At 68.1% G+C, this 451570-nt stretch carries 408 protein-coding genes, 6 tRNA genes and 4 pseudogenes (1 of these 418 cut by a window edge); 243 read left to right on the forward strand and 175 right to left on the reverse strand.

Translation table 11 applies throughout. The features are described 5' to 3' along the window. Positions 1–266 precede the first annotated feature (266 nt). Genes BM345_RS00005 through BM345_RS00020 form a run of 4 tightly spaced genes read left to right on the forward strand, consistent with a single transcriptional unit; the run spans position 267 to position 3164 of the window. Positions 267–695: a nuclear transport factor 2 family protein gene (locus BM345_RS00005; protein ID WP_093374262.1), complete on the forward strand. Its 429-nt coding sequence runs from the start codon at positions 267–269 to the stop codon at positions 693–695. Continuing rightward, on the forward strand, positions 692–1300 hold the full coding sequence (locus tag BM345_RS00010; RefSeq protein ID WP_093374264.1) for a TetR/AcrR family transcriptional regulator: 609 nt from the start codon (positions 692–694) through the stop codon (positions 1298–1300). The genes BM345_RS00005 and BM345_RS00010 overlap by 4 nt, the downstream gene beginning before the upstream one ends. A 28-nt stretch (positions 1301–1328) precedes the next feature. Then, positions 1329–1718, forward strand: a complete 390-nt coding sequence (locus BM345_RS00015; RefSeq protein ID WP_093374266.1) for a hypothetical protein — start codon at positions 1329–1331, stop codon at positions 1716–1718. Between the two features lie 54 nt (positions 1719–1772). Further along, complete coding sequence (locus BM345_RS00020) at positions 1773–3164, forward strand: CoA transferase (protein ID WP_093374268.1); 1392 nt, start codon at positions 1773–1775, stop codon at positions 3162–3164. Between the two features lie 13 nt (positions 3165–3177). Here BM345_RS00020 and BM345_RS00025 read toward each other — a convergent pair whose 3' ends face one another. Together BM345_RS00025 and BM345_RS00030 are read right to left on the reverse strand one after the other, a co-directional pair. Then, complete coding sequence (locus BM345_RS00025) at positions 3178–4089, reverse strand: ketopantoate reductase family protein (RefSeq protein ID WP_093374270.1); 912 nt, start codon at positions 4087–4089, stop codon at positions 3178–3180. 123 nt (positions 4090–4212) lie between these two features. Next, positions 4213–5103 carry a LysR family transcriptional regulator gene (locus BM345_RS00030; RefSeq protein WP_093374272.1) on the reverse strand — a complete coding sequence of 297 codons (891 nt, stop codon included), beginning with the start codon at positions 5101–5103 and terminating at the stop codon, positions 4213–4215. A gap of 119 nt (positions 5104–5222) precedes the next feature. Between BM345_RS00030 and BM345_RS00035 the strand changes: the two genes are divergently transcribed. The 5 genes from BM345_RS00035 (at position 5223) to BM345_RS00055 (ending at position 10323) form a co-directional block, all read left to right on the forward strand. Beyond that, the gene (locus BM345_RS00035; RefSeq protein WP_093374274.1) at positions 5223–6752 is read left to right on the forward strand and encodes a CoA-acylating methylmalonate-semialdehyde dehydrogenase; all 1530 of its coding nucleotides are present in this window, start codon (positions 5223–5225) and stop codon (positions 6750–6752) included. Positions 6753–6817: 65 nt separating this feature from the next. Beyond that, complete coding sequence (locus BM345_RS00040; protein WP_093374276.1) at positions 6818–7972, forward strand: acyl-CoA dehydrogenase family protein; 1155 nt, start codon at positions 6818–6820, stop codon at positions 7970–7972. A 30-nt stretch (positions 7973–8002) separates the two neighbouring features. Then, positions 8003–9127 (forward strand): enoyl-CoA hydratase/isomerase family protein, encoded by a 1125-nt coding sequence (locus BM345_RS00045; RefSeq protein ID WP_093374278.1) that lies wholly within the window; start codon positions 8003–8005, stop codon positions 9125–9127. Between the two features lie 37 nt (positions 9128–9164). After that, positions 9165–10067 (forward strand): 3-hydroxyisobutyrate dehydrogenase, encoded by a 903-nt coding sequence (gene mmsB / locus BM345_RS00050; RefSeq protein WP_093374280.1) that lies wholly within the window; start codon positions 9165–9167, stop codon positions 10065–10067. Positions 10068–10134: 67 nt separating this feature from the next. After that, complete coding sequence (locus BM345_RS00055) at positions 10135–10323, forward strand: DUF3606 domain-containing protein (RefSeq protein WP_093374282.1); 189 nt, start codon at positions 10135–10137, stop codon at positions 10321–10323. Between the two features lie 29 nt (positions 10324–10352). Here the strand turns inward: BM345_RS00055 and BM345_RS00060 are convergent, their stop codons facing one another. The 6 genes from BM345_RS00060 to argG form a co-directional block, all read right to left on the reverse strand. Further along, on the reverse strand, positions 10353–10679 hold the full coding sequence (locus tag BM345_RS00060) for a chaperone modulator CbpM (protein ID WP_093374284.1): 327 nt from the start codon (positions 10677–10679) through the stop codon (positions 10353–10355). A gap of 4 nt (positions 10680–10683) precedes the next feature. Then, a complete protein-coding gene (locus BM345_RS00065) occupies positions 10684–11649 on the reverse strand; it encodes a DnaJ C-terminal domain-containing protein (protein ID WP_093374286.1) in 966 nt (321 codons plus the stop codon). 70 nt (positions 11650–11719) lie between these two features. Further along, the gene (locus BM345_RS00070) at positions 11720–12340 is read right to left on the reverse strand and encodes a histidine phosphatase family protein (RefSeq protein ID WP_093374288.1); all 621 of its coding nucleotides are present in this window, start codon (positions 12338–12340) and stop codon (positions 11720–11722) included. A 16-nt stretch (positions 12341–12356) separates the two neighbouring features. Then, positions 12357–13004 carry a CDP-alcohol phosphatidyltransferase family protein gene (locus tag BM345_RS00075; RefSeq protein ID WP_093374290.1) on the reverse strand — a complete coding sequence of 216 codons (648 nt, stop codon included), beginning with the start codon at positions 13002–13004 and terminating at the stop codon, positions 12357–12359. Next, the gene (locus BM345_RS00080) at positions 13001–13780 is read right to left on the reverse strand and encodes a glutamine amidotransferase (protein WP_093375208.1); all 780 of its coding nucleotides are present in this window, start codon (positions 13778–13780) and stop codon (positions 13001–13003) included. Before BM345_RS00080 ends, BM345_RS00075 begins: the two co-directional genes overlap by 4 nt. A 268-nt stretch (positions 13781–14048) precedes the next feature. Continuing rightward, on the reverse strand, positions 14049–15389 hold the full coding sequence (gene argG, locus BM345_RS00085; RefSeq protein ID WP_093374292.1) for an argininosuccinate synthase: 1341 nt from the start codon (positions 15387–15389) through the stop codon (positions 14049–14051). 151 nt (positions 15390–15540) lie between these two features. Here argG and BM345_RS00090 point away from each other — a divergent pair, with 151 nt between their 5' ends. Together BM345_RS00090 and BM345_RS00095 are read left to right on the forward strand one after the other, a co-directional pair. Further along, a complete protein-coding gene (locus BM345_RS00090; protein ID WP_093374294.1) occupies positions 15541–15861 on the forward strand; it encodes a type II toxin-antitoxin system RelE/ParE family toxin in 321 nt (106 codons plus the stop codon). Continuing rightward, positions 15833–16120, forward strand: a complete 288-nt coding sequence (locus BM345_RS00095; protein ID WP_093374296.1) for an addiction module antidote protein — start codon at positions 15833–15835, stop codon at positions 16118–16120. The genes BM345_RS00090 and BM345_RS00095 overlap by 29 nt, the downstream gene beginning before the upstream one ends. 9 nt (positions 16121–16129) lie before the next feature. On the opposite strand, the gene BM345_RS00100 is transcribed toward BM345_RS00095, so the two are convergent. Further along, entirely contained in the window at positions 16130–17962 is a 1833-nt protein-coding gene (locus BM345_RS00100; protein ID WP_175544876.1) for an ABC transporter ATP-binding protein, read from the reverse strand. A gap of 187 nt (positions 17963–18149) precedes the next feature. Between BM345_RS00100 and imuA the strand changes: the two genes are divergently transcribed. From imuA to BM345_RS00130, 6 genes are all read left to right on the forward strand, one after another. Next, on the forward strand, positions 18150–18965 hold the full coding sequence (gene imuA / locus BM345_RS00105) for a translesion DNA synthesis-associated protein ImuA (RefSeq protein WP_093374300.1): 816 nt from the start codon (positions 18150–18152) through the stop codon (positions 18963–18965). Then, positions 18934–20310: a Y-family DNA polymerase gene (locus BM345_RS00110; RefSeq protein WP_093374302.1), complete on the forward strand. Its 1377-nt coding sequence runs from the start codon at positions 18934–18936 to the stop codon at positions 20308–20310. The genes imuA and BM345_RS00110 overlap by 32 nt, the downstream gene beginning before the upstream one ends. Next, a complete protein-coding gene (locus BM345_RS00115) occupies positions 20303–23644 on the forward strand; it encodes an error-prone DNA polymerase (RefSeq protein WP_093374304.1) in 3342 nt (1113 codons plus the stop codon). Before BM345_RS00110 ends, BM345_RS00115 begins: the two co-directional genes overlap by 8 nt. 17 nt (positions 23645–23661) lie before the next feature. Further along, complete coding sequence (locus tag BM345_RS00120) at positions 23662–24393, forward strand: hypothetical protein (RefSeq protein ID WP_093374307.1); 732 nt, start codon at positions 23662–23664, stop codon at positions 24391–24393. Positions 24394–24469: 76 nt separating this feature from the next. Continuing rightward, positions 24470–24664: a hypothetical protein gene (locus BM345_RS00125; RefSeq protein WP_139237420.1), complete on the forward strand. Its 195-nt coding sequence runs from the start codon at positions 24470–24472 to the stop codon at positions 24662–24664. Between the two features lie 19 nt (positions 24665–24683). Continuing rightward, complete coding sequence (locus BM345_RS00130; protein ID WP_093374311.1) at positions 24684–25253, forward strand: NADPH-dependent FMN reductase; 570 nt, start codon at positions 24684–24686, stop codon at positions 25251–25253. On the opposite strand, the gene BM345_RS00135 is transcribed toward BM345_RS00130, so the two are convergent. The 7 genes from BM345_RS00135 to BM345_RS00165 all read right to left on the reverse strand — a co-directional run bounded on the left by BM345_RS00135 (position 25244) and on the right by BM345_RS00165 (position 31006). After that, positions 25244–25654: a hypothetical protein gene (locus BM345_RS00135; RefSeq protein WP_093374312.1), complete on the reverse strand. Its 411-nt coding sequence runs from the start codon at positions 25652–25654 to the stop codon at positions 25244–25246. The genes BM345_RS00130 and BM345_RS00135 overlap by 10 nt on opposite strands. Before the next feature lie 121 nt (positions 25655–25775). Further along, positions 25776–26162: a DUF1801 domain-containing protein gene (locus tag BM345_RS00140; RefSeq protein WP_093374314.1), complete on the reverse strand. Its 387-nt coding sequence runs from the start codon at positions 26160–26162 to the stop codon at positions 25776–25778. 50 nt (positions 26163–26212) lie between these two features. Beyond that, positions 26213–26920 carry a substrate-binding domain-containing protein gene (locus BM345_RS00145; RefSeq protein ID WP_254789391.1) on the reverse strand — a complete coding sequence of 236 codons (708 nt, stop codon included), beginning with the start codon at positions 26918–26920 and terminating at the stop codon, positions 26213–26215. Positions 26921–26931: 11 nt separating this feature from the next. Beyond that, complete coding sequence (locus BM345_RS00150) at positions 26932–27912, reverse strand: tripartite tricarboxylate transporter substrate binding protein (RefSeq protein WP_093374316.1); 981 nt, start codon at positions 27910–27912, stop codon at positions 26932–26934. Positions 27913–27940: 28 nt separating this feature from the next. Then, positions 27941–29242 carry a gallate dioxygenase gene (locus BM345_RS00155; RefSeq protein ID WP_093374318.1) on the reverse strand — a complete coding sequence of 434 codons (1302 nt, stop codon included), beginning with the start codon at positions 29240–29242 and terminating at the stop codon, positions 27941–27943. A 37-nt stretch (positions 29243–29279) separates the two neighbouring features. After that, positions 29280–29975: a 4-carboxy-4-hydroxy-2-oxoadipate aldolase/oxaloacetate decarboxylase gene (ligK, locus tag BM345_RS00160; RefSeq protein WP_093374320.1), complete on the reverse strand. Its 696-nt coding sequence runs from the start codon at positions 29973–29975 to the stop codon at positions 29280–29282. A 2-nt stretch (positions 29976–29977) separates the two neighbouring features. After that, on the reverse strand, positions 29978–31006 hold the full coding sequence (locus tag BM345_RS00165) for an amidohydrolase family protein (RefSeq protein WP_093374322.1): 1029 nt from the start codon (positions 31004–31006) through the stop codon (positions 29978–29980). Positions 31007–31161: 155 nt separating this feature from the next. On the opposite strand from BM345_RS00165, the gene BM345_RS00170 reads away from it, so the two are divergent. Next, positions 31162–32448, forward strand: a complete 1287-nt coding sequence (locus BM345_RS00170; RefSeq protein ID WP_093374324.1) for a LysR family transcriptional regulator — start codon at positions 31162–31164, stop codon at positions 32446–32448. A 128-nt stretch (positions 32449–32576) separates the two neighbouring features. After that, complete coding sequence (locus BM345_RS00175) at positions 32577–33485, forward strand: peptidoglycan-binding domain-containing protein (protein ID WP_139237421.1); 909 nt, start codon at positions 32577–32579, stop codon at positions 33483–33485. 15 nt (positions 33486–33500) lie between these two features. Here BM345_RS00175 and dmeF read toward each other — a convergent pair whose 3' ends face one another. Then, entirely contained in the window at positions 33501–34481 is a 981-nt protein-coding gene (gene dmeF / locus BM345_RS00180; RefSeq protein WP_093374328.1) for a CDF family Co(II)/Ni(II) efflux transporter DmeF, read from the reverse strand. 237 nt (positions 34482–34718) lie between these two features. Between dmeF and BM345_RS00185 the strand changes: the two genes are divergently transcribed. Together BM345_RS00185 and BM345_RS00190 are read left to right on the forward strand one after the other, a co-directional pair. Beyond that, entirely contained in the window at positions 34719–34976 is a 258-nt protein-coding gene (locus BM345_RS00185; RefSeq protein WP_093374330.1) for an SWIB/MDM2 domain-containing protein, read from the forward strand. A 141-nt stretch (positions 34977–35117) separates the two neighbouring features. After that, on the forward strand, positions 35118–36275 hold the full coding sequence (locus tag BM345_RS00190) for a hypothetical protein (RefSeq protein WP_093374332.1): 1158 nt from the start codon (positions 35118–35120) through the stop codon (positions 36273–36275). On the opposite strand, the gene BM345_RS30365 is transcribed toward BM345_RS00190, so the two are convergent. The 4 genes from BM345_RS30365 to BM345_RS00210 form a co-directional block, all read right to left on the reverse strand. Then, complete coding sequence (locus tag BM345_RS30365; RefSeq protein ID WP_093374334.1) at positions 36208–36582, reverse strand: alkaline phosphatase PhoX; 375 nt, start codon at positions 36580–36582, stop codon at positions 36208–36210. The genes BM345_RS00190 and BM345_RS30365 overlap by 68 nt on opposite strands. Then, positions 36465–37040, reverse strand: coding sequence for a PhoX family protein (locus BM345_RS00200; protein ID WP_093375212.1), 576 nt, complete (start codon positions 37038–37040; stop codon positions 36465–36467). Before BM345_RS00200 ends, BM345_RS30365 begins: the two co-directional genes overlap by 118 nt. A gap of 121 nt (positions 37041–37161) precedes the next feature. Further along, on the reverse strand, positions 37162–37566 hold the full coding sequence (locus BM345_RS00205) for a cupin domain-containing protein (protein WP_093374336.1): 405 nt from the start codon (positions 37564–37566) through the stop codon (positions 37162–37164). 107 nt (positions 37567–37673) lie between these two features. Further along, positions 37674–38306: a class I SAM-dependent methyltransferase gene (locus BM345_RS00210; protein ID WP_093374338.1), complete on the reverse strand. Its 633-nt coding sequence runs from the start codon at positions 38304–38306 to the stop codon at positions 37674–37676. Between the two features lie 161 nt (positions 38307–38467). Here BM345_RS00210 and lplT point away from each other — a divergent pair, with 161 nt between their 5' ends. Next, positions 38468–39748, forward strand: a complete 1281-nt coding sequence (lplT, locus tag BM345_RS00215; protein ID WP_093374340.1) for a lysophospholipid transporter LplT — start codon at positions 38468–38470, stop codon at positions 39746–39748. Between the two features lie 18 nt (positions 39749–39766). Here the strand turns inward: lplT and BM345_RS00220 are convergent, their stop codons facing one another. Next, positions 39767–41008, reverse strand: a complete 1242-nt coding sequence (locus BM345_RS00220; protein WP_093374342.1) for a glycosyltransferase family 4 protein — start codon at positions 41006–41008, stop codon at positions 39767–39769. Between the two features lie 149 nt (positions 41009–41157). Here BM345_RS00220 and BM345_RS00225 point away from each other — a divergent pair, with 149 nt between their 5' ends. Beyond that, a complete protein-coding gene (locus tag BM345_RS00225) occupies positions 41158–41772 on the forward strand; it encodes a hypothetical protein (protein ID WP_093374344.1) in 615 nt (204 codons plus the stop codon). Here the strand turns inward: BM345_RS00225 and BM345_RS00230 are convergent. After that, positions 41763–43442, reverse strand: coding sequence for an aminotransferase class III-fold pyridoxal phosphate-dependent enzyme (locus tag BM345_RS00230; RefSeq protein ID WP_093374346.1), 1680 nt, complete (start codon positions 43440–43442; stop codon positions 41763–41765). The genes BM345_RS00225 and BM345_RS00230 overlap by 10 nt on opposite strands. Positions 43443–43500: 58 nt before the next feature. Here BM345_RS00230 and asd point away from each other — a divergent pair, with 58 nt between their 5' ends. The 3 genes from asd (at position 43501) to BM345_RS00245 (ending at position 46019) form a co-directional block, all read left to right on the forward strand. Continuing rightward, on the forward strand, positions 43501–44367 hold the full coding sequence (gene asd / locus BM345_RS00235) for an archaetidylserine decarboxylase (RefSeq protein ID WP_093374348.1): 867 nt from the start codon (positions 43501–43503) through the stop codon (positions 44365–44367). A gap of 265 nt (positions 44368–44632) precedes the next feature. After that, positions 44633–45499: a hypothetical protein gene (locus BM345_RS00240; RefSeq protein ID WP_139237422.1), complete on the forward strand. Its 867-nt coding sequence runs from the start codon at positions 44633–44635 to the stop codon at positions 45497–45499. A gap of 79 nt (positions 45500–45578) precedes the next feature. Further along, a complete protein-coding gene (locus tag BM345_RS00245) occupies positions 45579–46019 on the forward strand; it encodes an EVE domain-containing protein (RefSeq protein ID WP_093374352.1) in 441 nt (146 codons plus the stop codon). A gap of 14 nt (positions 46020–46033) precedes the next feature. Here BM345_RS00245 and BM345_RS00250 read toward each other — a convergent pair whose 3' ends face one another. The 4 genes and pseudogenes from BM345_RS00250 to BM345_RS00265 form a co-directional block, all read right to left on the reverse strand. Next, on the reverse strand, positions 46034–47032 hold the full coding sequence (locus BM345_RS00250; protein ID WP_254789393.1) for an acrylyl-CoA reductase family protein: 999 nt from the start codon (positions 47030–47032) through the stop codon (positions 46034–46036). After that, entirely contained in the window at positions 47029–48201 is a 1173-nt protein-coding gene (locus tag BM345_RS00255; protein WP_093374354.1) for an acyl-CoA dehydrogenase family protein, read from the reverse strand. The genes BM345_RS00250 and BM345_RS00255 overlap by 4 nt, the downstream gene beginning before the upstream one ends. Positions 48202–48220: 19 nt before the next feature. Then, a pseudogene (locus BM345_RS00260) lies at positions 48221–49430 on the reverse strand (CaiB/BaiF CoA transferase family protein). A gap of 8 nt (positions 49431–49438) precedes the next feature. Next, positions 49439–50413, reverse strand: a complete 975-nt coding sequence (locus tag BM345_RS00265; RefSeq protein WP_175544847.1) for a Bug family tripartite tricarboxylate transporter substrate binding protein — start codon at positions 50411–50413, stop codon at positions 49439–49441. Positions 50414–50520: 107 nt separating this feature from the next. Between BM345_RS00265 and BM345_RS30815 the strand changes: the two genes are divergently transcribed. Both BM345_RS30815 and BM345_RS00275 read left to right on the forward strand, forming a co-directional pair. Next, a complete protein-coding gene (locus BM345_RS30815; protein ID WP_368086465.1) occupies positions 50521–52131 on the forward strand; it encodes an IclR family transcriptional regulator in 1611 nt (536 codons plus the stop codon). Positions 52132–52373: 242 nt separating this feature from the next. After that, a complete protein-coding gene (locus BM345_RS00275) occupies positions 52374–53246 on the forward strand; it encodes an amino acid ABC transporter substrate-binding protein (RefSeq protein ID WP_093374356.1) in 873 nt (290 codons plus the stop codon). A gap of 43 nt (positions 53247–53289) precedes the next feature. On the opposite strand, the gene BM345_RS00280 is transcribed toward BM345_RS00275, so the two are convergent. Genes BM345_RS00280 through BM345_RS00290 form a run of 3 tightly spaced genes read right to left on the reverse strand, consistent with a single transcriptional unit; the run spans position 53290 to position 56572 of the window. Then, positions 53290–54294 carry a Bug family tripartite tricarboxylate transporter substrate binding protein gene (locus BM345_RS00280; protein WP_093374358.1) on the reverse strand — a complete coding sequence of 335 codons (1005 nt, stop codon included), beginning with the start codon at positions 54292–54294 and terminating at the stop codon, positions 53290–53292. Positions 54295–54332: 38 nt separating this feature from the next. Beyond that, entirely contained in the window at positions 54333–55337 is a 1005-nt protein-coding gene (locus tag BM345_RS00285) for a hydroxymethylglutaryl-CoA lyase (protein WP_093374360.1), read from the reverse strand. Then, positions 55334–56572, reverse strand: a complete 1239-nt coding sequence (locus BM345_RS00290) for a CaiB/BaiF CoA transferase family protein (protein WP_093374362.1) — start codon at positions 56570–56572, stop codon at positions 55334–55336. The genes BM345_RS00285 and BM345_RS00290 overlap by 4 nt, the downstream gene beginning before the upstream one ends. Before the next feature lie 103 nt (positions 56573–56675). Here BM345_RS00290 and BM345_RS00295 point away from each other — a divergent pair, with 103 nt between their 5' ends. After that, positions 56676–57581, forward strand: coding sequence for a LysR family transcriptional regulator (locus BM345_RS00295; protein WP_093374364.1), 906 nt, complete (start codon positions 56676–56678; stop codon positions 57579–57581). Positions 57582–57585: 4 nt separating this feature from the next. Here BM345_RS00295 and BM345_RS00300 read toward each other — a convergent pair whose 3' ends face one another. Continuing rightward, positions 57586–58587 (reverse strand): AraC family transcriptional regulator, encoded by a 1002-nt coding sequence (locus BM345_RS00300; protein WP_093374366.1) that lies wholly within the window; start codon positions 58585–58587, stop codon positions 57586–57588. A gap of 117 nt (positions 58588–58704) precedes the next feature. On the opposite strand from BM345_RS00300, the gene BM345_RS00305 reads away from it, so the two are divergent. Together BM345_RS00305 and BM345_RS00310 are read left to right on the forward strand one after the other, a co-directional pair. Then, complete coding sequence (locus BM345_RS00305) at positions 58705–60135, forward strand: FAD-binding oxidoreductase (protein ID WP_093374367.1); 1431 nt, start codon at positions 58705–58707, stop codon at positions 60133–60135. Between the two features lies 1 nt (position 60136). Next, on the forward strand, positions 60137–61384 hold the full coding sequence (locus BM345_RS00310) for a tetratricopeptide repeat protein (RefSeq protein ID WP_093374369.1): 1248 nt from the start codon (positions 60137–60139) through the stop codon (positions 61382–61384). On the opposite strand, the gene BM345_RS00315 is transcribed toward BM345_RS00310, so the two are convergent. The 4 genes from BM345_RS00315 to BM345_RS00325 all read right to left on the reverse strand — a co-directional run bounded on the left by BM345_RS00315 (position 61372) and on the right by BM345_RS00325 (position 63612). Further along, positions 61372–61782, reverse strand: coding sequence for a GreA/GreB family elongation factor (locus tag BM345_RS00315; RefSeq protein ID WP_093374372.1), 411 nt, complete (start codon positions 61780–61782; stop codon positions 61372–61374). The two genes, BM345_RS00310 and BM345_RS00315, sit on opposite strands and share 13 nt — an antisense overlap. A gap of 85 nt (positions 61783–61867) precedes the next feature. After that, on the reverse strand, positions 61868–62023 hold the full coding sequence (locus BM345_RS30025) for a hypothetical protein (RefSeq protein WP_175544848.1): 156 nt from the start codon (positions 62021–62023) through the stop codon (positions 61868–61870). 30 nt (positions 62024–62053) lie between these two features. After that, complete coding sequence (locus tag BM345_RS00320) at positions 62054–62653, reverse strand: DUF6064 family protein (RefSeq protein WP_093374374.1); 600 nt, start codon at positions 62651–62653, stop codon at positions 62054–62056. Positions 62654–62673: 20 nt separating this feature from the next. Further along, positions 62674–63612 carry an aldo/keto reductase gene (locus BM345_RS00325; RefSeq protein ID WP_093374376.1) on the reverse strand — a complete coding sequence of 313 codons (939 nt, stop codon included), beginning with the start codon at positions 63610–63612 and terminating at the stop codon, positions 62674–62676. Positions 63613–63668: 56 nt separating this feature from the next. On the opposite strand from BM345_RS00325, the gene BM345_RS00330 reads away from it, so the two are divergent. Together BM345_RS00330 and BM345_RS00335 are read left to right on the forward strand one after the other, a co-directional pair. Further along, positions 63669–64109 carry a hypothetical protein gene (locus tag BM345_RS00330; protein ID WP_139237423.1) on the forward strand — a complete coding sequence of 147 codons (441 nt, stop codon included), beginning with the start codon at positions 63669–63671 and terminating at the stop codon, positions 64107–64109. A 414-nt stretch (positions 64110–64523) separates the two neighbouring features. Then, the gene (locus BM345_RS00335; protein ID WP_093374380.1) at positions 64524–65000 is read left to right on the forward strand and encodes a hypothetical protein; all 477 of its coding nucleotides are present in this window, start codon (positions 64524–64526) and stop codon (positions 64998–65000) included. 10 nt (positions 65001–65010) lie between these two features. Here BM345_RS00335 and BM345_RS00340 read toward each other — a convergent pair whose 3' ends face one another. The 4 genes from BM345_RS00340 to BM345_RS30030 form a co-directional block, all read right to left on the reverse strand. Next, complete coding sequence (locus BM345_RS00340) at positions 65011–65286, reverse strand: sigma factor-like helix-turn-helix DNA-binding protein (RefSeq protein ID WP_139237424.1); 276 nt, start codon at positions 65284–65286, stop codon at positions 65011–65013. Between the two features lie 280 nt (positions 65287–65566). Next, positions 65567–65917: a hypothetical protein gene (locus tag BM345_RS00345; RefSeq protein WP_175544849.1), complete on the reverse strand. Its 351-nt coding sequence runs from the start codon at positions 65915–65917 to the stop codon at positions 65567–65569. Between the two features lie 8 nt (positions 65918–65925). Beyond that, entirely contained in the window at positions 65926–67041 is a 1116-nt protein-coding gene (locus tag BM345_RS00350) for a phage major capsid protein (RefSeq protein ID WP_093374386.1), read from the reverse strand. Then, positions 67038–67211, reverse strand: a complete 174-nt coding sequence (locus BM345_RS30030) for a hypothetical protein (RefSeq protein WP_175544850.1) — start codon at positions 67209–67211, stop codon at positions 67038–67040. The genes BM345_RS00350 and BM345_RS30030 overlap by 4 nt, the downstream gene beginning before the upstream one ends. Positions 67212–67549: 338 nt before the next feature. Between BM345_RS30030 and BM345_RS00355 the strand changes: the two genes are divergently transcribed. Both BM345_RS00355 and BM345_RS29565 read left to right on the forward strand, forming a co-directional pair. After that, complete coding sequence (locus tag BM345_RS00355; protein WP_093374388.1) at positions 67550–67789, forward strand: hypothetical protein; 240 nt, start codon at positions 67550–67552, stop codon at positions 67787–67789. Positions 67790–67939: 150 nt separating this feature from the next. Beyond that, on the forward strand, positions 67940–68239 hold the full coding sequence (locus BM345_RS29565; RefSeq protein WP_139237426.1) for a hypothetical protein: 300 nt from the start codon (positions 67940–67942) through the stop codon (positions 68237–68239). Positions 68240–68972: 733 nt separating this feature from the next. Here the strand turns inward: BM345_RS29565 and BM345_RS29570 are convergent. The 8 genes from BM345_RS29570 to BM345_RS00385 form a co-directional block, all read right to left on the reverse strand. Continuing rightward, on the reverse strand, positions 68973–70166 hold the full coding sequence (locus tag BM345_RS29570) for a hypothetical protein (RefSeq protein ID WP_139237427.1): 1194 nt from the start codon (positions 70164–70166) through the stop codon (positions 68973–68975). Between the two features lie 262 nt (positions 70167–70428). Beyond that, positions 70429–71811 carry an AAA family ATPase gene (locus BM345_RS00360; protein WP_093374391.1) on the reverse strand — a complete coding sequence of 461 codons (1383 nt, stop codon included), beginning with the start codon at positions 71809–71811 and terminating at the stop codon, positions 70429–70431. After that, on the reverse strand, positions 71808–72662 hold the full coding sequence (locus BM345_RS00365; protein ID WP_093374393.1) for a toprim domain-containing protein: 855 nt from the start codon (positions 72660–72662) through the stop codon (positions 71808–71810). Before BM345_RS00365 ends, BM345_RS00360 begins: the two co-directional genes overlap by 4 nt. Further along, the gene (locus tag BM345_RS29575; protein WP_139237428.1) at positions 72659–72859 is read right to left on the reverse strand and encodes a hypothetical protein; all 201 of its coding nucleotides are present in this window, start codon (positions 72857–72859) and stop codon (positions 72659–72661) included. The genes BM345_RS00365 and BM345_RS29575 overlap by 4 nt, the downstream gene beginning before the upstream one ends. Before the next feature lie 107 nt (positions 72860–72966). Beyond that, positions 72967–73233 carry a transcriptional regulator gene (locus BM345_RS00370; RefSeq protein ID WP_139237429.1) on the reverse strand — a complete coding sequence of 89 codons (267 nt, stop codon included), beginning with the start codon at positions 73231–73233 and terminating at the stop codon, positions 72967–72969. A gap of 94 nt (positions 73234–73327) precedes the next feature. Further along, entirely contained in the window at positions 73328–73771 is a 444-nt protein-coding gene (locus tag BM345_RS00375) for a hypothetical protein (protein WP_139237430.1), read from the reverse strand. Continuing rightward, positions 73768–75063 carry a tyrosine-type recombinase/integrase gene (locus tag BM345_RS00380; RefSeq protein ID WP_175544851.1) on the reverse strand — a complete coding sequence of 432 codons (1296 nt, stop codon included), beginning with the start codon at positions 75061–75063 and terminating at the stop codon, positions 73768–73770. Before BM345_RS00380 ends, BM345_RS00375 begins: the two co-directional genes overlap by 4 nt. A 210-nt stretch (positions 75064–75273) precedes the next feature. Further along, positions 75274–75347: transfer RNA gene (locus tag BM345_RS00385), tRNA-Gly, on the reverse strand. A gap of 266 nt (positions 75348–75613) precedes the next feature. Between BM345_RS00385 and BM345_RS00390 the strand changes: the two genes are divergently transcribed. The 6 genes from BM345_RS00390 (at position 75614) to BM345_RS00410 (ending at position 82360) form a co-directional block, all read left to right on the forward strand. Continuing rightward, positions 75614–76042: a hypothetical protein gene (locus tag BM345_RS00390; protein WP_139237431.1), complete on the forward strand. Its 429-nt coding sequence runs from the start codon at positions 75614–75616 to the stop codon at positions 76040–76042. A gap of 246 nt (positions 76043–76288) precedes the next feature. Continuing rightward, positions 76289–77218, forward strand: coding sequence for an NAD-dependent epimerase/dehydratase family protein (locus BM345_RS00395; RefSeq protein WP_093374404.1), 930 nt, complete (start codon positions 76289–76291; stop codon positions 77216–77218). A gap of 49 nt (positions 77219–77267) precedes the next feature. Continuing rightward, positions 77268–79013, forward strand: coding sequence for a hypothetical protein (locus BM345_RS29580; protein WP_139237432.1), 1746 nt, complete (start codon positions 77268–77270; stop codon positions 79011–79013). Continuing rightward, the gene (locus BM345_RS00400) at positions 79013–80311 is read left to right on the forward strand and encodes an NAD-dependent epimerase/dehydratase family protein (RefSeq protein ID WP_254789459.1); all 1299 of its coding nucleotides are present in this window, start codon (positions 79013–79015) and stop codon (positions 80309–80311) included. The genes BM345_RS29580 and BM345_RS00400 overlap by 1 nt, the downstream gene beginning before the upstream one ends. After that, positions 80304–81926 carry a hypothetical protein gene (locus tag BM345_RS00405; protein WP_093374406.1) on the forward strand — a complete coding sequence of 541 codons (1623 nt, stop codon included), beginning with the start codon at positions 80304–80306 and terminating at the stop codon, positions 81924–81926. The genes BM345_RS00400 and BM345_RS00405 overlap by 8 nt, the downstream gene beginning before the upstream one ends. Before the next feature lie 65 nt (positions 81927–81991). After that, positions 81992–82360 carry an EamA family transporter gene (locus BM345_RS00410; RefSeq protein ID WP_093374408.1) on the forward strand — a complete coding sequence of 123 codons (369 nt, stop codon included), beginning with the start codon at positions 81992–81994 and terminating at the stop codon, positions 82358–82360. A 12-nt stretch (positions 82361–82372) separates the two neighbouring features. Here the strand turns inward: BM345_RS00410 and BM345_RS00415 are convergent, their stop codons facing one another. Continuing rightward, the gene (locus BM345_RS00415; protein ID WP_093374410.1) at positions 82373–82711 is read right to left on the reverse strand and encodes a DUF2304 domain-containing protein; all 339 of its coding nucleotides are present in this window, start codon (positions 82709–82711) and stop codon (positions 82373–82375) included. Continuing rightward, positions 82708–83391: a glycosyltransferase family 2 protein gene (locus BM345_RS00420; protein ID WP_093374412.1), complete on the reverse strand. Its 684-nt coding sequence runs from the start codon at positions 83389–83391 to the stop codon at positions 82708–82710. Before BM345_RS00420 ends, BM345_RS00415 begins: the two co-directional genes overlap by 4 nt. A 315-nt stretch (positions 83392–83706) precedes the next feature. Here BM345_RS00420 and BM345_RS00425 point away from each other — a divergent pair, with 315 nt between their 5' ends. The 4 genes from BM345_RS00425 to BM345_RS00440 are packed head-to-tail and all read left to right on the forward strand — an operon-like array spanning position 83707 to position 88481. Then, the gene (locus BM345_RS00425) at positions 83707–85167 is read left to right on the forward strand and encodes a hypothetical protein (protein ID WP_139237433.1); all 1461 of its coding nucleotides are present in this window, start codon (positions 83707–83709) and stop codon (positions 85165–85167) included. A 32-nt stretch (positions 85168–85199) separates the two neighbouring features. Continuing rightward, entirely contained in the window at positions 85200–85574 is a 375-nt protein-coding gene (locus tag BM345_RS00430) for an SMR family transporter (RefSeq protein WP_093374416.1), read from the forward strand. 10 nt (positions 85575–85584) lie between these two features. After that, entirely contained in the window at positions 85585–87039 is a 1455-nt protein-coding gene (locus BM345_RS00435) for a UbiA family prenyltransferase (protein ID WP_139237434.1), read from the forward strand. Positions 87040–87041: 2 nt separating this feature from the next. Then, positions 87042–88481 carry a glycosyltransferase 87 family protein gene (locus tag BM345_RS00440; RefSeq protein WP_093374422.1) on the forward strand — a complete coding sequence of 480 codons (1440 nt, stop codon included), beginning with the start codon at positions 87042–87044 and terminating at the stop codon, positions 88479–88481. On the opposite strand, the gene BM345_RS00445 is transcribed toward BM345_RS00440, so the two are convergent. From BM345_RS00445 to BM345_RS00455, 3 genes are all read right to left on the reverse strand, one after another. Next, positions 88466–88834 (reverse strand): hypothetical protein, encoded by a 369-nt coding sequence (locus tag BM345_RS00445; RefSeq protein WP_254789395.1) that lies wholly within the window; start codon positions 88832–88834, stop codon positions 88466–88468. The two genes, BM345_RS00440 and BM345_RS00445, sit on opposite strands and share 16 nt — an antisense overlap. Before the next feature lie 89 nt (positions 88835–88923). Continuing rightward, positions 88924–89610: a murein L,D-transpeptidase catalytic domain family protein gene (locus tag BM345_RS00450; protein ID WP_217653940.1), complete on the reverse strand. Its 687-nt coding sequence runs from the start codon at positions 89608–89610 to the stop codon at positions 88924–88926. Positions 89611–89699: 89 nt separating this feature from the next. Beyond that, positions 89700–89948, reverse strand: coding sequence for a hypothetical protein (locus tag BM345_RS00455; protein WP_093374429.1), 249 nt, complete (start codon positions 89946–89948; stop codon positions 89700–89702). Positions 89949–90173: 225 nt separating this feature from the next. Here BM345_RS00455 and BM345_RS00460 point away from each other — a divergent pair, with 225 nt between their 5' ends. After that, on the forward strand, positions 90174–90806 hold the full coding sequence (locus tag BM345_RS00460) for a response regulator (RefSeq protein WP_093374431.1): 633 nt from the start codon (positions 90174–90176) through the stop codon (positions 90804–90806). Positions 90807–90835: 29 nt separating this feature from the next. Beyond that, complete coding sequence (locus tag BM345_RS00465; protein WP_254789397.1) at positions 90836–92605, forward strand: ATP-binding response regulator; 1770 nt, start codon at positions 90836–90838, stop codon at positions 92603–92605. Positions 92606–92932: 327 nt separating this feature from the next. Here the strand turns inward: BM345_RS00465 and BM345_RS00470 are convergent, their stop codons facing one another. Continuing rightward, the gene (locus BM345_RS00470) at positions 92933–93835 is read right to left on the reverse strand and encodes a LysR family transcriptional regulator (RefSeq protein WP_254789399.1); all 903 of its coding nucleotides are present in this window, start codon (positions 93833–93835) and stop codon (positions 92933–92935) included. A gap of 133 nt (positions 93836–93968) precedes the next feature. On the opposite strand from BM345_RS00470, the gene BM345_RS00475 reads away from it, so the two are divergent. Together BM345_RS00475 and BM345_RS00480 are read left to right on the forward strand one after the other, a co-directional pair. After that, entirely contained in the window at positions 93969–94580 is a 612-nt protein-coding gene (locus tag BM345_RS00475; RefSeq protein WP_093374435.1) for an NAD(P)-dependent oxidoreductase, read from the forward strand. Between the two features lie 242 nt (positions 94581–94822). Next, positions 94823–95809, forward strand: a complete 987-nt coding sequence (locus tag BM345_RS00480; RefSeq protein ID WP_139237435.1) for an SGNH/GDSL hydrolase family protein — start codon at positions 94823–94825, stop codon at positions 95807–95809. Here the strand turns inward: BM345_RS00480 and BM345_RS00485 are convergent. Next, positions 95806–96792 (reverse strand): hypothetical protein, encoded by a 987-nt coding sequence (locus BM345_RS00485; RefSeq protein WP_175544853.1) that lies wholly within the window; start codon positions 96790–96792, stop codon positions 95806–95808. The genes BM345_RS00480 and BM345_RS00485 overlap by 4 nt on opposite strands. A 224-nt stretch (positions 96793–97016) precedes the next feature. Further along, positions 97017–98081, reverse strand: coding sequence for a class I SAM-dependent methyltransferase (locus BM345_RS00490; protein ID WP_093374439.1), 1065 nt, complete (start codon positions 98079–98081; stop codon positions 97017–97019). Between the two features lie 159 nt (positions 98082–98240). On the opposite strand from BM345_RS00490, the gene BM345_RS30445 reads away from it, so the two are divergent. After that, positions 98241–99047: a helix-turn-helix transcriptional regulator gene (locus tag BM345_RS30445; protein ID WP_254789401.1), complete on the forward strand. Its 807-nt coding sequence runs from the start codon at positions 98241–98243 to the stop codon at positions 99045–99047. Positions 99048–99050: 3 nt separating this feature from the next. On the opposite strand, the gene BM345_RS00500 is transcribed toward BM345_RS30445, so the two are convergent. Further along, on the reverse strand, positions 99051–99761 hold the full coding sequence (locus BM345_RS00500) for a Crp/Fnr family transcriptional regulator (protein ID WP_254789403.1): 711 nt from the start codon (positions 99759–99761) through the stop codon (positions 99051–99053). A gap of 180 nt (positions 99762–99941) precedes the next feature. Here BM345_RS00500 and BM345_RS00505 point away from each other — a divergent pair, with 180 nt between their 5' ends. The 9 genes from BM345_RS00505 to BM345_RS00550 all read left to right on the forward strand — a co-directional run bounded on the left by BM345_RS00505 (position 99942) and on the right by BM345_RS00550 (position 114829). Beyond that, positions 99942–102383, forward strand: a complete 2442-nt coding sequence (locus BM345_RS00505; protein WP_139237436.1) for a DUF6351 family protein — start codon at positions 99942–99944, stop codon at positions 102381–102383. Between the two features lie 193 nt (positions 102384–102576). Further along, positions 102577–105201 (forward strand): alanine--tRNA ligase, encoded by a 2625-nt coding sequence (gene alaS, locus BM345_RS00510; RefSeq protein WP_093374445.1) that lies wholly within the window; start codon positions 102577–102579, stop codon positions 105199–105201. A gap of 26 nt (positions 105202–105227) precedes the next feature. Continuing rightward, positions 105228–105842, forward strand: a complete 615-nt coding sequence (locus tag BM345_RS00515; RefSeq protein ID WP_139237437.1) for a hypothetical protein — start codon at positions 105228–105230, stop codon at positions 105840–105842. Further along, the gene (locus BM345_RS00520) at positions 105839–107044 is read left to right on the forward strand and encodes a PrsW family intramembrane metalloprotease (RefSeq protein WP_254789404.1); all 1206 of its coding nucleotides are present in this window, start codon (positions 105839–105841) and stop codon (positions 107042–107044) included. Before BM345_RS00515 ends, BM345_RS00520 begins: the two co-directional genes overlap by 4 nt. A gap of 78 nt (positions 107045–107122) precedes the next feature. Continuing rightward, positions 107123–108139 (forward strand): 2-dehydropantoate 2-reductase, encoded by a 1017-nt coding sequence (locus tag BM345_RS00525; protein WP_093374449.1) that lies wholly within the window; start codon positions 107123–107125, stop codon positions 108137–108139. Then, complete coding sequence (locus tag BM345_RS00530) at positions 108139–109797, forward strand: phospholipase D family protein (protein WP_093374451.1); 1659 nt, start codon at positions 108139–108141, stop codon at positions 109795–109797. The genes BM345_RS00525 and BM345_RS00530 overlap by 1 nt, the downstream gene beginning before the upstream one ends. 329 nt (positions 109798–110126) lie before the next feature. Next, positions 110127–112175: a phospholipase D-like domain-containing protein gene (locus BM345_RS00540; protein ID WP_093374455.1), complete on the forward strand. Its 2049-nt coding sequence runs from the start codon at positions 110127–110129 to the stop codon at positions 112173–112175. An 8-nt stretch (positions 112176–112183) separates the two neighbouring features. Further along, positions 112184–113851, forward strand: a complete 1668-nt coding sequence (locus BM345_RS00545) for a tetratricopeptide repeat protein (RefSeq protein ID WP_093374457.1) — start codon at positions 112184–112186, stop codon at positions 113849–113851. A gap of 24 nt (positions 113852–113875) precedes the next feature. Continuing rightward, a complete protein-coding gene (locus BM345_RS00550) occupies positions 113876–114829 on the forward strand; it encodes a tetratricopeptide repeat protein (protein WP_254789405.1) in 954 nt (317 codons plus the stop codon). Positions 114830–114833: 4 nt separating this feature from the next. Here BM345_RS00550 and BM345_RS00555 read toward each other — a convergent pair whose 3' ends face one another. Further along, entirely contained in the window at positions 114834–115577 is a 744-nt protein-coding gene (locus BM345_RS00555; RefSeq protein ID WP_093374459.1) for a transporter substrate-binding domain-containing protein, read from the reverse strand. A 191-nt stretch (positions 115578–115768) separates the two neighbouring features. On the opposite strand from BM345_RS00555, the gene BM345_RS00560 reads away from it, so the two are divergent. From BM345_RS00560 to BM345_RS00650, 19 genes are read left to right on the forward strand one after another with little or no spacing between them, the layout of a single operon-like run. Beyond that, positions 115769–116755: a Bug family tripartite tricarboxylate transporter substrate binding protein gene (locus tag BM345_RS00560; protein ID WP_254789462.1), complete on the forward strand. Its 987-nt coding sequence runs from the start codon at positions 115769–115771 to the stop codon at positions 116753–116755. 8 nt (positions 116756–116763) lie between these two features. Then, positions 116764–117579, forward strand: coding sequence for an SDR family oxidoreductase (locus tag BM345_RS00565; RefSeq protein WP_093374463.1), 816 nt, complete (start codon positions 116764–116766; stop codon positions 117577–117579). A 24-nt stretch (positions 117580–117603) separates the two neighbouring features. After that, entirely contained in the window at positions 117604–118146 is a 543-nt protein-coding gene (locus BM345_RS00570) for a cupin domain-containing protein (RefSeq protein WP_093374465.1), read from the forward strand. A gap of 20 nt (positions 118147–118166) precedes the next feature. Continuing rightward, a complete protein-coding gene (locus BM345_RS00575; RefSeq protein WP_093374467.1) occupies positions 118167–119033 on the forward strand; it encodes an alpha/beta fold hydrolase in 867 nt (288 codons plus the stop codon). Positions 119034–119081: 48 nt separating this feature from the next. Next, positions 119082–119912: an IclR family transcriptional regulator gene (locus BM345_RS00580; protein ID WP_093374469.1), complete on the forward strand. Its 831-nt coding sequence runs from the start codon at positions 119082–119084 to the stop codon at positions 119910–119912. 25 nt (positions 119913–119937) lie between these two features. Then, positions 119938–120768 (forward strand): SDR family oxidoreductase, encoded by an 831-nt coding sequence (locus BM345_RS00585; protein WP_175544854.1) that lies wholly within the window; start codon positions 119938–119940, stop codon positions 120766–120768. Then, on the forward strand, positions 120761–122449 hold the full coding sequence (locus BM345_RS00590) for a thiamine pyrophosphate-binding protein (RefSeq protein ID WP_093374471.1): 1689 nt from the start codon (positions 120761–120763) through the stop codon (positions 122447–122449). Before BM345_RS00585 ends, BM345_RS00590 begins: the two co-directional genes overlap by 8 nt. Before the next feature lie 9 nt (positions 122450–122458). Continuing rightward, positions 122459–123262, forward strand: coding sequence for an aspartate dehydrogenase (locus BM345_RS00595; protein ID WP_093374473.1), 804 nt, complete (start codon positions 122459–122461; stop codon positions 123260–123262). Positions 123263–123272: 10 nt separating this feature from the next. Beyond that, positions 123273–124748: an aldehyde dehydrogenase gene (locus tag BM345_RS00600; RefSeq protein WP_093374475.1), complete on the forward strand. Its 1476-nt coding sequence runs from the start codon at positions 123273–123275 to the stop codon at positions 124746–124748. A gap of 1 nt (position 124749) precedes the next feature. Beyond that, positions 124750–125721, forward strand: a complete 972-nt coding sequence (locus BM345_RS00605) for a VOC family protein (RefSeq protein WP_093374477.1) — start codon at positions 124750–124752, stop codon at positions 125719–125721. Positions 125722–125739: 18 nt separating this feature from the next. After that, complete coding sequence (locus BM345_RS00610; RefSeq protein ID WP_093374479.1) at positions 125740–126735, forward strand: Bug family tripartite tricarboxylate transporter substrate binding protein; 996 nt, start codon at positions 125740–125742, stop codon at positions 126733–126735. A 19-nt stretch (positions 126736–126754) separates the two neighbouring features. Beyond that, a complete protein-coding gene (locus tag BM345_RS00615) occupies positions 126755–127915 on the forward strand; it encodes an FAD-dependent monooxygenase (RefSeq protein ID WP_093374481.1) in 1161 nt (386 codons plus the stop codon). Between the two features lie 60 nt (positions 127916–127975). Beyond that, positions 127976–128299, forward strand: a complete 324-nt coding sequence (locus BM345_RS00620) for a hypothetical protein (RefSeq protein WP_093374483.1) — start codon at positions 127976–127978, stop codon at positions 128297–128299. A 46-nt stretch (positions 128300–128345) separates the two neighbouring features. Beyond that, positions 128346–128573, forward strand: coding sequence for a recombinase-like helix-turn-helix domain-containing protein (locus BM345_RS00625; RefSeq protein WP_093374485.1), 228 nt, complete (start codon positions 128346–128348; stop codon positions 128571–128573). 26 nt (positions 128574–128599) lie between these two features. Beyond that, a complete protein-coding gene (locus BM345_RS00630; protein ID WP_093374487.1) occupies positions 128600–129637 on the forward strand; it encodes an aromatic ring-hydroxylating oxygenase subunit alpha in 1038 nt (345 codons plus the stop codon). Positions 129638–129651: 14 nt separating this feature from the next. Next, positions 129652–130086 (forward strand): RidA family protein, encoded by a 435-nt coding sequence (locus tag BM345_RS00635; protein WP_254789407.1) that lies wholly within the window; start codon positions 129652–129654, stop codon positions 130084–130086. Positions 130087–130114: 28 nt separating this feature from the next. Beyond that, positions 130115–131086 (forward strand): PDR/VanB family oxidoreductase, encoded by a 972-nt coding sequence (locus tag BM345_RS00640; protein ID WP_093374491.1) that lies wholly within the window; start codon positions 130115–130117, stop codon positions 131084–131086. Positions 131087–131134: 48 nt separating this feature from the next. Beyond that, entirely contained in the window at positions 131135–132226 is a 1092-nt protein-coding gene (locus tag BM345_RS00645) for a porin (protein WP_093374493.1), read from the forward strand. A gap of 24 nt (positions 132227–132250) precedes the next feature. Beyond that, complete coding sequence (locus BM345_RS00650) at positions 132251–133528, forward strand: MFS transporter (RefSeq protein WP_093374495.1); 1278 nt, start codon at positions 132251–132253, stop codon at positions 133526–133528. Between the two features lie 19 nt (positions 133529–133547). Here BM345_RS00650 and BM345_RS00655 read toward each other — a convergent pair whose 3' ends face one another. The 4 genes from BM345_RS00655 to BM345_RS00670 are packed head-to-tail and all read right to left on the reverse strand — an operon-like array spanning position 133548 to position 138293. Further along, the gene (locus tag BM345_RS00655; protein ID WP_093374497.1) at positions 133548–134228 is read right to left on the reverse strand and encodes a DUF2894 domain-containing protein; all 681 of its coding nucleotides are present in this window, start codon (positions 134226–134228) and stop codon (positions 133548–133550) included. Further along, positions 134225–134875 (reverse strand): OmpA family protein, encoded by a 651-nt coding sequence (locus BM345_RS00660; RefSeq protein WP_093374499.1) that lies wholly within the window; start codon positions 134873–134875, stop codon positions 134225–134227. Before BM345_RS00660 ends, BM345_RS00655 begins: the two co-directional genes overlap by 4 nt. 2 nt (positions 134876–134877) lie before the next feature. Further along, positions 134878–137469, reverse strand: coding sequence for a DUF802 domain-containing protein (locus BM345_RS00665; protein ID WP_093374501.1), 2592 nt, complete (start codon positions 137467–137469; stop codon positions 134878–134880). Then, positions 137466–138293 (reverse strand): DUF3348 domain-containing protein, encoded by an 828-nt coding sequence (locus tag BM345_RS00670; RefSeq protein WP_368086466.1) that lies wholly within the window; start codon positions 138291–138293, stop codon positions 137466–137468. Before BM345_RS00670 ends, BM345_RS00665 begins: the two co-directional genes overlap by 4 nt. A 187-nt stretch (positions 138294–138480) precedes the next feature. On the opposite strand from BM345_RS00670, the gene BM345_RS00675 reads away from it, so the two are divergent. Further along, positions 138481–138978 carry an SRPBCC family protein gene (locus BM345_RS00675; RefSeq protein WP_093374505.1) on the forward strand — a complete coding sequence of 166 codons (498 nt, stop codon included), beginning with the start codon at positions 138481–138483 and terminating at the stop codon, positions 138976–138978. A gap of 145 nt (positions 138979–139123) precedes the next feature. On the opposite strand, the gene BM345_RS00680 is transcribed toward BM345_RS00675, so the two are convergent. The 8 genes from BM345_RS00680 to BM345_RS00715 all read right to left on the reverse strand — a co-directional run bounded on the left by BM345_RS00680 (position 139124) and on the right by BM345_RS00715 (position 148362). After that, positions 139124–139552 carry an acyl-CoA thioesterase gene (locus BM345_RS00680; RefSeq protein WP_093374507.1) on the reverse strand — a complete coding sequence of 143 codons (429 nt, stop codon included), beginning with the start codon at positions 139550–139552 and terminating at the stop codon, positions 139124–139126. A 10-nt stretch (positions 139553–139562) separates the two neighbouring features. Then, the gene (locus BM345_RS00685) at positions 139563–140864 is read right to left on the reverse strand and encodes a TRAP transporter large permease (RefSeq protein WP_093374509.1); all 1302 of its coding nucleotides are present in this window, start codon (positions 140862–140864) and stop codon (positions 139563–139565) included. Beyond that, positions 140861–141421, reverse strand: coding sequence for a TRAP transporter small permease (locus BM345_RS00690; protein ID WP_254789409.1), 561 nt, complete (start codon positions 141419–141421; stop codon positions 140861–140863). The genes BM345_RS00685 and BM345_RS00690 overlap by 4 nt, the downstream gene beginning before the upstream one ends. A gap of 18 nt (positions 141422–141439) precedes the next feature. Next, the gene (locus BM345_RS00695; RefSeq protein ID WP_093375232.1) at positions 141440–142453 is read right to left on the reverse strand and encodes a TRAP transporter substrate-binding protein; all 1014 of its coding nucleotides are present in this window, start codon (positions 142451–142453) and stop codon (positions 141440–141442) included. Between the two features lie 122 nt (positions 142454–142575). Beyond that, entirely contained in the window at positions 142576–144204 is a 1629-nt protein-coding gene (locus tag BM345_RS00700) for an indolepyruvate oxidoreductase subunit beta family protein (protein ID WP_093375234.1), read from the reverse strand. A gap of 11 nt (positions 144205–144215) precedes the next feature. Further along, positions 144216–146375 (reverse strand): thiamine pyrophosphate-dependent enzyme, encoded by a 2160-nt coding sequence (locus BM345_RS00705; RefSeq protein ID WP_093374511.1) that lies wholly within the window; start codon positions 146373–146375, stop codon positions 144216–144218. Between the two features lie 71 nt (positions 146376–146446). Further along, on the reverse strand, positions 146447–147145 hold the full coding sequence (locus tag BM345_RS00710; protein WP_093374513.1) for a c-type cytochrome: 699 nt from the start codon (positions 147143–147145) through the stop codon (positions 146447–146449). Continuing rightward, positions 147145–148362: a PQQ-dependent sugar dehydrogenase gene (locus BM345_RS00715; protein ID WP_175544855.1), complete on the reverse strand. Its 1218-nt coding sequence runs from the start codon at positions 148360–148362 to the stop codon at positions 147145–147147. Before BM345_RS00715 ends, BM345_RS00710 begins: the two co-directional genes overlap by 1 nt. Before the next feature lie 97 nt (positions 148363–148459). Between BM345_RS00715 and BM345_RS00720 the strand changes: the two genes are divergently transcribed. The 9 genes from BM345_RS00720 (at position 148460) to BM345_RS00760 (ending at position 175284) form a co-directional block, all read left to right on the forward strand. Next, on the forward strand, positions 148460–149377 hold the full coding sequence (locus BM345_RS00720) for a LysR family transcriptional regulator (protein ID WP_093374515.1): 918 nt from the start codon (positions 148460–148462) through the stop codon (positions 149375–149377). Between the two features lie 16 nt (positions 149378–149393). Further along, positions 149394–150614, forward strand: a complete 1221-nt coding sequence (locus tag BM345_RS00725) for a helix-turn-helix domain-containing protein (protein WP_093374517.1) — start codon at positions 149394–149396, stop codon at positions 150612–150614. Positions 150615–150665: 51 nt separating this feature from the next. Continuing rightward, positions 150666–151370: a Vgb family protein gene (locus tag BM345_RS00730; protein WP_093374519.1), complete on the forward strand. Its 705-nt coding sequence runs from the start codon at positions 150666–150668 to the stop codon at positions 151368–151370. Between the two features lie 106 nt (positions 151371–151476). Next, positions 151477–152268 carry a DUF899 domain-containing protein gene (locus BM345_RS00735; protein ID WP_093374521.1) on the forward strand — a complete coding sequence of 264 codons (792 nt, stop codon included), beginning with the start codon at positions 151477–151479 and terminating at the stop codon, positions 152266–152268. Positions 152269–152306: 38 nt separating this feature from the next. Continuing rightward, positions 152307–152927: a hypothetical protein gene (locus tag BM345_RS00740; protein ID WP_093374523.1), complete on the forward strand. Its 621-nt coding sequence runs from the start codon at positions 152307–152309 to the stop codon at positions 152925–152927. A gap of 241 nt (positions 152928–153168) precedes the next feature. Then, positions 153169–154275 (forward strand): PKD domain-containing protein, encoded by a 1107-nt coding sequence (locus tag BM345_RS00745; protein WP_175544856.1) that lies wholly within the window; start codon positions 153169–153171, stop codon positions 154273–154275. Positions 154276–154609: 334 nt separating this feature from the next. After that, on the forward strand, positions 154610–173170 hold the full coding sequence (locus BM345_RS00750; protein ID WP_093374527.1) for a leukotoxin LktA family filamentous adhesin: 18561 nt from the start codon (positions 154610–154612) through the stop codon (positions 173168–173170). Further along, positions 173167–174834 (forward strand): ShlB/FhaC/HecB family hemolysin secretion/activation protein, encoded by a 1668-nt coding sequence (locus BM345_RS00755; protein WP_093374529.1) that lies wholly within the window; start codon positions 173167–173169, stop codon positions 174832–174834. The genes BM345_RS00750 and BM345_RS00755 overlap by 4 nt, the downstream gene beginning before the upstream one ends. Positions 174835–174981: 147 nt before the next feature. Beyond that, entirely contained in the window at positions 174982–175284 is a 303-nt protein-coding gene (locus BM345_RS00760) for a hypothetical protein (protein ID WP_093374531.1), read from the forward strand. Between the two features lie 15 nt (positions 175285–175299). On the opposite strand, the gene BM345_RS00765 is transcribed toward BM345_RS00760, so the two are convergent. After that, the gene (locus BM345_RS00765; RefSeq protein WP_093374533.1) at positions 175300–175911 is read right to left on the reverse strand and encodes a hypothetical protein; all 612 of its coding nucleotides are present in this window, start codon (positions 175909–175911) and stop codon (positions 175300–175302) included. A gap of 127 nt (positions 175912–176038) precedes the next feature. Next, positions 176039–177229: an NO-inducible flavohemoprotein gene (gene hmpA, locus BM345_RS00770; RefSeq protein ID WP_093374535.1), complete on the reverse strand. Its 1191-nt coding sequence runs from the start codon at positions 177227–177229 to the stop codon at positions 176039–176041. A 145-nt stretch (positions 177230–177374) separates the two neighbouring features. Here hmpA and norR point away from each other — a divergent pair, with 145 nt between their 5' ends. From norR to BM345_RS00840, 14 genes are all read left to right on the forward strand, one after another. Next, positions 177375–179027, forward strand: a complete 1653-nt coding sequence (norR, locus tag BM345_RS00775; RefSeq protein WP_093374537.1) for a nitric oxide reductase transcriptional regulator NorR — start codon at positions 177375–177377, stop codon at positions 179025–179027. Positions 179028–179199: 172 nt separating this feature from the next. Next, on the forward strand, positions 179200–180804 hold the full coding sequence (xdhA, locus tag BM345_RS00780; protein WP_093374539.1) for a xanthine dehydrogenase small subunit: 1605 nt from the start codon (positions 179200–179202) through the stop codon (positions 180802–180804). 1 nt (position 180805) lies between these two features. Beyond that, the gene (gene xdhB / locus BM345_RS00785) at positions 180806–183229 is read left to right on the forward strand and encodes a xanthine dehydrogenase molybdopterin binding subunit (RefSeq protein ID WP_093374541.1); all 2424 of its coding nucleotides are present in this window, start codon (positions 180806–180808) and stop codon (positions 183227–183229) included. Between the two features lie 107 nt (positions 183230–183336). Then, the gene (locus BM345_RS00790) at positions 183337–184293 is read left to right on the forward strand and encodes a LysR family transcriptional regulator (RefSeq protein ID WP_093374543.1); all 957 of its coding nucleotides are present in this window, start codon (positions 183337–183339) and stop codon (positions 184291–184293) included. An 89-nt stretch (positions 184294–184382) separates the two neighbouring features. Further along, entirely contained in the window at positions 184383–185723 is a 1341-nt protein-coding gene (locus BM345_RS00795; protein WP_254789465.1) for an NCS2 family permease, read from the forward strand. A 35-nt stretch (positions 185724–185758) separates the two neighbouring features. After that, positions 185759–187288 carry an ABC transporter ATP-binding protein gene (locus tag BM345_RS00800; RefSeq protein ID WP_093374547.1) on the forward strand — a complete coding sequence of 510 codons (1530 nt, stop codon included), beginning with the start codon at positions 185759–185761 and terminating at the stop codon, positions 187286–187288. Continuing rightward, entirely contained in the window at positions 187281–188438 is a 1158-nt protein-coding gene (locus BM345_RS00805; protein WP_093374549.1) for an ABC transporter permease, read from the forward strand. The genes BM345_RS00800 and BM345_RS00805 overlap by 8 nt, the downstream gene beginning before the upstream one ends. Positions 188439–188441: 3 nt before the next feature. Next, positions 188442–189362 (forward strand): ABC transporter permease, encoded by a 921-nt coding sequence (locus BM345_RS00810; protein WP_093374551.1) that lies wholly within the window; start codon positions 188442–188444, stop codon positions 189360–189362. Between the two features lie 52 nt (positions 189363–189414). Beyond that, entirely contained in the window at positions 189415–190587 is a 1173-nt protein-coding gene (locus tag BM345_RS00815; protein ID WP_093374553.1) for a BMP family ABC transporter substrate-binding protein, read from the forward strand. Between the two features lie 392 nt (positions 190588–190979). Further along, complete coding sequence (locus BM345_RS30370; RefSeq protein WP_217653943.1) at positions 190980–191294, forward strand: hypothetical protein; 315 nt, start codon at positions 190980–190982, stop codon at positions 191292–191294. Between the two features lie 87 nt (positions 191295–191381). Continuing rightward, positions 191382–191867, forward strand: coding sequence for a hypothetical protein (locus tag BM345_RS00825; protein ID WP_139237440.1), 486 nt, complete (start codon positions 191382–191384; stop codon positions 191865–191867). Positions 191868–191898: 31 nt separating this feature from the next. Further along, a complete protein-coding gene (locus BM345_RS00830) occupies positions 191899–192900 on the forward strand; it encodes an aromatic ring-hydroxylating dioxygenase subunit alpha (protein ID WP_093374557.1) in 1002 nt (333 codons plus the stop codon). Continuing rightward, positions 192900–193946 (forward strand): adenosine deaminase, encoded by a 1047-nt coding sequence (locus BM345_RS00835; protein ID WP_093374559.1) that lies wholly within the window; start codon positions 192900–192902, stop codon positions 193944–193946. Before BM345_RS00830 ends, BM345_RS00835 begins: the two co-directional genes overlap by 1 nt. Positions 193947–194068: 122 nt before the next feature. Further along, entirely contained in the window at positions 194069–194524 is a 456-nt protein-coding gene (locus BM345_RS00840; RefSeq protein ID WP_093374561.1) for a hypothetical protein, read from the forward strand. Between the two features lie 15 nt (positions 194525–194539). On the opposite strand, the gene BM345_RS00845 is transcribed toward BM345_RS00840, so the two are convergent. Beyond that, positions 194540–195616, reverse strand: coding sequence for an STING domain-containing protein (locus BM345_RS00845; RefSeq protein ID WP_093374563.1), 1077 nt, complete (start codon positions 195614–195616; stop codon positions 194540–194542). A 130-nt stretch (positions 195617–195746) separates the two neighbouring features. On the opposite strand from BM345_RS00845, the gene BM345_RS00850 reads away from it, so the two are divergent. Beyond that, the gene (locus tag BM345_RS00850; RefSeq protein ID WP_093374565.1) at positions 195747–196844 is read left to right on the forward strand and encodes a BMP family ABC transporter substrate-binding protein; all 1098 of its coding nucleotides are present in this window, start codon (positions 195747–195749) and stop codon (positions 196842–196844) included. Positions 196845–196905: 61 nt separating this feature from the next. Here BM345_RS00850 and BM345_RS00855 read toward each other — a convergent pair whose 3' ends face one another. Beyond that, positions 196906–198069: a glycosyltransferase family 4 protein gene (locus tag BM345_RS00855; RefSeq protein WP_093374567.1), complete on the reverse strand. Its 1164-nt coding sequence runs from the start codon at positions 198067–198069 to the stop codon at positions 196906–196908. A 97-nt stretch (positions 198070–198166) separates the two neighbouring features. On the opposite strand from BM345_RS00855, the gene guaD reads away from it, so the two are divergent. From guaD to BM345_RS00880, 5 genes are all read left to right on the forward strand, one after another. Next, positions 198167–199459, forward strand: coding sequence for a guanine deaminase (gene guaD, locus BM345_RS00860; protein WP_093375238.1), 1293 nt, complete (start codon positions 198167–198169; stop codon positions 199457–199459). 62 nt (positions 199460–199521) lie between these two features. Next, positions 199522–200088, forward strand: a complete 567-nt coding sequence (gene dcd / locus BM345_RS00865; protein WP_093374569.1) for a dCTP deaminase — start codon at positions 199522–199524, stop codon at positions 200086–200088. Positions 200089–200104: 16 nt separating this feature from the next. Then, positions 200105–200980, forward strand: coding sequence for an alpha/beta hydrolase (locus tag BM345_RS00870; RefSeq protein ID WP_093374571.1), 876 nt, complete (start codon positions 200105–200107; stop codon positions 200978–200980). 95 nt (positions 200981–201075) lie between these two features. Then, positions 201076–201957 carry a KPN_02809 family neutral zinc metallopeptidase gene (locus BM345_RS00875; RefSeq protein WP_093374573.1) on the forward strand — a complete coding sequence of 294 codons (882 nt, stop codon included), beginning with the start codon at positions 201076–201078 and terminating at the stop codon, positions 201955–201957. 92 nt (positions 201958–202049) lie between these two features. Further along, a complete protein-coding gene (locus BM345_RS00880; RefSeq protein ID WP_093374575.1) occupies positions 202050–203534 on the forward strand; it encodes a DEAD/DEAH box helicase in 1485 nt (494 codons plus the stop codon). Between the two features lie 65 nt (positions 203535–203599). Here the strand turns inward: BM345_RS00880 and BM345_RS00885 are convergent, their stop codons facing one another. Beyond that, a complete protein-coding gene (locus BM345_RS00885; protein WP_093374577.1) occupies positions 203600–204442 on the reverse strand; it encodes a symmetrical bis(5'-nucleosyl)-tetraphosphatase in 843 nt (280 codons plus the stop codon). Between the two features lie 25 nt (positions 204443–204467). On the opposite strand from BM345_RS00885, the gene BM345_RS00890 reads away from it, so the two are divergent. Then, positions 204468–205781, forward strand: coding sequence for a hemolysin family protein (locus BM345_RS00890; RefSeq protein WP_093374579.1), 1314 nt, complete (start codon positions 204468–204470; stop codon positions 205779–205781). Positions 205782–206024: 243 nt separating this feature from the next. After that, complete coding sequence (locus BM345_RS00895; protein ID WP_093374581.1) at positions 206025–206303, forward strand: hypothetical protein; 279 nt, start codon at positions 206025–206027, stop codon at positions 206301–206303. On the opposite strand, the gene BM345_RS00900 is transcribed toward BM345_RS00895, so the two are convergent. The 4 genes from BM345_RS00900 to BM345_RS00915 form a co-directional block, all read right to left on the reverse strand. After that, positions 206297–206845 carry a thermonuclease family protein gene (locus BM345_RS00900; protein WP_093374583.1) on the reverse strand — a complete coding sequence of 183 codons (549 nt, stop codon included), beginning with the start codon at positions 206843–206845 and terminating at the stop codon, positions 206297–206299. The genes BM345_RS00895 and BM345_RS00900 overlap by 7 nt on opposite strands. A gap of 66 nt (positions 206846–206911) precedes the next feature. Then, the gene (locus BM345_RS00905; RefSeq protein ID WP_093374585.1) at positions 206912–208756 is read right to left on the reverse strand and encodes an IlvD/Edd family dehydratase; all 1845 of its coding nucleotides are present in this window, start codon (positions 208754–208756) and stop codon (positions 206912–206914) included. 2 nt (positions 208757–208758) lie between these two features. Beyond that, complete coding sequence (denD, locus tag BM345_RS00910; RefSeq protein ID WP_093374587.1) at positions 208759–209775, reverse strand: D-erythronate dehydrogenase; 1017 nt, start codon at positions 209773–209775, stop codon at positions 208759–208761. Continuing rightward, on the reverse strand, positions 209772–210566 hold the full coding sequence (locus BM345_RS00915; RefSeq protein ID WP_254789411.1) for a FadR/GntR family transcriptional regulator: 795 nt from the start codon (positions 210564–210566) through the stop codon (positions 209772–209774). The genes denD and BM345_RS00915 overlap by 4 nt, the downstream gene beginning before the upstream one ends. 171 nt (positions 210567–210737) lie before the next feature. Between BM345_RS00915 and BM345_RS00920 the strand changes: the two genes are divergently transcribed. The 4 genes from BM345_RS00920 (at position 210738) to BM345_RS00935 (ending at position 215097) form a co-directional block, all read left to right on the forward strand. After that, entirely contained in the window at positions 210738–211817 is a 1080-nt protein-coding gene (locus BM345_RS00920; protein WP_093374589.1) for an ABC transporter ATP-binding protein, read from the forward strand. 52 nt (positions 211818–211869) lie between these two features. Then, on the forward strand, positions 211870–213201 hold the full coding sequence (locus BM345_RS00925; RefSeq protein ID WP_093374591.1) for an ABC transporter substrate-binding protein: 1332 nt from the start codon (positions 211870–211872) through the stop codon (positions 213199–213201). Between the two features lie 88 nt (positions 213202–213289). Continuing rightward, complete coding sequence (locus BM345_RS00930; RefSeq protein WP_093375242.1) at positions 213290–214189, forward strand: carbohydrate ABC transporter permease; 900 nt, start codon at positions 213290–213292, stop codon at positions 214187–214189. Between the two features lie 65 nt (positions 214190–214254). After that, positions 214255–215097 (forward strand): carbohydrate ABC transporter permease, encoded by an 843-nt coding sequence (locus tag BM345_RS00935; RefSeq protein ID WP_175544878.1) that lies wholly within the window; start codon positions 214255–214257, stop codon positions 215095–215097. Here BM345_RS00935 and BM345_RS00940 read toward each other — a convergent pair. After that, positions 215087–215491: a nuclear transport factor 2 family protein gene (locus tag BM345_RS00940; protein WP_093374595.1), complete on the reverse strand. Its 405-nt coding sequence runs from the start codon at positions 215489–215491 to the stop codon at positions 215087–215089. The two genes, BM345_RS00935 and BM345_RS00940, sit on opposite strands and share 11 nt — an antisense overlap. A gap of 43 nt (positions 215492–215534) precedes the next feature. After that, on the reverse strand, positions 215535–216812 hold the full coding sequence (locus BM345_RS00945; RefSeq protein WP_093374597.1) for a lytic murein transglycosylase: 1278 nt from the start codon (positions 216810–216812) through the stop codon (positions 215535–215537). 109 nt (positions 216813–216921) lie between these two features. On the opposite strand from BM345_RS00945, the gene BM345_RS00950 reads away from it, so the two are divergent. Beyond that, the gene (locus tag BM345_RS00950; RefSeq protein WP_093374599.1) at positions 216922–217392 is read left to right on the forward strand and encodes a GAF domain-containing protein; all 471 of its coding nucleotides are present in this window, start codon (positions 216922–216924) and stop codon (positions 217390–217392) included. Positions 217393–217455: 63 nt separating this feature from the next. Here BM345_RS00950 and BM345_RS00955 read toward each other — a convergent pair whose 3' ends face one another. From BM345_RS00955 to BM345_RS00965, 3 genes are read right to left on the reverse strand one after another with little or no spacing between them, the layout of a single operon-like run. Next, positions 217456–218622 (reverse strand): extracellular catalytic domain type 1 short-chain-length polyhydroxyalkanoate depolymerase, encoded by a 1167-nt coding sequence (locus BM345_RS00955; RefSeq protein WP_093374601.1) that lies wholly within the window; start codon positions 218620–218622, stop codon positions 217456–217458. 38 nt (positions 218623–218660) lie between these two features. Next, entirely contained in the window at positions 218661–219083 is a 423-nt protein-coding gene (locus tag BM345_RS00960; protein ID WP_093374603.1) for a CopG family transcriptional regulator, read from the reverse strand. 39 nt (positions 219084–219122) lie between these two features. Further along, on the reverse strand, positions 219123–219926 hold the full coding sequence (locus BM345_RS00965; protein ID WP_093375244.1) for a transglutaminase domain-containing protein: 804 nt from the start codon (positions 219924–219926) through the stop codon (positions 219123–219125). A gap of 208 nt (positions 219927–220134) precedes the next feature. Here BM345_RS00965 and BM345_RS00970 point away from each other — a divergent pair, with 208 nt between their 5' ends. Next, positions 220135–221469 carry an amidohydrolase gene (locus BM345_RS00970; protein WP_093374605.1) on the forward strand — a complete coding sequence of 445 codons (1335 nt, stop codon included), beginning with the start codon at positions 220135–220137 and terminating at the stop codon, positions 221467–221469. 13 nt (positions 221470–221482) lie between these two features. On the opposite strand, the gene BM345_RS00975 is transcribed toward BM345_RS00970, so the two are convergent. The 4 genes from BM345_RS00975 to BM345_RS00995 form a co-directional block, all read right to left on the reverse strand. Next, positions 221483–222268, reverse strand: coding sequence for a metal ABC transporter permease (locus tag BM345_RS00975; RefSeq protein WP_093374608.1), 786 nt, complete (start codon positions 222266–222268; stop codon positions 221483–221485). Then, positions 222265–223188: a metal ABC transporter substrate-binding protein gene (locus BM345_RS00980; protein WP_093374610.1), complete on the reverse strand. Its 924-nt coding sequence runs from the start codon at positions 223186–223188 to the stop codon at positions 222265–222267. The genes BM345_RS00975 and BM345_RS00980 overlap by 4 nt, the downstream gene beginning before the upstream one ends. Positions 223189–223225: 37 nt before the next feature. Beyond that, positions 223226–224731, reverse strand: a complete 1506-nt coding sequence (locus tag BM345_RS00985; RefSeq protein WP_175544857.1) for a hypothetical protein — start codon at positions 224729–224731, stop codon at positions 223226–223228. Between the two features lie 82 nt (positions 224732–224813). After that, positions 224814–225182 (reverse strand): DUF2946 family protein, encoded by a 369-nt coding sequence (locus BM345_RS00995; protein ID WP_093374617.1) that lies wholly within the window; start codon positions 225180–225182, stop codon positions 224814–224816. 103 nt (positions 225183–225285) lie between these two features. Here BM345_RS00995 and BM345_RS01000 point away from each other — a divergent pair, with 103 nt between their 5' ends. From BM345_RS01000 to BM345_RS01025, 6 genes are all read left to right on the forward strand, one after another. Beyond that, the gene (locus BM345_RS01000; protein WP_093374619.1) at positions 225286–225750 is read left to right on the forward strand and encodes an EVE domain-containing protein; all 465 of its coding nucleotides are present in this window, start codon (positions 225286–225288) and stop codon (positions 225748–225750) included. Between the two features lie 117 nt (positions 225751–225867). Beyond that, positions 225868–226755, forward strand: coding sequence for a metallophosphoesterase family protein (locus BM345_RS01005; protein WP_093374621.1), 888 nt, complete (start codon positions 225868–225870; stop codon positions 226753–226755). After that, complete coding sequence (locus BM345_RS01010) at positions 226752–227129, forward strand: cupredoxin domain-containing protein (protein ID WP_093374623.1); 378 nt, start codon at positions 226752–226754, stop codon at positions 227127–227129. Before BM345_RS01005 ends, BM345_RS01010 begins: the two co-directional genes overlap by 4 nt. A 6-nt stretch (positions 227130–227135) precedes the next feature. Then, on the forward strand, positions 227136–227663 hold the full coding sequence (locus BM345_RS01015) for a sigma-70 family RNA polymerase sigma factor (RefSeq protein ID WP_093374625.1): 528 nt from the start codon (positions 227136–227138) through the stop codon (positions 227661–227663). Continuing rightward, positions 227660–228346: an anti-sigma factor gene (locus tag BM345_RS01020; RefSeq protein WP_093374627.1), complete on the forward strand. Its 687-nt coding sequence runs from the start codon at positions 227660–227662 to the stop codon at positions 228344–228346. Before BM345_RS01015 ends, BM345_RS01020 begins: the two co-directional genes overlap by 4 nt. A gap of 44 nt (positions 228347–228390) precedes the next feature. After that, positions 228391–229380, forward strand: coding sequence for a S1C family serine protease (locus tag BM345_RS01025; protein ID WP_093374629.1), 990 nt, complete (start codon positions 228391–228393; stop codon positions 229378–229380). 5 nt (positions 229381–229385) lie between these two features. On the opposite strand, the gene BM345_RS01030 is transcribed toward BM345_RS01025, so the two are convergent. Further along, positions 229386–230894 (reverse strand): L-piperidine-6-carboxylate dehydrogenase, encoded by a 1509-nt coding sequence (locus BM345_RS01030; RefSeq protein ID WP_093374631.1) that lies wholly within the window; start codon positions 230892–230894, stop codon positions 229386–229388. A 22-nt stretch (positions 230895–230916) separates the two neighbouring features. After that, the gene (locus BM345_RS01035) at positions 230917–232053 is read right to left on the reverse strand and encodes a saccharopine dehydrogenase family protein (protein ID WP_093374633.1); all 1137 of its coding nucleotides are present in this window, start codon (positions 232051–232053) and stop codon (positions 230917–230919) included. Between the two features lie 142 nt (positions 232054–232195). Between BM345_RS01035 and BM345_RS01040 the strand changes: the two genes are divergently transcribed. From BM345_RS01040 to BM345_RS01080, 9 genes are all read left to right on the forward strand, one after another. Then, positions 232196–232648, forward strand: a complete 453-nt coding sequence (locus tag BM345_RS01040) for an Lrp/AsnC family transcriptional regulator (protein ID WP_093375246.1) — start codon at positions 232196–232198, stop codon at positions 232646–232648. Positions 232649–232672: 24 nt separating this feature from the next. Next, a complete protein-coding gene (locus BM345_RS01045) occupies positions 232673–233719 on the forward strand; it encodes a patatin-like phospholipase family protein (RefSeq protein WP_093374635.1) in 1047 nt (348 codons plus the stop codon). Between the two features lie 2 nt (positions 233720–233721). Then, positions 233722–235185, forward strand: a complete 1464-nt coding sequence (locus BM345_RS01050) for a GntP family permease (protein ID WP_093374637.1) — start codon at positions 233722–233724, stop codon at positions 235183–235185. Positions 235186–235443: 258 nt separating this feature from the next. Continuing rightward, on the forward strand, positions 235444–236847 hold the full coding sequence (locus BM345_RS01055; protein WP_139237441.1) for an integrase family protein: 1404 nt from the start codon (positions 235444–235446) through the stop codon (positions 236845–236847). Beyond that, positions 236844–237371 carry a hypothetical protein gene (locus BM345_RS01060; protein WP_093374641.1) on the forward strand — a complete coding sequence of 176 codons (528 nt, stop codon included), beginning with the start codon at positions 236844–236846 and terminating at the stop codon, positions 237369–237371. The genes BM345_RS01055 and BM345_RS01060 overlap by 4 nt, the downstream gene beginning before the upstream one ends. A gap of 94 nt (positions 237372–237465) precedes the next feature. Beyond that, on the forward strand, positions 237466–237672 hold the full coding sequence (locus BM345_RS01065; RefSeq protein ID WP_254789413.1) for a helix-turn-helix domain-containing protein: 207 nt from the start codon (positions 237466–237468) through the stop codon (positions 237670–237672). A gap of 397 nt (positions 237673–238069) precedes the next feature. Further along, positions 238070–240289 carry a PriCT-2 domain-containing protein gene (locus BM345_RS01070; protein ID WP_302847473.1) on the forward strand — a complete coding sequence of 740 codons (2220 nt, stop codon included), beginning with the start codon at positions 238070–238072 and terminating at the stop codon, positions 240287–240289. 161 nt (positions 240290–240450) lie between these two features. Then, positions 240451–240837, forward strand: a complete 387-nt coding sequence (locus BM345_RS01075; RefSeq protein WP_139237442.1) for a hypothetical protein — start codon at positions 240451–240453, stop codon at positions 240835–240837. A 1205-nt stretch (positions 240838–242042) separates the two neighbouring features. Then, positions 242043–243239: an IS256 family transposase gene (locus BM345_RS01080; RefSeq protein WP_093374648.1), complete on the forward strand. Its 1197-nt coding sequence runs from the start codon at positions 242043–242045 to the stop codon at positions 243237–243239. Between the two features lie 392 nt (positions 243240–243631). On the opposite strand, the gene BM345_RS01085 is transcribed toward BM345_RS01080, so the two are convergent. The 14 genes from BM345_RS01085 to BM345_RS01150 all read right to left on the reverse strand — a co-directional run bounded on the left by BM345_RS01085 (position 243632) and on the right by BM345_RS01150 (position 264177). After that, positions 243632–244945, reverse strand: coding sequence for an McrC family protein (locus BM345_RS01085; RefSeq protein ID WP_093374651.1), 1314 nt, complete (start codon positions 244943–244945; stop codon positions 243632–243634). A gap of 11 nt (positions 244946–244956) precedes the next feature. After that, positions 244957–247197 carry an AAA family ATPase gene (locus tag BM345_RS01090; protein ID WP_093374653.1) on the reverse strand — a complete coding sequence of 747 codons (2241 nt, stop codon included), beginning with the start codon at positions 247195–247197 and terminating at the stop codon, positions 244957–244959. 25 nt (positions 247198–247222) lie between these two features. Further along, positions 247223–248347, reverse strand: a complete 1125-nt coding sequence (locus tag BM345_RS01095) for an HNH endonuclease (RefSeq protein WP_093374655.1) — start codon at positions 248345–248347, stop codon at positions 247223–247225. After that, complete coding sequence (locus BM345_RS01100) at positions 248347–250281, reverse strand: restriction system-associated AAA family ATPase (protein WP_093374657.1); 1935 nt, start codon at positions 250279–250281, stop codon at positions 248347–248349. Before BM345_RS01100 ends, BM345_RS01095 begins: the two co-directional genes overlap by 1 nt. Continuing rightward, positions 250278–251843: a restriction endonuclease subunit S gene (locus BM345_RS01105; protein WP_217653944.1), complete on the reverse strand. Its 1566-nt coding sequence runs from the start codon at positions 251841–251843 to the stop codon at positions 250278–250280. The genes BM345_RS01100 and BM345_RS01105 overlap by 4 nt, the downstream gene beginning before the upstream one ends. After that, positions 251840–253549 carry a type I restriction-modification system subunit M gene (locus BM345_RS01110; RefSeq protein WP_093374659.1) on the reverse strand — a complete coding sequence of 570 codons (1710 nt, stop codon included), beginning with the start codon at positions 253547–253549 and terminating at the stop codon, positions 251840–251842. The genes BM345_RS01105 and BM345_RS01110 overlap by 4 nt, the downstream gene beginning before the upstream one ends. Positions 253550–253564: 15 nt before the next feature. After that, positions 253565–256363, reverse strand: a complete 2799-nt coding sequence (locus BM345_RS01115) for a DEAD/DEAH box helicase family protein (RefSeq protein ID WP_093374661.1) — start codon at positions 256361–256363, stop codon at positions 253565–253567. A gap of 647 nt (positions 256364–257010) precedes the next feature. Next, positions 257011–257086 (reverse strand) — tRNA-Thr (locus BM345_RS01120). A gap of 11 nt (positions 257087–257097) precedes the next feature. Further along, on the reverse strand, positions 257098–258111 hold the full coding sequence (locus BM345_RS01125) for a class 1 fructose-bisphosphatase (protein ID WP_093374663.1): 1014 nt from the start codon (positions 258109–258111) through the stop codon (positions 257098–257100). 42 nt (positions 258112–258153) lie between these two features. Then, positions 258154–260817: an aminopeptidase N gene (pepN, locus tag BM345_RS01130; protein ID WP_093374665.1), complete on the reverse strand. Its 2664-nt coding sequence runs from the start codon at positions 260815–260817 to the stop codon at positions 258154–258156. After that, complete coding sequence (locus tag BM345_RS01135) at positions 260801–261475, reverse strand: HAD family hydrolase (RefSeq protein WP_093374667.1); 675 nt, start codon at positions 261473–261475, stop codon at positions 260801–260803. The genes pepN and BM345_RS01135 overlap by 17 nt, the downstream gene beginning before the upstream one ends. A gap of 22 nt (positions 261476–261497) precedes the next feature. After that, positions 261498–262602, reverse strand: a protein-coding gene (gene prfB / locus BM345_RS01140; protein WP_139237444.1) for a peptide chain release factor 2 whose coding sequence is annotated in 2 segments (ribosomal slippage) — positions 261498–262520 and positions 262522–262602 — 1104 coding nt in all. Because the reading frame shifts where the segments join, the coding sequence is not laid out codon by codon here. Positions 262603–262684: 82 nt separating this feature from the next. Further along, entirely contained in the window at positions 262685–263203 is a 519-nt protein-coding gene (locus BM345_RS01145; RefSeq protein ID WP_093374669.1) for a hypothetical protein, read from the reverse strand. Between the two features lie 56 nt (positions 263204–263259). After that, positions 263260–264177: an alpha/beta fold hydrolase gene (locus tag BM345_RS01150; RefSeq protein ID WP_093374671.1), complete on the reverse strand. Its 918-nt coding sequence runs from the start codon at positions 264175–264177 to the stop codon at positions 263260–263262. Between the two features lie 55 nt (positions 264178–264232). On the opposite strand from BM345_RS01150, the gene BM345_RS01155 reads away from it, so the two are divergent. Genes BM345_RS01155 through BM345_RS01170 form a run of 4 tightly spaced genes read left to right on the forward strand, consistent with a single transcriptional unit; the run spans position 264233 to position 266855 of the window. Next, positions 264233–265309, forward strand: coding sequence for an aldo/keto reductase (locus BM345_RS01155; protein ID WP_093374673.1), 1077 nt, complete (start codon positions 264233–264235; stop codon positions 265307–265309). Positions 265310–265315: 6 nt separating this feature from the next. Further along, the gene (locus BM345_RS01160) at positions 265316–265807 is read left to right on the forward strand and encodes an aminoacyl-tRNA deacylase (RefSeq protein ID WP_093374675.1); all 492 of its coding nucleotides are present in this window, start codon (positions 265316–265318) and stop codon (positions 265805–265807) included. Positions 265808–265842: 35 nt separating this feature from the next. After that, positions 265843–266499: a glycerol-3-phosphate 1-O-acyltransferase PlsY gene (gene plsY / locus BM345_RS01165; protein ID WP_093374677.1), complete on the forward strand. Its 657-nt coding sequence runs from the start codon at positions 265843–265845 to the stop codon at positions 266497–266499. A 2-nt stretch (positions 266500–266501) separates the two neighbouring features. Next, positions 266502–266855: a RidA family protein gene (locus BM345_RS01170; RefSeq protein ID WP_093374679.1), complete on the forward strand. Its 354-nt coding sequence runs from the start codon at positions 266502–266504 to the stop codon at positions 266853–266855. Positions 266856–266871: 16 nt separating this feature from the next. On the opposite strand, the gene BM345_RS01175 is transcribed toward BM345_RS01170, so the two are convergent. Both BM345_RS01175 and BM345_RS01180 read right to left on the reverse strand, forming a co-directional pair. Beyond that, the gene (locus tag BM345_RS01175) at positions 266872–267522 is read right to left on the reverse strand and encodes a retropepsin-like aspartic protease family protein (protein ID WP_093374681.1); all 651 of its coding nucleotides are present in this window, start codon (positions 267520–267522) and stop codon (positions 266872–266874) included. A 14-nt stretch (positions 267523–267536) separates the two neighbouring features. After that, entirely contained in the window at positions 267537–268022 is a 486-nt protein-coding gene (locus BM345_RS01180) for a YajQ family cyclic di-GMP-binding protein (RefSeq protein ID WP_093374683.1), read from the reverse strand. Between the two features lie 52 nt (positions 268023–268074). Here BM345_RS01180 and murB point away from each other — a divergent pair, with 52 nt between their 5' ends. Then, on the forward strand, positions 268075–269127 hold the full coding sequence (gene murB, locus BM345_RS01185; protein WP_093374685.1) for a UDP-N-acetylmuramate dehydrogenase: 1053 nt from the start codon (positions 268075–268077) through the stop codon (positions 269125–269127). A 66-nt stretch (positions 269128–269193) separates the two neighbouring features. Here murB and BM345_RS01190 read toward each other — a convergent pair whose 3' ends face one another. The 3 genes from BM345_RS01190 to BM345_RS01200 form a co-directional block, all read right to left on the reverse strand. Then, complete coding sequence (locus tag BM345_RS01190) at positions 269194–269520, reverse strand: pyrimidine/purine nucleoside phosphorylase (RefSeq protein WP_093374687.1); 327 nt, start codon at positions 269518–269520, stop codon at positions 269194–269196. 24 nt (positions 269521–269544) lie between these two features. Next, on the reverse strand, positions 269545–270090 hold the full coding sequence (locus BM345_RS01195) for a hypothetical protein (RefSeq protein WP_093374689.1): 546 nt from the start codon (positions 270088–270090) through the stop codon (positions 269545–269547). Positions 270091–270180: 90 nt separating this feature from the next. Then, a complete protein-coding gene (locus BM345_RS01200; RefSeq protein ID WP_093374691.1) occupies positions 270181–270552 on the reverse strand; it encodes an ArsC family reductase in 372 nt (123 codons plus the stop codon). Between the two features lie 49 nt (positions 270553–270601). On the opposite strand from BM345_RS01200, the gene folC reads away from it, so the two are divergent. The 10 genes from folC (at position 270602) to BM345_RS01250 (ending at position 279129) form a co-directional block, all read left to right on the forward strand. Beyond that, entirely contained in the window at positions 270602–271897 is a 1296-nt protein-coding gene (gene folC, locus BM345_RS01205) for a bifunctional tetrahydrofolate synthase/dihydrofolate synthase (protein WP_175544858.1), read from the forward strand. A gap of 95 nt (positions 271898–271992) precedes the next feature. Next, a complete protein-coding gene (locus BM345_RS01210; RefSeq protein ID WP_093374693.1) occupies positions 271993–272868 on the forward strand; it encodes an SPOR domain-containing protein in 876 nt (291 codons plus the stop codon). A 15-nt stretch (positions 272869–272883) separates the two neighbouring features. Then, the gene (locus BM345_RS01215; protein ID WP_093374695.1) at positions 272884–273369 is read left to right on the forward strand and encodes a CvpA family protein; all 486 of its coding nucleotides are present in this window, start codon (positions 272884–272886) and stop codon (positions 273367–273369) included. Between the two features lie 12 nt (positions 273370–273381). After that, positions 273382–274902, forward strand: a complete 1521-nt coding sequence (purF, locus tag BM345_RS01220; RefSeq protein ID WP_093374697.1) for an amidophosphoribosyltransferase — start codon at positions 273382–273384, stop codon at positions 274900–274902. Continuing rightward, entirely contained in the window at positions 274902–276119 is a 1218-nt protein-coding gene (locus BM345_RS01225; RefSeq protein WP_175544859.1) for an O-succinylhomoserine sulfhydrylase, read from the forward strand. Before purF ends, BM345_RS01225 begins: the two co-directional genes overlap by 1 nt. Continuing rightward, on the forward strand, positions 276116–277516 hold the full coding sequence (gene gltX, locus BM345_RS01230) for a glutamate--tRNA ligase (protein WP_093374699.1): 1401 nt from the start codon (positions 276116–276118) through the stop codon (positions 277514–277516). The genes BM345_RS01225 and gltX overlap by 4 nt, the downstream gene beginning before the upstream one ends. Positions 277517–277549: 33 nt before the next feature. Beyond that, positions 277550–277625: transfer RNA gene (locus tag BM345_RS01235), tRNA-Ala, on the forward strand. A gap of 48 nt (positions 277626–277673) precedes the next feature. Continuing rightward, positions 277674–277749, forward strand: a tRNA-Glu gene (locus BM345_RS01240). 69 nt (positions 277750–277818) lie between these two features. Further along, positions 277819–277895: transfer RNA gene (locus BM345_RS01245), tRNA-Asp, on the forward strand. Positions 277896–278202: 307 nt separating this feature from the next. Further along, a complete protein-coding gene (locus BM345_RS01250) occupies positions 278203–279129 on the forward strand; it encodes a cupin (RefSeq protein WP_093374701.1) in 927 nt (308 codons plus the stop codon). Between the two features lie 13 nt (positions 279130–279142). Here BM345_RS01250 and BM345_RS01255 read toward each other — a convergent pair whose 3' ends face one another. Genes BM345_RS01255 through BM345_RS01275 form a run of 5 tightly spaced genes read right to left on the reverse strand, consistent with a single transcriptional unit; the run spans position 279143 to position 284223 of the window. Further along, entirely contained in the window at positions 279143–280414 is a 1272-nt protein-coding gene (locus BM345_RS01255; RefSeq protein ID WP_093375256.1) for a c-type cytochrome, read from the reverse strand. An 8-nt stretch (positions 280415–280422) separates the two neighbouring features. Beyond that, positions 280423–281136 carry a c-type cytochrome gene (locus BM345_RS01260; RefSeq protein ID WP_093375258.1) on the reverse strand — a complete coding sequence of 238 codons (714 nt, stop codon included), beginning with the start codon at positions 281134–281136 and terminating at the stop codon, positions 280423–280425. Between the two features lie 54 nt (positions 281137–281190). Continuing rightward, entirely contained in the window at positions 281191–282159 is a 969-nt protein-coding gene (locus tag BM345_RS01265) for a DMT family transporter (protein WP_093374703.1), read from the reverse strand. Further along, positions 282156–282662 (reverse strand): methylated-DNA--[protein]-cysteine S-methyltransferase, encoded by a 507-nt coding sequence (locus BM345_RS01270; RefSeq protein WP_093374705.1) that lies wholly within the window; start codon positions 282660–282662, stop codon positions 282156–282158. The genes BM345_RS01265 and BM345_RS01270 overlap by 4 nt, the downstream gene beginning before the upstream one ends. 16 nt (positions 282663–282678) lie before the next feature. Beyond that, complete coding sequence (locus BM345_RS01275) at positions 282679–284223, reverse strand: Ada metal-binding domain-containing protein (protein WP_093374707.1); 1545 nt, start codon at positions 284221–284223, stop codon at positions 282679–282681. Between the two features lie 114 nt (positions 284224–284337). On the opposite strand from BM345_RS01275, the gene BM345_RS01280 reads away from it, so the two are divergent. Continuing rightward, positions 284338–285720: a phosphomannomutase/phosphoglucomutase gene (locus BM345_RS01280; RefSeq protein WP_093374709.1), complete on the forward strand. Its 1383-nt coding sequence runs from the start codon at positions 284338–284340 to the stop codon at positions 285718–285720. 135 nt (positions 285721–285855) lie between these two features. Further along, positions 285856–287220, forward strand: coding sequence for a 3-deoxy-D-manno-octulosonic acid transferase (locus BM345_RS01285; RefSeq protein WP_093374711.1), 1365 nt, complete (start codon positions 285856–285858; stop codon positions 287218–287220). On the opposite strand, the gene BM345_RS01290 is transcribed toward BM345_RS01285, so the two are convergent. Genes BM345_RS01290 through BM345_RS01315 form a run of 6 tightly spaced genes read right to left on the reverse strand, consistent with a single transcriptional unit; the run spans position 287189 to position 294849 of the window. After that, a complete protein-coding gene (locus tag BM345_RS01290) occupies positions 287189–288661 on the reverse strand; it encodes a TolC family outer membrane protein (protein WP_093374713.1) in 1473 nt (490 codons plus the stop codon). The two genes, BM345_RS01285 and BM345_RS01290, sit on opposite strands and share 32 nt — an antisense overlap. A gap of 26 nt (positions 288662–288687) precedes the next feature. Beyond that, on the reverse strand, positions 288688–289026 hold the full coding sequence (locus tag BM345_RS01295) for a rhodanese-like domain-containing protein (protein WP_093374715.1): 339 nt from the start codon (positions 289024–289026) through the stop codon (positions 288688–288690). Between the two features lie 11 nt (positions 289027–289037). Beyond that, positions 289038–289709 carry a protein-L-isoaspartate O-methyltransferase family protein gene (locus BM345_RS01300; protein WP_093374717.1) on the reverse strand — a complete coding sequence of 224 codons (672 nt, stop codon included), beginning with the start codon at positions 289707–289709 and terminating at the stop codon, positions 289038–289040. Positions 289710–289738: 29 nt separating this feature from the next. Beyond that, positions 289739–292957, reverse strand: a complete 3219-nt coding sequence (locus BM345_RS01305; protein WP_093374719.1) for an efflux RND transporter permease subunit — start codon at positions 292955–292957, stop codon at positions 289739–289741. A 15-nt stretch (positions 292958–292972) separates the two neighbouring features. Further along, positions 292973–294178, reverse strand: coding sequence for an efflux RND transporter periplasmic adaptor subunit (locus tag BM345_RS01310; protein ID WP_093374721.1), 1206 nt, complete (start codon positions 294176–294178; stop codon positions 292973–292975). Continuing rightward, entirely contained in the window at positions 294175–294849 is a 675-nt protein-coding gene (locus BM345_RS01315) for a TetR/AcrR family transcriptional regulator (protein WP_093374723.1), read from the reverse strand. The genes BM345_RS01310 and BM345_RS01315 overlap by 4 nt, the downstream gene beginning before the upstream one ends. Before the next feature lie 163 nt (positions 294850–295012). Here BM345_RS01315 and BM345_RS01320 point away from each other — a divergent pair, with 163 nt between their 5' ends. Then, the gene (locus BM345_RS01320) at positions 295013–295963 is read left to right on the forward strand and encodes an AEC family transporter (protein WP_254789468.1); all 951 of its coding nucleotides are present in this window, start codon (positions 295013–295015) and stop codon (positions 295961–295963) included. A 59-nt stretch (positions 295964–296022) separates the two neighbouring features. Continuing rightward, complete coding sequence (locus tag BM345_RS01325) at positions 296023–296868, forward strand: isocitrate lyase/PEP mutase family protein (protein WP_093374727.1); 846 nt, start codon at positions 296023–296025, stop codon at positions 296866–296868. Between the two features lie 15 nt (positions 296869–296883). Here BM345_RS01325 and pdxH read toward each other — a convergent pair whose 3' ends face one another. Further along, complete coding sequence (gene pdxH / locus BM345_RS01330) at positions 296884–297531, reverse strand: pyridoxamine 5'-phosphate oxidase (protein ID WP_093374729.1); 648 nt, start codon at positions 297529–297531, stop codon at positions 296884–296886. A 38-nt stretch (positions 297532–297569) separates the two neighbouring features. Between pdxH and BM345_RS01335 the strand changes: the two genes are divergently transcribed. Beyond that, complete coding sequence (locus BM345_RS01335; protein WP_175544860.1) at positions 297570–298151, forward strand: nucleotidyltransferase family protein; 582 nt, start codon at positions 297570–297572, stop codon at positions 298149–298151. Positions 298152–298157: 6 nt separating this feature from the next. On the opposite strand, the gene BM345_RS01340 is transcribed toward BM345_RS01335, so the two are convergent. After that, positions 298158–298703 carry a superoxide dismutase family protein gene (locus BM345_RS01340; RefSeq protein ID WP_093374731.1) on the reverse strand — a complete coding sequence of 182 codons (546 nt, stop codon included), beginning with the start codon at positions 298701–298703 and terminating at the stop codon, positions 298158–298160. Next, a complete protein-coding gene (locus tag BM345_RS01345; RefSeq protein ID WP_093374733.1) occupies positions 298700–299377 on the reverse strand; it encodes a gamma-glutamylcyclotransferase in 678 nt (225 codons plus the stop codon). The genes BM345_RS01340 and BM345_RS01345 overlap by 4 nt, the downstream gene beginning before the upstream one ends. Positions 299378–299494: 117 nt before the next feature. Between BM345_RS01345 and BM345_RS01350 the strand changes: the two genes are divergently transcribed. From BM345_RS01350 to BM345_RS01365, 4 genes are all read left to right on the forward strand, one after another. Next, positions 299495–300061 (forward strand): OmpA family protein, encoded by a 567-nt coding sequence (locus BM345_RS01350; RefSeq protein ID WP_093374735.1) that lies wholly within the window; start codon positions 299495–299497, stop codon positions 300059–300061. 150 nt (positions 300062–300211) lie between these two features. Beyond that, entirely contained in the window at positions 300212–302038 is a 1827-nt protein-coding gene (gene edd, locus BM345_RS01355; protein ID WP_093374737.1) for a phosphogluconate dehydratase, read from the forward strand. Next, positions 302029–302676 (forward strand): bifunctional 4-hydroxy-2-oxoglutarate aldolase/2-dehydro-3-deoxy-phosphogluconate aldolase, encoded by a 648-nt coding sequence (gene eda / locus BM345_RS01360; RefSeq protein WP_093374740.1) that lies wholly within the window; start codon positions 302029–302031, stop codon positions 302674–302676. The genes edd and eda overlap by 10 nt, the downstream gene beginning before the upstream one ends. Positions 302677–302696: 20 nt before the next feature. Continuing rightward, positions 302697–303425, forward strand: coding sequence for a haloacid dehalogenase type II (locus BM345_RS01365; protein ID WP_093374742.1), 729 nt, complete (start codon positions 302697–302699; stop codon positions 303423–303425). A 10-nt stretch (positions 303426–303435) separates the two neighbouring features. On the opposite strand, the gene gloA is transcribed toward BM345_RS01365, so the two are convergent. The 4 genes from gloA to BM345_RS01385 all read right to left on the reverse strand — a co-directional run bounded on the left by gloA (position 303436) and on the right by BM345_RS01385 (position 307374). After that, positions 303436–303846 (reverse strand): lactoylglutathione lyase, encoded by a 411-nt coding sequence (gene gloA, locus BM345_RS01370; protein WP_093374744.1) that lies wholly within the window; start codon positions 303844–303846, stop codon positions 303436–303438. A 71-nt stretch (positions 303847–303917) separates the two neighbouring features. Continuing rightward, positions 303918–304616: an ABC transporter ATP-binding protein gene (locus tag BM345_RS01375; RefSeq protein WP_093374746.1), complete on the reverse strand. Its 699-nt coding sequence runs from the start codon at positions 304614–304616 to the stop codon at positions 303918–303920. Next, on the reverse strand, positions 304613–306235 hold the full coding sequence (locus BM345_RS01380; RefSeq protein ID WP_175544880.1) for an ABC transporter permease: 1623 nt from the start codon (positions 306233–306235) through the stop codon (positions 304613–304615). The genes BM345_RS01375 and BM345_RS01380 overlap by 4 nt, the downstream gene beginning before the upstream one ends. Before the next feature lie 98 nt (positions 306236–306333). Beyond that, positions 306334–307374: a Fe(3+) ABC transporter substrate-binding protein gene (locus tag BM345_RS01385; protein WP_093374748.1), complete on the reverse strand. Its 1041-nt coding sequence runs from the start codon at positions 307372–307374 to the stop codon at positions 306334–306336. 209 nt (positions 307375–307583) lie between these two features. On the opposite strand from BM345_RS01385, the gene BM345_RS01390 reads away from it, so the two are divergent. From BM345_RS01390 to BM345_RS01400, 3 genes and pseudogenes are all read left to right on the forward strand, one after another. Continuing rightward, positions 307584–309044 (forward strand): efflux transporter outer membrane subunit, encoded by a 1461-nt coding sequence (locus BM345_RS01390; protein WP_093374750.1) that lies wholly within the window; start codon positions 307584–307586, stop codon positions 309042–309044. Positions 309045–309085: 41 nt separating this feature from the next. Further along, positions 309086–310228 (forward strand): HlyD/EmrA/EmrK family protein, encoded by a 1143-nt coding sequence (locus BM345_RS01395; protein WP_093375264.1) that lies wholly within the window; start codon positions 309086–309088, stop codon positions 310226–310228. Between the two features lie 18 nt (positions 310229–310246). Beyond that, a pseudogene (locus tag BM345_RS01400) lies at positions 310247–311774 on the forward strand (DHA2 family efflux MFS transporter permease subunit). A gap of 74 nt (positions 311775–311848) precedes the next feature. Here the strand turns inward: BM345_RS01400 and BM345_RS01405 are convergent. Then, the gene (locus tag BM345_RS01405) at positions 311849–312358 is read right to left on the reverse strand and encodes a hypothetical protein (protein WP_093374752.1); all 510 of its coding nucleotides are present in this window, start codon (positions 312356–312358) and stop codon (positions 311849–311851) included. Positions 312359–312524: 166 nt separating this feature from the next. Between BM345_RS01405 and BM345_RS01410 the strand changes: the two genes are divergently transcribed. Together BM345_RS01410 and BM345_RS01415 are read left to right on the forward strand one after the other, a co-directional pair. Beyond that, on the forward strand, positions 312525–315401 hold the full coding sequence (locus tag BM345_RS01410; RefSeq protein ID WP_093374754.1) for an ATP-binding protein: 2877 nt from the start codon (positions 312525–312527) through the stop codon (positions 315399–315401). An 86-nt stretch (positions 315402–315487) separates the two neighbouring features. After that, positions 315488–316270 (forward strand): amidohydrolase family protein, encoded by a 783-nt coding sequence (locus BM345_RS01415; RefSeq protein WP_093374756.1) that lies wholly within the window; start codon positions 315488–315490, stop codon positions 316268–316270. 24 nt (positions 316271–316294) lie between these two features. On the opposite strand, the gene BM345_RS01420 is transcribed toward BM345_RS01415, so the two are convergent. Next, positions 316295–316840 carry a PaaI family thioesterase gene (locus BM345_RS01420; RefSeq protein ID WP_093374758.1) on the reverse strand — a complete coding sequence of 182 codons (546 nt, stop codon included), beginning with the start codon at positions 316838–316840 and terminating at the stop codon, positions 316295–316297. Positions 316841–316893: 53 nt separating this feature from the next. Between BM345_RS01420 and BM345_RS01425 the strand changes: the two genes are divergently transcribed. Genes BM345_RS01425 through BM345_RS01440 form a run of 4 tightly spaced genes read left to right on the forward strand, consistent with a single transcriptional unit; the run spans position 316894 to position 320805 of the window. Continuing rightward, positions 316894–317373 carry a MarR family winged helix-turn-helix transcriptional regulator gene (locus BM345_RS01425; RefSeq protein WP_093374760.1) on the forward strand — a complete coding sequence of 160 codons (480 nt, stop codon included), beginning with the start codon at positions 316894–316896 and terminating at the stop codon, positions 317371–317373. Between the two features lie 31 nt (positions 317374–317404). After that, positions 317405–318637 (forward strand): MFS transporter, encoded by a 1233-nt coding sequence (locus BM345_RS01430; RefSeq protein WP_093374762.1) that lies wholly within the window; start codon positions 317405–317407, stop codon positions 318635–318637. Between the two features lie 15 nt (positions 318638–318652). Next, positions 318653–320068 carry an MATE family efflux transporter gene (locus BM345_RS01435; protein WP_093374764.1) on the forward strand — a complete coding sequence of 472 codons (1416 nt, stop codon included), beginning with the start codon at positions 318653–318655 and terminating at the stop codon, positions 320066–320068. A gap of 32 nt (positions 320069–320100) precedes the next feature. Continuing rightward, complete coding sequence (locus BM345_RS01440; RefSeq protein WP_093374766.1) at positions 320101–320805, forward strand: SDR family oxidoreductase; 705 nt, start codon at positions 320101–320103, stop codon at positions 320803–320805. On the opposite strand, the gene BM345_RS01445 is transcribed toward BM345_RS01440, so the two are convergent. The 4 genes from BM345_RS01445 to BM345_RS01460 all read right to left on the reverse strand — a co-directional run bounded on the left by BM345_RS01445 (position 320787) and on the right by BM345_RS01460 (position 323678). Further along, positions 320787–321575, reverse strand: a complete 789-nt coding sequence (locus BM345_RS01445) for an aldolase (RefSeq protein ID WP_302847474.1) — start codon at positions 321573–321575, stop codon at positions 320787–320789. The genes BM345_RS01440 and BM345_RS01445 overlap by 19 nt on opposite strands. A gap of 11 nt (positions 321576–321586) precedes the next feature. Beyond that, positions 321587–322228, reverse strand: coding sequence for a 2-dehydro-3-deoxy-6-phosphogalactonate aldolase (locus tag BM345_RS01450; protein ID WP_093374770.1), 642 nt, complete (start codon positions 322226–322228; stop codon positions 321587–321589). 15 nt (positions 322229–322243) lie between these two features. Further along, on the reverse strand, positions 322244–323137 hold the full coding sequence (locus BM345_RS01455; RefSeq protein WP_093374772.1) for a 2-dehydro-3-deoxygalactonokinase: 894 nt from the start codon (positions 323135–323137) through the stop codon (positions 322244–322246). Positions 323138–323285: 148 nt separating this feature from the next. Next, positions 323286–323678, reverse strand: a complete 393-nt coding sequence (locus BM345_RS01460; RefSeq protein WP_093374774.1) for a RidA family protein — start codon at positions 323676–323678, stop codon at positions 323286–323288. Positions 323679–323869: 191 nt separating this feature from the next. On the opposite strand from BM345_RS01460, the gene BM345_RS01465 reads away from it, so the two are divergent. The 19 genes from BM345_RS01465 (at position 323870) to BM345_RS01555 (ending at position 343239) form a co-directional block, all read left to right on the forward strand. After that, on the forward strand, positions 323870–325408 hold the full coding sequence (locus BM345_RS01465; RefSeq protein ID WP_093374776.1) for an ABC transporter substrate-binding protein: 1539 nt from the start codon (positions 323870–323872) through the stop codon (positions 325406–325408). A 30-nt stretch (positions 325409–325438) separates the two neighbouring features. Then, on the forward strand, positions 325439–326389 hold the full coding sequence (locus BM345_RS01470) for an ABC transporter permease (RefSeq protein ID WP_093374778.1): 951 nt from the start codon (positions 325439–325441) through the stop codon (positions 326387–326389). Further along, a complete protein-coding gene (locus tag BM345_RS01475; RefSeq protein WP_093374780.1) occupies positions 326386–327219 on the forward strand; it encodes an ABC transporter permease in 834 nt (277 codons plus the stop codon). Before BM345_RS01470 ends, BM345_RS01475 begins: the two co-directional genes overlap by 4 nt. A 2-nt stretch (positions 327220–327221) precedes the next feature. After that, positions 327222–328271 (forward strand): ABC transporter ATP-binding protein, encoded by a 1050-nt coding sequence (locus BM345_RS01480; RefSeq protein WP_093374782.1) that lies wholly within the window; start codon positions 327222–327224, stop codon positions 328269–328271. Then, on the forward strand, positions 328268–329272 hold the full coding sequence (locus BM345_RS01485) for an ABC transporter ATP-binding protein (protein ID WP_175544862.1): 1005 nt from the start codon (positions 328268–328270) through the stop codon (positions 329270–329272). Before BM345_RS01480 ends, BM345_RS01485 begins: the two co-directional genes overlap by 4 nt. Before the next feature lie 14 nt (positions 329273–329286). Further along, on the forward strand, positions 329287–330558 hold the full coding sequence (locus tag BM345_RS01490; RefSeq protein ID WP_093374784.1) for an amino acid deaminase: 1272 nt from the start codon (positions 329287–329289) through the stop codon (positions 330556–330558). 4 nt (positions 330559–330562) lie between these two features. Continuing rightward, the gene (locus BM345_RS01495) at positions 330563–331522 is read left to right on the forward strand and encodes a MurR/RpiR family transcriptional regulator (RefSeq protein ID WP_093374786.1); all 960 of its coding nucleotides are present in this window, start codon (positions 330563–330565) and stop codon (positions 331520–331522) included. Then, positions 331506–332978, forward strand: a complete 1473-nt coding sequence (locus BM345_RS01500) for an N-acyl-D-amino-acid deacylase family protein (protein ID WP_093374788.1) — start codon at positions 331506–331508, stop codon at positions 332976–332978. Before BM345_RS01495 ends, BM345_RS01500 begins: the two co-directional genes overlap by 17 nt. A gap of 148 nt (positions 332979–333126) precedes the next feature. Beyond that, a complete protein-coding gene (locus tag BM345_RS01505; protein WP_093374790.1) occupies positions 333127–334068 on the forward strand; it encodes a 2-hydroxyacid dehydrogenase in 942 nt (313 codons plus the stop codon). 36 nt (positions 334069–334104) lie between these two features. Next, on the forward strand, positions 334105–334893 hold the full coding sequence (locus tag BM345_RS01510) for a FadR/GntR family transcriptional regulator (RefSeq protein ID WP_093374792.1): 789 nt from the start codon (positions 334105–334107) through the stop codon (positions 334891–334893). A 55-nt stretch (positions 334894–334948) separates the two neighbouring features. Further along, positions 334949–336340: an ABC transporter substrate-binding protein gene (locus tag BM345_RS01515; RefSeq protein ID WP_093374794.1), complete on the forward strand. Its 1392-nt coding sequence runs from the start codon at positions 334949–334951 to the stop codon at positions 336338–336340. Positions 336341–336378: 38 nt separating this feature from the next. Beyond that, a complete protein-coding gene (locus BM345_RS01520; protein ID WP_093374796.1) occupies positions 336379–337257 on the forward strand; it encodes a carbohydrate ABC transporter permease in 879 nt (292 codons plus the stop codon). Next, the gene (locus BM345_RS01525) at positions 337254–338111 is read left to right on the forward strand and encodes a carbohydrate ABC transporter permease (RefSeq protein WP_254789417.1); all 858 of its coding nucleotides are present in this window, start codon (positions 337254–337256) and stop codon (positions 338109–338111) included. The genes BM345_RS01520 and BM345_RS01525 overlap by 4 nt, the downstream gene beginning before the upstream one ends. 25 nt (positions 338112–338136) lie before the next feature. After that, on the forward strand, positions 338137–339207 hold the full coding sequence (locus BM345_RS01530; protein ID WP_093374798.1) for an ABC transporter ATP-binding protein: 1071 nt from the start codon (positions 338137–338139) through the stop codon (positions 339205–339207). Positions 339208–339343: 136 nt separating this feature from the next. Next, entirely contained in the window at positions 339344–339871 is a 528-nt protein-coding gene (locus BM345_RS01535; protein ID WP_093374800.1) for a 2,4'-dihydroxyacetophenone dioxygenase family protein, read from the forward strand. Continuing rightward, on the forward strand, positions 339868–340608 hold the full coding sequence (locus BM345_RS01540; RefSeq protein WP_093374802.1) for an SDR family NAD(P)-dependent oxidoreductase: 741 nt from the start codon (positions 339868–339870) through the stop codon (positions 340606–340608). The genes BM345_RS01535 and BM345_RS01540 overlap by 4 nt, the downstream gene beginning before the upstream one ends. 86 nt (positions 340609–340694) lie before the next feature. Continuing rightward, complete coding sequence (locus BM345_RS01545) at positions 340695–341636, forward strand: tripartite tricarboxylate transporter substrate binding protein (protein WP_093375270.1); 942 nt, start codon at positions 340695–340697, stop codon at positions 341634–341636. A 7-nt stretch (positions 341637–341643) separates the two neighbouring features. Then, the gene (locus BM345_RS01550) at positions 341644–342363 is read left to right on the forward strand and encodes an SDR family NAD(P)-dependent oxidoreductase (protein WP_093374804.1); all 720 of its coding nucleotides are present in this window, start codon (positions 341644–341646) and stop codon (positions 342361–342363) included. Positions 342364–342417: 54 nt separating this feature from the next. Continuing rightward, complete coding sequence (locus tag BM345_RS01555) at positions 342418–343239, forward strand: IclR family transcriptional regulator (protein WP_093374806.1); 822 nt, start codon at positions 342418–342420, stop codon at positions 343237–343239. Here BM345_RS01555 and BM345_RS01560 read toward each other — a convergent pair. From BM345_RS01560 to BM345_RS01570, 3 genes are all read right to left on the reverse strand, one after another. After that, positions 343236–343802: a GNAT family N-acetyltransferase gene (locus BM345_RS01560; protein WP_093374808.1), complete on the reverse strand. Its 567-nt coding sequence runs from the start codon at positions 343800–343802 to the stop codon at positions 343236–343238. The genes BM345_RS01555 and BM345_RS01560 overlap by 4 nt on opposite strands. Before the next feature lie 95 nt (positions 343803–343897). Further along, positions 343898–345691: a DEAD/DEAH box helicase gene (locus BM345_RS01565; RefSeq protein ID WP_093374810.1), complete on the reverse strand. Its 1794-nt coding sequence runs from the start codon at positions 345689–345691 to the stop codon at positions 343898–343900. A gap of 272 nt (positions 345692–345963) precedes the next feature. Beyond that, positions 345964–347922 (reverse strand): DUF3857 domain-containing transglutaminase family protein, encoded by a 1959-nt coding sequence (locus BM345_RS01570; protein ID WP_175544864.1) that lies wholly within the window; start codon positions 347920–347922, stop codon positions 345964–345966. 264 nt (positions 347923–348186) lie between these two features. Here BM345_RS01570 and ettA point away from each other — a divergent pair, with 264 nt between their 5' ends. Together ettA and BM345_RS01580 are read left to right on the forward strand one after the other, a co-directional pair. After that, complete coding sequence (gene ettA / locus BM345_RS01575; protein ID WP_093374814.1) at positions 348187–349848, forward strand: energy-dependent translational throttle protein EttA; 1662 nt, start codon at positions 348187–348189, stop codon at positions 349846–349848. A gap of 75 nt (positions 349849–349923) precedes the next feature. Then, on the forward strand, positions 349924–351219 hold the full coding sequence (locus BM345_RS01580; RefSeq protein WP_093374816.1) for a PQQ-dependent sugar dehydrogenase: 1296 nt from the start codon (positions 349924–349926) through the stop codon (positions 351217–351219). Positions 351220–351238: 19 nt separating this feature from the next. Here BM345_RS01580 and BM345_RS01585 read toward each other — a convergent pair whose 3' ends face one another. The 14 genes from BM345_RS01585 to BM345_RS01650 all read right to left on the reverse strand — a co-directional run bounded on the left by BM345_RS01585 (position 351239) and on the right by BM345_RS01650 (position 365124). After that, positions 351239–351967: an alpha/beta fold hydrolase gene (locus tag BM345_RS01585; RefSeq protein ID WP_093374818.1), complete on the reverse strand. Its 729-nt coding sequence runs from the start codon at positions 351965–351967 to the stop codon at positions 351239–351241. Between the two features lie 146 nt (positions 351968–352113). Next, on the reverse strand, positions 352114–353211 hold the full coding sequence (locus tag BM345_RS01590) for a DNA glycosylase AlkZ-like family protein (RefSeq protein ID WP_093375272.1): 1098 nt from the start codon (positions 353209–353211) through the stop codon (positions 352114–352116). Between the two features lie 43 nt (positions 353212–353254). Continuing rightward, entirely contained in the window at positions 353255–354133 is an 879-nt protein-coding gene (locus BM345_RS01595) for a sugar phosphate isomerase/epimerase family protein (protein WP_093374820.1), read from the reverse strand. 11 nt (positions 354134–354144) lie between these two features. Continuing rightward, a complete protein-coding gene (locus tag BM345_RS01600) occupies positions 354145–355074 on the reverse strand; it encodes an NAD(P)-dependent oxidoreductase (RefSeq protein WP_093374822.1) in 930 nt (309 codons plus the stop codon). After that, positions 355071–355778, reverse strand: coding sequence for an SDR family NAD(P)-dependent oxidoreductase (locus BM345_RS01605; RefSeq protein ID WP_093374824.1), 708 nt, complete (start codon positions 355776–355778; stop codon positions 355071–355073). Before BM345_RS01605 ends, BM345_RS01600 begins: the two co-directional genes overlap by 4 nt. After that, positions 355756–356679, reverse strand: coding sequence for a Bug family tripartite tricarboxylate transporter substrate binding protein (locus BM345_RS01610; protein ID WP_254789471.1), 924 nt, complete (start codon positions 356677–356679; stop codon positions 355756–355758). Before BM345_RS01610 ends, BM345_RS01605 begins: the two co-directional genes overlap by 23 nt. Before the next feature lie 68 nt (positions 356680–356747). Beyond that, positions 356748–357932 (reverse strand): dihydrodipicolinate synthase family protein, encoded by a 1185-nt coding sequence (locus tag BM345_RS01615; protein WP_093374828.1) that lies wholly within the window; start codon positions 357930–357932, stop codon positions 356748–356750. Between the two features lie 13 nt (positions 357933–357945). Then, positions 357946–359121, reverse strand: coding sequence for a Gfo/Idh/MocA family protein (locus BM345_RS01620; RefSeq protein ID WP_093374830.1), 1176 nt, complete (start codon positions 359119–359121; stop codon positions 357946–357948). 34 nt (positions 359122–359155) lie between these two features. Beyond that, positions 359156–360136, reverse strand: coding sequence for a tripartite tricarboxylate transporter substrate binding protein (locus tag BM345_RS01625; protein ID WP_093374832.1), 981 nt, complete (start codon positions 360134–360136; stop codon positions 359156–359158). Positions 360137–360282: 146 nt separating this feature from the next. After that, positions 360283–361707 carry an enolase C-terminal domain-like protein gene (locus tag BM345_RS01630; RefSeq protein WP_093374834.1) on the reverse strand — a complete coding sequence of 475 codons (1425 nt, stop codon included), beginning with the start codon at positions 361705–361707 and terminating at the stop codon, positions 360283–360285. Positions 361708–361709: 2 nt separating this feature from the next. Continuing rightward, positions 361710–362504, reverse strand: a complete 795-nt coding sequence (locus tag BM345_RS01635; protein WP_093374836.1) for an ABC transporter ATP-binding protein — start codon at positions 362502–362504, stop codon at positions 361710–361712. A 25-nt stretch (positions 362505–362529) separates the two neighbouring features. Continuing rightward, on the reverse strand, positions 362530–363534 hold the full coding sequence (locus BM345_RS01640) for an ABC transporter substrate-binding protein (protein ID WP_093374838.1): 1005 nt from the start codon (positions 363532–363534) through the stop codon (positions 362530–362532). Between the two features lie 36 nt (positions 363535–363570). Continuing rightward, complete coding sequence (locus BM345_RS01645) at positions 363571–364344, reverse strand: ABC transporter permease (protein WP_093374840.1); 774 nt, start codon at positions 364342–364344, stop codon at positions 363571–363573. 141 nt (positions 364345–364485) lie between these two features. Continuing rightward, positions 364486–365124 carry a TetR/AcrR family transcriptional regulator gene (locus BM345_RS01650; protein ID WP_093374842.1) on the reverse strand — a complete coding sequence of 213 codons (639 nt, stop codon included), beginning with the start codon at positions 365122–365124 and terminating at the stop codon, positions 364486–364488. 108 nt (positions 365125–365232) lie between these two features. Between BM345_RS01650 and BM345_RS01655 the strand changes: the two genes are divergently transcribed. Beyond that, positions 365233–366957, forward strand: coding sequence for a thiamine pyrophosphate-binding protein (locus tag BM345_RS01655; RefSeq protein WP_093374844.1), 1725 nt, complete (start codon positions 365233–365235; stop codon positions 366955–366957). Between the two features lie 84 nt (positions 366958–367041). Here the strand turns inward: BM345_RS01655 and BM345_RS01660 are convergent, their stop codons facing one another. Both BM345_RS01660 and BM345_RS01665 read right to left on the reverse strand, forming a co-directional pair. Further along, on the reverse strand, positions 367042–367464 hold the full coding sequence (locus BM345_RS01660) for an SWIB/MDM2 domain-containing protein (protein WP_093374845.1): 423 nt from the start codon (positions 367462–367464) through the stop codon (positions 367042–367044). A gap of 109 nt (positions 367465–367573) precedes the next feature. Beyond that, the gene (locus tag BM345_RS01665) at positions 367574–368566 is read right to left on the reverse strand and encodes a DMT family transporter (RefSeq protein ID WP_302847467.1); all 993 of its coding nucleotides are present in this window, start codon (positions 368564–368566) and stop codon (positions 367574–367576) included. A gap of 35 nt (positions 368567–368601) precedes the next feature. Here BM345_RS01665 and BM345_RS01670 point away from each other — a divergent pair, with 35 nt between their 5' ends. From BM345_RS01670 to BM345_RS01720, 11 genes are all read left to right on the forward strand, one after another. Beyond that, positions 368602–369009 (forward strand): gamma-glutamylcyclotransferase family protein, encoded by a 408-nt coding sequence (locus BM345_RS01670; RefSeq protein WP_175544865.1) that lies wholly within the window; start codon positions 368602–368604, stop codon positions 369007–369009. 243 nt (positions 369010–369252) lie between these two features. Next, positions 369253–370584, forward strand: a complete 1332-nt coding sequence (aceA, locus tag BM345_RS01675; protein WP_093374847.1) for an isocitrate lyase — start codon at positions 369253–369255, stop codon at positions 370582–370584. A 325-nt stretch (positions 370585–370909) separates the two neighbouring features. Beyond that, the gene (gene thrS, locus BM345_RS01680) at positions 370910–372817 is read left to right on the forward strand and encodes a threonine--tRNA ligase (protein WP_093374849.1); all 1908 of its coding nucleotides are present in this window, start codon (positions 370910–370912) and stop codon (positions 372815–372817) included. Positions 372818–372929: 112 nt separating this feature from the next. Further along, positions 372930–373541, forward strand: a complete 612-nt coding sequence (infC, locus tag BM345_RS01685) for a translation initiation factor IF-3 (RefSeq protein WP_302847475.1) — start codon at positions 372930–372932, stop codon at positions 373539–373541. A 135-nt stretch (positions 373542–373676) separates the two neighbouring features. Then, complete coding sequence (gene rpmI, locus BM345_RS01690; RefSeq protein ID WP_093375278.1) at positions 373677–373880, forward strand: 50S ribosomal protein L35; 204 nt, start codon at positions 373677–373679, stop codon at positions 373878–373880. 26 nt (positions 373881–373906) lie between these two features. Further along, complete coding sequence (gene rplT / locus BM345_RS01695; RefSeq protein ID WP_028253492.1) at positions 373907–374266, forward strand: 50S ribosomal protein L20; 360 nt, start codon at positions 373907–373909, stop codon at positions 374264–374266. Between the two features lie 135 nt (positions 374267–374401). Next, complete coding sequence (pheS, locus tag BM345_RS01700) at positions 374402–375445, forward strand: phenylalanine--tRNA ligase subunit alpha (RefSeq protein ID WP_093374853.1); 1044 nt, start codon at positions 374402–374404, stop codon at positions 375443–375445. A gap of 37 nt (positions 375446–375482) precedes the next feature. Beyond that, positions 375483–377903 carry a phenylalanine--tRNA ligase subunit beta gene (gene pheT / locus BM345_RS01705; protein ID WP_093374855.1) on the forward strand — a complete coding sequence of 807 codons (2421 nt, stop codon included), beginning with the start codon at positions 375483–375485 and terminating at the stop codon, positions 377901–377903. A gap of 43 nt (positions 377904–377946) precedes the next feature. After that, positions 377947–378297 carry an integration host factor subunit alpha gene (locus tag BM345_RS01710; protein WP_093374857.1) on the forward strand — a complete coding sequence of 117 codons (351 nt, stop codon included), beginning with the start codon at positions 377947–377949 and terminating at the stop codon, positions 378295–378297. 68 nt (positions 378298–378365) lie between these two features. Further along, the gene (locus tag BM345_RS01715; protein ID WP_093374859.1) at positions 378366–378881 is read left to right on the forward strand and encodes a MerR family transcriptional regulator; all 516 of its coding nucleotides are present in this window, start codon (positions 378366–378368) and stop codon (positions 378879–378881) included. Between the two features lie 26 nt (positions 378882–378907). Further along, a tRNA-Pro gene (locus BM345_RS01720) sits at positions 378908–378984 on the forward strand. 20 nt (positions 378985–379004) lie between these two features. On the opposite strand, the gene BM345_RS01725 is transcribed toward BM345_RS01720, so the two are convergent. After that, on the reverse strand, positions 379005–380003 hold the full coding sequence (locus BM345_RS01725; RefSeq protein WP_093374861.1) for a cation diffusion facilitator family transporter: 999 nt from the start codon (positions 380001–380003) through the stop codon (positions 379005–379007). A 235-nt stretch (positions 380004–380238) separates the two neighbouring features. Here BM345_RS01725 and BM345_RS01730 point away from each other — a divergent pair, with 235 nt between their 5' ends. From BM345_RS01730 to recD, 4 genes are all read left to right on the forward strand, one after another. Then, positions 380239–381135, forward strand: coding sequence for a DUF72 domain-containing protein (locus tag BM345_RS01730; protein WP_093375280.1), 897 nt, complete (start codon positions 380239–380241; stop codon positions 381133–381135). Between the two features lie 95 nt (positions 381136–381230). Further along, positions 381231–384746: an exodeoxyribonuclease V subunit gamma gene (gene recC / locus BM345_RS01735; RefSeq protein ID WP_093374863.1), complete on the forward strand. Its 3516-nt coding sequence runs from the start codon at positions 381231–381233 to the stop codon at positions 384744–384746. Then, on the forward strand, positions 384743–388519 hold the full coding sequence (gene recB, locus BM345_RS01740) for an exodeoxyribonuclease V subunit beta (protein WP_093374865.1): 3777 nt from the start codon (positions 384743–384745) through the stop codon (positions 388517–388519). The genes recC and recB overlap by 4 nt, the downstream gene beginning before the upstream one ends. Next, on the forward strand, positions 388516–390678 hold the full coding sequence (gene recD / locus BM345_RS01745) for an exodeoxyribonuclease V subunit alpha (protein WP_217653945.1): 2163 nt from the start codon (positions 388516–388518) through the stop codon (positions 390676–390678). The genes recB and recD overlap by 4 nt, the downstream gene beginning before the upstream one ends. Before the next feature lie 15 nt (positions 390679–390693). On the opposite strand, the gene BM345_RS01750 is transcribed toward recD, so the two are convergent. Further along, a complete protein-coding gene (locus BM345_RS01750) occupies positions 390694–391722 on the reverse strand; it encodes an autotransporter outer membrane beta-barrel domain-containing protein (protein ID WP_175544866.1) in 1029 nt (342 codons plus the stop codon). Between the two features lie 100 nt (positions 391723–391822). Here BM345_RS01750 and BM345_RS01755 point away from each other — a divergent pair, with 100 nt between their 5' ends. After that, complete coding sequence (locus BM345_RS01755) at positions 391823–392695, forward strand: ion transporter (RefSeq protein ID WP_093375284.1); 873 nt, start codon at positions 391823–391825, stop codon at positions 392693–392695. 724 nt (positions 392696–393419) lie between these two features. Here the strand turns inward: BM345_RS01755 and BM345_RS01760 are convergent. Both BM345_RS01760 and BM345_RS30450 read right to left on the reverse strand, forming a co-directional pair. Next, positions 393420–394070 carry a dihydrofolate reductase family protein gene (locus BM345_RS01760; RefSeq protein ID WP_093374869.1) on the reverse strand — a complete coding sequence of 217 codons (651 nt, stop codon included), beginning with the start codon at positions 394068–394070 and terminating at the stop codon, positions 393420–393422. Positions 394071–394742: 672 nt separating this feature from the next. Then, positions 394743–395249, reverse strand: a pseudogene (locus BM345_RS30450) (class IV adenylate cyclase); the annotation flags it as partial. A gap of 72 nt (positions 395250–395321) precedes the next feature. Between BM345_RS30450 and BM345_RS01770 the strand changes: the two are divergent. Beyond that, on the forward strand, positions 395322–396080 hold the full coding sequence (locus tag BM345_RS01770; RefSeq protein WP_093374873.1) for a class II aldolase/adducin family protein: 759 nt from the start codon (positions 395322–395324) through the stop codon (positions 396078–396080). Further along, entirely contained in the window at positions 396026–396322 is a 297-nt protein-coding gene (locus BM345_RS01775) for a 4-oxalocrotonate tautomerase (RefSeq protein WP_093374875.1), read from the forward strand. The genes BM345_RS01770 and BM345_RS01775 overlap by 55 nt, the downstream gene beginning before the upstream one ends. A gap of 10 nt (positions 396323–396332) precedes the next feature. On the opposite strand, the gene BM345_RS01780 is transcribed toward BM345_RS01775, so the two are convergent. The 3 genes from BM345_RS01780 to BM345_RS01790 are packed head-to-tail and all read right to left on the reverse strand — an operon-like array spanning position 396333 to position 400278. Next, complete coding sequence (locus tag BM345_RS01780; RefSeq protein ID WP_093374877.1) at positions 396333–397457, reverse strand: response regulator; 1125 nt, start codon at positions 397455–397457, stop codon at positions 396333–396335. Then, on the reverse strand, positions 397454–397843 hold the full coding sequence (locus BM345_RS01785) for a response regulator (RefSeq protein WP_093374879.1): 390 nt from the start codon (positions 397841–397843) through the stop codon (positions 397454–397456). Before BM345_RS01785 ends, BM345_RS01780 begins: the two co-directional genes overlap by 4 nt. Continuing rightward, complete coding sequence (locus BM345_RS01790) at positions 397840–400278, reverse strand: sensor histidine kinase (protein WP_093374881.1); 2439 nt, start codon at positions 400276–400278, stop codon at positions 397840–397842. Before BM345_RS01790 ends, BM345_RS01785 begins: the two co-directional genes overlap by 4 nt. Positions 400279–400494: 216 nt before the next feature. Between BM345_RS01790 and dkgB the strand changes: the two genes are divergently transcribed. The 14 genes and pseudogenes from dkgB to BM345_RS01855 all read left to right on the forward strand — a co-directional run bounded on the left by dkgB (position 400495) and on the right by BM345_RS01855 (position 412536). Continuing rightward, on the forward strand, positions 400495–401307 hold the full coding sequence (dkgB, locus tag BM345_RS01795; RefSeq protein WP_093374883.1) for a 2,5-didehydrogluconate reductase DkgB: 813 nt from the start codon (positions 400495–400497) through the stop codon (positions 401305–401307). Positions 401308–401417: 110 nt separating this feature from the next. Beyond that, entirely contained in the window at positions 401418–402419 is a 1002-nt protein-coding gene (locus tag BM345_RS01800; protein WP_093374885.1) for an ABC transporter substrate-binding protein, read from the forward strand. A gap of 75 nt (positions 402420–402494) precedes the next feature. Next, entirely contained in the window at positions 402495–402971 is a 477-nt protein-coding gene (locus tag BM345_RS01805) for an outer membrane protein assembly factor BamE (protein WP_093374887.1), read from the forward strand. Between the two features lie 290 nt (positions 402972–403261). Beyond that, positions 403262–404395, forward strand: coding sequence for an ABC transporter substrate-binding protein (locus BM345_RS01810; RefSeq protein ID WP_093374889.1), 1134 nt, complete (start codon positions 403262–403264; stop codon positions 404393–404395). Between the two features lie 19 nt (positions 404396–404414). Continuing rightward, the gene (locus tag BM345_RS01815) at positions 404415–405287 is read left to right on the forward strand and encodes a branched-chain amino acid ABC transporter permease (RefSeq protein WP_093374891.1); all 873 of its coding nucleotides are present in this window, start codon (positions 404415–404417) and stop codon (positions 405285–405287) included. Next, positions 405284–406267: a branched-chain amino acid ABC transporter permease gene (locus BM345_RS01820; RefSeq protein ID WP_093374893.1), complete on the forward strand. Its 984-nt coding sequence runs from the start codon at positions 405284–405286 to the stop codon at positions 406265–406267. The genes BM345_RS01815 and BM345_RS01820 overlap by 4 nt, the downstream gene beginning before the upstream one ends. Positions 406268–406281: 14 nt before the next feature. After that, positions 406282–406770: pseudogene (locus BM345_RS30820) on the forward strand (ABC transporter ATP-binding protein); the annotation flags it as partial. 192 nt (positions 406771–406962) lie between these two features. Next, a complete protein-coding gene (locus BM345_RS30825) occupies positions 406963–407064 on the forward strand; it encodes an ABC transporter ATP-binding protein C-terminal domain-containing protein (protein ID WP_368086469.1) in 102 nt (33 codons plus the stop codon). Then, entirely contained in the window at positions 407061–407831 is a 771-nt protein-coding gene (locus BM345_RS01830) for an ABC transporter ATP-binding protein (RefSeq protein WP_254789421.1), read from the forward strand. The genes BM345_RS30825 and BM345_RS01830 overlap by 4 nt, the downstream gene beginning before the upstream one ends. A 118-nt stretch (positions 407832–407949) precedes the next feature. Then, a complete protein-coding gene (locus BM345_RS01835; RefSeq protein WP_093374897.1) occupies positions 407950–409188 on the forward strand; it encodes an FAD-dependent monooxygenase in 1239 nt (412 codons plus the stop codon). 16 nt (positions 409189–409204) lie between these two features. Further along, on the forward strand, positions 409205–409984 hold the full coding sequence (locus tag BM345_RS01840) for a maleate cis-trans isomerase family protein (protein WP_093374899.1): 780 nt from the start codon (positions 409205–409207) through the stop codon (positions 409982–409984). Continuing rightward, the gene (locus tag BM345_RS01845) at positions 409981–410811 is read left to right on the forward strand and encodes an alpha/beta fold hydrolase (RefSeq protein WP_093374901.1); all 831 of its coding nucleotides are present in this window, start codon (positions 409981–409983) and stop codon (positions 410809–410811) included. Before BM345_RS01840 ends, BM345_RS01845 begins: the two co-directional genes overlap by 4 nt. Before the next feature lie 29 nt (positions 410812–410840). Further along, positions 410841–411923 carry a 2,5-dihydroxypyridine 5,6-dioxygenase NicX family protein gene (locus tag BM345_RS01850; RefSeq protein WP_093374903.1) on the forward strand — a complete coding sequence of 361 codons (1083 nt, stop codon included), beginning with the start codon at positions 410841–410843 and terminating at the stop codon, positions 411921–411923. Beyond that, positions 411916–412536, forward strand: a complete 621-nt coding sequence (locus tag BM345_RS01855) for an N-carbamoylsarcosine amidohydrolase (protein WP_093374905.1) — start codon at positions 411916–411918, stop codon at positions 412534–412536. Before BM345_RS01850 ends, BM345_RS01855 begins: the two co-directional genes overlap by 8 nt. Before the next feature lie 27 nt (positions 412537–412563). On the opposite strand, the gene BM345_RS01860 is transcribed toward BM345_RS01855, so the two are convergent. After that, positions 412564–413241 carry a TetR/AcrR family transcriptional regulator gene (locus BM345_RS01860; RefSeq protein WP_093374907.1) on the reverse strand — a complete coding sequence of 226 codons (678 nt, stop codon included), beginning with the start codon at positions 413239–413241 and terminating at the stop codon, positions 412564–412566. Between the two features lie 240 nt (positions 413242–413481). Between BM345_RS01860 and BM345_RS01865 the strand changes: the two genes are divergently transcribed. The 8 genes from BM345_RS01865 to BM345_RS01900 all read left to right on the forward strand — a co-directional run bounded on the left by BM345_RS01865 (position 413482) and on the right by BM345_RS01900 (position 421713). Beyond that, on the forward strand, positions 413482–415305 hold the full coding sequence (locus tag BM345_RS01865) for an FAD-dependent oxidoreductase (RefSeq protein WP_093374909.1): 1824 nt from the start codon (positions 413482–413484) through the stop codon (positions 415303–415305). Beyond that, positions 415302–417200, forward strand: coding sequence for a 2-oxoacid:acceptor oxidoreductase subunit alpha (locus tag BM345_RS01870; protein WP_217653947.1), 1899 nt, complete (start codon positions 415302–415304; stop codon positions 417198–417200). Before BM345_RS01865 ends, BM345_RS01870 begins: the two co-directional genes overlap by 4 nt. A gap of 16 nt (positions 417201–417216) precedes the next feature. Beyond that, positions 417217–418272: a 2-oxoacid:ferredoxin oxidoreductase subunit beta gene (locus BM345_RS01875; RefSeq protein ID WP_093374913.1), complete on the forward strand. Its 1056-nt coding sequence runs from the start codon at positions 417217–417219 to the stop codon at positions 418270–418272. A gap of 74 nt (positions 418273–418346) precedes the next feature. After that, positions 418347–418784, forward strand: coding sequence for a CBS domain-containing protein (locus BM345_RS01880; protein WP_093374915.1), 438 nt, complete (start codon positions 418347–418349; stop codon positions 418782–418784). A 58-nt stretch (positions 418785–418842) separates the two neighbouring features. Continuing rightward, entirely contained in the window at positions 418843–419127 is a 285-nt protein-coding gene (locus BM345_RS01885; RefSeq protein ID WP_093374917.1) for a hypothetical protein, read from the forward strand. Beyond that, positions 419115–419420 (forward strand): type II toxin-antitoxin system RelE/ParE family toxin, encoded by a 306-nt coding sequence (locus tag BM345_RS01890; protein ID WP_093374919.1) that lies wholly within the window; start codon positions 419115–419117, stop codon positions 419418–419420. Before BM345_RS01885 ends, BM345_RS01890 begins: the two co-directional genes overlap by 13 nt. Further along, complete coding sequence (locus BM345_RS01895) at positions 419413–420531, forward strand: helix-turn-helix domain-containing protein (protein WP_093374921.1); 1119 nt, start codon at positions 419413–419415, stop codon at positions 420529–420531. The genes BM345_RS01890 and BM345_RS01895 overlap by 8 nt, the downstream gene beginning before the upstream one ends. A 120-nt stretch (positions 420532–420651) precedes the next feature. Continuing rightward, the gene (locus BM345_RS01900) at positions 420652–421713 is read left to right on the forward strand and encodes an alpha/beta hydrolase family protein (protein ID WP_254789423.1); all 1062 of its coding nucleotides are present in this window, start codon (positions 420652–420654) and stop codon (positions 421711–421713) included. On the opposite strand, the gene BM345_RS01905 is transcribed toward BM345_RS01900, so the two are convergent. Further along, positions 421710–422024, reverse strand: a complete 315-nt coding sequence (locus BM345_RS01905) for a hypothetical protein (protein WP_093374923.1) — start codon at positions 422022–422024, stop codon at positions 421710–421712. The two genes, BM345_RS01900 and BM345_RS01905, sit on opposite strands and share 4 nt — an antisense overlap. Positions 422025–422207: 183 nt before the next feature. Between BM345_RS01905 and BM345_RS01910 the strand changes: the two genes are divergently transcribed. Beyond that, positions 422208–422675, forward strand: coding sequence for a ferritin-like domain-containing protein (locus tag BM345_RS01910; protein ID WP_093374925.1), 468 nt, complete (start codon positions 422208–422210; stop codon positions 422673–422675). 7 nt (positions 422676–422682) lie between these two features. Here BM345_RS01910 and BM345_RS01915 read toward each other — a convergent pair whose 3' ends face one another. The 5 genes from BM345_RS01915 to BM345_RS01935 form a co-directional block, all read right to left on the reverse strand. Further along, a complete protein-coding gene (locus BM345_RS01915; protein ID WP_093374927.1) occupies positions 422683–423126 on the reverse strand; it encodes a MaoC family dehydratase in 444 nt (147 codons plus the stop codon). Positions 423127–423143: 17 nt separating this feature from the next. Further along, a complete protein-coding gene (gene boxA, locus BM345_RS01920) occupies positions 423144–424442 on the reverse strand; it encodes a benzoyl-CoA 2,3-epoxidase subunit BoxA (protein WP_093374929.1) in 1299 nt (432 codons plus the stop codon). Positions 424443–424561: 119 nt separating this feature from the next. Then, positions 424562–425989: a benzoyl-CoA 2,3-epoxidase subunit BoxB gene (gene boxB, locus BM345_RS01925; RefSeq protein WP_093374931.1), complete on the reverse strand. Its 1428-nt coding sequence runs from the start codon at positions 425987–425989 to the stop codon at positions 424562–424564. A 20-nt stretch (positions 425990–426009) separates the two neighbouring features. Further along, a complete protein-coding gene (gene boxC / locus BM345_RS01930) occupies positions 426010–427680 on the reverse strand; it encodes a 2,3-epoxybenzoyl-CoA dihydrolase (protein ID WP_093374933.1) in 1671 nt (556 codons plus the stop codon). 107 nt (positions 427681–427787) lie between these two features. Further along, positions 427788–428726 (reverse strand): helix-turn-helix transcriptional regulator, encoded by a 939-nt coding sequence (locus BM345_RS01935; RefSeq protein ID WP_093374935.1) that lies wholly within the window; start codon positions 428724–428726, stop codon positions 427788–427790. Positions 428727–428884: 158 nt separating this feature from the next. Here BM345_RS01935 and BM345_RS01940 point away from each other — a divergent pair, with 158 nt between their 5' ends. The 8 genes from BM345_RS01940 to BM345_RS01975 all read left to right on the forward strand — a co-directional run bounded on the left by BM345_RS01940 (position 428885) and on the right by BM345_RS01975 (position 436454). Continuing rightward, entirely contained in the window at positions 428885–429376 is a 492-nt protein-coding gene (locus BM345_RS01940; RefSeq protein ID WP_093374937.1) for a 4-hydroxylaminobenzoate lyase, read from the forward strand. Between the two features lie 35 nt (positions 429377–429411). Further along, positions 429412–430992: a benzoate-CoA ligase family protein gene (locus tag BM345_RS01945; protein WP_093374939.1), complete on the forward strand. Its 1581-nt coding sequence runs from the start codon at positions 429412–429414 to the stop codon at positions 430990–430992. Further along, positions 430989–431840, forward strand: a complete 852-nt coding sequence (locus BM345_RS01950) for an alpha/beta fold hydrolase (RefSeq protein ID WP_093374941.1) — start codon at positions 430989–430991, stop codon at positions 431838–431840. The genes BM345_RS01945 and BM345_RS01950 overlap by 4 nt, the downstream gene beginning before the upstream one ends. Positions 431841–431880: 40 nt before the next feature. Next, complete coding sequence (locus BM345_RS01955) at positions 431881–433047, forward strand: ABC transporter substrate-binding protein (protein WP_093374943.1); 1167 nt, start codon at positions 431881–431883, stop codon at positions 433045–433047. A gap of 135 nt (positions 433048–433182) precedes the next feature. Continuing rightward, positions 433183–434055 (forward strand): branched-chain amino acid ABC transporter permease, encoded by an 873-nt coding sequence (locus BM345_RS01960; protein WP_093374945.1) that lies wholly within the window; start codon positions 433183–433185, stop codon positions 434053–434055. After that, entirely contained in the window at positions 434052–435002 is a 951-nt protein-coding gene (locus BM345_RS01965) for a branched-chain amino acid ABC transporter permease (protein ID WP_093374947.1), read from the forward strand. Before BM345_RS01960 ends, BM345_RS01965 begins: the two co-directional genes overlap by 4 nt. Then, the gene (locus BM345_RS01970) at positions 434999–435751 is read left to right on the forward strand and encodes an ABC transporter ATP-binding protein (RefSeq protein WP_093374949.1); all 753 of its coding nucleotides are present in this window, start codon (positions 434999–435001) and stop codon (positions 435749–435751) included. Before BM345_RS01965 ends, BM345_RS01970 begins: the two co-directional genes overlap by 4 nt. Before the next feature lies 1 nt (position 435752). Beyond that, entirely contained in the window at positions 435753–436454 is a 702-nt protein-coding gene (locus BM345_RS01975; protein WP_093374951.1) for an ABC transporter ATP-binding protein, read from the forward strand. A gap of 13 nt (positions 436455–436467) precedes the next feature. Here BM345_RS01975 and BM345_RS01980 read toward each other — a convergent pair whose 3' ends face one another. Next, positions 436468–437658 (reverse strand): acyltransferase family protein, encoded by a 1191-nt coding sequence (locus tag BM345_RS01980; protein WP_093374953.1) that lies wholly within the window; start codon positions 437656–437658, stop codon positions 436468–436470. A 152-nt stretch (positions 437659–437810) separates the two neighbouring features. On the opposite strand from BM345_RS01980, the gene BM345_RS01985 reads away from it, so the two are divergent. Together BM345_RS01985 and BM345_RS01990 are read left to right on the forward strand one after the other, a co-directional pair. Continuing rightward, positions 437811–438731: a LytTR family DNA-binding domain-containing protein gene (locus BM345_RS01985; RefSeq protein WP_093374955.1), complete on the forward strand. Its 921-nt coding sequence runs from the start codon at positions 437811–437813 to the stop codon at positions 438729–438731. 51 nt (positions 438732–438782) lie between these two features. After that, positions 438783–439145 (forward strand): hypothetical protein, encoded by a 363-nt coding sequence (locus tag BM345_RS01990; RefSeq protein ID WP_139237447.1) that lies wholly within the window; start codon positions 438783–438785, stop codon positions 439143–439145. A 34-nt stretch (positions 439146–439179) separates the two neighbouring features. Here BM345_RS01990 and BM345_RS01995 read toward each other — a convergent pair whose 3' ends face one another. The 5 genes from BM345_RS01995 to BM345_RS02015 all read right to left on the reverse strand — a co-directional run bounded on the left by BM345_RS01995 (position 439180) and on the right by BM345_RS02015 (position 442515). Beyond that, a complete protein-coding gene (locus BM345_RS01995) occupies positions 439180–440235 on the reverse strand; it encodes a hypothetical protein (RefSeq protein WP_093374959.1) in 1056 nt (351 codons plus the stop codon). 35 nt (positions 440236–440270) lie between these two features. Then, positions 440271–440630 (reverse strand): hypothetical protein, encoded by a 360-nt coding sequence (locus BM345_RS02000; RefSeq protein WP_093374961.1) that lies wholly within the window; start codon positions 440628–440630, stop codon positions 440271–440273. Positions 440631–440675: 45 nt separating this feature from the next. Next, a complete protein-coding gene (locus BM345_RS02005; RefSeq protein ID WP_093374963.1) occupies positions 440676–441194 on the reverse strand; it encodes a murein hydrolase activator EnvC family protein in 519 nt (172 codons plus the stop codon). Positions 441195–441268: 74 nt separating this feature from the next. Then, the gene (locus BM345_RS02010; RefSeq protein ID WP_093374965.1) at positions 441269–441817 is read right to left on the reverse strand and encodes an NUDIX hydrolase; all 549 of its coding nucleotides are present in this window, start codon (positions 441815–441817) and stop codon (positions 441269–441271) included. Then, entirely contained in the window at positions 441814–442515 is a 702-nt protein-coding gene (locus BM345_RS02015; RefSeq protein WP_093374967.1) for a fumarylacetoacetate hydrolase family protein, read from the reverse strand. Before BM345_RS02015 ends, BM345_RS02010 begins: the two co-directional genes overlap by 4 nt. Positions 442516–442639: 124 nt before the next feature. Between BM345_RS02015 and maiA the strand changes: the two genes are divergently transcribed. Both maiA and pgeF read left to right on the forward strand, forming a co-directional pair. After that, a complete protein-coding gene (gene maiA, locus BM345_RS02020; protein ID WP_093374969.1) occupies positions 442640–443281 on the forward strand; it encodes a maleylacetoacetate isomerase in 642 nt (213 codons plus the stop codon). Continuing rightward, positions 443278–444051: a peptidoglycan editing factor PgeF gene (gene pgeF / locus BM345_RS02025; protein ID WP_254789425.1), complete on the forward strand. Its 774-nt coding sequence runs from the start codon at positions 443278–443280 to the stop codon at positions 444049–444051. Before maiA ends, pgeF begins: the two co-directional genes overlap by 4 nt. Here the strand turns inward: pgeF and BM345_RS02030 are convergent. Beyond that, positions 443980–444282: a hypothetical protein gene (locus BM345_RS02030; protein WP_093374971.1), complete on the reverse strand. Its 303-nt coding sequence runs from the start codon at positions 444280–444282 to the stop codon at positions 443980–443982. The two genes, pgeF and BM345_RS02030, sit on opposite strands and share 72 nt — an antisense overlap. 122 nt (positions 444283–444404) lie before the next feature. On the opposite strand from BM345_RS02030, the gene phaC reads away from it, so the two are divergent. The 3 genes from phaC to BM345_RS02045 all read left to right on the forward strand — a co-directional run bounded on the left by phaC (position 444405) and on the right by BM345_RS02045 (position 448776). Then, positions 444405–446105 (forward strand): class I poly(R)-hydroxyalkanoic acid synthase, encoded by a 1701-nt coding sequence (gene phaC, locus BM345_RS02035; protein ID WP_093374973.1) that lies wholly within the window; start codon positions 444405–444407, stop codon positions 446103–446105. A gap of 67 nt (positions 446106–446172) precedes the next feature. Next, entirely contained in the window at positions 446173–447351 is a 1179-nt protein-coding gene (locus BM345_RS02040; RefSeq protein ID WP_093374975.1) for an acetyl-CoA C-acetyltransferase, read from the forward strand. Positions 447352–447360: 9 nt separating this feature from the next. Next, positions 447361–448776 (forward strand): cytochrome P450, encoded by a 1416-nt coding sequence (locus tag BM345_RS02045; protein ID WP_093374977.1) that lies wholly within the window; start codon positions 447361–447363, stop codon positions 448774–448776. Positions 448777–448833: 57 nt separating this feature from the next. Here the strand turns inward: BM345_RS02045 and BM345_RS02050 are convergent, their stop codons facing one another. Both BM345_RS02050 and BM345_RS02055 read right to left on the reverse strand, forming a co-directional pair. Continuing rightward, complete coding sequence (locus BM345_RS02050) at positions 448834–449340, reverse strand: hypothetical protein (protein ID WP_093374979.1); 507 nt, start codon at positions 449338–449340, stop codon at positions 448834–448836. A 41-nt stretch (positions 449341–449381) separates the two neighbouring features. Next, positions 449382–450362, reverse strand: a complete 981-nt coding sequence (locus BM345_RS02055; RefSeq protein ID WP_254789426.1) for a DNA topoisomerase IB — start codon at positions 450360–450362, stop codon at positions 449382–449384. Positions 450363–450735: 373 nt separating this feature from the next. Between BM345_RS02055 and BM345_RS02060 the strand changes: the two genes are divergently transcribed. After that, the gene (locus BM345_RS02060) at positions 450736–450942 is read left to right on the forward strand and encodes a dodecin (protein ID WP_093374981.1); all 207 of its coding nucleotides are present in this window, start codon (positions 450736–450738) and stop codon (positions 450940–450942) included. Between the two features lie 33 nt (positions 450943–450975). On the opposite strand, the gene BM345_RS02065 is transcribed toward BM345_RS02060, so the two are convergent. Next, a protein-coding gene (locus BM345_RS02065; protein ID WP_175544867.1) for a pentapeptide repeat-containing protein crosses the window boundary here: on the reverse strand, positions 450976–451570 show its 3' portion. It continues 185 nt past the right edge of the window; 595 of the gene's 780 nt are visible here — the last part of the coding sequence; the start codon falls outside the window, past its right edge; it ends in the stop codon at positions 450976–450978.

Genomic DNA, 451570 nt, shown 5'->3' on the forward strand with positions numbered 1-451570 from the left:
CAGGCAAGCCAGCCGCCCAGAACAGCCAAGCTGCTCATCTCCGTGCTCCTGCTCTTGCTGTCCCCGTAGGGAGGGAGGCATCCATTACATCTCCTTGGGAGGAATTGAAGGTGAACCCAGTATCGAATCGGCTTGCCGGTGGCACTGCTAATTCTTTGCTACGCGATCCTTAACTTTTCGATAAGCAAGGAGAAACATCAAACTTGTAATGAGACAATTTTCTCATTATGATTTCATCAACTCACTCTGAGCGAGGAGAGACCGCCATGACGCTGAGCCCGCAGGAAATGAACCGCCTCATCGACGAGCACTTCGGCCATGAAGCCGCCGACGACGTCGAAGGCGTGCTTGCCACCCTGTCGCCCGAGGTCGTGCACGACGTGGTCGGCTGGCCCACCGGGCCGTCTCGCGGGCGCGAAGGTGCCCGGCCTTTCTATCAGGCGCTGTTCCAGGACCTGTCGGAGAGCCGGGTCGAGCCGGTGCGCCGTCTCTATGGTCCGGACTTCCTGGTCGACGAGTCGATCTGGCGCGGCCGCGCGCCCGGCCGTCCCTTCGGGCTCGAAGGCGGCGACCGGCCGCTGGAGTTCCGCCTGCTGCACGTGATCGAGTTCACCCAGGGCGGCCAGATCGGGCGCGAAAACGTGTGGGTCGACCTGGCGGCCATCCAGGCCCAGTTGCCGCAGAACCGAACATGAGCGACGGAACCCGACGCGCCAACCAGTTGCGGCGCACCCGCAAGGACCTGCTGCAGGCTGCCGCGCGCCTGGCGCGCCAGGGCCGCACGCCCACACTGGAGGAATGCGCCGAAGAGGCCATGGTGTCGCGCGCCACGGCCTACCGGCACTTCCCGGACCTGTCGGCGCTGCTGATCGAGGCGTCGCTCGACATCTCGACGCCGCAGGCCGAAGAGCTGTTCGCCGATACCCGGTCCGGTGACCCGGTGGTCCGGCTCGATCGGGTGGACGCCGCCTTCCACGACATGACGCTGGAGAACGAGGCCGCCCTGCGCGTGACGATGGCGCGCTCGCTCGAGGCGGCCAACCGGCGCGGCGGTGCGGAAGTACCGGCGCGGCAGAACCGCCGCAGCCCCCTGATCGATGCCGCGCTGGAGCCGGCGCGCGCGCAGTTTCGGCCCGGTGCGCTCAAGACCCTGAGCCGGGCGCTGGCGCTGGTGATCGGGCCCGAGGCCATCATCGTGTTCAAGGACGTGCTGCAGCTCGACGATGCCGAGGCGCGGCGCGTCAAGCGCTGGGCGATCCGCGCGCTGGTCGATGCGGCGCGCAAGCCGGGCGCCAACTGATCCCTCGCGAGAACAAGGGAGCTGGCACATGCAGGGCTTCGAACAGCGCGAGACGCCGGACATCGCGGCTGGCGGCGCAAGCGGCCGACAGGTGCGCATCCGCCACCACCCGCGCGACGGAAGCGTGTTCCTCGACGACGACTACCTGGTGCGCGGCGTCGCCGGCGGAATTCTGGTCAAGCTGGTGCGTGAATACCTGGCCACGGGCCGGCAGGACTTCAGCACGCGCGAGCTTCGCCTGGCGGGCACCGAACTGCGCCTGCCCGAGCTGCACGACAACCTGAGCGTGCGGCTGGGGCTGTTGCAGCAGCGCCTGCGCGAGCGTGCGGCGCCGCTGCAGCTGGCGCGCACCGGCCGCGGGCGCTTCCGTCTGCAGGTGCACGGCTGCTTGACGCTGTCGCTCACGCGCATGGCCTAGACCCGCGATCCTTCGCGCCGGCATGCGAGGTGGCAGGCCGACGCACAATGGGCCATGCAGTCTTCACTCGATGTTGTTGCCGCGCTATGGCAATCGGCGGCGCTGCCGGCCGAGGCCTTGGGCATGCTCAGGCTCGTGGGCAGCGATCCGGTCTACCCCTCGTCTTTCGCGGTGGGCACCGCCGCGCAGAGCACCATCACGGCCGCGGCGCTCGCCGCCTGCGAAGTGGGGCATGCGCGCGGCACGCCCCGTCAGGAGGTGAGCGTCGATATGGCGCACGCGGCCGTGGAGTGCACCGGCTGGTTCAGCCTGGACGGCAAGGTGCCCGAGGTGTGGGATCCGGTCTCGGGCCTGTACCGCTGCGCCGACGGGCATGCGCGCATCCATGCCAACTTCGCGCACCACCGCGAGGGCGCGCTGAAGCTGCTGGGCCTGGACCCCGACGTGGCCACGCGCGCCGATGCCGAGGCCGCGCTGCTGGGGTGGAAGGCCCTGGACTTCGAGGACGCCGCTGCGGCGCAAGGGCTGGTGGCGAGCGCACTGCGCAGCTTCGCGCAATGGGACCAGACGCCGCAGGGCCTGGCGGTGGCCGCGCAGCCCTTGTTCACGCTGGAGCGCATCGGCGAAGCGCCTGTGCGAGAGTTGCCGCCGCTCGCGGTGGACCGGCGCCCGCTCGACGGCATCCGCGTGCTGGACCTGACCCGCGTGCTGGCCGGGCCCGTAGGCGGCAAGGCACTGGCGGCCTACGGTGCGGACGTGATGCTGGTGAACTCGCCGAATCTGCCCAACATCTCGGCCATTGCCGACACCAGCCGCGGCAAGCTGTCGGTGCATGTGGACCTGGACACCGACGAGGGCCGCGCCGCCATGCGCCAGTTGCTGGACGATGCGCATGTGTTCGTGCAGGGCTACCGGCCGGGTGGACTGTCGGACCGTGGTTTCGGCCCCGAGGACCTGGCGCGCCTTCGGCCCGGCATCGTCGCCGTGTCGCTGAGCGCCTACGGCTCGCAGGGACCGTGGGCCGGACGGCGCGGCTTCGATTCACTGGTGCAGACGGCGATGGGCTTCAACGCGGCCGAGGGCGAGGCCTTCGGCCATGCCGACAAGCCGCGTCCGCTGCCGATGCAGATCCTGGACGAGGCCACCGGCTACCTCATCGCCTTCGGTGCCGCCGCCGCGCTGTGGCGCCAACAGCGCGAGGGCGGCAGCTGGCTGGTGCGCGTCGCGCTGGCGCAGACCGGGCAGTGGTTGCGCAAGCTGGGCCGCGTGCCGGCGCAGCCGCAGGGGCCGCGGCCGGACATCGAGCCCTACCTGGAGACCACCGCCTCGGGCTTCGGCGAACTGCGCGCGGTGCGGCACAGTGCGCAGCTGTCGCGCACGCCTGCGAGATGGGAGCGGCCCTCGATGCCGCCGGGCACGCATCCGCCGCAGTGGCCGGCGGAGTGAGCGATCGCGCGGCCTACTCGTGCTCGCGCTGCTTGCTCTCGAGCAGCTTCACCAGCACCTGCAGCACGCGATTGGCCGGCGTGGCAATGCCCAGCGCCTGGCCGCGGCGCACCACGTAGCCGTTGAGGTAGTCGATCTCGGTGGGCTTGCCGCGCGACAGGTCCTGCGAGGTGGAGGAGTACTGCATCGGCATGCTGCCCGGAAGGCGCTGCACTGCGGCCTCGATGTCGGCGCGCGAGATGCGGGCGCCATCGGCCTCGCCCACTGCCAGGCACTCTTCGACCACGTCGTGCAGCACCGTGCTCACGCCTTCGCCTTCCGCCACGCGGCCGTAGGGCAGGTGGGTGATCGCCGAAAGTGCGTTGTAGGCGCAGTTGAGGATCAGCTTGCTCCACAGCGCGCCGCGCACGTTGTCGGAGATCTGCACCTGCGTGCCCGCCTCGCCCAGCACGCGCGCCGCTTCGTCGCTGCCGGAAGCGGGTTCGATCACCAGTTCGCCGCGGCCATGGTGCTTCACGTGGCCCGGTCCGGCCATCTCCGTGGCCACGTAGACCACCGCGGCCGCCACCGCCTGCGTGGCGGGCAGCACGGTGCGCAGGCGGTCGGCATTGTCCACGCCGTTCTGCAGGCACAGCACCAGCGAATCGGGCGCCAGCCAGGGTGCGAGCAGGCTGCCCGCGGATTCGGTGTCGGGGGATTTCACGCAGAACAGTACCAACTGCGCGCCCTGCACCGCGCTGGGTTCGGTGCTGGCCTGCAGGTTGACCTGCTCGTCGAAGGCGGCGGTCTGGATGCGCAGACCGCCGCGCTGGATCGCCGCCACGTGCGGCTGGCGGCCGATCAGCACCACCTCGTGGCCGGCACGCGCCAGCAGGCCCCCGTAATAGCAGCCGACCGCGCCGGCGCCCATGACCACGACTTTCATTGTTCGTCTCCTGGTTTCTTCGAGATGGACTTGCAGGTGCCATACCTGCTCGCCGGCAGGGCCGGATCGCATAGTCTCGCGCAGATCGGGCGGCGCTGCTTGGGCGCCTTGGGTACCGCTGCTTCAGTCCGGCAGCAGGATCGCCCGCTGCGCCTCCACCGTCTCGCGCAGGAAATCCCACACTGCCTTCATGCGCACCAGGCTGCGTGTCTCGGCCGGCACCGACATCCAGAAGGTGCGCGTGAAGTTCGCCTCCCTGGGCAGCACGCGGCGCAGGCTCTTGTCCTGCTCGGCGATGAAGGCCGGCAGCACCGCGATGCCTGCGCCCGCGGTTGTCGCGCGGTGCTGCGCCAGGATGCTGGTGCTGCGCAGCGCGAAGGAGTCGGGCTTGTACAGCTCGTCGAGGTACTGCAGCTCCTTCGAGAAAAGCAGGTCGTCGACGTAGCTGATGAAGGTGTGGCCGCGCAGGTCCTCGCGGCTGCGGATGGGCGCGTGCTGAGCCAGGTAGTCCTTCGACGCGTACAGGCGCAGCACGTAGTCGGTCAGCTTGGTCACGACCACCGGCCCGCGCGCCGGCCGCTCCAGCGAGATCACGATGTCGGCCTCGCGCCGCGAGAGGTGCACCAGGCGCGGCATGGCCAGGAGGTCGATCACGAGCTTGGGATGCGCGGTGGCGAACTGCGCCAGGTGCGGCGCCAGCACCACCGTGCCGAAACCCTCGGTGGCGCCGATGCGCACCAGGCCCGACAAGCCTTCGTTCGACGCCGGCGCGGCGCTCTCGACGGCACGGAAGGACTCCTCCATGGCCTCCACCTGCGGCTGCAGGCGCCGGCCCGCCTCGGTCAGCCTGTGGCCGCCGGCCTCGCGCGAGAAGAGGGCGGTGCCCATCTCCTTCTCCAGCGCCTGGATGCGGCGCGCCACCGTGGTGTGGTCCACCGACAGCCGCCGCGCGGCGCTGATCAGGGTGCCCGAGCGGGCCAGTTCGAGGAAGTAGCGGAGGTTGTCCCAGTCCATCTGGAAGGAGTTGCAAATTTGCAGATCGTGGATGCGTATTTGTCTATTGTTATCGCAAATCTGCAAAGCTAGGATGGCCGCCTGTTCACACGCAAGCACCCCTCCAGGAGACAACAGACATGGATGCCACCACCACCTCTGCGGCCAGCACGCAGGTCGCCACCGTCAAGCTGCTGATCGGCGGCAAGTTCGTCGAATCGAAGACCACCGAATGGCGCAACGTCGTCAACCCGGCCACGCAGGAAGTGCTGGCCCGCGTGCCCTTCGCCACGCAGGAGGAGGTGGACGCCGCCGTGGCCTCGGCCAAGGAAGCCTTCAAGACCTGGCGCAAGACCGCCATCGGCGCGCGCGCCCGCGTCTTCCTGAAGCTGCAGCAGCTGATCCGCGAGAACATGGGCGAGCTGGCCGCGATCCTCACGGCCGAGCAGGGCAAGACCCTGCCCGATGCCGAGGGCGACGTGTTCCGCGGCCTGGAGGTGGTGGAGCACGCCTCGGCCATCGGCAACCTGCAACTGGGCGAGCTGGCCAACAACGTGGCCACCGGCGTGGACACTTACTCGGTGCTGCAGCCTTTGGGTGTGTGCGCGGGCATCACGCCCTTCAACTTCCCGGCCATGATCCCGCTTTGGATGTTCCCGATGGCCATCGCCACCGGCAACACCTTCGTGCTCAAGCCGAGCGAGCAGGACCCGATGGTGACCATGCGCCTGTGCGAGCTGGCACTCGAAGCCGGTATTCCGCCCGGCGTGCTGAACGTGGTGCACGGCGGCGAGAACGTGGTCAACGCCATCTGTGACCACAAGGACATCAAGGCGATCTCCTTCGTGGGCTCGACCAAGGTGGGCACGCACGTCTACAACCGCGCCTCGCTGGCCGGCAAGCGCGTGCAATGCATGATGGGCGCGAAGAACCACGCCATCGTCATGCCCGACGCGAACAAGGAGCAGACGCTCAACGCGCTGGCCGGTGCGGCCTTCGGTGCGGCGGGCCAGCGCTGCATGGCGGTGTCGGTGGCGGTGCTGGTGGGCGAGGCGCAGAAGTGGATTCCCGACCTGGTGGCCAAGGCCAAGACGCTGAAGATCGGCGCCGGCACCGAGAAGGGCGTGGACGTGGGTCCGCTGGTGTCCTGCGCCGCGTATGACCGCGTGAACGGCTTCATCGACCGCGGCGCGGACGAAGGCGCCACGCTGGAACTGGACGGCCGCAAGCCCGCGGTGCCCGGCTACGAGAAGGGCAACTTCGTGGGCCCGACGATCTTCTCGGGCGTGAAGCCCGGCATGAGCATCTACGAGCAGGAGATCTTCGGCCCGGTGCTGTGCGTGGCCGGCGCGGCGGACATCGACGAGGCGATCGAGATGATCAACGCCAACCCCAACGGCAACGGCACGGCGATCTTCACGCAGTCGGGCGCGGCGGCGCGCCGCTTCCAGGAAGACATCGACGTGGGCCAGGTGGGCATCAACGTGCCGATCCCGGTGCCGGTGCCGCTGTTCTCCTTCACCGGCTCGCGCGCTTCCAAGCTGGGCGACCTGGGGCCGTACGGCAAGCAGGTGGTGCTGTTCTACACGCAGACCAAGACGGTGACCGAGCGCTGGTTCGACGACGAGACGGTGTCGCACGGCGTGAACACGACGATCAGCCTGAAGTGACGGGCCCGGCTGGTGCGCGGTGACGACGCGGAGCGGGCCGCGCACCGCCACACAATACGAGCACCATGGACTATGAACTGACAGAAGATCAGCGCGCCTTCGCCGACAGCGCGCGCGCGTTCGCCCAGGCCGAGTTCGCGCCCCACGCTGCGCGCTGGGACGCCGAGGCCTTCTTCCCCAAGGACGCCATCGCCAAGGCCGGCGAGCTGGGCTTCTGCGGCCTCTATGCGCCCGAGCGCGTCGGCGGCCTGGCGCTGCCGCGGCTGGATGCGGCGCTGGTGTTCGAGGAGATGGCGGCGGTCGATCCGTCGACCACCGCCTTCATCACCATCCACAACATGGCGACCTGGATGCTGGGCACCTGGGGCACGCCGGCCGTGTGCGAGAAGTGGGGCGAGGACCTGACCAGCGGCCGCAAGCTGGCTTCCTACTGCCTGACCGAACCGGGCGCGGGCTCCGACGCCGGCTCGCTGAAGACGCGCGCGGAACTGGTGGGCCACGAGTACGTCATCAACGGCGGCAAGGCCTTCATTTCGGGCGCTGGTTCCACAGACGTGCTGGTGCTGATGGCGCGCACCGGCGGTGGCGGCGCGGGAGGCATCTCGGCCTTCGCTCTTGCCGCAGACGCGCCCGGCATCAGCTACGGCAAGAAGGAACACAAGATGGGCTGGAACAGCCAGCCCACGCGCACCATCAGCTTCGACAACGTGCGCATCCCGGCCGACCACCTGCTGGGCAAGGAGGGCGAGGGCTTCAAGATCGCCATGAAGGGGCTGGACGGCGGGCGCATCAACATCGCCACCTGCTCGGTGGGCGCGGCCCAGGGCGCGCTGGATGCGGCACGCCGCTACCTGCACGAGCGCCAGCAGTTCGGCAAGCCCTTGGCCAGCTTCCAGGCGCTGCAGTTCAAGCTGGCCGACATGGCGACCGAGCTGGTGGCCGCGCGCCAGATGGTGCGCCTGGCGGCGAGCAAGCTCGATGCGGGCCATGCGGATGCCAGCACCTACTGCGCCATGGCCAAGCGCTTTGCCACCGATGCGGGCTTCAACGTCTGCAACGACGCGCTGCAGCTGCACGGCGGCTACGGCTACCTGGGCGAATTTCCGCTGGAGCGCCTGGTGCGGGATGCGCGGGTGCACCAGATCCTGGAAGGCACCAACGAGATCATGCGCGTCATCGTCGCGCGAAAATTGCTGGAAGGCGACAGCGACATCCGCTGAGCTTTTCCGCTTCACTGCATCACTTTCTCAATGTCAGATTCCGTCGTTCTCTTCGAAGAAATCCAGACCGCCGGTGGACACCGCTTCGGCGTGGCCACCCTCAACGCGCCGGCGGCGCTCAATGCCTTGTCGGTGGACATGGTCCGCCTGCTGCTGCCGAAGTTCCGCACCTGGGCCGATGACCCGCAGATTGCAGGCGTGGTGCTGCAGGCGGCGGGCGAGAAGGCCTTCTGCGCCGGCGGCGACCTGCGCCAGCTCTACCAGACGCTGCTGGAATGCGGCCCGAAGCGCAACACCTACGCCGAGGACTTCTTCCGCGAGGAGTACGAGCTCGACTACCTGATCCACACCTTTCCCAAGCCGCTGATGTGCTGGGGCCACGGCATCGTGATGGGCGGCGGCGTGGGCCTCATGGCCGGCTGCTCGCACCGGGTGGTGACGCCGGCCAGCCGCGTGGCGATGCCCGAGATCAACATCGGCCTGTACCCCGACGTGGGCGGCAGCTGGTTCCTGCGCCGCATGCCCGGCCGCACGGGCCTGTTCCTGGCGCTGACGGCCGCGCAGATCAATGCGGCGGATGCCATCTTCACCGGCCTGGCCGACCAGATGGTGCCGCAGGAGAACAAGGGCCAGGTGATGGAGATGATCGCCGCCACCCGCTGGCTGGGCGAGGCCAAGGCCGACCGCGCCGAGCTGTCGCGCATCCTGGCGAGGGCCGGCCAGGGCGCGCAGCTGCCGCCTTCGAAGCTGCGTGAGCACTACGACGAGATCGATGCGCTCATGGCCGGCGAAGACCTGCTGGACATCGCCGCGCGCCTGAACGCACTGGCCGCGAAGGAGGGCGCCGATGCCTGGCTGCAGAACGCCGCGCGCGCCTTCGCCAAGGGCGCGCCCAGTTCCGCCGCGCTCACCTTCGAGCTGTGGCAGCTGGTGCCGCGCATGTCGCTGGCCGAGGTGTTCCGCCTCGAGTACTGGGCTTCGCTGGGCTTTTGCGCGCACAAGGACTTCGCCGAAGGCATCCGCGCCGTGCTGATCGACAAGGACCGCAACCCGAAGTGGCAGCCCGCGCGCCTGCAAGACGTCACGCGCGAGTTCATCGAGGACCACCTGCGCGCGCGCGAGCCAGGGCCGCATCCTCTCGCCGCGCTGACCTGAAGACCCCCGCAGAATCACCACGGAGACAAGCAACACCATGCAGAAGATCGCATTCATCGGCCTGGGCAACATGGGCGGCCCGATGGCCCTGAACCTGCACAAGGCGGGCTTTGCGCTCAGCGCCTTCGACCTCTCGCAGGAGGCCACGCAAAAGCTGCTGCTCGACGGCGTGGCGATTGCCGAATCGGCGGCGGCCTCGGTGGCGGGCGCCGACGTGGTCATCAGCATGCTGCCGGCCAGCCAGCACGTCGAATCGCTGTTCCTGGGCGGCGGCGACGGCAGGACGGGCTTGCTGGAACATGTGCGCGCCGGCGCGCTGGTGATCGACTGCAGCACGATCGCTGCCGCCACCTCGCGCAAGGTGGCCGAGGCCGCGGCCAAGCGGGGCATCGCGATGATCGATGCGCCGGTGTCGGGCGGAACCGGCGGGGCCATCGCCGGAACGCTGACCTTCATGGTGGGCGGCGAGACGGCCGACCTGGAGCGCGCGCGGCCGGTGCTGGAAAAGATGGGCGCCAATATCTTCCATGCAGGCGGCGCAGGCGCAGGGCAGACCGCCAAGATCTGCAACAACATGCTGCTGGGCATCCTGATGATCGGCACCTCCGAGGCACTCGCGCTGGGCGTGGCCAACGGGCTGGACCCCAAGGTACTCTCCGAGATCATGCGCCGCAGTTCCGGCGGCAACTGGGCGCTGGAGAAGTACAACCCCATGCCCGGCGTCATGGAGACGGCACCGGCCTCGAAGAACTACGCCGGCGGCTTCGGCACCGACCTGATGCTCAAGGACCTGGGCCTGGCGCAGGAAAACGCTGCCGCCGTGCGCGCCGCCACGCCGCTGGGCGGCATGGCGCGCAACCTCTATGCCGCGCACAGCCTGGCGGGTTACGGTGCGCTGGATTTTTCCAGCGTGATCAAGCTGGTACAGAAGAAGGGTTGAGAGCAAGGGCGCTGCTTGCATCGCAACGCGAGCGGCGCAAAATCACGGGCCGATTGAAGGAGTGCCCATGTCCGACGATCTCGCCCATTTCCATCCCCTGGACCCGGGGCGCATCAACACGCTGGACCCGGTCGAGCTGAGGTACTGGTGCCGGCAACTGAAATGCAACGAGACCCAGCTGCGCCAGGCCGTCATCAAGGTCGGTGACCACGTGACGGCAGTGCGCAACCAGCTGGTCACCACCGCACCCGGCTGACTCGAAGCCTGCTGTTCGCCGGATCTCCGTCAGCGCGCGTGGATCGCCTGCGCGCCCAGCAGGGCCTTGAGCCGCCGCACCTCGCGCTCCAGGTCGATGATGAGTGCGGCCGCGTCCAGGCTGGCGCCGAAGTCGCGCTCCAGGCGGCGCGCTTCCAGCGCGCACTGCAGCGCGGCGCTCTGGAAGCGCCACTCCTGCGGCGGGCGCTCGCTGCCATCGGCCTCGACAATGCCCACGTCCACGAGTTGAATCACCCAGTCGAGCTCCGCGCCGCAGGCGTGTGCGAGTTCATGGGCGGCCAGGGGCTGGGCGTCGCTGATGGCGGTGACGGTGTAGCTGCTCTTGATGGTGACCATGGTTTCAGACTCCCAGGTGGCTGCGCGGCGAGAAAGCGCTGCTCGCTTGCGCCAGGGCCTCGTAGGCCTTGCGGGCGGCGTCGCTGTCGGCCGGCGGCAGCACGATGTCGATCAGCAGGTAGAGGTCGCCCGGCGGCTTGCCTGCCAGGCCTCGCCCCTTCAGCCGCAGCTTGAGGCCGTTGCGCGCATTGCGCGGCACCGTGACCTCGACCACGCCGCCGGTGGGCGTGGGCACCTGCACCTTCGCGCCCAGGGCGGCCTCGGTGGGCGTGACGGGCAGGGTCATGTACAGGTCGCGCTCTTCCACGCGGTAGAGCTTGTGCGGCGCGATGCGCACTTCCAGGTACAGGTCGCCGGGCGGCTCGCCGCCGTGGCCGGGCATGCCCTGGCCGGCCAGGCGGATGTACTGGCCCGGATGCACGCCGGCCGGGATCTTCACCTCCAGCGTGCGCGGCTTCCACTGCATGTGGCCCTGTTCGTCCACTTCCATGGCACGCAGGGTGATCTCGCGCTCGGCGCCTTTGAGCGCGTCTTCCACCGTGATCTCGATGGCCGCGTGGTGGTCCTCGCCGCGGGCGCGGAAGTTCTGGCGCTCGGCCCCGCGGCGCTGGGCATTGCCGAAGATGGAGGAGAAGAACTCGCTGAACTCGGCATGGTCGGCCGGGCCCTGGCCACCGGGGCGGTGGTTGAACTCGAAGCCTTCGTCCCAGCCGGGCGGCGGCTGGAAGTCGCCCTGCGGGCTGCCTCCGCGGGCCACGCGGTCGGCGAGCTGGTCATAGGCGGCGCGCTTTTCCTTGTCGCGCAGCACGTCGTAGGCCTCGTTCAGCTCGCGCATGCGCGTCTCGGCGTCGGCTTCCTTGCTGACGTCGGGGTGGTACTTGCGCGCGAGCTTGCGGTAGGCCTTGCGCACCTCGTCCTCGGAGGCCGTGCGCTCGACGCCGAGGGCCGAGTAGTAGTCCTTGAAGTCCATGGCGTGTCTTGGAGTGGGCGGTGGACTCGTGGGGCGCGCGTCGTTCTCGTTCTTCTTCTTGCTTCGCTGCTCAGGCCAGGGCCGCGCCGCCGTCCACCGCTTGGGGTTGCATGAGGGGTTCGATGTTCCAGATGGTGCCGCTGCGCACGAATCGCAAGGGCTGTGCGTTGCCCAGCAGCTTCAGGTCCATGGGGATGCGCAGCATCGCGGTGAGCGCGTAGAGCGAGCCGCCGTGGGCCACCACCAGCACCGGCGCGGGCAGCGCAAGGGCGCGGTGCAGGGCATCGTGCTTGCGTTGCATGAAGATGGCCAGCGTTTCACCGTCCTCGGGCTCGCAGGCCCAGTCGATGCGTTCCGAGGAGGTGCCGATGAGCGCGCCGAAATTGCGCTCGCGCAGGCCTTCGTCGGGCAGTGGCGCGATGCCGTGTGCCGCGGCGACAGTCTGCGCGGTGGTCATCGCTCGCTGCGCATCGCTGCAGACGATGCTGCGGATGGTCTCGCCCGCCAGCAGCTCGGCCGCCCGGCGCGCCTGGTCCAGGCCGGTGTCGTTCAGCGGTTCGTCCGGGGCCTGGAAGATGCGCTGCACGTTGCGCGCCGTCTGTCCGTGCCGCAGGAAGTAGAAGTGGTCGCAGGCGGGCAGCAGCGGGTGCTCAGCGCCCAGCCTCAGGAATTCCTCGAGTCCTTGTGCCATGGCGGGAGTGTGCCGCCTACAGCTTGGGAATGCGCAGGGTCTTGCTGATCATCAGCGTGCCCGAGAGCGCGAACATCAGCACCAGCGGATGCAGTTCCCAGGGTCCCAGCTGCCATTGGCCGCCCCAGACCGCATCGCCCACGCGGCCCTGCCACGCCGCGATCGCCAGCACGCCGACCAGTGCCACGCTGGTGGGAATGGGCGTCCCCTCGAAATACTTCACCTTGGCGCTGCCTTCGGACAGGGCCTCGGCCGTGACGTTGTAGCGCGCCAGGCGGCTCACGCCGCAGCAAACGAAGTACACCAGCACCGCGCAGTCCCAGCCGCCGTCCAGGCCGGCGGCAAAGCCCAGCGTGGCGGGCATCACGCCAAAGGAGATGATGTCGGCCAGCGAATCCAGCTCGCGCCCGAGTGCCGACTGCGTCTGGCGCCAGCGTGCGATGCGCCCGTCGAAGACGTCGAACACGAAGGCTGCAGGCGCCAGCGCCGCCGCCCACAGGAACTGGGTCAGCGACTGGGTGGACATGTAGGCCATGGCCAGGAAGACGGCGCCCACGCCGCAGGCGGCGTTGCCCAGCGTGAACACGTCGGCCAGGTGGAACTCCCGGATCATCGAGAAATGCTTGCGCGGCTTCTTGTCGGCCGCGCTGGTGGTGGTGCTCATGTCGATCCTTCAGTTTCAGCAGCAGCAGGGGCCGTGGCGGCGGCCGAGCGTTCGGCGACCAGGTTGCCGAAGCGCTCCAGCAGCCGGGCCGCTTCGGGCGTGGCGCACACGCGGTCGCGCAGGGCCTGGGGATTCTCCAGGCTCGCCCATTGGCGGTCGATGTAGCCGCGCATCGCGTCTTCGTCGAACTCGGGATGGAACTGTACGCCCCAGGCCTGTTCGCCGACGCGGAAGGCCTGGTTCGATTCGAAGCCGTTGCCGGCCAGGCGGACGGCGCCCGGCGGAAGACACAGCGCGCTCTGGCGGTGCACCACATGCGCCTCGAAGCGGGCGGGCATGGCGGCAAACAGGGGATCGTGGGCGGCGGCTGCGGTGGCCTCGACCTGAACGGTTCCGATCTCCATCGACACCGGATGGTCGCCGGCCTGGCCGCCCAACGCGTGTGCGAGCAGTTGGTGGCCATAGCAAATGCCCAGCACGGGAACCTCGTCCTCGCGCACCAGATTGCCAAGCCACTCGGCGGCGCGCTCGCTCCAGGCTTCGCGGTGCGAAACCATGGCGTGCGAGCCGGTCACGACCACGCCGGAAATCTGGTTGGCGGGGGGCAGCGCCTGTTCTGCGACGCGCGCATCGATGACGCGCACCGGCATTGCGGCACCCAGGCCAGAGGCGACCCAATGCTCGAAATCGCCGCGCGGCGAGCGCAGCTCCTCGTAGGTGTCGCCCGTTTTCAGAATCAGTAGAGGGCGGGGGAGAGGGGTGCTTGCTTCTTGCATGCCCGCCATGATGCCCGAGCGCGCGGACCGCCTAGGCAGCGGGCCGGCACCGGGCGTATTGTCAGCGCAGGCCGAAGAAAGAGAGCACGGCCACAACGACCACGACCAAGCCGACGATGTAGATGATGGAGTTCACGGCTAAAGCCTCCTGTTTTGAAGAAGGCTCAAGCATCGGGCGCCGGACGGCCCGCGCGCGTCAGCAGGGCTTGTAGTCCTTTGTAGGACACGCCGGTCGGCGGTTGCGGGAAGCCGCCAGCCGGATGGCCGATCAGGACTTGCGCTCGTCCTTGAGCTGCGGCAACTCGGCCCCCGTGGACGGTGCGAGCAGGCCGGTCTTCACGTACGTCATCAGCTTGTCGCGCGTGTCCACGATGTCCAGGTTGCGCATGGTCAGCTGGCCGATGCGGTCGGCGGGCGAGAAGGGCGCGTCCTCCACCTTCTCCATCGACAGGCGCTCGGGCTTGTAGGTGAGGTTGGGCGAATCGGTGTTGAGCAGCGAGTAGTCGTTGCCGCGGCGCAATTCCAGCGTCACTTCGCCGGTGATGGCGCGTGCCACCCAGCGCTGGGCGGTCTCGCGCAGCATGATGGCCTGCGGGTCGAACCAGCGGCCCTGGTAGAGCAGGCGGCCGAGCTTGATGCCATTGATGCGGTACTGCTCGATGGTGTCCTCGTTGTGGATGCCGGTGACCAGGCGCTCGTAGGCGATGTGCAGCAGCGCCATGCCGGGCGCTTCGTAGATGCCGCGGCTCTTGGCCTCGATGATGCGGTTCTCGATCTGGTCGCTCATGCCCAGGCCGTGGCGCCCGCCGATGCGGTTGGCCTCTTCCATCAGCTCCACGGCGCTGGCGAAGGTCTTGCCGTTCAGGGCGACCGGCTGGCCTTCCTCGAAGCGGACCGTCACCTCTTCGGCCTTCACGGCCACGGCTTCCTTCCAGAAGGCCACGCCCATGATCGGGTTGACGATGCGGATGCCCGAGTTCAGGAACTCCAGGTCTTTCGCCTCGTGGGTGGCGCCCAGCATGTTGGAGTCGGTGCTGTAGGCCTTCTCCACGCTCATCTTGTAGTCGAAACCGTTGGCGATGAGGAACTCGCTCATTTCCTTGCGGCCGCCCAGCTCGTCGATGAACTTCTGGTCGAGCCAGGGCTTGTAGATCTTGAGCGAGGGGTTGGTCAGCAGGCCGTAGCGGTAGAAGCGCTCGATGTCGTTGCCCTTGAAGGTCGAGCCGTCGCCCCAGATGTTGACGTCGTCTTCCTTCATGGCGGCCACCAGCATGGTGCCGGTCACGGCGCGGCCCAGGGGCGTGGTGTTGAAGTAGGTCACGCCGCCGGTGCTGACGTGGAAGGCGTTCGATTGCAGGGCGGCGATGCCCTCGGCCACCAGCTGCGCGCGGCAGTCGACCAGGCGGGCCTTCTCGGCGCCGTAGGCCATGGCCTTGCGCGGGATCTCGTCGTAGTCGGGCTCGTCGGGCTGACCCAGGTTGGCGGTGTAGGCGTAGGGCTGCGCGCCCTTCTTCTTCATCCACAGCAGCGCGGCGCTGGTGTCCAGGCCGCCGGAGAAGGCAATGCCGACCTTCTGGCCGGTGGGGAGGTTCTGCAGGATCGTGCTCATGATGCTTCGGCTACTTGGATAGGGGAATCGCCGGCGGGGGAGGTGGCCGGGAGAACCCTAAATTGGACCACAAGTGGGGCAGAGGCTTTCTTCGGTCAAGGGCCGTTGTGCGAGTGAACATGTTTGTATCCTTGTGGCTACAATCGAGTGCATGTTCACGGTCGTCGAAACCGATGGGTTTGCACTTTGGCTTGGAGGATTGAAGGACCGGGCCACGCGCATCCGCCTGGCCCGCCGGCTCGACAAGGCGCGCCGCGGAAATCTGGGTGACGTGGCGCCCGTGGGCGATGGCGTTTCGGAAATGCGCGAGTTCTTCGGTCCCGGCTGGCGCATGTACTTCATGGAGCGGAACGGAACCATCATCGTCATGCTGGGCGGAGGCGACAAGTCGACGCAGCAGCGTGACATCGAACGAGCCCGCAAGATGGCCCTGGAGTTGCGAAATGAGCAAGATCAAGACCCGCCCCTTTGACGTTGCCAACTACCTGCTCGACGAGCAGGACATGGTCGAGTACCTGCGCCAGGTGGTGGAAGACAACGACCCCGCGGAGCTGGCCGGCGCGCTGGGCGCCATCGCGCGCGCCCGCGGCATGGCCCAGTTGGCGAAGGATACCGGCCTGTCGCGCGAGAGCCTTTACAAGAGCCTCTCCGGGGAACGCGCGCCCAGCAGCGATACCTTGTTCAAGGTCATCCGCGCGCTGGGCTTCAAGCTCAAGGTGGAACCCGCCTGAGATCGGGAATCAATCCTCCTCCCCCAGGAACCCCCCGCTCTGGTGCGCCCACAGCCGCGCATACAGCCCGCCCTGCGCCAGCAGGCTCTTGTGGTCGCCTTCCTCCACGACGCGGCCCTCGTCCAGCACGATGAGCCGGTCCATCGCGGCGATGGTCGAAAGGCGGTGGGCGATGGCGATCACCGTCTTGCCTTCCATCAGGCGGTAGAGGCTGGCCTGGATGGCCGCCTCCACCTCGGAATCGAGCGCGCTGGTGGCTTCGTCCAGCAGCAGGATGGGCGCGTCCTTGAGCATCACCCGGGCAATGGCGATGCGCTGGCGCTGCCCGCCCGAGAGCTTCACGCCGCGCTCGCCCACCTGCGCGGCCAGGCCCTTGCGGCCCTGCGGGTCGGTCAGCGTGTCGACGAAGTTCGACGCCTCGGCGCGCTCGGCCGCGGCGCGGATCTGCGTCTCGGTGGCGTCCGGCATGCCATAGGAGATGTTCTCGGCCAGCGAACGGTGCAGCAGGCTGGTGTCCTGCGTCACCATGCCGATGTGGGCGCGCAGCGAATCCTGCGTGACCAGCGAGATGTCCTGTCCGTCGATCAGAAGCCGCCCGCCGCTGAGGTCATGAAAGCGCAGCAGCAGGTTCACCAGCGTCGACTTGCCCGCGCCGGAGCGGCCGACCAGGCCCACCTTCTCGCCGGGGCGCACCACCAGGTCCATGTTCCGGATGACGTGCTTCTTGCCCTCGCCGTAGGCGAAGGAGACATCCTCGAAGCGCACCTCGCCGCGCGGCACCTCCAGCGCGAAGGCCTCGGGAGAATCGACCACGGTGCGCGGGCGGCTCAGGGTGTTGATGCCGTCCTGCACCGTGCCCACGCTCTCGAACAGGCTGGTCATCTCCCACATGATCCAGTGCGACATGCCCTGCAGCCGCAGCGCCATGGCGGTGGCGGCGGCGACTGCCCCCACGCCCACCTGGCCTTGCGACCACATCCATAGCGCGGTGCCGGCCATGCCGCCGGTCAGGCCCATCGACAGGATGTGGTTGACGATCTCGAAGGCGCTCACCAGCCGCATCTGGCGGTAGCCGGTGACGGTGAAGTCCTGCATGGCGGCGCGGGCGAACTGGGCCTCGCGCTGGGTGTGCGAGAACAGCTTGACGGTGGCGATGTTGGTGTAGGCGTCGGTCACGCGGCCCACCATCACCGAGCGGGCGTCGGCCTGCGCCTTGCCGATGCGTCCCAGGCGCGGCACGAAATAGAACATGGTGGCGATGTAGAACACCAGCCACACCACGAAGGGCCAGACCAGCCCGCCGGCGAACACGCCGGCCAGGATGATGATGGTGGCGACATAGATCACCATGGCCACCAGCACGTCGGCCATCACGAAGAGGGTGTCGCGCACGGCCAGGGCGGTCTGCATCACCTTGGTGGTGATGCGGCCGGCGAACTCGTCCTGGTAGAAGGCCATGCTCTGGCCCAGCATCAGGCGGTGGAAGTTCCAGCGCAGGCGCATCGGCAGGTTGATGGCCAGCGTCTGATGCTTCACGATGGTCTGCACGGCCACCACCGCGATGCTGGCCACGAGGGCGACGGCCAGCCATGTCAGCGTGTTGCCGCGCTGGGCCCACAGCTGGCCGGGCTGTACGCCCGAGAGCCAGTCCACCATGCGCCCGAGCACGGCAAAGAGCAGCGCCTCGAAGGCCGACATGGCCGCGGTGAGCATGGCCAGCAAGAACACCTTGCCGCGCAGCCCCTCGGTGCAGGCCCAGAGGAAGGCGAAGAAGCCCTTGGGCGGCAGCGCAGGCTCGGCCGGTGGATAAGGCGAAAGAAGTTTTTCGAAAAAGCGGAACAGCAAGAATCTCTCCCCTGATCGGAGGCGAGACTTTAGCCGTGACGAGCGAACCGGTGCTCGCCCTGGGTCCGGTGGTGACGACTTGGTCGGGCAGTAGACGCTCGGAGCAAATCCCTGCGCTGGAACGTGTAACGGTTGGGCAAGGATGAGTTGAATACTGTATAAATATCCAGTTATCAGCATCATCATGGGCCTCCTTTCTCTCTCCAGTCTTTCGTCCCTTCCTGCCGGCCAGTCGATCTGGCGCGGCGACGAGCTGGGCGCGGCCGATGCCGCGGTGGTGCCCACCGGCCATGCCGTGCTCGACGCGCAGCTGCCCGGAGGCGGCTGGCCGGTGGGCGCGCTCACCGAACTGCTGCAGGCCAGCCCGCAGGCCCATGTCTGGCAACTTCTGTTGCCGGCGCTGGCGCAGGCGGTGCAGCACAGGAAGAGTGCGCCGGTGGCATTGGTCGGCGCGCCCTACGAGCCTTTCGTCCCGGCCCTGGCGGCTGGCGGCCTGCCGCCCGAGGCGCTGCTGTGGATCCGCAGCGAGGCCCCGGCCGCGCGCCTGTGGGCCTGCGAGCAGGCATTGCGCTGCGCCGAGGTGTCGGCGGTGCTGGCCTGGCTGCCGCGCGTTCGGGTGGGCGAGCTGCGCCGGCTGCAACTGGCGGCGGCGCAGCACGAAACGCTGCTGTTCGTGTTCCGGCCTGAGTCGGCGGCGCTGTCGGCTTCGCCCGCGCGGCTGCGTCTGGCGTTGTCCGAGGCCGGGCCGCAGCAGCTGGACATCCGCATCCTCAAGCGCCGCGGCCCGCCGCTGGCGGCGCCACTCACCCTGCCGGCGCGCAGCGACCGCCTGGCTGCCTTGCTGGCGGCCAGCCAGCTGCGGCGCAAGGCGCGCCAGCAGCAGGCCGGCCAGGTGGTGCCGGGCGAGGCGCCCACCGTGGTGCGCCTGCAGGGGCTGACGTCGTTGCAGACGCAGAAGGAGGGCATCCATGCACTGGATCGCCTTGCGCTGGTCGCCTGAAGAATCGGTCCCCGACACCGACCCGCCTCGCCCCATCGACATGCCCGATGCGCAGGCGCTGGGCTGGTGGGCGCTGCAGTTCACGCCGCGCGTGGCCTGGGTGGACGAGGGCCTGCTGCTGGAGGTCTCGGCCTGCGAGCGGCTCTGGGGTGGCAAGCGTGCGCTGATGCGCGAGCTGGCGCGCCTCAACCCGGTGCCCGGCACCCGCATCCAGCAGGCGCAGGGCGCCACCAGCCTGGTGGCGCTGGCGCGGCTGCGCCTGTTCGCGCGCGGCGAAGCGCTGCCCGCCGAGCTGCCCGGCGGACTTCCGCTGGACACGCTCACTGCCGCCCGCGAGCACCTGGAGCTGCTGGCCCGCATGGGCTGCCGCAGCTGGGGCCAGGTCGATGCGCTGCCGCGCGGCGGCCTGGTGCGGCGATTCGGCGCCGGCCTGCGCGATGCGCTGGACATGGCCTGGGGCCGCCGCCCCGAGAGCTACCGCTGGCTGGAACTGCCCGAGGTGTTCGAGCAGAAGCTGGAGCTGCCCGCCCTGGCCGAGAGCGCGCCCGAGCTGCTGTGGTCGGCCAACCGACTGCTGGCCGGCCTGCAGATCTGGCTGCGGGCCCGGCAGCAGGGCGTGTTGGCGCTGGAGCTGCAATGGACGCTGGACCTGCGCCGCTTCAACGGCGTCGACCTGCCGCGCAACGAGCAGGTCGTGGTGCGCACCGCCCAGGCCACGCAGGACATGGCGCACCTGCGGCGCCTCTTGTCCGAACGCCTGGCGCTCATCCGGCTGGGCGCGCCGGCCAACTGGTTGCGCCTGCGCTCCATCGAGACCGTGCCCTGGGCCGGCGCCAGCACCAGCTTCCTGCCCGAGGACAACCGCAAGGGCGACAAGCTTCACGAACTGGTCGAGCGCCTGGGCGCGCGCCTGGGGCCCGACCAGGTGCTGGTGCCGGTGGCCCAGGCCGACCACCGGCCCGAGCGCATGCAGCGCTGGGCGCGCGCGACCACCACCGTCGCCGCGGCGGCACGCGGCCGCAAGAAGAGCGCTGCCAAGGCCGATGCACCGGCAAGCCCGTTGCAGCCGTCGGCGCCGGGCGCCCTGTACCCGCCCTGGCTGCTGCGCGAGCCCTTGCGGCTGGAGTTGCGCGAGGGCCATCCGCACTACCACGGCCGCCTGGCGAAGCTGGTCGGGCCGCAGCGGGTGGAGGCCGGCTGGTGGAACGAGGGCCAGCTCGCGGTGCGCGACTACTTCATCGCCGAGAGCCCCGGCGCGGGGCTGGTGTGGATCTACCGCGAGCGTTCCTCGGCCTGGCTGGCCGAGGAGGCACCGCGCTGGTTCCTGCAGGGCGTGTATGCCTGAGCTCAGCGACAAGCAGCTGCGCGCGCGCCGCAAGCAGAAGAAGGTGGTCGAGCTGCCGCGCCGCCCGTCCGGCCCGCCCGCGCTGCCGGACTATGCGGAGCTGCACTGCCTGTCCAACTTCAGCTTCCAGCGCGGCGCCTCGCATCCGGAGGAACTGGTGGAGCGCGCCTACCGGCTGGGCTACTCGGCCCTGGCCCTCACCGACGAATGCTCGGTGGCCGGCGTGGTGCGCGCCCACGTGGGCCTGCGCGAGCTGCGCGAGGCGCTGGACGAGTTCGACAAGGAACATCCCGAGCTGCCGCCGCAGCCGCGCAACGAGGCCTTCCGCTTCCTGCCGGGCAGCGAGTTCGACTTCGGCCACCTGAAGCTGGTGGCGCTGGCGCATGATCTGCAGGGCTGGGGCAACCTCTGCGAATTCATCACCGCCGCGCGCATGAGCGCGCCCAAGGGCGAGTACCACGTGAGCTGGGAAAGCAGCGACATCGCCTCGCTCACGCACTGCGAGATCCTGGTCACGCCCCGGCGCGTGAACGGCGGCATCGCCGACTTCGACGGCTTCTGCGCCGACCTGTCGCGCGCCCTCCAGCTCCACGGCGAGCACCTGTGGCTCGCGGTCGAGCTGCCCAACGAGTTCGACGACGACCTGTGGCTGATGAACCTGCAGCGCGTGGGCGAGGCCACCGGCGTGCCGCTGCTGGCCAGCGGCGACGTGCACATGCACGCCCGCTCGCGCAAGCCATTGCAGGACGTGGCCACCGCGGTGCGCGAGGGCAAGTCCGTGGCCGAATGCGGCTTCGCGCTGCAGGCCAATGCAGAGCGCCACCTGCGCGCGCGCCTTCGCCTGGCGCAGCTCTACCCGCCCGAGCTGCTGGCCAACACGCAGGTGGCGGCCGCGCGCTGCCGCTTCGACCTGGACGTGATCCGCGAGCACTACAAGTACCCGCTGGAGAACGTGGCCGGCGGCGACACCCCGGCCCAGACGCTGGCGCGCAAGACCTGGGCGGGCGCGAAGCTGCGCTATCCCGCCGGCATCCCGCCCAAGGTGGACAAGCAGGTCCGGCACGAGCTCGCGCTCATCACCGAGATGCAGTACGAGATGTTCTTCCTCACGGTGGAAGACATCGTGGCCTTCGCCAGGAGCCGGAACATCCTGTGCCAGGGCCGCGGCTCCTCGGCCAACTCGGCGGTGTGCTATTGCCTGGGCATCACCGCCATCGACCCCGAAAAGGGCACCTTGCTCTTCGAGCGCTTCATGAGCCGCGAGCGGCGCGAGCCGCCGGACATCGACGTGGACTTCGAGCACCAGCGGCGCGAGGAAGTCATCCAGTACATCTACGGCAAGTACGGCCGCGAGCGCGCCGCCATCGCGGCCGTGGTCATCTGCTGGCGCTCGCGCAGCGCCCTGCGCGACGTGGGCAAGGCACTGGGCATCCACGAGCGCCTGGTGGACGAGTTCGCCAAGGACCACTACTGGTTCAGTGACAAGCTGCTCACCGACCGACTGCAGGAGGCGCAGGCGCGCTGCGGCGTGCAAGAGAACGACGAGTTCAAGCTCACGCAGTGGCTGGAGCTCACGCAGACTCTCAAGGGCTTTCCGCGGCACCTGAGCCAGCACGTGGGCGGCTTCGTGCTCACCCAGTCGCGGCTCACGCGGCTGGTGCCGGTGGAGAACGCGGCCATGAAGGAGCGCTCCATCATCCAGTGGGAGAAGGACGACCTGGAGGCCATGGGCATGCTCAAGGTCGACGTGCTGGCGCTGGGCATGCTCAGCGCCATCCGCCGCGCGCTGGACCTGCGCGCCCACTGGCGCAATACGCCCATGGCCATCTACCAGGTACCGCAGGCCGACGAGAAGGTCTTCGACATGATCTGCGCGGCCGACACCATCGGCGTGTTCCAGATCGAGAGCCGCGCCCAGATGTCCATGCTGCCGCGCCTGCGTCCGCGCTGCTACGAGGACCTGGTGATCGAGGTGGCCATCGTGCGTCCCGGCCCGATCCAGGGCGGCATGGTGCATCCGTACCTGAAGAACCGCGAGAAGCTGCGGCGCGGCGAGGAAGTGCCCGAGCCTTATCCGGCGCTGCGGCCCGCGCTGGGCCGCACCCTTGGCGTGCCCATCTTCCAGGAGCAGGTGATGCAGATCGCCATGATCGCCGCCGAGTTCAGCGCCGACCAGGCCGACCGCCTGCGCCGTTCCATGGCCGCGTGGAAGCGCAAGGGCGGCATCGAGAAGTTCTACGTGCCGCTGGTGCAGGGCATGATCGACCGCGGCTACGCGCCCGAGTTCGCCGAGGGCATCTTCCAGCAGGTGCTGGGCTTCGGCGAGTACGGCTTTCCGGAAAGCCACGCGGCCAGCTTCGCGCTGCTGGTGTATGTGAGCGCGTGGATCAAGCTGCACGAGCCCGCCTGCTTCCTGGCGGCCTTGCTCGACTCGCAGCCCATGGGCTTCTATTCACCTTCGCAACTGGTACAGGACGCGCGCCGCCACGGTGTGGAAGTGCGGGCGGTGGACGTGGTGCACAGCGAGCTCGACTGCACCCTGGAGCAACCCGGCCCGCAACTGCCGCCTGTGGATGCGCGCCATGCAGATCGCCATGGCGACGGCCCGCAGCCCGCGCTGCGACTTGGCCTGCGCCGCGTGGCCAGCCTGAGCGAGGCGGGCGCCGAACGCATCGTGAAGGCGCGCGAACAGCGTCGCTTCACCAGCACCGAGGACCTGGCCCTTCGCGCCGAACTCGATGCGCGCGACATGGGCGCGCTGGCCGCGGCCGATGCGCTCGCCTCGCTCTCGGGCCACCGCCGCCAGCAGGTGTGGGACGCGACCGCGCAGCGCCGCGCGCCGGCCCTGCTCAAGGGCGTGCCCGTGGAGGAAGCATCGCTGGCCCTGCCGGCTGCCCCCGAGGGAGAGGAGATCGTGGGCGACTACGCCTCGCTGGGCTTCACCCTGCGGCGCCATCCGCTGGCGCTGCTGCGTCCGCGCCTGGCCCGCCTGCGCCTGGCCAGCGCGGCGCAGCTGCACGACCTGGAAAGCGGCCAGACGGTGCGCGCCTGCGGCATCGTCATGGGCCGCCAACGGCCGGGAACGGCCAACAACACCATGTTCGTCACGCTGGAGGACGAGACCGGCAACATCAACGTGATCGTCTGGGAGCGCGTGGCCGAGGACTGGCGCGAGCCTCTGCTCAAGGCGAAGCTGCTGGCGGTGCAGGGCACCTGGCAGCGCGACGTGGACAGCGGCGGCGAGGTGCGCCACGTGGTGGCCACCGGCTTCAGGGACCTCACGCCGCTGCTGGGTCGGCTGGCGGAGGCCAGCCGCAGCCGGGACTTCCACTAGCCGCTAACCTTCCACGAATGTCCGAGATCCCCTTCGGCCGCCTGCACGCGCGCCGCCTGCGCGAGATGTACCGCAGTGCGGGCTGGCCCTGCTGCGACGGCATCGAGATCGAACTGCTGGCCGCCGGCCTGCTGGAACGGGTGCGTTCCGCCGAGGGCCACGAGACGCTGCGCGTGAGCGACGCCGGCATCGCCCGCATCGCCGACACCCTGGGCACCAACCGCGCGGTGATGACCTCGCACGAGGCGCTGGTGGAGCAGGTGGCGCGCGAGATGACCCGCGCCGGCCGCGTCGCCTGGCGCGGCCTGATGCTGCGCGCACGCGTGGGTGGCGCCACGCCCGAAGACCCGGCGCGCTGGTGCATGGCCAAGCCGGATGTCTTCTCCATCCGCAACACCAGCGTGGAAGCCTATGCCCATCCCATCGTCCACGAGATCAAGGTGCGCCGCGCCGACCTGCTGGCCGACTTGAAGAAGCCCGACAAGCGCGCCGCCTACCTCGACCTGGGTGGCGAGTGCTGGTACGTGCTGGGCTGCGACGCCAGAGGCAAGCCGATTGCCAGGGCGGAGGAAATCCCGGCCGAGTGCGGCGTGCTGATTGCCCAGGAAGGCCGGCTGACGGTGGAGCGCGCCGCCCAGCACCGCGAGCTCGAGCGGCTGCCCTTCCAGGTGTGGCTGGCGCTGGCCAAGGCCCAACCGGTGCCCGGTTTCGACGAGGAAGCACAGGGCCTCCTCAACGGAGAGGAGTGAAGCGGTAATAAGTCTCGAAATCCGGGGGATGCACAAATAGACACGGACGTTAAAAGTAATGACAATGGGTTACACCATGTCTCAAGACCGCAACCCGTATTACGACTCCGTCCGCGACAAGCCGGACCGCTCCGAATTCGCCTCCTTGCGCATGGACATCCAGCAGTCGCGCCGCCCGAAGTCTTCCGGCCGCGGCTGGGTGCAGATCGCACTGTGGGTGGTCGGCCTCGTGATCCTCGCTGCCGTCGTCAAGCGCTTCCTGCTTCACTGACTGGCCTTAAGCTTCGCCGATGACCAGACTCATCGGCATCTCCGGCGCCCTGCGTCGCGCATCCTTCAACACCGCCCTCCTGAACGCCGCCATCGAGCTGGCCCCTGCAGGCGTCGAGCTGGTGGCGGGTTCCATCCGTGGCATTCCCCTGTACGACGGCGACCTCGAGGCCGCCGAAGGCATTCCGCCGGCCGCCGCCCAGCTCAAGGACCAGATCGCCGCGGCCGACGGCCTGGTGTTGTTCACCCCCGAATACAACAACGGGATTCCGGGCGTGTTCAAGAACGCCATCGACTGGCTCAGTCGCCCGGCCACCGACATCCCTCGCGTGTTCGGTGGCAAGCCGGTGGCCATCTGCGGGGCTTCGCCGGGGCCTTACGGCACCCTGATCAGCCAGACCGCCTGGCTGCCGGTGCTGCGCACGCTGCAGGCCGACACCTGGGCCGGCGGCCGCCTTGCGGTGGCACGTGCCAATACCTTGATGGATGCCCAGGGAAAGCTGTCGGATGAGGCCACGCGCACGCGGCTGGCGAAGTTCATTGCGGACTTCGCGGCCTACGTGCAGGCCAGGCAGCCGGCTCAGTCGTAGCTGACTTCGGCCACCGCCTGCGCATCCGGCGCGCGGGTGTCCGAGTTGGCGAAGGCGTTTCCCTTGCGGAACCAGTAGCGGCAGCCGGAGCGACCCAGCATGTTCACGCACATCTGGCCGTCGTCGCGCAGTGTCCAGGTGCCCGAGGCACTGCCAAGGCCGTTGCGGCTGACCGCCTCCACGCGGCCGTCGGGATGGAATTCCCAGTGCGAGAGCTTGCCGCTCGCCACGTTCTTCGACAGGATGCCGTGCCCGACGATCTGCGTCTGGATCTCGGGCTTGCTGAGGTAGCTGCGCTCGTCATCGGATGCAGCCTGCGCCGGCGCGGTCACGGCCCATGCACTGGCCGCCAGCGACAGCACGGCGACCAGGCGGACCAGGGGGCGTTGGGCGAATGACATGGCGCTAACTCCGGTGTGAGGAGACCGCGATGCCGGTTGCGCGTCTCATGGACGCGAATCTACGCAAGAGACTGCCCGGCGTGGAGTGCGCATTGCACCGCCGCAAAGTGACATTTTCACGTCAGGCCGCGCGGGCCGTCGGATCGCCCAGGTCCTTGTTCAGCCGCGCCGCCTCGCGGGCCAGCTTCAGCGCCCTGGCCGGCGCGATGGCCATGCCCTCGCGCAGCTCCAGCGTGGCCATCTCGAACTTGCCGCCCGGACGCAGGCCGGGCTCGATCTCACGCAACCGCCGGCCGCGCCAGAAGCCGAAGAGCACACGCGCCTCCTCGGCCCGGATCAGCAGCACCGGGCCGTTCGAGAAATAGACCAGGTGCCCCCACTTGATGCGCTCATCGCCCAGGCCGGCGGAACGCACGGCGTCGCGCAGCGCCACGACCAGCGCATGGCGCCAGCCGTCGAGCGCGGCCACGTAGGCATCGGGCGATTCGGCGGCGGGGCTTTTCTGCATGCGTGGCTCCTGGAGAAGAGGCCGCGCAGATTAGCAGGATGGTCGCTGTTTCAGGCCGGCGCCATGCCATGCCGGCGCTTGGACTCGTCGCAGGCGGGCGATGCGAGAAAGCCGAGCAGGGCGCGCGCCGCCTCGGGTCGTGCCCCTGCGGTGCAGATGGCACCGCTGAAGACTGTGTCGATCCGGATGGGTTCGGGCAACGGTCCCAGCAGTTCGATGCCCGGCAGGCCGATCAGCTCGCTGAGCTGCTGGAAACCCAGCGTCGCTTCGCCGCGCGCCAGCAGCGTACCCACCGGCACGCCGGAAGGCGCCTGCAGCAGCCGGTTGCGCAACTGCTCGCCGACGCCCCAGCGCTGGAACAGCTCCAGCAGCGCGACGCCACTCGGGCCGGTGGAGTAGGCGATGCGGGGGGCCGCCAGCACGGCCGCGCGCACGGCCGCTTCGCTGGAAAGATCGGGCCGTAGGGCCCCCGCCGGCACGGCCGCCGCGACGCCCGACGTCACCAGAGCGGTTTGACTGGTCGGGTCCACCTTGCCAGCGGCCGCCAGCCTTGCGATGGCATCGGCCGCGAGGAAGACCACGTCGAAGGGCTCGTCCGCCGACACCCGCTTGGCCGCGTCGACACCGCCTGCGGCCTCGATGTCGATTGCGATGCCACTGCGCTGCGCGTACTCGGCGCAAAGCTCGGCCAGCAGACCGCGCGTGGCCATGGAACAGATGCCGCGGATGTCGGTGTTGCCCATCGCAATGGAGTTCATTCGCGAAGGAGTCAATCGGGCTGGATGCCCGCTTCGCGGATCAGCTGGCCATAGCGCGCGGCCTCGCTCTTGATCAGCTTGTCGAACTGGGCGGTGGGGCCGGGCAGGGGAATGCCGCCCGCGGCGGCGAGTTGCTCGCGCACCTCGCGCGACTCGATGGCCTTCTGCACGGCCTCGTGCAGCTTCGCGACGATGGGCTGCGGCAGCCCCGCGGGGCCGAAGAAGCCGTACCAGACGCTGGCCTCGAAGCCCGGGTAGCCCGACTCGGCCACCGTGGGCACGTTGGGCAGCACGCCGCTGCGCTCGGGGCTCATCACCGCCAGCACGCGCAGCTTTCCGGCCTTGGCCAGCGGCGCAGCCTCCAGCGCGTTGACCGCCACGATCTCGGTGTGGCCGCCGATGGTGTCGGTGAGCGCCTGCGAGCCGCCCTTGTAGGGCACGTGGCGCAGCTGGATGCCGGCCGTGTGCGCGAACAGCTCCATCGCCAGGTGCGGCGTGGAGCCATTGCCCGGCGTGGCCAGGCTGAGGGCGTTGGGCCTGCCCTTGGCCGCGGTCACCAGTTGCGCCAGGCTCTTGAGCTCGCCGTCTTCGCGGGTGGCGAACACCACCGGCACGCGGCCCACCAGGGACACCGGCGTGATGTCCTTGGCCAGGTCGTAGGGCGCGGGCTTGAACAGCGACGGATTCACTGCCAGTGCGTTGGCCGCCAGCATCAGCGTGTAGCCGTCGGGCGCGGCGCCGGTGACCGACTTCACCGCGATGTTGGTGCCGGCCCCCGGCTTGTTGTCCACGATCACGGGCTGGCCGAGTTGCGCGGCAAGCTGCTGACCCACAGTTCGCGCGATCAGGTCCACCGCGCCGCCGGCGCTGTAGCCCACCACCACGCGGATGGGCCGGGTGGGCCAGGCATCGGCCGCGCAAGCAGCGAGAGAAGAAGCGAGCAGGCCCGCGCCCAGGCAGGCGGCGGCGACTTTGCGAACAAGCGATGTCATGGGATGTCCTTGGTCTGGAAGTTCTTGATCAGCGCGGGGCGGGTGCTGCCGCGTCCCACGCCTGTGGCGCGGCATCCTTGCCTGCCACCGAATACAGCGCGCCCGGCGCGTTGCGGGTCTTCTGGAATTCTTCGAGCGATTGGCCGCGCATGGCGGCGTAGATGTGCAGGTTGGACACGCCCACCACCGCGCCCAGCTTCTCCAGCATGAAGAAGATCACGCCGTAGCGGATGAGCGCGCGCCAGTCGCGCTGGCGCACCATCTCGCACTCGACTTCGCTCAGCCCGGCTTCCTCGAACAGCGCCTGCGCATCCGCCATGAAGCGCTCGCGGTGCGAGGGCAGCACCATGTCGTGCAGGAACTTGTTCAGCCGGTAGGCGCGCACGCTCGTCTCCAGCGTGAAAGGGTAGGTGCCGGGCAGCTTCTCGACGCCGGCGACCTGCTCGTCCATGTGGCGGCGATGGCGCTGCACTTCGCCCGCGATGGGCTCGCTCGCCAGGTTCTCGTAGATGGCGGTGGCGATGCCCGTCATCGATGGCAGGTAGTAGCTCTGGTGCATCTTGCGGATGTTGGCGGAGAGGGCACCCCGCATCACCAGCCACATGATCACCTCGGCGCCCTCGAAGCCGCCCAGCGTGGCCAGCTCCGCCTGTGTCATCTCGGTGATGCGCACCGGGTCGTTCTCGATGAGGCCGAGGAACTGCTCGTCCCATGCGGTGTTGTTGAAGCCCGCCCGTTCGCCGTGCACCTGGTGCGACAGCCCGCCGGTAGCGACGATGGCCACCTTCAGGTCTTCCGGGTAGCTCTCGATGGCGCGGCGCAGTGCCTGCCCCAGCTTGTAGCAGCGGCGCGCCGAGGGAACGGGCGACTGCAGCACGCCCACCTGCAGCGGGATCACCGGCACCGGCCACGTGGGCTCGTGCGGGCACAGCAGGGACATGGGCGAGTACACGCCGTGGTCCAGTGCCTTGTCCTGGAAGAAGGACATGTCGAACTCGTCTGCCACCAGCGAGCGGCCGATGTGCTGCGCCAACTGCGGATGGCCTGCCAGCGGCGGCAGCTCGCGCGCGCCGCCGCCCTCGTCGGCCACCGGGTGCTGTGGTCCCACGCCGAGCGCGAAGGCGCTGTAGTGGTCGAAGAAGAAGGCGCTGACGTGGTCGTTGTAGATCACGAAGAGAACGTCCGGCTTCTTCTCCTGGAGCCACCTGCGCACGGGTGCGAAGGATTCGAAGATGGGTGCCCACACCGGGTCCTGCTGCTTCTTCTTGTCGAAGGCGAAGCCGATGGTGGGCGTGTGCGAACAGGCGATCGCGCCGATGATGCGAGCCATGTGAAGCTTCTTCTGGTGAGTGTGTGGCGGAGGGTGGTCAGTCGATGTAGCGAAGGCCTGCCTTGGCCAGGGGCTCGCGCATGCCGTACATGTCCAGGCCCAGCTCGCCGGCGGCAAAGCGCTGGCGCTTGGCGCCTTCGTTGGATTCGCGCGCCTGCGCAGCGTCGGCCACCTGCTGCGCGCGCGCGGCGGGCACCACCACCACGCCGTCGATGTCGGCCAGCACCACGTCGCCGGGGTTGACCAGGGCGCCGGCGCAGACCACCGGCACGTTCACCGAGCCCAGCGTCGCCTTGATCGTGCCCTTGGCGTGGATGGCGCGGCTGAACACCGGAAAGCCCATCTCGGTGAGATCGCGGACGTCGCGCGCGCCGCCGTCGATCACCAGCCCCGCGCAGCCGCGCGACTTGAAGGAGGTCGCCAGCAGGTCACCGAAGAAGCCGTCGGCGTTCTCGGTGGTGCAGGCGGCCACCACCACGTCGCCCGGCCGGATCTGCTCGGCCGCCACGTGCATCATCCAGTTGTCGCCCGGCTGCAGCAGCACGGTGACGGCGGTGCCGCACAGGCGCGCCTGCGGGTAGATGGGGCGGATGTAGGGCTGCATGAGCCCGAGGCGCCCCATGGCCTCGTGCACGGTGGAGACGCCGAAGCGCGACAGCGCCTCGACCGCCGCGCGGTCGGCTCGCACGATGTTGCGATACACCACGCCCAATTCCTGGAATGCGTTGGCCATGGTCAGAGTCCCTTCGCCTTGAGTTGCCTGTCCAGGCGGGGATAGACGCGCCGTGCGTTGCCTTCGTACACCTGCCTGCGCTGCGCATCGTCGAGCTTGGGCGTGGCGTCGATGTAGCGGCGCGTGTCGTCGTAGTAGAAGCCGGTCTCCGGGTCCACGCCGCGCACCGCGCCGATCATCTCGCTGGCAAAGAGGATGTTGTCGACCGGGATCACGCCGGTCAGCAGGTCGATGCCCGGCTGGTGGTAGACGCAGGTGTCGAAGAAGATGTTCTTCAGCAGGTGGTCCTTCAAGAGCGGCTTCTTCATCTCCTGCGCCAGGCCGCGGAAGCGCCCCCAGTGGTAGGGCACCGCGCCGCCGCCGTGCGGGATCACGAAGCGCAGCGTGGGGAAGTCCTTGAACAGGTCCGAGGTCAGGCACTGCATGAAGGCCGTCGTGTCGGCGTTCAGGTAGTGCGCGCCGGTGGTGTGGAAGCAGGCATTGCAACTGGTGCTCACGTGCACCATGGCCGGAATGTCCAGCTCCACCATCTTTTCGTAGATGGGATACCAGTGGCGGTCGGACAGCGGCGGCGAAGTCCAGTGGCCGCCCGAAGGATCGGGGTTGAGGTTGATGCCCACGAAGCCGTAGTCCTTCACGCAGCGCTCCAGCTCCGGAAGGCAGGTGCGCGGGTCCACCCCCGGCGACTGGGGCAGCATGGCCGCGCCCACGAAGTTGTCGGGGAACAGCTGCGCCACGCGATGGCACAGCTCGTTGCAGATGGCAGCCCAGGTGCTGCTGGTCTCGAAGTCGCCGATGTGGTGCGCCATGAAGCTGGCGCGCGGCGAGAAGATGGTGAGGTCGCTGCCGCGCTCGCGCATCTTGGCCAGCTGGTTGGTCTCGATGGATTCGCGCAGCTCGTCGTCGCTGATCTTCAGCGAGGCGGGCGAGGGCGTTTCGGCGGGGTTGCCCAGGCTCGCGACCTGGCGGTTGCGCCAGTCCTCGAGCGCCTTGGGCGCGGTGGTGTAGTGACCGTGGCAGTCGATGATCATGGCCGTGCTCGAAGGGAGTTGTGTCTCTGGCTGGAGTCTGATGCGGGCGGGGGGGTCCTGGGGTGAGTTCGGCTTGTTCTGCCATCAAACTTTCTGATCTGTTAGGGTTGCGCCTCGGATGCCTCCAGCAAGGGGCCAGAGAGAACAGGCCGGCCATGAAGCCCGACGAGCGCCACGAAAAAGTGATCGAAGCCGGTGCCCTGGGCATCAACCTGCGGCACCTGCGCGCCTTCAGCGCGGTGGCCGAGGCGGGCAGCGTCGCGCGCGCCGCCGACAGCCTCTACCGCGTGGCCTCGGGCGTGACGCGCGCGATCTCTGAATTGGAGGCGGCGCTGGGCCGGCCGCTGTTCGAGCGGCGCGCGCGCGGCATGGCGCTCAACGCCTACGGCGAGCTGGTGCTGGCGCGCGCAAGACGCATCGAGAACGAGTTCGAGGACGCGCGCGCCCTGCTGGCGGCGCGCGGCATCGGCGCCTCGGCCGACGTGCGCTCGCTCTTCGGCGCCATCCTCAACGGCCGCCGCCTCGCGGTGATCGCCAGCCTGGCCGAGAAGCGCAGCATGCCGGCGGTGGCGCAGGAGTTCGGCATCGGCCAACCGGCCATCAGCGGCGCGCTGAAGGACCTGGAGGAAGGGCTGGGCACGCCCCTGTTCGAGCGCAAGGCGCGCGGCCTTTCGCCCACCCCGGCCGGCGAGATCGTGGCCTTCCACTTCAAGCGCGTGCTGGCGGAACTGCGCCACATCGGCCCCGACATCGCGGCCAGCGAGGGCCGGCTGCAGGGCAGCGTGGTGGTGGGCGCGCTGCCGCTGGGGCGCACGCAGATCCTGCCGCTGGCCATTGCTCGGCTGCTGTCGCAGCACCCGGGGCTGCATGTCGCCACGGTGGAGAGTCCCTACGCGGCCCTGGCCGCATCGCTGCGCAGCGGCGACATCGATTTCATCCTGGGCGCATTGCGCTCGGCCGAGGAGGCGCCTGGCCTGCAGCAGCAGCCCTTGTTCGACGACCGCATCGCCGTGATCGCGCGCGCGGGACACCCGCTCGCGCGTGCCGGGCGGTACGTCGACTTCGATGACTTGCGGCGGGCCAGATGGGCCCTGTCGCGCCAGGGCGCGCCGTCGCGCGAGCTGCTGGAGCGCTTTTTTGCGCAGGCCCGGCAGGCGCCGCTGGTGCCGGCGGTGGAGACCGGCGACCTGGCGGTGCTGCGCGGCCTGCTCCTGGAGAGCGACATGCTCACCGCCATCTCCCCGCACCAGCTGCGCTACGAGATCCGGGACGGCAGCCTGGTGGTGCTCGACTTCGCGCTCGACGCCACGCGCCGGCAGATCGGCCTCTCGCAGCGCCAGGGCGCCTTCGCCTCGCCGGGCGCCCGGGCACTGATGGCGCAGATCGAGCAGGTGGTGTCGCAGTCGGAGGATTTCCAGCGCCTCGAGCCAGGGCCCTCTTAGCGCCGCGAAGCTCGTCGCCCGCGCGTGGGCAGCGTGCCGGGTTGCTGCCCTTGCATATCCGGTTGCCCCTTGTTGCCACGTTTGGGGGTAGCGTGTGGCCCACTTCCGAAACTGGAGGCGTGGCCATCATGACCCTTGAAGAAGTCGTCACCCAGGGCAAGGTGCTGACCTTTCCGCAACTCGCCGGCGACGAGATGCTGGCGCTGCAGGTGCAGAAGCGCCTGGGCGAGATCGGACTGCTGGATCCGCCCGCCGACGGCCGATTTGGCCCGGTGTCGCAATGGGCGCTGTCGGAGTTCCTGCGCCGCATGCTGAACGTGCCCGTTGCCGAGCGGCTGGGTGCGGAAGGCGCGAGGGCCATGCTCGACCCGCAGGCGGCCAGCCTCTTTCCGCTGCTGCCCGGCGGCGACTTTGCAGGCCGGGTGGTGAGCGCGATGCTTGCGCGCGGCGACTGGGTCTGCCGCCATCCCGATTGCCTCAACATCGTGTACGTGGACGGCACCGACGCGGACGGCGCACCCAACGAGGACTCGCACAACAAGTTCCAGGACGTACGGCTGCTCATCCGCGTGGACGCTGGCGGCGTGCCCACGGTAGGGGCCGCCTGGGAAGCCACCACCGAGCCCGGCACCTTCTACGTGAAGACGAAGAAGCTCAACGTGGAAGGCGCGGCCCACATCGTCGCGGGGCAGTACAAGGCCTGGTCGGTTGGCATCCACAAGGCCAACACGCCCAGCGCGCACGAGGCGCTGGTGCAGACCGAGAACCTGAGAATCTCGCGCGACAAGGACGAGAATTTCGACCCCGCGGGCGACAAGATATTCACCGGCATGTTCGGCATCAACCAGCACTGGGGCTTCGACTTCGCGCGCGACGACGTGCGCAGCGCCAGCGCCGGCTGCCTGGTGGGCCGCACCCGCAACGGGCACCGGCAGTTCATGGCGCTGGTCAAGACCGACCCGCGCTTCCGCGTCAACAACAGCTACCGCTTCATGAGCTCGGTGTTGTCGCCCCAGCTCGTGCATGGCGGCGGGTGAGGAGGGGGGCCCGGCTCACTCCGGGCAGCGGTGGACCTCGATGGTGGAGTGCACGATCTCCTCGTGCACCGCCAGGCGCCGGCGGATGTCCTCGGCGCTCAGGGTGGCGCTGTGCGTGACCACCGTGATGGCGCAGGCGTACACCGCCTTGCCCACGCGCCAGACGTGCAGGTCGGCGATGCGGGTCTCGTCCCTGGGGTCGGCGTCCTGCTCGACCACCTCGCGGATCTCGTCCACCACCGGGTGGTCCATCTCGCGGTCCAGCAGCACCTTGCCGGTCTGTGCCAGCAGGCCCCTGGCCCAGACGGCCACCAGCACGGCGCCCGCGATGCCCATCATCGGGTCCAGCCACCGCCAGCCGTAGAGCCAGCCGCCCACCAGCGCCACGATGGCCAGCAGCGAGGTGGCGGCATCGGCGACCACGTGCATGTAGGCGGACTTGAGGTTCAGGTCCTCGCCGTGGTGGTGCCCGTGGTCGTGGCCATGGTCATGGCCGTGCGCATGGCCGTGCGCATGGCCATGATCGTGGCCATGACCGTGGTGCGCACGGCCCAGGATCAGCGCGCAGGCCGCGTTGACGAGCAGGCCCAGCATCGCCACCACGATGGCCTCCCGGTAGGCGATGGGCTGGGGCGAGAAGAGCCGCTCGACGGAGCCCGCCACCATCAGCGCGGCAACGCCCAGCAGCAGGATCGCACTGGCGAAACCGCCCAGCACCTCGATCTTCCAGGTGCCGAAGGCAAAGCGTGAATCCTTCGCATAGCGCCGCGCGGCGCCATAGGCAAGTGTCGCCAGGCCGATGGCCAGCGCATGCGAACTCATGTGCCAGCCGTCCGCCAGCAGCGCCATGGAGTTGAACCACCAGCCGGCGCCGATCTCCACCACCATGGTCGCCAGCGTGATCCACATCACCAGCCGCGTGCTGCGTTCCGCGCCCTGGTTGCCGGTGTTGAAGACGTGCTCGTGCTGCCAGGGGGAAAGGTTGTGGGTATGCATGGGCGTAGGATCGGGAAGGTCGGGCCAGCCTGGGATCCAGGCTCATCGACAGGAAAGCCCGATGATGGCGCAAGCACGCCGCCGCCGCGACCCTGGTTTGCTGCCGCCTGAACGGAACTTCGAGCACCGCGAAGCCCTTCTGGGACTGCCAGCGACGAGGGGACTTTTGCATGCCTTGCGCCAACACCGGGTGGCAGGAAGGCGACTGGTAGAGTTCACCGCTTTGTCGAGATAAATATGACCACTGTAAAGAAGCAAACGGCGTTCACACGCGCCCTGTCGCCCAGCAACGAACTCGCAGCCATCATTGGCTCCACGCCGCAGCCTCGGACTCAGGTCACGAAGTTGCTGTGGGACTACATCAAGGCGAACAACCTCCAGAACCCAGCCAACAAGCGCAATATCCTTTGCGATGCCAAGCTTCAGGCGGTGATGGGGAAGCCCGAAGTGACGATGTTCGAGATGTCAGGGCTCGTGGGAAAGCACTTGTCCTGACTTGCGTCGCCGGACTCTCGCAATCGATTCGTCGTAACTGAAGGTTGCGGGAAGCCGCTCAATGCATCGCCATGCGAGCGCAGGCCCTGCGGCCTGTGCCCTACAGTCGCGGCGGTCCGATGTCTGCTACAAAGTCCGGCCATGGCCATTCCGCTCGCGGCTTCGATCGTCGATCTCCTGCTTGCCTCCAAGCTGGGGCCTTCTGCCGCCGGCGCAGGCAACCGATTCCTGATCGAGGGCGCGACATGGCAGCCCGGCAACGAAGGCGCGGGTGAACTTGGCATCCAGCGTCTTGAAGCCTCGGCGCTGCATCTCTCCTCGGGCCCCCTGGTGCTGGAGATCGATCACATCGTCTTGCACAAGCTCGTCGCGCAAGTGCAGTCCGCCGTCGGCGCGCCGCGGCTGTCGCTCGTGCGCGCGGCGCAGGTCGAGCTGTCGGGCGTGAAGATTGGCGGGCCGCTGCTCGTTTCGCCCCAGATCAAGGGCCTGTGGGACGCAGTGCAGGCCGGGCGAGCGCCCGCGCCGGTGGCCGACATCGCAGCCGGCGGCGCGCCGGCCCGCGCATGGAGCCTGGAGCCGCTGACCACGGCCGACGGCACCATCCACGCCACGATCACCGATGCGCACCTGCTCTTCGATGCCGACGTGACGGTTCCCATTCGCCACGGGCAGGTCGATTTCAACGACGCCACCGTGGAGCACGTGGGCCCGGATTCGCGCATGGGCGTGAGCCGGATGGGCTTCTACGTGGATGCGCCCAACGGCCGCAGCTATGTCTACCAGTTCGCGTCGGCGCCGCTCGCCGGCGTGGAGTTCGAGGAGCGTGGCACTCTTTTAGGCCCCTGGGTGTCCGAGCGCGGCAAGGTCTGGCTGCAGCCCTTTGCCGAGGCGATGCTCCAGCGAGGCCCCGCCAGCCGCGCGGGCCCGGGCCTGACCGAGCAGGCGCGGCAGCTGCTCGGCCGCACGGCGCTGGCGGGCGAGCTGCAACTGGCCGACGGCCGCTTCGTTGCGCCCGGCGTGCAGGCGCGCACCGAAGGGCGTGCGCAGGGGCGCAATGCGATCCGCCTGAGTTCTCGATCCGTGGGCAGCGGCCTGGGCGCGCAGATCGCCTCGCTGGCCGTGCGTGACGCGCTCGCCGCATGGGGCGGGGGCCAGTGCCGCTGCGACAGCATCAGCGCGGCGCTCGAGCTCCAGCTGACGGTTTCTGCGGGCGCGCAGATCGGCTTCGAGCTCAAGCTTGCAATGGCCAGTCTCGAGAGCCTGGGCGTGGAATTCGGCGAATCCGCGCGCGCAGGCTGAAGCGACTGCCGATCACGCCGCCGTCGTTTCGGGTAATGACCACCGTGGACGAGCGCGGGCGGCCCGCGCCGTCGGGCCAGCGCGAGATGGCCAGCGGCTGCTCGGGACTGCTGCGCTCGTTGGCCGGCTCGCCCGGGTGCTGGATGTTGATGAACAGCGAACGCAGGTCCGGCGTGGCGGTGATGCCCGTCACCTCGCAACCGGAGGGGCCGACCAGGAAGCGGCGGATGTCGCCCTGGGTCGGGTCGCAGGCGAACTTCGTGCCGTCCAGGTCGCCGTCTTCCTTCCAGCGGATGATCTGGCCCATGGAGTTGTTGCTGCGCGGGGTGGCCGCATCCTTGAAGGGCTGGCCCGGCTGTCCGCGCGCGAGGGCGCGACCTGCTTCCAGGTGCCGCTGCCGCGCTCGATCTCGATCACCGACACGCCGTGGGCGTTCATCGACTTGCGCACCTTCTCGGCGGTCCAGGTCTTCATGCCGTCGGGATGCAGCAGGCCGTCGTCCACGTACTCGTGGTTCATCACCAGCAGGCCGCGGGTGGACGAGCCCTCGGCCGGGAAGAAGGCCATGCCGTCGTGGTGCATGCCGGCCTGCGCGGCCTGGTCGTCGGCACTGTTGCTGGCGTCGGGCGCAAAGGCCGGCAAGCGGCCGGCGATGCCCACCGGATCGCCCCAGCGGTACAGCACGGAGGCGGTGTAGCCCTCGGGCACCACCACCGAGTCGACGGCCTGCATGGGCACGCTCTTGAAGCCGATGCCGCGGCCCATGGAAGCGGGGCTGCCGCCGGTGGCGCAGCCGCCCAACGCGCCTGCCGCGAGCGGGCCGAAGAGGCCGGCCAGCGCGGTGGCGACGCCGCCGCGACCGCCGCACCGGCGCCTGGTGCGGGCCTCAGGGCGCCGGCGAGGCCAGCGGCTTGCCCTTTTCGACCACGTAGACGCCGACCAGGCGCACTGGCGACGAGCCGGCGTTGTGGGCATCGTGCACCACGCCGGCCGGAATCACGAAGGACTCGCCCGCCTTCACCACCTTGGGCGGCTGGCCGTCGATGAGCAACTCGACCTCGCCTTCGCTGACGTAGCTGATCTCGTCGCCGGGATGCGTGTGCCGGCCGGCCCGCGCGCCCGCCGCGACTTCGACCCTGGCGACCACCGCCTCGCGGCCGGGCACCGAGACGTCGCCACGCCCGACCATGGTGCGCGTGAGGCCGCTGGCCTGGGCATGGGCGCCGGCCGCGGCCAGCAGGAGGAAGCTGGCGAGGCCGAGGGCACGCAGCGAATCGACGGATTTCTTCATGTTGGAATCTCCTGGTCGTGCACTGAAGGCAGGACGCGCACTTTTAGCCGCTTGGGCTTGCCCCTGTCAGCGGGATTGCCCTGTCGCGGCGGCGGGCAGCCTGTGCTTCAGTCTTGTGGCTTGCGCCAGACGCTGGCCAGCCAGTTCTGCTCTTCGATCGGCAGGCCTTCGGGACGGAAGTAGTGCTCCAGCTCGACGAAGCCGGCCGCCGACAGGTGCGCGCGCCAGGCTTGCAGGTCGTGCCAGGCGCCGTAGCGCTCGCCCTGCCAGCCTTCCTCGCCCTGGCCGCGCGGGTTGGAGGAGAACAGCACGCCACCCGGCCGCAGGGTAGCGAAGAGCTCGCGCAGCACGCGGGGCAGTTCCTGCGCCGGTACGTGGAAGAGCGAGGCATTGGCGAACACGCCGTCGAAGTGGGAGGGCGGCAGATCGAGCGCCAGGAAGTTCTGCACCAGCACCTCGCAGCCGCTGGCCTCGCGCGCCATGGCCGCGAACGACGCCGAACCTTCCAGGCCCGTGGGCGCGTGGCCCAACTGGCGAAAGGCGAGCAGGTCGCGCCCCGGCCCGCAGCCGAAATCCAGGATGCTGAATGGCGCCGGACCGTCGATGTGGCGCAGCAGGGCCGCGATGTTCTGGCGCACATCGTGGTCCCAGGTACGGTCGCGAAAGCGCTGCGCGTTCTGTTCGTAGTGGCCCAGCGTGACGGCGGTGATGCGTTCGAGTTCGGCGGGGTTCAATGGCATGGCGTCTTCATTCTAGGCAGCAGGCTGCGCCGGCGTAGCCTGGCGCCGGCTGGTCGTGCGGGAGCCAACTGCGTGCAACGGGTCATTCACGCCAACGTCACAGCGGCTTGCGAGCATCGCCGTCCATGCATGAAAACATGGCGCCCTGCCGCATTCGCTGAATGCCGCAGGGTTTTTATCTCCTGATCGCCGGCCAGGCGATTTCCGCCCTGGCCGACAACGCGCTCCTCATCGTTGCCATTGCTCTGCTTTCGGAGCGCAGCCTGCCGCTGTGGTGGGCGCCCCTGCTCAAGTTCGCCTTCACCCTTGCCTACGTGCTGCTGGCGCCGGTCATCGGCCCGCTGGCCGACGCCATTCCCAAGGCGCGGCTGATGACGGCGATGAACATCGTCAAGTTCACCGGCGTCGCCATGCTGCTGGCCGGGGCGAATCCGCTGCTGGCCTTTGCGGTGGTGGGCTTCGGCGCGGCTGCCTACGCGCCGGCGAAGTACGGGCTGGTCACCGAGATGGTCGGGCCGCGGCAACTGGTCGCGGCGAACGGCTGGATCGAGGTGTCGGTGGTGTGCGCCGCCTTGCTGGGCACCGTGGCCGGCGGCCTGCTGGTCGCCGACGGGGTGCGCGGTTCGGCGGCCAGCGTCGCGGTCGGCCACTGGCTGAGCCCGGTGCTCGTGCCGGGGAACCCGAGCACGCTGCTGCTGTCGATGGGGGTGCTGCTTCTCGCCTACCTCGTCTCCGCCGCAATGAATGCCTGCGTGGCCGACAGTGGCGCGCGCTATGCGCCCACGTGCATCCGCGCGCTGTCGCTGCTGCGGGAGTTCCGCGAGGCCAACCGCACGCTCTGGCGCGACCGCGACGGCGGGCTGTCCCTGGCCGTCACCACCATCTTCTGGGGCGTGGGCGCGACGCTGCAGTTCGCGGTGCTCAAGTGGGCCACCGAGGTCCTGGGTCTCTCGCTGGAGCGCGCGGCCTACCTGCAGGCCGCGGTGGCGGTGGGCGTGATAGCCGGTGCCGGCCTGGCCGGCCGCCATGTGCGCCTGGGCCGCGCCAAACGGGTGCTGCCGGCCGGGGTGCTGCTGGGGCTGTGCATGCCGCTGGTTGCTTCCACCGACTCGCTGTGGCTGGCCGTGCCCCTGCTCGCGCTGGTGGGCCTGGTGGGGGGCATCCTCGTGGTGCCGCTGAATGCGCTGCTGCAGCACCGCGGCTTTCGGCTGCTGAGCGCCGGCCGCTCGATCGCGGTGCAGGGCTTCAACGAGAACCTGAGCGTGCTGGCGATGCTGGCCGGCTACGCGGCGATGGTGGCCATCGACGTGCCCATCGTGCCGCTGATGTGGGGCTTCGGCCTGCTGGTGGCCACGGCCATCGCGCTGCTGATATGGCGCGAGCGCTGCGTCACGCGCGAGCGCGGGCCCAGCCAGGACAGCCAGTTGACGACGCTGCGCTGAGCGCGGCAGGCCTTCGGCTCAGGCAACGCCAGCCATCGGCCGGCCGCGCGCGTCTACAGCCTGCGTGGCCTTGCCGCTCGCCAGCGTGGCGAGCAGCACTTCCTCCACCTGCGCAACGATGCGGTCCCAGCCGGCGTCGCCGGCCGTCTCGCGGGCACGCAGGCCCATCTGGCGCGCATGCGCGGGGCTGGCGACCAGGTGGTGCGCGAGGCGCACGTACTCCGCCTCGTCGGCCAGCGGCGCGATCAGGCCGTTCTCGCCGCTCCTGATCATCTGTCCCGCGCTGGCATGGTCGTAGGCCAGCACGGCCAGGCCGCTGGCCATGGCTTCCAGCGTCACATTGCCGAAGGTCTCGGTCATGCTCGGGAAGACGAACAGGTCGGCCGACGCGTAGTAGCTGCCCAGCTCTTCGCCGCGCCGCGTACCGGCGAAGATCGCATCGGGCACGCTGGAGGCGAGCTGCTGTGCGGCAGGGCCTTCTCCCACCACCACCAGCTTCGTGTCGGCGCGCTGGGCGCGCATGGCATTGAAGGCGTTGGCCAGCGCGCCCAGGTTCTTCTCGGCCGCGAGGCGGCCGACGAACAGCGCGACGGGTGTCTCGGGCGTGGCGCCCCAGGACTGCCGCAGCGCTTCGCTGCGCCGTGCAGGGCTGAACAGCTCGGTGTCCACGCCGCGTGTCACCAGCACCAGCCGCTCGAAGCCGTTGGCCCGCAGCTGCTGGCGCAGGCTTTCGCTGGGCACCATGGTGAAGGCGGTGCGGTTATGGAACTTGCGCAGGTAGCCCATGATGGGCCGGTACAGCCAGCCGATGCCGTAGTGCTTGCTGTAGGCGTGGAAGTTGGTGCGGAAGTCCGAGCACACCGGCAGCCTGAGCTTGTGCGCGATCTGCAGCGCCGACCAGCCCAGCGGCCCCTCGGTGGCGATGTAGACCAGGTCCGGGCGGTGGCGGCTCCACAGCTGCCCCAGCGCCTTGTTGGCCGGCATGCCCATCTTCATCTCGGGGTAGCGCGGAATGGGAACCCCGCGCATGAGCACCTCGTCAAGGCGGTCCACGCGCCTGGCCAGGTCACCCTCGGCTTGGCGCGGGCGCACCAGCTGGATGTCGTGCTGCAGGTCGCGCAGCCCTTCCACCACCCGCTGCAGCGTCAGTGCCACGCCGTTGACCTCGGGCGGGTAGGTTTCGGTGACCAGCGCAATGCGAAGCGAGCGCCGCGCTGGCGGCATGTGATCGACGACGATCGGGGCAAGCGTGGTGCTCATGCCCGCGAATGCTGGCGGGCGATTGCAACAGAGAGATGACGGTGTGCACACCGTCACCAAGAATTCATGCGCGCTCGTCACGATGCCGTCACGCGCGGCGCCACCCTTCGAGTGCCGGCGTGGCCCATCTCTAGATCACAGGAGAACCCGTGAACGAATTCTTCAGCACCCTCCAGACACAACGCTGGGACGACCACCGCTACTACCACCACAGCCGCATCAACCAGTCGCTCCACCTGGTGAGCGCGGTCAGCTTCGTGATTGCCTATGGGCTGCTGTTCGTCGACCCGGTGGCCGCTGCGCTGCTCGGCTGGTGCGTCTCCATGACCAGCCGCCAGGCCGGCCACTTCTTCTTCGAGCCCAAGGGCTACGACCATGTGAACCGGGCCACGCACGAACACAAGGAAGAGATCAAGGTCGGCTACAACCTGCGCCGCAAGGTGGTCCTGATGGTGTTGTGGGCCGCCGCACCGGTGGTGCTGTGGTGGGACCGCTCGCTCTTCGGCCTGATGGATCCGAGCACGGGCTTCGAAGGCTACGTGCGCCAGGTCGGCATGGCCTGGCTGGTGCTGGGGATCTCAGGCCTGCTGTTCCGCACCGTCCATCTCTTCCTGCTGCAGGACGTGAAGACGGGCCTGGTGTGGATGACCAAGATCCTCACCGACCCCTTCCACGACATCAAGCTCTACCACCGCGCGCCGCTGCACCTGCTGCGCGGCGAACTGATCGACCCCATGGGCGGGGCCGATCGGCATCACGCTTGAGAGACTCGGCTGGCCAGGCGCGGCCAGCGCTGCGCGAACATCTCGCGCACGATGCCGCGCTTGATCGACTGGTTGGTCAGCGCCTCGCCATGCCACCACCAGCCGTCGGCCTGCATCGCGCGGGCCGCGGCCACGAAGCGTTCGCACACGGCTTCGAAATCGGCATCGGAATAGTTCAGGCTGAAGATCAGCCGGCCGGTGCCCACCCAGCTCAGCGCCAGGCCCTGGGCGCGCAGGTAGTACTGCAGCAGCCAGTTGTAGCGCGAGGGTTCGCTGTACATCACCGTCCAGATCGAGGAGATGTTGGCCACGCGCACCGGCAGGCCGGCGTCGGCCATCTTGCTGTTCAGCAGCTGGGCACGGGCGTTCCAGCGCTCGTCCACTCCTTCGTAGAGCGACTGAACCTCGGGCGTCTCGATGCGGCGCAGGAAGGCGTTCATCGCGCCCATCACGTAGGGGTGCGCGTTGAAGGTGCCGCGGGCGAAGCAGATGTCGGCCGGCCGCTCTTCGCGGTAGCGCTTCATCAGCGATGCGCGTCCGCACACCACGCCCACGGGCAGGCCGCCGCCCAGTGTCTTTCCGTAGGTGACCATGTCGGCCTGCACGCCGAAGTATTCCTGCGCCCCGTGCGGCGCCAGGCGGAAGCCCACGAAGATCTCGTCCATGATCAGCACGATGCCGCGCTCGGTGCACACCTGGCGCAGCGCTTGCAGCCACGCGGTGTAGGCGGCGCGGTCGAAGGCGGCCTTGCGGCTGCTGTCCACCAGGGACGAATCGCCCGGTGCACCCGCGTTGGGATGCAGCGCCTGCAGCGGGTTGACCAGCACGCAGGCAATGTCCTTGCGGGTGCGCAGCACGTGCAGCGTGCGCGGGTCCATCTCGCGCAGGGTGTAGGTCTCGCGCGGCGCCAGCGGGTTGCCCACGCCGGGCTGCACGTCTTCCCACCAGCCGTGGTAGGCGCCGCAGAAGCGTACGAGGTGCGTGCGCCGCGTGTGGTAGCGGGCCAGGCGCACCGCCTGCATCACCGCCTCGGTGCCCGACATGTGGAAGGAAATCTCGTCCAGCCCCGAGATGTCGCGCAGGCGCTGCACGTTCTCTGCCACGCAGGGGTGGTAGGCACCCAGCACCGGGCCGAGGGCTTCGGCGATGCGGCTGCCTTCGGCGATGCACTGCTTGTAGAAGTCCACGCCCAGCAGGTTGACGCCGTAGGAGCCGGTCAGGTCGTAGAAGCGCTGGCCATCCAGGTCTTCCACCTGCACGCCGTCGGCCGCCTGCAGGAAGGCGCCCACCGGCAGGTGCTCGCGCACGTAGGGGCTGTACTGGAAGGGCACGCGGTAGCTGCTGGTGAACTGCAGGTCCGACAGGGCAGGGCGTGCCTCGCGCGTGGCCGCGATGGAGCGGGCATGGCGCGTCTTCAGCAACGTCGACAGCGCGTGGAAGCCGGCACGGCGGCGGGCGAGAACCTCGGCGGGCGCGCCGTCGGAATCGAAGAAGCGCTGTTCGTCGTAGGCGTAGCCGGGCAGCTGCGCGGCCACCCGCTTGGCCATGCGCGAATGGCCGGTCAGGGAGGGGTGCTTGGCACGCGAGAGGGCCATCCGGCGCCAGGCCATGGGCAGCGTCGCGAGCGTGGCCGCCACCGCAACGGAAGACAGGAGAAAGGTCTGGTTCATGAATTTGTAGCGCTAGCGAAAGAACTCCCCATGTCTATCCCAGCTTCTTGACGCTCTCATGAAAACCATTCGACAAGCCCGTGACGCCTTCCTCCAGCAGGAAGACATCAATTTCCTGCTGACCAACCGCGTGCCACGCATCGCGCTCACGCGATTCATGGGCTGGTTCAGCAAGATCCGCAACCCGCTGGTGCGCGATCTGTCCATCGGCGCCTGGCGCCTGTTCACCGAGCTGGACCTCAGCGAGGCGAAGAAGACCCGCTTCGACAGCATGCACGACTGCTTCACCCGCGAGCTGAAGGAAGGCGCGCGAACCGTCGACGCCGACCCGGCGGTGCTCAGCAGCCCCTGCGACGCCATCGTGGGCGCCTGCGGCGCCGTGGCCGGCATCGAGGTCTTCCAGGCCAAGGGCTTCCCGTACTCTGCCGCCGAGCTCTTCGGCGATGCGCAGGCGGTGGAGCCCTTCCGCGACGGCAGCTTCGTCACGCTGCGGCTCACCTCCAGCATGTACCACCGCTTCCATGCGCCGCAGGACTGCACGGTGGAGGAGGTGCGCTACCTCTGGGGCGACACCTGGAACGTGAACCCGATCGCGCTCAAGCGGGTGGAGCGCCTGTTCTGCCGCAACGAGCGCGCCGTGCTCAAGGCGAAACTCGCCACCGGCGAGCCGATCGCGCTGGTGCCGGTGGCCGCGATCCTGGTGGCCAGCATGCGTCTGCATTGCCTGGACGTGCTTCTGCACGTGCGCTACCGCGGCCCGGAGCGCATGCGGGTGAACGCGGCCTACCGAAAGGGACAGGAGATGGGCTGGTTCGAGCACGGCTCGACCATCATCGTGTTCGTGCCCAAGGGGTTTGCGCTGGCCGAGGGCATCGAGAGCGGCACGCGCATCCGCATGGGGCAGGCGCTTCTGCGGCGCCTGTAGCCGGCAGCCTGGCAGGCGCAGGGGCGGATCGGGTCGCTCGGCACCGCCAGCTGCGCGCCGCCGGTCGCGGACCTGATGGGCGCCTGCGTGACCAGCACCGTGTCGCCGGGCGGCGAAGGGAAGGTTGGCGTGCGGATCTACAGCCCCCTGGGGCGCAATGTCATTTGCTCGAAGGACAGGAACAGACGCTTTTGTCTTACACATCGGCATGCGATTTCGTAACAACATGCGTAGTGATCGACTGCCGCTTCCACGCCCCAACGCCATGACCAAATATTGCGACGCATGCCACACCGTGAACAGGGACCGCGCCCTGTACTGCCGCGGGTGCGCGGGCCGTTTTGGCACCGTCGCGCCAGACGCTCGCCAGCGCCAGATCCATCCCGCCGCCGCGAGCCTGTCGATGCCCCCTCCGCCGGCCCTGCCCACGCCGGAACCCTCTGCGACGCCGCAGCCACGCATGTCGCGAAGCCGCATGCTGCTGGGTGTGGCGCTGCCAGCGTGCGCCTCCCTGACGGCCGCGCTGGTGATCTGGCAGCAATGGACGCTGGCTGGCGAAGTGCGCTCGCGGCCGGAGCGCGAAGTCGCGCAGCAGCCCGCAGCCGGGCCCGTGCCGACGGCAGCGACTGCCGCGACTGCATCGGCATCACAGGCGCAAGCCACGCCCGCGCTCGACGCGACAGCCAATGAATCGCCCGTCGATCCGTCCGCAGCGGCCATTCCGCAGGAGTCGCTGCTGGCGCTCACGGTGGAGCACAACGCCAAGGGCGCGGCCTACTCGCCGGACGGCACCACGCAGCGTCTCCTGCATCCGGCACCCGCGCAGCCTCCGCGGAACTACGCAGTCGTCCAGCGCGTGCCGACGGAGACGGAAAGCGACATGAGCATGTCCACCGCCGAGCCAACGGATCGCCCCTCGACCCGTCGTGCGCTTCCGTCGCGGCCGGTGGTCGCGGATTCGCGCTCCCAGCGTCGCCCGGGAGCCAAGTCGGAGACACCGGCGCGCGCGGTCTGGACGGCCCAGGGCTCCGCGATTCCGTGCAACCGGTACAACCCCTTCGGCGATGCGGTCTGCGCGACCATTCCGGATCCGTCACGGCAGGCGCGGCCCAGGGTGTATTCGCAGCGCTGACGCGGGTCCTCCTGACAGGACGTTGTCAGTGGTGGGCATCTACAGTCCCCCACACAACAACTCAATCAGGGAACCCCAAATGGCCAGCTTCTGGATCGGTGTCGTATCGCGGTCGCACGTACAAAAAGGCGTGCGGGAAGGATTCATCCAGCTCAACCACGGCAAGAAGGCCGCGGTCCAGCGGCTGCACGCCGGCGACGGGGTGGCCATCTATTCGCCGCGCACCGACTACCCCGACGGGGCGCCGCTGCAGGCCTTCACCGCCATCGGCACAGTGGTCTCAGGCGAGGTCTATCAGGTGCAGATGACGCCGGACTTCCATCCCTTCCGGGTGGACGTCGAGTTCCACACGTGCAGCGAAGCGCCGATCAGGCCGCTGATCGAGGACCTGTCCTTCATCCGTGACAAGACCCACTGGGGCGCGGCCTTCCGCTTCGGCTACCTGCGCGTGCCCGAGGCGGACTTCCTGCGCGTCGCGCAGGCCATGGGCAGCGCGGCTGCCTTCGCCGTGGCGGCCTGAACCCGCGCCACCCTTCAGCTGAAGTCCACCACCATCCGCCCCAGGGTGCCGCGCTGGCGCATGCGCGCCATGGCCTCGGGCAGTTCCTCGAAGGCCACGGGCTGTGCGATGCGCTCCAGGTGCCGGGGGCGCAGGTCGGTGGCCAGCCGCTGCCACACGCGCTCGCGCAGCGGCATGGGGCTGTTGGCATTGATGCCGATGAGCTTCACGCCGCGCAGGATGAAGGGGAGCACCGTGGTGTCCAGTTCCATGCCGCCGGCATTGCCGAAGCTGGTGATCACCGCGTCGGGCGCCGCACTGCGCAGCAGCCAGGCCAGCATGCCGCCGCCCACCGAGTCCACCGCGCCGCTCCAAAGGCCCTTGTCCAGTGGCTTGCCCGTGGGTTCGGCCACCGAAGGCGGCAGCACCCGGGCGGCGCCCAGCGCCATCAGGTAGTCCTTCGCCTCCGCCTTGCCGCTCACCGCGTGCACCTCGTAGCCGCGCTGCGCCAGGATGTCGATGGCCACGCTGGCCACGCCGCCGGTCGCGCCCGTCACCGCCACCGGCAGGCCGCCGGGCGCCAGGCCGTTGTGCTCCATCCAGTGCACGCTCAGGGCCGCGGTGTAGCCGGCGGCACCGAGGATGGCGGCCTCGCGCAGGCCCAGGCCCTGCGGCAGCTTCATCACCCAGTCGCCCTTCACGCGGGCCATCTGCGCATGGCCGCCGTCGTGTTCCACGCCGATGCCGAAGCCGTGCACCACCACCGCGTCGCCCGGCACGAAGCGCGGGTCGCCCGAATGCGCCACCGTGCCGCTGAGGTCGATGCCGCCGATGCGCGGGTAGTCGCGGACGATCTGGTTCAGGCCCGCTGCGGCAAGCGCATCCTTGTAGTTGATGCTGGTGTGGGCCACGCGGATGAGTACCTCGCCGGGGGAGAGCTCGCTGACCTTCATCTGCACGAAGCGGCCCACGGGCGGCGCGTTCGCGTCATCGCGGCAGAGCCGGAAGGCGCGGAAGCTGCCATCGGCGCTCAATCGCGGCCTCCGACCTGGAAGCCCGCCTTGGCGATGGTGCGCCTGGCGATGTTGAGCTGGTGGATCTGGCTCGTGCCTTCATACAGGCGGAACAGGCGCACGTCGCGGTAGAAGCGCTCGATGGGGTGGCCCTGGATGAAGCCGGTGCCGCCCAGCATCTGCACGCAGCGGTCGGCCACGCGGCCGCACATCTCGGAGGCGAAGTACTTGCAGATGGAGGCCTGCAGCGTCACGTCCTCGCCGTCGTCGCGCTGGCGCGCCGTCTGCAGGATGAGCGCGCGCGCCGCCTGGATCTCGGTCTGGCAGTCGGCGATGAGCGCCTGCACCAGCTGGAACTCCGCCACCGGCCGGCCGAACTGCCGGCGCTGGCAGGTCCAGGCGATGGCTTCGTCCAGCATGCGGATGGCCGGGCCGGTGCACAGGGCGGCCAGGTGGATGCGCTGCTTGTTGAGCACCTTCATGGCGGTCTTGAAGCCCATGCCTTCCTGCCCGCCGATGATGTTGGCCGCCGGCACGCGGCAGCCCTGCAGATGCACCTCGGACACCGGCGAGCCCGCCTGGCCCATCTTGCGGTAGGGCGCGGCGGTCGAGAGTCCCGGCATGCCGCGCTCCACCAGGAAGGCGCTGATGCCGCGCGCCGTCAAGTCCGTCGGGTCGGTGCGCGCCATCACGGTGAACAGCCCCGCGATGGGCGCGTTGGTGATGAAGCACTTGGTGCCGTCGAGCACGAAGTGGTCGCCATCGCGCACGGCGCGGGTCTTGAGGGCGACGGCGTCGGAGCCGGCCTCGGGCTCCGTCAGTGCAAAGGCGCCGGTCAGCTCGCCACGGGCCATGCGGGGCAGGTAGCGGTCCTTCTGCTCGGGGGTGCCGTCGGCCACGAGCGCCTCGGAGCCGATGCCGGTGTTGGTGCCCACGCGCGCGCGAAAGGCCACCGAGGCCTGCGACAGTTCCATCGCGGCCAGCACCAGCTCCTCGGTCGTCATGCCGGTGCCGCCCCAGGCTTCGGGAATGGACCAGCCGAAGAAGCCCAGGCCGGCCATCTCCTGCACGATGTCCTCGGGCACCTCGTCGCGTTCCTCGACTTCGGCTTCGCGCGGGATCAGGCGCTCCTTCACGTAGCGGCGCAGGGAGCTCAGGGTCTGCTCGAAGGCGGATGCATCACGGATCATTCTTGGCTCTCTTTCTTCTTCAGATGACGCGCGCGGCGCGCAGCGCGGCCAGGTCGCCGTCGGTCATGCCCAGCGCGCCGAAGACCTCGGCGTTGTGCTCGCCCACATCGGGGCCGGTGCGGGGCACGGGCGCGCGGTGGCCGGTGAAGCGCGGCACGGCGGCCGGCGCGGGCACCGAGCCCAGGGCCGGGTCGGGCAGGCGCACGAAGGTGCCGCGGGCGCGGAAGTGCTCGTCCTGCAGCACGTCATCGATCGTGTAGACCTTGCTGAAGGGCACCTCGTGCGCGGCCAGCATGGCGCGCAACTCGTCGCAGTCATGCCGGGCGCACCAGGCGGCCACCAGGCCGTCCAGCTCGTCCAGGTGCGTAACGCGCTGCATGTTGTCGATGAAGCGCGGGTCTCGGCCCAGCTCCGGCTGGCCCATGGCCTGGCACAGGCGCCTGAAGATGTGGTCGGAGGTGCCCACCAGCGTGATCCAGGCATCGTCCTTCGTGCGGTACACGTTCGACGGCGCCGCATAGGTGGCGCGTGCGCCGGTGCGGGTGCGGGCCTGGCCGCTGCGCTCGAATTCCACCGCCAGCGGCTCCAACGCGCACCAGCGCCTCGGTGGCCGAGAGGTCGATCTCGCGGCCCGGTGCATCGGGGTTGCGTGCGCGCTCGGCCGCGGCGGTGGCCAGCGCGAAGGCGCCGAACAGGCCGGCAATGGAATCGCCCAGCGGGAAGTTGCTGTGCAGCGGGCCGCCAGCCGCTTCGCCGGTGAGCGAGGCCAGGCCGCTCATCGCCTCGAAGATGCGGGCGAAGCCGGGGCGGTTCGAATACGGCCCGGTCTGGCCGAAACCGGTGAGGCGCATTACCGACAGTCGCGGGTTGTGCTGGTGGAGCGTGGCCAAGTCCAGGCCCCAACGGTCCAGCGTGCCGGGGCGGAAGTTCTCCACCAGGATGTCGAAGTCCTCGATCAGCTTCAGGAAGATCGCCTTGCCTTCGCTCTTGCGCACGTCCAGTGAGATGCCGCGCTTGCCGCGGTTGAGCACCTTCCAGTAAAGCGCGTGGCCGGGCTCCACCGGCGCCAGGGTGCGAAGCGCATCGCTGCCGTCGGGCAGTTCCAGCTTCACCACCTCGGCGCCCATGTCGGCGCACATCGTGGCGGCGAAGGGGGCGGCCACCACGGTGGCCATGTCGAGGATGCGCAGCCCGGCGAGCGGGCCGTTCTGTTCGTAGGTCGAGGTCATGAGGTCTTTCAATCGATCTTCGCGCCGGTGCTCTTGACCAGCGCGGCCCACGACTTGGTTTCGCGGGCGATGAGCGTGCCGAATTCCTCGGGCGTGGTGCCCGCGGGCTCGGCGCCCAGGTCCACCAGGCGCTTCTTCACCGACGGCTTGGCGAGTGCCTTCACCGCGGCGTTGTGCAGCTTTGCAATGACGGGCCTGGGCGTGTTGGCCGGCGCCATCAGGCCCTTCCAGGCGGTGACAGTGAAGCCGGGCAGGCCGGACTCGGCGACGGTGGGAATGTCGGGCGCGCCGCTGGCGCGGGTCTCGCTGGCCACGCCCAGGGCGCGCAGGCGGCCAGACTGCACCTGCGGCAGCAGGGCGGGCATGTTGTCGATCATCACGGTGATCTGGCCGGCCAGCAGGTCGTTCATCGCCGGACCGCTGCCTTTGTAAGGCACGTGGGTCATGGTGGTGCCGGCCTTCTGGTTGAACAGTTCGCCGCCCAGGTGCGCCGGTGTGCCGTTGCCCGGCGAGCCGAATGACACCTTGGTCGGGTTGGCCTTGGCGTAGGCGATGAACTCCTTGACGTTCTTGGCCGGCACCGCCGGGTTCACCGCCATCAGGTTGTGGTCGCGTGCGATGAGGGTGATGGGCGCCAGGTCCACCGCCGGGTCGTAGCTCATCCTGGCGTACAGGCTGGGGTTGACCACGATGGGGCCGGTGGCCGCAAGCAGCAGGGTGTAGCCGTCGGCCGGTGCCTTGGACACCGCGTCGCCGCCGATGTTGCCGCCGGCACCGGGCCGGTTCTCCACCACCACGGGCTGGCCCAGCTCGGCGCGAAGCTCCTCGGCCATGATGCGGCCGACCACGTCGGCCGAGCCGCCGGGCGCGAAAGGCACGATGAGCCTGATCGGCTTGCTGGGGTAGCTGTTCTGCGCCGAGGCAGCCCAGGGCGAGAGCGCGGCGGCCAGCGCCAGGGTGGCGGGGATCAGGGTCTTGAACACGGGCGTCTCCTTCTTGGGGTGGCCGCTTCGGGCCTTTTCTGGAGCCCCCGAGACTAGGCAGCCGGCGGGCGTGGCGCCAACGATGTTTTGCTATATTGAACACATCCATGGCCCCCTCCAACGCACTCGACGCCCGCTTCGCGACCACGCTGGCGCACGGGCTGGACGTGCTGGAAACCTTTGCCCAGGGGCCGCCCCTTCTGTCCAACAAGCTGCTGGCCGAGCGCACGGGCCTGTCCAAGGCGACGGTGACGCGGCTCACCACCACGCTGGCCACCCGAGGGCTGGTCGAGAACGATGCTTTGCTGGGCGGGCACCGACTGGGCACCACCGCGCTGACGCTGGGCTACCCCTTGCTCTCGGGCCTGGGCCTGCGCCGGGTGGCGCGCCTGCCGATGAAGAAACTGGCCGATGCGCTGGGCGGCACCATTTCGCTGGGCATGCGGGAGCGCAGCCGCATGGTCTATGTGGAGACCCTGAGCAGCAGCAGCCCCGTCAGCTTCAGGCCCGACCTGGGCGCGCCGGTGCCCATGCTGCAGACCGCCATGGGACGCGCCTGGCTGGCAGCGGCGAACGGCGACGAGCGTGAGCTTGCGCTGGACGCGCTGCAGCGCATCGCGCCGGCGCATTTCCGCCAATGGGCGCCCAGCCTTCGAAAGGCTGCTGCGCAGCTCGCGCGCCAAGGCTTCTGCATCTCGCAGGGCGACTGGCTGCCCGACATCCATGCGGTGGCCATTCCCTTGCGCGTGTCGCTCCACGGCGAGCGCCTGGTGCTCAACTGCTGCATGCCCACGCAGCGGCGCACGCCCGGGCGCCTGGAGTCGGAGATCGGTCCACGCCTGATGGAACTTGCGGCGCAGATCGAGCGCGACTGGGCCAGCGAGGTGCAGCGCACGCCATCGACACCGCCTGCGTGGCTGGTAGGCGCGCCCGGCAAGGGCAGCCGCCCGCCCGACCCCGAGGACCGCAGCTTCGCCCGCACGCTGGCCCGCGGCGTGGACCTGCTGCTGTGCTTCAGCCCCACCGACCCGGCGCTGGGCAACCGGGAACTCGCGCGCCGCCTGGACCTCGGGCCGACCACGGTGGTGCGCCTCACCCACACGCTGTGCGAGCGCGGCTACCTGCGCCGCGATGCCAACGACGGCAAGTACAGGCTGGGCGCGGCGACGCTGGCGGCGGCCTATCCGATCCTCTCGGGCCTGCGCATCCGCCGCCTGGCGCGCCCGGCCATGCTGGCGCTGGCCCAGCGCGTGCAGGGTGCGGTGTCGCTGGGGCTGCGGCACCAGAGCGGCATGGTCTACGTCGAGACCGCCTGGCGCACCGACGAGCGCCTGCTGCCGCCCGACACCGGCGCCCCCATGCCCATGCTGCTCACCGCCATGGGCCGCGCCTGGCTCAGCCGTGCCGATCGGACGAAGCAACGCGAAGTGCTCAACCGCATCCGGCTGCACGATCCGCAGGGCTGGCAGCGCCACCAGCAGGTGGCACTCGAGGAAGCGGCGCTGTGCAGGCGCCGGGGCTGGTGCAGCTCCAGGGACTTCCGCTCGGAGATCGTCGCGGTGGCCGTGCCGTTCCGGCAGCCGGTGGACTCGGTGCAGTACGTGATGAACTGCGGCGTGCTGGCGCGCGGCGTGGCCAGCCGCCGACAGCTCGCCGGGATCGGCGAGGCGCTGCAGGAGACTGTGCGCGAAGTGGAGGCCCTCGCCGCGCAGGGCTGAACCTGTGGTGTTGCGGGCCGGCTTCGCGTGCATTGCCAAACCCGCGGACCGGGCCCCACAATGGCCGCGCGCCCGGCCCGGCCGGCAGGAGGAGGAGGCAATCCCAGTCGAAGCGTTTCGACGGCGTCCCTGCTGGCGCCGCGCAAGCGCGCGGCTGCGATTGAAGTCTTCCTGGTGGCCTGTTGGGCGAATCCTGTCTTGAAGTCGACAACCCGAACGGCTAGCTGCCGAAGGAAGAACGAATGATCAATCGCCGCCCGGCGCTTCTCGCGCTGCTGCTCGCCTCCACCACCTTGCTGGCCGCCTGCGCCACCTCGCCGGGCACCTCGTCCGGCGGCGCCCTCGGCCGCATCGCCCAGACGCAGACCCTGAAGCTGGGCTACCGCGAGGACGCCAGCCCCTTCGCCTTCAAGGGCACCGACGGCAAGCCGGCCGGCTACTCGGTGGCGCTGTGCCAGCGCGTGGCGACCTCCCTGCAGGCGCAGCTCAAGCTGACCAAGCTGGACGTGCAGTGGGTGCCGGTGACGGCCGGCTCGCGCCAGCAGGCCGTGCAGGACGGCAGCGTGGACATCGAATGCGGCAGCACCACGCGCACCCTGGGCCGCGAGCAGCAGGTGGACTTCAGCAACACGATCTGGGTCGAAGGCTCGTCCTTCGTGACGCTGGCCACCTCGTCCGTGAACCGGGCCGGCGACCTGAACGGCAAGCGCGTGGCCGTGATTCCCGGCACCACCACCGAGACGGTGCTGCGCGGCATGCCGGCACGCGGCATCACGCCGATCTTCGTGCCGGTGCAGACCAGCGTGCAGGGCATCGCGGCCGTGCGCGAGGGCCGGGCCGATGCCTTCGCTTCCGACCGGCTGATCCTGGTGGGCGAGGTGCTGGGCACGCCGTCGACGGTGGCGCTGAAGCTCAGCGACGACTTCCTTTCGATGGAGCCCTACGCGCTCATGATGCGCCGCGATGCCGACCTGCGCCTGGCCGTGAACCGCGCGCTGGCCGAGACCTCGCGCAGCGGCGAGATCGTCAATGTGTTCCGCGCCAGCTTCCCGGCAGGCGCCACGCCCTCGCCGCTGGTCGAAGCGGTGTACGTGCTCAACGCGCTCCAGGAGTGATGCCTTTCGCGCCCGCCGCAACGGCGGGCGCGCTGGTGCCGTTTCAGTCGGCCTCGATGCCGGTGGCCTTCACCACCTCCGCCCAGCGCGCGGATTCGGTCTTGATCGCCTGCGCCATCTGCTGCGGCGACTGGTAGTCGGCCACCGCGCCTTGCTCCAGCGCCTTCTGCTTGAAGGCCGGCGTGGACACCACCTTGGCGATTTCGCTCGTCAGCTTGTCGATGACGGGCTTGGGCGTCTTGGCCGGCGCGAACACGCCGAACCAGGAGGTTGCGTCCAGCTTGGGCAGGCCGGCTTCGGCGGTGGTGGGCACATCCGGAAGGCTCGGCAGGCGCGTTTTTCCGGTGGTGGCCAGCACGCGCAGCTTGCCCGACTGCACATGCGACATGAAGGGCGGCGCGGTGCCGAAGGTGAGATCCACCGTGCCGCCCAGCAGGTCGGTCAGCGCGGGGCCGGTGCCCTTGTATGGCACGTGCGTGAGCTTGATGCCCGCCTGCTGTTCCAGCATGGCACCGGTGGCGTGCTGCAGCGAACCGTTCCCCGAGGAGGCGTAGTTGAGCTTGCCCGGATGCGCCTTGGCATAGGCCACCAGCTCAGCCATGGTCTTGATCGGCAGGTCGGCGCGGATCACCACGATCTGCGGCGCCGACAGCACGTTGGCCACCGGCGTGAGGTCGCTGGCCTGCCACTGCTGCGTCTGCTTGCTCACCAGCGGCGTGATGACGTGGTAGCCCGAGTACTGCATCAGCAGGGTGTAGCCATCCGGCTCGGCGCGCTTGACCGCGACCGCGGCGATGGCGCCGTTGGCCCCGCCCTTGTTGTCCACCACGATGGTCTGGCCCAGCGCCGTGCCCAGGGGCACGCCCAGCATGCGGGCCGCGATGTCGGTGGTGCCGCCGGCCGCGGTGGGCACCAGCATGACGACGGGGTGGTTGGGGTAGCCGCTGGCCGTCTGAGCCTGCAGCGGGCCGGCTGCCAGCGCAAGGGCCGCGGTGGCCAGGGCGGCGCCGGCGATGGCGCGGCGCGAGAAGTGAAGCTTGGAACTCATGTTGTTGTCTCCGTCGTGGATGGAATGAAAATCTTGGTTCAGTGCGATGCCGCCGCCTGCTCGCGCGCCAGCGCACGGTCGCGCCAGGTGGCGAAGTCGGCCGGTGGCACGTGCAGGTCCAGGCGCTGGCCGGCCTTGACGATCTGGCTGGGGATGTCGTGGCCGACCAGGCCTGGCAGGCGCGCCGCGCAATCGATCAGCGCGGGCAGGTCGCAGCCGGTGTCGAAGTCCATCAGCTGCAGGGCATGCACGATTTCCTCGGTGCACACGTTGCCGCTGGCGCCGGGCGCATAGGGGCAGCCGCCCAGGCCGCCCAGCGAGGCATCGAAGCGGTCGGCGCCGGCGTCGATGGAGGCCAGCACGTTGGCCAGGCCCATGCCGCGGGTGTTGTGGAAGTGCAGGGTGGCTTCCAGCGAGGGGAATCGTTCCCTGAAGCCCCGGACGATGCCCGCCACCTGCGTCGGGAAGGCCATGCCGGTGGTGTCGCACAGCGTGATGCCGCGTGCGCCGGCCTCTGCAAAGCGCAGGCTCCAGTCGAACACGGCCTGCGGGTCCACCTCGCCTTCCATCGGGCAGCCGAACACGCAGGACAGCGACACGTTCACCGGCACGCCGGCCTGGCGGGCCAGCGCCATCACCTCCAGCAGTGCCGAAAAGGACTGCGCGCGGGTCATGCGCAGGTTGGCCAGGTTGTGCGTCTCGCTGCAGGACATGACCAGGTTCAGCTCGTCCGCGTTCGCGTCGATGGCGCGCTCGGCGCCGCGCACGTTGGGCACCAGGCAGGTATAGACCACGCCCGGCGCGCGCTCGATCCCGCGCAGCACCACCTCGGCATCGCGCAGCGCGGGAATGGCCTGCGGCGAGACGAAGGCGGTGGCCTCGATCTTGGCAAGGCCCGCAGCCGAGAGCGCATCGATGAGCGAGATCTTTTCTTCCGTGGGCACGAAGGCGCTTTCCATCTGCAGGCCGTCACGTGTGCCGACCTCCTGCATGTGGATGCGGCGGCCGGCGCCTGCCCAGGTGCTGGCTTGACGCAGGCTCATGCCACGGCTCCCTGCGCGCGCAGTGCGGCGATGTCGCCTGCCGCCAGGCCCAGCTCGGACAGCACCGCGTCGGTGTCGTCGCCCAGGTGCGGCGCGCTGCTGCGCACCGTGCCCGGCGTGAGCGAGAGCTTGGGCACCACGCCCGGCACCTCGATCTCGCGGCCGTCGCGCGTGGTCTGCTTCAGGATCATGTCGCGGGCCCGGTAGTGGGGGTCTTCATGGATGTCCTTGGCCGTGTAGACGCGGCCGGCCGGCACGCGCGCATCGGCCAGCATGGCGAGCACGGTGGCGATGCCGCGCGCCTGCGTCCAGGCCTCGATGGCTGTGTCCAGCTCGGCCACGCGCGCCACGCGGCCGGCGTTGCTCTGCAGCCCGGGCGCACTGCCCAGGTCGGGGCGGCCCACCACTTCCATCAGTCGGCGGAAGATGCTGTCGCCGTTGCCCGCGATGAGCACGTAGCCGTCGCTGCAGCGGTAGGCGTTGGAGGGCGCGATGCCGGGCAGGGCGCTTCCGGCGGCCTCGCGCACCGCGCCGAAGGCGCTGTATTCGGGGATGAGGCTTTCCATGACGTTGAGCACCGCCTCGTTCAGCGCCACGTCGATCACCTGGCCGGGGCCGCCGTGTGCCGCGCGGTGGTACAGCGCCATCAGCACGCCGATGGTGCCGTGCAGGGCCGCCAGCGTGTCGCCGATGGAGATGCCGGTGCGCACCGGCACGCGGCCGGGCTCGCCGGTCAGGTGCCGCAGCCCGCCCATGGCCTCGCCGATGGCGCCGAAGCCCGGCAGGTCGCGGTAGGGGCCGGTCTGGCCGTAGCCGGAGATGCGCAGCATCACCAGCCTGGGGTTGAGTGCATGCAGCGCCTCCCAGCCCAGGCCCCAGCCCTCCAGCGTGCCGGGACGGAAGTTCTCGATCAGCACGTCGGCCTCGGCGATCAGCTGGCGGGCGATGTCCTGCCCCTGGCTGGCGCGCAGGTCCAGCGCGATGGAGCGCTTGTTGCGCGACTGCACCTGCCACCACACGGAGGTGCCGTCCTGCAGCATGCGCCAGTTGCGCAGCGGGTCGCCGCCGCTGGCGCCGGGACGCGAGGGATCGGCCGGCGGCTCGATCTTGATCACGTCGGCGCCGAACTCTCCGAGCGTCTTGCCACAGAAGGGGCCGGCGATGAGCTGGCCCATCTCGACGACGCGCAGGCCGGCGAGGGCGCCTGGGGTGGGGGGTGACTGGTGGGCTGTCATGGGAGCGGATGATCGGCGGCCACCGATACCCTGCAAAGCGCTCATTGGCGAGGGTGCCATCGCGAAACGCGATGGTGGGAGGCCCTTGGGTTCTAATCGGGCCATGAGGATCGATCCGGTCTCCCTGCGCCTGTTCGTCGCCGTGATGGAGGAGGGCACCATCGCCGCCGCCGCGCAGCGCGAGCATCTGGCGCCCGCCGCGGTGAGCAAGCGCCTGAGCGAGCTGGAGGCGGCGCTGGACACGGTGCTCTTCCTGCGCAGCAACAAGGGCACGCAGTCCACCGCCGCGGCGCACGCGCTGCTGGGCCTGGCGCGCAACGTGCTCAACGGCCTGGACGACATCGCCGAGCAGATGGCCGGCTTCGGCAGCGGCCTTCGCGGCCATGTGCGGGTGTTCGCCAACATCTCGGCCATCACGCAGTTCCTGCCCGACGACCTGCGCAGCTTCATGGACGCCGCGCCCATGGTGCAGGTGCACCTGCAGGAGCGCATCAGCACCGCCATCGCCCGTGCGGTGGCCGACAGTACGGCGGACATCGGCATCCTCAACGCCGGCGACTACGGCGAGCCGCTCGGCTTCCTGCCCTACCGCACCGACGAGCTGGTGCTGATCGTGCCCGGCAACCACGCGCTGGCACGGCGGCGGCGCGTACGGCTGCGCGAGGCGCTGAACCTGGACTTCGTCGGCGCTCATCCCGGCAGCGTGATGAACGACCTGCTGCACCGCGCCGCCAGCGAGGCCGGCATGCCGCTGCGCCTGCGCATCCAGGTCAGCGGCTACGACGCCATGGCGCTGATGGTGGCCGCGGGCATGGGCGTGGGCGTATTGCCGCGCCTGAGCGCGCGCCTGTACGTGCCGTCGCTCAACATCAAGGCGGTGGCGCTTGACGAACGCTGGGCCAAGCGCCAGCTGGTGCTGGCGGTGCGCGACCGCGAGGCGCTGTCGCCGGCGGCGCGTGTGCTGGTGGAGCACCTGGCGCGAGCCGGCGGGCAGCCAGCCGCCGCGTGAGAACTCAGGGCGCGGCCAGCTCGCGCTCGCGCCGCCACGCCGCTGGCGGCTTGCCCACGGAGCGCTTGAAGGCACGGGCGAAGGCGGCCTCCGACTCGTAGCCCACGTCCAGCGCGATGGCGGCGACCGTGGCACGCGACTCCAGCAGCATCCGGGCGGCGGCCTGCATTCGCCACTGCGCGAGGTACTGCATGGGCGGCACGCCGACCAGCTGCATGAAGCGCTCGTGCAGTGCCGATCGCGACAAGCCTACCTGCCGGCCCAGTTCGTCAATGCTCCAGTCCTCCGCCGGCTGTTCGTGCATCAGCGAGAGCGCCTTGCCGACGAAGCGGTCGCGCAGGCCGGCCAGCCAGCCGGCGCTGTGGTCGGGCAGGGCGTCGGCATAGCGGCGCACCGCGTCCACGAACATCATCTCGCTCATGCGGGCCAGCATGGCCTCGCCGCCCGGCCTGCGCGCATGCGACTCGGCGGCCGCCTGCTCGCTGAAGCGGGCGATCCAGGCGTCGCGGTCGCTGGCACGCAGGTGCAGCATGCGGGGCAGGGAGGCGATCAGCGGGTTGAAGGGCTGCATGTCGCAGCCGATGAAGCCGCACACGATGGTGGACTCGGCATCGGGCGCCGGCTCGCCGTGCAGCGCCACGTCGCTGCCGTCGTAGGCCACGCGCAGCGGCAAGGGCGCGGCCTGCACGCCGCCGAACCAGCTCATGTCGCTGCTGCCGCGCAGGCCCGGTGCGCTGGACACCACGTGCGCATCGCCGTGCGGAAACATCACCACGTCGCCGGGGAAGAGCTGCACCCCCGCTTCGCCCGGCATGGCGGCCCAGCAGGTGCCACGCACCAGCGCGTGGTACTCCACCACGTGCTCGATGCCCGGCATGATCAGCGGCGCGATCTCGCGCGCCGGAGGCGCCTCGGCCGCCCAGTTGCTGTGCCCGCTCACGTGGAAGAAGACGGCGCCGCGCAGTCGCACGCTGCGCAGCACGTCGGACAGGGTGTCCAGGCTCATGGCAATTCAAACGCGGACGCGCGATCAAGCGCGGGCGACGCCCGATCAAGCGTCGCCGCGTGCCAGCCAGAAGAATGGAGCCACTTCTTCCTCACCCCTTCACCCCGGGAGTTCCATATGCAGTCCCTGAGCTACCTTACGCTGGACAAGGACGTCCGGCAAGTCCGCCCCGCCGAGCTGGAGGCCTTCGCGGCGCAGGTCAGCGGCGGCGTGATCGGCATGGCCGATGCCGCCTACGAGGAGGCGCGCAAGGTGTGGAACGGCATGGTGGACCGCCGTCCCGCATTGATCGCGCGCTGCATGAACGACGCCGACGTGCAGGCGGCCGTGCGCTTCGCCGCCGCGCACCAGATGCTGCTGAGCGTGCGCGGCGGTGGCCACCACATCGCCGGCAACGCGGTGGCCGAGGGTGGCCTGATGATCGACATGTCCGGCATGCGCGGCGTGAGCGTGGACGCCGATCGCCGCACCGCCCGGGTCGAGCCGGGCGCGCTGCTGAGCGACTTCGACCGCGAGGCCCAGGCCCATGGCCTGGCGGTGCCGCTGGGCATCAACTCCACCACCGGCGTGGCCGGGCTCACGCTGGGCGGCGGCTTCGGCTGGCTCACGCGACGCTACGGGCTGACCATCGACAACCTGCTCGGCGTGAAGATCGTGACCGCCGACGGGCAGCTTCGCACCGCGTCGGCGCAATCGGAGCCGGAGCTGTTCTGGGCAGTGCGTGGCGGCGGCGGCAACTTCGGCGTGGTCACCTCCTTCGAGTTCCAGCTGCATCCGGTCGGGCCCGAGGTGTACTCGGGGCTGGTGGTCTACCCCTTCTCGCAGGCGCAGAAGGTGCTGCGCGCCTGGCGCGACTTCACCGAGAAGGCGCCGGACGAACTGAGCGTGTGGACGGTGATGCGTCAGGCGCCGCCCCTGCCTTTCCTGCCCGAGTCGGTGCATGGCAAGGAGGTGGTCATCTTCGCGATCGTGTGGTGCGGCGAATTGGCCAAGGGCGAGCAGGCCGTGGCACCTGTGCTGAAGTTCGGCGAGCCGGTGGGCAGCGCGCTCGGGCCCACGCCCTATGCCGGCTTCCAGACCGCCTTCGACCCCCTGCTGGCCCCTGGGGCGCGCAACTACTGGAAGTCGAACAACTTCGACCGCATGAGCGATGCGGCGATCGACATGCTGATCGAGAACGTCGGCAAGCTCCCCGGGCCGGCCTGCGAGATCTTCGTGGCGCAGCTTGGGGGCGCCATGGCGCGGGTCAAGCCCGACGCCACCGCCTTCGTCGGCCGCGATGCCCGCTACATCATGAACGTGCATGGTCGCTGGACCGACCCCGCCGACGACGACAAGGTGCGCAACTGGGCACGCGCCGTGTTCCAGCAGGCCGCGCCGCACGCCACCGCCAGCGGCTACGTCAACTTCCTCACCGAGGACGAGGCCGGCCGCGTGGCCGACAGCTACGGCGCCAACTACCCGCGGCTGCGCGCGGCCAAGCGGCGCTTCGATCCGGACAACCTGTTCCGGATGAACCTCAACATCGCGCCCGCGCAAGGAGGATGAGATGCGCCGGGCCGACGCGCGAGGCTGCGCCGTGACAGGCGCGTCGGCTGAAGGCCTGGCCGACTTCGAGCAGGCGCTTGCCGCCAGCCTGGCCTGGCGGCGCGGCGCTGACCTGCCCCTGGCGCGCGCGCTGCAGGCGGCGCCGCGCTTCGTGATGGCGCACGTGCTGCAGGCCTGGATGCTGCTCGCCGGCCGCGACCTGCGGCGTGCCCGCGCGGCGCGGCCGGTGATGCTGCATGCCCGCACCCTGCAGGCCAACGAGCGCGAGCGCCTGCACCTGGCGGCCATCGCGGCGGTGGTGGGCGACGACTACGAAGCCTCCAAGGCCTTGCTGGGCGAACTGCTGAAACGCTACCCGCGCGATGCCCTGGCCCTGCAGGTGGCGCATGGCTTCGACTACGTCACCGGCGACACGGCCCGCATGCGCGAGCGCGTGGCCTCGGTGATGCACGCCTGGTCGCGTGACCTGCCGGGCTTTCACGCGGTGCTCGCGATGCGCGCCTTCAGCCTGGAGGAGTGCGGCGACTACGCACGCGCCGAAGAGGCGGCCAGCGCCGCCATCGAGCTGCATCCCCTGGACGCCCGCGCGCATCACGTGATGGCGCACGTCTTCGAAATGACCGGACAGGCCGATGCCGGCGCCCAATGGATCGGCGAGCGCATGCAGCGTTGGGGTACCGACACGGTGGTGGCCATGCACGTGTGGTGGCACCTGGCGCTGTTCCACCTGGCGCGGGGCCACGAAGACCGCGCGCTGACGATCTACGACCGGCAGGTCCGCGCGGACCGCTCGATGGAGATCGCCGACCTGATCGATGCCGCTTTGCTGCTGTGGCGCCTGCGCCTGGCGGGCGTCGACGTCGCATCGCGCGCCACCGAACTGGCCGGGGCCTGGGCGCCGCATGTGCAGGACGCCTTCTGCAGCTTCAGCGACCTGCATGCGATGCTGGCCTTCGTCGCCGCGGGGGATTGGGCGCACGCCAGGCAGCTCGCGGCCGAGCTGGCCAGGGCGCAGTTGCGTCCGACGCGCCATGGCGAATCGACGCGGCTGGTGGGCCTGCCGGCCTGCCGCGCGATGCTCGCCTTCGGCCAGGGCGTGCTGCATCGGGCGGCGGCGCTGTTCTCGCGGCTGCCCGCCTTCGCGCACCGCATCGGCGGCAGCCACGCACAGCGCGACGTGCTCACGCTGACGCAGGCCCAGGCCGCCGCGGGCCAGCGCAGGAACCGCATGGCGGCTCAGGTGGTGTAGTCGCCGCTGGCTTCGGGCTGGAACAGGATTTCCGCCACCTGCCCCGAGGCCTCCTCGCCACCGGGCATGCGCCAGCGTGCGACCGTGCCCACGCGCGTGCCGATCAGGCCCAGTCCGACGGGCGAGAGCACCGAGACGAAGCCCGATGCCGGTTCCGCGTCGGCCGGATAGCACAGCGTGATCTTCTGCCGCTGGCCGGAGCGCGCATCGGCCAGCACCAGCTGCGTGTACATGGTGACGACGTCCGCCGCGACCTCGCGCGGGCTCACCACGTCGGTGGCATCGAGCAGCTCTTCCAGCGCCGGCGGCGACTGCGGTCCCTGCAGCTTGCTGAGGCGGACGTGGTCCAGGTCGGTGAGCGTGCGCTCGCCGTGAATGAGGGTATGGGTTGTTTGCATGACGCATTCCGATCGATGAAAAGGGCGACCCCTCGGGGTCGCGTTCGCGCGGGCGGTGGGTGGGCCCGGCGATCGGTGGTTGCGCTTACGAGGAGAAGGGGGAGAGGGATCGCCGGGCGGAGGAAAGTGCGGCCGGCTGCTGCTGGCTTCGCATGGCCTCGCGGCGAAGTGCAGGCGTGCGCAGGCCGGGCGCCGCGGCAGGGGCGGCGTCGATGGCGTGGCAGGCGGTGCGGGAACTCATCGGCACCATTCTAGGCCGCGAGGCAAGGCCTCAGCCATTGGCATGCATCGTCCAGGCGGTGGCCATGCCCAGCGCGCACCAGAACAGCGGAACCGGCCACAGCAGCCACTTCCAGCCGCGGTGTGCCGGCAGCAGGAGGAGCGCACCCAGCGTGCCGGCGGCCGTCGGGTCCGGCGCCATGCCGAAGACCTCGGCCTGCACCCAAGGCCGGCCTTGCAGCACGCCCAGCGACGGCAGGACGAAGAGCGCGAGCAGCAGCAGGCCGAGCCCGGCCAGGCGCCTGCCGCGGTCTGGTGCGTCCGCATCCGGCGCGGATGCAAACACGCTGGCCAGCAGGAGGAGAACGCCTTCGATGGCGAAGGCGATGGCGAACCACGGCGCGGCCCAGTTGATGGTGGCGTAGCGCTGCCAGAGAAAGGCCCAGGCCACCCACAGCCAGCAGGCCGCCAGCATCGCCCGGCCCGCGCGGGCCCAGCCCCGCCATGCGGCCACGAGCAGCGCCATGCCCAGCAGCAGGGCGGCCAGGTGCATCGGCCAGAGCGCGGTGTTGTAGAGCTCGAACAGTCGGTGGTAGGTGCGCGGCGAGAAGAGCAGGAAATCCGAGAAGCTGTAGGTCCACCATTCGGACATCGGTCGCGGCCTTCCTTCGGCTACAGCGCCGCGACGTGCGCGGCCATGCGCTGGCGCATGGCCTCGTCGGGCAGGGGGTCGAGCGCGGCGCCCATGTTCTGCCGCACATGCGCGACCTGGCTGGTGGCCGGAATGGCGCAGGTCACGGCCGGATGCGAGACGATGAACTTCAGCGCGAACTGCGCCCAGCCGTCGCAGCCGATCTCGGCCGCCCAGGCGGGGAGCGGCCACGATTGCAGGCCGCGCAGAAGCGCACCTTCGCGAAAGGGCCGGTTGGCCAGCACCGCGATGCCGCGCTCGCGCGCCAGCGGAAGAATGCGCTGCTCCACCTCGCGGCCCAGCAGGTTGTAGCTCACCTGCACGAAGTCGATGGGCTGGCTTCGCATGATCGATTCGATCTCGCGATGGCGCCGCCCCTCGGAGGTGGTGATGCCCACGTAGCGCAGCCGTCCGGCCGCCTTCATCTCGAAGAGCGCGGGCAGGTGCGCTTCCCACGCCAGCAGGTTGTGCACCTGCAGCAGGTCGAAGCGCTGCACCCGCCACAGGCGCTGCGACTCCTCGATCTGCGCCGGGCCCCGGCTGCCGGGTGCGATCCAGACCTTGTCGGCGGCGAACACGCCCGCGCTGCGGCCGATGCGCGCCAGCCCTTCGCCGACGACGGACTGCGAGGAGCCGTACATGGGCGAGGAGTCGATCAGGCGGCCGCCGGCATCGAGGAAGGCGCGCATGACCTGCGCGCAGTTCTCGCGCGCCACGCGGTCGTTGCCGACGTTGAAGGTGATCCAGCTGCCCAGGCCCACCAGCGGCAGGCGCTCGCCGGTGGAGGGGATGGGCCGGGTCGACAGGGCAGGCTGGGCTGCGGCGGTGCGCGGCCACAGCGCCGTCGGCATCGAGGCCGCGAGGCCCGTGAGCAGCAGGTCGCGACGCGAGGGCGGAGGAATCAGGGGTTCAGCTTGCATGACGCTTTCGGACGGACCGGAAAACGCTTCCGATCGTGAGGCAATACGAGACGATCATGGGTAACGCATCACAACATCTGCGTGCGCTGTTTCCCCTACCATCCTCGAAGGAGGTGAAGACAAGGATGCGGACCCGATGGATGGCATTGGCGCTCGCGCTGCCTGCTCAGGTGGCCATGGCTGTGCACCTCCAGTGCGTGCAGACGCCGCGCGCAAGCATCCCCCAGTGCCTGTCCCCGGACGAAGTCAGGGAACTCGATGGCATCCGCGGCGCGCCTCTGTACCTGGGCATCGGAAAGGATGCGGCCAGGTCCCATCTGTCCATCCACGCCAACTGCGCCACCGGCTTCACGCAGGTCAAGGATGAGGAGGGCGTGGTCATCGCCGGCATCGAAAGCCAGACCGTGCGCGAGCTGCGATCCCTGGTCTGCGGCGCGCCGGTGAAGGGCAGCCCTCCAGGCGCGCAAAAGGAAAAGGCCCCTGCCGGGGCCTCTTGAAAAGACGGTGGAGCGGGCGAAGGGAATCCAATATCCGGCCACAGGGCGTATGGATGCTTCACTTCATCAATTGGAAGTCAGAAATTGCCCCCACCCATGCCCCCACGAAAGTTGTGCTAGACAGGGGAATCGTACCGTCGTCCAGAGCATATCCCGAAAGGGTCACCAGCGGCCCGAGGCGCCGCAATCAGGCCCGAGGTGAGGGTGGCGGTGCCGAGTGGGGCGAAAGGGTCTCCCAGAGGCCCGCTTGCGAACGGCTACGGGTAGGCGTACCGTGTGGCCGCTTCCCTTCCCCCACGGGGCTATAGATGCGGGCCTCACCGCATTGATGCATGGCGAATTCCGGGGACATGCCCACCAAGGCGGCGTGGTGCCGCTTGTGGTGACTGTCATTCCATCCCAAGGAGTTCTCCCATGTCCAAGTCCAACCCGATTGGCTACGACCAACTCACCGTTGATGCTCAATGCGCGCTTCTTGAGAGCCACCACCGCGAGCTAGATTGTCGAGTCGATGCCGAGGGCCTGCGCTCGGATATCGCCTCCGGAATCGCGGTGATGCTGGCCACCAAACACGCCATCGCAGTGGTGACTCAGGCCCCCGCGCCTTTGGGCATCGGTGGCAAGAACATCAAGTGGCATGGGCTATACCTGTACGTGCGGCCCGGCCATCGCGGCCACGGGGAGGGCGCGGGCATGATTGGCCTCATGCGAGAGCGTTTCCCGGGCCATATCTGGATTCAATGCAAGGGCGAGCAACGCGCGGCTTACTTTGAGCGCCTCGGCTTCATCCGTCCGCTCTTCAGCCAGGACGGGTACTTCTACATGAGCACCTACCCGGGCCAGAACAATCATGTTTCCCCGGCCATCAAGGCACTGTTGACTCGGGCGTGAGGTCGGTGCCTCACCGCCGCATGCTGCGGCTCATCGCCCCCATGGTGGCCAACACGCTGGAGGAGGCGCCCGCGTCATCATCCAACAGGTCCTCGGGGCCGATGCCGCGCTCGGCCAGGATGATGGCGGCCTTGCGCAGGGCCCGCGCCTCCACGCGCCTCACGCCCTCCTTGGTGATGCCCAGGCGCTGCGCGCATTCTTCCAGCGTAAGCGCGTCCGTGGCGGCCACCACACGGTCCTCATGGGCCGCATCCTTGAGCGCCTTGGCCGCCCACGCCTTCGCCATGCGGTGGGTCACCTTGGCCCCCTCGGGCCGCTGAGGCTCTTGGACACGAAAGGCAGGGGTGAGGCCCGGCTCACATCCGATGAGGGCGCCACGGCCCGCGCAGGCCCTCCCGTTGGCCGAGGCGGCGGTGGCGGAGTAGAGCGTCTGACAGACGGGACGGGGCGGCGGCGTTCGCTGGCCATGGTGGTCCTCCAAAGGGGACCGGCCGGGCCATCCGTCGCCGGAGATGCATCACGGTGAGTTCGGTCAATTCTGCGGATTCGCAGAATTCCACCAACTCCTAAGCACGCCTCAGCGCAACGGTGGCTCGGGCCAACGCGGCGCAGGCTCGGGCCTCCACCACCTCGCGGCACGCGGACGGCTTGGGTTTGCTGGCCGCAGCCTCCAGGGTCTGGAGCCGCTCCAGCATCGGGCGCAGGAGGGGGCGCATCCGGTCGGCCAGAGCGTCCACCTCTCGCGCCGTGAAGCCGGAGCGGCGCATTGGCCTCGCGGCTCGGTTTTGAGGTGGGAGCACGCCCGTGGCCAGCCGCTTGGCGATGTCAGGGCGGTCTTGCGAGACCAACTCGATGCCGCCACCGGGCAGGCGCACCACCATGAGCCCATCGGCGCGGCGGATGATGTTGGAGGACATCATGGCCATCACCACGCCACGTCCTGAAGTACTTGCACCGCGCCGGGCGCCAGGAGTTGCCAATTGACCTCCCAGATGGCTTTCATGGCGGCGCAGTTGGTTTGAAAAAGCGAGCGCACGGGCGAGGCCACCGAGATGTCCTCCTCCAGCGCGGCCGGGTCGGATTCCTCATGCACCACCGCCTCATCCGAGACCTCGATGAGCGGCGCGTCCGCCGTGAAGGCCACCGCGCGGAAGTCCATCAGATACACCACATCCGAGGGCACCGTGGGCGCGGACATGATCGCGTAGCCCAGGAGCGTGCCGCGTGTCTGCACCTCCGCGAACTCGGCGGCCAATGTGGCGGCCGAGCCGCTGTTCATCACCCACCGCGTGGTGCGCGCGTTGCCGTACCCGTTGGCCAACAGTTGGTCCAGGCGCGCGCGCAAGTCGTCGGTGATGTTGCGCGTGGTGGTGCCGCTGGACACCGCCGTGTCACCGGCCGGGATGCCGTAGCCGATGCCGGCCGGGCGCTCATCGGTGGCCGCTTGGTCATCGAAGAACGTGGCGTCCAGCACCTTGGCCGAGTCCACCAAGATGGCCTCGCGGATGATGGCCTCCAAGTCCGAGGGTGCGGCGGCCGAGAGCGCCTCCTTGGAGTACGTGCCCATCACGCCCATGCTCTTGGGGGTCAGCACGGTGCCGGAGACCGTCAATGCGCCCACGCGAATGGGCGCACCCTCGGCCCTCCAGGCCGCCGCGAGATTCACCGCCGCGCCGGGCTTTCGCATCGGCACCCTTGCGGCTCCTCGCACCAGGGGCACGCGGCGCATGGGCAGTTGCGGGACCAGGGCCCCAGCCTCGGTGGCCAGGAGGTCCACGAAGCCGGTGGCCACCTCCTGCACCAGGGCGCCTGCCCATGGCTCGTTGAAGGTGGTGGCCGGGTCTTGGACCGCGCGGGCCACCAGGGAGGCCGCCGCGCGGGTGATGGACTCGGCGTTGGCGGCCCCCAAGGTGGCCTCCAGGCTGCGGCCAGCGGCGGCGGCCTGTGCAACGAGACCCATGGATTGGAGGAGATGTTGCGCGGTCATCTCCGGCATCGGGCGGTAGGGCGGCACCACCAGCGCGGCAAGCTGCGCGCTCATGATGAACCTCGCATTGCGGTGGCGAGGGTCGCACCGGCCTTGGAAGCGGCCACCGCATGGTTGGCCGGAGGCGGTGATGGGGCCTTGGCGTTGAGCGCGGCGCGCAGCAACTGGCCCAGGGTGGGGCCGGGGATGGATTGCGCGAAGGGCTGGGGCTTGGTGTCGGGCATGGACAAGGCTCCTTTGAGAGCGGCTCGTCCATCAAGCCGGGCGGTGGTGTGAAGAGTAGCGCGAAGACGAGTAATTTCAAACAGGGTACCCATTGGTCATTGCCCAAACGGCGAGAGCCAGCATGCATACCGTTGCGTCCAGCAGGCCGGCCTGTTATCGCCCGTTTTCTACCTTCTGGTAGGAAGTTCTGGCACCTCCCCGGTTTGCGAACACCCACCTAAATTTCCCACACCGAACTCAACTATTCATGGACATCGCTGGGCGCTTTTCTGTACCCTTTTATTCCCTCTTTTGAGAGGGACATGCATCAAAGTTTCTGCAACAAAGAGGCACGATCATGAACCTGGACGAGGCAAGTGCGGCGACCACACTGGAGCCACTGGCGCCACCGGAATGGACGATGGATGTGCACCAAGAGAGCGGCCAATTCACGGCCGAACTGAAGCGCAATTTGGTGTTGGTGTGCAGGTTGTCCTTGATGCGCGCGGATGGAGATGAGGCAACCGCCCGCGCATTCTTGGCGGACAAGGCGCGGCGATGGATTCACGACTACCTGCGCAGGTCCCCGAATCCGTAACCATGGGCCCCTATTGCAAGCTCCGCGCGGTCCGACTTCTTGTCGGCCCCAGTGCCGCAGGCGCGGCTGGGAACCGTCGTCGCATTTGCTCCACGCGAGCGGTAGCTTTGGTCCTACGCGCTTCACAAAACCGTTCAGCTAGCGTGCGACATGGCTCAACATGCGTCCAACGCGGCAGGACTTCTTCGGGAATATGTCGCCGAGCAGCAGCTATTGCTGGCCAAGCTGGACGACGCCATCGCGGGAATCCGCCCGTGGCCTCGTCCCGAGGAATATGAAGCCGTCGCGCGGGTGGGGTGGGCTGCGTTCGCTGAACTTCTTCGCTTTCGCGAAGAACTCAAGGAGCTTCGACGCGAGAGCCGAGTCGCGCGAATTCAGAGGTTGTCCGCAGCTGAGCGCTATTGGCAACCAAGTCCTGAGCTTTGGCTTCGCCGTTACACCGAGGACTGACCTACCCCAGTAAGCGAATCTCAGCGCTTGTTCGCGGCAGCCAGTGCGCTCATCTCACCCAAGAAAACGCGCAGCAACTCTGAGGCTCTAGCCCGCAATGCTCTAGCGTCCTCGATCTCATGCGCTGCTGGGACTGAAGCACCGCTGCCATGCGCAAAGAAGATTCGGCGTTCTATGGCTGTGGCTGCGCGTTCGGCCTGTTTCCAAGCAAGCAGATGCGTTTGGAGCTTTCGCACGATGCACCTCCGGACTTCCAGAGAGAGTGCAACGACACATCTGATGAGAAGGGCTCTGCGGCTTAGGGCACGAAGGAAAGCCACTCAGGCACTACCGAAACTTGATGTTGATCGTGTTTGGGGGTGCCTGCAAGTCTCAGTCGGCCGAGGCGACGTAGTCTGAGGCCTGAGTCTATTGCGCAAAACGGCGGCTCTTGGCCGGGTGCGGCCTCTCAGAGCATGCCACAGCCACCCGGAGTCCCATGGTCTCCGGTCGCTCGGGCCTCCTCCATGGTGATGACCAATCAGTCCCAGGAGCGCGGCGCTGTGCGGTCATCGAGGCCCGGTCAACTAGATGGCCGGGGGCCCCCAGAGGCGCCAAAATGGGTTATGCGTAAAAACTATCGATTGGCGCTCTGAAAAAGAAACGCTTAATCGTGAGCAATAGCCAGTTAATGAATTCGCCCGGCATCTTTTGCCATGCCCCCCGCGCAACGGAAGCCCGCCTGCTTCAAGCTTTAGCGGGCCTTCAGCTCTTCTGCGTCTCTGACCTCATTTTCGATCATGGCTTGCCTAACCATGACTCTTTCCTCATACACATCTCGCTTTTTTAGATCGATTTTTAGAAATTCAGCGAGATCCTTGATTGCGTCACCAAATCCTTTTGCCAATTTTTCATCAAGCTGATCGCCTTCTAATAGTTTTGCGGTTCGCAACTCCTTGTCAATCCTTTCGCCAAAATAGCTATTAAAGAAATGAGGCGACGTAGGATAGGCGCGGTCGATAACAGGTTGAATCACTTCGTTCGGGACGGCGCTCTCTTGAAGTCTTGCGATCGTTGCCTCACGCTCCAATCGGTCCTCAACTGCGCGGGCAAGCCGAGTAAATTCATCCGCGCCCTTGTCCATGTAGACATCCATCAAATATCGTGAAACTTTGCCAAGTTCACTGTGGCGCCGATATTCTCTTATACGCGCCTGGCGCTCTGCCTTGTGACGTTTCTCCTTTAACGAATCAACTGCCGAAGAGACTCCGAGGGACGAGACAATTAAAAGGATGAGAATCGCGAAGGTCAAAATGAAGTAGACGACCCCTCTTACAAGATGAACCCAAAACGAGTCTCCTCGAATCGCTTGACGCCAAACCGAAAGTCCGTCTTCCGGTGAGTTTGGACCGACTAAAAGTATGCTCTTTATCCCTGCAATTTTGCCGGCGACTCGTACTTCTGGTTTCACGGCCTCCGGACCTAGCAAGAGCAAGGTGATTTCGGCGGAATCTCCCGGTTCAAAAATAACGGGCGAGAACTTGATGGAGTTCTTTCCGGCTTCAATCAGCAAATTCTTTTCCAGATAAGCGTTTGACGTCACTAGCGTTGGATGGTCCACTACCTGTGCATTAAGGACATCTAGGCCCCACGGCGCTTTTTCATCGTAGTCACCTTTTTTCAGCTCCGCGTTGCCGGTATTGCTGATCGTCGCCTTGAAAACCCATAGGGCTTTCTTGGCTGAGCGCAAGTCTTCACCAGAATAAGATACTGATAATCCGCCGACTGGTTGATGAATGTCGAATACCGGAGACAGCGCGTCAATTTTTACAGTAAGTTCCGGCTTCCTTTCGTAAAAAAATCCTTGATAGACGGCGAGTGCAATACTGAAGATTGCAACGGCCGCCATTACGCCGGGAGACTTGACCCATATCCAAATGCGCTGCATGAAATCCTCGTATTTTTCGGAGTGCATCAAAGTGCAACACGCGAAGCTTACCGCCTCGCGGCTGACGTCTTGACCCGGGGTGTCCCGGTGACCCACCGGTTTCCCGGTGGTTTCCCACCTAACCGGAGAAAGGGAGGGGAGACACCCGGGATACCCGTTGTCCCGGTGTCCCACTCCTTTAAGGGCGGGACACCGAAAGTGGGACACCGAAAGCGCCTCTTTTTTTAGCATCGGCCGCCTGCGGTGTTCCATCGGTGTCCCGCTAGCGCTTGGCTTTGGTCTTGGGTGGCACCGGCTCCCCCCAGGTGTCGCGCGGTGCGGTGGTGCCGATGGGGTGGAGATAGTTTTGGTCCGCCGGATTGGCTCCGCGCCAATCAGGACGGCGCCAGTAGGCAACGCGGCCCTCCGCAATGAGCATGGCCACGGCGGCGGCCAGTTCATTGCGGCCGATGCCCGCCTCGGAGGCCACGGGCTTGAGCATGTTTTGGCTGTAGCGGCGCCCTTGCGCAAGTTCGGAGTTGATGAGGTTCCACACCTGATTGGCCACGCCCTCCATGGACGGGCCGCTCAACTTGCTGGAGGTGGTGACGGTGCTCAAGGTCTGCGCGGTGTGGGCCACCACATCGGAGCATGCGATGGTGATGCGCTTGGTGTTGCCCAGGACATCCGTGCTCTCCACCGAAAACGTGCGGCGCGTGAATTGGAGTTCCTTGATGTGGGTCTCGAATCGGCGCTTTCCGAGCAACAGGTATCGCGCGCCGGTCTCGCGGTCCTCGGTGTCAAACACGAAGGCCAAAGCCTGTTGCACATCACCAAGTTGACTGCTGGCACCCCTGGGGGTGAGTTGGAAGGGGTCGAAGTTCTTGCGGTTCAACTCGACCTTGGGAAGGTGCGCCAGGATCAGCACCGGCAGGCCCTCCATGCCGGTGCGCACGGCACTCAGGATGCGCGAGTTCTCGGCGTTGGCGTTTTCATCGTCCATGCGAAAGAGGGCGCTCTTGGTGTCGATGACCACCACCGGCTTGGCCGGATAGACCAGCCCATCAATCCGCTTGTTGGAGGTGGTGGTGAACTTGTCGGCCCACACCCGCGCCACTTGGATGACCTCCTCCACCGGCATGGCCACGGCACTCACCACATGGAACCATTCATTGATGATGGCCTCGGAGAGGGCCACGCCATCGTTGGCCAGCGCGAGGCGCACCGCATGGAGCACCCGGTGAACTTGGGCCGGGTCCTCGCACACATAGACGATGTGGCGGCGCAGGAGCGGGCGCATGGGATCGTCCGCCCGGCAGAACCATGCGGCATAGCGCATGAGGCTCACGATGCCCTCGGTTTTGCCCACGCCCGCAAGACCCGCCAGCATGGCTAAGCCGCTGGCCAACACATCGTCCACCACAAACTCGATGGGCGTGATGGTCGGCGTGTGGGGGATGTAGTTGTCCAGCGGATGCGGACCATCACCCCAGGGAGGGCGGGGCGCTTGGTTGGGATACACCACCGCGCGCTCGGCCGTGGACCCCGAGAACCCGGCCGCCACTTCATCCTCGGTGGGGTGGCCGTTGACGTGTGGCGCTTGCTCCACCTCCGGAGCCTCGCGTAACGCGCGGTCCACCCCAAGCCGGTTGCGAGGCGTGCTCATGCGCGTGCCTCCGTGGCGTTGAGCAGGCTCAACAAGTCATTGAAGTCGGTGTCCTCGGCCTCGCGGTTCAAGCCGGTGAAGTCCGGCACCAGCACGCGGCCTCCCACCGCGCGCGCGGCGGCCTCAGCTTGTGTGCGTCCTGGGTTGTCCTTGGACTTCCAATCATCGTCGGCGGCCAGCACCAACACGGCCTTGGGGTATCGCTTGCGCAGGGCAACCGCCACAGGCAACAAGTTGGTGGCGGAGAACGCCACGGCCACGGGCAAGCCGGAGTCCTCATGGAGCGACAGTCCGGTGGCGAGGCCCTCGCACACCACCAGCGCATCGGCCGGTTCACCGAGGAGATGAAAGCCACCGGCAACGCGGCCTCCTCGCAGGAACTTTTTTTCACCCGAGGGCGCGATGAGTTGCAGGGACTGCATGTGGCCGTGGATGTCCACCACCGGCACCAAGAGGTTGCCATGGCGGTCCACGCGCAGGCCAGCAGGCGCCACCGCCTTGGCCACCAAGTAGGGGTGGTCCAGGGGCGCGGGCCGGGCCGCGGTCCAGATGGCCGCAGCCTTGCGTGCGGCCTCCTCGGCAGCGGCCTCGCTTTCAAGTTGCCAGGCCTCCAGGCGCTCCCGTAGTGCCTGGTTCAAAACCGCGCGGGCCAGGCCATTCAAGAGGCGGTCGCGCAATGCCAACGCCTCACCGATGGCCGCGCGTTCAAACCCCTTGAATTCCGCAACATCCGGATGTCCATCGGCTTCGGCACGGTCGGTGGCGCGGCGGGCGGTCTCGGCCACGTCCAGCGCCTGCGCCTCATCGGCCCTCAAGCCCATCAAGTCCAACATGGTGGTGGCCAGGATCATGGCGAAGCCCTCCGCGCGGTCTCAGGCGCCAGCGGCGAGCACCACGCGGGCCAGGGCGCCCGGGCCCAATCCGGGCGCCAGCGCGCGGGCCAGGGTGAGGCCTCGGTGTAGCGGCTCGCGCCGATTCCGTCGCGGCTCCGCGCGGGCGTGGTGTTGGTGGTCATCGCCATGTTCATCTCCACGGTGTTGGAGTTCATGGCCGGGTTTGCCGCATCGGCTCGGTGACGCCTACACTGGCCGCAGCGGGTCCGAATCCACCGCGAGTCAGTGCAGGGCGAGGGCCGGGATGCGAAAGCACCCGGCCTTAGCTTTTCTGAATCGCATGTGCGCCGATCATCCGGTAGTGGGCAAGCATCTCCCCAGCGCGCCAACGCTTGCCGCGTGCGCCGAAGGTCACAGGAGGAGGGTGGATGCCGGCCGCCACCTTGCGGTCACGGGTGGAGTTGGAATCACCATCCAGCGCTTGCAAGGTGTCCGAGGTGAGTAGGGCATCGGCGCAATACAGCGTCTCGGGCGGCTGAATGCGCGGACCTTTGCGGACGGTCTTCCGTGGAGCTTTGTGATGCGTCATGCGGTGCATTGCACTGCGATGGCGCCTCATGTACTAGGCGCAATGCGCTCGTTGCTGCAGCAATACATGCGTTGATATAGCAGTGCGCCAGTTGCTACTTCTTCTTGCTTATGCCCCAACGGTGATGGGTGTCATTCCACTCGCGCACGTACCGCTTGACGGTGATTGGTGCGCGCGCCACTACCTTACCCACCGCGATGCTCGCGGCCTCGATGCTGGAGACCTTGGAATGGTTGGCATCCAACCATTGTTTAACCTGCTCACGGGTATCGCGCAGGCCCGCGTTGACGCGTTTCTCATGTATCTCCCTCAGACTGCCTTGCGTCTCAGCCCACTTTCCACTGGCAAAGTCGAGAAGGTTCTCGTAGAGGTCCATCATTGACTCAAAGTCGCTCGCCAACGCCGTCAGCGCGGCGTCCGGGTCGCCTTTGTTGCGGCGCTTGTAATCGCGCACATACGCATTCACGCGCTTGACGCGTGCACGCTCAAGGGCCACATCCAGTGGCACGCGCGGTTTTGACTTGCGTGGGGCACTCATGCGGCTGCCTTGCGCGACATGCGCACCACCTTGGCCTTGTCAGCCTTGGGCTCATTGGTGAGCCCCTCAAGGTACGCCCCCCAGGTCGCCATGGCCTCGCGGCGTTGTTTCCTCCATTGGGTTCTGTCGTAGGCTGAGCCCAATGGGCCCGTCTTGCCGTGGCCGAGTAACTCCTCCAGCACGGCCTCGGGGATGTCGTGGTGCTCGGCCAGGACGGTGCGGGCCATCGCTCGGAAGCCATGGCCGGTCATCTCTTCTTTGCTGTACCCCAGGCGCCTGAGCGCGGAATTGACGGTGCCATCGCTCATGGGCCTCTCACCCGTGCGCTCGCTCGGGAAAACATACTTTCCGTGGCCGCTCAGGCTCTGGAGGCGCTTGAGGCATTCGATGGCTTGAGCCGAGAGGGGGACGATGTGGTCCGCGCCTTGTACCTTGGCGCGCAGGGTGCGCTTCATTTCAGCGGAAGGGATGACCAGTTGCTGCGCGCCGAAGTCGATCCACTCCCATTGCAAGCCGCGCAGGTTTCCGGGGCGTTGAAAGAGCAGGGCGGCAAGCCACAACGCCTCTTTGGTGAGGACGCGGCCGTGGTAGCCGTGGATGGCGCGCACCAGATCGGGCAGGCGCTCCACATCGGTGATGGCCGCATAGCCCCGTTGAATGGGCGCTTTCATGGCACGGCGCAGGGACGTGGCCGGATTGGCCGTGGCTCGCTCGGTTCGCACCGCGTAATCGAAGACTTGGCCCGCGTACTGGCGCAGGGATGTGGCGGTCTCCAACTTGCCGGTGTGTTCCACCGCTTGGAGAGGTACGTGTAGCACCTTGGCCGTGATGGCCGTGATGGGCAGGCGGCCGAGGCGTGGAAAAATGTGGCGCACCTGCATGGCCAACCACTTCTTCTTGTGGGCCGCCTGCCAGTTGAGCGGGTTGAGTTCGTGCATCTCGCGGGCGATGCCCTCGTACGTGGTGGCGCTGGCCGTCTCTGCACGCACCCGCTCCAGTTGCCGCTTCTGCACCGGGTCATGGCCATCACGCACAAGTTCCTTGGCCTCCTCGCGGCGCTTGCGGGCCTCGGCCAAGCCCATGCCCGGATACGTGCCCAACGTGATGCGCCGCTCAGTACCGGCAACCCGGTATTTGAGGTTCCATGTCTTGCGCCCGTTGGGACTTGCTTCGAGGTAGAGGCCGCCACCATCGAAAAGCTTCTTGGCCACGGGGTGGCCGTGCTCCGCGTGGAGGGCATACGTGGCCGCTTTGACTTCCTTGTCAGTCAGCGGGCGAACAATCTTAGGCATCGTGTGCATCCATATCAGGTGGTGCGTGGGTCGTTTGGGGAGGGTGTTGCCCCCAAAACCCCAAAACGAGGGGCGTTGCCCCCATCATTGCCCCCACGCACGTTGAAAAGCCGTGCAGCCTCTTGCTGCCTTGTGCTACCTGAAATTATGCAGTTCCCCAATGAAAAAGGCCCCGAATGGGGCCTCTTCAAGTCTCTTGAAGTGTGAATTTGGAGCGGGCGAAGGGAATCGAACCCTCGTATGAAGCTTGGGAAGCTGCCGTTCTGCCATTGAACTACGCCCGCGTCGAAGGCGGATTCTAGCGGCAACCCCGACCGGGCAAGTCGACCGCGCCGCGACCGACCCGCGCCCGCCGGCGTGAATCCATCTCCCCAGTTTGGTGGAGCCGTCTCGCGTCCTCCTGTGCGCAAACGCACATCGCCACAACGCCGCTTCAACCACCATCGGAACCGTCCGCAGCGATCGCGATGCGACTCGCGGCGTGGATGCGCAAGCCCAGGCCGACCGGACAAGGCGGATGGACTTTTTCCCTAGGTATCTGGAGATGACGATGACGATGACAACGAAGCATTCCCGTACTGCGGCCTGGCGGCTGCCCGCCGCGGCCCTTGCGATGGTCGCGTTGGCCGCAGGCCCCATCCTGGCCCATGGCCAGGTCGCCGCCATGCCTGACAAGACGCAGAGCGCGCCACTGACCTTGCTGCTCAGCGGGCCAAAGGGCGAGCACTCGTCGCTGGTCTATGCCGCCGAGAGCGGCTGGCGCATGCAACCGGGCTGGAACGTCAAGGCGGCGGACACGGCCAGCGGGTTGCGGCTCACGCCGGTGGCATTGCCCCTGGCACCCGCGCCTCCCGCCGAAACGCCCACGCTGGCCCGCCCGTTGACGGTATTCCTCGACGGGCCGACCGGCTTCACTTTCGTCTACGTGGCCGACGAAGGCTGGAAGTTCGTCGGGCAGCTCGCCACCCCGGCTCATTGAGTACCGTGCGCTGGCGCATCTCGTTCGGCAGCCTGCTGGCCGCGGCAGCCGATGTACAGGGCTAGGCGACAGCATCATTTCCAGACGCTTGTTGCAGATGCTTGGGCTATGCCAAGCGGCCAGCCGTGAGGGGGCCTGCGCCAGCCATTGGCATATGCCATCAACATCTCACATTTGCTGACACGTACTGCTAAAGTGTTCATTGCTTCCGAGGCCTGAACTCCTCTACATCGAACACCGCCTGGCATGACATCACGCTACCTGATCACTGGGGGAGCAGGTTTCATTGGGTCGCACCTGGCCGACGAGCTGCTCAGGCGCGGCGCCGAGGTCGTCGTGTTGGACGACCTGTCGACGGGGCGGGTGGACAACCTGAGCGCCCGCGTTCGCATGGTCGAGGGCGACGTGCTCGACGCGACCCTGGTCGAACGCCTTGCGAAGGATTGCGTGGGCATCTTCCATCTGGCCGCCATCGCCTCCGTGCCCCGGTGCAACGACAGCTGGGTCCAGAGCCACGCCGTCAACCAGACCGGCACGGTGACAGTGCTCCAGGCCAGCCGAAGCCTGGGCCGCATCCCCGTTGTGTACGCCTCCTCGGCTGCCGTCTACGGCGACCAGAAGGCCGAGCGCATCGCCGAGGGCTGCGAGCTGCGGCCGCTTTCCTCGTATGGCGCGGACAAGCTCGGTGCCGAACTGCATGGGCGGGTGGCCCACTCGCTGTTCGGTGTTCCCAACATCGGTCTTCGCTTCTTCAACGTCTACGGGCCGCGCCAGGATGCGCGCTCTCCCTATTCCGGCGTCATCAGCATCTTCGTCGCACGCGCCGGCGAAGGCGCGCCGCTCACCATCTACGGCGACGGCCAGCAGCTGCGCGACTTCGTCTTCGTCGGCGACGTCGTCTCGCACCTGATCCAGGCGATGTCCCTCGCCGAGCGACCCCAGGGAACCAGTGGCGTCTTCAATGTCTGCACCGGCCACGGCCACACCGTGGCTGAACTGGCGCAGCTGGTGATAGCGCTCATGCACTCGCACAGCGCCCTGGTCCATGCACCAGGGCGGGCCGGCGACATCAGGACCTCGGTCGGCGACCCCAGCGAAACGCGTCGCGTGTTCGGTCTGGGCGCCGAGATCCCCTTGCACGCGGGGCTGGGGCATCTCCTGCACGCCATCCACTGATGCGTTGCCGAATCGGGCGAGGCCTTCGACCGGAACAGCCGAGGCGTCCATGAGCCTGCATCCCGGTGTTTCCGCCTCGCTCGCCGTGGATTCGCCGCATGGCCGCCAGGGCGTGCTGGCCAGGCAGCTGCTCAAGCCGGAAGTCCTGATCCTGCTGGCCATCCTCAGCCTGGTCGTGCGCGTGCTCCTGATCCCGGAGCCCGTGCTCATGTCCGACGAGTACTACTACATCAAGACCAGCCAGCTCTGGCATGACGGGACCATCGACATCCGCTCGATCACCAGCCTGCCCACCCGGGGCGAGGCGAAATTCCCCAACTCGCTCTTCTTCGCGATCTACCAGTTGAGCTTCTACTTCGGCGACAGCTTCTACGCGGTCGCCAAGTTGTTCAACGTGTTCTTCGCCTCGGTGGCGGCGCTGGCCATCGCGTCGGTGGCGCGGCGCTTCATGTCGGACCTGGCGGCGGCCGGGGTCGCGGTGCTGGCGCTGTGGCTTCCGTCGAGCAGCTTCCTGCCCTACTTCATGCCCGAGGCGCTCTACGAGGCGCTGGTGTGGCTGGGCATCGCGGCGCTTTTCGCGCTTTACGAGCGCAGGCTCAGGCTGGCGATGGCGGTGCTGGGGGCCTGCACGGGCGCGGCACTGCTGGCCAAGCCCAATGCGCTGGCCGTCATCGCGGCCTGCAACCTCGTGGCGGTCTGCCTGCTGTGGAAGATTCGGGCGCAGAAGGACCCCTGGCGTCAGGCCATCGTGTGCCTGCTTCTGCTCAACCTGTGCTTCGTGATGAGCGGCTATCTACTCAACCTGCTGCTGACCGGGCAGCTGCATTGGGATCCGATGGGCAAGTTCTACGAGAACGGACTCTCGAAGGTGGGCGAGGTCGACGCGGGCAATTCCTTCATCGAGGCCTTCGCGCGCTACCTCGCGGTCTACGTGTTCATCGTGCTGCTCGTCTTCGGCTCGGCGCTGCTCGCGATGGGCGTCGGGGCGGCCTCGGGCAAGTCCCTGTCGACCGGCGACGTGCTGCTGCTGGCCATGACCGCGTTCGGCGTGGGTGTGCTGCTGCTGGGCAGCGTCAAGGTGGCGGTCAACTGGGAGCGGGTCTATGTGAATCACATCGGCCTGTACAGCTCGCGCTACATGTCGGTGATGTTTCCGCTCTTCATGATCGGCTTCGTGCGCTTCTTGCCGGACGCCGCGCCTCGGCGCCGAACGCGCATGTGGGTGGGCGGGGTCCTGGTGCTGGCCTGCCTGCTGCTGATGGGCACGCGCAGCTATGTGAACAACTGGCTGCAGGTGCGCGACCTGTTCTGGCCCCGCGAACTGCCGCCGGTCGCACTGCGCCTGGTCTGGGCGGCCATGCTGCTGCCCCTGGTGTACTGCACCCTGGCGCGTGCACCCAAGGCCAGGGTCTACGTGGGCGTCATCGCGCTCTATGCCTTATCTTCCGGCGTGGTGCTCTGGAAGAAGGATTTCCTGTCCTGCCAGGTGGGCAGCGAGAGGGTCTACGCAGACGCGGCGCGCACGGTGCGGTCGCTGGTGCGTCCCGAGCTTTACGACCAGGGGCACGTGGTCTTCAACGGCCAGACTTCCGCCTCGCTCTTCATGAGCACCTTCCCGGGGATCGTTTCCGTCACGAGGCTGAGCGTCGATCCGCAGGGACATGTTCCGCCATCGGCGCGATGGGTGGTCTACCTCGACGGCATCCGGCCCGAGTCCGCGGCCGGTTGCATGGTCCTCAAGTCGACGATCTTCTGTCCGCTCGGCGAGGGCGTGCTGATCCCCACCGCCCGGTGATGCGCGGCACCCGCATCCTCGTCACCGGCGGCGCCGGCTTCATCGGCCGGCACACCGTGGCGGCGCTGCGCGCGGCGGGGTACGGGGTGCGGGTGCTGGTGCGCCATGCCGGCCAGGCGGCGGCGCCGGGTGTCGAGGTGGCGATCGGGCACATGAACGATCCGGCGTCGCTGCGAGAGGCGTGCACCGGATGCGCCGGGGTGATCCACCTGGCCGCCCACACCCGGGACGGACCGGATGCGGACCGGGTGAACGTGGGCGGTGCGGCGTGCCTGATCGAAGCTTGCAAGGCCGCGGACTGCCGCCGCGTCGTGGTCGTCAGCACGCAGTCGGCCAAGATCGAGCGCAAGGGCGACTACGCCCGCACCAAGGCCGCCGCCGACGCGCTGTTCCTGGCGTCCGGGCTCGAGGTGACGCTGATGCTGCCCAGCGTGGTCTACGGCACGCTCGACGACGGGATCTTCGGCGTGCTCAGGCGGGTGGTGGCCAGCCATCGCGTCGTGCCCGTCCTCGGCGACGGCCGGTGGCGCTGCGCACCGGTCCATGTCGACGACGTTGCGGGGGCGCTGGTGCGCGCGCTGGATGTGCCGGCGTCCATCGGCCGGAGCTACGACCTCGCGGGGCCGCAGGAGATCGGCTTCGATGCGCTGCTCGATCGCATCGCGCAGGCGCAAGCGCTGCCGGCGCCGTGGAAGCTGCATGTGCCGCTGTCCGTCTCGCTCGCGGCGGCGGACCTGCTGGCCCGGCTCATGAAGTCGCCGCCGATCAGCCGCAGCAACGTGCTGGGCTCGAACCAGGACACGCACATCGACATCGGCCGCGCGCGCCAGGACCTGGACTTCGACCCGATGCCTCTTGCGGCCGGGCTCGAAGCGCTGTTCGGCCGCATAGACGACCTGGCGGCCCTGCGCGCAGAGGCGACGGCGCTGTCGCGCTACCTCATGGGTACCGCCGCTTCGCCGGAGATCGTGCAGCGCTACGTGGACGCGCACCGCGTGCTGCTGCCGGCCACGCCGGACCGCATCACCGCTTTCGTCCGGGCGCACCCGTGGTCCGCGGGGTTGCTCGACGCGGCGGCGGCGCCGCGCGGAATGCGCGAGCCCTTCAGGCAACGGGTGCTGCTCATGGCCTCGGTGCTGGAGGCGACGCCCGAACACGCCTTGCGCTTTCTTCCCGCGTCGAGATCGCGCTTCGCGACGCTGGCGCTGCTGGGCTGGCATGGCCTGCGCGCCGTGGCTCTGGCCGCGCTGGGCATGCCGCTGTACCTGCTCCTGCGCACGAGGCCGATGCATGAGTGAGGCGCCGACGTTCATCGTGGTCGGCTCCGGTGCGAGTGCCGTGGTGGCCGCGGCCCGCGTGCTGGATGCGGGGCACCGCGTCCTCATGCTGGACAGTGGCGATGTCGACGACCGCTATTCGCAGCGAATCCCGCAGCGGCCTTTCGCGACCCTGCGGCAGGAAGACGCCTCGCAGCACGAATACCTGCTCGGGCACGCGGCCGAAGGCATCGACCTGGGCGGCACCGGCCCCCTGGCGCAGGCGACCGCGCCGCGCCGCTTCGTGTTCCGTCGCGCGCTGCAGCTCTTGCGCACCAGCGGTGATTCTTTCGCCGCAGTCGAGAGCCTGGCCCGCGGCGGCCTGGCCGAGGCGTGGGGCGCGGGCGCCTTTCCTTTCACTGACCATGAACTGAGGCAAGCCGGCCTGGATGCCGGCGAGATGGCCCCGCACTACGAAGCGGTGGCGCGCCAGATCGGCATCTCCGGGGCCGACGACGACCTGGCGCCATGGCGCGGCGCGCTGGCTGCCCTGCAGCCGCCGCTGGCGCTGGACCACAACGCCGCGGCCCTGCTGGCCAGCTACGAGCGGCGCAAGCAGCAGCTCGCCCGGATGAACGTGCGGCTCGGACGGCCGCTGCTGGCGGTGCTGAGTGAAGGCCTGGGCGAGCGCCGCGCCAATCCCTTGCATGGGCTCGACTTCTGGAGCAATGCGGGTGCCAGCGTGTTCCGGCCTTCCGTCCTGCTGGACACCTTGATGGGACGGCCGGGCTTCGAGTACCGGTCCCAGCTCCTGGTCACGCATTTCGACGAGCCGGCCTCGGGCGGCGTGCGCGTCAACGCGACGGATCTTCAGCATGGAAGCCGGATCTCCTTCACCGCGGATCACCTGCTGCTGTGCGCGGGCGCGCTGGGCAGCACCCGGATCGTTCTTCGCTCGACGGGCCACTACGACCAGCCCGTGCCGCTGGTGTGCAACGAGCATGCGTACATCCCGTCGGTTCGTTGGCGCGGACTCGGGGCGGCCGCCTCGGGCCGCTCGCACGCGCTGGCCCAGTTGACGGTGTTGATGGACCCGACTGGCGATCAGCAGCATCTGGTGCAGGCGCAGATCTATTCCTTCACCGGCATGCTGCTGGCGCGGCTGCTGAAGGACTCGCCGCTCGGTCTGCGCGATTCGCTGAGCATCTTCCAGGCGCTTGCCAGCAGCTTCGTGATCCTGGGTGTGCAGCACGAGGACGTGGCGAGCCCCGGCAAGCACCTGGTGCTGCGCCGAGGCCCGGTGCCCGAGGAGGATGTGCTGGAGATCCGGTGGCGCCCCGACGCTTCTGTGCAGGCGGTGCAGGATGCGGCGCACCGCGGCTTCTGCGAAGCCATGCGCGTACTCGGATGCTGGCCGCTGCGCGTGGTGCGGCCTGGCGCGGGGTCCAGCGTGCACTACGCCGGCATGCTTCCGTTCGCGGACGAAAACCGGCCGCTGACCCTGGACCGCAGCGGCCGCTTGCGCGAGACGCGCAGCGTCTACGTCTGCGATGGCGCAGGCCTGAACTACCTGCCGGCCAAGGGCCCGACTCTGACGTTGATGGCGAACGCGAGGCGCATCGCCTGCGAGCTCGCCCAATCCTTGTGCAAGCGCTGACGATCGCCGAGACTGCGCTGCACCTGAACGACACCCGGCACCCTTCACAACACAGGCACCGAAACATGCGCCCTTGGCAAGTCATCCTGTTGGTCGGCTACACCGTGGGTATCGCCCTCGGGCAGCTGCTGTTCAAGCAAGCGGCCGTGACCTTGAAGGCGAGGGAGTCCACATCGCAGTTCGTCTGGATGCTGATGACCAATGCGCCGCTGGTCTGCGCGGTGCTGCTGTACGCGGGGCTGACGGCGCTGTGGGTCTACATCCTGTCGATCACCGACCTGTCGAAGGCCTATCCCTTCCACGCCTTGACGATGGTGCTGACGCCCTTGCTGGCGGCGCGGCTCTTCGACGAGAAGCTCAATGGCTACTTCTACGTGGGGCTGGCCGCGATCCTGGTGGGCATCTTCTTCATCGCCTGGGGCAGCGAATCCTGAGAGCGGCGGCCTTCAGCCGCGCTGCACGGGGTCGGCTTCTTCGCTACGCTGCAGCGCAAGCTCGCGGATCAGGTTGGTGAAGCGTTCATTGGCCACGCGCATCTTCAGGTGCAGGTAGAGCAGGGCGACCAGGCTGAACAGGATCCAGAGGTAGAAGATCAGGTCCACGCCGCGCCCGATGCCTACGCTGTTGGCCACGCGCATCGCCTGATCGGGAAAGAGGACGAAGTACTCGCCCACCAGCGCGATGACGATCGCGAAGGCCGTCACCTTGGGGGCCATGCGCCCCTGCGTGTAGGCATAGAAGGCCACGCACAGCAGCACTGCGCTGGCGATGAACTGGAAGATCATCGGAGCAGTCCCTTCAGCAGCAGGTCCACGAGGATGTGCACCGAGTTGCTCAGCTTCTGTCCCTTGGCCAGCGAGTATGCGGTGTAGCGGATGGTCACCGGGACCTCGATGTACTTCAACCGCAAGCGGGCCACCTGGGCCACGATCTCGGTGGCATGCGCCATGCCGGCCTGCCGCAGCCGCAGGCGCTCGGCCGCAGCGCGCGTGAACGCGCGCAGGCCGTTGTGCGCATCGGAAAGGTGCAGCCCGGTCAAGGCGAAGTTCACCCAGCAGGCCACCCGCAGCAGCGTGCGGCGCGCCATGGGCATGTCGATGGTGCTGCCCTTGAAGCGCGTGCCCAGCGCCACGTCGGCGCCGCCGGCCAGGCTCTGGATCAGGGCGGGGATCTGCTTGGGGTCGTGCTGGCCGTCGGCATCGAAGGTCACGATGTGGCTGGCACCCAGGCGCAGTGCGTAGGTGATGCCGGTCTGCAATGCCGCGCCCTGGCCCAGGTTGATCGCATGGGAGATGACCCTGGCGCCGGCCAGCCGCGCGCGCAAGGCGGTCTCGTCCGAGGAGCCATCGTTGACCAGGACGACGTTGGGGCACACGCGGCGCACCTGCTCGATCACCTCGCCCACCACGGATGCTTCGTTCAGCGCCGGGATGACCACAAAGACGGAATCGGGGAGGCCGCTCATCGCCGTGTTCTTGGAGGAATTAATACGATGTAACTACACCGTATTTCACTGCCTTGCCCGATGCCCCGCAAGACTTCGGGCGTCGTAGGCCGTTCGGCCGGACCCGGCGGTCCTCGCTGCCGGAGCGTCGTCGGGCACGCTTCGTGTAAGCCTCGTGACGGCTGACTCTGCCGTGCGGCATAGCCCGAGAAAGTGCAACAAAAGTTTGCATTTGATGCAGAATGCCCATTCCAATGAAATGTGATCCGCCTGCCTGAAATGTTGATGGTCCGGAGTGAACGAGGATTCAGGGAAGCGTCCTCTGCACGGATGGGCATGGCCCTGGGCGCCCTGGTGCTCGTGCTGACCGGCTGGCGCGTGTTCTTCGCCAGTGCCGGCCTGCCTATCCAGGTGGGCGACGCGCTTTTCTTCATCCCCACCGCCGTCCAGCACATGCTCTTGGGCGACTTGTCCAACCCCTACATGAGCCCGATCCAGCAGAGCGGGGGGCCCTATGTCTGGCACGGCTGGCTCTACCCGATGGCGCTGAGCGCGCTGGGCAGCCTGGTGGGTGGGCAGGACGTGCGCGCGATCCTGGTGCTCGACAGCCTGCTGGTCGTGCTGGCCGCGCTGCTGTTCGCCTGGAAGGTAAGCATGGTGCGCGCCCCGGCCTGGCTCAAGGCAGCGACGGTCGCCTGCGCCTGCGCCATGCTGACTTCCAACGCGGGCCGGCCGGAAGTGATCGCGCAGCTGCTGCTGGTGCTGTGGCTGCTCAGCGTGAAGTGGCCGCTGGACCGCGGATCGGACATCGTCACGGCCCTCATCCTGGCGCTGATCGCCGTCGCGCAGCCCACCATCGCGCTGCTGGGCGGCGTGTTCTTCTCGATCTACCGCAGCCATGCCAGCTCGACCGGGCATGCGATCTGGTCGATCGCCTGGGTGGCGCTGTCCTCGGCCATCCTGGCGCTGCTGCTGACCGCGCTCATCTATCCGTGGAGCATGCGCGAGCTGGCCATGGGCATCCTGGAGCAGGGGCGCAGCCTGTCGCGGCGAGACGACGGCGACTTCGCCCTGATGTACCTGAAGCTGGCCGCCAGCCCGCTGCAACTGGCCTGGATCGTCCTGGCCGTGCTGCTCGGCGCAGTGCTGGTCATGCGCGGCGTCCTGCAGAAGCCGGCCTCGGCCGTGCTGTTCTATCCGCTTCTGCTGCTGGCTCTCTACCTGTGCTGGCGCTTTGGCATGCGCATCTCCTACACCGCCTACAACGTGGCGGTGTTCTTCCCGCTGGTGGCCTACGCGCTGCTGCTGGCCAGCGTGGACCAGCGGCTCATGCCCTTCACCGTTCTCTTCAAGCTGGCGCTGGTCGGCATGGCCCTGGTGCTGCTGCTGGCGCAACTGCGCACCTTTGCCGTCTTCAAGGGCTCGGCCGCCGACGCGGCCGTGATCTCGCGGCTGGAGCAGGACGTCGAGGCCGACCTGCGCGCCGGTTCGCGCGTCGCCCTCAGCCCGAACCTGGCCCTGACCAACTACGGCTGGGCCCAGCGGCGCAACGTGACTGTGCTGCCCCTCATCGACATCGGCCGCGCCGGCCAGGCCGACGTGGTCTACCTCAACCAGGCCTCCACTGGCGCGCGCACCCCCGCCGAGTACCCGGGCTGGCGCGTGGCCGGCAACCACTTCGTCGACGGCGTGCAGTTCCTGGGCCGGACGGTGGCGAACACGCCCGTGTCCTATGCCTATGCGCGCTATGTGCGAGCCGCGGCCCGGCCGGCGAAGGCGCCGGCCGGCGCCCCATGAATCCGAACCGTTCCTAGACAAAAGGGAGAGAAATGACTGTTGTGACCTTCGGGATCATCCTGGCCAGCGTGCTGCTCAATTCGGCCGCGCAGCTGGCGCTCAAGGCCGGCGCCAGGGCGATCGGCACCGCGGTGCCCGGCAGCGGCGCCGCGCTGGTGAACGCTGCCCTCGGGGCGGCCCTGCAACCCTGGATCGTCTTCGGCCTGGTCTGCTATTTCGTGAGCGCCGGGCTGTGGATCGCGGCCCTGACCCGCGTGGACATCACCGTGGCCTACCCGATGCTGTCGATGGGCTACGTCATCGCCGCCTTCGCCGCCTGGCAGCTCTTCGGCGAGCAGCTGGGCACCATGCGCCTGCTGGGCATCGGCACCATCCTGGTGGGCGTGGTCATCCTGGCGCGTGCCTGAGGTGCCGACCATGTCTGCTGCATTCGACTTCAGCGCAAGCGCCTCGGCGCTGCCCGACCTGTACGTCGATCTCGACGGATCGCTGATCGCCACCGACCTGCTCGACGAGTCGATGCTGCGCCTGGTGCGCGATTCGCCCATGTCGCTGCTGAGCCTGCCCGCGTGGCTGCTGCAGGGCAAGGCGGTGCTCAAGGACCAGGTCGCCTCGCGCGTCGAGGTGGACGTGAGCACGCTGCCCTACCGCCCCGAGGTGCTGAGCTACGTGCGCGAGGCGCGTGCCCAGGGCCGGCGCGTGGTGCTGGCCACGGCCAGCGACCAGCGCCTGGCCGATCGCGTGGCGAAGCACCTGGGCGTCTTCGACGCGGTGCTGGCCTCGGACGGCAAGCGCAACCTCGGCGGCTCGAAGAAGCTGGAGGCCATCCGCGAGGACGCGGCGGGCCGCGACTTCGCCTACCTCGGCGACCGGCACGTGGACCTGCAGGTGTGGGACGGCGCCCAGGCCGCGGTGGTGGTGAGCCGCTCCGACGCGCTGGCGCGCCAGGCGGCGAAGAAGACCGCGCTGGAGGCGCACATCCGCCCGCCGGCGACCGCGCCGCGCCGCTACCTGTACGCCATGCGGCTGCACCAGTGGCTCAAGAACCTGCTGGTCTTCGTGCCGCTGATGCCGGTGCTGCACGCGCTGACGCTGCCGGTGCTCGTCAACGCCTGCATCGCCTTCTTCGCCTTCGGCCTGATGGCCTCGGGCATCTACATCCTCAACGACCTGCTCGACCTGGAGTCGGACCGCAAGCACAAGCGCAAGCGCTTCCGGCCCTTTGCGGCGGGCGAGATCAGCGCACGCACCGGCCTCTTGATGTGCGCGGGGCTGTGCCTGGCCTCGCTGACCATCTCGCTGGTGTTCATGCCGCCCATCTTCCTGGCGGTGCTGCTGGTGTACCTGGCGCTGACCACGGGCTATTCCTTCTTCCTCAAGCGCCGGGCCATCGTGGACGTGTTCTCGCTGGCGGCCCTCTACACGATCCGGCTGGCAGCCGGCGCGGCGGCCACAGGACTGCCGCTGTCGCTTTGGATCCTGTCCTTTTCTCTCTTCATCTTCGTGAGCCTGGCGTTGGCCAAGCGCTACGTGGAGCTCAGCGGCACGCCCACCGAGGTCAAGCAGATGAGCAGGGACCGCAACTACCACCCCACCGACGTGCAACTGGTACTGGCCGGCGGCGTGGCGGCCGGCCAGATGGCCACCGTGGTGCTGAGCCTGTACCTGCAAGACCCGCAGATCGTCGCGCGCTACGCGCATCCCATGTACCTGTGGGCGATGGTGCCGCTCATCCTGTTCTGGATCATGCGCATCTGGCTCAAGGCGGTGCGCGGCGCGCTGCATGACGACCCGGTGGTGTTTGCGGCGCGGGACTGGGTCAGCCGCCTTGCGGTGGCGATCAGCGCCGTGGTTCTCTGGGCGGCGGGCTGACGATGGCGCTGCTGCTCGCGGTGCTGCTGCTCGCCGGCCTGGTGCTGGTGGTCCTGTGGCGCCGGCCGGCGCCGAATTCTTCCGACCCGGTGGCGCGCAGCTGGCGCCTGTGGCTGTGCTTCGTGCTGGGCGGCCTGTGCATCGGCGCGCTGGTGTCCATGCTGGACGGGCGGCCCGTCGACAACGCGGTGCGCTATGCGGTGCGGGTGTTCATCCCGCGCGGCGCGGTGGATTCGTGGGGGCCGATGGTGAACGCCATCCACCTGCTGCAGGCCAATCCCGGGCAGTCGCTCTACCAGACGCTGTTCTTCGAGCAGCACATGAAGTTCCAGTACCCGCTGACTTCCCTGGTGCCGCTGGACCTGGCGCAGCGCCTGTTCGGACTGGCCGACGGCACGCTGCTGGTGGCACTGCAGGTGGTCTCGCGGCTTTGCGTACCGCTCATCGGCCTGGTGTTCGCCATGCTGATCGCCAACGCGGCGCGTGCCTCCGAGCCCTATGCCCGTGATGCGTCCGCGCCGGGCGTGGGCTGGCGCGGCGTGCTCATCGGTATCTTGAGCACGGTGCTCTTCTACCCCATCGCGCTGTCCGAAACGCTGGGCCAGGTGCAGACCATCATGACGCTGCTGGCCGCGGTCGCGCTGCTGGCCTGGCAGCGCGGCGCCAAGGTGCTGGCGGGCATCTGCATCGGCCTGTGCTGCATCGTGAAGCCGCACTGGCTGGTGATCGCGCCCTGGGGCTTCATCCGCCGGCAATGGGGCTTCACCGCTGCCATCCTGGTGACCACCGGCCTGTTCGGGCTGCTCGCCATCGGTCTGTATGGCCTGCACAACGTGCTCGACTACGCACAGGTGGCTTCCTACATCAGCCGGCGTGGCGAGAGCTACGCGGACAACCAGACGGTGAACGGCCTGGTCAACCGCCTGCTGTTCAACGGCGACAACGTGCTGTGGCGCGGCGATGCCTTTGCGCCCTACCACCCCGTGGTGTACGGCGTGACGCTGGCCAGCACGCTGCTGCTGCTGGGCCTGGGCGTGTTCTTCGCCAGGAAGGACGTTCCCAGCGCCGTGCACCTGGCGCTGGCGATGCTCGCGCTGACCATGGCCTCGCCCATTGCGTGGACGCACCACTACGGCGTGCTGTTCCCCATCTTCGCGGTCGTGCTGCCCTGGGTGCTGGCGCGCAAGCCCTGGGGGCGCTGGAGCGTGCCGGCGATGTTCGCGGGCTATGTGTTGGTGAGCCAGTCCTTCGTCTACATCACCAGGCCGCTGGCGGACACGCTGCTCAATCCGCTGCAGTCCTATGTGCTGATCGGCGCGGCGCTGGTGCTGGCGCTCATGGTGACGCTGATCCGGCGCGGCCGCGTGCTGCTGGTGACGAAGGACGCCCGCGGCGGCGGAGCCACCACGGCTGCGGCGCTGCTGTCTCAGCGGCCCATGTAGATGTCGTAGCTGCGCGATACCCGGTCGATCAGCGACGGGTCGCGCGGGCCGTTGGCATCGAACTGCACCCGCACGCTGCCGTCCGCCTGCTGGCGGATGTTGGCGGTGACGGTGGCGCCGCCCTGCGCTCCCACGATCACGCCATTGGCGCGATCCTCGGTGCGGATGGCCAGCCCCTGGTCGCGCATGGCGTTGCCCGCGGCGCTGAACGAACGGTCGAAGCTCGCGGGAACCGCGGTCGTCACGGGGTAGGGCCCGTAGTAGGCGCAGCCCGCTGACATCAGCAATGCCCCGCACAGGGCCAGCGTGGCGGTGGCGCGGGTGGTGCGGCTCTCGGTCATCCAGCTTCTCATGATCGCCCTCCGGTGTATTCGAGAGGGCGATTGAAGCATGCCGGCGGGCCTGCCGGAAGGCTTCGCCCGCAGACCTGCGGGAATCCCGCTCAGAACATGCCGGCCAGCAGCAAGCGGTCGGGTCCGAGCCGGTCGAGCACCACCTCGTGGTCTTCCTCCGAGAATACGAAGCAGCCTTCGCTGCGGCCCAGCTTGCCCTGGGCCTGCAGCACCTCGGGGCCCACATAGGGCGCAGCGTGGATCACGATGGCACGCACTTCGGCATTGCTGTTGCTCGGGTCCAGCCCGTCCAGGCGGATCGATCGCCCATGCTTGCCGACGTAGCGCTCGCCGACGCGGTAGGCGCCTTCGGAACTGGCGTTGGAGCCCACCTCGTTGGAAAAGCGCAGCACCCGGCCGACGTGCCGGGGGTCGGAGCCGCGGCCGTGCGCCACCAGGAAGCTCTGCTCGATCTCGCCGGTCTGCATGTCGATCAGATGGAAGCGCGGAAGGTGCGATGGCTGGGAGAAGTCGGCGACGGCGACCAGATCCTGCAGTGCAATGGCCTCGCCGAGGCGCGCCAGTTCGGCGCGGGCGCGCTCCAGCAGCGGGTTCGGCGATTCAACGGGTGCACCGGCCTCGGTCACCGCCGGCGCGTCATCCGGCACTTCGGCGCGTGCCGCCTTGGGCGCTGCGATCCAGCCCAGCCCGGCGAGGGCGGTGGACGCCACGAACAGGCGCCGGCTCGAAGGCAGGAGGCGGGCAGGACGGCTCACCCAAAGAGTGAGGGCGACCACGTCGTGGGAGTTCCCTGGGGATCGGACGCATTGTGTCGGGAATGCGCCAGAACGCGCCCCGTCCGGATGCCAGCAGGGGTTCTGCGCGCTCAGTCGGCCGCGCGGGCCGGATGGAAGTGCTGGCGGATGCGCTGCGCGACGATGGTGGGATGCACCCTAAGGGCCTGGGTGGCGTACTGGCCGATGAACAGGCCGTCCAGCTTGAGCTCGACGCTGGCGAAGTAGCGGTCCAGCGACGCGCCGGCGTCGAACAGGCAGCGCTCCAGCGAATCGAAGGTGGCACTGTCCCCCGTCGTCTGTGCGCCGGTGGCGCTGACGCGGTAGGTGTACGCGTTCATCGCGATTCGTTGGACGTGGACCAGGGGCTTCATTCGGCGCTCATGTCTGTCGGGGTGGAGGCCTCGCTTGCATGCAAGAACTGTCGATGCCGTGATCCTCTCCACAAGTGACCCGCAGGTAAATAGTCCATTTGGACCGGTCAGGCCGCCGGTGCCTTGGGCAAAATGCCCTCCATGCCTTCGGGCCCCGGCTCTCGTATCGCTTTCGTACTGCTTTCGTTCTCCATGCTGCTTCCGCCCCGAATCCTTCTTGTCGATGATCACTCGCTGTTCCGCTGCGGACTGCGCATGGTGCTGAGCGCGGCCATTCCCGACCTGGAAGTGAGCGAGGCGGCTTCGCTGGAGGAAGCCATGCTGGCGCCCATCGATCCGGCGCTGGTACTGCTGGACATCCAGCTGCACGGGCTCAACGGCCTCGAAGGCATCGCGCTGTTCAAGCGCAAGTGGCCGCAGGCGGCGGTGGTCATGCTGTCGTCCGAGGCCTCGCCGCAAAAGGTGCGCCTGGCCATGGAACGCGGCGCGGCTGCCTTCGTCTCCAAGGCCGATCCGGCCGACAAGATCCTGGGCGTGATCGCGCAGGTGCGCCGCGGCCTGCCCGCTGGACGCGACGCCTTTCCCGCCCAGGCGCCGGGCACCGAGGCCGGCGGCCAGGACGACCAGGCGCCGCTGCTCACGCCGCGCCAGAGCGAGGTGCTCGACCTCATGTGCCAGGGCCTGTCCAACAAGGTGATCGGGCGCCGGCTCAGCCTGTCGGAGAACACGGTGCGTGGCCACGTGCAGGCAGTGCTGGCCGCGCTGCAGGTGTCCAGCCGTTCCGAGGCCGGCTTCGCGGCGCGCCAGCGCGGCATCGTGGCCTGATGTCGGGGCAGCGCCTCCCGGAAGACCGCATGCTGGTCGAACAGCTGCGGCTGCAGCTGGGCAACATCGGCAGTTCCCTCATTCCCACGCTGGTGGTGGCACCGATCCTGGTCTGGGTGCTGGCCAACGACCAGAACGCGCTGGCCCTGTGCCTGTGGTGCGCTGTGATCGTCTTGCTCAAGCTGTACCTGGTGTGGGACGCGCGCCGGCTGCTGGCCGGGCCCATCCTGCCGGAACAGGCACCGGTGCTGATGCGCCGCAAGATGGTGCTCAACCTCATCGACGGCACGGCCTGGGGCGCGCTGGCCTGGGCCACGCTGGGCACCACCTCGGTGGCGGGCAGCGTGCTGGTGGTGGCGGTGCTGGCGGGCGTGGCGGGAAGCTCCATGTCCTCGCTGGCGCCCATCCTGCCCGTGTTCGTGGTGTTCGGCGTTTCCGAAGGCGTGGTGCTGTCCACCAAGCTGTGGACCTTGGACGACCCGGCCTACAAGACGCTCGCCGTGGCGGTGCTGCTTTACGTGGCCACGCTCATCGGCCAGGCGCGCAACGGCACGCGCGCCGCGCGCCGGGCCATCGCGCTGCGCTTCGAGAACCTGGAGCTGATCGAGCGACTGCGCGTCGAGACCGAGCATGCGCAGGCGGCGCATCGCGACGCCGAGGAGGCCAACCTGGCCAAGTCCAAGTTCCTGGCGGCAGCCAGCCATGACCTGCGCCAGCCCATCCATGCGCAGGGCCTGTTCCTGGAGGTGCTGGCGCGCACGCCGCTCAACGTTGCGCAGCAGGCGGCGCTGGCCAATGCCCGCGCCACCTGGCAGGCCTCGGCCGAGATGCTGGACACGCTGCTGGATTTCTCGCGCCTGGAGGCCGGCGTGGTGCAGCCGCAGAACCAGCAGTTCGCGCTGCAGCCGCTGCTCAACCGCATCGAGAACGAGTTGGCGCCGCAGGCCGATGCCAAGGGCATCGTCTACCGCTCGCGCGAGACGCATGCGGTGGTCGATGCCGACCCGGCGCTGGTGGCGCTGATCCTGCGCAACCTGGTGTCCAACGCCATTCGCTACACCGAGCGCGGCGGCGTGCTGGTGGGCTGCCGGCTGCGCCGCAGCCAGCTGGTGGTGGAGGTGTGGGACACCGGCGTGGGCATCGCGCCATCCGCGCACCAGGAGATCTTTCGCGAGTTCCACCAGCTGGGCAACGCCGAGCGCGACAGGCGCAAGGGGCTGGGCCTGGGCCTGGCCATCGCGCAGGGCCTGGCGCGTGCGCAGGGGCAGCAACTCACGCTTTCTTCGGTGTTCGGACGCGGCAGCGTCTTCCGCCTGAGCCTGCCGCTGGCGCGCGTGGGCGTGCTGGCTGCCGCCCAGCCCTTCGCGGCCGAACCCAAGGGAACGCTTCGACCCTTCGAGGAAGTGCGCGTGCTGGTGATCGACGACGACGAGACCGTGCGCGCCGCCATGCAACTGCTGCTGCAGGCCTGGGGCTGCGCCTGCGACGTGGCCGACTCCATCGAAGAGGCCCTGGACCACGCGCGCCGCAACGCGCCGGACATGGCCATCATCGATTACCGCCTGCGCGACCAGCGCACCGGCGCCGGCGCCACGGTGTCGCTGCGCGCCGAATTCGGCGCTGAGCTGCCGGTGCTGTTGATCACCGGGGACACCGCGCCCCAGCGCCTGCGCGATGCCATCGCCAGCGGCGTGCCCCTGCTGCACAAGCCGGTGCTGCCCAGCGAGCTGCACCGCGCGATGAGCTACATGCTGAGCGGCCGCGCGCTGGATTCTTCCTTCGCGGGGCTGCGGGGGTAGGAAGGCGAGGGCGGCCCGGCGGGCCGCCTCGTGCGTCTGGCGGCGTCAGGCGGACTGGCCGACCACCCGGGCCCAGGCAGGAAACTCGCGGTCGAATTCCTGCGGCGTGATGTCGCCCAGGTGCGTGCAGGCCGCATCGGGCATGGCCACGCCAGCGTTGGCGCAAGCGTATGCGTGGCGCGACGTCCGCGCAATTCGACAAAGGCCCTGGCTTCCGCGAATTACGCACGGTTGGCGCCGAATTCGTTGTTCGGACGCAAAACGCGCCGATTGAATCCTTTGCCGTGCGCATTGGCTCAATTGCGTCGGTGGCGGGTCAATTGAATTTCAGAAATCCGGCAGCACGCCGGTTCGCTCGATGTGCTCGCGCAGCGCGTCCAGGAATGCGTGCACCTTGCGGGCGCGGTGCCGAGCGGCTGGAAATACCGCGTAGATGCCGCTTTCCGGGAGCGACCAGCCGGGCAGCAGCTTCAGCAGCCGGCCGGCCGCCACCTCGGTCTTTACCGCGTAGTCCGGCAACACCGCCAGCCCGCCGCCCGCCAGCGCCGCCGAACGCACCGCGTGCGAAGTGTTGCACGACATCGCCTGCTCGAAGCGCAGCGTGCGTCGGCTGCGTCCGCTGGCGCTGGTGAAGGTCCAGTTCAGCGGCTGGGTCAGCACCGACAGGGCGATGAAGGGCAGGCCCGTCACATCCTGCGGCCGGGCCGGCACATCGCCGGCCTCGAACCTCTGCGGACTGGCCACCAGCCATTCGCTGAAGCTGCCGATCCGCGTGGCCAGCAGGCTGGAATCGGCCAGGCGCCCCGCACGGATGGCCACGTCGATGCCTTCCTTGAGCATGTCGACCACGCGGTCGCCCGCCACCAGCTCCACGCCCAATCCGGGGTGCCGCCGGCGCAGCGCCACGGCCACAGGCGCCACCACGGTGGCCGCATAGTCGTTGGGTGCGGCGATGCGCAGGGTGCCGCGTGGTTCCGCGCTGTCCTGCCCGGCGGCGCTGATGGCTTCCTGCGCCTCCTGGACGATGCGGCGGCTGGCCTCGTAGAAGGCTTCGCCTGCGTCCGTGAGGCTCTGGTGCCGGGTGCTTCGCAGCAGCAGGCTGGCGCCGACCTCGGCCTCCAGCCGCTGCATGTGCGCGCTGACCATTGTCTTGGCCAGCCCCAGGCGCCGTGCCGCCGCAGACAGCGAGCCGGCTTCCACCACCGCGACGAACACCACCAGCCGGTTCAAATTGACGCCGCTCAGGGCCTACATCGATTGTCCATTTCAAGTGAACTGAGAAAGCTGGATCGTCCATCTTATCGAAACAGCCCGCGGTGCCTACGCTACAGGCATCCGCAACCACCCGAGAGGAAATTTCATCATGAAGATCGCATTGATCGGCGCCACCGGCATGGTCGGCTCGCGCGTGCTGGCCGAAGCCCTGCAGCGCGGCCATCAGGTCGGCGCCATCGCCCGCAACGCGGGCACCCTGGCGCCGCGCGCCGCCCTGCGCACGCTGCCGCTGGACGTGAAGGACGGCGCCGCGCTCGCGACGGCGCTGGCCGGCCATGACGTGGCTGTCATCTCGGTCAAGTACAGCCAGGTCGACCCGCGCCCCATCCTGAAGGCCATCCAGGACGCGGGCGTGCCGCGCGTGCTGGTGGTGGGTGGGGCCGGCAGCTTGCAGGCCGCGCCGGGCGTGGACCTGGTCGACACGCCCAGCTTTCCGGCCGCCTACAAGGACGAGGCGCTGGCGGCACGCGAACTGCTGCGCCTGCTGCGCGCAGGCTCGGCTCTGGAATGGAGCTTCATCTCGCCTTCGGCCCTGCTGCAGCCGGGCGAGCGCACCGGCCAGTTCCGCATGGGTGGCGACCAGTTGCTGGTCGATGCCGCCGGCGCGAGCCGCATTTCTGTCGAGGACCTTGCGCTGGCCCTGGTCGACGAACTCGAATCGCCGAAGCACACCGGGCAGCGATTCACCGTCGGCTACTGAGCGCTTTTGCGTGCACGGCCGTTGCCGTGCGTTCATACTGGGCATGTAAAAGACGTAACGCGAAGCACGGTCTGCCCGGCCCGTCCGCATGATGCCCTTTTGACATGCTGCGATCGATCCACGTCCATGGATGCCAAGCTGACCGACCCGAGAGCGCAGGCGCCATCAGGCGTGGACTCGGTCGGGCGCTTGCGGCGGCGCTGCTGGCGCTGGCGCTGGCGCCGGCATGGGGACTGAGCGCCATGCCCCAGGACGCCAAGGTCTCGCTGGCGGTGATGGGCGATTCGAACAGCCTCTCCTACCAGGACCGCATCTCCAACCCCAATCCCGAGCAGCGCGGCGGGGCCTTGCGCGACCGCACGCTGCAATGGGGCGAGGTCATCGCCCGCCTGCGCGCCGACGAAATCGACCAGGGGCCCTGGGAAATCTCGGGCGAATCCAACCCACGACTGCGCTGGTTCGACTCGCTGCGGCTGCCCGTGGCCCGTGCGCCGCGCAAGGAAGACTTCCGCTTCAACTTCGCCAACGAAAGCGCTTCCTGCACCCAGCTCATGACCACCCGCGTGCGGCAGGCGCCGCGACTGGTGGCCCTGATGGACCGCGAGCCGCAGCGCTGGGAGAGCGGCGTGGTGGTGATCCGCATCGGCATCGCCGACCTGTCCGGCCTGATGGAAACCCAGGCGAGGTCGCCCGGCGAGCCTGCGGCGCAGGCGGTCGTGCAGGGCTGCGTGCAGCGCTATCGAGAGGCGGTGGACCTGATCCGCAGGACGCATCCCGGCACGCACATCGTCCTCGTCGACTCCTTCGAGGATTCGAACGATGCGCACAACCTGGATCGCTGGCAATCGGCCGCCGAAATCCGCAACATCGCGCGCGTGTTCGATGACTTCGACGAGGGCCTGCGCGCCATCGTGGCCGAGGTGCCGCACACCAGCTTCTTCGACGACCGCGCCTGGTTCCGCGGGCTCTGGGGCTCGCGCGATGCGCAGGGCCGGCCGGCCTTCCGCACCGTGAGTGTCGGCGCGCTGCAGGTGACCCACTCCGTTGGCGACGAGCCCACGCATTCCCTGCTGGCCGACGACCACAACGGCCTGGTGTGGAACGTGCTGTGGGCGCAGGCGATGGTGCGGCACCTGCACGAGGTGGCCGGCCTGCCGGTCACGCCCATCAGCGACGAGGAGGTCGAGCGCCTGGTGCGCTCGCTGACGACTTCGGACGCGGCGCGCTAGAAGCTGGCCGCCAGGCCCAGCGACACGCCCGAGACGTTGTTGCCGAACATGTAGCGCAGAACGGCGCGCAGCCGGCTGACGTACAGGGGGTTGTAGGCGCTGGTGTCCAATTCCAGGCCGGCGCCCAGGCTGGTGAGGTGGTCGAAGCCCAGGATGTCGGTCTGGTTGCCCAGGTAGCGCGAATGCGAAAACTCCAGCACGTAGCGCACCGGCCGGTCCAGCGCATGCATGCCGGCGATGGGCGCGCGGTAGCGGGCGTAGATGTTGGCGGTGCGCGCCGAGGATTCGCCCTGCACCAGGTCCGAGGTGTTGCCGAAGGTGCGCAGGCGGATGTCGGTGTAGCGCAGCTCGACGTCGATGAGATATTCCTCGCGCACATGCTCCCAGTCGAGCATGACCGCGCCGCCCAGGCCGTAGGCGTTCATGGTGCCGTTCTCGAGGAAGTCGACCTCGCGGCCCGTGATGCGGCTGAGCGCGAACTCCGCCACCCGCAGGTCGGTGGCCATCTTGCCCAGTGCGAAGTCGAAGATGGGGCGGAACACCAGTTCGGAGGTGATGGGAAAGTCCCAGCCCACGCCCGCCGTGCCGGTCAGGGTGTTCCAACGGGTGGGCAGGCGCCGCGCATCCACGCCGTTGCTGGCGATGAAGGTGGGGTCGTAGCGGCTGTAGGCAATGGCGCCTTCCAGGTACAGCGGAAAGCTCTTGCTGAAGGTGTCGCCGCCGCCCAGCTGGGTCATGAAGACCGAGGGGTTCTCGGTCTGGGCGTTGTTGATCGACAGGTTGCTGGAGGTGAGGTCGGGCACCACCGAATAGCCCATCAGGGCCAGGATGCCGTTGGCCCGCTGCTGCAGCCTTGCCTCCTGCGCCAGCCGGAACTCCTGGGCCGAGGCGGCGCCAGCCAGGGTGAATGCGGCGAGGCCGGCGGCGATGGCCCTGCCGCGGCGACGGAACGCGAAGCTTGCCTGGCTGAATCTTTCCTGCATCTTGAGGATCGCCCTTCCCGTGACTTTGTGGTTGTCTGCGGGCGATGCTACTGGCAAGCGTCATGCCAGGCCAGCCAATGGCCCTGCGCGCGCCCGGCATGGCGGGCGCAACGACGCCTGACACCGGCGTGTCATCTGCGGCGGATGGGGAGCGTCTCCCGGCGCATGAGTTGATCGGGGCGGGCGGGCGTGGTTCCCGCGCCTGGGCGGCTTTCAGGCTGCGGTCATGCCGCACTCCTTGCTTCATAGACCAGGTTGAAGGGCGTCTGCGTGGCGCGGCGGAACTGGGCGAAGCCGCCCTGCATGACGAGCTCGCGCGTGCGCGCCTCGCCGGCCTGCGCGCCCAGGCAGGCGGCGCCCTTCTGGGCGCGCGAGGCCGGCGTGCAGATGAAGGTGGAGGCGGAGTAGAAGACGCGCCCCACCGGGTTCAGGTTGTCCTCCACCTTGTCGTTCGCGAAGGGCTCGACGATGAGCCAGCTGCCGTCGGGCTTCAGGCTCTTCTTCACGTGTGCGGCGGCGCCGACGGGGTCGCCCATGTCGTGCAGGCAATCGAAGAAGGCCACCAGGTCGAAGCCCTGGCCGGGGAAGTCCTGCGCGCTTGCCACCTCGAAGCGCAACCGGTCCTCGCCGATGCCCGCCTCGCGCGCCATCGCGCTGGCATGTTCGATGGACGGGGCGTGGTAGTCGTAGCCCACGAAGCTGGAGGCGGGGTAGGCCTGCGCCATCAGCAGGGTGGATGCGCCATGGCCGCAGCCCACGTCGGCCACGCTGGCGCCTTTCTGCAGCCGCTCGCGCATGCCGGTGAGGGCGGGAATCCACTGCTCCACCAGGTTGGCCGCGTAGCCGGGTCGGAAGAAGCGTTCGGTACCGCGGAACAGCGCCGGGTCGTGCTCGTGCCAGCCCACGCCCAGCCCGGTGCGCATGGCCTGCTTCATCTTCGGGATGCTCTTGAACTGGTCCACCGCGATCTGGAAGGCGCCGGGGATGAAGGCCGGACTGCCTTCCTGCGCCAGGGCCATGGCCTGCTCCTCGCTCAACGAGAACCTCTGGCTCGCCGGGTCGTAGGTTACGTAGCCGCTCGCGGCCTGGGCATAAAGCCATTCGCGCAGGTAGCGCTCGTCGACCTCCAGGCGCTTGGCCAGTTCAGCGCAGGCGCCCGGGCCCTGGGCCAGGCCCTTGTACAGCCCGAGTTCGTCGCCCACCACCACGGTGGCCGCATGCATCACGGCGCCGATGTCCTGCACGAACTGCGCCATGAAGGCGTTGAGCTTGTCTTCGTTGATGGCCATGGCGAGGGTCCTCCTTCGTTCAGGCAGCACACAGCCGGCCTTCCTATACTGCTTGCAGCAGGAAAGCCCGGACACGCGAGGCCCCATGGTCCCTCCGACGGGGGAGCCCGGCCAATACGCAAGCTTGCGTAGATGCTTCCTGCCAAGCGAGGTGCGGCCATGAATCACCTGACGCGCAAGGACTACGCCCAGGCCCTGGACCTGCTGGCAGCGCTGGAGCCGGCCAGCGGCGACCTCGATGCCTTTGCGCGTGCGGCAGTCCGGTTGCTGGGCAGCTTTGTCGCGGCGGAGCTGGTCACGCTCTCGGTGTGCGACCTGGCCAGCGGCCACCGGGCAGTGGTGGGACTGCCGGGCATCCGGCTGGGCGCGCAGGACATCGCGGCCTTCGACCGGCATTTTTTCGAGCATCCGCTGGTGCGCCACCATGGCTTCGACGGCGGCGGCAAAACGCACCGGATCTCCGATTCGCTGAGCGGGCGCGACTTCCATGCCACACCCCTGTACGTGGACTACTACCAGCGCATCGGCCTGGACCAGGTCGTGGCCGTGCCGCTCTACGTGGATGCCCACACCCTGGTGAGCATCGTGCTGAACCGGCGCGACATGGACTTCAGCGAACGCGACTGGGAGCGGCTGGAACTGCTGCGCCCGCACCTGGCCTTTTTCTACCGGCAGGCCTGCCGCGCCCAGGCGGGGCTGACGGTGGACGGGGAGGGCGCCACGCCGCTGTTGCCCTTCAAGGCCCTGCCCGTTCCGCCGGAACTCACGCCGCGCGAGCGGGAGGTCTTGCGCTGGCTCGCCGCCGGCAAGACCGATGCGGACATCGCCTGGCTGCTGGGCATCAGCGTGCGCACCGTGCACAAGCACCTGGAGCACATGTACGTGAAGCTGGGCGTGGAGACCCGCACGGCGGCGGTCATGCGGGCGCTGGGCATGCTGGGCGTGCGGCCCCATTTGCACGCCTGATGTTCATGAGCTGGGAGCGATGCCCCGGGCGGGGGACGACGAGTCCGAGCTCGCCGGCCTCCATTGCTGCCGAGGGGCACCGCCGCCCAGCGGCTTGGCCGACGGCCAGTGCAAGCGCAGGCCGGCCATGTCCAGCACCCGCAGACCCAGGCGCTCGATGCGGATCAGCTGCAGGGCTTGCAAGCGGTGCAGCGCCACGTTTGCACGCTGGCGCGACATGTTGGCCAGCAACGCCAGTTCGGCCTGCCCGATCTGCAGAAGGCCAGGCGCATGTGGGCACAGCGATTCGTCCAGAAGGCTGGCGATGCAATGGGCCATTCGGGCGTCGGTGTCGAGAAGACGTTCGCGCTCCAGCGTGCCGATGAAATGGCTCAGCCGGGCATTGAGCAGGTCCTGCAGGTAGTGGTTGAAGGGGATGCTGGTCCGGCGCAGCCATTCGAAGGTCCGGCGCGGCATCAGTGCGACATGTGAAGGTCGCAGGGCCAGCACGTCGTAACGCCTTGGCTCGTGCTTGAGCAGCGATCCTTCGCCGAACCAGAGTCCGGCGGACACCCCTGCGAGGGTGGAGATGCGGCCGTCGCTGTTGCCGACCGACATCTTCACGAAGCCGTGGACGACGCCGATCCAGTAGTCGACCGGCTCGCCTGCGTGTGCGATGAAGTCGCCGGTAGCCACGTGACGGTCGAGCATGTTGCCCAGCACGTGCTCCAGCATGTTCGGCGGCAGAGCTGCGGCCCATCGGGACTGCAGGACCATCGACTCGAGCGCGCGCGCTCCCGCGGGCTCTGGGAATACCCGTGTGCTTTTTTGTCTCATTTGTCTTTGCGACGACTCGAGTCGTCGCGCTCCCTGATTACCGTGGCGAGTCTAACCACACAAATCAGGGAGCATTTGATGACATTTCGCACCTCGCGGACGCAGCGCCGCGCGTATTGGGCAACGATGCTGGCGGCGGCCACGGCCGTCGCGGTGATCGGGGGTTGCGGCGGCGGCGGCTCCGCGTCACCGGCAGCGTCATCGGCATCGCCGCCGGCATCGCCACCGGCATCGGCAGCATTCAACCTGAAGGTCCTTTCCTCCGACCCGCAATACGTCAGCGGCGGCGACGCTTTGGTGGAAGTGACGTTGCCGCAGGGCATCGACGTCGCGTTCAGCAGGGTTCAGCTTGCGTTGAACGGCAAGGACCTGGACCTGCCACTGGTTGCATCGGCCGATGATCCGCGCAAGGCCAACGTGCTGGTTTCCGGCCTGACGCAGAACACCCCGTCTCCTCCCAGCGAGGGGAAGGCGGTCGAGGGAAGTGCCAACGTGCTTCAGGTGCGGAACCTGGACCTGCCTGCACAGAAGTCGCAGCTGACCTTGACCAACTTTCCGATCACGGGACCCATCCTGTCCGGGCCCCAGATCTGGCCCTACGACTGCCTCACGGCCGAGAGTGGGCTGGGGGCGCCCGTCGACGCCTTCTGCAGCGCGAACACGCGCGTGGACTGGTACTACCGCACCCAGGACGTCGGTACGACGCCAGGAAGCTTCAAGTCGTACGCGCCTGGCCAGCCGTCGCCGGCGGACATGGCAACGGCCACGACCGCGGCGGGTGCGACGGTGCCGTTCATCGTGCGCGTGGAGTCCGGAACGATCAATCGCGGCATCTACCTGCTGGCGGTGCTGGACGACCCGAGCACCAGTTCGTCCCTGCCGAGGTGGCAGCCCGGGCCCCGATGGAACAAGAAGCTGATCGTCGGCTTCAACGGGTCCGCCGGCGCCGCGTACAACCAGGGAAAGTCCTCGGCGCTGGACTTCCTTCAAAACGCCGGCATCCCTCTGTCGCGTGGCTATGCCTACATGGCCTCCACCGAGCTTTGGAATCAGCAGCACGCCAATCCGCACGTTCAGGGCGAGACATTGATGATGCTGAAGGAACACATGATCAAGGTGTTCGGTCAGGTCCCCAGGTGGACGGCGGGGTTTGGAGGCTCGGGCGGCGCCATCCAGCAGTACCTGATTGCCCAGTTGTATCCTGGCCTGCTCGACGGAATCCAGGCGCTGGTGTCCTTCCCTGAGAGCTTCATGGCGGAGGTTGCCGAATGCCGGCTGCTGCAGAACACCTACACGGTGGCCCGGCCGACGATCGGGCAGGTCATCGACTCCCTCCCGCCCGAACTGCAGTCGCAGGTGCCCAAGAACGTGCCACGCGACATGAAGCTGCGCGTATACGCCTGGCCGGACGCCAAGCGGCAGGCGGTCGAAGGATTCCAGTCGAACGTCTGCGGCGCATGGGACGCCACCTATGCAGGCATGTTCGATTCGAGCTACGCCACGAGCTGCCTGGGCTCATCCCCCAATCCGCCGTCCTACACCATCTTTGATCGCAACCTGCATCCAGACGGCGTTCGATGCGACATCTTCCAGACGAATGCCAATCTCCTGGGCAAGCTGAACGCAAAGGCGCGCAGGCCATTCGACAACGTCGGCGTGCAGTACGGCCTGGACGCGCTTAACAAGAAGCTCATCACGATCGAGGAGTTCCTCGACCTGAACGCCAAGGTCGGGGGCCTGGACGAGGATGGGGCTCCCCAGGCGGCGAGGTCGGTCGCCGACCCCGACGCGTTGCGCCAGACCTACGCGGGCGGCTTGAAGAACAGCTTCAGCGGCTGGGGCCTGTCCAGCATTCCGATCATCACGTCGCGCAACAACAGCGATGCGCTCACGCTTGCGGCGTCGACGGATCCGACTTCGGGCGTCCTCCTTCAGGCGTACAAGCTCGCGGGGGTCGATGCGAGCAACTGGCGCATGGACATCCATGAGCCCATGCAGGACCTCGTCATTCGCGAGCGCCTCAAGGCCGCCAACGGTGGCAGGGCGGACAACCAGATCATCTGGAGCATGCCTTCTAGCGTTCCGCTGGCCGACCTGGTCCAGCGCTCCTTCGACCTGATGGAACGTTGGCTTGATGCCATCTCGACCGATCCGGCCCCGCGGTCCATGGACAAGGTCGCGCGGCTCAAGCCGGCGGATGCCGTGGATGCCTGCTGGGCGCCCGATGGCACACGCATCGACGAAGTGGCCTCGGACAGCCCCGGAACGCAGTGCAACAAGCTCTACCCACGGGCAAGCACCCCTCGGCTTGCCGCGGGCGCAAAGCTTGGCAACAACGTCGTCAAGTGCGCGCTCAAGCCAATCGACCTCCTCGACTACCAGGTCAGCTTCTCGGGCGATGAAATGGCCAGGTTGAAGGCCATCTTCCCCGATGGCGTCTGCGACTGGAGCCAGCCAGGCCAGGGCGCGGTGCCGCTGCGCGGCACCTACCTGACGCTCCCGCTTTCGGGCGCAAACTGAGCAGAGCCCGCTCAAAGCCCATGGGCCGCGCCCCCTCCACAGGGGCGCGGCCGTGCAACCGCTCCGGGAATCGGCCTCAAATCTATAATTGACGGCTTCCCCAGAAGCCAGGTGGCTTCGACCTGAATACGGGCCAATTCCGGCCCCGTCCGGCCGACAGCGGCCAGCCACCTTGCCCAAACCCCAGGACAAGATGAGCCAGCCCACGTTCACCGTCGCCGACATCCGCAAGTCGTTCCTCGATTTCTTCGCCTCCAAGGGGCACACGGTGGTGGCCTCCAGCCCGCTGGTGCCGGGCAACGACCCGACGCTGATGTTCACCAACTCGGGCATGGTGCAGTTCAAGGACGTGTTCCTGGGCAGCGACAAGCGCTCGTACAACCGCGCGGTCTCGGTGCAGGCCTGCCTGCGCGCCGGCGGCAAGCACAACGACCTGGAGAACGTGGGCTACACCGCGCGGCACCACACCTTCTTCGAAATGCTGGGCAACTGGAGCTTCGGCGACTACTTCAAGCGCGAGTCGCTCAAGTGGGGTTGGGAACTGCTCACCCAGGTCTACAAGCTGCCGCCCGAGCGCCTGCTGGCCACCGTCTACCACGAGGACGAAGAAGCCTACGACATCTGGACCCAGGAAATCGGCCTGCCGCCCGAGCGCGTGATCCGCATCGGCGACAACAAGGGCGGCAAGTACAAGTCCGACAACTTCTGGATGATGGCCGACACCGGCCCCTGCGGCCCCTGCTCGGAGATCTTCTACGACCACGGCCCGCACATCGCTGGCGGCCCTCCGGGCAGCCCGGATGAAGACGGCGACCGCTTCATCGAGATCTGGAACCACGTGTTCATGCAGTTCGACATGCAGCCCGATGGCAGCGTGATCAAGCTGCCCGCACCCTGCGTCGACACAGGCATGGGCCTGGAGCGCCTGGCGGCCATCCTGCAGCACGTGCACAGCAACTACGAGATCGACATCTTCGATGCGCTCATCAAGGCGGCCGGCCGCGAGACCGGCACGGCCGACCTGGGCAATGCCTCGCTGAAGGTGATCGCCGACCACGCGCGCGCCACCTCCTTCCTGGTGGCCGATGGCGTGATCCCGTCAAACGAAGGCCGCGGCTACGTGCAGCGCCGCATCGTGCGCCGCGCCATCCGTCACGGCTACAAGCTGGGCCAGAAGAAGCCCTTCTTCCACAAGATGGTGCCCGACCTGGTGGCACTGATGGGCGAGGCCTATCCCAAGCTCAAGGCCGACGAGAAGCGCATCGTGGAGACGCTCAAGGCCGAGGAAGAGCGCTTCTACGAGACGCTTGCCAACGGCATGGAGATCCTCGATTCGACCCTGGCGGGCGATGCCAAGGTGCTGCCCGGCGAGGTTGCCTTCAAGCTGCACGACACCTACGGCTTCCCGCTCGACCTGACGCAGGACGTGTGCCGCGAGCGCGATGTGACGGTGGACGTGGACGGCTTCAACGCCGCCATGGAAAAGCAGAAGGCCGCCGGCCGCGCCGCGGGCAAGTTCAAGATGGAGCGCGCGGTGGACTACGCCGGGGCCGGCAACGTGTTCACCGGCTACGAACACCTGGAAGAACAGGCCAAGGTGCTTGCCCTGTACTTCGAGGGCGCACCCGTCAACGAGCTGAAGGAAGGCCAACCCGGCATCGTCGTTCTCGACACCACCCCGTTCTACGCGGAGAGCGGCGGCCAGGTGGGCGACCAGGGCGTGCTTTGCGCCGAGGGCGTGCAGTTCGGCGTGGAAGACACGCAGAAGATCAAGTCCGACGTCTACGGCCACCACGGCGTGCAGACGCAGGGCACGCTCCAGGTGGGCGATGCGGTGAAGGCCCAGGTGGATGGCGCGCGCCGCGCGTCCACCATGCGCAACCACTCGGTCACCCACCTGATGCACAAGGCCTTGCGCGAAGTGCTGGGCACGCACGTGCAGCAGAAGGGCTCGCTGGTCGATGCGGACAAGACCCGCTTCGACTTCGCCCACAACGCCGCCGTCACGCACGAGCAGATCCTGGAGATCGAGAAGCGCGTGAACGCCGAGATCTTGTCCAACGTGCCCACGCAGGCCCGCGTGATGGACATGGAAGCGGCCCAGCAGACCGGCGCGGTGATGCTCTTCGGCGAGAAGTACGGCGATACGGTGCGCGTGCTGGACATCGGCACGAGCCGTGAGCTGTGCGGCGGCACGCACGTCACCCGCACCGGCGACATCGGCCTGTTCAAGATCGTGAGCGAGGGCGGCGTGGCCGCCGGCGTGCGCCGCATCGAGGCGGTGACCGGCGCCAATGCGCTCAGCTACCTGCAGGACCTGGAATCCACCGTGCACAGCGTGGCCGCCACGCTGAAGGCGCCCACGGCCGAAGTCGGCGTGCGCCTTACTCAGGTGCTGGACCAGGTGCGCGCGCTGGAACGCGAGATCGGTGCGCTCAAGGGCAAGCTGGCATCGTCGCAGGGCGACGAGCTGGTGTCGCAGGCGGTGGACGTCAACGGCATCAAGGTGCTGGCCGCGAAGCTGGAAGGCGCCGACGCCAAGACCCTGCGCGACACCATGGACAAGCTCAAGGACAAGCTCAAGACCGCGGCCATCGTGCTGGCGGCCGTCGACGGCTCCAAGGTGCAACTGGCGGCCGGCGTCACCGCCGACGCCATGGGCAAGGTGAAGGCCGGCGAGCTGGTCAACTTCGTGGCCCAGCAGGTCGGCGGCAAGGGCGGCGGCAAGCCCGACATGGCCATGGCCGGCGGCACCGACGCGGCGGCCCTGCCGGCGGCGCTGGCCTCGGTGCGCGGCTGGGTGGCCGAGCGCGCCTGATGATGCGCGGGCGCGGCGGCAGCTCCATGCCGTTGCCGCCCACCGCCGCAGCCGCCGCGGCCGCAGTGCTGCGGCCGGTCCCCGAGCTGCCGCGCCGCGTGCCCTACCGCACGCTGGGCGTGTCGGCCCTGATCCTGGCGCTCATCGCGCTCTTCGTCGGTGGACTCACGGCCTGGAACCGCAGCGTGCCGGGCGGCCGCCCCATCCCGGCCGGCCTGGAGCTGGAAGCGGGGCGGGGCGTGTACTACCGGCCGGCCGACGACTGGAAGCTGGACACCGTGCGCAGCCGCACCGGCAGCGTCTCGGCCATCTTCCACGGCGCCAACCGCTTCACCGTGCGCGTGCTGGAATGGCGTGGCGGCCCCGAGGGGCCGCTGCTGCGCCAGCGCGCCCGCTTCGAGCGCGGCCAGCGCCTGGCGATCGAGGGCGAGCCCGAACCCTTCAAGACCTCCGGCGGCCTGCAGGGCATGAGCTTCGGCTACTTCGGACCCACCCTGTCCGGGCGCTACTGGCAGATCACCGACGTGTCGCGGCAGCGGGTGGTGCAGGTCGACTTCCACAGCGTGCCCGAAGGCGCGGAGAACAGCCTGGACGAAGCCGAGGAGATGGTCGATTCACTGCGGCTGGAGGCGCGGCCGTGAGCGGCGCGGCCCCGTCCGCCGCCGCCACAAGCCAGGAGTGGCCGATCGGCCTGGACAGTTTCTTCCAGCCGCGCCGCGCGGCCTTCTGGCTGCTGGTCTTCTTGCTGGTGATGGGCGCGGTCTCGGTCGTGAAGATGTTCGCCATCGGCTACCGGGTGGTGCCGCTGACGCTGCTGTCGGGCGTGGTGCTGTGGGCGCTGTACACGCTGCCTTTCCTGATGCTCTTCCACCTGCTCGACCTGGACGAGGAGCATCCGCCGCTGGGCTTCGTCATGGCCTTCGCCTGGGGCTCCCTGGCCGCGGTGTACCTGGCGCTGCCGAGCAACAGCGCCATCCTGGGGCTGTGCGCCAAGCTGGTGTCGCCCACTTTCGCTGCCGAGTGGGGCGCGGCGGTGGCCGGGCCCGTTACCGAGGAATTCCTCAAGCTGATCGGCGTGGTGCTGATCATGCAGATCGCGCGCAACCAGTTCCGTACGCCGCATTCGGTGCTCATCCTGGGCGCGCTGTCGGGCCTGGGCTTCCAGGTGGTGGAGAACCTGAGCTACACGGTCAATTCGGCCGTCTCCTTTCCCACCGACAGCCAACTGATGCCGGTGGCGCACAACTTCGTCATGCGCGGGCTGCTCAACGGCCTGTGGAGCCACGCGGCCTACACCACGGTGGCGGCCTTCGGCGTCGTGTGCTTCAAGTTCAGGCGCGACCTGGCGATGCCGCTGCGGGTTCTGCTGGCGGCGCAGTACTTCCTGCTGGCCTGGGCGCTGCACTTCGTGTGGAACTCGCCGCTCATCAACGACTGGATCCCGGGCAACGGCTTCGCCTCGATGGTGGTGCTGACGCTGGTCAAGGGCCTGCCGGCGGTCATCGCCGTGTGGCTGATCTGGGGCGTGGCCTCGCGCGTGGAGAGCCGGCACCTGCAGGCGCTGGCCGCGTACTACGTGCCCGAGCGCGAGCTGATCCGCGACGACGAGCGCCGCCGCCTGGGCGCGCCGCTTCGGCGGCTGGCCGTGCGCCGCAAGCTGGCGCAGCGCTACGGCCGCCGCGCCGGCCGGCTCAAGGGCCGGCTGCAGCGCGAGCAGCTTCGGCTGGTGCTGCGCGCGGGCGAGAAGGGGCGGGGTGCGCACACCCGAAGGCTGGAACACCGCATCCTCCTCTTGCGCAAGGAGCTGGACTGGCTCTGCGAGCCGCCACGGCCTGAGGCATGATCGTCGCGCCGCAGGGCCGGCCGCCTCGCGCGTCTACCTTCCCGATCCCAAGAGACAACCTCTGGAGCCTTCTTCGACATGACCGCCTCCGTACCCGGTGAATTGCTCGTGATGGGCGCAGGCACCATCGGCTGCTACCTGGGTGGCCGGCTGGCCGCCGCGGGCGTGCCGGTGACGCTGGTCGGGCGGCCGCGCACGCTGGACGCCGTCGCCACGCGCGGCCTCACCGTGACCGACTTGGACGGCCTCAAGGCCCACGTGGCCGCCGGCCAGATGCGCCTGGCGCAGCAGGTGCCGGCGGGCGCGAGGCCGGCGCTGGTGCTGCTGTGCGTGAAGAGCGGCGCCACGGCGGAGGCCGCCGCGCAGTTGGCGCAGGCGCTGCCGGCGGGCAGCGTGGTGGTCTCGATGCAGAACGGCATCTCCAACGCGGCGACTGCCGCACAGGCCGGCCCGGGCCTGGTCGTGCTGCCGGGCATGGTGCCCTACAACGTCGCCGAACTGGGCCCCGGCGCCTACCACCGCGGCACGGCCGGGCGGCTGGTGGCGCAGCAGCACGAGGCGTTGGCGCCCTGGCTGCCGGTGTTCGAGGCGGCCGGCGTGCCGCTGGACGTGGTGGCCGACGCGCGGCCCGTGCAGTGGGGCAAGCTGCTACTCAACCTCAACAACCCGGTCAATGCGCTGTCGGGCCTGCCGCTGCGCGCCGAACTCATGGAGCGCGGCTACCGCCGCTGCTTCGCCGCGCTGATGGAAGAGGCGCTGGGCGTGCTGTCGCGAGCCGGCATTGCGCCGGCGCAGGTGGCGGCACTGCCGCCGCGCAAGCTGCTCGCGATCCTGCGCCTGCCTTCGCCGCTCTTTCGAATCGTGGCCGCGCGCATGCTCAAGATCGACGCCAAGGCGCGCTCCAGCATGGCCGACGACCTGGCGCTGGGCCGACGCACGGAGGTCGATGCCCTGAGCGGCGAGGTGGTGCGCCTCGCGCAGGCCCACGGCATGGCCGCGCCGCGCAATGCGCGCATGGTGGAACTGCTGGACGTGTGGCCCGCGCAGCCGCGCAAGCTCGCGCCGGCGCAGATGGTGGAGGCGCTCGGGCTCTGATGGCCTTGCCTGGCGTCATCGGCACGCTGCCGGACCGCTCGATGCCCCGGCCGGGCGGCGCGTCTGGCGCTGGGAACACGAGCGCGCTCCGCTGGCTCGCGTGGCTTCGGCGTTTCGCCTTGGCGATGGCCTGCCTGGCGCTGGTGGGTTGCGCCGGTTTGCCGACCTACCAGCCGCAGCCGCAGACGCAGGCCCCGTCGCCTGCCAGCGTGGCGCAGACTCAGCTGGCGCGCATCGCCCGCGCCGACGCGCCTGACGACCGCAGCCTCTCGGGCTTCCGCCTGCTGGCGCAGGGGCCCACGGCCTTCAACGCACGGCTGGCGTTGGCGCGCTATGCCGAGAAGAGCATCGACGCGCAGTACTACGTGCTGCAGCGCGACGCCACCGGCCTGGCCTTCCTGCGCGAGCTGCGCGCGGCAGCGGAGCGCGGCGTGCGCGTGCGGCTGCTGGTGGACGGCCTCTACGCCCCGGTGAGCGAAGACCTGTACGCCGCCCTGTCGGTCATGCCCAACTTCGAGGTGCGGCAGTTCAACCCGCTGCCCGCCCGCGCCGGCCCCTTGCCCTGGCGGCTGATGCTGTCGATGCGCGACCTGCGCCATCTCAACCGGCGCATGCACAACAAGCTCTTCGTGGTGGACAACAGCATCGCCATCACCGGCGGGCGCAACATCGCCGACGAATACTTCATGCTCTCGGACGTCAGCAACTTCGTCGACCTGGACCTGCTGGTGACCGGGCCGGTGGTGCCCGAGCTGTCGCAGAGCTTCGACGAGTTCTGGAACAGCGAGCAGGTGCGGCCCATGTCGCTGCTGCAGCCGGTGCCCGAGAAGGAAGATGCGCAGCGACTGCTCGACAGCGCCCTGGCCTCGGCGCCCCGACGTTTCATCGAGCCGGGCGTGGACCTGCTGGGCCTGCCGCCGGTGGAGACGCAACTGGAGGCCGGCTGGCTGACGCAGGTCTGGGGTGACGCGCGCGTGCTGGCCGACTTCCCCGGCAAGATCACGCTGGACGACCCCGAGGCCAGCTTTGCCGATAGCGTGACGCAGCGCACCGTGGCGCAGATCCAGGGCGCGCGCAGCGATGTATTGATCGTCTCGCCTTATTTCGTGCCGGGCGAGCGCGGCCTGGCGCTCATCCAGGATGCAGCCAGCCGCGGCGTGCAGACCTCGGTCATCACCAACGCGCTCAATGCCACCGACGAGACGCTGGTCTACAGCGGCTACTCGCGCTACCGCGAGCCCATGCTCAAGTCCGGCGTGCGCCTGTACGAACTGGGCGCGCACCTGGTCACGCGCGACCGCAAGCTGGGCAACTTCAAGTCATCGAGTGGGCGGCTGCATGCCAAGGTGGCGGTGGTGGACCAGCGCCGCATGTTCATCGGCTCGATGAACTTCGACGGCCGCTCGGCCTGGCTCAACACCGAGGTCGGCCTGATCGTCGAAAGCACCGAGCTGGCCGCAGAATTCCGCCTGCTCGTCGACGAATTGGGCCCCGGCACCTACGAGTTGCGCCTGGACCCGAAGCAGGGCGCCATGACCTGGGTGGAGCGCGACATCGACGGCGGCGAGACCGTGCAGTTCGACGAGCCCGGCTGGAGCACCTTCCATCGCTGGCGCGACTGGCTGCTGCTGCAGTTGGTGCCGGAGGAGATGCTTTAGCCCTGTTGGCCTGACAGGGCGCGTCCACGTACGTGTCTTCGTCCGAGAACTAATTCTCACCCGCGCGCTGTCGCGCCGCGCTATGCTGATTGCAGGCCAAGGTCCTCGAATGGAGGGCTTGAATCCTCAACCGTTGTCACGCGGTTGCTGCAAACGATCAGGGAGTGCAAAACAATGTTCCAAGCGCTGTTGACCAGCGGCTTGTCCGCGTGCGCGTTCTCGCGCCCGGCTGCCGCAATTCAGATGGGAGGCCTGCAAGGCCTCATCTCACCGAGCCAGGCTTCCTTCAGGTCGTCGCCCATGAGCACGATCCTCCGGGGAGTGCGCTGATGGCTCCCATCCGAACAGACACGCAGCACCCGATTACGATCCCCATCCCTGAAGACAAGCGGACGGCCACAGGCGCCGTTCAGTGGTTCTTGGAAAAGAACGAGGACAGCAAGGTTGCGCCGGTGCGCTACCGCAACGAACTCGACGTCTACATTTGCGGCGAGGACGCGTTCCGACAGATCGCAGGTGACATCAGAAGCGCCCGGGCCAGCGTGGAAATCATCTGCTGGGGCTTCGATCCGGCGATGGAACTGACGCGCGAAAGGCAGGAGACCTGGCCGCGAGGCGTCACTTGGGGCGAACTGCTGCGGGACGTGGCGGCGGGCAAGTTCAATGGCGGGCATCCGGTCCAGGTTCGCTTGCTGGCGTGGTATGGCTTCATTGGCAGCACGATGCTGGGCGCCAACAACATGCCAGGCTATAGCCATGACCGTCGCAGCACCAGTCAGACGAACCGGCCATTGAACCCGGACGACTGGACCGAAGGCCTTGTCTTCATGCCTCAAGACAAGCGCAAGGAGTTCAATGCCCGCTGGTACCAGGATGCCTTTGTCGGCGCCATCGACCACCTCGCCATTCGCACGCGCGACAACAGCCGCAGCGCGGTTCAGAAGAGCCTTGCCGATGAGGCCGGCAAGCGCGGGGCGGTCGAAAACCTGGGGTTGAGCGGGCTTCCCACCGATCACCAGAAAACCATCTTGATCGACTACGAACATGAGGGTGGCAGCCATGCGGTCGGCTACGTGATGGGGCTGAACAGCGTCACGGACTACTGGGACACGCAGAAGCATCTTTTCAACGATCCGCGGCGCGGCCAGCCTTGGGAAGGCGCAGGTGACGGGGCGCCGGGCCTCAAGCCATATCAGGACTATGCCTGCCGCATTCGCGGCGGTGCCTTGGTGGAGGTCAGTCGCAACTTCACTTCAGCCTGGAACCGTGCCTCGGGCAACGGGACTGCGATATCCCGCAAGCACGATGCTGCAGCACCCCCTCCACCGGGGCTCACCAGCACGCTCAAGGGCGACCTTCACAGCGCGCAGATCGTGCGTACCCAAGCGCAGGAGGGCGAAAAGACCATCGCCCGCCTCTACCACCAGGCCAGCAGCTTCGCGCGAAACTACCTGTACGTCGAGAACCAGTACTTCCAGCACACCGAGTGGGCGACGCAACTCAAGGCACATCGCGCGAGCTTCGCCAAATACTGGAAGGCCGCCGGCAGGGCTCAGTCGGATCTTCCTGACCTGCACGTCATGGTCGTGATCCCCACGCCGGAACGCAGCCAGATGGTCCCGCGCACCTACGACAGCATCAAGGCGCTGGGGCATGGAAGCTCCATGCCCAACCAGAACAAGCTCGTGGAGGATGAACTCAAGCGTCACGGCGAGCAACAGGCTCGCTGGGAAGCGCACGTGCAAAGCCAGGCCGCAAAAGGCGAGGTGCCGGACCCCGACTACTACCCGGCGCCGCTTTCTCCCATTGCGGCGAGTGCCAAGGCATTGGGCGCCGAGGGTGGCATCTCCAAGGATCTGCAATCCATCGGCATGCGAACCTTGGTGGCAAGTCTCTGGACCTTCGACCACGACTGGCGCAGTACCCAGCGCAAGGAGCTTGGCGTCCTGGCCGAGTTGGAAGCCACCGCGCGTTCAGACGCCAGCCAAGCAGAGCGGATCAAATCCCTGCGCGAGAAATTGGGAAGAGGGCGGTACCGGGAGATCTACATCCACAGCAAACTCATGCTCATCGACGACAGCTTCTTTACGCTTGGAAGCGCGAACTTGAACTTGCGAAGCATGGCAGTGGATACGGAGATCAACGTGGCCAGCGACAGCCCTGAGATAAGCAAGGATCTGCGAAAGCGGGTGTGGGCGATGCTGACGGAGGGGACCCTTGACGGTTACAGCGGAACTCGTGCAGACATCAAACATTCGTTTGAAAAATGGGAGGAGCTTGCCGAATCGAATGGTATCGAAAAGAGCAAGGGTAAGGGCCCGGTTGGGTTCTTGATGCCTTTTGAGGATGTGCGAACTAGCCGAATACGTTTGGCATGAGTACGGCCATGCTCTCTCGTCTTCGCAACCTCAATGTCATCCTCCTGTTTGCTATTTGCGCCTGCTCCATGAAGAACTTACCCCGAAACATGTCCTTGGACGCTTTTGATCCGCACCGCAAAGTTTTCGTTTGTAAGTACGAAGCCGATGCGGTGCCTTCCATTGACGCACAAGCGGAAGTTTATTTTCTAGAAGGGATGCGCTTGACGAGTCCTTCATTGTGGCCTGAAGACCGCAACTACAAGAAGGCAGCAGAACTCTGGGAGCAAGCTGCCGAACGGCGACACTGGAAGGCCATGCTCAACTTGGCTGACGCTTATGCAAGCGGATTGGGTGTGCCGCGAGATCCAGAGCGCGCGCTACAGATTGTCGAGCGGGCAATGACGCTCGGCATACCTGCTGCCTACGACCTGATGGGGTCGTTTCACATGAATGGCACTGGAGTCACGCAAGACCCAAGCCGAGCGTTTGCCTTCTGGCAATTGGCGGCCGACATGGGCAGCCCAAGTGCGATGGCCTACTTGGGTGACAAGTTGACGGCCACTTATGACGATCCTCCCGCGTTCTGGGCAAACAGAAAAGTAGGGCTAAAGATGCTTGAGTGTGGTCTGGCGCAAGGCAACGGTCAGGCCGCGTACCGTTTGGGACTAACGCTTGCTGGGACCGATAAGTCGCTGGACGAAGACAACGCGCGCGCTCTGTGGGTCTTTCATGAGGGCGTGAAGTTTGGCAATGCTCGATGTGCCAGTCGCCTGTTTGGTGCATTCGACGATGGCGCCCCTCTAGTGATGCACAAGAAGGATGCTGCACGGGCAGAGCGCTATTTAACAATCGCCGATGCGCTTCGTAGGAATCCTGACCTTCGTTTGCCGAATCTCGACAAGGTCCTGCCACTGCCCCCTGCCCAATTGCCTCAATGGAATGCGGGCGAACCCTCAATCTTGATCGATGCTGCCAAACCGATCATTCCCGCGCTCCCCGTCACGCCGACGCCTGGCTCGCAGCGAACCGGACGTGCGCACATACCTCAAGGCTATGCGCTTCCAAGTCAGCCAGTTGCACCGGTCGCAGAGTGGACGGAGACCTTCGACCGAGAGACGGCGGACATCTGGCCGCAGCGCGAAGGCGCCACGGTTTCGTTCACCGGTTATTGGGTTGCCGCCCTGACGGAATCCGTTCGAGACTACCAACAGGAGTGGGGTGCACGCCAGACACCGATGCGCTTTGCAAAAGGAGAGGTCTTTCCAGCAGCGGACCGTCAAAGCCTTGGTGAGTTTGCGCGAATTCTTGGCGTGAGATGGCACTATCTCGGCGAACTGGTCAGATTGCCAGAGCCTCGTCCTCCCGTGCAGGTGGCGCGTGGCGTTGCTCGCATGGGGCGCCGGCCGGCGGAGGCGCTTGCTTGCTGGGGGCGAGAGCGCCCATGTCCTCGAACGGGCGTCTGGGAGGCTGAGTTGCAGGCCACTCATCCGTTGGCCAAGGTTTTTCACCAACGCTCTTGGCAGACCTATCTGGAAGAAGGCCAGCTATTTCCAGATCCCTCGCAATTGCACTTGGACATCGATGCGCGGATGGTGCGCTGGCACTGGATCGACAACGCCAACGAACCGGGGGCGGTGGGGTATCGCGTCACCTTGTCCGACCTGCATGACCATCAGGGCAAGGCGTTGGCGTAGGGGTCCAGGATGCGGGGCCTTGCTGTGCTTGTTGTTGTCATCATCCTCCTAGGGGTGTTGGGCGTGATGGAAACGGTGATTGGCGCCGATGTGTCACGCAACATGCGCCTGAAAGCCTTCGATCCTCATCGAAGCGACTTCACATGCAATAAGGAGGCTGATGTCGTTCCGCTCACGGATACGCAAGCGGAGGCATGGTTTCAGGAAGGCCTGCGGCTGTCTAGTCCTGAGTTGTGGCCCGAGGACCGCAATTACAAAGAGGCAGTCGCCTTGTGGGAGCGGGCTACTCAACGACAGCACTGGAAAGCCATGCTGTATCTCGCTGATGCCTACGCGCGTGGGTTAGGATCACAGCGTGACACCGAGCGGGCCGTGCAGATCATCGAGGGCGCCATGAGGTTGGGTATACCCACTGCGTACGACCTGATGGGGACTTACTACATGAACGGGGTTGGCGTGAACCATGACGTGACCCGCGCTTATGCGTTTTGGCAGCTTGCGGCGGATATGGGCAGCCCCAGTGCCATGGCGTATTTGGGTGAAAAGATCAGTGGTACTTACGATGATCCTCCTGCGTTCTGGGGAAATCGTTCCATTTCGCTTGCGATGTTGGAGTGCGCCCTTGCACAAGGAAATGGCAAAGCGGCATACGAACTAGGGATGTTGTTGAACGGAGTTGTGAGCCGTGACTATCAGCGCGCCCTCAAAGTACTTCACGAGGGTGTGAAGTTCGGAAGCGATGAATGCGCAGGCCGACTCCTTGTGGCCTTTAATGATGGCGATGCGATGGTTGGCCACCACAAGGACCCTGCTCGTGCGACCCGCTACCGGGTCTTTGGTAACGCTCTGCGCCACAACCCCCAACTCCGTCTCCCCAATCTGGAGAAGGTCCTCCCCTTGCCGCCTGCCGCACTGCCTCCCTGGGACATGAGCAAGCCCAAGACTTTGATCGACACGGCCGCGTCGACCGCGCCTTGATGAACTAGGCGCTCGGCGCCACGCTCGCGCCCTTCACCTTGTGCCGCGCCAGCGCCTCGGCCACGAAGCCGCTGGCCTTCATCTCTTCCACGAAAGCCGCCAGCGCCCGGCCCGCCTCGGCGCCGCGCGATGCCGGCGTGCCCATGGCCTGCTGGATCACCATGAAGCGGCCGGGCAGCATGCGCAGCCCGGCATCGGTAGCTGCTTCGGCCTCCAGCACCTGCCGGATGCCCGCCGCCACCTGGACCTGGCCGGCGCGCAGCGCTTCCATCACGCCTTTGGCACCGGCCACGCGCTCGATTTGCGCCGCCTTCAGTTCGCGCGTCAGGAACAGGTCGTAGGCGCTGCCGCTGCCCACGGCCACGCGGTTGCCGGCGACATCCACTTCCTCGTTGGTCTTCAGCGCCGAACTCGCGGGCACCAGGTAGCTGCCCTCGATCAGCACGTAGGGCGCGGTGAACTGCAGGCCCTCGCTGCGCGCCGGGTCGATGGCGAAGAAGCCGATGTCCGCCTCTTCGCCGCGCACCGCCTCCACCGAGGCCGCGGCCTTCTCGAACACCTTCAATTCCACGGCCACGCCCAGCCGCTGCGCAAAGGCGCGCGCCAGGTCCACCGACACGCCCGCAGGCTCGCCGCTGGACGGATCGCGCCCGGCCAGGATCGGGTTGCCCAGGTTGATGGAAGCGCGCAGCACGCCGGTGGGCGCAAAGGCAGCGACGAGGGAAGGGGGACAGGTGGAAGTGCTCATGGATGGAGGGCGTTTCTGAGGGGGTAACAAAGCCTAGAACTAGGGTTACTACTTAGCACCAGTTAACAGTTCGGTCATATCCTTCGTAGGTCGTTCCAAGAATAAAACATTGTTCCATTAGTGAAACGTACGGGATTCGAGGAACGGCAAGGCATTTCAACCCAACCGCCCCGCGAGAGTCCCACATCATGATGAACATCGCACGCCGCCGCGCCGCACTGGCCGTCGGCCTTGGCCTTGCAGCCGCGACCCTGGCCGGCCCCAGCCTGGCGCAGTCCGCCTATCCCACCAAGCCGATCACCATCGTGGTGGCCTATCCGGCCGGCGGCGACACCGACGCGCTGGCGCGCATGTTTGCCGAGAAGCTGCAGGAGCGCGTGAAGCAACCGGTGCTGGTGGACAACAAGCCGGGCGCCAGCGGCGTGATCGGCAGCGCCTACGTGGCCAAGGCCGCGCCCGACGGCTACACGCTGCTGCTGGCACCCAACACCTTCGCGATCGCGCAGTTCGTGCTCAAGACCGGCGGCGCCTCCAGCTACGACGTGCTGAACGGCTTCACGCCCATCATCGAGGCCGACACGCTCCCCATGTTCCTGGTGGCTTCTTCCGCCAGCCCCTACAAGAGCGTGAAGGACGTGGTCACGGCTTCGCAGAAGGGCGAACTCTCCTACGCATCGCCCGGCAGCGGCTCGCCGATGCACGTGCTGGGCGAGATGGCCAACAAGTCCACTGGCGCCAAGGTCGTGCATGTGCCCTACCGCGGCGTGGCACCGGCCATCAACGACGTGCTGGGCGGCCAGGTGCCGCTGACCTACATCACCCTGGGCCCTGTGGCGCCGCACCTGCCAGGTGGCAAGCTGCGCCTGCTGGCCGTCGCGTCCAAGGAGCGCTCGCCCCTGGCACCCGAGGTCCCCACCTTCGCCGAGCAGGGCTACAAGGGCCTGGACGTGGAAGGCTGGCACGGCCTGTTCGCACCCAAGGGCACGCCCGCCGACGTGGTGGCGCTGTTGAACAAGCACATGAACGAGATCGTGCGCCTGCCCGAGCTGCAGTCGCGCATCGCCCAGTGGGGCGCCATCCCGACCGGCGGCACGCCGCAGGCGCTGCAGGCCACGGTCGCCGAGACGTACAACCGCTTCGGCAAGCTGATCAAGGACTTCGGCATCCAGGCCGACTGAGCGCAGCCATGAGCGAGATCAAGTCCACCCCCGACGCGCAGAGCCTGCAGGCCCTGCTCGCCGAGCTGCCCGCCAACCTGCTGGCCGGCCGCCGCGTGCTGGTCACCGGCGCGGCGCGCGGCCTGGGCCTGGCCTTCGGCAAGTGCATCGCCAAGGCCGGTGGCCGCGTGGTGATCGCCGACATCCTGGCCGACCTGGCGCAATCGGAAGCGGCCGCGCTGCGCGACGCCGGCTTCGACGTGCAGGCCCTGGCCATCGACCTGTCCAGCCCCGAATCCATCGAGGCCGGCGCGGCCGAAGCCTCGCGCCTGCTGGGCGGGCTGGACGGCCTGGTCAACAACGCCGCCATCACCAACTCGGGCGGCCGCGACGTGCACGAGCTGGACGTCGCCACCTGGGACCGCGTGATGAACGTCAACGTGCGCGGCACCTGGCTGATGAGCCGCGCCTGCCATCGCGCGCTGGCTGACTCGGGCCGCGGCGCCATCGTCAACCTCGCCTCCGACACTGCGCTGTGGGGCGCGCCCAAGCTGCTGGCCTACGCATCGAGCAAGGGCGCCGTGGTCTCGCTGACCCGCTCGCTCTCGCGCGAGCTGGGCGGCGACAACATCACCGTCAACGCGGTGGCGCCGGGCCTCACGCTGGTCGAGGCCACCGAGTACGTGCCCGCGGCGCGCCACCAGTTCTACATGGACGGCCGCGCCATCCAGCGCGAGCAGCAGGCGGCCGACGTCTGCGGCGCCGTGCTCTTCGCCCTGTCCGGCCTGTCGCGTTTCGTGACCGGCCAATTGCTGGCCGTCAACGGCGGCTTCGTCATGCACTGAACCCACTTGCAGGAGAAAACTTAAATGAGCGATCTGTCCGACCAGAAGAACATCGACCAGCCGAGCTGGGCCCGCCCCGAGGGCGCGAGCCTGGAGCAGTGGATGAACACGCGCGTCGCGCGCTATTCCACCCGCAAGTACGACTGGGACGCGCTGAAGTTCCAGTCCGACTTCGATCCCAAGTTCCGCCGCGCGCAGATGCGCTACGTGGGCACGGGCGGCACCGGCGTCGCCGCCGACATGAACACCGTACCCTCGGAGAACTTCACCTTCTCCACCATGGTGATCCCGGCCGGCCACGAAGGCCCGCCGCACATCCACACCGACGTGGAAGAGATCTTCTTCCTCATGCGCGGCAAGCTGAAGGTGGTCATCACCACGCCCGACGGCGAGCGCTACGAGACCGTCATGACCGACCGCGACCTGATCTCGGTGCCGCCCGGCGTGTACCGCGAGGAGATCAACATCGGCGACGAGGACGCGCTGATGTGCGTGATGCTGGGTTCCAAGAAGCCCGTCACGCCGACCTATCCGGCCGACCACCCGCTGGCCAAGATCAAGCGCTGAGTGCAACCCAGGCCCGCGCCATGACGACCATGCTCCCCGCCAGCGAACTGGCCCGCCTCGAATCCCGCTTTGCTGCGCGCAGCGTCGCGCTGCCCGGCGGCGAGGTGGTGTCGGTGCGCGAATGCGGCGCGGGGCAGGGCGGCCCGGTGTTCGTGTGCCTGCACGGCATCGGCTCGGGTGCGGCCTCCTGGCTGGAAGCGGCGCTGCTGCTCGAAGGGCAGGGCGCACGCGTCATCGCCTGGGATGCGCCGGGTTACGGCGATTCGACGCCGGTGGCATCGCAGCAGCCGAAGGCCGCCGACTATGCGCAGCGCCTGCAAGGCCTGGTCGACGCGCTGGACCTGGAGCGCTTCGTGCTCGTGGGCCACTCGCTGGGCGCCATCACCGCCGGCCATGCCGCACGCACGGGCTCGGCGATGGCAGCGCGCATCGCGAAGCTGGTGCTCATCAGCCCGGCGGCCGGCTACGGCGCGCCGGGCAAGGAAGAAGCGCAGCAACGTGTGCGCACCCAACGACTGGCCACGCTGGCGCAAGAGGGCATCGCCGGCATGGCTGCCAAAAGCGACCAGCGCCTGCTGTCTGCGCAAGCCGGCGAGCTGCCGCGCCAATGGGTGCGCTGGAACATGGGCCGCCTGCACGAAGCCGGCTACGCGCAGGCGGTGGAGCTGCTGTGCGGCGCGGACCTGCTGGCCGACCTGCCGCCGGCCGTGCCGGTGCACGTGGCCTGCGGCTCGCTGGACGTGGTCACCACGCCCGAGGCCTGCGAGAAGGTCGCGGCCGCCTGCGGCCTGGGCCTGGAACTGGCGACCGGCGCCGGCCATGCGAGCTACGTGGAGCAGCCCGCGGCCGTGGCCGCACTGCTGCTGCGCGAAGCGGCCCGGGCTTGAGATAAACGAGCGAACGAACGAACCGAGCAGAACGAGGAGATCCAAGGCATGAGCGACAACGACATCACCGAAGAAGGCGCAGACCGCTACAACGTGCCCGCGCTGGAGCGCGGCCTGCGCGTGCTGTGCGAGTTCAGCCGCGAGCACCGAACCCTGTCGGCGCCGGAGCTGGCGCGCCGCTTCGACCTGCCGCGCTCCACGGTCTTCCGCCTGCTCAGCACGCTGGAGAACATGGGCTTCCTCGAGAAGGCCGAGGGTGGCCGCGACTACCGCCTGGGCCTGGCCGTGCTGCGCCTGGGCTTCGAGTACCTGGCCTCGCTGGAGCTGACGCAGCTGGGCACGCCGCTGCTGCAGCGGCTGTCGGAAGAGCTGCACACCTCCTGCAACCTCGTCGTGCGAGACGGCCGCTCGATCGTCTACGTGGCCAAGGTCGCGCAGGCCACGCCCTTCACCAGCTCGGTCAGCGTGGGCACCCGCCTGCCGGCGCATGCCACCGTGCTGGGCCGCATCCTGCTGGAAGACCTCACGCTGCCGCAACTGCGCGCGCTCTATCCGGAAGACCACCTGGAGACCTTCTCGCCCAGCACGCCGAAGACCGTCACCGAACTCTTCGACATGGTGCAGGCCGACCGCCAGCGCGGCTATGTGCTGGGCGAAGGCTTCTTCGAATCCAACATCTCCAGCATTGCCGCGCCGGTGCGAGACCACAGCGGCCACATCGTGGCGGCCTTGGGCGCGACCATTCCCTCGGGCCACATCGACGAGGGCCGCATCGACGAGATGGTGACGCGCGTGCGCGCCACGGCCGACGACATCTCGGGCCTTTTGAACTACGCGCCCGCTGCCAGCAGCAAGGTCGTGCCCATGCGCCGCGCCTGAGCCGGCCCCCACGAGTTCGCTCCCCATGAACAACACCCAGCACTTCATCGCCAAGGACGCCCTGGCAGGCCGCGTGGCCGTGGTCACCGGTGGCTCCTCGGGCATCGGCCTGGCCACCGTCGAGCTGCTGCTCGAAAGCGGCGCCGCCGTCGCCCTGTGCGGCCGCGATGCCCAGCGCCTGGAGCAGGCCGTCGCCGGCCTGCGCGCCACGCGCCCCGACGCAAAGCTCTTCGCCCGCACCTGCGACGTGCTCGATGCCAACGCAGTTCGCAGCTTCGCCGCGCAGAGCGAGGCCGCGCTCGGCCCGGCCTCCATGCTGATCAACAACGCCGGGCAGGGCCGCGTCTCCACCTTCGCCAACACCGAAGACCAGGCCTGGACCGAAGAGCTGAACCTGAAGTTCTTCTCGGTGATCCATCCCACCCGCGCTTTCCTGCCGCAGCTGAAGGCACAGGGCGCGGTGCACGGCGATGCGGCCATCGTCTGCGCCAACTCGCTGCTGGCCCGCCAGCCCGAGCCGCACATGGTCGCCACCTCGGCCGCCCGCGCGGGCCTCTTGAACCTGGTGCGCTCCATGGCCACCGAGTTCGCGCCGCAGGGCGTGCGCGTCAACGGCATCCTGATCGGCCTGATCGAGTCGGGCCAGTGGCGCCGCCGCTTCGATGCCCGTGAAGACAAGTCGCTGGACTGGGCAACGTGGAGCAGCCAGCTCGCCAAGGACAAGCACATCCCCCTGGGTCGCCTGGGCCTTCCGATGGAAGCCGCACGCGCGATTCTTTTCCTCGCTTCGCCGCTGTCCTCGTACACGACGGGCAGCCATCTCGACATTTCCGGAGGCCATTCGCGCCATGCCTAAGCAACAAGTCACCGTCGGCACCGTGGTCGCCGCCTTCCTCGAACAGTGCGGGGTGAAGGCCGCCTTCGGCGTGATCTCGATCCACAACATGCCGATCCTCGACGCCTTCGCGCAGCGCGGCAAGACGCGCTTCGTGATGGCGCGCGGCGAGGCCGGCGCGGGCAACATGGCCGATGCGTACGCGCGGTCCACCTCCAGCCTCGGCGTGTGCATCACCAGCACCGGGCCGGCCGCGGGCAACATCGCCGGCAGCCTGGTGGAGGCCTACACGGCCGGCACGCCGCTCCTGCACATCACCGGCCAGATCGAGACGCAGTACCTGGACCAGAAGCTCTCGTACATCCACGAAGCGCCAGACCAGCTGACCATGCTGGGCGCGGTCTCCAAGGCCGCCTTCCGCGTGCGCAGCGCCGCCACCTGCCTGTCCACGCTCAAGGCGGCCGTGCAGGCCGCGATGACCGCGCCCACCGGCCCGGTGAGCGTGGAGATCCCGATCGACATCCAGCAAGGCGTGATGGAGATGCCCGACGACCTGTCGCCGCTGCCGGTGGCCGTGCTGGCCCCCAGCGAGGCTGCGCTCGACACGCTGGCGGACACGCTGGCCAAGGCCCGTCGCCCGCTGCTGTGGCTGGGTGGCGGCGCACGCCATGCCGGCGCGGCCGTGCGGCGCCTGAAGGCCCTGGGCTTCGGCATCGTCAGCACCGGCCAGGGGCGCGGCATCGTGCCCGAGGACGATCCGGCGTCGCTGGGCGCCTACAACATCCAGAAGCCGGTGGAGGCCTTCTACCAGCGCTGCGACGCCATGCTCGCCGTGGGCACGCGCCTGCGCAGCAACGAGACGCTCAAGTACGAACTGAAGCTGCCCCGCCCGCTGCTGCGCGTGGACGTGGACGCCGCCCAGCAGGGCCGCTGCTATGCCGACGACGGTTTCGTCTGCGGCGATTCGGCCCTGGTGCTGGCCGGCCTGGCCGACCGGCTGGAGGCGCGCGGCTACAAGGCCGACCCCGAACTGCTGGCCGACCTGCGCAACACGCACGAGGAGGCGGTCGCCGCCCTGCGAGACGGCCTGGGCCCGTACGCCGCGCTGGTGAAGCAGTTGCAGGAGGTGGCCGGCCGCAACTTCAACTGGGTGCGCGACGTGACCGTCTCCAACAGCACCTGGGGCAACCGCGAGCTGCGCTTCTTCGAGCGCGATGCCGGCGTGCATGCCACGGGCGGCGGCATCGGCATGGGCATGCCCATGGCCATCGGCGCGGCCGTCGGCGCGGCGGTCACCGAATCGGGCCGCAAGACGCTGGGCCTGGCCGGCGACGGCGGCTTCATCCTCAACCTGGGCGAGCTGGCCACGCTGGTGCAGGAGCAGTGCGACTGCCTGATCGTGCTGATGAACGATCAGCGCTACGGCGTCATCCAGAACATCCAGGACGCGTCCTACGGCGGCCGCCGCTGCTACGTGGAACTGCACACGCCGGACTACGCGCAGCTGTGCGCATCCCTCCAGCTGCCGCATGCCCGCGTGCAGGACCTGAAGGCACTGCCCGAGCTTCTGAAGACGCAGTGGTCGACGAAGGGGCCCTTCCTGCTGGAAATCGACATGCGCGCCATCGGTGCCTTCAAGACGGCCTTCTCCGGCCCGCCAGTGAACAAGCTGGACCAGATTCCCGCCGCCCCCGCGGCCTGAGGACGCGCCATGAGCTTGCGATTCGCATTGATCGGCTGCGGTGCCATCGGCATCTCGGTGCTGGAACTGCTGAAGGATGACGCGGACCTGTCGGTCGCGGCCATCGTGGTGCCCGAGGAAGGCATGCCCGCCGCACGCGAGGCCGGTGCCCGACTGGCGCCCGGCGCGGCGGTGGTGTCCAGCGTGCCGCTGGCCGGCATCGACCTGGTGGTGGAGGCCGCCGGCCATGCCGCTATCGAGCAGCATGTGCTGCCGGCGCTGCGCCGTGGCACGCCTGCGGTGGTTGCATCCGTTGGCGCGCTGTCGGCGCCCGGGTTGGTGGAGGCGGTCGAGCGTGCCGCCGTGACCGGCAAGACGCAGGTGCAGCTCATCGCCGGCGCCATCGGTGCCATCGATGCGCTGGCCGCGGCCCGCATCGGCGGCCTGGACAAGGTGCTCTACACCGGCCGCAAGCCGCCGCATGCCTGGAAGGGCACGCCGGCCGAGCAGGGCCGCGACCTGGCCGCGCTCCAGGAAGAAGTGGTGATCTTCGAGGGCAGCGCCCGCGAGGCCGCCACGCTCTATCCGAAGAACGCCAACGTGGCGGCCACCGTGTCGCTGGCCGGCCTGGGCCTGGACAAGACCTTCGTGCGCCTGATCGCCGACCCCGCCGTGACCGAGAACGTCCACACGGTGGAAGCCTTGGGTGCCTTCGGCCGCTTCGAGCTGACCATGCGCAACCAGGCGCTGGCCGCCAATCCCAAGACCTCCGCGCTCACCGTCTACAGCGCCGTGCGCGCGCTGCGCAACCGCGTCGCGCCGCTGGCCATCTGAGAACGCCACCATGATTTCCAACGAACTCCTTCCCATCAACATCGCCGGCGAATGGCGCCTGGGCGGCGGCGACGTCTACGAGAGCCTGTACCCCGCCAACGGCGAGCCCATCGCCCGCCTGAAGGCCGCGAGCCTGGCCGACGTGGAAGAGGCCATCACCCGCGCCCACGAGGCCTTCCGCACCAGCGGCTGGGCGATGATGCTGCCGCACCTGCGCGCCTCGGTGCTGCACCGAGTGGCGGCCCTGATCCGCGAGCAGGCCGAGGACCTGGCGCAGAAGCAGCGCCTGGACAACGGCAAGCCCATCAGCGAGACCCGTGCCCTGGTCGCCAGCGCGGCAGGCACCTTCCAGTTCTTCGCCGCCGCGCTGGAGACGCTGGAAGACACCATCACGCCATCGCGCGGCCCCTTCGTGACGATGAGCGTGCACGAGCCCATGGGCGTGGTGGCGGCCATCACGCCGTGGAACTCGCCCATCGCCAGCGAGGCGCAGAAGCTCGCGCCGGCCCTGGCCGCGGGAAACGCCGTGGTGGTCAAGCCCGCCGAAGTCACGCCGCTGATGGCACTGGAACTGGCGCGCATCTGCGAAGCCGCCGGCGTGCCCAAGGGCATCATCAGCGTGCTGCCGGGCAAGGGCTCGGTGATCGGCGACGCCATCACCAAGCATCCGCTGGTCAAGCGCGTGTCCTTCACCGGCGGCACCACCACCGGCAAGCACATCGCCCACATCGCGGCCGACAAGATGATGCCGGTGTCGCTGGAGCTGGGCGGCAAGTCGCCCACCATGGTGCTGGAAGACGCCGACCTGGACCACGCGGTGGCCGGCGTGCTTTACGGCATCTTCAGCTCCTCGGGCGAGTCGTGCATCGCGGGCTCGCGCCTCTTTGTCGCGCGCAGCATCTACGACGAGTTCGTCACCCGCCTGGCCGAAGCCGCCAAGCTGCTGCGCGTGGGCGATCCGGCCTCGGAAAGCACGCAGATGGGCCCGCTCATCACGGCGAAGCACCGCGAGAGCATCGAGCGCTACGTGGCGCTGGGCGTGTCCGAGGGCGCGCACATCCGCACCGGCGGCGTGCGCCCGCACGGCGAGGGCCGCGACAACGGCTACTACTACACCCCCACCATCCTCGAAGGCCTGACGAACAGCGCCCGCACTACGCAGGAAGAGATCTTCGGCCCGGTGCTGGTGGCCATGCCCTTCGACAGCGAAGAGAAGCTGATCGAGGAAGCCAACGACAGCGTCTACGCCCTGGCGGCCGGCGTGTGGAGCCGCGACTTCAAGCGCGCCTGGCGCCTGGGCCGCGCGGTGCAGGCCGGCACCGTCTGGGTCAACACCTACAAGCAGTTCTCCGTCTCCACGCCCTTCGGCGGCTGGCGCGACTCGGGCCTGGGCCGCGAGAAGGGCCGCGAGGGCATCTTCCAGTACATGGAGCAGAAGAGCATGTACTGGGGCACCAACGAACAACCCCTGCCCTGGAGCAAGTGACATGAGCGTTTTGGGCATCGACCAGATCACCTACGCGGCGGACGACCTTCCGGCCTGCCGCACCTTCTTCCAGGACTGGGGCCTCGCGCTCCAATCCGAGAGCGCAGACGGACTCGTCTTCGAATGCCTCAACGGCTGCCGCGTGCTGGTGGCCTCCCTGTCCAAGCCCGGCCTGCCGCCGGCGATGGAGGAGGGGCCGACTCTGCGCGAAGTCGTGTGGGGCGTGCAGAGCAATGCCGACCTCGATCGCTACGCCGCTGCAATCAAGGATGCACCAGGCTTCTTCGATGCTGAAGTGGACGGCGCACGCCGCATCGGCTGCATCGACCCCAACGGCCTGGCAGTGCGCCTGCAGGTCACGCGCAAGCGCGACATCGAGATCGACTGCGGTGCGATGAACACCTGGAGCACCAAGGCCCGCATCAACCAGCCCGCACCCATCTACGAGCGCGCCACGCCCATCGAGGTGGGCCATGTGGTGTTCTTCACCAACGACGTGGCAGCCACCAGCGCCTTCTACCGCGACCACTTCGGCTTCGTGAGCTCGGACAGCTATCCCAAGCGCGGCGCCTTCATGCGCTGCGCGCCGGACGGCGGCCACCACGACCTGTTCCTGCTGCAACTGCCCTCGGGCAAGCGCGGGTTGAACCATGTGGCCTTCACCGTGCGCGACATCCACGAGGTGTTCGGCGGCGGCCTGCACTTCTCGCGCAAGGGCTGGGAAACGCAGCTGGGCCCGGGCCGCCACCCGGTGTCCTCGGCCTACTTCTGGTACTTCAAGAACCCGGCCGGCGGCCTCATCGAGTACTACGCCGACGAGGACCAGCTCACCGCCGACTGGCAGCCGCGCGAGTTCGAGCCCGGCCCGACGGTGTTCGCCGAATGGGCCGTCGATGGCGGCCTGGACGGCAACACGCGCCGCCAGAAGAACGCGGAAGGACCCAAGGGCGCCTTCCTCACCGAAAAGAAATAACCCGAACCGCAGCAAGCCATGACCCGTCTTTCCGTTCTCGCCAAGTCCCTCGCCGCTTCCTTCGCCTTGGCGCTGGCCTTCGCCCCTGCGCATGCGCAGACCGATGCGCAGAAGCAGCTGGCCTCCGGCCCCTTCAATATCGTCTCGCCCTTCCCGGCGGGCGGCCCGGTGGACACGCTGGCGCGCGTGCTGGCCGAGGGCCTGAACAAGCGCTACGGCCAGGTGGCAGTGGTGGAGAACTCGGCGGGCGCGGCCGGCAACATCGGCATGGACAAGGTCAAGCGCGCCAAGGGCGACGGCCACACGCTGCTGGTGGTACCCGCGGGCAACCTCACCATCAACCCCACGCTGATGACGAACTTCCCGTTCAACGTCGAGAAGGATTTCGTGGCCGTGACCATGCTGGCCAAGGCGCCCAACGTGGTGGTGGCTTCTCCTTCCTCGGGCATCAGGAACGCCAAGGAGCTGGTGGCACAGGCCAAGGCCAAGCCCGGCACGCTGGCCTATGCCTCGCCCGGCGTCGGCAGCGGCCTGCACCTGGCCGGAGAGCTCTTCAAGCAGCAGACGGGCACCGATTTGCTGCACGTGGCCTACAAGGGCACCGCGCCAGCCCTCACCGACACGGTGGGCGGCATCGTGCCGCTGATGTTCACCAACCTGCCGGCCGCGCTGCCCTTCATCCAGAACGGCAAGCTGGTGGCCATCGGCATCACCGAGGCACAGCGCACGCCCGTGGCGCCCAACATCCCCACGCTGGCGGAGCAGGGCATCCAGGGCGTGAACGTGACCTCCTGGTACGGCCTGCTGGCCCCGGCCGGCACGCCCGCCCCGGTGGCCGAGCAGCTGGCCAAGGACGCCGCCGAGATCCTCGGCACCGCCGAGGTGCAGGAAAGGCTCAAGGCCCAGGGCATGACCCAGGCCACCATGAGCCCGTCGGCCTTCGCCAAGGCCATGAAGGACGAGACGGCCGTGTGGAGCGGAATCATCAAGTCGCGCCACATCGTGGCCGAGTAACGAGAAAGAAGACGGAGACATGAGCAGCAGCAACACCATCGGCATCGTCGGTGCCGGCATCGGCGGCCTGGCCGCCGCCATCGCCCTGCGCCGCGCCGGCCACGACGTGATCGTGTTCGAGCAGGCCAAGCAGTTCGCCCGCGTGGGTGCCGACATCAACCTCACGCCCAACGCGGTGCGCGCCATGGACGGCCTGGGCATCGGCGAAGCCGCCCGCGTGACCGCTGCGCGCCCCTCGCATCGCATCAGCCGCAGCTACGACAGCGGCGAAGAGACCTCGCGCCTGGAAATGGCCGAGACCGCCGAGCAGAAATACGGCGCCCCGCAGCTCACCATCCACCGCGCCGACCTGTTGGCGGCGCTGGCGGAGCTGTTCCCGGCCGAGCGCGTGCAGCTGGGCAAGCGTGCGCAGAAGATCGTGCAGGGCGACGAGGGCGTCGAAGTCACTTTCGAGGACGGCAGCAGCGCGCAGTTGGGCGCACTGATCGGCGCGGACGGCATCCACTCGGTGGTGCGCACCGCGATGTTCGGCGCCGAAAGCCCGCGCTTCACCGGCATCGTGGCCTACCGCGCCGTGGTGCCCGCCGACCGCCTGCAGGGCGTGCCCAACCTGGGCGCCTTCACCAAGTGGTGGGGCCCGAACCCGCAGAGCCAGATCGTCACCTTCCCGCTCAACCGCGGCAGGGACATCTTCATCTTCGCCACCACGCCGCAGGACACGTGGCACCTCGAGTCGTGGACTGCGCCCGGCAGCGTCGACGAGCTGCGCGATCAGTACAAGGACTACCACGGCGAGGCCCGCGCCCTGCTGGACGCCTGCGACACCGTCCTCAAGACTGCTCTGTACGAGCGCGACCCGATGCCCTCGTGGACGCAGGGCCGCTTGGCGCTGCTGGGCGATGCGGCGCACCCCATGCTGCCCTTCATGGCGCAGGGCGCCGGCATGGCGATCGAAGACGCCGTCGTGCTGGCCCGTTACCTGGAAGGCGTTGCCGTGCAGGACCTCCCCGTCGCGCTGCGCCGCTACGAGCGTGCCCGCCTGCCGCGGACCAGCCAGGTGCAGCTGGGCTCGCGTGGCAACAACTGGCTGCGCGAAGGCGGCAACGCCGACTGGGTCTATGGCTACGACGCCTGGGCCGTGCCGCTGGCCAGTGAAGAATCGGAAGAGAGCCTGGCATGAGCACCCGCACGGCCGCTCCGAAGGGTGCTCGCACCGCAGTGCGCAGCACGGAGGTTTTCTGTGTCTGACAGCGGCAAGCTCCTGCTGACGGTGGTGCTCAAGCACCACCCCGGCCTCACGCTGGACGATGTGCAGGCGCGCATGAAGGCCAGCGACTGGTGGGAGTCCTTCCCACCCGAGGGCTGCCGCATCGTCTCCTGGACCGTGGCCATGGGCCTGGGCCAGATCCTCACGCTGGAGCTGCCGCCTTCGATGCTCCCGCTCGTCAACCTGGAGCTGGAGCGCCGCGCCTGGGGCGTGTTCAGCACCGAGTGCTACCCCACTTACGACTTCGTGCCGGTTCGCGAACGCATCCGCGAACGCGTGCGCAATGGCGGCCAGTGAGCCGCGACCAAGACAAGAGTTCAACCGCCCACCGATGGAGAGCCCCATGACCGACCGCTACCTCGATCAACACCAGGCGCGCAAGCGCACCCCCACCACCTACGAAGACCTGCTGGGCGACGCCATCGAGCGTGCCTACGGCAGCGGCGTGCATGACCTGGCCGGCCTGGTGCAGGCACTGAACGACAGCGGCCTGGCCAGCCCCAGCGGCAAGGAATGGACCGAAGAGGTCTACCGCCAGGAAATCGCCGGCCTGGCCAACCAGTCCGCCTGAAGCGCGCACCCCACGAAGGAATCGACATGACCACCATCGCCATCCACGCCGACCCGGTCGACCAGCTGCTCGAAGTGGGCCTGAAGGACCTCTGGTATCCGCTGTGCCCGACCTCCTTCATCAAGGAGAAGCCCATCTCGCTGCGCCGCCTCGGCCGCAAGCTTGCCCTGTGGCGCGACCACCAGGGCGTGCTGCACGCACTGGAAGACCGCTGCCCGCACCGCGGCGCGCCGCTGTCGCAGGGCGTGATCCTGGGCGACCGCCTCTCGTGCCCCTACCACGGCGTGGAAGTGCGCTGCGACGGCACCGTGACCCGCGTGCCCGGCAGCCCCGGCTGCAAGCTGGAGGGCTCGCGCCCCACCTTCCACTTCCACGTGAAGGAAGCGGCCGGTGCCGTGTGGCTCTACAACAGCCGCGAGCCCGTGGACGAGCCGCCGCCGCTGCTGCTGCCCGAGCAGCTGACCAACGACGAGGAGTACGGCCACTTCCTCTGCTACACCGAGTGGAAGGGCGACTACCGCTACGTGCTGGACAACGTGATGGACCCGATGCACGGCACCTTCCTGCACAAGCAGTCGCACTCCATGGCCGAAGGCGATTCGCATGCCAAGTTCGGCATCCGCGCCACCGACACCGGCTTCGTGTTCGAGAAGGAAGGCCAGCGCAACGTCAACTTCGACTGGACCGAATGGGCCGACACCGGCGTGCACTGGATGCGCCTGGAGATCCCCTATCCGAAGACCGGCGGCCCCGGCGGCAACTTCATCATCGTGGGCAGCTACACGCCCATCTCGCCCTCGCTGTCGGCGGTGTTCCACTGGCGCTGCCGCAAGCTCCCCAAGGGCTGGGAGCGCGACACCTGGCGCTTCCTCTACCAGAACCGACTGGAGGCGCGCCACTGGCACGTGCTGGAGCAGGACCGCCGGATGCTCGAGGACATGGAACCCGATGCCAACCAGCACGAGAACCTGTACCAGCACGACCTGGGCGTCGTGCGCCTGCGCCGCCACCTTAAAGGCTTGGCGCAGCAGCAGGTTGAGTCGCTGCAGAAGGCCGCGGCCTGAAGAGGATGGATGCCGTGCAGGTGAAGCGCGTCGTGTGCGAGGCCGTGCCTGACCTGGCGCACGCCAACTGGTCCAACGCCATCGTGGTGGGCCAGGAGGTGGTGCTGTCTGGCCAGACCGGCCACCCTGCCACGCGCAACGCCGCGCAGGCCGGCTCGCCCCTGGGCGCCTACGAGCAGACGCTGGTGGTCCTGAAGAAGATCCAGGCGCTGCTCGAAGCGGCCGGCGGCGGCGTGCACAACATCCTCAAGCTGGTGGTGTATGTCACCGAGATCTCCGACAAGGACGAAGTGGGGCGCGCACGGCGCGACTTCTTCGGCCAGGGGCCGTACCCGGCCTCCACGCTGGTGGCGGTGAGTGCCCTGGTGTTTCCCGAACTGCGCGTCGAGATCGACGCCACCGCGCGGCTGGACGTTGACCTGCGTAGCTTGCCGACTGCCGCACCCTGACATCCGAAGTTTTTCCCGAGGTTCCGCCATGTCATCCCCCACGCTGAAAGCCCTGGTCCACACCATGCGCCACGAGGCCGACGGCATCGTCAGCGTCGAGTTCCGTCCCGCTTCACCGGAGGTGGACTTCCCCGCTTTCGAGGCCGGCTCGCACATCGACCTGCACCTGCCCAACGGCCTGGTGCGCAGCTACTCGCTGTGCAACCCGGCCAGCGACCGCCAGCGCTACGTGGTGGGCGTGCTCAACGACAAGAAGAGCCGCGGTGGCTCGCGCTACGTGCACCAGCAGTTGCGCGTGGGCAGCACCATCGAGATCTCGCATCCGCGCAACAACTTCGCGCTGCAGGAAGGCGCGGAGCGCTCGGTGCTGATGTCCGGCGGCATCGGCGTGACGCCCATCTGGTGCATGCTTCAGCGCCTGAGTGCGCTGGGCCGTCCGGTGGAGATGATCTACTGCGCGCGCAACCGCAAGGAAGCCGCCTTCATCGACGCCATCACCGCGTTGGCTGCCGACAAGGGCATCCCGATCACTTGGCACTTCGACCAGGAGAAGAACGCGCCGCCCAACCTGGTGCAGATGCTGGAAGGCAAGGGCGCGGCCAGCCACTACTACTGTTGCGGCCCCACGCCCATGCTGGACAGCTTCGAGAAGAGCTGCGAGCAGCTGGGCTATGCCAACGCGCACATCGAGCGCTTCGCCGCCGTGGAAGTGGCGGCGCCGGCCGCCACCGAGACTTACGTGGTCGAATGCGCCAAGAGCGGCAAGAGCGTGGAGGTGCCGCCCGGCAAGTCCATCCTCGACAGCCTGATCGAGGCCGGTCTGAACCCCGACCACAGCTGCAAGGAAGGTGTCTGCGGCGCCTGCGAGACCGTCGTGCTGGAAGCCGGCGAGATCGAGCACCACGACGGCATCCTCACCAAGCTGGAACGCCAGTCGAACAAGACCATGATGATCTGCGTGTCGCGCTGCAAGCGCGGTCCGCTGGTGCTGGACATCTGAGGCGCAAGGCCTCCCCGTTTTCCCCACTCTCGTCCCTTAGAAGAACCAATGAAGAAGACTCTCGTGGCGGCTGCCGCCTGCGCAGCCGCGGGCCTCGCCTGCGCCCAATCCAGCGTGACCGTGTTCGGCGTGCTCGATGCCGCACTCACCTACACCACCGGCTCGGGCCCCGTGTCCACCAGCAAGTGGCAGATGACCAACAGCGCCAACAGCTTCAGCCGCCTCGGCTTTCGCGGCACCGAGGACCTGGGCGGCGGCCTGTCGGCGGGCTTCTGGCTCGAAGCCGGCCTGATGAACGACACCGGCAGCGGCTTTCCGACCAACACCAACAACCAGGCCAGCGGCAACCTCGCCAGCGGCGGCCTGACCTTCAACCGCCGTTCCACCGTGAGCCTGTCGGGCCGTTTCGGCGAACTGCGCCTGGGCCGCGACTACACGCCCAGCTTCTGGAACACGGCACTGTTCGATCCCTTCGGCACCGGCAGCGGCATCGGCGCGAGCCAGCTCTACTTCACCGGCCTGGGCGGCGTGGCCGCGCCCACCGGCACGCGGGCATCCAACAGCATCGGCTACTTCCTGCCCGCGGGCCTGTCGGGCTTCTACGGCCAGGCCATGTACGCCATGGGTGAGAACGCCTCGAACACCGTGCCCTCGGATGCGCGCCACGACGGCGACTACGCAGGCGTGCGTGTGGGCTGGCAGGATGCTGCCTGGCATGTGTCGCTGGCGACGGGCACCACGAAGTACGCGACTGGCGACCTGCGCGTGTCCAACATCGGCCTCGCCTACACCTTCGCGTCGCTGAACAACCTCAAGCTGACCAGCGAGCTCTACGACGAGTCGCTGGGGCAGGTGGATGGCCGCGGCGCGCTGGTGGGCTTCATCTGGCCGGTGGGCCCGGGCGACGTGCGCTTCTCCTATGCGTGGTACGAGCGCATCCCCGTCGGCGACGTGCCGAAGCCCACCACCTCGAAGCTGGCGCTGGGCTACGTGCACAACCTCTCGAAGCGCACCGCGGTCTATGCGACCGTGGCGCGCATCTCCAACAGCAACGGCGCGTCGCAGGCGCTGACCGGTGCCACCACCTCGCCGAACAGCTCGTCCACGGGCACCGAGTTCGGCGTGCGCCACGCGTTCTGACGCAAGCATTGAAGGAGTAGCGCCATGCAAGGCAGGCAAGCCCGTTGGTACGGCGTGATCACGCTCTTCGTGATCGTCGCCATCTCGTACATCGACCGCATCAACATCGCGGTGCTGATCACCGACAGCGGCTTCCTGCAGCATGTGGGCATCGAGCGCAGCGACCGCGTGAGCCAGGGCCTGCTGGCGACCGCCTTCATGGTGGGCTACGGCATTTCATCGGTGGTGCTGACGCCCTTCGCGGCGGCATTGCTGGGCGTGAGGCGCAGCCTGCTGGTGGGCCTGATGCTGTGGGGCGTGGTGACCTTCCTGTCGCCGGCGCTGAACAGCTTCGGGCTGCTGCTGGCCTCGCGCATCCTGCTGGGGCTGTCCGAAGGCCCGGTGTTCGCGCTGGCCGGTGCCTACATCAAGGCGCACTTCGAAAGCCGCGAGAACGGCAAGCCCAACTCCTTCGTCAACATGGGCACGGGCCTGGGGCTGGCGATCGGCTACCCGCTGGTGGGCCTGCTGCTGGCCTCGCACGACTGGCAGACCTCCTTCCACGTGCTGGGGCTGATCAACATCCTGGTGGGCGTTCCGCTGGTGCTAGCCTTCGTGCACATGCCCAGGGTGGACGACAGCCGCGCGCAGACGGCCGGCAGTGCCGGCGCGGCCCTGGCGCAGGTGGGGCGCATGGTGCGCGGCGCCATGCACACACGCCACCTGGTGCTGGTGACGCTGCTCACTTCCGCCTTCCTGGCCTACCTCTGGGGCAGCAGCAACTGGCTGCCCAGCTACCTGCAGGAGGCGCGCGGCTTCTCGCTCAAGGAGATGGGCTGGCTCGCCTCGCTGCCGCAGTACGCCACGGTGGTGGCGGTGCTGATCGGCGGCGTCGTCATCGACCGCATCCGGCGCAGAAGTGTGCCGCTGATGTTCGTGTGGTGCAGCGTGGGCGTGGCGCTGTCGGTGCTGCTCGCGATCGAGACCGAGAGCCGCTACCTGGCAGCCTACAGCCTGATCGCTGCCAACTTCTTCTGGGGCCTGATGAGCCCGGCCATCCCGAGCACGGTGCAGCACTTCTCGCGGCCCGAGCACGTGGCCAGCAGCTACGGCGTGGTCAACGGCGTGGGCAGCCTGGTGGCCGGCTTCATGCCGGTGTTGATGGGCGCCGTGATCGCCCATGCCAGCACGCCGCCGGCGGGCTTCCTGGCGGGCTTCGGCGCGCTGATCGGCACGCAGTTGGTGGTGGTGCTGTGCGGGCTGGTGCTGTGGCTGCGCGAGCGCGGGCCGCAGGAGGCGACAGCACACGCCAGCGCTGCCTGAGCCGGCCGCAGGCCGAGGCTCAGGAAGAGGGCGCCGACTTGGCGCGCGTGCCCTTGCGCGCGCGGGCGGGTGCGGTGCTTTCCGCCGGTGCCGGCGCGGGCGCAGCGCCGGGCTGGGTCATCTGGTCCAGGGCCAGCAGCCCGTCCACGTAGGACACGAAACGGTGGAAGTACTCGGGCGAGGTGTCGCGCATGGAAGCCAGCGCCCGGTGCACCAGGTGGTGCGAGTTGAGCGGCCCCGCCTTGTCCGGCACCTTGGCCAGCGACTGGGTCAGGCGCTTGTTGGCGCTCAGGCGCGACCAGGTGCTGCGCAGGTAGCGCAGGGTTTCGGGTTCGCCGGGATGGGTGTTCAGGGCATCTGCTGGCGAGGGGGCCGGTCGGGTGTGCGAGGGCGCGTGCTCGCGGATGTAGTCGAGCAGGGCACGCATGGGGCCGGCACTGCGCGCCGCTGGCGGCTTCGGCTTGCCGTCCGATACGGCCGTTGGCTCGGCTTGCGTCAGATCGTTCGCGTACGCCGCCATCAGCGTTGCCAGCTTGTCGTCGAGCAGGCGCCGCGCCTCGCCCTCGTGGCCGGCGGCGCGCCGGGCCAGCGATTCGATCATCTGGAAGCGCACCGGGTCCAGCCGCGAATCGCCACGCTCCCGCCAGGCGGCCAGCGTCGCGTTCACGTCTTCCGTGGCCGGGGCTTCTTCGCTGCTCACGAACTCTTCTTCACGTTGCCGTGCGTGGAGCGCGGCGTCGGCGCCATCTCCACGCGGCGGTTCTTCGAGCGGCCATCGGCATCCGAGTTGGATGCCACCGGCTGCTCGGGCCCGAAGGCGGCGGCGAAGATCGAATCGGAAGGAACGCCTTCCTCGATCAGCGTGCGCGTCACCGTCAGCGCGCGCTGCGCCGACAGCTCCCAGTTGTCGGCAAAGGCCTTGCTGCCGCCGCGCACCTGGCGGTCGTCGGTGAAGCCGCTGACCATCAGGATCTCGTCGCGCGAGCGCAGGTAGCCGGCCAGCGGCGCGGCCAGGCTCTTGAGCAGCTGGCGGCCCTCGCCCTGCAGCTCGGCCGAGCTGGAGGAGAAGAGCACGTTGCCGCTGATGCCGATGCGTCCGTTCACCAGCGTCACGCGGCCCGCCGCGAGCGGGCCGGCCAGCACTTCTTCCAAGGTCTTGAGGCGCTGCGCCTGCTCCTGCCGCTGCTTCACCTCGGCTTCGAGCTGGGTCGTGAGTTCCAGCTGCATGCCGATCACGCACACCAGGATCAGCACGAAGGCGCCCAGCAGGCCCGACATCAGGTCGCCGAAGACGGCCCACACCGGCGCGTTGGCTTCGCTGCCGGCGTCCAGTTCGTCCGTGCCCATGCTCAGGCCTCGCTGGCGGCGAGCGGGCCGCGGCCGTGGCCGCCGGCGCCGATCTGCTGCAGGTCTTCGAGGATCTGCTTCTGCGAGCGGATGCTCAGGTCCACCACCTCGCGGGCCTGGGCCACGTAATAGTCCAGCTGCTCGTCGCTGCGCGCCATGGCCTTGCCCAGCGCGCCCTCGATGCGCTGCAGCTGCGCCACCATCTTCTCGTTGGCCTGGCCGAAGACCTGCACCGAGGCGCCGAAGGCCTCGCCCAGGCTGGCCACTTCGACCGCGCTGCCGGTGAGCTGCGCGGCCACGGTGCCGAACTGGCCGGTCTGCGCCTGCACCTGCTCGCCGAAGTCCTTGCCCACGCGCTCCAGCAGCTCGGAGGAACTGGCGACCAGTGCATCGATGGCGGTGCGCTGCTCGGTGGCGGCATGGTTGATGGCGCCCAGCAGGGTCTCCAGCGTCTGCAGGATGGTGGCCCGCTCTTCGAGCAGGCTGTTGTCGCGCTCCATGCTGTCGGAGAGCTTCTGGCGCAGCTGCGCCATCACTTCTGCGGCGGCGCGCGGCGCCTCGGAGGCGGCTTGCACCAACTGGCCGATCTCGGCGATGGTGGCGCGCGCCTGCTCCTGCGATTGCGTGGCCATCTGGTCGGCGGTCTGCGCGAGGGTGTCGCAGATCTTCTGCTGCTGCGCCAGGTTCTGCGCGCCGGCGTCCTGCCAGTGCTGCTCCAGGCCGGCGGCCAGGCCCTGCAGCGATTCGGTCCAGGCACCCAGGCGCTGCTCGTCGCGCGCGGCCAGTGCGTCCTGCTGGCGCACGTGGGCTTCGTCCATGCTGCGCAGCAGTGAGGCCGAGTGCGACTCGAAGCCGGCGGCCGCGTTGCGCAGCGATTCCTGCGTGCTGGCCGACAGCGCCTCGTGCGTCTGCTGGTGCAAGGCAAGGGCGCCGCCCCAGCTGCCGTTGACCTGCTCCACCGAGGCCTGAAGTTGAGAGGACACGTGGTCCAGCGTGGCTTCGAGCTTTTCGGACACGCCCTGCAGCGTGGAGGCCAGCTGCGTGCCCACGCCTGCCAGGTTGGCGTCCAGCCTGCCGGACACGCCATCGACGGTGGCTTCCAGCTTGCCGGCGATGCCGTCGGCGGTCGAATCCAGCTTGGAGGAAATGCTGCCGAGCGTGGTGTCGAGCTGCGTGGAGACGCCGTCGAGCGTTATATCGAGCTTGCTGGAGACGCCTTCGAGCGTCGAAGCGAGATTGCCCGAGACGGCATCGACCGTCGAATCCAGTTTGGCGGACACGCCTTCCAGCGTCGCGTCCAGTTTCGAGGACACGCCGTCGAGCGTCGTGTCCAGCTTCGACGACACGGCATCGAGTGTCGTATCCAGCTTCGTTGAGACGCCACCCAATGTCGATTCGAGCTGGGTCGAGACGCGGCCCAGCGTGCCTTCCAGCGTGGCGGAGACGCCGCCCAGCGTGGAGGCCAGTTGCGTGTTCACCTCGCCCAGCGTGGTCTTCAGATCCGCGGACACGGCGCCCAGCGTCGACTCCAGGTGCGAACTCACGCCGCCCAGGGTCGATTCGAGCTGCGTGTTCACGCGGCCCAGCGTGTCGCCCAGCTGCGAGGACACATCGCCCACCGCCGAGGCCAGTTGCGTCGACACCGTGCGCACCAGCGACTCCGAGCCCTGCTCGAAGGTGCTGGCGATGCCGGCCATGGTGCTCTGCACCACCGGCTCGATCACCGCGCCGGCGGCGCGCGCGCTTTCGCGCAGGCTCTCGTTGAGCGACTGGCCCACCGAGGTGGCCAGGTCGGCGTACGCGGTCGAGGCCTTGTGATGGAAGGCGTCCTGGCCCGCCAGCAGGCGCTCGTTCATCGTCTGGTTCTGCTGCTCCAGCGTGGCGATCATGGCCTGCAGGCGATCGACCAGGACGGGCATGGCTTCGCTCTGCTTCTGCAGCAGCTTGAAGGATTCCTCGCGCTGGTGCGCCAGCGAGAACACGCGCAGGCTGGTGCCGATGCGCGCGTCCAGCTGTTGAGCGGCTTGCAGCCGTTCGCGCCGGCACAGGGCCGACAGCAGGCCCAGCATGGCCGAGCCTGCGATGCCGGCCAGCGAGGTGCCGAAGGCCAGGCCCAGGCCCTGGACCGGCGCGGCCAGCGAGGAGCGCACGGCCTGCAGGTCCGAGGCGCTCTGCAGTGCGCTGCCGGTGCCCTGCAGCGTGACCACCATGCCCAGGAAGGTGCCCAGCATGCCCAGCAGCACCAGCAGGCCCGTGAGGTAGGGCGCGAGGGCAGGGGCCGGCAGGCCGGTGCGCTCGCCCTCGATGCGCAGGCGCACCGCGTTGCGCAGCGAGGGATGCAGCCGGTCCAGCCAGGCACCCAGGCCGGCGGCGGGCTGCGGCATGCCGGCCTCGTCGGCCACGGCCTGCCTCAGGGTGTCGGTGGCCTGCTGGTAGCCGCGCAGCTCCCAGGCACCCACGAGGTAGAAGGCGGCGATCACCAGGATCACCATCAGTGCCAGTGGATTGCTGGCGAGGTAGCCGGCGCCGGCCCAGCCGATGGCGGCCAGGCCTGCCGCGAAGGCGAGGGTTCGGAGAATGGACGATCGGTTCATGTGCGAAGAGCGGCTCGCTGCTGAATGGATGTGGCGCGAAGGGCTTCGACGAGCCCCTCGACGGGTTGGAATCGGATCTCCAGCTCGGCCATGAGCACGGCCTGCGCGTCGCGGCAGAAGCGCTGCAGCCATTGGCCCTCGGGCGGCGCCTGGAGGCCGGCCTCGGGGTCGGCGGCAGCGGCTTCTTCCGCTTGCAGGCGATGGCGCTTGCGCAGCCTGGCGAAGTGCTTCTCGAGCATGCCGGGCACCAGGCCCAGCAGGCGGCGTTCCTGCTCGCCCAGCACCTGCTCCATCACCGCGTCCAGCGAGGCGAGGCGGGCGGCGTCGGGGGACTGGGCCGACAGGCGGGCGCGCAGCTGTTCGCGCAGCGGCGACAGTGCGGCTTCCATGCCCAGCTGGCGGGCCTGGTAGCGCAGGCGGTAGGGCGTGAAGTCGCCTTCCTCCACCACGGGCGCAGGCGGAGGCGGCGGTTCGTAGGGCTGGTTGCGCGAGAGCAGCACGCCGCGCGAGGCCGCGGGCTTGACCGGCGGGGGCGGGGCAAAAAGGTTGTCCTCGGCGATGGCCTTGGCCAGCGAGGCGCGCACGCGCACGCACTCGCCTTCCTCGGCTCGGGCAGAGGAAGGGCGTGCTGCGGCCACGGGCGCACTCGCAGGCGCGGGGCTGCCGTTCATCGCCGAGGAGAGCGAGATGGCATCCGCCCAACCGAGCCATTGGCTCAGTCGATCCGCGAAAGCTTGTTGGGATTCGGGTACTTCGGCCTCGGTGAGGCGGGCGAGCAAGCGAATCAGCGCCGGGCCGGTGAAGACTGTGCGTCGCTGTGACACTTTCAGCTTACTGCCGGTGGGAAGAGATCAACCACCCAGTTTAACCGACGGGTGCCCGGGTTCCGGGGTCGCGCACGCCCCGTTACCACTGGGAAAACGAGCATCGCCAGCACTGCGCGTATCAAGTTGAAAAACGGTACGCAGGGCGCGCGGCGGTGCCAAGATCGGCGCCAAGGAGATCCTGCCCATGAGCACAAGCGATCGCTTCGAGAAGTCCGTCCTGCTGGGGGCACCGCGCGAGCACGTGTGGCGCGCCGTCAGCCTGGCCGAGAACTTCGGCAGCTGGTTCGGTGCCGACTTCGACGGCCCCTTCATCGCCGGCGCGCAACTCACCGGCACCATCGAGCCCACGAGTGTGGACCCGGCGGTGGCGCGCATGCAGCAGCCCTACGCCGGCAAGCGCTTCGAGTTCCAGGTCGTGGAAATCGATCCCATGAAGAGCTTCTCCTTTCGCTGGCACCCCTATGCCATCGACGAAGGCCTGGACTACAGCGCCGAGCCCATGACGCTGATCGAGTTCGCGCTGCGCGACGAGACGGGCGGGACGCGGGTTCGCATCTCGGAATCCGGCTTCGACCAGTTGCCGATGGCGCGGCGCAAGGAGGCTTTCGCGGCCGAGGAGGGCGGCTGGACGCATCAGTGCGAACTGCTGCGCAAGTACCTCGCGATGCACCCGGCCGCGTAGCCCGAGCCGGGTGCCCGCAAAGAAGGCAATCTGACGCAGGGCCTTGTCCGACAAGGCTTTTGGAACTTGGCCTACAAGTTGTCCACAAGCTTGTCCCCGTTCTCGGGGGACAGTTTTGCGGCGCGCCCGGCACCGCGCAGGTGCGTCAAGCGTCGCGGCCGCAAAGGCGAGCGATCACCTCGGGAACGGGCAGGGCGCAGAGGCTTCCGTCCTCGCGCTTGCCGCCGAAGATGCGCACCTCCTCGCATTCCAAAACGAGCGTGTCGCCGCGCGTGACGGTGTAGGCCTGCACGAAGCTCTTCGTCCTCCATACCGAGACGCGGGTGGCGATGTCGAGCGTGTCGCCATAGCTGGCGCTGGCCACAAAGCGGGTCTGGGTGTTGACAAGCGGCGTGCCGATCACGCCCAAGGTCTTCGCCGTCTCCGTCCAGTGCGGCACGCCGCAGGCCACGAAGAAATGGCGCGATGCCGCATCGATCCAGCGGAAGAAGTTGGGAAACCAGACGATGCCGGCGGGGTCGCAATCGCCGAACTCGACGTGCACGGTGTGGATGACGGTCTTGCTGCTGCTCATGGGGCCGCGATCATCCCATCTTCGTGGGCAACCACAGCGCGATCACGGGGAAGGCGATCAGGATCACCAGGCGCACGATGTCCGTGAGGATGAAAGGCAGCACGCCCTTGAAGATGGTGGTGAAGCTCACGTCCTTCACCACACTCTTGATGACGAACACGTTCATGCCCACCGGCGGATGGATCAGGCCCAGTTCCACCGTCATCACGATGATGATGCCGAACCAGATCGGATCGAAGCCCAGGTGCACGACCACCGGGAAGATGATGGGCACCGTGAGGATGATCATCGCCATGGCGTCCATCAGGCAGCCCAGCACCAGGTACATGACCATGATGAGCGCCAGCACGCCATAGCGGCCGATGCCCAGGCTGGTGAGGAATTCGGTGAGCTTCTGCGGGCTCTGCGTGATGGTGAGGAAGTAGCCGAAGAGCAGCGCGCCGATCAGCACCGTGAACACCGCCGCCGCCGTACGCGTGGCCGACAGCAGGGCCTGGCGGATCTTGGGTCCGTCGAGCTTGCGCCGCAGCAGGCCCAGGATGAAGGCGCCGCTGGCGCCCACGCCGCCAGCCTCGGTGGGCGTGAAGAAGCCCCCGTAGAGCCCGCCGATGACGAAGACGAAGAGCACCAGCGGCGCCCACACGTTGCGCAGGTCGGCGATGCGCTCCTTCCATGGCTTGGCCTCGCCGCCGGGCAGCCAGTCGGGGCGCAGCTTGACGATGAGCATGATGGTCAGCACGTACATGCCCATGGCCAGCAGGCCCGGCACGATGCCCGCCATGAAGAGCTTGCCGATGTCCTGCTGCGTGAGGATGGCGTACACCGCCAGCACGGTGGAAGGCGGCAGCATCGCGCCCAGCGTGCCGCCGGCCGCGATCACGCCGGTGGAGAAGGACTGCGGGTAGTTGAAGCGCCGCATCTCCGGATAGGCCACGGCAGAGAAGGTGGCGGCCGTTGCCACCGACGAGCCGCAGATGGCCGCGAAGCCGCCGCAGGCCAGCACCGTGGCCACGCCCAGGCCGCCGCGCATGTGGCCGATCATGGAATTGGCCGCCTTGAAGAGCTCGCGGCTCACGCCCGAGACCGACACCAGCGCGCCCATCAGCATGAACATGGGGATCACGCCGAAGGTGTAGTCGGTGACGGTGCGCATGGAGGTCTGGCCGACCAGCTTGAGCGCCGGCCCGGGGCCGACGATCCACGCATAGCCGGTGACGCCGACCAGCCCCATCGCCATGCCGACCGGCACGCGAAGCAGCATGAGCGCAAAGAGGGCGAAGAAGCCAAGGATGGCAATGGCGTCGGTGCTCATTCGTCCGCCTTCATCTCGGGTCTCTCTTCATGCAGGTCCTCGGGATGGAACACCAGGCGCCAGGTGCGGATGGCGATGAGCACCACCGCCGACACGTCGCCCAGCCAGGCCACGGCATAGAAGGGCCAGGTGGGAATGTTCAGGTCGTAGGTCAGCACGTGGTCGACCCAGGTGGCGCGCACCTTGTCGAACAGCATGATGGTCTGCACCGCCACCACGAAGAGCAGCACCAGCGTGGCGAACACGTCGATCACGCGCTTCCAGCGCGGGCTGGCCGCGGTCCACACCAGGTCCACCGTGATGTGGCCGCCGCGGTAGCTGGTGGCCGCGATGCCCCAGAAGATCAGGATGCCCAGCAGCATGCGGCCGAAGTCGTAGGCGTCGGGGATCTGCGTGTTGAAGAACTTGCGCAGCACAACAGCCGCGAAGATGTTCAGCGCCACGATGCCCACGAACATGGCGGCCAGCCACTCGATCGCATTGATCATGCGATCCATCGGGCTGACGTGCGGCCTGGAATGCGGCGCGGGCGGCGGTGCGGTGGCGTCGGAAGACATGCGGCGTGGCGGCGCCGCCTACTGCAGCGCGGCGTTGTACTTGACCAGGCTGGCCTTGAGCGAATCCATCACCGCCTTGGGATCGCCGCCCGCCTTCTTCACCTGCTCGCCCCACTGCGCCTCGCCGGGGGCGGTGGCCTTGCGCCAGGCGTCCAGCTGGTCGGGCGTGAGCTTGTAGACCTCGTGGCCCGGCAGCGCGGCGATCTTGGCGCGGCCGGCGAACTCGAAGTCGGCCCAGGGCCCGGCCACCTTCTCGGCCCATTCGCTGGTGCAGTGGTCGTCGATGACCTTCTTCTGCGACGCCGACAGGGCGTTGTACTTGTCCTTGTTCAGCGCCCACACGAAGGGCGTGACGTACAGCGGCACGTCCATGTGGTAGTTCACCACCTTGTCGATGCCGAAGAGGCCGATGGAGCCCCAGGGGAAGGTGATCGCATCGGCCACGCCGCGCTCGAGCATGTCGCGCGACTCGGGTGCCGAGGCCTGCACGTTGGTGCCGCCCAGCGAGGTGACCATCTGCCCAATGGTGCTGGTGGCCGGGCGGATCTTCATGCCCTTGATGTCGGTAGGCAGCGTGATCTTCTTGCGTGCATGGAAGGTGCCGGGGTCGTGCACGAAGGCGAAGCAGAACTTCACGTCCTTCATCTCCTTCTCGGCGTACTGGCGGTACCAGGCGTCGATGGCGGCCGAGCCGCTCTTGCCGTTGGAGAACAGGAAGGGCAGGGACGCACCCGCCATGATCGGGAAGCGGCCCGGCTGGTAGCCGGGGTTGATGTAGGCCGCATCGGCGATGCCGTCGCGCGCCATGTCGTAGTGGTCGAAGGCCTTGCCCAGCTGCTCCGACGGGAACAGCGTGGCGGTGATGCTGCCGCCCGAGGCCTTCTTGATGTCGTCGGCCCAGGCCTGCAGCGAAGGGTTGAGCGGATGCTGGGCCGGCACCCAGCTGGACATCTTCAGCGTGACGGGCTTGTCCTGCGCCTGTACGCCGGCCGCGGCGCACAGGACGGTGGCCGTCACCAGGGTGGCGCGCATGGCGGCCGTGAAGAGGATGTTCTGCTTGCTCGTCATGCACTGTCTCCTTGGGTTTTCGTGAAGCCGTTGAATGTCCAGGATTTGGTTATTCTTCATAAGCTGTATCCCGGCTGCATCCGCGTTTACCTTGAGTGCGCGTGCGGCTCTTGCCGTGCCTGCGATGGCGGGCGCTTCATCCAGCGGATGGGCTGGGCCGTCACCGGCCGCGGCGGCGCGCCGTGGCGTACCAGTGCCGCGTCCAGGGCCTTGCCGCTGTCTTCCTGCAATGCGGCCTCGCGGGCGGCGGCAATCGCTTCCGCGCGCGCCTGCGGCGAACTGCCGGACTTGTGCGCCACCGCCAGGTGCTCGATCACGTGCAGCAGGTTGCGCTTGCCGTGCTCGTTGGTGCTGCCGTAGCCCTTGATGAGCCGGCCGCACAGCGCGATCTCGTGGCCCAGGCGCCAGCTGCCTTCCGCCATGCCGGCGATCACCGCGTTCAGCCAGCGCTCGATCAGCGCCTGTTCGTGCGCGAAGCGGCTGCCGCGCTTGCGCAGGCCGCGCATGGACGCGAGCAGCCGCAGCGACAGCATGCCCAGCACAGAATGGCTGCCCACCTTCAGCGCCAGGGCCCAGGGCTTCTCGCGGCGCGCGTCCCAGGCAGTGAGGCGTGCCGCCAGCGACGCCGGAAGCAGGGCCGCGAACTCCGGCACCCCGGGCTTGAAGTGCTCATAGACCTTCACGATGTCCGCATCGCCCGCCTTCACTTCGCTGCGAACGCGGCGGCTGCGGCTGGCGCGGCTCTTCAGGTCGGCCACGCGCACGATGTCGTCGAAGGCCATCCACAGGGCAAGCCAGCGTGCCATCTCGCGCGTGGTGGAAAAGCCGTGCACGCCGCCCGGGTCCACCTCGCGCTCGGCCTGCAGCACCTGTTCAAGCCGGTCCACGTAGAGCGCCGCGTAGGCCGCGTCCTGGTAGTCGAGCATGCGCGCATGGCCGAGCGAGAGCAGGTCGTGAACCGCGGGCGGAAAGCGGCTGCGCACCGTGTCGGGCAAGGGCGGCGCCACCGCGGCTGGCGCGTCGCCGCCGTCGAGCATCTGCCGCAGGCGCATGGCGTGCTCGCGCGGCTGGTGCATCGCGTCGAAGGCCTGGGCGAAGCCGCGCAGGCTGGCCTGCGTGGCGCGCGAGGGGTTGGCCGGGTCCTCGTGGCCGCGGATGGCGGCCTCGAAATGCTCGCGCGCGAAAGGCAGCACGCCGCTGCAGGCCAGGGCACCCAGCATGACCGCGCTGACCACCGTGCCCGACTCTCTCGCCATCGCGCCCATGTCGAAGACCTGGTGCTCGCGGCTGAAGGCACGGATGACGTCCACCAGGCGCTGCGCGTCGGCGCGGCCGTCGCCCGGCACCATGCGCTCGGCGGTGGTCAGGCTGCGCGCGGACGAAGAGATGACCAGCGTGCGTTCGGGCGAACTCATGCCGTTGCCGACCTGGCGCACCGTCTCCAGCAGTTCGGAGGACACGACGGCATCCAGCGCCCCGGGCACGGGGCTCAGGCTGAACACCGGTCTGCGCCCCTGCAGCGACGTCAAGGCCAGCGGGAAGACCTCGACGTAGTAGGTGGTGGCGCCGGTGCGCTGCGCCACGCCGGGAATGGAGGTGCTCTGCGCCGCATGGCCGGCAACGCGCGCCGCCTCGATCAGCCATTCGGTCAGCACGCCGCCGCCTTCGCCCCCCAGGGCGCAGATGAGCAGGGTGATGGGCTGGACCAGGTTCATGTCGCCCTCGTTCATGCGGTTTGAAGGCTCCGCACCACCGCGCCCCGCAGGCCCTGCCACAGGCGCTCGTGCCAGCGCGGGTTCTGCACGATCTCGGCGCGGTAGAAGGAGGGGCACAGCGTGGCCGCGTGCGCGTTCGAGCCGCACAGCCCGCAGCCCACGCAGCCGTCGATGACCGTGGCCACCGGGTCGACCTTGAGCGGATCCGGGTTGTCCTTGACGGTGAGCGTGGGACAGCCCGAGAGCCGGATGCAGGCGTGGTCGCCGTTGCACACGTCCTCGTCCACGCCGTACTTCACCCGCAGCACCCGCTCGCCACGCTGCAGCAGGCTGGCGATCCAGGGCTTGATGCGGCGCTGGCGCTCCAGCTGGCACTCGCCCTCGGCAATCACAACCTTCAGGCCGTTGAAGTCGCTGGTGAAGGCCTCGGTGAGCGTGCTGCGCATGGCGGCCACGTCGTAGCTGTGCACCGTGCGCAGCCACTGCACGCCCAGGCCGCGCAGGGTGCTCTCGATGGTCTTGTTCTTGTCGACCAGGCTCTGCTGCTTGTCGACGGCGGCTTCCTTGATGGCTTCGTCCGGCGTGGAGATGATGTCCTGCGTGCCGGTGGCCGAGGTGTAGCCGTTCTTGAAGATCAGCAGCACCGCGTCGTCACCGTTGAACAAGGCGCTCTGCACGCCGGTGAGCAGGCCGTTGTGCCAGAAGCCACCGTCGCCCATCACCGAGAGCACGCGCCGCTGCATCACCGGCGACACGCCGGCGCGGCTGGCCAGGCTCATGCCGTAGCCCAGGATCGAGTGGCCCATGGAGAAGGGCTCGAAGGTGCCGAAGGCATGGCAGCCGATGTCGGCCGCGATGTGCACCGGGCCGGTGTCCTGCTGCGCCAGCTTCAGTGCGGAGAACACCGGGCGCTCCGGGCAGCCGATGCAGAAGCCGGGCGGGCGGGTGGGCAGCGGCGTCTCCAGCATCTTCGCCACGGCGGCGCGGCGGTCGCGGTTGGCGGCGAGCAGGTCGTTCGCGCCCGCGTCGGCGCGCTGCGGCAGGTAGCGGGCGACCCAGCCGCCCAGGCCACCGGCCAGCGCCTCCACGCCCAGCTCGCCGGCCAGGGGGATGAAGTCCTTGCCGTGCAGCGGCGTCTGGATGTCGCGGCGGCGCAGCAGCGTGGCGATCTCCTGCTCGATGTATTCGGGCTGGCCTTCCTCCACCACCAGCACGGCGCGCTTGCCAGCGCAGAAGGCGGCAAGCTGCTCCGGCACCAGCGGGCAGGTGACGTTGAGCACCAGCATCGGGATGGCGCTCTCGCCGAAGGCATCGGCCAGGCCGTGCAGCTGCAGCGCGCGCTGCAGTGCGTTGAAGAGGCCGCCCTGCACCACGATGCCCAGGTCGGCATGCGCGCCGCTGCCGGGCAGGTCCTCGTTCAATTCGTGCTCGACGATGTAGCGGCGCGCCGCGGGAATGCGCTCCTCGCCCTTGAGCTTCTCCTGCCGGAAAGTCACCGGCGGGTGCGCCAGGCGCATGTAGTCGAAGCCCGCGGGCTCGCTCATCAGCGCGCGGGTGGAGATGGCCGGCGCGACGTTGTCGCTGCAGTCGAAGCTGCCGCGCACGTGGCAGGCGCGGATGCGCAGTTCCATCATGCAGGGCATGTTCGATGCTTCGGAAAGCGCGAAGCCGTGCTCCACCATGCGCACCATCTGCGCCAGCTCGGGCCGCGGGTCCAGCAGGCACATGCCGGACTTGAGGGCATAGGCGTGGGTGCGCTCCTGGATCACGCTGGCGCCTTCGCCGTAGTCCTCGCCCACCACGATGAGCACGCCGCCCTTCACGCCGGGCGACGAGAGGTTGGACAGCGCATCGGCCGCCACGTTGGTGCCCACGATGGACTTCCAGGTCACCGCGCCGCGCAGCGGGTAGTGGATGGAAGCCCCCAGCATCGCGGCCGCCGAGGCTTCGTTCGAACAGGCCTCCACGTGCACGCCCAGCTCGTCCATGTAGGGCTTGGCCTGCACCATCACGTCCAGCAGGTGCGAGACCGGCGCGCCCTGGTAGCCGCCCACGTAGGCCACGCCCGACTGCAGCAGCCCCTTGGTGATGGCGAGGATGCCTTCCCCGTGGAAGGTCTGGCCTGCGCCCAGGCGCAGCGCCTCGATTTCCTTGCTGAACGAAACTTCCAAGCTGAGTCTCCCTCAGGGCGGCGCCCGCCGGCGCGCCCGATCATTCTTCTGGTGTCGTGGGTGGCGGCTGGCTACTTTGTGCCGGGCGTGAAGCGTGCGAGGTAGTACGAGAGCACGTCCAGGTCGGCCGCAGGCACCGGCCGCAGTGCCTCGCTCATCGCCATGCTGTAGCCCGGGCGCTTGCCGTTCTTGAACTCGTGCAGCGTGGCGTTGAGGTATTCCTCGCGCTGCTGCGCGATGCGCGGCACCTGCTGGCCACCGGAGAAATCGTCGCCGTGGCAGAACACGCACTTGTGCTCGGTGGCCAGCGCCTTGCCGCGCGTCATGCGTGCCGCGTCCACCGGCCCGGCCGGCGGCGGCGCCGCCACCGCCGGCAGGGTGCCGATGAATTCGGAGAAGCCGCGCATGTCGTCGTCGGTCATGGTCTTGGCGACCGCCGTCATCGCCTCGTTCGAGCGCCGCCCTTCGCGGAACAGGAAGAGCTGCGTGATCGCATAGAAGGAAGGCTGCCCCGCCAGCGAAGGCGTGCCCGGCATCTCGCTGCGTCCGTTGGCGCCGTGGCACGCTGCGCACAGCGCCGCGAAGCGCTGTCCGTAGTTCTGCGCCGGTGCCGCCGCCGGCTTGGCCGCAGCCGCAGAAGGTTTGGCGGTGCTGCCCGCGTCCTTCTTCTGTTGCTGCTGCTGTGCCCAGGCCGCTCCAGGCGCGCCCGCCGCGAGGACTGCGCTCGCCGAGAGAAAGATGCTGATGGCGAGGCGCCGTCCCTTCTTCATCACTTGCCGCTGTAGCTGATGCGGTAGATCGCGCCGGCGTGGTCGTCGCTCACCAGCAGCGAGCCGTCCTTCATCACCATGAAGTCGACCGGGCGGCCCAGGTAGGTGTTGTTCTCCACGAAGCCGGTCATGAAGGGCTCGACCTTCGCGCCGCCCTTGCCGTCGGGCCAGGCGACCGACACGTCGGCGTACTTCACGGTGCGGTTCCAGGGGCCGTGGCGGGCGATGAACATGGCGCCGCGGTACTTGGCGGGGAACATCTTGCCGTCGTAGAACTTCAGGCCCAGCGAGCCGGCATGCGGGCCGAGCAGGGCGGCGGGCTTGACGTAGTCGCTGCACTTCTTGGACCAGCCGAACTCGGGGTCGGGGATGTTGCCCTGGTGGCAGAAGGGGTAGCCGTAGTGCTGGCCCAGCTTGGCCTTCATGTCCACCATGTTGAGCTCGTCGTTGGGCAGCTCCTCGCTGAACCAGTCGCGGCCGTTGTCGGTGAACCAGAGGTTGCCGGTCTTCGGGTCGAAGTCGAAGCCCACGGTGTTGCGCACGCCGGCGGCGATGGTCTCGACATTGCTGCCGTCCAGGTCCATGCGGTAGATCTTGGCGTACTCGCCCGGGTCGCAGATGTTGCAGGGCGCACCAATGGGGAAGTACAGCTTGTTCTGGTGAATGCGCAGGAACTTCCAGCTGTGGTCCTCGCCGCCGGGCAGCTTGTCGTAGATGACCTTGGGCTCGCCGACGTTGTCCAGCTTGCTGTCGATGTTGTCGTAGCGCATGATCTTCGTGTTGGTCGCCACGAAGAGGGTGCCCTTGTCGTAGGCGATGCCTGCGGCCAGCGGCATCTTGTCGATGATGGTCTTGAGTTCGCGCTTGCCGCCGTTGTTGGTGATCGCGTAGACCTTCTGGCCCACGAACAGCGTGCTCACGAAGATGGTGTCGCCGGCGCCCTGGCGGATCTCGCGCGCGTCGAGCACGCCGGGCATGAAGGTCTCGACCTTGAAGCCCGGGGGCAGCTTGAACTTGGCGGTGGGCAGCTTGTCGGCCGCGGTGGGAATCGGGAAGGCCGGCACCGGTGCCATGCGCATGGCGTCCGAGTTGGCCTTGGGCCGGCCCTTGGCCCAGCCCGGCTCGTCTGCCGGCTGCGTCTGCGCCAGCGCACAAGTGGCAACACCGGCAAGCAGTGTGGCCCGGATCGAAGCGGAAATCCAACGGATGCGTTGCATTGCGAAGTCTCCTTTTCTTGTAGGGCGGGGCTGCCGCCAGCGCGTGAGTTTGCGTGCGGGTCAACCACACTTCAATACAGTGTTCGGCCTAAGTAACATGCATGCCATGCATATCGAGGCCATCGATCTGAACCTGCTCCGGCTCTTCGATGCGGTGTACCGCGCCCGTAGCGTGAGCCGTGCCGCCGAGGCCGTCGGCCTGACGCAGCCGGCGGCCAGCCACGGCCTGGGGCGGCTGCGCCTGCTGCTGGGCGATGCACTCTTCACCCGCGCCCCCGGCGGGGTCGCGCCCACCCCGCGCGCGGAGCGGCTGGCCCAGGCGGTGCAGTCGGCACTGGCCACGCTGGAGGACGCGCTCAACGAGCCCGACCGCTTCGAGCCCACGGCCTCGCGCAAGTCCTTCCGCATCCACATGAGCGACATCGGCGAAGGCCGCTTCCTGCCTGCGTTGATGGCCGGCCTGGCCCCGCGGGCGCCGGGCGTGCGCATTGAGACCATGGCGCTGCCGCCGCACGATGTGGCACCGGCGCTGGACAGCGGCCGCATCGACTTCGCCTTCGGCTTCCTGCCGGAGGTGAAGGACACGCAGCGCAAGCTGCTGCTGAAAGACCGCTACATCGTGCTGCTGCGTAGCGGCCATCCCTTCGCGGAACGCAAGCGCCGCGGCGCCGCGCTGCTGGAGGCGCTGCGCAAGCTGGAGTACGTGGCGGTGCGCACGCACGCCGAGACGCTGCGCATCCTGCACCTGCTCAAGCTGGAAGACCGGGTGCGCCTGACCACCGAGCATTTCATGGTGCTGCCGGCCATCGTGCGCGCCACCGACCTGGCGGTGGTCATGCCGCGCAACATCGCGCGAGGTTTTGCAGAGGAGGGTGGCTACACCATCGTCGAGCCGGCCTTCCCGCTGCGCGACTTCGACGTGTCGCTGCACTGGAGCCGCCGCTTCGAGGACGACCCCGCCAACCGCTGGCTGCGCCAGGTCATCGGCGAGCTGTTCGCCGACAAGAGCGCCTGATGCGCAGGCGCTCGCCATGGATTCGCTGATCGCCGCCTCCGCACGCGCCCTGGCCGCCGGCGATGCGCTGGGGGCGCTGAAGCGCGTGGCTTTGCGCGACGACCCGCCCGCGTTGGCGCTGCGCGGCATCGCGATGGCGCAACTGGGCGAGCATCCGCGGGCGCGCGAGCTGCTGCGCCGGGCCGAGCGCGGATTCGGTACGCACGAGCCGCTGTCGCGCGCCCGCTGCGTGGTGGCCGAGGCCGAGGTGGCGCTGGCCATGCGCGACCTGGGCGGATCGCCGCGCGCGCTGGTGGCCGCCTCGGCCACGCTGGCCGCCGGTGGCGACCGGGTGAATGCGGTGCAGGCCCGGCTCATCGCATCGCGGCGCGCACTGCTGCTGGGCCGGCTGGCCGAGGCTGCAGCATTTCTCGACGGCCTGGATGCGAGCGGCCTGCCACCGGTGCTGGAGGCCGTGGCCGAACTCAGCGCAGCCGAACTGGCACTGCGATCGCTGCGAACCGAGGAAGCGAAGGCCTCGCTCGCAAGGGCACGCCAGGCGGCCTACCGCGCACAGGTGCCGGCGCTGTTGGCCGAAGTGGCCGACGCGTGGGCGGCCTTCGAGCGGCCCGCGGCACGTCAATTGAAACAGGGTACGGAGGCAGCACTGCGGCTGGACGAGGTCGAGGCGCTGCTGGCTTCCGGCGCGCTGGTGGTCGACGGCTGCCGCCACGGCCTGCGCGTGGAGGCGCAGTGGCTGTCGCTCGCGCGGCGGCCCATCCTCTTCGCCCTGGCGCGCGAGCTGGCCGCCGCGTGGCCCGGCGACGTGGCGCGCGAGGACCTGATCCACAGCGCGTTCCGCACACGCGATCCCGACGAGACGCACCGCGCCAGGTTGCGGGTGGAGATGGGCCGGCTGCGTGCGCTGGCCGCGCCCATGGCCGGCATCGAATCCACCGCGCGCGGTTTCGTGCTCAAGCCCGCCCCGGGACGCGAGGTGGTGCTGCTGGCGCCGCCCATCGACGGCGAGCAGGCCTCGCTGGTGGCGCTGCTGTCCGACGGCGCGGCCTGGTCCACCTCGGCGCTGGCGCAGGCCCTGGGCGACAGCCAGCGCACGGTGCAGCGCGCCCTGGCGGAACTGGAGGCGCAAGGCCGCGTGCGCGCCATCGGCCAGGCGCGGGCCAGGCGCTGGCTGGCGCCGCCGCTGTCCGGATTCACGACGATCTTGTTACTCCCTGCTGCGCTGCAGCTTGATTAGATTTGCACCCATGGCGCCGCGAGTTGCGCGCCAACCCACCAGGAGCAAGCCATGTCAGCAGCAGCAACAGCAACGACGACCGAACGCAAGGCGCCGGTCCGGCCCGCGGAGATCGTCCGCGAGTACGGCCCCTTCGAGGGTTCCACCAAGGTCAACGGCGTGACGCACGACGGCCAGCGCGTGTGGGCCGCCACCGGCCCCACGCTGGTGGCCTTCGACCCGAAGAGCGGCAAGACCGAGCGCACGCTGCCCTGCGTCGGCGACGCCGGCACCGCCTTCGACGGTCGGCACCTCTACCAGATTGCCGAGGCGCGGATCGACAAGATCGACCCAGCCACCGGCCAGGTGCTTCACTCGATTCCCGCGCCGGGCAAGGGCAACGACTCGGGCCTGACCTGGGCCGAGGGCAGCCTGTGGGTGGGCCAGTACCGCGACCGCAAGATCCACCAGATCGATCCGCAGACCGGCGAGGTCAAACGCACCATCGAGTCGAACCGCTTCGTCACCGGCGTCACCTGGGTCGACGGGGAGCTGTGGCACGCCACCTGGGAGGGCGAGCAGAGCGACATCCGCCACATCGACCCCGACAGCGGTGCCGTGCTCGAGCGGCTGGAGATGCCGCCGGGCATGGGCGTGAGCGGCCTCGAATCAGACGGTGCCGACCTCTTCTACGCGGGTGGCGGCAACAGCGGCAAGGTCCGCGCGGTGCGGCGTCCGCAGGCGTTGCGCAAGAAGGCCGCCGTACCCGCGGCCTGACCAGACCGACCCTTCGGGTCACCCCGGCGCAAGCCGCCCCGCGCGGGCGGACGGGCAGCGCTTTGCCTTCTCTTTCTCTCTCGACAACCCAAGCAAGGAGTTCACCATGAGCATCGCTATCGCAAACAAGCAGGAATCGGGCGCCACCGACCACGCGGTCGTTGCGCAGGACAAGTGGCTGGCCGCGCGCAAGTCGCTGCTGACCCACGAAAAGGAGCTGACGCGGCTGCGCGACCAGATCGCCCGCGAACGCCGCGCGCTGCCCTGGGTGCAGGTCAAGAAGAACTACGTCTTCGACACGGCCGAGGGCAAGCGCACGCTGGCCGAGCTCTTCGACGGGCGTCACCAGCTGCTGGTGCAGCACTTCATGCTCGGCCCGGACTGGGAGCAGGGCTGCCCCAGCTGCTCCTTCATGTCCGACCACCTGGGCGGCATGGAGCCGCACCTGCAGCACCGTGACACCACGCTGATGGCCGTGTCGCGCGCGCCGCTGGCGCAGATCGAGCGCTTCCGGCGCCGCATGGGCTGGGAGTTCAAGTGGGTGTCGGCTTTCGACAGCGACTTCAACCAGGACTTCGGCGTGAGCTTCACGCCATCGCAGGTCAGCCGTGGCACGGTGCCCTACAACTACACCACCCAGGCCTTCCCGGCCGAGGAGGCACCGGGCGTCAGCGTGTTCTACAAGGACGACGTGGGCACGGTCTATCACACCTACTCGACCTACGGCCGCGGCGTCGAAGTGATGATGGGCACCTACGACCTGCTGGACCTCACGCCCAAGGGCCGCGACGAGCACAACCCGAACTGGCCGATGGACTGGGTCCGGCACCACGACCGCTACGAGCGGGCTGCTGCCAAGCCCCAGGCCGCCGACGGCTGCTGCCACGCGCAGGGCTGAGTGCGGTTGGCGCCGGGTCCGTACAAAGCGAGGCCACCATGTCCGCCGCTGACCTGTGGCCTTGGCTCACCCTGGCGGGGATGGGTGCCCTGCATGGCTTGAACCCGGGTAGCGGCTGGATGCTGGCTGCCGCCTGGGGGCTGCACTCGGGCGACCGGCGCCAGGTGATCAAGGCCCTGTGGCCCATCGGGGTGGGGCATGCGGCATCGCTTGGACTGACGGTGGCGCTGGTGCTGGGCGGAACGAAGCTCGATCGCACGACGCTGCAGGTGCTGGCTGCCGTGCTGCTGGCGGTGAGCGTCGCCCTGCATGCGTGGCGACGCGCGCCCTGCACGGCACGACGGCCCGCAGGCCAAGCCGGATTGGTGCTGGGTGCCTTCCTCGGCTCGTCGTTTCATGGCGCCGGCTTGATGCTGGTGCCCGCGTTGATGCCCATGTGCTTCGGGATGGCCGGGCAGGGCGGCGAGATGGGCCGCCTCGTCGGCGCGCTTGCTGCGGTGGCCGTGCATGGGGTCGCCATGCTGGCGGCGACCGGCCTGGTGGCCGCCGGCGTGTGTGGCGGCTTGGGCTCGCTTATTCCCCAACTGCGCAAATGCCCGCCCGGCAATAGCCGTCGGCCGGCACGGAAATTGGGCGCCAAGGCGGCGTCGATTCCCTGAATTGGCATCGCCAAGCTCCTGCCGCGTCTCGGGTTTTAGGCGCGGCATCTCGATTTGCGGCACTTCGTCTCGGAATTGATTCGTGCAATTCCGGAAATTGGCGCATATCACAAATCGGTACGAATCAATTGCTCGAACAAAGGGGATTTAGTCACGCAATTCAATGAACGAGTTTTCGGGTAGTTCCATTTGGCTAATACATTGACCATGTTTGAAACCAAAAGTTACTGCTTCGAAGATCATGAGCTCCACGCCTCTCGCCCCGTGCCCCAAGCCCCTTTTCGTCCATGCACTCGCAGCGACCGCCACTGCGATGCTGCTCGCCGGCTGCGGGGGCGGCGGCTCCGGCGGTGCCTCGGCACCGGCGGCCGCACCCCCGCCGCTCAATGCCCAGGCGCCTGCGCCTGCACCCGCACCGGCATCCAACAAGGCACCGGTGGGTGACGCGGGCAAGGCGCAGGTCGCCCGCGTGGGCACCGCCAGCCAGCTCGACGGCAGCGCCAGCAAGGACGAGGACGGCGATACGCTGAGCTACGCCTGGACGCTGACCAGCAAGCCGGCTGCCAGCAATGCCACGATCGCGGACTCCACTGCAATCAAGCCCAGCTTCACGCCCGACGTCGCCGGCACCTACGTGGCCAGCCTGGTGGTGAGCGATGGGAAGACCAGCAGCGCGGTCGCCACTGTCAATCTGCTGGCGGAAGCGGCTGCTTTCGACTCGGTCGCCGCGCCTTTCCCGCCGAACATGGCCAGCTACGGTTTCGAGGCCAAGAGCCTCGTCAGCCTGGGGGACAAGGTGACGCTCGCCGCGGGCACGCCCCGCCTGCTGCGCAGCGTGACGGTGGCCATGAGCAGCTGGGCGTGCCAGACGGGCTCGTGGGACGCCGGAACCTGTGCCTCGGCTGCCAACGCCACCTTCGACCATCCGGTAACGATCCGACTGCTTGATGCGAGTGGCCACGAACTGACCACCTTGACTAAGACCTTCGCCATGCCGTACCGCCCCACAGCGGACGCTACCTGCACCGATCCCAAACAGTGGCGTGCGGCTGCCGACAACAAGTGCTACAACGGCTTCGCTTTCAAGCTCAACTTCGACCTGAGTGACCTCAAGTTAGTGCTGCCCGACACCGTCATCTACGAGGTGGCTTACAACACGCAGCACCGCGGCGCGGCGCCGACGGGCGTGTCCGGTCCGTACGACTCGCTGAATGTTGGCGTCCGCAAGGTCAGCGACGTGGCGCCTTCTGTCGGCACCGATTTCGCTCAAGCCTTCAATCGACAGAACGGCAACGACACGGCCGATGGCTACAGCCCGATGGCGCAGATCGTGGTGACCGCGCCCTAAGCGTTCGCGTCACAGGAAATCCAACCTGGCGCAGCGATGGTTCGCGCGCCGGGGCCCCAGGGGCCGGAATCCGCAAGGAGTCCGGCCCTTCTCTTTTTTCGAACCGGTTCGAGCCACGCGCACCGCTCCCGATGGACAGCCGCGCATGCTGCCGACTAGTTCACATCTAAGGGTTTCTTCTAGGGGCTAACCCGTACACATCTTGAGTCATTAGTACACAGTCGGTTACTAAAATGTAATCCAACGTTACCTGTTCCGGTGACACCTCGTCCTTCCACGGCGTGCCACCCGGCGATGGGTTGTGCGTGCCGGTGCCCGAGCCTGGAGAAACCGCATGCACAGCCATTCGTCCATGAACCGTGTCTACCGTGTCGTCTGGAACGACGCCCTGTCCATGTGGGTGGCAGTGGCCGAGACGGCGAGGGGACGCGGCAAGGGCGGGGCACGGCGCCGTCGCGTGGCAGCGCTGCTGGCGGCACTGACGGGGGCCGCCGCGCCCCTGATGGCGCGGGCCGGGCCGGCGGACAACATCGTTCCCGACGGCCGCACGCAGACCACGGTGAACGCCGCGGGCAACGTGGCCAACGTGCAGACCACGACCACCAGCGGTGGCAACGCCTTCAACTCCTTCTCGCGCTTCGGCGTGACGGCAGGCGACATCGCCAACCTGCACCTGCCCGCAGGCGCCAACAACCTCATCAACATCATCAGCGGCAACTCGCGCACCGACATCAATGGCGTGGTGAACGCCATCAAGAACGGCGCGATCGGCGGCAACGTGTGGTTCGCCAATCCCTACGGCGTGCTGGTGGGGGCGAGCGGCGTGGTCAACGTGGGCTCGCTGACGCTCACGACACCCACCAGCGCCTTCGTGCAGGGCTTCTTCAATTCGCCCAACAACCCCAACGCGGCCTCGGTGGCGGCCCTGCTCAACGGCACGGCGCCCCTCAACCCCGACGGCGTGATCTCGGTCCAGGGCCGCATCAACGCCATCAACGGCGTGACGCTGAGCGCTGGCGCCATCAACGTCGGCGGCGTGATCTACAGCGGCGCGGCCTTCCAGGGCACGGCGCCGGACTTCAGCGACGTCGTCAACGCCAACGGCCTGACCACCGCCTCGGCCATCGTGAATGCCGACGGCCGCATCCGCATCGTGGCCGAGCAGGCGCAGGGCGGCACGGCCGCCATTCGCCTGGCCGGCGCGCAGCTGGTGGCCAACACCATCGAGCTGGAAGCCAACGCGACCCGCACCGATGCCTCGCTGGCCGTCTCCAGCGGCATCGAGATGGCGCAGGCCACGGCCCTGGTCGACATCCAGTCGAGCCAGCTGCATGCGAAGCAGGACCTGAGCGCGACCGCACGCGCCACCGTCAACACCGACACCTTCACACTGCCGGTGGCTGCGACAGTGCAGCGCGTGGGTTCCAGCGCAGCCGTCAACGTCGGCGGCACGACCGTGCTGAAAGCCGGCCGCGATGCGACGCTGAGCGCCAGCTCGTCCGCCAGCACCCATGCGGCGCCGACCTCGGCACTGGCCAACCTGGCTGGCGATGCGGCCGTGGCCGTGTCCGACGTCACCAGCAGCGCCCAGGTGCGCGTGACCGACAGCGCCGACCTGCAAGTGGGCGGCAAGCTGGGCCTGTCCGCCAGCAACGCGGTGAATACCGTGTCCATCGCCGACGCCTCGGCGGCCGGCAGCAACGCGGCCGGCGCCTCGGTGGCGGTGAGCCTCATCGACAGCACGACCACCGCGGCGGTGGATGGCGCCGCGCGCATCAGCGCCGGCTCGCTCGACCTGTCGGCCACGGCCAGCCACACGGCCACTGTCACGGCCAAGGCTTCGGCGCAGGGCGCGGAGGAAGACAGCAGCGGCGGCAGCGAAAGCAGCCAGACCCTGGCCAAGTACAAGGACAGCGCCAGCACCGCCGACAACGCCGATGGCGAAGGCATCAAGGTGGCCGGCGCCGTGGTGGTGAGCGACCTGAAGAGCAGCACCCAGGCCTACATGGCGTCCTCGCAGGCCGCCACGGTCACGGGCGATGTCAGCATCCAGAGCCGGGCCGGCAGCCGGGTCACTGCCAGTGCCGACGCGAGCGCCACCGGCGGCGCCAACGGCGTGGGCGTGGCGGTGGCCGTCAACCTGGCCAGCCTGAAGAACGAGGCCTATGTCGCGCAGAGCCTGCAGGCGGGCAGCGCCAGCATCGGCGCGACCATGTCGCCCACGGTGGCGTCCAACGCCTTCACCACGACGGCGCTGTCGGGTGCCGGGGCGCGCGGCGTCGGCGTGGCCGGCGCGGTGGCGGTCAATGCCATCGACAGCGCCACCCATGGGCAACTGCGCAGCGGCGCCAGCGTGACGATGGCGGGCGGCACGGGCGACGTGTCGCTGGTGGCCAATGAAGACGGCAGCAGCAGCGCCAAGGCCGCGCCTTCGGACGGCCCAACCACCGGCGACAAGGTGGGCATCGGCGCCTCGGTGGCGGTCAACGTGCTGGGCACGCGCACGGTCGCCAGCCTGGAAGACGGCGCGCAGCTCGCGGGTGCGCGCGACCTCGGCCTCTCGGCCACCAGCACCCACGCGGCGAAGACCGAGAGCGAGGCCGGCTCCGAAGGCGGCATCTCCATCACGCCCTCGGCCGCGGTCTCCATCGTCAACAACACCACGCAGGCGAGCCTGGGCACCGGTGGTGCACTCACGCTGAGCGGCGACCTGTCGCTGGTGGCCTCGCAAGCATCGAGCACCGAGACCGCCGCCAAGGGCAGCGCCGTGGGCGGCAAGGCGGCCATCGGCGCGGCCGTGGGCGTGGCCCTGGTCGACGACCTGGTGTCGGCCGGCACGGCACGCGCCATCGTCGCGGACGGCACCGGCGGCGCAGGCAAGGGCAAGGTGAGCCTGCAGGCCACCGGCGCCTCGTCGAGCACCGTGGACGCCACGGCCAGCGCCAGCGGCGGCCATGCGTCCGAGGATGCCGGAGCCACCGATTCCGGCACGGGCAAACCCAAGGAAGACGGCTCTGTCGACCAGAAGGTCGGCAAGCAGCTGGCGCTGGGCAAGAAGAAGCAGGGCGCCAACAACGTCGGCGATACCAAGCAGCAGGCTTCCACCAGCGGCGGCGTCGACGCGCAGAAGAACGGCCAGGCCTCGGCCAGCACGAGCGAAGGGCAGGTGGCAGTCGCCGCGGCGGTGGGCGTGAACATCCAGAACGCCACCACGCGCGCGCAGCTGCCGGTGGACGTGACCGCGGCCGGCAGCGTGACGCTGGCCGCGTCCGGCAACACCGATGCGAAGGTCTCGGCGGACGGCAATGCGCTGCCCACCGACGACGGCACCAGCAAGATCGGCATCGGCGCCGCCGTGTCGGTGAACAAGGTGGCTTCTGTCACCGAGGCACTGGTGGGCGGCAACGCGCACATCAGCTCGCAGGGCCTGTCGCTCAGCGCCGGCATGACGCCGGTGGGCAGTGACAGCGTGCACACCATCGACGCGCAGGCCAGCGCCGGCGCGGGCGGCAGCAAGGTCGGCGTGGCCGGCGCGCTGGCGCTGAACCTGGTGGACACCAGCAGCCGCGCAGCGGTGCAGGGCGGCGCGAGCGTGGACGCGGGTGCAGGGCCGGTCGCGCTTTCCGCAGAGAACAACACCAGCATCAGCGCCAAGGCGGTGCCGGTCGACAAGGGCGCCAGCGGCGGCCAGGTCGGGATCGGCGCTTCGGTGGCGGTGAACGTCGTGGGCAACCGCAGCACGGCCGAGATCGAGGACGCGGCCGGCGTGGCCAGCACCGGCGCCATCTCGCTGGATGCCAAGGCGGCGCATGAAGCAGCCACCGAGGCCGAGGCCGGCGCGTCCGGCGGCATTGCGATCACGCCGGCCCTGGCGCTGGCGATGCTCAACAACAGCACCAGCGCACGCATCGGCGCCGGTGCGGCGATCTCGAATGCCGGCGGCGTGTCGCTGTCGGCCGATCAGACGAACAGCACCACCACCAAGGCCAAGGGGAGCGCCCAGGGCGAGAAGGCCGCCATCGGCGCGGCCGTGGGCCTGGCGCTGGTCGACGACAACACCAGCGCGAGCGTCGAGCGCGACATCCTCGTCGCCACCGGCGACGTGAGCGTGGCCGCCAGTTCGGTGTCGCAGCACGCGACCACCGCCAGCGCCAGTTCCAAGGGCGGCAAGTCCGACGACGAGGCCGGCAAGACCGATGCCGGCGGCAAGAAGCAGGAAGACGCCACAGTCGACGACAAGACCAACAGCCAGCTCGACTACGGCAAGCAGCAGCAGGCCAGGAACAACGTCGGCAGCAGCAGCCAGCAGGGTGCGACCGGCAGCGCGGCGGGCGGCAAGAAGTCGGCCTCGTCCGGCGAAGGCAAGGTGTCGGTGGCGGCGGCCGTGGCGGTGAACGTGGTCGAAGCGCAGGCCAGTGCCACCATCGCCAACGGCCGCACGGTGTCCACCAGCGGCAAGTTCGCGCTGGACGCCAAGGGCCAGACCGACGCCAGCGCCAGCTCGGACGGCACGGCGGTCGGCAAGACCGCGCAGGTGGGCATCGGCGCCGGCGTGTCGGTGAACCAGGTCGACTCGGCCACCACCGCCAGCGTGGGGCAGGACGCGGTGGTGCGCGCCAACGGCATCGCCATCGGCGCCGCCATGGCCGACGCGGGCGGCGGCCTGCGGCACGACCTCTCGGCCTCTGCCCAGTCGGGCGCGGGCGGCAGCAAGGTTGGCATCGCGGCTTCCCTGGCGCTGAACATCGTCGACACCGCCAGCAAGGCGCAGGTGGGCGATCGCGCCACCCTGGATGCCGGCGGCGGCGACGTGAACCTGCAGGCGCAGGACACCGTGAAGGTGGTGGGTTCCGCCACGCCGACGACCAGCGGCGGCGCCACCGGCGGCCAGGTAGGCGTGGGCGCATCGGTGGCGATCAACCTGGTCGATTCGACCAGCGCCGCGCAGATCGGCACCAGTGCGAGCGTGAGCAACGCCAACGATCTCAAGCTGAGTGCCACCAGCAGCGTGGACAGCGAAGCCACCGCGACGGCCGGCTCCACCGGCGGCAAGCTTGCCTTCGACGCGGCCGTGGCCGTGAGCACCATCAACCAGAACACGCGCGCCACCATCGCTTCGGGCGCGGGCATCTCGACCACCGGCGACGTGGCACTGCAGGCCACGAGCAGCGGCGCGCACACCGCCACTGCCAAGGGCACGGCCAAGTCCGGCACCGCGGCCGTGGGCGCCGCCGTGGCCGTGATCACCAGCGACAGCCAGACGCAGGCCACGCTGGACCGCGACCTCTCGGCCGGCGGCAGCCTGGAACTCGGTGCCGAGGCCACGCGCGCCTACACCTCCGATGCCACCGCCACCGCGGGCGGCTCGCAGTCCGACAAGACCTACGCCGACAACAAGACGCAGGCCGACGGTTCGCAAAGCTCGCAGACCCTGGGCAAGAGCCAGGGCAGCCAGAGCAACCAGGGCGCGCAAGGCGGCAAGGTCGCCATCGCCGCGGCCGTGGGCGTGAACGACCTGGCCGACAACGTGCAGGCCGGCGTGACCGGCGGACGCACGCTCTCGTCCGGCGGCGCGATGACGGTCAGCGCCAACAACGACAGCAATTTCAGCGCCCGCGGCGCGGGCGACGCGGTCGACCCCAAGACCAAGGTGGGCGTGGCGGTGGGCGTGGGCATCAGCCTCGCCGACAACAGCACCAGCGCGCAGCTGGCCGACAGCACGCACGTCGCCACGGCTGGCGACCTGACGGTGTCGGCCGAGTCGACCCAGAACACCTCGCCCGATTTCGCACGCAAGCTGGCCGCCGAGGGCGTGGCCGGCGCGGGCGGCAACAAGGTGGGCGTGGCCGGCGCCTTCGCGGTGGTGGTGTCCAACGCGCAGACGCTGGCGCGCATCGGCGCCAACACGCGCATCGACGACGCGGGTGCGATCCGCATCGATGCGACCAACACCAGCATGCTGGGCGCCAAGGCGTGGGCCGGTGCCGTGGGCGGCAACGTGGGCATCGGCGCCTCGGTGGCGACCGTGGTCTCCAACAACAGCTACCAGGCGCTGCTGGGCAGTGGCGCGCAGGTCAACGCCGACAGCCTGTCGCTCTCGGCGCAGAACCAGCGGGTGAGCATTCCGGGCGTGTCGCTGCAGGTGAGCAGCGTGGACGACGTGAAGAACCTGCCGGACCGTCTCACCAGCGGCCCGCTGCTGGGCGGCACCAACTACTACGCCGAGGCCGTTTCCGGCGCGGCCGGCGACAGCGCCGCCGTGTCGGGCGCGGTGGCACTGAGCGTGTTCACCGACACCACCGAGGCGGCCATCGGCAGCGGCAGCACGGTGACGACCAGCGGCAAGGTCTCGCTGGACAGCGGCAACGACACCAGCGCGACTTCGCTCGCGGTGGCGGCTTCCGTCGCCGGCAAGGTGGGCGTGGGCGTTTCCAGCGCCTCGGTGTCCAGCACCAACACCACCACCGCGCACATCGACGGCGGTGCCAACGTCACCGGCACCGGCGGCATCTCGCTGGCGGCGCAGAACACGCAGGACGTGAACCTGATCGGCTTTTCCGGCGCGGTGGGCGGCAACGTCGGCGTGGCCGGCGTGGCGAACGTGCTGGTGGGCAGGAACACGGCGCAAGCCTACGTGGCGGATTCCACCGCGACGCGCCTTCGCACCGGCGGCGACCTCAGCTTCAAGGCCGGCAACACCCTGTCGGTGTTCGACATCGTGAGCGGCGTGGCCGTCGGTGGCTCCGCCGGCGTGGGCGTGGCCGCGGGCGTGCACACCATCGAGAACGACACGCGCGCGACCCTGGGCAGCGGCGTGCAGGCACATGCGGTCGGCACCACCTCGCTGGACGCCAAGGCCAGCGAGGACTTCCAGACCTACGCCATCGGCGCAGCGGCCGCCGGCTCGGTGGCCGTGGGCGGCGCGGCCATCGTCAACGTGCTGGACAACACCACGCTGGCGGGCATCGGCAGCAACGCGCAACTCAACAAGGGCGACGCACTGGCCGCGCAGGCGGTGCGGGTGTCGGCCAGCGATCAGACCACCGTGTTCGACATGGTCGTGGGCGCGGGCGGCGGCGGCTCGGTGGGCGGCGGCGCCGCGGGCGACGTCGGCGTGATGGACAAGAGCACGCAGGCGGTCATCGGGCAGGGCGCCTGGGTGGAGGCCGGCGGCAACGTCGCCGTGCAGTCCGATTCGCAGGATGACCTGCGCCTGACCAGCATCGGCTTCGGTGCCGGCGGCTCGGCGGGCCTGGCGGGCTCGGCGGCCGCCTATACGCTGACCACCGACACGCAGGCGCGCATCGACAACAACGCCACCGTGCGCGCCAACGGCAATGCGGTGGTGGCGGCCGATGGCCGCACCGCCGTGGACCTGATCGCGGGCAGCGCGGCAGCCGGCGGCTCGGCCGCGGTGGGCGCGGCGGTGGGCGTGGTGGTGCTGGACAAGACCACGCTGGGGCGCATCGGCGACGGCGCCTCGGTGCAGGCCCTGGGCAACGGCCCGGCCGTGCAGGTGGCCACCGGCCACTACGACGTCAGCTACGGCGCCAACATCACGGGCGAAGGCCGCGTGAGCAAGAGCGGCCTGGCGCCCACGGATGCGCAGGGCAACGACATCAGCGGCCGCGACGCCTTCCGTGCCCTGGTGCAGCAGCGCAATGCCACGCGCCAGACCACGGCCATGAACGGCCTGGGCGTGAGCGCCACCAACAGCGACAGCGTCAAGGCCTACGCCGTCACCGGCGCCGGGGCCGGCGCGGCGGCGATCACGCTGGGCGCCAACGTGTCGACCATCGACACCTCGACCCACGCCGAGATTGGCAACAACGCGCAGATCAACACCGCCGGCGGCAGCGCCAACGCCGCGCAGTCGGTGCGCGTGGCCGCAGGCAACGAGCAGTTCCACCTGGGCCTGGCAGGCGCAGCCTCGGGCGCGGGCGCGGTGGCCGTGGGCGCGGGTGCCGACGTGCTGGTGTCCGACAACGACACGCTGGCCAGCATCGGCACCGGCGCGCAGGTCAAGGCCGCGCGCGACGTGCAGGTGCAGGCCGAAAGCCGCACGCAGGTGCTGGACATGGGCATCGGCCTGTCGGCCGCGGGCAGCGTGGCGGTGGCCGGCTCGGTGGCGGTGGTTTCCATCGCCGACAAGACGCAGGCCCTGGTGGCCGGCGGCAGCACGCGCATCGACGCCGGCGGCAACGCCCGCATCGCCGCGCGCAGCGACACCCCGGTGGACATGGTGGCCGGCGCGGCCGCCGCAGGCATCGGCGTGGCCGGCGTCGGCGCGGCCGTGGGTGTCAGCAGCATCACCAAGGACACGCAGGCCGGCATCGGCGGCGGCGCCACGGTCAACGCGCTGGGCAACAACACCAGCGACATGACGGCCTACAGCGGCGCCGACACCGACGCCACCGTGAGCGATGCGCGCGGCGTGCAGGTTCAGGCCACGTCCTCGGAAGACCTGTTCAGCGTGACCGCCAGCGGCGCGGCGGGGCTTTACGCCGGCATCTCCGGCGCGATCTCGGTCGAGTCGGTGCGCTCGGACACGCAGGCCTTCATCGGCGACAACGCACAGATCAACCAGAGCAACACCGGCGCCAACGCGAAGCAGGACGTGAGCGTCACCGCGCGCAACGACCTGCGCTCGCAGGTCATCACCGGCTCGGTGGCGCTGGGCGCCGGCGCGCTGGCCGGCGGCGTGGACGTGGGCACCATGAACAACCGCACCGGCGCCACCCTCGGCGCCGGCGCCAAGGTGACGGCGGCACGCGACATCCAGGCCAACGCGCTGGGCAAGCAGCGCTTCGACACCACGGTGGTCAGCGGTGCCGGCGGCCTGGTCGGCCTGGCCGGCGGCGTGGCCGTGTACGCGGTGGGCGAGGCGATGAGCCAGGACGCGAAGGACCAGCTCTCGCACGACGGCAACGCGCGCAACGTGAACCAGGAAGCCGACGCACAGGCCGGCGACGACACGGTGGGCCGCATGCTGGCCGGCTCGAACGACGCGCGCATGCGCGACGTCGGCGGCCAGGCGCAGGCGAAGCGATCGTCGGTGAGCATCAGCAGTTCGTTGTCGAGTGCGCTGCCCTCGGGCAACACCGCGCAGGTGGGCAGCGGCGCAGTGCTGCAGGCCGGCCGCGACATCGGCGTGAACGCACGCGGCACGCTGGACTTCGGCATGACCACCGGCGCCGTGTCGGTGGGCGCGCTGGGCCTGGGCGCCGGCGTGGGCATCGCCAGCTTCAACATCAACAACCAGGCGCTGGTGGGCGACAACGCCTCGCTGCGCGCGACGGGCGACATCAAGGTGCGCGCGTCGCTGGCCGAGACGGCCGCGGCCCAGGGCTTTGCCGGCACCGGCGGCATCGTGGCGCTCAACGCGGCCTACGCGGGCCTGTCGGACGGCAGCATCACCCGCGCCGCGCTCGGCAACAACGTGGCCGTGCACCAGGCCGACGAAGTGATCGTCAACGCCACCGACAGCCGCTCGCTCAATGCGCAGGCCTGGGGTGCCAGCGTGGGCGCGGTCGCAGGCGGTGCATCGGTGGCCACGGCCGACATCGGCGGTGCCACCAGCGCCACCGTCGGGACCGGTGCCGCCATTGGCTCCGGCACGGGCGACGCGGTGCGCTCGCTCGACGTGTCCGCCAGCGGCGACGTCAACGCGCAGGCCCACACCGTGGCCGCCGCCGCCGGCCTGGGGCTGGCCCTGAGCGGCTCCGTGGCCACGGCCACGGCCCGGCCGGACGTCGATGCCGGCATCGGCGGCGGGCAGGTCGTGCTGTCGCAGGACGCCAGCGTCTCGGCCACAGGCAAGACCCGCGCGCAGGCGCAGGCCGAGGGCGTGAACGTGGGCCTGGGCGCCGCGGCGGGCGCCTCGGTCGCCATCGCCGACGCGGTGTCGCGCGTGGACGCGGCGTTGGGCGCCAACACGCAGTTCACCGGCCGCAACCTCACGGTGTCGGCCACGCAGGCCCTGAGCGGCAGCGGGGCGGACGTGCGGGCCAACGCGGCCGGCGCTTCCGGCGCCCTGTTCGCCGGCATCAACGCCACGGAGGCGAAGGCCTCGCACGACAGCCGCGTCAACAGCAGCATCGGCGCGGGCAGCGCCATCACGCTGACCGGCAATGCGGCGGTCAACGCCACCAACAACACCAGCCAGTCGGCGGATGTCTCGGGCCTGGCCGGCGGCATCGTGGCGGCGGGCTTCAACGATGCCAGCGCCACCTCGAACAGTGTGACGCAGGCCACCGTGGGCGACGGCGCGAAGATCGGCGCGCCGGTGACCACGCCGGCCAGCCTGGCCAATTCGGTCCAGGTGGTGGCTGGCGGCACCGACAGCAACTTCGCCAACGCCACCTCGGGCAGCGGCGGCCTGATCTCGGGTGCCGCGGCTTCGGCGCGCACCGCCAGCACCAGCAACACGCAGGCGGGCACCGGCAGCGGCGACGCCACGCACGGCATCACGGCCAAGGCCGTGAAGGTGCAGGCGACGCACACCACCCACTACAACGCGGCCGTCAACAGCGTGAATGCCTCGGTGGTGGGCGCCAGCGGCGCGCAGGCCGACAACGCAGTGAACAGCACCGTGGGCGCCAAGGTGGGCGCGGACGGACGCGTGGCCGCGCAGGACATCGACATCGTCGCGGGCAACAGCAGCCGCAAGGACTGGATCGGTTCCACGAACGGCGACACTGCCACCTTCAACATCGACTCGGGCTCCGGCGGCCTGATCGACCTGCCGGCGGCTTCCAGCACCACGGTCATCCGGCACGACACCACGGCCGCCATCGGCGATCGTGCCGTGGTGCATGCGCTGATGCCTTCGGCGGGCCTGGCCACGGTGAACATCGACGCGTCCAACGACATCGTGGCGCGCGACAAGGCCAAGGTGGATTCGGGCGGCGCGATCTCGGTGGCGCAGGCCGCCTCGCGCATCTCCGTGCTGCAGTCCGATGCCACCGTGTCGCTGGGCGACAGCGCGCTGCTGAGCAGCGACATCGGCAACATCAGCGCCGGCACGCGCTCCAACGTGTCGCTGGACGCGCGGGCCTCGGTCAACGTGTACGGCCTGGCCGGCGCACCCTCGGGCTACGCGGACATCGTCTACAACGGCAACAACCGGGTGCTGGTGGGCAGCAACGCCACCGTGCATGCGGACGACGGCTCCATCACGCTCGCCGCCGGGCAGGGCTCGGACGGAACGCAGACGCGCATCGACGCCAGCGCCGCCGTCAACCTGTGGAACAAGACGGCAATCCCGATCAGCATCACGCCGGAACCCACAGTGCGAATCGCCAGCAACGCCAGGGTCGACCTCGCCGCCGGCAGCACGGTGGAGGCGGCGCAGGACATCGCCTTGTACGCCGACAAGGGCACGGTGACCGCCAGCGCCAAGGGCGTCGGCAAGGACTTGTACCGCGAGGCCGCGGCCGCCGTGGCCAGCGGCATCAGCAACCTGTTCGGCGGCGGCGACGTGTCCTTCGACGTGACGGGCGGCAGCACCTTCACCGGCGGCGCCGCCACGGTGCACGTGGACGGCATCGCGATGACCGGCATCAACCGCCGCGCCTCGCTGAGCTTCGAGATCGAGCTGATCGACGCCAACGGCAACCCGGTGAGCACGCCGGTGTACGCGCCGGTCTACCAGACGGATGCGAACGGCAACCGCGTGCTGGTCAACGGCAACCCGGTGGTCATCGGCCAGACCGTGCTGTGGCGCATGAAGGCCACCGCCAGCGAAGGCGTGAGCTACTCGGTGGAACTGGCCAAGGGCATCGGCGCGGACATCCTGGACCGCATCCAGCGCCTGCGCAACCTGATGTCGCAGTACGCCGGCGACACCATCGCCACCGGCGCCTACCAGTCGGAAATCAACTTCCTGATGTACAAGCTGGTGGAGCTGGGCCTGGCGAAGGGCAGCACCGACGGCAGCGGCCAGATCCTGGTCGATGCGACCACGGGGCAGCCGGTGATCAACCCGGGCCAGTGGAGCAACCCGACGCCGCGCGAAGTGGCCGAGACGCGCATCCGCCAGTACCAGGTGCAGGTGATGAGCGAGACCGGCAAGGTCACGGGCAGCGGGCAGGTGATCCAGACCACCGCCACGTCTGCGGTGACCTCGGGCAACAGCATCGGCACCAGCGCCGGCAGCATCGCGACGAACGGCGCCACGCTGGTCACGACCAACAGCAGCATCGACACCGAACTGCGCAAGCTCAGCGGCTTCAACGCGGCCAACACAACCTACGTGTCGATGAATGCGCTGATCGCGGACAACGTGACGCAGCTGTCGAGCATCGCCACGCAGCGCAGCGCCAACGCCACCGACCTGACGACCATCGGCGCGCGCAACGGCTCGATCAACACCCTGCTGGGCGAGATCGACACGCGCCGCACGCAGATGCAGTCGCTCACGGTGGGCACGGCGCAATACAACACCCTGCAGGCCGAGATCGACACGCGCCAGGCCAGCATCAAGACCTACGCGGGCGAAATCCAGACGCTGCTGGGCAATGTGGACACGCGCAATGCGCTGATCGACACGGCGGCGACCAAGGTCGCGGCGAACAACGCGACCATCAGCAGCAACCAGGCCACCCTGGCCGCCGCCTTCAAGGGATCGGCCAACGGACAGGACGCGATCGTCACCGGCATCACCACGCTGAGCAACAACGCGGCCACGGCCCGCTCCAGCATCAGCACCGCCGCCACCACCATCGACACCGAGGCCGGCAAATTCGACGGAAGCACCGGCTACGTCCAGAAGGTGTCGGAGACCTACACCGCCCTGGGCTCCGCGCTGGACAGCAAGACCAGCGCCTCGACCAACCTGGCGCAGGTCACGGCCGATCTGCCCAACCAGTCGACCACGCGGGCCAACGGCCCCATCGCCGACTTCATCACGGTGGACGACATCACCGTGAAACTGGGCAACATCCGCGTCACCGGCGACAAGCTGGAAGGCACGGGCAGCCTGAACTCGCCGGGCGATGCGCGCATCGACATCACCAACAACACGCCCAACTTCCTGAAGCTGGGCAACCTCACCATCAACAGCGACGAGGGCGGCACGCTGCGCTTCAACGGCGTGCTGGTGAACGCCACCGGCGACATCGACCGGCTGAACGCGGGTTCGACCGGCGCCGGCGGCCTGACGGTGCTCACGCGCGACAGCAGCGGCGCGCCCAAGCCCTCGATCAACATCAGCAGCACCTACGACCCGAACGCGGCCGGCACCACCGTGCTGTCGCCGGCACCGAACATCGAGCTGGCGGGCGACATCGCCAACCTGCGCGGCTCGGTCAACGTGCACAGTGCGGCGGGCAGCATTTTGTCCAACGGCTCGATCCGTGCGGGCTCGGTGGACATCAAGGCGCAGAACGGCGACTTCGTGCAAAGCTACGTGGACAACTTCTTCCACGTGGGCGGCGACGCGGGCTCGATCAAGGACGGCCTGACCACCACCGGCAACGGCATCATCGCCAACGGCAGCGTGTTCCTGAGCGCGCGCTACCTGAACATCAACAGCCTGGTGCAAAGCGGCATCGAGAACTGGAACCTGACGCTGCCGGTCTCGCCCAAGCTCACCGGCCCGGCCAGCTTCTTCGGCATCGCCCAGTCCTCGCTGGACGCGGCCGTGACGGCCTACAACAACGCCGACGCGGCCACCAAGGCCGGCCTGCGCTACAGCTTCTACACCGTGGCGGCGGGCCAGGTGCGCTACGACGCGCTGCTGCAGCGCCTGGAAGTCGACATGGACTTCGCCAAGGCCGACCGCAACACGACCGACTGGTCCACGCGCACCGCGGCAACGGGTGGCCTGTACAAGCTGGTCTCGGACTACGGCAACATCGGCGCGAGCTACGACGTGGTGAACAACCGCTTCGAGCTCGACGGCACGCAGGTCAGCGGCGGCTACATCCAGGCCTACGGCCAGATCATCAACACCTCCAGCACGGCGGGCACGCTGCGCGCGCTGGACGGCTACGGCCAGATCAAGGTGGACAACCCCACGGGCCTGGCGGTGGTGATCAACAAGCTGGACACCGGCAAGGACTCGACCGGCACCGGCCGCGGCATCGCCGGCATCATCGAGATCACCGACATCCAGAGCGCCGACGTCAACACGCCGGCCATCACCACCATCTACAAGCGCGAGAACGGCGTGGTGACCAAGAACGGCGTGGCCGACACCAGCGCCAGCAGCGGCCGCATCACCAGCTACGCGCCGCAGAACGGCCTGCGCTACGCCTGGACCACCGGCACCGACAACTCCACCATCACCTACTGGGAGTATTCGGGCGCGCAGTTCTTCGGCTCCAGCGACCTGCGCAACGCGCCCACCGGCCATGTCGAGAGCCAGTCGGGCCCCTACGTGCTGAGCAGCTTCCGGCTGGACAACGGCACGTATCTCTACAAGGACACCGGCGCCACCGGCACCGGCTATACCACCAGCTCCGACACGCGCCAGAGCGGCTCGTCGCTGTGGGTGAAGACCGACGAATGGTCGACCTGCAACTGGTGGACGCTGTGCATCGCCGGCGACTACCACATGACCTTCACGGAAACCACGCCGACGAAGACCATCACCACCAAGACGCTCAAGGCCGACAACCCGATCCGCATCGAGTTCAGCGGCTACGACACCGGCACGGTGGCGATCAACTCAGCCGCGGACGTGCTGCTCAAGGGCGAGGTGCGCAACAGCTCGGGCAACACCACCATCAACGCCGGCAGCGGCGTGACGGCGGCGGCCGGCGTGTCGACCACCGACCGCTCGATCGTGCAGATGAACGACACGGCGCTGGTGACGGGCAGGAACGTCACGCTCAACGCCACCGGCGACGTGGGCGGCGCCATCAACGGCAACCCGGCCAAGGCGGTGCAGGTGGCGGTGAACGGCGGCGAGCTGAACGCGGCGGCCACCGTGGGCAACGTGAACGTGGACCAGACGGTGGGCGACCTGCGGGTGGGCACCATCACCGCCGGCGGCAGCGTGCTGGACGGCAACGGCCGCGTGACGCTGGCCTCGGACGGCAGCATCCTCGCGGCGCGCACCAGCAGCCTCATCCAGGGCCAGCGCATGGACCTGAGCACGCAGGGCGGCAGCATCGGCAGCATCGCCTCGCCGCTGAAGGTGAACGTGGGCTACAGCACCGACCTCAGCAAGCGCGGCCTGTACGGCCTGCGCGCCTCGGCCCAGGGCGACATCGGCATCGAGGCCGGCACCTGGAGCGGCAACGCCAACGGCGACCTGCTGGTGGACACCGTGGTGTCCAAGGGCGGCGACGTGCTGCTCAAGACGCCGGGCCGCATCATCGACAACAACCCGATCGAGTCGGTCGACACGCGCACCTGGAACGAGCTGGTGGCCTTCTGGGACACCGCCGGCCTGCGCGAGGGCACGGCGCAGAACACGGCCAACCAGGCGATGGCCATCAAGTCCTACGAGCAGGGGCAGACGCAGCAGTACAAGCTGTACTGGCAGATGCGCAGCACGCAGGCCGATCCGTCGGTGTACGACCCGGCCTTCGCCTACCACGCAAGCGCCGCCGAGAAGCAGGCGCTGGGCACGCCCGCGGCCATCGACAAGTTCGAGAAGGAGCGCACCGCGCAATACCACCAGCTCAACGGCTCGGTGGGCACGCTCACGGCCAGCTACGACAGCAGCTTCAAGTTCAAGGCGGACGTCGACCAGACGAAGGCGATCCTGAACAAGGCCTCGTGGAGCGACCGCGAGCTGGGCATCTCGATCAGCGCCGGCCTGCTCAAGGACGTGACCAGCACCAACCCCGTGGTCAAGAGCGCCAACGTCTCGGGCCGCACGGTGACACTGCAGGCCGGCACCGCCATCGGCGAGACGCAGGCGGCGGTGGTGGTGCCCACCAACATCGCGCCGCAGGACCTGACCGACGACATGAAGGTGGCGCTGGCCTCTGCCGAGCGCTCCGACGTGATCGTGACCGACAGCACCATCACCGTGCTGCGCCGCGCGCCGGTCAACTTCGCGGTGGTGGACGCGCTCAACGTGGCGGTGACGGCGGCGCCGGCGGCCGGCACGGACAAGGGCGCGGCCTACCTGGCGTCGATGGGCAGCGCGCCGCTGGGCAGCATCGACGTGACCGGCGACACGCGCATCAAGGTGCGCGGCTCCATCACCAACGCGCTGGGCACCTCGCCTGCGGTGCAGACGGGCAACCTGGTGCTGGAAGCCGCCGGCGGCGGCATCGGCTTCGTGCCGGGCGACGGCACCACGCCGGGCACCTCGCAGCCGCTGCGGCTGAACCTTCGCGACGGAGCTTCGCTGACGGCGCGGGCTGCCGACAACGTGGAGATCGTGGAGCAGGGCGACATGAACGTCGACACCGTCTACTCGCGCAAGACGGTCAAGCTGACGGCCGCCGGCTCCATCACCGACGCGGTTGGCACCAGCGAGCTGAACGTGCTGGGCGAGCAGGTCGAGCTGCGCGCCGACGGCGGCAGCATCGGCGCGGCGGGCAACGGTGCGCTGGGCACCGGCGTGTCAGGCACCGGTGGTCGCATCACCGCCTGGGCCGCGGACAACCTGTACCTCAACGGCGTGGCGGGCCGCAACTTCTTCCTGGGCGACCTGACGGCCGGCGGTGCGCTGGGCCTGGCCGGCCAGATCGACATGCTGCTGGACGGCCAACTGGTGGCCGGCGGCAACGTCGGCGTGTCGGCGGGCTACGTGCTGACGATGAGCGCGCAATCCTCCACGCGGTCCAGCGGCGGCAACATGCAGCTGGCGGCCTACGAGCTGCGCATGGCCGACGGCGCCAGCCTGACGGCCGACACCGGCACCGTGCGCATCGACACCACGACGGACGCGACCATCTCCGGCATCAGCTCCGGCAGCGGCGCCGCCGACGCGGTGCACATCCAGGCCGGCGGCGACATCCGCGATGGCGGCGACACGCGCCTGGACATCGTGGCCGACACGGCGCCCGCTGCCGGCGTGACGCTCAATGCCGGCGGCAACATCGGCCCCGGCAACGCGCTGGAAATGCGGCTGCTCAAGCTCGATGGCAGCGCCGGCGGCAGCGTCGACCTGGCAGTGCAGGGCGGCGTGCAAGTCGGCACGTTGGCGGCCGTCGACAACCTCAACCTCAACGCCACCGGCCTCATCGCCACCGGCCAGGTGAGCAGTGCGCTGGGCAGCGTCGCCCTGGCCACGAGCGGCGGTGACATCGCGGCAGGCACGACCAGCGCCCACGGCGACGTGGCGATGAATTCCGCCACCGGCGCGGTGCAGGCCAGCCAGACCAGCGCCGGTGGCAATCTCGACATCGCCGCTGCGGGCGATGCGAGCGTGGGAAGCGCCACCGCGGGCGGCAATGCCAGCATCGTGGCAGGCAGCGATGCCACGGTGAGCAGCACCACGGCCGGAGGCAACGTCGGCGTGCAGTCCAGCAGCGGCAACGTGTCGACGGGCGCCGTCTCCAGCAGCGGCGGCAGCGTCACGCTGCAGGCCGACGCGGGCCGCGTCGACGCCAGCCAGACGCAGGCCGCAGGCGCCATCGAGGTCGCCGCCGCGCAGGGCGCAACGGTCGGCAGCGCCACCGCGGGCGGCAATGTCGGCGTGCAGGCCAGCACCGGCAACGTGTCGACGGGCACCGTCACCAGCACCGGCGGCAATGTCGCGCTGCAGGCCGACGCGGGCAGCGTCGATGCCGGCAGCACCCAGGCAGCCGGCGCGATCGGCATGACGTCGGGCGCGGGCTCGGTGCAGGCCACCAGCAGCCAGTCGGGTGCCGGCTTCAGCGCCAGCGCCACGGAGGACATCACGCTGGGCACGGTGGTCGCCGGCGGCGACATCGCCCTGAACGCAGGCCGCGACATCGGCGCGACCTCGCTCACCAGCACCGGCGGCGGCATCAGCGCCGCCAGCGGCCGCGACATGCAGGTGGGCAGCGCCACGGCGCCGGGCGACATCACGCTGGACGCCGGGCGCAACCTCACGGCCGGCTCGCTCACCAGCAGCGCCGGCAGCGTCGCCGCGCTGGCGCGCACGGGCAACCTGCAGGTGGGCAGCTTCAGCGCGCAGCTGGACGGCACGCTGTCCGCACCGCAAGGCAGCCTGAACGTCGGCAGCGTGCGCACGGGCCGCGACTTCACGCTGGTCTCGCGCGACGACGTGTCGGTGGCCAGTGGCACATCGGGCGGCGTGTTCACCCTCACGTCGACCGCGGGCAACGCCACGGCCGGCACGCTCACTGCGCGCGGCGTGGTGATGAATGCCTACGGCACGGTGCAGGCCGGCCAACTCGACGTGTCGTCCTTCTTCCGCCTGGCGGGTGACGTGGTGAGCGCAAGCGTGGCTGGCGGGGCCAGCGAAGTGCAGGGCACCGTCACCGGCTACCAGGGCGCAACGGCCAGCCAGGTCACGCTGGCGCTGGCCGGGCAGGGCGGCTTCGCCATCGACGACTTCAAGGCCAGGACGGCAGCGGTGGACGTCAAGCAGGGCGCCATCTCGGTGGAGGACATGCTGATCGTCGACCGCGCGACGGTGAACAACCCGATGACCCGCGTGGTGGTCGACCAGCACGACCGCAGCGTCCAGCCGGGCGCGGACGTGCAGATCTACTCGGCCGGGGCGCCCTTCAGCTTCGCCATGTACGACAACCACGTCTTCACCGACACCTACGTCGTCTACCGCGGCGCGCTGTTCGACCAGATCGCCAGCATGGGCCTGAACCGCAGTGCCCTGGAGTACAGCGAACTGGCGCTCACGCTGGCCAGCCGGCCGGGCGAGGATTCCGCCGCCGCCGCGCGGACGGGTGAGCAGGAGCAGGCGTCGCCTGTGAAATTTACGGGTGCGCCGGTATCGCTGGGCGATCAGTGCGGCCTGGTTCCGGAGTGCAAGCAATGATTCGACAAAGCGCAGCGGCCCTCGCTGCCCTGGCCACCTTCCAGGTGGCTGCCCAGGTGATCCTGCCGCCGTCCATCGACGCCGGCGCGCAGCAGCAGCGCCAGATCGAGGAGGAGCGGCGCCGCCGCGAAGCCGAGCGTGAGCTGCCGCAGCCCGCGCAGCCGCTCACGCGCCCGGCCGCGCCGGTGGCCCCCGCGCTGCCGCGCGCCGATGCCGGCGTGCGCGTCACGGTCAAGGAGATCCGCTTCACGCCCTCGCAGATCCTGAGCGCGGCCGAGCTGGAAGCCATCGCGGCCGACTACCGCGGCAAGCAGGTGTCGCTGGCCGACCTGCAGCAGCTGGCCGACCGGGTGAATGCGCTCTACAAGGCCAAGGGCGTGGTGACCGCGGTGGCCACCATTCCGCAGCAGGACGTGACCGAGGGCGTGATCGAGGTGCGACTGGTCGAAGGCCGCGTGGGCGCCGTCAAGCTCTCGGGCAACGAGAGCACGCGCGAGAGCTACATCGCATCGCGCATCGGCGCGCAGCCCGGCGAGGTGGTGGACCTCAACAAGCTGGAGAAGAGCCTCGTCTGGTTCAACCAGACCAACGACATCCGATTGCAGGCCGACCTGCAGCCCGGCAGCGCCTTCGGCACCACCGACATCAACGTGGCCGTGGAAGAGCCGCCGCGCCACGAACTGCTGGCCACGCTGGACAACCTGGGCAGCAACCTGACCGGCGAATGGCGCGGTGGCGTCTCCTACCGCAACCGCAGCCTGCTGGGCTGGCGCGACGAGCTCTTCATGTCCTTCACCGGCGCCGACGGGCAGCGCAGCGGGGCGCTGGGCTACACCGTCCCCTTCAACCCCTGGGGCGGTCGCCTGAGCCTGTCGCAGTACGAGGACCGCACGGAGATCAAGCACGGCCCGCTGAAGACCCTCAACATCACAGGCGAGTCGCGCGCCACCGTGCTGGGCGTGCGCCAGCCGGTGTGGGTCGACTCGCGCAACCAGTGGCTGCTGGTGGGCGGCGGCAAGGACCGCGTCAGCAAGAACTTCATCTCCAACTTCCTTCCGCAGCAGACCGACGACAAGGACAAGAACCTGGGCGTGGAGTGGACCTGGGTGGGCACCAGCAGCGTGGTGTCGGCCAGCTACGTGAGCTACTGGGTCGACGCCACCACGGCCGACATCCAGAGCAAGCACCGGGTCGACCGCGCCTGGCTGCGCTGGAACCAGGCGCTGGGGGGCGACTTCTCGCTGCGCGCCTTCCTCAATGGCCAGGCCACCGGCGACAAGAACCTGCCCTCGGCCGAGCAGTTCGTTCTGGGCGGCGATGGCAGCGTGCGCGGCTACCCGGTGGGCGCACTGTCCGGCGACCAGGGCTACACGGCCAGCGTGGAAGTGCACCACCCGTTGCCCACGCTCGACCTGGGCTCGCTGCCCCTGGCCAGCAGCGCCTTCGTGTTCACCGACTACGGCCGCGTGGAGCCTTTCCGGCCGCCGGATTCGCTGCTCGCGCCCAGCGAGAATCTCACGAGCATGGGCTTCGGCTTCAACGCGGCGCTGGGCAAGAACCTGAGCGGGCGGCTGATCTTCGCGTGGGGGCTCGACAAGCTGCCGGCGCCCAACGAGGGCTCGCAGAAGAAGGTGATGTTCCAGTTGGTGGCCAGCTTCCTTTGACGGCCTGAAAGTACAACTTAAGGGCTCTTTTCAGGCTGCGAAAGCGGGAATAGTTCACACAAGTCTCGTACTCCGAGACGCCAAAGCGATAGCAAAATTGGGCATCAGGAGTCGAATGGCACATCGGCCCCGTCAGGAGAATGTTCGATGAACCAAGCTGAGAAATACGCCGTCGAGGCGCAACTGCGCGAAACCGGCCGTCGGTTGAACGAGGTCTCCGAGTTCTACGGGGCGCTGTCCCTGGACGCCCAGTTGCGGGACGAATTGCGCGAGGCCATGGACGGGTATTCCCTTGCGACCACCCGCATCATGGACCTGCTGGCCAACGCGATCAGGATCGGCCGCGATCCGTCGGCGCGCGACGACGCGGAAATCCAGCGCAACCACCGCATGCGCCTGGCGGCCATGTCGACGCTGATGGGCATCGCGGCCGAAGCCGCGATCCACTGAACGGGCGCGGGCCGCCTAGTAGGGCAGGACGAAGCCGCCTTTTCCCGCATTGATGCGCTGCGCCGTCGGCGCGCCATTCACCATCTGCGCGCTCAGCGACACGCTGGCACCGGGAACGAGCAGGCTGCGGTCGCCCGGCTTGAAGCTCACGACCGGCGTGCCGACCGGCACCATGACGGTCTTCTCCCCATCCTTGTATTTCAGATGCAGCGTCCGCCCCGACGGCGCTTCGGCCAGATCGGCGACGGTCGCGTTGGTCATCGTGCTGTCGGGCTGCAGGTCGAATGGCCGGAAGCCTTCGCCCGCGCCACGCGCCGACTCCGGAAACACCGTGACTGCGATCGCCCGCTGGGTGCCGTCCGCCTGCGGCATCGCGGCCGTGCCGATGAAGCTGCCGGGCTGGATGTCGGCCAGCTCGATCGGGTAGACCTCCTGCACCACGAGCTTGTCCGGCAGGCCGAGCACGACGGTCTCGCCGCGCCGCTCCTTCACCGTCACACTGGTGGGGGTCACGCTTTGCACGGTGCCGCGCAGGCGCACCGGGGGTTCGGAGCCCTGGGCGCCGGCCGTGCTGGCCATCACGGCCAGGGCCGAGCCAAGGATCCATGTACGCAGTTCGGTTCTCATCGAAGTCCTTCTACAGATGGCAGGGCGCGATGATCGCCGATGCGGGCACGCGAGGTGCGCAGGCACACCGGGATGCCCGTGGCCGCCGCGTGTCACGGCGGCGGTCGCTTCGCCGCCGCCGTCGGTCTCAGTTCAACGTTTCGGCCGGCCCGAAGAACTCGTAGCGGCTGCGTTCGTCCGGCACGCCCAGTTCGCGCAGCGAGCGCTTGATGAATGCCATGAAGGGCTTGGGGCCCAGGAAGTAGGCGTCGAAGTTGCCATCTGCCGGCAGCCACTGACGCAGTTGCTCCAGATGCGGGCGGCCGGTGGCGTCGGGCTGTCGCGCCGGCGCAGGGGCCAGTTCCTCGTAGGCGATGTAGGACTTGAAGCGCTGCGGGAAGCGCGCGGCCCAGTCGTCGACCAGCGCGTCGAAGGCATGGACCTCCGGATTGCGTGCGTAATGGATGAAGACCACCTCGCGCTCGGTGCCGCCCAGCGCCGCCTCGGCCATCGCCAGCGTCGGGGTGATGCCCACGCCGCCGCTGATCAGCACCACCGGACCGTCGCCTTCGTCCAGCGAGAAGTTGCCCGAGGGCGGGAAGAGCTCCACCACCTCGCCCTCGGCCACCCGGTCGTGCAGGTGGTTGGAGGCCACGCCGCCGGATTCGCGCTTGACGCTGATGCGATAGCTGCGGCCGTTGGGCGCCGCCGACAGCGAGTAGTTGCGGCGGATCTCCTTGCCGTCCACCGTCAGGCGCAGGCCGATGTACTGGCCAGGCTTGAAGTCCAGCACGGGGCCTCCGTCCACCGGTTCCAGGTGGAATGAGGTGATCTCGGCGCTCTCCGCCACGCGGCGCGCCACCCGGAAGGCCCGGCCGCCGCGCCAGCCGCCCGACGCCGACGCCAGCGCGTCGTAGACCTCGCCCTCGGCGTTGATGAGGATGTCGGCCAGCTGCTGGTAGGCCGCGGCCCAGGCGTCGATCACCGCGTCGGTGGCGATCTCGGCGCCCAGCACCTCGCGGATGGCGCGCAGCAGGCAGGCGCCGACGATGGGGTAGTGCTCCGGCAGTATCTGCAGGGCCACGTGCTTGTTGACGATCTGGGCGGCCAGCGGGCCCAGGGCCTCGAGCCGGTCGATGTTCCGGGCGTACATCAACACGCCGTTGGCCAGGGCCCGGGGCTGGGTGCCGCTGGCCTGGTGGGCCTGGTTGAACAGGGGGCGCACCTCGGCGTATTCGCCGAGCATGATCTTGTAGAAATGGGTGGTGAGGGCCTCGCCGCCGGTTTCGAGCAGGGGCACCGTGGCCTTGATGATGGCGCGTTGTGCATCGGTCAACATGGGTTCGTCCTTTCCTTGGGGTGTGCGCCATGTATTGCATGCCGCGTGCCAGCGGGAGCGCCCAGCAAAATCAAGGACCTGCAGGCGGTGCGGGTCAATCTGAAATGTGAAAATGACTTCTTTCTCAACCTGATTGGCTGTCATTTTGACCCGCTCCTCCCACCTGCTGGATGCCTTGCTGCCGCTCGTGGCCGACCTCGCCCACGAGTTGCCGGCCGAACTGCGCTACCAGCGCCTGCTGGCCGCCATGTGCCGGCTGCTGCCCTGCGATGCCGCGGCGCTGCTGCGGCTGGACGGCGGGGTGCTGGTGCCGCTGTCGGTGCAGGGCCTGAGCGCCGACACGCTGGGCCGGCGATTCGAGGTGGAGGCCCATCCGCGACTCAAGGCCCTGCTGGGCGCGCCCAGCGCGATGCGCTTTCCCACCGACTGCGATTTGCCCGACCCCTACGACGGCCTGGTGGAAGGCGCCGGCGACAAGCTGGAAGTGCACGACTGCATGGGTTGCGCGCTGCAGGTGGGCGAGGGCGTGTGGGGCGTGCTCACCCTGGATGCCCTGCATGCCGAGCGCTTCTCCGACGATGACCTGCGCCTGCTCGATGCCTTCGCCGACCTGGCGGCGGCCACGGTGGTCGCCGCCGCTCGGCTGGACCAGCTGACCATGTCGGTCGAGAGCGAGCGCAGCCGGGCCGAGGCCTACCGGCTGGCCGCGCAGCCGCAGCGCGCGGTGCTGGCAGGGCAGAGCCCGGCCTACCGGCAGATGGCTTCGGAGATCGCACTGGTGGCGCCCAGCGAGCTGACGGTGCTCATCACCGGCGAGACCGGCGTCGGCAAGGAGCTGGTGGCCCGGCAGCTGCACGCCAGTTCGCCGCGCGCCGACAAGGTGCTGGTCAGCGTCAACTGCGCGGCCCTGCCCGAGACGCTGGTGGAGAGCGAGCTCTTCGGCCACGTGCGCGGCGCCTTCTCGGGCGCGGTGGGCGACCGGCGCGGCAAGTTCGAGATGGCCGACGGCGGCACGCTCTTCCTCGACGAGATCGGCGAGCTGCCGCTGGCCGTGCAGGCCAAGCTCTTGCGTGCGCTGCAGGACGGGCAGCTGCAGCGCGTGGGGTCCGACCGCGAGCACCGCGTCGACGTGCGATTGATTGCCGCCACCAACCGCGACTTGGCCGCCGAGGTGCGGGCCGGGCGCTTTCGGGCCGATCTCTATCATCGCCTGAGCGTCTTCCCGTTGAACGTGCCGCCGCTGCGCGAGCGCGGCCGGGACGTGCTGGTGCTGGCCGGCGCCTTCATCGAGGAAAACCGCCGCCGCATGGGCCTGCGCGGGCTGCGGCTGTCAGCGGGCGCGCAGGCGGCGCTGCTGGCGCATGCCTGGCCAGGCAACGTGCGCGAGCTGGAGTACCTGATCGCCCGCGCCGCGCTCAAGGCCAAGGCCCGGCAGGCCAGCGCGCCGGCCCACGCGCCACGCCACGCCCGCGCCGCCATCGTGACCGTCGAGGCGACGGACCTGGACCTGGAGGCGCATGCGGCCGCATTGCCTGGCGTGACGGCTGCGCCGGTTCAGGATGCGCCCCGCCTGCCCCCAACCGGAACCCCCCGCGACCTGCGCACCGAGGTCGATGCCTTCCAGAAGCGCCTGGTCGAGCAGGCGTTGGAACAGCACCAGGGCAACACGGCAGCCGCCGCGCGCATGCTGGGGCTGGATCGCGCCAACCTGGTGCGGCTGGCGGAGCGCCTGGGCGTGGCGCTGCGAAGCCGGCCGCCGCAGGCGCGCGGCGGCGGGCGAAACGCGGGAACGGCTTGAGTCCGGCGCCTTGATGGCGCAACATTTGCTAAGCCAAGCAAGGGTTTACCCCGGGTCCTTCATACCGCCCGCCACATACGCCATATCGTTTCGAAGATATGCGCATGGGCGCGCCAGGCACTACCTTCAGGGTGCACGAAGTCGGCCCGACAACACACCAGGCCCCACGAACATGAGCAGCACCCAACCGATCCGTTTTTTCCACCAGGGCCGCGTCGTCGACGTCAGCGGCGTCCACCCCACCCGCACGGTGCTCGACTGGCTGCGTGACGATGCGCAGTGCACCGGCACCAAGGAAGGCTGCAACGAAGGCGACTGCGGCGCCTGCACCGTGGTCATCGGTGAACTGGCCGACGCCAACGACAAGGACGCGCAGGGTGGCCTGAAGCTGCAGACGGTCAACGCCTGCATCCAGTTCCTGCCCACGCTCAACGGCAAGGCGCTTTTCACCGTGGAAGACCTCAAGCGCCAGTGCGGCCCCGCTACGCGCGACGGCCACGAGCACGGCAAGCGCGCGGTCACGCCGCTGCACCCGGTGCAGCAGGCGCTGGTCGACTGCCACGGCTCGCAGTGCGGCTTCTGCACACCCGGCTTCGTGATGTCGCTGTGGTCCACCTACGAGTCGCACCAGGGCTGCGGCACGCGGCCCACGCGCCAGCAGCTGGCCGACGACCTCTCGGGCAACCTGTGCCGCTGCACCGGCTACCGCCCCATCCTCGACGCCGGCCAGCGCATGTTCGACCTGCCGGCCGTCCGCCTGGACACGCAGCCGGTGGTGCAGGCCCTGCAGTCGCTGCAGGACCCGGCCACCTTCGACTACACCGCGCCGCTGGGCACGCGCACCGACCACTTCCACGCGCCCAAGACCCTGGCCCAGCTGGCCGAGCTGCGCGTGGCCAAGCCCAATGCGCAGGTGCTGGCCGGCTCCACCGACGTGGGCCTGTGGGTCAACAAGCAGTTCCGCGACCTGGGCGACATCATCTACGTGGGCGACGTGGAGGACATGAAGGTGGTCGAGGAGCGCGACAGCGCCCAGGGCCGCGAGCTCTACATCGGCGCCGGTGCCTCGCTGGAGGTCGCCTGGTCCGCGCTGGCGCAGCGCTTCGAGGGCCTGACCGACGTGTGGCTGCGCTTCGCATCGCCGCCCATCCGCCATGCCGGCACCATGGGCGGCAACGTGGCCAACGGCTCGCCCATCGGCGATTCGCCGCCGGTGCTGATGGCGCTGGACGCGCAGATCGAACTGCGCCAGGGCGCACGCGTGCGCCGCATGCCGCTGACCGACTTCTACGTCGACTACATGAAGAACAAGCTGGAGCCGGGCGAGTTCGTGCAGGCGGTCTCGGTGCCGCTGGCCATCGCCTCGCGCCGCATCCGCGCCTACAAGATCAGCAAGCGCTTCGACTGCGACATCTCGGCCCTGTGCGCCGGCTTCTCGCTGGAGCTGGGCGCCGACGACAAGGTCAAGGCGATCAACCTCGCCTTCGGCGGCATGGCCGCCATCGTCAAGCGCGCGGCCAAGGCCGAGGCGGCCCTGGTGGGCCAGCCCTGGACGCAGGCCAGCATCGACGCCGCCCGCGCGGCCCTGGCCGAGGACTTCTCGCCATTGAGCGACATGCGCGCATCGGCCGGCTACCGCCTGCAGGTGGCGCAGAATCTGCTCACGCGCCTGTGGCTGGAAACGCGCCACCAGGACGCGCTGCCGCCCGAGGCCACCAGCGTGTGGAGCGTCATGCCCCATGCCGTGGGTGTCACCGCCACCGCAGAAGGAGCCTGAGATGAACAAGCCCATCGATCCCCGCCTGCTCCAGAACGCGGAAGCCTTCGCGGACTACGCCACCAACACCGCCGCACGCATCGACACCGGCGCCGAGGCCAAGGCCCACGCGCAGGGTGCCCGCGTGGGCATCAGCCGCCCGCATGAATCGGCGGCGCTGCATGTCTCGGGCGAGGCCACCTACATCGACGACATCCCCGAGCTGGCCGGCACGCTGCATTGCGCGCTGGGCCTCTCGCCGGTGGCCAACGGCCGCCTGACGGCCACGTCGCTGGACCTGATCCGCGCCATGCCCGGCGTGGTGGACGTGCTCACCGCCGCCGACATTCCCGGCAGCAACGACTGCGGTTCCATCGTCCACGACGACCCCATCCTGTGCGACGGCGAGATCCGCTTCCTCGGCCAGCCGGTGTTCGCGGTGGTGGCGCGCACGCGTGACGCCGCCCGCCGCGCCGCCGCCCGGGCCAAGGACGCGCTGACCATCGAGTCCGCGCCGCCCGTGCTGACCCCGCAGCAGGCGCACGAGAAGGGCCAGTACGTGCTGCCGCCCATGCACCTGGAACGCGCCACCAATGGCGGCGCCAAGGCCGCCATCGCGGCCGCGCCGCATCGCCTGAAGAGCACCTTCGACGTGGGCGGCCAGGAGCAGTTCTACCTGGAAGGCCAGATCAGCTACGCCATCCCGAAGGAGGGCGGGGCGATGCTGGTGCACTGCTCCACGCAGCACCCCAGCGAGATGCAGCACCTGGTGGCGCACGCGCTGCACCTGCATGCCAACGAGGTGCAGGTGGAATGCCGCCGCATGGGCGGGGGCTTCGGCGGCAAGGAATCCCAGTCCGGCCTGTTTGCCTGCGTGGCCGCGATTGCGGCGCACAAGCTGAAGAAGCCGGTCAAGCTGCGGCTGGACCGCGACGACGACTTCATGATCACCGGCCGCCGCCACTGCTTCTGGTACGACTACGAAGTGGGCTACGACGACGAGGGCCGCGTGCTGGGCGCCGAGATCACCATGGTGTCGCGGGCCGGCCATTCGGCCGACCTGTCGGGCCCGGTGATGACGCGCGCCATGTGCCACTTCGACAATGCCTACTGGCTGCCGGACGTGTCCATGCACGGCTACTCGGGCAAGACCAACACGCAGAGCAACACGGCCTTCCGCGGCTTCGGCGGCCCGCAGGGCGCCATCGCCATCGAGAACATCCTGGACTCCATCGCCCGCCAACTGGGCAAGGACCCGCTGGATGTGCGCCGCGTCAACTTCTACGGCAAGGGCGAGCGCAACGTCACGCCCTACCAGCAGGTGGTGACCGACAACGTGGTCCACGAACTGGTGGGCCAGCTGGAGGCCAGCAGCGACTACCGCGCCCGCCGCGAGGCCATCGAGGCCTTCAATGCGGGCAGCCCGGTGCTCAAGCGCGGCATCGCGCTGGCGCCGCTGAAGTTCGGCATCTCCTTCAACGTGAAGCACTTCAACCAGGCCGGCGCGCTGGTGCACGTCTACACCGACGGCTCGATCCTGGTGAACCACGGCGGCACCGAGATGGGCCAGGGCCTGAACACCAAGGTGGCCCAGGTGGTGGCGCACGAGCTGGGCGTGAAGTTCGAATGCGTTCGAGCCACGGCCACCGACACCTCCAAGGTGGCCAACACCTCCGCCACCGCCGCGTCGACCGGCGCCGACCTGAACGGCAAGGCCGCGCAGGACGCGGCCCGCCAGATCCGCGAGCGCCTGGCTGCCTGCGCCGCCGCCCGCCACGGCGGCAAGGCCGAGGACGTGCGCTTCGCCAACGACAAGGTGGAGGTGAACGGCCGCACGCTGGACTTCTCCACCATCGTGGCCGAGGCCTACATGGACCGCGTGCAGCTGTGGTCCGACGGCTTCTACGCCACGCCGGGCCTCTCGTGGGACCGCGACACCATGACCGGCCGCCCCTTCTACTACTACGCCTACGGCGCCGCCGTGAGCGAGGTGGTGGTGGACACGCTCACGGGCGAATGGAAGCTGCTTCGCGCCGACATCCTGCACGACGCCGGCCGTTCGCTGAACCCGGCCGTGGACATCGGCCAGGTGGAAGGCGCCTTCATCCAGGGCATGGGCTGGCTCACCACCGAAGAGCTGGTGTGGCACCCCAAGAGCGGCATGCTCACCACCCACGCGCCCAGCACCTACAAGATCCCGACGGCCAACGACTGCCCGCCGGTGTTCAACGTGCAGCTCTTCGAGGGCGACAACTTCGAGGACTCCATCCACCGCAGCAAGGCGGTGGGCGAGCCGCCGCTGCTGCTGCCTTTCTCGGTGTTCTACGCGATCCGCGATGCGGTCTCGGCCGCGGGCGAGCACCGGGCCGACCCGCCGCTGCGGGCGCCGGCCACCAGCGAAGCCATCCTGAACGCCATCACTGCCGTCCGGTCCGCAGCCGGCTGACGAGCGCGGGCCCGTCGCAGCGCCCCGGCGCTGCGCGGCAACCCCCATTCCCAACGAAATTGCGCGCTGTATAACTGCCCGCGTATGAACCTCCTGCGCGGGCGGATATGAGAGAACAAGCGCTTTTCGACAAGATCGACCTCCACCTCATCCGAGTACTGCACACCGTGTTGACCGATCGCAGCGTCTCACGTGCCGCCATCCGGCTGGGCATGTACCAACCCGCAGTGTCCGCGGCGCTCAAGCGCCTACGCGACCTGGCGGGCGACCCGCTGCTGGTGCGCTCGGGCACGGGCATGGTCCCCACGGATGCGGGCCTGCGGATGATCGAGCCGGCGGCGGCCATCCTGCGCTCGGCCGAGATGCTGTTTTCGGATGCCCGAGGCTTCGATCCGCAGACGGCCACCAGCACCTTCCGCATCGCGGCCAGCGACTACCTCGACCCGCTCTTCCTGCCCCTGCTGATGGCGCAGATCAAGAGCCTGGCGCCGCTCGCGCGCATCGAGATCCATCCGCTCACCTCCGACTCCGACTACCACGCGCACCTGTCGCTGGGGCAGGTGGACGTGGTGATCGGCAACTGGCAGAAGCCGCCTGAAGACCTGCACATGGCGCGCCTGCTGGACGACGACCTCGTGTCGCTGGTCAACAGGGACCATCCGGCCACGCGCCGCGGCTGGGACGCCGAGACCTGGCTGGCGGTGGACCACATCGCGCCCACGCCGCTGCACCCCGGCGCGCGCGGGATCATCGACCAGATGCTCGACGAGATGGGCCTGCGCCGGAACATCTCGGCGCGCTGTGCGCACTTCGGCCTGATTCCCGACATGGTGGCCTCCAGCCTGCTGGTTCTGACCACCGGCCGCCAGTACTGCGAGCGCTTCACCGAGCGGCTGCCGGTGAAGATCCTCGAGTGCCCCATCGCACTGCCGCGCCTCGTGTACTACCAGTTGTGGCACGAGCGCACCCATTCATCGGCCTCGGCGCGCTGGCTGCGCGAGCGAATCAAGGCGGTGGCCGCGTCGCTGCGGCCGCCCACGGGCGAGAGCGACACGAAGACCTAGTTTCTTCACCCAGAGCGGCGGCCTTTCCCATGGCCGCCTGTATTTCAAAAAGACAGACGGAGACAAGCGACATGGACAGGACAGAACAGATGCCCAAGGCGGGCGGGCAGGGCACAGCCCATCACGAGGAATCGAGCTGGATCGAGAAGGTGTTCAAGCTCAAGGAGCACAACACCACCGTCCGCGTCGAATTGGTGGCCGGCCTCACCACCTTCCTGACCATGGCCTACATCATCTTCGTCAACCCCAGCATCCTGGGCGCGGCGGGCATGCCCAAGGAAGCCGTGTTCGTGGCCACCTGCCTGATCGCGGCACTGGGCACCGGCATCATGGCCTTGTACGCCAACTACCCGATCGCGCTGGCGCCGGGCATGGGCCTGAACGCCTACTTCGCCTTCGTGGTGGTGGGCCACATGGGCTTCACCTGGCAGGCGGCGCTGGGCGCGGTGTTCGTGTCGGGCTGCCTGTTCCTGCTGGTCACCGTGACGGGGTTGCGGGAACTGATCGTGAATGGCATTCCGCATTCGATGCGGATCGCGATCACGGTGGGCATCGGGATGTTCCTGGCGCTCATCGCGCTCAAGAGCGCGGGCATCGTGGCGGCCTCGCCGGCCACCTTCGTGACGCTGGGCGACCTGCACACCGCGCCGGTGATCCTGTCCTCGCTGGGCTTCCTGCTCATCGTGGCGCTGGACCGGCTGAAGGTGCCGGGTGCCATCCTGATCGGCATCCTGGTGGTGACGGTGCTGTCCTTCTTCTTCGGCGGCAACCAGTTCAACGGCGTGGTGTCGGCACCGCCCTCGATCGCGCCCACCTTCCTGCAGCTGGACATCATGGGCGCGCTCAAGGGCGGCATCCTGAACGTCATCCTGGTCTTCTTCCTGGTGGAGCTGTTCGACGCCACCGGCACGCTGATGGGCGTGGCCAAGCGCGCCGGCCTGCTCACCGAAGGCAAGATGCACCGCCTGAACAAGGCCCTGCTGGCCGACAGCGGCGCCATCTTCGCCGGCTCGCTGCTGGGCACGTCCAGCACCACCGCGTACGTCGAAAGCGCGGCGGGCGTGCAGGCCGGTGGCCGCACCGGCCTCACGGCCCTGACGGTGGCCGTGCTCTTCCTGGCCTGCCTGGTGATCTCGCCGCTGGCGGGCTCGGTACCGGCCTATGCGACCGCCCCGGCACTGCTGTACGTGGCCTGCCTGATGCTGCGCGAGCTGACCGAGCTGGACTGGAACGAGTCCACCGAAGTCATCCCCGCGGTGATCACCGCGCTGGTGATGCCCTTCACCTATTCGATCGCCAACGGCCTGGCCTTCGGCTTCATCTCCTATGCGGCGATCAAGCTGGCGACTGGACGGGCACGGGACGTGCATGCGATGGTCTGGATAATCGCGGCCGTGTTCCTGTTCAAGTTCGTCTACATCGGCGGTTGAGCGGGTCCCAGCCTCCTTCATCCAGGAGACCCCGCATGACCGCACCCAGACTACAACTTTCGAACATCACCAAGCGCTACCCTTCCGTGGTGGCCAACAGCGACGTGTCGCTGACCGTCCAGCCCGGCGAGACCCACGCCGTGCTGGGCGAGAACGGCGCCGGCAAGTCCACGCTGATGAAGATCATCTACGGCTCGGTGAAGCCGGACGAGGGCACCGTGCTCTTCAACGGGCAGGCGGTGTCCATCCGCAACCCGCAGGAGGCGCGTTCGCTGGGCATCAGCATGGTGTTCCAGCACTTCAGCCTGTTCGACACGCTCACCGTGGCGGAGAACGTGTGGCTGGGGCTGGACAAGCACCTGGCCCTGGCCGAGGTCGCTCGCCGCATCACGCAGAAGGCGGCCGAGTACGGGCTGGACATCGAGCCCTCGCGGCCGGTGCACACGCTCAGCGTGGGCGAGATGCAGCGGGTGGAGATCATCCGCGCGCTGCTCACCGACCCCAAGCTGCTGATCCTGGACGAACCCACCTCGGTGCTCACGCCCCAGGCGGTGCAGAAGCTCTTCGTGGTGCTCAAGCAGCTGGCGTCCGAGGGCTGCAGCATCCTCTACATCAGCCACAAGCTGCACGAGATCCGCGAGCTGTGCAGCGCCTGCACCGTGCTGCGCGGCGGCAAGGTCACGGGCGTGTGCAACCCGCAGAACGAAAGCAACGAGTCGCTCTCGCGCCTGATGATCGGCGCCGAGCCGCCGCCGCTCACGCACCGGCCGGTGCACGCGGGCGCAGTGGCGCTGCGCGTGAACAAGCTGAGCCTAGCGCGCGAGGACCAGTTCGGCGTGGACCTGGAGCAGGTCGCGCTGGACGTGCGCGCCGGCGAGGTGGTGGGCATCGCCGGCGTGTCGGGCAACGGCCAGAAGGAACTGCTGTACGCGCTCTCGGGCGAGGACACCCGCGCCGAGCCCGGCATGGTCGAGGTGCTGGGCAAGCCGGCCGGGCGCATGCATCCGCGCCAGCGGCGCGCGCTGGGCCTGCACTTCGTGCCGGAAGAGCGCCTGGGCCGCGGCGCCGTGCCGAGCCTGGGCCTGGCGCACAACCTGCTGCTCACGCGCAGCGAGGCGGTGGGGCAGGGCGGCTGGATCCGCAACGGGGTGCTGGACAAGCAGGCGGCTTCCATCATCGAGCGCTTCAAGGTCAAGACGGGTGGCACGACCTCGGCGGCGCGTTCGCTGTCGGGCGGCAACCTGCAGAAGTTCATCGTGGGCCGCGAGATCGACGCCAGGCCGAAGGTCTTCGTCGTCTCTCAACCCACCTGGGGCGTGGATGTGGGCGCCGCGGCGCTCATCCGCAACGAGATCCTGGCCCTGCGCGACGCCGGGTGCGCGGTGCTGGTGGTGAGCGAGGAACTGGACGAGCTGTTCGAGATTTCGGACCGGCTCTACGTGATTGCCAAGGGGCGCATGTCGCCGCCCATCGACCGCGCGGCCGCCACGGTGGCGCAGATCGGCGAGTGGATGAGCGGCCTGTGGGACAAGGCCCCCGGCCAGAAGGAGGCAGCCCATGTTTAAGCTCGAACCGCGCCCGCAGCTCTCGCGCTTCTGGAGCTACGGCTCGCCCATCCTGGCGCTGCTCATCACGGTGCTGATCGGCGTGGCCCTGTTCGCCGCGCTCGGCAAGGACCCGGTGCGGGGCCTGCAGGTCTTCTTCTGGGAGCCGATCAAGAGCAGCTACGCCATCGGCGAGCTGATGGTGAAGGCGACGCCGCTGCTCATCATCGCCCTGGGCCTGGCCGTGTGCTTCCGCTCCAACGTGTGGAACATCGGCGCCGAAGGGCAGTTCGTGTTCGGCGCCATCGCGGCGGGCGGCGTGGCGCTGCTGGCCGACAAGAGCACCGGCACCTGGATCGTGGTGCCCATCCTGCTGGCTGGCATCGCGGGCGGCATGTTCTGGGCCGGCATCGTGGCGTTCCTACGCGACCGCTTCAACGCCAGCGAGATCCTGGTGAGCCTGATGCTGGTCTACGTGGCCACGCTGCTCCTGGGCTACATGGTCTACGGGCCGTGGAAGGACCCGGCGGGCTACAACTTCCCGCAGACCAAGACCTTCGAGGCGGTGACGCAGATCCCGCGACTGCTCAAGGGCTCGCGGGTGAGCATCGGCCTCGTCATCGCGCTGGTAGGGGCGGGTGCCCTGTGGGTGTTCCTGTTCCGCACGCGGGCGGGTTTCGCCCAGCAGGTGGGCGGCCTGGCGCCGGCGGCGGCGCGCTACGCGGGCTTCTCGGCGCGGCGGGCGATCTGGATCGCGCTGCTGACCTCCGGCGGCGCGGCCGGCCTGGCGGGTGCGCTGGAAGTGGCGGGGCCGCTGGGCCAGCTCACGCCCTACGTGCCGGCCGGCTACGGCTTCGCGGCCATCATCGTGGCCTTCGTGGGGAGGCTGCATCCGGTGGGCATGGTCTTCTCGGCCATCCTGATGAGTATGTTCTACATCGGCGGCGAACTGGCGCAGTCGCGCCTGGGGCTGCCCAAGTCGCTCACCGGCGTTTTCCAGGGCCTGCTGCTGTTCACGCTGCTGGCCTGCGACACGCTCATCGCCTACCGCATCAAGCGCAAGGGCGCGGCGCGCAGGGCACCGGCCGCGGGCACGTCTTCGCTGCAGGCGAGCACGCCCATCACCGCCACGCCGACTGCGCTGGCTACCCCCCACGGCACGGAGGCCTGAGCCATGGAAAGCTACGCACTTCTTCTCGGCTCCACGCTGTCGGCCGGCACCGTGCTGGCCATTGCCGCACTGGGCCTGCTCATCAACGAGAAGGCCGGCATCGTCAACCTGGGCGCCGAAGGGATGATGCTGTGCGCGGCCATCGCCGGCTTCGCCACGGTGGTCACCACGCACAACCCCTGGCTGGGCTTCCTGGCCGGGATGGCGGCGGGCGCACTGTTGGCGGCCTTCTTCGGCGTGCTGGTGATCTGGCTCAACACCAACCAGTACGCCACCGGGCTGGCGCTGAGCCTGTTCGGTGCGGGCTTCTCGGCCTTCGCCGGCATCCGCTTCGTGCAGGCCAAGCTGCCGGAAAGCACGCCGTTTTCCATTCCCGTGCTGGCGGACATCCCGCTGGTGGGCCCGGCGCTGTTCCGCCATCACCCGATGGTGTATTTCGCGGCGCTGCTGACCGTGGGCCTGATCTGGTTCCTCTACCGCACGCGCGCGGGGCTGGTGCTGCGTTCGGTGGGCGAGTCGCCCGAGTCGGCGCATGCGCTGGGCTATCCGGTGCGGCGCATCCGCTTCCTGGCGGTGATCGCGGGCGGCGCGCTTTGCGGGCTGGCGGGTGCGTACCTGTCGACCGTGTACACGCCGCTGTGGGTGGAGGGCATGGTGGCCGGCCGCGGCTGGATCGCGCTGGCGCTCACCACCTTCGCCACCTGGCGGCCGGTGCGGGTGCTGCTGGGCGCCTACCTCTTCGGCGGCGTCTCGATGCTGGGCTTCCACCTGCAGAGCACGGGGGTCGACGTGCCCTCGCAGTTCCTGAGCATGCTGCAGTACATCGCGCCCATCGTGGTGCTGGCCATCATCTCGCGCAACCCGGCGTTCATCCGCGTGAACATGCCGGCGTCCATCGGGAAACCCTTCTACCCAGGCTCATAATCGCCGTTGTTTGCAAATTGTTTCGCCAACCTGTCCTTTGAGGATCTCGACAATGACTGACCTGAACAAGCGTTCCCTGCTCCTGGCTGCCGCCTCGGCAGCGGCCGCGGCGGCCCTGATCGGCTGCGGCAAGAAGGAAGAAGCGCCCGCCCCGGCAGCTGCACCCGCTGCGCCGGCCCCCACCGCCGCCGCGCCTGCCCCGGCGGCCGCCGGTCCGCTGAACATCGCGTTCGCCTATGTCGGCCCGGTTGGCGACGGCGGATGGACCTTCGCCCACGACAACGGCCGCAAGGCGCTGGAGAAGGAATTCGGCGACAAGATCAAGACCACCTTCGTCGAGAGCGTGCCCGAGGCGGCCGACGCCGAACGCGTGTTCCGCGACATGGTCGGCCAGGGCAACACGCTGATCTTCGGCACCACCTTCGGCTACATGGAGCCGATGCTCAAGGTCGCGGCCGACAACAAGGAAGTTAAGTTCGAGCATGCCACCGGCTACAAGACGGCCGAGAACATGCGCACCTACGACAGCCGCACCTACGAAGGCGCGTACATGGCCGGCGTGATCGCCGGCGGCATGACCAAGTCCAACGTGCTGGGCGTGGTCGGCTCGGTGCCGATCCCCGAGGTGCTGCGCAACATCAACTCCTTCACCATGGGTGCGCAGTCGGTCAACCCGAAGGTCACGACCAAGGTGGTGTGGGTCAACGAATGGTTCAGCCCGCCGAAGGAAACCGAGGCTGCGACGGCGCTCATCAACGGCGGCGCCGACGTGCTGTTCCAGAACACCGACTCGCCCGCCGTGCTGAAGACGGCGCAGGAGAAGGGCAAGCGCGCCTTCGGCTGGGATTCGGACATGACCGCCTACGGCCCCAAGGCCCACCTGGCCTCGGCCACCATCAACTGGGCCCCGTACTACATCAAGGCCACCCAGGACGTGCTGGACGGCAAGTGGGCCACCGGCCAGACCTGGTGGGGCGTGAAGGAAGGCGCGATCGACATCGTGTCCATCGCCGAGGACGTGCCGGCCGAGATCAAGACCAAGGTCGAGGAAGTGAAGAAGGGCCTGAAGGACGGCAGCTTCTCGATCTGGAAGGGCCCCATCGTCGGCCAGGACGGCAAGGAGCTGGTGGCAGCCGGCGCCGTGGCCGACGACAAGTTCCTCTCGGGCGTCAACTTCTACGTGAAGGGCGTCGAGGGCAAGGTGCCGGGCGGCGACAAGAAGTAAGACGCTGCAGGTAGCACACGTGCGGGCCATGCCTCTTGGGGCATGGCCCGTGTTCTTTTGAAGCTTCGCCCCGGGGTCTATGATGAATTTGCGAACGCCGGCTCGGTTCGTGTCGGCAGTTCGCTTCACTCATAAGACTTCAGGGAGAAATCAAAATGGCTACCAGTCCTCAGGCCGGGCGTGTGCCCGCGCCGTCGCCTTCCCCGAGCGGGGTTGCTCAGAGCAACTTGAGCGGTCGGCGATGGGTTTCAAGGTTTCCAACCGGGACGTCTACACGCGATCTGACCCCGGTGTTCAGAAGGAATGTCGAAGCCTTCATTGCGGCGATAGCCGCGGGGCGCGGACGGGTTCGAATCTCCGCGACCTATCGTCCCAGGGAGCGCGCCTATCTGATGCATTACGCTGCCGCCGTCTCCAATGGCACCATTGACGCAGCACGCGTGCCGACCCTTGCGGGCGTCGACATCCAATGGGATCACGGATCATCCGAGAAGAGTCGGGCTGCGGCCCGGGAGATGGCGTCGGCCTATGGCATCGTGTTCCCGCCCGCGCTGATATCCCGGCATACGGAACGCAGCGCCATCGATATGACGATCTCGAACGTCAGGAACAAGAAGATCAGGAATGCCTCAGGCACCGAGGTGTTGATCAGCAAGGACAGCGACCTTCACGCCGTCGGGCGTCCTATGGCGTCAGGAAGCTTCTGAGCGATCGTCCGCATTGGTCCGATGATGGCTCCTAATAAGTTGCTTCTGCCAGGACTGTTGTGCCTGTCCGCCAGCATGTGCTTCGCCATGCAGCCTGCGGGATTCATCGAAGTTCGACCCGATGGCACTCGAACGCTATTCACGACCGAGCGAGCGAGTCGCAACGACCAGGTCGTCGCGCAATTTGCCGATGGTGCGGCTCAAGGCCCTGCCGCGAAGTGCTGCGTGTCCCTGCGAGTGACTGGAAGGCGCAAGTCGCAAGCCAAGATTTCCGATGAACTGAACGGGCGACAGGTTTGGGCCTTTGCCCTGCCGCCGCTCAAGGCGGGCGAGGCAGTGCCTTTCGCGGGCGCGGCGCGGTTGTTCAAGGCGGGCGAGCAAATCCCGATAGCATTCGACAGGGCATCGACTCAAGGCGCTGCGGAGGGAACCTTTCCAGTGACCTGCACCAGCAGTGAGGGTGTGCATCTCCTCGAACTGGACCACGGCAAGCCGCGGGTACATCTCTACATGCACTTCGACTATGACGTCGAGCCCACGTGCAGTACAGCACTGCTCGAGAAGTTCTATTGAAGCCACGAATTCAAGAAGGCAAGAAGATTCGATGATCGAAAAATCGCTTTGGCATCCGGTGGCGCTTTCAGCCGACCTGGCCGAGGCGCCCGTGCCGGTGCGCCTGCTGGGCGAGGCGGTGGTGCTCTGGCGCGACGGCGAGGGCCGCGCACATGCGTGGCAGGACCGCTGTCCGCACCGCGGGGCGCAGCTGTCGCTGGGCCGCGTCGTGCCTTGCACGCAAGGCGAGGGCGGCGCGCGCCTGGAGTGCCCGTACCACGGCTGGCGCTTCGACGCGGCCGGGCAGTGCAGGGAAGTGCCGGCGCTGCCGGGCTTCACGCCGCCGGCCACGCACAAGGCTCCCATCTTCGCCGCGCGGGAGGCGCACGGCCTGGTCTGGGCGCGCCTGGACGGCGAGGACGCCGGCGAGCTGCCAGCCTTCGAGGCCGAGGGCGACGAGCGCCTGCGCAAGCTCAACTGCGGCCCCTACGTGGTCGAGGCGAGCGCGCCGCGGCTGGTCGAGAATTTCCTGGACATGTCGCACTTCGGCTTCGTGCACGAGGGCTGGCTGGGCGCGCGCGAGATGGCGGCAATCGACGACTACCAGGTCGAGGCCACGCCCACCGGCATCCTGGCCACCGGCTGCAAGGCCTGGCAGCCGCAGTCGACCATCAACTCGACCCGGCCCGCGCATGTCGAATACAGCTACGAGGTGACGGCGCCGTATTCGGCCGTGCTGGTGAAGATCCCGGAAGCGCAGAGCGTGGGCGCCGAGGGCTATCGCGAATCCATCGCGCTCTTCATCTGTCCCACCGACGCCGAGCGCTGCACCGTCTGGTTCCGCTTGGCCACCGCCGACTGGCAGCGCAACGAGGCCGAGCTGCAGGCCTTCCAGGACACCATCTTCCTGCAGGACAAGCCGGTGCTGGAATCGCAGCAGCCCAAGACGCTGCCGCTGGACCTGCGGGCCGAACTGCACACCGCGGCCGACAAGGCTTCATCTTTCTATCGCCGATACCTCAAGGGTCTAGGCATCACCGTCGGAGTCTGCTGATGAGCACGAACAACATCCCCCACGTGGCGCCCGAGCGCCTTCCTGAACTGCTCAAGGCCATTCCCAAGGCCGAGCTGCACATGCACATCGAGGGCTCGCTGGAGCCCGAGCTGATCTTCGCGCTGGCCCAGCGCAACGGCGTGAGCATTCCCTACGCCAGCGTCGAAGAGCTGCGCAAGGCCTACGCCTTCACCAACCTGCAGACCTTCCTGGACATCTACTACGCCGGCGCCAGCGTCTTGCTCCAGGAGCAGGACTTCTACGACATGGCCTGGGCCTACCTGGAGCGCGCCGCGACCGACAACGTGGTGCACACCGAGATGTTCTTCGACCCGCAGACGCACACCGCCCGCGGCGTGCCGGTGAAGACCGTCATCGACGGCCTGCACCGCGCCTGCGTCGACGCGAAGGACCAGTTGGGCGTGAGCGCCGCGCTGATCCTGTGCTTCCTTCGCCACCTGAGCGAGGAAGAGGCCTTCGCCGTGCTGGAAGAGTCGCTGCCTTATCGCGACAAGTTCATCGGCGTCGGCCTGGACTCGAGCGAGGTCGGCCATCCGCCGGAGAAGTTCGCCCGCGTGTTCGCCCGCTGCCGGGAGCTGGGCCTGCACCTGGTGGCCCACGCCGGCGAGGAAGGCCCGCCGGCCTACGTGTGGAGCGCGCTGGACGTGCTGAAGGTCGAGCGCATCGACCACGGTGTGCAGAGCAGCAAGGACCCGGCCCTGATGGCGCGCCTGGCCAAGGACCGCGTGCCGCTGACCGTGTGCCCGCTGTCCAACCTCAAGCTGTGCGTCTTCCCCGACCTGAAGCAGCACAACATCCGCACGCTGCTCGACGCCGGCCTGGTCGCCACCATCAACTCCGACGACCCGGCCTACTTCGGCGGCTACATGAACGAAAACTGGCTGCAGACCTTCGCCGCCACCGGCCTGGACGCCAGGCACGCCTGGCAACTTGCGGCCAACAGCTTCGAAGGCAGCTTCATCGATGCTTCGACCCGAAAGGTCTACATGGACCGGTTGGACCAGGCCTTCGCGCAATTTGCCTGAGCATCCGAGGGGCTATTGCGGGTCTCATCAAAAGATCATTCGCGCTTTCTAGAATGAACCGACGAATCCATTCCCGTTCGGGAGTGGAATCCCCCAAATTTCGATGCAAGGAAGGGCCTCCCATGCTCGATCTCGACCTGCCTGCGCAGGCTCAAGCCGTCCGCAGCGTCCTGGCCCAGCACGGGCCGCGCGCGGCGCTGGCGATGCTCAACGACCGAACCGGCTTCAGGTTCACCGCGCTGTACAAGCTGGACGGTGGCGAGATGCGCGCCGTGCACGCCTACGACCGCACCAGCGAGTACCGCACCTGGCTGTCGGCCGTGCCACTGGAAAGCAGCTTCTGCCGCTTCGCCATCGAGCACGGCGAGTTCATGACCGAGCATGCGTCGGCCGACCACCGGCTGGCGCGGCCCTACGCGAGCCTGGTGGAGTCCTATTACGGGCACGTGCTGCGCAATGCCGACGGCAGCCCCTCGGGTACCTTCATCCACTTCGATCTCGAACCGCGCAGCATCGACGCAGAGGAACAGGAATTCCTGCGCGAGCTGGTGCCGCTGTTCGGCGAGCACCTCGCCTGAAGCCGGCGAGTCGTCCTAGCCGCTGGCCTGCCGCGCCTGCAGCTCGCGCACCAGCACCGAGCCTTCCACCCGCTCCATGTGCTCGGAGAAGACGCTTGCGAGCTCGTCCGCGCTGACCTGGTCGAAGCCCGCGCGGCGCGCTGCCGCCAGGCCGAACTCGTCATGCGACAGGTCGGCCAGGTGGTCGAAGAACTGGTCGATCTGGTTGCGGTAAAGGCGCTCTGTCTCCTCCGGCCCCAGGGCGCCGCGGCCGCGGTCGCTGAGCCACACGTCCCAGGTCTGGAAGTAGTCCTGCATGGTGTAGAGCGTGGTCGGGAAGTCGATGAACATGTCGGGCAGGGCGCTGCCGTCGTCGGCGGCGCTGCAAATCACCAGCATCTGGCGCTGCAGCACCTTCGACGAGCCCTGCGGCGCGGTGATCCTGCGCGACTCGATCTTGTGATTGCTCTGGGTCACTTCCTTCCTGAAGGCCTCCAGGTCGGCCGGCGTGGCGGGAAACACCACCTTGAGCTTGAGCATCCTGCCCCGGGGCAGGCCGCGGGCCATGCTTTCGGCGCGCAGTTGCATCAGGGCGATCAGCAGGAAGTTGGAGAAGTAGCCGTAGGCCAGAGCCCGGCCGATGCTGTAGTGCTCGGCGCCGTCGACCAGCCCGCGCTCCAGCCGCAGCTTGATGTGCACGCCCACCCCGAAGGCCACCGCCAGCGTGAGCAGCGTCATCATCCCGTCGCCCGACAGCGGGTTCACCCAGGCGGCCGGCAGGCAGGCCGCCCCGAAGGGGCAGGGCACGTCCTTGAGGATGTTCAGCAGGGCCGCGGCCACCAGCAGCACGGTCAGGCCGCGGGTGACCCAGCTGTACTCCTGGTAGAAGGCGCGGATCGCCCGCCAGCCGACCGTGACCGGGGCCTTCTGCTCGGTGCGCACCGGCACCAGGCCGCGGCGCCTGGCCTGGGCCAGGCGGATGTTCAGCAGCTCCCGATCGCCTGAATAGCCCAGGGTGGTGAGCTCGTCGGGGCGTTCGCGCTCGGCCACTGCGCGGCCATCCGACAGGTCGATCTCCAGCGTGTCCTGCGCCTGGTCGTAGGTGGATTTCATGGTGGCCCGTTCGGCATGGTGGCGATGCCGGCGAATCTACAACGGCCGCATGAGACAATCACGCCTTGGCTGCTGCGCCTTGCTCCGGGCGCAGCAGCTTTTTCGTTCCGGAGCCATGTAGAGGACCACCATGTACAAAAACCTCGTGGGCCGCGCCTTGCTTGCGCTGGCAGCCACTGGTATTTCATCCACCCTTTTCCTGCCCGCCGCGCAGGCGGCCGATCCGCTGAAGATCGGCTTCGTGTACGTCACGCCCGTCACCGACGCCGGCTGGACGAAGCAGCACGACGAGGGCCGCAAGGCCGTCGCGGCCGCGCTGGGCGACAAGGTCAAGACCACCTACGTCGAGAACGTGGCCGAGGGCCCTGACGCCGAGCGGGTGATCCGCGACCTGGCGCAGCAGGGCAACAAGCTCATCTTCACGCCCAGCTTCGGCTACATGGAGCCCACGCTGAAGGTGGCGCGCGACTTCCCGGACGTGAAGTTCGAGTCGATCACCGGCTACAAGCAGGCGGCCAACGTGGCCACCGCGAATGCCCGCTACTACGAGGGCCGCTACCTGGCCGGCGTGGCGGCCGGCCGCATGAGCAAGACGCACGTGGCGGGCTACGTGGCGGGCTTCCCCATTCCCGAGGTGCTGCAGGGCATCAACGCCTTCACGCTTGGCATGCGCTCGGTGGACCCGAAGGCGCAGGTGAAGGTGGTGTGGCTCAACGAGTGGTTCAACCCGCCGGCCGAGCGCGATGCCGCCATGACCCTGTTCAACCAGGACGTGGACGTGATCGCCTTCCACACCGGCTCCACCGCCGTGATGGCGGCGGCGCAGGAGCGCGGCAAGATGGCCATCGGCTACCACTCCGACATGCGCAAGGTGGCGCCCGACGCGCAGATCGTCGCGGTGCAGCACCTCTGGGGCGACTACTACACCCAGCGCGCGCGCGCGGTGCTCGACGGCACCTGGAAGAGCGGCAACCTGTGGGGCGGCGTGAAGGAAGGGATGATCCGCGTGGGCGAGTTCGGTCCCAAGGTGCCGCAGGCCGTGCGGGACGAGGTGCTGGCGCGCCAGAAGGACATCGCCGATGGCAAGGTGCAGCCCTTCCGGGCCATGGCCGCGGACGTGCGCGACAACGAGGGCAAGTTGCGCATCGCCGCCGGCAAGTCGCTGGCCGATGCCGACATCCTGCAGATGAACTGGCTGGCCGAAGGCGTGCAGGGAAAGATCAAGTAGGGTGCCTCGGTCGCGCGCCGGCTGAGCCGTTGCGCAGTGGAGGCCACCTGCGGAGCCGGAATCAGCCGCGGTTGGCGGCGCCTACGCCTTTGGGTGCTTCCTGGTGCGCGGCAATGACCTCGCGGTAGTGCTCGACGTAGCGAGCTGCCATGTGGGCGGCCGAGTAGTGAGCCGCGTTGGCGAGGCCGCCCGCGCGCATTTCGGCGAAGCGCGGCGCCGCGTCGCGGATGGCCCGGGCGATGGCCACCGGGTCTTTCGGGTCCACGTAGACCGCGGCGTCCGAGCCGATCTCGTTCATGGGCGCCAGGTTGGAGGTGAACACCGGGCAGCCGCAGGCCTGCCCCTCGATGATGGGCCAGCCGAAGCCTTCCTGCAGCGAGGGGAAGAGCAGGGCGCAAGCGCCGCAGTACAGCGCCCGCAGGTGGTCGTGCGACACGTCGCGCAGCACGTGCACCTTGGCGGCCAGGCCAGGATGGTCGGCCACCAGGGCGATCATTTCCTGCGTGAGCGCCGAGCCGACGAACACCAGGCTCTGCACCGGCGAGGTCGCCGGGTCGCGCTGCAGCTCGGCGAAAGTGCGCAGCACCGCCATTCGGTTCTTGCGCGCATGCTCGTGGCCCACGTGCAGCAGGAAGCGGTCCTCGGGCTCGAGGCCGTGCGCGGCCAGGCGCTCGCGCACCACGGCATCGGGCAGGGGGCCGAACTCGTTGTTCAGGCCGATCAGCAGGGTCTGCACCTTCGACGCGTCTGCCAGCCCCAGCGCCAGCACCTCGCGCTCGGTGGCGGCGGAGCTGCACACCACCCGGTCGGCGTAGGCGAAGCCGTCGGCGATCAGCTTCTGGAAGATGCGCCCGGTGAAGCCCACCTGCCAGTCGGTCACGATGCCGCGCGCCGCCTGGATGGCGATCACGTCGTGGCAGGTCAGCACGTTGGCATGCCGCACCAGGCGCGGCATGTACATGGCGTTGGAATGGTCGCAGACATGCACCACGTCGGCCCGGCGCGCGTGGCGCATCAGCGTGGGCAGGAAGAGGACGAACTTGTCGAGGTAGCCGGCCCACTTGCGCAGCCGGGCCGGCAGGGGCAGCCGGTTGGCGCGCGCCTGCGGGCTCAGGACCTGCACCTCGCAGCCCAGGCGGGGCAGTTCGCGTTCCAGCATGGCCGAGAAGGCCAGCATGCTCTTCTGGTCGTCCGGCGGGTAGTTGCCGATCAGCAGCACTTTCATCGCATGAAATTATCCCTGTCAGCTTGCCCGTATGGGGGCTATACGTCCTGCGACATTGCAAAGCGTGGTCATTGAACTACGCTTTGGCGCCATGACGATGAAAGCCCTGCGCGCCTCCCTCTTGCGTTTCGATCCCGCCACCGGCGAGGCCCTGTTCGACGAGGACGGCCTGCTGGTCACCGGCCCCGACGCGCGCGGCCGCCAGGTGGTTCAGGCCGCGGGCGCCTGGTCCGCCTTGAAGGACCAGCTCGGCCAGGTGCCCGTGGAGCACCTGCCGGGCCGCATCCTGGCGCCGGGCTTCATCGACATGCACGTGCACTATCCGCAGACGGACATCATCGGCGCGCCGGCGGCGGGCCTGCTGCCCTGGCTGGAGAACTACACCTTTCCGGCAGAAAGCCGCTTCGCCGACCCGCAGCACGCCGGTGCGGTGGCCGAGTTCTTCCTGGACGAGCTGATGCGCAACGGCGTGACCACCGCGCTGACCTTCGCGACCTCGCATCCCGCCTCCGTCGATGCCTTCTTCGACGCCGCGCAGCGCCGCCAGCTGCGCATGATCACCGGCAAGGTGCTGCAGGACCGCCACTCGCCCGACGGCGTGCGCGACCAGACCGAGCAGAGCCTGGTCGACACCGAGGCGCTGATCCGCCGCTGGCACAAGGTCGACCGCCTGGGCTACGCCATCACCCCGCGCTTCGCGCCCACCAGCACCGACGCCCAGTTGCATGGCGCCGGCGAGCTGGCCAAGACCTACGGCGACACCTGGATCCACTCCCACGTCTCGGAGAACAAGGACGAGGTGAAATGGGCGCGCGAGCTCTTCCCCCAGGCGCGGTCCTACCTGGACGTGTACCTGGGCTTCGGGCTGATGCGCGAGCGGGCCGTGTATGCCCACTGCATCCACTTCGACGACGACGACCGCCGCCTGATGCGCGAGACCGGCGCCGTCACCGCCGTCAGTCCCACCAGCAACCTTTTCCTGGGCAGCGGCTTCTTTGATTTCGAGGGCGCCGACCGCATCGGCTACCACTATGGCCTGGCGAGCGACGTGGGCGGCGGCACCAGCTTCAGTCCCTTCGACACCATGCTGGCCGCCTACTACGCGGGCCGCGAGGGCCAGACCAAGCCGGGCCTGAGCATCCCGCCCTCGCAGCTGTGGTGGCACCACACCGGCGGCGCCGCCCGGGCCCTGGGCCTGGCGGGCGTGGCGGGCAACCTGCAGCCGGGCTGCGAGGCGGACTTCCTGGTGCTGAACCCGGCCGCCACGCCGCTGCTGGCGCGCAAGACGAAGCTCGCCAACAGCCTGGAGGAACTGCTTTTCGCCATGATCGTGCTGGGTGACGACCGCCTGATCGAGCGCACGGTCATCGGGCAGGCGCTGGACAGCTGAGCGGCCGGCCGGGGCGCCGTCGGGCTCCCCCTAGAATTGCGGCCCTGACTAGGACGCCCAACATGAGCATCAAGAGCGACAAGTGGATCCGCCGCATGGCCGAGAAGAACGGCATGATCGAGCCCTTCGAACCGGGCCAGATCCGCGAGGCCAACGGCCACAAGATCATCAGCTACGGCACCTCGAGCTACGGCTACGACATCCGCTGCGCGCCCGAATTCAAGGTCTTCACCAACATCCACAGCACGGTGGTCGACCCGAAGAACTTCGACGAGAAGAGCTTCGTGGACATGCATGGCGACTACTGCATCATCCCGCCCAACAGCTTCGCGCTCGCGCGCACGGTCGAGTACTTCCGCATCCCGCGCAACGTGCTGACCATCTGCCTGGGCAAGAGCACCTATGCCCGCTGCGGCATCATCGTCAACGTGACGCCCTTCGAGCCCGAGTGGGAAGGCTACGTGACGCTGGAGTTCAGCAACACCACGCCGCTGCCCGCCAAGATCTACGCCGGCGAAGGCTGCGCGCAGGTGCTGTTCTTCGAGAGCGACGAGGTCTGCGAGACCAGCTACAAGGACCGCGGCGGCAAGTACCAGGGCCAGCGCGGCGTCACCCTGCCCAAGACCTGACAAAGAAGAGGGTCGCATGCTTTGGCTGCGGACCTGGCTGCTGGCCCTCCTGGCCAGCGCCGCGGCATGGGCGCAGGCCGGGACCCTCGAGGGCGCCGAGTTCAAGAGCGCGCTGCTGGGCCGAACCTGGGCCTTCAACGTCTACCTGCCCACCGGCTACGACCCGAACGGGCTGCTGCGCTACCCGGTGCTGTACCTGCTGCACGGCAACGGCGCCGACCGAAACGAGTGGAGCACGCGAGGGCGCATCCGGCGCACGGCCGACGCGCTGATCGAATCGGGCGAGATCCCACCGGCCATCATCGTCATGCCCGATGCCGGAACCAGCTGGTACGTGGACCTGAAGGAGCCGATGGAAAGCGCCTTCTTCCTGGAGCTGATCCCGGTCATCGAGAAGAACTACCGCGTCCTGAACACCCGCGACGCGCGGGTGGTGGGCGGGTTGTCGATGGGGGCCTACGGCGCGCTGCGCTTCGTGCTCAAGTACCCGGAGAAATTCCAAGCGGCGGCGCTGCTGAGCCCGGCTGTCTACACCCCCGAGCCGCCCGAGAACTCGTCCGCGCGCACCGCCCGTGTGTTCACGCTGCAGGGGGGCGACGGCAGCTTCAGCCCGGAAGTGTGGAAGTCCTACAACTACCCCTCGCTGTGGGATGCCTTCCTGCGCAAGGGCATCAAGGTGCCCATGTACATCAACTCGGGCGATGACGACGAGTTCTTCATCGAGGCGCACGCCGTGGCGCTGTACGAGCTGCTGCGCCGTAACCGCCAGCCGGCCGAGCTGCGCATCGTGAACGGCCGGCACGAGTGGGCGGTGTGGGAATCCACCGCGGCCGACGCCCTGCGCTACGTGTTCCAGGGCGTTCGGCGGCCGCAGGCGTCTCCCACCCCCTGAGGTGTGCCAGACCGGCCCCCGTCCGACACGCGCGGCGCCGGGGCGGCAGTACCATCGGCCTCCTTCCCCCACCCGAGGGGAAGCAGGAGAAGACGATGAGATGGGAAGGCAACGAGCAGTCTGACAACGTGGAAGACCGCCGCGGCAGCGGTGGCGGTGGTGGCGGCTTCCCGATCGGGGGGCGCGGCATCGGCATCGGCACCATCGCGGTCGCCCTGGTCGCCGGCTGGGTCTTCGGCATCAACCCGCTCACGGTGCTGGGCCTGCTCAGCGGCGGCGGAGATCCCACCGCCCAGGTGCAGCAGCAGGGGCCTGCGCCCAAGCCGCCTGCCAACGACCGCGAGGCCGAGTTCGTCGGCGTGGTGCTGCGCAACACCGAGCAGGTGTGGTCGCAGGTTTTCCAGCAGGCCGGAGGCAGCTACACGCCCACGCGCCTGGTGCTGTTCCGCGGCTACCAGCAGACCGCCTGCGGCGCCGGCGAATCGGCCATGGGTCCCTTCTATTGCCCGGGCGACAAGAAGGTCTACATCGACCTGGGCTTCTTCGACACCCTGAGCAAGCAGCTGGGGGCGCCCGGCGAGTTCGCCCGCGCCTACGTGATCGCCCACGAGGTGGGCCACCATGTGCAGGACGAGCTGGGCATCACCGGCAAGGTGGACCAGATGCGTGGACGCATGAGCCAGGCCCAGAACAATGCCCTCAGCGTGCGGGTGGAACTGCAGGCCGACTGCTTCGCTGGCATCTGGGCCCACCATTCGCAGCAGTCCAAGCAGTGGCTGGAGCCGGGCGACATCGAGGCGGCCATGAACGCGGCCCAGAAGATCGGCGACGACGCCTTGCAGCGCTCGGCCGGCCGCGCAGTGGTGCCCGACAGCTTCACCCACGGCACCAGCGCGCAGCGCCAGCGCTGGTTCCAGTCGGGCTACAAGAGCGGCCAGGTGCAGGATTGCGATACGTTTTCCGCCAAATCGCTCTGATCCAGGCACTTTGCTACGAAAACCATAGCAAGAAAGGGGCATGAGCCCTTGTCACACATGCTTTATGCGGCAGTGCGACAATAGAGGGCTCAATGAGTACTCTTTATTCCGATCTCGCGCTGGCGGAACCTCTGAAGCGCGCCGTGGCCGAAATGGGCTATGAGAACATGACGCCGATCCAGGCGCAGGCCATTCCCGTGGTGTTGACCGGGCAGGACGTGATGGGCGCAGCCCAGACCGGCACCGGCAAGACGGCCGCCTTCTCGCTGCCGCTCCTGGAGCGCATGCTCAAGCACGAGAACGCTTCCACCTCGCCGGCGCGCCATCCCGTGCGCGCGCTGGTGCTGCTGCCCACGCGCGAGCTGGCGGTGCAGGTGGCCCAGCAGGTCGAGCTGTACGCCAAGTACACCAAGCTGCGCAGCACCGTGGTCTTCGGCGGCATGGACATGAAGCCGCAGACGCTGGAGCTGAAGAAGGGCGTCGAAGTCCTGGTCGCCACCCCTGGCCGCCTGCTGGACCACATCGAGGCCAAGAACGCGGTGCTCAACCAGGTCGAGTACGTGGTGCTCGACGAGGCCGACCGCATGCTGGACATCGGCTTCCTGCCCGACCTGCAGCGCATCCTGTCCTACCTGCCCAAGCAGCGCACCACGCTGCTGTTCTCGGCCACCTTCTCCCCCGAGATCAAGCGCCTGGCCGGCAGCTACCTGCAGAACCCGGTCACCATCGAGGTGGCCCGGCCCAACGAGACGGCCTCCACCGTCGAGCAGCACTTCTTCAGCGTGGCCGAGGACGACAAGCGCCGCGCCCTCAAGCAGATCGTTCGCCAGCGCGGCATTACGCAGGCCTTCGTCTTCGTCAACAGCAAGCTGGGCTGTGCCCGACTCGCGCGCTCGCTCGAGCGCGAGGGCCTGAAGACCAACGCCCTGCACGGCGACAAGAGCCAGGACGAGCGCCTGAAGGCGCTCAACGCCTTCAAGGCCGGCGAAGTCGACCTGCTGGTGTGCACCGACGTGGCGGCGCGCGGCCTGGACATCAAGGACGTGCCCGCGGTGTTCAATTTCGACGTGCCCTTCAACGCCGAGGACTACGTGCACCGCATCGGCCGCACCGGCCGTGCCGGTGCCTCGGGCCTGGCCGTGACCTTCGCCAGCGGTGGCAACGACGTGCGCCTGGTGGCCGACATCGAGAAGCTGATCAAGAAGAAGATCGAGCTGGAGCCGGTCGAGTTCGAGGAAGACCGCCCGCGTGGCCGCATCAACGACGGCCGCCGCCATTGGCGCGAGGAAGGCGAGGCGGGTGACTCGCGCGACGTGCTCGACCAGCCGCGCGAACAGCGCGAACAGCGCGAGCCGCGCTCGTCCAGCGGCCGTGCCGGCCAGCGTCCGCATCGCCCGGCGGCCGCGCCGCGCGACCCGTTCTTCGACAAGCCCTATGAATCCGGCAGCAGTGACGTTGCACCCGCCTGGGAAGCCGCGGTGAAGAGCACGCCCGCGCGCGGCGTGTCGGCCAACATCAAGTCCAAGCGCAAGGTCGCGGCACTGTTCAGGGCCGCGCCGGAAACCACCGCTTCCTGAGTTCCGGCGGGTTTGGCCGGTGCCGCTGGCGCGGCTTCAGTCCCGCCGCCGTCCCTGGCGCGGTTTCAGCCCGGTTTCTGAGCCTGCGAGCACTTCACCTGGATGAGCTCGCGCTCGTCCAGCGTGGCGCCGATGCGCACCGCGCTCAGCTTGCCGCCCCACACGCAGCCCGTGTCGGTGGAAATCAGGTCCGGCCTGGACACATAGCCCAGCGTGGACCAGTGCCCAAAGGCGATGGTGGCCTCGGCCGTCCTGCGGCCGGGCACGTCGAACCATCGCATGAAGCCCGCGGGCGGGTCGCCCGCGCCGTCCTTGGTCTCGAATTCCATGGTGCCGTCGGCGGCGCAGAAGCGCATGCGGGTCAGCGCATTGACGATGACGCGCAAGCGCGCGTCGCCGTGCAACTGCTCGTGCCAGCGCGCCGGCTCGTTGCCGTACATCACCTGCAGGAAATCGCCGAAGTGCGGGCCGCGCAGCACCCATTCCAGCTCGGCCGCGCAGTCCATCGTCTCCTGGACGGTCCACTGCGGCATGACGCCCGCATGCACCATCAGCAGGTCGCGGTCGGCCACGCGGCGGTGCAGCGCGGCGTTCTGGTGGCGCAGCCAGTCCAGCATCGAATCGCGCTCGGGCGAATCCAGGATGGGCGCCAGCGTGTCCTTGCGGCTTGCCTTGCGCTCGCCGTGGGCCACACCCAGCAGGTGCAGGTCGTGGTTGCCCAGCAGGCTCTGTGCGGAGCTGCCCAGGGCGCGCATGCGGCGCAGCACCTGCAGCGATTCGGGGCCGCGGTTGACCAGGTCGCCCAGGAGCACCAGGTGGTCGCGGCTCGGGGAGAAGTCGATCTTGTCCAGCAGGCGCTCGAAGGGGACTGCGCAGCCCTGGACATCACCGATCAAGTAAAGTGCCATTCCCCCATTCTCCCTTGCCTCTTCGATGGATGTGTTCTTGCTGGCCTTGCTGACGACGTGCAACGCGTTGTTCGCAATGTCCGAAATGGCCCTGGCCACTGCGCGCCGCGCGCGCCTCACTGCCTTGGCCGAAACCGGGGACGCCGGTGCCCGGGCGGCGCTGGCGCTGATGGAGGACCCGACCCGCTTCCTGTCCACCGTGCAGATCGGCATCACCTCCATCGGCATGCTCAGCGGCATCGTGGGCGAGGCGGCCTTTGCCGGCCCGCTGGCGGTCGTGCTGGAAGGCCACGGCCTGGGGCCGGGCGCGGCCAGCATCCTGTCGACCGCATTCGTGGTGGTCTGCATCACCTTCTTCACCATCCTGGTGGGCGAACTGGTGCCCAAGCGCATCGGCCAGCTGTACCCGGAGCCGGTGGCCCGCTGGGTCTCGCGGCCCATGACCTGGCTCGCGCGGATCGCGCGGCCCTTCGTGCTGCTGCTGGCCGGCGCCACCTCGGCGCTGCTCAAGCTGATGCGCATCGACGCCAACGCCGCCCGCGCCGTCACCGAGGAAGAGATCTCCGCCAGTTTGGAGGAGGGCGTGGACGCCGGCGTGATCGAGCAGCACGAGCACCAGATGGTGCGCAACGTGTTCCACCTGGACGACCGGCGCCTGAGCTCGCTGATGATCCCGCGCGCCGACATCGAGTGGATGGATGCCTCCCTCACCGTCGTGCAGGCGCTGGACGAGGTCGCCAAGTCGGCCGCGCTGGACCTGGTGCACTCCTGGTATCCGGTGTGCCGCGGCTCGCTCGACGACGTGGTCGGCGTGATCAGCGTGGCGCGCCTGCTGCAACTGGGCCGCGACCATGCGGGCCCCATCGAGACCGTCGCCCTGCCGGCTGCCTTCGTGCCCGAGACGCTCACCGGCATGGAATTGCTGGAGCAGTTCCGCGCCCGCGCCGGCCGGCTGGTCTTCGTGGTGGACGAGTACGGCGTGGTGCAGGGCCTGATGACGCCCCGCGACCTGCTGGAGGCGATCACCGGCGAACTGCAGCCCGGCCTGCAGGCCGATGCCTGGGCCACCTTGCGCGCCGATGGCGCCTGGGAGCTTGACGGGCTGATGCCCGTTTCCGAGCTGCGCGCACGCCTGGCCATCCGCAGCCTGCCGGACGAGGGCAGGGGCCGCTACAACACCGTGGCCGGCCTGCTGTTGGCCGTGTCGGGCGAATTGCCCTCCGTGGGCGACCGCATCGACTGCGCCGGCTGGAGCTTCGAGGTGCTGGAGCTCGACGGCCGTCGCATCTCCCGGGTGCTGGCGCACCCCGCTGATCCGGCCTCGCCGCAGGTGCATTGACGGCCTTGGCGCTGCCTGGCGCAGCCGCCTCGCCGTGCATTTCTCACAATTTGTTTCTGAACGTTAACGAAGCACCCGGCTTCGTGAAATAGCTCGCTTCCGCCCAGCGCGCGCTGGCCATCCAATGTGCCCATGAGCCATTCGATCGCACTGCCCGCCTCCATGTCCCGCTTGTTTCAAAGCTGGTGCGATCGGATCGTCTTTGCGGTCAAGGGAGCCCGTGTCAGCGAAAGGAAATGCACCGTGAGCCAGGACAACATTGAACTGATGGTGGATGAGCCCATTCCAGGCCACTACTACTGGATGCTGCTCAAGGAGGAAACGCCGGACCACCATCCCCAGGCGGTCGACTACGCCGAAGGTCCGCTGCCCAGCTACTCGGCGGCCATGATGGCCGGCATCGCCGCGCTGCAGCGCCGCGCCGATCTGCGCACGGACGACGGCTCGGTGCCGGTGGTGACCGGCTTCATCGATCCGCGCCCCGGCTTCGCCGACAGCGGCCGCGGCGGCCTGCATCACTGAGCGGTCGACGGCCCCTCGGACGGCTGCGCGTGCGGCCAGGTGCTGGGGTGCTCGCGCCGCCATTCCCAGGGCGGCACCGCCTTGCCGCCTTCGCGCCACAGGCCGGCGCCCTTGGCCTTGGCCTCGAACTGCGCAAACTCGTACTGACCCCTCTGCTGCGGCGCCTGCTCCCGCGCGAACTGCGGCGGCCACCAGGCCAGGCCGCTCGTCAGCATCGCCAGTCCGGCGTCCAGCGTGAACTCGCAGGAGGGCCCCGTGCAGGACGCCGGCGTGACCCAGGCGTTGCAGAGCGAGCGGCCGTAGCGGTCCTTCTTTTCGCGGCACACCAGCCGCACCGGCTTGCGCAAGGCCATCTCGCTCAAGGACTTCTTCGCGCGCCCGCCGTAGGGCTGCCCGTGCTCCGGCGCATCGATGCCGGCGAGGCGGACGACCTCGGTGCTGTCCCGGCCGGTGAGCGGATCGGGGCAGCGGGCCTTGAGGGTGTCGCCGTCGGAGACGGCGATGACGAAGCAAAGAAGGGTCGTGGTGGCGAGAACGGGCATTGCGCCGATCTTGCACGATGAAAAAAGGGCGCCCGCGGACGCCCTTCGTTTTTTCTGCGCGAAGCCTCAGTGGTTGTCGCGCGGCAGGCCCATGGTCTCGTTGATGCGCTGGTACTTCACCGCCGGCTTGAGCACCATGCCCTCGTTGAGTTCGCCCACCACGCTGCGCTGGATCTCCTGCCACGGCGTCTGGCTGGCCGGGTAGGGGTAGCCGCCATCGGCCTCCAGCCTGGCGCGTCGCTTGGCCAGTTCCGCGTCATCCACCAGCATGTTCGCCGTGCGCTTCTTCAGGTCGATGCGCACCCGGTCGCCGGTCTTGATCAGCGCGAGGCCGCCGCCCGTGGCCGCTTCCGGCGAAGCGTTGAGGATGGAAGGCGAGCCCGAGGTGCCCGACTGCCGCCCGTCGCCGATGCAGGGCAGGGCCATGATGCCCTTCTTGATCAGGTAGGCCGGCGGACGCATGTTCACCACCTCGGCCGCGCCGGGGTAGCCGATCGGGCCGACGCCGCGCATGAAGAGCACGCAGTTCGCGTCGATCTTCAGCTTGGGATCGTCGATGCGCGCGTGGTAGTCCTCGGGGCCGTCGAACACCACGGCGCGCCCTTCGAAGGCCATCGGGTCGGCCGGGTTCTCCAGGTAGCGCTGCTTGAATTCGGGCGTGATCACGCTGGTCTTCATGATCGCCGAGTCGAACAGGTTGCCCTTGAAGTTGAGGAAGCCCGCGTCCTTCTTCATCGGCTTGGCGTAGGGCCAGATGACCTTGCGGTCGCTGGAGAACTGGCCCTCGCAGTTCTCGATGAGCGTCTTGCCGTTGGCGGTGAGCGCCGGCTTGATCTTGTCCTTGGCGATGAGCTCGGCCACCACGGCGGGCAGGCCGCCCGCGCGGTAGTAGTCCTCGCCCAGGTATTCGCCGGCAGGCTGGAGGTTGACCAGCAGCGGTACCTTGTAGCCCAGCTTCTCCCAGTCGTCGTTGTCCAGTTTCACGCCTATGTGGCGGGCAATGGCGTTCAGGTGGATGGGCGCATTGGTGGAGCCGCCGATGGCCGAGTTCACGATGATCGCGTTCTCGAAGGCCTCGCGCGTGAGGATCTGCGAGGGCTTGAGGTCCTCACGCACCATCTCGACGATGCGCTTGCCGGTCATGTAGGCCATTTCCTGGCGGTCGCGGTAGGGGGCCGGAATGGCCGCGCTACCGGGCAGCGTGAGACCCAGCGCCTCGGCCAGCGAGTTCATCGTCGACGCCGTGCCCATGGTGTTGCAGTGGCCGGTGGACGGAGCCGACGAGGCCACCAGCTTGAGGAAGCCCTCGTAGCCGATCTCGCCCGCGGCCATCATCTCGCGCGCACGCCAGACGATGGTGCCCGAGCCGGTGCGCTGGCCTTCATGCCAGCCGTTGAGCATGGGGCCGCTGTTGAGCGCAATGGCCGGGATGTCGACCGTGGCGGCGGCCATGATCTGCGCTGGCGTGGTCTTGTCACAGCCGGTGGTGAGGACCACGCCGTCGAGCGGGTAGCCGTACAGGATCTCGACCAGCGAGAGGTACTGCAGGTTGCGGTCCAGCGAGGCCGTGGGGCGCTTGCAGGTTTCCTGGATCGGGTGGATGGGGAACTCGAAGGCGATGCCGCCGGCGTCGCGGATGCCCTCGCGCACGCGCTCGGCCAGCACCAGGTGGTGGCGGTTGCAGGGCGCGATGTCCGAGCCGGTCTGCGCAATGCCGATGATCGGGCGGCCCGACTGCAGCTCTTCCAGGCCCAGGCCGAAGTTCATGGTGCGCTCGATGTAGAGCGCCGTCATGTCGGCGTTGGACGGGTTGTCGAACCAGGCTTGCGAGCGCAGCCTGAGCTTCTTGTTGATGGCGTTGTGCTTCTTGCGTGCCTTCTTCGGCGCGGCTTGGTTTTCAGGCGTGGGCATGTTCAGGCGAGTCCCTTCAAGGTTTGTTCTGCGTTGGGTGCTTTTCGGCAATCGTCGATGTACTGGCGGATGATCTCGGCGAAATTCTTGTGCGGCTGCAGGCCCAGGCGCGCGGCCCGCGCGGCTGTGGAGCCCGTGGGCCAGTTGGCCACGATGCCGGCGATGCGCTCGTCGCGTTCGAAGCGCACGCGGGCGCGCACGGCCGGGCCGGCCACTTCCTCCAGCGCGTCCAGCATGTCGGCCACGCGCACGTTCAGGCCGGGCAGGTTCAGCGCGGTGCGGCCGCAGAAGGCTTCCCGGCTGGCTTCGAAGACGGCGATGAGCCCGTCCACCGTGTGGCTGGGCGAGGACATGGGATGCGACACCTCGGGCGACACCGGACAGATGGCCTCCACGCCGGCCAGCGGCTCGCGGATGATGCCGCTGAAGAAGGAGGAGGCTGCGCCGTTGGGCCGGCCCGGGCGCACCGTCACGGTCATCAGGCGCGCGGCGCGGCCGTCGACGAAGCCCTTGCGGGTGTAGTCGGCGATGAGGTGCTCGCAGATCAGCTTCTGCGTGCCGTAGGAGGTCTGCGGCGTGGGCAGGGTGTCGTCTGCCACGATGCCGGGGAAGGGCACCGCCGGGTCCGGGCCGAACACGGCGACCGAGCTGGAGAACACCAGTCGCGTCGGGCTGCCACCGGCCTCGGTTCGGGTGCGCAGCGCGTCCAGCAGAGCGCGCGTGCTGTCCAGGTTGGACGTCATGCCCAGCTGGAAGTCGGCCTCGCATTCGCCCGAGACGGCCGAGGCCAGGTGGAACACGCCGTCGAAGGCTTCCGTCTTGAGTGCGTCGGTCTGGCTCAGCAGGGGGCCGGTGCGGGCCTCCACGCGCGCATCGGCCGCCAGGTCGGCGGGCGGCGGCGCGATGTCGGTCAGCACCATGCGCTCGATCTTGCGGCCGGCCAGCTCGCCGCGCTCCAACAGGGTGCGCGCCAGCCGCGCACCCAGGAAGCCGCCGCCTCCGGTGATCATCAGTTTCATCTTCTCTCCTTGGGTGTCTTGTTCGTTGTCTTTCCCGACAGGGGCAGCACGCCGCCTTCAGCCAGGCGCTGCCGCCCGCGGGCGATGTGGCGCAGCGCATGCTGGCGCGCCGCCACCGGGTCGCGCGCGGCGATGGCCTCCACGATGGCGTGGTGCTCGCGCTGCACTTCCTCCATGAAATCCTGCCGCCGGGCCTCGTTGCCGCGGGTGATGCGCATGGCCTCGCGCAGGTACTGCTCCAGGAAGCCCAGCAGCTGCTTGAACTGGGGGTTGCCGGTGGCTTCGCCGATGGCGTGGTGGAAGGCCAGGTCCTCGGCCACGCCGTCGCCGCCCGAGCTCACGGCCGCATCGATGCCCTTGAGGGCCCGGCGCAGCGTGGCCACCTGGGCCCGGGTGGCCCGCTCGGCGGCCAGGGCGGCGATCTCGCCTTCCAGCACGCGGCGCACTTCCACCACGTGGACCACGGCGTCGACCGATTCGAGCACGCTGGGGTCGAAGACCAGCGGCTGGTGATGGGGCCGCGGCACCACGTACACGCCCGAGCCCTGGCGCGAGGCCACCAGGGCACGCGACTTGAGCTGGTGCACCGCCTCGCGAACCACGGTGCGGGACACCCCGTGCGTGGCGGCCAGCTGCTGCTCGGTGGGCAGGCGGTCGCCCGGCGCCAGCTTGCCCGACTCGATGAGCGCGCCCAGGCGCAGCGCCAGCCGGTCGGACAGGCGATCGGCGGGCTGGCGCAGGGGCTCGGCCGGCCGGGCAGGGGCGGAAGGGGATTTGGACGCGTTCAGCACGGTTATCTGGTCATCATACAAATTCTCTCAGGGTTGCCACGTATTGGTTTGCCCTGATGGCGAGCGCCGGATGCAGTGTCGATACTGCGCCGCTGCGAATGCGAGAGAGTGGGCCTTGCCGGTCAATCAGGAGCGTTCCGTCATCGTCCTCGAACCCTGGGATTGCGTTGCATGGCAAGTGTCACGATCAGCTCGGTCAAGAAGCGCTTCGGTGAAGTCGCGATATTGCATGGCGTGGATATCGACATCCGCGACGGCTCGTTCACCGTCCTGGTGGGCCCCTCGGGCTGCGGCAAGTCCACCCTGCTGCGCATGATCGCGGGGCTGGAGGAGATCAACGGCGGCGAGATCCTCATCGGCGATCGCAAGGTCAACGACCTGCCGCCCAAGGAGCGGGACATCGCTATGGTGTTCCAGAACTACGCGCTGTACCCGCACATGACGGTGCGCGACAACATGGCTTTCGCGCTGGCGCTGGCCAAGGTCGACAAGGCCACCATCGATTCCAAGGTGAAGCGCGCGGCCGAGATCCTGGCGCTGACGCCGCTGCTGGAGCGCTATCCGCGCCAGCTCTCGGGCGGGCAACGGCAGCGCGTGGCCATGGGCCGGGCCATCGTGCGCGACCCGCAGGTGTTCCTGTTCGACGAGCCGCTGTCCAACCTGGACGCCAAGCTGCGCGTGGCCATGCGCAGCGAGATCAAGGAACTGCATCAGCGGCTGAAGACCACCTCGATCTACGTCACGCACGACCAGATCGAGGCCATGACCATGGGCGACAAGATCGTGGTCATGCGCGACGGCCGCATCGAGCAGACCGGCAGCCCGCTGGAGCTCTACGACCACCCGGCCAACCAGTTCGTGGCCGGCTTCATCGGCTCGCCCGCGATGAACTTCCTGCCCGGCACGCTGCGCCGCAACGGCAGCGGCGCGCGGGTCGAACTGGCGGACGGCACGCAGCTCGATGCGCCGGTCAATGCCGGCGGCAGCGATGGCCAGCAGGTCGTCTACGGCACGCGGCCCGAGCACCTGGTCCTGGTGGGCGACAACGCGGGCGGCATCGCGGCCAAGGTGGCCGTGCTGGAACCCACCGGCATGGACACCTTCGTGGCCTGCCGCCACGAGGGCACCGAGCTGTCGGCCGTGTTCCGCGAGCGCCATGACTTCACGCCGGGCAGCGTGATCCACCTGCGCCCCGACCTGCAGCGTGCGCATCTCTTCGACGCGGGCACCGGCGCGGTGCTGCGATCCTGATGCCCTTTTTGTTCCGTCGTTCCCGAAATCAACAAACCCTGGAGACACACGAATGAACGAGTTCAATCGCCGTAAGTTTCTCGAAGGCTCGGCCGGCGTGGCCGCTGCCGCATCGCTGGGGGTGGGCACCACGCTCTTCACCACCGCGGCGCACGGCCAATCCACGCTGGCCTTCAAGCCCGAGAAGGGCGCCAAGCTGCGCGTGCTGCGTTGGAGCCGGTTCGTGCAGGGAGACATCGACGCCTACATGGTCAACGTCAAGAAGTTCATGGACGCGACCGGCGTGGAAGTGCGGGTGGACAACGAGGGCTGGGAAGACGTGCGGCCCAAGGCGGCGGTGGCGGCCAACACCGGCGCCGGCCCGGACATCATCCTGTCGACCAACGACGACGCCAACCTGTACCCGGACAAGCTGCTCGACGTGACCGACCTGGCCGAGTACCTGGGCAAGAAGTACGGCGGCTGGTACCCGGCGGTGCAGCAGTACCTGCGCCCCGACGGCAAGCGCTGGCTCGGCCTGGGCCTGGGCGCGGCCGGCTCGATGATCGTCTACCGCAAGAGCCAGATGGAAGCGGCCGGCTTCAAGGAATTCCCCAAGGACACGGCCGGCTTCCTGGCGCTGCACAAGGCATTGAAGGAGAAGGGAACGCCCGGCGGCTACGCGCTGGGCAATGCCACCGGCGACAGCCTGTGGACCAACTGGCTGATGTGGTCGCACGGCGGCAAGCTGGTGGACAAGAGCAACAAGGTGGTCATCAACAGCCCCGAGACGCTCAAGGCGCTGGAGTACGGCAAGGAGCTGTATCCCAACTTCGTGCCGGGCACGCTGTCGTGGCTGGACCCGAACAACAACAAGGCCTTCCTGGACGGCCAGATCTCGGTGACCAACAACGGCATCTCCATCTACGTGGCCGCGAAGAACTCGCCGGACCCGAAGGTGAAGGCCATGGCCGAGGACATCTACCACGCCAATTTCCCGGTCGGCCCGGTGGGCGTGCCGACCGAGTCGCACCTGTTCTTCAACCAGATGGTGATGAAGTACACCAAGTACCCGAACGCGGCCAAGGAATTCCTGCGCTTCATGATGGAGCGCGAACAATTCGACAACTGGCTGATCGGCGCGTCCGGCTACATCGCGCAGCCGCTGGCAGCCTACGAGAGCTGCTCGATCTGGACCTCGGACCCGAAGAACACGGCCTACCGCGACGCGGTGAAGAACATGCGCCCCACCGGCTACGACGGCAGGCTGGGCTATGCCTCGGCCGGCGCCGGCGCCGACTTCATCGTCGCCAACATGGTGGCCGAGGCCATCAGCGGTTCCAAGTCGCCGCAGGAAGCGATGGAGCGCGCCCAGAAACGCGCCGAGCGCTACTACAAGGTCTGAGCACCGCATGGCCGCCGATCCGAAGCTCTCCGCAGCGGGCACCGTCCGGGCCGGCATGCGCGCGGTGGACGTGCGGCCGCGCCCCGGCCTGCTGCAGCGCTGGCAGAACAGCCGCAATGCGCTGGGCTGGAGCTTCATGCTGCCGGCGGCCGTGCTCCTGCTGCTGTTCCTGACCTATCCACTGGGGCTGGGCGTCTGGCTGGGCTTCACCGACGCCAAGGTGGGCCGCGCCGGCCAGTGGGTCGGGCTGGAGAACTTCGAGTTCCTGGTGGGCGACAGCGTGACGCTGCTCGCCCTGTTCAACACGCTCTTCTACACGGCGGTGGCCAGCGTGCTCAAGTTCGTGCTGGGGCTGTGGCTGGCGCTCATGCTCAACAAGCGCCTGCCTTTCCAGAGCTTCTTCCGCGCGGTGGTGCTGCTGCCCTGGATCGTGCCGACGGCGCTGTCGGCCATCGCCTTCTGGTGGATCTTCGATGCGCAGTTCTCGATCATCAGCTGGGCGCTGACCCGCTTGGGGCTCATCGACCACTACATCGACTTCCTGGGCAACCCCTGGAACGCCCGGCTCTCGACCATTGCCGCGAACACCTGGCGGGGCATTCCCTTCGTGGCGATCTCGCTGCTGGCGGGGCTGCAGACCATCTCGCCGAGCTATTACGAGGCCTCGGCCATCGACGGCGCGACGCCCTGGCAGCAGTTCCGGCACATCACGCTGCCGCTGCTCTCGCCGATCATCGCGGTGGTGATGACCTTCTCGGTGCTGTTCACCTTCACCGACTTCCAGCTGATCTACGTGCTCACGCGCGGCGGCCCGCTCAACGCCACGCACCTGATGGCCACGCTGGCCTTCCAGCGCGCGATCCCGGGCGGCGCGCTGGCCGAGGGCGCGGCCATCGCCACGATGATGGTGCCCTTCCTGCTCGCGGCGATCATGTTCAGCTACTTCGGCCTGCAGCGCCGGGCCTGGCAGCAAGGCGGGGACAAGTGATGAGCAGCAACGACGACAGCCAGGCCGCCGCTACCTCCCGCACCAGCCGCGACGACTCGCAGGGCATGGACTACCTCACCTCGATGCCGCGGCGCTGGGTGACGCTGTACATCCCGCTGGGCATCTTCATCTTCGTGCTGCTGTTCCCGTTCTACTGGATGGGCGTCACATCGCTCAAGCCCGATGCCGAACTGCTGTCCCGTGAGGGCAATCCCTTCTGGATCATCGGGCCCACCGTGGCGCATTTCCAGAAGCTGTTCTTCCACACCGAATACCCCTCGTGGCTATGGAACACCATCGTGGTGTCCGTGGTGTCCACCTTCATCTCGCTGGCCTGCTCGGTGCTGGCGGCCTATGCGATCGAGCGGCTGCGCTTCTCGGGCGCCAAGCCTTCGGGCGGGGCCATCTTCCTGGCCTACCTGGTGCCGCCCTCGATCCTCTTCATCCCGCTGGCGGCCATCGTGGTGAACCTGGGGCTGTTCGACTCGCGCTGGGCGCTGATCCTCACCTATCCGACCTTCCTCATTCCCTTCGCCACCTGGCTGCTGATGAGCTACTTCCGCTCCATTCCCTTCGAGCTGGAGGAATGCGCGCTCATCGACGGGGCCACGCGCTGGCAGATCCTCATCAAGATCGTGCTGCCGCTGGCGGTGCCGGGGTTGATCTCGGCGGGCATCTTCGCCTTCACGCTGTCGTGGAACGAGTTCATCTACGCGCTCACCTTCATCTCCTCGTCGGAGAACAAGACGGTGCCGGTGGGCGTGGTCACCGAACTGGTGGAGGGCGACGTCTACCACTGGGGTCCGCTCATGGCCGGCGCGCTGATGGGCTCGCTGCCGGTGGCCTTCGTGTACTCCTTCTTCGTGGAGTACTACGTGTCGGGGCTGACCGGGTCGGTCAAGGAGTAGGCGGCGCCTGCGCCACCAGCGAGTCGACGAGGCGCTGGTCCTCGTCGTAGACCCAGCATTCGATGATCTTGCCGTCCTGCAGGCGGTAGCGCAGCATGCGCTCCACCTCCAAACGCGTGCCGCCCTGGGCGAAGGACTCGCGCGAGACGATGGCGCCGCAGTCCTGGCCCTCCATCACGTCCACCAGCCGCACCAGCTGGCGCTGCGTGCGCAGGCTGAAGTCCTTCATGGCCGCCATGGCCGCGGTCTTGCCACGATGCACGCCCGCCAGCGGATGCGTGCCGAAATAACGGAACACCACGTCGTCGTGGTACATCGCGAACATGGCGCGCAGGTCGCCTTCGGCCCAGGCGCGGGCGTAGACCTGCAGGGGGTGTTCGGAGGCAGAAGTCATGCGCACGGCTCCAGGAGGAAGGGCCGCGAAACTTAGCACGCCCTCAGGGCGCGCGCAGCCGGTCCAGCAGTTCCACGCTGGGATAGCCGTCGGCCGGCAGGCCCAGCTTCTGCTGGAAGCGGCGCACGGCGGAGCGCGTGGCCGGGCCCATCACCCCATCGGGCGTGCCGGCATCGAAGCCGCCGGCGTTCAACGCCTCCTGCATCTCGCGAACCTGCGAGCGAGACAGGGGCGCCAGCTCGCGTGGCCACGGCGCCTGCACGCCCGGCCCGCCGGCGATGCGCTGCGCAAGCAGGCCCACCGCGAGCGCGTAGTTGGTCGAGTTGTTGTAGCGCAGGATGGCGCGGAAGTTGGGGCCGATGACGAAGGCCGGGCCGCGCGCACCTGCGGGCAGGAAGAGGGAGGCCTCGGCCAGCGGTGGCAGGGCCTGCCCGTCGAAGCTGCGCACGCCCTCGGCTTCCCACTGCGCGCTGGACTGGCGGATGCCCGGGTCGGCGCGGCCGTAGTCGAAGCCCTGCGGCAGGCGCACCTCCGCCCCCCACGCCTGGCCGGCCTGCCAGCCCGATCGGGCGAGGAAGTTCGCCGTGGAGGCGATCACGTCCGGCATGCTGCCCCAGATGTCGCGCCGGCCATCGCCGTCGCCATCGACCGCATAGCTGGCGAATGCCGAGGGCATGAACTGCGTCTGGCCCATCGCGCCCGCCCACGAGCCGATCATGTGGGCCGCGTCGATGTCCCCGGCCTGGATGATCTTCAGTGCTGCCAGCAGTTCGCCGCGCGCCCAGGCTTCGCGCCGGCCGTCGAAGCCCAGCGTGGCCAACGCGCTCAGCGTGGGGGTGTTGCCGTAGTTGCCGCCGTAGTTGCTCTCCATGCCCCAGATGGCCACAACGATCTCGGGTGGCACGCCGTAGCGCGCGGCCGCGGCATCCAGGGGTGCGCGCCACTGCTGCAGCATCTGCTGGCCTTGCGCGACGCGCTGGGGCGAGACGGTGTTGTCCAGGTACTGCCAGGGCGCCCGCGTGAACTCCGGCTGGGCGCGGTCCAGCTCGACCACGCGGGGCAGGTACTGCGCCCCATCGAGCGCGCGCAGCGTGCCGTCGTTGATGCCGGCGGCGCGGGCCGAATCCTTGAAGCCGGCGAGCCATTGCGCGAAGCGCTGCTGCTGCTCGGCAGCCTGTGCGGGCGTGGTGCCTGCGGCCGGCGGTTGGGCGGAGGTGGCGGGCGGCGGCGTGGTTGCAGGCGGCGCGCTGAGGTCGGTGGTGGCGCAGCCGGCCAAGAGCAGGGCGGCAAGCAGTGCGGACAGGGGAAGGGCGCGGTGCATGCCGCGATTTTCGCCTCTGCACGCCGATGTCTGACGTGGGACAGTGTCTCTCTTGCCGGCCACACTGCAGGTCACTTACTCTTCAAGACAAGGAACGATCATCAAGACGATGCAGAGTTACATCTCCCGCTCACCCAATGGCGATCACATCGAGCGCGCAATCGCTGCACTCCTGCTGCTCGTGCGCGAGCAGTTCGGCCTGGAAGTCGTCTTCCTGGGCGAAGCGCTCGAGGGCCGGCGCTACTTCCGCCAGATCAGCGCCGCCAGCGAGCCCTGCGTCATCGAGGTGGGCCAGTCCCAGCCTCTGGAGGAGACGCTGTGCCAGCGCATCCTCGAGGGACGGGCAGCGCGCCTGATCATCGACGTCACTTCGCAGCGGCAGGCGCTGGACCTGCCGCCGGTGTACGACGGCCTGGGCACGCACGTAGGGGTGCCGGTGTACCTGGCGAGCGGCCGCCTCTACGGTTTCCTGTGCGGCTTCAGCTTCCAGCGGCTGGAAGGCATTTCGCAGCGCGACATCAAGCGCCTGGAAGTGGCTGCGCGCACCGCCGCGCGGCTGATCGACGAGGCCAGCCAATAGCGGCTGGGAGCGTCGCGTTGGGGTGGCGCTTCCAGGCCGCAATCCGAAGCGAGTGAACTTGCCTCAGGCGCAGTTCTGCCACGGCGCGCGCGCAGTCCCACGGTCGGCGGGGTGCGGGTGTTCGAGGAAGAAGCGGATCAGTTCCGCGCTGGCATCCGGCCCGCGGCTGTCGGTGTAGCTGCCGGCCGCCCGGCCGCCCGACCAGGCATGGGGGGCGCCGTGAATCGTCCAGCGTTCCGCCAGGATGGCGCCGTCCGCGCCTCGATGGATCGCACGCGTGGCGCTGCGCGTTCCGGCGGCGTTCACGGCGGTGATCTCGACCGTTGCGGTGGCGTCGACGCAGGCACGGATGACGTGTTCGCCGTTGCGCTGGTGCACGGTCGCGTCCGCGTCCCCGTGGAAGACGATCGTCGGCACGCCGGTGGGTGCGCCAGCCGGGTGCTGGCCGGCTCCGCGCATTGCAGACAGTGCAGAAGGCAGGTCCAGCGCGCTGCCCGCGGCCAGTCCCGAATGCACGCCCACGGCAGCGTAAAGATCCGGATGCGTCTCGCCCAGGATGGCGGCCATCGCTCCACCGGCGGAAAGGCCAGCCACGAACACGCGCTGCGCGTCGATGCGGTGGTGCTGCATGACATCGCGCGTCATCGCGGCCAGCAAGGCCGGCTCCCCGCGGCCGCGCTGCTGGTGCGAATGCTTGAACCAGTTCCAGCAGCCCTGTGGATTGGCCTGGCGCGATTGCGCCGGATACAGGACATAGAAGCCCTGGGCCTGGGCCAGCTCGTTCATGCCGGTCCCGGCCGCGAAGTCGTCGGGATCCTGGGTGCAGCCATGGAGCATCACCACCAGCGGCAGCGGCCGGTCGCCGGCCTGGGGCGGAACGAAGAGCTTGTAGTCGCGCCGATCCCGCCCGTCGCTGTAGCTGTCGGCAAGGAATCGCCCGGTAGCCGGGGGTTCGGCACGAGCGCTGCGCTCTTCGGCCCTTGCGGCTGGCTCGGTTGATGACGAGTCGCTTGCCTCGGGCGTGAGAAATCGCGCGGTCACGTCGATCACATCGCCGGGACTTGTCCGGGATGCGGGCGCTGCCTGGCCGGCGGATGCGGCGCTGGCAAATGACGCGGGGGCGCCTTTGCGCGAGCCCAGCGCTGCCTGGATGGTCGATGTGGCCCCGCGCAGATTGCCGCTGCGCACCTGGCCGAGGGCCGCGGTCAAGGATGCAAGGTCGATGTTCATATGAGTTCCCTGAGTTGTGTTGTGTCGTGCTTGCGGATTTAGCCGATGCGGCCTGCCAGCGCCGCCTTCACCGCTGCGCTGGCGTGAAAGGCGCCCAGCACCGTGACGGACTCGATCGTCTCGGCGGCCAAGCCGGGGGACACCTCCGGCCCGATCACCGCCAGGCCGAGGACGCGGATCTGCAGCTTTTCGCGGGCCGCCCTGACGGCTTCGAGATCGGCTGCACCGAAGTGCTGGATGCCCAGAACCAGGGACTTGCGCGCAACCGTCTGGCGCACCACCTCCGCTTGCGTGGCGAGATGGGTGCGGATGGCGGTGCGAATCAGGTCCGAGCGATTCGAATAGAAGCCTTCCTGGACCAGCAGGTCGATCTGGCCCAGGTCCACGCAACCGACGTTGATGGTGATCTTTTCGTCCGCCGGTTTGGCGGAGGCTAGGAGGGTGGCGCTTTTCTTCGGCATGCGCCATCCTATTACCATCCAAGTGGATGGTCAATCGTTTTATTCCCGCGCGGTTTTCGCTTTCGACGAAGGTCCTCTGCCTGTTGCGGGCAACTTCTCTACGGAGACCGTCATGTCCTCTATGTCCATCGGGCCGTAGTTGCTCATGAACGCAACGTCGGCGGCGTCCCGGCCGTATCCGACCACGATGCGCCCGCCCCGCGGGCTGGCCTGGGTCGCGTCGAAGGTGTACCAGCGTCCTCCCACAAAGGCCTCGAACCAGGCATGCATGTCCATCGGCTCCAGTCCATGCAGATAGCCCGCCACCATGCGCGCTGGAATTCGCAGTGCGCGGGTGAGCGCAATGCCCACATGGGCAAAGTCACGGCAGACCCCCGCGCCTGCCTCCAGTGTCTGCATCGCATCGGTGGCGGAGTCGCTCACGCCGTATTCGTAGCGCAACTGCTCGTGGATCCAGCGGCGGATCGCTTCGACTTGCGCATAGCCCGGCGCATGCATGTGGGCGATGGCCTTGGCCTTTTCCTCCATCCGGTCGCTGGGGCAATACCGGCTGGGCAGCAGGTAGACCAGCGCGGCATCGGGGAGCTCTTCGACCGGCGTGGCGCGAGCATCCGGGTCCACGGCCAGGGCGTCTTCGGTGTCCATGACGACCTCGACGTCGATGCGCATGCCGCCGGCCGGCACGGTCAGGCGCTGGCAGAGGTTGCCATACACGTCCGTGTACTCGACGGTGGGCACCCATGGGTCGAGCATGTATTCCTCACGCACCATCCACTGTGCCAAACCGCTTCTGGGCCGCAGCATGGCCACGGCAGGACAGGGCGCTTCGTTCTTGATGCGCATCTGATGGATCACTTGGAGGCGCACTGTTGAATCTCCTGGAAATCAAGTCTTTGGAAAGCAGGGGGCCAGGCAGTGTGCTGCGCGCATCCATCGCAGGGACGTCGGCCTGGAGCGCATGCATGTGAAGGACACACCCGCACCGGCGCATCGGCGCACCCGGGGTACATACACTCTCGACGTCGTCACAACTCGCGAAGGACACTTTCGAATGCCTTTGAACCTGCTTTTCTTCCGCCGCTGCGCCGTGGCCTGCGCCGTTCTCGGCTTGTCCGTGGGTGCCATCGCCCAAAGCGCCTCGCCGCTGCACGCGCAGGTGGCCCCGATCGTCTCGGGCATGTACCCCTCGCTGGAGGCGCTCTACAAGGACCTGCATGCACATCCGGAGATCGGCTTCCAGGAAGTCCGCACCGCCGCCAGGATGGCCGAGGAGATGAAGAAGCTGGGCTTCGAGGTGACCGAGAAGGTGGGTGGCACCGGCGTGGTGGGCATCTACAAGAACGGCGCCGGCCCCACGGTGCTGGTGCGCACCGAACTCGATGCGCTGCCCATGGAAGAAAAGACCGGCCTGCCGTACGCGAGCAAGGCCAAGGCCATGTCCAACGGCCGCGAGACCTTCGTGGCCCACAGCTGCGGACATGACGTGCACATGGCCGCCTGGGTGGGCACCGCGCGCACGCTGCTGGCGATGAAGGACCAGTGGAAGGGCACGCTGATGTTCGTCGCGCAGCCGGCCGAGGAAACCGTGAACGGCGCCAAGGCGATGATCGACGACGGCTTCTTCAAGCGCTTCGGCAAGCCCGACTTCGCCTTCGCGCTGCACACCTCGGCATCGCCCTTCGGCACGGTGGGCTACCGTGCCGGCCCGACGTCTTCCAACTCCGACGGCATGGAGATCACCTTCAAGGGCCGCGGCGGCCACGGCTCTGCGCCCGACAAGACCATCGACCCCATCACCATCGCTGCGCGCTTCGTCACCGACGTGCAGACGGTGGTGAGCCGCGAGAAGGACCCGGCCGAGTTCGGCGTCGTCACCGTGGGCGCGATCCAGGGCGGCACGGTGGGCAACATCATTCCCGATACCGTGGTGCTTCGCGGCACCGTGCGCTCCTACAAGCCCGAGGTGCGCGAGAAGCTGCTGGCCGGCATCCGCCGCACCGCCAATGCGGCGGCCGCGATGGGCGGCGCGCCCGAGCCGACGGTGGAGCTGGTGCCGGGCGGCGCGGCTATCGTGAACGACGCACAGGTAGTGAATCGCACGGCCACGGCGCTCAAGGCCGCGCTGGGCGACAAGAACGTGACGGAGGTGCCGCCCATCACCGCCAGCGAGGACTTCTCGGAGTTCCTCAATGCCGGCGTGCCGGGCATGATGTTCTTCGTCGGCACCGTGTCGCCCAAGGACTGGGAGGCCTCGCGCAAGCCGGGCGGCAAGCCCATCCCTTTCAACCACTCGCCCTTCTTCGCACCGGTGCCCGAGCCCTCGATCAAGACCAGCGTGGAAGCGATGAGCGTGGCCTTGCTGACCACGCTGGCACCGGCCCAGTAACTGGCGCCTTTGCTCAATGCCCGCCGGCGCCCCGCGGCGCGGGGCTGGGCAGCAGGCTGGCGGCGGCCACGGCGCAGGCCGCCAGCGTCCACACGATCATCGCGCCCGAGGGCAGGTCCAGCAGCGCCGACAGCGCAAGCCCCAGCGCATAGCCCAGGGCACCCACGAGGTACGCGATGGCATTGCGCCTGGCCCCGGGCGGCAGGCCGCGCGTGGCCAGCGCCGGGATGATGAGGCTGGAGAACACCAGGTACACACCCACCAGTTGCACGGATGCTGTCACCGCCACCGCGAACACGCCGTAGAAGCCGAAGCGGCCCAGCCGCGCCGACCAGCCCAGCCGCATGACGACCAGCAGCAGCGCGGAGACGACGGCCAGCCAGACGAGGTGCGTGCCGTCCACCCACAGGATCTGGCCGACCAGCAGGTCCTTCAGGTGCTCGCCGCCGTGCGGGTTGCCCGCCAGCATCAGGATGCCGGCGCAGGCGGCCAGCACGAAGAGCACGCCGATCAGCGCCTCCTGTTGCTGCGCGGCGCGCTTCTCGGTCCAGGTCAGCAGCCATGCGCCGGCGAGGGCAGCGGCCACCGCCGCGAACTGCACCGCCACGCCGCCATGCTCCACGCCCAGGGCATCGGCCGCGATCACCCCCAGGCCGGCGATCTGCGCGATGGCCAGGTCGATGAACACGATGCCGCGATCCAGCACCTGAGCGCCCAGCGGCACGTGCGTGGCCAGCACCAGCAGGCCGGCCAGCATGGCCGGGCCCAGGATGCCCAGGTCCAGGGCGTGCCAGTTCATGGCTTGGCCGCGGCCAGCAGCCGTTCCAGCGTGTCGTCGAAGAGGCCGAAGAGGTTCTTCGCCCCATCGCTGCCGCCCACGGTGAAGGGCAGCTTCACCGCCGGCATGCCGGCGTTCTTGCTGAGCCATTCCGAAGGCCGCGGATCCTGGTAGGCCGCGTAGATCACCATGCGCGCCGGGTTGCTCTTGAGTGCGGCCTGCACGCCTTGCAGGTGCGACACCGTGGGCTCGATGCCGGGCTTGGGCTCGAGCACCGCCACTTCCTTCAGGCCGAGCCAGTCGTACAGGTAGGCGAATCCCTTGTGCTGCGACACCACCGTGCTGCCCTTGAGCGGCGCGGCCTTCGCATCCCAGCGCGCGGAGGCTTCCTGCCAGCGCTTGCCGAAGTCGGCCTGCAGCCTGGCGTACTCGGCGGCGTTGGCCGGGTCGAGCTGTGCCAGGCGCGGGCCCAGCGCGGCCGCGACGCGGGCGATGTTGCGCGGGTCGGTCTGGATGTGCGGGTTGCCGGCGGCATGCACGTCGCCCTGCGCGCGGTCCAACTGCGTGGGCACCTCCAGCTTGGGCACGAAATCGGCCGCGGCGAAGTTGCCCGGCTGGCCCGCCTGCACCTTCGGGTTGCCGGACTGCTGCAGCAGCTGCGGCAGCCAGCCGATCTCCAGCTCGGCGCCGGTGCACAGCACCAGGTCGGCATTGCGGGTGCGTGCGATCAGGCTGGGCTTGGCCTGGATCTGGTGCGGGTCCTGCAGCGCGGTGGTTGCCACGGTCACGTCGACCAGGGCGCCACCCAGTTCCTGCGCGAGCGCGCCCCACTCGGGTTCGCAGGCGAACACGCGCAGGGCGGCGCTGGCCGGTGCGGCCAGCAGCAGGGACAGCAGGGGCGCCGCCAGCCAGGCGGCGATGGATGAGCGATGGAGCTTCATGGACGTTCCTCTTTTCTCACTGGGATGACGAAGGGATTCAGAAGCCGTGCGCGCCGTGGGCGCCCAGGCTCATCTGGTACTGGATCCAGATCTGGTTGTCCGGCTGGCCTTCGCGCGCCAGGTCGCGCGCGTACTGCAGGCGGACGCGCGAGAACTCGCTGGGCGCGTACTCCAGCATCAGCGAGTTCTTGCTCGGGCTGTAGCCGCTGTTGGCCACCAGTTCGCTACCGCCGGCGAAGAAGGGTGTGCCGGCATCCAGCCGCTCGGTGCGCAGGCCCACGCGCCAGCGCGGCATGAACTGGTAGATGCCCTGCAGGTACCAGCCCGAGGTGGTGTCGCTGTAGCTGCCGGGAATGGCCGCGCCGCTGCTGTCCACCACCATGTCGCCGTCCCGCTGGGCGCGCAGGTATTCGCCCTGCAGCTTGAAGTTGGTGCGGGTGGCGTTGCCGTCGGGCGCCCACTTCCACACGCCGTCCAGCACGTAGACGCGCGACTTGCCGGTGAAGGCGTTGGTGAACTCGCCGCCTGCGCCGTCGCCCATCAGCAGGGCCTGGTCGCTGGCCTTGGTGCCCAGCACCGCCACGCCCGCGCGCCAGCTGTTGCTCACGCCGACATCGCCGCCGGTGTGCACGCCCAGGCTGTACATGCCGTTGCCGTTCTTGCCGGTCTCGCTGCCCGGGAAGCTCGCGCCACGGCCGACCTCGGCGTTGAACTCCAGGTACTGGTCGATGGGCGCCACCCACTTGAGCTGCAGGCCGTCGTTGCCGTACTGGTTGCCCAGCATGGCCTGGTAGGCCAGCGGCGCATCCACGAAGTCCCACACGTGCGCATGCTGCGGGTTGAGGTAGCCGATGTTCGAGAAGAAGCGGCCGCCCTTGAGCGTCATGCCGTTGCCCAGCGCGGTGGTCTCGACGAAGGCTTCCTCCACCTCGACCTCGTTCTCCGGTGTCACCGCCAGCGTGGCAGTGCCGCGGAAATAGGGGTCGATGCTGGCCGAGAAGCTCAGCTCGGTCTCGCCCAGGCTGAAGCTGCGCGTGCCGGGTCCTTGCTCGGCATCCGGCGTGCGGGCGAAGCCGCTGATGGCGTAGTTGGACGGGTCCCGCGAGGTGTTGATGTAGCCGCCCGAGAGGATCAGCGAGATCGCCGGGTTGAAGCTGCTGGCCGAGCCGGCGCCCGACAGGGCGGGCGCGGCGCTGGCCAGCGTGGGTGCGGCCGGTGCCGGGGCGGGCAATGCAGCCGCCGGGGTGGCTGGGGTGGCCGGGGTAGCCGTGGAGGCCGTGGAGGCCGTGCCAGTTGCGGCCGCGGCGCCAGCGGCGACGGCCGAAGGTGGCGCCGACCACTGGGCCTTGGCCGCGGTGGCCTCGGCATCCTTCACGCGCTTTTCAAGCGACTGGATGCGCGACTCGTAGTCCGCGCGCATGGCGCCGATTTCCTTGCGCAAGGCGTCGAGGTCGCCGGAAGAGGGAGCCGCGGCAGTCTGTGCGCCGGCCGGCAGGGAAAGGGCGAGCGCGAGGCTCCCCAACGGGATGATTTTTCTGTGCATGGATATCGCTCCTGGCAAGCACGTCGTGGAACGCACCCGCGCGCCGCAAAAGAAAAGGCGGCGCGGGCGCGGAAAGGCAACGTCAAGACAGGGCGATGGGCGGGGCACGGCCCTGGTAGGCCAGCACGAGCGGCGGCGTCCAGGGCGATTCGAAGGCGGCGGCGGGCGCCGCATGGTGAAGAAGGGGAAGGGCGGGCAGCAGCTCGGCCGAAGGCAGGCCACCGCCGTGCACCACGCTGCCGGCCAGGCACAGGTCGCAGTGCGACGCACCGGCCGCGTGCTTGGCCTTGCCCATCTCGGCGCTGCCGGCCGCCAGCTCGCTGGTGTGCGAGTAGACGTGGCAGGCGGCCGCCGCCTGTGCCACCGGCAGGATCAGCGCCATCCACAGCATCAGCCACGCGAAATGGCGTGGCAGCGCGGGGCGGCGGAAACGGCGGGAGGTGGAGGGCATGGCTGGCGCGGGAAGGGCGAAATCTTATCCGCTTGCAGCGGGGCTGGGCACGGGCGGTTCGCTTTTGCTACGCTTTGCGCCCCCACGACCCGGAGACACAGCGATGACCCAGTACTGGCTGATGAAGTCCGAGCCCGACGAATGCTCCATCGACGACGCCCTGGCCGCCCGCGACGCCACCGTGCCCTGGACGGGGGTGCGCAGCTACCAGGCGCGCAACTTCATGCGCGACCAGATGAAGGAGGGCGATGGCGTGCTCTTTTACCACTCCAGCTGCCCCGAGCCGGGCGTGGTGGGCGTGGCCCGGGTGGCCTCGGGCACGCGGCCCGACCCGACGCAGTTCGACGCCAAGTCGCCCTACTACGACGCCGATTCCAAGCAGGAGTCGCCGCGCTGGCTGCTGCTGGACGTGCAGGCGCTGCGCAAGACGCGCCTGCTCTCGCTGCCCGAGATGCGCTCCACGCCCGAGCTGGCCGACATGGTCGTGCTGCGCCGGGGCAATCGCCTGTCGATCACGCCGGTGGACCCGAAGCACTGGAGCCTGATCGTGGACGACATGCTGGCCTGAGCCGGCGCGCCGGCCTGGCCGGCGATGGAATGAAATCGCACGCGCGGCGGTAGTACTGGATGAGCCTCTGCAAAGGCTCGCCCTTCAACCCCTGGCTTGCTGCGGAGGCATTCCATCATGCAACGACGCGACTTCCTGGCCCTGGCCGCCGCTGGCGGCGGCGCTGTCCTCTCCGGTGCCCTGTCCGGCTGCGCCAGCACCGGCGCGGGTTCCGCCGGCGCTGGCGATTTCTACTTCGTCCAGCTCTCGGACACCCACTGGGGCTACAGCGGCCCCGCCAATCCCGACGCCCGGGTCACCCTGCCCAAGGCGATTGCCAGCGTGAACGCGCTGGCCGAGCCGCCGGACTTCATCGTCTTCACCGGCGACCTGACCCACACCACCGACGACCCGGCCGAGCGCCGCCGGCGCCTGGCGGAATTCAAGGGCCTGACCGACCAGTTGAAGGTGCGCAACCTGCGCTTCATGCCGGGCGAGCACGATGCCTCGCTGGACCGCGGCGCCGCCTACCAGGAGCTGTTCGGCGACACCTACTACAGCTTCGATCACCGCGGGGTGCACTTCATCGCGCTGGACAACGTGTCCGACCCCGGCGCGCGCATCGGCGAGGCGCAGCTCGCCTGGCTGACGTCGGACCTGGCCTCGCGCGATCGCTCCGCGCCCATCGTGGTGCTCACGCACCGGCCGCTCTTCGACCTGGCGCCCCGGTGGGACTGGGCCACGCGCGACGGCGCGCAGGCGCTGGAGATCCTGATGCCTTTCCAGAACGTGACGGTGTTCTATGGTCACATCCACCAGGAGAATCACCGGATGACCGGGCACATCGCCCACCATTCGGCCAAGTCGCTCATCTTCGCGCTGCCGGCGCCGGGTTCGCAGGAGCAGCGCACGCCCCTGCCGTGGAATGCGGACGCGCCCTATGCCGGCCTGGGATTCCGCGAGGTGGCGGCCTCGGCCCAGGCCGCCTCGCCCAGGCTCACCGAACTGCCGGTGGTGACGGCATGAAAAAGAAACTGCTGTGGAGCAGGCGATCGCTGCTGGGTTGCGGCGCGCTGGCGGCAGGCGCCTGGGCGCTGGGCGCGGCGCCGCAGGCGCTGGGCAGTGGCATGCGCACCATCGAGATCGTCGCGCGGCGCTTCACCTTCCTGCCCTCACAGGTGCCGCTAAAAGCGGGCGAGCGGGTGCAGGTGGTGGTGCAGGGGATGGATTTCGCGCATGGCATGAACATCCCCGACCTGGGCAAGCGCTACGACCTGGTGCCGGGCCAGTTCACGCGCTTCGAGCTGCAGCCGTCGGCGCCGGGCACCATCGAGTTCCTGTGCGACAACTTCTGCGGCGACGGGCATGAGACCATGCACGGCCGCTTCGTCGTCACCTAGCCAGCCATGGACCGCAGCGCCTTCGAGCGGCGTGTGTTGCCGCACCTGGACGCCGGCTACAACCTGGCGCGCTGGCTGCTGCGCGGCGACACCCAGGCCGAGGACGCCGTGCAGGAGGCGGCGCTGCGTGCCATGCGCTACTTCGACACGCTGCAGGGCGGCGATGCCCGGCCCTGGTTCCTGGGCATCGTGCGCAACACCTGCTTCGACGCCCTGGCGAGGGCGCGCCAGTGGCCGCAGACTCAGGCGTACGACGATGAAGATGCCGCAATGGAAACTGCGGTGGACAGCGCGCCGGGTCCCGAGGCCCTGCTTTACGAACGCGAGATCGGCGCGCGCGTCGACGCCGCGCTGCGCGCCTTGCCGCCGCCCTTGCGCGAGGTGGTGGTGCTGCGCGAGCTGGAAGGCCTGGACTACGCTGCCATCGCCCGCATCGCCGGCGTGCCGGCGGGCACCGTGATGTCGCGCCTGTCGCGTGCGCGCGAGCGCCTGCGCCACGCCCTTGCGCAAGACCTGGAAAGGGGGCGAGCATGAAGCCCGACGAAGAAGACGAGCCGCTGTCGACGCTCATCGGCCGCCATGCGAGCCGCCACCGGGCGCCCAAGTCGCTGCACGCCAGCATCCGCACGCAGCTGTCACTGCAAGAGCTTCGCGAGGACGCCCGCCGCGCCGGGCCGGCCCGCAGCTGGCTGCGCCGCCTGCTGGACGCGCGCTGGCGCACCGCGGGGCTGGGCTTCGCCGCGGGCCTGCTGTGCGCGGCCCTGGTGCTGCCGCTGGCCCGCCAGGCCTGGCAGGGCTGGGCGGAGGCGCCGCAGCTGGTGGCGCTGCATGTGCGTGCGCTGCAGGCGCCGCAGCTCGTGGCGGTGGTTTCTTCCGACCGCCACACCGTTCGGCCGTGGTTCCAGGGCCGCATCGACTACGCGCCGCCGGTGTTCGACCTGGCCAGCGACGGCTTCGTGCTGCTGGGCGGGCGGGCCGACAAGCTGCGGGGCGAAGCGGTGGCGGCGCTGGTCTACAAGCGCGACCTGCACGTGATCGACCTCTATGTCCAGCCGGGCGACGGCACGCTGCGCGCGCTGTCGTCCGCGAGCGAGCGGGGTTTCAACCTGGTGCAATGGTCCGACGGCGCGATGCGCTACACGGCGGTCTCGGACCTGGAGCGGCGCGAGCTGGAATATTTCGCTGCGCTGTGGCGCGAGCGCCGGCAGGCGCAGTAGGGACGCATCTTGCAATCGACGCCGCGGCCTCCAATTGTGGCCGCATGGGCGATCGACCTTCCTTCATCGAGCCACGTCCCAGCACCGGCGATGACGCCGAGCTGCTGGACGCCTATTCCGAAACCGTGGCCGGCACCGTGGAGCGCGTGCGCGACGCGGTGGTGGCCATCGCGGCGCACGCGCCGCCGGGCAAGGGCCATGGCGGCACGGGCTCCGGCTTTCTCTTCACCCCCGACGGCTACCTGCTGACCAACAGCCACGTGGTGCATGGCGCCGCGCGGCTCGAAGTGCTGCGCCCCGACGGCACGCGCAGCGAGGCGCAGCTGCTGGGCGAGGACCCCGACACCGACCTGGCGGTGCTGCGCATCGGCGCCAGCCGCGCGCTGCCCCACCTGGAACTGGGCGACTCGGCCCGCCTGCGCGTGGGGCAGATCGCCATCGCCATCGGCAACCCGCTGGGCTTCAACCACACGGTGACCAGCGGCATCGTCTCGGCCCTGGGACGCTCGCTGCGCTCCAAGGCCGGGCGAATGATCGACAACGTGATCCAGACCGATGCGGCGCTCAACCCGGGCAACTCCGGCGGGCCGCTGCTGGACAGCCGCGGCCGCGTGATCGGCGTCAACACCGCGATCATCCCGGGCGCGCAGGCCATCTGCTTCGCGGTGGCGGTGAATTCGGCCCAGTGGGTGCTGACGCAGCTTTTCACCCATGGGCGGGTGCGGCGCGCCTTCATCGGGCTCTCGGGCTCCACGGTGCCCTTGTCTCGCCGCGCCGCGCGGGTGCTGGCGCTGGAGGCGCAGGACAGCTGCGTGCGCGTGTCCGACGTGCAGCCCAACTCGCCTGCGGCCACTGCGGGCCTGAAGAGCGACGACATGATTGTCGGCATCGACGGCGCACCGGCGCGCACGGTGGACGACCTGCATCGCCTGCTGGACGAATCACGCATCGGCAAGCTGTGCGTGCTGCGCATCGTGCGCGGCGGCCAGGCGCTGTACCTGCACGTCACGCCGCTGGAAGCGCGCCGCGGCTGAGGCCTTCAGCCGAACTGGATGCCCTGCGCCAGCGGCAGCTCGCGCGAGAAGTTGACGGTGTTGGTGGTGCGGCGCATGTACTGCTTCCAGGAATCGGAGCCGCTCTCGCGATCGCCGCCGGTTTCCTTCTCGCCACCGAAGGCGCCGCCGATCTCCGCGCCGTTGGGGCCGATGTTGACGTTGGCGATGCCGCAGTCGGAACCCGCCGCCGAGAGGAACAGCTCCACCTCGCGCAGGTCGTTGGAGAAGATGCAGGACGACAAGCCCTGGGGCACGTCGTTGTGCATCGCGATCGCGTCCTCGAGCGTGTCGTAGGCCAGCACGTAGAGCAGGGGCGCGAAGGTCTCGTGCCGCACGACCTCGGTCTGCGAGGGCATGTCGACGATGGCAGGCTGCGCATACCAGGCTTGCGGGTGGCGTTCGGCCAACACGCGCTCGCCGCCCGCCAGCACGCGGCCGCCCTGGGCGCGAGCCGTGCTCAACGCGGACTGCATGGCGTCGAAGGCGGCCTTGTCGATGAGCGGACCCACCAGCGTGCCCTCGGCCAGCGGGTCGCCGATGCGCAGGCCGGCGTAGGTCTTCACCAGGCGGGCCAGCAGGTCGTCCTTCACGCTGCGATGCACGATGAGCCGGCGCAGCGTGGTGCAGCGCTGGCCCGCGGTCGCCACCGCCCCGAAGAGGATGGCGCGCAGGGCCATGTCGAGGTCGGCGGCGGGCGTGACGATCATCGCGTTGTTGCCGCCCAGCTCCAGGATGCGCCGGCCGAAGCGCTGTGCCACCTTCGGCCCCACGGCCCGGCCCATGCGCGTGGAGCCGGTGGCCGACACCAGCGCGATGCCGGAGTGGTCCACCAGTGCCTCGGCGACGTCGGCGCGGCCGATGGCGATCTGCGCCAGTCCTTCAGGCGCGCGGTCCCCGAAGCGGGCGATGGCGCGTTCCAGCGCGCGGAAGGTCGCCAGGCCCGACAGTGGCGCCTTCTCCGAGGGCTTGAAGATGACTGGATCGCCGCACACCAGCGCGAGAGCCGCGTTCCATGCGAACACGGCGCTCGGGAAGTTGAAGGCGGTGATGATGGCGACCGGCCCCAGCGGGTGGTACTGCTCCATCATGCGGTGGCCGGGCCGCTCCGAGACGATGGTGCGGCCGTAGAGCTGGCGCGAGAGCCCCAGCGCGAAGTCGCAGATGTCCACGCATTCCTGCACCTCGCCCAGGCCTTCCTGCGCGATCTTGCCCACCTCCAGCGACACCACGTGGCCGATGTGGGCCTTGGCGGCGCGCAGCTCCTCGCCCCACAGGCGCACAAGCTCGCCGCGGACCGGTGCCGGCACGCTGCGCCACCTGCGGAAGGCGCCCTGCGCCTTCTGCACCATGCCATCCACCGCGGACGCAGGCTGCTCGTGCATGCGGGCCAGTTCGGCGCCGTCGATGGGCGAGCGCACGTGGAGCGATCCGCCACGGCATTCGTCGGCGCCGATGCCGCAGCGTTGGAAGAGATGGGACAGTGCATCGCTCATGGGAGGCTCCGTGTTCGGGGTGTCAGGCTGGCTCGGCTTCTCGCTCGGCAGGCAACGGTGCGCGGCCGGCGAGCTGAGCGTAATGGTGCCCGACCCGCGTGCGCAGAAAGTCTTGCAGCGTCACCTGCTCCTGCCGCACGAAGCCTTGCGCCGGAAGCTTGCCCTGCTGCAACAACTCCAGCGCCCCCACCACGCCGGCGGCGGTGCTCAGCTCGATGGCCGTACGCGCCTTGCCGCGCAGGCTCGCACCGTAGATGCGGGCCAGGCAGGTCTCCTGCTCGAAGCGGCCCTCGCGCAGGCCGCTGGCCGCCGCGAAGAGGATCACCACGTCGTCGCGGCTGTGCGGCACCGCCAGCTCCAGCACCTGGCGCAGCAGGTCGCGCCGCTCGACCAGGCGAAGGTCGTGAAGGAGGAAGTTCATCGCCTCGCGGTGGCCGGGATAGCGAATGGACTTGTAGTCGAGGTTGCGCACGCGGCCCTGCAGGCTTTCGCACAGCGTGCCCAGGCCGCCGGCGGTGTTGAAGGCCTCGAAGGCCTCGGCATCGAGCGTGAAGGTCTCGTGGCCTTCCAGCGGCTGCACCTTGACCCGCTCGCCATTGACGATGGCGTCCGCCGGGTTGCAGTACTCGTTGATGACGCCGTCGATGCTCCAGGTGAAGTTGTAGCGCAGGCTGTTGGTCGCGTGGCGGGTGAGGGCGCCGACGCGCAGGCGCAGGTCGTAGAGCGTGTCGAAGCGGCAGGCCAGCTCCCAGCCCAGCATGCCGACCACGCCGGGCGCCAGGCCGCACTGCGGCATCAGCACCGCGCTGGCATTGACGGCCATGCGGCGGATGGCCTCGGTGGCGGCCACGTCCTCGGTCAGGTCGAAGTAGTGCGAGCCGCAGGTGGTGGCCATGGCGGCCACCGGCTGGGCCATGAAGTAGGGCAGGCAATTGATGACGGCGTCGTGCCCGGACAGCGCCGTGCACAGGTCGTCGGGCCGGGCGGCGTCGAGCTTGATGCGCCGCACCTGCCGGTCGTCCTGACCGGAGGGGTCGAACTGGTCTGCGAGCGTGATGCGCAATTGGCTGTGGTGCTGCGCCAGCATGTCGGCCACGGTGCTGCCGATCTTTCCTGCGCCCAGCACGAGCACGCTGTCCAACTGAGTCTTGTTTGCCATGGCTTTTTCTCCCTTGAACGTGTTGCTCGATCTTCTGCAAAAGCTGTAACGGACGGAAGCACACAAAGCGTCGTCATTTCGCAGGCTGTCGTCGAAATGACGAATTACTTGGTCAGACTGCACAATGACCCGCATGGAGCACCTGCAAGCGCGCCTGGACGAACTGGACCGCCACCTGTTGGCGCTGTTGCAGGCCAACGCGCGTGCGCCGACGGCCGAGCTGGCGCGGCAGCTGAAGGTGGCGCGCACCACGGTGGTGGCGCGCATCGCCCGGCTGGAGCGCGAGGGCATCGTGGCGGGCTACGGCCTGCGCCTGGGCGAGGCGCCTGAACAGGCGGCCGTGCGCGCCTTCTGCGCCTTGAGCGTGCAGGCGCGCGACGCCAGCGCCGTCATCAAGGCGCTGGAGCGCATGCCGGAAGTAGAGGGCGCCTGGGCGGTGAGCGGCGAATCGGACTACATGGTGCTGCTGCGTTGCGCCACGCCGAAGCAACTGGATGATCTGCTGGACAGGCTGGGGCAGCTCGAAGGTGTGCGGCAGACCCAGACGTCGATGGTGCTGAGCCAGAAGATCGATCGCCGCGCGGTCGGCAACTGAAAGAAGCTGAACAGGACGAGGACCATGACCAAGACCACCCGATCATCGTCCCGCCCGGACCCCGCGCTGGCCATCGACCTCGCGCTGCAGGGCGGCGGCTCGCACGGCGCCTTCACCTGGGGCGTGCTGGACCGCCTGCTGGAGGAGCCCGGCTTGCGCATCGACGGCATCTCCGGCACCTCGGCCGGCGCCATGAATGCCGTCGTGCTGGCCCACGGGCACCTGCAAGGCGGCGCCGATGGTGCGAAAGAAGCGCTGGACACCTTCTGGCGGAAGGTGTCGGAGGCCGCGCTGCTCAGCCCCTTCAAGCGCAGCTTCCTGGACGTGCTCACCGGCCGCTGGACGCTGGACAACTCGCCGGTCTTCGTGGCCATGGACATGGCTGCGCGCATCTGGTCGCCCTACAACCTCAACCCGCGCGGCGCCAACCCGCTGGGCGACCTGCTTGACGAGATGATCGACTTCGATGCGCTGGACCACTCGCCCATCCAGCTCTTCGTGACCGCCACCAACGTGCGCACTGGCCGCGCGCGTGTGTTCCGCAACGCGGAGCTCAGCACCTGCGCGCTGATGGCCTCGGCCTGCCTGCCCACGCTGTTCCAGGCCATCGAGATCGACGGCGACCCCTACTGGGACGGGGGCTACGCCGGCAACCCCACCATCAGCCCGCTGGTGCGCGAGTGCGACGCCAACGACATCGTGCTGGTGCAGATCAACCCGGTGGAACGGCCCGGGGTGCCGCGCACGGCGGCGGAGATCCAGAACCGGCTCAACGAGGTGTCCTTCAACTCGCCGCTGCTCAAGGAGCTGCGCATGATCGCGCTGCTGCGCCAGGTCTCCGACCCCGGCCATGCGGAGGGCGCGCTGTGGGCACGCATGCGCATGCACCGCATCGCGACGGACGCCATGCTGAAGCTGGGCTACTCGTCCAAGATGATCGCGGAGTGGGCCTTCCTGTGCGAACTGCGCGACGAGGGACGCAAGGCGGCGGACGACTTCCTGCGCTCGCATGGCGCGGACCTCGGCGTGCGCTCCTCGATGGACCTGGACGCGCTGATGGAGGGGGTCTAGGCATGAGTCTCGCAGGCATCCTTCTCGGCCTGGGTCTGCTGATCTGGCTCTCGTACCGCGGCTGGAGCGTGCTGGTGCTGGCGCCGGTGGCCGCTCTGGTGGCGGCGCTGTGCTCCGGCGAGCCTTTGCTGGCGCACTGGACGCAGACCTTCATGCTCTCGGCGGCGGGCTTCGTCGCGCAGTTCTTTCCGCTGTTTCTGTTGGGCGCGATCTTCGGGAAGATGATGGACGACAGCGGGTCGGTCAGCACCATCGCCAGCTTCATGACGCAGCGCCTGGGCCCGAAGCGCGCGGTGCTGGCCGTGGTGGTGGCAGGCGCGCTCGTCACCTACGGAGGCGTCAGCCTGTTCGTGGCCTTCTTCGTGCTCGCGCCGATGGCGCATGCGCTCTTCAGGGCGGGCAATGTTCCGGCCCGGCTGATGCCGGCCGCGCTGGCGCTGGGCACCTCCACCTTCACCATGACGGCGCTGCCCGGCAGCCCGGCCATCCAGAACGCGATCCCGATGCCTTTCTTCGGCACCACCGCCTTCGCGGCGCCGGGTCTCGGCTTCATCGCCGCCGTCATCATGATGGGCTTCGGCATGTGGTGGCTGGGCCGCGCGCAGGCCGCAGCGGGCCGCGCCGGCGAAGGCTATGCAGCGCCGGCCGCCGCCGAGGTGCATCGCGGCGCTGCGGAAGATGCGCTGGTGCGCGAGCGTGCCAGCACTTCGGGCAGCTTCGACCCCAGCGAGGCGGTGCGCGGCGGGCAGGGCGGTGCCGCTGCGGCACCCGGCATCGTCGTGGCGCTGCTGCCGCTGGGCGTGGTGGTGCTGGTGAACCTGCTGATGTCCACCGTGGTCTTTCCCCGCATGAACCTGGACTACCTGGCGCAGCCGCAGTTCGGAGGCATCACGCTGGCGGCCGTGGGCGGCGTCTGGTCGGTGCTGGTGGCGTTGAGCGTGGCCATCGTGGTGCTGGCGCTGCTCAACCGGGGGCGGCTGGCGTCGTTGCGCGCCACGGTCGATGCAGGCGCCAACGCCTCGGTGCTGCCGGTGCTGTCGGTGGCCAGCCTGGTGGGCTTCGGATCGGTCGTGGCTGCCATGCCGGCCTTTGCGGCCGTGCGCGAATGGGTGCTGGGCATCGGCGGCGGGCCGCTGGTGTCGCTGGCCGTGTCGACCAACATCCTGGCCGCGCTCACTGGATCGGCTTCCGGCGGCCTCACCATCGCCCTGGATGCGCTGGGCCACACCTACATGCAACTGGCCGCGCAGACCGGCATCGACCCGGCCCTGATGCACCGCGTGGCGGTGATCGGCGCCGGCACGCTGGACAGCCTGCCGCACAACGGGGCGGTCGTCACCCTGCTGGCCGTGTGCGGCAGCACCCACAAGGCGAGCTACCGGGACATCGTGATGGTGGCCATCGTCGGCGCGCTGCTGGCGCTGGTGGCGGTGATTGCGCTGGGGTCGGTGCTCGGCTCGTTCTGATCGCCGTGCGGCCAAAAGAAAAAGCCCGTCATCCGGGGATGACGGGCTTTTCAGTTTTGGTGCCGGAGAGATGAATCGAACACCCGACCTTCTCATTACGAATGAGAGGAGGTTGGGCTAACGAACATCCATGTAGGTTGCTCTATCTATATAAGTCAACAACTTAGGTATACTGACCGTACCTTCTCATAATAGGAATTGCCAGAATTCATTTCCCAGGCATTTCCCACAACACCTGAGAAGTTCGAAAGGTGTGCCGTGTCAGCTTCGCTAGCAATTCTCGACGCCCTCAAGACTCCTGGCTTGCCAGACGCCCAGCGCCTGGCGCTTGTGGCAGCGTTGGAATCTCTCACCGCCGGTGCTGAAGCGCTCGCGACGAAAACCATTTCAACGCGCAAGCCGCGCAGCGCAGCGCCAGAGCGCAAGGCCGAGAGCGTGCGCCTAACTCGTGAATCCATCGCGGCCATGGAATTGCCGAAGGCCGGTGAGCGCCTGGTGTACGACACAGCATGCCAACAGCTTGCCGTTCGCCTTCGCCCTGGAAGCCGAACCTATGTATTCGTGATGTGGGACCGTGAGCGCCGCCGCGCGGTGAAGGTGACGCTTGGCAAGGCCGGTGCTCTGACGCCCGAACAGGCCCGCGCCCAAGCACAGCGGAAGGTGGCCGAAGTTGCAGACGGGAAAGACGCGCGTCGCAAGGTGCCCGATTCGGTGACTGTCGGCGATGTGTGGCCCGTCTATCTGCGCGAGGGCAAGCCGCGCAAGAAGGAAGCTTGGAAGCCCCGCTATCGTTTGGACCTAGAGCGCGCTGCCGCCCCTGGAGGCGAAACAAAAAAGCGAGGGCAAGGCGTCACGAAGCCTGGGCCGCTCGCGTCCTTGATGGGTTTGCGTCTAAGCGAAATCAATCGCGATGCCCTATCGACGTGGCATGCAGAGCAAGCAAAGCGCGGCCCCGTGCAGGCCGCTCGCGCCGCTGCGATGTTCGCCGGCTTCATCGCCTGGTGCGGCACTCGCACGGACTATCGTGAACTGGTGGACGAGACCGCCGCGAAGGCCAGCAACTTGGCCCACGTTCTGCCCGCGCTGAAACGGCGGACCGATGCCTTGGACCGAGCGCACTTGCCTGCCTGGTTTGCCGCTGTGCGCGCGCTGCCGAACGCCACAGCAGCGGCCTACCTTCAGGCGTTGGTGCTTACGGGCGCGCGGCGCGAAGAAATGGGCGCCCTCGCGTGGGCGGACGTGGACACGAAGGCTGGCACGCTCACGATCAACGACAAGTTCGAGGCGCGCCGCACCATCCCTTTGACATCGCACTTGGCTGGACTGATTGACGCGTTGCCGCGTTTAAACGCATTCGTATTCGCTAGCCCTACCGCGAAATCTGGGCACATTGCAGAGCCGCGCAGCCCGCTTGAAGACGCGTTGAATGCGGCAGAGCTTCCGCACCTATCCATCCACGGGTTGCGGCGCAGCTTCGCGCTGTTCGGTGAAGCTGCGGGCGTGCCTGCTGGAGCTGTTGCGCAAATCATGGGCCACAAGCCAAGCGCAACTCACGAGGGCTACAAGCCGCGTCGAATCGAAGATTTGCGTGAACATGCCGAACGCATCGAGAAGTTCATTCTCGAGCGGGCTCGAATCGTGGTCGATGGTGAAACACCATGAATGAGGAAAAAAGGGGCAGGGGGCGGCCTCGGAAGGACGCTGTTCGCGACTTCATGCAGCCGCGCAGCCCGCAATGGGTCGCGCGCGCCGTGTTCAAAGCTGAGGCGGAGTTCGGCCTAAAACGTATGCAAGCCGTGGATTTGGTCTTGAAGAACATCGGACTACCGGCGACCGATCGAGAAAAAGTGAAGCGCTATGCGAGCAGACACAGTAACTTGCGTGACTTGGTCAACACAATGGACCAAGCACAGCGATCAGCACCGGTGATCGGTTCTGCGATCCGTGACACTGACGTAATCCGCAGAGAGGTGAGCCGACGTATGGCGGACTTCAGTGATCCAGTGCTGAAAGACGCTAAGGGTGTGCTCGAACTATCGTTCTTCAAGCTTCGAAAGCTTCTTGTCGCTCAGAAGATTGACGGAAATCTTCCAGGCTGGTTCATCGAGTGCGTTCGCGCGAACGGCAACGCCAACGGCTCCGAGCTGATGCGACTACTGGAGCGTGCTGCTTTAGAGCAAAGCTGATTTGTTGTCCCCAAACGGGGTCAAAGCCGCGTCGATCATCTCAACACATTAACGGAGCGCGCTGTGCGTTTCGTAGAGTTGAAGGTGATCAACAGTGCAAACTGACATCCAACCCGATGCGCTGCTAGACGACATACGTGCGGCGAAATTCCTTGGCGTCGCGCCGAAGACATTGCCCGTCTGGCGCAGTACCCGGCGCGTCGAAATCCCGTACATCAAGATCGGCCGCTGTGTGCGATATCGCCTCAGCGACCTCCAGCGCTTCGTCGAGGCGAAGACGATTGGAGTGGCCCAATCTTGATTCCAGAAGTAGCGAAGGCCCCACGGCGGCAACCGCAGGGCCTTCAGGAAAACACACATTCAAAGCAGATTCTACCCACGGGTAGAAAAACGTGGCAGCCGCCTTTTTGCAAGGTGTTGCAACGCTACTGTGACCTGGTGATTGTCCCGCACCAGAAGCTGGCTCGCAGTCCGGCCCAGCTGCATGCGCAACGCTTGGCAGCGGCATGGAAAACGGTACTCTGTCGCCCAAGTATTGCGCCTGATCTTGCGATGATGGCAGCCGTTGCACCACAGCGTGTGCGATTTCCATTTACAGAAATGGAAGCCTTTCGGATGCAGGTTGATGCGCTTCACATGCGGGGCGCCAATTGAGCGCGCAGCTTCAGCGGTCACCCTTAGGGCGCGCTGCGTCGGCCTTGTGGGCATGTGATCCGAATTGCAGTCGAGCCGATTGGGTGCGCCTCGGGATGGCCGCCATAGACGCCGGGCTGGAATTTGATGAATTCAATTCCTGGAGCGCGCAGGCCGCCAACTACGGCGGCATGAGCGACACGCTTGCTATGTGGCGTTCCATCAAACCGGGCGGTGTCACTGAACGCACGCTGTTCGATAAGGCGCTCGCCAGCGGCTGGCGCGACGATGTGCCCGCGAGGGCGTTTAAACGCGCGGAGCCGAAACGCGATCCTGAACCGAAGCGTGCGCCAGCGTGGCCGGTCGCGACCGCATGGGATGAATGCGTGTCCGCGACCGGTGACCATCCCTACATTCGCAGCAAGGGCGGCATGCCGGATGGATTGCGCGTCTATCCGGGCAACGCACCGCCGCGTCAGGTGTGCCGCAAAGACGTTCGGGGCTGGTTGGCTGTTCCTGCTTTCGACAAGTCGGGCGCGCTGGTGACGCTGCAATTCATTTCACCCGCGCCTCGCGGCGGCAAACTCAACTTGCCGGGGCATCCAGTGGCCGGATGGTTCACGCTCGGTGACCCGACGCCAGGCGCCACCGTTTATGTTACCGAAGGCGTGGGCGCGGCCTGGGCAGCGCATCAAGCGACCGGCGCCGCTGCGCGAGTGGCGTTCGGCGCCGGAAACCAGCACAAGGTCGCGGAGGAGGTGAAACAGGCCGGCGCGCTGCCCGTCATCGTCGCTGACCGAGGCAAAGAGCAGCATTGCGAAAAGGCAGCGTCGGAGGTCGGATGCGCTTGGGTGGCGATGCCTTCCGACTTAGCCGATAACGGTGACCTGGACGACATCAAGCGGACCTGTGGACTGGACGCTGTACGCGCCGTGCTACGGAACGCGCGGACGCCGTTAGCCGCGAACGACTGCAACGCTGACGGCGCGTTGCTGGAGAACTTCCATGCCCATATGCCGACGCACAGCTACCTATTCGTGCCCACGCGCGACCTGTGGCCGGCGGCATCGGTGAATGGCCGCATTACCGATTGGCCGAAGAACCCGGCGACGCTGAAGCTTATGAAACCGTCTGACTGGCTGGACGCGCACCGTCCAATCGAACAGATGACTTGGAACCCCGACGAGCCCGAACTAATCGCCGGCCGCGTGATGCAGGTTAACGGGTGGGCCGTGCACCCCGGAGCCAGGGTCTTCAATCTCTACCGCGCGCCCTCCATCATTGCCGGCGATGCGCGCCGCGCCGAACGTTGGCGCAGCCACTTGCGCACGGTGTACCCAAGCGAGGCCGACCACATCGAGAAATGGCTTGCACAGCGCGTGCAGCAGCCTGGCGTGAAAGTGAATCACGCGCTGGTGCTGGGAGGGTCGCAGGGCACGGGGAAAGACACGCTGCTGGAGCCGGTCCGCGCTGGGGTCGGTTCGTGGAACTGGCAGGACATCAAGCCCACTGAAATGCTGGGCCGGTTCAATGGATGGGCGAAGGCTGTTGTTGTGCGCATCAACGAGTTGCGCGACCTCGGGGAATCCGATCGGTTCGCGTTCTACGACCACAGCAAGACGTACATAGCCGCACCCCCCGATGTCATCCGGGTCGACGAAAAGAACCTGCGCGAGCATTACGTGTGGAACGTGATGGGTGTCATTCTGACGACCAATCACAAGACGGATGGGCTGTTCCTTCCGCCCGACGACCGCCGCCACTTTGTCGCTTGGAGTGAGGCGAAGCGCGAGGACTTCGCCGAGGGCTACTGGCGCGAGTTGTGGAGCTGGTACCAGCGCGGCGGGATTGGAGACATAGTGGCGTTCCTGCGAAGCCTGGACATCACCCGCTTTGATCCGAAGGCAGAGCCACCGAAGACGGCTGCCTTTTGGGCCATCGTTCAGACCAATGAGGCACCAGAGTCGAGTGAACTGCGCGACATCCTGGAAAAGATGGCAAGTCCTGCCGCCTTCACGATTGCGGACCTGGCACTGCGCGCCGGTCACGAAAGGATGTTCGACCTGGAAGGCGAGCTCAAGGACCGAAAGAATCGCCGGTCCATGCCGCACAAGCTAGAGCGCGTGGGCTATGTGCCAGTGCGCAACCCCGACGCCGACGATGGGCTGTTCAAGGTCGATGGCAAGCGCCAGGCCGTCTATGGACAGCAGGACCTGACGCTTCCGGCGCGGATCGATGCGGCTCGCGCCCTGGCCCGCCGTCAGTCAAGTCGGTTGAATCAGTGAAAAAACATCTTGATTCCTATGCACCCCCGTCCACGTTCCTATCCATCAAAACTGATGAGTCAGAACGTGAATGGAGGTGCTCCGCAATGCGGATGGTTTTTGACTGATCGTACTGACCAGACTGACCACGATTCGAGCCGACTAGATGACCAACCTACACAGTGATCAATCAAGACATCAGCAACATGAAAACCACCGCGCCCACACTTGAGCAACACGCGCAGAACGGCCGACTGGCCTACGACACACACCTGGCCCTGGGGCGCTTGCTGGCGTTCGCGAGCGAGGCATACGGAAAGACTTTGCCGGAAGTGAGAGCGGCCAAGGCAGCCCAGGATCGATTGCAGACCTATCGCTGCCGCCTGGACAGTCGCGTCATGGGCGAGCAAAACCCGCCACGCGACTCGCATATCGAAGCCGCCTGCTGGCGGTGCTACTACCCAGGAAGCCCGCAGGGCGGGGCGCTGGGGCACGCAAACGAGCTGGGGCCATCCACCTACGCCAAGGGGCGCTTGCCGCTTGCAAACGCGGCGTGGGTCCTTCCTTGAGGGGGCTCTATGCGGGGGCAGTGGCCTCGCCCCGTTCGATATCTGCGTGGCGCCGAGAAGGCCATTTCCGTTTCCTTTCGTCAATCAATAGCTCAATGGACAATCGACAATACGCATTCACCGCCGTGGAACTTGCAGCCTGCTTTTCCATCTCGCCTCGTCGAGTGCGGCAGCTTGCGGAAGATGGCGATCTTCCCCGCCTTGCCCGTGGCACGTTCGACGGAGCATGGCTTTGCTACTTGCTCTTGGGCCGCCGTCGCGTTCAAGGGGGCAAGGCAAAGGTGTCGGCGCCCGTTTGCGTCGCTGTCGGCTGGCGCTCCGGAGCCTTGGGCGTCGCCGGTGAACGCGAGGCGCTCATTAGGATGTTTGAACGCAATGGGTTGACGCGCGACGATGCGCTGATTTCGCTTGGTGCAGCGGCAGGGATGAGTCCGTAAAAAGCGTCGCTACATTGCGAAGCTCATCGCGGCCCAACGCGGGAGTGAAGACGAGGCAAGCGATTGGGCTGGCCTGGCATGCTGTGCGCAGCGATGCAAACTTCGCTGGCTCCTAGAGAGCAGATGCTTGGCAGCAGACGACAAGACCTGAATAAGTGCGCATCATGATGGTGCTGCCCGCCATCTGGACGCACAAGCATTTGTACTATGCACATTCCGGCGGCGCCACGCGGTCGAACTCAAGCGGTAGTTGCTGGCGGCGTGCCAAGAATCTGGAGCGTTGGTCGCGCAGATTGCGTTGGCCCATGGGCACAATGCCAACCTCATTCACAAGCGGCGCCGCACGGCGAGCGAGGTGTCAACTCGACGAGCGGCGACCGGCAAGCCGAGCTTGTTTTGCACACTGGCGCCGGGCCCCGCCGTCGCATGCGACATCCACCTTTAGTTTCGCTGTGCTGCAATCGCCGTGTACATGACTTCGTTCTGGAGTGCGTCAAACCAATGCGCCACTTGGCTGCGCAAGTTTCGTGATCCGGGTCGGCGCACTGTGGCTCCGTCGAACCGTTGGACATGTGCGGAGGCACCTGCGGCGTTGATGTCCCGGGAAGTGGTGTAAGTCTTCTTTCACTCGCTGCGCGGCAAGGCGCGTAGGGCGTAGCCCGAAGCGCCTTGCCGCGCAGCGGCCGCTCCCTTCGGGGGTGGTCATCGTGAAGTCCGGATAAGGTTTGAGGTGCGACCCACCAACCCTTGTCCTTGAAGGAAATCACGATGACCAACGCCACTATGGCACTAGCCGAGCTCGCCGAGAAGGGAGCCGACGTCGACGTCCTGCGCCAGATGGTGCAGTTCATGGCCCAGCGCCTGATGGAGCTCGATGTCGAAGGGCGCTGCGGCGCCGCCTACGACGAGAAGAATCCCGAGCGCCTCAACAGCCGCAATGGCTATCGCGAACGCACCTGGGATACCCGAGCCGGCAGCGTCGAGCTGAAGATCCCCAAGCTGCGCCAGGGCAGCTACTTCCCCGAGTTCCTGGAGCCCCGGCGCACCGCCGAGAAGGCGCTCACTGCCGTCATCCAGGAAGCCTATGTGCAAGGCATCTCCACCCGATCCGTGGACGACCTGGTCAAGTCGCTGGGCATGAGCGGCGTCTCCAAGAGCCAAGTCAGCCGGCTATGCGGCGAACTCGACGAGCGGGTCAACGCCTTCCTTGGGCGTCAGATCGAGGGCGACTGGCCCTACCTGTGGATCGACGCCACCTACGTGAAGACGCGCGAGGCCGGGCGCATCGTGAGCGTGGCGGTGATAGTGGCCGTCGGCGTGAACACCGACGGCCAGCGCGAGGTGCTCGGCTTGAAGGTCGGTGCCTCGGAGGCCAAGCCCTTCTGGACCGAGTTCCTGCGCAGCCTGAACCGCCGTGGGTTGCGCGGCGTGAAGCTCGTGATCAGCGACAGCCACGAGGGCATCAAGGCGGCCGCAGCGAAGGTCCTGAAGGCCACCTGGCAGCGTTGCAGGGTGCACTTTATGCGAAATGCCCTGGCGCACGCCGGCAAGACGCAGCGGCGCATGGTCAGCGCGGCCATCGGCACAGTGTTCGTGCAGGACTCGGCCGATGCAGCGCGGACGCAATGGAGGTCGGTGGCCGACCAGCTCCGAGACAAGTTCCCCAAGCTCGGCCACCTGATGGACGACGCAGAGAACGATGTGCTGGCGTTCATGACCTTCCCGCGGGCGCACTGGACGCAGATCTACTCCACCAATCCTCTTGAGCGGCTGAATGCCGAGATCAAGCGCCGCACGAATGTGGTTGGCATCTTCCCCAACGTCGCCTCGATCACACGGCTCGTCGGAGGCATGATGCTCGAGCAGAACGACGAATGGTCGCTCAACCGGCGCTATATGCAGCTTGAAGGCTTGCAGACCTTGAGCGACACTGCGCCCACTCGGCTGTCCGCAGTGGCGCGCTGAGTACCGTGCAACTCAGCCTTCTCCGGGCTGTGGACCTACACCACGGAATGGGACGCGACCCCTGCGGCCGCGAGAGGCACCAATCAAGCGCCAGGGGCCGGCCGCGCAGTTGCCGCGCTGGGAGATCCGCCACGAGCCCTGGAGCCGCACCTGCTCCTGCGACTGCGCCCTCCAGCGGGTCGGCTTGGACCGGGTCAGAGAAGGTCGATTACAAGTCAGGGGTTTTCACGGCGGAGCGCTACATCTGCGTCGCGCTAGCCTGGCCATCGCGCGCTCAACATTGGCGCAGTGGATCGGGCAAGGCGGCGGTGCGGTGGCGCCCCTTAGGATTCGGCCCCAATCGCAGTCGCTGAAGACAACAAAAAATTGCACCGTGCGGCGCCATACTGAGCTCAGCTCGAATGGCGAAGCAATAGTCGGCCGACGAGTCCCGACGAATCACCCATCCTCAGAGGAAGCCGGTCGTCGTCGACATCGACACCCAATACGCGAACAGTGGCCGAGGTCCCGTTGACGTTGACTGGCGGCAGTCGAAATTCGGTGTCGACTGCCGCCGTGATTCCGTCGTGCCGGGGATAGATCAACGCCAACTCTGAGCATCGAAACGCGGTGGCGTAGGCGTTCATCTGATACATGTCGGCTTCGCTCGGCACTTGCCGACCTTCGCGGTCCAGCTCCAGGAGCTTCCACTTCGTGTCTGCAATCGCAACGACTTCGGAGCCTCGCTGAAGCACCAGATCGGGCCTTAGCGCAAAACTTGGCCCCTCTCGACCAGCCGCCGCAACGGTGGCCAGTGAGTGCGTCGAGTTTTGAGTCAAAACCTGCAAGCCAGGATCACGGCCTGCTTGGCGTCGCAGTGTGTTTGCCACGGCCGACTCGAACAGTTTGTTCATGTCAAACAGCAAAGCCGGGGCTTCATTTCGGCCTGCTCTAAGTGCGGGCGTCAAGAGCGCCAAAATCCAACCCGCCCAGTCAATCGCCGTTCGGTAGCGCTCGGCGCGCCTGTCGAAGTTGAGCCGGGCCACCTCAAGCGGCGCGAGGTGTCCATCGTTGACTTCATCGAGAACGCCCAGAAGCTCTACCCACCGGCGGTTAAGTTCAACGCTGCGTATCCATGGCCTGGTGACCCGAATCGCCTTCTTCAGCACGCGGTTCCACACGTTGTCGGCGGTCAACTCGTCGAACGCACAAGCGACGAGGTCGGGGCGATTCGCGTGAACTCCCATCTGCCGTCCAACCACAATTCGGCCCCGAACGATTTGCAGATCTTCCTCATGCTCCTGGTACTGCCTGAGCAGGCCACCTCGAAGGACGCTGCTCACAGAATCGAAGAACGCGGAAATGAACGCTTCCAGTAAGGGCGCGCGGCGCAGGTGCTGCCCTGCAGGGAGGTGCTGAAACTGAGGGAAGCGGTCGGTCAGTTTCAAAAGACGAAGCAGAACCCCGCGACACTGTTCTGCCGTCTCGTTGCCGCCTTGGGTCTTTGGCAGAACCTCCAAGACGCGCCCGCCCAGACTGACAACACCGCAGTACTGGGCCAGCTTCAACTTCCGGTGGCCCAGCTCGCAGAATCCACGCCTTAGTTCGCCGATCTGCGCGAGAGACTCAGCCTCCGCCGGGGTCAAGCTTCCGCCAGCCCCTTCGGCGGTGATGGGGATGGGCTGGTGCTCCAGCGCTGTTAGGAACCTGGCGGGCGCGGCAGTCATTTTGCTGCCGGCTAGGCGGTCGGGATCACCCCAGGCGCGTCTTCATAGATGCCGCGAAAGCTGCTGGCTGTCCAACTTGCAGGCGAGGTAACGATGAAGCGCGAACGATCCCCTGGGACCCCGTCAAGTTGCCGGCGCACAAACAGGCGAGCGAAGCTCAGCGGCTCCTCCTTCACGAACGCTTGATCCCCTATCGTTGAGAGCACCAGAGCGACGCGGGAGAAGTCGTCGAAGAAGTATTCCTGCAGCAGCGGAATCAACTGCTTGGCGAACGCCTCCCTGACGCCTTCAAGGGTCTGCGCCTTCATCAAGTAGGCATGGCCAATGCGGTGGTCGCGATCCAGCAGGTACTCCAGGCGGTCGTTGATCCGCTGAAGGAGCTGACCAAGCTGGACACCTTCGACGACGGTGGACAGCGTTTCATAGTCCGGCCCACGCTCTTCGAACTGGAAGCGCCGCCGCAGGGCAACATCCAGGAGCGCGATCGAGCGATCCGCCGTGTTCATCGTGCCGTAGATGTCCAGATTTTTGGGCACTCCGAACGGCCGCTCGGCTGAGTCTGCCTCTTCCTCACCCGGCAGATGTACCGCCAGGCCTTCGACCAGTCGCCCTTGCGCGTCAAACACCGCGCGCTTGTCCGGCTCAATCAACGTGATCAGATCGCCAAAGACTTTGGCAATGTTTGCCCGATTAATCTCGTCGATGAACAACGCGTACCGCTTGCCAGGGTTGGCATGCGCGTCGTCGCAGATTTGCTTGAATTTGCCGTCAACCAAACGGAACTGAGTCGTTCCATCTTCGGCGGTCCTGACCGGCCGGATGCCACGCACGAAATCTTCGTATGTGAAGGAAGGGTGGAAAGTCACCACCTTGTACCGGTGGATGGCTTCCGTGGCCGCCTTTGGGCCGGCCTTCAACGTCCGCCACAGTTGCGCCGACTCGTCGTCTTGTTCTTGCCAGCCAAGAATCAACTGCCAGTCGCCCGACTCGCGCTTGTCGAAAAGATACGGTGGTCGGCGAATGCTGATATTGACTGTCTTGCTGGTCTCCGGTGTGTGCTCCTGGAGGTATCCCCACAGGGTGGCCTGAACGCCGGCCGGCGCCCGGCCGCGTTGCTTCGCCTTCGCGTGGACCCATCGGTGGGCTCGAATCTCGGGAACCCTCGCCGGGCGGCCTATGTCGGCCAGCGCTGCCGCGATGACGCTGCGCCAGCCGTGTACCGTCAAAGTCTCTTGGAGCCAGCTCTCGGGGTCGACGTTGTTTGGGGCATCGGTGTAGTCCTTGAATCGCTCTCGCAACCAGTGAGTCTTGCCGGTCCCAGGTGGGCCATACACGATCAAGTTTGTCGGCGCTGCCATCTGCAGGATTGGTGTGGCGACTGCCCTCTGGCTTGATGACTCCGCCGCCAAAGGCTCTTGGACCACTGGTGCCGCAACCGGCTCCTCATCCTGTTTGGCTGAGCGCCACAGTGCCTCCAGCGGCGGCTCGTAGAAGTCCAATGCTTTGCCGGGATACTTCGCGTCGCACTCACTTCGTAGTTTGAGCAGCGCGTCATCAAGCTGCCGATCCGTCCAGCCTTTCAACTGCGCACGGGATGCGACCTTGAAGCCCTGCAACACAGAGATCCTGTCTCGATTGGAAGACATGCGCTCGACCCTGTCCGGGTAGGCGAAGTAGCGCAGCATGTGACGGAACTGTCGATCGCCATCACGCGGCACCGACTCGATCCACTCCATGAATCGTTCATAGTCTTCAAAGATCGCCTTGCGATCCGAAGTGGACTTCGATTTCATCGACTGGGCAAGTGAGATAAGGTACGCCAGTTCCTTCCACCGCAGGTTGTTGTAGGCGGCCCCCGCAGAGCCAACTCCCTGCAATACCTCAGATTCGAGCATCGGGTTGTCAGGAGGGAGTGTCTCTTCAGACCATGACCAGACCTCCTGAACATGCTGGCGCTTCTTCTCGGCCCCGATATTCGAAGGAAACAGAAGCAGCACCCACATCATTTCAGCCATCAGTTGGCGACCGGCTGGGCTCGCTGCCTGCATCTGACCACGTAACTTGGTCATGAAGTCGTCGTCGCCAGCATCCGGATGGTCGACGAAGGCCGAGCGCAGCTCCTCAACCAGTGGCGGGGTCCATAGCGAACGGTCACTCAGCAAAGATTCATCCGCGCATATGCAACGCTCGATCCAACGCTGCGCAGCTGACAGGAGGGGCGCAACATCACGGTCGTGGACTTTGCGAGCCATGATCAGGGTTCATTTCTAGTCGTGGTCATGCCGAGGCCACAACCTGATCGACGGTATCGAACAAGCCAACTGCTTTGCAGCCTTGCAGGAAGCTGTCCTTCAGGAAGTTGCTGTTGGCATACGGCGACCTTTGGGTGTGCCGGCTGACATCTTGAAGGTACTTTTCGGGCGCCTTGCCTTCTGCACCAGCAGACTGTTCATTCCAGCGCCATTCATCCAGTACTTCAACAAGCCACGCCTTTCCGTCGACACCAAGCAGCTTTGCTCGGTAACGTTCCTCAATACCGTACACGTCTTTCCAGGTTTCGATTTGCTCCGCAGAGCCTGCAGGGCCGAAGGAGAGAGCAACCTCCGCAGGTGTCATCTTCTCGAGGTTCACGTGCGGCAGAGTCACTTTGATATCGATCCCGGAGTGGGCCTTCGCGAAAGGGAAGAAAACCTTCCGCCTCGTCGTAGCACCGGCAGGATCTTTTGGTGGGTACGTTGGATCTTTACTAGTCTTGTAGCTACTGTTGCAGTGGTGGCATGCCGGAACCAGATTCCGAAAATTAATAGAGTTGAATGGGTAGATCGCTTTGGGCAAGTAGTGGTCGTACGCGTCTCGCTTTGAGTGGTACTCGCCCAGAAGGTCGCTGATGCCACAGAATGGGCACTTGTCGCCCTTGTTCCTCTTCACAAAGGCTTGGTAGTGATTGGCGATGTCGCCGATCTTGTCTCTCAATGCCGCCAGGTTCAGCAGCGAGTCCGAATACAGCCCCTTAAAAAAGACAGCCAGTTGATCACTGAGCTTGGGATGGGACAGGGCAATGTCAGCATAGCGGGCGCGATGTACCCTCGGACTGTTGGCACACACGTCTTCCAGATTGTTGTTGCCCTGGTGCCACCGTTTGAACTGCGCAATCTCACATCTGGGTAAGCCCGAAAAGCTTTGATAGATGGCTTGCACTTGTGTGTAGAAGCGATCGCCAGCCTGCGTATCGCCGTAGGCGAACGATGTCATCACCTCTTTGAGTGGTGGATTGGCATCAAAGAGGTCCAGGGAGAAAGCGCCGGCCTTCGGTGCGCGGCACCAGATCTGATAGACGATGAAGTTGATGAAGCGATGCATACGCTCCATTTGATGCGGAACGTAGGTGTAGGCGAACAACATCAGCCCGGCACCTCCGCGGAACCTGGCTGATGACTGGCAAGAATCGCCTTGATCAACAATACCTTTTCCACCGAGTCGCCGAGTTGCTGGTGGATTTCTGTGATCAGTGCTTCCTTGTTTTCGGCGCCCTGTTCGAAGCGCGCCCGCAACGCCTCCAGCAGCGCCTGCGCATGGCCGCCGATGGTTTCGCGCTTACCGAATGTATTCATCGTGATCTTGTTGATCGACGCGCCCAGCGTGTTGTAGTCCGGATGGCGAATGCTGACCGTGCCGCTGGCTTTGTCTTTGGCGAACAGCAGCACCTTGTCCGGCTTGCTGTCGGAGATCAGGAAGGGAGTGTGGGTGGTGATCAGCATTTCCTGCCCCACATCCCCTGCATCGGGTAGGCACTGGCGCAGGCGGCTGATGAAGTTGGCGCGCCAGTCAGGGTTGAAGTGGGTTTCCGGCTCGTCGAGCAGGAACAGGCTGTTGGTCTCTCGAAACAGCAGGCACAAGCCGAGGCTGTGCAGTAACTGGTGCTCGCCGTCAGACAGCTCCTTGAGCATCATCGATTGCGCCGCGCCCTGTTTGGAAAAGCGCACGAACTTGAAACGCATGATGCGCTGGTCAGACGCCAGCGTTGGCACCGTTTCGCTGGCGTAGTGGCTGGTGGAGCGGTACAGATCAGCCTTGAGTGCATCGCTTACGGCATACAGGTTGAGCGTCAGCAGCACCTGAAAAGCCTGGAATAGCGCCAGCGGCGATCCGTCGAAGTTTTCGCGGAAGGCCAGTTTGGTGGCGTCATTGACGCGGTAGTCCAGGATCAGGGAGTCGGTCGCCTCATCTATGAAAGTCAATGTGGCACAGCGCTTCAGTCTCGTAACCGCTGGATCGAAGTTTTCATACTTCGTTGACGACCGCTCAGGCTTTGTTCGTAGCTCGCGCTGCAGACTTTCGTCTGCTTCAAGGAGATGCATCAAGTTCAGGCGATATCGGGGGCCAACACCATCGTCATCGTCAACCCGTAGCGCAGGATTGCTTCTGACTATCTCCCTATGAATCATGTCTATGCGTGCGATATCAGTTGCACTCGGATGCTCTGATCGAATCCTGTTTGCTCGCAGATTCTGTTCATCATCGTTGGCTCTATCAAAGCCTTCAAGCTGCTCCGGCGAAAGAGGAATGCTGCGCCGGATGATGATGCGGAACTCCCGCAATTCCTCGATGCCGACATCCTCGCGGAAGGGCTGGAGCGTGGCGTCGTCATGAAAAAGCAGGTTGCACAGCAGGATGGCTTGGCTGAAACCACTGTCCAGATAGGCCAGCCGCGTTTCCGGGTGGCCGGGATAACTTAACTGCCGCGTTAGTGCATGCCAGTATTCGTCGAACTGCACGAAGCGCAGTTTGAAGAAGGGCAAGCTGAGGATTTCGTTCTCGCCGGAGGAATAACCCAGGACGAATTCAGGCAGCAAGAACGCCCGCTCTTCATCGGTCAAGGTACTGAATCCATCGGTGACAAAGGCTTCGTTATTGATCCAGGCGAGCCCGGGTGAAGCATTGGGCTCCTTAAGCACGCGCACATGCGCGTGGCGCGGGCCCTCAAGCTGTCGATAGGATCGTGGTACCTGGATCAGGTAGTCCAGTTCGTAAGCGTTTGGGCTGCCTTGCTGTTCCTGGATGCCATTCGGGTTGACCTCGGTGTCGTCCTCGAAAATGCGGGGCAAAAAACTACGACGCACCCGTTGAACTTCCAGCTGAAAGAAGATCGCCGCCAGCGCTTCGAGCAGGTTGGACTTGCCGCTGCCATTGGGGCCGGCGCACACAAAGGGCGCAAAGCCTTCGGGCTGAGCCAGTTCGTCCTGCAGGCTCCAATCGGTGCGAAAGTGATGCTCAAAACCACAGGGCAGGCTGCGAAAGCCTGCCGGGTCGGTGATCTTGAGGCGCAGCAGTTTCATGCCTGGACAGCCTTCAGTTCTATACGGTTGCTTGCGTCATCAAACGCCTGCTTCAGCGTGCCAGCGGCCAGCGCATCGAACACCCAGGCTTTGATGTGCTCGTAGTCACTGGCTCCCAGCGCGAAGTCGTTGTCCGGGTGCAGTTCCGCCAGTCGCGTTTGCGCCGCGGCCATGAAGTGCTGCACCGAAAACGGCGTGCTGCCCAGTTGGCCGCCATAGGCCTCCAGCCACCGCGAGATCACTACCTCGCGCGCCTCAGCGCTCTCAAGCGCATCGAGCAAATTGTCGGTGTCGGGCAAGTTGATTGCCACGCCTTGTTCGGCGGGAGCGTGCAGGAGTTCTGCTTCCACGACTTTCTCTTCCTCAAGTTGTACGCCCAGCATGGGCACGCGGGACAGATCCAGCTCGCCCTTAAATGCCTGTTGGCTCAATGCTCCGTAGAGGGTTTCCAGATCGGTGAGGAATTGTTGGTAGCGGGATTTGACACCTTCGACTTTTTCTACAATGACCGCGAATTGGTTCTGTATTTCAAAGGGCGGCTTGATCATCCTGACCTTCTCAAAATCACCCTTCGTCAGAATTTTCTTCATCCCCTTCGACGCGTGGCTCTGTATATAAGCCCGGGACAACTTAAATAGGCCATACAAATACAGTGGATTGACATCCTTGCCTGGCTGGATGGCATTGATCTGTTGGTTGAAGGACACCGTCCTGTCTGTTAGTGCTGCACGCCCGATTGATTCGACGCTGCCAGCAATACAGGCCACAAGTAGGGCGCCGTCCGCTACCGTTCTCGCCCTTCTCGCGCCAACCTCAGAAAGATGCTCGGTGGAGGGCGTGACGAAAACAGCCTCACCAGTGATGTTGTCAGTCTTGATCCATTCGATGAAATCATCGTCGTAATTTGCCGGCTCATTTCTGGGTGGTGTATTGCCCGTAGAAATCTTGCCGAAGGCCTTCAATTCGGGCTTGTCCCACCCCTTCTCATTCCGCACCGGGTCACCAAATATCTCCAGAAACACGCTCTTGAGCAGGTCGTCGAGTTGTTGCAGGTGTTGTCTGCGCTGGGTGATCAGCCCTTCCACTTTGCCTAGCAGGTGGGCAATGGAGACTTGGTCGTCGTGGGGCGGGAACGGAACTTCCAGATTGAGAAAGTCCGCTTTTGTCAGGCTGCGCCTGCGCGCAACGGCTCCCTGCATGCGCGTGGCGTAAAGACTCCTTGCCTGAGATGATCGCAGATAACGCTCAAGGTAAGGAATGTGGCAATCCATCTCATTCTTGAGCCTCCAGATGTCGTAGGCCGGGCTGACGATTCCCGCTGGATACTTCGTCTGAAACCCAAGGACACCTTCATCAATTGGAAAGCCAACAACGAGCTCATTCTTGTATGCGATGCGGTAGTTCGAGGTGTCCGAACTGGCAACGCGCTTCTTGAACTTGTCTGCTTGGTCGACCAAGCCATGCTTCATGGTGATTGAAAGCACTGGCAAGTCTTGATCACCAGCACGGTGGCGACCGGACTGATCCAGGATTTCACTAAGGGGTTTGGCTGCCCAACTCATCCCACCATCCCCTTCAATTCAAGCAAGTCACGCACGATGCCACTTTGTACCTTGGCAAGCTCCGCCTCATCCGCCTCACCAACCTCAGCCTGAATCAGTCGATCAAGAATTACGCCCGGCGCGTCGTAGCGCACTTCCTCGAACACATCGGTTTTGTAGCGGGAGAGTGAGAGGTCGTAGTTGTTCTGCTCGTCGGCGATCTCGGTGCGCGGCACCATGAAGCATTTGGCCGTGCGGACGATATCGGTGGCCGGGTTGCGGGCGTGGTACTTTGCGATGATGTCTTGCAGATCGCCGTGGCCTTCCTGCTTGCTGCGCTTGTCATCCAGCGAATAGCCGTCCGCGTCCATTTCGTAGAACCAGACGTATTCGGTGGCGGGCCGGGTGACCATGTCCTTTTGCCCCCAGACCTTGGTGAACAGCAGGATGGCGGTGCTGACCCCGGCATAGGGTTTAAACACGCCACTGGGCAGGGTGATTACGGCCTTAAGGTCGCAACGCTCCACTAGCAACTGGCGCAGGGTCTTGAACGCGCCGCCGGAGCCGAACAGCACGCCCTGCGGCACGATCACGCAGGCGGTGCCACCTTTCTTCAGCAAGCGGTAGATGTTTTCGACAAACAGCAGCTCGGTCTTGGTGGTGCCGAGTTGCAGATTTTCGTTGATGTCGCCCTTGTCAATACTGCCGGTGAAGGGCGGGTTGGCCATCACGATGTCGTATTCGGATTCCTCGGTGTAGCTCTTGCTGAGGGTGTCCTTGTAGTCGATGTGCGGTTCGTCGATGCCGTGCATCATCAGGTTCATCAGGCCCAAGCGCACCATGGTCGCGTCGATGTCGTAGCCCCACAGCGAGCTGGCCAGAATGGCCTGGGCTTTTTCAGTGAGCGCGGCGGCGACGGAGCTGCGGACAAAGCCGTCTTCATCAGGCGTGAGATTTGTTGTGCCGACCTTGATGGCCAGTTTCGTGACGATGTATTGGTAGGCACCGAGCAGGAAGCCGCCGGAGCCACAGGCCGGGTCGGCGATCTTGTGGCCCAGTTGCGGCTGCACCAGATCGGCCATCAGCTTGATGATGTGGCGCGGAGTGCGGAACTGGCCGTTCTTGCCGGCGGTGGCGATCTCGGACAGCAGCATTTCATAGACATCGCCCTGGATGTCCTGAAAGGCTTGGCCGTTCTCGCGCGAGTCGCGCTCCATCACCTCGAAGATGTCGTCAATGGTCTTCACCGCCTCCACCAGCAGGGCAGGCTTGGGAATGATGAACACGGCGTTCTTCATGTGGTGGGTGAAGTTGGACTCCGCGCCGTTCAGATCCTTGAGGAACGGGAACACGTTGTCTTGCACGTGGTCCAGCATTCGCTCCGCCGGGCTGAAGAACTTAAACTCACTCCAGCGCAGACTGCGCTTTTCGATCGCATAGCGTTTTTCGTCTTCCAGCTTCTTCAAGCGCTCTTCTGGCGAGTCTTCGTCGCGAAGATGGGCCCTGAACCTCGGCGGAATCCACTTGCCATCGAACTTGGAGGCGTATTTCTCGCCCGTGAATTCAGCGTCCGACTGGCGCTTAAGGTCCAGCTCATCTAGCCGCTTCATAAACAGCAGATAGGTAATCTGCTCAATGGCGGTGAGTGGGTTGCTGATACCACCGCTCCAGAATTTGTTCCAGAGCTGGTCAATCTTGTTTCTAAGTTCGGGGTTGTTTTGCAGCATGGAGATGCCTGTGTGCTATGCGGCCAACTGTTCGGTAAGCTGCAGGATTTCGTCGATTTCGCGGGGGCTGAACACACCGCGGATGCCCTGGGGGTGGATGACTGTGAAGGGGGTGTTGATCAGGTCTCGCTTCTCCACCTTTTCGCGCTCGACGATGAAGTTCTTCAATAGGTTGAGGAACTCCAGTTGCCGGCTGGACAATGTAGTGTGAGCTCGGATGAACCGGTCAAAAGCAACGCTGACCTGATCGGGGAAGCTCCTGAGCACCTCGATGCCCAGGATGTGACGGATGAACTGGATGAACCGGGCCTTGCGGTTCTTGTAGACCTGCCGCAGCAGAGCCTCTGTAATGTGCGGGTGTTCTTCGTGCAGCAACTCGGCCAGTGCATTGGCTTCATCGGCGCTCACGGCCTCACCGTTCTTGATCTTCTGCAGCACTGAGTTGTGCTCGGTCAACTCGGCGATCAGCGACTCAACCATTTCGCGATAGCGGGAGATGCTTACCGCTTCGTGCTGCGGGCCGAACTCGACCCATTCCTTCTTGTGCAACTCGTCGGCCAGATCAAGATGCATCTTGTCTTGACCGGTGGTTTGCTCACGGAACTTCATCAACGGGCCGAGCTTGACCACCAAGTCGTCGAAAGCATCTTCGTCGGCCTCGACCCAGTAGTGCGCGGTCTGCGCCGCGCGAATAAGTGGCTCTTCCTGCTTCACAAAGCTGACCGAAAGTGGCAGCTCACTGATCTGTTCGACGATGCCCTCCTTGATCGTCTCCGCCCGCTCCTTCTCCTCACCTAGCACCGCCAATGAGTATTCGAGCAGATCGCGCTCAAAGCGCATGGCCTTGAAGTCGGCTTCGGAAACGGTGCGGAACAAGGGTTTGATCTCGGCTCGCAAAAATACGAGCCTCTCGTGGGTGAGGCTGATCCAGAAGTTCCCTTCTTCCAGTCGAGTCAAGGCCGTGGCTGCTTCCTTGATGAACACTGACTCTTTCGGCAGCGCTGCAATCTGAAAGCGGAGTTTGGCGACCTCGCGGTCGGCGATGTCAGGTTGGCCACTGTCGTTGGCCTTCTCTATCTTGTCGAGCCGCAGTCCGACCAGCCGAACTGGTAGTGACAGTTGTGGCTTCAGTTCCTTGCCCTTGGGATTGAGCTTGAAGTACTCGAAGTTGTCCCAGCAATCCAAAATGAGGAACACGTCCTTCTCAAGGCACCAGGGCCTGGGCTTGTTCGTTTCCAGCAGCCGCGTGCCACGCCCCACCATCTGCCAAAACTTGGTGTAGGAGAAGACCGGTTTGGCAAAGACAAGGTTGACGATCTCGCGCACGTCGATGCCAGTGTCAAGCATGTCAACGCTGATGGCGATGCGAGGCATGTCGTTGTTGGTGAACTGATCGAGCAGTCCGCCTTTGCCGTAGACGCGCGGATCGTCCGAAACTAGCACCTTGGCCAACTCGCCGTGATACTGGGGAAACAGCTTATCGAAGATCTCTTCCATGCGGCGGGCATGTGCCTTCGTCGCACAGAAGAAGATGGTCTTGCCAGGTAGCACGCCGTTGGCGTCCTTGATGGCTTCCTCCATGAACTCCCGGACGATCAAGGTGTTGGTGCCTTTGTTTATCACCTGCTTTTCGAGCTGCGTGCCCTCGAAGTTGATCTCTTCGATGTCCTTGCCCTGCAAGATCAACTTCTTCTGATCTTCCAGTGAAATGGTCCGCTTGCTGATGCCGTCCATCTGGAACTTGGTCTGAATCTTCATGACCTGAAAGTTGCATAGGTAAGGGGGCACGTTGTTCACGGCCTCCTCAAAGGTGTAGGCAAAGGTTGGCAGGCCGTCTTCGCAATGGAAGAGCTGGAAGGTGTTGTGATCGATGATGTCAGTTGGCGTGGCCGTCAAGCCCAGCGTGAGAGTCTTGAAGTAGTCGAGCACTTCGCCAAAGGTGTTGTAGATGGAGCGATGGCTCTCATCGACCACAATGAAGTCGAAGAAGTGCGGCGACAGGTGCTGCGTCTCATCCCGGATGATGTTGAGCATCGTGGGATAGGTAGCCACGTAGACGCGCCGGTCTTTAGCGACAAGCTTCTCGCCCACGTTCGGCCAACGCGGCTCGTTGGGCATGTGCTCCTTGAAAGCCGCCAAGGCTTGCTCGCGCAGCGCGATACGATCGACGAGGAACAGCACCCTCTCGGCGTGGCCAGCACGCATCAGGGCGTCGACCATGGCAATGCAAGTGCGTGTCTTGCCCGTGCCGGTGGCCATCACCAGCAGGAACTCTCGCTTCTTCTGCTCGATGCCTTCGAGTACCGAACGAATGGCCCGGATCTGGTAGTCACGGCCTGCGATCGAGGTGTTGATGAACTCCTGGGTCAGCGGCTTGCGATTTCGGCGGATGTACCCGAAGCGTTCGAGATCATCCCGGCTCGGGAAGCCGACCACCTTTCGAGGCGGCGCGTTTTCAAGGTCCCAGAAGTAGGTTTCGAGACCGTTGGTGTAGAAGCAAAAGGGCAGTTCGCCGCCAATCTGCTTCTGGATGTTGTAGCAGTACTGCTTGGCCTGTTCCCGACCAAGCGCGGCGTCCTTTTCCGTTCGCTTGGCTTCAACGACAGCGAGCGGCCTGCGGTCCTTGCCTAGCAAGACATAGTCGCTAAATCGACGGCCTTCGTAAGGCGTGCGAGGGTCCGACACACCTTCCGGCAGACCGATCAGGATGTCGAACTCTTCGACCACCTGGGTTGGGTCTTTGACGTTCCAACCCGACACCGCCAGCAGCTGGTCGATGTGCTCAGCGCGGGTTTGGACTTCAGACTTCGACATCCGCTGCCTTCTTTTCGTGCCTGTAATCGCATGGCCTGCAATACCGGTCAGACATGGCGATCCGTGACACGGTAAATGGCGTCGGTGGCGCTGGGAGGTGATGGTGCCGCAAGCAGCGCGCACTCGCCGAAGGGGGGTGGCGGGGGCAGCGTCCAGCGGCCCAACTCAGCTGCGACGCCCGAAAACTCCGGCAGCTAGAGTGTGTCAACGTGCTGAACCGCACCTTCTAAATCTCCTCGTCTTATTTTTTAGGGCCGATCGGCACCGGAGTTCGGGAGCGCATCCCGGCTACTCGGAGAAGATTCTGCCCGAGAAGCTGTCCGAAGTCGGGCGTTGTGCCAAGCGATGGTGGCTTCTCGTGTGGGCGCCGCGGCTGTGTCTGACCCGATTCACGGTCGGGGGATGAGACGTAGATAGTTCTCCTACTGCCTCCAATGACTAAGTTTTGATGCATCGGAGGCCGGAATGTCGGCACTGGGCAGCCGCAACCGTCTGCTCCTTTCACCATCCGACTTCGAGTTGTTGCATTACGCCGTTCGAGGAAGGGAGGAGGCGCACCGCAGGCCACTAGCAACATTTGTATTTCCCGGGCATTTCCCAATGAAAAAGCCGCTATCGAAACGATAGCGGCTTTCCCTTATCTGCATTGGTGCCGGAGAGATGATTCGAACACCCGACCTTCTCATTACGAATGAGCTGCTCTACCGACTGAGCTACACCGGCTAAGCCATCGATTATAGCGTGGTGTGATAGCCCGTCACGCGCTCGACTTCATTTTTCGATCCGAGAACAACAGCCACGCGCTCGTGCAGCTTGGTGGGTGCCAGGTCCAGGATGCGCTGGCGGCCGTTGGTGGCGGCGCCGCCGGCCTGCTCGACGATCCAACTCATGGGGTTGGCCTCGTACATCAGGCGCAGCTTGCCGGCCTTCTCGGGCTCGCGCTTGTCCCAGGGGTACAGGAAGATGCCGCCGCGCATCAGGATGCGGTGCACGTCGGCCACCATGCTGGCGATCCAGCGCATGTTGAAGTCCTTGCCGCGCGGGCCTTCCTTGCCGGCCAGGCATTCGTCGATGTAGCGCGTCACCGGCGCGTCCCAGTGGCGCTGGTTGCTCATGTTGATCGCGAATTCCTTCGTATCGGCCGGGATCTGGATGTTTTCCTGCGTGAGGATGAACGAGCCCTGCTCGCGGTCCAGCGTGAACATGGCCACGCCATTGCCCACGGTGAGCACCAGCGTGGTCTGCGGGCCGTAGATGCAGTAGCCGGCGGCCACCTGCTTGCTGCCGGCCTGCAGGAAGTCGGATTCCTGCACGCCCTGGCCGTGGCCGTTCTCGGGCTTCTTCAGCACGCTGAAGATGGTGCCGATGCTCACGTTGACGTCGATGTTCGACGAGCCGTCCAGGGGATCGAACAGCAGCATGTACTCGCCCTGCGGGTAGCGGTTGGGCACCAGGTGGATGCTGTCCATTTCCTCGCTGGCCATGGCCGCGAGGTGGCCGCCCCATTCGTTGGCTTCGATCAGCACCTCGTTGGCGATGATGTCCAGCTTCTTCTGCACCTCGCCCTGCACGTTCTCGGACTCGGCACTGCCCAGCACGCCGCCTAGCGCGCCCTTGTTGACGGCCTGGCTGATGCTCTTGCAGGCCCGGGCCACCACTTCGAGCAGAAGCCGCAGTTGCGAGGGAATGGACCCGTCGCTGCGCTGCTGCTCGACGAGGTATCGGGTGAGGGAAATCTTGTGCGCCATGGGCGGCAATCCTTGCTTGGTTTCGTTCAATTCGTGTGTCGGTCAGTTGCCCAGCGCGCGGGTCACCACTTCCTGGGTGTCCTTGCTCAGGTCGGGCTTCGCGGCCACGCGGGCGATGGCCTCGCGCGCCGCGCTGCGGTAGGGTTCTGCCAGCTTGTTCCAGCGGTCCAGGCCACGCGCCAGGCGCGCCGCCACCTGCGGGTTGATGGCGTCCAGCTCGATCACGCGGTCGCTCCAGAACACGTAGCCGGCGGCGTCCGGCCGGTGGAAGGCGCCGGGGTTGGCATTGCAGTAGCTGAAGATCACGCTGCGTGCGCGGTTCGGGTTCTTGATGGAGAAGTCCGGGTGCTTCATCAACTGGCGCACCAGCGGCAGGATGTCGCCGCCGCGATCGGGGGCGCCGGCCTGCAGGCCGAACCACTTGTCGATGACCAGCGCCTCGTCCTTGAAGATGGCGTGGAAGCTGGCCAGCGCCTGTGCCGCCAGCGCATGGGCGGAGGACACCAGCGCCTGCAGGGCATTGAAACGGTCGGTCATGTTGCCCGCGTCCTTGAAGCGCTGCAGCGTCTTGCCCGGCCACACGGTGTCGCCGCTCTCGCGCGCGGCCAGGCACAGGTGCGTCAGGGCCATGCCGGCCAGCGCGCGGCGGCCGGCCGAGGTCGGATCGGGCTCGTAAGCGCCGGTGTCCTTGTTGTCCTCGTAGGCCTGCTGCCATTCGGCCTGCAGTGCGACGGCCATGCGCACGCGCATGGCTTCGCGCACCGCATGCACGCGCTGCGGGTCGACCACGTCCAACTGCTCGGCGATGTAGGTTTCCGAGGGCAGGGTGAGCACCAGTTCCTTGAAGGCGGCGTCCAGCGCGGGGTTGCGCAGCAGGCTGCGCATGGCCTCGATGAAGGCGTCGCTGAGCGCGGCGCCGGCGCCGTCGGCCGACGGCGCCTCGATGGCGGCAAGGGCGGCGCGCAGTGCAAGGCGCTGGCCCGATTCCCAGCGGTTGAAGGGATCGGTGTCGTGCGCCAGCAGGGCCAGCAGTTGATCGTCGCTGTAGTCGTGGTCCAGGATCACCGGCGCGCTGAAACCGCGCAGGATCGAGGGCACCGGCTCGCTCTCGATGTCGGTGAAGGTGAAGGTCTCGCTGGGCTGCGTGACCACCAGGGTCTGCGTGGACGCAAGTTCGCGGCCGTCGGCGCCGATCAGGCCCACGTTCACCGGAATGACGAAGGGCAGCTTCTCGGGCTGGCCGGGCGTGGGCGCGCAGCTCTGGTCCAGTTGCAGGGTGTAGCTGCGCTCGGCCGCGTCGTAGCTGCCGCGGGCGGCCAGGCGTGGCGTGCCGGCCTGGCTGTACCAGCGCTTGAACTGGTCCAGCAGGCGCGCCAGGTCCGAATGCGGGTTGGCGTCGGCAATGGCCTGGGCGAAGTCGTCGCAGGTCACGGCGTGGCCGTCGTGGCGCTCGAAGTAGAGCTTCATGCCGCGGGCGAAGCCGTCGCGGCCCACCAGCGTCTGCATCATCCGCACCACCTCGGCACCCTTTTCGTAGATGGTGACGGTGTAGAAGTTGCTGATCTCGATGTAGCTGTCGGGCCGCACGGGGTGCGCCATGGGGCCGGCATCTTCCGGGAACTGGGCGGTGCGCAGCACGCGCACGTCCTCGATGCGCTTCACTGCGCGGGCTGCAGCGTCGGCGCACAGGTCTTGGGTGAACTCCTGGTCGCGGAAGACGGTGAGGCCCTCCTTGAGCGAGAGCTGGAACCAGTCGCGGCAGGTCACGCGGTCGCCGGTCCAGTTGTGGAAGTACTCGTGGCCCACCACGCTCTCGATGTTGCCGTAGTCGGCGTCGGTGGCGGTGGCCTGGTTGGCCAGGACGTACTTCGTATTGAAGATGTTCAGGCCCTTGTTCTCCATGGCGCCCATGTTGAAGTCGCTGGTGGCGACGATCATGAAGCGGTCCAGGTCCAGCGACAGGCCGAAGCGTGCCTCGTCCCAGGCGATGGAGCGCATGAGCGAGTTCATGGCGTGCTCGGTCTTGTCGAGGTCGCCGGGGCGCACGAAGACCTGCAGCAGGTGGTCCTTGCCGCTGCGCGCGCGGATGCGCTGCTCGCGTGCCACCAGCTTGCCGGCCACCAGCGCGAACAGGTAGCTGGGCTTCCTGAAGGGGTCGACCCACCTGGCGAAGTGACGGCCCTCGGGCAGGTCGCCCTGTTCCACCAGGTTGCCGTTGGACAGCAGCACCGGGTAGTCGGTCTTGCTGGCGCGCAGCAGCACGGAGTAGCTGGCCATCACGTCCGGGCGGTCCAGGAAGTAGGTGATGCGGCGGAAACCCTCGGCCTCGCACTGGGTGAAGAAGGTGTCCTCGCTGACGAACAGGCCCATCAGCTTGGTGTTCTTGATCGGCTGGCAGGTGGTGAACACTTCCAGCTCGAAGGCCTCGGGCAGGTTGTCGAGCACCAGTTGCTCGCCCTCCATGCGGAAGGAGGCGCCCTGGCCGTCCACCAGCACGCGGGCCAGGTTGAGCTCGTCGCCGTCCAGGCGCAGCGGCTGCACCGCCACGTCGGGGTTGCGGCGAATGCGCATGCGGTTGAGCACGCGGGTCTTGGCCGGGTCCAGGTCGAAGGTCAGCTCGACCGTGTCGATCCAGTAGGCAGGGGCCGCATAGTCCTCGCGCCGGATGGCGATGGGCTGGCCCTGTGCGTCACGCGATAGCAACATCGAGCGTCTCCAGAAAATTTGTTTGAGTTAGTTCGTGATAGTTGCGCACGGCGGCGATGACGTGCGGGCCGGCCAGTTCCTCGGGCGTGTGGGTGCTGCACACCGCCACGGCGCGCATGCCGCCGCGGCGGGCCGCCTCGATGCCGAAGGGCGCGTCCTCGAAGACGATGCAGCGCTCGGGTGCGGCGCCGATGCGCCGGGCCGCCTCCAGGAAGATGGCGGGCGTCGGCTTGCCGGTCAGGCCCTCGTCCCCGCCGACGATGGCCAGCGGCAGCGGGTCCATCTTCAGTCGCGACATCGCGAATTCGATGTTGTGCCGGTCTCCGGCCGTGCCCACCGCGATCTTCAGGCCCCGCGCGGCTGCATCCTTCGCGAAGGCGGTGAAGCCCGCCACCTCGGCGAACTGGTCGCTGAACATGTCGCGGTAGATCAGTTCCTTCTGGTGCACCAGCGCCTCGCATTCGGCATCGTCCAGCGGCCGGCCGAAGATCTCGCGCATGCATTCGACGCCGGTGCGGCCAGTGGTGCGCGCCAGGATCTCCGACACGTCCATGCCGATGCCGTGTTCCCGCGCAAAGGCCACCCACGACTTCGCATGCCAGGGCATGGAGTCGATCATGGTGCCGTCCATGTCGAAGATGAGGGCTTCGGTTCGCATCGTTGTTCCGGTGGGGCCGCGCTCAGACGCCTTGCTTCAGCGAGGCTTCGATGAAGGGGTCCAGGTCGCCGTCCAGCACCTTCTGCGTGGCCGAGGTCTCGTAGTTGGTGCGCAAGTCCTTGATGCGGCTCTGGTCGAGCACGTAGCTGCGAATCTGGTGGCCCCAGCCCACGTCGGTCTTGGTGTCTTCCAGCTTCTGCTGCTCTTCCATGCGCTTGCGCATCTCGTGGTCGTACAGGCGCGAGCGCAGGCGGCGCCAGGCGACGTCGCGGTTGCTGTGCTGGCTGCGGCTGTCCTGGCACTGCACCACGATGCCGGTAGGCATGTGGGTCAGGCGCACGGCCGAGTCGGTCTTGTTGATGTGCTGGCCACCGGCGCCGCTGGCGCGGTAGGTGTCGGTACGCACGTCGGACGGGTTGATGTCGATCTCGATCGAGTCGTCGATTTCCGGGTACACGAACACGCTGGCAAAGCTGGTGTGCCGGCCGCCGGAGGAGTCGAAGGGCGACTTGCGCACCAGGCGGTGAACGCCGGTCTCGGTGCGCAGCAGGCCGAAGGCGTACTCGCCCTCGATCTTGATGGTCGCGCTCTTGATGCCAGCGGTGTCGCCGGGCGTCTCGTCCTCGATCTGCGGCTTGAAGCCCTTGCGCTCGGCATAGCGCAGGTACTGGCGCAGCAGCATGCTGGCCCAGTCGCAGGCCTCGGTGCCGCCAGCGCCGGCCTGGATGTCCAGGAAGGCGTTGTTCGGGTCGGCCGGGTTGTTGAACATCCGGCGGAACTCCAGCTTCTCGACTTCCTGCGCGATGCGCGCGGTGTCGTCCGAGATGGCCTGCAGGCCGTCGAAGTCCTCGTCGGCGCGCGACATCTCGTACAGCTCGGTGTTGTCGGCCAGCTCGGTGCCGATGGTGTCGAGCACCAGCACGATGCTGTCGAGCGCCTTCTTTTCCTTGCCCAGTTCCTGGGCCTTCTTGGGGTCGTTCCAGACCGTCGGATCTTCTAGCGAGGCGTTGACGGTGCGCAGGCGTTCAGCTTTGGCATCGACGTCAAAGATACCTCCGGAGATCCACCGTGCGCTGGCTCAGGTCTGCCAGGGTGGCGCCGATCTGGTTGATTTGTTCTGCATCCATGTGAGTGTCCTGCCGGTGTCTTGACGAAACCGGGCATTTTCGCATGGTGCAGGGCCCCTCGTCCGAGAGGGGCGGGGAGGGCCTAGAAGCGGCGGTTGTAGGAGAACATCAGCCCGGCCGTGCCCAGCAGCGAAACCTGCACCGCATCCTTGGGCGTGAAGCGCCATCCCAGCGCCGGCACCACGATGGGCGACCAGCCGTTGTGATTGAAGGGCACCTTGTCCTCGTAGGGGTAGACGTAGCCGTACATGATGCCGGCCACCACCTTGCCGTACAGGGCGGGCACGCCGAACAGGTTGTTCCAGATGTAGCCCACGTAGGCCGTGCCGGAATCCTGTCCGAAGGAGTTGCTGAAGTAGGCGCCGCCGATGATCCAGTTATCGGCGCGTTGGCGCTCCAGGCCGATGAGGTAGGCGGTCTTGTGCGCGGGGTCGCTGCTGAAGTGGTAGACGTACGGCGCGATGGTCACTTCCCAGGCGGCCTCGGTGGGGACCAGGGGGGATGCCGACTCCTGCGCCGATGCGCCGCTGGCGAGGAGGGCGCCGCAGAAAAGGCTGGAAACCAGGACGGCCGCGCGCGCTTGCTTGTGGATGTTCTTCATGGAGGGCGAGGTCTTTCGTTCTAGATCTTCCCTGTCCATTGTCGCAGACGGGTCTTTCAGCTTTGGTTCAGAAAAGCCTCGACCAGCGCGGCCACCTCGAGGGGGCGGTCGTGGTGCATCATGTGGCCGGCATCCTCCAGCCGCACCAGTTCCAGGTGCGGCACCAGGCGCAGCCGCGCGACGAAATCGTCTTCCACGCCGCGCTTCTTCCAGGTCTTGAGCATGCCGTCGGCCGCGTCCACCGCCAGCACCGGTGCGCGGATCGCCTTGTTGATCTCGATCGCCTCGTCCACGCGGTACAGGTTGGCATTGACGATCTTGTGGGAGGCGTCGCCCAGGATGGCCCAGACCAGTGCCCCATCGGCTTTTGTGCTTTGGGCGGCCCAATGCGAGGCCAGCCACTCGGCCTTGTCCTGCGGCAGTCGGGGGTTGGTGCGCATCAGCCGGCGGGCGACCCCGGAGAGTTCGGGGTAGGTCTGCAGGTCCATCTCGCCGCGGCGGTGCGACTTGAGCTCGTCCATCCACTTGGCGTAGCGGCCGGGTGCCTGCTCGGGCCGCGTGGCGGGCATGCCGAAGCCTTCGAGGTTGACCAGCCGCCGCACGCGCTCGGGCCGTGCGCCGGCGTAGAACATGGAGATGTTGCCGCCCATGCTGTGGCCCACGATGTCGGCGGGGCGGTCCTGCAGGTAGTGGTCGAGCACACCGTCGAGGTCGGCCAGGTAATCCGGAAAGAAGAAGTTGTCGGCGCCGCGAGAGCTGGTCAGGCCGAAGCCGCGCCAGTCGGGGGCGATCACCGGACGCTCGGATTTCATTGCGTCGACCACGAACTGGAAGGAGGCGCCCACGTCCATCCAGCCATGCAGCATGACGATCGGGTCCTGCCCGCGGTCCAGGTCGCCCCAGATGCGCACATGGTGCTCGAGTCCCCGCAGGGGAATGAATTCGCTGTGACTGAGTCGGCGTGGCTGGTACATGCGGGAATGATAAGCAGCGGGCAAGAATGGCCCAGCCTTCCTAGAATCGCGCCCCATGACGAATTCCTTCAGCCCCAACGTCCCCCTCGGCCAGAGCGATCTGCGCGTCACCCCCATCTGCCTGGGCACCATGACCTTCGGCGAACAGGTGAGCGAGCCGGTGGCCCATGCCATCCTCGACCGCGCGCTGGAGCGCGGCATCAACTTCATCGACACGGCCGAGATGTACGCCGTGCCGGCCCGCAAGGAGACCTTCGGCGCCACGGAAACCATCATCGGCAACTGGTTCGCCAAGACGCGGGGTGCGCGCCAGAAGCTGGTGCTGGCCACCAAGGTGGCCGGCCCCTCGCGCGGCATGCCCTGGGTGCGCGAAGGCGCGGGCATGACGGCGGCGGACATCGTGGCCTCCTGCGACGCAAGCCTCAAGCGCCTGCAGACCGACGTGATCGACCTCTACCAGATCCACTGGCCCGAGCGCCACGTGCCGGCCTTCGGCTCGATGGTGTACGACCCGAAGCAGGAGCGCTCGGTCACTTCGATCCTGGAGCAGCTGCAGGCCTTCGACGGCCTGGTGAAGGCGGGCAAGGTGCGCTACATCGGCCTGTCGAACGAAACGCCTTACGGCGTGCACGAGTTCGTGCGCCTGGCCGAGCAGCATGGCCTGCCGCGCATCGCCACGGTGCAGAACCCGTACTGCCTGCTCAACCGCACGCTGGAGAACGGGCTGGACGAGACCATGCACCGGCTGAACGTCGCCTCCATTCCGTACTCGCCCCTGGGCTTCGGCCTGCTGACCGGCAAGTACGACAAGGGCGGCACCGAGGGCCCGGACGCGCCCAAGGACGGACGCATCGCCCGCTACGAATCGGTGCGCAAGCAGCGCTGGGGCCGCGCCGACGCGCTCAAGGCCGCGCGCCGCTACAACGAACTGGCCCGCGACAACGGCCTGACGCCCACGCAGATGGCGCTGGCCTTCACCTACGGCAACTGGCGCGTGGCCAGCACCATCATCGGCGTCACCACGCAGGCGCAGCTGGACGAGGACCTGGACGCTTGGGGCACCACCATTTCGCCAGAGCTGATGGCCCAGATCGACAAGATCCGCTGGGACATGCGCGACCCCGCCGTCTGAAAGCGCATGGGCAAGAAGGCGCATGTCTCGGAGACCCCGGCCACGCAGATGCTGCGCGAGCACGGGGTGGAATTCACCGAGCATCCCTACGAGTACCTCGAGCACGGCGGGGCGCAGCACAGCGCGCAGGTGCTGGGCTTCGACCCCTTCACCGTGGTCAAGACCCTCGTCATGCAGGACCAGGACGCCAAGCCGCTGCTCGTGCTGATGCACGGCAACCGCACGGTGTCGACCAAGAACCTGGCGCGGCAGATCGGCGCCAAGTCGGTGGAGCCGTGCAAGCCCGAGGTGGCCAACCGGCACAGCGGCTACCTGGTGGGCGGCACCTCGCCTTTCGCCACTCGGCGCGAGATGCCGGTGTACATCGAGTCGACCATCCTGGAGCTGCCGCGCATCGCCATCAACGGCGGACGGCGTGGCTACCTGGTGGGCATCGATCCGCAGGTTTGCGTGCGCCTGCTGGGGGCGAAGCCGGTGCAGTGCGCGCTGGCAGAATAGCCGCCTTCGTCTTCAATCCGGCCCCGGAGCCTGCCTTGAGCTTTCTCGCCCCTTCGTCCCTGCTTGCCATCCTGGCGTCCTACCTGGTGGGCTCGCTGTCCTTCGCGGTCATCGTGAGCAAGGTGCTGGGCATGGACGACCCGCGCAGCTACGGCAGCAAGAACCCGGGCGCAACCAACGTGCTGCGATCGGGCCGCAAGGGCGCCGCGCTGGCGACGCTGCTGCTGGACGCCATCAAGGGCTGGCTGCCGGTCTTCCTGATCGTGCAGTTCGGCGCGCATGCCGGCATGGGCCTGGACACCGCGGCGCTCGCGGGCCTGGCGGCCTTCCTGGGGCACCTGTACCCGGTCTTCTTCCGCTTCCAGGGCGGCAAGGGCGTGGCGACGGCGGCCGGCGTGCTGCTGGGCTTCGCGCCGCTGCTGGGGCTGGCCACGGGGCTCACCTGGCTGATCATCGCGGTGTTCTTCCGCTACTCCTCGCTGGCTTCGCTGGTGTCCGCCTTCTTCGCGCCGGCCTACTACCTGCTGGGCGGCAACATCGCCTGGCCACTGGATGCCACCGCCCTGGTGGCGCTGTCCGTCATGAGCCTGCTGCTGGTGTGGCGGCATCGCGAGAACATCCGCCGGCTGCTGGCCGGTACCGAATCGAAGCTGGGTGCCAAGTCCGCGCCCAAGAACGCCGAAGGAAACTGATCATGGGCAGCATCCAGCGCTTTCACGTAGGCCCGCGTTTGTCCGAGACCGCGGTGCACAACGGCACCGTCTACCTCGCCGGCCAGGTGCCGGACGACCTCACGAAGGACATCAAGGGCCAGACCGCCGAGGTGCTGGGCATGGTCGAGCGCCTGCTGAAGGAAGCGGGCAGCGACAAGTCGCGCATCCTCATGACGCAGATCTTCCTCAAGGACATTTCCGAGATCGGCGCGATGAATGAGGTGTGGGATGCCTGGATCCCGGCCGGCAACACGCCGCCGCGCGCCACCGTTCAGGCGCTGATGGCCAAGGACGGCTACCGCATCGAGATCGTGGTGACCGCCGCGCAGCTCTGAGGCGCGCGGCGCGCTTTCAGTAGCGCTTCTGCAGCACCATCTGGTCGCCTTCGCGCTGCATCGAGAAGCGGTTGATGAAGCTGTTGCCCAGCAGCACGAAGGGCATGGGCTGTTCGGACACGACGGCGTCGACCTCGTACACCTCCACGTCGCCCACCCGCACCGAGTTGAGCTTGACGCGGTAGCCGGCCGTCACGCCGTTGGCCGTGTTGATCTGCACCGGCTGGCCCTTCTTGTAGTCGAGGCCGATGCGCTGCGCGTCGGCCGCCGAGATGGCCACCGAGGTGGCGCCGGTGTCGACCATGAAGTTGACCGAGCGGCCGTTGATGGCGCCCAGGGTCATGAAGTGCCCGCCGCTGCCGGCCGGCAGCACGATGCGGGTGCCGTTGGCGCCGCCGCCCCCGCCGCCCACGCTCACCGGCTGGTCCATGCGCAGGGTGCTGCGCTGGCCGCCGACCTCGACCACCGCCGCATCGCCCTGCACCGAAACCAGCTTGACGCTGCCCAGCTTTTCGCCGGGCGCCACGGTACGCGGCGCGCCGCCGTCGACGATGAGGATCGCGCGGTTGCCGATGGTGCCGGTGAGCATCACCGATTCGGCATGCGCCACGCCGGCCGCCATGGCCAGGATGGAAAGCGTGGCCAGGAGCGGAAGGGCGGGGCGCATCGGTCGGGCTGTGCTCAGTCGCGGAAGTTGTTGAAGGACAGCGGCATGTCCGGCACGTCCTTGCGGATCAGCGCCATGGCGGCCTGAAGATCGTCCCGCTTGGCGCCGGTGACGCGCACCGCATCGCCCTGGATGGCGGCCTGCACCTTGAGCTTGCTGTCCTTGATGAGGCGGGTGATCTTCTTGGCGTCCTCGGACTCGATGCCGCTCTTGACCTTCACGACCTGCTTGACCTTGTCGCCGCCGATCTTCTGCACCGTGCCCTTGTCCAGGAAGCGCACGTCCACGCTGCGCTTGGTGAGCTTGTTGTGCAGGATTTCCTCGATCTGCACCAGTTGGAACTCGGCGTCGCCGATCAGGGTGATTTCCTTTTCCTTGAGCTCGACCGAAGCGGACGTGCCCTTGAAATCGAAGCGGGTCGCAATCTCCTTGGAGGTGTTGTCGACGGCGTTCTTGACCTCCGGCAGGTTGGGTTCGCAGACGGTATCGAAAGACGGCATGGGAAACTCTCCGGCGGACTTGCTCGTAGTTGTTGGATGCGACAATTCTCCCATGATCGTGGAGCAAAACGTCCCGCTGCAACCCTACAACAGCTTCGGCATCGTGGCGCGCGCGCAGCAACTGGTGCGCGTGCACGGCGAGGCCGACGTCGCCGCGGTGCTGGCCGACCCGCAATGGCGCGATGCGCCCAAATTCGTGCTGGGTGGCGGCAGCAACATCGTGCTCACGGGCGACGTCAAGTCGCTGGTGCTCAAGGTCGAGATTCCCGGCCGCCGGCTGGTGGAGACCACCGAACGCGCCTGGATCGTGGAGGTGGGCGCCGGCGAGGTCTGGCACGACACCGTGCAGTGGATGCTGGCGCAGGGCCTGCCGGGGCTGGAGAACATGGCGCTGATCCCCGGCACCGTGGGCGGGGCGCCGGTGCAGAACATCGGCGCCTACGGCGTCGAACTGCAGGACCGCTTCGAGTCGCTGGACGGCATCGACCTGCAGACCGGCCAGCCTTTCACCCTGGACGCCGCGCAGTGCGCCTTCGGCTACCGCGATTCGGTGTTCAAGCACAGCAGCACCGGGCCCAACGGCCTGGGCCTGGCGGGGCGGGCGCTCATCACCCGGGTGCGCTTCCGGCTGCCGCGGCCCTGGAAGCCGGTGCTGGGCTACCTGGACCTGGAACGCAAGATGGCCGAGACGGGCATCGCCTCGCCCAGCCCGCAGCAGATCTTCGACTGGATCGTCGCCATCCGCCGCGCCAAGCTGCCGGACTGGCGGGTTCTCGGCAATGCGGGCAGTTTCTTCAAGAACCCGACGGTCACGCCCGAGCAGTGCGCGGACATCATCGCGCGCGACCCGAAGATCGTTCACTACCCCATGGACGACGGCAGCATCAAGCTGGCGGCCGGCTGGCTGATCGACGCCTGCGGCTGGAAGGGCAAGTCGGTGGGCAATGCCGGCGTGTACGAGAAGCAGGCGCTGGTGCTGGTCAACCGCGGCGGCAACCAGAACCCTGTGACGGGCGGCGAGGTGATGACGCTCGCCAAGGCCATCCAGACCAGCGTGTACGAGCGCTTCGGCATCCGGCTGGAGCCCGAGCCGGTGGTGGTCTGAAGCGCCCGCGTTTCCAATGAAAAAGCCACCCGTGGGTGGCTTTTCTGTTCATCGGTCCGGGCCGGATCAGCCAAAGTGACAGATGTAGCTGTAGGGCTCGCCGGTAACGCGGATCTGGAAGCTGGAGTCGCCCGGCACGCTGAACTTCTCGCCCGCGCCCGAACGCAGCCACTCGCTGCTGCCGGCCAGCTGGTATTCGCAGCTGCCAGCCGTGCCTTCCATGATCTCCGGCGCGCCGGTGTTGAAGGTGAGGGTGGCGGGCAGGATCACGCCGACCGACTTCTTGGTGCCGTCGGCCAGGGTGAGGCTGTGGCTCACGCACTTGCCGTCGAAATACACGTTGGCCTTGGTGGCCACGCTCACGTTGCTCAGGGTGTTGGAAGGGGTGCTCATGCCCGCGATTCTAGGTGGGCCGTTTCAGCGCCAGCCGCGGCCGCCCTTGAAGTAGGTGTAGCCCAGGTTCAGGTTCACGCCGACGGGCGGATAGGCGTAGGGATAGCCGTAGCCGTAGCCATACCCCGGCGCATACACCGGTGCAGGCGCATAGACCACTGGCGGGGCGGCATACACCGGGGCCGGCATCACCGCGCCGCCGCTGCTGCCCGACAGCACCACGCCCTGCTCGGGCGCGACATTTCGCCAGGGTTCGCTGCCGCCATCGTTCGATGACCCGGGCGGCGGTGCGTCCTGGTTGCCGTAGGGCGCCTGCGACATCACGCCCATGGGCGTGACCTGCACGTGGATGTAGCTGCCCGGCGGGCTGTCGGTGCGGGTGGTGTAGGTGCGGCCTGCGTACTCGTAGGTGACAGAGTAGGAGGTGCTGCCGTCCGGGTTGCGCACAGGGCTGCTTGCGACCACCCGGACTGAATCCGGCTGGTCGCTCTGCTGCTGGGCCCAGGCCTGGCCGCCTCCGGCCAGCGCCAGCGCTGCCAATGCCAGCGAAGAAATCCTGTTGTTGATCATTTGAAGGTCCTCTTTTCTCGGTGGGCACGCATGCGCCTCGTGCCTCCCACAACGCTGTTGGAGGGGTTTTGGCGTACCGGGTTCAGCTCTTTACCTCGCCTCTGCAGCCAGCGGCTCCCAGGCCTGGGCATCAAAGCCCAGGGTGGCTTCGGCACGGGCCTTGGCGGGCCACTGGACGACCGGGCGCTTTATCAGGCTGGGGTTGGCCATCAGCACCGGCCGGGCAGAGGCGTTGTCGACCACCGAATCGCGGGTCTTCTCGTCCAGCTGGCGCCAGGTTGTGCCGCGGCGGTTCACCACCGCCTCCCACCCGGCCGAGGCCAGCCAGCGGTCCAGCTCGGGCCCGGGCACGCCCTGCTTCTTGAAGTCGTGGAAGGTGTAGGGGACGCCGTGCTCGTCCAGCCAGGTGCGGGCGCGCTTGACGGTGTCGCAATTGGGAATGCCGTAGACAGTGGTGCTCATAGGCCGCCCATCATGCCGTTGCCCGCCGTCGGCGACAATCGAAGGCTCCATGCAAACCCTCGAAGACTGGCTCGCTCACGCCGAGCGACTGCACACCAAGAACATCGAGCTGGGCCTGGACCGCGTGCGCGAAGTGGCACAGCGGCTCGGCCTGGCCTTCACATGCCCGGTGATCACCGTGGCCGGAACCAACGGCAAGGGCTCGACCTGCGCCATGCTGGAATCGATCCTGATGAACGCCGGCTACCGCACCGGCGTCTACAGCTCCCCGCACCTGGTTCATTTCGAGGAGCGGCTGCGCCTGTCGGGCCAGTCGGTCGAAGGGCAGGCCCTGGTGCCGCACTTCGAGGCCGTGGAGGCGGCCCGGGACGGCGTCTCGCTGACCTACTTCGAATTCACCACCCTGGCCATCCTGCGCTGCATGGCGGCTCAGAAGCTCGACGTCGCCATCCTCGAGGTGGGCCTGGGCGGCCGGCTGGATGCGGTGAACATCATCGACCCCGACTGCGCCGTCATCACCAGCGTGGACCTGGACCACATGGACTTTCTCGGCCCGGACCGCGAGTCCATCGGCTACGAGAAGGCCGGCATCATGCGCACCGGCCGCCCGGCCATCGTCAGCGACCCGGTGCCACCGCAAAGCGTGCTCGACCGCGCCAAGGAGATCGGCGCCGAGCTGTGGCGCTTCGGGCACGACTTCAACGTGTCGGGCGACAAGCTGCAGTGGGGCTGGGCCGGCCGCGGGCGGCGCTACAGCGGGCTGGCCTATCCGGCGCTGCGCGGGGCCAACCAGCTCATCAACGCGGCCGGCGTGCTGGCCGCGCTGGAGTCGCTGCGGCAGCAGCTGCCCATCACCGCGCAGGCGGTGCGCGTGGGCCTGGCCATGGTCGAGCTGCCGGGGCGGTTCCAGATCGTGCCCGGCCAGCCCACCCTGGTGCTGGACGTGGCGCACAACGGCCACGCCGTGGCGGCGCTGGCCGAGAACCTGGACGCGATGGGCTTCTATCCCACCACGCACGGGGTGTTCGGCGTGATGGCCGACAAGGACCTGGCCCCGATCCTCGCGCGCATCGGCCCCATGGTCGACCGCTGGTACTTTTGCGACCTGCCCACGCCGCGCGCGGCGCGCGCCGCCGACCTGGCCACGCAATGGCGCGCGCAGAACACCCGCAAGGACGTGAGCGAAAGTACCCATCCGTCGCCCCAGGCCGCCCTGGACGCGGCCGTCGCCGCCTCGGACCCGGCTGATAGAATCGTGGTCTTCGGATCGTTCTTCACGGTGGGTGGCGTGCTGGAGCACGGAACGCCCCGTCTGCAAGCAAAACACCTGCTTCCGGACGCCTGACCCGTAGAGCCGGGCCGATATGCCAGGGGCCCGTGGGGCCCCTTGAGTTTTGGGCCTCGGCTCCACATCTCGCACCTTCAGGATCGACGTTCAAGATGGCGTTTTTCAAGTTCCGCTCGGCAGGCCAACAGGGCAACGAAACACGCAACGCACCGGTGGCGGCACCGGCAGAAAGCGTGGAATCGATGCGCCGCCGCGCACGCCATCGCCTGCTGGGCGCCGCCGTGCTGGTGCTGGTGGGCGTGGTGGGCTTCCCCTTGCTGTTCGACACGCAGCCGCGGCCCGTGTCCAGTGACATCCCCATCGACATCCCCGACCGCAACAAGGCCAAGCCCCTGGCGGTGCCGGCCGCGCCTGCGCCCGGCGCCACCAAGCCGGAGGCCGCGGCCAAGCCCGAGGCGGCTGCGAAACCCGAGAGCAGCAGCAACACCAATTCCGCGTCATCGGCCAGCGTGATCACCGAACGCGCGGACGGCAGCGAGGTCACCGCGCAGGCGCCCGTCGCCGATCCGCCCAGGGCCGAGGCGAAGCCGACGCCCAAGCCCGAAGCAAAGCCTGAGGCCAAGCCTGCGCCGAAGCCCGAGCCGAAGCCCGAGCCGAAGCCGGAACACAAGCCCGAGGCCAAAGCCGAGCCCAAGACTGCCGACGCCAAGCCCGCCACCAAGCCCGCGGCCAGCGACGACGGTGTGCGTGCCCGTGCGCTGCTCGACGGCGGTGGCGCGCAGCCGGCTGCGGCCGACGCCGGCCGCTTCGTGGTGCAGGTGGGTGCCTTCGCCGATGCGGCCAAGGCGCGCGAAGTGCGCCAGAAGCTGGAAAAGGCGGGCCTGAAGACCTATACCAACGTGGCGAAGACTTCCGACGGCGAGCGCACCCGCGTGCGCGTGGGGCCCTTCGCCTCGCGCGCCGATGCCGACAAGGCGGCGGGCAAGGTCAAGGAACTGGCGTTGCCGGCAGCCGTTCTCACGCTGTAGCGGGTCGCCCAGGCCGTGGCCCCGCTGGACTGGATTGCGATTGCCGTGCTCGGGGCCTCGATGCTGATCGGCGTCTGGCGCGGCCTGTTGTTCGAGGTGATCACGCTGATGGGCTGGATCGCCGCCTTTGCGATGGCGCAGTGGTTCGCGACGCCCCTGGCGGCCTGGCTGCCGGTGGGCGAGCCGGACGCAGCATGGCGCTATCCGGCGGCCTTCGTGTTGATCTTCGTGGTGGTGGCATTCGGGGTGGGACTGGTGGCCAGCCTGATCCGCGCGCTGGTCAAGGCGGCGGGCCTGCGGCCTGTGGATCGCACGCTGGGGGCCGTGTTCGGTCTGGCGCGCGGCGCGTTGACGCTGCTGGTGCTGGCCGTGGTGGTGCATCTTTTTTCGCTGAACGAGAACGACTGGTGGCGGGGCACGTACAGCGCCGCCATCCTGGATACGACATTGCAGAACGCCAAGCCGGCGCTGCCCGAGAAACTGGCAAGCTTTTTGCCCTGAGAGGAACGCTTCATGTGTGGAATCGTCGGTGTTGTCAGCAGCACCCCAGTGAACCAACTGCTCTATGACGCCATGCTGCTGCTGCAGCACCGCGGCCAGGACGCGGCCGGCATGGTCACCCTGCAGGAGCGCAAGTTCTTCATGCACAAGGCCAAGGGCATGGTGCGCGACGTGTTCCGCACCCGCAACATGCGCGCGCTGCCGGGCGCCGTGGGCCTGGGCCAGGTGCGCTACCCGACCGCCGGCAACGCCTACAGCGAGGAAGAGGCGCAGCCCTTCTACGTCAACGCACCCTTCGGCCTGGTGCTGGTGCACAACGGCAACCTCACCAACGCGCACGCGCTGCGCGCCGAGCTGTTCTCCACCGATCACCGCCACACCAACACCGAGAGCGACTCCGAAGTGCTGCTCAACGTGCTGGCGCACGAGCTGGAACGCTCCACGCGCGGCGTGCCGCTGCATTCCAACGAGGTGTTCGAAGCGGTGCGCAACGTGCACAAGCGCATCCGCGGCTCCTACTCGGTCATCTCGCTCATCGCCGGCCACGGCCTGCTGGGCTTCCGCGACCCCTACGGCATCCGACCGCTGTGCATGGGCCGCTCGGCCGACGGCACCGTGATGCTGGCCAGCGAATCGGTGGCGCTGGAAGGCTCGGGCTTTGTGTTCGAACGCGACATCAACCCCGGCGAAGCGGTGTTCATCGACCTGCAGGGCCAAGTGCATTCGATGCAGTGCGCAGAAGGCGCCACGCTCAACCCCTGCATCTTCGAGTTCGTCTACCTGGCGCGCCCGGATTCGAGCATGGACGGCATCTCGGTCTACCAGGCACGCCTGAACCTGGGCGAGACGCTGGCCAAGCGCGTGGTCTCCACCGTGCCGCCGAACGACATCGACGTGATCATCCCGATCCCCGAATCGAGCCGCCCCAGCGCCACCCAGCTGGCGCACCTGCTGGGCGTCCAGTACCGCGAAGGCTTCGTGAAGAACCGCTACGTGGGCCGCACCTTCATCATGCCGGGCCAGGGCGTGCGCAAGAAGTCGGTGCGCCAGAAGCTCAACGTGATCGCCAGCGAGTTCAAGGGCCGCAACGTGCTGCTGGTGGACGACTCCATCGTGCGCGGCACCACCAGCCGCGAGATCGTGCAGATGGCGCGCGACGCCGGTGCCCGCAAGGTGTACCTGGCCAGCGCCGCGCCGCCGGTGCGCTTCCCGAACGTGTACGGCATCGACATGCCCACCAAGGACGAGCTGGTGGCGCACGGACGCACCGTGGAAGAAATCCGCGAACTCATCGGCTGCGATGCGCTGATCTACCAGGACGTGGACGCGATGAAGCAGGCCGTCGCCAAGGCGCTGTCGCCTTCCTCGAAGCGCAAGCTGGACGGCTTCGATGCGTCCTGCTTCGACGGTGTCTACATCACCGGCGACATCGACACCGATGCCATCGTCCGCATGAACAACAACCGCCCGCGCATCGAGGAGACCGAAGAGGATTCCTCGCGACTGGCACTGCCCAACATGACGGAGGGCTGATGGCCACGGAAAAATCACTGCCCGAGGGCCTGCGCCCCGAGACGCTGGCGGTGCGCACCGCCATCGAGCGCAGCCAGTACGGCGAGAACTCGGAGGCGCTGTACCTCACCAGCGGCTTCGTGCAGCCCGACGCCGCCACCTCGGCCGAGCGCTTCGCGAGCGGCGAGGGCTACACCTACGCGCGCACCTCCAATCCCACCGTCACCGCTTTCGAGAAGCGGCTGGCGGCACTGGAAGGCACCGAGGCCGCCATCGGCGCGTCCAGCGGCATGGGCGCCATCCTCATGATGATCATGGGCCTGCTCAAGGCGGGTGACCACGTCATCCTCTCGCGCTCCATGTTCGGCTCCACGCTGAACCTGTTCGCCAAGGAGTTCGGCAAGTTCGGCGTCGAGACCACCTTCGTCTCGCAGACCGACGTGGACGAGTGGCGCGCCGCGCTCAAGCCCAACACGAAGCTGCTCTTTGCCGAGACGCCTACCAATCCGCTCACCGAGGTATGCGACATCGCGGCGCTGGCCGAGATGGCCCACGGCGCCGGCGCGCTGCTGGCGGTGGACAACGCCTTCGCCACGCCCATGCTGCAGAAGCCCACGCAACTGGGCGCGGACGTCGTCATGCACTCGGGCACCAAGTACCTGGACGGGCAGGGCAGGGTCATGGCCGGTGCGCTTTGCGGCAGCCGGCAGCTCATCACCGAGAAGTTCGCGCCCATCGTGCGCACCGCCGGCATGGTGCTCTCGCCCTTCAACGCCTGGGTGGTGCTCAAGGGCATGGAGACGCTGGGCGTGCGCGTGAAGGCACAGTGCGACAACGCGCTGACCATCGCGCGCTGGCTCGAGGAAAAGCCGCAGGTGGGCCGCGTGTTCTACCCCGGCCTGCCATCGCATCCGCAGCATGAACTGGCCATGCGCCAGCAGAGCGGCCTGGGCGGCGGCGTGCTGACCTTCGTGCTCAAGGGCGACAGCCCCGAGGCCGAGCGCGCCAAGGCCTTCCACGTGATCGACAGCTGCCGCGTGATGAGCATCGCCACCAACCTGGGCGACACCAAGACCATCATCAGCCACCCGGCCACCACGTCTCACGGCCGCCTCACCGAAGCGCAGCGCCAGGCGGCCGGCATCACCCAGGGCACCATCCGCGTCGCGGTGGGCCTGGAGCACCACGAAGACATCCAGGACGACCTGATGCGCGGCCTTGCCTCGCTGACCTCATGACAACGACAACAAGCCAAAAGACCCGCACCCGCTTCGCGCCTTCGCCGACGGGCTTCATCCACCTGGGCAACATCCGCTCGGCGCTGTACCCGTGGGCTTTCGCGCGCTCGACCGGCGGCGACTTCATCCTGCGCATCGAGGACACCGACGTGGAGCGGTCGACCCAGGCGGCCGTCGACGTCATCATCGAAGGCATGGCCTGGCTGGGCCTGGACCATGACGAAGGTCCGTTCTACCAGATGCAGCGCATGGACCGCTACAAGGAAGTGCTGGCGCAGATGCAGCAGCAGGGCCTGGTCTATCCCTGCTACATGAGCGTGGAAGAACTCGATGCGCTGCGCGAGCGCCAGATGGCCGCCAAACAGAAGCCGCGCTACGACGGCACCTGGCGTCCCGAGCCGGGCAAGACGCTGCCGCAAGTCCCCGAGGGCGTGAAGCCGGTGCTGCGCTTCCGCAATCCGCAGGACGGCGCGGTGGCGTGGGACGACAAGGTCAAGGGCCGCATCGAGGTGAGCAACGAGGAGCTCGACGACCTGGTGATCGCGCGCCCCGACGGCACGCCCACGTACAACTTCTGCGTGGTGGTCGACGACATCGACATGGCGATCACGCACGTGATCCGCGGCGACGACCACGTGAACAACACGCCGCGCCAGATCAACATCTTCCGCGCGCTCGGCAAGGAGCCGCCGGTGTATGCGCACCTGCCCACCGTGCTCAACGAGCAGGGCGAGAAGATGAGCAAGCGCCACGGCGCCAAGCCCGTCACGCAATACCGCGACGAGGGCTTCTTGCCCGATGCGATGGTGAACTACCTCGCGCGCCTGGGCTGGAGCCACGGCGACGACGAGATCTTTTCGCGCGCGCAGTTCATCGAGTGGTTCAACCTCGACCACCTCGGCCGCAGCGCCGCGCAGTTCGACGAGACGAAGCTGCGCTGGGTCAACGCGCAGCACCTGAAGGCGATGGCCGACGATGCGCTTGCGCCTCTTGTCGCAGCGCAGTTGGGCAAGCGCGGCATTGCAGTCGACGAACGTCTCGCATCCATCTGCGGCCTGTTCAAGGACCGCTGCGACACCATCGTTGCGCTCGCTGATTGGATCGCGCCTTATTACACCGACATCACGCCCAGCGATGCCGATCGCGCACAGCATATTTCTGATGCAGTGAAGCCGGCGATCGCCTCTCTTGCTGTTAAACTCGCTGGCGTTGCTTGGGACAAACCAGCGATTGCTTCGGCAATCAAGGAAGTCCTTTCGGAACATGGCTTGAAGATGCCCGCGCTGGCGATGCCAGTGCGAGTGCTGGTGATGGGAACACCCCAGACACCTTCGCTCGATGCGGTGCTCGCCAACTTCTCTCGCGAAAAAGTTATTGAGCGATTGAAAACGGCGTAAATTTCGAGCTATAATCTGAGGCTCGACACCCAAGGGGGTATAGCTCAGCTGGGAGAGCGCTTGCATGGCATGCAAGAGGTCAGCGGTTCGATCCCGCTTACCTCCACCAAAGTGTCGAGAAGGTACGCGCTGCGAATGCAGCAAAGTCCAAGGTTATGACCCTATCGTCTAGAGGCCTAGGACACCACCCTTTCACGGTGGCTACCGGGGTTCGAATCCCCGTAGGGTCGCCAGTTTTACTTCGGTGAAGCAGGCATGAGTCGTCAACACTCAGTTCCGCAAGGAGCAAACGTTGGCTACCAGGAGTGGTAGTTCAGTTGGTTAGAATACCGGCCTGTCACGCCGGGGGTCGCGGGTTCGAGTCCCGTCCACTCCGCCAAATTCCTCAGGGAAATCAAAAGGCTGCAATCGAAGGATTGCAGCCTTTTGTGTTTTTGCGCCCGTCATTGGCCTATTGATTGCCAATTTGCGCCGCTCTCGCAGTCAGCGAATAGGCCGACGCGCTCCATTTCTCCTTCAGTCACCCAATTGCTGCGTCCGGCGGTGTCCTTGCGTCGCGCGTCGAATTCGACCTATATCGTTGGCCCGGTTTTCATTTGGTGACAGAAGTGATACCTTGGTACTAACGACATCAACATCACACGCGTGCAGGTCGGCTGGGTCGACGGCACCGAGGAGCAGGGCCAATGAAGAGCATGGACGCCGAACAGATGGGCTCGTCGACTTATCGCGTTTGGCCGGCCGACCCGGCCAGCTTCAGCACGCGCAGATTGAGTCCGCTGCGGCACAACATCGACCAGCATCCGCTGTTCCAGCTGCCCGCGCTGCAGGAACTGGCGAACAGCCTGATGGACTCGGGCCAGTGCCGCTTCATCAAGCCGGGCACGACGCAGGGCTCGTCCTTCTCGCACGACTCGAAGCATCCACAGGGCCTGTCCATCGACCAAGTCTTCGAGCGCATCGAAGAGCCGGGCTCGTGGCTGGCGCTCTACAACGTGCAGACCGATCCGCGCTACCAGGCTGCGCTGCAGCGCATCGTCGATGACCTGCGGCCCGTCATCGAGCCCGAGCAGCCCGGCATCTTCCTGGTGACCGGGTTCATCTTCATCTCGGCGCCGCCTTCGGTCACGCCCTTCCACATCGATCGAGAGAACAATTTCTGGCTGCAACTGCGTGGGCGCAAGACCATGAACGTCTGGGACAACACCGACCGCGAGGTGGTGCCTGCGCCGGTGGTCGAGGACTTCATCGCCGGCGGCGTGCAGGTGCCTTACCAGGAGTCCTTCCGCGTCCGTAGCCACGAGTTCAACACCGGGCCGGGCGACGGCGTGTATTTCCCCAGCACTTCGCCGCATATGACGAAAACCGACACCAGTTGGGTGGCGCCAGGTGACGGCGTCTCGATCTCTCTGGGCGTCAATTTCTACACCTCGGTGACGCGGCGCACGGCGCGCGTGCACCAGTTCAACCGCGTCCTGCGCCGGCTGGGCATGGCGCCCGGATACCCAGGGCAATCGATAGCAGCCGACTCGATCAAGGCGCCCATGGGCCGCTGGCTGGCGGCAGCCCGCTATCGCCGCCTGGGTGCCACGCCGCCGCCCGGTTCGTACTGAGCCGTTTGCCGAGTCAGCGCCGCATGGCGTCGGCCAGGCTCACCGGCGGCGCGTCGTTGCCCCACGAGCCCCGCACGAAGGTGAGGACGGCAGCGATGTCCTGGTCGTCGAGCACCGGGCCGAAGGGCGGCATGCCGTAGGGCCGGGGATTGCCGGCCGTGGCGGGCAGGAAGCCGCCATGCCGCACGATCTGCACGAGGTTCGCCGGCGTTTCCATGTTCACCATGCGATTGCCGGCCAGGGGCGGGTAGGCGCCCGGCGCGCCTTCGCCCTTCTCGCCGTGGCAATAGGCGCAGCGCTGGTCGAAGATGGCGCTGCCGCGCGCCATCACGGCCCGGTCGCGTGCCAGCGGACCGGGTGGCCGCGGCGGCGGTGGTGCCTGCGGAAGCTGCCGCAGGTACTGCGCGATCGCGTTCAGGTCCTCGTCGCTCAGGTGCTGCGTGCTGCCCCAGACCACGTCGGCCATCGGGCCCATCACCGAGCCGCGTGCCGAGGTGCCGTTCTTCAGCAGGCCCACGATCTGCTCTGGCGCCCAGTCGGCCACGCCGGCTTCGGCGGATGAATTGAGCGCGGGCGCATACCAGTTCTCGCCGGGGATCAGGCCGCCGGAAAGGCCGCGGCCGTCGAGCGTGGCGCCCAGCGAATTGCGTGCGCCATGGCAGGCGATGCAGTGGGCCGCGCCTTGCACCAGGTAGGCGCCGCGATTCCACTCGGCGTTTTTCGATTCGTCCTTCTCGTAGACGCCCGGCTTGAACGAGAGGGCGCGCCACACGGCCAGGGCCAGCTGCGTGTTGTAGGGAAAGCGCAGCGCATGCGGCGTGTCGGGCCGGTCCGAGGGCGGCACGGTGCGCAGGTAGGCGTAGAGCGCGTCCGAGTCCTCGCGCGTCATCCGGGTGAAGCTGGGGTAGGGAAAGGCGGGGTAGAGAAGGTGCCCGTCCTTGGCGCGGCCGTTGTGCATCGCGCGCCAGAAGTGGTCCACGCTCCAGTTGCCGATGCCATGCGCTTCATCGGGTGTCAGGTTGCTCGAGTAGATGGTGCCGAAGGGGGTGCCGATGCCCAGGCCGCCGGCATAGGCCGCGCCGCCGCGCACCGTGTGGCAGCCGGCGCAGTTGCCGGCCAGCGCGAGGTAGCGCCCGCGCTCCACGAGGGCCTTCGTGGCCTCGAAAGGCGTAGGCGTGGGCGGCAGCTTGTCTTCGCCGCGCAGGTTCATCGCCACCAGCCCGAGTGCCGCCAGGGCGAGCAGCAGGCCCAGCGCGATGACAACGAAGAGGAGGCGTCGCAGCATGAATCGGATCAGCTTCTGGGCATGGCGCTGCACTTCATCGGCAGCGGCGCCGGCGGCGCTGCGGCCGCCTTCGTGTTCGCGGGCACCGGCTGGATCGCCAGCCAGCTGGCCACCGCGTTGATGTCGGCGGTGTTGAGCTTGCGGCCCACGTCGGTCATGCAGTCCGGCGCCAGGGCATGCCGGTCGTCGGTGAGCCAGGCGCCCAGCTGCGATGCGATGTACAGCCGGGGCAGCCCCAGGAGCGGCGGCACGCCCGGCTGCACGCCCATCAAGGCGCCGCCATGGCAGGCCACGCAGGCCGGAATGCCGCGCGCCGAATCACCTTTTTGCGCAAGCTGCCGTCCGCGCTCCAGCATGTCGGCACTGGCATCGGTGGTCGTGCTGACGCGCGGGTAGGGCAGGTTGACGCCGGCGAAGTACTCGGCGATCTCGCGCAGGTAGTCGTCCGAAAGATGACGCGTCATGTAGACCATGTCCGTCTGGAAGCGCCGGCCGTCGCGAAAGCTCTGCAGCTGGTTGAAGAGATAGCCCGCGGGCTTGCCGGAGAGGCGCGGGAAATAGCCAGACGCGGTGCTCGACCCCTCGCGGCCGTGGCAGGCGATGCACGCTGCCACGCGCTGCTCGATGGTGTCCGGCACGGCCGCGGCCCAGGCGCCGAAACCCGCCAGCGCCAGGGCGAAGCCTGCGAGCAGATTGCGTCGAACGGACGGCGTCGTCTTCATCATCGAACACCATTCGACCACAATTGCCCGCCCGGTGGAGCAGGGCAATTTGACTCAGGGCGCCGGGACCGCCGCCTTCTTGCGGCCGAGCTTGACCAGCCCCGTCGACAGCGCCACGCCGCAGACGATGACCAGCGCGCACATCAGCATCCAGGTGGTGATTTCCTCATCCAGGAAGATTGCGCCGTAGAAGACGGCGAACACCGGCACCAGGAAGGTCACGGTGAGCGCGCGCTGGGGCCCTGCCGTTGCGATGAGCCGGAAGAACAGCACGTACGCCAGCCCCGTGCAGGCCACGCCCACTGCCAGCAGCGCCAGCCAGGCACGCGTGCTGGGCATCTGCGCCGGCCAGAAGTACCAGGTGGGCAGCAGCAGCGCCAGGCTGGCGCCCAGCTGGCTGCCTGCCGCGGTGGCGAAGGCCGGCACCCCGGTCAGGTAGCGCCGCGTGGCACTGGCCGAGACGCCGTAGCTGAGGCACGCGCCCAGGCAGGCCAGCACGGCCCACACCGGCGAGATGCCGCTGCCGCTCTTGAAGCCCGCGCTGTGCCCCGCCAGCAGCGCCACACCGACGAAGCCGATGCCCAGGCCGACGAGTCGGGAGTTGTCCGGCCGTTCGCGGAACCAGGCCCAGGCCACGAGCGCGCCGAACATCGGCACCGTGGCGTTGAGCACCGCCGCCAGGCCGCTGTTGATGCTCAGCAGCGCAAAGGCGAAGAGCGCGAAGGGCAGCCCCGAGTTCGAGACGCCCACCAGCATCGCCGCCTTCCAATGGCGCGCGAAGTCGCCGGCCTGGCCGCGCAGCCACATCAGCGGCAGCAGCACCAGCGCGGCGATGCCCACGCGCACGCCGGCGGTGGGCACCGCGCCGAACTCCGCGGCGCCGATGCGCATGAACAGGAAGGACGCGCCCCAAAGCGCGCCCAGCAGCACCAGGTCGAGGGCCCAGCCGGGCGTCTTCTTCTTTTCCGTCGAGGCCGCAGGCACCGATGTCACGGGCGCCTGCGCGCATTCACCTTCACTCATCGCGTCGCCGCCCCTTCCAGCTTCAGCAGTCGGGTCTTGCGCTCCAGTCCGCCGGCGTAGCCGGTGAGCGAGCCGTCCGAACCCACCACGCGGTGGCAGGGCACCACCACGCTGAGCGGGTTGCGTCCCACGGCCGCGCCCACGGCGCGCACCGCCGCCGGCTTGCCGATGTCGGCGCCCAGCCGCCCGTAGCTCGTGGTGCCGCCGCGCGGAATGCGAAGCAGCGCCTGCCACACGGCCTGCTGGAAGCCGGTGCCATGCGACAGGTCCAGCGCCACGTCGAAGTCGTCGCGGCGGCCTTCGAAGTAGGCCGACAGCTGCATCGCGGCCTGGGCGAGCACCGGATGTTCCGGCGCAGGGATCCATCCGCTGGCGTCGGGCGAATGGCGCTGCTCGTCGAACCACACGCCGGCCAGCCCGTTGTCGGTGGCCGCCAGGGTGACGCCGCCCAGCACGGTCTCCATGTGTAGGGTGTAGATGGGAATCTTCTTGTTGAATTTCATGATCTCGATTCTCCGTTCAGGTTGTGACCGCGTCCGCGAGGGGCGCGTCTTGGGGGTTGGATGTGGCGGCGGCGGGTGGCGTATGCCAGGCCCGCAGCACCGCGTAGCTGCGCCAGGGCTGCCAGGCCTGGGAAGCCTGTGCCGCGGCCTTGGCGCCGCCCACGCCCAGGGCCTTCTGCAGCGCGATGTCGCCGGAGGGGAAGGCGTCGGGCCAGCGCAGGGCGCGCATGGCGATGTATTGGGCAGTCCAGTCGCCGATGCCGGGCAGGGCCTGCAGGGCGAGCAGTGTCAGGGGCACGTCGGCCCCGGCGTGCAGACGCAGGCGCCCGTCGCGCGTCTCGCGGGCCAGCGCCTGCAGCGCGCCCTGGCGCTGGCGCACGATGCCCATGCGCCCGAGCAGGTCGGGGTCGGCGTCGGCGAGCGCGGCCGGAGACGGGAACAGGCGGGTCAGCCCCTCGATCGGCGTCTCGATGGGCTCGCCCAGCGCTTCCACCAGCCGTGAACCCAGCGTGCGGGCCGCTGCCACGGTGATCTGCTGCCCCAGCACGGCGCGCACCGCCAGCTCGAAGCCATCCACCGTGCCGGGCACGCGCACGCCGTCGCCCAGCGGGAAGCTGGCATGCAGCGTGGCGTTGATGGCCATGGGCTCGGCGTCCAGGTCCAGCATGCCGCGCACGCGGCTGATCACGATGGGCAGCACGCCGGCCAGCGATTCGCTCACCTGCAGCAGCGCCTGCTGGCGGTCTACGTCGATCTCCACGCGCAGCCAGCCGGTGTGGGTGGCGCCGCCATGCGTCACGCGCAAGGTGCGGGCGTAACCGGGCCTGGCGCCGGGCAACGGCGTCTCGACGCCGCGCAGGGCCCGGCGGCCGAAGAAGTCGATCATGGCCGCGTGGTCGTAGGGCGGCCGGTAGCCGATGCGCACCTCGATGGCCTGCCGCCTGCCGGCGCCGTTCTCGTGCTCGCCTGCCCGGCGCATGGCGCTGGGGTTGAGGCCGTAGTGCTCGATGAAGGCCGCGTTGAAACGCCGTACGCTGGCGAAGCCGCTGGCCAGCGCCACCTGCGTCATCGGCAGCTGCGTGTCGGCGATGAGCTGCTTGGCCGCCAGCAGGCGCCGCGTCTGCAGGTACTGCAGCGGCGAAACGCCAAATTGCGCCTCGAAGATGCGCCGCAGGTGCCGGTCGCTCACGCCCAGGCGCTGCGCGATGCGGGCGGCGCCCGGCGCATCGCCCTCGGCCGCGTCGGGCCAGGCATCGGGTTCGTCGATGAGCCGCGCCGCCTGCAGGGCCAGGATGCGCGAGGCATCCTGGGTCGACCAGCTGGCCGCACGCGGGGCCAGTTCGGGCCGGCAGCGCAGGCAGGGCCGGAATCCCGCCGCCTCGGCCTGGGCCGCGTGGCGGAAGAAGCGGCAGTTCTCGCGCCGCGGCGTCTTCACCTTGCACACCGGCCGGCAGTAGATGCCGGTGGTGGTCACGGCGGTGAAGAAACTGCCGTCGAATCGTGCATCGTGCGCCTTGAGGGCCAGGTAGCAGGCGTCGCTCTCGAGTTCGGGGGTGGTCATGGGTCGATGGTAGGCCGATCGGCCTGCAGGACTGGCCATTTTCGGACATGTGAGCCGCTACCCCGGCGCCTACAATGAACGTCCCTCAGTTGAAACTAAAGAAGCAGGGTGACCATGAAGTTCAGCGCCTCCATCTTCAAGGCCTACGACATTCGCGGCGTGGTTCCGAGCACGCTCGACACCACGGTGGCCGAGGCTCTTGGCAAGGCCTTCGGCGCCGCAGCCCGCGCCGCCGGCGAGAAGAGCGTGGCCGTGGGCCGCGACGGCCGCCTGTCCGGCCCCCAGATCAGCGAAGCCCTCATCCGCGGCCTGGTGGCCACCGGCGTCGAGGTGATCGACGTCGGCGCCGTCACCACGCCCATGCTCTACTTTGCCGCCAGCACGCTGTGCACCAGCGGCATCCAGGTCACGGGCAGCCACAACCCCAAGGACTACAACGGCTTCAAGATGGTGCTGGCCGGCCGCGCCATCTACGGCGACGAGATCCAGGGCCTGCGCAAGGTCATGGAAGACGACAGCGCCCCGCTGGCCGCAGGCGGCAGCGTGCGCAAGGTCGACGTGCTGGCCGACTACACCAAGCGCATCGTGGGCGACGTGAAGCTCGCCCGCCCGCTCAAGATCGTGGTGGACTGCGGCAACGGCATTGCCGGCGCCTCGGCCCCCGCCATCTTCCGCGCCCTGGGCTGCGAGGTGACCGAGCTGTTCAGCGAGGTGGACGGCGAATTCCCCAACCACCATCCCGACCCCAGCAAGCCCGAGAACCTGCGCGACCTGATCGCCGCGCTGCAGAAGGGCGATGCCGAGCTGGGCCTGGCCTTCGACGGCGACGGCGATCGCCTGGGCATCGTCACCAAGGACGGCCAGAACATCTTCCCCGACCGCCAGATGATGCTGTTCGCCAAGGACGTGCTCTCGCGCGTGCCGGGCGGCAAGATCATCTACGACGTGAAGTGCTCGCAGCGCCTGGCGCCCGCCATCGAGGCGGCCGGCGGCGAGGCCGTGATCTACAAGACCGGCCACTCCCTCATCAAGGCCAAGATGCGCGAAGTGAATTCGCCACTGGGCGGCGAGATGAGCGGCCACATCTTCTTCAAGGAGCGCTGGTTCGGCTTCGACGACGGCACCTATGCCGGCTGCCGCCTGCTGGAGATCCTGAGCAAGAGCCCCAATGCCAGCGACGTGCTCAACGCGCTGCCCACCAGCTTCTCCACGCCTGAGCTCAACGTGGCCTGCGCCGAGGGCGAGCCGCACCAGGTGGTGGAAGAGCTCACCCGCAAGGCCAGCTTCGCTGCGCCGGCCAAGGTGCTCACCATCGACGGCGTTCGGGTGGATTGGCCCGACGGCTTCGGCCTGATCCGCGCCTCCAACACCACGCCGGTGCTGGTGCTGCGCTTCGAGGGCCAGACCCAGGCGGCGCTGGACCGCATCGAGCACGACATGCTGGCACTCCTGAAGTCGGTCAAGCCCGACGCCAAGCTGGCCGCCGCCGCGCACTGATGCACGCGGCTGCCGTTACCGAATCTCGCTTCGTCTAGTTCCTTCCAGCGGCAGCGGCCCGGCCCGGCCGAGTCCGCCGCTGCTCCCGATGCGGGGGCATGGAAGGCATCGTGCGAAGCCCAATGGATCGCTGATTTGCATTCTCTCTTGTTGCGCCTGTACGGCGCCGCCACCTGGCTGCTGCAGCCGATGCTGCGACGCAAGCTGCGACGCCGCGCCGTGGCCGAACCGGGCTACGCCATCGCGGTGGAAGAGCGCTTCGGCCATTACGACGAAGCCATCTCCGGCACCGGCTGGGTCTGGATCCATGCCGTGTCGCTGGGCGAGACCCGTGCCGCCGGCATCCTCATCGATGCGCTGCGCCACCAGGACCCTTCGCTTCGCGTGCTGCTCACCAACGGCACTGCCACCGGCCGCGAGGAAGGTGCCCGCCTGCTGGGCCCCAACGACCTGCAGATCTGGCAGCCCTGGGACACGCCCGAGGTGGTGCGCCGCTTCCTCGACCGCTTCCGCCCGCGCATCGGCATCCTGATGGAAACCGAGATCTGGCCGGTGCTCACCGCCGAATGCGCGCGGCGCGGCATTCCACTGGTGCTGGCCAACGCGCGGCTGAACGAGAAGTCGCTGGCCTCGGCCAAGCGCCTGGCGTGGATTGCGCGGCCCACCTATGCCTCGCTGGCCGCGGTGTGGGCGCAGACCGAGGCCGATTCGCACCGGCTGGTGTCGGCCGGCGCGCGGGTCGACGGCGTGTTCGGCAACCTCAAGTTCGACGCCACGCCCGACTCGCTGCAGCTGGGCCGCTCCGCGCGCCTGCGCGAAAAGCTGCCCAAGCCGGTGGTGGTGTTCGCCAGCTCGCGCGACGGCGAGGAGCGCCAGCTGCTGGAGGTTTTGCAGCACCTGCGGCACTCGCCGCCGGTGGGCTGGTCGCCCGCGGCCGGCAAGAAGGTGCACCTGCCCATCCAGTCGGTGCAGTGGATGATCGTGCCGCGCCATCCGCAGCGCTTCGACGAGGTGGCGTCGCTCATCGAGTCCAAGGGTTTCGTCTGCGCCCGCCGCAGCGCCCAGGCGGCGGCGGAAGGCAGCGACACCGAGATCTGGCTGGGCGATTCGCTGGGCGAGATGGCGCTGTATTACGGCCTGGCCGACGTGGCGCTCCTGGGGGGCAGCTTCGAGCCGCTGGGCGGGCAGAACCTGATCGAGGCCGCGGCCTGCGGCTGCCCGATCATCATGGGGCCCTCCACCTTCAATTTCGCCGAAGCGGCCGAGTTGTCGCTGGCCGGCGGGGCCTCGATGCGCGTGGACGACATGGAGGAGGCGGTGGTGGGTGCGCTCACCCTGCTGGCCGACCCGGTGCGGCAGAACACGATGGTGCAGGCCGCGCTGACCTTCTCGTCGGCCCACCGCGGCGCCGCGGCGCGCACCGCAGCGGCCATCGGCACGTTGCTGGCGCGGCAGCCGGAGCCCTCGCTCAGCGAGGCGCGCGAACCGGAGGCGGCGTAACGCCCGTCGGCGGCTGCACATTGGCCGGCGGCACGGGCACCGGACTCTGCGTGGCGGCCGAGGGCTGGTCGGGCGAGGCGCTCGCGCCGGCATTGCCGGGCGCCGCCAGCGAGCCGTTGATCGGCTGCAGGTCGCTTTCGACCAAAGTGCCGTTGGCCTGGCGCAGTCGCAGGTTGCCCATCAGCACGTTGTAGCGCGCGGCGGCCAGGTCGCGGCGCGTCTGGAACAGCTGGCTCTGCGAGTTCAGCACGTCGATGTTGATGCGCACGCCCACCTGGTAGCCCAGGCGGTTGGCGTCCAGCGCGCTCTGGCTGGAGGCCTCGGCCGCTTCCAGCGCCTTCACCTGGCCGGCGCCGGCAACCAGGCCCAGGTAGGCCGTGCGGGTGGCCTGCGTGACGTTGCGGCGCGTGGCCTCGAGCTGGGAGCGCGACTGGTCTTCCAGCGACAGCGTTTCCTTGATGCGGTTCTCGGTGGCGAAGCCCGCGAACAGCGGCAGGTTGAACACCACGCCGATGCTGGCGGCGTTCACGCGGATGCCCTGCAGCGAGGTGCTGGTGGTGGTGCCGCTGGGGTTGTTGGTGACGTTGTAGCCCAGCTGCGCGTCCAGCGTGGGCTTGTGGCCGGCGCGGGCCTTGTCCACCTCCAGGTGCGCCACCTCGAGGTTGCGCTGCGCCTGGATGATGGAGGGGTGGCCGTCCTCGGCCTGGCGCACCCACTGGTCCACGTCGGTCGGCGGCGGCGGCAGCACCACCGGCGCGGCCAGCGGAATGGGCGTGGCATTGACCCGGCCCACCAGCTGGTCGAGCGCGATGCGCCTGATCTGCAGGTCGTTGAGCGCCGAGATCTCCTGCGCCACCACCAGGTCGTAGCGGGCCTGGGCTTCGCGGGTGTCGGTGATGGTGGCCGTGCCCACCTCGAAGTTGCGCTTGGCAAAGGCCAGCTGCTCGTTGGTGGCGACCTTCTGCGCCCGCACCAGCGCCAGCGAATCCTGGCTGGCCAGCACGTCGAAATAGGCCTGGCTCACGCGCACGATCAGGTCCTGGTCGGCCAGCGTCAGCTGCGTCTGCGCGATGTCGACCTGGCGCTTGCCCTGCTCGTAGGTGGCCCAGTTGGCAGGCCGGTACAGCGGCTGCGTGGCGTTGATGCCGGCGCTTTCCTGCGGGATCGTGCGGTTGGTGCTGCCGAAGTTCTCCACCCGCAGTTCCTGCTCGGTGCGCGAGGCATTGGCCGACAGGCCCACCGAAGGCAGGATGCCGGCCTTGGTCTGCGCAGCACGCGCGAGGGCCGCCTCGTAGGCCGAGCGGGCCCCCTGGTAGGTGGCGTCGTAGCCGCGGGCGGCGTCGTAGAGTTCGATCAGGCTTTGGGCATGGACGGGTGCTGCGAAGGCGGCGAGGGCAGCGGTCAACGCGCAGCAGAGTGGTGCAAGCCGAAGCCTGGGCATGAAGGGGTCCTTGTGGAGTGGTGAATTCAGTAGCGCGGCACCGCCGGGTCGAACTGCCGGGCCCAGGCGTCGATGCCGCCGGCCACGTTGGCCAGGTCGGGGAAGCCGTGCTGGCTGAGGTAGGCCGCCACATGCTGGCTGCGTGCGCCGTGGTGGCACAGGCAGGCGATGCGGCCGTACGGGGCCAGCTCGGCCATTCGCGCGGGAATCTGGTTCATCGGGATCGCCAGCAGTGTGTAGCCCTTGGGCGTCACGCTGGCGGTCTGGACCTCCCAGGGCTCGCGCACGTCCAGCAGCAGCGCCTGGCCCCCGGCATCGCGGCCGAACCACTCGGCGAGATCGGCGGGGAGTACTTGTTCGATCATGGCAGGCGGCTTCAGAAGTTGAAGCGCGAAGGCTCGGGGAAGTTGAGCAGTCGCGGCGCCACGGTGTCCCAGGGCTGCAGCGTGTCCCACTGGCCTTCGCTCACGCGGGTGATGAAGTGGGCGCGCATCATGGGCTCGTCGCCGACGATGGCGGCCAGGCGGCCACCGATCTTCAGCGAGCCCAGCAGGTTCTGCGGCACGCGAGCGACCGAGCCGCTGAGCACGATCACGTCGAAGGTGGGGCCGCTGGGCAGGGGCTTGGAACCATCGGCCGCGCGGACCTCGACATTGCCCACGCCGTTGGTGCGCAGGTTCTTCTCGGCGGCCGCGGCCAGCTGCGGGTCGATCTCCAGCGACAGCACCTGGGCGGCGCGGGCGGCCAGCATGGCGGCCATGAAGCCCGAGCCCGTCCCGATTTCCAGGACCGATTCGTTCTTCTGCACGTGCAGGTCCTGCAGCATGCGGGCTTCCACCTTCGGCGAAAGCATCACCTGGCCCGGGCCTTCGCCCAGCGGGATCTCCATGTCGAAGAAGGCCAGGCCGCGGTGAGCTGCGGGCACGTAGTCTTCGCGGCGGATGTTGTTCAACAGCTCGAGAATCTCGAAATCGAGCACGTCCCAGGGACGGATCTGTTGCTCGATCATGTTGAAGCGCAGGCGTTCGAGATCTGTGGTGGTGTTCATGATGGTGGCTTCCTTTCGCGAGGCTTGACTCAGGGCAAACCTTCAATTTTAGGCAAGGCCGGGGTGGGTTTGTCCGGAACACCGCCAAAGCGGCGCTTGGCCCAGGCGGCGAGGTCGTCCATGTAGCAATAGACCACCGGCACCACCACGAGCGTCAGCAGGGAGGAAGTGATGACACCGCCGATCACCGCCTGGCCCATGGGCGCGCGCTGCTCGGCGCCTTCGCTCAGCGCAAAGGCCAGCGGAACCATGCCGAAGATCATGGCCAGCGTCGTCATCAATATGGGCCGCAGGCGCACGCGGGCGGCCATCAGCAGGGCTTCCTCGCGGCCCATGGGCGGCGTGCCGTCCTCGTGAGGTTCGCGGGCCCGGATGGCGAAGTCCACCAGCAGGATGGCGTTCTTGGTCACCAGGCCCATCAGCATCACCACGCCGATGATCGAGAACATCGACAGCGTGGAGCCGAAGCCCATCAGCGCCAGCACCACGCCGATGAGCGTGAGCGGCAGCGCGGTCATCAGCGCCAGCGGCTGCAGGAAGCTCCTGAACTGGCTGGCCAGGATCATGTAGATGAAGATCACCGCCATCGCCAGGGCCGAGACGGCGTAGCCGAAGGACTCCTGCATGTTCTTGGTCGAGCCGCTGAACTGATAGCCGTAGCCGGGCGGGAAGGCGACGTCGGCCAGCGCCTTGCGGATGTCGCCCGAGACCTCCCCGGCCGAGCGCCGGTCCACGTTGGCGTTGATGGCCACCTCGCGCGCCATCGAGCGGCGGTTGATCTGGTTGGGGCCGGTCGATTCGCGCACCTCGGCCACCTGCGAGAGGCGCACGAAGCGGCTGGAGCCGTCGGCGTTGGCGCCCATGGTGGTGCTCAGGAAGGGCAGGCGGGCCAGGTCGGCCGGCGCGTTGCGCACCTCGGGTGCCAGGCGCACGTTCACGTCGTAGGTCTGGTCGTCGGGTGCGCGCCAATTGCCCACCGTGGTGCCGGCCACCAGTGTGCGCAGGGCGGCGGCCACCGGCGCCACGCCCAGGCCCAGGTCGGAGGCGGCGTCGCGGCGCATCACCACGCTCACCGTCGGCTTGTCGGGCTTGAGGCTGGAGTCCAGGTCCACCAGGCCGGGGATGCCGCGGATCTTCTCCCGCACCTCGCCGGTCAGCCGCTCCAGTTCCTTCAGGTCGGGGCCCTGCAGCGAGAACTCGATGGGCTTGTTGCCGCCCACCGCGTCGCGCAGGCCCACGTGGGTGACGGTGATGCCGGGCACGGCGCGCAGCTTGTCGCGCAGCACCACCGACAGCTGGTCCACGCTGCGGCTGCGCTGCTTGCGGTCCACCAGGCGCACGTAGACGCTTGCGTAGATCTTGCCCTGCGCGTCGCCGCTGTTGATGGTGGTGAGCGTGTAGCGCACCTCGGGCATGTCGTGCAGGATCTGGTCGACCTGCCTGGCACGTGCCTCGGTCACTTCCAGCGAGGAACCCACCGGCGTGTAGAAGCTGATGGCCGTCTCGGAGTAGTCGGCCTTGGGCACGAACTCGGTGCCCAGCAGCGGCACCATGAAGATGCTGGCCACGAAGATGCCCGCGGCGGCCAGCAGCGTGGCGAGCTTGTGCCGGAGCGACCAGCGCAGGATGCCCTGGTAGGCCTCGGCCAGCTTCTCGGTGGCCGTGTCGAACCAGCCGGTGACGCGGCCGATGGTCTTGTCGTAGAAGCCCTGCGGCGGGCCCTTGGGCTTGCCGTGGCGGTCGATGGCCGGGTCGTGCCAGATGCTCGACATCATCGGGTCCAGCGTGAAGCTCACGAACATCGAGATCAGCACCGCCGCCACGATGGTAATGCCGAACTCGTGGAAGAACTTGCCGATGATGCCGCCCATGAAGCCGATGGGCAGGAACACCGCCACGATCGACAGCGTGGTGGCCAGCACGGCCAGGCCGATCTCCTGCGTGCCTTCGAGTGAGGCCTTGTAGGGGCTCTTGCCCATCTGCACGTGGCGCACGATGTTCTCGCGCACCACGATCGCGTCGTCGATCAGGAGGCCCACGCACAGCGACAGGGCCATCAGCGTCACCATGTTGATGGTGAAGCCGAACATCTGCATGAACCAGAAGGTGCCGATCAGCGCGATGGGCAGCGTCAGGCCGGTGATGACGGTGGAGCGCCACGAATTGAGGAACAGGAACACGATCAGCACCGTGAGCAGCGCGCCCTCGATCAGCGTCTGGCGCACGTTCTGCACCGCCACGCGGATCGGCCGCGACGCATCGCCGATGGGCTCGAGCTTCACGCCGGGCGGCAACTGGGCCTGCATGTCCTTCAGGGCGCCGTTCAGGCCGTCGACCACCGCGATGGTGTTCTCGTCCTGCGCCTTCTGCACCGACAGCAACAGCGTGCGCTGGCCGTTGTAGAGGGCCAGGCTGTCGATTTCCTGCGCGCCGTCGTTGACCCGCGCCACCTGGTCGACCCGGATGGGCGCGCCGTTCTTGCGCGCGACGATGATCCTGCCGAAGTCCTCCGGCCGCTCCATGCGCGCGTCGATCTGCACCACGCGCTCCTGCGTCAGCGAGCGCACCGCGCCCACCGGCAGGGCCTGGTTCTCGTTGCGCACCGCGGCCACCACCTGGTCGGCGCTGATGCCGAAGGCCTCCATGGCCTGCGGATCGAGGTAGATGTTGATCTCGCGCTTGGTGCCGCCCACCAGCGTGACCGAGCCCACGCCGCGCACGTTCTCCAGGCGCTTCTTCAGCACCTGGTCGGCCCAGTTGGTGAGTTCCACCGCGCTGGGCTGGCGGGCGTTCTTGTCACCCTCTACCGAATTGGGCAGCACCGCCACCGACCACACCGGCCGCGAGGCCGGGTCGAAGCGCAGCACGCGCGGCTCCTTGACCTCGTCGCGGAACAGCGGGCGCACCGAGGCCACCTTCTCGCGCACGTCGTCGGCCGCCTTGCGCCCGTCCACGTACAGCTGGAATTCGATGATGACCACCGACTGCCCCTCGTAGCTGCGCGAGGTGAGGGCGTTGATGCCGGCGATGGAGTTGACGCCTTCCTCCACCTTCTTCGTCACTTCGCTCTCGACGATCTCGGGCGAGGCGCCGGGGTAGTCGGTGATGACCACGACCACCGGGAAGTCGATGTTGGGGAACTGGTCGACCTGCAGGCGCTGGTAGGAGAACAAGCCCAGCACCACCAGGGCGAGCATGACCATGGTCGCGAAGACCGGATTCTTCAGGCTGACGCGGGTGAACCACATGGCTGTTCGGGCGCGTCAGGGCGCGGTGCGGGAGCCTGTGGACGTTGCCACGGCGGGCGCCGCGGCAGCGGCCGGGCCACCGGCGTCGGCCAGGCGCACCGCGGTGCCGTCGCGCATGGGGCCCACGCTGCCCGAGAGCACGCTGGCGCCTTCGTCCAGGCCGCTGACCGTGACGTAGGTCTGCCCGTCCACCTGGCCGCGCCAGCCGGTCTTCACCGCGCGGTGGCGCACCCGCCCGTCGATGATCGCCTGTACGTAGGGCTCCGGCTTGTCGACCCGCACCGCGGACAACGGCAGGGCCATTTCCTTGCCGCGTCCCAGCTCCAGGCTGCCCTGGGCGAACAGGCCTTGGCGGAAGCCCTCGCTGCGGTCCAGCGCCAGGTAGACGAGCACGCTTCGGCTGCCCGCCTGCGCGCTGGGGTTGATGCGGGCCACGGTGGCGTCGACCTGGCGATCGGTCTTGCCGGCCGCACCGGGCACGCTGCTGCTTTCCACCTGCAGGCTGGCGCGCTGGCCGACCCGCACGGCGACCGAATCGGCGGCCGAGAGGGCGGCCTCCAGCTCGATGCTGCGCAGGTCCACCACCTCGATGAGCTTGCCGTCCACTGCCACCCGCTCGCCGGGCTGCACCAGCCGCGCGGCCACCTGGCCGTCGATGGGGCTGCGCACCACGGTGTCGGTCAGCGCCTTGCGCGCCACCTCGACGCCGGCCAGCGCGGCACGGTGCGTGGCGCGGGCGGCGTTGAGGCTGGACAGCGAAGTGTCCAGCGCGGTGCGGGAGATGAACCCCTGGTCCACCAGCGCCTTGTTGTTGTCGTAGCTGCGCTGCAGGACCTCGGCCTGTGCGGCGGCCGAATCGGCCTGTTCCTGGGCCTGGCGAACGCGCGAGGCGTACTCGATGGAGTCGATGCGGGCGATGACCTGCCCGGCCTTGACGGTATCGCCCTCGCGCACCGCAAGGCCGCTGAGCTCGCCGGCCACCTTGGCCTTGACCACGGCCGACTCCACGGCGCGCAGCGTGCCGGAGATGGGCAGGGTCTGCGTCATGTCGATGGCCTTCAGGCGCAGCACGTCGGCCGGCAGCAGGGTGACCACGGCTTCGGCCACCGGCGCGCCGGCCTGCACCGCCTGCGCCTTGCGTGCCTTGACCGCGCGCAGGGTGCCGCCCGCCAGCACCGCGATCGCGACGACGGCGATCGTCCAGGGAATCCAGCGCTTCATGCCTTGCTCCGCGGGGCCACCAGGCCGTGGAGGATCGTCTCGGTCTGCAGCGCGAGGTACTTCTCGGGGTCGAGGTTCTTGTCGTCGGCGCCGAAGCAGACGGAGTGTTGAGAGAGCATGAGGAAGACCATGGGGGCGAGAACGGTGTAGATGGCGAGGTTCACATCCACCGGTGCGAATTCGCCGCGGTCGATGCCGCGGCGCAGGATACGGCGCAACAGCTCGTGTGCCGGCTCGATGAACTCTTGTTGGTAGAAACTCGCCAACTCGGGGAAATTTCTCCCCTCGCTGATCATCAGCTTGGTGATGCCGGCCACCTTGGTCGAGCCCACGCTCTCCCACCAGATGCGCATGCAATAGCGCAGCATGTCGGGCGTGCTGCCCTCGAAGGCTTCGAACTGCTGGTTCCACTGCGCGAAGCGGCCTACCAGGTTCTCGTTGATCACTGCCTTGAGCAGTTCTTCCTTGGAAGGGAAGTACAGGAACAGCGTGCCCTTGGACACCCCGGCGCGCGCAGCCACCTCTTCGGAGCGGGTGGCGGCGAAGCCTTTCTCGACGAAGAGGTCGAGCGCCGCCTCCAGCAGTTCGCCCGGGCGCGCTTCCTTGCGCCGCTCGCGCTTGGGTGCGCGGGCGGTGCGGAGCTTGTCGCCGAAGAAACCGGAGGAGGGCATGCGGACGGGGTTAATGACTGGCGGGTTATTAATGTAGTGGGGGGCCTTGGCAGCGTCAAGCCGCGACAATCGGGGCCCCAGCCGATTCGCAACACTTCCAAGAGAGTCAGTCCATGTTCCAGACCGCGCCCGACCACCCCGAAAACGGCGCGCGGCCGTGTTGCTGAATCCCTCGGTCGCCGGCGCGCTGCTGCCTGTCGTTCTCCTGATCGCCGCCGGCTACCTGGCGGGCCGCCGAGGCTGGATCCAGCCCGGCTCGGTGAAGGACCTCTCCAACCTCATCTTCCTGCTGCTGGCGCCCGCCTTGCTGTTCCGCGCCATGAGCTCGGTGGACGTGAGCCAACTCAAGTTCAAAGCGGTGTCGGCCTACTTCATCGGCTCGGGCCTGCTGTTCGCCGGCACCATGCTGCTGCGCGGCTTCAACCGGCAGGCGGCGGTGCTGGGGCTGGCCAATACCTACAGCAACACCGTGATGATCGGCATTCCGCTCATCGGCCTGGCCTACGGCGCCGACGGCATGGTGGTGCTGCTGACGCTGATCTCGCTGCATTCGGTGGTGCTGCTCACCAGCGCCACGGTGGTGCTCGAATTGGCGGTGGCGCATGAGGATGCGCGCAGCAGCGGCGGGGCGCGCCATTCGATGCTCAGGACGGTGCTCAAGGCGGTGCGCAACGCCATCATCCACCCGGTGCCCATCCCGATCATCGCGGGCCTGCTGTTCGCGCAGACCGGCTGGGTGCTGCCCGAGTGGGTCGACAAGCCGCTGAACCTGCTGGGCCAGGCCTTCGGGCCGGTGGCCCTGGTCATGGTGGGCATCACGCTGGCGTCCACGCCCATCGGCAGCCACTGGCGAGGCGCGCTCACGCAGTCGGTGGTGAAGAACCTGCTGCACCCGGTCCTGGTGGCCGTCATCGGCTGGCTGCTGGGCGTGCGCGGGCTGCCGCTGGCGGTGATGATCGTGGCGGCTTCGCTGCCCATGGGCGCCAACGTGTTCCTGTTCTCGCAGCGCTATCGCACCTCGGAAGAACTGGTGACCGCGAGCGTGGCGGTCTCCACCGCGCTGGGCCTGGTGACGGTCACGGTGGTGATGGCGCTGGTCACCGGCCTGTACTGACGGCGGCGGCCGGCCAGAGGTGCTACAACGGGCACCCCTCCCGCATTGCAGGTGACCCGATGAGCGCTCCATCCAGCAGCAGCATCGCCGCGCGGCGGCAGGCCTTCAAGGCCTTGCACGCCAGCGGCTGCTTCATCATCCCCAACCCCTGGGACACGGGCAGCACCCGCTACCTTCAGGGGCTGGGCTTCAAGGCGCTGGCCAGCACCAGCTCGGGCTACGCGTGGTCGCAGGGCCGGCCCGACGGCGGTGCCTCGCGCGAGGAAGTGCTGGCGCACCTGCGCGACCTGGTCGCGGCCACCGACCTGCCGGTCAACGCCGACTTCGAGAGCGGCTTCGCAGTCGACGCCCAGGGCGTGCACGAGAGCGTGCGCCTGGCCGTCGAGACCGGCGTGGCCGGCCTGTCCATCGAGGACGCCAGCGGCGATGCCGCGCAGCCGATCCGCCCGCTGGACGAAGCCCTGATACGCCTGAAGGCCGCGCGGCGCGCCATCGACGAAGCCGGCGGCGGGGTGATGCTGGTCGGCCGCGCCGAGAACTTCCTGCACGGCGTCGCCGACCTGGACGACACGGTCGCGCGCCTGAAGGCCTATGCCGACGCGGGCGCCGACTGCCTCTATGCGCCGGGCATCCGCACGGCCGAGCAGATCGCGGCCGTGGTGGCCGCCGTGGCGCCCAAGCCGGTCAACCTGCTGGTCGGCTCGGCCAGCCCGCTGACGCTGGAGCAGATCGCGGCGCTGGGCGTGCGGCGCGTCAGCGTGGGCGGCGCGCTGGCGCGCTCGGCCTGGGGCGGCTTCATGCAGGCCGCCCGCACGCTGTCAGAGCAGGGCCGCTTCGACGGCTTCGCGAGCGCCGCGTCGGGCCAGGTGCTCAACGATTTCTTCCGCGACGGCCGGCTGCCCTGATCGGTAGCGACGAAGTCAGGGCGCGAGCCGCTCGCGAAGCCACTGGCCGTCTTCCTGCCGATAGCGAAGGCGGTCGTGCAGCCGGCTCTTGCGGCCCTGCCAGAACTCCCAGCGGTCCGGCACCAGCCGATAGCCGCCCCAGTGCGGCGGCCGCGGCGGCGAGAGCAGGTGCCGCGCGGCAGCCGCGGCGGCATTCTTCACCAGCACGTCGCGGCCGCTGATCACCTGGCTCTGGGGGCTGGCCCAGGCGCCGATGCGCGAATCGAGCGGGCGGCTGGCGAAGTAGGCGTCGCTCAGCTCGGGCTCCACCTGTTCCACACGGCCCTCGATGCGCACCACGCGCTCGAGCTCGACCCAGTGGAACTGCAGCGCCGCATACGGATTGCCCGCGAGTTCGCGCCCCTTGCGGCTCTGGTAGTTGGTGTACCAGACGATGCCGCGCGCATCGAAGCCCTTGATGAGCACGATGCGTGTCGAAGGCCGCAGGTCCGAGCCCACGGTGGCCACGGTCATCGCATTGGGCTCGGGCAGCTGCGCCTCGACCGCCTCGTTCATCCAGCGCTCGAACTGGCGCAGCGGATCGGCCTCGCTGCGCGACTCGTCCAGCTCGGCGCGCTCGTAGCTCTTGCGCAGGGCGGCCAGCGATTCATTGGTGAGGGTCATGGCGACATTGTCTTGCAAGGCGCGCCATACTGCCGCCCATGACAAGCAGCAGCAGCATCGGCAGCCAGGCGATGCCCACCGTGATCGTGCTGGCATCGGGCCGGGGCGAGCGCTTCCTGGCCTCGGGCGGCGCCGGCTCCAAGCTCAAGGCGCTGCTGGTGGGCAGGCCGGTGCTCGACCACACGATGGAGGCGGTGCGCATCAGCGGCCTGCCCTGGCACCTGGAAGATGGCGGCCATGCCGGCATGGGCGATTCGATTGCCGCCGGCGTGCGTGCCACGCCGGAATCCACCGGCTGGCTGATCCTGCCGGCCGACCTGCCGTTGATTCACGCGGCCACGCTGCAGAAGGTGGCGCAGGCCCTGGCCGATGGCGCTGCGGCCGCCCAGGCGCAGTACCAGGGTCAGCGCGGGCATCCGGTGGGATTCGGTGCGGCGAGCGGGCCGCAACTTGCCGCGCTTTCCGGCCCGCTGGGCGCGGCGCCGGTGCTGCGCGCGCTGCGCGAGGCGGGGCAGGCAGTCGACGTGGAGGTCGACGATCCCGGCATCTTCGCCGACATCGACACCCTGGCCGACCTGGCCCGCGCGCAGGCGCAGCTCTTGAACCAGCTCAGCTCTTGAACCAGCTCAGCTCTTGGTGATGACCGCGCACGCGATGCGCGGGCCGGAATTGCCGGCGGGTTGCGAGGTGAAGTCGTCGCGGTCGCGGTGAACCACCAGGGCGCGGCCGATCACGTTGTTGGGTGCGTCGGCGGTGAGCGAGATGGCATGGTTGTCCACGCTGAAGCGGGCCACGCCGTTGGCATCGGCCACTAGGCTGGGCAGTTCGCCGGCATGGCTGCCGGCGCCGCCGTACTTGCCGTGCGTGCCGCCGGCCGGGTTGAAGTGGCCGCCCGAGGCATTGCCGTTGTCGCCGCAGTCGCCTTTCTCGTGGATGTGGAAACCGTGCTCGGTGCCCGGCGGCAGGCCGCGCACTTCGCCGGCCACGCGCACGCCATGGTCCAGGGCCGTGAAGCTCACGTTGCCCACGGTCGGGTTCGGCGAGATCGCCATGGTGGGCACCAGGCTGGCGGTGGCGCCGGGCTTGCCCGAGCCCATCGGCATGCCGCTGCAGGCACCCAGCAGGGCAGAGCAGGCGACGAGAAGGGACAGGGCCCCAAAGCGAGATTTCATGAGTTCTCCTGATGGTTGTTGGTTGGAGAGGAGGGTGCTTGTCCGTCCGGGTATAGCCCAGCGGGGGCGCTGCCGCAATCGGCCGCGTTCGACAGTTGCTCCTCGGCCAGCCGCAGCAGCCGGGCCAGGGCCGCGTCGTGGATGCCGTGGCGCTGCAGCTCGTGCAGTGTCTGGCGCGCATAGTCCAGCGAGGTGCCGTAGCGTCCGCAGGCCGCGGTGAAGATCTCGCGGTAGCGCGCGTCGCTGAGCACGCCGGTGAAGTTCGGGCTGCGCCGCGACAGCGTGAAAGCTAGGGCGCGCACCCGGCCATGGGGCGTGGCGCAATCGAGCCAGCGCGGGTCGTACACGCCGGTGGGCATCTCGCGCAGCCACAGCCGTCCTAGGGTTTCCAGGCCGTCGGCGGCGGGAATGCGGAACACCATGCCGCGGCAGCTGCCGCCCGAGAGGAGGCCGAACACCAGCCCCGGGCATTGCGGCGTGCCGCGGTTGACGCGGCTCCACATCTTCAGGGCGCGGTGCCAGCCGTGCAGGTGGGCCGGGCGGCGTTCGCTGAAGTCGAACTCGGGCCGCCAGATGAGCGAGCCATAGCCGAATATCCAGAGGTCTTCGTGCCCGCCCCATTCGTCGATGGCGCGGTCCAGCATGGGTTGCGGATCGCGCAGGGGACGGGGCATCGGATCGAGGCCGGGCGGGCCAGGGTCGGCCTGACGCAAACCGGCGCCTACAATTTCGCGGTCATGGTTCACCGCAACATTATTGACCGGCCCTCATCCATCCTAGGAGTTCGCCCGATGGCATCGACCAGCACCGAAGACGACAACCAGACTTATTTCATCCTTGGCCTTGGCGTGGGGATCATCGCCCTCGTCATCCTGCTCGTGGTCGGCGTGGCCATCGGCAGCCGCGGCCACGGTGGCGAGAAGCAGGCTGCTTCGCCCACCACGGTCTCGATGGCCAGCGCCGCGCCCGTGCAAGGTGCTGCGGCGACGGCGGTGGTGACCGAGTCGACGGTGGTCGTCATCCCCGAAGGGTCCAGCATCCGGGTGGAAGGGGGCGTGGTCAAGTTCTACTTCGCCACCGGCAGCGCCGACCTGGCGCCCGGGGCCGCCGAGGCGCTGGCCGCCGTGATCCAGGGCGTGGGCCAGGGCAAGAAGGCCCAGCTCTCGGGCTTCACCGATTCGACGGGCGACGCCGCCATCAACGAGGAACTGGCCAAGCGGCGCGCGCTGACCATCCGCGACGTGCTGGTCGGCCTGGGCGTGCCGCCCGGCCAGGTGGCGCTGAAGAAGCCGGAGGGCACCACCGGCAGCGGCAACGACGCGCAGGCCCGCCGGGTCGAGGTGCAGCTGGTCGACTAGGGCTGCGGCCCCTCTGCCCGGCGCCCGATCCCGCAGCGCGCCAGTCGATTAAGCCCGGCCATGCCGGGCTTATTCATATGACCTTGCTACCATGGCCGTCTGCGCCGCGGCGCTGTCGCGGCATCCAGGGACAAGCGCACACACAACCCCATGAGCAGCACACACAACACCCTTCGCGAGGTCACCGAGCGCATCCGCGAGCGCAGCCTCGCCTCGCGCACCGCCTATCTCCAGCGCGTGGCCGAGATCGGCAAGCGCGAACGCGGCTCCGACCGCATGGGCTGCGCCAACGTGGCGCACGCGGTTGCGGGCGTGCCGGCCAACGACAAGCTTCGCATCGTGGCCGAACGAGCGCCCAACATCGGCATCGTCACCGCCTACAACGACATGCTGTCGGCGCACGCACCCTACCAGGGCTACCCCGACATCATCAAGACCGAGGCGCGTCGCCTCGGTGCCACCGCGCAGGTGGCCGGCGGCGTGCCGGCCATGTGCGACGGCGTCACCCAGGGCACGCCCGGCATGGAACTGAGCCTGTTCAGCCGCGACGTGATCGCCATGGGCACCGCCGTGGCATTGACCCATGACATGTTCGACGCCGCGCTGCTGCTGGGCGTGTGCGACAAGATCGTGCCGGGCCTGCTCATCGGCTCGCTGCACTTCGGCCACCTGCCCACGGTGTTCGTGCCGGCCGGGCCCATGCCTTCGGGCCTGTCCAACAGCGCCAAGGCCAAGGTGCGCGAGCAGGCCGCCCAGGGCCTGGTGGGCCGCCAGGGCCTGTTGGACGCCGAGATGAAGGCCTACCACGACCAGGGCACCTGCACCTTCTACGGCACCGCTAACAGCAACCAGATGCTGCTGGAAGCCATGGGCCTGCACGTGCCGGGCACCGCCTTCATCCAGCCGCACAACGCCATGCGCGAGGAGCTCACCCGCGAGGCCGTGCGCACGGTGCTGGGCCGCGCCGGCGACAAGCCCTACGTCGTGCCGCCCATCGGCGAGATGGTGGACGAGCGCGCCATCGTCAACGCGATGAGCGCGCTGCTGGCCACCGGCGGCTCCACCAACCACCTGATCCACTGGGTGGCGGTGGCGCGCGCCGCCGGCATCCTGATCGACTGGAACGACTTCGCCCAGCTGTCCGAAGTGGTGCCGCTTCTCACCCGCGTGTACCCCAACGGCACCGCGGACGTGAACGCCTTCCAGGAGGCGGGCGGCCCCGGCTTCGTCATCGGCGAGCTGCTGGGCGCGGGCCTCATGCATGCCGACGTGGGCACGGTGCGCGCAGGCGGCATGGCCGAGTACGCGAACATCCCGGCGCTGGTCGGCGAGAAGCTGCAGTGGCACAGCGCCGCACCGTCGAAGGACGAGAGCGTGTGCCGCCCGGCCGCCAACCCCTTCAGTGACACCGGCGGCCTGAAGCTGCTGGTGGGCAACCTGGGGCGCAGCGTGATCAAGGTGTCCTCCGTGCCGGACGACCGCCACATCGTCGAGGCGCCGGCGCGCGTCTTCGATTCGCAGGCCGCGCTGCAGAAGGCCTTCACCGCCGGCGAGCTGGACCGCGACGTGGTCTGCGTGGTTCGCTGGCAGGGCCCGCAGGCCAACGGCATGCCCGAGTTGCACAAGCTCACGCCGCCGCTGTCGGTGCTGCAGGGCAAGGGCTTCAAGGTGGCGCTGGTCACCGACGGCCGCATGAGCGGCGCGTCGGGCAAGATACCGGCGGCCATCCACCTCTCGCCCGAAGGCGCGGCGGGTGGTGCCATCGCCAAGGTGCGCGACGGCGACCTGATCCGCCTGGACTCGGTGGCCGGCACCCTGCAGGTGCTGCTGCCGCAGGACGAATGGGACGCGCGCGAGAACGCGAAGATGACCGATGAACAACGCATGGCCGACGGCCACGGCCTGGGCCGCGAGCTTTTCGCCGGCATGCGACGCAATGCACTGACCGCTGAAGAAGGAGCCTGCACATGGCTGTGAACCCACAACCCAAGCTGAGCGCACTCGAAGTGATGCGCGACGCCCCCGTCATCCCCGTCATCGTGCTGCACGACGTCGCCCATGCCGTGCCGCTGGCGCGTGCGCTGGTGGCTGGCGGCATCCGCATGCTGGAGGTGACGCTGCGCACGCCCCAGGCGCTGCAGTGCATCGAGCTGATCGCCAAGGAAGTGCCCGACGCGGTTGCCGGTGCCGGCACCATCCGCAGCGCCGCCGACGCGCAGGCCGCGTCCCTGGCCGGCGCGCGCTTCGGCGTGAGCCCGGGCTACACCCGCGCGGTGGGCAAGGCCTGCCACGACATCGGCCTGCCGCTGCTGCCGGGCGTGGCCACCGGCAGCGAGATCATGATGGCGCAGGAAGACGGGCTGACCGAGCTCAAGTTCTTCCCCGCGCTGCAGGCCGGCGGCGTGGCCATGCTCAAGGCCTGGCAAGGTCCTTTCGGCGACGTCACCTTCTGCCCGACGGGCGGCATCCATGCCGGCAATGCGGCGGAGTTCCTGTCGCTGTCCAACGTGGCCTGCGTGGGCGGATCCTGGATCGTGCCCAACGACGCGATCCAGGCCGGCGACTGGGCCCGCGTCACCGAGCTGGCACGCGCCGCGAGCCAGCTCAAGCGCTGATCCGGCAGGGAGTGCGAGCGATGTCCGTGCAAGACGAGTCCGTGGACCTGAAGGTCCTGGCCTTCGACATCTTCGGCACCGTGGTCGACTGGCACGGCGGCATCCGTGCCGAGGTCGAGCGCCTGCTGCCCGGCGTGGATGGCAGCGCCTTCGCCCTGGCCTGGCGCGCCGGCTACCAGCCGGCGATGCGCGCCGTCATGGACCGGCTGGCGGCGGGCGAGGGCGGCTTCACCCTCATCGACGAGCTGCACCTGCACATCCTCGACGAAGTGCTGCGCGACTTCAGCCTGGAAGACAGGCTGGACCGCGAGGCACGGCGCGATCTCAACCTGGCCTGGCACCGCCTGCCGGCCTGGCCGGACGCGGTGGAGGGCCTCACGCGGCTCAAGCGCAAGTTCACCATCTGCACCCTGTCCAACGGCAACATCGGCCTGCTGACCGAGATGGCCAAGCGCGCCGGACTGCCCTGGGACTGCATCCTGTCGGCCGAGGTCTTCAAGGCCTACAAGCCGGACCCGCGGGTGTACCTGGGCACCGCCGGCGTGTTCGCGGTGCCGCCCGGGCAGGTGATGCTGGTGGCCGCCCACCAGGACGACCTCGCGGCCGCGCGCGGCTGCGGCCTGCGCACGGCCTACATCGAGCGGCCCTTCGAGCACGGGCCGGACCGGCCCAAGGACGTGTCGCCGGATCCGGCCAACACCTTCCACGCGCGCGACCTCCTCGCGCTGGCCGAGCAACTGGGCTGCTGAGAGCGGTCGATCAGCGCAGGCCGCCGCCGGCGGCGTTCTCTGCGCGCTGGATCAGCTCGATCTTGTAGCCGTCCGGATCGGTCACGAAGGCGATCACCGTGGTGCCGCCCTTGACCGGGCCGGCTTCGCGCGTCACGTTGCCGCCGGCCGCCTTGATCTTCTCGCAGGCCGCATAGGCATCGGGCACGCCCAGCGCGATGTGGCCGTAGGCGGTGCCGATCTCGTAGCTGTCGACGCCCCAGTTGTAGGTCAGCTCGATCTCGGCCTGCGCCGGGTTGCCCTCGTAGCCGACGAAGGCCAGGCTGTACTTGTACTCGGGGTTCTCGGAGGTGCGCAGCACCTGCATGCCGAGGATCTGCGTGTAGAAGTCGATGGAGCGCTGCAGGTCGCCGACGCGCAGCATGGTGTGGAGGAGGCGCATGTTCTGTTGCTCTTGCGGTTTCGGGGGACACGCATTGTCGGCCCAAGCCGCGGGCCGTGCAGCGGCTGGCGCTACAGGCCTTCCGGGGTGCGCGGGATGTCGTTCCAGTGCGCGAGCCGCCCGTTGTGCATCACGCCGATGCGGTCGGCCATCGCGCGGGCCTCGGCCTCGTTGTGCGTGACCAGCAGGGCGGTCTGGCCAGCGGCCTTCAGGATGTCGCGCACCTCGGCCGTGAGGCGCTCGCGCGTGGCGCTGTCGAGGTTGGAGAAAGGCTCGTCCAGCAGCAGCAGGGCCGGTGCAGGCGCCAGCGCGCGCGCCAGTGCCACGCGCTGCTGCTGGCCGCCCGAGAGCTCATGCGGATAGCGCCCGCCCGCATCGGCCAGGCCTACCAGCGCGAGCATCTCGGCCACCCTGGCATCGCGCTGTGCCTGCGGCTGGCGCCGAAGGCCGAAGCCCACGTTCTCGCGCGCGTCAAGGTGCGGGAAGAGCGCGTACTCCTGGAACATCATGCCCACCCGGCGCTGCTCCGGCGGCACGTGCACGGTGGCGGAGGACAGCAGCTTCTCGCCCAGGAAGATGGCACCTGCGCGCAGCGGCTCGAAGCCCGCGATGGCCCGCAGCACCGTGGTCTTGCCGCAGCCCGAGGGGCCCAGCAGGCAGCCGATGCGCCCTGCGTCCAGCATCAGCGTGAAGTTGTCGACGGCGGTGTGCCGCTCGCGCGCGCCCCTGTAGGTGATGCGGACGCCGTCCAGGCTCAAAAAGGAACTCATGCTCTCAATTCTTCGGGGCTGCTGCCCAGCCGGTTGCGGGCCAGCAGGATGACCGGCAGCAGGCCGGCCAGCACGATGGCGAGCGCCGCGATGGCGCCTTCCTCGTAGGTACCGCGCGATGCCTCCGCATACAGCAGCGTGGCCAGGGTGTCGAAATTGGCGGGGCGCAGCAGCAGGGTGGCGGGCAGCTCCTTCATCGCATCGACGAAGACCAGCAGCGCACCGGCCGCGATGGCCGGCTGCAGCAGCGGCAGGTGCACGCGCCGCAGCGTGCCGCCGCTGCCTTCGCCCAGCAGGCGCGAGGCCTGCTCCAGCGCCGGCGAGATGCGCGACAGGCCCGCCTCGATGCCGCCCAGCGGCATGGCCAGGAAGCGGATGGCGCAGGCGGCCACCAGCACGATGCCGGCGCTCATCAGCGGCAGGCCGGCGTGGCCCAGCAAGGTCGCGAGGCCCGCGTCCAGCGCCAGCGCCGGCGTGAGCAGGCCGATGGCCAGCACCGTGCCCGGCACCGCGTAGCCCAGGGAAGCCATGCGGCCCTGCCAGCGCGCGGGGTTGGGCGTGGAGCCCAGGCTGCGCACCGACCACGCCACCACGAGGCCGGCGGCCACGGTGACCAGCGTGACGCCAGTGGCCAGGGTCAGCGTGTTGCCCAGGCTCGCCCACAGGCCGCGCGAGATGCCACCACCCTGTGCGAGGCGCTTCAGCGTTTCGTTCACCAGGTACGCGGCCGGCGCCACGAAGCCGATCAGCACCGGCAGCGCGGTGCCCACGCAGGCCAGCCAGGCGGCAGTGCCGCGCAGGCGCCGCGGCTGGATGGCGCGCATGCGTTGCGCCGAGCCGTAGCGCCGATGCTTTCGGCCGCTGCGCTCCAGCAGCACCAGCAACAGCACGATCAGCAGCATGGCGCAGGCGATCTGCGCGGCGCCCGCCAGGTCGGAGCGGGTGATCCAGGTGGTGTAGACCGCCACGGTGAGCGTCTGGATGCCCAGGAACTCGGAGGCGCCGATGTCGTTGAGCGTCTCCAGCAGCGCCAGGCTGACGCCCACGGCAAGCGCCGGCCGCGCCAGCGGCAGTGCGACGCGGAAGAAGGCCCCTGTGCGGCTCTCGCCCAGCGAGCGCGCCGCTTCCATCAGGTGCGCCGGCTGCGTCATGAACATGGCGCGCGCCGTGAGGTAGACGTAGGGATAGAGCACGAAGCCCAGCAGGAAGATGGCGCCCGGCAGCGAGCGCAGGTCGGGCAGGCGGAAGTCGCGCGGACTGTCGTAGCCCAGCACCCAGCGGATCGCGCCCTGCACCGGGCCGATGGGATGCAGCAGGTCCAGGTAGGCGAAGGCCACGATGTAGGTGGGCATGGCCAGCGGCAGCAGCAGCGCCCAGTTCAGCACGCGGCGGCCGGGGTAGTCGCAGCTGCTCACGATCCAGGCGCAGCCGGTGCCGATCACCAGCACCATCGCGCCCACGCCGGCCAGCAGCAGGCCGGTGTTCAGCGCGGCCTTGGGCAGCACGAACTGCGCGAGATGCGACCAGTGCGACAGGTCGGCGCCCAGCGCCAGCCAGAACAGGCTGGCCACCGGCGCCAGCACGCCCAGCGCGATCAGCACCGAGGTCCAGCGCCACAGCGGCCCGACCGGCTGCGGGCCGGGCGGGCGCCGGGCGAAGGGCAGGGCCAGCGCCGCGAGCCCGCGCGGCCCGGTGCCGCCCTGTTCGGCCGCCGCACTCACTGGTCGAAGCCGACCTTGTCGATCAACGTGCTGGCCTGCTTGCGGTACTTGGCGACCTGGGCGATGGGCAGCGGGTCGGGCCGCAGCTCGCCGATGGTCTCGCCGATGATGGGTTCGAGCGCCACGCCGCGGCGTACCGGGTACTCGTAGTTGGTCTCGGCGTAGAAGGCCTGGGCCGAGTCGGACACCAGGAACTCCATCAGCTTGACCGCCTCGGCGCGGTGCGGCGCATTCCTGGCCACCGCGGCGCCGCTGATGTTGACGTGCGTGCCGCCGGTCTTGGCAAAGGTCGGGCGGATCACCTTGATCGCATCGCCCCACTTGCGCGCGTCGGTGCCTTCCTTGGCGGCCTTCATCTGGCCCACGTAGTAGCTGTTGGCGATGCCGATGTCGCAGATGCCGCCCAGGATGTCGCGCGCCACGTCGCGGTCGCCGCCCGTGGCCTTGCGCGCCAGGTTGGCCTTGACGCCGCGCAGCCACTGCTCGGCCTTGGCCTCGCCGTCGTGCGCGATCATGGCCGCCACCAGGGCGGTGTTGTAGGGATGCTGGCCCGAGCGGATGCAGACCTTGCCCTTGTACCTGGGGTCGGCCAGGTCCTCGTAGCGGAAGCTGTTGATGGGAAGCTTCTTGTCGGCGTACAGCACGCGGGCACGCATCGACAGGGCATACCACTGGCCGTCGGCGCCGCGCAGGTTGGCCGGCACCGCGGCGTCCAGCGCCGGGGTCTTGGCCGGCTGCGTGACGCCGCCTTCCACCAGGTCCATCAGGTTGCCGATGTCCACCGTCATCAGCACGTCGGCCGGCGAGCGGGCGCCTTCGGCCTTCACGCGTTCGAGCAGGCCGTCCTTCACGAACACGGTGTTCACCTTGATGCCGCTCTGGGCGGTGAAGGCGGTAAGCAGCGGCTGGATCAGGCCGGCCTCGCGCGTGGTGTAGAGGGTGACCTCGCCCTGGGCGTGGGCGGGGAGGGCGAAAGCGAGGGATGCGGCGGCGATGCCGGTCAGCGCGCCAAGGCGCTGCAACAGACGAGCGGTCATGAACAGGTCCGGTGAAGGGAAATCGGATACCGGCGTGTCTATGCGTTATCTGTTTGGCCGATGCGAATAATTATCGTTGAGTTTCGACCGCGGTCCAGGAACACGATCCTGACCGAATCCAGACCGTCGGCTCACGACTTCGGTGCCACCCCTTTCTAAGCTTTCCCCACGCCGTGAATGGCGGGCAAGCAACGAAAGCGAGGTGGGCAATGAACTACATCAAGAGGCACCCGGACCGGTCGAATCCGCGCAGCGCACTGGCCGTGGCAGTTCTTCTGGCCTTGGCCGCCTGCGCCCAGCTGCCCGACCGAACGGCGACGCCCCGAATGCAGCCCGCCGAGCACTACGCAAGCGCGCAATCCTTCGCTGCACCTGAATCCGCCGCCTGGCCTGGCGACGGCTGGTGGAAGGCCTACGGCGATCCACAACTCGACGAGCTGGTGGACGAGGCGCTGGCACAGGCGCCCACCCTCGCTGTGGCGCAGGCCCGCCTTCGGCGAGCCGACGCGGCCACGCAGCTTGCGGACGCCGCCCTCCTGCCCCAGGTGACGGCGAACGTCTCGGCCAGTGAGAAGAAGCAGAGCTACAACGACCTGATCCCACGCGCGGCAGTGCCCAAGGGCTTCAACAGCTACGGTCATGCATCGCTGGACTTTTCGTGGGAGATCGACTTTTTCGGCCGCAACCAGGCCGCGCTGGCGGCTGCCACCTCGGATGCGCGGGCGGCGCAGGCTGACCTCGCGCAGGCGCGGCTGGTGCTTGCCGCATCGGTTGCCGCCGCCTATGCCGAGCTGGCGCGCCTCTTCGCCGCGCAGGACGCGGCCGAGTCCGCCTTCGTGGTGCGAGGCAAGACGGCCGAGCTGTTCAGGCGCAGGCATGACAACGGCCTGGAAACCCTGGGCAGCGTGCGCCAGGTCGAGGCCCGCCATGCGGCCAGCGAAGCGGACCTGCTGCTGCTCAAGGAGCAGGTGGCCTTGCAGCGCAACCGCATTGCCGCGCTGCTCGGCGCCGGCCCCGACCGCGGCCTGTCGATGGGGCGGCCTGCGAGCGACATCCTCCGGCCCTTCGCCTTGCCGGCGCACCTCGCGGCCGACCTCCTGGGGCGCCGCCCCGACGTGCAGGCCGCGCGGCTGCGTGCGCAGGCCTCGGCCAGCCGGATCAAGGAATCGGAAGCGGCCTTCTATCCGAACGTCAACCTGCTCGCCTTCGTCGGCGTGCAGTCGCTCGGCCTGGGCCAGTTGACCAAGGGTGGCTCCGGCATCGCTGGCATCGGGCCCGCGGTGACGCTGCCGATCTTCGATGGCGGACGCCTGCGCGCGCAGTTGCGCGGCGCCGACGCCGAGTACGCCCAGGCCGCGGCCCAATACGACGGCGCAGTCGTGCAGGCCCTGCAGGAGGTCGCCGACGCGGTGACCAGCCAGCGCGCGCTGGGCGGGCAGATCCGGCGCATCGACGACGCGGTGGACGCGGCGCGCGAGGCCTGGCGCATCCAGAACAGGCGCTACGAAGGCGGCCTCTCGGACTACCTCGACGTGCTCAGCGCCGAGGACGGCCTGCTGGCCAACCTGCGCACGCAGAGCGACCTCCGGTCGCGTTCGTTCTCGCTGGACGTCGCGCTGGTGCGCGCGCTCGGCGGAGGCTACGACGCCGCTGCCGCAAGCCCCCACTGATTCCGGACAAACACACAAGCAAGGAGCGACTCATGTCGAAGATGGATCCCACCCTCCTGGATGCGGCAGCCCGCGAGGCCGGCCCGCGCAACGGGCCTTTGCGCAAGCGCCTGTTCATCGCCATGGGCGTCGCGGTGGCCGCCGGCGCCGTGGGCTATGGCGCCTATGCCGCGATCTATGCGTCGCGCTTCGTCAGCACCGACAACGCCTACGTCGGCGCGGAGACGGCGCAGGTCACCGCCGCCATCGGCGGCATCGTCCAAGGCGTGCGCGTGACCGACACCGGGCACGTGCGGCGCGGCGAGGTGCTTCTCACGCTGGACGACACGGACGCGCGGCTCGCGCTCGCGCAGGCCGAGGCGGAGCTGGGCCGCGCCGTGCGCCGCGTGCGCGGCTACGTGGCCAACGACGACAGCCTGGCCGCCGCCATGGCCGCACGCAGCTCCGACGAGCAGCGCGCCGCCGCCCAGCTGGCCGCCGCGCGGGCGGACCTCGATCGCGCGCTGATCGACCTGCGTCGCCGCGAGGCGCTCGCCGACTCGGGCTCGATCTCCGGCGAGGAGCTGACGAAGGCACGCAATGCCTTCGAGACCGCCAGGGCGAGCGCGGCCGTGGCCCGGGCCGCAGCAGCCCAGGCGCAGGCCAACTCGCATGCGGCCGCCGGATCGCGCGCCGCCAACGCGGTGCTGATCGCCGACACCACCGAGGAAGGCAATCCCGAGGTGGCCCTGGCACGTGCCCGGCGCGACCAGGCGCAGGTGAACCTGGACCGCACCGTGGTGCGTGCGCCGGTGGACGGCGTGGTCGCGCGGCGCGCCGTGCAGGTGGGCCAGCAGGTGCAGGCGGGCGCGCCGCTGCTGTCGGTCGTGCCCGTGGCCGAGGTGCATGTCGATGCGAACTTCAAGGAAGGCCAGCTGGCGAAGGTGCGCGTGGGGCAGCCCGTGGCGCTGGAGTCCGATCTCCATGGCAGCCACGTCAGCTACCGCGGCATCGTGGTCGGCATGGCCGGCGGCACCGGCTCGGCCTTTGCCGTGATCCCGGCGCAGAACGCCACCGGAAACTGGATCAAGGTGGTGCAGCGCGTGCCGGTGCGCATCCAGCTCGATCCGGCCGAACTCTCTGCGCACCCGTTGCAGGTGGGCCTGTCGATGAAGGCCGTCGTCGACACGCGCGGCGCGCTCTGAGGCGCGAGGAAGAACGCCATGTCCTCGCACACCTGCGCAAGCGCCGGCGCGCCGCTGTCCGGCGCCATGCTGTGGCTGGCCGCCGTCGTGCTGGCAACGGGTGCTGGACATGACGATCGCCAACGTGTCGGTGGCCAGCATCGCCGGCAGCCTGGGCATCAGCTCGGCACAGGGCACCTGGGTGATCACCTCCTACTCGGTGGCCGAGGCCATCGTGGTGCCGCTCACCGGCTGGCTGGCCGGGCGCTTCGGGCCGGTGCGCGTGTTCTGCTGCGCCATGGTGCTGTTCGGCGCCTTCTCGGCACTGTGCGGGCTTTCCGGCACGCTGGGCATGCTGGTGTTCGGCCGGGTGATGCAGGGCCTGTGCGGCGGCCCGCTGATGCCGCTGTCGCAGACCCTGCTGCTTCGCATCTTCCCGAAGGAGAAGGCCGCGGCCGCCACAGCGTTGTGGGCCATGACCACCCTGACCGCGCCCGTGCTCGGGCCGATCCTCGGCGGGTGGCTGTGCGACACCTTCGACTGGCCGCTGATCTTCTTCATCAACGTGCCGCTGGCCCTGGTCTTCGCGCCCATCGCCTGGCGCATGCTGCGGCGCTACGAGATGGCCGCCGTCCAGGCGCCCATCGACAAGGTCGGCCTGGCCCTGCTGGTGGTGTTCGTGGCCGCGCTGCAGCTGATGCTCGACCTGGGCAAGGAGCACGAGTGGTTCGAGTCCCCGCTGATCCGCATGCTGGCCGTGGTCGCGGCCGTGGGTTTCGCCGCCTTCCTGATCTGGGAGCTGACCGAGCGCCATCCGATCGTCGACCTGCGCGTGTTCCGCCATCGCGGCTTCACGGCGGCGGTGGTCACCATCGCCCTGGGCTTCGGGGCCTACTTCGCGGCCAACGTGCTGACGCCGCTGTGGCTGCAGGGCTACCTGGGCTACACGGCCACCTGGGCCGGGCTGACCACCGCCTGGAGCGGCGTGCTGGCGGTGGTAGCGGCGCCCGTGGCCGGCACGCTGATCGCGCGGGTCGATCCGCGCAGGCTCATCTTCGGCGGCCTGATGTGGCTGGCCCTGATCACCTTCATGCGCGTGGGGGCCACCACCGACATGGGCTACTGGCAGATCGCGCATCCGCTGCTGCTGACCGGCCTGGGGCTGCCCTTCTTCTTCGTGCCGCTCACGGCGATCGCGCTGGGCAGCGTCGAGGAAGCCGAGACCGCGTCGGCGGCCGGCCTGATGAACTTCCTGCGCACCCTGTCGGGCGCCTTCGCGACCTCCATCGTCACCACTTCATGGGAGAACGGCGCCAATGCCAGGCATGCCGACCTCGTGGGCCTGCTGGACCGCAGTGGCGAGATGTGGAGCGCACTGATGCAGGCCCAGGTCGGCGACGCAGCCGCCCGCACGCTGCTGGACCAGATGGTGCAGGGCCAGGGCGTGATGCTGGCGACCAACGAGATCATGCTGTGCGTGGTGGTGGCCTTCGCCGTGGCCGCCATGGTCATCTGGCTGGCGCCGCGGCCCACGCGCACCATCGACGTGTCGCAGGCAGGGCATTGAGCGCTTCGCCGCGCGTCAGCTATGGGGCATCGGAAGCAGCGGCAGGCGCCCACGGGGCGCCTGCCGCGTTCTGCTCACATCGCGGACCTGAAGTGAAGGATGACCTGGGTCAGGCCCAGCGAGAGCAGGACGTAGGCCGTGATCGCCAGCACGCGCAGCACCAGCGCATGGCGGCGGCTCGACAGACGCCTCAGCCCGTCCCACAGGTTCAGCAGCAGGAGCAGCACGCCGATGACGGCCACGATGTAGCCGGCGTAGTGCATGTTCCACAGCGCGGCCAGGGATGCCGCCTTCGGGTGGTGGCTGGCATACATGCCCGCGGAAATCAGCACCGTGCTGGTGAAGATGTTGCGGGCATGCTGGAACACGGTGTTCAGTCCCTCTTCGTCGAAGAGTTCGGCGGCCACCGTCGTCGAATGACGGCGCCAGCGTTGCAGCATCGAAGCCGGCGTGGGCTGCGGCGGTGGAGCCGGGCGCAGCGGCGTGATCGACGCGCCGTCGTTGCGCGTGGCGGGCCTTGCCGCGGCCTGCGGGCGGCGTGCCGGATCGAGTTGCTGAATGGGCCTGGCTTGATGCGTGTTCATCGTCTTTCCCCCGTGGCCGGACAACGCCTGCCGACCGTAGGGAAGATGCTAGAAGCCGGCCCGCAGGAAGTCGTGCCGCTGCGGTGTGCCTTCGGTCGGCATTCGGTCGCCGCCCTGAGCCCGGCACGCTTGCGCCGCCCCGCGCAACCGCGCACCATCGCTGCCCATGTCTAGCCCGGCCAGTCCTGCTGCCGATCCGCTGCTGCTGAGCTTCGGCCCCTTCGAACTCGACGAGGCCAACGCGCGGCTCAGCCGCGAGGGCCGGGCGCTCGCGGTCGCTCCGCGTCCCTTCGCGGTGCTGTGCTGCCTGGCCCGCCGCCCGGGCCAGCTGGTGACCAAGGACGCGCTTCTCGATGCGGTCTGGGGCCACCACTGGGTCAGCGAGTCGGTGCTGAAGACCACCATCAGCGACCTGCGCACGATCCTGGGGGACGACGCCCGCCAGCCGCGCTTCATCGAGACCGCGGCGCGGCGGGGCTACCGCTTCATCGGTGCGCAGTCTGCCTCGGCGCCGGCGGACGCGATGCCGCCATCCGCGGGCACGCCCGTCGTGCCCGCGTGCGACGCTGGCTCCGGCTTCGTGGGGCGAGAGCAGGAACTGCGCGAGCTGCATGCGGCGTGGTTGCGCGCCCAGTCCGGCCAGCGGCAACTGCTGTGGCTCAGCGGCGAGGCCGGCATCGGCAAGAGCACGCTGCTCGAGCAGTTCGCCGGCGAGGCCCGGCCGCCGATGAAGGCGCACGGCCAGTGCGTGGAGCAGCGCGGTGCCGGCGAGCCCTATCTACCGGTGCTCGAGGCGCTGGCGGGACTTTGCCGGGCCGATCCCTCACTGGCGGCCGTGCTGCGCGAGGTCGCGCCCACCTGGTACACGCAACTTCCCTGGCTGGTCGGCGAAGACGAGCGCGAGGCGCTGCGCCGGGAACTGGCCGGCGCGGGCCAGGACCGAATGCTTCGCGAGATGGGCGAGTGGCTCGACCGCGTGAGCGCGGAGCGCGCGCTGCTCCTGGTGACCGAGGACCTGCACTGGAGCGACGATGCCACCGTGCGCCTGATCGACCACGTGGCCCGCCGGCGCAGTCCGGCGCGCCTGATGTGGATTGCGACCTTCAGGAGCGCCGAGCTGGCCGAGGGCGAGCATCCCATGCGGTCGGCAAGGCACGAGCTGCGCCTGCATCGCCTGGCGACGGAGATGGTGCTGGCGCCCTTCACCGCCGCCCAGGTGGCCGACTTCGCGGCCCGCCACGGGTCGGCGCTGCCGCAGCCGCTCGCAGACGAACTGCATCGGCGCACCGATGGCCTGCCGCTGTTCGTGGCCAGCGTGCTGGACGATTTCGCCGCGCAGGGCACCGATGCGCCCGAGGCAGTGCCGGAAAGCCTGGCAGCGGTCATCGAGCGCCGTATCGAGGGCCTGCCCGAGCAGGACGTGATGCTGCTGGAGGCGGCCAGCGTGGTCGGCGTGGAGTTTCCCTCCGGCGTCGTGGCGCAGTTGCTGGGCCTGCCGGCCGAAGACGTACTTGCCCGCCTGGAGCTTCTCGCGCGCAGGCAGCAGTGGATCGCGAACGTGGAGGTCGCTCGCGCGCCGGACGGCGCACTGGAAGGGCGCTGCCACTTCAGGCATGCGCTGGTGCGGCAGGTGCTCTATCAGCGCGTCGGCGTGCTGCGCAGGGCGCAATGGCACCTGGCGGTCGCCCGCGCGCTGGCGCAGCGACGCGAAGGCGGCTCGGTCACTGCAGCTGAACTGGCGCTGCATTTCGAGCGTGGCCACGATGTCGCCGCCGCCATGCGCCACTACGTCGAGGCCGCGGAAGCGGCGCTCGCCCGCTATGCGCACGTCGAGGCGATGCGCCTGGCCAGGCAGGGGCTGGACCTGCTTTCGCGCGATGCAGCCGGCGTCGAGCGGGACGAACGGGAGATGGCACTGCTGGCGGCCTGGACAGTGGCCGCGTCGCAGGTCCAGGGCGTGACGGCACCGGCCACGCATGCGGCCTACCAGCGCATCGACGCGCTGGGCCCGCGCCTGCCGGTGCGGCCTTCGCGCGGGCTGGAGCTTGGCCTGGGCTGGGTGGAGTTCGTGCGCGGCGACTACGAGAGCGCGGTGGCGCGCGCGCAGCAGGCGCACGAATGGGGCGTGGAGCGCGACGACCCGCTGTTGCTGGTGACGGCCTCCCACCTGAGCGGCGCGGTGCGCACCTTCCAGGGCCGGCTGCAGGAAGCGCGGCAGGCGCTGGAGGAGGGCGTCGAGATCGGCTGCACGCTGTCGGACCGGCTGGAGCTGGCGAAGTCGGTGGTCGACTTGGGCACCTCGATGCATGCGCGCCTTGCCCATGTATATGCCCACCTCGGCCTGGCCGGGCGGGCACGCGAGCAGATTGCGCTCGCCGAGGCCCGCGCGGCGGCCAACGGGCAACCCTACGCGCGGCGGCTGGTGCTGGTGTTCGCGAGCTTCATCGAGCTTCGGCTGGAGCGGCCGCGTGCTGTGCAGACGCTGGCCGAGACCCTGCAGCAGCTGGCCACCGAGCATGGCATCCGCCAGGCCGAAGGGCCGGCGCGCTGGCTGCGCGGCTGGGCGCTGACGCAGCTGGGCGACCCGCTGTCCGGGCATGCGCTGATCCTCGAGGGCTACGCGCTGGATTCTCAGATCGAGATGCGGCGCGGCCGCTCCGGCGTGCTCGGCTATGCCGCGCAGGCATCGTTGCTCGCCGGTCGATTCGACGATGCGCAGCGCGAGCTCGACGAGGCCTTTGCCCTGGCTGAGCAGATGGGCGAGCGGCTTTCCCAGCCGGACCTCTGGCTGACCCGCGCCCGGCTGGCCCGTGCGCTTGGCGATCGCATCGCCGCCGCCAGTGCGGCGCGCGCGGGCCTCGAGGAAGCGCGCACCCAGCAGGCACATTGGCTCGAACTGGCCGCCCAGGCGGACTGGTGCGAGAACGAGGGCACCGACGACGCTGCGCTCACCGCCCTGCGCGACATCCTCGGGCGCGTCGACCAGGCTGTGGAATCGCCGCTGCTCGCCCGCGTCCAGGCGCTCCTGCACGACGCGACCTGAAGCCGACCGAAGCCGGACCTCGCGCAGACGACTTGTGCGGGCCGGCCGCCTATCTTGTCCGAATGCAAACGACGACGAGGTAGACCATGAGCCAGACAAGCCCCATCGCGCTTTTCGACGCGCACCTGCACATCATCGACCCCTGGTATCCGCTGGTGCCCAACCACGGCTACCTGCCGCCGCCGTTCACCGTGGCGGACTACCTGAACCGCCTGAAGGACTGGCGACTGGTCGGCGGGGTGGTGGTGTCGGGCTCCTTCCAGGCCTTCGACCAGGGCTACCTCTACGACGCGCTGCGCCGGCTGGGGCCCGGCTTCGTCGCGGTGACGCAGCTGCCGGCCGACGTGGACGATGACCAGGTGCTGGAGCTGGACCGCATCGGCGTGCGCGCCGTCCGCTTCAACGTGCAACGGGGCGGTTCGGAATCCCTGGCGCAGCTGGAGCGCCTTGCGCACCGCGTGCACGCGCTGGCGGGCTGGCATGTCGAGCTCTATGCCGACGCGGCCAGCCTCGCGGACATGGAAGACCGCCTGTGTTCGCTGCCAGCCGTCAGCGTGGACCACTTGGGCCTTTCCGCCGAGGGTCTGCCCACGCTGCTGCGCCTGGTCGAGCGCGGCGTGCGTGTGAAGGCCACCGGCTTCGGCCGGGTCGACTTCGATGTGCGGGCCGCGCTGCGCGACCTGTGCAGTGCCAATCCGGATGGCGTCATGTTCGGCACCGACCTGCCGAGCACCCGTGCGCCACGGCCCTATTCGGACGACGACCTCCTGCTGGTGGCCGAGAGCCTGGGCGAGCGCCAGGCGTTGAAGGTGCTGTGCACCAACTCGGTCGACTGGTACCGGCCGCGCCGGCGGGAGCGGCGCTCATGAAGCGAAGCACGAGCTCGCCCCGGCTCAGCCCGGCTGCCTCATCTCGAACACCAGGCAGGTGGTCGTGGCATGCGCGTACAGCGTGCCGTCGGGGCCGTACAGGCGTGCCTCGGCGGTGGCGAGTTGGCGGCCGACGTGGATCACCTTGCCCTCTGCACGCACGCGCGGCGCCTTCGGGCCGATGGCCTTGACCAGGTTCACGCCCAGCTCGGCCGTGGTGTAGGCCCGGCCGGGCGGCATGGTGGTGTGCACCGCGCAGCCCAGGGCCGAGTCGAGCAGGGTGGCGTACCAGCCGCCATGGATGCCGCCCATGGGGTTCAGATGCTCCGGCAGGGGCGTGCCCTGGAACACCGCGCGGCCATGGCTCACTTCGATGATCTGGAAGTTCAGCGTCTTCGCGATGGCGGCATAGGGAATCTCGCCGCGCAGCATCGCTTCCATCATCTCCAGGCCGGTCTTGCCGGCGATCTGCTCGGGGCGGGCCACGCCGGGGCCCGGGCCGGCGTCCAGCCGCGCCGCCACCTCGCGCTCCAAGGCCAGCCAGGATTCGAGTTGGTTGATTTCGCTCACGGTCCTTGTCCTTACTATTGCATATGCAATTGTTGCAGCTACAATCGTAGCACATGACTACCACCGTCCTTCAACCCCAGGGCTGCACCAGCCTCAAGGTGCGCCAGCTGATGCGCCGTGTGAGCCAGCACTACGACGCCGAAATGGCGAGCTGCGGCCTCAAGACCACGCAGTACTCGCTGCTCGCGCACATCGTCAAGCTGGGCCCGGTGCGCCCGTCCGAGCTGGCCCAGGCCATGCAGATGACGCCTTCCACCCTCAGCCGCAACCTGCAGCCCCTGGTGACGGCGGGCTGGGCCGTGGTGGGTGCCGGCACCGACGCCCGAAGCCGCCTGGTGCAGGCCACCGAAGCCGGCCAGGACAAGCGCCGCGAGGCGCAGCGCCACTGGAAGGTCGCGCAGCAGACGCTCAACGCACAACTGGGCATCGCGCGGGTCGCCGCGCTGCATGCCCTGATCGACGACAGCCTTTCGATCCTGCAAGGCACCGATGAACAAGACGACATCACCGAGGGAGAAGGCCATGCCTCCTGAATCCAGCGCAGCCGCTGCCTCAAGCGCAGCGATGCCCACCGCGAACTCGGCCGCGCCGCCCGCCTACCGGGCCTTGTGGCTGGTGCTGCTGGCGGCGGCCGGCGCCTTCGCCCTGACCATGGGCGTGCGGCAGACCATGGGGCTGTTCCTGTCCTCGGTCAACACCTCCACCGGCCTGGGCATCGGCAGCATCAGCCTGGCCTTCGCCTTCGGCCAGCTGTGGTGGGGCCTCACGCAGCCCTTCGCCGGCGCGGTGGCCGACCGCATCGGCACGGGCCGCGTGATCTTCATCGGCGCGCTGCTGGTGGCGCTGGGCACCATCATCACGCCGCTGATGAGCACGACGGCGGGCCTGATCTTCGCCATCGGCGTGCTGGCCGCCGGTGGCGCCGGCATGGCCGGGCCCTCGGTGCTGATGGCCGCGACCACGCGCCTGGTGCCGCCCGAGCGGCGCGGCCTGGCCGTGGGCGTGGTGAACGCGGGCGGCTCCTTCGGGCAGTTCGCCATGGCGCCCATCGCGGTCACGCTCATCGCGGCCACGGGCTGGGCCAATGCCATGCAGTGGCTGGGCCTGCTGGTGCTGCTGGCGCTGCCCGCGGCCTTCGCGCTCAGGGGCAATTCGGTGCACCTGGCCTCGGTGCCCGGCGCAGCGCGGCTCACGGCCAAGGAGGCGGTGGCGCAGGCGCTGGCCAACCCCAGCTTCCGCCTGCTGTCGCTGGGCTTCTTCGTCTGCGGCTTCCACGTCGCCTTCCTCGCCACGCACCTGCCCGGCGTGGTGGCGGCCTGCGGCCTCAGCCCCGAGATCGGCGCCTGGTCGCTGTCGATGATCGGCCTGTTCAACATCGTCGGCAGCCTCGCCATGGGCTGGGCGGTGAGCCGCTGGCGCATGAAGTCGCTGCTGGCGCTGGTGTATGCCACGCGCGCCGTCGCGGTGCTGGTCTTCCTGCTGGCGCCCAAGACGCCGGCCGTGATGCTGGTGTTCGCCGCGGTGATGGGGATCACCTTCCTGTCCACCGTGCCGCCCACGGCGGGCCTGGTGGCCAAGTTCTTCGGCCCGGCCAACATGGCCATGCTCTTCGGCATCGTGATGCTGGCGCACCAGATGGGCGGCTTCCTCGGCGCCTGGCTGGGGGGCCGCGTGTTCCAGGCCACCGGCAGCTACGACTGGGTCTGGTACATCGACATCGTGCTTGCCGCAGGCGCCGCGCTGGTCAACCTGCCGATCCGCGAGCAGGCGCCGCGCGCGCGTGCCGCAACCGCCTGATCCGGAGCCACGCCAATGAGCAACGCATCTTCTGCGATGGATCCGCGCACCCGCATGCTGCTGGAAGGGCCCATCGCGCCCACGCTGCTGCGCCTGGCCGTGCCCAATGTGCTGGTGATGGTGGCGCAAGCGGCGGTGGGCCTCATCGAGACCTACTTCGTCGGCAAGCTGGGCGGCGACGCGCTGGCGGCCATGGCACTGGTGTTCCCGGTCGTGATGCTGATGCAGATGACCTCGGCCGGCGCCATGGGCGGAGGCATCGCATCCTCGATCGCCCGCGCGCTGGGGGCGCGCCGGCGTGACGACGCCAATGCCCTGGTCCTGCATGCGCTGGTGATCGCGCTGGGCTTCGGCGCGGTTTTCAGCGCGGCGCTGCTGCTGGGCGGCCCGGCGCTCTATGCGCTCATGGGCGGCACCGGCGAATCGCTCAAGGGCGCGCTGGTGTATTCGAACTGGGTGTTCGCCGGCGCGGTGCTGGTGTGGCTCTTCAACTCGCTGGCGGCGGTGATCCGCGGCACCGGCAACATGGCGGTGCCGGCCAACGTGACGGTGGCCGGCGTGGTGGTGCTGATCCCGCTGTCGCCCTTGCTGATCTTCGGCTGGGGACCGGTGCCGGCCATGGGCATCGCCGGCGGCGCCGCGGCGCTGCTGCTGTACTACCTGGGCGGCAGCATCGCGCTGTGGCTGTACCTGCGCTCCTCGCGCAGCCTGCTCACGCCGCGGATGGCGGGCGTGCGGCTGCGCTGGCCGCTGTTCCGCGACATCCTGCGCATCGGGTTGTTCGGCGCGGTGTCCACCTTTGCGACGAACCTGTCGATCGGCATCGCCACCGCGCTGGCGGGCCACTTCGGGCCTGGCGCCATCGCGGGCTACGGCACGGCTGCGCGGCTGGAGTATCTGCTGGTGCCGCTGGTGTTCGGCTTCGGCGCGCCGCTGCTGGCCATGGTGGGCACCTGCATGGGCGCGGGCAAGCGGCAGCGCGCCATGCATGCGGCCTGGGTGGGCGCGCTGCTGGCCTTTGCCGTGGCCGAAACCATCGGCGTTGCCGCGGCGATCTTCCCGCGGCAATGGCTGCTGCTCTTCGGCAACGACCCGGCCATGCTGGAAGCGGGCACGCAGTACCTGCGCGCGGTGGGGCCGCTCTACGGCTTCTTTGGCGTGGGGCTGGTGCTGTATTTCGCGTCGCAGGGCGCGGGCCGCCTGCTGTGGCCGGTGCTGGGCAACCTGGCGCGGCTGGCGGTGGCGGCCGTCGGCGGCTGGCTGGCGCTGCGCTGGGGCGGATCGCTGGTCCACGTGTTCCTGGCGCAGGGCGCCGCGCTGGTGGTCTATGGCGTCGTCATCTCCGCCGCCATTGCCGGCGGCGCATGGTTCGGCCGTGTCGGCTGGCCGCGTTCCACTTCCTCGCTGATGCGGCGCATCGAAGCCGCCTGAAGCTGTCTCACTCCCACTTTGGAAAGCTCATCATGAAGATCGAAGGTTCCGTCGTTTTCGTCACCGGCGCCAATCGCGGCCTTGGCCTCGCGTATGCCCGCGCGGCGCTGGCTGCAGGCGCACGCAAGGTCTATGCGGCTGCGCGCGACCCGGCCTCCATCACGCTCGAAGGCGTGGTGCCGATCGCGCTGGACGTGACGAATGCGCAGCAGGTGGCTGCCGTCGCACGCGAATGCGGCGATGTCACGCTGCTCGTCAACAACGCCGGCATCTCGCGCGGCGCCGGCCTGCTGGGTGCCTCGGCTGATTTCGACGAGGCACGCGCCGAGTTCGAGACCAACTTCTTCGGCCCCTGGGCCATGGCGCGCGCATTTGCGCCCGTGCTCAAGGCCAACGGCGGCGGCGGGGTGGTGAACGTGCTGTCGGTGCTGAGCTGGCTCAGCCTGCCGGGCGCAGCGAGCTACAGCGCGTCCAAGGCGGCGGCCTGGTCGCTGAGCAACGGCCTGCGCAACGAGTTGCGGGAACAGGGCACGCAGGTGACCAGCGTGCACGTGGCCTTCATGGACACCGACATGGCGCGCAAGATCCCGGGCGACAAGATCGCGCCCGAAGAGGTGGCGAGCCAGACCTTTGCCGCGGTGGAAGCCGGCGAGCCCGAAGTGCTGGCCGATGCCACCACCCGCGGCGTGAAGCAGGGCCTGGTGGCACAGCCGCCGGTCTACGCCGCGGCGCGCTGAAAGGACTTCGACGAGGCAGGCGCCGGCAGCAGCCGGCCCAGCGCCTCGAAGAACAGGTCGGACTGCTCGCGCTCGCCCTGGATCTGCGCGGCGACCTGCGCCGCCAGCTTCGCGTTCACCGGCGCGAGCGGACGGCCGGTGGACTGCGCGATCACCTGGTGCAGGCAGGCGCGCTCCAGGTAGTAGAGGTCGTCGTAGGCGTGGGCAATGGTGGCGCCCGCCACCACCACGCCGTGGTTGCCCAGGAAGGCCACGTCCTTGCCCGCCATGGCACGTGCGATGCGCTCGCCCTCGGTGTGGTCCAGCGCCAGGCCGTTGTAGTCGGCGTCGATGGCGATGCGGTCGATGTAGCGCATCGCGTTCTGGCTCAGCGTCGGGTCCAGCGCGCGGTCCTTCGTCAGCGTGAGCGCAGTGGCGTAGGGCATGTGGCAATGCAGCACCACCGCATGCTTCGCGATGCGGTGCACCGCGCCATGAATGAACAGCGCGGTGGGCTCCACGCGGTGCCGGCCTGCCAAAACATTGCCTTCCCCATCGATCAGCACGATGTCGTCCGGGCCCACCTCGCTCCAGTGCAGGCCGCGCGGGTTGATCAGGAACTGCTCCTGCTCGCCCGGCAGCGCCACGCTGAAGTGGTTGCAGACGCCTTCCGAGAGACCGTGGTGCGCGGCCGCCCGCAGCGCCAGCGCGAGGTCTTCGCGCAGGCGGCGGATGGCGGGGCTGGCGTAGACGGCGTGGCTCGACATGTGGCTGGCCTTTCTTTGTTGGATTGCGAAGGAACTCAGGCGCGCAGCAGGCGCTGCCAGGCGTCGACGAAGCTGCGCGCGTCCTCGGCCACGGCCGCGGCGCTCTTGCCTGGCTTGTAGAGCGCGGAGCCGATGCCGAAGCCGGCAGCACCCGCGGCGCGCCACGTGTCCATGTTGTCGGGGCTGATGCCGCCCACCGGCATGATCGGCGTGCCGGCCGGCAGCACGGCCAGCATCGCCTTCACCACCGCGGGCGAGGCCAGCTCGGCGGGGAAGATCTTCAGGCCGGTGGCGCCCGCATCCAGCGCCGCGAAAGCCTCGGTGGGCGTCATCACGCCGGGCAGGCTCACCATGCCCAGCTTCACGCTCTCGGCGATCACGGCCGGCTTGCAGTCGGGCGACACCACGAGCTGGCCGCCTGCCGCATGCACCTCGCGCACCTGCTGCACGTTGAGCACGGTGCCCGCGCCCACCAGCGCCTGCGGAAAGCGCTGGCGCATCAGCTCGATGCTCTTGAGCGGGTCGGGCGAATTCAGCGGCACCTCGAGCAAGCGGAAGCCCGCCTCGACGATCGCATCGCCCACGGCAGGCGCCTCGGCCGGGGTGAGACCGCGCAGGATCGCCACCAGCGGCAGGGTGGCCGCGGCGGCCTGGAACTTTTCTTGGGGAGTGGTCATGGAATGGATGCGCCTTCAGTCGGAGGAGGAAGAGAGTGCGTGCAGCCCCGCCCAGGTGGCCTCGGAGCCCAGCGTGCGCGAAGGCGTGCCGAGCGTCCGGAGCGCCAGGGCATAGCGCTGCGTCAGGTTGGGCGAGCCGATCAGCACCACCTCGCCATTGGCGCGGACCGATTGCGAGCGCAGTTCCTCGCCGATCAGCAGGCCCGAGAGGTAGCTCGCCAGCTCGCCGGCCGCCATGCGTTCGAACAGAGACAGCGTGCGCGCGCCGAAGGCGTTGTGCAGCAGGCCTTCGCCGTTCTCGGCGCGCGACACGCCTTCGAGGAAGGCGGCCTCGTCGAAGGCGGCCGATGTGTCGATGGTTCGCGCCAGGATCGAGTGCTGGCTCAGGATGGCGTAGAACTCGCCCGTCATGTAGGTGCGGAAGCCCGCCACGCGGCCGTCCTTCACCCGGGCCCACTTGTTGTGGGTGCCGGGCAGAACGAAGAGGCCGTCCTGCAGGCCGGAGAGGGCCATGGCGCCGAAGATCTGCACTTCCTCGCCGCGCATCACGTCGGGCACGCCCGAGTGCTCGTCGGACAGGCCCGGCACGATGGCGATGGGGCCGGGCTCGATCTCGCGCACCTTCGCGCGCACTTCGGCCAGGCCGGCGGGGCAGGGGCAGTAGGGCGCCTCGACCCAGCCCTGGCGGCTGCCCGCCATGCCCGAGATGAGGCAGGGCGCACCGTTCTCGCGCATCCACGCACCGAAGAGATCGTCGAAGACCTCGCGAAAGCCGCCGGGCGGTACGGTGAGGATGCCTCGGGCGTGGCTCTGTTCCTCGAGCACGCGGCCGTCGGCCATGTCGATGAGCGCGCCGCGCAGCGAACTGGTGCCCCAGTCGATGGCGACCAGGCGGGACCGTTGATTCATCTTCTAGTGTCTCCCTACAGGTCGCGAAGCGATCCGACCTGAGAACTCGCAAATCCAGGAAGCTGGCAACGCGCGGACCCGGCCCGCGGTCGTTGCGCTTCGAGGGGCAACCGCGCCACGCGTGGGCTGCGAGGCGGCGGCCGGCGAATTATCCGCGCGGCTTGTAGGCCGTCACGTCGATCTCGACCTTGGCGTCGATCATCAGGCGCGACTCCACGGTCGAGCGGGCAGGGCGATGGTCGCCCAGCAGTTCCATGTAGACGCGGTTGAAGCTGCCGAAGTCGCGCGCGTCGTTGAGCCACACGCTCACCTTGGCGATGTCGGCCAGCGTGCAGTCGGCCAGCGCCAGCGCCTGTTCGATGCGCTTGAACACCTGGCGGGTCTGCGCCTCGATGCCGCCCACGATCACCTGGCCCTGGTCGTCCGTGGGCACCTGGCCCGAGACGAAGACGAAATCGCCGGCGCGGGTGGCGGGCGAGAGGGGGCGCGCCTGGCGGTCGGACGCGATGGGCGACGTGCCGAGCATTTCAACTTTGGACATGAATGGGCCTCTTTGAGTAAAAAATTTACAGAAACTGTTCGGGTAAACCCGGTTTTGGCACGCAAGTTGCGACGAATACGATTCGTTCTTGTAATGTTATTACTCACGGAGCCACGATGCAAATCTCTGCCGACACTGTAGACACGACGGGTTGTTCCACCGCCCCCACTGCCGCCGCCACCCGCCGCGGCATGCTCCTGGGCGCCATCGCCACCACCGTGCTGGGCCTGGGCCTGAGCGTTGCCGCCGGCAGCGCGCAGGCCGCGCCGGCACGTGGCGGCGCAGCCAACCTGGCCATGGTCGGCGAGCCGCAGGGCCTGGACCCGATGACCAGCACCGCCGACCTGGTCGGCACCATCATGCAGCACGTGTACGAGCCGCTCTACACCTTCGACGCCAACTGGAAGGTGGCACCGATGCTGGCCGAGGGCATGCCCACGGTGTCGAAAGACGGCCTGAGCTACACCATCGCCATCCGCAAGGGCGTGAAGCTGCACAACGGCCGCGACCTGACGGCCGACGACGTGGTCGCCTCGCTGCAGCGCTGGATGGAACTCTCGCCGCGCGGCAAGGCCGTGGGCAAGGAAGTGGCCTCGCTCAGCGCCAAGGGCCCGAACACGGTGGAGATGAAGCTCAAGCAGCCCTACGCGCCGCTGCTGGCCCAGCTGGCCCTGCCCAGCGGCATGGCCGCCATCATGGCCAAGGAAAGCATCGCGCCGCAGATCACGCAGTTCATCGGCACCGGCCCCTACAAGTTCAAGGAGCGCCGACCCGACCAGTTCACCGTGCTGACCCGCTTCGACCAGTACAGCGCCCGCAGCGAGGCCCCGAGCGGCTACGCCGGCAAGCGCGAGGCCCTGCTGGACGAGCTGCGCTTCGTGCCCGTGCCCAGCGCCAACACGCGCGTCGAGGGCGCGCTGTCGGGCCAGTTCCAGTACGCCGACCTGCTGCCGGTGGAAGCCACCGGCCGCATCGAGAAGGGCGCGCCGGCCGTGGTGCCCATCGTGACCAAGAACTTCGGCTTCCCCTACATCGTGTTCAACACCAAGGAAGGCGTGCTGGCCTCGCAGCCCATGCGCCGCGCGGTGCAGACGGCGGTGGGCTCGGGCGAACTGCTGGCCGCCGGCTTCGGCGACAACCGCTTCTTCGTGGTGGAACCCAACTTCTTCCCCAAGGGCACGCCGTATTTCTCGGATGCGGGCAGCAAGCTCTACAACTCGCGCGACCCCAAGGCAGCGAAGGAAGAGGCGGCCAAGGCCGGCTACGACGGCAAGCCGATCCGCATCATGGCCAGCCGCCAGTACGAGTTCCACTACAACATGGCGCTGGTGATGTCCGAGCAGCTCAAGAAGGCCGGCTTCAAGACCGACCTGCAGGTGGTGGACTGGGCCACGCTGGTGCAGCGCCGCAACGACGCCAAGCTGTGGGACGTGTACTTCACCCACTCGGGCCTGTTCCCCGAGCCGATGCTCTCGCCCCCGCAACTGGGTGACGGCGCACCGGGCTGGTGGGAAACCGACAGCAAGAAGAAGACCCTGACGGCTTTCAACACCGAGGTCGATCCGGCCAAGCGCAGCCAGTTGTGGGGCCAGGTGCAGCAGACGGTGTACGACGAGGTGCCCTTCATCGAGGTGGGCAAGTTCAACAGCCTGTCGGCGCGCTCGGCCAAGCTGGAGGGCTACACGCCGGCGATCTGGCCCTTCTTCTGGAACACCGGCCTGGCCAAGTAAGCCACCCGGTTTCAGTCAAGGGAGCTATTCATGGTGCACTTCCTGTTGCGCCGACTGGCGGGCGCCTTCGTGGTGCTGGCCATCGTCGCGGTGCTGGTCTTCCTGCTCACGCGGCTGGCCTCGGGTGACCCGGTGGCGCTGCTGCTGGGCGACCAGGCCACCGCGGCCGACATCGCCACGGCGCGCGTTCAATACGGGCTGGACAAGCCGCTCACCACGCAGTTCGTGCTGTGGGTGGGCGAGCTGGCGCGGGGCAACCTGGGCCAATCGCTCTTCCTGCAGCGACCTGTGGCGCAGGCGCTGCTGGAGCGCGCCGAGCCCACGCTGTTCCTGGCGCTGTTCGCCGTGTTCATCGCGGCGCTCATCGGCATCCCGGCCGGCATGGCCGCCGCCGTGTGGCGCGGCAGCGCCGCCGACCAGGCGGTGAGCAGCGTGGCCATGCTGGGCGCGAGCGTGCCCAGCTTCTGGCTGGGCCTGATCCTGATCCAGTTCTTCGCCGTCAAGCTGGGCTGGTTCCCGGCCTCGGGCTACGGCGACCCCACGGCCAGCCTGGCCGAGCGGCTGCATCACCTGCTGCTGCCGGCGCTGGTGCTGGGCCTGCTGAATTCGGCGCTCATCATCCGCTTCACCCGCGCCTCGATGCTCGACATCCTGGGCGAGGACTACGTGCGCACCGCACGCGCCAAGGGCCTGCCCGAGGGCGTGATCATGGTCAAGCACGTGCTGCGCAATGCGCTGGTGCCCATCGTCACCGTGCTGGGCCTGACGCTGGCGCTGATGATCGGCGGCACGGTGGTCACCGAAACGGTGTTCAACCTGCCGGGCGTCGGCAATCTGGTGGTGCGCGCCGTGCTGCGCCGCGACTACCCGGTGATCCAGGGCACGCTGCTGGTCATCGCCGCCATCTACGTCTTCATCAACCTGGGCGTGGACTTCATCTACACGCTGGTCGACCCGCGCATTCGCCTGGAGTCCAAATGAACAAGGTCCTACGTCGACTCTTTTCCCGCAGGATCGTGCTGGCCTCGGCGCTGGTGCTGCTGCTGGTGCTGGTCGTGGCGATGTTCTTCCCGATGCTGTCGGACGCCGACCCCAGCGCCATCTCGATCAGCGAGCGCCTCAACGGCCCGTCGTGGGTGCACCTCGCGGGCACCGACGAACTGGGCCGCGACGTGATGCTGCGCATCATCTACGGCGCGCGCTACTCGCTGGCCATCGGCTTCATCACCGCCGCTGGCGCGGTGCTGTGCGGCACCCTGCTGGGCATGCTGGCCGGCTTCTTCCGCCGCCTGGATGCACCGCTGATGCGCCTGGTGGACGCGATGATGTCCTTCCCCGACATCCTTCTGGGCATCGCGCTGGTCTCGATCCTGGGCGTGTCGCTTTGGAACGTGATGCTGGCGCTGGTGATCGTCTACACGCCGCGCGTGGCCCGGGTGGTGCGCGCCACCACGCTGGTGCTGCGCGAGCTGCTCTTCGTCGATGCGGCACGGGCCCTGGGCGTGCGCACGCCGCAGATCCTGTGGCGCCACATCCTGCCCAACCTCATGTCGCCCATCCTGGTGCAGGTGACCTTCATCTTCGCCTACGCCATCCTGGCCGAGGCGGGTCTCTCGTTCCTGGGCGTGGGCGTGCCGCCGGACATTCCGACCTGGGGCACCATGATCGCGGGCAGCCTGGAATACGCCGACAAGGCCTTCTGGACCATCTTCTGCCCGGGCCTGGCCATCGTGCTCACTGCACTGTCGCTTCAGATGCTGGGCGACGGCGTGCGCGATCTGCTGGACCCCAAGCTCAAGAAGGCGGCCTGACCATGAGCGCCAATAACGACAACACCACGATGCCGCGCCTGGAAGTGCGCGGGCTCTCCACCTCCTTCGCCACCGACGGCGGCCGCATCCAGAGCGTGGCCGACGTGTCCTTCTCCATCCGCCCCGGCCAGACGCTGGCGCTGGTGGGCGAGTCGGGCTCGGGCAAGTCGGTGACCAGCCTCTCGCTGATGGGCCTGCATGCCAAGACCTCGCAGGCACAGGTGCAGGGCGAAGCCCTGTTCGTGAAGCGCGACGGCCAGCGCGTGGACTTGCTCAAGCTGCCCGAGGCCGACAAGCGCGCGCTGCGTGGCAACGAGCTGGGGATGATCTTCCAGGAGCCCATGACCAGCCTGAACCCGGTGCTGACCATCGGCGAGCAGATCGCCGAGTCGGTGCGACTGCACCTGGGCCTGGACCGCAAGGCCGCCCTCGCGCATGCGCAGCGCATGCTGGAACTGGTGGAGATTCCTGCCGCCAAGCAGCGGGTGCACGAATACCCGCACCAGCTTTCGGGCGGCATGCGACAGCGCGTGATGATCGCCCTGGCCATGGCCTGCAACCCCACGCTGCTGATCGCCGACGAGCCGACCACCGCGCTGGACGTGACCATCCAGGCGCAGATCCTGGCGCTCATGGGCCGGCTGCAGAAGGAGACCGGCATGAGCATGCTCTTCGTCACGCACAACCTGGGCGTGGTGGCGCAGTACGCCGATGCGGTGGCTGTGATGTATGCCGGGCGCATCGTCGAGTCGGCGCCGGTGCACCAGCTCTTCGCAGCGCCCGCGCATCCGTACACGCGCGGCCTGCTGGCCTGCCTGCCGGGCGTGGCACGCCAGCGCGGGCAGGTGCATGTGGCCGGCCGCCGGCCGCAACTGGTCGCGATTCCGGGCCAGGTGTCCAGCCCGCTGGCACCGCCGCCGGGCTGCGCCTTCGCACCGCGCTGCAGCCATGCACGCGAGGACTGCAACGCCGCCATGCCCGCATTGGAAGGGGCAGGGGGCGAGCGCATGGTGCGCTGCATCGGATTCACCGAGATCAAGGAGGCCGCATGAACGCCGCCGTCATGGAAGCGCCGCAGGTGGCCGCCGAGCAGAACCTGCTGGAGATCCGCAAGCTGCGCAAGTACTTCGGCAAGGGCACGCACCCGGTGCGCGCGGTGGACGACGTGAGCTTCACCATCCGCCAGGGCGAGACGCTGGGCCTGGTGGGCGAGTCCGGCTCGGGCAAGAGCACCATCGGCCGCCTGCTCACGCGCCTGGTCGACCCGACCGGCGGCGAGATGCTCTACACGCCGCAGGGTGCCTCGGCGCCGCAGGACCTGGCGCATCTTTCGCAGTCGCAGTTCCGCCCGCTGCGCTCCAAGGTGCAGATCATCTTCCAGGACCCCTACGCCAGCCTGAACCCGCGCATGCGCATCCGCGACGTGCTGGGCGAGGCGCTGGACACGCACGGCCTGGCCAAAGGCGCGGCGCGCACGCCCCGCATCCACGAACTGCTGGCCCAGGTGGGCCTGCGGCCCGAGCATGCGGACCGCTTCCCGCACGAGTTCTCCGGCGGCCAGCGCCAGCGCATCGGCATCGCCCGTGCGCTGGCAGTGGAGCCGCAGTTCATCGTGGCGGACGAGCCGCTGTCGGCGCTGGACGTGTCGATCCAGGCGCAGGTGGTGAACCTGCTGGGCGAGCTGAAGGAAAAGCTGAACCTCACGCTGCTCTTCATCTCGCACGACCTGGACGTGGTGGAGTACCTCTGCGACCGCGTGGTGGTGCTGTACCTGGGCCGCGTGATGGAGATTGCGCCCACGCATTCGCTCTACGCCGACCCCAAGCATCCCTACACTCGCGCGCTGCTGGCGGCCGCGCCCATTCCCGATCCGGCCCAGCGTCGCGTGGTGCCGCTGCTGCAGGGCGACCTGCCCAGCCCGGCCAACCCGCCCTCGGGCTGCGTCTTCCGCACCCGCTGCCCCCGTGCCGAGGAACGCTGCGCCAGCGCCGACATGCAGCTGCGCGAAGTGAAGCCCGGCCACTGGCACGCCTGCTGGCGCGACGACCTTTGAGCGAGACTCCCACCATGACCGACGAACTCATCCTCGACCACCGCAGCAAGAGCTTTCCGCTGGGCGCTGCGCCCTGCCGCGCCAGCGAGATCGCCAGCCGCGGCTGGAACCTCCTGGCCGACGACATGCCCTATCCGCTGGCGGCCATCCGCCGCTCGGCGCTGGCGCACAACATCGCCTGGATGCAGGACTTCGCGCAGCGCAAGGGCGTGGCCCTGGCGCCGCACGGCAAGACCACCATGTCGCCCGAGCTGTTCAGGCAGCAGCTGGACGGTGGCGCCTGGGGCATGACCTTCGCCACCATCTTCCAGCTGACCGTGGGCGTGGAGGCCGGCGCGCGCCGCGTCATCATCGCCAACCAGGTGCTGGGCGATGCCGACCTGGACGGGCTGGCGCGCCTGCTGGCCAGCCATGCCGACCTGCGCGTGTGGTTCCTGGTGGATTCCCTGGCGCAACTGCAGGTGATCGAGGAATGGGCACAGCGCCGCGGCCATGCCGGCCGTTTCGACACGCTGGTCGAGATCGGCGTTCCCGGCCAGCGCACCGGCGTGCGCACGCTGCACGACGCGCTGGAACTGGCCCGCGCCATCGCCCGCTCGCCGGCCGCGCGCCTGGGCGGCATCGAATGCTACGAAGGCGGCGTCGCCAAGTGCGACAGCGAGCACGACGCGCGCGAAGTCAGCGAACTGATCCACCGCGTGACCGAGGCGGTGCGCGCCTGCGATGCCGAGAACCTGTTCGCCGACGACAACATCCTGCTCACCGCGGGCGGCTCGGCGGTGTTCGACCTGGTGGTGCCGCTCTTGCGCACGCAGGGACTGTCGCGCCCGGTGCAGGGCGTGCTGCGCTCGGGCTGCTACGTGACGCACGACCACGGCAACTACAAGCGCTTCCTGCAGCTGGTGGAGCGCCGCGAGGGGCTGGACGAATCGCTGCGTCCCGCGCTGGAAGTCTGGTCCATGGTGCAGTCGGTGCCCGAGCCCGGCCTGGCCCTGCTCAGCTGCGGCCGCCGCGACATTTCCTACGACATCGAGATGCCCATTCCGGTGAAGCACGCGCCGCGGGGCGCGCGCGAGCTGTCGGCCGCGCCGGCCGACTGGAGCATCAGCGCGCTCAACGACCAGCATGCCTACCTGCGCTTCAGCCACGAGGCCAGTGCGCCCAAGGTGGGCGACCGCGTGGTGCTGGGCATCTCGCACCCCTGCACCACCTTCGACAAGTGGCGCTGGCTGCCCGTCATCGAGGACGACGGCGCGGTGAGCGGTGCCATCAGCACGCGGTTCTGAAAAAATGAACGACGCAGCGAGCCATCTTCTGCAGCGCCTGCGCGAGCGCATGGCCGAGTTGTCGTCCGCGCAGCGCAGCGTGGTGCAGGTCATCCTGGACGACCCCGGCGCCGCGGTGGCGGCCACGGTCGAGCAGCTGGCGCAGCAGGCGGGCGTGTCGATGCCCACCATCGTCCGCACCTGCCGCAGCTTCGGCTTCGACTCGGTGCGCGAGTTCATGCTGGCCCTGGCGCAGGACCTGGCGGTGCGCGGCTCCTACCTGCACCGCAGCGTGCTGGCGGACGACTCGGCCGACGACGTCACCAACAAGATCGTGCACGCGGCGGTGTCCTCGCTCACCGAGCTGGGCCGGCGCATCGACACTGATGTGCTCGACCAGGTGGCGAGCAAGCTGGCGGCCGCGCGGCGCATCGACTGCTACTCGGTGGGCGCGGCGTCCACCTTCATGGCCGGCGAGCTGCAGAGCCGCCTGTTCCGCCTGGGCTGCACGGCCAACGCCATCTTCGACGCGCACCAGCAGCTGGTCTCTGCCAGCACGCTGGGGCCGGAGGGCGTGGCCTTCGTGATCTCGCACGTAGGCCGCATGCCCTACACGCTGGAGGCCGCCCGCTTCGCCCGCTCGCAGGGCGCCACCGTGGTGGCGCTGACGCAGCCGGGCACGCCGCTGGCCGACATCGCGGACCACCTGCTGGCCGTGTCGGTGCCGCAGGATGCGGTGATGCGCGTGGGCACCGAGGCCTACCTCGCGCACCTGGTGGTGATCGAGATCCTGATGGTGCGCCTGGCGCAGAAGCTCGGGCCGGTGGCCACGCGCGGCCTGGCGCAGTTCAAGCAGCTGCTGCACAAGCACGGCTTCGACAGCGCCGAGTACTCCGGCGCTACCGAAGCCATGCAGGACATGGACGAAGAACGCGGCGCACGCCAGCACAACAGTGGAGGAATCGGCCATGGCCGAGGTGAATGAAGGCGCCACCCTGCTCAAGGGTGGCCTGGTCGTGGATGGCAGTGCGTCGGCAGGGCAGGTGGGTGACCTGCTGCTCGCGGGCGAACGCATCGTGGCGGTGCGCCAGGTGCCCGCTGCACTCATCGAGGCGCACCGCCCGCAGGTGATCGACTGCACCGGCCTGGTGGTGGCCCCCGGCTTCATCGACGTGCACACGCACGACGATGCCGCGGCCATCGAGAAGGCCGACATGCTGCCCAAGCTCTCGCAGGGCGTGACCACGGTGATCGTGGGCAACTGCGGCATCTCGCTGGCGCCGATGGTCAGCGATGCGCCGGCGGCGCCCCTCTCGCTGCTGGGCAGCACGCAATTCCTCCACCGCACGATGCGCGAGTACGCGGCTGCCGTGGAAGCAGCGAAGCCCGGGGTGAACGTGGCGGCGCTGCTGGGCCACACGGCCCTGCGCATGCGGCACATGCCTGCGCTGGATCGCCCGGCCAACGCGCAGGAGCGCGAGGCGATGGCCGCCGACATGCAGGAGGCCATGGATGCCGGCGCGCTTGGGTTGTCGTCGGGCGTCTTCTACAGCGAGGCCTACGCGGCCGACGTGGAAGAACTGGTGGCCGTCGCCTCGGTCGCGGCGCGCAGCGGTGGCGTGTATGCCACGCACATCCGCGATGAGCTGGCGGGCATCCTGCCGGCGCTGCAGGAAGCCGCGCTCACCGCACGCCAGTCCGGCCTGCCCCTGATCCTCTCGCACCACAAGTGCGCCGGCGCCGACAACTGGGGCCGCACGCGCGAGACCTTGCCGCTCATCGAGAAGCTGGCCGCTGGCCAGGAACTGTCGATGGACGTGTACCCCTACACCGCTGGCTCGACCGTGCTGCGCGAGGACCTGGTGGACGGGGTCATCGAGGTGCTTATCACCGGCAGCAAGACCTATCCCGAGATGGGCGGGCGCTACATCAAGGACATCGCGGCGGAGTGGGGCGTGTCGCAGCAGGAGGCTGCCATCCGGCTCAAGCCCGGCAACGCCTGCTATTTCCAGATGAACCAGGACGACGTGGACCGCGTCATCACGCACCCGCTTTCGATGATCGGCTCCGACGGCCTGCCGCATGACGAGCGGCCGCATCCGCGCCTGTGGGGTGCCTTCCCGCGCGTGCTGGCCAGCTACTGGCGCGAGCGCGGGCTGCTGCCGCTGGAGCAGACCATCCACAAGATGACCGGCCTGTCGGCCACGCGCTTCCGCATCCCCGGGCGCGGCTTCCTGCGCGAGGGCTACCTCGCGGACGTGGTGGTGTTCGACCCGAAGACGGTGCGCGATGCGGCCACCTTCGAACAGCCGCGGCAGTTCTCGGAGGGTATCGAGCGGGTGTGGGTCAACGGGGTGCTGAGCTACACCGGCAGCGGGCGCGGCACGGGCCGCCGCGCGGGCCGTTTCGTCCGGCGCGGGCAGGGCGCCTCCGCGCATTGAAAGAGGGTCTTTGCCAATAGGGTTTGTCCTCGGCGGACCGCCCGTTTCAATCATCATATGATCGGCCCCGCTTCGGGCCAGATCGCCTGCACCGTGCACGTGCCGCGGCCCGTTTCAACCACACACAACTGGGTTGGAGGAGACGAGCATGGCGCGCCCCGAAGTACTGGTGGTTGCTCCGCTGATGCCCTACCTGATGGAGGCATTGCAGCGCGACTACACGGTGCATGACCGCATCCACCTGAGCGATCCCGCTGCGCTGGCCGCTGCTGCGCCACGCATCCGCGCGGTGGTCGCCAACGGCGAGGCCAAGGTGCCGCGCGAACTCATCGCGCAACTGCCTGCGCTGGAAGTGATCACCGTGTTCGGCGTCGGCTACGACGGCGTCGACGTGAAAGCCGCGCACGAGCGCGGCGTGCCGGTCACCAACACGCCCGACGTGCTCAACGACGACGTGGCCGACCTGGCCATCGGCCTGCTGCTGTCCGTGGCGCGCCGCATTCCGCAGGCCGATCGATTCGTGCGCGAGGGGCAGTGGCCCAAGGGACCGATCCCGCTGGCCCGCAAGGTGAGCGGCGCCCGGCTGGGCGTGGTGGGCATGGGCCGCATCGGGCAGGCGATCGCCAAGCGCGCCGATGCCTTCGGCATGCACATCAGCTACACCTCGCGCTCGCCGCGCTCGGACGTCAACTACACCTACTACCCCGACGCGGTGGCGCTGGCGGCGGCGGTGGAATTCCTCATCGTCATCACGCCCGGGGGCGCGGCCACGCGCGGCCTGATCGACGCCAAAGTGCTCAAGGCCCTGGGCCCGCAGGGATTCCTCGTCAACGTGGCGCGCGGCAGCGTGGTCGACGAGCCGGCGCTGGTCGAGGCGCTGGAGCAGGGCACCATCGCTGGCGCCGCGCTCGACGTGTTCGTGGCCGAGCCCCAGGTGCCCGAGAAGCTGCGCCAGATGCCGCAGGTGGTGCTCACGCCGCACATGGCCAGCGGCACCCGCGAGACGCGCGAGGCCATGGCCAACCTGGTGCTCTCGAACCTGGCCGCGCACTTCGCCGGCACGCCGCTGCTGACCCGGGTGCCCGCCTAGTCGCACGCCAGGGCACAGCGCACCCAGGCAGCCACGATGAGCACCAAGAACTCCCACGGTCGTACGCTGGATCTGCTGGGAGAGGCAATCGTTGGCGGCCGCTATGCCGTCGGCGGGCCGGTGCCGGCCGAGCCGGTGCTGTGCGAGCAACTGGGCGTGAGCCGCACCGTGGTCCGCGAGGCGGTGAAGTCGCTGGTGGCCAAGGGCCTGGTGGTGACGGGCCCCAAGGTGGGCACGCGCGTGCTGCCGCAGGACCGCTGGAACTGGTTCGACCCCGACGTCATCACCTGGCAGGCCAGCTGCGGCCTGACGCACGAGTTCGTGCGCGACCTGCACGACCTGCGCCGCGCGGTGGAGCCGGCGGCGGCGCGCCTCGCGGCCGAGCGCTGCACGCCGCGCCACATCGATGAGATGGAGCAGGCCTACGCCGGCATGAAGGACGCGATCGAGAACGGCGGCGACTACGTCACCTTCGACCTGCGCTTCCATCACGCGATCTTCAACGCGGCCGACAACCGCATGCTGGTGCAGATGAAGAAAGTGCTGCATGCCTTGCTGCGCACCAGCTTCGAGATCTCCACCAGCAAGGCGAACGGCCCGGCGCTCTCGCTGCCGCTGCACCGCGCGGTGCTCGACGCGCTCGTCGCCCGCGACGGCCCTGCGGCCGAGGCGGCAGTGGCCTACCTGATCGACAGCGCCCGCGAGGACATCGACGAAGTGCTGGGCTCGCGCCGCCGGCTGCCGCGGCTGAGCCGGCCGCCGCCGCACCTCAAGGCCCCGCCCGCGGCCGCCGCGGCCCGGCGGCGCGCCGACGGCGTCCACTGAACCGCTTTCCCCTCGACTCATCCTCATCAACGCGACAAAACCAGGAGACAAGCAAATGAAGAGATTGAAGGCAGCCCTTGCCCCGACCTTGCTGGCCGCACTCGGCCTGCTGGCCGGCGGCCACGCAATGGCCCAGGAGAAGCTCACCGTCTGGTGGGTCAAGGGCTTCTACAAGGCGGAAGACGATGCGCTCTTCGCCGCCATCAAGAAGTTCGAGGACGCGAACAAGAACGTGAAGATCGAGCTGTCGCAGTACCCGGTGCAGGACATGATTCCCAAGACCGTGTCGGCCCTCGATTCGGGCAGCCCGCCGGACGTGGCGTACGCCGACGTGTACGACTTCCAGGTCACCGGCAAGTGGGCCTTCGACGGCAAGCTGGAAGACATCAGCAGCGTGCTCAAGCCCATGCTGGGCAACTTCGCGCCCAACACGGTCGAGACCACCTTCCTCTACAACGACCAGACCAAGGGCAAGGCCTACTACGCCTTCCCGATCAAGCAGCAGACCATGCACATCGAGTACTGGAAGGACATGCTCGAGGAGGCCGGCTTCAAGGAATCGGACATCCCCACGACCTGGAAGGAGTACTGGTCCTTCTGGTGCGACAAGGTGCAGCCGGCCAGCCGGCAGAAGAGCGGCAAGCGCAACTTCGGCATCGGCATGCCGATGGGCGTGGATTCGAGCGACTCCTTCTATTCGTTCCTGACCTTCATGGACGCCTACAACGTCAAGCTGGTGGACGACAACGGCAAGCTGCTGGTGGACGACCCGAAGGTGCGCACCGGCCTGATCGGCGCGCTGACGGACTACACCACGCCCTACACCAAGGGCTGCACGCCGCCCTCGTCGACCAGCTGGAAGGACCCGGACAACAACGTCGCCTTCCACAACAAGACCACCGTGCTCACGCACAACGCCACCATCTCGATCGCGGCCAAGTGGCTGGACGACATGAACAACGCCACGCTCACGCCCGAGCAGCGCGAGGAGGCCAAGAAGAACTACACCGAGCGCATCCGCACGGCGGGCTTCCCGATCAAGCCGGACGGCAGCAAGATGGTCTACCGCACCGCGGTGAAGACCGGCGTGGTCTTCAAGGACGCGAAGAACAAGGAGACGGCCAAGAAGTTCGTCGCCTTCCTGCTGCAGGAAGAGAACCTCACGCCTTACGTGGAAGGCGCGCTGGGCCGCTGGTTCCCGGTGACCAAGGGCGCGCAGCAGCGTGATTTCTGGAAGGCCGACCCGCACCGCCTCTCGGTCTACAACCAGTACGCCGCCGGCACCGTGACCTTCGAGTTCACCAAGAACTACAAGTTCACCGTGCTCAACAACGAGAACGTGTGGGCCAAGGCGATGAACCGCGTGGTCAACGAGAAGGTGCCGGTGGACAAGGCCGTGGACGAGATGATCGCCCGCATCAAGACGGTGGCCGGCGCCGCCAACTGAGCTGCGCCTTTTGCCAGGGAGGCTTCGAGAGAAAAACCATGACAACATCCGCTGCAATCGATGCGGCGCCAGGGGCAGTGCGCCCCGGCGCCGCCCGGCGGCCCAGCCGCTGGGAGTTCTGGGGACGGCTCATGGTCGTTCCCTACCTGCTCGTCTTCCTGGTGTTCGTGCTCTACCCGGTGTGCTATGGCCTGTGGCTGGCGCGCCATCCGCAGAGCTACGTGCACCTGGCGGACGACCCGATCTTCTTCCGCTCGGTGGTGAACACGGTGGTGTTCCTCGTCGTGGCGATCAACCTGAAAATGCTGGTGGCCTTGCTGCTGTCAGGCTTCTTCGTGCAGGAGCGCTGGTGGATCCGCATCCTGGCGGCGGTGTTCATCCTGCCGTGGGCGCTGCCCTCGATTCCCACCATCCTGTCGGTTCGTTTCATGCTCAACCCCGAGTGGGGCGTGATCAACAGCCTGATCTTCCGCCTGACCGGTGCCGACGGGCCCAACTGGCTCAACGATCCCACGCTGGCGCTGTGCTTCTCGATGCTGGTGCACATCTGGAAGTCGCTGCCTTTCTGGACGCTGATCCTGGTGGCGGGGCGGCTGGCGATTCCGGCCGAGCAGTACGAAGCCGCCTCGGTCGACGGCGCGAGTTCGCTGCAGAAGTTCCGCTTCATCACCTGGCCGGCGATGCGCACGCTCTACGTCACCTCGCTCATCCTGTCCATGATCTGGACGCTGGGCGACTTCAACAGCGTCTACCTGCTCACCGGCGGCGGGCCGGCCGACCTGACGCACGTGCTGGCCACGCTGGGCATCCGCTACCTGCGCCTGGACCAGGTGGACCTGTCGATGGCCTCCATCGTGGTGGCGATGCCGCTGGTGCTGCCGCTGGTGTATTTCATGATGAAGAGGTTGTCCAAATGAGCGGCCGCAAGATGCGCTGGAAGGACGTCACGAAAGAGGCCAAGCTGCTGCTCATCGGCATCCCGGTGCTGATCTGGACGCTGCTGCCGGTCTACCACATGGTGCTGTTCGCCATCTCGCCGCGCGACTCCGCCACCTCGGGCGCGCTGTGGCCCAGCGCGCCCACGCTGTCGAACTTCTCGGTGGTTTTCGGGCAGAAGCACCACTACCTCATCCACTTCTGGGTGCAGCTGGGCAACTCGGTGCTGATCGCGGTGGCGGTGGGCGTGATCACGCTCTTCGTGGCGACGACGGCGGCCTTCGCCATCAGCCGGCTGCGCGTGCGCGGCGGGCGCACGGTGCTCAACATGGCGCTGTTCACCTACTTCATCCCGGCGGCTTTCCTGGCGGTGCCCATGTACAAGACCATGGGCAACTACGGGCTGCTGAACAGCCAGTGGGCGCTGATCCTGGCCATGGTGACCATCGCGTCGCCCTACTGCATCTGGGTGCTCAAGCAGGCCTCGGACAAGCTGCCCTACGAGCTGGACGAGGCGGCGCGCATGGACGGCGCCTCGCCGCTGCAGTTGTTCCGCCTGGTGTACCTGCCGCTCATGGTGCCCTCGCTGGTCGCGGTGGGCACCTACGCGCTGCTGCTGGCCTGGAACGAGTACCTCTACGCCTTCCTGCTGCTGTCCAACGACCGCAGCGTGACGCTGGCGGTGGCGCTGGGCAACTTCCTGGCGGCCGACGATTCGCCCTGGGAACTGCTGATGGCCACGGGCCTGGTCTACGCACTGCCGCCGGCGGCCATCTACTACACCTTCAAGCGCTACATGGTGGGCGGGCTCACGGCGGGTGCCGTGAAGAGCTGAAGAAAGAACAAGGGAACGACGACACATGGCTTCCGTATCCTTCAAAGACATCCAGAAGACCTTCGGCAAGGTCAAGGTGATCCAGGGCATCAGCTTCGACATCGCCGACGGCGAGTTCGTGGTGCTGGTGGGACCTTCGGGCTGCGGCAAGAGCACATTGCTGCGCATGCTTGCCGGGCTGGAGGAGATCAGCGGCGGCGAGATCGCCATCGACGGCAAGGTGGTCAACGACCTCGAGTCGAAGGACCGCGACATCGCCATGGTGTTCCAGAGCTATGCCCTCTATCCGCACATGACGGTCGGGGAGAACATGGCCTTCAGCCTGCGGCTGCGCAATGCCGAGAAGGACCTGATGTCGCAGCGCGTGGCCAAGGCGGCGAAGATCCTCAACCTCGACGCGCTGCTGGAGCGCTACCCGCGCGAGCTCTCGGGCGGCCAGCGCCAGCGCGTGGCCATGGGCCGCGCCATCGTGCGCGACCCGAAGGTGTTCCTGTTCGACGAGCCGCTGTCCAACCTCGACGCCAAGCTGCGCGTGGCCATGCGTGCCGAGATCAAGGCGTTGCACCAGCGGCTGAAGACCACCACCGTCTACGTCACGCACGACCAGATCGAGGCCATGACCATGGCCGACCGCATCGTGGTCATGCATGACGGCATCGTGGAGCAGATCGGCACGCCGCTGGAGCTGTACGACCGTCCCGTCAACCTCTTCGTGGCGCAATTCATCGGCTCGCCGGCCATGAACGTCGTCGAGGGCATGGCCCGGCAGGTCGACGGCGTCTGCCAGGTGGAGGCCCAGGGATCGCTGTGGCCGGTGCCACCCGGCGCGAACGCGCCCGACAACACGCCGGTGCACTACGGCATCCGGCCCGGGGACATCAGCCTGGCCGACCCGGGCCACGGCGTGCCGGCGCGCGTGGTGGTGGTGGAACCCACGGGTGCGGAGACCGAACTGCTGGTGCAGGTGGGCGAGTCGCAGCTGGTGGTCACCGTGCACGGCCGCGTCGACGTGGGGCCGGACGATGAGGTCGGCCTGGTGGTGGACGCCAAGCGCGCGCACCTGTTCGATCGCGCCAGCGGCCGGCGCATGGGCTGAGCGCCGGCTTCCTCTTCTTTCCAGGTTTTACATCTGCGGCTGGGCAAACCCCCTAGCCAGCTTCGCCGTGGGCGGCTTATGATTGACCACAATATAGACCTAACGTCCATATAGTGGACAAACCCGCGAGACACACATGCCCCTGGACAAGAGCGACGCCGAGCCGCTGACCCCCTACCAGTACCCCAACCCGCCCGATGCGCTGCCCGAGATCGTGGTGCAGCACGCCATCCCCACCGACGATCGCCTGTGGGTGCCGCAGGCGGAGAACGTCTGGTTCCGCCCCCTGTGCCTCAACGCCAGCCAGGGCTACTGGATGAACCTGCTGAAGGTGCGCAAGTCGGGCGTGCTCAGCCGCCATCGCCATCCGCAGGCGGTGCACGGCTTCGTGCTCAAGGGCCGCTGGAAGTACCTGGAGCACGACTGGGAAGCGGTGGAAGGCAGCTACGTCTTCGAGCCGCCCGGCGAGACGCACACGCTCTACGTGCCGCCCGACGTCGAGGAAATGATCACCTACTTCCAGGTCAACGGCGTCATGTACTACACCGACCCTTACGGCAAGGGCATGGGCTACGAGGACGTGTTCACCAAGATCGACATGTGCCGCAAGCACTTCGAGGAAGTGGGCCTGGGCGCGGACTACGTCAAGCAGTTCATCCGATGAGCCTGCCTCGCTACGACTTCGCGGGAAGCGTCGCGATCGTCACGGGGGCGGCCACCGGCATCGGCGAAGCCATTGCGGCGCGCCTGGCCGAAGGCGGCGCCACCGTGGTGGCCTGGGACCTGCCCGGTGCGCTCCCCGGCGCGCCGATGCAGCAGGGGCTGGCGCAGGAGGCCGACGTGACCGACCGCGATGCCATCCATCGCGCGCTGGGCGCCACGCTGAAGCGCTGGGGCCGCGTCGACATGCTGGTGAACAACGCAGGCTTCGCGGGCCCCACCATGCCGCTGGACGAATTCGATCCGCAGACCTGGCAGCGCGTGGTGGACGTGAACCTGGTCGGCGTCTTCAACATGTGCCACGCCGTGGTGCCGCAGCTGCGCAAGCAGGGGCGGGGGCGCATCGTCAACATCGCCTCGCTGGCCGGCAAGGAGGGCACGCCCAACGCCTCCGCCTATAGCGCGGCCAAGGCCGGCGTGATGGCGATGACCAAGTCGCTGGGCAAGGAACTGGCCACCACCGGCATCCGCGTCAACGCCATCGCGCCTGCTGCCGTGGAGACGGGCCTCTTGCGCCAGATGTCGCCGCAGCACGTGCAGACCATGATCGACAAGAGCCCCATGCAGCGCCTGGGCACGCCGGCCGAAGTGGCCGAACTCACGGCCTGGCTTTGCTCGGACGCCTGCAGCTTCAGCACCGGCGCGGTGTTCGACCTGTCGGGCGGCCGCGCCAGCTACTGACCTTCCATTTCATTCCAACAGATCCATCAACCCGAGGAGACAAGGTGAACAACAGCACTCGATTCAACCGCCGGCAATTCGCCGCCATCGGCGCCGCCGGCCTGGCCGCCACCGCACTTCCGCGTGCCTTCGCGCAGGCGGCGGGCGACTTTCCCAACAAGCCCATCGAGCTGATCGTGCCCTTCCAGGCCGGCGGCGGCACCGATGCACTGGCGCGCGCCTTTGCCGACGCGGGCCGCAAGCACCTGCCGCAGAGCATCGTGGTGAACAACAAGCCCGGTGCCAGCGGCGCCATCGGCTGGAACGACGTCATCAACGCCAGGCCCGACGGCTACAAGCTGGCCGTGGTCACGGTGGAACTGGTGACACTGCCGCCGCTGGGCCTGGCCAAGTTCACCTACGAGGACATGGCGCCCATCGCCCGCCTCAACGCCGACCCGGCTGCCATCACGGTGCGTGCGGAAGCGCCCTGGAACACGGTGGAGGAATTCCTCGCCGCGGCCAAGACCAAGGAAGTGCAGGTGGGCAACGCGGGCAACGGCTCCATCTGGCACCTGGCTTCGGCCGCGCTGCAGGAGAAGACCGGCGCCAAGATCGCCCATATTCCTTTCCAGGGCGCGGCACCTGCCGTGCTCGCGCTGATGGGCGGCCACATCGATGCCGTCACCGTGAGCCCGGCCGAGGTCACGACCTACGTGCAGGCCGGCAAGCTCAAGACGCTGGCCGTCATGGCCGACCAGCGCACCAAGGGCGCCTTCGAGAAAGTGCCCACGCTCAAGGAGCGCGGCGTCGACCTGTCGATCGGCACCTGGCGCGGCATCGCGGCGCCCAAGAACACGCCGCCGCAGGTGCTGGCCGTGCTGCGCACCGCCGCCGGCAACATCGCCAAGGAGCCGGCCCTGCGCGAGGTGCTGGACAAGCAGAACCTGGGCTACGCCTACCTGGACGCAGCCGAGTTCCAGGCGGCCATGGCCAAGGACGCCACCGCCTTCCGCCAGCTGATCGAGAAGCTGGGCATCAAGACCTGAAGCACCGATGACTTACGAAGCAGGACTTTTCCAGGGCCGCCGCGCCCTGGTCACCGGCGCCACGCAGGGCATCGGCGCGGCCATCGCCAACCATCTTGCGAGCCTGGGCGCGCAGGTCCGGGCGGTGGGGCTGGACGGAGGCGACGGCTCGCTGGCCGATGGCATCGAGGTGCGCACCGGCGATGTGGCCGATGCGGCGTCGGTCACGGGCATGCTCGAAGGCATCGCTTCGCTGGACATCCTGGTGAATTGCGCCGGCATGATCCGCCGCGGCGCCGAGCACGACCCCGAGGTGTTCGAGCGCGTGGTGGCCGTCAACCTCACCGGCACCATGCGCCTGTGCTCGGCCGCGCGGCCGCTGATGCAGGGGCGCGGCGGCAGCATCGTCAACACCGCGTCGATGCTGAGCTTCTTCGGTGGCGGCCTGGTGCCGGGCTATTCCGCCAGCAAGGGCGGCGTGGCGCAGCTGACCAAGTCGCTGGCGCTGGCCTATGCGGCCGACAAGATCCGCGTGAATGCGGTGGCGCCGGGCTGGATCGCCACGCCGCTCACGCAGGCACTGCAGGAGGATGCGGGCCGCAGCGAATCGATCCTGGCGCGCACGCCGATGGGCCGCTGGGGCCTGCCGGAGGACGTGGCGCAGGCCGTGACCTTCCTGTGCTCGCCGGCCGCGGCCTTCGTGACGGGCGTGATCCTGCCGGTGGACGGCGGCTACCTCGTTGCCTGATCGGGCGGGGAGGGCGCCGATAATCCGGCGTCGTTCCTCCTCGATTCCCAGTTGATGCCCAAGCAACGCGAAGCCGCTGCCGCGGTCCCCGCCGTGGCGGGTACTGCGGCTTTCTCCAAATTCATGCATGTGCTGCAGATCGTCGCGGACGCTGCCGAGCCCCTGCCCATGGCACGCCTGGTGCAGGCCAGCGGCTACCCGCGTCCCACGGTCCATCGCATCGTCGCTGCGCTGCTGGTGGAAGGCCTGGTGGCCGAGCGCCCGGGTGGCATCGGCTACGGGCTGGGCCCGCGCCTGCTGCAGCTGGCCAGCCGCAGCTGGGGCCGCTCCGAGCTGCGCCTGGCAGCCGTGGACGAACTCAAGCGCCTGCGCGACGTCACGGGCGAGACCGTGCACCTGGCGGTGCCCAGCGGCTCGGTGATGGTCTACATCGAGAAGCTGGAAAGCCCCTCGGCCGTGCAGATGAGTTCGCGCATCGGCACCACCGTGTGCCTGCACGCCACGGCGGTGGGCAAGGCCTTCCTGGCGCAGCTGGGCGAGTCGGAGCGCGAGCGCCTGCTCGACGGGCTGGCGATGCCGGTCTACACCGACAAGACACTGACGAAGCTGCCGGCCCTGCGCAAGCAGCTGGACCTCACGCGCGAGCGCGGCTGGTCGATGGACGACGAGGAGCACGAGCCGGGCATCCAGTGCTACGGCGCGGCCGTGCTCGGTGCCGACGGCGCGCCGCTGGCCGCCATCAGCGTGACCACGCTGCGCTTCCGTGCCAAGGAAGACACGCAGGCGGCCTATGTGCAACCGCTGCTGGCGGCCTGCAAGGCGATCTCGGAGCACATCGCGGCCACGCCTTCATTGGCGTCGGCCCGGATGGTCTAGCCGGGGCTTCTCTCGCGCCAGGCTTGCTTGCTCATGCGATAGAGCACGTGGCGCTGAAGCGCGTGGCCGACCGGCACGTTCGGATGGTCGAAATCACCTGCCACGTCGCGCGTCATGCCCAGCCGCTGCATCACGGCTTGCGAGCGCAGGTTGGCGGGCACCGTGATCGAGACGATCTCTGCGAGGCCGGCCTGCTCGAAGCCGAAGGCGAGCGCGGCTTGCGCGGCTTCGCAGGCTAATCCCTGGCGCCAGTGCGCGCGTGCCAGCCGCCATGAGACCTCGACCGCCGGCGTGAAGGGCGTCGAGTAGGGCATGCGCGTGATGCCGACTGTGCCGATGAAGGGTGCGACGCCCGGCACTTCGACTGCCCAGCGCCCGAAGCCCTCGCGCTCGAAGTGCTCGCGAAAACTGCCGATCTGCGCGTCGCTCTTCTCACGGTCGATGGGGCCGAGCAGGTAGCGCATCACCTCAGGGTCGGCGTTGAGCGCGGCGTAGGGTGCCTCGTCCTCGGGCCGCCAGTCGCGCAGCAGCAGTCGCGTCGTCTTCAGTTCTGCAATGGCCATGGTGGCGATGATGCACGCGCAAAAGAAAAATCCCTCCGAGCCCGGGCGGGCAGGGAGGGATCGCCGGGGCAGCGCCGGACTAGCGGCGCATCCGGTCAGCGGCGATAGCCGCCACCGTTGCCGCCGCCATTGCCGCCGCCGCCGTAGCCGCCGCCACGGTTGCCACCGCGGTTGCCGCCACCGCCACCGCCACCACCACCGCCACCGCCACCGCCACCACGGCGGCCACGGCCGCCCATGCTGTCGACGCTGGTGCGCAGCGGATCGGGCTGGCCTGCGCCAAAACCGCTGCCGGCTTCGGCTCGGCGATGCGCCACTGCATCGGCCTGGGTCGGGCTCTGGCTGTTGCCGTGATGGCGCGGCTGGCGCTCCTCTTGCACGTGGGCGCCGTGCTGCTGGTGCTGGGTGTGGTGGTGGGTGCCGTGCGGTTGCGGCGCGCGGGCTGCGCCCTGGCCGCCGCGACGGTTGCGGCGGCTGCCGTTGCCGCCGCCATTGCCGGCAGCACCCTGGCCACCGTTGGCGCCGTCACGGGCTTCGCCGCCGGCCTTGCCACCGTTGCGGCCGCCGCCGCCGTTGCCGGCGCCACGGCCCGCACCCTGGGCACCCTTGTTGTCGCGGATGCGCTGCATCATCTCCTGGCGAGCGGACTTGGCCGCAGCCTGCATCACCTCGCGGCTGGGCGGACGGCCAGCGCCGCCCCAGATGGTCTGGCGACCCATGGCGATGGGCTCGGCCCGCTCGCCTTCCTCGGGGGCGTAGCCCTCGACGACCTTCACCGGAATCTGCTGCTTGGTGAAGCGCTCGATCTCCTGCATGAAGCCTTCTTCGTCCAGGCACACCAGGCTCACGGCCTCGCCGCTGTTGCCGGCACGGCCGGTGCGGCCGATGCGGTGCACGTAGTCTTCGCTGACGTTGGGGATCTCGTAGTTCACCACGTGCGGCAGCTCGTCGATGTCGATGCCGCGGGCGGCGATGTCGGTGGCCACCAGCGCGCGGATCTCGCCGCTCTTGAAGCCGGCCAGCGCCTGCGTGCGGGCGCTCTGGCTCTTGTTGCCGTGCAGCGCCATGGCCGAGACGCCGTTCTTGGTCAGGAACTCGGCCACGTTGTTGGCGCCGAACTTGGTGCGGGTGAACACCAGCACCTGGCTCCAGTTGTTCTCGTTGATGATGTGCGCGAGCAGCGCCTTCTTCTTGCCGCGGCCCACCGGGTGGATCACCTGGGTGATGCGTTGCACGGTGGTGTTGCGGGGCGTGACCTGCACGCTCTGCGGGTCGCGCAGGAGGCCGTTGGCCAGGTCGCGGATCTCGTCGCTGAAGGTGGCCGAGAACAGCAGGCTCTGCTTGTCCTTGGGCACCAGGGCCAGCACCTTCTTCACGTCGTGGATGAAGCCCATGTCCAGCATGCGGTCGGCTTCGTCGAGCACCAGGATCTGCACGGTGGACAGGTCCAGCATGCCTTGCTGCGACAGGTCCAGCAGGCGGCCGGGGGTGGCCACCAGGATGTCCACGCCCTTCTTGAGGCGGGCGACCTGCGGGTTCATGCCCACGCCGCCGAAGATGACGGTGGACGAGAGCTGCAGGTACTTGCCGTAGGTGCGCACCGATTCCTCGACCTGCGCGGCGAGTTCGCGGGTGGGGGTGAGCACCAGGGCGCGGATGCCGGTGCCGCCGAACTTGTTGGTGGCGCTGCGGCTCATCGTGAGCTTGTGCAGCATGGGCAGGGTGAAGGCAGCGGTCTTGCCGGTGCCGGTCTGGGCGCCGCCCAGAAGGTCGTGGCCTTCGAGGACCACGGGAATGGCTTGCGCCTGGATGGGGGTGGGAGTTTCGTAGCCCTGCTCGTGCACGGCTTTCAAGATGGCCGGAGCCAGCTTCAGATCGTCAAAGTTCATTGATATCAATATGCGCCCTTCACGGCGCGGTGGTATCCGCCATGCCCGGTGTCTCGATGACGTCGGGTCAGCCAAAGGCGGATGGGACAGGATTGGGACCGGGAGCCCGGATGGCATCGGGTGAACCGACGCGGGAGGCTTCCCTCATCCCCGGCGAAGAGCCGGTGTTGCGGTCGACTGGGCCGGCAACAGGTGACATTGTCTCATGAGTTGGGACATGGCGCTGGCGGGGCCCGATTTTCGCCGCGCCATGCCCCCCGGGGCCGCGCGCGTTATTGCTCGAAGAGGACCGTGCCGCGCAGGTTCTTCAGGATGGCGTCCATGGCGGGCTTGCGCAGGGCGTACTGCGCGGGCGTGCAGTACTGGCGGGGCTGCGACAGCGTGAGCTCGCGCGTGGTCTTCACCGTGTTGCCTTCGCGCTGGTAGCGGGCCTCGAAGGCGATGCCGTCAGGGCCCTCCTGCTTGAAGTCCTGCGGGATGCGCAGCAGCTTGTAGGCCGGGTCGAAGCGCAGCTCGGCCTCCTCGCGCAGGCGGATGGGCGTGCACCCCATTGCGTAGCTGCGGCTGGCAGCGCCGTAGTTGCCGGTATTGCGGATCGCGTAGGTCGGCATGGCCAGCCGGGGCTGCGGGTTGATCGAGCCGCTTTGCGGGTCGTTCAGCAGGTTGTCGATCTCCAGGTCGCGGATCGCCAGCGCCTGGGTCTGCTGCTCGCGCTGCACCGGCGCATAGTCCGCCCGCCCGCGGCCGCGCCAATGGTCGGTCTCCAGGAGTTTCTGCACCGCGATGGCATTCATGCCTTCGGGGAGGGCGGCCAGGCGATCCTGCAGCTCGGTGCCGGCCATGCCTTCGGCCTGGATCTCGACCGAGCCCTTCGCCTTGCCCCTGGCATCGATGTCGAGCACGGTTTTCACGACGATGCTGTTGCGCGCGGGGTCGAGCACCGGCGTCTGCATCATGCGGCCACCCTGGGCCAGGGCCAAAGCTACCGGCTTGCCCGAGTCGGCCAGCGGGAGCGAGCCGAAGGGGATGCGATTGTCGGTCGGGTCGGCGAAAAGCTGCAGCGAAGGGATGTAGACGATGCAGTGGTTGAAGCCGTTGGCCAGCTCGGGCGGCATGTACTCGTTGAAGGTGCTGATCAGCACGGGTACCGCCTCGATGCCCAACGCCCTGAGCAGCGTCACCTCGAGCAGTGCCTTGTCCTTGCAGTCGCCGTAGCCGTTGGCGAGGATCCAGTCCACGTCGTGCGGCACCCAGCCGCCGGTGCCGAGGTAGACCGCCACGTAGCGGATGTTCTTGCGCATCCAGTCGTGGATGGCAGCGGCCTTGTCCTGCGTGCTGCGCTTGCCGGCGGTGATCTGCAGTGCGAGTTCGCGGACCTTGTCGCCGACGACGGCCTTGGCGTCGAAGCCGCGCGCGAACAAGGCCACCAGCTCTTCGGACGTGCCGACCGTCGAGGCCAGCAGTCGCGGATAGCTGACCAGGGTGTTGTAGGGCGTGTTGTCGATGACGCTCGCGGCCAGCCTGGCCTGCGACTCCCAGACGGCCGTCGTCCCCGACGTGGACGCCACCAGCGGGATGCCCGTGGCGACCACCTTCAGCCCCAGGGCCTGCGGGGCCTCGATCCGCGCATGGAAGCTGTCGTAGTCCACCAGTGGCGGCAGGTACTCCTGCAGGCTGGCCCAACCGGGCAGCTGCGGCCTGTGCTGCCGGGTGCGGATCTTCCACGCCACGCGGTCGCCCTTCTGCACATTCGGGAACGTGATCTGGATGACTTCGGCATCCGGCCAGCTGGCGGCTGTGCCGGCGGAAGCCATTCCGCTCTGCTTCTGCATGCCATCGGCGCCCACCGGCAGCTTCCGGCCATCCGCCTTGAGGGTGTAGGCCTCCAGCACCTCCAGCGTCGAGAGGGCCTTGTTGTACATGCGGGTGTACTTGGTGAGGCCCTGGGCTCCCTGGTCCGACAGGGCTTCCTCTTCCATGGATTGCTCCATCACGGCGCTCGCATCGGCGTCGACCCGCCAGAGCAGGTCATAGCGGTTGACCTTGAACAAGGCCGCGGCGGTATTCAGCTGCTGCGCCTGGGCCGCCGCGCAGGCCAGCAGTGCCAGCAGCAGCCCCAGCCAGCGCAACAGCGCCGAAAAGTGCCCGGGAAGCGTGGAAAGGCGGCCCGAAGCCGCGCCGGAGCGCGCAGAAGTGCGCGGCCACGGCAGTGCGTGTCGCATGGACGTCATGTTTTCTCCCTGTTGAGCGATTGGTGGCCCCGCTGCGACGCGGGGCACGGCCATCGGCCATTCCTTCGGATGGCGGCCTCGTTGCAGGGAAATATAGCGACGGTCGGCCCCGCAGGGAACCCGAAAAAGGCCCCTGCGGTAGACTCGAGGGCCTCAGGCCGGCCGCCGCGCAGCGCATCTCGCCCCGGCGCCCGGAACCTCGCCAGGTCGAAGCAGGCTTTCGACCCCTCCCATCAGTCTTCCAGAGCGAAAAGCACCACAGACATGGCTCAGTACGTCTACACCATGAATCGGGTCTCCAAGACCGTGCCGCCCAAGCGGCAGATCTTGAAGGACATCTCCCTTTCCTTCTTCCCCGGCGCCAAGATCGGCGTGCTGGGCCTCAACGGCTCGGGCAAGTCCTCGCTGCTGAAGATCATGGCCGGCATCGACAAGGAGATCGAGGGCGAAGCCCTGCCGATGCCGGGCCTGACCATCGGCTACCTGGAGCAGGAGCCCAAGCTCAACCCCGAGCACACCGTGCGCGAGGAAATCGACGAGGCGATGGGCGAGGTCAACAACGCCAAGAAGCGCCTGGAAGAAATCTACGCGGCCTACGCCGAGGAAGATGCCGACTTCGACGCGCTGGCCAAGGAGCAGGGCGAGCTGGAGGCGGTGATCGCCGCCGCCGGCACCGACTCCGAGCACCAGATCGAGATCGCCGCCGACGCGCTGCGCCTGCCGGCGTGGGACGCCAAGATCGGCCTGCTGTCGGGCGGCGAGAAGCGCCGCGTGGCGCTGTGCAAGCTGCTCTTGTCCAAGCCCGACATGCTGCTGCTCGACGAGCCCACCAACCACCTGGACGCCGAGTCGGTCGAGTGGCTGGAAATCTTCCTGCAGCGCTTCACGGGAACCGTGGTCGCCATCACCCACGATCGCTACTTCCTGGACAACGCCGCCGAGTGGATCCTGGAACTGGACCGTGGACGCGGCATTCCATGGAAGGGCAACTACAGCAACTGGCTGGAGCAGAAGGAAGCCCGCCTGGAGGCCGAGCAGAAGGGCGAGGAAGCCCATGCCAAGGCCATGAAGAAGGAACTGGAGTGGGTGCGCCAGAACCCCAAGGCACGCCAGGCCAAGAGCAAGTCGCGCCTGGCCCGCTTCGAGGAACTGAGCGACATCGAATACCAGCGCCGCAACGAGACGCAGGAAATCTTCATTCCGGTGGCCGAACGCCTGGGCAGCCAGGTGATCGAGTTCAAGAACGTCAGCAAGAGCTTTGGCGACCGCGTGCTGATCGACGACCTGAGCTTCAACATCCCGGCCGGTGCCATCGTGGGCATCATCGGCCCGAACGGCGCCGGCAAGTCGACGCTGTTCAAGCTGGTGTCTGGCCGCGAGAAGCCCGATTCGGGCGAGGTGGTGATCGGCCAGACGGTGAAGATGGCCTTCGTGGACCAGTCGCGCGACGTGCTGTCCGACGAGAAGACCGTGTGGGAGGACATCTCCAACGGCCTGGACATCATCAACGTGGGCAAGTTCCAGATGGCCAGCCGCGCCTATGCGGGCCGCTTCAACTTCAACGGCCAGGACCAGCAGAAGAAGGTGGGCAACCTCTCCGGCGGTGAACGTGGCCGCCTGCACCTGGCCAAGACGCTGATCCAGGGCGGCAACGTGCTGATGCTGGACGAACCCTCGAACGACCTGGACGTGGAAACCCTGCGTGCGCTGGAAGATGCGCTGCTGGAATACGCCGGAACCGTGATGGTCATCAGCCACGATCGCTGGTTCCTGGACCGCATCGCCACCCACATCCTGGCGGCCGAAGGCGATTCGCAGTGGTACTTCTACGACGGCAACTACCAGGAGTACGAGGCCGACAAGAAGAGGCGCCTGGGCGAAGAAGGCGCCAAGCCCCATCGCGTGCGCTACAAGGCGCTGAAGTAAGAGACGGCTGACAGCCGGGCCGCAGGTCGCGGCGCATACTGGCCGGTCTAGGGACTAGACCGATCGAGGTGCAGCATGCGACCTGCGAAGACCTGGCAATTGCCGCTGTGGTTGCTATTGGCCGCGGCGCTCAGCCATTGCGGCGGTGGCGGTGGCAGCAGCACGCCGGCGGCCACCCCGGCCGCGCAGGGCAACACCATCGCCGGCACCACCACCACCGGTGGCACGGTCGGCCAGCCGGTGACGCCGGCAACGCCCGGCTCGGTGCAACTCAAGCTCACCGAGCTCATCAACAATCTCAGCAGTCCCTGGGGCCTGGCCTTCCTGCCGGACCGCCGCATGCTCATCACCGAGCGCGGCGGCACGCTGCGGCTGCGGCAGGCGGATGGCTCGATGCCGGCCGGCGGCGACAGCGTGAGCGGCGTGCCTGCCGTCCTCGTGGCGGGCCAGGGTGGCCTGCTCGACGTGGCGGTGGACCCCGACTTTGCGAGCAACCGGCGCATCTATCTCAGCTATTCCGAGGGCACCACCAACTCCAACGGAACGGCCGTGGCACGGGCGGTGCTCGACCCGGACACGCGCGCGCTGAGCAGCGTGACCGTGATCTTCCGGCAGACGCCCAAGGTGAACAGCACGGCGCATTTCGGCTCGCGGCTGGTGTTCGACCGCAGCGGGCAGCTCTTCGTGACGATGGGCGAGCGGCTGCTGGACGATCAGCGCGGCTTCGCGCAGGACCTGACCCGAGACAACGGGAAAGTTATGAGGATCACCACGGACGGAGGACCGGCGCCTGGGAACCCAAACCAGACGCCCGTTCCTCCAACTGGTACCCACATCGACTCGGTCTGGAGCTACGGCCACCGCAATCCTCAAGGCGCGGCGTTGAACCCGGCAACGGGCGAGCTGTGGGTCAGCGAGCACGGCCCGCAGGGCGGCGACGAAATCAACCGCATCCTGCCCGGGCACAACTACGGCTGGCCCATCATCAGCTACGGCCAGGAATACGGCACGACGACGCAGGTGGGCGAGGGCACGGCCAAGGCCGGCATGGACCAGCCCGTGACCTATTGGGAAATGATCGACGGATCGGCCTGGACCACCGGCCAGAAGTCATCCATCGCGCCCAGCGGCCTGGCCTTCTACAGCGCGGACGCCATTCCGCAATGGAAAGGCAGCCTGTTCACCGGCGCACTGGCGGGCACGGCGCTGTGGCGCATGACGCTCAGCGGCAATGTCGTGACCGCGCGCGAGCGGCTGCTGGCAGAGCGTGGCGAGCGCATCCGCGATGTGCGCCAGGGGCCGGACGGCTGGCTGTACCTGCTCACCGACGCCAGCCCCAACGGCAAGCTGCTGCGCTACGAGGCGCAATAGCGCCGCACGCCAGCGGCCTTCAGTCGCGCCCGGCTTCGATGATCGCCTGCGCCAGGCGCGCCGGGTTGGAGAACCACATCTCGTGGCTGCCCGGGCATTCGACCAGCCGGAACAGGCCCAGCCGCTCCGACAGCCGCGGATGCCAGGGCAGGCTGTGCGGCAGCGCCGCGTCCTGCTGGCAGTTGAGGTAGGACTTGCCCACCTCCAGCGCGGCCAGCGGCTGCGCCAGCACGATCGGGTCGGTGAAGGTCTTGTAGGGATGCGGGTTGAGCTGCTCGAAGGCCGAGGTGGCCAGCGCCAGGTCCGCGTCGTTGATGAAAGCCTCGCGCCAGATCGGGAAGGGCAGCATCACCGCGTTGTTCTGCGCGCCAGCGATCGAGTCGAAGAGCTGCACGTAATGTGGCGGCACCATGTCGTTGAGGCACTGGCCGTCGAGCGGCACGAAAGCGTTGATGTAGACCAGTCGCTTCAGGCGCGCCGCCACCTGCTGCGCCGCGCCGGAAATCACCATGCCGCCGTAGCTGTGGCCCGCCAGGCGCACGTCGCGCAGGTCCTTCGATTCGATGAACTGCACCAGCGAATCGACCGCGTCCTTCAGGCCGACGCGGCTGCGGTCGTCGCTGGCGCGGTTGCCCGCCAGCGTGGGGCAATGCACCGTGTGGCCTGCCTTGCGCAGGTGCTCCGCGGTGGCTTCCAGCTCGGCGCCGGTGTGCCAGGCGCCATGGACCAGGACATAGGTATCGCTCATCGTCGTCTCCTTGTTGTGGCTTGCGTGTGATGAGCCCGCTCTGCGTCGGCGGGCTGCGTGCCGTGCATGGCGCCCATCTTGCGTGCAGCGGCGCCCCGGCCATTGTGTTGCGGGCGCCCCAGGCGGGGAGATGGGACTTGCCCGCCTCAGCGGCCACCGTTCAGGAAGGCGGTCATGCGGTGCAGCTCGTCGTCCAGCGCGGCGCGGAAGGCTGCGCCGCGCGGCGCCGCGGCGGCATAGCCCAGGGTCGGTGTCAGCCGGCCGTCCTTCGACGACAGCGTGGCCCAGCCGATCACCTGCTCGTGCCACAGCAGGGGCAGGGCGTAGTAGCCCAGGCGGCGCTGCGCGGCCGGCGTGTAGGCCTCGAACTTGTAGCGCCAGCCCCAGAGCAGCTCGAAGCGCCGCCGGTCCCACACGATGGGGTCGAAGGGCGCGAGCAGCCGAAGCGCGTCGTCAGTGGCCCAGCGGCGCGAGGCCGGGTTCTCGTCGGCCGGCCAGTACCAGGTGGTGCCGTCGATGCGTGCGCTGGCCAGAAGGCCCAGTGCCTCGCGCATCGCGGCCTGGGTCTGCGCCTGCAGGTGCGGCGCGCCGTAGCGCAGCAGTCGCGTGAGGTAGACCAGGCTGGAGGCGGGCAGGGGCGCGTACTTGCGCACCACCAGTTCGAGCAGCGCGGCAGCGCGGAAGGCGCGGCCGGCCGGGCTGTCGTCGAGGGGCGGCGCATGGTCGACTGCTTCGTAGATGCGCGTGCCGCTGTCGCGCCGCGCCACGCGCAGCATGCCGCGGTAGTGCATGCCGTCCAGCAGCTGCGTGCTGGCGTTGCTGGAACCGCCCCAGTAGTTGTGCACGCGGCCGTGGGCGAAGTGCGCTTCCACCTCGCGCGGATGCACCTTGCCCTTGCTGCGCACGAAGTCCAGCACCTCCTGCGCCTTGCGGCGCGTGGCCGCATCCCAGGCCTTGGCGGCTTCGCGGGGATGCATGAGCGCCAGATGCTCGCGCGGCAGGAAGCCGTAGTTGACCAGGCAGTCCTCCTCGATGGGCAGGCGCGCATAGCGGCGCTCCAGGTCGCCGGCGACATAGTCCTTCACGCGGTGGCGCAGCGTGAGGTCCTGCGCGCGTGCGGGTGCGCGGATGGGGTCGGCCTGAACGAAGCCCAGGCGGCCGATGGCGCGCCCGAGGGTGGTTGGAGCGAAGAGGGTGCGGGCGACGGCGTAGCGCCGCAGGGCGTCGAGATCGGGACCGGCCATGCGGTGCATTGCAGCACAGCCTGCCCCGGCGTGCAGGGCCTTGTCAGACCACGCTGCGATGGCGCTCGATGCAGGTGTCCAGCGTCTCGTCACCGCTGCGCAGCCACCAGTCCTGTGTCGAGAAGATCTCCACTTCGCTGTAGCCCGCGTAGCCTGCAGCCTCGACCCAGCCGCGGATCTTGCGCAGCTCGATCACGCCGTCGCCCATCATCCCGCGGTCGTTGAGAAGGTCGCGCGTGGGCGTGAGCCAGTCGCACACGTGGTAGGCCAGCAGGCGCTCGCGGCCGGCGCGCTCGATCTGCTGCTGCAGCTTGGGGTCCCACCACACGTGGTAGACGTCGAGCGCCACGCCCAGCATGCCGCTCTTGCCCGGGTCCAGTTCGTCGCAGATGTCCAGCGCCTGCTCGAGCGTGTTGATGCACGCGCGCTCTGCCGCCTGCATCGGGTGCAGCGGCTCGATGGCCAGGGGCATGCCCACCTCTCGTGCGTACTCCAGCGATGCGGCGATGCCGTCATGCACTTCGCTGCGCGCACGGCCGATGTCCTTGTAGGCCGCCTTGCCAGCGAGTGCTCCGGGCAGGCTGCCCACCACCAGCACCAGGCAGGGCGCGTCCAGCGTCTTGGCCTCGTCGATGGCGCGCCGGTTGTCTTCCAGCGCGGCCTTCAGGCCGGCCGCGTCGGGGGCAGGGTAGAAGCCGCCGCGGCAGTAGCCCGAAAGCCCCATGCCGTGCGCACGCAACTGCGCCGCCACCTTGTCCAGGCCTGCGGCGGCCACCTGGTCTCGCCAGGGGCTGATGGCGCGCACGCCGCGCTCGGCGCACTGGTCGATGATGCGAGCGAGGCCCACCTCCTCGCCCTGCTGGCGCCGCACGGTGGCGGTGTTGATGGAAAGCCAGTGGTGGTCTTGCGAGAAGTCGCGCATGGAAGTTCTTTTCAGGAAGAGGAAGAGCGGGAAGCGGCAGGCGGCGTGCCTTCACGCCGCATCTGCCGCACGATGGCGGCGTTGTCGAGCTCACCGTCGCCCGCCTCGACGGCCCGGCGCAGCAACTCGGCATGGACTTGCGACAGCGGCAGGCACTGGCCCGCCGCCTCGGCGCGCGAGAGCATCAGGTCCACGTCCTTCAGGTGCTGGCGGATGCGCGACTGCGGTGCGAACTGGCCCTCGACCATCATCCGCCCCTTGGCCTCGGCCGCGGCTGATCGTGCCGGCGTGGCCAGCACCAGCTCCAGGAAGGTCTGCGGTGCGATGCCCAACTGCTCCGCGAACACCAGGCCTTCGGCCAGCACGGCTCGGTTCAGGCCCAGCACCAGGTTGGTCGCGAGCTTGGCCTTGGCGCCGAAGCCGGCGCCGCCCACATGGATGCGGTGCGTGGACAGGGCGTCCAGCACGGACGAGCAGCGGGCGATGGCCGCCGCCTCGCCGCCCATCAGCACGGTGGCCTCGCCCTGTTCGATCTGCTGGCTGGAACCCGACAGCGGCGCCTCGACGAAGTCGATGCCGCGTGCCTGCAGACGTGTGGCCAGCGCCGCCAGCAGGTCGGGCGTGCCGGTGGAACAGTCGACGAGTGCGCGGATGGCGTTCGCGCGAGAGAGCAGTCCGTCGGCGCCTTCCGTGACCTGCAGTACGTCGCGCGTCTCGAAGACGGCCAGCACGACGATCTCGCAACGCACGGCCATCTCGGCCAGCGTCGCCACGGCCTGGCCGCCGGCTTCGTCGAAGGCATTGCGTGCTTCGGGCCTCAGGTCGAAGCCGAGGGTGGCGTGCCCGGCCGCGCGCAGCCGCTGCGCGATCGCACTGCCGACCAGGCCGAGGCCGACGATGCCGACCGGCGCAGGCGGAGCGTGGAGCGTCGCGGCGTTCATGGCACGAGCGAGGCGCCGCCGCAGATGCGGATGTCCTGCCCCGTGATGGCCTCGGCCGCTGGCGAGAGCAGGTAGGAGACCATCGAGGCGACTTCCTCGGGGCGGATGAGCCGGCCCATGGGCGGCAGTTTGGGGGCGGTGCCGCTGCGGGCCGGGTCCTTGAGCATGGGCGTTTCGGTGGCGGCCGGCGAGACCATGTTGACCGTCACGCCGCGTGCCACCACTTCGGCCGCCCAACTGCGCGCCAGCGCTCGCAGCGCGGCCTTGCTGGCCGCGTACTGGCTGCGTCCGGCGATGCCGTCGGCGACGCGGCTGCCGATCAGAACCACGCGGCCTTCGCCGGCCTTCGCCATCGCCGGCAGCACCTGCCTGGCGATGCGCGTGGCGGCGTCCACATGGAGCGTCCACATGCGCCGGCCGTCCTCGGGGTCCAGCTCCGCCAGCGTGCCCACCCGCAGGATGCCGGCGGCGTGGACGAAGGCATGTAAGGGCGCCAGCGAGGACAGGGCATGGTCGGTGGCCGCGGCATCGCACAGGTCGACCTGCACCGTTGCAAGCCGCGGATGCTCGAAGGCGCCGGCCGCCAGGTCGAGACCGGTGACCTGCCAGCCCGCCTCGATCAGCTGCCGCGCCAGCGCCAGGCCGATGCCGGAACTGCTGCCGGTGACCAGCGCGTGCCGCTCATTCGACCTTGATGTTTCCATCGGTGATGATCTTCTGCGAGCGCGCCATGTCCTCGCGCTGGAACTTGACGAAATCTTCCGCGGTGCCGGGCGTGAGCAGCAGGCCCTGCTGGGCCAGCTTCTCCTGCATGTCGCCGGCCAGCGCCTTGTTCACCTGCGTGTTCAATGCGGCGGTGATGGCGGCGGGCAGCTTGGCCGGGCCCCACAGGCCGTACCAGCTGTAGAACTCGAAGCCCGGCACCGTCTCGGCGACCGTCGGCACGTCCGGCAGGTTGGGCGCGCGCGACTTGGAGGTGACGGCGATCACCCGCAGCATGCCGGCCTTGTGGTACTGCAATGCGCCCAGGATGGGGTCGATGAAGCCGTCGATCTGCCCGCCGACCAGGTCCTGGAAGGCCGGCGCCGTGCCTTTGTACGGCACGATGAGGTAGTCGAGCTTGCCTTCGCGCTTGAGCAGTTCGGTCGACAGGTGGCCGGCCGAGCCCACCGAGCCCACGGCGAAGCTCATCTTGCCGGGATTGGCCTTGGCATAGCTCATCATCGACTTGATGTCGGTGATCGGCAGGTTCTTGTTGATCGACACCGCCAGCGGCGCCTTGGCCACCAGGGCGATGGGCTCGAAGTCCTTCACCACGCCGTAGGGCGCCGACTTCATCGTCATCGGTGCCGTGGTGAAGGTGGACGCATTGAAGAGCAGCGTGTAGCCGTCGGCGGGCGACTTGGCCACCACGTCGGCGCCGATGACGCCATTGCCGCCCGGCTTGTTGTCGACCACGAAGGGCTGGCCCATCTGATCGCTGAGCTTCTGTGCGAGCAGACGGCCCACGGTGTCCAGCGTGCCGCCGGGCGGGAAGGGGATGATGACCCGCACCGGCTTGGTCGGGTAGTTCTGTGCGGCGGCGAGCGCGGCGAAGCCGCTCATCGCCACCGCCAGCAGTGGCTTGGCCCAGTTCTTCATGGCTTGTCTCCTCGCGAGTTGCTTGCAGGAATTCAGTCGATGCCGTTCAGGGCGAGCAGCGTCTTCATGCGCTGTACCGCCAGCTCCGGCTTTTCCAGCACATGCGCCGCATCGGCCAGGCGGAACAGCTCGGCCAGGTGCCGCAGCGAGCGGGTGCTCTGCTGGCCGCCCACCATGGTGAAGTGCTTCTGGTGGCCGTTGAGCCAGGCCATGAACACCACGCCCGTCTTGTAGAAGCGAGTGGGCGCCGCAAAGATGTGGCGCGACAGCGGCACCGTGGGGCCCAGGATGTCGTGGAACTTCTTCTCGTTGCCCTGGGCCAGCTCTCCCAGCGCGGCGCTGGCGGCCGGTGCGATGGCATCGAAGATGCCCAGCAGCGCATCGCTCTTGCCGTGCAGCGGATCGCTGCCATGGCCGTCGCCGGCGATCAGCTCGGCGTAGTTGAAGTCGTCGCCGGTGTACATGCGCACGCCCGAAGGCAGGCGGCGGCGCATCGCGATCTCTTTGTCCTTGTCGAGCAGCGAGATCTTGATGCCGTCGACCTTCGTCGGGTTGGCGGCAATCACCGCCAGCGCCGTCTCCATGGCGGCATCCGGATCCGCGCTGCCCCAGTAGCCGGCCAGCGCCGGGTCGAACATGTCGCCCAGCCAGTGCAGCACCACCGGCTGCTTCGCCTGGCGCAGCACGCGGTCGTACACACGCTCGTAGTCGGCCGGGCTCTTCGCCACGCGGGCGAGGGCGCGGCTGGCCATGACGATCAGCTTGCCGCCGAGTGCCTCGATGGCGGCCATCTGCTCTTCATAGCCGCGAATCACGTCGTCCACGCTCTTCACCGAATCGATGTCGAGGTGGTCGGTGCCGCAGCCGCTGGCCAGGAAAGCACCGGGAATGTCCTTGGCCGCGTCGATGGAGCGGCGGATCAGTTCCAGGGAAGTGGGCCAGTCCAGGCCCATGCCGCGCTGCGCGGTGTCCATGGCCTCCGCCACGCCCAGCCCCAGCGACCACAGGTGGCGCCGGTAGTTGATGGTGGCGTCCCAGTCGACGGCCGCCTGCAGCCACGGATCGACCGGGGCCAGCGGATCGGCCACCACGTGCGCGGCCGAGTAGGCGATGCGGTTGAACTTCAGGCCTGCGGGCGGGCGCGACAGCACGCGGCCCTGCAGGGTGTAGGGGGCCAGCGCGCCGCCGGCGGTGGGGAGGTTGATGGTGAGTGCCATGAGCTGCTCGCGATCAGATCTTCAGCGGGGGCACGTCGATCCAGCGGCGTTCCTTCCAGCTGTCCAGCGCGGTCTCGACCAGCTGCACGCCCTTGGCGCCTTCGGGCAGGGTCCACTTGTAGGGCGCGTCTTCCACCACGTGGCGGATGAAGTGTTCCCACTGGATCTTGAAGCCGTTGTCGTAGACCTGCGAATCCGGGATCTCCTGCCACTGGTCAAAGAAGTTCATGGTCTGCTTCTCGTCCGGGTTCCACACCGGGCGCGGCGTGGCCACGCGCGACTGGGCGCGGCAGCTGGACAAGCCGGCGACGGCCGAGCCGTCGGTGCCGTCGACATGGAAGGTCACCAGGTCGTCCCGGCGCACGCGCGTCACCCAGCTCATGTTGAGCTGCGCGATCACCGGCTCGCCGTTGTGGCCAGTGAGCTCGCAGGTGGCGTAGGCGGCGTCGTCGGCGGTGGCCTGGTAGGGCTTGCCCTCTTCGTCCCAGCGGGTGGGGATGTGGGTGGTGCCAAGGCAGCTCACCGACTTCACTTCGCCGAAGAGGTTGTCAAGCACGTAGCGCCAGTGGCACATCATGTCCAGGATCATCCCGCCGCCGTCTTCCTTGCGGTAGTTCCAGCTGGGGCGCTGGGTGGGCTGCAGGTCGCCTTCGAACACCCAGTAGCCGAACTCCAGGCGCACGCTGAGCATGCGGCCGAAGAAGCCGGCGCGGCGCAGCATGTCCAGCTTGCGCAGGCCGGGCAAGAAGAGCTTGTCCTGCACCGCGCCGTGCTTGATGCCCTTGGTGCGGCCGGCTTCGTCGGCCAGGCGCGCGATCTCCACCGCCTCGTTCAGGTTGGTGGCGATGGGCTTCTCGCAGTACACGTGCTTGCCGGCGCGGATGGCCTTGGCCAGCAGCGTCGGGCGCATCTGCGTGGTGCCGGCATCGAAGAACACGGTGTCGTCGGGATTGGCGAGCGCCGCGTCCAGGTCGGTGCCCCAGCGAGCGATGCCGTGCGCCTTGGCCAGCGCTTCCATCTTCTCGGCGTTGCGGCCGACGAGGATCGGGTCGGGCATGACCTTGTCGCCGTTCGAAAGGGTCACGCCGCCCTGCGCACGGATGGCGCAGATGGAGCGGATCAGGTGCTGGTTCATGCCCATGCGTCCGGTGACGCCGTGCATGATGAGGCCGAGTCGTTGGGTTGCCATGATGTGCTGTCCTCCTGAGGGTGGGTTGGGCCGCTTACTGCGGCTGCAGGCCGGCCGCCTTGACCAGCGCCGCGTTGCTCTTGATCTCGTCCTGGATGTAGGCGTCGAACTGCTCGGGCTTGAGCGTCCACGCGTCGGCGCCCAGCTTGTGGAAGCGTTCCTTCACCTCGGGGCTTGCCAGCGCCTTCTGCACTTCGTCGTGCAGGCGGTTGACGACGTCGCGCGGCGTCTTGGCCGGGGCCATCATGCCGATCCAGAAGTTGAACTCCGAGCCCGGCACGCCGGCTTCGGCGGTGGTGGGCACGTTGGGCAGGGCGCTGGAGCGCTGCGGCGAGCCCACGGCCAGGGCCACCAGCTGGCCTTCCTTGATCTGGCCGATCACCGGGGCGATGGGCGAGAAGTAGTAGTCCACGCGGCCGGCCATCACCTCGGTGACGGCCTCGCCCGATCCCTTGAAGGGGATGTTGGTCGCTTCGATCTTCGCGGCCACGCGGAACTTCTCGGCGTTCAGGTGGGTGGCGCTGCCCTGTCCGGCCGAGGCGTAGTTGATGCTGCCCGGCTTGGCGCGCGCGGCGGCCAGTAGTTCCTGCAGCGTCTTGATGTTCTTGGAGGGCGAGATCACCAGCGCGTTGGGCAGCGTGGAGATGGGCGTGATGCCCGCGAAGTCGTGCACCGTGTCGAAGGGCAGCTTGGCAAATGTCGAGGGGCTGACCGTGTGCGAGGACGAGTGAATCATGATCGTGTAGCCGTCCGGCGCGGCCGTGGCCACCATCTGCTGGCCGATCGTGCCGCTGGCGCCCGCGCGGTTGTCGATGACCACCGCCTGGCCCATGCTGGCGCTCATCTTGTCCGTGATGGCGCGGGCAATGATGTCCGTGGTGCTGCCCGCGGCAAAGGGCACGACGACGCGGATCGGCTTGGTGGGGTAGCCGTTCTGCGCAAGTGCGCCGGTGGCGGCGAGGCTGGCCAGGGCGACGAGCGAACTGGCGGCGGCAAGGCGGGCAAAGCGATTCATCTCCAGAGGTCTCCGTTGTGTTCTTAATTCACCGGATAGTGAATAGAAGGAATTCTAGGAGCGGCTTCTGGCGCGGGTCAAGAGTTCATTTCCCTAGGAAATGCGTGAAACGCTTGCCTGCCAGGGGCATTTGGTAAGGAATTAATTCACCAATCAGTTCGCATGGCATCCCAATGGATGCCGCCGCCCTTGCCCGTGCCGCCGAAGCCGGGCTCGGCCATCAGGGAGCCCAGCTCCAGCTGGCCGCCTTCGATGCGCAGCCGTACCGCGCCGGCGCTGTGCTGGTAGAGGTCAGGGTGAACGCGCAGGAAGTTCTTCTGCTCCTCCTCGGGCAGGGCGGCCATGCCGTTGACGTAGTGGTGGCCGTTGCGCTCCACGTGCGAGAGGCCCAGCCAGCTGACCAGCGCCAGGTCCTGTTGCAGGCCCACGCCGGCTTGCATGGTCAGGTCTTCGCCCGAGAGAAAGAGGCGGGCCTGTTCGCTGCCCTGCGCGCAGCGGGCGGCGTTGATGGCGGACTTGTAGAAGCCCTTGCAGCTCTTGCTGGACACGCCGCGGTAGCCCAGCGCCTGTGCCTCCAGGAAGCTCTCGATGCGGCTGTCGGATTCATCCACCAGCAGCGGCATGCGAGCGGCGGCGCCCGACAGGTCCTGGTGCAGGGCCGTGGCGCGCTGGATGGGCTGCTCGATGAAGGCGCACTTCGCCGCCAGCTGGCGCAACGCCGGCTCGGCAAGGAAGGCCTCCAGGAACTGTTCGAAGGCGGCGGCGTCTTCGTACTGCTCGTTGCCGTCCAGCGTGACCAGTTCGGCGATCGGGTCGATCAGCCGCGCGATGCGTGACAGCCGCTGCAGGTCCGCGGCGGTGTCGCCGCAGAGCTTGAGCTTGAAGTGGCGGTGGCCGTATTGCGCAATGGCCGCCTCCAGCGAGGCGGGCAGGCCGTCTCGGGGCGCACCGCCAGCGGCGGCCTCGGCCTCCTCGATGGCGTCTGCCAGGCCCACCGTGTGGCGCGCCGCGATGCGCTGGCGTGGCTGCCGGGTGGCGGCAAAGGCATCGAAGTCGAAACCCTGCAGGTCCGGGGCCAGCTCGGCCGGCGCGATGCCGCCCAGGTTGGCCGACATGGCGTCGGCGAAGCTGCGGTCATACAGCAGGCACAGGGCATCCAGCAGCGCGCGGTCCAGCAGGGCCGGGCCGTAGCTGCTCACCAGCGGGTTCAGTCCGGCGCGCTGGCCAGCGTCCATCAGCGGCGTGTAGTGGGCCGCGAAATGCCCCCATGCGGTGTGCATGTCGCTGCTGGACGTGTAGGCCGCGCGTGCCTGATGCAGCGCGCGCCGCAGCTGGTTGAAGTTGTCCTCGTTGGACAGCTTGGGGTTCTTGTCGAACCACTTGGGAATCATCATCTCCGCCGCGCACCCTTCGCCGATGCTGCCGTCTTCCAGGCGGATGCGCGCATGCACGTACACCTGCGGACAGGCGGTGACCGTGGCCGCCCCGAAGCGGAAGGGCAGGCGCAGCACCACCTCGCGCTCGAAGAAGCGGATGGCTTCGACGGCGAAGCGTGGGGCCGGCGTGGGCATGCTCAGTGGTCCAGGCTGCCCTGGGCGAAGAAGTGCCCCCGCACCGTCTTCGCATAGGCGGCGAACTCGGGCGAGGCCATGATGTCCAGGCCACGCTCCTCGGGCAGCGCGATGTCGTAGACGGCGGCGATGCTGCCGGGCCGCTCGCTTATCACGATCACCCGGTCCGACAGGAAGACGGCCTCGGGGATGCTGTGGGTGATGAGCATCACGGTCTTGCGCTCGCCGGTGGCCCAGATGCGGCGCAGCTCCAGGTTCATCTTCTCGCGCGTCATGGCGTCCAGCGCGCCGAAGGGCTCGTCCATCAGCAGCACCGAGGGGTCGTGCAGCAGCGCGCGGCAGATGGAGGCGCGCTGCTGCATGCCGCCGGAGAGCTGCCAGGGGTACTTGCCCTCGAAGCCCTGCAGGCCCGCCATGGCGATCAGCTCCGCCGCGCGGGTGCGTGCCGGGCCCATGGGCATGTGCCGCATTTCGGCCTGCAGCAGGATGTTGTCCAGCACCGAGCGCCAGGCCAGCAGCACCGCGCTCTGGAAGACGATGCCCACGTCCTTCTGTGGACCCTTGATGGGCTGGCCGGCGAGAGTGAGCGTGCCGCCGCTGATGGGCAGGAGGCCCGCCACCATCTTGAGCAGCGTGCTCTTGCCGCAGCCCGAGGGCCCCACCACCGACACGAACTCGCCCCGGCGGATGGCGAAGTCCAGCGGGCGCAGCGACTCGACCGGTCCGTCCTTGGTCTGGTAGGTCTTGGCGACACCGCGGGCTTCGATCAGGACGTCGTCGGAACGGGGGGAGGGCATGGGCGCGGGCGGCTTTCTGCTGCAGTTACCTGGCCGACGGCAGGAAGTCGAGCGTCACGTAGTCCTCGGGCTTGCCGCGCGTGGACGCTTCCATGCCGCCGTACTGCACCAGCAGGTCCAGCGATTTGTCGACGTTCTTCATGTCCACGCGGAAGGGCGGCTGGTTCTGCGTCTCGGCCGTGTGGTAGAGCGCCACGCTCTGCTTCATGCCCACGATGAGCGTGTCGCGCACGCCGGCCTTGGGGTTGGCCTTGAGCATCGCGTCCACCGCGGCCTCGGGGCTTTTCTCGGCGGCTTCGGCGGCCTTGGTCGAGGCGCGCATGAAGCGCTTGACCAGGTCCGGGTTCTCGGTGAGCAGGTTCTTGTTGGCGATGATGCCCGAGCTGATCTGGTTCACGCCCGAGTCGGCAAAGCGGATCGGCGTCACCGGCTTGCCGGTGGCGTCCTGCAGCTTGATGGCCTGGTCCATCACGTAGCCCAGCAGCAGGTCGGCCTGGCCGTTCATCACGGCGTTGAGCTTGGTCTGTGCGTCGCCCGAGACGATCTTGACCTGGTCGGCCGTGATGTTATTGGCCTTGAGGAACACCGGCCACATCTGCGACATAGAGTCGCCCGGCGTCACCGCCACCGTCTTGCCGATGATGTCCTTGGGCGCCTTGATGTTCTTCTCGGTAAAGCCCATGACCGACATCGGGCTCACTTGGAACAGCACGCCGGTCGACTTCAGCGGCGCGCCCTTGGCGGCGGCCTTGATCATGGTGGTGACGTCGATGTAGCCGAAGGTGGCCGACTTGGCCGCCACCGCCTGCGCGGTCACGGCCGAGCCGCGGCCTTCCTGGATCTCCAGGTCGATGCCCTCGTCGGCATAGAAGCCGCGCTCCTTGCCCAGGAAGAAGGGCGCATGCTCGCTGTAGAGGTACCAGTTGAGCATCAGCGTGACCTTGTCGGCGGGCTTTTGCTGGGCCTGCGCGGGCGCCAGGGCCACCAGCGCGCCGACGGCGCCGGCCAGCAGGGCGGGAAGCATCTTCATGGTTGTCTCCTTCTTGATCTGTGGGACTAGCGAGGCTCAGAACACCTGGCGCTGCGAGGCGTGCCAGGGAATCATCAGCCGCTCGACGAGGTCGACGGCGACGAACAGGACCACGCCGATGCTCGACAGCACCACCAGCGCGGCGAACATCAGGGGCAGGTCGAAGTTGCCGTTGGCCACCTGCAGCACGTAGCCGATGCCGGAGTTGGAGCCCACGAACTCGCCGACGACGGCGCCCACCACGGCCAGCGTGATCGACACCTTCAGGCCGCTGAAGATGGCCGGCAGCGCCTGCGGCAGGCTGATCTTGAAGAAGGTCTGCAGCCGGCTCGCACCCATGGAACGCGCCAGGTCCAGCATGTCGGGCTCCACCGACTTGAAGCCCATCACCGTGGACACCACCACCGGGAAGAAGCCCAGCAGGAAGGCCGACACCACCTTGGGAAAGATGCCGAAGCCGAACCACACCACGAAGAGCGGCGCGATCGCCACCTTGGGAATGCTCTGCGAGAACACCAGCAGCGGGTAGACGTAGGACTCCACCAGCCGCGAGTAGGCGATGCACATCGCGATGGGGATGCCGATGAGGATGGTCAGGCCAAAGCCGCCCAGCGTGGCCAGCGTGGTCTTCCAGCTTTCGGCGAGCAGTCGCGGCCATTCGGCCACCAGTTGCTTGACCACCTGCAGCGGCGGCGGGATGAGGTAGGCCGGGATCTTGAACAGGCGGATGGCCAGGTCCCACAGCACGAGCAGCACCACGATGAGCACGAAGGGGCGTAGTGCCGGCTGCAGCAGCAGGTTGCGAAGCATGGAAGAAGAACTCCGGTGGGCAAGCCGATGCCGGCACGCACCCTCCGGGCGCGCACTGCATGTAACCAATCGGTGAATTCTTTGGCCCGCCGCCCCTGGTGTCAATCGCCCCTAGGGAAAGCACGGGGCGATGGGCGGGCGCTACTTCAGAACGTAGCCCAGCACCATTTCCTTCATGTGCGACAGGCGTTGCGCCAGCGCCTTGGGCGTGCGCAGGTCGCGCCCGAAGATGGTGGAGAGGGTGGGGTTGTTCGACAGGTAGAAGTAGCAGATCGAGGCGATCGAGATGTAGAGCTGGATCGGGTCGACGCCGTCGCGGAACAGGTCCTGCTTGCGCCCGCGCTCCAGCACCTCGGCCAGCATCGCGACCAGCGGCGAGTTCATTTCCTGGATGCGCTTGGACTGCTTCAGGTGCACCGCCTGGTGCAGGTTCTCGCTGTTGAGCAGCGCGATGAACTCGGGGTGCTCCAGGTAGTAGTGCCAGGTGAAGGAGACCAGCTGGCGGATGGCTTCCACCGGGTCCATCTCGTCCAGGTGCAGCGCCTGCTCGGCGGTTCGGATGTCGGCGTAGGTGCGCTCGAGCACTGCCAGGAAGAGCTCGTCCTTGTTGCCGAAGTAGTAATAGATCAGGCGCTTGTTGATCTCGGCGCGCTCGGCGATGCGGTCGACCCGGCCGCCGGCGTAGCCGTACTGCGCGAACTCGTCCATCGCCGCGGCAAGGATCAGCAACTGCGACTTGTCGGCATCGCGCAGGCGGGGGGCGGCGGAGGTGGCGGGCATCTTCTTTGTAACCAGTGGGTGAATTGTGCGCTGCCGCCGGATTGTGCGGCGGCCAGGCGCGATGTGCGACACCATAATGGACGAATCACCCCTTTCTCCTCGTTTTCCATGAGCGCAACACCTGCCGGCCACCTGATCGTCCAGTGCCTGATCGAACAAGGGGTGGACACCTGCTTCGGCGTGCCGGGCGAAAGCTTCCTGGCCGTGCTCGACGGCTTCCATGCCGAGCGCGAGCGCATCCGCTTCATCACCAACCGGCAGGAGGGCGGCGCCGCCTTCATGGCCGACGCCCACGCGCGCATCACCGGCCGCCCCGGCGTGTGCTTCGTGACGCGCGGGCCGGGGGCCACCAATGCCTCCATCGGCGTGCACAACGCCTTCCAGGACTCGACGCCGCTGGTGCTCTTCATCGGCGACGTGGGCAGCGACTTCCGCGACCGCGAAGCTTTCCAGGAAGTGGACTACGGCAGCTTCTTCGGGCCCAGCACCAAGGGCTTCGCCAAGCGCGTGGAGCGCATCGACGACGCCGAGCGCATCCCTGAATACGTGTCGCGCGCCTTCGCCACCGCCATGAACGGTCGTCCCGGCCCGGTGGTGCTGGTGCTGCCGGAAGACATGCTTGCCAAGGTTGCGCAGGCAAAGCCCCTGCCGCGCGTGGAGGCGGTGCAGCCCTGGAGCGACCCGGGCTCGCTGCGCGAACTGCGCGAGCTGCTGCTGGCCGCGAAGAAGCCCTTCGTCATCGCCGGCGGCAGCGGCTGGACGCCGCAAGCGGCCCAGGCGCTGCAGCGCTTCGCCGAGAACTGGCGCCTGCCGGTGGGCAACGCCTTCCGCTTCCAGGACACCTTTGACAACCATCATCCGCTGTACGGGGGCGACGTGGGCATCGCCCTCAACCCGAAGCTGGCACAGCGCGTGAAGGACGCCGACCTCGTCATCGCCATCGGACCGCGCCTGGGCGAGATGACCACCAGCGGCTACACGCTGCTGGAGGCGCCCAGGTCGAAGCAGAAGCTGGTGCACATCCATGCCAGCGCCGAGGAACTCAACCGCGTCTACCAGGCCGACCTGGCCATCAACGCCGGCATGAGCGCGGCTGCGCGCAGCCTGGAAGTGCTCACCGCGCCGCCCGAGCTGCCGTGGGAAGCGTGGACGCAGGCGGCCCATGCCGACTACCTGGCCAACCTGGAGGCCAACCCCCTGGCCGGCATGCCGGCCGGCGCGCCGCCGCGCGGCCAGGTGGACATGGCCGAGGTGGTGGCGCTGCTGCAGAAGCACCTGCCACCGGATGCGGCCATTACCAACGGCGCCGGCAACTTCGCCAGCTGGGTGCACCGCTTCTTCCGCTACCACGGCCTCGCCAAGGGGCACAAGACACAGCTGGCGCCCACCAGCGGGGCGATGGGCTACGGCGTGCCGGCCGGCATCGCCGCCAACCTGGTGAGCGGCCGCGTGGCCTTCACCATTGCCGGCGACGGCGACTTCCTCATGAATGGGCAGGAGCTGGCCACCGCGGTGCAGCATGGCGGCAAGAGCATCATCGTGCTGCTCAACAACGGCATGTTCGGCACCATCCGCATGCACCAGGAGCGCGAGTACCCGACGCAGGTCAGCGGCACGCAGCTGCGCAACCCCGACTTCTGCGCGCTGGCCCGGGCCTACGGCTATGCGGCCGAGCAGGTGACCGAGACCTCGCAGTTCGAAGCGGCCCTGCTGCGCGCTCTGGCGGCCGACACGGGCACGCTGATCGAGATCCCGCTGGACCCGGAGGTCATCACCACGCGCGGCACGCTGAGCTCGATTACGCAGTCGGCCAAGGCGCGCCTGGCCAGCTAGGCGCCGGCGGCAGGCAAAGAAAAAGCCGGCGGGTGCCGGCTTTCTTCATGGCGGGTGCGGCTGGCGCACCCCAAGCGCAGAGGCTTACTTGACGTGCTTGCCGATCAGCGCGGCCAGCTCGAACATCGAGACCTGGCTCTTGCCGAAGATTTCCTTCAGCTTGGCGTCGGCATTGATCATGCGCTTGTTGGCCTTGTCCTGCAGGTTGTTCTTCTTGATGTAGTCCCACAGCTTGCTCACGATGGCGGTGCGCGGCAGGGGAGCCGAGCCGACCACGGCGCCCAGGGCGGCGCTGGGGGTCAGGGCCTTCATGAAAGCGGCGTTGGGGGTGCGCTTCTTGGCAGGAGCGGCCTTCTTCGCGGGAGCAGCCTTCTTGGCCGGAGCGGCCTTCTTGGCGGGAGCAGCCTTCTTGGCCGGTGCGGCCTTCTTCGCCGGTGCAGCCTTCTTGGCCGGAGCGGCCTTCTTTGCCGGGGCTTTCTTGGCCGGGGCCTTCTTTGCAGTTGCCATGGTTGATGTCCTTTTTTGGATTAGAGATTCACCAATGAAATCTTCGCTCCACTGGCATTGCGGATGCTAAGGGAGAAGAAACGCGTTTCCAAGGGAGAGAAGCACTTTTTCATTGGGAGTTGTTGTTTTTTTCAGAGGGAAGTGCCCCTGGGACGCCAGAGGGAGACGCACTGCGGCGTCCAGGCCATGTCGCCAGGAGCACACCCAGGAGTGCCGCAGCGAAGGCGAGCATCTGCAAAGCGGAGAGTTTTTCGCCCAGCACGAGCACGCCGACGAGTGCTGCGCTCACAGGCAGCATCACCGTGAAAACCCCTGCCTGCGAAGCCGGAACGCTGCGCAGGCCGGTCATCCACAGCCACACGGTCCAGATGCTGGCAGCCAGCGCGTAGAGCACCAGGAAGCCCCAGAAGGGCAGCGGCACCGCACGAAAGTCGAAGCTCAGGGCAAACCAGATGCCGAAGGGCGTGGAGAGCACGAAGCCCCACAGGTTGATGAGCGCGCTGATGCGCCGCGGCCCCAATTTGCCCGTGAGCGACTTGCCGATCACCGCGTACGAGGCCTCGCATAGCACCGCGCCGAACACCAGCAGGTTGCCCAGCCAGGGCAGGGACGCGGCGTTGCCCGCATGCTCCCCGCCGTGCGCGCCGCCGCCGTGCGAGGGCGCCAGCGCGAGCAGGCCGATGCCCGCGGCCGAGCAGGCGATCGCGCCCACCACGCGGCCGCCGATGCGCTCGCGCAGGAAGATCCAGCTGATGATCGCCACCATCGCCGGGATGGCCGCCATGATCACGCCGGCCGAGACGGCGCTGGTCAGGCTCACGCCGAACAGCATGCAGATCGAGAACAGGAAGTTGCCCAGGAAGGACTCGAGGAACACCAGGCCCCGCGTGCGCCGCGTCATGGGCGGCTCGCTGGCAGGCCGGCGCAGCCAGTGCGGCATGGCCAGCGCCGCGATGCCGAAACGCAGCCAGGCCAGCAGCAGCACCGGGAATGCCGCGACCAGCGGCTTGGACAGGGCCACGTAGCAACCCACCAGTGACATGCTGAGGGCCAGGCAGGCGTAGGCGACGATGCGCGGGGGGTGGTGATGGTCGGAACTCAACGGGGACGGTCGTGTTGCGGGAAACTCGATCGATCATGCCCGATGACCTGAACAGCAAGCCCTCCGTGCCGCGGCACGTCTTCGTCTACGGAACCCTGCGCGCCGGAGGCAGCAACGACATCGCGCGCTTCAGGCCGGCGCCGCGATTCGTGGGGAAGGCGCAGATCGCGGGCACGTTGTACGACCTGGGCGCCTATCCCGGTGCCACGCTGTGCGGCCCGGCGACGCTGGTGGGCGAGGTCTACCGCATCGAGCCCGCGCTGGAAGTGCAGCTCGACCAGCTGGAAGAGGTGATGCCCGACGACGAAGGCGAATACCGCAAGCGCGAAATGCCGGTGCAGGTGGGCACGCAGCGCCTGTCATGCCTGGTGTACGAGATCCATCCGAAGCGCCTCGCCGGGCGGCCGGTGATCGCGAGCGGGGACTGGTTCCGGCGGGGCTGAAAGCAGGCGGCTTTCATCCGTGCAAATCTGATTTCGCATGGCAAAAAGGAGTCATGCTGCGGCGCAAGAAAATTTCTCAATATAAGAAAAATAATTTCGCATTGAAAAATGTTCTCCTAAGTATTTGATTTTGCTCAGAGAAAAATAAGTCTTCTATAAGACATAAGAGTTGAGCTTCCGGGTACAGTCTGAGCCATGGCCACACCGGCCAAACGCTTTCAACCAACCCCTCGGAGCTTGAACATGCCGCAATCCTTCACCGAACAACTGAGCCGCGAACAACAGATCGCCGCCCTCGAAAAAGACTGGGCCACGAACCCCCGCTGGAAGGGCATCAAGCGCAACTACAGCGCCGCCGACGTGGTGCGCCTGCGTGGCTCCTTCCCGATCGAGAACACGCTGGCCCGCCGCGGTGCCGAGAAGCTGTGGGAACTGATCAACGGCGGCTCGAAGAAGGGCTACGTCAACTCCTTCGGCGCCATCTCCGGTGGCCAGGCGCTGCAGCAGGCCAAGGCCGGCTTGGAGGCCGTGTACCTGTCGGGCTGGCAGGTCGCCGCCGACGGCAACACCTCCGAGACCATGTACCCCGACCAGTCGCTGTACGCCTACGACTCGGTGCCGGCCATGGTCCGCCGCATCAACAACACCTTCAAGCGCGCCGACGAGATCCAGTGGGGCCGCGGCGTGAACCCGGGCGACAAGGAATTCATCGACTTCTTCCTGCCCATCGTGGCTGACGCCGAAGCCGGCTTCGGCGGCGTGCTGAACGCCTTCGAGCTGATGAAGAACATGATCGCCGCGGGCGCTGCCGGCGTGCACTTCGAAGACCAGCTGGCCGCCGTCAAGAAGTGCGGCCACATGGGTGGCAAGGTGCTGGTGCCCACCACCGAAGCCGTCGAGAAGCTGCAAGCCGCGCGCTTCGCCGCCGACGTGATGGGCGTGCCCACCATCGTGCTCGCCCGCACCGACGCCGAGGCCGCCAACCTGCTGACCTCCGACCACGACGCCAACGACAAGCCTTTCCTGACCGGCGAGCGCACGCAGGAAGGCTTCTTCCGCGTCCGCAACGGCCTGGAGCAAGGCATCAGCCGCGGCCTGGCCTACGCCGAAGTGGCCGACCTGGTGTGGTGCGAAACCGGCACGCCCGACCTGGGCTTTGCCCGCGAGTTCGCCCAGGCCCTGCATGCCAAGTTCCCGGGCAAGCTGCTCTCGTACAACTGCTCGCCTTCCTTCAACTGGAAGAAGCACCTGGACGACAAGACCATCGCCTCCTTCCAGGACGAGCTCTCGGCCATGGGCTACAAGTACCAGTTCATCACGCTGGCCGGCATCCACAGCAACTGGTACAACACCTTCAAGTTCTCGCACGCCTATGCCCGCGGCGAAGGCATGAAGCACTACGTGGAAATGGTGCAGGAACCCGAGTTCGCCGCCCGCGAGCAGGGCTACACCTTCGTGTCGCACCAGCAGGAAGTCGGCGCCGGCTACTTCGACGACGTCACCACCGTGATCCAGGGCGGTTCGTCCTCGGTGAAGGCGCTGACCGGCTCGACCGAAGAAGAGCAGTTCCACTGAGCTACGGATTTCGCTGTCACAGCTTGAGCCCGGCCGCGTGCCGGGCTTTTTTGCGCGCGCTTGCGCTGTGGGGTGGCGGAAACACCCTTTTGTTCGGGCAAACGACGATTCGGGCCCGAGCCGGTAGAATGACGGCTTCAACGTCTAACAAGGGCGAGAAAGGCAATCTGGTTATGACACCGCGAACTACGGCAGGCACCTTCAGCCGCCTGGTCCTGGAAGGACCCGGCCGGTAAACGCCGCGCGCGCTGGTTCGCCAGCAGACCTGATCCACACGAAGCGCGGTTCCACCCGCGCTTTTTGCTTTCTTGCCCGAGGTTTTCCAATGATCCAGATCACGCTCCCCGACAACTCGCAGCGCGAGTTCCCCGGCCCGGTTTCGGTGGCCGACGTTGCCAAGTCCATCGGCCCCGGCCTGGCGAAGATGACGCTGGCCGGCAAGGTCGACGGCCGCCTGGTGGATGCCAGCGACGTCATCGACCACAGTGCCCGGCTGCAGATCATCACGCCCAAGGACGAGGAGGGCCTGGAGATCATTCGCCACTCCACGGCGCACCTGGTGGGCCACGCCGTCAAGCAGCTGTACCCCACGGCGCGGATGGTGATCGGCCCGGTGATCGACGAAGGCTTCTACTACGACATCGCCTACGAACGCCCCTTCACGCCCGAGGACATGGCCGCCATCGAGGCGCGCATGCGCGAGCTGATCAACCAGGACTACGACGTCGTCAAGAAGATGACGCCGCGCGACGAGGTGATCGAGGTCTTCAAGAACCGCGGCGAGGACTACAAGCTGCGCCTAGTCGAGGACATGCCCGACGAGAAGGCCATGGGCCTTTACTACCATCAGGAGTACGTGGACATGTGCCGCGGCCCGCACGTGCCCAACACGCGCTTCCTGAAGGTCTTCAAGCTCACGAAGCTGGCCGGCGCCTACTGGCGCGGCGACGCCAAGAACGAGCAGTTGCAGCGCATCTACGGCACGGCCTGGGCCGACAAGAAGCAGCTGGAGCAGTACATCCAGCGCATCGAGGAAGCCGAGAAGCGCGACCACCGCCGGCTGGGCAAGGAGCTGGACCTGTTCCACATCGACGAGGTGGCGCCGGGCCTGGTGTTCTGGCACCCCAAGGGCTGGGCCATCTGGCAGCAGGTCGAGCAGTACATGCGCCAGGTGTATCGCGACACGGGCTACCAGGAGGTCAAGGGCCCGCAGATCCTGGACAAGAGCCTGTGGGAGAAGACGGGCCACTGGCAGAACTACCGCGACAACATGTTCGTCACGGAGTCGGAAAAGCGCGACTACGCACTCAAGCCGATGAACTGCCCCGGCCACGTCACGATCTTCAAGAGCGACCTGCGCAGCTACCGCGACCTGCCGCTGCGCTACGGCGAATTCGGCCAGTGCCACCGCAACGAGCCTTCGGGCGGCCTGCACGGCATCATGCGCGTGCGCGGCTTCACGCAGGACGACGGCCACGTCTTCTGCACGGAAGACCAGATCCTGGAGGAGTGCGTGGCCTACACGGCCCAGCTGCTCAAGGTCTACGCTGACTTCGGCTTCTCGGACATCCTCTACAAGGTCGCCACGCGGCCGGAGCACCGCATCGGCTCAGACGAGCTGTGGGACAAGGCGGAGGCGGCCCTGATGGAGGCGCTGCGCCGCTCGGGCGTGGATTTCGTCATCGCACCGGGCGACGGCGCCTTCTACGGCCCCAAGATCGAGTACACGCTGCGCGACGCCATCGGCCGCCAGTGGCAGTGCGGCACGATGCAGGTCGACTTTTTCATGGCCGAGCGCCTGGGTGCGGAATATGTAACGGAGAGCAGCGGCAGGGCCCACCCCGTGATGCTGCACCGTGCCATCGTCGGCAGCCTCGAGCGCTTCATCGGCATGCTCATCGAACACCATGCCGGCGCGCTGCCTTCCTGGCTGGCGCCGGTGCAGGTCGCGGTGCTCAATATCAGCGAAGGACAGGCCGATTACGCTGCGGAAGTAACAAAAGCGTTGCAGAATCAAGGGCTTAGAGTTCAGCTGGATCTGCACAACGAGAAGATTACGTATAAAATACGCAAGCATTCGTTGCAAAAGCTGCCTTACATCCTGGTCGTGGGCGACAAGGAGAAGGAAGCCGGTGCCGTCGCAGTACGCGCCCGGGGCAATATTGACCTCGGTGCCATGTCCCTCCAGGCCTTCTCTGAAAAGATCGCCGAGGACATCAAACACAAGCGTTGATCGAATCGCCATGCCAGAGCGCTGACATGGCTTTTTGCATCTCCTGCCTGTGGGTGCGTGCCGAGGCGGCTTTCGCCGTGGAAAAACGGCAAGTTGACTGAAGGATTCGACCATCGCTACTGCATTTCGCGACCGCCGCCACCGCGAGGAACGGCAACACCGCCTGAACCGGGAAATCATGGCCCCGGAAGTCCGTCTGATCGGACCAGAGAACGAACAGCTGGGCGTTGTCAGCCTGGCTGAGGCCTTGCGTATGGCGGGCGACGCCGACGTGGACCTGGTGGAAGTCGTCGCCAATGCCACGCCGCCTGTCTGCAGGCTCATCGAGTACGGAAAGTTCAAGTACCACGAGCAGAAGAAGGCGGCCGAAGCGAAGTCGAAGCAGAAGGTCATCGAGGTCAAGGAAATCAAGTTCCGGCCCGGCACCGACGACGGCGACTACAACATCAAGATGCGCAACATCCGGCGCTTTCTTGAAGAAGGCGACAAATGCAAGATCACGCTGCGCTTCCGCGGCCGCGAGATCACGCACCAGGAACTGGGCCTGGCGCTGTTGCAGCGCATCCGGGACGACCTTGGCGACACCATCCTCGTCGAGCAGTTCCCCAAGCTCGAGGGCCGGCAGATGATCATGATGATCGCTCCGGGCCGCAAGAAGCCGGGTGCCGCTGGGGTTGCCAAGCCGGCCGGCGAGCCGGTTGCCAGCACGGCCACGACGGCCTGAGCTGGCGGTTTAGTTTTTTGAAGGGATTTCGCCTCGGCCGAAAGGGCGGGGCGGGATGAAGAAGTGTCTCGGGGCCAACAAGTCCATGGAACCAATCCAAGGCGCCTCACGAGCACAATTTAAAGGAGCATGAACATGCCCAAAATGAAGACCAAGAGCAGCGCGAAAAAACGTTTCCGCGTTCGTCCCGGTGGCACCGTCAAGCGCGGTCAAGCCTTCAAGCGTCACATCCTGACCAAGAAGACCACCAAGAACAAGCGCCACCTGCGCGGTGCAGTCGCGGTTCACGAGACCAACATGGTTTCGATGGCCGCCATGCTGCCCGGCATGGGCATTTGATCAACTGACGAACAAGGAGAAATCACATGCCTCGCGTCAAACGTGGTGTAACGGCTCGCGCCCGCCACAAGAAGGTTCTCGCCCTTGCCAAGGGCTTCCGCGGTCGTCGCGGCAATGTCTTCCGCATCGCCAAGCAGGCGGTGATGAAGGCAGGCCAGTACGCCTACCGTGACCGTCGTACGAAGAAGCGCGTTTTCCGCCAACTGTGGATTGCGCGTATCAACGCTGCCTCGCGTGAACTGGGCCTGACCTACAGCCAGTTCGCCAACGGCATCCGCAAGGCCGGTATCGAGATCGACCGCAAGGTCCTGGCCGATATCGCCGTGCACGACAAGGCCGCTTTTGCCGGCATCGTGGAGCAGGTCAAGGCCAAGCTGGCTGCTTGATCCTGCACGTCGGGCCGCATGCCTGTAGCGGGCAGGCGGTTCGCGCCCACGGTACAAGGGCTGGCGCTTGCAAGAGCACCAGCCCTTTTTTGTTTTCTCCCGCGCCTTCCTCGCTAGATCGAAAAAGATTCCTCCATGAACGAGCTGGACACCCTGGTCGACAACGCCCGTGCCGCCTTCGCCAACGCAACCGCGCCGGCAGACCTCGAGAATGCCAAGGCGCAGTTCCTGGGCAAGTCCGGCCGCATCACCGAGCTGATGAAGGGCATGGCCCAGCTGCCCGTGGACGAGAAGAAGTCGCGCGGCGCCGCCATCAACGTGGCCAAGCAGGCCATCGAGGCTGCGCTCACCGAGCGTCGCCAGCAGCTGGCCGACGCCGAACTCGACGTCCAGCTACGCGCCGAGGCATTGGACGTCACGCTGCCCGGCCGCCGCCGCGCCGGTGGCGGCCTTCACCCGGTGGCCCGTGCCCAGGAGCGCATCGAGGCCATCTTCGCCAGCATGGGCTTCGACGTGGCCGACGGCCCCGAGATCGAGACCGACTGGTACAGCTTCACCTCGCTGAACAACCCGCCGAACCATCCGGCGCGTTCGATGCAGGACACCTTCTATGTCGACATGAAGGACGAGGAAGGCCTGCTGTTCAACCTGCGTCCGCACACCTCGCCCATGCAGGTGCGCTACGCCCAAGCCCATGCGAAGAAGTACGCCGGGCAAGAACACATGCCCGACATCCGTGTGATCGCCCCGGGCCGCACCTACCGCGTGGACAGCGACGCCACCCACTCGCCCATGTTCCACCAGGTCGAGGGCCTGTGGATCGGCGAGAACGTGAGCTTCAAGGACCTGAAGGTCATGTACCTGGACTTCGTGCGGACCTTCTTCGAGACCGACGCGCTCAAGCTGCGCTTCCGTCCCAGCTACTTCCCCTTCACCGAGCCCAGCGCCGAGATCGACATCATGTTCGAGCAGGGCCCGCTCGCCGGCCGCTGGCTGGAAGTGTCGGGCTCCGGCCAGGTGCACCCGCAGGTGGTGCGCAACATGGGCCTGGACCCCGAGCGCTACATCGGCTTCGCCTTCGGCTCGGGCATCGACCGCCTGGCCATGCTGCGCTATGGCGTGAACGACCTGCGCTTGTTCTTCGACGGCGACCTGCGCTTCCTCAGCCAATTCCAGTAATCCATTCCCTCGAACGAACAAGAGCGTCGCAAGAAAAATGCAATTCCCCGAGTCCTGGCTGCGCGAGTTCTGCAACCCGCCGCTGACGAGCGAACAACTGGCCGACACCCTGACCATGGGCGGCTTCGAGGTGGAAGAGCGCCGTCCGGTGGCGCCGCCCTTCAGCAAGATCGTGGTGGGCGAGATCAAGGAAGCCGTGCAGCACCCCAACGCCGACCGCCTGCGCGTGTGCCAGGTGGATGCAGGGCAGGGCGCGCTGCTGAACATCGTGTGCGGCGCACCCAATGCCCGCGTCGGCATCAAGGTGCCGTGCGCGCTGGTGGGCGCCGAACTGCCCCCGGGCGAGGACGGCAAGCCCTTCCAGATCAAGCTGGGCAAGCTGCGCGGCGTGGAAAGCCAGGGCATGCTGTGCTCGGCCCGCGAACTGCAGCTGTCCGACGACCACGGCGGCCTGCTGGAACTGCCCGATGATGCGCCGGTGGGCGCCGACGTGCGCGAGGTGCTCAAGCTCGACGACATGCTGCTCACCCTCAAGCTCACGCCCAACCTGGCGCATGGCCTGAGCGTGTACGGCATTGCCCGCGAACTCTCCGCCCTGACCGGTGCGCCGCTGAACACGCCGCAGGTGCGTCCGGTGGAAACCGCGCATGCGTCCGTGCTGCCGGTGAAGGTCGAGGCGCCCGAGCTGTGCGGCCGCTTCTCCGGCCGCCTGGTGCGCGGCGTGGACACGAAGGCCAAGACGCCGGCCTGGATGGTCGACCGCCTGGCCCGCTGCGGCCAGCGCAGCGTCTCGCCGCTGGTGGACGTGTCGAACTACGTGATGTTCGAATTCGGTCAGCCCTCGCACATCTTCGACGCCGACAAGATCCATGGCGGCCTCACGGTGCGCTGGGGCAAGCCGGGCGAGCAGCTCAAGCTGCTCAACGGCAACACCGTCACGGTGGATGGCCAGGTCGGCGTGATCGCCGACGAGCGCGAAGTCGAATCGCTGGCCGGCATCATGGGCGGCGACGCCACCGCGGTGAGCGACGACACCCGCAACATCTACATCGAGGCGGCCTTCTGGTGGCCCGAAGCCATCCAGGGCCGCTCGCGCCGCTTCAACTTCTCGACCGACGCCGGCCACCGCTTCGAGCGCGGCGTGGACCCGAGCCGCACGGTGGACGTCATCGAGCACATCACCCGCCTGGTGCAGCAGATCTGCGGCGGCGAAGCCGGCCCGATCGACGACCAGGCGCTGAAGCTGCCCGAAGCCAGGCCGGTGACGCTGCGCGTGGCGCGCGCTGCCCGCGTGATCGGCATGCCGCTGACGCAGGCCCAGTGCGCCGACGCGCTGCGCCGCCTGGGCTTCGCGCTGAAGGAAGGCGAGGGCAGCATCACCGTCACGCCGCCGTCGCACCGCTTCGACCTGCTGCTGGAAGAAGACCTGATCGAGGAAGTGGCCCGCCTGGTCGGCTACAACAACCTGCCGACCACGCCGCCGCTGGCGCCCATCACCGCCCGCGTGCGCCCCGAGTCGCGCCTGGGCCGCTTCGGCGTTCGCCATCGCGTGGCCGACCTGGGCTACCAGGAAACCATCAACTTCAGCTTCGTGGAAGCGCACTGGGAATCGGAACTGGCCGGCAACGCCAACCCGATCCAGCTGCTCAACCCCATCGCCAGCCAGATGAGCGTGATGCGCTCCTCGCTGATGGGCTCGCTGCTGCAGGTGCTCAAGTTCAACATCGACCGCAAGGCGGCGCGCGTGCGCGTGTTCGAGGCGGGCCGCGTGTTCATGCGCGACGACAGCGTGAAGACCACCGACACCACCGTGGCCGGCATCCGCCAGCCGATGCGGCTTGCGGGCCTGGCCTGGGGCGATGCGGAAGAAGCTCGCTGGGATGGCAAGGCTCACCGCGCCGACTTCTTCGAGGCCAAGGGCGACGTGGAAGCGCTGCTGGCGCCGCGCGTCGCCAGCTTCGAGCCGGTAAACCATCCGGCACTGCACCCCGGCCGCGCCGCACGGGTGCTGCTGGACGGCCGCCAGATCGGCGTGGTGGGCGAACTGCATCCGCGCTGGCGCCAGAGCTGGGAGCTGCCTTCGGCCCCCGTGCTCTTCGAGCTGGACCTCGATGCGGTGGAAGAACGCGTGGTGCCCGTGGCCCAGCCGGTGCCCAAGCACCAGGCGGTGGAGCGCGACATCGCGGTGGTGGTGCCGGAGCCGGTCACGCACGCCGCCCTCATGAAGGCCATCCACGGCGCGAACACGCAGGGCCTGCTGCAGCATGCCGCGCTGTTCGACATCTACCGTCCGCAGCCCGGCGCCGCCGGCGGCACGCTGGCCCAGGGCGAGAAGAGCATGGCGGTGCGCCTGAGCTTCCAGGGCGCCAGCGCCACGCTGACCGACGAGCAGGTCGAGCCGGCGGTGCGCGCCATCATCGACGCGCTGGCCCAGCAACTGGGCGCACGCCTGCGCTGATCCGAAACGCAAGAGACGACCACGAGAGGGAGACACGGCCACCATGGAAATCACGATCGAAGCCATCGAGACGCCCGCCCTGACCAAGGCGCACCTGGCCGACCTGCTGTTCGAGCAGATCGGCCTGAACAAGCGCGAGTCCAAGGACATGGTCGAGGCCTTCTTCGAGCTCATCGCGAGCAGCCTCATCGAGGGCGAGGACGTGAAGATCTCCGGCTTCGGCAACTTCCAGATCCGCACCAAGGCACCGCGACCCGGGCGCAATCCGCGCACCGGCGAGGCTATCCCGATCGGTGCGCGCCGGGTCGCCACCTTCCATGCCAGCGCCAAGCTCAAGGAGCAGATCAGCGGGAATGTGGCCGAAGAAGTCGAGTGGAGCCTGGGCGCGGAATAAGTTCTCTTTGCGCAGCCGCTGCGCCTGGAGTAACCTCGTGAACTTTCCCTCGCACCGTCTTGATTTCAATGGAGAAAGCCCTCCCGTCGATCCCGGTCAAACGCTACTTCACCATCGGTGAGGTGGCCGAGCTGTGTGGCGTCAAGCCGCACGTGCTGCGCTATTGGGAGCAGGAGTTCACGCAGCTTCGCCCCATGAAGCGGCGCGGCAACCGGCGCTACTACCAGCACCACGAGGTGCTGATGATCCGCCGCATCCGCGACCTGCTCTACGACCAGGGCTTCACCATCAGCGGTGCGCGCAACAAGCTGCAGGAGCTGGTGGCGTCCGAGCGCGATCGACGCAAGTCCGTCGGCGAAGGGCCGCTGGAGGGCGTGGAAGCGATCGAGATCGACCAGGAAGAATTCGAGGCCGCCCTGCACGAGGAAGAAGACGCCCGCGAGGCAGAGGCCGAGGCCGCGGACGGCGTCGCCCTTGCAGTTCCGGCCACCCGGGCACCCCTGCGCGCGGGCGCCATGTCGCCCCTGCAGCAGCTGCGGCGCGAACTCTTTGAAATTCGCGAGCTCCTGACCCTGAATCGCTGAATTCCTCAGGCTATAATCGACGGCTTCGGTGTGTGGCGCAGCCTGGTAGCGCACTTGCATGGGGTGCAAGGGGTCGAAGGTTCGAATCCTTTCACACCGACCAACAAGGAAGGCCGCTGGTGATCAACCAGCGGCCTTTTTCTTTGGGCCGGCACCCCGCTTCTCGTACTCCTGCGGCATGGCCAGCGCGAACACCGCGCGTTCCACCGACTTGTGCTCCATCACCCGCGTTTCCATCTCGTGCAGCAGGCGCGCGAGCTCGGTCTGCGGCGGGTCGCCCACGACGATCACGCGCGCAGCGACCACCAGACGGTCCGGCCCCACGTATTCGGCAAAGAAGTAGGTCACGCGCTCGATGTCCGGGTGCTGCTCGATCGCATGGATGGCCATCTGGCGGCGCTCCTCCGGCAAGGGCACGCCGGCGAGGAAGCGCCGGTTGACGTTGATGAGCACCAGCCCCGCCACGCCCATCAGCACGCCAATCAGTATCGAGCCCAGCGCGTCGTAGCGAACCTCGTCGGTGAGCTGGTGCAGCGCCATGCCCAGCCCGGCGATGAACAGGCCCAGCAGCGCGATCAGGTCGCCGATGACCACTGCGCGCAGCTGCGAGTCGGAGGTGTCCAGCACATGCTTGAAGATGCCGTGGTCGCGCTCCGCGGCGCGCTCGCGCACGAAGCGCACGGCGCGCGCGAAAGACAGGCTCTGGAAGGCCAGCGAAACGATCACCACCGCATAGCCCACCCGGTAGTCCGGCGGCGGCTCGATCACGTGCCATTGCGTGATGCCGCGCCAGACGGCCACCTGCGCACCGACCACGCACATCACGATGGAGCCGAACAGCGACCACACGAAAGACTCGCGTCCATAGCCCAGCGGATGCGCGTCGTCCGAAGGCCGGCGTGCTGCCAGGTAGCCGGCCACGAGGAAGATCTCCGAGGCCGTGCCGATCCACGAATGCACCGCCTCGGCCAGCATGGCGGCCGAGCCGGTGGTCACCGCGGCGCCCGTCTTGAAAACCGCCATCAAGGCACCGCCGGCCAGTGCCAGCGCCACCGCGGTGCGCAGGCGCGTGGCCTGGGCGTCCGGGTGGAGCCGGCGGTGCAGGCGGCTGAATTCCCTCATGGTGCGAATTCGCCGGTTGCGGCGGGGGCAGGTGCTTGCAAGATGGCGCTTCCGATCGTGCGGGTCGGGACATTTAGCCACGGCCGGGCGGGTTTGGTGAACACTGCGCCTCTCCACCCTGCGAGGGCGCTTGGCATGTCATCGGCGGCGCGGCCATGCGCACACACGCGCGCAAGTCCTACGCCGGATGGGCCCGCCGCGGTTCAGCCTGTCCATGCAGTCCTGGGACATGGTCATGGCACGAGCGAGAGGCGAAGGCATCCACATCGGCATCTCCGGCTGGCGCTACGCGCCCTGGCGCGGACGCTTCTACCCGCGCGGCTTGCCCCAGTACCTGGAGCTGTCCTACGCGGCCGGCATGCTGCCGAGCATCGAGCTCAACGGCTCCTTCTACTCGCTGCAGCGGCCCGAGGCCTACCAGGACTGGGCCTGCCAGACTCCCGATGACTTCGTGTTCGCCGTCAAGGGCTCGCGCTACATCACGCACATGCATCGGCTCAGGGACGTGCGGGTGCCGCTGGCCAACTTCCTGGCCTCGGGCGTTCTGGCCCTGGGCCGCAAGCTCGGGCCGATCCTGTGGCAGCTGCCGCCCAGCATGGCCTTCGATGCGCAGCGCATCGAGGACTTCCTGAAGCTGCTGCCGCATGACGTCGCGTCTGCACTGGCGCTGGCACGCGCGCACGACGAACGGCTGGAGGGCCGCAGCTGGCTGGAGGCGCCGCGCGGCCTTCGCCTGCGGCATGCGATGGAGGTGCGGCACCAGAGCTTCGTGAACCCGGAGTTCATCGCGCTGCTGCGCCGCCACGGCGTTGCGATGGTGGTGGCCGACACGGCGGGGCGCTGGCCGCTCATCGAGGACCTGACGGCCGATTTCGCCTATGTGCGACTGCACGGCGACAAGAAGCTCTATGCCAGCGGCTACGGCGATCCGGCGCTGGACCGCTGGGCCGGGCGCATCCGCGCCTGGCGCCAGGGACGGCAGCCCGATGACGCGAAACTCGCATCGGACCAGCCGGCGGCACGCGGCCGTCGCGAGGTCTTCTGCTACTTCGACAACGACGTGAAGGTGGATGCGCCCTTCGACGCGGCGCGCCTCGCGCAGCGGCTGGAGGTGCCCACCGGCTTCGGCTGACCGGCGCGGCCCGGGAGGCGGTCGTCCGCGCCACTACACTGCCAGCCTTGCCTATGGATCTGAAGAAAAAGGCCCCCTCGGCCCACCCGCCCCCCATGCTCCCGCCCGGCTTCATGGTGGTCCACGGCAACCATCCCGAAGCCCTGCGCGACCTGCTGCTCGCGTGGATGCAGCGCCATCCGCTGGCGCCGCTGGAAGACGAGCAGGTGCTGGTGCAGAGCAATGGCGTGGCGCAGTGGATCCGCCTCTCGCTGGCGCGCGACGTGTTGCAGGGCGGCGCGGGCATCGCCGCCGCGCTCAAGACCGAGTTGCCCTCCGCCTTCCTGTGGCGCGCCTACCGCTCGGTGCTCGGTGACGATGCAGTGCCCGCCACCTCGCCATTCGACAAGTCGCTGCTGGTGTGGCGCCTGATGCGCCTCCTGCCGCAGTTGCTGGCCGAGCCGGTGTTCGCGCCGCTCGCACGCTTCCTGCAGGACGACAGCGACCTGCGCAAGCGCCATCAGCTGGCCGAGCGCCTGGCCGACCTGTTCGACCAGTACCAGGTCTATCGCGCCGACTGGCTGGCTTCATGGGCGCAGGGTGAGGACGAGATCCTCACCAGCCGCGGCGGCCTGAAGCCCGTGCCGCCCGAGCTGCGCTGGCAGCCGCGCCTGTGGCGCGCGCTGCAGGACGACGTGGGCGACTTGCAGGCCGGCAGCAGCCGCGCCGCCGTGCACCAGCGCTTCCTCGCGCGCGCCGCACAGATCCCGGCCGATGCGCGGCCGCATGGCCTGCCGCGCCGGCTGGTGATGTTCGGCGTCTCCTCGCTGCCTCAGCAATCGCTGGAGGTGCTGGCTGCGCTCTCGCGCTGGGTGCAGGTGCTGATGTGCGTGCACAACCCGTCGGAGCACGACTGGTCGCACATCCTGGCCGACAAGGACCTGCTGCGCGCCGAGGTGGCCGCGTCGCGCCGGCGCCGCCGCAAGGGCAGCGAAGGCTTCATCCCCGAGGACCAGCGGCACCTGCATGCGCACCCGCTGTTGGCCGCGTGGGGCAAGCAGGGGCGCGACTTCATCCGTCTGCTCGACCAGTTCGACAGCGCCCACGAGCAGCATGCGAAGCTGATGGAAGCCATCGGCCAGCGCATCGACTGCTTCGACGCCAACCAGCAGGACAGCCTGCTGCGCCAGTTGCAGGACGACATCCGCGAGCTGCGTCCGCTGGCCGAATCGCGCGCGCTGTGGCAGCCGCTGGACGCACGCAAGGATTTTTCCATCCGCTTCCACCAGAGCCACGGTCCGCAGCGCGAGGTGGAAGTGCTCCACGACCAACTGCTGGCCGCCTTCGCCGCCGACCCGAGCCTGCGTCCGCGCGACGTGATCGTGATGGTGCCGGACGTGGCCGCCTACGCGCCGCACATCCAGGCGGTGTTCGGCCTGCTGCCGCCGGAAGACGCGCGCTACATCCCCTTCAGCGTCGCCGACCAAGCGCAGCGCCACCACGACCCGCTGCTGGGCGCGCTGGAACGCCTGCTAGCGCTGCCGCAGTCGCGCATCGCGACCAGCGACGTGCTCGACTGGCTGGAGGTGCCGGCGGTGCGTGAGCGCTTCGGCATCGAGGCCACGCAGCTGCCGCTGCTGCACCGCTGGGTGCGCGCCGCCAACGTGCGCTGGGGCCTGCATGCACAGCAGCGCCAATCACTGGACCTGCCCGAAGCCGGGGCGCAGAACAGCTGGGACTTCGGCCTGGCGCGCATGCTGCTGGGCTATGCCGTGGGCAGTGGCCAGGCCTGGGAAGGCATCGAGCCGCTCGATGAAGTGGGCGGCCTCGAAGCCGCGCTGCTGGGCCCGCTGGTGCAGTTTGTCTCCGCGCTGGAGACGCACTGGCGCCAGCTGGCCGAACCGGCCACGCCGCTGCAGTGGGGCGAGCGCCTGCGTGCGCTGCTGGAGGACTTCTTCGCGCCGCAGGGCGAGGCCGACGGCTTCACCCTGCGCCGGCTGCAGGGCGCGCTGCAGGACTGGCTCGATGCCTGCGCCGCCGCCGGCCTGCACGACGAGGCGCTGCCGCTGCCGGTGGTGCGCGAGCACTGGCTGGCGCAGATCGACCAGCCCACGCTCAACCGGCCCTTCTTCGCCGGCAGCGTCACCTTCGCCACGCTGCTGCCCATGCGGGCCATTCCCTTCCGCGTGGTGGCGCTGCTGGGCATGAACGACGGCGACTACCCGCGCACCCGCGCGCCGGCCGACTTCGACCTCATGGGGCAGGACTACCGGCCCGGCGACCGCTCGCGGCGCGAAGACGACCGCTATCTCTTTCTCGAAGCGCTGCTCTCGGCGCGCGAGCGCCTGCACATCAGCTGGGTGGGACGCAGCATCCACGACCATTCCGAGCGCCCGCCTTCGGTGCTGGTGGCGCAGCTGCGCGACCACATCGCGGCCGGCTGGCGGCACAAGGACGACGAGGCGCTGGCGCAGGAGCAGGCCGGCGAGCGCCTGCTGCATGCGCTCACGGTCGAGCACAAGCTGCAGCCCTTCGACCCCGCCTACTTCCATGCCGGCGCGGACCCTCGGCTGTTCAGCCATGCGCACGAGTGGCGCGCCGCCGCCGCGCCCGATGCGGCCGAGGCCGCCGTCGACCCGCATCTGCCGTCCTGGCGCTTCGAAGGCCCGCTGACGCTGCGCCTGCTGGGCGACTTCCTTCGCAACCCGGCGCGCAGCTTCTTCCGGCTGCGCCTGGGCATCTTCTTCGAAGGCGACGATCCGGCCGGCGAGGACCAGGAGCCCTTCCAGATCGACGGCCTGCAGAACTGGCGCCTGCAGGACGAGCTGATCCGCGCGCAGACCGCGTTGCTGGACACGCGCGAAGGCGCATTGCAGGTGGAGCTGGAGCGCATGGCCCGCCGCGGCGACCTGCCCGACGGCCCCTTCGGCGAGCTGGTGCAGGAGGACCTCGCGGCCCCCATGGACAAGATGTTCGGCGAGTACACCCAGGCGCTGGCCGAGTGGCCGCAGGCCCTGGCCGACGAGGCGCTCGACGTGCTGCCGCCCGGCGAGGAAGACGAATCGCTGCGCCTGTCCGACTGGCTCGGCCAGCTGCGCGCCAATGCGGCGGGCGAGCGCTGCCGCCTGCTGCTGGACAGCGGCAGCATGGTCAAGGGCCGCAGCTACCGGCGCGACCGGCTGGTGCCCTTCTGGGTGGCGCACCTCGCCGCGCACGTGGCGGGCCAGCCCATGACCACGCTGGTTGTCAGCAAGGCCGGGAAGGTGCGGCTGGCGCCGCTGTCGCAGGAGCAGGCGCTGGCGCACTGGCGCGTGCTGCTGCAGGCGTGGAGCGAGGGCTTGCGCCGTCCGTTGCCGCTGGCGCTGCACAGCGCACTGGCCTGGGTCGACAAGGGTGGCAGCGCCCTCGGCACCGCGCATGCAGAAGCTTTCGAGGCCGCGCGCAGCACCTTCGAGGACCACGACCCGCGCTTCGGCCGCCGCGCAGAGCGCGATGACAACGACTACCTCGCGCGCGCGTTTGCCGACTTCGATGCGCTGTGGCACGGCGGCGAGTTCGCGCGCTGGAGCGAGGGGCTCATCAAGCCCATGAGCGAAGCCGTGGGCAAGCCGCCAAGAGAGGCCGCCGAATGAGCACGCCACAGTTGCTGAATGCGCTGACGCTTCCGCTGGGCGGCAGCCAGCTCATCGAGGCCAGTGCCGGCACCGGCAAGACCTTCACCATTGCCGCGCTCTACCTGCGGCTGGTGCTGGGCCATGGCGGCGATGGCGTGGCCTTCCGCCGCGCGCTGACGCCGCCCGAGATCCTGGTCGTGACCTTCAGCGAAGCCGCGACCAAGGAGCTGCGCGACCGCATCCGCGCGCGCCTGGCCGAGGCCGCGCAGGCCTTCCTGGCCGAGCCGGCCGACGTGCCGGAGCGCTCGCCCGGCGAAGACCTGCTGCACGACCTGCGCGCCGAGTACCCGCCGGCGCAGTGGCCGGCCTGTGCCCGCACGCTGCGCCTGGCCGCCGAGTGGATGGACGAGGCCGCGGTTTCCACCATCCACGGCTGGTGCAACCGCATGCTGCGCGAGCATGCCTTCGACAGCGGCGCCCTGTTCAGCCAGACCCTGGAGACCGACCAGCGCGAGTTGCTGGCCGAAGCCGCGCGCGACTACTGGCGCACCTTCTTCACGCCGCTGTCGCGCGAGCAGGCGCAGCAGGTGCGGCAGTGGTGGACGCACCCCGAGCAGTTGCGCGATGCGGTCGAGAAGCTGCGCCTCCTTGGCGATGCCCTGGGCCCAGGCCTGCCGCCCGCGCAGGCGCTGGGCGAGGCCATGGAAGCGTCGCAGCGCCTGCTGGCCGAGATGAAGGCGCCCTGGCTGCAGTGGGCCGATGAACTCCAGCAGTTGCTCGACCGCGCGGTGGCCGCCAAGCAGGTGGTCGCGCAGAAGCTGCAGGCGCGCTACTACCAGCCCTGGCTGGATGGCCTGCGACGCTGGGCCGCCAGCGACGAGATCGTTCCGCTGCCCGACAACAGCACGGGCTGGACGCGCCTCACGCCCGAGGGCCTGGCCGCGGCCTTCAAGCCCGGCATGCCGGTGCCGGACCATCCCGCCCTGGACGACATGCTCACGCTGCGCCAGCGCGTCTCGCAACTGCCCGACGGCCGCGCCTCGCTGCTGCGCCACGCGGCGCAATGGATCGCGCAGCGCTTCGACGTCGAGCAGGGCCGGCGCGCGCAGATGGGCTTCGACGAGCTGCTCACGCGCCTGGACGCCGCGCTGCAGGGGCCCAACGGCACGCGGCTGGCGGCGCTGATCCGCCAGCAGTTCCCGGTGGCCCTCATCGACGAGTTCCAGGACACCGACCCGCTGCAGTACCGCATCTTCGACGCGGTCTACGGCGCCGCAGGCAATGCGCAGGACACCGCGCTGGTGCTCATCGGCGACCCCAAGCAGGCCATCTACGCCTTTCGGGGCGCGGACATCCACACCTACCTTGCGGCACGCCGCGACACTGAGGGCCGGCACAGCACGCTGGGCACCAACTTCCGTTCCACGCGCGGCATGGTCGAGGCGGTGAACCACGTGTTCCTGCAGGCCGAAGCGCGGCTTACAGGGCAGGGCGCCTTCCTGTTCCGCGATGCGGCGGGCCGCAACCCCTTGCCCTTCGTGGCGGTACAGGCCCGCGGCCGCGGCGAGCGCTGGTGGGCAGACGGTGCCGAGGCACCGGCGCTGACCTGCTGGACCCTGCCCGAGGCCGGCGATGCGAAGAAGGGCGACGTGCAGCGCGACATGGCTGCGTCCTGCGCGACCGAGATCGTGCGCCTGCTCAACGCCGGCGGCGAAGGCGAGGCCGGCTTCATGAGCGGGACGGGGAAACTGCGTGCCTTGAAGGCGGGCGACGTGGCGGTGCTGGTCAACAGCGGCCGCGAGGCGCGCGCCATCCGGGGCGCCCTGTCCGAGCGCGGCTTGCGCAGCGTCTACCTCTCGGATCAGGAAACCGTCTTCCAGAGCGCGGTGGCCGCCGACCTGCAGCGCTGGCTGCTGGCCTGCGCCGAGCCCGAGGACGACCGGCCGCTGCGCGCGGCCCTGGGCAGCGCCACGCTGGGCCTTCCACTGGAAGCCTTGGACCAGCTGGGCCGCGACGAGCTGCAATGGGAAGCGCATGTGCTGCAGTTCCGCCGCTACCAGCAGATGTGGCGGCGCCAGGGCGTGCTGCCGATGCTGCGCCACCTGCTGCACGACTTCGGCGTGCCGCAGCGCCTGCTGGCCCGCGAGGACGAGCGCAGCCTCACCGACCTGCTGCACCTGGCCGAACTGCTGCAGCAGGCCAGCGCTCAGCTCGACGGCGAGCATGCGCTGATCCGCTGGCTAGCCGAGCAGCGCGACGACAGCGAGTTCGCCACCGCCGAGGTCGACGCGCGCCGCCTGCGCCTGGAGAGCGATGCGGATCTGGTGAAGGTCATCACCGTGCACAAGTCCAAGGGGCTGGAGTTCCCACTGGTGTTCCTGCCCTTCGCGACCAGCTTCCGCGCCGCAAAGGGTGACGAGCTGCCGCTGAAATGGCACGAGGACGACGGCACGCTGGTGGTGGCGCTGGAGTGCGACGACGAGGCCGTCGAGCGCATGGACCGCGAGCGCCTGGGCGAGGACCTTCGCAAGCTCTATGTGGCCCTGACCCGTGCACGCTACGCCACCTGGGTTGGCGTGCTGCCGCTGGCCGACGTGGAGCGCAGCGCGCTGGGCTACCTGCTGTCCGGTGGCGAACCGCTGCCGCCACCTGCACTGCATAGCGCCCTGGAAGACCTCGCCCAGGGCTGCGATGCCATCGCGGTGCAAGCGGCGCCCGAGCCGCAGGCCACGCCTTACCGTCCACCCGCTGTCGACCTGCAGCCCAAGCCCGCGCCGCCGCTGCCCACCGGGCCGCGCGAGCGCTGGTGGATCGCGAGCTACTCGGCCTTGCGCCGCGCGGGCGCGGCGCTGTCGCGGGACCTCGAGGGCGAGGACGCGCTGGAAGATGCGCTCGCCACGCCTTCGGCACCCGCCAGCGCGGAAGAGGACATCTACGCCGACAGCAGCGCGGCAGAAGGCCCGCAGCCCCTTGCATCGGCGAGCGCAATCGACGCGACGCCCGCCGGCAGCCTGCACGAGTTCGCGCGCGGCGCGGGGCCGGGCAGCTTCCTGCACGGACTGCTCGAATGGGCCGGGCGGCAGGGCTTCGCACGCCTGCGCTCCGACGCTGCGCTTCAGGCCGAGCTGATGACGCAGATCGAGCGCCGCGCGCAGGTCGGCGGCTGGGCCGACTGGGCGCAGCCGCTGCACGCCTGGCTGCTGGCCTGGCTGGACAGCCCGCTCGACCTGGCCCCGCTGGGCGCATCGACGCCGATCGCCCCGGCAGGACTCATGCAGGTGCAGATCGAGATGGAGTTCCTCCTCTCGGCCCAGCAGGTGGACACGCTGGCGCTGGACGCACTGGTGTGCCGCCACACGCTGGGCGGTGCCGCGCGGCCACCGCTGCTGCCGCAGCAGGTCAACGGCATGCTCAAGGGCTACATCGACCTGGTCTTCGAGCACGAGGGCCGCTACTACGTGGCCGACTACAAGTCCAACTGGCTGGGCCCGCGCGACGCCGACTACAGCGCCGCCGCCATGCGCGCCGAGGTGCTGGCCCACCGCTACGAACTGCAGTACGTGCTCTACATCTTCGCCCTGCACCGGCTGCTGCGCGCGCGCCTGCCGGACTACGACTACGAGCGCCACATGGGCGGCGCGGTCTACCTGTTCCTACGCGGCCATGCGGCGACGGGACAGGGCCTGCACATGGAGCGCCCGCCGCTCGCCTTGATGAACGCGCTGGACGACCTGATGCGCGGCATCCGCCCGCCGCCGCCGCGCAAGGGCCAACTGGAGCTGGACCTGTGAGCGCATCCGTCTTTCTCGGCCCCTTGCCCGACGCGCATGCGCCGGTGCTCGATGCCATCGAGGGCTGGGTGCAGGCCGGATGGTTGCGAGAACTGGACCGCAGCCTCGCCGCCTTCTTCTCGCGCCTGGCGCCTGCTGCCGAACCGCTGGTGATCCTGGCCGCTGCGCTGGCCAGCCACCAGCTCGGACGCGGCCATGCCTGCCTGGATCTGCGTGCCACGCTGGAGGATGCGGGTCGCGCCTTGTCCCTGCCGCCGGAGGGCGGTGCGCCGGTGCAGGACGCGGTTGCAGGCGTCGCCGTTGAAGCGCCGTCGCACTGGCTCCGCGATGTGAGCCTGAAGGGATGGATCTCCGCGCTCGATGCACAACCCGAGCTGGTGGGCGATGGCCCCGGTGCCACGCCGCTCGTGCGCGTGGGCCGCCGGCTGTACCTGCGCCGCTACTGGCAGTACGAGCAATCGGTGCGGGCCGAGGTGGCGCGCCGCGTCGCGCTGCCCACGGCCGCCGCGCAACCCGAGGCGCAGGCCGCGGTTGCCGCCACGCTCGACGTGCTGTTTCCGAAGCGCGCCGACGACGGCGAGGCCACCGACTGGCAGAAGGTGGCCTGCGCGCTGTCGGCGCGGCAGGCCTTCAGCATCGTCACCGGCGGCCCGGGCACCGGCAAGACGACCACCGTCGTTCGCCTGCTGGCCTTGCTGCAGCACCTGGCCCTGTCCAGCGGCGGCGCGCGCCTGCGCATCGGGCTGGCTGCGCCCACCGGCAAGGCGGCGGCCCGGCTGGGCGAATCGATCGCCGGCGCGGTGGCCGGGCTGCCGTTCGCGCAACTGTCGGAGGGTGATGCATTGCGGGCGGCCATCCCCACCACCGTGAGCACCGTGCACCGCCTGCTCGGCAGCCGGCCCGACACGCGCCACTTCCGGCACGACGCGCGCAACCCCTTGCCGCTGGACGTGCTGGTGCTCGACGAAGCCTCCATGCTCGACCTGGAGATGATGGCCTGCGTGCTGGCCGCGCTGCGCCCGCAGGCGCGCCTGATCCTGCTGGGCGACAAGGACCAGCTGGCGTCGGTGGAAGCCGGCGCGGTGCTGGGCGACCTGTGCCAGCGCGCCGACGCCGGCCACTACGACGCGGCCACGGTGCATTGGCTGGAGGCCGTCACCGGCCAGCGAATCGACGCGGCACTGCGCGACGATGCCGGACGTCCGCTGGACCAGGCCGTGGTGAAGCTGCGCCGCAGCTACCGCTTCGATGCCGGCAGCGGCATCGGCCGGCTGGCGGAAGCGGTGAACAACGGCGATGAATCCGCGTTGAGGCAACTGCTGGCCGGCGGCCATGCGGACCTGTCGACCTCGCTGCAACGCGTGGGGCAGGCGACGCTCGATGACGCAGCGCTGCGCCGTCTGGTGGTCGACGGCGCGCCCGATGCCTTTGCGAGCGCAGGCAAGGGCCGCAAGGAGCAGGGCCGCGCCGTGCCGCCTCCGGTCGGCTATGGCCACTACCTGCGCCTGATGCGCGCGCAGCAACCCGAGGCGGACGCCTCGCAGGAGGCGCACGACGAATGGGCGCGCGAGGTGTTGAAGGCGCTGGGGCGGTTCCAGCTGCTGTGTGCGCTGCGCGGTGGCCCGCAGGGCGTGCAGGGCCTCAATCCCCGCATCGCCGGACTGCTGCGCGCGCAGGGCCTGCTGGAGCCGGAACTGGGCGGCTGGTATGCAGGCAGGCCGGTGCTGGTCACGCGCAACGACTATGCCCTGGGCTTGATGAACGGCGATGTGGGCGTGGCACTCTCGGTGCCCTTCGGCGCATCTGCCATGTCCGGTGCGCAAGGGTCGGGCGATGCACTCCAGCAGCGGCGGCTGCGCGTGGCCTTTCCGGCCAGCGACCAGCCGGGTGGTATCCGCTGGGTGCTGCCCAGCCGCCTGCGTTCGGTCGACACGGTGTTCGCGATGACGGTTCACAAGTCGCAGGGCTCGGAGTTCAGCCACGCAGCCCTGCTGCTGCCGCAGCAATTGAGCCCGGTGCTCACGCGCGAGCTGGTCTACACCGGCATCACGCGGGCGCGCCACTGGTTCACGCTGGCAGCGGCGCCCGACATGGTGCTGGCCGCAGCGGCTCGTCGAGTGGAGCGAGTGGGCGGGCTTTCCGAGGGCGGCGACGACTGAGCGGGCCCCGCCGCACTACCAGCGATAGCGCGCACCCAGGCTGGCGGTCCACGCGCTGTAGGACTGGCTGCCGGTCTGCCAGCCCAGCTCGCCCCAGCCGCTCCACTGTCTGCCGAAGGCCACGCCGGCGCCGCCCTTGAGCTCGAAGCGGTCCTTCGGGTAGAGGTCCTTGTATGAAAGGGTCTTGGCGTAGACCACCTCGTCGCCGCTCGCGTCATGCCACCAGTTGATCGCGGCGTACGGGCGCAGCACCGCCTGCTCCAGGGCGTCGCTGCCACCCGGCGCCGCCGCGCGCTGGATCCGCAGGCCCAGGCGGCTGCTCCAGCCGCCGCGGTGCGCGCCTTCGACCTGCGTGCCGTCCGACTCGATGAAGTTGTAGCTGTGGTTGTGGATGTAGACCCACTGCAGCTGCGGCGTGAGCGCCCAGCCACCGGCATCGCCCAGTCCGATGGCGTAGCCGGCCTCCGCCGAGCCGGTGGTGTTGTGCGACTTGTAGTCGTTGCGCGCAAGGCCCGTGGTGTCGACGTGGTTGTCGAACCAGGCGTAGTGCCCCCACAGGTCGGCGTACCAGCCGAGCCGGCGGGCCGGGTCCTGGAACCAGGTGCCGTAGAAACCCAGTCCGTAGCCGTCGCCCCGGCCCTGCGAGGTGGCCGACGTACCGGCGGCGGTGCCGTCGGCGCGGACGCCGCCATAGCTGCCCATCACGCCGAAGCGCCAGTTCTGCAGTCTTGGCGGGCCGGGCAGGTCGAAGCCGCCCTGCAGGCCCCAAGACTTGCCGTCGACGTCATAGAGACTGCTGTCGCTGGTGCTCTTGCTTCCCTGGCCGAAGCCGCGAAGCCAGCTGCCTTTGCCCTGGTTCGCAGTGCCGTCGCCCCGGTCGTCCAGGCCGTGCACGAAGATCATGTCGGTCTGGCGCTGCAGGCCCAGCAGTGCGCCGGTTTCCGGCCGCACGGCTTGCGCCGACACGATGCCCGCGCAGGCACTGCAGCCCGCCGCAAGGAGAAGATTGCGGGCCGCTCGATGCGGATGGATTCGGTTTCGCATGGACACCCTCCCGTTGTCATTCGGCGCCTTGTAGGACGGGTTGGTGAACGCGAGGTGAACGGTGCATGCCTGCACTACGATGCCGCCCATGCCAGACACCATGCAATTGCGGGACGGGCAGCGCTTGGGCCGCCCCGAGACGGGCTGGCGGCTGCGCCTGTACACGATCATCTTCGAAGCCGACACGCGCGCGGGCCGGCTGTTCGACATCGTGCTCCTGGGATTCATCGTGGCCAGCGTGGCGGTGGTGATTGCCGACAGCATCGGCTCGGTGCATGCGCGCTACCAGCGCCTGTTCACGGTGATGGAGTGGGTCTTCACCGCCGCCTTCACCGCGGAGTACATCGCGCGCCTGGCGTGCGTGCGCCGGCCGCTGGTGTATGCCCGCAGCTTCTATGGACTGATCGACCTGCTGGCGGTGCTGCCGACGTACTTCGCGATCCTGGTGCCGGGGCTGTCGGCCTTGATCGACGTGCGGGTGCTTCGCCTCTTGCGCATGTTCCGGATCTTCAAGTTGGCCGAGTACGTCGACGAGTTCGCGGCGCTGGGGCAGGCGCTGCATGCGTCGCGCCGCAAGATCGTGGTGTTCATGCTCTTCGTGATGCTGGTGGTGATGGTGATGGGCACGCTCATGTACGTGGTCGAAGGTCCGGAGCACGGCTACACGAGCATTCCGGTGGGCATCTACTGGGCGATCACGACGATGACGACGGTGGGCTTCGGCGACATCACGCCGCACACGGACCTGGGGCGCGTGATCGCGTCGGCCATGATGCTGCTGGGCTGGGGGACGCTGGCGGTGCCCACGGGGATCGTGAGTGCCGAATTCACGTCGAGGCGCATCCTGCGGATGCCGACGACGCGCACGTGCCACGAATGTCTGAGCGAGGGGCATTCGATCTCGGCGCGGTATTGCAGTGATTGCGGCGCGAAGTTGCCGCCTTATCGGCACGAGGCTACGGACGTTCGGTGATTGTTGGGCTGTTGCTCTGTGCGTTGTGCGTTGTGCGTTGTGCGTGTTCGGGGCGGGTCAAAGGCCTGTGCGCCGCTGTGTGCGCAGCATGCGACTCGGGCGGCCGGCGCTTCGCGCCGGCTCCCCTGCGCTGCTCGCGAGACCGGCCCGCGGCGGAACTCGCGACTCCGTCGCTCAGACACCCGCCGCAAGCTAGATGTTGAAGTTCTTGTGTGTCCTTCGGCACACAAGAACAGGCCGGTCCCGCTGCGCTGCTCGGCGCCCGAGTCGCATGCTGCGCACACAGCGGCACACGGGCCTTTGACCGGGACACGGCGGTGGTGCATCTCCAACCGTCATGCACAACGGGCAGCAACAGAGGCGACGTTGCGTGGTTCGGCCGTTGTTGAAACCGTCACACCGTTTCCCACGGGGCGCGGCAGGCGGTCAGCGGCGGGGGCGATTTCCGGGGCGGTGAGGAGCGGAGCGCTGGGGCTTGAGCGTTCCTGCCGCAGGCAGGAATGCGACCGTTTCTGACTTGCCGAAGCTGTCTGAGCGCATCGACCGAAGGTCGAGGAGCGAGTTCTTCGGCACAAGCCCCAGCGTGAGCACCGCAACGCAGTCGATGCGAAGCATCGACCGCCCCGGATGAGCCCCCGCCGCTGACCGCCTGCCGCGCCCCGTGCGCCCCGAACGCGTGCGCCCCGTGCGCCCCATCCTCGAATCGGGCTAGGACCGACCCCGATCAGCCCCGCTTCAACACGACATGCGTAGCCTTCTCCGTCGCCACCTGCTCGACGCACCGATAGCCGAGTGCACGCCAGTCCAGACCCTGGAACAGCGACTCGCCCGCACCCAGCAACACCGGAGACACCGCGAGATGCAGTTCGTCGATCAGCTTCGCCTCCACGTACTGCCGCACCGTCGAGACGCCACCGCCCACGCGGATGTCCTTGCCTTGGGCCGCTTCGCGCGCGAGCTTCAGGGCCTCACCGATCCCGCCGGTCACGAAGTGGAAGGTCGTGCCGCCCTCCATCTCGATGGGCGCGCGCGCGTGGTGGCTTAGCACGAACACCGGCACGTGATAGGGCGGGTTGGGCCCCCACCAGCCCTTCCACTCGTCGTCGGGCCACGGCCCGCGCACCGGACCGAACATGTTGCGGCCCATGATCCAGGCGCCCATGTTCTCGAAGCTGCGCTGCACGAAGGATTCGTCGACGCCGGTGCTGCCGCCTTCCTGGCCGAGCATCTTCCTGAAGCTGCGCGTGCCGAGCATCCACCCATGCAGATCCGTGCCATGCACGCCCAGCGGTGTCGCAAGCGCCTGGTCGACGCCGGCGCCGTAGCCGTCCAGCGAGATCGTGAAGCAGTTGACGCGGAGTTTCTGGGATGACATCAGTCGGGTCTCCTGGGTTCAAATCGTGAAGTCTGTAGTCTTGCGGGCTTTCGGAGCGCGCGCAATGGTCGTCGGCCTCGTTGCTCAGCGGCCTTCCAGCCTTGCCAATTCCTGCCGAAGGTTGGCGCGCGCCTGGGCCTCCCAGGCGTCGTGCCAGCGCTGCGTGTTGTAGATGCGCGGGCGCTCCAGGAAGGCGCGCAACACGCCTTGGCGTCCCGCACGGTAGGCCGCTTCGTCGACCCAGTGGTACTCGCGCCGGATGGCCTCTGCGTACGCCGCATACACCGGCGCCGGCTGGCCGAGAACGGACAGGTCCAGGTCGATGAAGAGCCGCGTGTCCTCGTCAGCGGCGGCCGGCAATGCATGGCCGGCCGTGGCCAGCACCATCGCTTCCACCTTGGCAATCGCCGGCTGCGGCCACGCCAGCGCTTCGAGTTCGCGGCGCGCGAGCTGCGCCGAGTCCGCTTCGTTGCGCTTGCTGCGCGTGTCGTACACCGCGTCGTGGAACCAGATCGCGGCCTCGATCGCCCTCGCGTCGGCCGCCAGGCCGCGCGAGCGGTCGAGCCAGCGCAGCAGGGCTTCCACATGCGACAGGCCGTGGTAGTAACGCCCACTTTCGCGATGACGGTCGACCAGGGAAGCCGTCAATGCCTCGGGCAGGGTGGGGGTGGCCGCCTGAAGCAGGTCGACGTAGGCGCCTTCGATCAGTTGGGCCGGGTCGATGGCCAGGTCCTCCATCAGCTGATGCGCTTCGCGCACGCCGTCTTCCGCGGATTCGCCATCGCGCAGCACCACTTCCAGCTCGACGAAGCTGCCCAGGCCCTGGACGTCGTCGATGTGGATGCGCGTTCGGCCGTGCATATACAACAGGCGCTTCTTGCGCACGCGGCCGGCGCTGCCGTAGGCGAGCACCAGGCTTTCGCGCAGCACATCGGGCTGCGTCGTGTGGCTGCGCAGGTAGAAGGATTCCTTCGGGCCGGCCTGGTCGGCGCGGCGGTAGAAGATGAGCTCGCCGGTGCCGTCGGCAAAGGCGCGCAGCTTCAGGCGGCCGTTGGGGCAGGGGAAGAAGGCATCGTCCTGGAGGATCCCGGTGGGGCCCTGTGCCCCCAGTCTCTCGGCCGCTTTGGCAACGGCTTGCAGGTCGGCCACGCGGGCCTTGATCTCGATGTTGCGTGCCATTCGCCGATCATGCCGCAAGGCCGGCCGGCTCGCGCTAAAGTGGCGCCCCTCGCACGCTCGTCTTCGACACCCATGAACGCACCTGCTCGCCAACGGCCGCCGCGCACCGAAGCACAGGTGCGCATCGACCTCGCGGCCGCCTACCGCATGGCGGCGGTCAACGGGTGGGACGACACGGTCTACACGCACCTGTCGGCCAGCGTGCCCGGCGAGCCGGGGCACTACCTGCTCAATCCTTTCGGCGCCACCTTCGACGAGATCACGGCCTCCAGCCTGGTGAAGGTCAACGTGCGCGGCGAAGTTGTCGACGGCTCGGGTGCCCCGGTGAACCCCAGCGGCTTTTCCATCCACGGCGCGGTCCACCAGGCGCGGCCCGAGGTCGAGTGCGTGATCCACCTGCACACGCCATGGGGCGTGGCGCTGTCCATGCTGCCCGAGGGGCTGCAGCCCACCTCGCAGTACGCCATGCGCCTGTACGGCCGGCTGGGCCGCCATGCCTACGAAGGGCTTGCGCTGGGCGCCGAGGAGCAGGAGCGCCTGAAGGAAGACCTGGGCGAACTTGACGGCCTCATCCTGGAGAACCACGGCACCCTGGTCGTGGGCCGGACGGTGGCCGAGGCCTGGATGCTCATGCATCTGCTCGAACGCGCGGCCCAGGCCCAGCTTCGAGCCATGGCCGCTGCCGGTGGCGTGGTGCCGGTCGTACACGCCGAACTGGCGCAGCGCACCTACGACGAGTGGGTGGGCGACGGCAGCGTGTGGGATGGTGATGTGGAATGGCCGGCCCTGCTGCGCCGGCTGGACCGCACATCGCCTGGCTACCGCGACTGAATGCAATCAACACACCCAAGAGGAGATATCAGCACATGCCCACCATCCGAGTCGAATTGTTCGAAGGCCGCACGGTCGATCAGAAGCGCGCCTTCGCGCAGGCCGTGACCGAGGCCGTGGTGAAGACGCTGGGCGGCTCGGCCGACGGCGTGGACGTGGTCTTCTACGACATCGCCAAGCAGAACTGGGCCACCGGCGGCAAGCTGTGGAGCGATCCACCCGCCGCCAAGCCGGCCGGCTGAAGACCCGGCGCTAGGGCAAGGGCGTAGCGCGCCAGGCCGGCACCGGCCGCGCGAATCCCTTGAGCGCGAGGTCGCCCACGTTCTCGAGGCCCCAGGGGGCTTCTTCGCTCATGTCCTGCAGTGCGGCGCGCACCCGCTGCGACACCAGGATCTCGCCGCCCGCGGCCTCGCCGCACAGGCGCGCGGCCAGGTTGGTGACGGTGCCGATGGCGCCGTAGTCGATGCGCCCCGCAAAGCCGATGCCGCCCAGCGTGGCGAAGCCCTGCGCGATGCCGATGCCCATGGCCAGGTCGTAGCCGCGGCGCCGCCACTGGCCGCTGACGCTGGTCATGCACGCCTGCATCTGCAGCGCCATGCGCAGGGCGCGCGCGGGCGCGTCGGGCACCGGCTGCGGGTCGTTGAAGAAGATCATCATCCCGTCGCCCGAGAAGCGCTCCAGCGTGCCTTCGTGCTGCAGCACCAGCTCGCCCATGGCCGCGTGGTACTGGGCCAGCACGCCCATCACTTCTTCCGGGTCGGCGGTCTCGGTGAAGGAAGTGAAGCCGCGCAGGTCCAGGAACACGACCGTGATCTCGCGCCGGTGGCTTTTGAGCGGGTCCTGCGCGCCGCCGGCCAGGATGGCCTCGGCCAGCTGCGGCGAGAAGAAGCGCTTGAGCTGGCCTACGCGCTCCAGCTGCTGCACGCTCTCGGCGACGCGCTGCTCCAGCGTGCTGTTCCAGGCCTGCAACTCGGCGCGCTGGCGCTGCACCTCGTCGTACAGCGCCTTCACCCGCAGCAGCGAGCGCACCCGCGCCATCAGCTCGGCCTGGTGGATGGGCTTGGCCAGGAAGTCGTCGGCGCCGGCCTCCAGGCCCTTGATGCGCTCCTGGTCCGGGTCCAGCGCCGTCACCAGCACCACCGGCAGCACGGCGCATTCGGGGTCGGCGCGGATGGCGCGGCAGACTTCGTAGCCGTCCATGCCCGGCATCATCACGTCCAGCAGCACCAGGTCGGGCCGCTCGCTGGCGATGCAGGCCAGGGCCTCCGCCCCCGAGGCCGCGGTGCTGGTGCGGTAGCCGTGCACGCCCAGCAGGTCCGCCAGCAGGCGCACGTTCTTGGGCACGTCGTCCACCACGAGGATGTGTCCGTCGCTCATGGTGCGCGTCCTTCCTTCAGGAGCCGCTCCACCTCGGCCAGGAAGGGCTTGAGGGAGATCGGCTTGGTCATGTAGGCGTCGAAGCCGGAACTCACGATGTGCGTGCGGTCCTCGGGCATCACCGACGCCGACACCGCCAGCACCGGCACCGCGTCCAGCGAGCGATGCTCGCGCAGGCGCTGCAAGAGGGCGATGCCGTCCATGCCCGGCAGCTGGATGTCCAGCAGGATCAGGTCCGGCCGATTCTCGACGGCCAGCTGCAGGCCTTCCTCGCCGGTGCGCGCCTCCAGGGTGGCATGGCCCTGGTGCTGCAGCACGTCGCGGGCGAGCTTCATGTTCTTCTCGTTGTCCTCCACGATCAGCACGGTCTTGCCTGATGTCGTCATGCGAGTACCTCCTGCTTGAGCCGCGGCAGCACGATGGTGAAGGCGGACCCTTCGCCCAGCCGGCTCTGCACGCCCAGCGTGCCGCCGTGCAGCTCGACAAAGCGCTTGGACAGCGTCAGGCCCAGGCCGGTGCCCTCCGACTTGCGCAGGTAGTCGCCGCCGGCCTGGCGGAATTCCTCGAACACCAGGGCCTGGTCTTCGGGGGCGATGCCCACGCCGTTGTCGATCACGCTCAGCTCGGCCTGTGCCTGGCCATCCCGGTCGACGCGGCGGGCCACCAGCCGCACGCTGCCGCCTGCCGGCGTGAACTTCACGGCGTTGGACAGCAGGTTGACCACCACCTGCTTGAGCTTGCGCGCGTCGGCCACCCAGTCTTCCAGCCCTTCGCCCACTTCCAGCGAGATCGACAGGCCATGGCGCTGCGCGCGCTCGCGCACCAGCATCATCGCGTTGTCCAGCATCAGGCCGAGGTCGAAGCAGCTCAGGTCCAGCTCCATGCGGCCGGCCTCGATCTTGGACAGGTCGAGCACGTCGTTGATGAGCGTGAGCAGGTGCTGGCCCGATGAATGGATGTCGCGCAGGTACTCCATCTGCTTGGCATTGACCGGGCCGAACATCTGCTCGGTGAGCACCTCCGAGAAGCCGATGATGGCGTTGAGCGGCGTGCGCAGCTCGTGCGACATGTTGGCCAGGAACTCCGACTTGTGGTGGTTGGCCACCTCCAGCTGGCGGCTCTTGTCCTCGATCTCCTGGAACATGCGGGCGTTGAGGATGGCTATCACCGCCTGGTCGGCGAAGGTCTCGACCAGCCGCACCTCGGCGGCGGAGAAGGGCTGCACGTCCTTGCGAAGCACGGTGATCACGCCCACCGACGCGCCCTCGCGCACCATGGGCACCGCCAGGATCGTGCGAAAACCCAGCCGCGACTGTCCGGGGCGCGAGGCAGGGTAGGCTGAGTCCAGCAGATGCCTCACGTCGTCCACATGCACCGTGCGGCGCTCGACGAAGGCGCGGCCCACCACCGACTCGCTGCTCTGCGGCAGCTCCTCGTCGTTGCCCAGGGCGATGTGGCCCTCGAGCTGGAAACCCGTCATGGCGCGCAGCTGGCCGTCGCCGGTGGGCAGCCACACGCGGCTGCCGTGCGCACGGCACAGGCGCACAGAGCGCTCGGCCGCCGCCTGCAACACCGGCTGGAGATTGGTGGGCGAACGGCTGAGCACCCGCAGGGTATCGGCGGTGGCAGTCTGGAATTCGAGCGCGGCGCGCAGCTCGGCCGTGCGCAGCTCCACCTTGCGCTCCAGCTCGCCGTAGGAGGCGCGCAGCTGCGCCGACATGCTGTTGAACTGGTCGGCCAGGTCCTCGAGCTCGTCGTCGGTGTCCACCACGATTTTCTGGCTCAGCTCGCCGCGGCCGATGCGTTGCGCGCCGCGCGCCAGCGTGCGGATGGGTTGCACCATGTTTCGAGCCAGCACCGAGGCTGCGATGGCCGAGATCGCCAGGCCCGCCAGCAGCAGGATGGCGGCGCGGATGAAGGAGGCATTGAGCTTGGCGTACACCTCGCCGATGGGCTGCTGCACGAACACCTTCCAGCCCAGCGGCTTGATCGGCACCATGGAGGTGAGCACCGTGTTGCCCTGCAGGTCGCGCGAGACCATGGCCTGCTCGTCCAGCGCCTCGGCCGCCGCGGCGGCCTGCACATGCGGCAGGCTGGCGAAGCTGGTCTTGCGCAGCACCAGCCCGATGTCGGGGTCGGCCACCAGCAGGCCGTTGCTGTCCAGCACGTAGGCCTTGCCCTTCTGGCCGATGCGGATGCGCGAGACCACGTCCCAGATGAACTTCAGGTTGAGCTCGGCCACCGTCACCGGCGCGTTGTCGCCCATGCCGCGGATGGACACGGTCATGTAGGGCTCGGTGTCGCGGTTGAAGTAGACCGGGCCATACCAGGTGGCGTCCGCGGTGGCGTTGCGGAAAGCGGGCTCGCCGGAGCGGTCCGTGTTCGAGCCCATCACGTCCAGGCCCAGGCGGGACACGGCGATCTCCTCGCGCCCCCGGTGGTCGAGCTGCGCGATGTCGGTCACTTCCGGTGCCTGGCGCAAGAGGCGCCAGAACTCGGTGCGCTGCGCCTCCAGGTCGGGCGCATCGATCTGCGCGAGCGAGCCGTAGGTCAGCTGCTGCGACAGCTGCAGCACGTACTGCTCGATGCGCGAGGCCGCGCCCACCGCCTTCTCGTGCTGCAGGCTGGCGAGCGCCTCCTTGTTCTCCTGGTAGGCGAAGTACAGGCTGATGGCGCTGGAGGCCAGCAGCACCGTGGTCACCAGCGACAGGATGAGCAGCAGGTACTTGCGAAACAAGCGCCCGCGGTGGACGCTTCTGGAGTCCCGGGAAGGCGCGAGTTCGCCCGTCAGCGATGCGGGCGACGAGTCCGGGGCCTTCATGGTCCTCCATTGGACCGCGCCGGCCGGGCGATGGGAAGGGCGCCGTCCCTGGCCATTGGTGGGGTGCGGGCAAGGGGGACTAGGCCATTGGAAGAGGGGGTGCCCTTCCTCGAAATTGATGAGTCCAACTCAAAGATCCTGTGCCGGGTGCCCGCTTTTTCCAAGCCCGCCGAAGGTTCAGACTGGCGGGCTGTCACCGAATTCACTCTGCAAAACATGAACAACGCCAACATTCCCGCCTTCGGCCTGGGCTCCTTCCGCCTGAAGGGCCAGACCGTCATCGACTCCGTGAAGACCGCGCTGGAGTTGGGCTACCGCCTCGTCGACACCGCGCAGATCTACGGCAACGAGGCCGAGGTCGGCCAGGCCATCGCCGAGAGCGGCGTGCCGCGCGACAAACTCTTCGTCACGACCAAGATCTGGACCGAGAACCTGGCGGCTGACAAGCTGGCTGCGAGCCTGAAGACCAGCCTGTCCAAGCTGCGCACCGGGCAAGTCGACCTGACGCTGATTCATTGGCCCTCGCCCGGCGGCGCGGTGCCGGTGGCCGAATTCATGGGCGCTTTGGCAGCGGCGCAGGACGAAGGCCTGACCCGGCTCATCGGCGTGTCCAACTTCAACATCGCGCTGCTGCAGGAGGCCATCGCCGCCGTGGGTGCGCAGCGCATCGCCAGCCACCAGATCGAGCTGCATCCCTCGCTGCAGAACCGCAAGGTGGTCGAGTTCACGTCCGCACAGGGCATCCACACCACCTCGTACATGACGCTGGGCTACGGCAAGGCGCTGCAGGAGCCGGTGATCCAGGCCATCGCCGCCCAGACCGGGGCCACGCCGGCGCAGGTCACGCTGGCCTGGGCGATGCAGAAGGGTCTTGCAGTGATCCCCTCGTCGACAAAGCGCGCCAATTTGCAGTCCAACCTGGCGGCCACCCAGCTGAAGCTGCAGCCCGAGGACATGGCCCGGATCGACGCGCTGGACCGCGGGGAACGCCTGGTGAATCCCGAAGGCCTGGCGCCGCGCTGGGACTAGTCCCTAGGTCGATCGGCCGGGTTTCCTGGCCGGATGCGGAAGTGGCAAGCCGAGCTGGCGGGCGCAGAATTTCGGGTTACCCCGACGGCCTCCAGACTCGCCCGATCGCCATGCGCCGCGCCCAGATCCCCCGCCTGTTCCTCGCGCTGGCAGCGTTGCTGCTTGCCGCGATGGGCGGCGTCGCGCAGGCGCAGTCCATCGCCAAGGGAAAGGTGCCGCGCCTGGGCTATCTCGCGGCCGTCTCGGCCACCGCCGACGCGCCGCGGCTCGAGGCCTTCAAGCAGGGCCTGCGCGACCTGGGCTACGTGGAAGGGCAGAACATCCACATCGAGTACCGCCACGAGAGCCAGGACCTGGGCCGGTTGGGCGCGCATGCGGCCGAACTGCTGGCCATGGACATCGACCTCCTGGTGGCGGTGACCAGCAACGCCGCGGTGGCGGCGAAGAAGGCCACGTCTACCGTGCCCATCGTGTTCATGGGCGTCACCGATCCCATCAGCGCCGGCGTGGCCGAGAGCCTGGCGCGGCCGGGCGGCAATGCCACCGGCATCACCAACGTGGCGGCCGTTCTCACTGGCAAGCGGCTGGAGCTGCTCAGGGAAGTGGTGCCCAAGCTGGTCCACGTGGCCGTGCTGTGGGACCCGAAGGCCCCAGGCTCCATCCCGCAGTGGGAGGCCAGCCAGGAGCCGGCGCGCAAACTGGGCCTGCAACTGCATTCGATGACGGCCAGCAGCCCCGATGACTACGACATGGCGTTCAGGGACGCGATCAAGGCGAAGAGCACCGCGGTGTGGATCACGCTCAACCCGGTGGCCAATTCGAACCAGAAGCTGATCGCCGAACTGGCCATCGAGAACAGGCTGCCTTCCATCTGCGCCCGTGCCGACTACGCCGAGAACGGCTGCCTGATGGCCTACGGCCCGGGCTACAACACCGAAGGCAAGGACGGCGCGCGCTACGTGGACCGCATCCTCAAGGGCGCGCGGCCGAGCGACCTGCCGATCGAGCAGCCGACCAAGTTCGAACTGATCATCAACCTCAAGACTGCCAAGCGCCTGGGCTTCACCATCCCGCGCACGGTGCTCAACCGGGCGGACAGGGTCATCCAGTGAGCCGCCGGGCGCGGTTGCGGCCTGTGGAATGATGGGCGCATGACCCGATCATCATTCGCGTGGAGGAGGTGCCTCATGGCGGCTGGCTTGCTGGGCAGCGTGCTGTCGATTCTGGGCTGCGACCCGCAGCGCATCGACAAGCTGGAGGAGGGCGTCTCGACCGAGGCCGACGTGCGCAAGCAGTTCGGCGAGCCCGAGGCGGTGTGGGAATCGCCGCAGGGCCGGGTGTTCGAGTACAACCGCCAGCCCGCGGGCCAGAAGAACTACATGGTCACCATCGGGCCGGACGGCAAGATGGCCGCGCTGCGCCAGGTCCTGACGCCTGAGAATTTTGCGAAGGTGCAGCCAGGCATGCCCGTCGAGGACCTGCGCAAGGTGCTGGGCAAGCCGGCCAGCCGCAAGCCCTTTCCCTTGAAGAACGAGGTGGAGTGGGAATGGCGCTGGGTGCAGCCGCCGAACTCGCCGATGGTGTTCACGGCGGTGCTGGATGCGGGGCAGTTGAAGGTGGTGCGCAGCGGGTCCTCGCCAGACCGGAGCACGGAGGCGCCCTGAGCTTCAATCGCACCGCACGCCGGCCCACAGTGGTGGGGCCAGCCTCCGCTTGGTGCGCGCGCCGCCCGATTTCATGCCTCCGGAGGGCCGCCAGGCCGCATGCAGGCTGGCATCAAGTTTGCTAATCAGGTGTTCAATTAATTTCGAGGGTTAACCCCAGCACGACTTCCATATGTCGGGTCTATTCTTCCATCAAAAATTAATTGATCGTTTAATTTATTAGCGCCGGTGACGCGAAGACCTGGGTCTTCGACGTGCCGGATGGTCTGGTCGCAACTGGAGAATTTGAAATGCACAAGTGGTCCCAACTGATGTCCCTGACGGGCCTGGTCGCCGTGTCGGCACTGGCGAGCGCGCAGGAGACGGTGAAGATCGGCGTGATCGAGCCCCTCACGGGTTCGGTCGCCTACAACGGCCTGGCCTCGGTCAACGGCGCCAAGCTGGCCGTCGAGCAGCGCAACGCCGCTGGTGGCGTGCTGGGCCGCAAGGTCGAGCTGGTGATCGAGGACGGCCAGTGCCGGCCCGCCAACTCGGTCAACGCGGCCGAGAAGCTGGTGCAGCGCGACAAGGTGGTGGCCCTGCAGGGCGCCTTCTGCAGCTCGGCCACCGCGGCCGTGATGCCGGTGGCGGAGAAGTACAAGGTGCCCTTCGTCACCGGCGTCTCTTCCAAGGCCGACCTGACGGAGAAGGGCATGCAGTACTTCTTCCGCTCGGCCGAGACCGACCGCCTCATGTCCAAGACCTTCAGCAAGATCCTGGCGGACAAGCTGCAACTCAAGACCGTGGCCTACATCGGCGTGAACGACGACTGGGGCCGCGGCGGCGTGGAGGACTTCTCCAAGGACCTGGAGGCCCTGGGCGTGAAGACCGTGATGAAGGAGTACTTCGACCACGGCGCGACCGACTTCTACACGCTCCTAACCAAGCTGCGCGCCAGCAAGGCCGACGGCGTGTTCGTGGCGGCCGAGACGCAGGACGGCTCCATCCTGGTCAAGCAGTTCAAGGAGTTCGGCCTGAAGACGAAGATATTCGGCGTTGGCTCCTGGGCCACCACCGACTTCATCGGCCTGACCGGCGACGCGTCCGAAGGCATCTACGCCGCGGTGCCCTACGCATCGAGCCTGTCGAACGAGCGCAACAAGGCCTTCGTCGAGCAATACGCCAAGGCCTACAAGGAGAAGCCCGGCAAGTACGGCGCGGCTGGCTACAACGCGATGAACATCATGCTCGACGCCGTGCAGCGCGCCGGCAAGGCCGAGCCCGAGGCCATCCGCGACGCCCTGCGCAAGACCGATTACGCGGCGCCCAACGGCCGCTACCGCTTCACAGACAAGGGCGAGGGCTACGGCTTCGACGTGGTGCTGGTGCAGATCAGCAACCGCGAGCCCAACGTGGTCGCGCAGTCGGCCACCGAGAAGCCCTGAGCTGCGAGGACCCGACACGATGGAACTGCTTTTCCAGTACTTCGCCAACGGGCTGGTGACGGGTTCGTTCTATGCGCTCTCGGCGCTGGGACTGACCCTGATCCTGGGCCTGATGCGCGTGGTGAACTTCGCCCACGGCGAGCTGTACATGCTCGGCGGCGTGATGGGCTGGTGGGCCACCACCCGCCTGGGCCTGGACTTCTTCAGCGGCCTGGTGCTCGTGGCCGTGGCCATGGGCGCCTTCGGCTGGCTGGTCGACCGCTTCCTGATCGAGCGCATCCGCCACCAGGGCGAGGAGCCCGGCATCCTGCTGACCATCGGCCTGTCGATCTTCCTGGCCAACACCGCGCTGCTGGCGGTGGGGACCGCGCCGCTGAAGGTGGAGGCCCCCATCTCCGCCGGCCCGATGTTCCTCGGCACCGTGGTGCTGACCAAGCTGCGCGTGTTCGCGGTGGTGGTGTGCGCGCTGATGATCCTGGCCGCCTGGCTGGTCATCCACAAGACCCGCCTGGGCCGTGCCATGCGCGCCACCTTCCAGGACCCGATGGCCGCGCAACTGGTGGGCGTGCGCACCGCCAACGTGTACGCAGCCACCTTCGCCATGGGCACGGTGATCGCGTCCATGGCCGGCATGCTGCTGGGCTCCATCTACTCGGCGCAGGTGGCCGTCGGCGGCCTCGTGAGCATGAAGGCCTTCGTGGTGGTGATCCTGGGCGGCATGGGCAGCTTCGCGGGCGCCATCGCCGGCGGGCTGCTGCTGGGCGTGGTCGAGGCCCTGTGGGGCGGCTACGTGGCCACCGGCTGGGTGGACATCATCGGCTTCGCGCTGGTGATCCTCACGCTGGTGTTCCGGCCCTACGGCCTCTTTTCCAAGCGGGCGGAGCGCGCATGAAATTCGAGAAGCATTGTCTTGTGGCCCTGATGGCCCTGGCCGCGCTGCTGCCGCTGGTGGTGCGCGACCAGTACCTGCTGCACATCGCCATCATGGTGCTGTTCTACGCAGTGCTGGCCAGCAGCCTGAACCTGGTGGTCGGCTACGTGGGCGAGTTTTCGCTCGGCCACACCGCCTTCCTGGGCACCGGCGCCTATGCGGCGGCCATCCTGTCGACGCAGTACGGCTGGCCGATGTGGGCCACCGTTCCGGTGGCCGGCCTCATGGCCGCGCTGGTGGGCGTGGTCATCGGCGCCATCACGCTGCGGCTGCAGGGTCCGTTCTTCGTGATCGTGACGCTGTCCTTCGCCGAGGTGCTGCGCCTGGTGGCCGACAACTGGATCGGTTTGACTAACGGCCCCATGGGCATCGCCGGCGTGCCTCAGCCGGCGCTGCTGGGGGACGCAGGCAACCTGGGCGCCAAGCAGTTCTATTACGCAGTAGCGTGGGTGCTGCTGGCGCTCACGCTCTACCTGAGCTTCCGCTTTGTGCACTCCAACGCCGGCCGCGCCGCGGTGGCGGTGCGCGAGAACCGCTACGTCGCGCAGTCCATCGGCATCCGGCCGCTGAGCTACTCGATGCTGGCGCTGGTGCTGGGCGCGCTGCTCTCGGGCATGGCGGGCGGCTTCTACGCCCACTACATCTCCTTCGTCGGGCCCGAGGTGTTCCGCTTCGCCTTCATGGTGAGCATGATCATCATGGTGCTCATCGGCGGCAAGGGCACGCTGGTGGGGCCGCTGATCGGCGCGCTGCTGGTGACCTTCCTGGAAGAGTACCTGCGCGAGGCGAAGGAGCTGCGCCTGTCGATCTTCGGGCTGGCCGTGATCGCCATCGTGCTGTTCCTGCCGCGCGGCCTGATGGGCTTCGTCGTGCAGTGGCGCGAAGCGCGCAAGGCGCAAGCGCCCAAGGTCGCCCACAAGGCCGAGAGGAGGGCGGCATGAGCGCGACACTGGCGATGAACGTGCCGCGCGCATTGGAAGTGCGCGGCCTGGGCAAGTCCTTCGGCGGCATCCACGCGGTCAAGGACATCAGCTTCGACGTGCACCCCGGCGAGATCGTCGGCCTGATCGGGCCCAACGGCGCGGGCAAGACCACCTGCTTCAACCTGATCACCGGCTTCTACACGCCCAGCGCCGGGCAGGTGCGATTCGGCGGCAGCGACGTGACGGGGCGGAAGCCACATCAAATGGCCCGCATGGGCATCGTGCGCAGCTTCCAGAAGACCAACATCCTGAAGTCGCTGACGGTGTTCGAGAACGTGCTCACCGGGCACTACATGGAGGCACGCCAGCCCCTTTGGCGCACCTTCTTCCCCGGCCGCGCGGTGCGTGCCACCGAAGCGGCGGCGCGAGAAAGCGCTGAGCGCATCGTGCGCACCATGGGCCTGGCCAACCGCATGGACACCTCGGCCTCGGTGCTGTCCTGCGGCGAGCTGCGCCTGCTGGAAGTGGCGCTGGCGCTGGCGGCCAAGCCCGAGATCCTGATGCTCGACGAGCCCGCCGCAGGCCTGAACAGCCAGGAGGCGCGGCAATTCGGCGAGATCCTCAAGTCGGTGCGCGGCGAACTGGTCAGCTCGATCTTGATCGTGGAGCACAACATGGGTCTGGTGATGGGTGTGTCGGACCGCGTGGTGGTGATGCATTTCGGCCAGAAGCTGGCGGAGGGCACGCCGGCCCAGGTGCAGGCCGACAGCAAGGTGGTCGAGGCCTACCTCGGCGGCGGAGGAAAGAAGGCATGAGCGCGGTCCTGAAAAGTGATGTGGCGGGCGGCAGCCTGGCCGATGCGGAGGCGACCTCGCCGGTGCTGGAACTGCGCGACCTGCATGTGAGCTACGGCAAGACCGCGGCGCTGCACGGCGTGAACCTGCGGGTGATGCCCGGCGAGGTGGTGGCCCTCATCGGCGCCAACGGCGCCGGCAAGAGCACCACGCTGCGGGCCATCTCCGGACTGCTGAAGCCGACGCGGGGCGAGATCGTCTTCCAGGGCCGCAGCATCGGCGGCATGGCGGCCGACCGTGTGGTGGCGCAGGGCATTGCCCAGTCGCCCGAGGAGCGGCACGTGTGGCCGACCATGACGGTGGACGAGAACCTCTCGATGGGTGCCTACCTGTGCAAGGGCAAGGCGGAGATCGAGCGGCGCATGGCCCTGGTCTACGAGCGCTTCCCGCGCCTGAAGGAACGGCACAGGCAGCTCGCAGGCACGCTCAGCGGCGGCGAGCAGCAGATGCTGGCCATCGGCCGCGCGCTCATGTCCGAGCCGCGCCTGCTGCTGCTGGACGAGCCCAGCCTGGGCCTGAGCCCGCGCATGGCCGAGGAGGTCTTCGACTTCGTGCGCGAGATCAACACGCACGGCGTGACCGTGGTCCTGGTCGAGCAGAACGTGCACAACGCGCTGTCGGTGGCCACCCGTGCCTATGTGTACGAGACCGGCCGCGTGGTGGCCGAGCGCGATGCCGCCGGCCTTCTGAACGATCCGGAACTGCTCAGCGCCTACCTGGGCGGCTGACCCGACGAGGAGGGTGCCTGCGCGCACCCTCTTTTTGTCTCTGCAGATTAATTGAACAAGCGATTAACAACACGGGTCGGCAGGTCGTCGACCCATCAGATCAAGGAGTAGCAAGGACATGAGCAAGAAGACATTGCGAGTGGGCATCGTCGGTGGTGGCATCGGCGGCGTGGCCCTGGCGCGCGCGCTGCGCTTGCGCGGCATCGACGCCCACGTATTCGAGCGCGCGGGCGGATTCGGCGAGATCGGCGCGGGCGTGCAGATGACGCCCAACGCCGCCAAGGTGCTGCGCGCGCTGGGCTTGGGCGATGCGCTGGCGCGCATCGGCTTTTTGCCCAACGCCATGGTGGGCCGCAACTGGGACAACGCGCGCGAGCTGTTCCGCACGCCGCTGCGCGAGGTGTGCCCGCGCCTTTTCGGCGCCGACTTCTGGCATGTGCACCGTGCGGACCTGCACGCCATCCTGTGCGAAGGCATTCCCGCCGACCGCGTGCGCTTCAACGTGGCCTGCACCGGCGTGAGCCAGGACGGCGGCAAGGCCGTGGCGCACTTCAGCGATGGCACGCAGTTCGAGGCCGACCTCATCGTGGGCGCGGACGGCATCCATTCGGCGGTGCGCGACACCCTGTGGGGCAAGACGGCCTCGCAGTACACGGGCCACATGTGCTGGCGCGCGCTGGTGCCGGTGGAGCAGCACCCGCTTCCCTTCGTGAGCCCGGACGCTTCCTTCTGGATGGGCCCGAAGGCGCACATCGTCACCTATTACGTCAAGGGCGGCGCGGCGGTGAACATCGTCGCGGTGAACGAGAGCGCCGAGTGGGTCACGGAATCGTGGACCGAGCCCAGCACCCGCGATGAACTGCTGGGCGCCTACGAAGGCTGGCACGAGAACATCGTGCGCCTGTTCGAGAAGACCGATGCGCAGCAGATCTTCAAGTGGGGCCTGTTCGACCGTGACCCGATGGCTCAGTGGTCGCGAGGCCGCGTGACGCTGCTGGGCGATGCAGCGCACCCGATGCTGCCATTCCTGTCGCAGGGCGCGGCCATGGCCATCGAGGATGCCTACGTGCTGGCCGCGGCGCTGTCGCACTTCGGCGGCGACCTGGACAGCGCGCTGCTCGCCTACGAGGCCGAGCGCCGTCCGCGCACCGCGCGCGTGCAATTGGAGGCGCGCGAACGCGGCCGCACCTACCACCTCTCGACGCCCGACGAGCAGAAGAAGCGCGACGAGGAATTCCAGAAGGCCCAGGCCAAGGACCCCAATGCCGTGGGCATCAAGGCCGAATGGGTTTATTCCTACGACGCCACCGCCTGCGTCGAGCGCTTCGACGAAAGCGCGGAAGCGGCCATCGCCTGACGCAAGGAACACACAGATGACGAGCAAGACCCAATTCCGCATCGGGCAGATCGTGCCCAGCTCCAACACCACGATGGAGACCGAGATCCCCGCCATGCTGCGCCTGCGCGAGCAGGTGCGGCCCGAGCGCTTCACCTTCCACTCGGCGCGCATGCGCATGAAGCACGTCAACAAGGAGGAGCTGGCGGCCATGGACGCCGAGTCCGACCGCTGTGCGCTGGAGCTGAGCGACGCCCGTGTCGACGTGCTGGGCTACGCCTGCCTGGTGGCCATCATGGCCATGGGGCGCGGCTACCACCGCCAGTCGCAGTCGCGCCTGGGCGCGGCCACCGCCGGCAACGCGGGCGAGGCGCCCGTGGTCACCAGCGCGGGCGCGCTGGTCGATGCGCTCAAGGTGATGGGCGTCAAGCGCATCGCGCTGGTGGCGCCCTACATGGTGCCGCTCACGAAGCTGGTGATCGACTACATCGAGCATGAGGGCTTCGAGGTGGCCGACTGGCGCGCGCTGGAGATCCCCGACAACCTGGAAGTCGGCCGCCACGACCCCGCGAAGCTGCCGGCCATCGTCGCCGGTATGAAGACCGACGACGTGGATGCCATCGTGCTGTCGGCCTGCGTGCAGATGCCTTCGCTGCCGGCCATCGCGCAGGTGGAGGCGGCCACCGGCAAGCCCGTGGTGACGGCGGCCGTCGCCACCACCTACGCGATGCTGGGCGCACTGGGCCTGGACCAGGTCGTGCCCGGTGCCGGCGCGCTGCTCTCCGGCGCGTACTCGAAGAAGGGAGCGCGCGCATGAGCGGCAGCACCTTCCTCTATGGCGGCCAGGTGCATGCCAATGGCATCCGCCAGCACTACCTGCGCTACGGCGGCAGCGAGGGCGCGCGTGCCGGCCGCGATGCGGTGGTCATCGTCCCGGGCATCACCAGCCCGGCCGTCACCTGGGGCTTCGTGGCCGAGCGCTTCGGGCGTCACTTCGACACTTATGTGCTCGACGGACGCGGGCGCGGCCTGAGCGAAGCCTCGGACACGCTGGACTACAGCCTCGACGCGCAGGCGGCCGACCTCAACGCCTTTGTCGGCGCGCGGGGCCTGCAGCGCTACGCCTTCGTCGGCCATTCGATGGGCGGGCGTATCTCGATCCGGGCTGCCTCGAAGCAGCCCGCTGGCCTCACGCGCGTGGTCGCCGTCGACCCGCCCGTGTCCGGCCCCGGCCGCCGCGCCTATCCGGCCAAGCTGCCGTGGTACGTGGACTCGATCCGCATGGCCCGGCACGGCATCAGCGTGGACCAGATGCGCGAGTTCTGCCCGACCTGGTCCGAGGCGCAGCTTCGCCTTCGCGCCCAGTGGCTGCACACCTGCGACGAGCGCGCCATCGTCACCAGCTTCGAGGCCTTCCAGACCGACGACATCCACGCGGACCTGCCGCGCATCGCGGTGCCGCTGATGCTGATGAGCGCCGAGCGCGGCGACGTGATCCGCGAGGAAGAGGTGGCCGAGATCCGCACCCTGGTGCCCGGGCTGCGCGAGCACCGCGTGGCCGGTGCCGGCCACATGATTCCCTGGGACAACGAGGAAGGCTTCTACGGCGCCTTCGGCGACTTCCTCGGCGCGGCCCTGGACTGATTGATTCAACTTCACATCGGAGATTTGCCATGGCCATCTGCGACACCGACCTGATCCGCGCCTGGACCCAGGTGCTCACCCTTTCCAAGCTCAAGGCCGGCGACGCCGTCACCGTGCTGACCAGCGACCACACGCATCCGCAGACGCTGCGCTGCGCCATCACCGCTGCCACCATGTTGGGCGCCTGCGTCAGCCGGCTGGACCTTCCGCCGGTCAACGGCGAGAAGGCGCTCAGCCGCGACACGCTGGCCTACCTGGGCACCACGCCGCTCACCGGCAACCGCGCCGCCATCGCCGCGCTCAAGGCCAGCGATTTGGTGCTGGACCTGATGACGCTGCTGTTCTCGCCCGAGCAGCACGAGATCCTCGCCGGCGGCACGAAGATCCTGCTGGCGGTGGAGCCGCCCGAGGTGCTGGCCCGCCTGGTGCCCACCCTGGACGACTTCCACCGCGTGCAGGCCGGTGTGGCGCTGCTCAAGGGCAAGCGCGAGATGCACGTCACCTCGGCCGCCGGCACCGACCTGCGTCTGCCGCTGGGTGAATACCCCATCACCGCCGAGTACGGCTTCGTCGACCAGCCCGGCCGCTGGGACCACTGGCCCAGCGGCTTCGCCTTCACCTGGCCCAACGAGGGCGGCGCGAGCGGCCGCATCGTGCTGGCCAAGGGCGATGTGCTGCTGCCGATGAAGAACTACGTGGGCGAGCCCATCACGCTGACGGTGGAGAAAGGCTTCGTCACCGCCATCGAGGGCGATGCCGAGGCCGAGCTGCTGCGCGAGTACATCGAGTCCTTCGACGACCCCGAGGCCTACGCCATCTCGCACGTCGGCTGGGGGCTGCAGAAGCGCGCCTTCTGGTCCACGCTGGGCCTGTACGACCGCGAGGCCACGCTGGGCATGGACGCACGCGCCGTGAGCGGCAACTTCCTGTTCTCGCTGGGCCCCAACAACGAGGCCGGCGGCAGCCGCACCACGGCCTGCCACATCGACATCCCGATGCGGCACTGCAGCGTCTCCGTGGACGGCCTGCAGGTGGTGAACGACGGCAAGGTGGTGGAGTCGCTGATGAAGCCGGCGAAGCTGGCCGCGGACAAGGAGCCGGCCCATGCTTGACGAGTCGCAGGTCTACCAGCGCCAGGGCTTCGGTGCCGGCCTGGGTCTTCAGCCGCCCATCGGCCTGCTGATCGTGGATTTCGTGAACGGCTTTGCCGACCCCGGCACCTTCGGCGGCGGCAACATCCCCGGCGCCATCGACCGCACCGTGGGCCTGCTGGCCACCGCGCGCGAGCGTGGCTGGCCGGTGGCGCACAGCCGCATCGTCTATGCGGACGACGACAGCGACGCCAACGTCTTCAGCACCAAGGTGCCCGGCATGCTGGGGCTGAAGGAGCATTCGCCGGCCAGCGCCATCGTCGATGCGCTGGCGCCTGCGGCGGGCGAGCGGGTGGTGCGCAAGAACGTGCCCTCGGCCTTCTTCGGAACCGACCTGGCGCCCTGGCTCACGCAGCGCGGCGTGCGCACGCTGCTGGTGGCCGGCTGCGTCACCAGCGGCTGCGTGCGCGCTAGCGTGGTCGACGCCATGTGCTGGGGCTTTCGCCCGGTGGTGGTGGAGGACTGCGTGGGCGACCGCGCCATCAGCCCTCACGAGGCGAGCCTGTTCGACATGCGGCAGAAGTACGCGGACGTGCTGAGCCTGCAGGCGCTGTACGAACAGCTGCCGGCCTAGCGTGAGGGCAGGGCGGCGAGCGGGCCCTCAGGGCGCCTGGAAGCCGCCCACAACGAAGCGCGTCACCTGCTCGATCAGCGCTTCGGTGTCGTCGGGGTCGTAGAGGCCCGAGGGCGTCATCTCTTCCATGCGGTGCGTGTCCGAGAAGGCGTAGAGGTAGGTGCCGACCATCAGCGTCATGCGCCAGTAGGCGTCCAGTTCGCCCAGTTCCGGCAGGGCCAGGCGCAGGGCGTCCACGTAGCGCTGCGTGGACGATCCGTAGGCATGCGTGCGCAGCTTGTACGAGATCTCCGGCGGCTCGGTGTGCAGGCGGGCCTGCAGGCGCAGGAAGGACCTGCCCTGCGGCGTGGCGCGCAAGGCGAGCGTTGGCGAGAGGAAGGCGTGCACGATTTCCCGTGCCGTGGGCCGGCCCTTGTCGAGCAGCGTCTCGAGCAGGTCCTCGCGCTGCCGGGAGATGACCTGGCCGCGGCGAAGAAAGGTCTCTTCGAACAATCCGTACTTGGAGCCGAAGTAGTAGCTGATGAGCGCCTGCGTGACGTTGGTGGCGGCTGCAATCTCGCGCAGCGTGGTGCCGGCGTAGCCCAGTTCGGCGAACTGCACTTCGGCGGCGTCCATGATCTCGTCGCGCACGGCGCTGGTTCCCTCCGGGCGCCCCGGGCCCTTCTTCTTGGCCCGTGCCGGGCGGCTCGCGCTACCTGTCTTCATGTAATTAATCGCTTGTTTAATATTTGGCAGTATATCGGCGGCGGCCTGTATTGAGGCACAGGCTATCGAAGAATTGAAGCGTGGCGTGGCGTGGCGTAGTGGCCGCGTCCGGGATTCCACCGAGGGGCGGAGCCTTTTACCGGGGCGCATACTGCGCAAGCACAGAGGTAGCACAAGACCAGTAGCAAGACGCACTCGGTTCCTGACCCGGGAGCCGGGGGCGGCAGCCAGGAGACAACGTTGCTGCGAACCGATATCGCGAATCCGGCCTATTTCCACAAGGTCGTCGATTGCCAGTACGCCTGCCCGGCGCACACCCCCGTCCCCGAGTACATCCGACTGATCGCGCAGCGCCGCTACGGCGATGCGTACATGATCAACTGGGTCTCGAACGTCTTCCCCGGCATCCTCGGGCGCACCTGCGACCGGCCCTGCGAGCCCGCTTGCCGGCGCGGCCGCGTGGAGCAGAGCAACCTGAAGGACCCGGAGCCGGTGGCCATCTGTCGCCTCAAGCGCGTGGCCGCCGACATGAAGGAGGACGTGCGCTCGCGCATGCCCCAGGTGGCGCCGCGCAACGGCAAGCGCGTGGCCTGCATCGGCGCCGGCCCGGCCTCGCTCACCGTGGCACGCGACCTGGCGCCGCTGGGCTACGAGGTGACGGTGTTCGACGGCGAGGCCAAGCCCGGCGGCTTCATCCGCACGCAGATCCCGCGCTTCCGCCTGCCCGAGTCGGTCATCGACGAGGAGTGCGGCTACATCCTCGACCTGGGCGTGGAGTTCCGCAGCGGCCGGCGCATCGAATCGATGAAGGCGCTGCTCGATGAAGACTTCGACGCCGTCTTCGTCGGCTGCGGCGCGCCGCGCGGGCGCGACCTCGACCTGCCCGGCCGCCAGGAGGCCGGGGCGCACATCCACATCGGCATCGACTGGCTGGCCTCGGTTTCCTTCGGCCACGTGAAGAAGATCGGCCAGCGCGTGATCGTGCTGGGCGGCGGCAACACGGCCATGGACTGCTGCCGTTCCGCGCGCCGCCTGGGCGGCACCGACGTGAAAGTGATCGTGCGCAGCGGCTTCGAGGAGATGAAGGCCTCGCCCTGGGAGAAGGAGGACGCGGCGCACGAAGGCATCCCGATCATCAACTTCCACGTGCCCAAGGCCTTCGTGCTGGAGGGCGGCAAGCTGGTGGGCATGAACTTCGAGATCGTGAAGGCCGAGTACGACGCCAAGGGCCGCCGCAAGCTGGTGCCCACGGGCGAGCCCGATGCCTTCTTCGAATGCGACGACGTGCTCGTGGCGGTGGGCCAGGAAAATTCCTTCCCCTGGATCGAGCGCGACTGCGGCATCGACTTCGACGAGTGGGGCCTGCCCGTGCTGGACAAGACGAGCTTCCAGTCCACCGTGCCGCGCGTCTTCTTCGGCGGCGACGCGGCCTTCGGGCCCAAGAACATCATCACCGCGGTCGCGCATGGCCACGAGGCGGCGGTGTCCATCGACAAGCTGCTTCACGACGAGCCGGTCGAGGAGCGGCCCGCGCCCATGACCAACCTGGTGTCGCAGAAGATGGGCATCCACGAGTGGAGCTACGACAACGACACCTCCACCGACCTGCGCTTCCGGGTGCCTTGGGCCGAGGCGGAGAAGGCGCTGGCCAGCATCCGGGTGGAGGTGGAGCTGGGCTTCGACGCCGCCACCGCTTTCAAGGAGGCGGGCCGGTGCCTCAACTGCGACGTGCAGACGGTGTTCCACGAGACGACCTGCATCGAGTGCGATGCCTGCGTGGACATCTGTCCCATGGACTGCATCAGCTTCACCGCCAATGGCGAGGAAGAGGACCTGCGCCAGAGACTGAAGGCGCCGGCACTCAACGAGACGCAGGCGCTGTACGTGTCGGGCGGCCTGAAGACGGGCAGGGTGATGGTGAAGGACGAGGACGTGTGCCTGCACTGCGGCCTGTGCGCCGAGCGCTGCCCCACAGGCGCCTGGGACATGCAGAAGTTCCTGCTGAAGACGACGCCGGCCGGCGCGGGCGCCCGTTCGCAAGAGCCGCAGGAGGTGCATGCGTGACCCATCCTGCCAACCACAAGATTTCTGCCGTCAACGACTTCGTCATCAAGTTCGCCAACGTCAACGGCTCGGGCTCGGCCTCGGCCAACGAGCTGTTCGCCAAGGCCATCCTGCGCATGGGCGTGCCGGTGAGCCCGCGCAACATCTTCCCGAGCAACATCCAAGGCCTGCCCACCTGGTACGAGGTGCGGGTGAACGAGGCCGGCCACCAGGGGCGGCGCGGCGGCACCGACATGATGGTGGCCATGAACCCGCAGACCTGGGATGCGGACGTGGCCGAGCTGGAAAGCGGCGGCTACCTCTTCTACGACAGCACGCGGCCGCTGCCGCCCTCGAAGTTCCGCGAGGACATCCACGTGATCGGCATGCCGCTCACCGAGATCTGCAACGCGGTCTACCAGGACCCGCGCCAGCGGCAGCTGTTCAAGAACATCGTCTACGTGGGTGCGCTGGCGGTGCTGCTGGGCATCGAGCCGGAGGTGATCGAGAAGCTCTTTTCCGAGCAGTACAAGGGCAAGGAGAAGCTGCTGGATTCGAACGTGCGGGCCCTGCACCTGGGCTGCGACTTCGTGCGCGAGAACCTGGCGCCCGGCACCGTCGGCCTGCAGGTCAAGCGCGCCGACCGCGTGGGCAAGCGAATCTTCGTCGACGGCAACAGCGCGGCGGCGCTGGGCTGCGTGTATGGCGGTGCGACCGTGGCGGCGTGGTATCCGATCACGCCTTCGTCCTCGGTGGCAGAGGCCTTCCAGCGCTACTGCAGCAAGTTCCGCGTCGATGCGGCCACCGGCCAGCAGCGCTACGCCATCGTGCAGGCCGAAGACGAGATCGCCTCCATCGGCATGGTGGTGGGGGCCGGGTGGAACGGGGCGCGCGCCTTCACCGCGACCTCGGGGCCGGGCGTCTCGCTCATGACGGAGTTCATCGGGCTGGCCTACTTCGCCGAGATCCCGGTCACCATCATCAACGTGCAGCGCGGCGGGCCGTCTACGGGCATGCCCACGCGCACGCAGCAGGCGGACATCCTGAGCTGTGCCTACGCCTCGCACGGCGACACCAAGCACGTGCTGCTCTTCCCGCAGGACCCGCACGAATGCTTCGAGCACGCGGCCACCGCGCTGGACCTGGCCGACCGCCTGCAGACGCCCGTGTTCCTGATGACCGACCTGGACATCGGCATGAACCAGCGCCTGTGCGAGCCCTTCGAATGGGACGAGAGCAAGGCCTACGACCGCGGCAAGGTGATGACCGCCGCAGAGCTGGAAGCCGGCAAGGAGTTCGGCCGCTACAAGGACGTGGACGGCGACGGCATTCCCTGGCGCACGCTGCCGGGCACGCACCCCACCAAGGGCAGCTACTTCACCCGCGGCACCACGCGCGACCCGTATGCGCGCTACTCGGAGCGCGGGCCGGACTACATCTACAACATGGAGCGGCTGCTGCGCAAGTTCGCCAGCGCCGCGAAGCTGGTGCCGCCGCCGGTGGAGCAAGCGGCGGCGAAGAAGACGGACCTGGGTGTCATCTACTTCGGATCGACCACGCCGGCGATGCAGGAGGCGCTGCAGGTGCTGGAGGCCGAAGAGGGCGTTCACGTCGACGCCATGCGCCTGCGTGCTTTTCCGTTCCCCGACAGCGTGGCGCAGTTCCTGGCCGAGCACAGCCGCGTGTTCGTGGTGGAGCAGAACCGCGACGCGCAGATGCGCAGCCTGCTGGTCAACGAGCTGGGCGTGTCGCCCGAACAGGTGGTGGCGGTGCTGCACTACGACGGCACGCCCATCACCGCCCGCTTCATCGTCCGGGCGATCGTCGAGCGGGTGAAGGGAAAGTCGCCGCCGCCGGCCGCGAGGCCGCAGGGCCAGCCCGAGCCACCGCAGCCCCTCGTCACTCCGATGAAGTGAGCCAGGAACAACGCGCATGACCTACATCACCAAGCCCCGGCTGCACCATCCGACACTCGCCACCAACAAGGTGGGCTACACGCGCCGCGACTACGAGGGAAAGATCTCCACGCTGTGCGCCGGCTGCGGGCACGACTCGATCTCGGCCGCGATCATCGAGGCCTGCTGGGAGCTGGACATCGAGCCGCATCGCGTGGCCAAGCTCTCGGGCATCGGCTGCAGCTCCAAGACGCCGGACTACTTCCTCGGCGCCTCGCACGGCTTCAACACCGTGCATGGGCGCATGCCTAGCGTGCTGACCGGCGCCAACCTCGCCAACCGCGATCTGCTGTACCTGGGCGTGTCGGGCGACGGCGACTCGGCCTCCATCGGCCTGGGCCAGTTCGCGCACGCCATGCGGCGCGGCGTGCGCATGGCCTACATCGTGGAGAACAACGGCGTGTACGGCCTCACCAAGGGCCAGTTCTCGGCGACGGCCGACCAGGGCTCAAAGAGCAAGAAAGGCGTGGTCAACACCGACAGCGCCATCGACCTCGTGGGCATGGCGCTGCAGTTGGGCGCCACCTACGTGGCGCGCGGCTTCTCGGGCAACAAGGCGCAGCTGGTGCCGCTCATCAAGGGGGCCATCAGCCACGGCGGGGCGGCCTTCATCGACGTCATCAGCCCCTGCGTGGCCTTCAACAACCACCCCGGCAGCACCAAGAGCTACGACTACGTGCGCGAGCACAACGAGGCGGTGAGCCGCATCGATTTCATCACCGGCCGCGAGGAGATCACCGCCGACATCAGTCCCGGCGAAGTGATGGACGTGCGACAGCACGACGGCACCCTGTTGCGGCTGCGCAGCCTGCACGCCGACTACGACCCCGGCGACCGCTATGCCGCCATGGCCTACATGCAGCGGCACCAGGCGCAAGGCGAGATCGTGACCGGCCTTTTGTACGTCGACCCGCTGGCCACCGACCTGCACACGGCGCTCAACACCTGCGATGCGCCGCTGAACACCCTGGCCGCACCAGAACTGTGCCCGGGTGTCACGGCGCTGGAGCGGATCAACAACTCCTTACGTTGAGCCGCCTTGCGCTGGCGGCAAAGCTGATCCAGCATTCGCTGACGAGTCGAATCGCCAGATCCGGAGGGATTGCCATGGCCGAGCGAACTGTCTTCCAGTCCATCTCGCGAAAACACGTGATCAGCCTGGGTCCGCACGCCACCGTGCGCGAGGCGGCGGGCGTCATGACGCAGGCCAACTGCGGCAGCGTGCTCATCCTGGAGCCGCCGGACCACCTGCTGGGCATCCTCACCGAGCGCGACCTGATGACGCGCGTGCTGGCGCGCGGGCTCGACCCCGACCACACGGCCGTGCGCGAGGTGATGACCCCCAATCCCATCTGCGTGCCGCCCGAGACGACGGTGTCCGACGCCGTCTGCCTGATGCTGGAGCGGGGCTTCCGTCATCTGCCGCTGATGCGCGGCAGGCTGATCCTGGGCGTGTTCTCGGTACGCGATGCACTGCCGCGCGAGTTGGGGCTGGCGCTGAGCCAGGCGGAGTTCAACGAGCAGCTGAACGACGTGCTGGGTTGAGGGGCGGGTGTTCGGCTGGCGGGTGTTACCATGGTGCTACCCACCCGCGGATACAGCCATGTCCACCACGTCCCTGAAGCTTCCTGAAGAGATCAAGCAACTGGCCGCGGATGCGGCGGCGCAGCAAGGCATCACGCCGCATGCGTTCATGGTCGATGCCATCCGCTCGGCCGCACTGGCGGCACGCCAGCGGGCCGCCTTCGCGGCGGAGGCGGTCGCCTCCAGGCAGCAGGTCATGGAGTCGGGCAAGACTTACGGTGCGTCGGAGGTCCAGGACTATCTGCGCGCCCGTGCCCAGGGCAAACCGGCGGCCAAGCCCAAGGCCAAGACTTGGCGCGCCTGAGTTACTCCCGGCGGGCGTTGGACGATCTGGACCGCCTCGTCGATTTCCTTCTGCAGCGCGATCCGCAGGCCGGATTGCACACGGTTGAGTTGATCACCGAGGCGGTGAGCGTCCTGGAAAACCATCCGCTCATCGGCCGTCCGGCGGAAGAAGGCCTGCGGGAGCTGGTGGTCTCGCGCGGCCGCTCCGGCTACCTTGCGCTCTACAGTTACTTCGAAGCGCAGGATGCCGTCGTGATTCTCGCCGTGCGGCATCAGCGCGAGGTCGGCTACCCTGAGCCTCCCCATGCCTGACTCCCTGCCCGCGACCCTCGTCGATGCCGCCTTGCGCGGCATGCTGCTGGCGCTGCTCGCGCTGCTGGCCTTCGTGCTGGGGCGCGACCGGCCGGGCCTGCCGGCGTCGCGCGCCGCGGTGGCGTTGATGCTGGGCCTGATGGTGCAGGTCATCGCGTCCACGCCGTGGGTCGAGGAGGCGCTTCCCCGGCTATGGCAGGCGCCGCTGGTGGCCGTTTCGGTGGGCAACGCCGTGTTGTTCTGGATCTTCGTGCAGGCGCTGTTCGACGATGACTTCAGGCTCGAACCCATGCATGCCGCGGCATGGCTGGCGGCGGCTGGCCTCGCGGGCTTCAACTGCGCGTGGATGTACGGCAGCGCGTCGGTGTTCGCCGGGGTCACCATCGGCCTGCAGCGGCTGGCGCCCCTGGTGTTCGCCGTCCTGGCCGTGATGGCGGCGCTCCGGCACTGGCGGGGCGACCTGGTCGAAGGGCGGCGCCGGCTGCGCATCTTCATCGTGGTGACGGGCGTGGCCTACACGCTGGCCATGCTGGCGGTTCGCCTGAGCGTGCCGCACGGACGGCTCACCGGCATGACGGCGACGGCCGACGTGGCGATGCTGCTCTTCATGGTGGCCGGCACGGCGGCCTGGATGATGCGGCTGTCCGGCTCCGAGCTCTTCCCCTCCGCGCTGCGTGCGCTTCCGGCCCCCTTGCCGCGACGCGAAGTGCCTGTGCAGGAAGCGCCGCCCGCCGCCGCGCAAGCCGCCACCGATCCGGCCGAAGACGCCCTGGCCGAGGCACTGCTGCGGCTCATGGAGGCCGAGCGTGCCTACCGCACCGAAGACCTCACCGTCGCCGGGCTGGCCAGCCGGCTGGGAACGCCCGAATACCGGCTGCGCCGCCTGATCAACCAGCGCCTGGGCCATCGCAACTTCAACGCCTTCGTGAACGGCTTCCGGCTGGACGAGGCCCGCGGCGCGCTGGCCGATCCGGCGCAGCGGGCGCTGCCGGTACTGACCATCGCGCTGACCGCCGGCTTCCAGTCCATCGGCCCCTTCAATCGCGCCTTCAAGGCCGCGACCGGCCTCACGCCGACCGAGTACCGAAGGGAAAAGCTGGCCGATTCCTGAAATCGGCCAGCCGAAAGTCGCCCCTTGCCGGTTTCGGCGAGACCGGCCCGCAGCGGCCGGGCATCGTGCGCATCACCGCAGGCAAGGTGCCGGCGGATCAACCGATGACGAGGATTGAACATGATGCGTTCCTTGCGCTTGCTGGCGGCGACGCTGGCGCTGCCCCTGTGCGGACTGGCCCAGGCGGCCGTGGGCCTGGGCGAGATTGCTGCGACGGCCGAGGACGGGCCGGTCACGCTGTACTACCCGTCCGCCGATCCCGAGCAGGCCGTGCGGCGCGGGCCTTTCACGCTTTCGCTGGCGCCGCAGGGCCGGCCGGTGCGCGGCAACGGCCGGCTGGTGGTGATCTCGCACGGCTCGGGCGGATCGCCCTGGGTGCATGCCGACCTGGCGCGCAGCCTGGTGCAGGCGGGATTCGTGGTCGCCATGCCGGAACACCGCGCCGACAACTACAAGGACGACAGCGACCCGGGCCCCGATAGCTGGACGATGCGGCCGTCCGAGGTGTCGCGGGCCATCGACGCCGTCGGGCGCGACCCGCGCTTCGCGCCGCTGCTGCAACTGGACAAGGTCGGGATGTACGGCATGTCGGCCGGCGGACACACCGCCCTGAGCCTGGCCGGCGGACGCTGGTCGCCGGCCGGCTTCAAGCGCCACTGCGAAGCGCACCTGGAGGAGGACTTCCAGTCCTGCGTCGGCCTGATCACGCGGCTGACGGGCGGGTGGGCGGACGGCATCCGGAAGTGGGCTGCGCTCACGGTGATCCGCTATCGCTTCAGCGACGACACGCCGCGCGTGCATTCCGACCCGCGCGTTGCTGCGGTGGTGGCGGGCGTGCCTTCGTCGGCGGACTTCGACATGGCGTCGCTGGCTTCGCCGCCGGTGCCGCTGGGCCTGGTGACGGCGCAGCAGGACCGCTGGCTGACGCCGCGCTTCCACAGCGACCGGGTGCTGCAGGCCTGCAAGTCATGCGAATTGATCGCCGACCTGCCGGCGGCCGGGCACGGCGCACTGCTGTCGCCACTGCCTCCGGGGCTCACCGGCCTGCTCGGCGACATGCTCAACAATCCGCCCGGCTTCGATCGCAGCCAGATGGCGGAGGTCGACGAGAAGATCACCGCCTTCTTCGCGAAGCACCTGCCGAGCGCCGGCGCGCCGCCCCGCGAAGCGGCCCAGCCCTAAGCCAGCGGAACCTCGCGCGCATGGTTGCTGCGCACCCAGGCGATGTGCCCGTCCTTCGCGTTGCGTGCCTGCCAGGCCTGGAAGTCCGCGTCGGACGACAGCGAGTCCACGACCTTGGCGAAGCCGGCTGCGTCGTCGAACTGCGCCGCGAGCACGTAGTTGCCCAGCTCGCCCGCGGTGATGGCCCACAGGCGCGGCGCGGCCGCGCCGTGCTTTCGCCAGAGCGCTGCACCTTGCTGCATCGCGCTCATCGCCGCCTTGAGGTCGGCGCCGGCTTGGAGCTTGAAGACATAGCGGGCTTCGTAGGCCATGGGACCCTCCGGTGGAATGGGGGCGGTCATTAAAACGCCGTGCCCGCGCGGGCGCAACCGCGCCGGCCGAAGGGGCTGGCAGACGCGCGGGCTTGCGCCCACGGGCCGAACGTGCAAGCCTAGCGACACCTGCTCTCAGGCCAGCCACGCGTTGACCGCCCCTCACTCCACCGGAGGTGCCCCATGCCCCAGCTCGACAACAAGGACCAGGTCGTCGACGTGCTCAACCGCCTGCTCGAGGCGGAGCTGGCCGGCGTGGTGCGCTACACGCATTATTCCTTCCTGGTGTTCGGCTACTCGCGCATCCCCATCGTGTCGTGGCTGCGGGCGCAGGCCGACGAGTCGCTGCTGCACGCGCAGCAGGTGGGCGAGTGGATCACCACGCTGGGCGCGTACCCCTCGCTGGGTATCGGCCCGCTATTGGATTCGCACAAGCACGACATCGCGGCCATGCTGCAGGAGTCGCTTGCGACCGAAGGGCGTGCGCTGGACCTCTACCGGCAGTTGCTGTCGCTGGTGGAAGGCCACTCGGTGGCGCTGGAGGAGTTCGCCCGGCAGATGATCCACGCCGAGGAACTGCACGCGGCCGACGTCGACAAGATGCTGCGCAAGCCGGGCGAGGTGCGCGCCTTCGCGGAGCGCGGCGGCTAGAAGCGCTTCAGTTGTGGGCCGGCAGCTTGAAGAGGCTGGTAGCCGTCAGGTCCAGGACCGTCTGCTCGCGCTGGTTGATCAGCCGCCACTGCCAGCGCAGGATGCCCAGCGTGGCATGCCTTTCCGACAAACGCACCTCGATCACGTCCGCCACCAGCCGGAGCGAATCCCCGGGCCGCACGGGGTTGGGCCACTTCACATAGTCCAGCCCGGGCGAGGCAAAGGATTCCGAGCCTTCCAGCGCCGCCTTCGCCACCAGCCGCATCGCAACCCCGCAGGTGTGCCAGCCGCTGGCGATGAGCCCGCCAAAGGGGCCCTCGGCCGCGGCCTTCGGGTCGGAGTGGAACCACTGCGGGTCGTAGGCCTTGGCGAACTGCAGCACTTCTTCCTCGGTGACGACATAGGGCCCGGCCTCAATGACCTGCCCGGCGTGGAATTCGGCGAACTTCATGCGTGCGTTCGCCGGCTTCAGTAGGTCTCGAGGTGCAGCCGGCCTTCGCGCTTGAGGCCCGCGCCCACCGCGTCCCAATCCAGCCCGGCTTCCGTCGCCACGTCGCGCAGCGCCAGCACCACGCCTTCCTCCATGCTCTTCAGGCCGCAGACGTAGAAGTGCGTCTGGCCGTCCTTGAGCAGCTCCGCCAGGTCGGCGGCACGCTCGCGCATCATGTCCTGCACGTAGCGCTTGGGTTGGCCCTGGGTGCGCGAGAAGGCGAAGTTGATGTCGATGAAATCCTTGGGCAGCGACTGCAGCGGGCCGAAGTAGGGCAGCTCCTGCTGGGTACGCGCGCCGAAAAAGAGCATCAGCTTGCCGCCCTCGAACTTGCCGCTCTTGCGAAGGCGCCGGCGCCACTCGGTCATGGCGCGCATGGGTGCGCTGCCGGTGCCGGTGCAGATCATCACGATGTGCGACTTGGGGTGGTTGGGCATCAGGAAGGACGAGCCGAAGGGCCCGATCACCTGCACCTTGTCGCCCACCTTGAGGTCGCACACGTAGTTGGAGGCCACGCCGCGCACGGGGCGGCCCTGGTGGTCTTCCAGCACCCGCTTCACCGTCAACGAGATGTTGTTGTAGCCCGGCCGCTCGCCGTTGCGCGGACTCGCGATGGAGTACTGGCGCGCGAAGTGCGGCTTGCCGTTGGCATCCGTGCCCGGCGGGACGATGCCGATGGACTGCCCCTCCAGCACCGGAAAGGGCATGGCGCCGAAGTCCAGCACGATGTGGTGCGTCTGGTTCTCGTAGCCGGCCTCGGTGCAGTTGAAGTTGCCCACCACCGTGGCGGTGGTCGGCACCTTGGGCGGATACAGGTTGGTGTAGGCGTGAGCCGCCGACCAGGGCGGCGTGGTGGCGCCGTACTGCGCGGAGTTGAAGGCCACCGTGCCCGGCTCGGGCTCGGTGATCTGCTCTGCGGCGCTGCTGCTCGCGAGCGCGGCCTGCTGCGGCGGCAACTCGGCCGGGGCGCCTGCGCCTTCGGCCTCGAGCTGCTCGGGCGTCAGTTCCGCCGGCAGCTCGTCCCACGTGAGCTGCTCCTCGATGGAATAGGCCTTGGCCACCGGCATGTTGCGCCAGTTGTCGATGCTGCCGGTGGGGCAGGGCGAGATGCAGGCCATGCACAGGTTGCACACGTCCGCCCGCACCACGTAGTTGCGGTCGTCGTGGGTGATGGCACCCACGGGGCAGGTGGCCTCGCAGGTATTGCAGCGGATGCAGATCTCGGGGTCGATCAGGTGCTGCTTGATCACCCCGATGTTGACGACGGCCATGTCCATGTTGTGTCTCCTTCTAAGCCTGGCGGCCGAGCGCCGGGCCGCCCCAAGCCGGCCGCGCCTCCCCCCCGGGGGGTGGAGTTACACGCCTGAAAGGCGTGAAAAGCCGGGGGGCAGTCATTTCAGCCGAAGCGGATGTACTCGAAATCGACCGGCTGGCGGTTGATGCCCATCACCGGCGGCGCGATCCAGCCGGCGAACTTGCCCGGCTCGGTGACGCGGCCCATCAACGATGCCACGAATGCGAAGTCTTCGGGCGTGGGCAGCCACTCGGCCTTCTTCGCCTGCCATTCGGCCTCGTTCACCACGCGGCCGTCGGGCGACATCTTGATGCCGGCCAGCGCGCCGATCTGGCGGTTGAAGGCCTTGTGCGGCACCGTCAGGCGGGTGGGAATGCCGGCCTTTTCCAGCACCTTGTTCCAGCGGCCCACGCCGGCCACCGAGTCCTTGATGAAGTCGTCGCGCAGCACCTCGTTCAGGGCGTTGAGCATCGGCACTTCCTTTTCCAGCAGCTGGCCGTCCTTGACCTCGAGCACCTTGTAGGTGTTGCCCTTGAGCACGTGGTCGTCCTCGCGCTTGCCTTCCTCGTAGCGGCCCTTCAGGCCCGAGCTGTAGAAGGTGGCGGCGTTGCTCGACTGGTCGGCGCCGAAGAGGTCGATGGTCACGCTGTAGTGGAAGTTCAGGTAGCGCTGGATGGTGCCCAGGTCGATGCAGCCGGCTTCGCGCACCTTCTTCGGATCGTCGGTCTTCAGTTCATTCATCACCTGCGCCGTGCGTGCCAGCACGCGCGACACGCCCGACTCGCCCACGAACATGTGGTGCGCCTCTTCGGTCAGCATGAACTTGGTGGTGCGCGCCAGCGGGTCGAAGGCGCTCTCGGCCAGGGCCGACAGCTGGAACTTGCCGTCGCGGTCGGTGAAGTAGGTGAACATGAAGAAGGCCAGCCAGTCCGGCGTCTTCTCGTTGAACGCACCCAGGATGCGCGGGTTGTTCTCGTCACCCGACTGGCGCTGCAGCAGCGCCTCGGCCTCTTCGCGGCCGTCGCGGCCGAAGTGCTTGTGCAGCAGATAGACCATGGCCCACAGGTGGCGGCCTTCTTCCACGTTGATCTGGAAGAGGTTGCGCATGTCGTACATGCTGGGCGCTGTCAGGCCCAGGTGGCGCTGCTGCTCGACCGAGGCCGGCTCGGTGTCGCCCTGCGTGACGATGATGCGGCGCAGGTTGGCGCGGTGCTCGCCGGGCACGTCCTGCCATGCCTTCTCGCCCTTGTGGTCGCCGAAGTGGATTTCGCGGTTGGCGTCGCCCGGGTTCAGGAAGATGCCCCAGCGGTAGTCGCGCATCTTCACGTGGCCGAACTGCGCCCAGCCCTGCGGGTCCACGCTCACAGCCGTGCGCAGGTACACGTCGAAGTTGGTGGAGCCCTCGGGGCCCACGTCGTCCCACCAGTTGATGAAGTTGGGCTGCCAGCCTTCCAGCGCGCGCTGGAGGGTGCGGTCCTCGCCGAGGTTGACGTTGTTGGGGATCTTCTCGCTGTAGTTGATCGAGCTCATCGTGATTCCTCGGTTGATGTTCAGACGCGGTTCAAGTCGAAGCCGGCTTTTTGCCCGGTGCCGTAGACCTTGAGGGCACCCTTCTCGCCGACCGCGTTCGGGCGGTTGAAGATCCAGTTCTGCCAGGCGGTCAGGCGGCCGAAGATGCGGGTGGCCATGTTCTCCTTGCTGGCGAAGCGCAGGTTGGCTTCCAGGCCGGTGAGGGCGTCGGGCGACATGGCGGCGCGCTCCTCGATGGCGATGCGGATCTCGTCTTCCCAGTCGATGTCGTCCGGCGCGGCGGTGACCAGGCCCAGGGCCACGGCGGCGTCCCCGTCCAGCGCTTGGCCGACGGCGCCGCGGGCAGCTTCCATGGGCGCGCTCTCTTCGTAGAAGCGGCGCTGCAGGCGGGTCTGGTCGTTCACCAGCGGGAAGAAGCCGAAGTTCATCTCGCTGAGCGTCAGGCGCGGTGCGCGCTCGGGCTCGTCGGGCAGGGCCAGCATGTAGGCGCGGTCGGCGGCAAAGGCCAGCTCGGCCAGCGTGCCGGCGAAGCAGGAGCCGGCCTCGATCAGCGCGAACAGGCTGCGCGAGGACACGTCCAGGCGCGCGAGCGTGCGGCGCAGCGCGCCCAGGGTCTCGCGCACCAGCCAGTGGTCCTGGTTGGCCAGCATCAGCGCGTCGTTGGCGAGCACGGCTTGCGCGTCGCCTTCGGTCCTGAGCAGCCAGGTGCCCACGTCCAGCTCGTTGGTGCGCAGGCACAGGATGGCGTCGTCCAACTGGCGCGCCAGGGCCAGCGGCCACCAGGCGGCGCCCAGGGCCTCGATGCCGGCGATGTCGGTGGGCTGCGCGCCGGCCGGTGCCTTCACCGTGATGGTGGCGGTGCGGCGGCTGCGGTCGATCTGCACGTTCACATGTTCGTAGCCGATGCCGTCGGCGCTGTCCTGGCGCTCCAGGCGGGGCAGGGCGATGCCCTTGGCGTTGGCGGGGCGCCTGGCTTCGTCGCCCAGCTTGGCGGCGCGCTCCTGCACCGCGGCGGCGAACTGCGCCGGCTTGGCGATGGCATCCACAAGGCGCCAGTCGACGGCGCGCTGGCCGCGCACGCCTTCCACGCTGGTGCAGAAGATATCGGCCAGGTCGTGGCGCACGTGGCGCTTGTCGGTCACGCGGGTCAGGCCGCCGGTGCCGGGCAGCACGCCGAGCAGGGGCACTTCAGGCAGCGAGACGGAAGAAGAGCGGTCGTCCACCAGCAGGATCTCGTCGCAGGCCAGCGCCAGCTCGTAGCCGCCGCCGGCGCAGGCGCCGTTCACGGCGGCCAGGAACTTCAGGCCCGAGTGCTTCGACGTGTCCTCGATGCCGTTGCGCGTCTCGTTGGTGAACTTGCAGAAGTTGACCTTCCAGGCGTGGCTGGAGACGCCCAGCATGAAGATGTTGGCGCCCGAGCAGAAGATGCGGTCCTTGGCGCTGGTGACGATCACCGAGCGCACCTGCGGATGCTCGAAGCGCACGCGGTTGAGCGCGTCGTGCAGCTCGATGTCCACGCCCAGGTCGTAGCTGTTGAGCTTGAGCTTGTAGCCCGGCCGGATGCCGCCGTCTTCCGCGATGTCCAGCGTCAGGCGCGCCACGCTGCCTTCCACGCTGAGCTTCCAGTGGCGGTACTGCGACGGCTCGACGCGGTAGTCGACGGGGGCGGGGTGGGTGCTCGTTTCAGTCATGGCCGGGTCTCCTGATGAGAAAAATAATGCAAGCTCTGGTCCGATGTGCATGCATCATTATGCATGTTGACGTGGGCGTCAACCCCTGACGAGATTTCTTACAGTTTTCAGGCCGGGTGGACGCGGGCCATGTTCTCCCGCACCGTGTTGCGCAGCAGTTCGAAGCTGCCCGCCAGGTCGCGGCCGGAGGTGTCGACCTTGAGATCCGCCTTGGAATAGAAGGCCGCGCGGCCCTGCAGGATTCGGCGCAGGTCTTCCATGGCTTCCTTGCTGGCGGCCATGGGGCGGGTGTCGCCCTGGGCGCGCACGCGGCCCATGTGTTCCTCGGGCGCGGCTTGCAGCCAGACGGTGGTGCAATGCGCCAGCAGCTCGTTGAAGGTGGCGGGGTCGGAGACGATGCCGCCCGGGGTGGCGATCACCACCTCGCTGTAGATCTGCACCGCCTCTTCCAGCGCGCGGCGCTCGTAGCGGCGGTAGGCATTCGTGCCGTACAGGTCGTGGATCTCGCGCACGCTGCAACCGGCGAACTTCTCGATCTCGCGCGACAGCTCGATGAAAGGCACGTCCAGGTCGTCGGCCAGCATCTGGCCCAGGGTGGACTTGCCCGCGCCGCGCAGGCCGACCAGGGCGATGCGGCGGCCGCGCGCCGGGTCGCTGGCAGCGGTGCCCAGCAACTCGCCGATGGCGACGCGGGCCCGGCGCAGATCGGTCTCGCTAGAGCCTTCCAGCAGCTCGCGGATCAGCAGCCATTCGGGCGAGATGGTGGTGACATCGCCCACCAGTTCGGCCAGTGAGCACTGCAGCGCGCCGGCCACCTGCTGCAGCACCAGGATGGAGGCGTTGCCGGTGCCGTACTCCAGGTTGGCCAGGTGCCGCTCGGACACCTCGGCCGCCTGGGCCACGGCCTTGCGCGTCAGGCCCCGGCGCGCGCGCAGGTTGCGCACCCGCTCGCCCAGGGCGACCAGCAGGGGGTTCTTGGCGTCTTCGGCCAGCTCGCTGCCCTCGGCCGGGCTGGCCAGCAGGGTGTCGTCGGTTCGTTCGTTCATGGCGTCTTCCGCTTGTCCGGGGCCTTCCCGATCAGGGTTAACACCGGTCATGCACTATATTGCTTGACACCCCAGGTGTCGATGTTTATGGTTCGTGCACAAGCAAGATACTGCACGCGGGTCATTGCCGCAAGTGTTGGAACCCAGCGAGGCGCCCCATGATGTCCCAGCAAGAATTCCACGGCCTTCTAGAAAGCCTGACCGGCCGCATCGCCGGCCGGCCGCTCGACGCCGAACTGCAGGCCTGGCTCAACAGCGAGTACGGCAGCGGCACCGAAGGCTACGCCAAGCTCAAGCAGGCCTGCGTCGACGGCGTGGCCCAGGGGTGGCTGTGCGAGCGCGAAGGCGGCGGCATCCGCTACGGCCGCGTCTTCAAGGCCGAGGACGCGCTGCAGCGCTTCTCGGTGGACGTGGTGGACATGCAGGACATCGCCGGCCCGCACCACCGCCATCCCGATGGCGAGATCGACCTCATCATGCCGCTGGAAGGCGAGGCCACCTTCGACGGCCACGCTGCCGGCTGGTGCGTGTACGGCCCGGACAGCGCGCACTACCCCACGGTCGCGCAGGGCAGGGCGCTGGTGCTCTACCTGCTGCCCGAGGGAAAGATCGAATTCACCAAGAACCCCCCGCCCAGGGCCGCCGCCTGACCGCGCCGACGCCAGGGACCCGAGGAGACAAGCCCATGACCCCCAGCCTGCCCGATCGATTCAATTTCGCGGAACACCTCTTCTCGACCAACCGCGGCCGCGCCGCCAAGGCCGCCTACATCGACGACCGCGGCAGCCTGAGCTACGGCGATCTGGAAGCGCGTTCGCGCAAGCTGGCCGCTGCGCTGCTGGCCAGCGGCGTGCAGCGCGAGGAGCGCGTGCTGCTGCTCATGCTCGACAGCAGCGACTGGCCCGTGTCCTTCCTCGGCAGCCTGTATGCAGGCGTGGTGCCGGTGGCGGTGAACACGCTGCTGACCAGCGAGGACTACGCCTACATGCTGGACCACAGCGGCGCCAAGGCCGCCCTGGTCTCAGGCGCGCTGCTGCCCACGCTGCAGTCGGCGATGGAGAAGGGCGGCCACCCGTTGCGCACCGTGTTCGTCTCGCAGCCCACGGGCGAGCTGCCCGCAGGCATGCTGGACATGGAGGCGGCCATCGCCGCGCGTGCGCCGATGGCGCAGCCGGCAGCCACCTCGCCGCGCGACCATGCCTTCTGGCTCTATTCCTCCGGCTCCACGGGCAAGCCCAAGGGGACGGTGCATGTGCACGGCAGCCCCTGGTGGACGGCCGAGCTGTACGGCAAGCCGGTGCTGGGCCTGGGCGAGGACGACGTCTGCTTCTCGGCCGCCAAGCTCTACTTCGCCTACGGCCTGGGCAATGCGCTGACCTTCCCGCTGTCCGTCGGCGCCACCGTGGTGCTGATGGCCGAGCGGCCCACGCCCGATGCGACCTTCAAGCGCTGGACCGGGCAGACCGATGCGCTGCGTGATGCCGGCGTGCGCCCCACCGTCTTCTACGGCGCGCCCACGGGCTTCGCCGGCATGCTGGCGTCGCCGCAACTGCCGGCGCGCGATGCAGTCGCTTTGCGCATGTGCTCCTCGGCCGGCGAGGCGCTGCCGGGCGACCTGGCACAACGCTTCAAGGCGCACTACGGCTGCGACATCGTGGACGGCATCGGCTCCACCGAGATGCTGCACATCTTCATCTCCAACCGGCCCGAGGACATCCGCTACGGCACCACCGGCAAGCCGGTGCCCGGCTACGAGATCGAGCTGCGCGGCGAGGACGGCCAGGTGGTGGGTGTGGGCGAGGTGGGCGACCTCTACATCAAGGGCCCGAGCACGGCCATCATGTACTGGGCCAACCCCGAAAAGACTGCCGATACCTTCAGCCAGGGCTGGACCAAGAGCGGCGACAAGTACTCGCGCGATGCCGACGGCTACTACACCTACGCCGGCCGCAGCGACGACATGCTCAAGGTCAGCGGCATCTACGTCTCGCCCTTCGAGGTCGAAGCCACGCTGATGCAGCACCCCTCGGTGCTGGAGGCCGCGGTGATCGGCACCCAGGACGCCGAGGGCCTGACCAAGACCAAGGCCTTCGTGGTGCGCAAGGCCGGCCAGTCGGTGAGTGAAGAGGAACTGAAGGCCTTCGTGAAGGAGCGGCTGGCCCCGTACAAGTACCCGCGCTTCATCGAGTTCCTCGACGAGCTGCCCAAGACCGCCACCGGCAAGATCCAGCGCTTCAGGCTGCGCGAGCGGGAGCAGGCCCGGTGAGCGCGCCGGCCCCGGAGTTCGCGCACATCGCGTGGCGCGGTCGGCCCGTGCGCATCGAGTACCAGCGGATCGCGCCCGAGCGTGCCGATGCGCCGCTGGTGGTCTTCCTGCACGAGGGCCTGGGCTCGGTGGCGATGTGGAAGGACTTCCCGCAGCAACTGTGCGAGCGCGGTGGCTTTCGCGGCATCGTGTTCTCGCGGCCCGCCTATGGCCGATCGACGCCGCGCGCGCAAGACGAGGTGTGGGACGTGGACTTCATGCACCGCCAGGCGCACGAGGTGCTGCCGGCCTTCTTCGATGCGATCGGCCTGGGCGACGAGAAGCCCTGGCTCTTCGGCCACAGCGACGGCGGCTCGATCTCGCTGCTGTATGCGGCGCGCTTTCCCGACAAGGTGGCCGGCCTGGTGGTGCTGGCCCCGCATCTGTTCGTGGAGGACGTGACGGTCGAGAACATCGAGCTCGCCCGCCGCGCCTACCTGGAGACCGACATGCCCCAGCGGCTGGGCCGCTACCACGACGACGTGGATTCGGCCTTCTGGGGCTGGAACCGCATCTGGCTGCACCCGCCCTTTCGCGAGTGGAACATCGAGGCGGAGCTTCACACCATCCGCTGCCCCGTGCTGGCCATGCAGGGCATCGACGACGAGTACGGCTCGCTGCGCCAGATCCGCGACATCGCGAAGCACGTGCCGCAGACGCAGCTGCTGGAGATCGCAAAGTGCGGGCATTCCCCGCACCGCGACCAGCCCGAAACGGCGATAGTTTCGACCGTTTCGCTCATCGGGTCCGGCCGCCTTCCCGACAAGGGTTTCCCCGGGGAAAAGCCGGCTCGAAGCTCAATAGTTTAGTAGTAAAGTATTTCAATCAACTGACGTGAGGAGATTTTCAATGAGCCATCGCATCGCACGCACCGCACTGACCGTCCTGGCACTGGCGTCCATCGCCACCCTGGCGCAAGCCCAGCAGGGCAAGCTGAAGGTCGGTCTGATGCTGCCCTACAGCGGCACCTACACGGCGCTGGGCGTGGCCATCGAGAACGGCTTCAAGCTGGCGGTCGAGGAAAAGGGCGGGAAGCTCGCCGGCCGCGAAATCGAGTACGTGAAGGTGGACGACGAGTCCGACCCGGCCAAGGCCACCGACAACGTCAACAAGCTCATCAAGCGCGACAACGTCGACGTCATCATCGGCACCGTGCACTCGGGCGTGGTCATGGCCATGGCCAAGGCGGCCAAGGAAAGCGGCACCGTGCTGATCGTGCCCAACGGCGGCGCCGACGCGGTGACGGGCCCCATGTGCGCGCCCAACATCTTCCGCAGTTCCTTCAGCAACTGGCAGCCCGCCTACGCCATGGGCGAAGTGGCGGCCAAGCAGGGCAAGAAGACCGCGATGACCATCACCTGGAAGTACGCGGCCGGCGACGAGTCGGTGGCCGGCTTCAAGGAAGGCTTCGAAAAGGGCGGCGGCAAGGTCACGAAGAACCTCACGGTGCCTTTCCCGAACGTGGAGTTCCAGGCGCTGCTGACCGAGATCGCCGCGGCCAAGCCCGACGTGGTCTATTCCTTCTTCGCCGGCGGCGGCGCCGTGAAGTTCGTCAAGGACTACGCGGCCGCGGGCCTGAACAAGAGCATTCCGCTCGTGGGCCCCGGCTTCCTGACCGACGGCACGCTGGAAGCGCAGGGCGAATCGGCGCAGGGCATGCTCACCACGCTGCACTACGCCGACGGCCTGAACACCCCGCGCGACAACGCCTTCCGCACCGCCTACGCCAAGACCTTCAAGCTGCAGCCCGACGTGTACGCGGTGCAGGGCTACGACGCGGCGCAGATGCTGGCCATCGGCCTGAACGCCACCAAGGGCGACATCACGAAGAAGGCCGAGTTCGCTTCCGCCATCGAGAAAGCCAAGATCGACAGCCCGCGCGGTGCCTTCACGATCAGCAAGGCGCACAACCCGGTGCAGGACGTGTACCTGCGCAAGGTGGAAGGCAACGAGAACAAGCTGGTGAGCGTGGCGGTCAAGGGCCTGACCGACCCGGCTCGCGGCTGCAAGATGTAGGCCGCAGGCCCATCCACCTTCCGCCGTGCGCGATGAACTCGTCCACGGCATCTTCCTTGCAGGGCATGGCAAGCGCGGCGCGATGGTGCGCCGGGCTGCCCCTTGCCGGGCCTCTCAACACATGAGACCTTCACGTTGGACTTCGGTACCTTCCTCGTTCAGTGCCTGAACTCGGTGCAGTACGGCCTGCTGCTGTTCCTGGTGGCATCCGGGCTGACGCTCATCTTCGGGATCATGGGCGTCATCAACCTGGCGCACGGCAGCTTCTACATGCTGGGCGCCTACCTGGCGTTCGCGCTGTCGCCGCTGTTCGGCGACAACTTCATCGTCATGCTGCTGGCCGGCGTGGCGCTGGCGGCCATCTTCGGCTACGTGCTGGAGTGGGCCTTCTTCAGCTACCTCTACCAGCGCGACCACCTGCAGCAGGTGTTGATGACCTACGGCCTCATCCTGGTGTTCGAGGAACTGCGCTCCATCCTGGTGGGCAATGACGTGCACGGCGTGAAGGTGCCCTCCTGGCTGGACGGCAGTTTCGCGCTGGGCAGCCTGATGAGCTACCCCTGGTATCGCCTCTTCGCCTCGGCCGCCTGCGTCGTTCTGGCCGTGGGCCTGTACTACGTGGTCAACCGCACGCGGCTGGGCATGATGATCCGCGCCGGTGCCAGCAACCGCGACATGGTGCGCGGCCTGGGCATCGACATCCGGCGCCTGTACCGCATCGTGTTCGCGGCAGGCGTGGCGCTGGCTGCGCTGGCCGGCATGATCGCCGCACCCATGAGTTCGGTCTATCCCAACATGGGGGCGAGCGTGCTCATCATCTGCTTCGTGGTGGTGGTGATCGGCGGCATCGGCTCCATCACCGGCGCGCTGGTGGCCTCGCTGCTGGTGGGCTTCGTCGACACCTTCGGCAAGGTCTTCTTCGCCGAGGTGGCGGGCATGGGCGTGTACGTGCTCATGGCCGTCATCCTGATCTGGCGTCCGGAAGGGCTGATGGGGAAGAAGGCATGAGGAAGCTGTCTGCCTTCATCCCGCTGATCGTCGCCCTCGTCCTCGCGGGGGCGGGCCCCGCGCTGAGCCCGTACCTGTCGGACTTCGTGGTGAAGATCATGATCCTCTCGATCTTCGCCCTGAGCCTGGAACTGCTGGTGGGCATGACCGGCCTGGTGAGCCTGGGCCACGCGGCCTTCTACGGCATCGGCGCCTATGCAACGGTGCTGCTGTCGGGCAAGGAGGGCGGCTCCATCGCGCTGCTGCTGCCCGCGGCCATGGGCTTCGCCGCCGCCTACGCGCTGGTGGTGGGCGCGCTGAGCCTGCGCACCCGCGGCGTCTACTTCATCATGGTCACGCTGGCCTTTGCGCAGATGGCCTTCTTCGTCTTCCACGACACCGCACTGGGTGGCGGCAGCGACGGTATCTACATGTACATCCGGCCGGCGCTGGGCGCACTGGACATGGAGAACCGCATGGTCACCTTCTACGTGGTGCTGGCGGCGCTGGTGTTCACCTACGGCCTGCTGGCGCTGATAGGGCGCTCGCGCTTCGGCGCGGCGCTGGCCGGCATCCGCGTGAACGAGCAGCGCATGCGCGCTGCCGGCTTCCCGGTGTACGGCTACAAGCTGGCGGCCTTCGTCATCGCCGGTGCGCTGGCGGGCCTGGCGGGCTTCCTGCTGGCCTCGCGCGACGGCGTGGTCAACCCCGAACTGCTGGCCTGGCACAACTCGGGCGAGGTGCTGCTGATGATCATCCTGGGCGGCCTGGGCCACCTGCGCGGCGCCGTGATCGGCGCCGTGGCCTTCACGCTGCTCAAGGAGGTGCTGGGCACGCATGCCTTCGTCGGGCCGCTGGCGGACCACTGGCAGCTGACGCTGGGCATCTGCATCATCGCCTTCGTGGCGCTGCTGCCCAAAGGCCTCATCGGGCTGGCAAGCCGCCTCTCGCCGAAGGCTTCGACATGAGCGCACTTCTTTCTGTCAGTTCGCTCACGCGCCGCTTCGGCGGGCTCGTGGCTGTCAATGGCGTGACGCTGGACCTTCGCCTGGGCGAAGTACATGCAGTGATTGGCACCAACGGCGCCGGCAAGTCCACGCTGATCAACATGCTCTCGGGCGAAATCGCGGCCTCGGAAGGCCGCATCGCGCTGGATGGCGAAGAGATCACCAGGCGCTCGCAGGCCCTGCGTGCGCGCAGCGGGGTGGGGCGCAGCTACCAGCGCACCACCATCTTCCCGGAGTTCACCGTGCACGAGAACTGCCGCCTGGCCGCGCAGGCCGCCACGCCGCGGCCCTGGGCCATCTGGCAGTCCTCGCGCAGCTGCGACGCGAGCAACGCCGCCGCCCGCGAGGCGCTGGAGGCCGCGGGCCTGGCCGAGGTGGCCGGCCGCGTCGCCGGCACCCTGAGCCACGGCGCCAAGCGCCAGCTCGAAGTGGCGATGTGCCTGGCCACCCGGCCGCGCGTGCTGCTGCTGGACGAGCCGCTCGCAGGCATGGGTGCGGAGGAAACCGACCGCATGCTCACGCTGCTGGCCAAGCTCAAGGCCAGCCACGCGATCCTGCTGGTGGAGCACGACATGGACGCGGTGTTCCGCATTGCCGACCGCATCACGGTGATGGTCAACGGCGCGGTCATCGCCTCGGGCGACCCGGCCTCGATCCGCCAGAACCCCGAGGTCCGCACGGCCTACCTCGGCGAAGAGGGAGGCCACTGAGATGCTCAAGATCGAAGGCCTCAACACCTACTACGGCGACAGCCACATCCTGCGCGGCGTCGACGTTCAGCTGCCCGCCTCCACCTCGCTGGGCCTCTTGGGCCGCAACGGCATGGGCAAGACCACGCTGATCCGCAGCCTGATGGGCTATGTGCGGCCAGCGTCCGGCCAGGTGCTGTTCGAGGGCCGCAAGGTCACCGGCTGGGTGCCGGAGAAGATGGCGCGCCTGGGCATCGGCTACGTGCCGGAAGGGCGCGGCATCTTCCCCAACCTGTCCGTTCGCGAGAACCTGGTGATGAGCGAGCGCGCCGGACCCGACGGTCGGCGCGACTGGACCTTCGACCGGGTGATGAGCACCTTCCCGCGCCTGTCCGAGCGCCTCTCGCACGGCGGGCAGCAGCTGTCGGGCGGCGAGCAGCAGATGCTCTCCATCGGCCGGGCGCTCATGACCAACCCGCGCCTCATGATCCTGGACGAGGCCACCGAGGGCCTGGCGCCGCTGGTGGTGGCGGAGATCTGGCGCGTCATCGCGCAGATCCGCGCCACCGGCATCTCCACCCTCATCGTGGACCGCGACTGGCGCAAGGTGCTGGGCCACACCGACCAGGCGGTGGTGATGGAGAAGGGCCGCATCGTGCTGGCTTCCGACTCGGCCGACATGCTGGCCGAGCCTGGCCAGGTGTCGGCGCTGCTCGGGGTCTGATCGCCCCTCGGGCTCATTCGCCCGAACCCAGGTAGACGGGGACCGGACCGGCCGGCTTGCGCTGCTGCGCCCGTGCGGCTGGCTTCAGTCCGAACAGCGGCCGAATCCAGCGCACGCGGCGGATCAGCCCGTCCGTCAGCAACCAGCAGCCGCCCACGGTGAAGGCCAGCAGGAGCGCCGGCTCCAGCACCGGCCCCAGCGGCCAGCGGGCCAGCAGCACCGCGCCCGCCATGATCAGCGTCTGGTGCAGCATGTACCAGGGATAGACCGAGTCGGTGGCCCAGCCCAGCCAGGGCCAGGGGCGGTTCAGGTGGCGGTGCGCCAGGCCCAGGATCGCGGCCAGGGCGGTCCACAGGTAGAAGGCGCGCAGCGTGCGCAGCAGCCAGGGCAACTCGAACGGCAGCGAGCGCAGCACGAAAAGGAGAGCGACCAGCGCCAGGGCCAACCCCAGTGCGACGTGCCGCAGCCGCATGAACTCCGTCCAGATGCCGGCATCGGTGCCCATCCAGTAGCCGTACAGGAAGATCGTGAAGTACAGCGGGTGCAGGTAGCCGTCGTGCAGCAGGTCGTGCGTGGCCGGAAAGCGCGGCGCCAGCAGCAGGCCGTAGATCAGCAGGGGCAGCACGGGCAGCGCCAGCAGCTTCCAGCCGCGCAGGCGGGCGAACAGAGCGGCCGGCCGCCGCATCCAGGGCCGGATCAGTGCCAGCGCCGCCGAATAGACGAAGAGATAGGGCAGGTACCACAGGTGCGCCCAGGTCACGCCGAAGTCCGAACCGGCGAAGGCGCCCTTGGGCCAGGGGCCGCCGGCCAGGTAGTGCCGGAAGAAGGCCGCGAACCCGGGTGCAATCGCCCCCTTGTCCAGTGCTTCGGCATAGGCCTGGTAGGACACCACCACGTACATGCCGAACACCAGCGGCAGCAGCAGCCGCCAGGCGCGCTGGCCGATCAGCCGCCAGGTCGAGGGGCTGCCCTTGCTCAGGAAGCCGAAGGCGACGCCCGAGACCAGGAAGACCAGGTCCATGCGCCAGATGTTGACGAACAGCATCGGCCCCTGCAGCCAGGAGGCGGCGTGCGGGCTCTTCAGGTGCCAGGGCCAGCCGGCCACGTAGTACATGCCCAGGTGGTAGAGGATGAGCAGCGTGAAGGCGAGGGCGCGCAGGGCGTCGATGTCGTGGCGGCGGCTGGGGGGCGAGGTGCTCGGCATGGCGGTCTCCGGTGATGGGATGGGCCATGCTGTTCGCGCAAGCGCCCGTCGGCATGCCCAAGGGTCGAAAGCGCGGCACTTTGGGACGAGCGGCCGCCCGGCGGGGACGAAATTCCTCCCCGCCGCCCCGGTTGTGATGAGAATGGCCGGCCATGCCGACCCCAGGTCCCAACCTTTTCGAACGCTACCGACCCTTCCGCCGCCGCACCGAGATCGCCTTCTGGGTGGTGGTGGCGCTGCTGCAGGTGGGCGCCAGCGTGGTGGTGGCGGCCATGGATGCCAGCGCCGCCGGCCGCAACGTGGCTTTCTGGCAAGTCCTGAGCTGGGAGCTGAGCAGCCAGTTCAGCCTGCTGGCCCTGATACCGGCGGTGTTCGCCTTCGAGCGCCGCTTTCCCATGGACCTGGAACACCTGCGGCGCAACCTGCCCTGGCACCTGCTGGGCAGCGTGGTTTTCAGCCTGGTCCACGTGGCCGCGATGGTGGCGGTCCGCCACGGCGTCTATGGCCTGGCGGGCGAGCGCTACGACTTTGGCAACTGGCTGGTGCGCTGGCCCTACGAGTACCTGAAGGACGTTCGGGCCTACGCGCTCATCGTGCTGGGCATCCGCGTCTACCGCATCTTCATGCTGCGGCTGCAGGGCGAGGCCCGCATGCTGGATGCGCCGGAGGAGCCGGCGGCCGCGCACGGTGATCCGTCGCAGCCGGCCGCGCCCGCGCAGCCGCCCGCCACGCCTGTCCGTCCCGAGCGCTTCCTGGTGCGCAAGCTGCGCCGCGAGTTCCTCATCAACGCCGCCGACATCGACTGGCTGCAGGCGCAGGGCAACTACGTGGGCCTGCACGTCAACGGCCACGACTACCTGCTGCGCGCCACGCTGACCGACCTGCTGGCGCAGCTGGACCCGGCCCTCTATGCGCGGGTGCACCGCAGCTACGCGGTGCACCTGGACCGCATCAGGGAGATCGAGCCCCTGGAGGGTGGCGATGCGCGCCTGCACATGCGCGACGGCACCCACGTGCCCTGCAGCCGACGCTACCGGGCCGGCCTGCAGTCGGGCGTGGTGGCGGCAAGCTGAACGGGGGGTGGCGACTTCAAGCGGGTGCGCTTGCGGCGCACGCAGGTCGGCATGGCGTCCGACATGGCGGGGGCGGGCGTTTCTCTACGCTCGACTCAACAACGCACCGCCTTCGGATCACACATGTCCACCAAGCAAATCGTCACAAGCCAAGCCCCTCGCCGCTGGATGGCGGTGCTGCTCGCGTGCCTTGCGGTCGGCGCCATCGCGCTGGCGCTCGGGTGGACGCAGATGTCCAGCGCGGAGACGCCTGCCGCGTCGGCTGCTGCTTTCCCGGAGATGGTCAAGGTAGCCATGGCCGACGGCGGCAGCAGTTGGGACCTGTCCAAGGACCTTCGCTGCGAAATGGTGCGGGTGTGGCCCCTGCCTTCCGAGTGCCTGTTCGTGTTTGGCGGCGGCGCGCAGCCGCGTTGAGCAACGGCAGGCGCCGCGAGCGGCGCTGTGAACATCAATCACCTGAAGGCGGACGGCCCGGGTTCGAATTTCCGGACGGTCCTGCGCGCGCCGCCGCCTCGGGAATCTTCAGCCCCACGTAGGTCGCCGAACTGAGCCCCACCAAGGTCAGCAGCGACGGATCGAAGGCTGGCATCGACAGGCGGGTCGCCACCTCGAAGATGAAGATCAGTCCCATGGCGATGGTCAGCGCCACCATCTGGAAGCGGTGGATGGCGATGCCCTGCGCATCGCTCAGCAGGTCGGTGAAGAACACGCCCGCCGAGCCGCGGTCGCTCTCGCGCCCGGGTGCCACGGCGCTGGACGCCATGGTGGTGGCACTGGCGATGCCCAGCAGTGTCAGCGCCTGGCCACTGATGGCCGGCATCTCGCCCGTCACCAGCCAGAGAAAGACGAAGGATGCGAACACGATGGCGAACCACCAGGCCATCTGCGTCCTGCCCAGGCTGTAGGTGCGCTGGTCCAGCGGTGTTCCCGCAGGCGCCGCATCGCGCAGAAGCGTGGTGTGGTGCGCCATGTAGACCAGCAGCCACCAGACGTAGAGCACCAGGATGCACGCGGCCGGCGCCCACCACTGGAAGATCCGCACGACCATCCCTGCGTCTTCCTTGGCCAGGTGCCGCGTCTTGCCGTCCTTGCTCCACTGGATGTCGTAGGCGAGGGATCGGCCGTCGGGCAGGCTGCGCAGGGGGTGGCCGATCAGGGTCTCCCACACGGCATCGTCGCCGTGCGTGTCGGCGCCTGCTGGCCTCGTGCGGCGCATGGAAAAGATCAGGGTCGGAGACGGGCGATCCTTGCAGCCCACCGCTCTCACGCCGGTGTCCATGCCATTGACGAACAGGCGCAGGTTCGAATAGCCGCGACTTGCATCCAGCAGTTCGTCGCATGTCGTGCCCGGCTCGCGGGGCAAGGAAGCCAGCTCGTTGATCCAGACGTCGCCCGGACGGCCTGATGGCATGGTTGCCGGCCGATTCCATGCGAACAGGAGCAGGGCTGCCAGAACGATGGCGAAGAAAGCTGTTCCTGTGACGATGCCCCTTGCGTGCTTCATGGACCGTCTCCTGCGTTCGGCCGGCCGGGACTTCCTCAGGCGCGCCGGACTTCCATCACCCCATGCTCCGTGGCCTGATCGTAGACCGAGCGCACGCGCGAGGCCATGTGCAGCAGGATGCGCGGCGCCTGGCTCCTGACGGTGCGTCTGAGCACGACGCCTGCTGCCACCAGCAGCGCCCCGATCCACGGATAGCCGGCCAATGCCACGGCGATGCCCGGCCCGATCATGGCGATGGCCACGGGCGTGACGCGGGTGAAGTGGGCGACGAAGGGCTTGGCCAGCGCAGGGTTCACGACGACGCGAAAGCGCCCCTGCGGCAGGCCGCGGCTGAACTCGTCGAAGGAGATGTACTCGGCGGCGCTGTCCTGCGTCGCATCGGTCTGGGCACTCATGCCCCCGATTCTGGCCTCAAACGCAGGCTGCGCCGACCGTTGCGATCAGCGGATCTTCCCTGATAGATAAGGGTCGGGATCCACCGCCACGCCCTGCTTGCGGATCTCGAAGTGCAGCATGGGCGTCCCGTTCGGGTTCTTGCCCATCTCGGCGATCTTCTGGCCTTGCGACACACTCTGCTTTTCCTGCACGAGCACGACCTGCGCATAGGCATAGGCGGTGAGGAAGTCGTTTCCGTGGTCCACGATGACCAGGTTGCCGTAGTTGCGCAGCTCGTCGCCCACGTACACCACCTTGCCTGCGGCCGAGGCCATCACCGGGTCGCCGGGTTTGCCGGCAATGTCGATGCCCTTGTTGCCCTTGCCGTCGAACCTCGCCAGCGTCGCGCCATTGGCGGGCCGGATGAAGCGGCTCTGCACCGGCGCGGGCTGCGGCGTGGCTGAACTGGGCGGCGACGTGAGCGGCGTGCTGGTGCAAGCGGACAGCGCAGCGGCAGCAACGAGGACAAGGACGGCTGCGCCGCGGAAGGTGGAGGAAGCGAACGGGACGGCGTTAGGTTGCATGGCGCGAATTGGAATGCATTCGGTCGCCGATGTTCCCAACAAATCGTGTCGGCACGTGTAGGACCTGTCCTGCACTAGACGATGTCCACCGTATGGATGCGCCCGAACTGCCCCGTCTTGCGGTCCTCGAAGAACAGGCGAAGGGCCTCGCGCACGGTGCGGAAGGCGATCTCGTCCCAGGGAATCTCTTCCTCGGTGAACATGCGCGCCTCGATGGTCTCGTGGCCCGGTGCGAAGTCCTCGTTGATGAGCTGGGCCCGGTAGAACAGGTGCACCTGGCCCACCCGCACCACGCTCATCACGGCGAAGAGGTCGCCGATCTCGAAGTTGGCGCCGGCCTCCTCGATGGTCTCGCGCGAGGCGCCCTCGGCCGTGCTTTCGTTGAGTTCCATGAAGCCCGCGGGCAAGGTCCACTTGCCCCAGCGCGGCTCGATGTTGCGCTTGCACAGCAGCACGCGCTCGCCCATCACCGGGATGGTGCCCACCACGTTGGTCGGGTTCTCGTAGTGGATGGTGTCGCAGGCCGGGCAGACGGCACGCTCGCGCGTGTCGCCATCGTCCGGAACGCGGTAGACCACGGCCGTGCCGCAGTTCCTGCAGTGCTTGATCGGAACGCGGATCACGCGACTTTGACGCTGAGCGTGGGCAGGCCGGCCACTTTGCCGACCAGCGTGTCGCCGGCCACCACGGCGGCCACGCCTTCGGGCGTGCCGGTGAAGATCAGGTCACCGGGCTGCAGCTCCCAGGCGGCCGACAGGTGCTCGATGGTCTCGGCGATGTTCCAGATCAGCTTGCTCACCGTGCTGCGCTGGCGGTCGATGCCGTTGACCTGCAACGAGATCTCGGCATTGGCCACGTCGCCGGCCTTGGCGGCCGGCACGATGGGGCCGATGGGCGCGGACTGCTCGAAGGCCTTGCCGATGCACCAGGGGCGGCCCTGCTTCTTCATGTCGTTCTGCAGGTCGCGGCGGGTCATGTCCAGGCCCACCGCATAGCCGTAGATGTACTGCAGCGCGTCGGCGGCCTTGATGTTCGTGCCGGCCTTGCCGATGGCCACCACCAGCTCGATCTCGTGGTGCAGGTTCCTGGTGAGCGAAGGGTAGGCGATGGTCCCGGTCTCGCCTTCGTTGACCACCACGGCCGCGTCGGCGGGCTTGAGGAAGAAGAAGGGCGGCTCGCGGCCGGTGAAGCCCATTTCCTTCGCATGCTCCTCGTAGTTGCGCCCCACGCAGTAGATGCGGTGCACGGGGTAGCGCGCCGCCTCGCCCACCACGGGGATGGAGACCATGGGCGGGGGAGTGAAAACGTACTCGGAAGCCATCTCGCTGTCGTCCTTGTGTTCAGATGTCTGGGTCGATTGGAAATCTGTGCAACTTGCCAGTGTGCCAGAGCCACAGCCCCTGCGCTTGTGCCCGGCACGAGGGCGCCGCTATGCTCGACGGACCATGAAGCTGTACAACTATTTTCGTTCCTCCGCCTCCTACCGCGTGCGCATTGCCCTGGCCCTGAAGGGACTGCCCTACGAGTACGAGGCCGTGCACATCGCCAAGGGCGACCACAAGCGCCCGCCGTTCTCGGAGATGTCGACCGACATGCTGGTGCCGCTGCTGGAGCTGGACGACGGAACGCGACTGTCGCAGTCCATGGCCATCATCGAGTACCTGGACGAGGTGCAGCCGCAGCCGCGCCTGCTGCCTGCCGATGCCCTGGGCCGCGCCCGGGTGCGCGGCCTGGCCGAGACCGTGGCCTGCGAGATCCACCCGCTGAACAACCTTCGGGTGCTCAAGTACCTGGTGCGTGAACTCAAGCTGGACGACGAAGCCAAGAACACCTGGTACCGCCACTGGGTGCGCGAAGGCCTGGAAGCCTTCGAGCGCCAGCTGGCGCGGCTGCCGGCTTCCGCCTACTGCTACGGCGATACGCCCACGCTGGCCGACTGCTGCCTGGTGCCGCAGATCTTCAACGGCCAGCGCTTCAACTGCGACTTCAGCGGCCTGGAGCGCACCATGCGCGCCTTCGAGTCCTGCATGAAGCTGGAAGCCTTCCAGGCAACGCAGCCTTCCCGCTGCCCGGACGCGGAAGCGTGAGCCTGCGCCAGTTCGACCCCGACTGGATCGTCCCCGATTGGCCGGCGCCGCCGGGCATCCGGGCCGTCTGCACCACCCGTGCCGGCGGCGTCTCCACCGGCCCCTATGCCAGCCTGAACCTGGGCGAGCACGTGGGCGACGTGCCGGCCGACGTGGCCGCCAATCGCGAGCGCCTGGCCCGGGCCATCGGCGCGCGGCCGGTGTTCCTGCAGCAGGTGCACGGCACCGACGTGGCCGTGCTGGATGAAACGGTCGTCGATGGCATGGCCGCCGACGCGGCCTGCACCGCGCAGGCCGGCCTGGCCTGCACGGTGATGGTGGCCGACTGCCTGCCGGTGCTCTTCACCGATGCGCAGGGCCATCGCGTGGCCGCGGCGCATGCCGGCTGGCGTGGCCTGGCGGCCGGCGTGCTGGCGCGCGCGGTGCAGAGCTTCGACGACGACCAGGGCCGCCGCGGCGAGCTCATGGCCTGGCTGGGACCCTGCATCGGGCCCGACGCCTTCGAGGTGGGCGGGGAGGTCAAGGCGGCCTTCGAGGCCATCGACCCTGCCGCAGCCGCCTGCTTCAAGCCCGGCGCCGCGTCAGGCAAGTGGCTGGCCGACCTGTCCGGCCTGGCCCGTCAGCAGCTTCAGGCGCTGGGCGTGCGGCAGGTGCACGGCAACGACGGCAGCGCCGCCTGGTGCACCGTCTCCAACCCCTCACGGTTCTTTTCGTACCGGCGCGAGCGGGTCGGCGGACGCCTGGCCGCCGGGGTCTGGCGCGAGGCCTGACGGCGCGGCGGCGCCCGCCTTCATGGCGGCTTCCCGCTCGGCCTGCTGGCGGGCCCTGGCGGCCCGCCGCCGGCTCGGCGTGCCCATGATGTAGGCGATCAGCCCCATGGGCAGCAGCCCGTACAGGACGAAGGTGATGATGGCGCCCAGGACGGTGCCGGTGGTGTTCGTGGCCTCGGCCACGGCCATCATCAGGACCACGTAGAGCCAGGCGATGATCACGAGATGCATGGAAAGCTTGTGGAAGTCGAGCGGCCCGATGCGCCTTTGCGGGCCGCGTTGTGGGGGGTCGGCGAATGCAGCATACTCAAACCAGAAGCAGCATCCGCATCTGACAGGGACAGGAGACACCCATGAAGCAACAGGGCGCCGCGTCGGCCGAGGCATTGTTCGAGCCGTTCGCGCAGGGATGGAAGCAGGCACTGGCGTCGATCCAGGCCTTGGGCAAGCCGGAGGGAGACGGCGCGCCGTGGCAGCTTCCGCAGATCAGCTTCGATCCGGAGCGATTGCAGCAGATGCAGCAACAGTATGTATCCCAGGCCACCGAGCTGTGGCAAAAAGGCTTCGAGTCCCAGTCGCTGGGCGACCGCCGCTTTGCCGCCCAGGCCTGGGGCAGCAACCCGATGGCGGCCTTCGGCGCGGCGGTCTACCTGCTCAACGCCCGGACCATGATGGAGCTGGCCGAGGCCGCCCAGGGTGACGAGAAGACCCGGGCGCGCCTGCGCTTCGCGGTCGAGCAGTGGATGGCCGCCAGCTCGCCCAGCAACTTCCTGGCCTTCAACGCCGATGCGCAGCAGAAGGCCATCGACACCCAGGGCGAAAGCATCGCCAAGGGCATGCAGAACCTGCTCAACGACATCCGCCAGGGCCACCTGAGCATGACGGACGAGAGTGCCTTCGAGGTCGGCCGCAACGTGGCCAGCACCGAGGGCGCGGTGGTGTTCGAGAACGAGTATTTCCAGTTACTCGAGTACAAGCCGCTGGGCGCCAAGGTCTACGAGCGGCCCTTCCTGCTGGTGCCGCCGTGCATCAACAAGTTCTACATCCTCGACCTGCAGCCCGACAACTCGCTGATCCGCTATGCGGTGGAGCAGGGCCACCGCGTGTTCGTGGTGAGCTGGCGCAACCCCGACGAGTCGATGCGCGACGCCACCTGGGACGACTACATCGAGAACGCCGCCATCACCGCCATCCACACGGTGCAGGACATCTCGGGCAGCGAGCAGATCAACGTACTGGGCTTCTGCGTGGGCGGCACCATCCTGGCCACGGCGCTGTCGGTGCTGGCGGCGCGCGGCGAGCACCCGGCCGCCTCGGTCACCTTCCTCACCACGCTGCTGGACTTCAAGGACACCGGCATCCTGGACGTGTTCATCGACGAGAACATGGTGCAGTACCGCGAGATGACCCTGGGGCAGGGCGGCCTGCTGGCGGGCGGCGACCTGGCCTCCACCTTCAGCTTCCTGCGGCCCAACGACCTGGTGTGGAACTACGTGGTGGGCAACTATCTCAAGGGCGAGACACCGCCGCCCTTCGACCTGCTGTACTGGAACTGCGACGCCACCAACCTGCCGGGCCCCTTCTACGCCTGGTACCTGCGCAACACCTACCACGAGAACAAGCTCTCCCGGCCCGGCGCGCTCACCGTCTGCGGCGAAAAGGTCGACCTGGGTTCCATCGATGCGCCGGTCTACATCTACGGCTCGCGCGAGGACCACATCGTGCCCATCGGCGGCGCCTACGCCACCACGCAGCTGCTCAAGGGCAAGAAGCGCTTCGTGATGGGCGCCTCGGGCCACATCGCCGGCGTGATCAACCCGCCCGCCAAGAAGAAGCGCAGCCACTGGATCCGCGAAGACGGCAAGCTGCCGGCCGCGCATGAAGACTGGCTGGCCGGCGCACAGGAGCATCCGGGCAGCTGGTGGACCGACTGGTCCAAGTGGCTGGCCTCGCACGCCGGCAAGCAGGTCGCCGCGCCCAAGGCCTATGGCCGGGGCACGAAGTACAAGGCCACGCAGCCGGCACCCGGCAGCTACGTCAAGGCCAAGGCCTGAGCCAGGCGCTCTTTTCGCCCCTTTCCTCACCACCCGCATCCCTACCCGCTACACCAGGAGAATCCACATGGAAGACATCGTCATCGTTTCGGCCGCACGCACCGCAGTCGGCAAGTTCGGCGGCGCGCTCGCCGGCATCCCGGCCACCGAGCTGGGTGCCATCGTCATCAAGGAAGTGCTGGCGCGTGCCAAGCTGGCCAACGACCAGATCGGCGAAGTCATCATGGGCCAGGTGCTCACCGCCGGTGCAGGCCAGAACCCGGCGCGCCAGGCGCTGATCAAGAGCGGCATTGCCAAGGAAACCCCGGCCTTGACCATCAACGCCGTGTGCGGCTCGGGCCTCAAGGCGGTGATGCTGGCGGCGCAGGCGGTGGCCACCGGCGACAGCGAGATCGTGGTGGCCGGCGGACAGGAAAGCATGAGCATGGCGCCCCACGTGCTGCCCAACTCGCGCAACGGCCAGCGCATGGGCGACTGGAAGCTGCAGGACACGATGATCGTGGACGGCCTGTGGGACGTGTACAACCAGTACCACATGGGCATCACGGCCGAGAACGTGGCCAAGAAGTACAACATCGACCGTTCGGCGCAGGACGAGCTGGCCCTGGCCAGCCAGACCAAGGCCGCCGCCGCGCAGGACGCCGGCAAGTTCAAGGACGAGATCGTGGGCGTGAACATCCCGCAGCGAAAGGGTGACCCGGTGGTGTTCAACACCGACGAGTTCATCAATCGCAAGACCAACGCCGAAGGCCTGGCCGGCCTGCGCCCTGCCTTCGACAAGGCCGGTGGCGTCACGGCCGGCAATGCCTCGGGCCTGAACGACGGCGCCGCCGCCGTGGTCGTCATGTCCGCCAAGAAGGCGGAGGCCCTGGGCCTCAAGCCCCTGGGCCGCATCGCCAGCTACGCCACCACCGGCCTGGACCCCGCCTTCATGGGCATGGGCCCGGTGCCCGCCTCGCAGAAGGCTTTGCAGCGTGCTGGCTGGAAGCCCTCCGACCTCGACCTGCTCGAGATCAACGAAGCCTTCGCAGCCCAGGCCTGCGCGGTCAATCGGGAAATGGGCTGGGACATCAACAAGGTGAATGTGAACGGCGGCGCCATCGCCATCGGCCACCCCATCGGTGCGTCCGGCTGCCGCATCCTGGTCACTCTGCTGCACGAGATGCAGCGCCAGAATGCCAAGAAGGGCATTGCCTCGCTGTGCATCGGCGGCGGCATGGGCGTGGCACTGACCATCGAGCGCTGAAAAGCGGCGGTGCTCGTGCGAAGCATCGCCTCCTTGCCCGGGCCGGCCGGACTGCCGGTCCTGGGCAACGTCTTCCAGATCAAGCCGTCGAAACTGCACAGGCAGCTGGAGCAATGGGCCGAGCAATTCGGCCCTTTTTTCAAGATGAGGCTGGGCCGCCATCCGACGCTGGTGGTGGGCGACCATGCGGTGGTGGCGCAGATCCTGCGCGAGCGGCCTGAAGGCTTCAAGCGGTCGAACCGCATGGAGGAGATCGGCCGCGAGATGGGCCTCAAGCCCGGCGTGTTCGGCGCCAACGGCGAGGACTGGAAGCGCCAGCGCCGCATGGTGATGGCCAGCTTCGACCCGGCCCACGTGCGTGACTACTCCCCCTCGCTGCAGAAGACCGCCGACCGCCTCGGCCGCCGCTGGCAGAAGGCCGCGCACGAGGGCCGCGCGATCGAGGTGCAGCCCGAGCTGATGCGCTACACGGTCGACACCATCGCGGGCCTGGCCTTCGGCGCCGAGGTCAACACGCTGGAGTCCGATGGCGATGTCATCCAGCAGCACCTGGACAAGATCTTCCCCGCGCTGTTCAAGCGCATCGTCTCGCCGGTGCCCACCTGGCGCTTCTTTCCCTCGGCATCGGACAAGCAGCTGGTGCGCAGCGTGAACGAGGTCAACGCGGCCGTGAACCGCTTCGTGGCGGAAGCACGGGCCCGCATGCAGGCCGACCCGGAGCTGCGCACGCGACCGCGCAACCTGCTCGAAGCCATGATCGCGGCGGCCGACCTGCCGGACAGCGGCATCAGCGACGAGCAGGTGGCCGGCAACGTCATGACCATGCTGCTGGCCGGCGAGGACACCACCGCCAACACCGTGGCCTGGATGATCGACCTGCTGTGGCGCAACCCGCAAGCCCTGGCGCGCGCCACCGCCGAGGTGCGCGGCGTGGTGGGCGACGCCGGCGCCGAACTCCGCTTCGAGCAGATGGACCAGCTCGACTACGTGGAGGCCTGCGCCCACGAGACCATGCGCCTGAAGCCCGTCGCGCCCATGATCGGGCTGCAGGCGCTGAAGGACACCGAGATCGGCGACGTGCAGGTGCCCCGCGGCGCGGTGGTGCTGGCGCTGATGCGCCGCGACAGCGTGAGCGACAAGCACCTGCCCGATGCCGCGCGCTTTCTCCCTGAGCGCTGGCTGGACGGCACCACCGTGGCCGGCCAGCCCAAGCGCATCTCCATGCCCTTCGGCGCCGGGCCGCGCATCTGCCCGGGGCGCTACCTGGCGCTGCTGGAGATGAAGATGGCCATCGCCATGCTGCTCAACCGCTTCGACATCCAGTCGGTGGACACGCCCGACGGAAAACCGGCGGACGAATGGATGTCCTTCACGATGGCGCCCGTGGGTTTGCGCATGCGGCTGCGGGACCGGGCGACGGCGTGAGGCAATCTCGCGGGCATCGGACTTCGTTGGGCGCGCTGAGCGGCGCGCAACGCTGGCTCAGCGCTTGGCGTCGCTAGGCGGACGCAGCTCGGCGCGCTCGGCTTCCTCGCCCGAAGGCGTCTGCGGGTCCAGCCCGCGGTCGGGCGATTCCGCCACCTGGGGCAGGTCGGTGGCATGCTCGATCAGTTCCTCGATCACCAGGCGGCCATAGCGCTGCGCACGCTCCGCGCCGTGCGACTTGGCCAGGTCCGCGACGCGCGCGGCCGCCTCGCCCTCGGCACGGATGATCAGCCAGTGGTAGCCCAGGCGCGCCAGCTCGCCATGCGCCTTCGCGAGGTTGAGTTCCTGGCCCAGGTTGGCCAGCGGGCTGGCCTGCTCCAGGTCCTGCTCCACCTGCGCCAGCATCTGCTTGTCGGTCATGGCGCGCACGTCGTCCAGGCCCAGGTCCAGCTGCGCGACCATGTCGCGCCGCGCCGCCTCGGCCTGCTCGGCCGTCGGGAAGGAGATGACGACATGGCCCACGGGCTTGAAGACGCCGAAGCTGGTGTTGTTCTCATCGCTCATCGAAGGTCTCCATCTGCAGTAGTGATCGGTCGAGCCGTTTTTCAGCCCCGCGCGCGCTCGCCCAGCAGGGCCAGCAGGCGGCGCTCGTCCAGCCTCAGTTCGCGGCAGGCAGGCGGATTGGCGGCCCAGGGCTGCGTGCGCAGCTCGGCAGGGTCTTCGCCGGAAGTGATGAGGCCCATCACCACCGGGTGGATGTAGGCCTTGCGGCACACCGCCACCGTGTTGCCCAGGCGGCCCGCCACGGCCTTGACGACGGCGTTCGCGCCGGGGCCGTGCGGATTGAGCAGCAGCTCCAGCGCCGCCACGCTGGCGTGCCAGGTGCGGAACACCTTGGCCGTGATGCCGGCACCGGCGTGCGTGGCCAGCCAGGCGTTGATGTCGGTGGAGTCCACGCGCCGGCCCTGGCCCTCGTCGTCCAGGTACTGGAAGAGGTGCTGGCCCGGCAGGTCGGCGCAGCGGCGCATCAGGCGCACCAGCCGCGCGTCGTCCACCGCCAGGTCGTGCCGCACGCCGCTCTTGCCCACGAAGGCCAGGCGCATGCGCTGGCGGCCGATGCGTACATGCTTGCACTTGAGCGTGCTCAGGCCGTAGCTGCCGTTGGTCTTGGCGTACTCCATGTTGCCCACCCGCATGCCGGTGGTGTCCAGCAGCCGCACCAGTGCGGCCAGCACGCGCTCGCGCGTGGGCATGCTGCCGCCGGCCAGCTGGTTGCGCACGCGCCGGCGCAGGCCGGGCAGCTGCTTGCCGAAGGCGGGCAGCGATTCGAACTTGTCATCGCTGCGCTGCGCCTGCCAGTCGGCGTGGTAGCGGTACTGCTTGCGCCCGCGCGCATCGCGGCCGGTGGCCTGCAGGTGGCCGTCGGCGGTGGCGCAGATCCACACGTCGGTATAAGCCGGCGGAATGGCCAGTGCACGGATGCGCGCCAGGTCCTTCGGGCGGGTCAGCCGGCGCCCGCGCGTGTCGAGGTAGGCGAAGCCGTCGCCCGAGCGGATGCGCCTGTAGCCCAGTTCCTGGTCGGTCACCCAGCGCAGTTCCTGCGGCGGCTCCAGCTGGAAGACGGCACTGAGCGCAGCTTCGCGCGATCCATTTCTCAGGGCCTTGCTTCGTCCGGCGCCGGAGGCCCGCGCATGGCGCGGCGACTTGCTGGGCGCAGCCGCACGCTTTGGCGGGGTCGATGCCGCCGATCTGCCGGGGGTCTGGGTCGCTTGTTGCACATGGGCATTACAAGGTGCGCAACCGGCGCTGTCGGCCCCGCGCCTGCCCGAGCGCTTGTCGGCCGATGGCTGATCGCCCTGTCGTCCGCCCCGCCGGCGCTTGAAAGTGCAGCGCCTTGACTGCCTAATGAGGTCGCGGGCCCTCGTCGCGCCCGTTCACGCCCAACCAAGGAGACTTTCCATGAGCAGTCACGTCTACAAGCACCTGCAACTGACCGGCTCCTCGCCCACCAGCAGCGACGATGCGGTGCAGCGCGCCATCGCCAAGGCCAGCGAGACCGTGCGCAACATTCAGTGGTTCGAGGTGACCGAGACCCGCGGCCATGTGAAGGACGGCAAGATCGCCCACTGGCAGGTGACGCTCAACGTGGGCTTCACGCTCGAATAGCGGCTGCGGCCGGCGCCCGGCCGATGCGCTGCGTCAGCGCACGATGCGGTTGAAGTTCTCGGCGCGGTCCAGCCCCTTGGCCGCGTCGAAGCCCTTCACGTCGCGAAAGACCGCGCCGTCGAGGTCGGCCTCGGTGAAGTCGGCCCCGGCCACGTCGGCGCCCGTGAGGTCGGCACCGCCCAGCTTGACGCGGAAGAAGTTCGCGCCGCGCAGGTTGCTGCCGCGCAGGTTGCAGAAGGTCATGAGCGAACGGTTGAAGTCCGCGCCCTCCAGCTTGGCGCCCGCCAGGTTGGCGTTGGAGAGGTCGGTGCGCATCTGGCCCATGCCCTGGTTCTTGATGTTGACGCCGACCACCGCCTGGCTGAAGTCGGCGCCGGAGAGGTCTGCGCCCGGCAGGTCCGCGATCATCTTCACGCCGCTCAGGTTGGCGCCCTTGAACACCGGCCGCTTCTTGACCTCGCCGCCCAGCACCACCACCGACAGCAGGCTGGCGCGCGCCAGGTTGGCATCGGTGAAGTCGGTGCCCATGAGCCAGGCGCCGTTGAGGTTGGCGCCTTCCATCATCGCGCCGCGGAAGTCCGCGAGCACCAGCCGGCTGCCGAAGAAGCTGGTGCCCTTGAGGTTGGCA

The organism is Variovorax sp. OV329 (assembly GCF_900114785.1).
Taxonomy (GTDB): Bacteria; Pseudomonadota; Gammaproteobacteria; order Burkholderiales; family Burkholderiaceae_C; genus Variovorax.

Bases quoted from the DNA above. Each gene is read 5' to 3' on its own strand.
- BM345_RS00005 (WP_093374262.1), top strand. From the start codon at position 267: ATGACGCTGAGCCCGCAGGAAATGAACCGCCTCATCGACGAGCACTTC.
- BM345_RS00010 (WP_093374264.1), top strand. From the start codon at position 692: ATGAGCGACGGAACCCGACGCGCCAACCAGTTGCGGCGCACCCGCAAG.
- BM345_RS00015 (WP_093374266.1), top strand. From the start codon at position 1,329: ATGCAGGGCTTCGAACAGCGCGAGACGCCGGACATCGCGGCTGGCGGC.
- BM345_RS00020 (WP_093374268.1), top strand. From the start codon at position 1,773: ATGCAGTCTTCACTCGATGTTGTTGCCGCGCTATGGCAATCGGCGGCG.
- BM345_RS00025 (WP_093374270.1), bottom strand. From the start codon at position 4,089: ATGAAAGTCGTGGTCATGGGCGCCGGCGCGGTCGGCTGCTATTACGGG.
- BM345_RS00030 (WP_093374272.1), bottom strand. From the start codon at position 5,103: ATGGACTGGGACAACCTCCGCTACTTCCTCGAACTGGCCCGCTCGGGC.
- BM345_RS00035 (WP_093374274.1), top strand. From the start codon at position 5,223: ATGGATGCCACCACCACCTCTGCGGCCAGCACGCAGGTCGCCACCGTC.
- BM345_RS00040 (WP_093374276.1), top strand. From the start codon at position 6,818: ATGGACTATGAACTGACAGAAGATCAGCGCGCCTTCGCCGACAGCGCG.
- BM345_RS00045 (WP_093374278.1), top strand. From the start codon at position 8,003: ATGTCAGATTCCGTCGTTCTCTTCGAAGAAATCCAGACCGCCGGTGGA.
- mmsB (WP_093374280.1), top strand. From the start codon at position 9,165: ATGCAGAAGATCGCATTCATCGGCCTGGGCAACATGGGCGGCCCGATG.
- BM345_RS00055 (WP_093374282.1), top strand. From the start codon at position 10,135: ATGTCCGACGATCTCGCCCATTTCCATCCCCTGGACCCGGGGCGCATC.
- BM345_RS00060 (WP_093374284.1), bottom strand. From the start codon at position 10,679: ATGGTCACCATCAAGAGCAGCTACACCGTCACCGCCATCAGCGACGCC.
- BM345_RS00065 (WP_093374286.1), bottom strand. From the start codon at position 11,649: ATGGACTTCAAGGACTACTACTCGGCCCTCGGCGTCGAGCGCACGGCC.
- BM345_RS00070 (WP_093374288.1), bottom strand. From the start codon at position 12,340: ATGGCACAAGGACTCGAGGAATTCCTGAGGCTGGGCGCTGAGCACCCG.
- BM345_RS00075 (WP_093374290.1), bottom strand. From the start codon at position 13,004: ATGAGCACCACCACCAGCGCGGCCGACAAGAAGCCGCGCAAGCATTTC.
- BM345_RS00080 (WP_093375208.1), bottom strand. From the start codon at position 13,780: ATGCAAGAAGCAAGCACCCCTCTCCCCCGCCCTCTACTGATTCTGAAA.
- argG (WP_093374292.1), bottom strand. From the start codon at position 15,389: ATGAGCACGATCCTGCAGAACCTCCCCACCGGCCAGAAGGTCGGCATT.
- BM345_RS00090 (WP_093374294.1), top strand. From the start codon at position 15,541: ATGTTCACGGTCGTCGAAACCGATGGGTTTGCACTTTGGCTTGGAGGA.
- BM345_RS00095 (WP_093374296.1), top strand. From the start codon at position 15,833: ATGAGCAAGATCAAGACCCGCCCCTTTGACGTTGCCAACTACCTGCTC.
- imuA (WP_093374300.1), top strand. From the start codon at position 18,150: ATGGGCCTCCTTTCTCTCTCCAGTCTTTCGTCCCTTCCTGCCGGCCAG.
- BM345_RS00110 (WP_093374302.1), top strand. From the start codon at position 18,934: ATGCACTGGATCGCCTTGCGCTGGTCGCCTGAAGAATCGGTCCCCGAC.
- BM345_RS00115 (WP_093374304.1), top strand. From the start codon at position 20,303: ATGCCTGAGCTCAGCGACAAGCAGCTGCGCGCGCGCCGCAAGCAGAAG.
- BM345_RS00120 (WP_093374307.1), top strand. From the start codon at position 23,662: ATGTCCGAGATCCCCTTCGGCCGCCTGCACGCGCGCCGCCTGCGCGAG.
- BM345_RS00125 (WP_139237420.1), top strand. From the start codon at position 24,470: ATGTCTCAAGACCGCAACCCGTATTACGACTCCGTCCGCGACAAGCCG.
- BM345_RS00130 (WP_093374311.1), top strand. From the start codon at position 24,684: ATGACCAGACTCATCGGCATCTCCGGCGCCCTGCGTCGCGCATCCTTC.
- BM345_RS00135 (WP_093374312.1), bottom strand. From the start codon at position 25,654: ATGTCATTCGCCCAACGCCCCCTGGTCCGCCTGGTCGCCGTGCTGTCG.
- BM345_RS00140 (WP_093374314.1), bottom strand. From the start codon at position 26,162: ATGCAGAAAAGCCCCGCCGCCGAATCGCCCGATGCCTACGTGGCCGCG.
- BM345_RS00145 (WP_254789391.1), bottom strand. From the start codon at position 26,920: ATGAACTCCATTGCGATGGGCAACACCGACATCCGCGGCATCTGTTCC.
- BM345_RS00150 (WP_093374316.1), bottom strand. From the start codon at position 27,912: ATGACATCGCTTGTTCGCAAAGTCGCCGCCGCCTGCCTGGGCGCGGGC.
- BM345_RS00155 (WP_093374318.1), bottom strand. From the start codon at position 29,242: ATGGCTCGCATCATCGGCGCGATCGCCTGTTCGCACACGCCCACCATC.
- ligK (WP_093374320.1), bottom strand. From the start codon at position 29,975: ATGGCCAACGCATTCCAGGAATTGGGCGTGGTGTATCGCAACATCGTG.
- BM345_RS00165 (WP_093374322.1), bottom strand. From the start codon at position 31,006: ATGATCATCGACTGCCACGGTCACTACACCACCGCGCCCAAGGCGCTC.
- BM345_RS00170 (WP_093374324.1), top strand. From the start codon at position 31,162: ATGAAGCCCGACGAGCGCCACGAAAAAGTGATCGAAGCCGGTGCCCTG.
- BM345_RS00175 (WP_139237421.1), top strand. From the start codon at position 32,577: ATGACCCTTGAAGAAGTCGTCACCCAGGGCAAGGTGCTGACCTTTCCG.
- dmeF (WP_093374328.1), bottom strand. From the start codon at position 34,481: ATGCATACCCACAACCTTTCCCCCTGGCAGCACGAGCACGTCTTCAAC.
- BM345_RS00185 (WP_093374330.1), top strand. From the start codon at position 34,719: ATGACCACTGTAAAGAAGCAAACGGCGTTCACACGCGCCCTGTCGCCC.
- BM345_RS00190 (WP_093374332.1), top strand. From the start codon at position 35,118: ATGGCCATTCCGCTCGCGGCTTCGATCGTCGATCTCCTGCTTGCCTCC.
- BM345_RS30365 (WP_093374334.1), bottom strand. From the start codon at position 36,582: ATGGGCCAGATCATCCGCTGGAAGGAAGACGGCGACCTGGACGGCACG.
- BM345_RS00200 (WP_093375212.1), bottom strand. From the start codon at position 37,040: ATGGGCCGCGGCATCGGCTTCAAGAGCGTGCCCATGCAGGCCGTCGAC.
- BM345_RS00205 (WP_093374336.1), bottom strand. From the start codon at position 37,566: ATGAAGAAATCCGTCGATTCGCTGCGTGCCCTCGGCCTCGCCAGCTTC.
- BM345_RS00210 (WP_093374338.1), bottom strand. From the start codon at position 38,306: ATGCCATTGAACCCCGCCGAACTCGAACGCATCACCGCCGTCACGCTG.
- lplT (WP_093374340.1), top strand. From the start codon at position 38,468: ATGCCGCAGGGTTTTTATCTCCTGATCGCCGGCCAGGCGATTTCCGCC.
- BM345_RS00220 (WP_093374342.1), bottom strand. From the start codon at position 41,008: ATGAGCACCACGCTTGCCCCGATCGTCGTCGATCACATGCCGCCAGCG.
- BM345_RS00230 (WP_093374346.1), bottom strand. From the start codon at position 43,442: ATGAACCAGACCTTTCTCCTGTCTTCCGTTGCGGTGGCGGCCACGCTC.
- asd (WP_093374348.1), top strand. From the start codon at position 43,501: ATGAAAACCATTCGACAAGCCCGTGACGCCTTCCTCCAGCAGGAAGAC.
- BM345_RS00240 (WP_139237422.1), top strand. From the start codon at position 44,633: ATGACCAAATATTGCGACGCATGCCACACCGTGAACAGGGACCGCGCC.
- BM345_RS00245 (WP_093374352.1), top strand. From the start codon at position 45,579: ATGGCCAGCTTCTGGATCGGTGTCGTATCGCGGTCGCACGTACAAAAA.
- BM345_RS00255 (WP_093374354.1), bottom strand. From the start codon at position 48,201: ATGATCCGTGATGCATCCGCCTTCGAGCAGACCCTGAGCTCCCTGCGC.
- BM345_RS30815 (WP_368086465.1), top strand. From the start codon at position 50,521: ATGGCCCCCTCCAACGCACTCGACGCCCGCTTCGCGACCACGCTGGCG.
- BM345_RS00275 (WP_093374356.1), top strand. From the start codon at position 52,374: ATGATCAATCGCCGCCCGGCGCTTCTCGCGCTGCTGCTCGCCTCCACC.
- BM345_RS00280 (WP_093374358.1), bottom strand. From the start codon at position 54,294: ATGAGTTCCAAGCTTCACTTCTCGCGCCGCGCCATCGCCGGCGCCGCC.
- BM345_RS00285 (WP_093374360.1), bottom strand. From the start codon at position 55,337: ATGAGCCTGCGTCAAGCCAGCACCTGGGCAGGCGCCGGCCGCCGCATC.
- BM345_RS00290 (WP_093374362.1), bottom strand. From the start codon at position 56,572: ATGACAGCCCACCAGTCACCCCCCACCCCAGGCGCCCTCGCCGGCCTG.
- BM345_RS00295 (WP_093374364.1), top strand. From the start codon at position 56,676: ATGAGGATCGATCCGGTCTCCCTGCGCCTGTTCGTCGCCGTGATGGAG.
- BM345_RS00300 (WP_093374366.1), bottom strand. From the start codon at position 58,587: ATGAGCCTGGACACCCTGTCCGACGTGCTGCGCAGCGTGCGACTGCGC.
- BM345_RS00305 (WP_093374367.1), top strand. From the start codon at position 58,705: ATGCAGTCCCTGAGCTACCTTACGCTGGACAAGGACGTCCGGCAAGTC.
- BM345_RS00310 (WP_093374369.1), top strand. From the start codon at position 60,137: ATGCGCCGGGCCGACGCGCGAGGCTGCGCCGTGACAGGCGCGTCGGCT.
- BM345_RS00315 (WP_093374372.1), bottom strand. From the start codon at position 61,782: ATGCAAACAACCCATACCCTCATTCACGGCGAGCGCACGCTCACCGAC.
- BM345_RS30025 (WP_175544848.1), bottom strand. From the start codon at position 62,023: ATGAGTTCCCGCACCGCCTGCCACGCCATCGACGCCGCCCCTGCCGCG.
- BM345_RS00320 (WP_093374374.1), bottom strand. From the start codon at position 62,653: ATGTCCGAATGGTGGACCTACAGCTTCTCGGATTTCCTGCTCTTCTCG.
- BM345_RS00325 (WP_093374376.1), bottom strand. From the start codon at position 63,612: ATGCAAGCTGAACCCCTGATTCCTCCGCCCTCGCGTCGCGACCTGCTG.
- BM345_RS00330 (WP_139237423.1), top strand. From the start codon at position 63,669: ATGGGTAACGCATCACAACATCTGCGTGCGCTGTTTCCCCTACCATCC.
- BM345_RS00335 (WP_093374380.1), top strand. From the start codon at position 64,524: ATGTCCAAGTCCAACCCGATTGGCTACGACCAACTCACCGTTGATGCT.
- BM345_RS00340 (WP_139237424.1), bottom strand. From the start codon at position 65,286: ATGGCGAAGGCGTGGGCGGCCAAGGCGCTCAAGGATGCGGCCCATGAG.
- BM345_RS00345 (WP_175544849.1), bottom strand. From the start codon at position 65,917: ATGTCCTCCAACATCATCCGCCGCGCCGATGGGCTCATGGTGGTGCGC.
- BM345_RS00350 (WP_093374386.1), bottom strand. From the start codon at position 67,041: ATGAGCGCGCAGCTTGCCGCGCTGGTGGTGCCGCCCTACCGCCCGATG.
- BM345_RS30030 (WP_175544850.1), bottom strand. From the start codon at position 67,211: ATGCCCGACACCAAGCCCCAGCCCTTCGCGCAATCCATCCCCGGCCCC.
- BM345_RS00355 (WP_093374388.1), top strand. From the start codon at position 67,550: ATGAACCTGGACGAGGCAAGTGCGGCGACCACACTGGAGCCACTGGCG.
- BM345_RS29565 (WP_139237426.1), top strand. From the start codon at position 67,940: ATGGCTCAACATGCGTCCAACGCGGCAGGACTTCTTCGGGAATATGTC.
- BM345_RS29570 (WP_139237427.1), bottom strand. From the start codon at position 70,166: ATGCAGCGCATTTGGATATGGGTCAAGTCTCCCGGCGTAATGGCGGCC.
- BM345_RS00360 (WP_093374391.1), bottom strand. From the start codon at position 71,811: ATGAGCACGCCTCGCAACCGGCTTGGGGTGGACCGCGCGTTACGCGAG.
- BM345_RS00365 (WP_093374393.1), bottom strand. From the start codon at position 72,662: ATGATCCTGGCCACCACCATGTTGGACTTGATGGGCTTGAGGGCCGAT.
- BM345_RS29575 (WP_139237428.1), bottom strand. From the start codon at position 72,859: ATGAACTCCAACACCGTGGAGATGAACATGGCGATGACCACCAACACC.
- BM345_RS00370 (WP_139237429.1), bottom strand. From the start codon at position 73,233: ATGACGCATCACAAAGCTCCACGGAAGACCGTCCGCAAAGGTCCGCGC.
- BM345_RS00375 (WP_139237430.1), bottom strand. From the start codon at position 73,771: ATGAGTGCCCCACGCAAGTCAAAACCGCGCGTGCCACTGGATGTGGCC.
- BM345_RS00380 (WP_175544851.1), bottom strand. From the start codon at position 75,063: ATGCCTAAGATTGTTCGCCCGCTGACTGACAAGGAAGTCAAAGCGGCC.
- BM345_RS00390 (WP_139237431.1), top strand. From the start codon at position 75,614: ATGACGATGACAACGAAGCATTCCCGTACTGCGGCCTGGCGGCTGCCC.
- BM345_RS00395 (WP_093374404.1), top strand. From the start codon at position 76,289: ATGACATCACGCTACCTGATCACTGGGGGAGCAGGTTTCATTGGGTCG.
- BM345_RS29580 (WP_139237432.1), top strand. From the start codon at position 77,268: ATGAGCCTGCATCCCGGTGTTTCCGCCTCGCTCGCCGTGGATTCGCCG.
- BM345_RS00400 (WP_254789459.1), top strand. From the start codon at position 79,013: ATGCGCGGCACCCGCATCCTCGTCACCGGCGGCGCCGGCTTCATCGGC.
- BM345_RS00405 (WP_093374406.1), top strand. From the start codon at position 80,304: ATGAGTGAGGCGCCGACGTTCATCGTGGTCGGCTCCGGTGCGAGTGCC.
- BM345_RS00410 (WP_093374408.1), top strand. From the start codon at position 81,992: ATGCGCCCTTGGCAAGTCATCCTGTTGGTCGGCTACACCGTGGGTATC.
- BM345_RS00415 (WP_093374410.1), bottom strand. From the start codon at position 82,711: ATGATCTTCCAGTTCATCGCCAGCGCAGTGCTGCTGTGCGTGGCCTTC.
- BM345_RS00420 (WP_093374412.1), bottom strand. From the start codon at position 83,391: ATGAGCGGCCTCCCCGATTCCGTCTTTGTGGTCATCCCGGCGCTGAAC.
- BM345_RS00425 (WP_139237433.1), top strand. From the start codon at position 83,707: ATGGCCCTGGGCGCCCTGGTGCTCGTGCTGACCGGCTGGCGCGTGTTC.
- BM345_RS00430 (WP_093374416.1), top strand. From the start codon at position 85,200: ATGACTGTTGTGACCTTCGGGATCATCCTGGCCAGCGTGCTGCTCAAT.
- BM345_RS00435 (WP_139237434.1), top strand. From the start codon at position 85,585: ATGTCTGCTGCATTCGACTTCAGCGCAAGCGCCTCGGCGCTGCCCGAC.
- BM345_RS00440 (WP_093374422.1), top strand. From the start codon at position 87,042: ATGGCGCTGCTGCTCGCGGTGCTGCTGCTCGCCGGCCTGGTGCTGGTG.
- BM345_RS00445 (WP_254789395.1), bottom strand. From the start codon at position 88,834: ATGAGAAGCTGGATGACCGAGAGCCGCACCACCCGCGCCACCGCCACG.
- BM345_RS00455 (WP_093374429.1), bottom strand. From the start codon at position 89,948: ATGAACGCGTACACCTACCGCGTCAGCGCCACCGGCGCACAGACGACG.
- BM345_RS00460 (WP_093374431.1), top strand. From the start codon at position 90,174: ATGCTGCTTCCGCCCCGAATCCTTCTTGTCGATGATCACTCGCTGTTC.
- BM345_RS00465 (WP_254789397.1), top strand. From the start codon at position 90,836: ATGCTGGTCGAACAGCTGCGGCTGCAGCTGGGCAACATCGGCAGTTCC.
- BM345_RS00475 (WP_093374435.1), top strand. From the start codon at position 93,969: ATGAAGATCGCATTGATCGGCGCCACCGGCATGGTCGGCTCGCGCGTG.
- BM345_RS00480 (WP_139237435.1), top strand. From the start codon at position 94,823: ATGCCCCAGGACGCCAAGGTCTCGCTGGCGGTGATGGGCGATTCGAAC.
- BM345_RS00485 (WP_175544853.1), bottom strand. From the start codon at position 96,792: ATGCAGGAAAGATTCAGCCAGGCAAGCTTCGCGTTCCGTCGCCGCGGC.
- BM345_RS00490 (WP_093374439.1), bottom strand. From the start codon at position 98,081: ATGGCCATCAACGAAGACAAGCTCAACGCCTTCATGGCGCAGTTCGTG.
- BM345_RS30445 (WP_254789401.1), top strand. From the start codon at position 98,241: ATGAATCACCTGACGCGCAAGGACTACGCCCAGGCCCTGGACCTGCTG.
- BM345_RS00500 (WP_254789403.1), bottom strand. From the start codon at position 99,761: ATGCTGGAGCACGTGCTGGGCAACATGCTCGACCGTCACGTGGCTACC.
- BM345_RS00505 (WP_139237436.1), top strand. From the start codon at position 99,942: ATGACATTTCGCACCTCGCGGACGCAGCGCCGCGCGTATTGGGCAACG.
- alaS (WP_093374445.1), top strand. From the start codon at position 102,577: ATGAGCCAGCCCACGTTCACCGTCGCCGACATCCGCAAGTCGTTCCTC.
- BM345_RS00515 (WP_139237437.1), top strand. From the start codon at position 105,228: ATGCCGTTGCCGCCCACCGCCGCAGCCGCCGCGGCCGCAGTGCTGCGG.
- BM345_RS00525 (WP_093374449.1), top strand. From the start codon at position 107,123: ATGACCGCCTCCGTACCCGGTGAATTGCTCGTGATGGGCGCAGGCACC.
- BM345_RS00530 (WP_093374451.1), top strand. From the start codon at position 108,139: ATGGCCTTGCCTGGCGTCATCGGCACGCTGCCGGACCGCTCGATGCCC.
- BM345_RS00540 (WP_093374455.1), top strand. From the start codon at position 110,127: ATGGCTCCCATCCGAACAGACACGCAGCACCCGATTACGATCCCCATC.
- BM345_RS00545 (WP_093374457.1), top strand. From the start codon at position 112,184: ATGCTCTCTCGTCTTCGCAACCTCAATGTCATCCTCCTGTTTGCTATT.
- BM345_RS00555 (WP_093374459.1), bottom strand. From the start codon at position 115,577: ATGAGCACTTCCACCTGTCCCCCTTCCCTCGTCGCTGCCTTTGCGCCC.
- BM345_RS00560 (WP_254789462.1), top strand. From the start codon at position 115,769: ATGAACATCGCACGCCGCCGCGCCGCACTGGCCGTCGGCCTTGGCCTT.
- BM345_RS00565 (WP_093374463.1), top strand. From the start codon at position 116,764: ATGAGCGAGATCAAGTCCACCCCCGACGCGCAGAGCCTGCAGGCCCTG.
- BM345_RS00570 (WP_093374465.1), top strand. From the start codon at position 117,604: ATGAGCGATCTGTCCGACCAGAAGAACATCGACCAGCCGAGCTGGGCC.
- BM345_RS00575 (WP_093374467.1), top strand. From the start codon at position 118,167: ATGACGACCATGCTCCCCGCCAGCGAACTGGCCCGCCTCGAATCCCGC.
- BM345_RS00580 (WP_093374469.1), top strand. From the start codon at position 119,082: ATGAGCGACAACGACATCACCGAAGAAGGCGCAGACCGCTACAACGTG.
- BM345_RS00585 (WP_175544854.1), top strand. From the start codon at position 119,938: ATGAACAACACCCAGCACTTCATCGCCAAGGACGCCCTGGCAGGCCGC.
- BM345_RS00590 (WP_093374471.1), top strand. From the start codon at position 120,761: ATGCCTAAGCAACAAGTCACCGTCGGCACCGTGGTCGCCGCCTTCCTC.
- BM345_RS00595 (WP_093374473.1), top strand. From the start codon at position 122,459: ATGAGCTTGCGATTCGCATTGATCGGCTGCGGTGCCATCGGCATCTCG.
- BM345_RS00600 (WP_093374475.1), top strand. From the start codon at position 123,273: ATGATTTCCAACGAACTCCTTCCCATCAACATCGCCGGCGAATGGCGC.
- BM345_RS00605 (WP_093374477.1), top strand. From the start codon at position 124,750: ATGAGCGTTTTGGGCATCGACCAGATCACCTACGCGGCGGACGACCTT.
- BM345_RS00610 (WP_093374479.1), top strand. From the start codon at position 125,740: ATGACCCGTCTTTCCGTTCTCGCCAAGTCCCTCGCCGCTTCCTTCGCC.
- BM345_RS00615 (WP_093374481.1), top strand. From the start codon at position 126,755: ATGAGCAGCAGCAACACCATCGGCATCGTCGGTGCCGGCATCGGCGGC.
- BM345_RS00625 (WP_093374485.1), top strand. From the start codon at position 128,346: ATGACCGACCGCTACCTCGATCAACACCAGGCGCGCAAGCGCACCCCC.
- BM345_RS00630 (WP_093374487.1), top strand. From the start codon at position 128,600: ATGACCACCATCGCCATCCACGCCGACCCGGTCGACCAGCTGCTCGAA.
- BM345_RS00640 (WP_093374491.1), top strand. From the start codon at position 130,115: ATGTCATCCCCCACGCTGAAAGCCCTGGTCCACACCATGCGCCACGAG.
- BM345_RS00645 (WP_093374493.1), top strand. From the start codon at position 131,135: ATGAAGAAGACTCTCGTGGCGGCTGCCGCCTGCGCAGCCGCGGGCCTC.
- BM345_RS00650 (WP_093374495.1), top strand. From the start codon at position 132,251: ATGCAAGGCAGGCAAGCCCGTTGGTACGGCGTGATCACGCTCTTCGTG.
- BM345_RS00660 (WP_093374499.1), bottom strand. From the start codon at position 134,875: ATGGGCACGGACGAACTGGACGCCGGCAGCGAAGCCAACGCGCCGGTG.
- BM345_RS00665 (WP_093374501.1), bottom strand. From the start codon at position 137,469: ATGAACCGATCGTCCATTCTCCGAACCCTCGCCTTCGCGGCAGGCCTG.
- BM345_RS00675 (WP_093374505.1), top strand. From the start codon at position 138,481: ATGAGCACAAGCGATCGCTTCGAGAAGTCCGTCCTGCTGGGGGCACCG.
- BM345_RS00680 (WP_093374507.1), bottom strand. From the start codon at position 139,552: ATGAGCAGCAGCAAGACCGTCATCCACACCGTGCACGTCGAGTTCGGC.
- BM345_RS00685 (WP_093374509.1), bottom strand. From the start codon at position 140,864: ATGAGCACCGACGCCATTGCCATCCTTGGCTTCTTCGCCCTCTTTGCG.
- BM345_RS00690 (WP_254789409.1), bottom strand. From the start codon at position 141,421: ATGTCTTCCGACGCCACCGCACCGCCGCCCGCGCCGCATTCCAGGCCG.
- BM345_RS00695 (WP_093375232.1), bottom strand. From the start codon at position 142,453: ATGCGCGCCACCCTGGTGACGGCCACCGTCCTGTGCGCCGCGGCCGGC.
- BM345_RS00700 (WP_093375234.1), bottom strand. From the start codon at position 144,204: ATGAACCTGGTCCAGCCCATCACCCTGCTCATCTGCGCCCTGGGGGGC.
- BM345_RS00710 (WP_093374513.1), bottom strand. From the start codon at position 147,145: ATGAAGAAGGGACGGCGCCTCGCCATCAGCATCTTTCTCTCGGCGAGC.
- BM345_RS00715 (WP_175544855.1), bottom strand. From the start codon at position 148,362: ATGCAACGCATCCGTTGGATTTCCGCTTCGATCCGGGCCACACTGCTT.
- BM345_RS00720 (WP_093374515.1), top strand. From the start codon at position 148,460: ATGCATGCCATGCATATCGAGGCCATCGATCTGAACCTGCTCCGGCTC.
- BM345_RS00725 (WP_093374517.1), top strand. From the start codon at position 149,394: ATGGATTCGCTGATCGCCGCCTCCGCACGCGCCCTGGCCGCCGGCGAT.
- BM345_RS00730 (WP_093374519.1), top strand. From the start codon at position 150,666: ATGTCAGCAGCAGCAACAGCAACGACGACCGAACGCAAGGCGCCGGTC.
- BM345_RS00735 (WP_093374521.1), top strand. From the start codon at position 151,477: ATGAGCATCGCTATCGCAAACAAGCAGGAATCGGGCGCCACCGACCAC.
- BM345_RS00740 (WP_093374523.1), top strand. From the start codon at position 152,307: ATGTCCGCCGCTGACCTGTGGCCTTGGCTCACCCTGGCGGGGATGGGT.
- BM345_RS00745 (WP_175544856.1), top strand. From the start codon at position 153,169: ATGAGCTCCACGCCTCTCGCCCCGTGCCCCAAGCCCCTTTTCGTCCAT.
- BM345_RS00750 (WP_093374527.1), top strand. From the start codon at position 154,610: ATGCACAGCCATTCGTCCATGAACCGTGTCTACCGTGTCGTCTGGAAC.
- BM345_RS00755 (WP_093374529.1), top strand. From the start codon at position 173,167: ATGATTCGACAAAGCGCAGCGGCCCTCGCTGCCCTGGCCACCTTCCAG.
- BM345_RS00760 (WP_093374531.1), top strand. From the start codon at position 174,982: ATGAACCAAGCTGAGAAATACGCCGTCGAGGCGCAACTGCGCGAAACC.
- BM345_RS00765 (WP_093374533.1), bottom strand. From the start codon at position 175,911: ATGAGAACCGAACTGCGTACATGGATCCTTGGCTCGGCCCTGGCCGTG.
- hmpA (WP_093374535.1), bottom strand. From the start codon at position 177,229: ATGTTGACCGATGCACAACGCGCCATCATCAAGGCCACGGTGCCCCTG.
- xdhA (WP_093374539.1), top strand. From the start codon at position 179,200: ATGAGCAGCACCCAACCGATCCGTTTTTTCCACCAGGGCCGCGTCGTC.
- xdhB (WP_093374541.1), top strand. From the start codon at position 180,806: ATGAACAAGCCCATCGATCCCCGCCTGCTCCAGAACGCGGAAGCCTTC.
- BM345_RS00790 (WP_093374543.1), top strand. From the start codon at position 183,337: ATGAGAGAACAAGCGCTTTTCGACAAGATCGACCTCCACCTCATCCGA.
- BM345_RS00795 (WP_254789465.1), top strand. From the start codon at position 184,383: ATGCCCAAGGCGGGCGGGCAGGGCACAGCCCATCACGAGGAATCGAGC.
- BM345_RS00800 (WP_093374547.1), top strand. From the start codon at position 185,759: ATGACCGCACCCAGACTACAACTTTCGAACATCACCAAGCGCTACCCT.
- BM345_RS00805 (WP_093374549.1), top strand. From the start codon at position 187,281: ATGTTTAAGCTCGAACCGCGCCCGCAGCTCTCGCGCTTCTGGAGCTAC.
- BM345_RS00810 (WP_093374551.1), top strand. From the start codon at position 188,442: ATGGAAAGCTACGCACTTCTTCTCGGCTCCACGCTGTCGGCCGGCACC.
- BM345_RS00815 (WP_093374553.1), top strand. From the start codon at position 189,415: ATGACTGACCTGAACAAGCGTTCCCTGCTCCTGGCTGCCGCCTCGGCA.
- BM345_RS30370 (WP_217653943.1), top strand. From the start codon at position 190,980: ATGCATTACGCTGCCGCCGTCTCCAATGGCACCATTGACGCAGCACGC.
- BM345_RS00825 (WP_139237440.1), top strand. From the start codon at position 191,382: ATGCAGCCTGCGGGATTCATCGAAGTTCGACCCGATGGCACTCGAACG.
- BM345_RS00830 (WP_093374557.1), top strand. From the start codon at position 191,899: ATGATCGAAAAATCGCTTTGGCATCCGGTGGCGCTTTCAGCCGACCTG.
- BM345_RS00835 (WP_093374559.1), top strand. From the start codon at position 192,900: ATGAGCACGAACAACATCCCCCACGTGGCGCCCGAGCGCCTTCCTGAA.
- BM345_RS00840 (WP_093374561.1), top strand. From the start codon at position 194,069: ATGCTCGATCTCGACCTGCCTGCGCAGGCTCAAGCCGTCCGCAGCGTC.
- BM345_RS00845 (WP_093374563.1), bottom strand. From the start codon at position 195,616: ATGAAATCCACCTACGACCAGGCGCAGGACACGCTGGAGATCGACCTG.
- BM345_RS00850 (WP_093374565.1), top strand. From the start codon at position 195,747: ATGTACAAAAACCTCGTGGGCCGCGCCTTGCTTGCGCTGGCAGCCACT.
- BM345_RS00855 (WP_093374567.1), bottom strand. From the start codon at position 198,069: ATGAAAGTGCTGCTGATCGGCAACTACCCGCCGGACGACCAGAAGAGC.
- guaD (WP_093375238.1), top strand. From the start codon at position 198,167: ATGAAAGCCCTGCGCGCCTCCCTCTTGCGTTTCGATCCCGCCACCGGC.
- dcd (WP_093374569.1), top strand. From the start codon at position 199,522: ATGAGCATCAAGAGCGACAAGTGGATCCGCCGCATGGCCGAGAAGAAC.
- BM345_RS00870 (WP_093374571.1), top strand. From the start codon at position 200,105: ATGCTTTGGCTGCGGACCTGGCTGCTGGCCCTCCTGGCCAGCGCCGCG.
- BM345_RS00875 (WP_093374573.1), top strand. From the start codon at position 201,076: ATGAGATGGGAAGGCAACGAGCAGTCTGACAACGTGGAAGACCGCCGC.
- BM345_RS00880 (WP_093374575.1), top strand. From the start codon at position 202,050: ATGAGTACTCTTTATTCCGATCTCGCGCTGGCGGAACCTCTGAAGCGC.
- BM345_RS00885 (WP_093374577.1), bottom strand. From the start codon at position 204,442: ATGGCACTTTACTTGATCGGTGATGTCCAGGGCTGCGCAGTCCCCTTC.
- BM345_RS00890 (WP_093374579.1), top strand. From the start codon at position 204,468: ATGGATGTGTTCTTGCTGGCCTTGCTGACGACGTGCAACGCGTTGTTC.
- BM345_RS00900 (WP_093374583.1), bottom strand. From the start codon at position 206,845: ATGCCCGTTCTCGCCACCACGACCCTTCTTTGCTTCGTCATCGCCGTC.
- BM345_RS00905 (WP_093374585.1), bottom strand. From the start codon at position 208,756: ATGCCCACGCCTGAAAACCAAGCCGCGCCGAAGAAGGCACGCAAGAAG.
- denD (WP_093374587.1), bottom strand. From the start codon at position 209,775: ATGAAACTGATGATCACCGGAGGCGGCGGCTTCCTGGGTGCGCGGCTG.
- BM345_RS00920 (WP_093374589.1), top strand. From the start codon at position 210,738: ATGGCAAGTGTCACGATCAGCTCGGTCAAGAAGCGCTTCGGTGAAGTC.
- BM345_RS00925 (WP_093374591.1), top strand. From the start codon at position 211,870: ATGAACGAGTTCAATCGCCGTAAGTTTCTCGAAGGCTCGGCCGGCGTG.
- BM345_RS00935 (WP_175544878.1), top strand. From the start codon at position 214,255: ATGGACTACCTCACCTCGATGCCGCGGCGCTGGGTGACGCTGTACATC.
- BM345_RS00940 (WP_093374595.1), bottom strand. From the start codon at position 215,491: ATGACTTCTGCCTCCGAACACCCCCTGCAGGTCTACGCCCGCGCCTGG.
- BM345_RS00945 (WP_093374597.1), bottom strand. From the start codon at position 216,812: ATGCACCGCGCCCTTCCCCTGTCCGCACTGCTTGCCGCCCTGCTCTTG.
- BM345_RS00950 (WP_093374599.1), top strand. From the start codon at position 216,922: ATGCAGAGTTACATCTCCCGCTCACCCAATGGCGATCACATCGAGCGC.
- BM345_RS00955 (WP_093374601.1), bottom strand. From the start codon at position 218,622: ATGAACATCGACCTTGCATCCTTGACCGCGGCCCTCGGCCAGGTGCGC.
- BM345_RS00960 (WP_093374603.1), bottom strand. From the start codon at position 219,083: ATGCCGAAGAAAAGCGCCACCCTCCTAGCCTCCGCCAAACCGGCGGAC.
- BM345_RS00965 (WP_093375244.1), bottom strand. From the start codon at position 219,926: ATGCGCATCAAGAACGAAGCGCCCTGTCCTGCCGTGGCCATGCTGCGG.
- BM345_RS00970 (WP_093374605.1), top strand. From the start codon at position 220,135: ATGCCTTTGAACCTGCTTTTCTTCCGCCGCTGCGCCGTGGCCTGCGCC.
- BM345_RS00975 (WP_093374608.1), bottom strand. From the start codon at position 222,268: ATGAACTGGCACGCCCTGGACCTGGGCATCCTGGGCCCGGCCATGCTG.
- BM345_RS00980 (WP_093374610.1), bottom strand. From the start codon at position 223,188: ATGAAGCTCCATCGCTCATCCATCGCCGCCTGGCTGGCGGCGCCCCTG.
- BM345_RS00985 (WP_175544857.1), bottom strand. From the start codon at position 224,731: ATGCACAGAAAAATCATCCCGTTGGGGAGCCTCGCGCTCGCCCTTTCC.
- BM345_RS00995 (WP_093374617.1), bottom strand. From the start codon at position 225,182: ATGCCCTCCACCTCCCGCCGTTTCCGCCGCCCCGCGCTGCCACGCCAT.
- BM345_RS01000 (WP_093374619.1), top strand. From the start codon at position 225,286: ATGACCCAGTACTGGCTGATGAAGTCCGAGCCCGACGAATGCTCCATC.
- BM345_RS01005 (WP_093374621.1), top strand. From the start codon at position 225,868: ATGCAACGACGCGACTTCCTGGCCCTGGCCGCCGCTGGCGGCGGCGCT.
- BM345_RS01010 (WP_093374623.1), top strand. From the start codon at position 226,752: ATGAAAAAGAAACTGCTGTGGAGCAGGCGATCGCTGCTGGGTTGCGGC.
- BM345_RS01015 (WP_093374625.1), top strand. From the start codon at position 227,136: ATGGACCGCAGCGCCTTCGAGCGGCGTGTGTTGCCGCACCTGGACGCC.
- BM345_RS01020 (WP_093374627.1), top strand. From the start codon at position 227,660: ATGAAGCCCGACGAAGAAGACGAGCCGCTGTCGACGCTCATCGGCCGC.
- BM345_RS01025 (WP_093374629.1), top strand. From the start codon at position 228,391: ATGGGCGATCGACCTTCCTTCATCGAGCCACGTCCCAGCACCGGCGAT.
- BM345_RS01030 (WP_093374631.1), bottom strand. From the start codon at position 230,894: ATGAGCGATGCACTGTCCCATCTCTTCCAACGCTGCGGCATCGGCGCC.
- BM345_RS01035 (WP_093374633.1), bottom strand. From the start codon at position 232,053: ATGGCAAACAAGACTCAGTTGGACAGCGTGCTCGTGCTGGGCGCAGGA.
- BM345_RS01045 (WP_093374635.1), top strand. From the start codon at position 232,673: ATGACCAAGACCACCCGATCATCGTCCCGCCCGGACCCCGCGCTGGCC.
- BM345_RS01050 (WP_093374637.1), top strand. From the start codon at position 233,722: ATGAGTCTCGCAGGCATCCTTCTCGGCCTGGGTCTGCTGATCTGGCTC.
- BM345_RS01060 (WP_093374641.1), top strand. From the start codon at position 236,844: ATGAATGAGGAAAAAAGGGGCAGGGGGCGGCCTCGGAAGGACGCTGTT.
- BM345_RS01080 (WP_093374648.1), top strand. From the start codon at position 242,043: ATGACCAACGCCACTATGGCACTAGCCGAGCTCGCCGAGAAGGGAGCC.
- BM345_RS01085 (WP_093374651.1), bottom strand. From the start codon at position 244,945: ATGACTGCCGCGCCCGCCAGGTTCCTAACAGCGCTGGAGCACCAGCCC.
- BM345_RS01090 (WP_093374653.1), bottom strand. From the start codon at position 247,197: ATGGCTCGCAAAGTCCACGACCGTGATGTTGCGCCCCTCCTGTCAGCT.
- BM345_RS01095 (WP_093374655.1), bottom strand. From the start codon at position 248,347: ATGTTGTTCGCCTACACCTACGTTCCGCATCAAATGGAGCGTATGCAT.
- BM345_RS01100 (WP_093374657.1), bottom strand. From the start codon at position 250,281: ATGAAACTGCTGCGCCTCAAGATCACCGACCCGGCAGGCTTTCGCAGC.
- BM345_RS01105 (WP_217653944.1), bottom strand. From the start codon at position 251,843: ATGAGTTGGGCAGCCAAACCCCTTAGTGAAATCCTGGATCAGTCCGGT.
- BM345_RS01110 (WP_093374659.1), bottom strand. From the start codon at position 253,549: ATGCTGCAAAACAACCCCGAACTTAGAAACAAGATTGACCAGCTCTGG.
- BM345_RS01115 (WP_093374661.1), bottom strand. From the start codon at position 256,363: ATGTCGAAGTCTGAAGTCCAAACCCGCGCTGAGCACATCGACCAGCTG.
- BM345_RS01125 (WP_093374663.1), bottom strand. From the start codon at position 258,111: ATGGCGCACAAGATTTCCCTCACCCGATACCTCGTCGAGCAGCAGCGC.
- pepN (WP_093374665.1), bottom strand. From the start codon at position 260,817: ATGTTGCTATCGCGTGACGCACAGGGCCAGCCCATCGCCATCCGGCGC.
- BM345_RS01135 (WP_093374667.1), bottom strand. From the start codon at position 261,475: ATGCGAACCGAAGCCCTCATCTTCGACATGGACGGCACCATGATCGAC.
- BM345_RS01145 (WP_093374669.1), bottom strand. From the start codon at position 263,203: ATGAAGAACATCCACAAGCAAGCGCGCGCGGCCGTCCTGGTTTCCAGC.
- BM345_RS01150 (WP_093374671.1), bottom strand. From the start codon at position 264,177: ATGTACCAGCCACGCCGACTCAGTCACAGCGAATTCATTCCCCTGCGG.
- BM345_RS01155 (WP_093374673.1), top strand. From the start codon at position 264,233: ATGACGAATTCCTTCAGCCCCAACGTCCCCCTCGGCCAGAGCGATCTG.
- BM345_RS01160 (WP_093374675.1), top strand. From the start codon at position 265,316: ATGGGCAAGAAGGCGCATGTCTCGGAGACCCCGGCCACGCAGATGCTG.
- BM345_RS01170 (WP_093374679.1), top strand. From the start codon at position 266,502: ATGGGCAGCATCCAGCGCTTTCACGTAGGCCCGCGTTTGTCCGAGACC.
- BM345_RS01175 (WP_093374681.1), bottom strand. From the start codon at position 267,522: ATGCGCCCCGCCCTTCCGCTCCTGGCCACGCTTTCCATCCTGGCCATG.
- BM345_RS01180 (WP_093374683.1), bottom strand. From the start codon at position 268,022: ATGCCGTCTTTCGATACCGTCTGCGAACCCAACCTGCCGGAGGTCAAG.
- murB (WP_093374685.1), top strand. From the start codon at position 268,075: ATGATCGTGGAGCAAAACGTCCCGCTGCAACCCTACAACAGCTTCGGC.
- BM345_RS01190 (WP_093374687.1), bottom strand. From the start codon at position 269,520: ATGAGCACCCCTTCCAACACCCTGAGCAACGTGAGCGTGGCCACCAAG.
- BM345_RS01195 (WP_093374689.1), bottom strand. From the start codon at position 270,090: ATGATCAACAACAGGATTTCTTCGCTGGCATTGGCAGCGCTGGCGCTG.
- BM345_RS01200 (WP_093374691.1), bottom strand. From the start codon at position 270,552: ATGAGCACCACTGTCTACGGCATTCCCAATTGCGACACCGTCAAGCGC.
- folC (WP_175544858.1), top strand. From the start codon at position 270,602: ATGCAAACCCTCGAAGACTGGCTCGCTCACGCCGAGCGACTGCACACC.
- BM345_RS01210 (WP_093374693.1), top strand. From the start codon at position 271,993: ATGGCGTTTTTCAAGTTCCGCTCGGCAGGCCAACAGGGCAACGAAACA.
- purF (WP_093374697.1), top strand. From the start codon at position 273,382: ATGTGTGGAATCGTCGGTGTTGTCAGCAGCACCCCAGTGAACCAACTG.
- BM345_RS01225 (WP_175544859.1), top strand. From the start codon at position 274,902: ATGGCCACGGAAAAATCACTGCCCGAGGGCCTGCGCCCCGAGACGCTG.
- gltX (WP_093374699.1), top strand. From the start codon at position 276,116: ATGACAACGACAACAAGCCAAAAGACCCGCACCCGCTTCGCGCCTTCG.
- BM345_RS01250 (WP_093374701.1), top strand. From the start codon at position 278,203: ATGAAGAGCATGGACGCCGAACAGATGGGCTCGTCGACTTATCGCGTT.
- BM345_RS01255 (WP_093375256.1), bottom strand. From the start codon at position 280,414: ATGCTGCGACGCCTCCTCTTCGTTGTCATCGCGCTGGGCCTGCTGCTC.
- BM345_RS01260 (WP_093375258.1), bottom strand. From the start codon at position 281,136: ATGAAGACGACGCCGTCCGTTCGACGCAATCTGCTCGCAGGCTTCGCC.
- BM345_RS01265 (WP_093374703.1), bottom strand. From the start codon at position 282,159: ATGAGTGAAGGTGAATGCGCGCAGGCGCCCGTGACATCGGTGCCTGCG.
- BM345_RS01270 (WP_093374705.1), bottom strand. From the start codon at position 282,662: ATGAAATTCAACAAGAAGATTCCCATCTACACCCTACACATGGAGACC.
- BM345_RS01275 (WP_093374707.1), bottom strand. From the start codon at position 284,223: ATGACCACCCCCGAACTCGAGAGCGACGCCTGCTACCTGGCCCTCAAG.
- BM345_RS01280 (WP_093374709.1), top strand. From the start codon at position 284,338: ATGAAGTTCAGCGCCTCCATCTTCAAGGCCTACGACATTCGCGGCGTG.
- BM345_RS01290 (WP_093374713.1), bottom strand. From the start codon at position 288,661: ATGCCCAGGCTTCGGCTTGCACCACTCTGCTGCGCGTTGACCGCTGCC.
- BM345_RS01295 (WP_093374715.1), bottom strand. From the start codon at position 289,026: ATGATCGAACAAGTACTCCCCGCCGATCTCGCCGAGTGGTTCGGCCGC.
- BM345_RS01300 (WP_093374717.1), bottom strand. From the start codon at position 289,709: ATGAACACCACCACAGATCTCGAACGCCTGCGCTTCAACATGATCGAG.
- BM345_RS01305 (WP_093374719.1), bottom strand. From the start codon at position 292,957: ATGTGGTTCACCCGCGTCAGCCTGAAGAATCCGGTCTTCGCGACCATG.
- BM345_RS01310 (WP_093374721.1), bottom strand. From the start codon at position 294,178: ATGAAGCGCTGGATTCCCTGGACGATCGCCGTCGTCGCGATCGCGGTG.
- BM345_RS01315 (WP_093374723.1), bottom strand. From the start codon at position 294,849: ATGCCCTCCTCCGGTTTCTTCGGCGACAAGCTCCGCACCGCCCGCGCA.
- BM345_RS01325 (WP_093374727.1), top strand. From the start codon at position 296,023: ATGAGCGCTCCATCCAGCAGCAGCATCGCCGCGCGGCGGCAGGCCTTC.
- pdxH (WP_093374729.1), bottom strand. From the start codon at position 297,531: ATGACCCTCACCAATGAATCGCTGGCCGCCCTGCGCAAGAGCTACGAG.
- BM345_RS01335 (WP_175544860.1), top strand. From the start codon at position 297,570: ATGACAAGCAGCAGCAGCATCGGCAGCCAGGCGATGCCCACCGTGATC.
- BM345_RS01340 (WP_093374731.1), bottom strand. From the start codon at position 298,703: ATGAAATCTCGCTTTGGGGCCCTGTCCCTTCTCGTCGCCTGCTCTGCC.
- BM345_RS01345 (WP_093374733.1), bottom strand. From the start codon at position 299,377: ATGCCCCGTCCCCTGCGCGATCCGCAACCCATGCTGGACCGCGCCATC.
- BM345_RS01350 (WP_093374735.1), top strand. From the start codon at position 299,495: ATGGCATCGACCAGCACCGAAGACGACAACCAGACTTATTTCATCCTT.
- edd (WP_093374737.1), top strand. From the start codon at position 300,212: ATGAGCAGCACACACAACACCCTTCGCGAGGTCACCGAGCGCATCCGC.
- eda (WP_093374740.1), top strand. From the start codon at position 302,029: ATGGCTGTGAACCCACAACCCAAGCTGAGCGCACTCGAAGTGATGCGC.
- BM345_RS01365 (WP_093374742.1), top strand. From the start codon at position 302,697: ATGTCCGTGCAAGACGAGTCCGTGGACCTGAAGGTCCTGGCCTTCGAC.
- gloA (WP_093374744.1), bottom strand. From the start codon at position 303,846: ATGCGCCTCCTCCACACCATGCTGCGCGTCGGCGACCTGCAGCGCTCC.
- BM345_RS01375 (WP_093374746.1), bottom strand. From the start codon at position 304,616: ATGAGTTCCTTTTTGAGCCTGGACGGCGTCCGCATCACCTACAGGGGC.
- BM345_RS01385 (WP_093374748.1), bottom strand. From the start codon at position 307,374: ATGACCGCTCGTCTGTTGCAGCGCCTTGGCGCGCTGACCGGCATCGCC.
- BM345_RS01390 (WP_093374750.1), top strand. From the start codon at position 307,584: ATGAACTACATCAAGAGGCACCCGGACCGGTCGAATCCGCGCAGCGCA.
- BM345_RS01395 (WP_093375264.1), top strand. From the start codon at position 309,086: ATGGATCCCACCCTCCTGGATGCGGCAGCCCGCGAGGCCGGCCCGCGC.
- BM345_RS01405 (WP_093374752.1), bottom strand. From the start codon at position 312,358: ATGAACACGCATCAAGCCAGGCCCATTCAGCAACTCGATCCGGCACGC.
- BM345_RS01410 (WP_093374754.1), top strand. From the start codon at position 312,525: ATGTCTAGCCCGGCCAGTCCTGCTGCCGATCCGCTGCTGCTGAGCTTC.
- BM345_RS01415 (WP_093374756.1), top strand. From the start codon at position 315,488: ATGAGCCAGACAAGCCCCATCGCGCTTTTCGACGCGCACCTGCACATC.
- BM345_RS01425 (WP_093374760.1), top strand. From the start codon at position 316,894: ATGACTACCACCGTCCTTCAACCCCAGGGCTGCACCAGCCTCAAGGTG.
- BM345_RS01430 (WP_093374762.1), top strand. From the start codon at position 317,405: ATGCCCACCGCGAACTCGGCCGCGCCGCCCGCCTACCGGGCCTTGTGG.
- BM345_RS01435 (WP_093374764.1), top strand. From the start codon at position 318,653: ATGAGCAACGCATCTTCTGCGATGGATCCGCGCACCCGCATGCTGCTG.
- BM345_RS01440 (WP_093374766.1), top strand. From the start codon at position 320,101: ATGAAGATCGAAGGTTCCGTCGTTTTCGTCACCGGCGCCAATCGCGGC.
- BM345_RS01450 (WP_093374770.1), bottom strand. From the start codon at position 322,228: ATGACCACTCCCCAAGAAAAGTTCCAGGCCGCCGCGGCCACCCTGCCG.
- BM345_RS01455 (WP_093374772.1), bottom strand. From the start codon at position 323,137: ATGAATCAACGGTCCCGCCTGGTCGCCATCGACTGGGGCACCAGTTCG.
- BM345_RS01460 (WP_093374774.1), bottom strand. From the start codon at position 323,678: ATGTCCAAAGTTGAAATGCTCGGCACGTCGCCCATCGCGTCCGACCGC.
- BM345_RS01465 (WP_093374776.1), top strand. From the start codon at position 323,870: ATGCTCCTGGGCGCCATCGCCACCACCGTGCTGGGCCTGGGCCTGAGC.
- BM345_RS01470 (WP_093374778.1), top strand. From the start codon at position 325,439: ATGGTGCACTTCCTGTTGCGCCGACTGGCGGGCGCCTTCGTGGTGCTG.
- BM345_RS01475 (WP_093374780.1), top strand. From the start codon at position 326,386: ATGAACAAGGTCCTACGTCGACTCTTTTCCCGCAGGATCGTGCTGGCC.
- BM345_RS01480 (WP_093374782.1), top strand. From the start codon at position 327,222: ATGAGCGCCAATAACGACAACACCACGATGCCGCGCCTGGAAGTGCGC.
- BM345_RS01485 (WP_175544862.1), top strand. From the start codon at position 328,268: ATGAACGCCGCCGTCATGGAAGCGCCGCAGGTGGCCGCCGAGCAGAAC.
- BM345_RS01490 (WP_093374784.1), top strand. From the start codon at position 329,287: ATGACCGACGAACTCATCCTCGACCACCGCAGCAAGAGCTTTCCGCTG.
- BM345_RS01495 (WP_093374786.1), top strand. From the start codon at position 330,563: ATGAACGACGCAGCGAGCCATCTTCTGCAGCGCCTGCGCGAGCGCATG.
- BM345_RS01500 (WP_093374788.1), top strand. From the start codon at position 331,506: ATGGCCGAGGTGAATGAAGGCGCCACCCTGCTCAAGGGTGGCCTGGTC.
- BM345_RS01505 (WP_093374790.1), top strand. From the start codon at position 333,127: ATGGCGCGCCCCGAAGTACTGGTGGTTGCTCCGCTGATGCCCTACCTG.
- BM345_RS01510 (WP_093374792.1), top strand. From the start codon at position 334,105: ATGAGCACCAAGAACTCCCACGGTCGTACGCTGGATCTGCTGGGAGAG.
- BM345_RS01515 (WP_093374794.1), top strand. From the start codon at position 334,949: ATGAAGAGATTGAAGGCAGCCCTTGCCCCGACCTTGCTGGCCGCACTC.
- BM345_RS01520 (WP_093374796.1), top strand. From the start codon at position 336,379: ATGACAACATCCGCTGCAATCGATGCGGCGCCAGGGGCAGTGCGCCCC.
- BM345_RS01525 (WP_254789417.1), top strand. From the start codon at position 337,254: ATGAGCGGCCGCAAGATGCGCTGGAAGGACGTCACGAAAGAGGCCAAG.
- BM345_RS01530 (WP_093374798.1), top strand. From the start codon at position 338,137: ATGGCTTCCGTATCCTTCAAAGACATCCAGAAGACCTTCGGCAAGGTC.
- BM345_RS01535 (WP_093374800.1), top strand. From the start codon at position 339,344: ATGCCCCTGGACAAGAGCGACGCCGAGCCGCTGACCCCCTACCAGTAC.
- BM345_RS01540 (WP_093374802.1), top strand. From the start codon at position 339,868: ATGAGCCTGCCTCGCTACGACTTCGCGGGAAGCGTCGCGATCGTCACG.
- BM345_RS01550 (WP_093374804.1), top strand. From the start codon at position 341,644: ATGACTTACGAAGCAGGACTTTTCCAGGGCCGCCGCGCCCTGGTCACC.
- BM345_RS01555 (WP_093374806.1), top strand. From the start codon at position 342,418: ATGCCCAAGCAACGCGAAGCCGCTGCCGCGGTCCCCGCCGTGGCGGGT.
- BM345_RS01560 (WP_093374808.1), bottom strand. From the start codon at position 343,802: ATGGCCATTGCAGAACTGAAGACGACGCGACTGCTGCTGCGCGACTGG.
- BM345_RS01565 (WP_093374810.1), bottom strand. From the start codon at position 345,691: ATGAACTTTGACGATCTGAAGCTGGCTCCGGCCATCTTGAAAGCCGTG.
- BM345_RS01570 (WP_175544864.1), bottom strand. From the start codon at position 347,922: ATGACGTCCATGCGACACGCACTGCCGTGGCCGCGCACTTCTGCGCGC.
- ettA (WP_093374814.1), top strand. From the start codon at position 348,187: ATGGCTCAGTACGTCTACACCATGAATCGGGTCTCCAAGACCGTGCCG.
- BM345_RS01580 (WP_093374816.1), top strand. From the start codon at position 349,924: ATGCGACCTGCGAAGACCTGGCAATTGCCGCTGTGGTTGCTATTGGCC.
- BM345_RS01585 (WP_093374818.1), bottom strand. From the start codon at position 351,967: ATGAGCGATACCTATGTCCTGGTCCATGGCGCCTGGCACACCGGCGCC.
- BM345_RS01590 (WP_093375272.1), bottom strand. From the start codon at position 353,211: ATGGCCGGTCCCGATCTCGACGCCCTGCGGCGCTACGCCGTCGCCCGC.
- BM345_RS01595 (WP_093374820.1), bottom strand. From the start codon at position 354,133: ATGCGCGACTTCTCGCAAGACCACCACTGGCTTTCCATCAACACCGCC.
- BM345_RS01600 (WP_093374822.1), bottom strand. From the start codon at position 355,074: ATGAACGCCGCGACGCTCCACGCTCCGCCTGCGCCGGTCGGCATCGTC.
- BM345_RS01605 (WP_093374824.1), bottom strand. From the start codon at position 355,778: ATGGAAACATCAAGGTCGAATGAGCGGCACGCGCTGGTCACCGGCAGC.
- BM345_RS01610 (WP_254789471.1), bottom strand. From the start codon at position 356,679: ATGAGCGGCTTCGCCGCGCTCGCCGCCGCACAGAACTACCCGACCAAG.
- BM345_RS01615 (WP_093374828.1), bottom strand. From the start codon at position 357,932: ATGGCACTCACCATCAACCTCCCCACCGCCGGCGGCGCGCTGGCCCCC.
- BM345_RS01620 (WP_093374830.1), bottom strand. From the start codon at position 359,121: ATGGCAACCCAACGACTCGGCCTCATCATGCACGGCGTCACCGGACGC.
- BM345_RS01625 (WP_093374832.1), bottom strand. From the start codon at position 360,136: ATGAATCGCTTTGCCCGCCTTGCCGCCGCCAGTTCGCTCGTCGCCCTG.
- BM345_RS01630 (WP_093374834.1), bottom strand. From the start codon at position 361,707: ATGCCCACGCCGGCCCCACGCTTCGCCGTCGAAGCCATCCGCTTCTTC.
- BM345_RS01635 (WP_093374836.1), bottom strand. From the start codon at position 362,504: ATGCCCTCCCCCCGTTCCGACGACGTCCTGATCGAAGCCCGCGGTGTC.
- BM345_RS01640 (WP_093374838.1), bottom strand. From the start codon at position 363,534: ATGAAGATGCTTCCCGCCCTGCTGGCCGGCGCCGTCGGCGCGCTGGTG.
- BM345_RS01645 (WP_093374840.1), bottom strand. From the start codon at position 364,344: ATGCTTCGCAACCTGCTGCTGCAGCCGGCACTACGCCCCTTCGTGCTC.
- BM345_RS01650 (WP_093374842.1), bottom strand. From the start codon at position 365,124: ATGCCCGCCACCTCCGCCGCCCCCCGCCTGCGCGATGCCGACAAGTCG.
- BM345_RS01655 (WP_093374844.1), top strand. From the start codon at position 365,233: ATGAGCGCAACACCTGCCGGCCACCTGATCGTCCAGTGCCTGATCGAA.
- BM345_RS01660 (WP_093374845.1), bottom strand. From the start codon at position 367,464: ATGGCAACTGCAAAGAAGGCCCCGGCCAAGAAAGCCCCGGCAAAGAAG.
- BM345_RS01670 (WP_175544865.1), top strand. From the start codon at position 368,602: ATGCCCGATGACCTGAACAGCAAGCCCTCCGTGCCGCGGCACGTCTTC.
- aceA (WP_093374847.1), top strand. From the start codon at position 369,253: ATGCCGCAATCCTTCACCGAACAACTGAGCCGCGAACAACAGATCGCC.
- thrS (WP_093374849.1), top strand. From the start codon at position 370,910: ATGATCCAGATCACGCTCCCCGACAACTCGCAGCGCGAGTTCCCCGGC.
- rpmI (WP_093375278.1), top strand. From the start codon at position 373,677: ATGCCCAAAATGAAGACCAAGAGCAGCGCGAAAAAACGTTTCCGCGTT.
- rplT (WP_028253492.1), top strand. From the start codon at position 373,907: ATGCCTCGCGTCAAACGTGGTGTAACGGCTCGCGCCCGCCACAAGAAG.
- pheS (WP_093374853.1), top strand. From the start codon at position 374,402: ATGAACGAGCTGGACACCCTGGTCGACAACGCCCGTGCCGCCTTCGCC.
- pheT (WP_093374855.1), top strand. From the start codon at position 375,483: ATGCAATTCCCCGAGTCCTGGCTGCGCGAGTTCTGCAACCCGCCGCTG.
- BM345_RS01710 (WP_093374857.1), top strand. From the start codon at position 377,947: ATGGAAATCACGATCGAAGCCATCGAGACGCCCGCCCTGACCAAGGCG.
- BM345_RS01715 (WP_093374859.1), top strand. From the start codon at position 378,366: ATGGAGAAAGCCCTCCCGTCGATCCCGGTCAAACGCTACTTCACCATC.
- BM345_RS01725 (WP_093374861.1), bottom strand. From the start codon at position 380,003: ATGAGGGAATTCAGCCGCCTGCACCGCCGGCTCCACCCGGACGCCCAG.
- BM345_RS01730 (WP_093375280.1), top strand. From the start codon at position 380,239: ATGGCACGAGCGAGAGGCGAAGGCATCCACATCGGCATCTCCGGCTGG.
- recC (WP_093374863.1), top strand. From the start codon at position 381,231: ATGCTCCCGCCCGGCTTCATGGTGGTCCACGGCAACCATCCCGAAGCC.
- recB (WP_093374865.1), top strand. From the start codon at position 384,743: ATGAGCACGCCACAGTTGCTGAATGCGCTGACGCTTCCGCTGGGCGGC.
- BM345_RS01750 (WP_175544866.1), bottom strand. From the start codon at position 391,722: ATGCGAAACCGAATCCATCCGCATCGAGCGGCCCGCAATCTTCTCCTT.
- BM345_RS01755 (WP_093375284.1), top strand. From the start codon at position 391,823: ATGCAATTGCGGGACGGGCAGCGCTTGGGCCGCCCCGAGACGGGCTGG.
- BM345_RS01760 (WP_093374869.1), bottom strand. From the start codon at position 394,070: ATGTCATCCCAGAAACTCCGCGTCAACTGCTTCACGATCTCGCTGGAC.
- BM345_RS01770 (WP_093374873.1), top strand. From the start codon at position 395,322: ATGAACGCACCTGCTCGCCAACGGCCGCCGCGCACCGAAGCACAGGTG.
- BM345_RS01775 (WP_093374875.1), top strand. From the start codon at position 396,026: ATGGCCGGCCCTGCTGCGCCGGCTGGACCGCACATCGCCTGGCTACCG.
- BM345_RS01780 (WP_093374877.1), bottom strand. From the start codon at position 397,457: ATGAGCGACGGACACATCCTCGTGGTGGACGACGTGCCCAAGAACGTG.
- BM345_RS01785 (WP_093374879.1), bottom strand. From the start codon at position 397,843: ATGACGACATCAGGCAAGACCGTGCTGATCGTGGAGGACAACGAGAAG.
- BM345_RS01790 (WP_093374881.1), bottom strand. From the start codon at position 400,278: ATGAAGGCCCCGGACTCGTCGCCCGCATCGCTGACGGGCGAACTCGCG.
- dkgB (WP_093374883.1), top strand. From the start codon at position 400,495: ATGAACAACGCCAACATTCCCGCCTTCGGCCTGGGCTCCTTCCGCCTG.
- BM345_RS01800 (WP_093374885.1), top strand. From the start codon at position 401,418: ATGCGCCGCGCCCAGATCCCCCGCCTGTTCCTCGCGCTGGCAGCGTTG.
- BM345_RS01805 (WP_093374887.1), top strand. From the start codon at position 402,495: ATGGCGGCTGGCTTGCTGGGCAGCGTGCTGTCGATTCTGGGCTGCGAC.
- BM345_RS01810 (WP_093374889.1), top strand. From the start codon at position 403,262: ATGCACAAGTGGTCCCAACTGATGTCCCTGACGGGCCTGGTCGCCGTG.
- BM345_RS01815 (WP_093374891.1), top strand. From the start codon at position 404,415: ATGGAACTGCTTTTCCAGTACTTCGCCAACGGGCTGGTGACGGGTTCG.
- BM345_RS01820 (WP_093374893.1), top strand. From the start codon at position 405,284: ATGAAATTCGAGAAGCATTGTCTTGTGGCCCTGATGGCCCTGGCCGCG.
- BM345_RS30825 (WP_368086469.1), top strand. From the start codon at position 406,963: ATGCATTTCGGCCAGAAGCTGGCGGAGGGCACGCCGGCCCAGGTGCAG.
- BM345_RS01830 (WP_254789421.1), top strand. From the start codon at position 407,061: ATGAGCGCGGTCCTGAAAAGTGATGTGGCGGGCGGCAGCCTGGCCGAT.
- BM345_RS01835 (WP_093374897.1), top strand. From the start codon at position 407,950: ATGAGCAAGAAGACATTGCGAGTGGGCATCGTCGGTGGTGGCATCGGC.
- BM345_RS01840 (WP_093374899.1), top strand. From the start codon at position 409,205: ATGACGAGCAAGACCCAATTCCGCATCGGGCAGATCGTGCCCAGCTCC.
- BM345_RS01845 (WP_093374901.1), top strand. From the start codon at position 409,981: ATGAGCGGCAGCACCTTCCTCTATGGCGGCCAGGTGCATGCCAATGGC.
- BM345_RS01850 (WP_093374903.1), top strand. From the start codon at position 410,841: ATGGCCATCTGCGACACCGACCTGATCCGCGCCTGGACCCAGGTGCTC.
- BM345_RS01855 (WP_093374905.1), top strand. From the start codon at position 411,916: ATGCTTGACGAGTCGCAGGTCTACCAGCGCCAGGGCTTCGGTGCCGGC.
- BM345_RS01860 (WP_093374907.1), bottom strand. From the start codon at position 413,241: ATGAAGACAGGTAGCGCGAGCCGCCCGGCACGGGCCAAGAAGAAGGGC.
- BM345_RS01875 (WP_093374913.1), top strand. From the start codon at position 417,217: ATGACCTACATCACCAAGCCCCGGCTGCACCATCCGACACTCGCCACC.
- BM345_RS01880 (WP_093374915.1), top strand. From the start codon at position 418,347: ATGGCCGAGCGAACTGTCTTCCAGTCCATCTCGCGAAAACACGTGATC.
- BM345_RS01885 (WP_093374917.1), top strand. From the start codon at position 418,843: ATGTCCACCACGTCCCTGAAGCTTCCTGAAGAGATCAAGCAACTGGCC.
- BM345_RS01895 (WP_093374921.1), top strand. From the start codon at position 419,413: ATGCCTGACTCCCTGCCCGCGACCCTCGTCGATGCCGCCTTGCGCGGC.
- BM345_RS01900 (WP_254789423.1), top strand. From the start codon at position 420,652: ATGATGCGTTCCTTGCGCTTGCTGGCGGCGACGCTGGCGCTGCCCCTG.
- BM345_RS01905 (WP_093374923.1), bottom strand. From the start codon at position 422,024: ATGGCCTACGAAGCCCGCTATGTCTTCAAGCTCCAAGCCGGCGCCGAC.
- BM345_RS01910 (WP_093374925.1), top strand. From the start codon at position 422,208: ATGCCCCAGCTCGACAACAAGGACCAGGTCGTCGACGTGCTCAACCGC.
- BM345_RS01915 (WP_093374927.1), bottom strand. From the start codon at position 423,126: ATGAAGTTCGCCGAATTCCACGCCGGGCAGGTCATTGAGGCCGGGCCC.
- boxA (WP_093374929.1), bottom strand. From the start codon at position 424,442: ATGGACATGGCCGTCGTCAACATCGGGGTGATCAAGCAGCACCTGATC.
- boxB (WP_093374931.1), bottom strand. From the start codon at position 425,989: ATGAGCTCGATCAACTACAGCGAGAAGATCCCCAACAACGTCAACCTC.
- boxC (WP_093374933.1), bottom strand. From the start codon at position 427,680: ATGACTGAAACGAGCACCCACCCCGCCCCCGTCGACTACCGCGTCGAG.
- BM345_RS01935 (WP_093374935.1), bottom strand. From the start codon at position 428,726: ATGAACGAACGAACCGACGACACCCTGCTGGCCAGCCCGGCCGAGGGC.
- BM345_RS01940 (WP_093374937.1), top strand. From the start codon at position 428,885: ATGATGTCCCAGCAAGAATTCCACGGCCTTCTAGAAAGCCTGACCGGC.
- BM345_RS01945 (WP_093374939.1), top strand. From the start codon at position 429,412: ATGACCCCCAGCCTGCCCGATCGATTCAATTTCGCGGAACACCTCTTC.
- BM345_RS01955 (WP_093374943.1), top strand. From the start codon at position 431,881: ATGAGCCATCGCATCGCACGCACCGCACTGACCGTCCTGGCACTGGCG.
- BM345_RS01965 (WP_093374947.1), top strand. From the start codon at position 434,052: ATGAGGAAGCTGTCTGCCTTCATCCCGCTGATCGTCGCCCTCGTCCTC.
- BM345_RS01970 (WP_093374949.1), top strand. From the start codon at position 434,999: ATGAGCGCACTTCTTTCTGTCAGTTCGCTCACGCGCCGCTTCGGCGGG.
- BM345_RS01975 (WP_093374951.1), top strand. From the start codon at position 435,753: ATGCTCAAGATCGAAGGCCTCAACACCTACTACGGCGACAGCCACATC.
- BM345_RS01980 (WP_093374953.1), bottom strand. From the start codon at position 437,658: ATGCCGAGCACCTCGCCCCCCAGCCGCCGCCACGACATCGACGCCCTG.
- BM345_RS01985 (WP_093374955.1), top strand. From the start codon at position 437,811: ATGCCGACCCCAGGTCCCAACCTTTTCGAACGCTACCGACCCTTCCGC.
- BM345_RS01990 (WP_139237447.1), top strand. From the start codon at position 438,783: ATGGCGTCCGACATGGCGGGGGCGGGCGTTTCTCTACGCTCGACTCAA.
- BM345_RS01995 (WP_093374959.1), bottom strand. From the start codon at position 440,235: ATGAAGCACGCAAGGGGCATCGTCACAGGAACAGCTTTCTTCGCCATC.
- BM345_RS02000 (WP_093374961.1), bottom strand. From the start codon at position 440,630: ATGAGTGCCCAGACCGATGCGACGCAGGACAGCGCCGCCGAGTACATC.
- BM345_RS02005 (WP_093374963.1), bottom strand. From the start codon at position 441,194: ATGCAACCTAACGCCGTCCCGTTCGCTTCCTCCACCTTCCGCGGCGCA.
- BM345_RS02015 (WP_093374967.1), bottom strand. From the start codon at position 442,515: ATGGCTTCCGAGTACGTTTTCACTCCCCCGCCCATGGTCTCCATCCCC.
- maiA (WP_093374969.1), top strand. From the start codon at position 442,640: ATGAAGCTGTACAACTATTTTCGTTCCTCCGCCTCCTACCGCGTGCGC.
- BM345_RS02030 (WP_093374971.1), bottom strand. From the start codon at position 444,282: ATGCATCTCGTGATCATCGCCTGGCTCTACGTGGTCCTGATGATGGCC.
- phaC (WP_093374973.1), top strand. From the start codon at position 444,405: ATGAAGCAACAGGGCGCCGCGTCGGCCGAGGCATTGTTCGAGCCGTTC.
- BM345_RS02040 (WP_093374975.1), top strand. From the start codon at position 446,173: ATGGAAGACATCGTCATCGTTTCGGCCGCACGCACCGCAGTCGGCAAG.
- BM345_RS02050 (WP_093374979.1), bottom strand. From the start codon at position 449,340: ATGAGCGATGAGAACAACACCAGCTTCGGCGTCTTCAAGCCCGTGGGC.
- BM345_RS02060 (WP_093374981.1), top strand. From the start codon at position 450,736: ATGAGCAGTCACGTCTACAAGCACCTGCAACTGACCGGCTCCTCGCCC.